General features: G+C 60.1%; 358 protein-coding genes, 1 tRNA gene and 4 pseudogenes (2 of these 363 running past the window's edge). 176 read left to right on the top strand and 187 right to left on the bottom strand.

Annotated features, from left to right (window positions below):
- The 6 genes from GH769_RS13180 to GH769_RS13155 form a co-directional block, all read left to right on the top strand.
- Window positions 1-476, top strand: partial view of an ABC transporter substrate-binding protein gene (locus GH769_RS13180; RefSeq protein WP_032902870.1) — the final stretch only. 1,267 nt of this gene lie to the left of the window's left edge; 476 of the gene's 1,743 nt are visible here — the last part of the coding sequence; the start codon falls outside the window, past its left edge; its stop codon occupies window positions 474-476.
- 145 nt (window positions 477-621) lie between these two features.
- Complete coding sequence (locus GH769_RS13175; RefSeq protein ID WP_014718861.1) at window positions 622-816, top strand: hypothetical protein; 195 nt, start codon at window positions 622-624, stop codon at window positions 814-816.
- A gap of 186 nt (window positions 817-1,002) precedes the next feature.
- Window positions 1,003-2,382, top strand: coding sequence for an iron-containing redox enzyme family protein (locus tag GH769_RS13170; RefSeq protein ID WP_032902871.1), 1,380 nt, complete (start codon window positions 1,003-1,005; stop codon window positions 2,380-2,382).
- An 11-nt stretch (window positions 2,383-2,393) separates the two neighbouring features.
- Entirely contained in the window at window positions 2,394-3,338 is a 945-nt protein-coding gene (locus tag GH769_RS13165) for a class I SAM-dependent methyltransferase (protein ID WP_032902872.1), read from the top strand.
- Between the two features lie 7 nt (window positions 3,339-3,345).
- Window positions 3,346-4,464 carry a carboxylate-amine ligase gene (locus GH769_RS13160; RefSeq protein WP_032902873.1) on the top strand — a complete coding sequence of 373 codons (1,119 nt, stop codon included), beginning with the start codon at window positions 3,346-3,348 and terminating at the stop codon, window positions 4,462-4,464.
- A gap of 83 nt (window positions 4,465-4,547) precedes the next feature.
- Complete coding sequence (locus tag GH769_RS13155) at window positions 4,548-5,792, top strand: zinc-dependent alcohol dehydrogenase (protein ID WP_032902874.1); 1,245 nt, start codon at window positions 4,548-4,550, stop codon at window positions 5,790-5,792.
- A gap of 396 nt (window positions 5,793-6,188) precedes the next feature.
- Here the strand turns inward: GH769_RS13155 and GH769_RS13150 are convergent, their stop codons facing one another.
- Window positions 6,189-6,620, bottom strand: coding sequence for a hypothetical protein (locus tag GH769_RS13150; RefSeq protein ID WP_032902875.1), 432 nt, complete (start codon window positions 6,618-6,620; stop codon window positions 6,189-6,191).
- 92 nt (window positions 6,621-6,712) lie between these two features.
- A complete protein-coding gene (locus GH769_RS13145; protein WP_014718855.1) occupies window positions 6,713-7,501 on the bottom strand; it encodes a helix-turn-helix domain-containing protein in 789 nt (262 codons plus the stop codon).
- An 85-nt stretch (window positions 7,502-7,586) separates the two neighbouring features.
- Here GH769_RS13145 and GH769_RS13140 point away from each other — a divergent pair, with 85 nt between their 5' ends.
- The 3 genes from GH769_RS13140 (at window position 7,587) to GH769_RS13130 (ending at window position 10,338) form a co-directional block, all read left to right on the top strand.
- Window positions 7,587-8,585 carry a bile acid:sodium symporter family protein gene (locus GH769_RS13140; RefSeq protein ID WP_020303073.1) on the top strand — a complete coding sequence of 333 codons (999 nt, stop codon included), beginning with the start codon at window positions 7,587-7,589 and terminating at the stop codon, window positions 8,583-8,585.
- Window positions 8,586-8,672: 87 nt separating this feature from the next.
- A complete protein-coding gene (locus GH769_RS13135; RefSeq protein WP_032902876.1) occupies window positions 8,673-9,035 on the top strand; it encodes a type 1 fimbrial protein in 363 nt (120 codons plus the stop codon).
- A gap of 112 nt (window positions 9,036-9,147) precedes the next feature.
- Window positions 9,148-10,338: a sugar transporter gene (locus GH769_RS13130; protein ID WP_014718852.1), complete on the top strand. Its 1,191-nt coding sequence runs from the start codon at window positions 9,148-9,150 to the stop codon at window positions 10,336-10,338.
- A gap of 164 nt (window positions 10,339-10,502) precedes the next feature.
- Here GH769_RS13130 and GH769_RS13125 read toward each other — a convergent pair whose 3' ends face one another.
- Complete coding sequence (locus tag GH769_RS13125; protein WP_032902878.1) at window positions 10,503-11,702, bottom strand: NAD(P)/FAD-dependent oxidoreductase; 1,200 nt, start codon at window positions 11,700-11,702, stop codon at window positions 10,503-10,505.
- 111 nt (window positions 11,703-11,813) lie between these two features.
- Window positions 11,814-12,809 carry a GlxA family transcriptional regulator gene (locus GH769_RS13120; RefSeq protein ID WP_032902879.1) on the bottom strand — a complete coding sequence of 332 codons (996 nt, stop codon included), beginning with the start codon at window positions 12,807-12,809 and terminating at the stop codon, window positions 11,814-11,816.
- Window positions 12,810-13,094: 285 nt separating this feature from the next.
- On the opposite strand from GH769_RS13120, the gene GH769_RS13110 reads away from it, so the two are divergent.
- Both GH769_RS13110 and GH769_RS13105 read left to right on the top strand, forming a co-directional pair.
- A complete protein-coding gene (locus GH769_RS13110; protein WP_032902881.1) occupies window positions 13,095-14,648 on the top strand; it encodes a DUF726 domain-containing protein in 1,554 nt (517 codons plus the stop codon).
- A gap of 42 nt (window positions 14,649-14,690) precedes the next feature.
- Window positions 14,691-16,010 carry an Nramp family divalent metal transporter gene (locus GH769_RS13105; protein ID WP_032902882.1) on the top strand — a complete coding sequence of 440 codons (1,320 nt, stop codon included), beginning with the start codon at window positions 14,691-14,693 and terminating at the stop codon, window positions 16,008-16,010.
- Between the two features lie 76 nt (window positions 16,011-16,086).
- On the opposite strand, the gene GH769_RS13100 is transcribed toward GH769_RS13105, so the two are convergent.
- On the bottom strand, window positions 16,087-17,019 hold the full coding sequence (locus tag GH769_RS13100) for a LysR family transcriptional regulator (RefSeq protein ID WP_032902884.1): 933 nt from the start codon (window positions 17,017-17,019) through the stop codon (window positions 16,087-16,089).
- 119 nt (window positions 17,020-17,138) lie between these two features.
- Here GH769_RS13100 and GH769_RS13095 point away from each other — a divergent pair, with 119 nt between their 5' ends.
- From GH769_RS13095 to GH769_RS13070, 6 genes are all read left to right on the top strand, one after another.
- Complete coding sequence (locus GH769_RS13095; RefSeq protein WP_032902885.1) at window positions 17,139-17,627, top strand: DMT family transporter; 489 nt, start codon at window positions 17,139-17,141, stop codon at window positions 17,625-17,627.
- Between the two features lie 4 nt (window positions 17,628-17,631).
- Window positions 17,632-18,087, top strand: a complete 456-nt coding sequence (locus tag GH769_RS13090; RefSeq protein ID WP_032902887.1) for a DMT family transporter — start codon at window positions 17,632-17,634, stop codon at window positions 18,085-18,087.
- An 88-nt stretch (window positions 18,088-18,175) separates the two neighbouring features.
- A complete protein-coding gene (locus GH769_RS13085; RefSeq protein ID WP_019816816.1) occupies window positions 18,176-18,346 on the top strand; it encodes a putative metallothionein in 171 nt (56 codons plus the stop codon).
- 114 nt (window positions 18,347-18,460) lie between these two features.
- The gene (locus tag GH769_RS13080; RefSeq protein WP_032902889.1) at window positions 18,461-19,237 is read left to right on the top strand and encodes a helix-turn-helix transcriptional regulator; all 777 of its coding nucleotides are present in this window, start codon (window positions 18,461-18,463) and stop codon (window positions 19,235-19,237) included.
- A gap of 69 nt (window positions 19,238-19,306) precedes the next feature.
- Window positions 19,307-19,480, top strand: a complete 174-nt coding sequence (locus GH769_RS13075) for a DUF1427 family protein (protein ID WP_014718843.1) — start codon at window positions 19,307-19,309, stop codon at window positions 19,478-19,480.
- Window positions 19,481-19,508: 28 nt separating this feature from the next.
- Window positions 19,509-20,468 carry a zinc-binding alcohol dehydrogenase family protein gene (locus tag GH769_RS13070; RefSeq protein WP_014718842.1) on the top strand — a complete coding sequence of 320 codons (960 nt, stop codon included), beginning with the start codon at window positions 19,509-19,511 and terminating at the stop codon, window positions 20,466-20,468.
- A gap of 151 nt (window positions 20,469-20,619) precedes the next feature.
- Here the strand turns inward: GH769_RS13070 and GH769_RS13065 are convergent, their stop codons facing one another.
- Window positions 20,620-21,651 carry a purine nucleoside permease gene (locus GH769_RS13065; protein WP_032902890.1) on the bottom strand — a complete coding sequence of 344 codons (1,032 nt, stop codon included), beginning with the start codon at window positions 21,649-21,651 and terminating at the stop codon, window positions 20,620-20,622.
- Window positions 21,652-21,665: 14 nt separating this feature from the next.
- Window positions 21,666-22,616, bottom strand: a complete 951-nt coding sequence (locus tag GH769_RS13060) for a nucleoside-specific channel-forming protein Tsx (protein ID WP_032872109.1) — start codon at window positions 22,614-22,616, stop codon at window positions 21,666-21,668.
- A 213-nt stretch (window positions 22,617-22,829) separates the two neighbouring features.
- On the opposite strand from GH769_RS13060, the gene GH769_RS13055 reads away from it, so the two are divergent.
- Window positions 22,830-23,642, top strand: a complete 813-nt coding sequence (locus tag GH769_RS13055; RefSeq protein ID WP_032902891.1) for an aminoglycoside phosphotransferase family protein — start codon at window positions 22,830-22,832, stop codon at window positions 23,640-23,642.
- Here GH769_RS13055 and GH769_RS13050 read toward each other — a convergent pair.
- Complete coding sequence (locus GH769_RS13050) at window positions 23,624-24,571, bottom strand: AraC family transcriptional regulator (protein ID WP_032902892.1); 948 nt, start codon at window positions 24,569-24,571, stop codon at window positions 23,624-23,626. The genes GH769_RS13055 and GH769_RS13050 overlap by 19 nt on opposite strands.
- Before the next feature lie 254 nt (window positions 24,572-24,825).
- Here GH769_RS13050 and GH769_RS13045 point away from each other — a divergent pair, with 254 nt between their 5' ends.
- The gene (locus GH769_RS13045) at window positions 24,826-25,599 is read left to right on the top strand and encodes an L-iditol 2-dehydrogenase (protein ID WP_014718837.1); all 774 of its coding nucleotides are present in this window, start codon (window positions 24,826-24,828) and stop codon (window positions 25,597-25,599) included.
- A gap of 217 nt (window positions 25,600-25,816) precedes the next feature.
- Complete coding sequence (locus tag GH769_RS13040) at window positions 25,817-26,464, top strand: nicotinamidase (protein ID WP_014718836.1); 648 nt, start codon at window positions 25,817-25,819, stop codon at window positions 26,462-26,464.
- A gap of 3 nt (window positions 26,465-26,467) precedes the next feature.
- Here the strand turns inward: GH769_RS13040 and GH769_RS13035 are convergent, their stop codons facing one another.
- Genes GH769_RS13035 through GH769_RS13005 form a run of 7 tightly spaced genes read right to left on the bottom strand, consistent with a single transcriptional unit; the run spans window position 26,468 to window position 32,906 of the window.
- Window positions 26,468-27,499, bottom strand: coding sequence for an ABC transporter substrate-binding protein (locus tag GH769_RS13035; RefSeq protein WP_032902893.1), 1,032 nt, complete (start codon window positions 27,497-27,499; stop codon window positions 26,468-26,470).
- A 13-nt stretch (window positions 27,500-27,512) separates the two neighbouring features.
- Complete coding sequence (locus GH769_RS13030) at window positions 27,513-28,610, bottom strand: FAD-binding oxidoreductase (RefSeq protein ID WP_032902894.1); 1,098 nt, start codon at window positions 28,608-28,610, stop codon at window positions 27,513-27,515.
- Complete coding sequence (locus tag GH769_RS13025; RefSeq protein ID WP_032902895.1) at window positions 28,607-29,950, bottom strand: FAD-dependent oxidoreductase; 1,344 nt, start codon at window positions 29,948-29,950, stop codon at window positions 28,607-28,609. Before GH769_RS13025 ends, GH769_RS13030 begins: the two co-directional genes overlap by 4 nt.
- Entirely contained in the window at window positions 29,947-30,237 is a 291-nt protein-coding gene (locus GH769_RS13020) for a (2Fe-2S)-binding protein (protein WP_014718832.1), read from the bottom strand. The genes GH769_RS13025 and GH769_RS13020 overlap by 4 nt, the downstream gene beginning before the upstream one ends.
- Window positions 30,237-31,031: an ABC transporter permease gene (locus GH769_RS13015; RefSeq protein ID WP_020303062.1), complete on the bottom strand. Its 795-nt coding sequence runs from the start codon at window positions 31,029-31,031 to the stop codon at window positions 30,237-30,239. The genes GH769_RS13020 and GH769_RS13015 overlap by 1 nt, the downstream gene beginning before the upstream one ends.
- A gap of 4 nt (window positions 31,032-31,035) precedes the next feature.
- Window positions 31,036-31,881 carry an ABC transporter permease gene (locus GH769_RS13010; RefSeq protein ID WP_014718830.1) on the bottom strand — a complete coding sequence of 282 codons (846 nt, stop codon included), beginning with the start codon at window positions 31,879-31,881 and terminating at the stop codon, window positions 31,036-31,038.
- Entirely contained in the window at window positions 31,878-32,906 is a 1,029-nt protein-coding gene (locus tag GH769_RS13005) for an ABC transporter ATP-binding protein (RefSeq protein ID WP_032902896.1), read from the bottom strand. Before GH769_RS13005 ends, GH769_RS13010 begins: the two co-directional genes overlap by 4 nt.
- Before the next feature lie 242 nt (window positions 32,907-33,148).
- Between GH769_RS13005 and GH769_RS13000 the strand changes: the two genes are divergently transcribed.
- Together GH769_RS13000 and GH769_RS12995 are read left to right on the top strand one after the other, a co-directional pair.
- Window positions 33,149-33,979 carry an IclR family transcriptional regulator gene (locus GH769_RS13000; protein ID WP_019816829.1) on the top strand — a complete coding sequence of 277 codons (831 nt, stop codon included), beginning with the start codon at window positions 33,149-33,151 and terminating at the stop codon, window positions 33,977-33,979.
- 80 nt (window positions 33,980-34,059) lie between these two features.
- Window positions 34,060-35,415 carry an MATE family efflux transporter gene (locus GH769_RS12995; protein ID WP_014718827.1) on the top strand — a complete coding sequence of 452 codons (1,356 nt, stop codon included), beginning with the start codon at window positions 34,060-34,062 and terminating at the stop codon, window positions 35,413-35,415.
- Here GH769_RS12995 and GH769_RS12990 read toward each other — a convergent pair.
- Window positions 35,399-35,986: a TetR/AcrR family transcriptional regulator gene (locus tag GH769_RS12990; RefSeq protein ID WP_032902897.1), complete on the bottom strand. Its 588-nt coding sequence runs from the start codon at window positions 35,984-35,986 to the stop codon at window positions 35,399-35,401. The two genes, GH769_RS12995 and GH769_RS12990, sit on opposite strands and share 17 nt — an antisense overlap.
- Window positions 35,987-36,118: 132 nt before the next feature.
- Between GH769_RS12990 and GH769_RS12985 the strand changes: the two genes are divergently transcribed.
- Complete coding sequence (locus GH769_RS12985) at window positions 36,119-37,291, top strand: MFS transporter (RefSeq protein WP_014718825.1); 1,173 nt, start codon at window positions 36,119-36,121, stop codon at window positions 37,289-37,291.
- Here the strand turns inward: GH769_RS12985 and GH769_RS12980 are convergent, their stop codons facing one another.
- Complete coding sequence (locus GH769_RS12980) at window positions 37,292-37,657, bottom strand: type II toxin-antitoxin system HicB family antitoxin (RefSeq protein WP_014718824.1); 366 nt, start codon at window positions 37,655-37,657, stop codon at window positions 37,292-37,294.
- On the bottom strand, window positions 37,654-37,905 hold the full coding sequence (locus tag GH769_RS12975; RefSeq protein WP_014718823.1) for a type II toxin-antitoxin system HicA family toxin: 252 nt from the start codon (window positions 37,903-37,905) through the stop codon (window positions 37,654-37,656). The genes GH769_RS12980 and GH769_RS12975 overlap by 4 nt, the downstream gene beginning before the upstream one ends.
- 210 nt (window positions 37,906-38,115) lie before the next feature.
- Between GH769_RS12975 and GH769_RS12970 the strand changes: the two genes are divergently transcribed.
- On the top strand, window positions 38,116-52,149 hold the full coding sequence (locus GH769_RS12970) for a non-ribosomal peptide synthase/polyketide synthase (protein ID WP_153649779.1): 14,034 nt from the start codon (window positions 38,116-38,118) through the stop codon (window positions 52,147-52,149).
- Window positions 52,150-52,152: 3 nt separating this feature from the next.
- Window positions 52,153-62,640 (top strand): non-ribosomal peptide synthetase, encoded by a 10,488-nt coding sequence (locus tag GH769_RS12965; RefSeq protein ID WP_153649778.1) that lies wholly within the window; start codon window positions 52,153-52,155, stop codon window positions 62,638-62,640.
- Between the two features lie 125 nt (window positions 62,641-62,765).
- Here the strand turns inward: GH769_RS12965 and GH769_RS12960 are convergent, their stop codons facing one another.
- A complete protein-coding gene (locus GH769_RS12960; protein ID WP_173877515.1) occupies window positions 62,766-65,198 on the bottom strand; it encodes a TonB-dependent siderophore receptor in 2,433 nt (810 codons plus the stop codon).
- A gap of 118 nt (window positions 65,199-65,316) precedes the next feature.
- Window positions 65,317-66,969 (bottom strand): cyclic peptide export ABC transporter, encoded by a 1,653-nt coding sequence (locus tag GH769_RS12955; protein WP_019816834.1) that lies wholly within the window; start codon window positions 66,967-66,969, stop codon window positions 65,317-65,319.
- A gap of 202 nt (window positions 66,970-67,171) precedes the next feature.
- On the opposite strand from GH769_RS12955, the gene GH769_RS12950 reads away from it, so the two are divergent.
- Window positions 67,172-67,999, top strand: coding sequence for a N(5)-hydroxyornithine transformylase PvdF (locus GH769_RS12950; RefSeq protein ID WP_014718818.1), 828 nt, complete (start codon window positions 67,172-67,174; stop codon window positions 67,997-67,999).
- Window positions 68,000-68,050: 51 nt separating this feature from the next.
- Here the strand turns inward: GH769_RS12950 and GH769_RS12945 are convergent, their stop codons facing one another.
- From GH769_RS12945 to pvdM, 3 genes are read right to left on the bottom strand one after another with little or no spacing between them, the layout of a single operon-like run.
- Window positions 68,051-68,923 carry a formylglycine-generating enzyme family protein gene (locus GH769_RS12945; protein ID WP_014718817.1) on the bottom strand — a complete coding sequence of 291 codons (873 nt, stop codon included), beginning with the start codon at window positions 68,921-68,923 and terminating at the stop codon, window positions 68,051-68,053.
- A gap of 29 nt (window positions 68,924-68,952) precedes the next feature.
- The gene (locus GH769_RS12940; RefSeq protein WP_020303054.1) at window positions 68,953-70,221 is read right to left on the bottom strand and encodes an aminotransferase class V-fold PLP-dependent enzyme; all 1,269 of its coding nucleotides are present in this window, start codon (window positions 70,219-70,221) and stop codon (window positions 68,953-68,955) included.
- Window positions 70,222-70,239: 18 nt separating this feature from the next.
- Entirely contained in the window at window positions 70,240-71,589 is a 1,350-nt protein-coding gene (gene pvdM, locus GH769_RS12935; protein WP_019816836.1) for a pyoverdine-tailoring dipeptidase-like protein PvdM, read from the bottom strand.
- Window positions 71,590-71,731: 142 nt separating this feature from the next.
- On the opposite strand from pvdM, the gene GH769_RS12930 reads away from it, so the two are divergent.
- Window positions 71,732-73,360 (top strand): hypothetical protein, encoded by a 1,629-nt coding sequence (locus GH769_RS12930; RefSeq protein ID WP_019816837.1) that lies wholly within the window; start codon window positions 71,732-71,734, stop codon window positions 73,358-73,360.
- Between the two features lie 17 nt (window positions 73,361-73,377).
- Here the strand turns inward: GH769_RS12930 and GH769_RS12925 are convergent, their stop codons facing one another.
- Window positions 73,378-77,145, bottom strand: a complete 3,768-nt coding sequence (locus GH769_RS12925; RefSeq protein WP_032901733.1) for a hypothetical protein — start codon at window positions 77,143-77,145, stop codon at window positions 73,378-73,380.
- A 174-nt stretch (window positions 77,146-77,319) separates the two neighbouring features.
- Complete coding sequence (locus tag GH769_RS12920; RefSeq protein ID WP_014718812.1) at window positions 77,320-77,862, bottom strand: thioesterase family protein; 543 nt, start codon at window positions 77,860-77,862, stop codon at window positions 77,320-77,322.
- A 109-nt stretch (window positions 77,863-77,971) separates the two neighbouring features.
- Between GH769_RS12920 and GH769_RS12915 the strand changes: the two genes are divergently transcribed.
- Window positions 77,972-78,943, top strand: coding sequence for a GlxA family transcriptional regulator (locus GH769_RS12915; protein ID WP_032901732.1), 972 nt, complete (start codon window positions 77,972-77,974; stop codon window positions 78,941-78,943).
- 140 nt (window positions 78,944-79,083) lie between these two features.
- On the opposite strand, the gene GH769_RS29290 is transcribed toward GH769_RS12915, so the two are convergent.
- Both GH769_RS29290 and GH769_RS12905 read right to left on the bottom strand, forming a co-directional pair.
- A complete protein-coding gene (locus GH769_RS29290) occupies window positions 79,084-79,470 on the bottom strand; it encodes a hypothetical protein (RefSeq protein ID WP_073844480.1) in 387 nt (128 codons plus the stop codon).
- Between the two features lie 145 nt (window positions 79,471-79,615).
- Entirely contained in the window at window positions 79,616-80,338 is a 723-nt protein-coding gene (locus GH769_RS12905) for a pirin family protein (RefSeq protein WP_014718809.1), read from the bottom strand.
- Window positions 80,339-80,519: 181 nt separating this feature from the next.
- On the opposite strand from GH769_RS12905, the gene GH769_RS12900 reads away from it, so the two are divergent.
- The gene (locus tag GH769_RS12900; RefSeq protein ID WP_019816841.1) at window positions 80,520-81,470 is read left to right on the top strand and encodes a GlxA family transcriptional regulator; all 951 of its coding nucleotides are present in this window, start codon (window positions 80,520-80,522) and stop codon (window positions 81,468-81,470) included.
- Window positions 81,471-81,565: 95 nt separating this feature from the next.
- Window positions 81,566-83,068, top strand: coding sequence for a winged helix-turn-helix domain-containing protein (locus tag GH769_RS12895; RefSeq protein WP_014718807.1), 1,503 nt, complete (start codon window positions 81,566-81,568; stop codon window positions 83,066-83,068).
- Here the strand turns inward: GH769_RS12895 and GH769_RS12890 are convergent.
- Together GH769_RS12890 and GH769_RS12885 are read right to left on the bottom strand one after the other, a co-directional pair.
- Entirely contained in the window at window positions 83,015-85,777 is a 2,763-nt protein-coding gene (locus GH769_RS12890) for a winged helix-turn-helix domain-containing protein (protein ID WP_014718806.1), read from the bottom strand. The genes GH769_RS12895 and GH769_RS12890 overlap by 54 nt on opposite strands.
- A gap of 58 nt (window positions 85,778-85,835) precedes the next feature.
- Complete coding sequence (locus GH769_RS12885; protein ID WP_014718805.1) at window positions 85,836-86,234, bottom strand: helix-turn-helix domain-containing protein; 399 nt, start codon at window positions 86,232-86,234, stop codon at window positions 85,836-85,838.
- Between the two features lie 205 nt (window positions 86,235-86,439).
- Between GH769_RS12885 and GH769_RS12880 the strand changes: the two genes are divergently transcribed.
- Window positions 86,440-87,348: a LysR family transcriptional regulator gene (locus GH769_RS12880; protein WP_014718804.1), complete on the top strand. Its 909-nt coding sequence runs from the start codon at window positions 86,440-86,442 to the stop codon at window positions 87,346-87,348.
- Between the two features lie 255 nt (window positions 87,349-87,603).
- On the opposite strand, the gene GH769_RS12875 is transcribed toward GH769_RS12880, so the two are convergent.
- Together GH769_RS12875 and GH769_RS12870 are read right to left on the bottom strand one after the other, a co-directional pair.
- Window positions 87,604-88,086 (bottom strand): copper chaperone PCu(A)C, encoded by a 483-nt coding sequence (locus tag GH769_RS12875; protein ID WP_014718803.1) that lies wholly within the window; start codon window positions 88,084-88,086, stop codon window positions 87,604-87,606.
- Window positions 88,086-88,694 (bottom strand): SCO family protein, encoded by a 609-nt coding sequence (locus GH769_RS12870; RefSeq protein WP_003191741.1) that lies wholly within the window; start codon window positions 88,692-88,694, stop codon window positions 88,086-88,088. Before GH769_RS12870 ends, GH769_RS12875 begins: the two co-directional genes overlap by 1 nt.
- A 181-nt stretch (window positions 88,695-88,875) precedes the next feature.
- Here GH769_RS12870 and GH769_RS12865 point away from each other — a divergent pair, with 181 nt between their 5' ends.
- From GH769_RS12865 to GH769_RS12855, 3 genes are all read left to right on the top strand, one after another.
- Window positions 88,876-89,259 carry a DUF2946 domain-containing protein gene (locus tag GH769_RS12865; protein WP_020303046.1) on the top strand — a complete coding sequence of 128 codons (384 nt, stop codon included), beginning with the start codon at window positions 88,876-88,878 and terminating at the stop codon, window positions 89,257-89,259.
- A gap of 62 nt (window positions 89,260-89,321) precedes the next feature.
- Window positions 89,322-89,867 carry a putative natural product biosynthesis protein gene (locus GH769_RS12860; protein WP_014718802.1) on the top strand — a complete coding sequence of 182 codons (546 nt, stop codon included), beginning with the start codon at window positions 89,322-89,324 and terminating at the stop codon, window positions 89,865-89,867.
- A gap of 129 nt (window positions 89,868-89,996) precedes the next feature.
- The gene (locus tag GH769_RS12855; RefSeq protein WP_032901730.1) at window positions 89,997-92,891 is read left to right on the top strand and encodes an RHS repeat-associated core domain-containing protein; all 2,895 of its coding nucleotides are present in this window, start codon (window positions 89,997-89,999) and stop codon (window positions 92,889-92,891) included.
- A gap of 54 nt (window positions 92,892-92,945) precedes the next feature.
- Here GH769_RS12855 and GH769_RS12850 read toward each other — a convergent pair whose 3' ends face one another.
- From GH769_RS12850 to GH769_RS12835, 4 genes are all read right to left on the bottom strand, one after another.
- Window positions 92,946-97,376 carry a SpvB/TcaC N-terminal domain-containing protein gene (locus GH769_RS12850; protein ID WP_153649776.1) on the bottom strand — a complete coding sequence of 1,477 codons (4,431 nt, stop codon included), beginning with the start codon at window positions 97,374-97,376 and terminating at the stop codon, window positions 92,946-92,948.
- The gene (locus GH769_RS12845; protein WP_032901728.1) at window positions 97,373-102,052 is read right to left on the bottom strand and encodes a neuraminidase-like domain-containing protein; all 4,680 of its coding nucleotides are present in this window, start codon (window positions 102,050-102,052) and stop codon (window positions 97,373-97,375) included. The genes GH769_RS12850 and GH769_RS12845 overlap by 4 nt, the downstream gene beginning before the upstream one ends.
- A 34-nt stretch (window positions 102,053-102,086) precedes the next feature.
- The gene (locus tag GH769_RS12840) at window positions 102,087-104,723 is read right to left on the bottom strand and encodes a Tc toxin subunit A (protein WP_108538511.1); all 2,637 of its coding nucleotides are present in this window, start codon (window positions 104,721-104,723) and stop codon (window positions 102,087-102,089) included.
- 183 nt (window positions 104,724-104,906) lie between these two features.
- Window positions 104,907-105,383, bottom strand: a complete 477-nt coding sequence (locus tag GH769_RS12835) for a hemerythrin domain-containing protein (protein ID WP_014718797.1) — start codon at window positions 105,381-105,383, stop codon at window positions 104,907-104,909.
- Between the two features lie 298 nt (window positions 105,384-105,681).
- Here GH769_RS12835 and GH769_RS12830 point away from each other — a divergent pair, with 298 nt between their 5' ends.
- On the top strand, window positions 105,682-105,888 hold the full coding sequence (locus GH769_RS12830; RefSeq protein WP_003191730.1) for a hypothetical protein: 207 nt from the start codon (window positions 105,682-105,684) through the stop codon (window positions 105,886-105,888).
- A gap of 60 nt (window positions 105,889-105,948) precedes the next feature.
- Here GH769_RS12830 and GH769_RS12825 read toward each other — a convergent pair whose 3' ends face one another.
- Window positions 105,949-106,509 (bottom strand): type 1 glutamine amidotransferase domain-containing protein, encoded by a 561-nt coding sequence (locus tag GH769_RS12825; RefSeq protein WP_020303040.1) that lies wholly within the window; start codon window positions 106,507-106,509, stop codon window positions 105,949-105,951.
- Between the two features lie 30 nt (window positions 106,510-106,539).
- On the bottom strand, window positions 106,540-107,043 hold the full coding sequence (locus GH769_RS12820) for a DUF4142 domain-containing protein (RefSeq protein WP_020303039.1): 504 nt from the start codon (window positions 107,041-107,043) through the stop codon (window positions 106,540-106,542).
- 196 nt (window positions 107,044-107,239) lie between these two features.
- On the opposite strand from GH769_RS12820, the gene GH769_RS12815 reads away from it, so the two are divergent.
- The 3 genes from GH769_RS12815 to GH769_RS12805 all read left to right on the top strand — a co-directional run bounded on the left by GH769_RS12815 (window position 107,240) and on the right by GH769_RS12805 (window position 110,849).
- On the top strand, window positions 107,240-107,449 hold the full coding sequence (locus GH769_RS12815; protein ID WP_014718794.1) for a hypothetical protein: 210 nt from the start codon (window positions 107,240-107,242) through the stop codon (window positions 107,447-107,449).
- A gap of 178 nt (window positions 107,450-107,627) precedes the next feature.
- The gene (locus tag GH769_RS12810) at window positions 107,628-108,422 is read left to right on the top strand and encodes a class II aldolase/adducin family protein (RefSeq protein ID WP_014718793.1); all 795 of its coding nucleotides are present in this window, start codon (window positions 107,628-107,630) and stop codon (window positions 108,420-108,422) included.
- Between the two features lie 198 nt (window positions 108,423-108,620).
- Window positions 108,621-110,849, top strand: a complete 2,229-nt coding sequence (locus tag GH769_RS12805; RefSeq protein ID WP_153649775.1) for a non-ribosomal peptide synthetase — start codon at window positions 108,621-108,623, stop codon at window positions 110,847-110,849.
- Here the strand turns inward: GH769_RS12805 and GH769_RS12800 are convergent.
- Together GH769_RS12800 and GH769_RS12795 are read right to left on the bottom strand one after the other, a co-directional pair.
- The gene (locus GH769_RS12800; protein ID WP_020300743.1) at window positions 110,765-111,628 is read right to left on the bottom strand and encodes an IS3 family transposase; all 864 of its coding nucleotides are present in this window, start codon (window positions 111,626-111,628) and stop codon (window positions 110,765-110,767) included. The two genes, GH769_RS12805 and GH769_RS12800, sit on opposite strands and share 85 nt — an antisense overlap.
- A complete protein-coding gene (locus tag GH769_RS12795) occupies window positions 111,625-111,918 on the bottom strand; it encodes a transposase (RefSeq protein ID WP_020300742.1) in 294 nt (97 codons plus the stop codon). Before GH769_RS12795 ends, GH769_RS12800 begins: the two co-directional genes overlap by 4 nt.
- A gap of 63 nt (window positions 111,919-111,981) precedes the next feature.
- On the opposite strand from GH769_RS12795, the gene GH769_RS12790 reads away from it, so the two are divergent.
- Window positions 111,982-112,875 (top strand): thioester reductase domain-containing protein, encoded by an 894-nt coding sequence (locus GH769_RS12790; RefSeq protein WP_153649774.1) that lies wholly within the window; start codon window positions 111,982-111,984, stop codon window positions 112,873-112,875.
- Here the strand turns inward: GH769_RS12790 and GH769_RS12785 are convergent.
- Entirely contained in the window at window positions 112,855-113,700 is an 846-nt protein-coding gene (locus tag GH769_RS12785) for a helix-turn-helix domain-containing protein (RefSeq protein ID WP_153649773.1), read from the bottom strand. The two genes, GH769_RS12790 and GH769_RS12785, sit on opposite strands and share 21 nt — an antisense overlap.
- 109 nt (window positions 113,701-113,809) lie before the next feature.
- Here GH769_RS12785 and GH769_RS12780 point away from each other — a divergent pair, with 109 nt between their 5' ends.
- From GH769_RS12780 to GH769_RS12765, 5 genes are all read left to right on the top strand, one after another.
- The gene (locus GH769_RS12780; protein ID WP_032901722.1) at window positions 113,810-114,220 is read left to right on the top strand and encodes a hypothetical protein; all 411 of its coding nucleotides are present in this window, start codon (window positions 113,810-113,812) and stop codon (window positions 114,218-114,220) included.
- Window positions 114,221-114,293: 73 nt separating this feature from the next.
- A complete protein-coding gene (locus tag GH769_RS12775; RefSeq protein ID WP_032901720.1) occupies window positions 114,294-114,638 on the top strand; it encodes a hypothetical protein in 345 nt (114 codons plus the stop codon).
- 55 nt (window positions 114,639-114,693) lie between these two features.
- Window positions 114,694-115,602, top strand: a complete 909-nt coding sequence (gene glsB / locus GH769_RS12770; RefSeq protein WP_014718789.1) for a glutaminase B — start codon at window positions 114,694-114,696, stop codon at window positions 115,600-115,602.
- Window positions 115,603-116,162: 560 nt separating this feature from the next.
- Window positions 116,163-116,465, top strand: coding sequence for a transposase (locus tag GH769_RS29445; RefSeq protein ID WP_014717988.1), 303 nt, complete (start codon window positions 116,163-116,165; stop codon window positions 116,463-116,465).
- Window positions 116,462-117,298, top strand: coding sequence for an IS3 family transposase (locus GH769_RS12765; RefSeq protein WP_044483177.1), 837 nt, complete (start codon window positions 116,462-116,464; stop codon window positions 117,296-117,298). The genes GH769_RS29445 and GH769_RS12765 overlap by 4 nt, the downstream gene beginning before the upstream one ends.
- A 738-nt stretch (window positions 117,299-118,036) precedes the next feature.
- Here the strand turns inward: GH769_RS12765 and GH769_RS12760 are convergent.
- Together GH769_RS12760 and GH769_RS12755 are read right to left on the bottom strand one after the other, a co-directional pair.
- Window positions 118,037-119,281: a saccharopine dehydrogenase family protein gene (locus tag GH769_RS12760; protein ID WP_032901677.1), complete on the bottom strand. Its 1,245-nt coding sequence runs from the start codon at window positions 119,279-119,281 to the stop codon at window positions 118,037-118,039.
- Window positions 119,282-119,309: 28 nt separating this feature from the next.
- On the bottom strand, window positions 119,310-120,407 hold the full coding sequence (locus GH769_RS12755; RefSeq protein WP_019817180.1) for a carboxynorspermidine decarboxylase: 1,098 nt from the start codon (window positions 120,405-120,407) through the stop codon (window positions 119,310-119,312).
- A 344-nt stretch (window positions 120,408-120,751) separates the two neighbouring features.
- Here GH769_RS12755 and metE point away from each other — a divergent pair, with 344 nt between their 5' ends.
- Window positions 120,752-123,040, top strand: a complete 2,289-nt coding sequence (metE, locus tag GH769_RS12750; RefSeq protein WP_020302283.1) for a 5-methyltetrahydropteroyltriglutamate--homocysteine S-methyltransferase — start codon at window positions 120,752-120,754, stop codon at window positions 123,038-123,040.
- Window positions 123,041-123,289: 249 nt separating this feature from the next.
- Here metE and GH769_RS12745 read toward each other — a convergent pair whose 3' ends face one another.
- Window positions 123,290-124,444, bottom strand: coding sequence for a DUF1624 domain-containing protein (locus GH769_RS12745; RefSeq protein WP_032901675.1), 1,155 nt, complete (start codon window positions 124,442-124,444; stop codon window positions 123,290-123,292).
- Window positions 124,445-124,515: 71 nt separating this feature from the next.
- Between GH769_RS12745 and GH769_RS12740 the strand changes: the two genes are divergently transcribed.
- Complete coding sequence (locus tag GH769_RS12740) at window positions 124,516-125,058, top strand: DUF924 family protein (protein ID WP_032901674.1); 543 nt, start codon at window positions 124,516-124,518, stop codon at window positions 125,056-125,058.
- Here the strand turns inward: GH769_RS12740 and GH769_RS12735 are convergent.
- A complete protein-coding gene (locus tag GH769_RS12735; protein ID WP_032901672.1) occupies window positions 125,055-126,494 on the bottom strand; it encodes a hypothetical protein in 1,440 nt (479 codons plus the stop codon). The genes GH769_RS12740 and GH769_RS12735 overlap by 4 nt on opposite strands.
- Before the next feature lie 146 nt (window positions 126,495-126,640).
- Between GH769_RS12735 and yfcF the strand changes: the two genes are divergently transcribed.
- A complete protein-coding gene (gene yfcF / locus GH769_RS12730; protein ID WP_020301788.1) occupies window positions 126,641-127,273 on the top strand; it encodes a glutathione transferase in 633 nt (210 codons plus the stop codon).
- Here the strand turns inward: yfcF and GH769_RS12725 are convergent.
- Window positions 127,232-127,516 (bottom strand): hypothetical protein, encoded by a 285-nt coding sequence (locus GH769_RS12725; protein WP_014718781.1) that lies wholly within the window; start codon window positions 127,514-127,516, stop codon window positions 127,232-127,234. The genes yfcF and GH769_RS12725 overlap by 42 nt on opposite strands.
- 139 nt (window positions 127,517-127,655) lie before the next feature.
- Here GH769_RS12725 and GH769_RS12720 point away from each other — a divergent pair, with 139 nt between their 5' ends.
- A complete protein-coding gene (locus tag GH769_RS12720) occupies window positions 127,656-128,300 on the top strand; it encodes a hypothetical protein (RefSeq protein ID WP_014718780.1) in 645 nt (214 codons plus the stop codon).
- A gap of 45 nt (window positions 128,301-128,345) precedes the next feature.
- Window positions 128,346-128,687, top strand: coding sequence for a hypothetical protein (locus tag GH769_RS12715; protein WP_032901671.1), 342 nt, complete (start codon window positions 128,346-128,348; stop codon window positions 128,685-128,687).
- Window positions 128,688-128,968: 281 nt separating this feature from the next.
- On the opposite strand, the gene GH769_RS12710 is transcribed toward GH769_RS12715, so the two are convergent.
- Both GH769_RS12710 and GH769_RS12705 read right to left on the bottom strand, forming a co-directional pair.
- Complete coding sequence (locus GH769_RS12710; RefSeq protein WP_014718778.1) at window positions 128,969-129,715, bottom strand: creatininase family protein; 747 nt, start codon at window positions 129,713-129,715, stop codon at window positions 128,969-128,971.
- Between the two features lie 30 nt (window positions 129,716-129,745).
- Window positions 129,746-130,474, bottom strand: a complete 729-nt coding sequence (locus GH769_RS12705) for a murein L,D-transpeptidase catalytic domain family protein (RefSeq protein WP_019817186.1) — start codon at window positions 130,472-130,474, stop codon at window positions 129,746-129,748.
- A gap of 39 nt (window positions 130,475-130,513) precedes the next feature.
- On the opposite strand from GH769_RS12705, the gene GH769_RS12700 reads away from it, so the two are divergent.
- Window positions 130,514-132,115, top strand: a complete 1,602-nt coding sequence (locus GH769_RS12700; protein ID WP_020301790.1) for a murein L,D-transpeptidase — start codon at window positions 130,514-130,516, stop codon at window positions 132,113-132,115.
- 7 nt (window positions 132,116-132,122) lie between these two features.
- Here GH769_RS12700 and GH769_RS12695 read toward each other — a convergent pair whose 3' ends face one another.
- Together GH769_RS12695 and GH769_RS12690 are read right to left on the bottom strand one after the other, a co-directional pair.
- Window positions 132,123-133,514 (bottom strand): HAMP domain-containing sensor histidine kinase, encoded by a 1,392-nt coding sequence (locus tag GH769_RS12695; RefSeq protein WP_014718775.1) that lies wholly within the window; start codon window positions 133,512-133,514, stop codon window positions 132,123-132,125.
- Entirely contained in the window at window positions 133,492-134,175 is a 684-nt protein-coding gene (locus GH769_RS12690; RefSeq protein WP_003191687.1) for a response regulator transcription factor, read from the bottom strand. Before GH769_RS12690 ends, GH769_RS12695 begins: the two co-directional genes overlap by 23 nt.
- Before the next feature lie 375 nt (window positions 134,176-134,550).
- Between GH769_RS12690 and GH769_RS12685 the strand changes: the two genes are divergently transcribed.
- Window positions 134,551-135,456, top strand: coding sequence for a hypothetical protein (locus GH769_RS12685; RefSeq protein ID WP_032901670.1), 906 nt, complete (start codon window positions 134,551-134,553; stop codon window positions 135,454-135,456).
- Window positions 135,457-135,670: 214 nt separating this feature from the next.
- Here the strand turns inward: GH769_RS12685 and GH769_RS12680 are convergent, their stop codons facing one another.
- The gene (locus GH769_RS12680; RefSeq protein WP_005787722.1) at window positions 135,671-136,579 is read right to left on the bottom strand and encodes a MurR/RpiR family transcriptional regulator; all 909 of its coding nucleotides are present in this window, start codon (window positions 136,577-136,579) and stop codon (window positions 135,671-135,673) included.
- A gap of 284 nt (window positions 136,580-136,863) precedes the next feature.
- On the opposite strand from GH769_RS12680, the gene iolC reads away from it, so the two are divergent.
- The 13 genes from iolC to GH769_RS12620 all read left to right on the top strand — a co-directional run bounded on the left by iolC (window position 136,864) and on the right by GH769_RS12620 (window position 150,902).
- Window positions 136,864-138,801, top strand: coding sequence for a 5-dehydro-2-deoxygluconokinase (gene iolC / locus GH769_RS12675; protein ID WP_032901669.1), 1,938 nt, complete (start codon window positions 136,864-136,866; stop codon window positions 138,799-138,801).
- Between the two features lie 148 nt (window positions 138,802-138,949).
- Window positions 138,950-139,837 carry a myo-inosose-2 dehydratase gene (gene iolE, locus GH769_RS12670; RefSeq protein ID WP_032901668.1) on the top strand — a complete coding sequence of 296 codons (888 nt, stop codon included), beginning with the start codon at window positions 138,950-138,952 and terminating at the stop codon, window positions 139,835-139,837.
- 3 nt (window positions 139,838-139,840) lie between these two features.
- Entirely contained in the window at window positions 139,841-140,629 is a 789-nt protein-coding gene (gene iolB, locus GH769_RS12665; RefSeq protein ID WP_014718771.1) for a 5-deoxy-glucuronate isomerase, read from the top strand.
- A gap of 26 nt (window positions 140,630-140,655) precedes the next feature.
- On the top strand, window positions 140,656-141,477 hold the full coding sequence (locus GH769_RS12660; protein WP_014718770.1) for a TIM barrel protein: 822 nt from the start codon (window positions 140,656-140,658) through the stop codon (window positions 141,475-141,477).
- A gap of 149 nt (window positions 141,478-141,626) precedes the next feature.
- On the top strand, window positions 141,627-143,558 hold the full coding sequence (gene iolD / locus GH769_RS12655; protein WP_014718769.1) for a 3D-(3,5/4)-trihydroxycyclohexane-1,2-dione acylhydrolase (decyclizing): 1,932 nt from the start codon (window positions 141,627-141,629) through the stop codon (window positions 143,556-143,558).
- 19 nt (window positions 143,559-143,577) lie between these two features.
- The gene (locus tag GH769_RS12650; RefSeq protein WP_019817191.1) at window positions 143,578-144,588 is read left to right on the top strand and encodes a Gfo/Idh/MocA family protein; all 1,011 of its coding nucleotides are present in this window, start codon (window positions 143,578-143,580) and stop codon (window positions 144,586-144,588) included.
- A 150-nt stretch (window positions 144,589-144,738) separates the two neighbouring features.
- The gene (locus GH769_RS12645; RefSeq protein WP_032901667.1) at window positions 144,739-145,767 is read left to right on the top strand and encodes a Gfo/Idh/MocA family oxidoreductase; all 1,029 of its coding nucleotides are present in this window, start codon (window positions 144,739-144,741) and stop codon (window positions 145,765-145,767) included.
- 126 nt (window positions 145,768-145,893) lie between these two features.
- The gene (locus GH769_RS28840; protein ID WP_003191673.1) at window positions 145,894-146,070 is read left to right on the top strand and encodes a hypothetical protein; all 177 of its coding nucleotides are present in this window, start codon (window positions 145,894-145,896) and stop codon (window positions 146,068-146,070) included.
- Between the two features lie 49 nt (window positions 146,071-146,119).
- Complete coding sequence (locus GH769_RS12640) at window positions 146,120-147,055, top strand: sugar ABC transporter substrate-binding protein (RefSeq protein WP_014718766.1); 936 nt, start codon at window positions 146,120-146,122, stop codon at window positions 147,053-147,055.
- Between the two features lie 65 nt (window positions 147,056-147,120).
- Complete coding sequence (locus GH769_RS12635) at window positions 147,121-148,674, top strand: sugar ABC transporter ATP-binding protein (RefSeq protein WP_014718765.1); 1,554 nt, start codon at window positions 147,121-147,123, stop codon at window positions 148,672-148,674.
- Window positions 148,675-148,700: 26 nt separating this feature from the next.
- On the top strand, window positions 148,701-149,723 hold the full coding sequence (locus GH769_RS12630) for an ABC transporter permease (RefSeq protein ID WP_003191668.1): 1,023 nt from the start codon (window positions 148,701-148,703) through the stop codon (window positions 149,721-149,723).
- 412 nt (window positions 149,724-150,135) lie between these two features.
- The gene (locus tag GH769_RS12625; RefSeq protein WP_003191666.1) at window positions 150,136-150,540 is read left to right on the top strand and encodes a TraR/DksA C4-type zinc finger protein; all 405 of its coding nucleotides are present in this window, start codon (window positions 150,136-150,138) and stop codon (window positions 150,538-150,540) included.
- Between the two features lie 158 nt (window positions 150,541-150,698).
- Entirely contained in the window at window positions 150,699-150,902 is a 204-nt protein-coding gene (locus GH769_RS12620; RefSeq protein WP_014718764.1) for a hypothetical protein, read from the top strand.
- Between the two features lies 1 nt (window position 150,903).
- On the opposite strand, the gene GH769_RS12615 is transcribed toward GH769_RS12620, so the two are convergent.
- The 3 genes from GH769_RS12615 to GH769_RS12605 form a co-directional block, all read right to left on the bottom strand.
- The gene (locus GH769_RS12615; RefSeq protein WP_014718763.1) at window positions 150,904-151,146 is read right to left on the bottom strand and encodes a DUF2789 domain-containing protein; all 243 of its coding nucleotides are present in this window, start codon (window positions 151,144-151,146) and stop codon (window positions 150,904-150,906) included.
- Between the two features lie 69 nt (window positions 151,147-151,215).
- Window positions 151,216-151,446 (bottom strand): hypothetical protein, encoded by a 231-nt coding sequence (locus GH769_RS12610; RefSeq protein WP_014718762.1) that lies wholly within the window; start codon window positions 151,444-151,446, stop codon window positions 151,216-151,218.
- A gap of 110 nt (window positions 151,447-151,556) precedes the next feature.
- Window positions 151,557-151,832, bottom strand: coding sequence for a hypothetical protein (locus GH769_RS12605; RefSeq protein ID WP_032872432.1), 276 nt, complete (start codon window positions 151,830-151,832; stop codon window positions 151,557-151,559).
- Between the two features lie 395 nt (window positions 151,833-152,227).
- On the opposite strand from GH769_RS12605, the gene GH769_RS12600 reads away from it, so the two are divergent.
- Window positions 152,228-152,677: a hypothetical protein gene (locus GH769_RS12600; RefSeq protein WP_177480886.1), complete on the top strand. Its 450-nt coding sequence runs from the start codon at window positions 152,228-152,230 to the stop codon at window positions 152,675-152,677.
- 131 nt (window positions 152,678-152,808) lie between these two features.
- Window positions 152,809-153,816, top strand: a complete 1,008-nt coding sequence (locus tag GH769_RS12595; protein WP_014718759.1) for an ABC transporter substrate-binding protein — start codon at window positions 152,809-152,811, stop codon at window positions 153,814-153,816.
- A gap of 157 nt (window positions 153,817-153,973) precedes the next feature.
- On the opposite strand, the gene GH769_RS12590 is transcribed toward GH769_RS12595, so the two are convergent.
- Together GH769_RS12590 and GH769_RS12585 are read right to left on the bottom strand one after the other, a co-directional pair.
- A complete protein-coding gene (locus GH769_RS12590) occupies window positions 153,974-156,100 on the bottom strand; it encodes a TonB-dependent siderophore receptor (RefSeq protein ID WP_032901665.1) in 2,127 nt (708 codons plus the stop codon).
- Between the two features lie 92 nt (window positions 156,101-156,192).
- Complete coding sequence (locus GH769_RS12585; RefSeq protein ID WP_014718757.1) at window positions 156,193-156,582, bottom strand: DUF2946 domain-containing protein; 390 nt, start codon at window positions 156,580-156,582, stop codon at window positions 156,193-156,195.
- Between the two features lie 93 nt (window positions 156,583-156,675).
- On the opposite strand from GH769_RS12585, the gene GH769_RS12580 reads away from it, so the two are divergent.
- From GH769_RS12580 to GH769_RS12555, 6 genes are all read left to right on the top strand, one after another.
- Window positions 156,676-157,113 (top strand): DUF3995 domain-containing protein, encoded by a 438-nt coding sequence (locus tag GH769_RS12580; protein WP_014718756.1) that lies wholly within the window; start codon window positions 156,676-156,678, stop codon window positions 157,111-157,113.
- 314 nt (window positions 157,114-157,427) lie between these two features.
- On the top strand, window positions 157,428-158,594 hold the full coding sequence (locus GH769_RS12575; protein ID WP_032901664.1) for an efflux RND transporter periplasmic adaptor subunit: 1,167 nt from the start codon (window positions 157,428-157,430) through the stop codon (window positions 158,592-158,594).
- A complete protein-coding gene (locus GH769_RS12570) occupies window positions 158,591-161,767 on the top strand; it encodes an efflux RND transporter permease subunit (protein WP_032901663.1) in 3,177 nt (1,058 codons plus the stop codon). Before GH769_RS12575 ends, GH769_RS12570 begins: the two co-directional genes overlap by 4 nt.
- A complete protein-coding gene (locus GH769_RS12565; protein ID WP_032901662.1) occupies window positions 161,764-163,215 on the top strand; it encodes an efflux transporter outer membrane subunit in 1,452 nt (483 codons plus the stop codon). The genes GH769_RS12570 and GH769_RS12565 overlap by 4 nt, the downstream gene beginning before the upstream one ends.
- Before the next feature lie 555 nt (window positions 163,216-163,770).
- Entirely contained in the window at window positions 163,771-164,877 is a 1,107-nt protein-coding gene (zapE, locus tag GH769_RS12560; protein WP_032901681.1) for a cell division protein ZapE, read from the top strand.
- 165 nt (window positions 164,878-165,042) lie between these two features.
- Complete coding sequence (locus tag GH769_RS12555; RefSeq protein WP_014718751.1) at window positions 165,043-165,534, top strand: GNAT family N-acetyltransferase; 492 nt, start codon at window positions 165,043-165,045, stop codon at window positions 165,532-165,534.
- Window positions 165,535-165,635: 101 nt separating this feature from the next.
- Here the strand turns inward: GH769_RS12555 and GH769_RS12550 are convergent, their stop codons facing one another.
- The 4 genes from GH769_RS12550 to GH769_RS28835 form a co-directional block, all read right to left on the bottom strand.
- Complete coding sequence (locus tag GH769_RS12550; RefSeq protein ID WP_014718750.1) at window positions 165,636-165,848, bottom strand: hypothetical protein; 213 nt, start codon at window positions 165,846-165,848, stop codon at window positions 165,636-165,638.
- 141 nt (window positions 165,849-165,989) lie between these two features.
- The gene (locus tag GH769_RS12545; RefSeq protein WP_032901661.1) at window positions 165,990-168,227 is read right to left on the bottom strand and encodes a TonB-dependent siderophore receptor; all 2,238 of its coding nucleotides are present in this window, start codon (window positions 168,225-168,227) and stop codon (window positions 165,990-165,992) included.
- A 128-nt stretch (window positions 168,228-168,355) separates the two neighbouring features.
- The gene (locus tag GH769_RS12540) at window positions 168,356-170,098 is read right to left on the bottom strand and encodes a phosphoethanolamine transferase CptA (RefSeq protein ID WP_003190879.1); all 1,743 of its coding nucleotides are present in this window, start codon (window positions 170,096-170,098) and stop codon (window positions 168,356-168,358) included.
- Window positions 170,099-170,255: 157 nt separating this feature from the next.
- A complete protein-coding gene (locus GH769_RS28835; protein WP_196492057.1) occupies window positions 170,256-170,432 on the bottom strand; it encodes a DUF6026 family protein in 177 nt (58 codons plus the stop codon).
- 259 nt (window positions 170,433-170,691) lie between these two features.
- Here GH769_RS28835 and gnd point away from each other — a divergent pair, with 259 nt between their 5' ends.
- From gnd to GH769_RS12525, 3 genes are read left to right on the top strand one after another with little or no spacing between them, the layout of a single operon-like run.
- A complete protein-coding gene (gnd, locus tag GH769_RS12535) occupies window positions 170,692-171,675 on the top strand; it encodes a phosphogluconate dehydrogenase (NAD(+)-dependent, decarboxylating) (protein WP_019817573.1) in 984 nt (327 codons plus the stop codon).
- The gene (gene zwf / locus GH769_RS12530) at window positions 171,672-173,195 is read left to right on the top strand and encodes a glucose-6-phosphate dehydrogenase (protein WP_019817572.1); all 1,524 of its coding nucleotides are present in this window, start codon (window positions 171,672-171,674) and stop codon (window positions 173,193-173,195) included. The genes gnd and zwf overlap by 4 nt, the downstream gene beginning before the upstream one ends.
- Window positions 173,192-174,016, top strand: coding sequence for a Cof-type HAD-IIB family hydrolase (locus tag GH769_RS12525; protein ID WP_032901660.1), 825 nt, complete (start codon window positions 173,192-173,194; stop codon window positions 174,014-174,016). The genes zwf and GH769_RS12525 overlap by 4 nt, the downstream gene beginning before the upstream one ends.
- A gap of 67 nt (window positions 174,017-174,083) precedes the next feature.
- On the opposite strand, the gene GH769_RS12520 is transcribed toward GH769_RS12525, so the two are convergent.
- A complete protein-coding gene (locus GH769_RS12520) occupies window positions 174,084-174,344 on the bottom strand; it encodes a hypothetical protein (RefSeq protein WP_014718744.1) in 261 nt (86 codons plus the stop codon).
- A 344-nt stretch (window positions 174,345-174,688) separates the two neighbouring features.
- On the opposite strand from GH769_RS12520, the gene GH769_RS12515 reads away from it, so the two are divergent.
- Window positions 174,689-176,011 (top strand): sigma-54 dependent transcriptional regulator, encoded by a 1,323-nt coding sequence (locus GH769_RS12515; protein ID WP_014718743.1) that lies wholly within the window; start codon window positions 174,689-174,691, stop codon window positions 176,009-176,011.
- Between the two features lie 630 nt (window positions 176,012-176,641).
- Here the strand turns inward: GH769_RS12515 and GH769_RS12510 are convergent.
- The 7 genes from GH769_RS12510 to GH769_RS12480 form a co-directional block, all read right to left on the bottom strand.
- Window positions 176,642-177,949 carry a hypothetical protein gene (locus GH769_RS12510; protein WP_032901659.1) on the bottom strand — a complete coding sequence of 436 codons (1,308 nt, stop codon included), beginning with the start codon at window positions 177,947-177,949 and terminating at the stop codon, window positions 176,642-176,644.
- Between the two features lie 49 nt (window positions 177,950-177,998).
- Window positions 177,999-178,742, bottom strand: coding sequence for a hypothetical protein (locus tag GH769_RS12505; protein WP_032901657.1), 744 nt, complete (start codon window positions 178,740-178,742; stop codon window positions 177,999-178,001).
- A 37-nt stretch (window positions 178,743-178,779) separates the two neighbouring features.
- Window positions 178,780-179,460 (bottom strand): C39 family peptidase, encoded by a 681-nt coding sequence (locus GH769_RS12500; RefSeq protein WP_020301091.1) that lies wholly within the window; start codon window positions 179,458-179,460, stop codon window positions 178,780-178,782.
- Between the two features lie 61 nt (window positions 179,461-179,521).
- Window positions 179,522-180,256 (bottom strand): hypothetical protein, encoded by a 735-nt coding sequence (locus GH769_RS12495; RefSeq protein ID WP_003190893.1) that lies wholly within the window; start codon window positions 180,254-180,256, stop codon window positions 179,522-179,524.
- A 68-nt stretch (window positions 180,257-180,324) separates the two neighbouring features.
- Window positions 180,325-180,876 (bottom strand): hypothetical protein, encoded by a 552-nt coding sequence (locus tag GH769_RS12490; protein ID WP_032901655.1) that lies wholly within the window; start codon window positions 180,874-180,876, stop codon window positions 180,325-180,327.
- Complete coding sequence (locus GH769_RS12485; RefSeq protein ID WP_019817803.1) at window positions 180,876-181,334, bottom strand: hypothetical protein; 459 nt, start codon at window positions 181,332-181,334, stop codon at window positions 180,876-180,878. The genes GH769_RS12490 and GH769_RS12485 overlap by 1 nt, the downstream gene beginning before the upstream one ends.
- Window positions 181,335-181,648: 314 nt before the next feature.
- Entirely contained in the window at window positions 181,649-182,647 is a 999-nt protein-coding gene (locus GH769_RS12480; RefSeq protein ID WP_014718737.1) for a FecR family protein, read from the bottom strand.
- A 148-nt stretch (window positions 182,648-182,795) separates the two neighbouring features.
- On the opposite strand from GH769_RS12480, the gene GH769_RS12475 reads away from it, so the two are divergent.
- Window positions 182,796-183,065 (top strand): PepSY domain-containing protein, encoded by a 270-nt coding sequence (locus GH769_RS12475; protein ID WP_014718736.1) that lies wholly within the window; start codon window positions 182,796-182,798, stop codon window positions 183,063-183,065.
- 19 nt (window positions 183,066-183,084) lie between these two features.
- Here GH769_RS12475 and GH769_RS12470 read toward each other — a convergent pair whose 3' ends face one another.
- Window positions 183,085-188,232, bottom strand: a complete 5,148-nt coding sequence (locus GH769_RS12470; protein WP_032901654.1) for a dermonecrotic toxin domain-containing protein — start codon at window positions 188,230-188,232, stop codon at window positions 183,085-183,087.
- A 170-nt stretch (window positions 188,233-188,402) separates the two neighbouring features.
- On the opposite strand from GH769_RS12470, the gene GH769_RS12465 reads away from it, so the two are divergent.
- A complete protein-coding gene (locus GH769_RS12465; RefSeq protein WP_020301093.1) occupies window positions 188,403-189,440 on the top strand; it encodes an Ldh family oxidoreductase in 1,038 nt (345 codons plus the stop codon).
- A 33-nt stretch (window positions 189,441-189,473) separates the two neighbouring features.
- Here the strand turns inward: GH769_RS12465 and GH769_RS12460 are convergent, their stop codons facing one another.
- A complete protein-coding gene (locus GH769_RS12460; RefSeq protein ID WP_019817806.1) occupies window positions 189,474-189,794 on the bottom strand; it encodes a YqjD family protein in 321 nt (106 codons plus the stop codon).
- A gap of 164 nt (window positions 189,795-189,958) precedes the next feature.
- Between GH769_RS12460 and GH769_RS12455 the strand changes: the two genes are divergently transcribed.
- A complete protein-coding gene (locus tag GH769_RS12455; RefSeq protein WP_003190904.1) occupies window positions 189,959-190,213 on the top strand; it encodes a hypothetical protein in 255 nt (84 codons plus the stop codon).
- Here GH769_RS12455 and GH769_RS12450 read toward each other — a convergent pair.
- Window positions 190,185-191,105 carry a LysR family transcriptional regulator gene (locus GH769_RS12450; protein WP_020301094.1) on the bottom strand — a complete coding sequence of 307 codons (921 nt, stop codon included), beginning with the start codon at window positions 191,103-191,105 and terminating at the stop codon, window positions 190,185-190,187. The two genes, GH769_RS12455 and GH769_RS12450, sit on opposite strands and share 29 nt — an antisense overlap.
- Before the next feature lie 91 nt (window positions 191,106-191,196).
- Between GH769_RS12450 and GH769_RS12445 the strand changes: the two genes are divergently transcribed.
- Entirely contained in the window at window positions 191,197-192,123 is a 927-nt protein-coding gene (locus tag GH769_RS12445) for a carbon-nitrogen hydrolase family protein (RefSeq protein ID WP_019817808.1), read from the top strand.
- A gap of 56 nt (window positions 192,124-192,179) precedes the next feature.
- On the opposite strand, the gene GH769_RS12440 is transcribed toward GH769_RS12445, so the two are convergent.
- Window positions 192,180-192,641, bottom strand: a complete 462-nt coding sequence (locus GH769_RS12440; RefSeq protein WP_014718730.1) for an LEA type 2 family protein — start codon at window positions 192,639-192,641, stop codon at window positions 192,180-192,182.
- A 12-nt stretch (window positions 192,642-192,653) separates the two neighbouring features.
- Entirely contained in the window at window positions 192,654-194,084 is a 1,431-nt protein-coding gene (locus GH769_RS12435) for a nucleobase:cation symporter-2 family protein (RefSeq protein WP_032901653.1), read from the bottom strand.
- Between the two features lie 200 nt (window positions 194,085-194,284).
- Between GH769_RS12435 and GH769_RS12430 the strand changes: the two genes are divergently transcribed.
- Window positions 194,285-195,943: a methyl-accepting chemotaxis protein gene (locus GH769_RS12430; RefSeq protein ID WP_370712613.1), complete on the top strand. Its 1,659-nt coding sequence runs from the start codon at window positions 194,285-194,287 to the stop codon at window positions 195,941-195,943.
- Between the two features lie 651 nt (window positions 195,944-196,594).
- Here the strand turns inward: GH769_RS12430 and GH769_RS12425 are convergent.
- The 5 genes from GH769_RS12425 to GH769_RS12405 form a co-directional block, all read right to left on the bottom strand.
- Window positions 196,595-197,572: a bifunctional glyoxylate/hydroxypyruvate reductase B gene (locus GH769_RS12425; RefSeq protein WP_020301100.1), complete on the bottom strand. Its 978-nt coding sequence runs from the start codon at window positions 197,570-197,572 to the stop codon at window positions 196,595-196,597.
- Complete coding sequence (locus tag GH769_RS12420; protein WP_032901649.1) at window positions 197,569-198,861, bottom strand: MFS transporter; 1,293 nt, start codon at window positions 198,859-198,861, stop codon at window positions 197,569-197,571. Before GH769_RS12420 ends, GH769_RS12425 begins: the two co-directional genes overlap by 4 nt.
- A gap of 45 nt (window positions 198,862-198,906) precedes the next feature.
- Window positions 198,907-199,848 carry a sugar kinase gene (locus GH769_RS12415; RefSeq protein ID WP_014718724.1) on the bottom strand — a complete coding sequence of 314 codons (942 nt, stop codon included), beginning with the start codon at window positions 199,846-199,848 and terminating at the stop codon, window positions 198,907-198,909.
- Window positions 199,841-200,623, bottom strand: a complete 783-nt coding sequence (locus GH769_RS12410) for a sugar phosphate isomerase/epimerase (protein WP_032901648.1) — start codon at window positions 200,621-200,623, stop codon at window positions 199,841-199,843. The genes GH769_RS12415 and GH769_RS12410 overlap by 8 nt, the downstream gene beginning before the upstream one ends.
- 84 nt (window positions 200,624-200,707) lie before the next feature.
- The gene (locus GH769_RS12405) at window positions 200,708-201,769 is read right to left on the bottom strand and encodes a LacI family DNA-binding transcriptional regulator (RefSeq protein ID WP_032901647.1); all 1,062 of its coding nucleotides are present in this window, start codon (window positions 201,767-201,769) and stop codon (window positions 200,708-200,710) included.
- Between the two features lie 247 nt (window positions 201,770-202,016).
- Here GH769_RS12405 and GH769_RS12400 point away from each other — a divergent pair, with 247 nt between their 5' ends.
- From GH769_RS12400 to GH769_RS12390, 3 genes are all read left to right on the top strand, one after another.
- Window positions 202,017-203,282, top strand: coding sequence for a hypothetical protein (locus tag GH769_RS12400; protein ID WP_153649772.1), 1,266 nt, complete (start codon window positions 202,017-202,019; stop codon window positions 203,280-203,282).
- 224 nt (window positions 203,283-203,506) lie between these two features.
- Entirely contained in the window at window positions 203,507-205,498 is a 1,992-nt protein-coding gene (locus tag GH769_RS12395; protein ID WP_032901645.1) for a hypothetical protein, read from the top strand.
- 317 nt (window positions 205,499-205,815) lie between these two features.
- Window positions 205,816-208,083 (top strand): autotransporter outer membrane beta-barrel domain-containing protein, encoded by a 2,268-nt coding sequence (locus tag GH769_RS12390; protein ID WP_032901644.1) that lies wholly within the window; start codon window positions 205,816-205,818, stop codon window positions 208,081-208,083.
- 56 nt (window positions 208,084-208,139) lie between these two features.
- On the opposite strand, the gene GH769_RS12385 is transcribed toward GH769_RS12390, so the two are convergent.
- The 6 genes from GH769_RS12385 to GH769_RS12360 form a co-directional block, all read right to left on the bottom strand.
- A complete protein-coding gene (locus tag GH769_RS12385; protein WP_032901643.1) occupies window positions 208,140-208,613 on the bottom strand; it encodes a hypothetical protein in 474 nt (157 codons plus the stop codon).
- 281 nt (window positions 208,614-208,894) lie between these two features.
- Window positions 208,895-209,494 carry a LysE family translocator gene (locus tag GH769_RS12380; protein ID WP_020301107.1) on the bottom strand — a complete coding sequence of 200 codons (600 nt, stop codon included), beginning with the start codon at window positions 209,492-209,494 and terminating at the stop codon, window positions 208,895-208,897.
- A gap of 54 nt (window positions 209,495-209,548) precedes the next feature.
- Window positions 209,549-210,388 carry an AraC family transcriptional regulator gene (locus tag GH769_RS12375; RefSeq protein WP_032901641.1) on the bottom strand — a complete coding sequence of 280 codons (840 nt, stop codon included), beginning with the start codon at window positions 210,386-210,388 and terminating at the stop codon, window positions 209,549-209,551.
- A 72-nt stretch (window positions 210,389-210,460) separates the two neighbouring features.
- Window positions 210,461-211,102, bottom strand: a complete 642-nt coding sequence (locus GH769_RS12370; RefSeq protein ID WP_032901639.1) for a DUF1345 domain-containing protein — start codon at window positions 211,100-211,102, stop codon at window positions 210,461-210,463.
- A 121-nt stretch (window positions 211,103-211,223) separates the two neighbouring features.
- Window positions 211,224-214,322 carry an efflux RND transporter permease subunit gene (locus GH769_RS12365; RefSeq protein WP_153649771.1) on the bottom strand — a complete coding sequence of 1,033 codons (3,099 nt, stop codon included), beginning with the start codon at window positions 214,320-214,322 and terminating at the stop codon, window positions 211,224-211,226.
- Window positions 214,323-214,328: 6 nt separating this feature from the next.
- Window positions 214,329-215,471 carry an efflux RND transporter periplasmic adaptor subunit gene (locus GH769_RS12360; RefSeq protein ID WP_032901636.1) on the bottom strand — a complete coding sequence of 381 codons (1,143 nt, stop codon included), beginning with the start codon at window positions 215,469-215,471 and terminating at the stop codon, window positions 214,329-214,331.
- A 171-nt stretch (window positions 215,472-215,642) separates the two neighbouring features.
- On the opposite strand from GH769_RS12360, the gene GH769_RS12355 reads away from it, so the two are divergent.
- Together GH769_RS12355 and GH769_RS12350 are read left to right on the top strand one after the other, a co-directional pair.
- A complete protein-coding gene (locus GH769_RS12355) occupies window positions 215,643-216,344 on the top strand; it encodes a response regulator transcription factor (RefSeq protein WP_003190934.1) in 702 nt (233 codons plus the stop codon).
- Window positions 216,345-216,347: 3 nt separating this feature from the next.
- Window positions 216,348-217,649, top strand: a complete 1,302-nt coding sequence (locus tag GH769_RS12350; RefSeq protein WP_019816856.1) for an ATP-binding protein — start codon at window positions 216,348-216,350, stop codon at window positions 217,647-217,649.
- Here the strand turns inward: GH769_RS12350 and GH769_RS12345 are convergent, their stop codons facing one another.
- From GH769_RS12345 to GH769_RS12335, 3 genes are all read right to left on the bottom strand, one after another.
- The gene (locus tag GH769_RS12345) at window positions 217,650-218,324 is read right to left on the bottom strand and encodes an anti-sigma factor domain-containing protein (RefSeq protein WP_014718712.1); all 675 of its coding nucleotides are present in this window, start codon (window positions 218,322-218,324) and stop codon (window positions 217,650-217,652) included.
- Window positions 218,321-218,851, bottom strand: coding sequence for a sigma-70 family RNA polymerase sigma factor (locus tag GH769_RS12340; protein WP_014718711.1), 531 nt, complete (start codon window positions 218,849-218,851; stop codon window positions 218,321-218,323). The genes GH769_RS12345 and GH769_RS12340 overlap by 4 nt, the downstream gene beginning before the upstream one ends.
- Window positions 218,852-218,937: 86 nt before the next feature.
- Window positions 218,938-219,459: a DUF3455 domain-containing protein gene (locus tag GH769_RS12335; RefSeq protein ID WP_032901634.1), complete on the bottom strand. Its 522-nt coding sequence runs from the start codon at window positions 219,457-219,459 to the stop codon at window positions 218,938-218,940.
- A gap of 192 nt (window positions 219,460-219,651) precedes the next feature.
- Here GH769_RS12335 and GH769_RS12330 point away from each other — a divergent pair, with 192 nt between their 5' ends.
- Both GH769_RS12330 and sfnG read left to right on the top strand, forming a co-directional pair.
- On the top strand, window positions 219,652-220,437 hold the full coding sequence (locus GH769_RS12330) for a sulfite exporter TauE/SafE family protein (protein WP_014718709.1): 786 nt from the start codon (window positions 219,652-219,654) through the stop codon (window positions 220,435-220,437).
- 380 nt (window positions 220,438-220,817) lie between these two features.
- The gene (gene sfnG / locus GH769_RS12325; protein WP_153649770.1) at window positions 220,818-221,942 is read left to right on the top strand and encodes a dimethylsulfone monooxygenase SfnG; all 1,125 of its coding nucleotides are present in this window, start codon (window positions 220,818-220,820) and stop codon (window positions 221,940-221,942) included.
- A 47-nt stretch (window positions 221,943-221,989) separates the two neighbouring features.
- Here the strand turns inward: sfnG and GH769_RS12320 are convergent.
- Window positions 221,990-222,433 (bottom strand): annotated as a pseudogene (locus GH769_RS12320) (GNAT family N-acetyltransferase); the annotation flags it as partial.
- 94 nt (window positions 222,434-222,527) lie between these two features.
- Between GH769_RS12320 and GH769_RS12315 the strand changes: the two are divergent.
- On the top strand, window positions 222,528-224,114 hold the full coding sequence (locus GH769_RS12315; RefSeq protein WP_020301113.1) for a RimK family alpha-L-glutamate ligase: 1,587 nt from the start codon (window positions 222,528-222,530) through the stop codon (window positions 224,112-224,114).
- A 13-nt stretch (window positions 224,115-224,127) separates the two neighbouring features.
- Here the strand turns inward: GH769_RS12315 and map are convergent, their stop codons facing one another.
- Both map and GH769_RS12305 read right to left on the bottom strand, forming a co-directional pair.
- Window positions 224,128-224,883: a type I methionyl aminopeptidase gene (map, locus tag GH769_RS12310; RefSeq protein ID WP_032901630.1), complete on the bottom strand. Its 756-nt coding sequence runs from the start codon at window positions 224,881-224,883 to the stop codon at window positions 224,128-224,130.
- Window positions 224,883-225,083 (bottom strand): ParD-like family protein, encoded by a 201-nt coding sequence (locus GH769_RS12305; protein WP_003190946.1) that lies wholly within the window; start codon window positions 225,081-225,083, stop codon window positions 224,883-224,885. Before GH769_RS12305 ends, map begins: the two co-directional genes overlap by 1 nt.
- Before the next feature lie 369 nt (window positions 225,084-225,452).
- On the opposite strand from GH769_RS12305, the gene GH769_RS12300 reads away from it, so the two are divergent.
- Entirely contained in the window at window positions 225,453-225,722 is a 270-nt protein-coding gene (locus GH769_RS12300) for a DUF1652 domain-containing protein (protein WP_014718706.1), read from the top strand.
- A gap of 70 nt (window positions 225,723-225,792) precedes the next feature.
- Here the strand turns inward: GH769_RS12300 and GH769_RS12295 are convergent, their stop codons facing one another.
- From GH769_RS12295 to GH769_RS12250, 10 genes are all read right to left on the bottom strand, one after another.
- Window positions 225,793-228,387 (bottom strand): autotransporter outer membrane beta-barrel domain-containing protein, encoded by a 2,595-nt coding sequence (locus tag GH769_RS12295; RefSeq protein WP_020301115.1) that lies wholly within the window; start codon window positions 228,385-228,387, stop codon window positions 225,793-225,795.
- 144 nt (window positions 228,388-228,531) lie between these two features.
- Entirely contained in the window at window positions 228,532-229,470 is a 939-nt protein-coding gene (locus tag GH769_RS12290; protein ID WP_020301116.1) for a carbohydrate kinase, read from the bottom strand.
- Between the two features lie 12 nt (window positions 229,471-229,482).
- The gene (gene xylB, locus GH769_RS12285) at window positions 229,483-230,964 is read right to left on the bottom strand and encodes a xylulokinase (RefSeq protein ID WP_032901628.1); all 1,482 of its coding nucleotides are present in this window, start codon (window positions 230,962-230,964) and stop codon (window positions 229,483-229,485) included.
- Window positions 230,965-231,099: 135 nt separating this feature from the next.
- Window positions 231,100-232,581, bottom strand: coding sequence for a mannitol dehydrogenase family protein (locus GH769_RS12280; protein WP_032901626.1), 1,482 nt, complete (start codon window positions 232,579-232,581; stop codon window positions 231,100-231,102).
- A gap of 18 nt (window positions 232,582-232,599) precedes the next feature.
- The gene (locus GH769_RS12275; RefSeq protein WP_020301119.1) at window positions 232,600-233,703 is read right to left on the bottom strand and encodes an ABC transporter ATP-binding protein; all 1,104 of its coding nucleotides are present in this window, start codon (window positions 233,701-233,703) and stop codon (window positions 232,600-232,602) included.
- 23 nt (window positions 233,704-233,726) lie between these two features.
- Window positions 233,727-234,557: a carbohydrate ABC transporter permease gene (locus GH769_RS12270; protein ID WP_005788583.1), complete on the bottom strand. Its 831-nt coding sequence runs from the start codon at window positions 234,555-234,557 to the stop codon at window positions 233,727-233,729.
- A 10-nt stretch (window positions 234,558-234,567) separates the two neighbouring features.
- Window positions 234,568-235,458 (bottom strand): carbohydrate ABC transporter permease, encoded by an 891-nt coding sequence (locus GH769_RS12265; protein ID WP_014718700.1) that lies wholly within the window; start codon window positions 235,456-235,458, stop codon window positions 234,568-234,570.
- Between the two features lie 176 nt (window positions 235,459-235,634).
- Window positions 235,635-236,945, bottom strand: coding sequence for a sugar ABC transporter substrate-binding protein (locus GH769_RS12260; protein WP_032892053.1), 1,311 nt, complete (start codon window positions 236,943-236,945; stop codon window positions 235,635-235,637).
- Window positions 236,946-237,996: 1,051 nt separating this feature from the next.
- Entirely contained in the window at window positions 237,997-238,902 is a 906-nt protein-coding gene (locus tag GH769_RS12255; protein WP_003190965.1) for an AraC family transcriptional regulator, read from the bottom strand.
- A gap of 72 nt (window positions 238,903-238,974) precedes the next feature.
- Window positions 238,975-240,264, bottom strand: coding sequence for a glycosyltransferase (locus GH769_RS12250; RefSeq protein ID WP_032901625.1), 1,290 nt, complete (start codon window positions 240,262-240,264; stop codon window positions 238,975-238,977).
- 158 nt (window positions 240,265-240,422) lie between these two features.
- Between GH769_RS12250 and tpx the strand changes: the two genes are divergently transcribed.
- From tpx to GH769_RS12215, 7 genes are all read left to right on the top strand, one after another.
- A complete protein-coding gene (gene tpx, locus GH769_RS12245; protein WP_032901624.1) occupies window positions 240,423-240,923 on the top strand; it encodes a thiol peroxidase in 501 nt (166 codons plus the stop codon).
- A gap of 232 nt (window positions 240,924-241,155) precedes the next feature.
- Window positions 241,156-242,454 carry an MdtA/MuxA family multidrug efflux RND transporter periplasmic adaptor subunit gene (locus GH769_RS12240; protein WP_153649769.1) on the top strand — a complete coding sequence of 433 codons (1,299 nt, stop codon included), beginning with the start codon at window positions 241,156-241,158 and terminating at the stop codon, window positions 242,452-242,454.
- Window positions 242,451-245,552, top strand: coding sequence for an MdtB/MuxB family multidrug efflux RND transporter permease subunit (locus GH769_RS12235; protein ID WP_014718694.1), 3,102 nt, complete (start codon window positions 242,451-242,453; stop codon window positions 245,550-245,552). The genes GH769_RS12240 and GH769_RS12235 overlap by 4 nt, the downstream gene beginning before the upstream one ends.
- Window positions 245,549-248,656 carry an efflux RND transporter permease subunit gene (locus tag GH769_RS12230; RefSeq protein ID WP_014718693.1) on the top strand — a complete coding sequence of 1,036 codons (3,108 nt, stop codon included), beginning with the start codon at window positions 245,549-245,551 and terminating at the stop codon, window positions 248,654-248,656. Before GH769_RS12235 ends, GH769_RS12230 begins: the two co-directional genes overlap by 4 nt.
- Window positions 248,653-250,194 carry an efflux transporter outer membrane subunit gene (locus GH769_RS12225; RefSeq protein ID WP_081036787.1) on the top strand — a complete coding sequence of 514 codons (1,542 nt, stop codon included), beginning with the start codon at window positions 248,653-248,655 and terminating at the stop codon, window positions 250,192-250,194. The genes GH769_RS12230 and GH769_RS12225 overlap by 4 nt, the downstream gene beginning before the upstream one ends.
- A 364-nt stretch (window positions 250,195-250,558) precedes the next feature.
- Complete coding sequence (locus GH769_RS12220; RefSeq protein WP_032901623.1) at window positions 250,559-252,655, top strand: bifunctional diguanylate cyclase/phosphodiesterase; 2,097 nt, start codon at window positions 250,559-250,561, stop codon at window positions 252,653-252,655.
- A 54-nt stretch (window positions 252,656-252,709) separates the two neighbouring features.
- Complete coding sequence (locus tag GH769_RS12215; protein ID WP_014718690.1) at window positions 252,710-253,456, top strand: SDR family oxidoreductase; 747 nt, start codon at window positions 252,710-252,712, stop codon at window positions 253,454-253,456.
- Here GH769_RS12215 and mapR read toward each other — a convergent pair.
- From mapR to GH769_RS12200, 3 genes are all read right to left on the bottom strand, one after another.
- The gene (gene mapR, locus GH769_RS12210) at window positions 253,453-254,862 is read right to left on the bottom strand and encodes a GntR family transcriptional regulator MpaR (RefSeq protein ID WP_019816868.1); all 1,410 of its coding nucleotides are present in this window, start codon (window positions 254,860-254,862) and stop codon (window positions 253,453-253,455) included. The two genes, GH769_RS12215 and mapR, sit on opposite strands and share 4 nt — an antisense overlap.
- 155 nt (window positions 254,863-255,017) lie before the next feature.
- Window positions 255,018-256,427 carry a cytochrome c oxidase accessory protein CcoG gene (gene ccoG / locus GH769_RS12205; RefSeq protein ID WP_153649768.1) on the bottom strand — a complete coding sequence of 470 codons (1,410 nt, stop codon included), beginning with the start codon at window positions 256,425-256,427 and terminating at the stop codon, window positions 255,018-255,020.
- A 184-nt stretch (window positions 256,428-256,611) separates the two neighbouring features.
- The gene (locus GH769_RS12200) at window positions 256,612-256,851 is read right to left on the bottom strand and encodes a DUF3203 family protein (RefSeq protein WP_032901622.1); all 240 of its coding nucleotides are present in this window, start codon (window positions 256,849-256,851) and stop codon (window positions 256,612-256,614) included.
- Window positions 256,852-256,973: 122 nt separating this feature from the next.
- On the opposite strand from GH769_RS12200, the gene GH769_RS12195 reads away from it, so the two are divergent.
- Window positions 256,974-257,465, top strand: a complete 492-nt coding sequence (locus GH769_RS12195) for an MgtC/SapB family protein (RefSeq protein WP_014718686.1) — start codon at window positions 256,974-256,976, stop codon at window positions 257,463-257,465.
- A 19-nt stretch (window positions 257,466-257,484) separates the two neighbouring features.
- Here GH769_RS12195 and GH769_RS29100 read toward each other — a convergent pair whose 3' ends face one another.
- The gene (locus tag GH769_RS29100) at window positions 257,485-258,498 is read right to left on the bottom strand and encodes a M10 family metallopeptidase C-terminal domain-containing protein (RefSeq protein WP_239688359.1); all 1,014 of its coding nucleotides are present in this window, start codon (window positions 258,496-258,498) and stop codon (window positions 257,485-257,487) included.
- 195 nt (window positions 258,499-258,693) lie between these two features.
- The gene (locus GH769_RS28830) at window positions 258,694-258,858 is read right to left on the bottom strand and encodes a hypothetical protein (RefSeq protein WP_165835081.1); all 165 of its coding nucleotides are present in this window, start codon (window positions 258,856-258,858) and stop codon (window positions 258,694-258,696) included.
- 204 nt (window positions 258,859-259,062) lie between these two features.
- On the opposite strand from GH769_RS28830, the gene GH769_RS12185 reads away from it, so the two are divergent.
- The 4 genes from GH769_RS12185 to GH769_RS12170 all read left to right on the top strand — a co-directional run bounded on the left by GH769_RS12185 (window position 259,063) and on the right by GH769_RS12170 (window position 268,009).
- Complete coding sequence (locus GH769_RS12185) at window positions 259,063-261,051, top strand: alpha-1,4-glucan--maltose-1-phosphate maltosyltransferase (protein WP_032901619.1); 1,989 nt, start codon at window positions 259,063-259,065, stop codon at window positions 261,049-261,051.
- 164 nt (window positions 261,052-261,215) lie between these two features.
- Window positions 261,216-264,563, top strand: coding sequence for a maltose alpha-D-glucosyltransferase (gene treS / locus GH769_RS12180; RefSeq protein WP_032901618.1), 3,348 nt, complete (start codon window positions 261,216-261,218; stop codon window positions 264,561-264,563).
- Window positions 264,560-266,806, top strand: a complete 2,247-nt coding sequence (gene glgB, locus GH769_RS12175; protein ID WP_032901617.1) for a 1,4-alpha-glucan branching protein GlgB — start codon at window positions 264,560-264,562, stop codon at window positions 266,804-266,806. Before treS (GH769_RS12180) ends, glgB begins: the two co-directional genes overlap by 4 nt.
- A 42-nt stretch (window positions 266,807-266,848) precedes the next feature.
- Window positions 266,849-268,009, top strand: coding sequence for a diguanylate cyclase (locus GH769_RS12170; RefSeq protein ID WP_032901616.1), 1,161 nt, complete (start codon window positions 266,849-266,851; stop codon window positions 268,007-268,009).
- On the opposite strand, the gene GH769_RS12165 is transcribed toward GH769_RS12170, so the two are convergent.
- The 6 genes from GH769_RS12165 to GH769_RS12140 form a co-directional block, all read right to left on the bottom strand.
- Complete coding sequence (locus GH769_RS12165) at window positions 267,988-270,192, bottom strand: GAF domain-containing protein (protein ID WP_014718681.1); 2,205 nt, start codon at window positions 270,190-270,192, stop codon at window positions 267,988-267,990. The genes GH769_RS12170 and GH769_RS12165 overlap by 22 nt on opposite strands.
- A 171-nt stretch (window positions 270,193-270,363) precedes the next feature.
- Window positions 270,364-271,215, bottom strand: coding sequence for a CAP domain-containing protein (locus GH769_RS12160; RefSeq protein WP_014718680.1), 852 nt, complete (start codon window positions 271,213-271,215; stop codon window positions 270,364-270,366).
- Window positions 271,216-271,297: 82 nt separating this feature from the next.
- Window positions 271,298-272,623 (bottom strand): MFS transporter, encoded by a 1,326-nt coding sequence (locus GH769_RS12155; protein ID WP_014718679.1) that lies wholly within the window; start codon window positions 272,621-272,623, stop codon window positions 271,298-271,300.
- Between the two features lie 56 nt (window positions 272,624-272,679).
- Entirely contained in the window at window positions 272,680-273,873 is a 1,194-nt protein-coding gene (gene lhgO, locus GH769_RS12150) for an L-2-hydroxyglutarate oxidase (RefSeq protein WP_032901615.1), read from the bottom strand.
- A gap of 106 nt (window positions 273,874-273,979) precedes the next feature.
- Window positions 273,980-274,690, bottom strand: coding sequence for a FadR/GntR family transcriptional regulator (locus GH769_RS12145; protein ID WP_019816878.1), 711 nt, complete (start codon window positions 274,688-274,690; stop codon window positions 273,980-273,982).
- A 38-nt stretch (window positions 274,691-274,728) separates the two neighbouring features.
- Window positions 274,729-275,961 carry an MFS transporter gene (locus tag GH769_RS12140; protein ID WP_032901614.1) on the bottom strand — a complete coding sequence of 411 codons (1,233 nt, stop codon included), beginning with the start codon at window positions 275,959-275,961 and terminating at the stop codon, window positions 274,729-274,731.
- 113 nt (window positions 275,962-276,074) lie between these two features.
- Between GH769_RS12140 and GH769_RS12135 the strand changes: the two genes are divergently transcribed.
- Both GH769_RS12135 and GH769_RS12130 read left to right on the top strand, forming a co-directional pair.
- Entirely contained in the window at window positions 276,075-276,959 is an 885-nt protein-coding gene (locus GH769_RS12135) for a LysR family transcriptional regulator (RefSeq protein ID WP_019816880.1), read from the top strand.
- 56 nt (window positions 276,960-277,015) lie between these two features.
- Complete coding sequence (locus GH769_RS12130) at window positions 277,016-277,693, top strand: GNAT family N-acetyltransferase (protein WP_032901613.1); 678 nt, start codon at window positions 277,016-277,018, stop codon at window positions 277,691-277,693.
- Here GH769_RS12130 and GH769_RS12125 read toward each other — a convergent pair.
- The gene (locus tag GH769_RS12125; RefSeq protein WP_019816882.1) at window positions 277,683-278,285 is read right to left on the bottom strand and encodes a TetR/AcrR family transcriptional regulator; all 603 of its coding nucleotides are present in this window, start codon (window positions 278,283-278,285) and stop codon (window positions 277,683-277,685) included. The two genes, GH769_RS12130 and GH769_RS12125, sit on opposite strands and share 11 nt — an antisense overlap.
- Before the next feature lie 72 nt (window positions 278,286-278,357).
- Between GH769_RS12125 and GH769_RS12120 the strand changes: the two genes are divergently transcribed.
- A complete protein-coding gene (locus tag GH769_RS12120) occupies window positions 278,358-278,957 on the top strand; it encodes an NAD(P)H-dependent oxidoreductase (protein ID WP_032901611.1) in 600 nt (199 codons plus the stop codon).
- Between the two features lies 1 nt (window position 278,958).
- Here the strand turns inward: GH769_RS12120 and GH769_RS12115 are convergent, their stop codons facing one another.
- From GH769_RS12115 to GH769_RS12105, 3 genes are all read right to left on the bottom strand, one after another.
- Window positions 278,959-279,348: a hypothetical protein gene (locus GH769_RS12115; RefSeq protein ID WP_020301139.1), complete on the bottom strand. Its 390-nt coding sequence runs from the start codon at window positions 279,346-279,348 to the stop codon at window positions 278,959-278,961.
- Window positions 279,349-279,409: 61 nt separating this feature from the next.
- Window positions 279,410-280,666 (bottom strand): 3-phosphoshikimate 1-carboxyvinyltransferase, encoded by a 1,257-nt coding sequence (locus GH769_RS12110; RefSeq protein ID WP_019816885.1) that lies wholly within the window; start codon window positions 280,664-280,666, stop codon window positions 279,410-279,412.
- A gap of 133 nt (window positions 280,667-280,799) precedes the next feature.
- On the bottom strand, window positions 280,800-281,354 hold the full coding sequence (locus GH769_RS12105; protein ID WP_032901608.1) for a UPF0149 family protein: 555 nt from the start codon (window positions 281,352-281,354) through the stop codon (window positions 280,800-280,802).
- A 184-nt stretch (window positions 281,355-281,538) separates the two neighbouring features.
- On the opposite strand from GH769_RS12105, the gene GH769_RS12100 reads away from it, so the two are divergent.
- Together GH769_RS12100 and nudC are read left to right on the top strand one after the other, a co-directional pair.
- The gene (locus tag GH769_RS12100) at window positions 281,539-282,351 is read left to right on the top strand and encodes a crotonase/enoyl-CoA hydratase family protein (protein ID WP_032901606.1); all 813 of its coding nucleotides are present in this window, start codon (window positions 281,539-281,541) and stop codon (window positions 282,349-282,351) included.
- 5 nt (window positions 282,352-282,356) lie between these two features.
- Window positions 282,357-283,190 carry an NAD(+) diphosphatase gene (gene nudC, locus GH769_RS12095; protein ID WP_032901605.1) on the top strand — a complete coding sequence of 278 codons (834 nt, stop codon included), beginning with the start codon at window positions 282,357-282,359 and terminating at the stop codon, window positions 283,188-283,190.
- Here the strand turns inward: nudC and GH769_RS12090 are convergent.
- From GH769_RS12090 to GH769_RS12070, 5 genes are all read right to left on the bottom strand, one after another.
- A complete protein-coding gene (locus tag GH769_RS12090; protein WP_003191011.1) occupies window positions 283,158-283,937 on the bottom strand; it encodes a TSUP family transporter in 780 nt (259 codons plus the stop codon). The two genes, nudC and GH769_RS12090, sit on opposite strands and share 33 nt — an antisense overlap.
- Window positions 283,938-284,046: 109 nt before the next feature.
- Entirely contained in the window at window positions 284,047-284,763 is a 717-nt protein-coding gene (pcsA, locus tag GH769_RS12085) for a phosphatidylcholine synthase (protein ID WP_014718666.1), read from the bottom strand.
- Between the two features lie 148 nt (window positions 284,764-284,911).
- The gene (locus GH769_RS12080; RefSeq protein WP_020301142.1) at window positions 284,912-285,832 is read right to left on the bottom strand and encodes a class I SAM-dependent methyltransferase; all 921 of its coding nucleotides are present in this window, start codon (window positions 285,830-285,832) and stop codon (window positions 284,912-284,914) included.
- 285 nt (window positions 285,833-286,117) lie between these two features.
- The gene (locus GH769_RS12075) at window positions 286,118-286,606 is read right to left on the bottom strand and encodes a DUF1289 domain-containing protein (RefSeq protein ID WP_014718664.1); all 489 of its coding nucleotides are present in this window, start codon (window positions 286,604-286,606) and stop codon (window positions 286,118-286,120) included.
- 146 nt (window positions 286,607-286,752) lie between these two features.
- Window positions 286,753-288,003, bottom strand: a complete 1,251-nt coding sequence (locus tag GH769_RS12070) for a ribonucleotide-diphosphate reductase subunit beta (RefSeq protein ID WP_108538341.1) — start codon at window positions 288,001-288,003, stop codon at window positions 286,753-286,755.
- Between the two features lie 334 nt (window positions 288,004-288,337).
- Here GH769_RS12070 and GH769_RS12065 point away from each other — a divergent pair, with 334 nt between their 5' ends.
- A complete protein-coding gene (locus GH769_RS12065) occupies window positions 288,338-288,553 on the top strand; it encodes a molybdopterin-binding protein (protein ID WP_003173733.1) in 216 nt (71 codons plus the stop codon).
- A gap of 57 nt (window positions 288,554-288,610) precedes the next feature.
- On the opposite strand, the gene GH769_RS12060 is transcribed toward GH769_RS12065, so the two are convergent.
- The 4 genes from GH769_RS12060 to GH769_RS12045 all read right to left on the bottom strand — a co-directional run bounded on the left by GH769_RS12060 (window position 288,611) and on the right by GH769_RS12045 (window position 293,186).
- A complete protein-coding gene (locus GH769_RS12060; RefSeq protein WP_032903947.1) occupies window positions 288,611-289,756 on the bottom strand; it encodes a MalY/PatB family protein in 1,146 nt (381 codons plus the stop codon).
- 321 nt (window positions 289,757-290,077) lie between these two features.
- A complete protein-coding gene (locus GH769_RS12055; protein WP_020300743.1) occupies window positions 290,078-290,941 on the bottom strand; it encodes an IS3 family transposase in 864 nt (287 codons plus the stop codon).
- The gene (locus tag GH769_RS12050; protein WP_020300742.1) at window positions 290,938-291,231 is read right to left on the bottom strand and encodes a transposase; all 294 of its coding nucleotides are present in this window, start codon (window positions 291,229-291,231) and stop codon (window positions 290,938-290,940) included. Before GH769_RS12050 ends, GH769_RS12055 begins: the two co-directional genes overlap by 4 nt.
- Window positions 291,171-293,186: a M10 family metallopeptidase C-terminal domain-containing protein gene (locus GH769_RS12045; RefSeq protein ID WP_256670320.1), complete on the bottom strand. Its 2,016-nt coding sequence runs from the start codon at window positions 293,184-293,186 to the stop codon at window positions 291,171-291,173. The genes GH769_RS12050 and GH769_RS12045 overlap by 61 nt, the downstream gene beginning before the upstream one ends.
- A gap of 261 nt (window positions 293,187-293,447) precedes the next feature.
- Between GH769_RS12045 and ggt the strand changes: the two genes are divergently transcribed.
- Window positions 293,448-295,172, top strand: coding sequence for a gamma-glutamyltransferase (gene ggt / locus GH769_RS12040; protein WP_032902925.1), 1,725 nt, complete (start codon window positions 293,448-293,450; stop codon window positions 295,170-295,172).
- Between the two features lie 121 nt (window positions 295,173-295,293).
- Here the strand turns inward: ggt and GH769_RS12035 are convergent, their stop codons facing one another.
- From GH769_RS12035 to ampC, 3 genes are all read right to left on the bottom strand, one after another.
- Complete coding sequence (locus GH769_RS12035; protein ID WP_014718660.1) at window positions 295,294-295,818, bottom strand: AAA family ATPase; 525 nt, start codon at window positions 295,816-295,818, stop codon at window positions 295,294-295,296.
- The gene (gene pnuC / locus GH769_RS12030; RefSeq protein ID WP_014718659.1) at window positions 295,815-296,378 is read right to left on the bottom strand and encodes a nicotinamide riboside transporter PnuC; all 564 of its coding nucleotides are present in this window, start codon (window positions 296,376-296,378) and stop codon (window positions 295,815-295,817) included. Before pnuC ends, GH769_RS12035 begins: the two co-directional genes overlap by 4 nt.
- A gap of 113 nt (window positions 296,379-296,491) precedes the next feature.
- Window positions 296,492-297,634: a class C beta-lactamase gene (gene ampC / locus GH769_RS12025; protein ID WP_014718658.1), complete on the bottom strand. Its 1,143-nt coding sequence runs from the start codon at window positions 297,632-297,634 to the stop codon at window positions 296,492-296,494.
- 129 nt (window positions 297,635-297,763) lie between these two features.
- Here ampC and GH769_RS12020 point away from each other — a divergent pair, with 129 nt between their 5' ends.
- Window positions 297,764-298,636, top strand: a complete 873-nt coding sequence (locus GH769_RS12020; RefSeq protein WP_032902926.1) for a LysR family transcriptional regulator — start codon at window positions 297,764-297,766, stop codon at window positions 298,634-298,636.
- 153 nt (window positions 298,637-298,789) lie between these two features.
- On the opposite strand, the gene yghX is transcribed toward GH769_RS12020, so the two are convergent.
- From yghX to GH769_RS12005, 3 genes are read right to left on the bottom strand one after another with little or no spacing between them, the layout of a single operon-like run.
- Window positions 298,790-299,677, bottom strand: coding sequence for a YghX family hydrolase (gene yghX, locus GH769_RS12015; protein ID WP_032902927.1), 888 nt, complete (start codon window positions 299,675-299,677; stop codon window positions 298,790-298,792).
- A 44-nt stretch (window positions 299,678-299,721) separates the two neighbouring features.
- Window positions 299,722-300,216 (bottom strand): PaaI family thioesterase, encoded by a 495-nt coding sequence (locus GH769_RS12010; protein ID WP_032902928.1) that lies wholly within the window; start codon window positions 300,214-300,216, stop codon window positions 299,722-299,724.
- 48 nt (window positions 300,217-300,264) lie between these two features.
- The gene (locus tag GH769_RS12005) at window positions 300,265-301,155 is read right to left on the bottom strand and encodes a DMT family transporter (RefSeq protein ID WP_003190848.1); all 891 of its coding nucleotides are present in this window, start codon (window positions 301,153-301,155) and stop codon (window positions 300,265-300,267) included.
- An 89-nt stretch (window positions 301,156-301,244) separates the two neighbouring features.
- On the opposite strand from GH769_RS12005, the gene GH769_RS12000 reads away from it, so the two are divergent.
- Window positions 301,245-302,570: a PLP-dependent aminotransferase family protein gene (locus tag GH769_RS12000; RefSeq protein ID WP_032902929.1), complete on the top strand. Its 1,326-nt coding sequence runs from the start codon at window positions 301,245-301,247 to the stop codon at window positions 302,568-302,570.
- A 7-nt stretch (window positions 302,571-302,577) separates the two neighbouring features.
- Here the strand turns inward: GH769_RS12000 and GH769_RS11995 are convergent, their stop codons facing one another.
- Complete coding sequence (locus GH769_RS11995; RefSeq protein ID WP_014718653.1) at window positions 302,578-303,009, bottom strand: nuclear transport factor 2 family protein; 432 nt, start codon at window positions 303,007-303,009, stop codon at window positions 302,578-302,580.
- 154 nt (window positions 303,010-303,163) lie between these two features.
- Here GH769_RS11995 and GH769_RS11990 point away from each other — a divergent pair, with 154 nt between their 5' ends.
- Entirely contained in the window at window positions 303,164-303,397 is a 234-nt protein-coding gene (locus tag GH769_RS11990) for a DUF6434 domain-containing protein (RefSeq protein WP_014718652.1), read from the top strand.
- Between the two features lie 161 nt (window positions 303,398-303,558).
- Here GH769_RS11990 and GH769_RS11985 read toward each other — a convergent pair whose 3' ends face one another.
- Window positions 303,559-305,268, bottom strand: coding sequence for an amidase (locus GH769_RS11985; protein WP_020302599.1), 1,710 nt, complete (start codon window positions 305,266-305,268; stop codon window positions 303,559-303,561).
- A 191-nt stretch (window positions 305,269-305,459) separates the two neighbouring features.
- Here GH769_RS11985 and GH769_RS11980 point away from each other — a divergent pair, with 191 nt between their 5' ends.
- Window positions 305,460-305,774, top strand: coding sequence for a DUF2834 domain-containing protein (locus GH769_RS11980; RefSeq protein ID WP_032902931.1), 315 nt, complete (start codon window positions 305,460-305,462; stop codon window positions 305,772-305,774).
- Between the two features lie 497 nt (window positions 305,775-306,271).
- On the opposite strand, the gene GH769_RS11975 is transcribed toward GH769_RS11980, so the two are convergent.
- Complete coding sequence (locus GH769_RS11975; protein WP_032872382.1) at window positions 306,272-307,483, bottom strand: MFS transporter; 1,212 nt, start codon at window positions 307,481-307,483, stop codon at window positions 306,272-306,274.
- A 102-nt stretch (window positions 307,484-307,585) separates the two neighbouring features.
- On the opposite strand from GH769_RS11975, the gene GH769_RS11970 reads away from it, so the two are divergent.
- Window positions 307,586-308,407, top strand: coding sequence for a helix-turn-helix domain-containing protein (locus GH769_RS11970; protein WP_014718649.1), 822 nt, complete (start codon window positions 307,586-307,588; stop codon window positions 308,405-308,407).
- Here GH769_RS11970 and GH769_RS11965 read toward each other — a convergent pair.
- Window positions 308,400-309,590: an MFS transporter gene (locus GH769_RS11965; protein ID WP_032902932.1), complete on the bottom strand. Its 1,191-nt coding sequence runs from the start codon at window positions 309,588-309,590 to the stop codon at window positions 308,400-308,402. The genes GH769_RS11970 and GH769_RS11965 overlap by 8 nt on opposite strands.
- Complete coding sequence (locus GH769_RS11960; protein ID WP_019817171.1) at window positions 309,587-310,609, bottom strand: alpha/beta hydrolase; 1,023 nt, start codon at window positions 310,607-310,609, stop codon at window positions 309,587-309,589. Before GH769_RS11960 ends, GH769_RS11965 begins: the two co-directional genes overlap by 4 nt.
- A 163-nt stretch (window positions 310,610-310,772) precedes the next feature.
- Between GH769_RS11960 and GH769_RS11955 the strand changes: the two genes are divergently transcribed.
- Complete coding sequence (locus tag GH769_RS11955) at window positions 310,773-311,696, top strand: AraC family transcriptional regulator (RefSeq protein ID WP_020302595.1); 924 nt, start codon at window positions 310,773-310,775, stop codon at window positions 311,694-311,696.
- Here GH769_RS11955 and GH769_RS11950 read toward each other — a convergent pair.
- Window positions 311,671-312,177, bottom strand: a complete 507-nt coding sequence (locus tag GH769_RS11950; protein WP_014718645.1) for a GAF domain-containing protein — start codon at window positions 312,175-312,177, stop codon at window positions 311,671-311,673. The two genes, GH769_RS11955 and GH769_RS11950, sit on opposite strands and share 26 nt — an antisense overlap.
- A gap of 53 nt (window positions 312,178-312,230) precedes the next feature.
- Window positions 312,231-313,733, bottom strand: a complete 1,503-nt coding sequence (gene proP / locus GH769_RS11945) for a glycine betaine/L-proline transporter ProP (protein WP_014718644.1) — start codon at window positions 313,731-313,733, stop codon at window positions 312,231-312,233.
- Window positions 313,734-314,837: 1,104 nt separating this feature from the next.
- On the opposite strand from proP, the gene GH769_RS11940 reads away from it, so the two are divergent.
- Both GH769_RS11940 and GH769_RS11935 read left to right on the top strand, forming a co-directional pair.
- Window positions 314,838-315,368 (top strand): GNAT family N-acetyltransferase, encoded by a 531-nt coding sequence (locus GH769_RS11940; RefSeq protein WP_032902933.1) that lies wholly within the window; start codon window positions 314,838-314,840, stop codon window positions 315,366-315,368.
- Window positions 315,369-315,511: 143 nt separating this feature from the next.
- The gene (locus GH769_RS11935) at window positions 315,512-316,915 is read left to right on the top strand and encodes an MFS transporter (protein WP_019817168.1); all 1,404 of its coding nucleotides are present in this window, start codon (window positions 315,512-315,514) and stop codon (window positions 316,913-316,915) included.
- On the opposite strand, the gene GH769_RS11930 is transcribed toward GH769_RS11935, so the two are convergent.
- Together GH769_RS11930 and GH769_RS11925 are read right to left on the bottom strand one after the other, a co-directional pair.
- Window positions 316,902-317,747, bottom strand: a complete 846-nt coding sequence (locus tag GH769_RS11930; RefSeq protein WP_032902934.1) for an alpha/beta fold hydrolase — start codon at window positions 317,745-317,747, stop codon at window positions 316,902-316,904. The two genes, GH769_RS11935 and GH769_RS11930, sit on opposite strands and share 14 nt — an antisense overlap.
- A complete protein-coding gene (locus GH769_RS11925) occupies window positions 317,744-318,727 on the bottom strand; it encodes a DMT family transporter (protein ID WP_032902935.1) in 984 nt (327 codons plus the stop codon). Before GH769_RS11925 ends, GH769_RS11930 begins: the two co-directional genes overlap by 4 nt.
- Window positions 318,728-318,819: 92 nt before the next feature.
- Here GH769_RS11925 and GH769_RS11920 point away from each other — a divergent pair, with 92 nt between their 5' ends.
- Window positions 318,820-319,728, top strand: a complete 909-nt coding sequence (locus GH769_RS11920; protein ID WP_032902936.1) for a LysR substrate-binding domain-containing protein — start codon at window positions 318,820-318,822, stop codon at window positions 319,726-319,728.
- Between the two features lie 30 nt (window positions 319,729-319,758).
- Here the strand turns inward: GH769_RS11920 and GH769_RS11915 are convergent, their stop codons facing one another.
- Complete coding sequence (locus tag GH769_RS11915) at window positions 319,759-321,051, bottom strand: sorbosone dehydrogenase family protein (RefSeq protein ID WP_032902937.1); 1,293 nt, start codon at window positions 321,049-321,051, stop codon at window positions 319,759-319,761.
- Window positions 321,048-321,473 (bottom strand): DUF2231 domain-containing protein, encoded by a 426-nt coding sequence (locus GH769_RS11910; protein WP_032902939.1) that lies wholly within the window; start codon window positions 321,471-321,473, stop codon window positions 321,048-321,050. Before GH769_RS11910 ends, GH769_RS11915 begins: the two co-directional genes overlap by 4 nt.
- Window positions 321,474-322,200: 727 nt before the next feature.
- Between GH769_RS11910 and GH769_RS11905 the strand changes: the two genes are divergently transcribed.
- Genes GH769_RS11905 through GH769_RS11895 form a run of 3 tightly spaced genes read left to right on the top strand, consistent with a single transcriptional unit; the run spans window position 322,201 to window position 323,916 of the window.
- Window positions 322,201-322,680 (top strand): ATP-binding protein, encoded by a 480-nt coding sequence (locus GH769_RS11905; RefSeq protein WP_032902940.1) that lies wholly within the window; start codon window positions 322,201-322,203, stop codon window positions 322,678-322,680.
- Window positions 322,677-323,474, top strand: a complete 798-nt coding sequence (locus GH769_RS11900) for a nucleotidyltransferase domain-containing protein (protein WP_032902941.1) — start codon at window positions 322,677-322,679, stop codon at window positions 323,472-323,474. The genes GH769_RS11905 and GH769_RS11900 overlap by 4 nt, the downstream gene beginning before the upstream one ends.
- Window positions 323,467-323,916 (top strand): NUDIX hydrolase, encoded by a 450-nt coding sequence (locus tag GH769_RS11895; RefSeq protein ID WP_014718634.1) that lies wholly within the window; start codon window positions 323,467-323,469, stop codon window positions 323,914-323,916. The genes GH769_RS11900 and GH769_RS11895 overlap by 8 nt, the downstream gene beginning before the upstream one ends.
- A 62-nt stretch (window positions 323,917-323,978) precedes the next feature.
- Here the strand turns inward: GH769_RS11895 and GH769_RS11890 are convergent, their stop codons facing one another.
- Entirely contained in the window at window positions 323,979-324,539 is a 561-nt protein-coding gene (locus GH769_RS11890) for a cysteine hydrolase family protein (protein WP_032902943.1), read from the bottom strand.
- A 145-nt stretch (window positions 324,540-324,684) separates the two neighbouring features.
- Here GH769_RS11890 and GH769_RS11885 point away from each other — a divergent pair, with 145 nt between their 5' ends.
- Entirely contained in the window at window positions 324,685-326,883 is a 2,199-nt protein-coding gene (locus GH769_RS11885; RefSeq protein WP_032902944.1) for an OsmC domain/YcaO domain-containing protein, read from the top strand.
- Between the two features lie 122 nt (window positions 326,884-327,005).
- Here the strand turns inward: GH769_RS11885 and GH769_RS11880 are convergent, their stop codons facing one another.
- From GH769_RS11880 to GH769_RS11865, 4 genes are all read right to left on the bottom strand, one after another.
- The gene (locus GH769_RS11880; RefSeq protein ID WP_032902946.1) at window positions 327,006-328,172 is read right to left on the bottom strand and encodes a cystathionine gamma-synthase; all 1,167 of its coding nucleotides are present in this window, start codon (window positions 328,170-328,172) and stop codon (window positions 327,006-327,008) included.
- Window positions 328,169-329,545 carry a cystathionine beta-synthase gene (locus GH769_RS11875; protein WP_032902948.1) on the bottom strand — a complete coding sequence of 459 codons (1,377 nt, stop codon included), beginning with the start codon at window positions 329,543-329,545 and terminating at the stop codon, window positions 328,169-328,171. Before GH769_RS11875 ends, GH769_RS11880 begins: the two co-directional genes overlap by 4 nt.
- 245 nt (window positions 329,546-329,790) lie before the next feature.
- Complete coding sequence (locus tag GH769_RS11870; protein ID WP_032902950.1) at window positions 329,791-330,273, bottom strand: VOC family protein; 483 nt, start codon at window positions 330,271-330,273, stop codon at window positions 329,791-329,793.
- Window positions 330,274-330,332: 59 nt separating this feature from the next.
- Entirely contained in the window at window positions 330,333-331,517 is a 1,185-nt protein-coding gene (locus GH769_RS11865; protein ID WP_014718628.1) for an MFS transporter, read from the bottom strand.
- Window positions 331,518-331,611: 94 nt separating this feature from the next.
- Here GH769_RS11865 and GH769_RS11860 point away from each other — a divergent pair, with 94 nt between their 5' ends.
- From GH769_RS11860 to GH769_RS11840, 5 genes are all read left to right on the top strand, one after another.
- Window positions 331,612-332,556, top strand: coding sequence for a LysR family transcriptional regulator (locus GH769_RS11860; protein ID WP_050587239.1), 945 nt, complete (start codon window positions 331,612-331,614; stop codon window positions 332,554-332,556).
- A gap of 149 nt (window positions 332,557-332,705) precedes the next feature.
- On the top strand, window positions 332,706-334,136 hold the full coding sequence (locus GH769_RS11855) for a protein kinase (protein WP_032902951.1): 1,431 nt from the start codon (window positions 332,706-332,708) through the stop codon (window positions 334,134-334,136).
- Window positions 334,126-335,283 carry an ATP-binding domain-containing protein gene (locus GH769_RS11850; RefSeq protein WP_032902952.1) on the top strand — a complete coding sequence of 386 codons (1,158 nt, stop codon included), beginning with the start codon at window positions 334,126-334,128 and terminating at the stop codon, window positions 335,281-335,283. Before GH769_RS11855 ends, GH769_RS11850 begins: the two co-directional genes overlap by 11 nt.
- Before the next feature lie 2 nt (window positions 335,284-335,285).
- Window positions 335,286-336,656, top strand: coding sequence for a hypothetical protein (locus tag GH769_RS11845; RefSeq protein WP_133244175.1), 1,371 nt, complete (start codon window positions 335,286-335,288; stop codon window positions 336,654-336,656).
- A 460-nt stretch (window positions 336,657-337,116) separates the two neighbouring features.
- Window positions 337,117-338,382, top strand: coding sequence for a HEPN domain-containing protein (locus GH769_RS11840; protein WP_032902442.1), 1,266 nt, complete (start codon window positions 337,117-337,119; stop codon window positions 338,380-338,382).
- A 1,773-nt stretch (window positions 338,383-340,155) separates the two neighbouring features.
- Here GH769_RS11840 and GH769_RS11835 read toward each other — a convergent pair.
- Window positions 340,156-340,458 (bottom strand): hypothetical protein, encoded by a 303-nt coding sequence (locus tag GH769_RS11835; RefSeq protein ID WP_032902441.1) that lies wholly within the window; start codon window positions 340,456-340,458, stop codon window positions 340,156-340,158.
- A gap of 497 nt (window positions 340,459-340,955) precedes the next feature.
- Between GH769_RS11835 and GH769_RS11830 the strand changes: the two genes are divergently transcribed.
- On the top strand, window positions 340,956-342,170 hold the full coding sequence (locus GH769_RS11830) for an aldose 1-epimerase family protein (protein WP_032902440.1): 1,215 nt from the start codon (window positions 340,956-340,958) through the stop codon (window positions 342,168-342,170).
- A 117-nt stretch (window positions 342,171-342,287) separates the two neighbouring features.
- Complete coding sequence (locus GH769_RS11825; protein ID WP_032902439.1) at window positions 342,288-342,803, top strand: GNAT family N-acetyltransferase; 516 nt, start codon at window positions 342,288-342,290, stop codon at window positions 342,801-342,803.
- A 273-nt stretch (window positions 342,804-343,076) separates the two neighbouring features.
- Here GH769_RS11825 and GH769_RS11820 read toward each other — a convergent pair whose 3' ends face one another.
- Complete coding sequence (locus GH769_RS11820) at window positions 343,077-343,694, bottom strand: LysE family translocator (protein WP_032902438.1); 618 nt, start codon at window positions 343,692-343,694, stop codon at window positions 343,077-343,079.
- Between the two features lie 95 nt (window positions 343,695-343,789).
- Complete coding sequence (locus tag GH769_RS11815) at window positions 343,790-344,050, bottom strand: DUF6429 family protein (RefSeq protein ID WP_032902436.1); 261 nt, start codon at window positions 344,048-344,050, stop codon at window positions 343,790-343,792.
- Window positions 344,051-344,267: 217 nt separating this feature from the next.
- On the opposite strand from GH769_RS11815, the gene GH769_RS11810 reads away from it, so the two are divergent.
- On the top strand, window positions 344,268-344,933 hold the full coding sequence (locus tag GH769_RS11810) for a TIGR02466 family protein (protein WP_032902435.1): 666 nt from the start codon (window positions 344,268-344,270) through the stop codon (window positions 344,931-344,933).
- A 4-nt stretch (window positions 344,934-344,937) separates the two neighbouring features.
- On the opposite strand, the pseudogene GH769_RS29095 reads toward GH769_RS11810, so the two are convergent.
- Window positions 344,938-345,093 (bottom strand): annotated as a pseudogene (locus GH769_RS29095) (VOC family protein); the annotation flags it as partial.
- 133 nt (window positions 345,094-345,226) lie between these two features.
- Here GH769_RS29095 and GH769_RS11805 point away from each other — a divergent pair.
- Window positions 345,227-346,000 carry an SDR family oxidoreductase gene (locus GH769_RS11805; protein ID WP_032902433.1) on the top strand — a complete coding sequence of 258 codons (774 nt, stop codon included), beginning with the start codon at window positions 345,227-345,229 and terminating at the stop codon, window positions 345,998-346,000.
- Window positions 346,001-346,068: 68 nt separating this feature from the next.
- The gene (locus GH769_RS11800; RefSeq protein WP_032902431.1) at window positions 346,069-346,974 is read left to right on the top strand and encodes a LysR family transcriptional regulator; all 906 of its coding nucleotides are present in this window, start codon (window positions 346,069-346,071) and stop codon (window positions 346,972-346,974) included.
- A 57-nt stretch (window positions 346,975-347,031) separates the two neighbouring features.
- Here the strand turns inward: GH769_RS11800 and GH769_RS29440 are convergent, their stop codons facing one another.
- The 16 genes and pseudogenes from GH769_RS29440 to GH769_RS11720 form a co-directional block, all read right to left on the bottom strand.
- On the bottom strand, window positions 347,032-347,724 hold the full coding sequence (locus GH769_RS29440; protein WP_256200705.1) for a methyl-accepting chemotaxis protein: 693 nt from the start codon (window positions 347,722-347,724) through the stop codon (window positions 347,032-347,034).
- Between the two features lie 978 nt (window positions 347,725-348,702).
- A pseudogene (locus GH769_RS11790) lies at window positions 348,703-350,837 on the bottom strand (TonB-dependent siderophore receptor).
- 212 nt (window positions 350,838-351,049) lie between these two features.
- The gene (locus tag GH769_RS11785; RefSeq protein WP_014718615.1) at window positions 351,050-351,811 is read right to left on the bottom strand and encodes a PIG-L deacetylase family protein; all 762 of its coding nucleotides are present in this window, start codon (window positions 351,809-351,811) and stop codon (window positions 351,050-351,052) included.
- A 290-nt stretch (window positions 351,812-352,101) separates the two neighbouring features.
- The gene (locus tag GH769_RS11780; protein ID WP_014718614.1) at window positions 352,102-352,761 is read right to left on the bottom strand and encodes a glycosyltransferase family 2 protein; all 660 of its coding nucleotides are present in this window, start codon (window positions 352,759-352,761) and stop codon (window positions 352,102-352,104) included.
- Window positions 352,758-353,357 (bottom strand): SAM-dependent methyltransferase, encoded by a 600-nt coding sequence (locus GH769_RS11775; RefSeq protein WP_032902426.1) that lies wholly within the window; start codon window positions 353,355-353,357, stop codon window positions 352,758-352,760. Before GH769_RS11775 ends, GH769_RS11780 begins: the two co-directional genes overlap by 4 nt.
- Window positions 353,354-354,112, bottom strand: a complete 759-nt coding sequence (locus tag GH769_RS11770) for a PIG-L deacetylase family protein (RefSeq protein ID WP_153649767.1) — start codon at window positions 354,110-354,112, stop codon at window positions 353,354-353,356. Before GH769_RS11770 ends, GH769_RS11775 begins: the two co-directional genes overlap by 4 nt.
- Window positions 354,109-355,107 carry an acyl-CoA dehydrogenase family protein gene (locus GH769_RS11765; RefSeq protein WP_032902423.1) on the bottom strand — a complete coding sequence of 333 codons (999 nt, stop codon included), beginning with the start codon at window positions 355,105-355,107 and terminating at the stop codon, window positions 354,109-354,111. Before GH769_RS11765 ends, GH769_RS11770 begins: the two co-directional genes overlap by 4 nt.
- A 1-nt stretch (window position 355,108) precedes the next feature.
- Window positions 355,109-357,268 carry a glycogen debranching protein GlgX gene (gene glgX / locus GH769_RS11760; protein WP_014718610.1) on the bottom strand — a complete coding sequence of 720 codons (2,160 nt, stop codon included), beginning with the start codon at window positions 357,266-357,268 and terminating at the stop codon, window positions 355,109-355,111.
- 121 nt (window positions 357,269-357,389) lie between these two features.
- Window positions 357,390-357,659 (bottom strand): DUF2934 domain-containing protein, encoded by a 270-nt coding sequence (locus GH769_RS11755; protein ID WP_032902422.1) that lies wholly within the window; start codon window positions 357,657-357,659, stop codon window positions 357,390-357,392.
- Between the two features lie 23 nt (window positions 357,660-357,682).
- Complete coding sequence (locus tag GH769_RS11750) at window positions 357,683-360,433, bottom strand: malto-oligosyltrehalose synthase (protein ID WP_032902421.1); 2,751 nt, start codon at window positions 360,431-360,433, stop codon at window positions 357,683-357,685.
- Window positions 360,430-362,514, bottom strand: coding sequence for a 4-alpha-glucanotransferase (gene malQ, locus GH769_RS11745; RefSeq protein ID WP_032902420.1), 2,085 nt, complete (start codon window positions 362,512-362,514; stop codon window positions 360,430-360,432). Before malQ ends, GH769_RS11750 begins: the two co-directional genes overlap by 4 nt.
- On the bottom strand, window positions 362,511-364,256 hold the full coding sequence (gene treZ, locus GH769_RS11740) for a malto-oligosyltrehalose trehalohydrolase (RefSeq protein ID WP_032902419.1): 1,746 nt from the start codon (window positions 364,254-364,256) through the stop codon (window positions 362,511-362,513). Before treZ ends, malQ begins: the two co-directional genes overlap by 4 nt.
- A 31-nt stretch (window positions 364,257-364,287) precedes the next feature.
- Window positions 364,288-365,844, bottom strand: coding sequence for a glycogen synthase GlgA (glgA, locus tag GH769_RS11735; RefSeq protein WP_081036816.1), 1,557 nt, complete (start codon window positions 365,842-365,844; stop codon window positions 364,288-364,290).
- Between the two features lie 254 nt (window positions 365,845-366,098).
- Window positions 366,099-366,275 carry a hypothetical protein gene (locus GH769_RS11730; protein WP_153649766.1) on the bottom strand — a complete coding sequence of 59 codons (177 nt, stop codon included), beginning with the start codon at window positions 366,273-366,275 and terminating at the stop codon, window positions 366,099-366,101.
- A 49-nt stretch (window positions 366,276-366,324) separates the two neighbouring features.
- Window positions 366,325-367,278: a D-2-hydroxyacid dehydrogenase family protein gene (locus tag GH769_RS11725; protein WP_032902416.1), complete on the bottom strand. Its 954-nt coding sequence runs from the start codon at window positions 367,276-367,278 to the stop codon at window positions 366,325-366,327.
- Between the two features lie 25 nt (window positions 367,279-367,303).
- Window positions 367,304-368,308, bottom strand: coding sequence for an alpha/beta fold hydrolase (locus GH769_RS11720; protein WP_372242392.1), 1,005 nt, complete (start codon window positions 368,306-368,308; stop codon window positions 367,304-367,306).
- Between the two features lie 195 nt (window positions 368,309-368,503).
- Here GH769_RS11720 and GH769_RS11715 point away from each other — a divergent pair, with 195 nt between their 5' ends.
- The 3 genes from GH769_RS11715 to GH769_RS11705 all read left to right on the top strand — a co-directional run bounded on the left by GH769_RS11715 (window position 368,504) and on the right by GH769_RS11705 (window position 374,627).
- The gene (locus GH769_RS11715) at window positions 368,504-370,492 is read left to right on the top strand and encodes a hypothetical protein (RefSeq protein ID WP_032902415.1); all 1,989 of its coding nucleotides are present in this window, start codon (window positions 368,504-368,506) and stop codon (window positions 370,490-370,492) included.
- Window positions 370,493-370,601: 109 nt separating this feature from the next.
- Window positions 370,602-372,578 carry a hypothetical protein gene (locus tag GH769_RS11710; RefSeq protein WP_032902414.1) on the top strand — a complete coding sequence of 659 codons (1,977 nt, stop codon included), beginning with the start codon at window positions 370,602-370,604 and terminating at the stop codon, window positions 372,576-372,578.
- A gap of 144 nt (window positions 372,579-372,722) precedes the next feature.
- Window positions 372,723-374,627 (top strand): hypothetical protein, encoded by a 1,905-nt coding sequence (locus GH769_RS11705; RefSeq protein ID WP_050587225.1) that lies wholly within the window; start codon window positions 372,723-372,725, stop codon window positions 374,625-374,627.
- A 96-nt stretch (window positions 374,628-374,723) separates the two neighbouring features.
- On the opposite strand, the gene GH769_RS11700 is transcribed toward GH769_RS11705, so the two are convergent.
- From GH769_RS11700 to GH769_RS11680, 5 genes are all read right to left on the bottom strand, one after another.
- Window positions 374,724-377,750 carry a hypothetical protein gene (locus GH769_RS11700; protein ID WP_050587224.1) on the bottom strand — a complete coding sequence of 1,009 codons (3,027 nt, stop codon included), beginning with the start codon at window positions 377,748-377,750 and terminating at the stop codon, window positions 374,724-374,726.
- Window positions 377,751-377,872: 122 nt separating this feature from the next.
- Window positions 377,873-378,313 (bottom strand): YqaA family protein, encoded by a 441-nt coding sequence (locus GH769_RS11695; RefSeq protein WP_032902413.1) that lies wholly within the window; start codon window positions 378,311-378,313, stop codon window positions 377,873-377,875.
- A 3-nt stretch (window positions 378,314-378,316) separates the two neighbouring features.
- Window positions 378,317-378,763 (bottom strand): DUF411 domain-containing protein, encoded by a 447-nt coding sequence (locus tag GH769_RS11690; protein WP_032902412.1) that lies wholly within the window; start codon window positions 378,761-378,763, stop codon window positions 378,317-378,319.
- Window positions 378,764-378,856: 93 nt separating this feature from the next.
- Window positions 378,857-379,315, bottom strand: coding sequence for an SRPBCC family protein (locus tag GH769_RS11685; protein ID WP_032902411.1), 459 nt, complete (start codon window positions 379,313-379,315; stop codon window positions 378,857-378,859).
- Between the two features lie 133 nt (window positions 379,316-379,448).
- Entirely contained in the window at window positions 379,449-380,444 is a 996-nt protein-coding gene (locus tag GH769_RS11680; protein WP_032902410.1) for an aldo/keto reductase, read from the bottom strand.
- 116 nt (window positions 380,445-380,560) lie between these two features.
- Between GH769_RS11680 and GH769_RS11675 the strand changes: the two genes are divergently transcribed.
- Window positions 380,561-381,472 (top strand): LysR family transcriptional regulator, encoded by a 912-nt coding sequence (locus GH769_RS11675; RefSeq protein ID WP_058409930.1) that lies wholly within the window; start codon window positions 380,561-380,563, stop codon window positions 381,470-381,472.
- On the opposite strand, the gene GH769_RS11670 is transcribed toward GH769_RS11675, so the two are convergent.
- Window positions 381,469-382,374: an AraC family transcriptional regulator gene (locus tag GH769_RS11670; RefSeq protein WP_032902408.1), complete on the bottom strand. Its 906-nt coding sequence runs from the start codon at window positions 382,372-382,374 to the stop codon at window positions 381,469-381,471. The genes GH769_RS11675 and GH769_RS11670 overlap by 4 nt on opposite strands.
- Before the next feature lie 103 nt (window positions 382,375-382,477).
- Between GH769_RS11670 and GH769_RS11665 the strand changes: the two genes are divergently transcribed.
- The 5 genes from GH769_RS11665 to GH769_RS11645 are packed head-to-tail and all read left to right on the top strand — an operon-like array spanning window position 382,478 to window position 386,883.
- Window positions 382,478-383,038: a carboxymuconolactone decarboxylase family protein gene (locus GH769_RS11665; RefSeq protein WP_032902407.1), complete on the top strand. Its 561-nt coding sequence runs from the start codon at window positions 382,478-382,480 to the stop codon at window positions 383,036-383,038.
- 39 nt (window positions 383,039-383,077) lie between these two features.
- Window positions 383,078-384,139, top strand: a complete 1,062-nt coding sequence (locus GH769_RS11660; RefSeq protein ID WP_153649765.1) for an acyl-CoA dehydrogenase family protein — start codon at window positions 383,078-383,080, stop codon at window positions 384,137-384,139.
- Window positions 384,136-384,939, top strand: coding sequence for an ABC transporter ATP-binding protein (locus GH769_RS11655; protein ID WP_014718595.1), 804 nt, complete (start codon window positions 384,136-384,138; stop codon window positions 384,937-384,939). Before GH769_RS11660 ends, GH769_RS11655 begins: the two co-directional genes overlap by 4 nt.
- Window positions 384,926-386,125 (top strand): ABC transporter substrate-binding protein, encoded by a 1,200-nt coding sequence (locus GH769_RS11650; RefSeq protein WP_019817131.1) that lies wholly within the window; start codon window positions 384,926-384,928, stop codon window positions 386,123-386,125. Before GH769_RS11655 ends, GH769_RS11650 begins: the two co-directional genes overlap by 14 nt.
- Complete coding sequence (locus GH769_RS11645) at window positions 386,122-386,883, top strand: ABC transporter permease (protein ID WP_032902405.1); 762 nt, start codon at window positions 386,122-386,124, stop codon at window positions 386,881-386,883. Before GH769_RS11650 ends, GH769_RS11645 begins: the two co-directional genes overlap by 4 nt.
- Before the next feature lie 50 nt (window positions 386,884-386,933).
- On the opposite strand, the gene GH769_RS11640 is transcribed toward GH769_RS11645, so the two are convergent.
- Both GH769_RS11640 and GH769_RS29085 read right to left on the bottom strand, forming a co-directional pair.
- A complete protein-coding gene (locus tag GH769_RS11640; RefSeq protein WP_032902404.1) occupies window positions 386,934-391,853 on the bottom strand; it encodes a membrane-targeted effector domain-containing toxin in 4,920 nt (1,639 codons plus the stop codon).
- A 235-nt stretch (window positions 391,854-392,088) separates the two neighbouring features.
- Complete coding sequence (locus tag GH769_RS29085; protein ID WP_019817128.1) at window positions 392,089-392,220, bottom strand: hypothetical protein; 132 nt, start codon at window positions 392,218-392,220, stop codon at window positions 392,089-392,091.
- Between the two features lie 172 nt (window positions 392,221-392,392).
- On the opposite strand from GH769_RS29085, the gene GH769_RS11635 reads away from it, so the two are divergent.
- Window positions 392,393-392,587: a hypothetical protein gene (locus tag GH769_RS11635; RefSeq protein ID WP_014718591.1), complete on the top strand. Its 195-nt coding sequence runs from the start codon at window positions 392,393-392,395 to the stop codon at window positions 392,585-392,587.
- 10 nt (window positions 392,588-392,597) lie between these two features.
- Here GH769_RS11635 and GH769_RS11630 read toward each other — a convergent pair whose 3' ends face one another.
- Complete coding sequence (locus GH769_RS11630) at window positions 392,598-392,978, bottom strand: hypothetical protein (protein ID WP_019817127.1); 381 nt, start codon at window positions 392,976-392,978, stop codon at window positions 392,598-392,600.
- Between the two features lie 242 nt (window positions 392,979-393,220).
- Here GH769_RS11630 and GH769_RS11625 point away from each other — a divergent pair, with 242 nt between their 5' ends.
- The 4 genes from GH769_RS11625 to GH769_RS28825 all read left to right on the top strand — a co-directional run bounded on the left by GH769_RS11625 (window position 393,221) and on the right by GH769_RS28825 (window position 397,238).
- Window positions 393,221-395,500 (top strand): acylase, encoded by a 2,280-nt coding sequence (locus GH769_RS11625; protein ID WP_032902403.1) that lies wholly within the window; start codon window positions 393,221-393,223, stop codon window positions 395,498-395,500.
- 214 nt (window positions 395,501-395,714) lie between these two features.
- Window positions 395,715-395,788 (top strand) — tRNA-Cys (locus GH769_RS11620).
- Window positions 395,789-396,132: 344 nt separating this feature from the next.
- Complete coding sequence (locus GH769_RS11615; RefSeq protein ID WP_233085901.1) at window positions 396,133-396,852, top strand: META and DUF4377 domain-containing protein; 720 nt, start codon at window positions 396,133-396,135, stop codon at window positions 396,850-396,852.
- Window positions 396,853-397,070: 218 nt separating this feature from the next.
- Window positions 397,071-397,238: a hypothetical protein gene (locus tag GH769_RS28825; protein WP_165835032.1), complete on the top strand. Its 168-nt coding sequence runs from the start codon at window positions 397,071-397,073 to the stop codon at window positions 397,236-397,238.
- Window positions 397,239-397,287: 49 nt separating this feature from the next.
- On the opposite strand, the gene GH769_RS11610 is transcribed toward GH769_RS28825, so the two are convergent.
- Window positions 397,288-398,229 carry an aromatic alcohol reductase gene (locus tag GH769_RS11610; protein WP_032902401.1) on the bottom strand — a complete coding sequence of 314 codons (942 nt, stop codon included), beginning with the start codon at window positions 398,227-398,229 and terminating at the stop codon, window positions 397,288-397,290.
- Window positions 398,230-398,325: 96 nt separating this feature from the next.
- On the opposite strand from GH769_RS11610, the gene GH769_RS11605 reads away from it, so the two are divergent.
- From GH769_RS11605 to GH769_RS11595, 3 genes are all read left to right on the top strand, one after another.
- Window positions 398,326-398,775, top strand: coding sequence for a helix-turn-helix domain-containing protein (locus tag GH769_RS11605; protein WP_019817122.1), 450 nt, complete (start codon window positions 398,326-398,328; stop codon window positions 398,773-398,775).
- Between the two features lie 111 nt (window positions 398,776-398,886).
- Window positions 398,887-399,495: a LysE family translocator gene (locus GH769_RS11600; protein ID WP_032902400.1), complete on the top strand. Its 609-nt coding sequence runs from the start codon at window positions 398,887-398,889 to the stop codon at window positions 399,493-399,495.
- Between the two features lie 755 nt (window positions 399,496-400,250).
- On the top strand, window positions 400,251-401,234 hold the full coding sequence (locus tag GH769_RS11595; RefSeq protein ID WP_050587223.1) for a GlxA family transcriptional regulator: 984 nt from the start codon (window positions 400,251-400,253) through the stop codon (window positions 401,232-401,234).
- A 109-nt stretch (window positions 401,235-401,343) separates the two neighbouring features.
- Here GH769_RS11595 and GH769_RS11590 read toward each other — a convergent pair whose 3' ends face one another.
- From GH769_RS11590 to GH769_RS11570, 5 genes are all read right to left on the bottom strand, one after another.
- Window positions 401,344-402,591: an FAD-binding oxidoreductase gene (locus tag GH769_RS11590; protein ID WP_032902398.1), complete on the bottom strand. Its 1,248-nt coding sequence runs from the start codon at window positions 402,589-402,591 to the stop codon at window positions 401,344-401,346.
- Between the two features lie 2 nt (window positions 402,592-402,593).
- Window positions 402,594-404,165 carry an aldehyde dehydrogenase (NADP(+)) gene (locus tag GH769_RS11585; protein WP_020302722.1) on the bottom strand — a complete coding sequence of 524 codons (1,572 nt, stop codon included), beginning with the start codon at window positions 404,163-404,165 and terminating at the stop codon, window positions 402,594-402,596.
- Window positions 404,166-404,327: 162 nt separating this feature from the next.
- Complete coding sequence (locus GH769_RS11580) at window positions 404,328-405,275, bottom strand: dihydrodipicolinate synthase family protein (protein ID WP_020302723.1); 948 nt, start codon at window positions 405,273-405,275, stop codon at window positions 404,328-404,330.
- Window positions 405,276-405,312: 37 nt separating this feature from the next.
- On the bottom strand, window positions 405,313-406,239 hold the full coding sequence (locus tag GH769_RS11575; protein WP_020302724.1) for a 4-hydroxyproline epimerase: 927 nt from the start codon (window positions 406,237-406,239) through the stop codon (window positions 405,313-405,315).
- Between the two features lie 11 nt (window positions 406,240-406,250).
- Entirely contained in the window at window positions 406,251-407,876 is a 1,626-nt protein-coding gene (locus GH769_RS11570) for an APC family permease (RefSeq protein WP_032902397.1), read from the bottom strand.
- A 187-nt stretch (window positions 407,877-408,063) separates the two neighbouring features.
- Between GH769_RS11570 and GH769_RS11565 the strand changes: the two genes are divergently transcribed.
- Together GH769_RS11565 and treS (GH769_RS11560) are read left to right on the top strand one after the other, a co-directional pair.
- The gene (locus tag GH769_RS11565; protein WP_032902396.1) at window positions 408,064-408,873 is read left to right on the top strand and encodes an AraC family transcriptional regulator; all 810 of its coding nucleotides are present in this window, start codon (window positions 408,064-408,066) and stop codon (window positions 408,871-408,873) included.
- Between the two features lie 153 nt (window positions 408,874-409,026).
- Window positions 409,027-411,090, top strand: coding sequence for a maltose alpha-D-glucosyltransferase (treS, locus tag GH769_RS11560; RefSeq protein WP_032902395.1), 2,064 nt, complete (start codon window positions 409,027-409,029; stop codon window positions 411,088-411,090).
- A 163-nt stretch (window positions 411,091-411,253) separates the two neighbouring features.
- Here the strand turns inward: treS (GH769_RS11560) and GH769_RS11555 are convergent, their stop codons facing one another.
- Window positions 411,254-411,682, bottom strand: coding sequence for a glycine zipper domain-containing protein (locus GH769_RS11555; protein WP_014718574.1), 429 nt, complete (start codon window positions 411,680-411,682; stop codon window positions 411,254-411,256).
- Between the two features lie 227 nt (window positions 411,683-411,909).
- Between GH769_RS11555 and GH769_RS11550 the strand changes: the two genes are divergently transcribed.
- Window positions 411,910-412,368, top strand: a complete 459-nt coding sequence (locus tag GH769_RS11550; RefSeq protein WP_153649764.1) for an Hsp20 family protein — start codon at window positions 411,910-411,912, stop codon at window positions 412,366-412,368.
- Between the two features lie 66 nt (window positions 412,369-412,434).
- Here GH769_RS11550 and GH769_RS11545 read toward each other — a convergent pair whose 3' ends face one another.
- On the bottom strand, window positions 412,435-413,331 hold the full coding sequence (locus tag GH769_RS11545; RefSeq protein WP_153649763.1) for a LysR family transcriptional regulator: 897 nt from the start codon (window positions 413,329-413,331) through the stop codon (window positions 412,435-412,437).
- A gap of 338 nt (window positions 413,332-413,669) precedes the next feature.
- Between GH769_RS11545 and GH769_RS11540 the strand changes: the two genes are divergently transcribed.
- The 19 genes and pseudogenes from GH769_RS11540 (at window position 413,670) to GH769_RS11450 (ending at window position 445,479) form a co-directional block, all read left to right on the top strand.
- Window positions 413,670-414,359, top strand: coding sequence for an isochorismatase family protein (locus GH769_RS11540; protein WP_032902445.1), 690 nt, complete (start codon window positions 413,670-413,672; stop codon window positions 414,357-414,359).
- 63 nt (window positions 414,360-414,422) lie between these two features.
- Window positions 414,423-415,049, top strand: a complete 627-nt coding sequence (gene ycaC, locus GH769_RS11535) for an isochorismate family cysteine hydrolase YcaC (RefSeq protein WP_032902393.1) — start codon at window positions 414,423-414,425, stop codon at window positions 415,047-415,049.
- Window positions 415,050-415,493: 444 nt separating this feature from the next.
- Window positions 415,494-416,525: a phosphate ABC transporter substrate-binding protein PstS gene (gene pstS / locus GH769_RS11530; RefSeq protein WP_020302728.1), complete on the top strand. Its 1,032-nt coding sequence runs from the start codon at window positions 415,494-415,496 to the stop codon at window positions 416,523-416,525.
- 74 nt (window positions 416,526-416,599) lie between these two features.
- On the top strand, window positions 416,600-417,565 hold the full coding sequence (pstC, locus tag GH769_RS11525; RefSeq protein WP_003191517.1) for a phosphate ABC transporter permease subunit PstC: 966 nt from the start codon (window positions 416,600-416,602) through the stop codon (window positions 417,563-417,565).
- The gene (gene pstA / locus GH769_RS11520) at window positions 417,565-418,458 is read left to right on the top strand and encodes a phosphate ABC transporter permease PstA (protein WP_014718563.1); all 894 of its coding nucleotides are present in this window, start codon (window positions 417,565-417,567) and stop codon (window positions 418,456-418,458) included. Before pstC ends, pstA begins: the two co-directional genes overlap by 1 nt.
- A gap of 76 nt (window positions 418,459-418,534) precedes the next feature.
- Window positions 418,535-419,296 (top strand): phosphate ABC transporter ATP-binding protein PstB, encoded by a 762-nt coding sequence (gene pstB, locus GH769_RS11515; protein ID WP_019817112.1) that lies wholly within the window; start codon window positions 418,535-418,537, stop codon window positions 419,294-419,296.
- A gap of 56 nt (window positions 419,297-419,352) precedes the next feature.
- Window positions 419,353-420,051, top strand: a complete 699-nt coding sequence (locus tag GH769_RS11510) for a hypothetical protein (protein WP_019817111.1) — start codon at window positions 419,353-419,355, stop codon at window positions 420,049-420,051.
- A complete protein-coding gene (locus GH769_RS11505; protein ID WP_020302730.1) occupies window positions 420,051-420,668 on the top strand; it encodes a hypothetical protein in 618 nt (205 codons plus the stop codon). The genes GH769_RS11510 and GH769_RS11505 overlap by 1 nt, the downstream gene beginning before the upstream one ends.
- Window positions 420,669-421,037: 369 nt before the next feature.
- Window positions 421,038-422,897 (top strand): calcium-binding protein, encoded by a 1,860-nt coding sequence (locus GH769_RS11500; protein ID WP_014718560.1) that lies wholly within the window; start codon window positions 421,038-421,040, stop codon window positions 422,895-422,897.
- 271 nt (window positions 422,898-423,168) lie between these two features.
- Entirely contained in the window at window positions 423,169-424,890 is a 1,722-nt protein-coding gene (locus GH769_RS11495; protein ID WP_032902391.1) for a ShlB/FhaC/HecB family hemolysin secretion/activation protein, read from the top strand.
- Between the two features lie 33 nt (window positions 424,891-424,923).
- Window positions 424,924-441,990, top strand: a complete 17,067-nt coding sequence (locus GH769_RS11490) for a hemagglutinin repeat-containing protein (RefSeq protein ID WP_081036815.1) — start codon at window positions 424,924-424,926, stop codon at window positions 441,988-441,990.
- On the top strand, window positions 441,987-442,259 hold the full coding sequence (locus GH769_RS11485) for a colicin immunity domain-containing protein (RefSeq protein ID WP_032902389.1): 273 nt from the start codon (window positions 441,987-441,989) through the stop codon (window positions 442,257-442,259). The genes GH769_RS11490 and GH769_RS11485 overlap by 4 nt, the downstream gene beginning before the upstream one ends.
- Before the next feature lie 26 nt (window positions 442,260-442,285).
- Window positions 442,286-442,660 (top strand): annotated as a pseudogene (locus GH769_RS29435) (polymorphic toxin type 43 domain-containing protein); the annotation flags it as partial.
- Between the two features lie 615 nt (window positions 442,661-443,275).
- Window positions 443,276-443,545, top strand: a complete 270-nt coding sequence (locus GH769_RS11475) for a hypothetical protein (protein ID WP_153649762.1) — start codon at window positions 443,276-443,278, stop codon at window positions 443,543-443,545.
- Between the two features lie 271 nt (window positions 443,546-443,816).
- A complete protein-coding gene (locus tag GH769_RS11470; protein WP_020300742.1) occupies window positions 443,817-444,110 on the top strand; it encodes a transposase in 294 nt (97 codons plus the stop codon).
- Entirely contained in the window at window positions 444,107-444,709 is a 603-nt protein-coding gene (locus tag GH769_RS11465; protein ID WP_178128923.1) for an IS3 family transposase, read from the top strand. The genes GH769_RS11470 and GH769_RS11465 overlap by 4 nt, the downstream gene beginning before the upstream one ends.
- Complete coding sequence (locus GH769_RS29430; protein ID WP_153649605.1) at window positions 444,633-444,971, top strand: integrase core domain-containing protein; 339 nt, start codon at window positions 444,633-444,635, stop codon at window positions 444,969-444,971. The genes GH769_RS11465 and GH769_RS29430 overlap by 77 nt, the downstream gene beginning before the upstream one ends.
- 114 nt (window positions 444,972-445,085) lie before the next feature.
- Window positions 445,086-445,280, top strand: a complete 195-nt coding sequence (locus tag GH769_RS11455) for a toxin C-terminal domain-containing protein (RefSeq protein WP_232246130.1) — start codon at window positions 445,086-445,088, stop codon at window positions 445,278-445,280.
- Between the two features lies 1 nt (window position 445,281).
- A complete protein-coding gene (locus GH769_RS11450; protein WP_032872340.1) occupies window positions 445,282-445,479 on the top strand; it encodes a hypothetical protein in 198 nt (65 codons plus the stop codon).
- 313 nt (window positions 445,480-445,792) lie between these two features.
- On the opposite strand, the gene GH769_RS11445 is transcribed toward GH769_RS11450, so the two are convergent.
- The 4 genes from GH769_RS11445 to GH769_RS11430 are packed head-to-tail and all read right to left on the bottom strand — an operon-like array spanning window position 445,793 to window position 450,404.
- The gene (locus GH769_RS11445; RefSeq protein ID WP_032903012.1) at window positions 445,793-446,128 is read right to left on the bottom strand and encodes an isochorismate lyase; all 336 of its coding nucleotides are present in this window, start codon (window positions 446,126-446,128) and stop codon (window positions 445,793-445,795) included.
- A gap of 14 nt (window positions 446,129-446,142) precedes the next feature.
- Window positions 446,143-447,357, bottom strand: a complete 1,215-nt coding sequence (locus tag GH769_RS11440; protein ID WP_014718553.1) for a histidine decarboxylase — start codon at window positions 447,355-447,357, stop codon at window positions 446,143-446,145.
- Window positions 447,358-447,396: 39 nt separating this feature from the next.
- Window positions 447,397-449,232, bottom strand: a complete 1,836-nt coding sequence (locus GH769_RS11435; protein WP_032903013.1) for a (2,3-dihydroxybenzoyl)adenylate synthase — start codon at window positions 449,230-449,232, stop codon at window positions 447,397-447,399.
- A 26-nt stretch (window positions 449,233-449,258) separates the two neighbouring features.
- Window positions 449,259-450,404, bottom strand: coding sequence for an isochorismate synthase MenF (locus GH769_RS11430; RefSeq protein ID WP_108538530.1), 1,146 nt, complete (start codon window positions 450,402-450,404; stop codon window positions 449,259-449,261).
- A gap of 140 nt (window positions 450,405-450,544) precedes the next feature.
- Between GH769_RS11430 and GH769_RS11425 the strand changes: the two genes are divergently transcribed.
- Complete coding sequence (locus tag GH769_RS11425; protein ID WP_032903015.1) at window positions 450,545-454,906, top strand: amino acid adenylation domain-containing protein; 4,362 nt, start codon at window positions 450,545-450,547, stop codon at window positions 454,904-454,906.
- 92 nt (window positions 454,907-454,998) lie between these two features.
- Window positions 454,999-456,318: a putative histamine N-monooxygenase gene (basC, locus tag GH769_RS11420; RefSeq protein WP_014718549.1), complete on the top strand. Its 1,320-nt coding sequence runs from the start codon at window positions 454,999-455,001 to the stop codon at window positions 456,316-456,318.
- Between the two features lie 47 nt (window positions 456,319-456,365).
- Here the strand turns inward: basC and GH769_RS11415 are convergent, their stop codons facing one another.
- Window positions 456,366-458,531: a condensation domain-containing protein gene (locus tag GH769_RS11415; protein WP_032903018.1), complete on the bottom strand. Its 2,166-nt coding sequence runs from the start codon at window positions 458,529-458,531 to the stop codon at window positions 456,366-456,368.
- Window positions 458,532-458,761: 230 nt separating this feature from the next.
- On the opposite strand from GH769_RS11415, the gene GH769_RS11410 reads away from it, so the two are divergent.
- From GH769_RS11410 to GH769_RS11400, 3 genes are all read left to right on the top strand, one after another.
- Window positions 458,762-459,313 (top strand): sigma-70 family RNA polymerase sigma factor, encoded by a 552-nt coding sequence (locus GH769_RS11410; RefSeq protein WP_014718547.1) that lies wholly within the window; start codon window positions 458,762-458,764, stop codon window positions 459,311-459,313.
- A 108-nt stretch (window positions 459,314-459,421) separates the two neighbouring features.
- Complete coding sequence (locus tag GH769_RS11405; protein ID WP_032903019.1) at window positions 459,422-461,215, top strand: ABC transporter ATP-binding protein; 1,794 nt, start codon at window positions 459,422-459,424, stop codon at window positions 461,213-461,215.
- On the top strand, window positions 461,209-461,373 hold the 5' end (the start) of the coding sequence (locus tag GH769_RS11400; protein WP_032903020.1) for an ABC transporter ATP-binding protein. 1,605 nt of this gene lie beyond the right edge of the window; the window shows 165 of its 1,770 coding nt (coding positions 1-165); it begins with the start codon at window positions 461,209-461,211; the stop codon falls past the right edge of the window. The genes GH769_RS11405 and GH769_RS11400 overlap by 7 nt, the downstream gene beginning before the upstream one ends.

Raw genomic sequence — 461,373 nt, 5'->3', positions numbered from 1 at the left:
AATTCGTGACCTCAAAAACCGTGTCGCTGAAGAAAACCATCGTTGGCCTGACGCCGATTCGTGAGTCCGATATCAACTCCCAGGCCATGACCGACATGGCGCCCAAACTCGGTGGCCTGGTGGAGTTCTACCGCAGCCCGGCCCGCACCGAGTGGTCCCCGACGGGCACCAACGTGCCGGACTACCCGCGCCTGGCGCAACTGTGGTGGAGCAACATCGCCGCAGCGGCCAGCGGCGAGAAAACCCCGCAACAGGCGCTGGACAGCCTGGCCAAGGAGCAGGATGCGATCATGACGCGCCTGGAACGCTCCAAGGTGCAACCGGTGTGCGGCCCGAAAATGAACCCCGAGCGTGACGCGCAATACTGGTTTGACCAGCCGGGCGCGCCGAAGCCGAAACTGGCCAACGAGAAGCCCAAGGGCGAAACCGTGAACTACAACGACCTGCTCAAGCAGTGGGAGGCGGCACGTAAGTAATTTCGCTGAATGAGCTGAACACAACGGCACGCTTGCGTGCCGTTGTTTTTTTTTGTGGGTGAGCCACCTGCATTTCATCTGGTGCTCCGAGACAGCTTGCTAGCTTGGGACTAAACTGCTGAGCATTCATACAGGAGGTCATCTTATGGGTGTTCCACTTTCCCCAATTGTTTCCGAATTTGAAACCGAGGAGCAGGCGAATAGTCATGATCTTTGGTTTCGCGCCAAAGTCGAAAAAAGCTTGGCCAACCCCGGACCCGGTGTACCCCATGACGAAGTCATGGCGAGGGTCGAGGCGATTATCCTTGAAGCAGAACGCAAGCAGTGGGCCAAAGCCTGATGTTAAGCGTTGTTTGGCTTGATGAGGCTATCAGCGACCGCGACCGCTTGTCCCCACGTTAACAATCCCATCTGAATTTTCCGCACATCTCAAGGTTCTGCATCTTAGAAGCGCATGTTTTCAAGCGCTATTGCAGGGCCACCTTGTGGGAGGCCCGTTGTAACGGACTTTGCGGAAACTGCCATCATGACACTCCTCACAGCGCTGTCAGGCCAGCCGGCCTCTCTCACCGACTCGGCCCAGGGCCGCCATCAACGGGTCTACCAACAGCTGCATGGCGAAACCCAAGACGCCACCGAACTGGCGCGTGAATACCTGCACGATCAATTGGCCCTGGTAGAGGCAACCGATTGCGACTTGCCAGAAGCGCCTGAACAACTGCTAGCCTGGGTCGAGCAGCGCTGCGCCGAAGTCGCCCAGGCCTATGCCGACTACCTTGAGCAGCGCCGGCAAGGGGGGCCACGGCGGTATTTTCAGAACAAGGCCCATGCACTGTATTTCCTGCAATGCGTGGCACCCACCAAACAGGTCGACGGCGCCTGGCTCTATGGCTTGCTGCGCTATTGGCAAGACCAGCGCTTCGACGGCCTGCTCACCACTTACCTGGAAGAATTGGGCGACGGTGAAGCCGCGCAGAACCATGTGGTGATCTACCGCAAGTTGCTCAGCGAGCACGATGCCGACAGCGAAGCCGGCCTTGAGGATGAGCATTACCTGCAGGGCGCGCTGCAACTGGCGCTGGGTGTGTGCGCCGACGAGTTCCTGCCCGAGGTCATTGGCTTCAACCTCGGTTACGAACAGCTGCCGCTGCACCTGTTGATCACGGCCTATGAACTCAGTGAACTGGGTATCGACCCCTATTACTTCACGCTGCATGTCACCATCGACAACGCCAGCAGTGGCCATGCGAGCAAGGCGGCGCTATCGGTGCTGAACCTGTTGCCGCTGGGCGAGGGCAGGGCAGACTTCTATCGCCGTGTGGCCGCAGGCTACCGTCTGAATGATCTGGGGCCGGGTACTACGTCTGTGATCAAACAGTTCAACCTGCAGGACGAGGTGGTGGCGATGCTCGAACGCAAGCGCGCCTTCGGCCAGCACATGCATTCGGACTATTGCCGCTTCGAAGGGCAGACCGTCAACCAATGGCTGGCCCGGCCTGGGCAGATCGGCGCGTTCCTCAAGGCCCTGGAAGACAAGGGCTGGATCCAGCACAACCAGGACCCCGCCAACAGCCGTTTCTGGCAACTGATCGAGGGCGCTGGCGCTGCAATGTTCGGGGTGTTCAGCGGTTATGAAAAACAACTGATCCATGACTGGATTGCGGGTGAATGGGTTGCCAGCGAACGCGTGCCGCCCGTGCGGCCGGGACGCGGCAGCCGGTTTTCCCGCGAGCAGCATCGTCCAGCGGACCCGGATACCCAGGCTTTGGCGGAGTCATTGTGCAACTTGCCCGATGAGCAACAGCTCAATGCACTGATCCCGTGGCTGTCGGCACGCCGTCATTGCACGCCTGCCGGGCTGTATGCCACTCGCCGCTTTATCCAACTGCGTGCGCGCCTGCGCTAAGGAATGTGCCTATGTCTGCGCAACAACTGGCTGATCGTGCCTTGTTGAATCTGGGCCGGGGGTTGAAGGAGGGTGGTTATCGCTTTATCACGCCAACGCCCTTGACCCATGAGCGTGTCTATCGGCGGCTGGCGACGCCCCTGGCAATGACGCTGCGCGATGTGTTCGGTTGGTCGATGCCGTTCGATCAAGGCCTGTTGCCCGAGGCCCTGCGTGGAGAATTGCAGCAAGCGGATGTGATCGAAAAGCACGGCGCGCTATGGCGCAGCGCAGTGCGATGGTCGAGCCTCGACGAGCTGCTGTTCGCCCATTCGCCTTATCCCACCGACCAGGCGGACGCGGTGTTTTTCGGCCCCGATAGCTATCGCTTTGCCCAGGTAATCGAAGCTTACCTGCAACAACGTTTCGAGCCGCTCAAGCGCGCCGTGGACATCGGCTGTGGCGCCGGCGTCGGCGCGCTGGTGATTGCTAAAGCCCGGCATGACGCCCAGGTGCTGGCGGTGGATATCAACCCCCGTGCCCTGCGCATGACGGCGGTGAATGCTGAGCTGGCCGGGCTGAATAACGTCAGCGTTTACCATAGTGACGTGTTAGCCAGTGTGGAGGGCGAGTTCGACCTGATCGTCGCCAACCCGCCGTACATGAAAGATGATCGTCAGCGCGCCTATCGCCATGGCGGTGGCGCCTTGGGGGAGCAGTTGTCGCTGCGCATCGTCAGTGAATCCATCGGGCGCCTGGCCCTGGGCGGTAGCCTGCTGCTGTATACCGGGGTGGCGATGGTGGCCGGCAGCGATCCCTTCCTGGAGGCGGTCAAGCCACTGCTGGGCAGCGACGCTTACGGCTGGACCTACCGCGAACTGGACCCGGATGTCTTCGGTGAAGAACTGGAAAAGCCCGGCTATGAGCAGGTGGAGCGCATCGCCGTGGTCGCACTGACTGTCACCCGATTGCGCTGAATACCCGATGCTCACCTTTGGCATTGAAGAGGAATACTTCATCACCGACCTGCACAGCCGCCAGATGGTCGGCGAGCCCTCGGCGGCGGTGCTGGCAGCCTGCCGCGAAGCGATTGTCGCAGGTTTCTCGTTTGAGATGTTCCAGGGCCAGATCGAGGCGGCCTCTCCGGTGTTCACCTCCAGCGCCGAAGCGGCGGACTACTTCCGAGCAGTACGCCGCAACCTGGCGCAATCCCTGGCTGAGTTCGGCCTCGGTGTGGTGTGCGCCGGCAGCCACCCCCTGGCCGATTGGCGTGGGCAACAGCCGACCGATCAGGCGCATTTCCGGCAACTGTTCGACGATATTCAATATGTAGCGCGGCGCAGTGTGTTGTGCGGGCTGCATGTGCATGTGCAGGTGCCGCAAACGCTGGACCGTATCGCGGTGATGAACCAGGTGTCGCCGTGGCTGCCGTTGTTGCTGCTGCTCAGTTGCTCATCGCCTTTCTGGGACGGCGCGCCCAGCGGCTTCATGAGCTATCGCCAGGCCGCGTGCGACGAGTGGCCCCGCATGGGCGTGCCGGAGCACTTTAGCGACTGGGCCGAGTACCTGCGCTACCTGGCCCTTTTGCAGCGCATCGGCGCGATCAAGGCCGATGGCAATGGCTGGTGGGGCATTCGCCCGGCGGCGCGTTACCCCACCCTGGAACTGCGCATGACCGACGCCTGCCCACGGCTGGCGGACGCCTTGGCCCTCGCCACGCTGTTTCGGGTGATGGTTACCCATGCCTGCGCGATGCAGCGCCCAGGAGCCAGGTTCAGTGCCGAGGCGCGCTGGCTGCTCAAGGAGAATCGCTGGCAGGCCAAGCGTTATGGGGCCGCTGGTACCTTTGCGTTGGACGACACCGGCACCCTGGGCAGCGCTGAGCAATGGCTGCAATACGCCCGACAGACCTTTGCCGCCACCGCAGAGGCCATGGGCGAGCCGCTGTTGTTCGATACCTTGGATGCCTTGCTGCAACGCGGCAACAGCGCGACTGAGCAGTTGCGCTGGCACGCCCAGGCCCAGGCCAGCGGCGCCGATGCAATTGCCAGCGTGCGCCAGGTAGTCGACCTGCTGTTGGCCCAGACGCGCGGCGACCATTGATCGGGTGTCGCTCTACGTCGAAGGAACACTGAGGGGCTGCTCTGTCCTTAATTAGTAACCCCTCAACGGCAGGAGCGCAGAGCATGCGAGCGATGACTTACCAGGGCGCACACAAGGTGCAGGTGGATACCGTGCCCGATCCGATCATTGAACAACCCGACGACATTATTTTGCGGGTCACCGCCACCGCAATCTGTGGCTCGGACCTGCACCTGTACCGTGGCAAGATCCCGACCGTGGAGCACGGCGATATCTTCGGCCATGAGTTCATGGGCATCGTCGAAGAAACCGGCCCGGCCGTTACTGCCGTGCAACCCGGCGACCGTGTGGTGATTCCGTTTGTGATTGCCTGTGGCGATTGTTTCTTCTGCCAGCTCCAGCAATTCGCCGCTTGCGAAACCACCAACGATGGGCGCGGTGCGATCCTGAATAAAAAAGCCATCCCGCCGGGTGCTGCGCTGTTCGGCTACAGCCGTCTGTATGGCGGCATTCCCGGCGGCCAGGCGGAGTGGGTGCGGGTGCCCAAGGCCAACACCGGGCCGTTCAAGGTGCCCGGCAACCTGGCGGATGAGAAGGTGCTGTTCCTCTCCGATATCCTGCCCACCGCCTGGCAGGCAGTGACCAATGCCGGCATTGGCAAAGGCTCTAGTGTGGCGATTTATGGCGCCGGGCCGGTGGGCCTGCTCAGTGCGGCTTGCGCACAAATGTTGGGCGCCGAGCAGATCTTCATGGTCGACGACCATCCGTATCGTTTGGCCTACGCGCAGAAAACCTACGGCGTGATCCCGATCAACTTCGAAGAAGACGAAGACCCGGCGGACACCATCATCCGCCAGACCGCCGGCATGCGCGGCGTCGATGGTGTGGTGGACGCGGTGGGTTTCGAGGCCAAGGGCAGCACTACAGAAACCCTGCTCACTGCCCTCAAGATCGAAGGTAGCAGCGGCAAGGCCCTGCGCCAGTGCATCGCCGCCGTACGTCGCGGTGGTGTGGTCAGCGTCGCCGGGGTGTATGCCGGGTTTATCCATGGCTTCATGTTCGGCGATGCCTTCGACAAGGGGCTGACCTTCAAGATGGGCCAGACCCATGTGCAGCGGTTCTTACCGGAGTTGTTGGAGCACATCGAGCTGGGGCATCTGCACCCGGAGGCGATCATCACTCACCGGCTGCCCCTGGAGCAGGCGGCGCGGGGGTATGAGCTGTTTGATAAAGCCGAAGAGGAATGCCGCAAGGTGATCCTGCTACCGGGTGGGAGCGACCGGCCGCTGACCGAACCAGTGGACGAACTGACCCCTGAGTTGCGCGTACAAGGTGTTCCCGGGTTCTAGGCCAATACCCGGGAAAATATGGGAGCTGGCTTGCCTGCAATAGCGGTGGTTCAGTTGAATATTCAGTGAGTGACACACCGCCTTCGCGGGCAAGCCCGCTCCCACAGGGGATCTGTGCCGGACGCTGATTTTGTGGGCAATGCATGACCAATGTGGGAGCTGGCTTGCCTGCGAAGACGGCATGACAAGCAATACCTATCTACCTGACACCCCACAATCCTACTGTGGGAGCGGGCTTGCTCGCGAAGGCGGCCTGACAGTCAACACAGTTGGAATGTGTACATATCCATTGCTGCGGTAACGGCCACTGTTACTGCACTACCGCTTTCGCAGGCAAGCCAGCTCCCACATGGATCTTCTTTGCTTCAAAAGTGGTATTTCCCACATTAGCCTGTGTCAGGCCGTGGCTTGCGGCTGGATGCGCAGTTCGCCGTCGACATCCTTGACCAGCCCACTGGCGACAAACAGCGGCGCCAGGCGTTTGTGCAACTGTGGCTCGACAAACTCGTTGACCGTCTCCAGCCCCAACGTACCACTGAGCGGCAGCTCGGCCTTGGTGTACGACAACCATGCCTTCTTCAACGCCATCAACACATCACTGCCCGCCGTCGAAGCGAAGCGACGGTGCAGGGGCTTGGTGTCGAAGGTGAAGGTGTGTTGGAACTCATAACCGCTTTCATCGCCGCCGTTGGCCGTGCAGCGCACGCAGGTGCAAGGGCCGTCGCCGAAGGCGCTGCGCAGGTAGGCGTTGAAGTCCACCACGGGCTTGAGTGACAGGCGCTTATCAACCTCGAACAGGTCCCCGGTCATTTTTTCGTCAGTGTTCAACGTCCATTTCCTCGCAGTCGGTTGCTGTGTTTCAAAGCGCGGCACAATACCAGCCGAGCGTGGGTTTGGGGATTATTTGCGTCGTGGAAGGGTCAGCGGAAGAACTCACCGGGGGTGGAATCAAACTGCTGACGAAACGCGTTGATAAAGGCTGAGGTCGATTCATAGCCACACCCCAATGCCACATCCGTCACCCGCTCGCCTTGTTCCAGGGCGGGCAGGGCGCTCAACAGGCGCAGGCGCTGGCGCCATGCGCGAAACGTCAGCCCGGTGTCACTCAGGAACACCCGACTCAGGGTCTTTTCACTCACCTCCAGCTTGCGGCTCCACTCGCCCAACGTCGTCTGCTGCTCGGGATGCAGGTTGAGGCTGCGGTAGATCTGCCGCAGCCGTGGGTCGTGAGGCAGTGGCAACATCAAGTCCACCTGGGGTGCGGCGGCGAGTTGATCGAGCAGTACCTGAGCCAGGCGCCCGTCCGGCCCGTCCTCGGTATATTCCACCGGCAATTGGCTGAAGTTGCGGATCAGCTCGCGTAGCAAACTGCTCACCTCCAGCACCTGGCAACGCTCGGCGGCCCAGGCGGTGACGCTGCAATCGAGGTATAAGCTGCGCATTTCCGTATGGGGTGAACTGAACACCCGATGGGGCATGCCGGCCGGAATCCACACCGCGCGCTGCGGTGGTGCGACGAAACGGCCAACGCTGGTCTGGATCTCCAGCACTCCGGAAATCGCGTAGGACAGCTGCACCCACGGGTGGCTGTGGCGTCGCGTCAGCGCACGGTTGGGCAAGGATTCAGTACGCCCGTACACCGGCCTCGGCAGGCTGGAAAGCCCTGGGACACTGCGGCGAACGGCTTTTTCATGTCCTTTAGGCGGCATTTACTGGCTCATTGGCGTTAGTCGGTAACAGGTGGTTACGTTAGAGTCGTCGCGACGCTCTTGGCAACCCCTGGAAGAATTGCTTATGACCCGGCCCCGGTTTCTCCCCGACAACTTCACCCTCACTCTGATCGCCACCGTGATCCTCGCTTCACTGCTGCCCGCCAGCGGCCAGACCGCCGTGGCGTTCGGCTGGGTCACCAACCTGGCCATCGCGCTGCTTTTTTTCCTCCACGGCGCCAAGCTGTCGCGCAAGGCTATCGTCGCCGGTGCCGGCCACTGGCGTTTGCATTTGCTGGTGTTCAGCCTGACCTTCGTACTATTTCCGTTGTTGGGCCTGGCGCTCAAGCCAGTGCTGTCGCCGTTGATCGGCAACGAGCTGTACATGGGCATGCTCTACCTCTGCGCCTTGCCGGCCACTGTGCAATCGGCGATTGCCTTTACCTCCCTGGCCCGCGGCAACATCCCGGCGGCCATCTGCAGCGCGGCGGCGTCCAGCCTGTTCGGCATCTTCCTGACGCCGCTGCTGGTAGCGCTGCTGCTCAACGTGCATGGGGATGGCGGCTCCACAGTCGATGCGATTGTCAAAATCAGCGTGCAGTTGTTGCTGCCGTTCATTGCCGGGCAAGTCGCCAGCCGCTGGATTGGGGGCTGGGTCGGGCGTAACAAAGCCTGGCTGAAATTCGTCGACCAGGGCTCGATTCTGTTGGTGGTCTACGGGGCTTTCAGCGAGGCGGTCAACGAAGGCATCTGGCACCAGATCCCGCTGTGGGAATTGGGCGGGTTAGTGGTGGCCTGCTGCGTGTTGCTGGCCCTGGTGTTGGCGGCGTCTACGCTGCTGGGCAAGGCGTTTGGTTTTAACCAGGAAGACCGCATCACCATCCTGTTCTGCGGCTCGAAGAAAAGCCTGGCGACCGGCGTGCCGATGGCGCAGGTGCTGTTTGCCGGGGCGAGCATGGGCGTGTTGATTTTGCCGTTGATGCTGTTTCACCAGATCCAGTTGATGGTCTGCGCGGCGTTGGCCCAACGCTATGCCCAGCGGCCGGAGAGCATCCCCGAGTTAATGGGGCAGGTGGATCCGTGATGCACCTCTCATTCGCGGGTAAATAAGCTCAAGTTAACCGGCGTGACGACGACTTACTTCTTAACTAACCCAAGAAGGAGTGTCGGCATGAACGTTCGTCGTGTAGCGGTAATGACTGGCCTTCTGGGGCTGTGGGCAAGTACCTGCGGCGCCGCACAAACCGTGGGGCAGGGCACCATCAGGTTCAGCGGCGCCATTGTCGAGTCAGGGTGTGCGACAAATGCGCGCAGCGGTTCGGTGATGGAACTGCGCGGCTGTGCCCAATCCAGTCGTGGCAGCCGAATCGAGGTGCGCAGTGTGGCGCCGGTTGTCAGTGTCGATGCACCCCATGTGCGGCTGGTGGCGGACAGCGGCAAGGGGCGCTATTACGATCAGCGTTATGTGTTGGCAGACAGCGCCGGCAAGCTCATCCAGTCAGGCAACTACATCATTACCATGACTTCGCCGTAGGCCGCCGGGCGACGATCCGCAGCAACAGCGGTGCGAGAAACCTATAGAATGCTCGGCGGCGGCGCTTGTCCTGGGTGGCCGCTTGATCACCGTCAGAGTACCGCGCCCGTCAATGAGCCTTTCAGCCGCAACCCCACAAGCCAATTGGCAACCGGTCATCGCCCTTGCGCTGGCCGCGTTTGTGTTCAATACCACCGAATTCGTCCCCGTCGGGCTGCTCAGCGCCATCGGCGCCAGCTTTGACATGCCCGTGGCCAGCGTCGGCCTGATGCTCACCATTTATGCGTGGATCGTGTCGCTGACCTCGCTGCCGGTGATGCTACTGACCCGCAACGTCGAACGGCGCAAATTGTTGATTGTGCTGTTCGGTCTGTTTATCGCCAGCCATATCCTCTCCAGCGTCGCCACCAGCTTCGGCTTGCTGATGGTCAGTCGGGTCGGCATCGCCCTGGCCCATGCGTTGTTCTGGTCGATCACGGCTTCGCTGGCTGTACGCCTGGCGCCAGAGGGCAAGCAGGTGCAGGCCCTTGGCTTGCTGGCCACCGGCACATCCCTGGCGATGGTGTTGGGCATTCCCTTGGGCCGCCTGTTGGGCGAGGCCATGGGCTGGCGCACTACCTTCCTGGTGATCGCCGCGTTCGCCGCCGCCCTGGTGTTCTGGCTGGGGCGCACCTTGCCGCTGCTGCCCAGCCAGAACTCCGGCTCCCTGCGCAGTCTGCCGCTGCTGTTCAAGCGTCCTGCGCTGGTGGCGCTCTATGTGCTGACCGCAATGACCGTTACCGCGCAATTCACCGCCTACAGCTACATCGAACCCTTCGTCGAAGGCGTCGCCGGCCTGGGCGGCAGTGCCGTGACCCTGATCCTGCTGGTGTTCGGTGGTGCTGGCATCATCGGCTCGTTGTTGTTCAGCCTGGTGCATCGCCTCAACCCCCACCTGTTCGTGATCGGCGCAGTGTCTATCCTCGCCGCGTGCCTGGCTCTGATGCTGCCGTTGAGCGGCGCCGAGTCTTACCTGGTGGGGCTGAGCATTTTCTGGGGCATGGCGATCATGGGGTTTGGCCTGGCCATGCAGTCCAAGGTGCTGGTGCTGGCACCGGATGCCACCGATGTGGCCATGGCGATGTTTTCCGGGATCTACAACATCGGCATCGGCGGCGGCGCGTTGATGGGCAGCTGGGTAGGCAGCCACTTCGGCTTCGCCTGGATCGGCGCGGCGGGCGGTTTGCTGGCGGGGTTGGCGTTGGTGGGGTATTGCCTGGCGATTCGGCGGTTTGGGCAGGGTGGTGCCCCGATGCCAAGCTGATCGCCCCGTATCCACCGGATAACTGCAGACTTAATGTGGGAGCTGGCTTGCCTGCGATGGCGGTGTGTCAGCCACTGCATCTGTTGCTGCGCGACCGCTTTCGCAGGCAAGCCAGCTCCCACATTTGATCTTCACTGCCTTGAGCAATGCGTTCGCTGACTTTCCTACGCCACCGGAGTCAACGGATCCGCCGCCGCCAGTGCCACTGCTCTATCCGCCGCCGGTGGGTAGATCCACACGCTATTGATCTGCTGTTTGAGTTCCTTGGCTTCCTGGCCCACCAGCTTGAGCTGACGGTCCCAGCCTTCGGTGTACACCGCGCCCCAAGCGCCGAGGTCGAGGCAGGTCACGTATTTGGGTTGGCTGTAGGCCATGGGGGCCACGCCGATCAGATCGGCGGCGACGTTGTTGCCGGCGTAGCGGCCCAGGGCGATAGCGTGCTGGCAGGACATGGCAGCGAAGTTGCCCAGCGCGTCTGTGGCGGCGTAGGCCACGTCGCCAGCGGCGAAGATGGCAGCCTGGCCCTTGACCTTGAGGTGGGCGTCCACGTGCAGGCGGCCCTGGGGATCGCGGGTGCCCTCAACCTGTTCGGTCAGCGGGTTGGCGCGAAAGCCGATGGTCCAGATCACGGTGCTTGATTCAATCCGCTGCCCATCCGCCAGGGTCACGCCACCGGCATCCACCGAGGCGACCGAGGTGTTCAGTACCCATTCAATCCCCAGCTCGCGGCTGGCTTCGATGATCGAGGGGCGTATGCCGTCGCCCATCGACGCGGCAATCTGCGGCCCGCGGTCGACCACGATCACACGGATGTTGGCCGTTTCACCCAGTGCCGCACGCAGGCGCGCCGGCATTTCGGTGGCGGTCTCGATACCGGTGAAGCCGCCGCCGGCCACCACCACGGTATTGCGGGCCGGGCTGTCGGGCAGGTTTTTCAGGGCGTTGATATGGGCTTCAAGGTGCGCGGCGTCTTCGATCTGATCCACATCGAACACTTGCTCGATGCCGTCCATGCCGGGGCGGTTCAAGCGGCTGCCGGCGGCCACTACCAGGCGATCGTAGGCGAGGGTGGACGGGATGCCGGCCGCGTTGCGGTAGGTCACTTGCTTATTAGTGGCGTCGATGCTGTCGGCAGCGCCTTGCACAAAGGTCACGCCCACAGCGTCGAACAGCGCATCAAGCGGGGCCAGCATGGTATGCACATCGGGCTCGTAGAACCGCGGGCGGATACGCAGTTCTGCTTGGGGTGCGAGCAGGCTGATACGCACATCGTTGCGGTCGTGTTTATCCAGTAGCCGAGCCGCGCTCAGGGCGCTCCACACGCCACCGAACCCGGCGCCAATGATCAGAATGTGTTGTTTCATGGGGTTGCTCCAGAGACCAGATAAGCCGCAAGGCATTGCCGGATCACTGTAAAAGCAGCAGGGTATGGCCGAAAGGACAGATAACCCTGGATGACTGCCAGGTCACTCGGCCTAGCGGGAAAAACGCTCGCGGTAGTCGCGCGGTGAGATGGCCAGCTGGCGGTGGAAGGTGCAGCGCATGCGTTCTTCGTCGCCAAACCCGCACAGTCCGGCGATCTGCTCGATGCTGCGCTGGGAGTCTTCAAGCATGCGGCGCGCCGCTTCCATGCGAAACAGTTCGATGGCCTTGGCCGGGGTGCGACCGGTTTTTTGCTTATAGACCCGGGCAAAATTGCGTGGGCTCATATGGCTCTGCGCGGCCAAGCGTTCGACGCTGAGGTCACTGTCGCGCAGGTTGTCGCTGATCCAGGCATGCAGCGCATCAAAGCCGGCGCTGTCGGCGGTTTGCGCTTGCAGCACCTGGCTGAACTGCGCCTGGCCACCGGGGCGCTTGAGGAACACCACCAGTTCGCGTGCCACTTGCAGCGCCACTTCGCGCCCGCAGTCGGCCTCCACCAGCGCGAGCGCCAGGTCGATCCCGGCACTGACGCCCGCCGAGGTCCACACCTGGCCCTGCTGCACGAAGATCGCGTCCACGTCCACCTCGATGCTCGGGAAGCGTTGCTTGAGCAGCTCGCACATGGCCCAATGCGTTGCCGCGCGGCGCCCCTCCAGCAAGCCCGCCAGCGCCAGCAAAAACGTGCCGCTGCACACCGACGCGGTACGTCGCGCCTGACCGGAGGCGTTGCGCAGCCAGTCCACCAGCGCAGTATTGTCCAGCATGGCTTGCTCAATGGCGGGCGCGCCGGGTACCACCAGGGTGTCGATGGTGGCTGGGTCCAACTGCGCCAAAGCCACAGTGTCGACGCTCAAGCCTTCGGCGGTTGGCATCAGCCCGCCCGCCAGGCTGGCATTGTGCAGCACATAACCTTGCAAACCGCGTTCGGCCATGGCCTTGGTGGCGGCCCAGAACACCGTTTGCGCGCCGGTCAGGTCGAGCAAACCCATCTGCGGATACGTCAGGAACACCAAGGTGCGCGGTTGGGCCAATGGGGAGAGCAGGGTCATACGCTGGCCAGTTGCTCGATCTGACTCAAGGTGCGCAAGTGTGCACCCATGCCCCTGGTAAATGGCTTGAGTTGTTCAACTTTGGACGTCATGACAGTGGTCTCCGGTAAAGGGGCAGGGCGCTGTTTTACCATGCCCCCCAGACAGTTTAAGCAGTCGCGCAGCGTTTGGTCTTGGTTGAATACTGTTTTGGCCAGGCCCTTCTGCAAACGTCGGTCAGGATTCACCGTTCTGATCGCCTCTGTTTGTTACTATCGCCATCCCGTCAACCGGAGTCGCCGCCCTATGCAACAACAGTGGGATGAAATGCACCGCACCCGCAAGCCCACGTTCGTCCTGTGTGGCGAGCCCCAGGGGGATGTGCTCAATCTCTATGTTCACGGTTACTCGGCGTTCTTCAACCGCCAGCAACTGGGCAACTTCAAGCAGCAGTTGGCGGGTATCGAAGGCTCGACCAACTTGATGCTGTTCTGGCCGGCGGGGCATTTTCTGGAAAACCTGTTTGCACCGTTCAAGGACGTGCTCGCCTCGCTGCTCGGCGGTGGCGGCCTGGGCGCGGCGACGGTGGGCGTGGGCAAGGCTATTGCCTATTTTCTCGACCATTACAAAAGTGTCGAGGCACGGGTGGATGAAGTGGCCAAGACCTTGTTGCCCGAACTGGCCGGCTACCTGCACAACCAGGCGCTGCCGGTGCGGCGCATCAACCTGATCGGCCATTCCCTGGGCGCACGCATTCTGGTCAAGAGCCTGCTGGCCAGCCCCGAGATCGCTCGCGAACTGCCGTTGAATAACCTGTTGTTGATGGGTGGGGCGATCTGTACCTCGAGCCCCTGGGACGAGGTGTCGGCGCCGCTGAAGGGGCGGTTGATCAACTGCCATTCCAGCAAGGACTGGGCGCTGGCCATGAAGCCCGATACCGAGCGTTGCATCGGTCGCTATGCGATTGACGTGACGCCCGCGCTCAAGGCCAAGGTCACCAATGTGCACCTGGCCAGCTTCGATCATGCCGCCTATTGGCCGCAGTTGAAGACGGTGGTGCAGTACACCGATTTGCTGCAGGAACGGCGCGGCATGATCCGTGTGGACTCGCGCAGCAGTGACGTGCGGTTTGCCGAAGCAGACGTGGACCTGTACCCGGCGTTGGTGCAAGCGCGGCCGGAGGAGCTGAAGTTTCTTGCCGAACTGATGGCGCAAAAGCGCAGTGCCGCGATTGATGCCAGTGTGCGTGAGCCGTTGAAACTGGCCATTGAATTGCAGCGCATGGGCGGTGATAGCTTTATGAACCTGGCCCGTGGCCATGGCGTGGGCTATCGCCAGATTGCCGAAGATGTGGCGCAACGCCTGGGCATCAAGTTCGACCAACCACTTGAGCATGTGGCGCTTGCCGAGATCGAAGGGCAGGTCGCAGAAACACTGATCGAGCAGTACAAGGACAAACTCAGCCGCGCTGATCGTCAGGCGTTCGAGGCCGAGTTCAAGGCGGCGGCACAAAAAGAGCAGGGGTTGTTCAACCGCTTGGATGTGGGCCGTTCGGCTACCGCAGCCTTGAGCGGCACGGCGTTGGCCGGGCTGACCGGGTTTATCCTGCGGCGCGGTGCGGCCACGGCGATTCCGGTGGTGGGCCAGGCGCTGGCTGCGGCGATGTTGCTGGTCAGCGGCGTTCGGGCGTTTTCCGGCCCCGCGTATTCGATCACCACTTTGGCGGTACTGGTGGTCGGCGTGATCCGCCAACGCATGGAGCGCGAGGCGCTCAACCAGGAACTGGAGCTGGTGGTGCAAGTGGTGGAAGCGTTTGACCTGCCGCGAGACACGGTGATGCGCACCGTCGCCACCGACTGATAAGCTGCTGCCCAAGTCTTGTGTATTTGCCTGGAATACCGCGTGAAATTCAGCCTGCCGAAAATCGCCACCGCCCCGTTCTGCCCGCCGGAAGTGGCCGGCTCTGTCGCTGTTGATCCCAAGGCCTCGTTTTTTAAACGGGTGCTGATGTTCGCTGGCCCCGGCCTGTTGATCTCCATCGGCTATATGGACCCCGGCAACTGGGCAACGGCCATTGAGGCCGGTTCACGCTACGGCTATAGCCTGTTGTTTGTGGTGCTGCTGGCCAGCCTGGCGGGGATGGCGGTGCAATGCCTGTGTTCGCGGCTGGGTATCGCCACTGGCAAGGACCTGGCGCAACTGTGCCGTGAGCGCTACAGCCAGCGCTCTGCTCGTACCCAGTGGGTGTTGGCGGAAATCTCCATCATCGCCACAGACCTTGCCGAAGTGCTCGGCTGCGCCCTGGCGTTTCACCTGTTGCTGGGCGTGTCGCTGACCACCGGCATTGTCATCACTGCATTCGACACGCTGTTGATCCTGGCCCTGCAAAATCGCGGTTTTCGGCGCCTGGAAGCGATCATGCTAGCGCTGGTCGCCACCATCGGCGTGTGCTTTTTCATCGAACTGGTGCTGATCAAACCCTACTGGCCCGACGTGCTCAGCGGGTTCACCCCGTCACTGTCGGCCATCAGCGATGCGGCGCCGTTGTACCTGGCCATCGGCATCCTCGGCGCCACGGTCATGCCCCATAACCTCTACCTGCACACCTCTATCGTGCAGACCCGCCTGATCGGCAAGGACCTGGCGAGCAAGCAGGATGCAGTCAAGCTGGCGCGTATCGACACCATCGGCTCCCTGGCCTTGGCGCTGTTGGTCAACGCCGCGATCCTGGTGCTAGCCGCAGCGGCCTTCTACAAGACCGGCCATACCGATGTGGTGGAAATCCAGGACGCCTATCACCTGCTCGACCCCTTGGTCGGCGGTGCTTTCGCCAGCATCCTGTTCGGTATCGCCTTGCTGGCTTCGGGCCAGAGTTCGACCTTTACCGGCACCATCGCCGGGCAAGTGATTATGGAGGGTTACCTCAACCTGCGCATACCCTGCTGGCAGCGCCGCCTGATTACCCGTGGGCTGGCGCTGATCCCGGCGTTTCTCGGGGTATGGCTGATGGGTGACGATGCTATCGGCAAGCTGCTGATTCTCAGCCAGGTGGTACTGAGCCTGCAATTGCCCTTTGCGTTGTACCCGTTGATCCGCATGACCGGCGACAAGCGATTGATGGGGCCGTTCGTCAACCGGTTGCCCACGCGGCTGCTGGCGTGGTTTCTGTTCGCGGTGATCAGTGGGGCGAATGCGTGGTTGATCGGGCAGTGGTTGTTCTGAGCCAGGGTTGAGTCATGTGCTCTTTTTCTCAACCCGGCCTTCGAACAGTTTGCGCTCCGTCAGGGGGCGGTCACACTCACCGATCCCAATACGGCACCGTCCCAAAACACTCCACGAAATAGTCGATCACCGTGCGCACCTTCAACGACAGTCTGCGGCTGCCCGGCCACAACGCGGCGATCTGTTGGGGCTCCAGGGTTGTCGCGACCTCGTACTCACTCAGCACCGCCTGCAAGGTACCGGCGCGCAGGCTTTCGCCAATCAGCCAGGACGGAAACACCACCAGGCCCAGGCCTTGTTCGGCGGCGTGGGTGAGGGTGTCGGCGTGGTTGCCGGTGATGGGGCCGCTGACGCTGTAGGCAGTCCAGCCGCCTTGGCCGCGGCGGAAGAACCAGCGCTGCTGACCGGTGATGCCTTTGTAGGCCAGGCAATGGTGGTGGGCCAGTTCGTCAGGGTGGCGCGGCGTGCCATGTTGGGCCAGGTAAGCAGGGCTGGCCGCGATGCGAAAGCGTTGCGGCGCGAAGATGCGCGCCTGCATGCCCGAGTCATTGAGCACGCCAATACGAAACAGCAGGTCGGTGCCATCTTGCAGCGGGTCGACGAAGGTGTCGGTTTGCTGGATATCCAGCTGCAACTTCGGGTAGCGCCGGCACAGCGCTCCCAGCCAGGGTGCAAGGTGGCGCTGGCCGAACACCATGGGCGCGTTGATGCGCACCAGGCCGCTGGGCTCGCTGTCTTGCTCCTGCAGGGCCTGGTTCGCCGTCTCCAATTGCTCCAGTAGCAAGCGTGCGTGGCGGCCCAGCAGGCGGCCGGCTTCGGTGGGGCTGACGGCACGCGTATGGCGGTAGAGCAATTGCTGGCCGACGGCCTGTTCCATCAGTTGAATCTGCCGCGAAATGGAGGAGGGCGCCAGGCTTTCGCGGCGCGCCACTTCGGAAAAGCTGCCTTGGTCCAGCACGGCCACAAACAGGCGTAGCGCCTTGAAACTCAGTTCATTCAAGCCCTGCATCATCTCTCCAGGCTGTGCGTTTTACGCAAAGGTGTTGTCCGCATACTCCCATTTATCGCACAGCACGGCCACCGGATAATGCGCGCCATGTTTTTCCATTCTTGATACACAGGTGATGTATGCAGGCACGTTCCACCGAAGGCTTGGCGCAGGTCAGGCCGAGCAATAACCTTCTACGGCTGCTGCTGTTGCCGTTGGTAATTCTGGCGGGCATGGGCCTGTCGGTGGAGGCCGGATTGCTCGGGCCATTGGGCGCGCAGGTCGGGCATTTGTGGGCGACGTTGAGCATCTTTGGCGTTGGCACGGCGATTCTGTTTTTACTGCTGCTGTTCAGCGGCCCGCAAAAGGGCCCGGCATTCACGCAGCTGCCGCGCTGGCAGTTGATCGGCGGGTTTCTGGGGCCGATGTATGTAGTGGTGTTGACCCTGGCTACACCGCACATCGGCATCGCGATGACCATGATCGCGATTCTCTCGGGCCAGGTGGGCAAGAGTGTGTTGATCGACCACTTCGGCTGGTTCGGCACCGCGCGCAAACGGGTCAATGGCGAGCGCTGGATCGCGTTGGCGTTGATTGTGGCGGCACTGGTTCTGATTGCACGAGGCTAAGGCGATGAATCTGTTTATGTTGTTGGTGATGGTGATTGCGGCGGGGGCGGTGCTGAGTGTGCAGGCCGCTATCAATGGGCGTCTGGGCCAGACTGTGGGAGTGTTGCGCAGCAGTCTGTTGACTTTCGCGGTGGGCGCGCTGACCACGGCGTTGTTGATATTTTTCTTCGAGCCGGCCCAGGCCGTCAGCCTGCTGGAGGTGCCAAAGTGGCAATTGACCGGTGCCCTGTTTGGCGTGGTGTACATGATGGTGATGGTCGGCGCGGTGCCGCTGGTCGGTACGGCCGTCGCCACGGTGGCCGTGATTGTCGGGCAACTGGGCATGGGCATGTTGATCGACAACTTTGGCTGGCTGGGCAACCCGGCGATCGAGCTGTCGGGCAGTCGTATCCTCGCGATGCTGTTGCTCGCCCTGGCGTTGGTGTTCATGTACCGCAGTAATAGCCGCCGGGCCGACTGACGGCGCTGAACCATGCTTGCTTGCCCAGGGTCACTGCTTAAGGTGCGGCGCTCGCCGCATCGGACGACCATGAACAAGGAGTCTGACCATGCCAGATCAAACCTGTGCTTGCCCTCACTGCAAATGTGTACTGGGCGCTGACGCAATAATGAAAGACGGCAAGGGCTATTGCTGCCAGGGCTGTGCCGAGCACCATGCTCACGGTGAACCCTGCGCGGCGGCGACGGGATGCGAATGCGCCAAGTCGGCCCACGGTTGACAGGATTGACCTGCAGGCCCGGGCACCCGGTGCCTGCAGGATGAGTAAAAACAGTTCGCTTGCCGGCGACCAGTCTTTACCATGGTCGCCCGTCCTTGTTTGATGTGTACCGCCATGGCCCTGGCCGCGCCCCCCGACCTTAGTGATCACGCCGTTCCCGTGCAGCCGTTGGCGCGTACCTACCCGCGTGGGTTGTACGTAGAACCGCACAGCCACGATTGGGGCCAGTTGCTCTACGCCATGAGCGGTGTGATGTGGGTCGAGACGCCCCGCGAAGCCCTGGTAGTGCCGCCCCAGCGTGCAGTGTGGTTGCCGCCGGGGGTGGAGCACGGCATCCGCGTGGTCTCCGATTTGCAGATGCGCAATATCTACCTGCGCCCGGCGTTGGCGGCGACGCTGGACAGCCAGGTGCAGGTGATCGAAGTGGGCCGCTTGTTGCGGGAGTTGATCGTGACCTTGGTCGAGCAGGGTGATCACGGTGATGCGGTTTACTATGACGCTGTGGTGGGCCTGGCCCTGTTGGAGTTGCAACGCGCACGGCGCTCGCCTATTCGCATCGCCATGCCGGTGGCGGCGGATCGTCGGCTGATCAATGCGTGCCAGGCGGTCATGGCGTCGCCCTCCCTGGACATTCCGTTCGAGCAGCACGCCGAGGCCGCGGGCGCCAGCGTGCGCACTTTAGCGCGGCTGTTCCAGCAGCACCTGGGCATGGGGTTTGCCCAGTGGCGCCGTCAGGTGCAGTTGGCTACGGCGGCGGCGGAGTTGATCCAGGGCCAGTCGGTGAGCGGCATTGCGCGCACCCTGGGTTACTCGCCCAGCAGCTTCAGCGACATGTTCCGACGCGAATTGGGCGTGTCGCCGTCGCAGTACCGGAGTTGGCCGAAATCCTGAAGCACTTGGCCGATACCCACGGTAGGTGCGCCCTAGACTGAGCCCATCAATCCACCGGGCGCAGCCTTCATGAGCTATTTGATTTCCTTGGCCATCGGCCTGTTTGTCGGCGTGATCTACGGCGCGCTGGACTTCCGCTCGCCTGCACCGCCCGCTATCGCACTGGTCGGCCTGATGGGCATGCTGCTCGGCGAAAAGCTCTGGCCCATGGCGCGGCAGTTGGTCAGTGGTTGGTTGTCCTGATCCCTTTTCCCTTCCACGGATGCCCTCTATGAACGCACTGCAATTTACCGACACCGGCGACCTCGCCCACCTGCGCCTGGTGGAGGTGCCCATGCCGGTACCGTCTGCCGACGAAGTGTTGGTCAAGGTCAACGCGGCGGGCCTGAACCCCAGCGACGTCAAAAACGTGCTTGGCCGTTTCCCCTACACCACGCTGCCACGCATCCCTGGGCGTGACTTCGCAGGCGTGGTGGTGGAAGGCCCGCAGGCATTGCTCGGCCAGGAGGTTTGGGGCACCGGTCGTGACCTGGGGTTTTTCGCTGACGGTTCCCATGCCCAATACCTGCGCGTGTCAGCCAAGGGCGTAGCGCACAAACCCACGCACTTGAGCTTTGCCCAGGCGGCCAGCCTCGGTGTGCCCTTTACCACCGCCTGGGACGCCCTGGAGCGCAGCGGCGTTGGCAAGGGCACGCGCTTGCTGGTGATCGGCGCCAACGGCGCGGTCGGCAGTGCGGCGTTGGCGCTGGCGAAGATACGCGGTGCGCAGGTATTGGCGGCCGTGCGCAAGGCCGATCAGCTCGAGTTGTTGCAGGCCCAAGGGCTGGAGGCGATTGCCTTGGGCAAGCCGGAGGAACTGGGCGCGCAAGTGCAGGCCGTGTTCAATGGCGGCGCCGACGTGATCTTTGACACTACCGGTTTCTGGCTGCCTGCCGCGGTGGCGGGGCTGGCACCGTTCGGCCGCATCGCCATCATCGCCGCCCCGGTTGACGGCCACGTGCAGTTACCGGCCCTGGCGCTGTACCGTAAGGGCGGGTCGGTGGTGGGGATCAACTCTTTGCTCTATAGCTGCGAACAATGCGCGGTGATGCTGGAGGCGTTTGGGCGCTTCTTTGATGAAGGCCTGTTGCCGCTGCCTACGGGGTTGCGTGAAGTGGCGTTGGTGGAGGGTGTTCAGTGCTATGCAGAAGTGAACAACGGCAGCCCAGACAAAATCATTTTCCTGCCCTGATGGGATAGAAATGTGGGAGCGGGCTTGCTGTGGCGAGGGAGCTTGCTCCCGCTCGACAGCGCAGCTGGAGCCGGCTTTTTTGGGGGCGCTACGCACCCCAGCGCAAGCAAGCTTGCTCGCCACAGCAAGCCCGCTCCCACAATGTTGATCTTTATTCGGTTTCGGGAACGCCTTTTTCCCACGCCGACCAGTTCTTCACAATCGCTTGGACCAACGGGTTGCCCGTGCGGTACAGGTTTTCCAGCGCCGGTACAAACCCACCCTGATCGGCATACTTGAGCAGGTTGTCCACTTCGCTGTAGCCAGGGTAAGGCCGGTCAAAGTCAGAGCCTGCGCGCACCACGGCCAGACGCTGGATATCCACCAAGCCTTCGCGGCTGGCGCGCAGCAGCGCTTCGTAGGTGGAGTTGTCCTCCTGTTGGGTGGTGCAGTATTCGCCTTTGTTGTCGGTGAGCAACTGGGTCCAGACTTCGGCACGTTCGCTCAACCGCGTGCCGGAAAACCAAGTGTTGCCCGCCAGGGTGTCGCAGCGGGTGACTTGCGGCGGCTGGTTGGCCGGGGCGGCGGGGTAGTGTTTGCGCCAGGCGGCGGACTCTATGCTTTCTGTCAGCTCCACCTTGTGCGACAAGGCAAACGCCTTGGCTTGCAGCTTTTGGTTGAGCTCAAACACTTCGGTCTTGTAGTCCAGCGGAGGTTTTTCGTTGGGCCCCTTGGTGTTGATCCCGATATAGCCCGTCGGCCAGTCCTTGGGCGCATCCCGTGAATCCAGCTCCCACTGCGTGCCGAACTCCACCAGGTAATGGGCCCAGGCGGCGGTGCCGATGGTGCCGTGCTTGGGGTTGATGCCGGCGATCCCGGCGATCAGGAAGTAGCTCTGACGCAGGTCGAACTTGGGCGACAAGGCCAGGGCCAGGGTAGATGCGGCAGCGTTGGTCTGGCCCATGCCGGTCACCAGCAGGCACACGTCCTGGTTGTTGCAGCGAATCACTGGATATTCGGCGGACAAGCCTGGAACGCGTACTTCTTGTTTAAGTTCGAGGCGGTCGATCCAGGTTTGCGCCTCGGGGGCAAACATGGTGATCAGCATCACCTTGGGTTTGATCGGTGCTGGGCTATCCGCCAGCACCATGTGGGGCAATAGGGCCAGGCCGACGGCCAGCGAGACACGGGTCAATGCGTTCATCTACAGCTCCTTGATCAGAATTGATAGCCCACGCCGGCGTAGTAACCCCAGCCGTCTGAGCGTGCGCGGAAGTTGCCTTCGCCGAAATTCAACTCGCTGCCGTCCTCCCAGTTGCCGCCGTTGTGAAAGTAACGGCCGACCAGGGTAAAGCGCAGATGGGTAAACGAGTACAGCAACACGTTGGTGGCCACCAGGGAATTGGCGGTGCGCGCCGGGTTGTCCTTGTGCAGGTCCGAGCCGAAATCGTAGTTGGTGAAACCGATGTAGGTCAGCGAGGCGCCGTTGTCGAACTTGCCGATGGGCACGATGTACTTCATCTGCGCTCGGTAGCCGTCCCAGGAATACTCATTGCTGGCGCCGTAGTTTTCCCACTGGTAGCGCCCGTAGAAATTGGCCGACAGGTTGACCCTCGAATGGGTGTCGATATCGGTACCCAGGCCGCTGTACAGGGTGTTGGCGCGGTTTTCCTTGCGGCTGCCGTGGTCGTAGATCCAGTCAAAGGCCACATACCATTCCTTGAATGGGCCAATTGCTAAGCTGCGTCCTGCGAGGTAGTCGATGGAGATCCGCGGTTCATGCTCCATGAACACCGGCGAGCCATGGTCCCACACACCTTTGTCATTACTGTTACCGATGGTGAGGATCTTCGGTACATCGATATAGCCGTACAACTCAAAGGGGCCCTTGCGCCCGAAGTACTCGTATTCCAGGTAGACGTCATCTTGAGGCTTGGGGCCGAAACTGATGTCTTTGCTGCCGATCAGCGTGAGGTCCTGGTTGAACCACTCGGACAGATACACGCCTTTTTTCGCCGGGGGGTTGGCTTCAGGGCTGAGGGTTTCGCCCTGTGCTGAGTCATCCACGGGCTTTTCCTGCGCCAAAATGGGTGCACTGAGTACTCCCGTAACGGCGGCCAGTAGCAACGAAACGCCAAGACCAGCACGAGGCTTTGAGGTGGGGTGCATTGAAAGTCCTTATTCTTACGCGGTTTAAACCCGATTCGACGGGGAGGAGTGAACTTGGCGGTCAAGTTCGTTCCGCAAACGTTTGCACAGGTTGTACCAACTTGGGTCAATGGCTTGAACTGTTTAGAAAAAAGAGCAATTAGCCGACGCTTTGGTCAGGAAAACACTGGGATTTCTGTCATCCTGATGCGTCACCCCTGTGGAGGAACCTTGATGTTCGAACACTACCTGCGTGCCTGGGAGCTGAGTGCTGATGGACAGCCTATCGTCACACCCGGCAGCGACCTGTTGCCGGTCCGCTGGAAAGGCGTGCCGGCGATGTTGAAAATTGCTCATACCCCTGAGGAAAAACTCGGCGGCCGCCTGCTGAGCTGGTGGGCAGGTGACGGCGCGGCACGGGTGTTCGCCCATGACCACACTGCAGTGTTAATGGAACGCGCAACGGGCTCAGGTTCCTTGATGCGCATGGCCCTCAATGGTCAGGACGACGAAGCCAGCCAGATCGCCTGCGCAACTCTGGCCCGGCTGCATGCGCCTCGTGTGTCGCCGCCCGAAGGGTTGGTTGGGCTGGATGAGTGGTTCCGATCCTTGTGGCACGCCGCCGACCAGGAGGGCGGTGTCTTACGCGACTGCGCGGCGACGGCCCGGACATTGCTGGCTGCGCAACAGGAGGTTGTGGTACTGCACGGTGATTGCCATCACGACAATATCCTCGACTTTGGCTCTCGTGGCTGGCTGGCGATTGATCCAAAGCGGGTGATGGGCGAGCGCGGTTACGATTACGCCAATTTGATCTGCAATCCGGACTTGCCGACCAGTAGCGATCCACTGCGTTTCAGCCGCCAGGTTGGGGTTATCGCCCTGGCGGCCGGCCTCTCACGTCCGCGTTTGTTGCAATGGGTGGTGGCTCATGCCGGGTTGTCTGCCGCCTGGTTTCTGGAAGACCAGGAGCGCGAGCGTGCCATGATTGAGTTGCAGGTTGCCCGTCTGGCACAGCAGGCACTGGCTCAAGGGGCGGACGAGTAGGGCGGCGGGTGATGGGCAACCGGGGTGAATAATTGAAGTGCGGCCTGTCGCCGGTACTCACTCGGCGTCTGGTGCATTTCGATACGAAAGTGGCGATTGAAATTCGACAGGTTGGCGTAACCCACCTCAAAGCAGATGTCCGCCACTGACATCTGGCTGTGCAACAGCAAGCGGCAGGCACGCTGCACGCGGAACTTGCGCATCAGGTCGATAAAGCCGTGGCCGGTGTTGCGTTTGAAAAACCGCGAAAAGCCAGGTTCGCTCATGTCCAGCTGCCGGGCGATGTCCGACAGGCGTACATCGCCGGTCAGTTCCCGCATCAGGTAGTCAAGCGCCTTGTTGATACGTTCGGCGCTGCGCGCATCCAGGGTCGGTGCGTAGCACGGGCTGGCCAGGGTCTTGGCCTGTGAGGGCGGGGCGTTCTTCAGCGTATCGAGCAGTTGCAGAAATAGGGTCAGGCGTTGCAGACCATGGGCATTGCCGATGGCCTCCATCAGCCTGGCGGCGTGTGTGGCGGTTGCTCCGGTGAATTCGAGGCCGCGTCGCGCCTGTTCCAACAACGCCTGTAACTCGCCCAGTTCCGGCAGGGTGGTGCGCAGAGCGAGCAGGGCGGCGCCGTCGAATTGGAGCACCACATCACGCCCGTGCAGGTATTCGCCGGGGGCCAGGTCGCCGATCCAGTCGTGAGGCAGGTCAGGGCCGATCAGTGCGACATGCCCTGCGCTGAACGCACCGATATAGTCGCCCGCCACCAGCTTGCCGCTGCCTTGGCGGATCAGGTGGATTTCGAATTCAGGGTGGTGGTTCCAGCGTGCCAGTTCATAGGGATAGTCATGTTCGAACCAGCGAAAACCATGTTCCGGTTCGGTCAGGATCACCTCAAGCTCCGCAGGGCGATGCTCGAACAGGGTGGCGGGGCTGACGGGCATGATGCTGCCTCTTGTGGTGGTGCAATTTTCCCAAAATACCCGTACTGGCAATCGGTGCGCTAGCCCCGGTTTCGCCTGAGGCTGATACTTTTTTGATCCTGTGCCTCAGGTTAAAAAAGTATCAGCCGCGCATTCGCCAGCCGTTTGTGAGGCGGCAAGCCAAGCTGCTGTAATCGAGGCTCAACAACAAAGGTCGGCAAGCTGTTCTCGGCGGTGTTCACCGGCTACCGGCAATAACCTTCACAGGAGCCCCCATGAAACGACTCGAAAGTAAAAGCGCGCTGATCACCGGATCGGCGCGAGGCATTGGCCGTGCGTTCGCCCAAGCCTACATCGCTGAAGGCGCCACCGTGGCCATCGCCGACATCAACCTGCAACAGGCCCAGGCCACCGCCGCCGAACTGGGGCCCCAGGCTTACGCCGTGGCGATGGACGTCACCGACCAGGCCTCCATCGACGCGGCGATCGCCACAGTGGTGAGCCACGCTGGCAAGCTCGATATCCTGATCAACAACGCCGCCCTGTTCGACCTGGCCCCCATCGTCGACATCACCCGCGACAGCTTTGAACGGCTGTTCTCGATCAACGTCGCCGGCACCCTGTTCACCCTGCAGGCCGCAGCCCGACAGATGATCAGCCAAGGGCATGGCGGCAAGATCATCAACATGGCCAGCCAGGCCGGGCGGCGAGGCGAGCCGTTGGTGGCAGTTTATTGTGCGAGCAAGGCGGCGGTGATCAGCCTGACGCAATCGGCGGGGTTGAACCTGATCAAGCAGGGCATCAATGTCAATGCCATCGCCCCCGGTGTGGTGGACGGCGAGCATTGGGACGCAGTGGATGCGTTGTTCGCCAGGCATGAAGGGCTGGCGCCTGGCGAGAAGAAAAAGCGCGTAGGGGATGAGGTGCCGTTTGGGCGGATGGGCACGGCTGAAGACCTGACCGGCATGGCGATCTTCCTGGCGTCGACGGACGCCGATTATGTGGTGGCCCAGACCTATAACGTCGATGGCGGCAATTGGATGAACTAGCGGTTGACGCTGATCTAACTGTGGGAGCTGGCTTGCCTGCGATAGCGTTGGTGGATTCACTCGCCTCATCGCAGGCAAGCCCCACCTTTGAACTTCAGCGTTCTTGAGAATAGGGTAAGTCAGCAACGCATCGATCCCCGCAGTAAACTGTCACATACTTCAAGATTTCTACGCTCGCCCGGAGGCGGTCGTACGTGCAGACCACCCGAGAACGACCATGAGCCTTTCGAAAGCTGCCATCGCTTCATTCGACGTCGACGCCCAGAAGAGCTTCACGCCTTTGTGTCCCAACGAGTTGCCAGTGGCCGGTGGCGACGGCATTGGTGCCGAACTCAATTACATGGCCAGTCTCGCCGGCCACCGCATCGGCAGCAAGGACGCCCACACCCCCCACGCACCCTGGGTGGTCGGGCAGCACAGCGAGATGCTGCAACCCACCGGCCTGGCCCATGCCGATGTGACCTGGGTCAGCCACTGCGTGCCCGGCACCGAAGGGTTCACCCTGCTCGATGAGTTGCCCACCCCCTATGACTACGACTACTTCATCTGGAAAGGGGTCGAGCCCGACCTGCACCCCTACGGCGCCTGTTACCACGACCTGCACGACAAACTGTCCACCGGCGTCATCGAGTACCTCAAGGCCCACGGCGTGGCCCGCGTGATCGTCGGCGGCCTGGCGCTGGACTATTGCGTCAAGACTACCGCGTTGCAATTGCTCAAGGCCGGCTTGCAAGTGATCCTGCATTTGCCGGCGTGCCGAGGCATCAGCGAGGAGGGCGGTGTACAGGCTGTCGACGAATTGCTCAAGGCCGGTGCATACATCAGTCGCACCCGCGAAGAACTGGCCCTGATTGCGCAGGGCTGAGCCTCAACGCTCAATCGACCGACTCCACCGCGCATTCCACTGCGGCCGTGCCTGGTTGACCTGGTCCCAATCAATCGAAATGGCGGTCTGCAGATATCCCTGCATGGCCTCCACCCGCGCGCGGGTTTTGTCGGTGGTGGGGGTGGTCGGGTTCGACGGGATCTGGTCACCTTCTTCCAACGCCGGCGCCTGGGCCTCGGCAGTCAGCAAGAACGCTGCGAGCTTCTGCGCCAGTTCCGGCTGGTCATTGCGGGCGATCACGCATTCGGCCACGTTGAGCACCACCGCACCTTCTTTGGGCTGCGCGTACTCCATCGGTATGCCGAGCAGCTTTTGCGTGGCGACCTGGGTCGGGGTCAGGGGGAAGATCGCGGCCTCGCCGGTTTGCACCATCTCGGAGATCTTCGCGGAGCTGGCGATGTATTCCAGCACGTTGGGGCCCACGGTCGTAGGCCAGGCCTTGAAGCCCGGTTCCACATTGCTTTCATCGCCACCCTGGATGCGGTTGAACATCAAGAAGCCATGCAGGCCGAAGGTGGAGGAGGCCAGGGATTGGAACACCACTTTGTCCTTGAAACGCGGGTCGGCCAGGTCCATCCATGAGGTGGGCGCGGCCCAGCCTTTGTCCTTGAACATCTTGGCGTTGTAGCCAAGGCCGGTGACGCCCAGGGTCACGGCCACGGCTTCGTCCTTGATTCGGGCCTTGGCCGGGATCTGTTCCAGTGGCGGGCTCGGCGCGAGCTTGTCGCACAGGCCCATGGAGATGGCGCGGTACATGATGCCGTCGTCGAGGAACATCACATGCATCTGCGGGTTGGCCTGGTTGGCCTGGACCTTGGCAAGAATGTCCGATGAGGTGCCGGGTACGATCACGACCTTGGCGTTATTGGCCTTTTCGAAGGCGGGCAGCACCTTGTCGGCGTACACCCGTTCCATGGTGCCGCCGTTCATGCCCAGGTACAGCGTGGGGGCGGCATGGGCCGTGCTGGTGAGCAAGGCGAGGGACAAGCAGGACAACGCGAGACGTGATTGCATGGGGTTTTTCCTCTCAGGCTTGGAAACGACGGATGGAAAACGCTTCGATGGGTTGGCGGCTGGCGCCGTCGCAGACGATCTCTGCCAGGGCTTCACCAACCGCGGGGCCGAGCTGGAACCCGGCGCCGGCAAAGCCGAAGCCGTGGAGCAGGCCGGGTTGGGTACTGCTGGGGCCGATCACCGGTTCGTGGTCGGGCAGGTAGCCTTCGGTGCCGCTCCAGGTGCGAATGGCCTGGGCTCCCTGGAGAAACGGGTAGAGTTCGCCGGCATTGCGCAGGATCTCCAGCACCGCCGCCTGGCCCGGCCGGGCTTGCTGTGGGCCGAGGGCAAAGCCGCGCCCGCCGCCTAGGATGCAATTGCCACGGGCGACTTGCCGGGCATAGATGCCGCCGCCCTCGACGCCGGTGCTGACGGTCATCACTCCCCGCAGCGGCTCGGTGACCAGCATTGCCGGGTGCGCCGAGATAATAGGCACCGGCTCGCCCAATTGCGCGGCGACCTTGCCAGCCCAGGCGCCGGCGCAGTTGAGCAGCCAGGGCGCTTGCAAGTGCAGGCCGTTGGCGCAGTGCACCTGGAACAGTCGGCTGTCGTGCGCGATGCGGATCACCTCGGCTTGCTCGTACACCGCAGCGCCATGGTGTTGGGCGGCACGGGCAAAGGCTGGGGACACCAGCCGCGGGTTGGCATGCCCATCATCCGGGCACAACGAGGCGCCCACTGCCACGTCGCCCACCCAGGGAAAACGCTTGCGCAACTCGCTGCGGTCCAACAGCTGCAAGCCCAGGCCAAAGCCACGGGTCTGATCGGCGTAGGCTTGCAGTGCGGCAAAATCCCCGGGGCTGCGCGCCAGCTTCAAATGCCCGCAGCGCACGTATTCACCCTCAATACCAATCAACCCAGGCAGGTCGGCCCACAGTTGGTGAGCGCGCTGGGACAGCGGTAACTGATGCAAGGGCCGCCCCTGGCGCCGCACGCCGCCGTAATTGACGCCGCTTGAGTGCGAGCCACAAAAATCCCGTTCTACCAGTGCCACCCGCTGGCCTTTTCGCGCGAGCACCAAGGCCGCCGAAGCCCCGACGATGCCACCCCCCAAGACGATGACGTCGATCATGGCTGCACCTGCACGCCAAACGGCAGCGGCTTGATCGGCGCCTGGCCACGCAGACGCCCGATCTGTGGGAGGTCGCGGCCGCTGCGCTCTGCTACGATTTCCGCCGCCGCCAACCCGCACATCCGCCCTTGGCAGCGGCCCATGCCGACGCGGCAATGGGCTTTGACCCGGTTGATTTCCCAGTGGCCTTCATCCACCACGGCGCGCACCTCGCCGACGCTGACCTCTTCGCAGCGGCACAGGACCAGTTCGTCCGGCGCCTGCGCGGCCCAGTGCTCGGGGAAGGGGAACGCGGTTTCCAGGCCCTGGCGAAAGCGCTGGATACGCGCCAACTGCCGCTCCAGTGTGGCCCGGCGGTGCGGGTCGACCGCGACGCCGGTATCTTCCAGCAACGCCAGCGCGGCACATTCGCCGGCCATTTGCGCGGCATCGGCGCCCATGATCCCGGCGCCGTCGCCCGCCAGGTACACCCCTTCGACACTGCTGCGCCCGGCGCTGTCACGTTGCGGCAGCCAGGCGCGATTGAGCGGGTTCCAGGCAAACTCACAGCCGAGCAGATCGGCCAATTGCGTTTCGCTGCGCAGGGCGTGGGCGAAGGCCACCGCATCGCATGGCAGGGTCTGTTCGCCGAAGCGAATGCCACGCACCCGTTGGTCGCCGTCGATCTGCTTGAGCATTGCGCCCTGATGCACGGCAATCCCGTGGGCGGTCAGCCAGGCGCGGTAATACATGCCTTTGGCCAGGGTCGCCGGTTGCCTGAGCAGCGCTGGCAAGGCCCGGCATTGGGCGCTCAGCGGCGCACTGTCAAGCACCGCCAGCACCTTGGCACCGGCCTTTGCGTATTGGTACGCGACTAAATAGAGCAACGGCCCGGAGCCACAAAACACCACGCGTTCGCCAATCGCGCAACCTTGGTACTTCAAGGCGATTTGTGCCGCGCCCAGGCTGTAGACACCGGGCAATGTCCAGCCCGGCACAGGCAGGATGCGGTCGGTGGCGCCGGTGGCGACTATCACCTGCGCGTATTCGAGGCTGTCGGCGCGCCCGTTATTGAGCATGTCCAGGCGACCGTCCTCGGCGTTCCACACCAAGGTATCGGGCCGATAGTCGATCAAGGCTGCCAGTTCATCCATGTTGCGGTGCACGGCTTGGGCCTTGCGCGCTTCAAACCCGTAGACCTGCCTGGCGGTGCGTTGAAACCCTGGAGGTTGGCGCCGATAAATCTGCCCGCCACCGCGCGGGCTCTCATCCACCAGGCAAGGTGTGATGCCGTGGTCGAGTAACGTGCGCGCCGCGCTGATCCCCGCCGGGCCTGCACCCACAATCACCACCGGCTTCATGGCTGGCGCCCCGGGTCACGGCTGATCGCCTGGCCGTCTTCAAGCAGGGTCGAACAGGCGCGCACCCGCCGCCCATCGGCCAGCCGCACCCAACAATCCTGGCACGCGCCCATCAGGCAAAACCCGGCGCGGCGCTCGGCACTGAAATCGCTGCCGCGCAGGTGCTCGGCACAGGTCAGCATGGCGGTCAGCAGGGTGTCGCCGAGCAACCCCGTGGCGGGTTGGCCGTCGAGGGTAAAGGCCAGGGCAGGGCGTTGGGTTTCGCTCAGTCGCTTGAACAAGGCCATCAGTGTTTCCCCACCAGTACGCGGTCCAGGCCGTAGACCCGGTCGAGCACAATCATGGTCGCTGCCGTCAATGCGATGACCAGCGCCGACACGGCCGCCATCATCGGGTCGATGGACTCGGTGGCGTACACGTACATGCGCACCGGCAGGGTTTGCGTGGCCGGCGAGCTGACGAAAATCGACAGGGTCACTTCATCGAAACTGTTGATGAACGCCAGCAACCACCCACCGGCCACGCCAGGCAAAATCATTGGCAGGGTGATCTGCCGGAACAGCGTAAAGCGCCCGGCGCCGAGTGATTCGGCGGCCTGCTCGGCACTGCGATCAATGCCGATGGCCGCCGCCAATACCAGGCGCAGCACGTAGGGGGTGATGATCACCACGTGCGCGAGCATCAGCCAGGTAAAGCTGCCGTTTACGCCCATCAGCGCAAACAGGCGCAGCATGGCCACCCCTAGCACCAGGTGCGGAATGATGATGGGCGACAGGAACAGCGCGCTGAAGAAATTGCGCCCCGGGAATGCATAGCGACTGATCGCCAGGGCCGCCGGCACCGCAATCAGGGTCGCCAGCGTGGCGGCGGTGAAGGCCAGGATAAGGCTGTTGTAGAACGCCTGGATAAAGTCAGCGCGTTCGAACACTGCGCGAAACCAGCGCAGGGAGAAGCCCGACGTGGGCAGGCTCAAGGTGTTCTCTGGCGTGAATGCCACCAGGCACACCACCACCAGCGGCGCCATCATGAACAGCACCACCGCTGCATGGAAACCGAGGGCCAACGGACCGTTTCTGGACATGCGCTTAAACCCCCAGGGACTTTTTGTAGCGGCCTTCGACCATACGGTTCCAGCTCAGCATGATCAGCAGATTGACCAACAGCAGCGCCACCGCGAGGGTCGCGCCCATGGGCCAGTTGAGTTCCGAGAGGTACTGGTCGTACACCACGGTGGCGACCATCTTCAGGCGTCGCCCGCCCAGCAGACCGGGGATCGCAAAGGAGCTGGCAGCCAAACCGAATACGATCAGGGTGCCGGACAGCACACCGGGCATCACTTGGGGCAATACGATCTTGCGCATCACCGTCGCTTGGCTGGCGCCAAGGGACAACGCCGCCTGTTCGGCTGACGGATCGAGCTTTTGCAGGGAGGTCCACACCGGGATGATCATGAACGGCAGCATCACGTGCACCAACGCGATGATCACGGCGAAGGGCGTATACAGCAGCTTCATCGGACTGCCGCCGAGAGCCTGGATCATTTGGTTAATCAGCCCGTCGGCACCCAGCAGCAGGCTCCAGCCAAACGCGCGTACCACCACCGAAATCAGCAGCGGTGTGAGGATCACTATCAGGAAAATCGAGCGCCACGGCGTGCCCATGCGGCTGAGGATGTAAGCCTCCGGCACGCCGATCACCACGCACAGTAGCGTCACCAGGGCACTGATCCAGAACGTGCGCCAGAAAATCTCGTAGAAGTAGGCGTCGCTCAACAGCGCCCAGTAATGGGCCAAAGTCCACTCATCGACCTTCACGCCCACTTGGTAGTCGAACACATTGAACGACAGCACCAGGGTCAAGCCCAGCGGCACGATCAGCAGCCCGGCAAACAGCACCAGCGCTGGCAGCGAGAGCAGGTAACCGCGACTCATGGATGCACCTCATCGGCGGCCAGTACCCGCAGCAAATCGGCCTGCCATTGCAGGCCCACTGCCGCGCCGCCAGCCAACGGTGCGCTGCCGTCGTTACTGCGCACCACAGTGATTTCGCCCAGGGCGGTGTGTACGCGGTACAGCCATTGGCTGCCGAAAAAGTAGCGGTCCAGCACTTTGCCTTGTATGCGCCCGGTGCCCGGCTCCACCAGTTGGATTTTTTCCGGGCGCAGGCTCAGGGTCAGTTCGCCTGCGGTGCCGTCGTGACGCACTTGGGGTGCGCCGAGCGCATCGTAGTCGCCGGCCAGCAGGTTGGCCTTGCCGACGAAGTCCGAGATAAACCGCGTGCGCGGGTGCTCATAGAGCTTGTACGGCGCGTCGATCTGGGTCACACGCCCGGCCTGCATCACCACCACACGGTCGCTGATGGACAGGGCTTCGGCCTGGTCATGGGTGACCATCAGGGTGGTGATACCCACCGCGCACTGGATACGACGGATTTCAAATTGCATCTCTTCGCGCAGGTTGGCGTCGAGGTTGGACAGCGGCTCATCGAGCAACAACACCGGCGGTTCGATCACTAGCGCACGGGCCAGGGCCACGCGCTGGCGCTGGCCGCCGGACAGCTCACGAGGGTAGCGCTGCGCATGCTGGGCCAGGCGCACCAGCTCCAGCACGGTATTGACGCGGGTGGCGATGTCGGCCGCAGGCACCTTGCGCATCTTCAGGCCGAAGGCGACGTTGTCGCGCACGCTCATATGCGGGAACAGCGCGTAGCTCTGGAACACCACGCCCAGGCCACGGCTGGCGGGTTTTGCGTGGGTAATGTCGCGACCGTCGAGCAGGATCTGGCCGCCGCTGACGTCGACGAAACCGGCGATCATTTGCAGGGTGGTGGTCTTGCCACAGCCTGAAGGGCCGAGCAGGGAAACGAACTCGCCTTGTTCCACCGCCAGATCAGTGGCGACCACCGCATCGACGGCGCCATAGCGTTTGCTCAAGGCCTTGAGTTGGAGAAATGCCATGTTTGCGTTCCACCTTTATTCAGTCGCGTCTAAACGCGCTTTCTTGTTTTGGGCAGATGCGAAAAGTGCGGTGCCGGTGCGTTGGCGCTCGATCTCAAGTCGGCTGCCGGTTGTTGTTCAATTCGCCCCTGTGGACGCAGATTAGGACGAAGACTAGGATGGGTGGAAGGTAGAATTTCACTCAACGGACTACTATTTTGCGATTTATTCATTGAGCAGAATTACTAACGAGACTAGGTGTTATGGATTCCACTGAGCGAATTGATGGTGGCAAAGAAGTCGGTGCGGGCAGCGTCTCCCGGTTGTTTGCTGTGCTGCGAGCCCTGGGGGAGGTACCCGAGGGCGGCGAGCGGGTCACCCAGCTCGCCCAACAGGTGGGCTTGTCCCAACCCACCACCCATCGTCTGCTGCGCAGCCTGATGGACGAAGGCATGGTTGAGCAGGATGCACGCAGCAAACGCTATCGCTTGAGTCTGGAGTTCTTCGCGTTGGCGGCCAACGCGGGCAAGACCGGCAACCTGCGCGACCTGGTGCGCCCCAGCCTGTTGCGCCTGAGCGCGTCGCTGGGGGACTCGCTGTTCCTGCTGGCGCGCAGCGGCTTCGACGCCATTTGCCTGGACCGCAGCGAGGGTCCGTACCCGATTCGTACCTTCACCGGCGATATCGGTGGGCGCGTGGCCTTGGGTGTGGGGCAGGGCAGCCTGGCGATCCTGGCGTTTCTGCCGGAAGAAGAGCGCGAGACGGTGATCCGCTACAACCTGCCACGGCTCAAGGACTTCCACCTGTACGACGAAGTGCTGCTGCGCTCCGAAGTGGAGAACGTGCGCAAGCTGGGTTATGCAGCACGCAACACCGGTGTGCTGGAAGGTATGGCAGGGCTGGCGGTCCCCATCCTCAACCGCGACGGGTACGCGGTCGCGGCGTTGAGCGTGGCGACCATCAGCGACCGCCTGGGGCCAAGCCGCTTGCCGATGGTGGTGGAGTTGTTGAAGCGCGAGGCGGCGGCCATCGGGCCGCGGCTCAATCCGTTTGACCCGACGTTGCGCAGGCCGTCGCAGACCTTTGGGGGTTAACCCGGGCCTTCACAACAGCATATTGGATCCAGTTACGGTATAACCCTGAGACGCTTTCGTGATTCGAGGCCCCATTTTTCATGCAAAACCCTTTGCAACGTCCGCTGTGGCAAATCTATCTGTTGTTCCTGGCACCGATGGTGCTGTCCAATTTCCTGCAGAGCTTTTCCGGCACCCTCAACGGCATTTACGTCGGCCAGATGCTGGGCACCCAGGCCTTGGCCGCGGTGTCGGGGATGTTTCCCATCGTGTTTTTCTTTATCGCCCTGGTGATCGGCCTGGGGGCGGGCGCCTCGGTGTTGATCGGCCAGGCATGGGGCGCCCAGGAGACCGGAATGGTCAAGGTGATTACCGGTGCCACCCTGACCCTGGGCGCGTTGGTGGGCCTGGTGGCCGCCGTGCTGGGCAGCCTGTTTGCGCGCCCGGCATTGCAGGCGTTGGGCACGCCGGTGGATGTGCTCGACGATGCGGTGGGCTACGCCCAGATGATGATGTTGATCATGCCGTTGCTGCTGGTGTTTATCCTCTATACCCAACTGCTGCGTGGCGTCAGCGACACGATTTCGCCGTTGCTGGCATTGATGGTCTCCACCCTGGTGGGCTTGCTGCTCACGCCTGCGCTGATTCGCGGCTGGATCGGCCTGCCACCCATGGGCATCCAGAGTGCGGTGTATGCCGGGCTGGTGGGTAACGCCTTGGCGATGCTGTTTCTGATCCTGCGCCTGCGCCACAAAAACCACGTGATGGCGCCAGACCGCGAGCTGCTTGCCGCCTTGCGCCTGGACCGCGTTATCCTCGGCAAAGTCCTGCGCATCGGCCTGCCGACGGGCTTGCAGATGGTGGTGCTATCGCTGTCAGAGCTGGTCATCCTGGCTTTGGTCAACGGCCACGGTTCCCAGGCCACGGCGGCCTATGGCGCGGTGACGCAGATCGTCAACTATGTGCAGTTCCCGGCGCTGTCGATCGCCATTACCGCCTCGATCCTCGGCGCCCAGGCGATTGGCGCCGGGCGCCTGGAGCGCATCGGGCCGATCCTGCGCACGGGGCTTGTAATCAACCTGTGCCTCACCGGTGGCTTGATCGTGCTCGGCTATGGGCTATCCCACTGGTTGCTGGGCCTGTTCATCACCGACGACAGCGCACGGGTACGGGCCGAACACCTGCTGCACATCATGCTCTGGAGCATTCTGGTATTTGGCTTCCAGGCGGTGATTGGCGGCATCATGCGCGCCAGCGGGGTGGTGCTGATGCCGGTGGCGATCTCGATCTTCTGCGTGCTCTGCGTGGAACTGCCAATGGCCTATCTGTTCAACGCCCACTTCGGATTGGAAGGAGTGTGGATGGCATTTCCGGTGACCTACCTGGCGATGCTGGTGTTGCAGATCGCCTATTACCGCTTGGTGTGGCGGCATAAGCAGATCAAGCGGTTGGTGTGAGGCTCAGCCCGCGCAAAAGCAGCTCCAGGCCTTGCAAGCCTTCCTCCAGCCGTGTACTCGGGTGCTCATCGCGGGCAATCCACAATGCGGTATTGACCAGGCTGCCGTTGATCAACTGCGCCAGTGCGTGGCTGGGGGCCGTAGGCATCAGGCCCGCTTGCATCAGGGTCTCCAGCAATTGGCGCAAGGACTCCACGCAGTGTTGCTGGGAGCCGGTGTCGCCCAGTACCGCCGGGGCATCCTGCAATACAATGCGCTGGATTTCCGGGTCCTGGGCCATGCGCAGATAGGCGCGACAGCGCTCGCAAAAACCACTCCAAGGCTCTACGGCCTGCTCCGAGATGCGTTGCAAGCGCGCGTCCATCTCGCTGTCGAGTTGAGCGACCACCGCCGCCAGCAGCCCTTTCTTGTCACCAAAGTGGTGATACAGCGCACCGCGCGTCAGGCCGGCACGGGCAGTAAAGTCATCCATCGAGGTATTGGCATAGCCTTGGGTGGCGAAGGCCCGGCGCGCGCTCGCTATCAGGCGGGCGCGGGTGTCTTTGATCATTTCAGCTCGGGCTCGGCTCATGGGCGTCTCTTGGCTAAGTGATTGACATACGCTGCGTATGCGAAGCATGATCTGCCACATACGCGTCGTATGTATTTTGCCCGGATGGATTCAGATAGCAAGCCCAGGGCGTCGAGCAAGAGGTCAAGCAGGATGGCAAACCCCTACGCTGAGTTATTCCAGGTCCCCGGTGCCCGGGCCTTTGTGCTCGCGGGCATGCTGGCGCGCATGCCGATATCCATGACCGGCATCGGCCTGATCACCATGCTGTCCCAGGTACATGGCGGCTATGGCCTGGCCGGTTCGGTGGCGGCGGTGTTTGCCCTGGCCACGGCGATTTGCGCGCCGCAAGTGTCACGTTGGGTGGACCGCTACGGCCAGGGCAGGGTGCTGCCGATTGCCGCGCTGATCGGCGGCGGGGCGCTATTGATGTTGCTGCTGTGTACGCGGTTGCAGGCGCCGAATTGGACGCTGTTTCTGTTCGCCGCGCTGGCGGGCTGCATGCCCAATATGTCGGCCATGGTGCGGGCGCGCTGGACCGAGTTGTACCGTGGCCAGCCCAGGCTGCAAACCGCGTTTGCCCTGGAGTCGGTACTCGATGAGGTGTGCTTCATCATCGGCCCGCCCATTTCGGTGGGGTTGAGCGTGGCGGTGTTCCCAGAAGCCGGGCCCCTGGTGGCGGCGCTGTTGCTGGGGGTGGGCGTCACCACCTTTGTGCTGCAACGGCAAACCGAGCCACCGGTACACGCGCATCAGGGCGCGCACGGTCGCTGGCTGATTGCTTCGCCGTCGGTATTGATCCTGATGATTTTGCTGCTGGCCATGGGCGTGATCGTCGGCGTGGTGGATGTGGTCAGCGTGGCCTTCGCCCAGCATCAGGGCCAGCCGGCGGCGGCAAGTATCGTGCTGTCGGTGTATGCCATTGGTTCGTGCCTGGCCGGGTTGGCCTTCGGTGCCCTTAAACTCAAGGCGCCGTTGCCACGCCAGTTCCTGTACTGCGGCGTAGCCACGGCGTTGACCACCTTGCCCTTGCTGCTGGTGAGCAATATTCCCGGCTTGGCCGCTGCCATCTTTATCTCCGGGCTGTTCTTTGCGCCCACGTTGATTGTGTCGATGGCCATGGTGGAGCAGATCGTCCCGGCCAGCCGCCTGACCGAAGGCATGACCTGGCTGATCACCGGCCTGAGCATCGGCGTGGCCATTGGCGCCGCGAGTTCGGGGTGGATGATCGACCACTTTGGCGCCACCAGCGGATTCTGGGTGGCGCTGGCGGCGGGGGCGGTGGTTGCGGGTTCGGCGGTAGTGGGTTACCGGCGGTTGGGATAGTCAGCCAATCGTCGGGCATGGCTCTGGGTAGTGATGCTGCAGAAATTCGTTCAGCGCCTGACGCGTGAGATCATTCAATGTCACTTTCTTACGGTTTGCCGCCAGGGCAGCGGCCAAATGCAAGTCATGCCCGACACGTACGTTGAATGAACCTTTGCACGGTTTCTCCGGCGTGTGCCCCAGGCTTTGGCAGGTAGCGAGATAATCATCCACCGCGCCACGGAAGGCTGCGTCCAGTTCAGCCACAGTTTTGCCTTCATAGCTCACCAATGCCTTGATGAACAGGATTTTACCAAACAGGCAGTTGTCCTCGAGGCTGGCTTCGATGGAGCCGATGTAGCCTTTGTGTTTCAGTTGGTTGTTCACTGAATCAGTTCTCCTGATTTCAATTGTTCGATGATCTGGCGCCGAATGTAGTGTTTCAGTTCGTTGCCGGGGTGAGGCTTGTGCAGGGTGATCATTGCACTGGGGTCGCCCATGTCGAACTTGACCCGGCTTCCGGCCCCTTCAATCTGTGTGTATCCCAATCGGCGTAATAACGTGACGAGCTCAGACCAGGTAAATGCCATGTGCTCATTGAGCAGTTTGGCGAGCAACTTTTCATTCTTGGACACGGCGTTCCCTGCGTGTAACTAAATGTAGTTGCAAAAAGTGGTGTTCGTCAATGCTAGCTCAGCTTCGTGCGGCTTCGCGGGGATTGATGTAACCCCCGATGACAGCCTGTGCGGCGCCCCCCATTCCCCCGCTAATTTTTCCCCGCCCGGTTCGTTTTATAGGGACGACGTGCCTTTGTGCTTCCCGCCTATTGCCCCGGATTCCAAGAAATGAATGCTGAAGACTCCTTGAAACTTGCTCGCCGGTTTATCGGGCTGCCTCTGGAAAAACGCCAACTGTTCCTGCAAGCCTTGCAGAAAGAAGGCGTGGATTTTTCAAGGTTTCCGATTCCGGCAGGGGTGGAGGTGGAGGACCGCCAGGCGCTGTCCTACGCGCAGCAGCGCATGTGGTTTCTATGGCAGTTGGACCCGGCCAGCGGCGCCTACAATTTGCCTGGCGCAGTGCGCTTGAGGGGGGCGCTGAGCCTGCCAGCGCTGGAGCAAGCGTTCGCCAGCCTGGTGGCGCGTCACGAAACCCTGCGCACGGTGTTCCAGCGTCAGGCTGATGAGCGGCTGGCGCAGGTGGCGGTGGAGCCGTCGGTGACCGTCGAGCACCTGGACTTCACCGCCTTGGCCTTTGATGCGCGTGAGCAGGCCGTCAACGCCGCCGCCACCCGTCAATCGCTGTTGCCGTTCGACCTGGAACACGGCCCATTGCTGCGCGTACAACTGCTCAAGCTTGCCGAGCAGGAACACGTGCTGCTGCTGACCCTGCACCACATCGTCTCCGACGGTTGGTCGATGAACGTGCTGATCGACGAATTCATCCGTTGCTATGACGCCCATGAGCGCAACGAAGCGCCCCAACTGCCAGCGCTGCCCATCCAGTACAGTGATTACGCCCTGTGGCAGCGCCGCTGGCTGGAAGCGGGCGAGCAGGCGCGCCAATTGGAATATTGGCAGGCTCGCCTGGGCGATGAACATCCGGTTCTGGAGCTGCCCACCGACCACCCGCGCCCGGCCATGCCCAGCTACCAGGGCACGCGGCATAACTTCGCGATTGAGCCGGCACTGGCCGCGCAACTGCGCAGCTGCGCGCAAAAACATAACGTCACCCTGTTCATGCTGCTGCTCGGTGCCTTCAATGTGCTGTTGCACCGCTATACCGGCCAGGGCGACATCCGCGTCGGTGTGCCGATTGCCAATCGCAATCGCACCGAAGTCGAGGGGCTGATCGGGTTCTTCGTCAACACCCAGGTGTTGCGCACCGAACTGACCGGGCAAACCCGGGTTGCCGAGTTGCTGCAAGGTATCAAGGAGCATGCTCTGGGCGCCCAGGCCCATCAGGAGTTGCCCTTCGAACGGCTGGTGGAAGCGCTGAAAATCGAGCGCAGCCTGAGCCACACGCCGCTGTTCCAGGTGATGTATAACCATCAGCCGGTCGTCGCCGACATCGCCTCGGTCAGCACCGCATCGGGGCTGGAATTGGCCCTGGTGGAATGGCAAGGCCGCACCACCCAGTTCGACCTGACCCTGGACACCTATGAAAAGTCCGGCACCCTGCATGCCGCGCTGACCTACGCCAATGACTTGTTCGATACGCCCACCATCGAGCGCATGGCCCGGCACTGGACCCGCCTGCTGCAAGCCATGGTGCTCGATGGCGAACAGCGCATTGGCGAATTGCCCATGCTTGACGCGGCTGAACAGCAACGGCTGGTCCACAGCTGGAACCAGACCACCGAGGCGTACCCGACCGAGCGCGGGATTCATCACCTGATCGAAGACCAGGCGCGGCGCAGCCCCGATGCACCGGCACTGGTGTTCGGTACCACCACCTTGACCTACGCCCAACTGGATGCGCGCGCCAACCAGTTGGCCCATGCCCTGGGCGAGCAGGGCGTGGGGCCCGACGTGCTGGTGGGTATCTGCATCGAGCGCTCCATCGAAATGGTGGTTGGCCTGCTGGCGATTCTCAAGGCCGGTGGCGCCTACGTGCCTCTCGACCCTGAGTATCCCCAGGAACGCCTGGCCTACATGATCGAAGACAGCGGCATACAACTGCTGCTCAGCCAGCAGAGCCTGCTGGCGTCGCTGCCCGTCGCCGGTATCCAGTTGATTGCCTTGGACCAGCCGGCGCTATGGCTCGACGGCTACAGCCGCGAATCGCCGAACGTGGCCTTGAATGCCCTTAACCTGGCCTACGTGATCTACACCTCGGGCTCCACCGGCAAGCCCAAAGGCGCCGGCAATAGCCATCGCGCCGTGGTCAACCGCTTGAGCTGGATGCAACAGGCGTATGGCCTGGGTGCCAACGACGCGGTGTTGCAGAAAACCCCGTTCAGCTTCGACGTGTCGGTGTGGGAGTTCTTCTGGCCACTGATGACCGGCGCCCGCCTGGTGGTCGCGGCGCCTGGCGAACACCGTGAACCGGCGCGCCTGATCGACACCATTGGTCGGCACGCCATTACCACCTTGCACTTCGTGCCGTCGATGTTGCAGGCGTTTATCCATGAGCCGGGCGTACAGGCGTGCGCAAGCCTTACGCGCATCGTCTGCAGCGGCGAAGCCTTGCCCCTGGATGCGCAACAGCAAGTGTTCGCCAAGTTGCCCGCTGCGGCGCTGTACAACCTCTATGGCCCGACCGAGGCGGCCATCGACGTCACGCACTGGACCTGCATCGACGAAGGCGCCGACAGCGTGCCCATCGGCCGCCCCATCGCCAACCTCGGCACCTACGTGCTGGACGCGCAACTCAACCCGGTGCCGGCCGGTGTCAGTGGCGAACTCTACCTGGGCGGCGTTGGCCTGGCGCGCAGTTACCACCGACGCCCGGCGTTGACTGCCGAACGTTTCGTGCCCAGCCCGTTCGTGACGGGCGAGCGCCTGTATCGCACCGGTGACCGCGTGCGCCAACGCGCCGATGGGGTGATCGAATACCTCGGCCGCCTCGATCATCAGGTCAAATTGCGCGGCTTGCGTATCGAGCTGGGCGAAATCGAAGCACGCCTGATGCAGCATCCACACGTGCGCGAAGCCGTGGTACTGGTACAGGGCGGCAAGCCGTTGATCGCCTATCTGGTGCACGCAGGCGAGGCGCCAACGGACCTCAAGGCCTGGTTGCTCGGCAGCTTGCCGGAATACATGGTGCCGACGCATTTCATTGCGCTGCCCAAGCTGCCGGTGACCGCCAACGGCAAGCTCGACCGCAAGGCGTTGCCAGCGCCGGATGCGGCTCAGCCGCAGGCATTTGTCGCCCCCCAAGGCGACCTGCAAACAGCCCTGGCCGCCATCTGGAGCGACGTGCTGGGCGTTGAGCAGGTCGGCCAGGACGATAACTTCTTCGAGCTGGGCGGCGATTCGATCATCTCCATCCAGGTGGTTAGCCGCGCCCGTCAGGCCGGCATTCGCCTGAGCCCGCGTGACCTGTTCCAGTACCAGAGCATCCGCAGCCTGGCGCTGGTGGCGCGCTTCGAGCAGGTCAGCCTGATCGACCAGGGCCCGGTCAGTGGCGAGGTGATGCTGACGCCCGTGCAACACAGTTTTTTCGCCCAACCGATCCCGGCGCGGCATCACTGGAATCAATCCTTGTTGCTGGTGCCCGGTGAGGTGCTTGAGCCTGCACGGCTGGAGGCAGCGCTGGCGCGGTTGATCCAGCATCACGACGCTCTGCGCTTGCGCTTTGTGCAGCAGGCTGACGGCTGGCAGCAGAGCCATGCCGCCGATGTCAGCGAATCGCTGTTGTGGCAATGCCAGGCCAGCACCGACGCTGAACTGGCGGTGTTGTGTGATGAAGCCCAGCGCAGCCTTGACCTTGCCCAAGGCCCGCTGCTGCGCGCCGCGTTGGTGAATTGGGCCGATGGCAGCCAACGTTTGCTGCTGGTGATCCATCACTTGGTGGTGGATGGCGTGTCTTGGCGCATCCTGCTTGAAGACCTGCAACAGGCTTACCGAGAACAGGTGCTGCCGGCAAAAACCAGTGCCTACCAGCGCTGGGCGCAACAGCTGCACCGCCACGCGCAGACCGTCGAGGAGCAACTGTCGTACTGGCAAGCCCAATCCATCGACGCCGAACTGCCGTGTGATCACCCCGAAGGCGGCCTGCAAAACCGCCTGGGTGCCAAGCTGGAAACACGCCTCGACGTCGAGCACACCCGCCGACTGCTGCAAGACGCGCCAGCGGCCTATCGCACCCAGGTCAACGACCTGCTGTTGACCGCCCTGGCGCGGGTGATCAGCCGTTGGAGCGAGCAACCTGCTGCGCTCATTCAATTGGAAGGCCATGGTCGCGAAGACCTCTTCGACGACATCGACCTGAGTCGCACCGTCGGCTGGTTCACCAGCCTGTACCCGGTGCGCCTGCATGCCGAAGGCGAGTTGCCCGAGGCGATCAAAGCGGTCAAGGAACAACTGCGCGCCGTGCCCGACAAAGGCCTGGGTTACGGCCTGTTGCGCTACCTGGGCGCGCCACACGCGCAGGAAAGCCTGGCGAACCTTACCGCGCCGCGCATCACGTTCAACTACCTGGGCCAGTTCGACCGTCAGTTCAACGAGTCGGCACTGTTCGTGCCGGCCAGTCAGGGCAGTGGCCAGGCCCAGGATCCAGAGGCGCCGCTGGCCAACTGGCTGACGCTGGAAGGTCAGGTGTATGGCGGCGAGCTGTCGTTGCAATGGGGGTTCAGTCGGGAGATGTTCGAGGCGGCGACTGTGCAGCGGTTGGCGGATGAGTACGCAGCCGAACTCAAGGCGTTGATCGAGCATTGCTGTGCCACGCCGGCAGGCCAGGTGAGCCCCTCGGATTTCCCGCTGGCACGCCTCACCCAGCAGCAACTGGATGCCTTGCCCGTGGCCGGGCCGGCGATTGCCGACCTTTATCCGCTGTCGCCGATGCAGCAAGGCATGCTGTTCCACACCCTGTTGGAACCCGAGGCACAGGCCTATATCAACCAGTTGCGCCTCGACATCGAGGGCCTTGATTTGCTCGCCTTCGGACGTGCCTGGCAGGCCGCACTGGATCGTCACGACATCCTGCGCAGCAGCTTCCATTGGCTGGGCCTGGACAGTGCTCATCAGTTGATCCAGCGTCAGGTCGACCTGCAACTGCAAGTGATCGAAGACCCCGACGCCGATTTCGACACGCTGGCCCAGGCCGAACGCGAACGCGGTTTTGCCCTGAATGCCGCGCCGCTATTTCGCCTGACGCTGGTGCGCGGTGCTGGTGCGGCCTGGCACTTTATCTTCACCAGCCACCACATCCTCATGGACGGCTGGAGTAACGCGCAGTTGCTCGGTGAAGTCATCGCTCACTATGCGGGGCAGGCAGTGCTGGCGCCGCTCGGGCAGTTCCGCGATTACCTCGCCTGGCTGCGACAACAGTCCTCGGGCGAAGCGTTCTGGAAAACAGCCCTGGCGGCATTGCCGGCGCCGACTCTGCTGGCGCAAGCGCTGCGCACGCCGGTAGCCGGGGTGGGCATGGCTGATCATCACGTAGCACTGGAGAGCGACTTTACCCGCCGCCTCGCTGAGTTCGCACGCCAGCACAAAGTCACCCTCAATACCCTGTTGCAAGGGGCTTGGAGCCTGTTGCTGCAACGCTACACCGGCCAGGACTGCGTCGCCTTCGGTGCCACCGTGGCCGGGCGTTCCGCACCGCTGCCGGGGATCGAGCAGCAACTGGGCCTGTTCATCAACACCTTGCCGATCATCAGCGCAGCCTCGCCAGCCCAGTCGGCCGCGACGTGGCTCAGCGAACTGCAAGCGCTCAACCTCAGCCTGCGCGACCATGAACATGTGCCGCTCTATGACATCCAGGGCTGGGCCGGCCAGCAGGGCGCGCTGTTCGACACCTTGCTGGTGTTCGAGAACTTCCCGGTCGCCGAGGCGCTCAAGCAAGGCGCGCCGGCCGGCCTGACTTTCGGTCGCCTGCACAACCATGAGCGCACGCACTACCCGTTAACCCTGGGCATCGAACTGGGTGCCAGCCTGCGCCTGGAATTCAGTTATGACCGTGCCCAGTTCAGCGAGGCGCACGTGGCGCAGTTGAGCGCCAACCTGCAACACCTGCTGGCGCAATTGCTCGCAGACGCTCACATGCCGCTGGGCAACCTGCGTCTTCTCGACGCCCCTGCGCAACGGCAGATGCTCGCTCTGAGCCGCTCAGCCGCAGCGCCCCAGACCAACGAACGCGTGCACCAGCGTATTGCAGCCCAGGCCGAGGCGACGCCAGACGCCCTGGCTGTACAGGCCGGTGATGCCAGCTTGAGCTACGCCCAGTTGAACCAGCGTGCCAACCGCCTGGCCCATCGCTTGTTGGCGCTTGGCGTCGGCCCCGGCCAACGGGTGGGCCTGGCTTCGCGGCGTGGCCCGCAGTTGATCGTCAGCCTGCTGGCAGTGCTCAAAAGCGGGGCGGCCTACGTACCGCTGGACCCTGAATACCCAGCAGAACGTTTGGCCTATATGCTCGCCGACAGCCGCCTGGACGTGCTGCTCAGCGAAACCGGCTTGCTCGCCGACTTGCCTTTGCCCCGCGGCCTGACCCGCGTGGATTTCAGCGCCAGTGGCGACGAACTGACCGGCTACCCGACAACCAATCCGCCTAATCACGCGGCGGCGGCTGACCTGGCCTATGTGATCTACACCTCTGGCTCCACCGGCCAGCCCAAAGGCGTGGCCATCGACCATGCCGCCCTTGGCCAGTTCTGTGACAGCGCCACGCTGTACAGCCGACTGAGCGCCGAGGACCGCGTGTTGCAGTTTGCGACCTTCAGTTTCGATGGTTTTGTCGAACAGTGCTTCCCGCCCCTGTGTGCGGGCGCGGCGTTGATCATGCGTGGCGATGAACTCTGGGATGCCGGGCAACTGGCGCAAGAGATTGTCGAGCAGGGCGTGACCCTGGCCGATTTGCCCGCCGCCTACTGGTACCTGTTGGCGCAAGAGTGCGCCGAGCACCGTCGCTCCCTGGGCAAGCTGCGCCAGGTGCATGTGGGCGGTGAAGCCATGTCAGTGGAGGGCGTGCGTGCGTGGTACGCCGCGGGCTTGGGCAATGTGCGCCTGGTCAACACCTACGGGCCGACCGAAGCCACGGTGGTCTCCAGCGTGCATGAGTGCCAATTGGCCGATGCCAACGACGCCTACGGCGTGCCAATCGGGCAGGCGATTGCCGGGCGCGGCCTGTATGTACTCGACAGCGGTTTCGAACTGTTGGCCACCGATGGCGTGGGCGAGCTGTGCATTGGTGCCGAGGTTGGCTTGGCGCAACGCTATTTCGACCGCCCGGCGCTGACCGCCGAGCGCTTCTTGCCGGACCCGTTTTCCGCCATGCCCGGTGCGCGGCTTTATCGCAGTGGCGACCTGGCCCGGTACAACCCGGCGGGTGCGCTGGAGTACGTCGGGCGTATCGACCATCAAGTGAAGATTCGTGGCCTGCGTATCGAAATGGGCGAAATCGAAGCCAACCTACAAGCCTTGCCAAATGTGCGAGAAGCCGCCGTGCTTGCGCAGCCGAGCGCGACCGGCGTGCAGTTGGTGGCGTACGTGGTGCCCGCCGAAGGCCAAGCGCTGGAGGCACAGGCACTGGCGGCGCGCTTGCGCCAGACGTTGCCGGACTACATGGTGCCGGGCCATTGGGTGTTCCTCGATGCCTTGCCGTTGAACCACAACGGCAAGCTCGACCGCCGTGCGCTGCCCACACCCGACCTGAACCAGGCCAGCGCCGCCTACGTGGCGCCGCAGAGTCCATTGCAAATCCAGTTGGCGGCGATCTGGCAAGCAGTGTTGCAGGTCGAGCAGGTTGGCCTGGAAGATCACTTCTTCGAACGCGGCGGCCACTCCTTGCTGGCCACCCAAGTGATCTCCCGGGTGCGCCACGACCTCAAGCTGGAAGTGCCGTTGCGGGCCCTGTTCGAGCAGCCGACGCTGGCCGCTTTCGCAGCGGCGTGCGCAGGCGTGCAGGCCGATACCGCGCCTGTGATGCAGGCGGTTGGCCGTGAGCAGCCGCTGGCGTTGTCTTTTGCCCAGGAGCGGCAGTGGTTTCTCTGGCAATTGGATCCCACCAGCGCGGCCTATCATGTGCCCACCGCCTTGCACCTGCGCGGTGAACTCGACATCGCGGCGCTGGAGCGCGCCGTCGAGGCCCTGGTGCAGCGCCATGAACCGCTGCGCACCACCTTTGTGGAGGCGGGCGAGCACACTGTGCAAGTCATCCACCCAAGCCTGGCCGTGCCGGTTGAACAACAAAAGGTCGACGTCGGCGCTATCGAGCAGGCGGTCACCGAAGAGATCCAGCGCCCGTTCGACCTGCGCAACGGCCCGCTGATGCGCGTCAAGTTGCTGATCGTCGCGCCTGATCACCATGTGCTGGTCATCACCCAGCACCACATCATCTCTGACGGCTGGTCGATGCAAGTGATGATCGACGAGTGGGTGGCGCTGTACCAAGGCGACGCAGGGTTGCCGGCCTTGCCGATCCAGTACGCCGACTACGCCCAGTGGCAGCGCGACTGGATGGCGGCTGGGGAACAACAACGCCAGCTCGATTACTGGTGCGCTCGTCTGGGGCGCGAGCATTCGTTGCTGGACCTGCCGCTGGACTATCCACGCCCCGCAGTGCAGAGCCATCGTGGCGCGCGCCGCCAGATTCATCTGGAGCGTGCGCTGCTGACTGAACTCAAGGCCCTGGCCCAGCGTCAGGACGTGACGCTGTTCATGCTGTTGCTGGCCTCGTTCCAGACCTTGCTGCACCGCTACAGCGGCCAGGCACAGGTGCGTGTCGGCGTACCGGTCGCCAACCGTAATCGCTTCGAAACCGAGCGACTGCTGGGCTTTTTCGTCAACACCCAGGTGCTGCAAGCTGACGTGCACGGGCAGATGCCGTTCGACCAGTTGCTGGCCCAGGTCAAGCAGCGTGCCCTGGAGGCGCAGGCCCATCAGGACCTGCCGTTCGAGCAGCTCGTGCAAGTGTTGCAGCCCGAGCGCAGCCTGAGCCATAACCCGCTGTTCCAGGTGATGTTCAACCATCAGGACAGCCTGCGTTCAGCCCCGGTGCAATTGCCCGGCCTGGCTTTGCAGCCCGTGGATTGGGCCGGTCACAGCACGCAATTCGACCTGAACCTGGAAACCGAGGAATCGGTGGACGGTCTCTGGGCCTCGCTGACTTACGCCACGGATCTGTTTGACGTGGCGACCGTGGAGCGCTTGGCCGAGCATTGGCAAAACCTGCTGCGCGCGGTCCTGCAGGATGCCTCGGTGGCCTTGGACGACCTGGCGATGCTCAGCCCGTCGCAATCGCAGCAAATGGTGCACGACTGGAACCGCAGCGACACCGACTACCCACGCGAACGCTGCGTACACCAGTTGTTTGAGGCCCAGGCCGCGGCGGAACCCGACGCCATCGCGCTGCACTTCAATGACGAGCACCTGAGCTACGGCGAACTCAACCGTCGCGCCAATCGGCTGGCCCATCGTCTGATCGACATGGGCGTCGGCCCGGACGTGCTGGTGGCGGTGCACGTGGAGCGTTCCCTGGACATGGTGGTCGGCTTGCTCGCGACCCTCAAGGCCGGTGGCGCCTATGTGCCGCTCGACCCGCAATTCCCGGCAGAGCGCCTGGCCTACATGCTTGAAGACAGCCGCGCCCGGGTATTGCTGACGCAACCGCATCTGCTGGGGCACCTGGCGCAGCCGCACGGCGTGCAGGTGCTGATGGTGGAGGAGGCCGGCACAGCGCAGCACAATCCCCAGGTTGCCGTGACACCGGAGCATCTGGCCTACGTGATCTACACCTCTGGCTCCACTGGCAAGCCCAAAGGGGTGATGGTTCGTCACAAGGCGCTGTGCAGCTTCACCAGCGGCATGGCCGGCACGTTGAGTATCGGCCAGGATGCGCGGCTGTTGTCGCTGACCACCTTCTCGTTCGACATCTTCGCCCTGGAGCTGTACGTGCCGCTGAGTGTCGGCGGTACCGTGTTGCTGAGCACCCAGGCAATGGCCCTCGACCCCGAGGCGATCCTTGATCTGGCCCAGCGTCAGGCGGCGAATGTGCTGCAAGCCACGCCCTCGACCTGGCGCATGTTGCTCGACAGCCCACGGGCTCATTCACTGCGTGGCATCGCCTGCCTGTGCGGTGGCGAAGCGCTGCCCGCCGATTTGGCCCAGCGCATGCTCGACCTGCAAGGCCTGCTGTGGAATCTCTATGGCCCGACGGAAACCACCATCTGGTCGGCGGCTCATCGTTTGCACCAGGCATTGCCGTTCGTTGGACGGCCCATCGCCAATACCGGCTTGTTCATTCTCAATGCCGGTCTCACGCCATGCCCCCAAGGTGTGTCCGGTGAGCTGCTGATCGGTGGTGTCGGCCTGGCGCGCGGTTACCACGGGCAGCCGGCGCTGACCGCCGAACGCTTCGTGCCCAACCCGTTTGGGGCTCCGGGCGAACGCCTGTACCGTACCGGCGACCTGGCACGCTATCAGGCGCACGGCGTGGTGGAATACATCGGCCGTGTCGACCATCAGGTCAAGGTCCGGGGTTTCCGTATCGAGCTGGGTGAAATCGAAGCCTGCCTGCGTGAGTTCGACGGCGTACGCGAAGCCGTGGTGCTGGCCGATAACGACCGGCTGATCGCTTACCTGGTCAGCACCGCGCCGCAGGCACCGCAGGTGTATAAAGCCGCGCTGCGCGAGCGCTTGCCGGACTACATGGTGCCCGCGCAGTGGCTGTTCCTCGACAGCCTGCCGCTGACCCCCAACGGTAAGCTCGACCGCAAGGCACTGCCCAAACCGGATGCCAGCCTGTCGCTCAAAGGCCATGTAGCGCCCGTCACCCCGCGCGAGCAGCAGGTGGCGGCGATCTGGGCCGAGGTACTGGAATTGCCCCGTGTGGGCCTCGACGATCATTTCTTCGAGTTGGGCGGGCATTCATTGCTGGCCACGCGGGTGGTGTCACGGGTGCGTCAGGCCCTGGCGCTGGAGGTCCCACTCAAGGCCTTGTTCGAACAGCCGCTACTGGGTGATTTCGTGCAGGCCTTGGGCGAGGAGGGCGTCACCGCGCCGGCGCTGATCAAGGCCGATCGCACGCAGCCTCTGCCGCTGTCTTATGCCCAGGAGCGCCAGTGGTTCCTCTGGCAACTGGACCCGGCCGGCGCCGCGTATCACATCCCCAGCGCCTTGCGGTTGTACGGGCCGTTGGACCTGACCGCGCTGCAAGAGAGCTTTGATAGCTTGCTGGCTCGCCATGAAAGCCTGCGCACGTATTTCCGTCAGGACGCCACCGGCGCGGTTCAAGTCATTGACGCCCAGGGCCGGGTCGATATCGAGCAGGTCGACAGCGACTATGCCGGCCTCAAGGCGCGGGTCGCGCAGGTGGTCGCCCAGCCTTTCGACCTGCTGCATGGGCCGCTGCTGCGGGTCACCTTGCTGCGCCTGGCCGAGGACGACCATGTGCTGGTGCTGGTGCAGCATCACATCGTCTCTGACGGCTGGTCGATGCAGTTGATGGTCGAGGAGTTGGTGCAGGCGTATGCCGCTAACAGCCAAGGCCAGGACGTGCAATTGCCGGCGCTGCCGATCCAGTACGGCGATTATGCCGTGTGGCAGCGCGGTTGGATGGAGGCGGGGGAGCAGGCGCGTCAACTGGCCTACTGGCGCGAGCAGTTGAGCGGCGAGCAACCGGTGCTGGAGTTGCCGTTCGACCATCCGCGCCCGGCACAGCCAAGCCATCGCGGCGCACGCTTGGGTATCGAGTTGCATCCGGAGTTGTTGGGCAGTTTGCGCGCATTGGCGCAGCACGCTGGCGTCACGCTGCCGATGCTGCTGTTGGCGTCTTACCAAGCGTTGCTGCATCGCTACAGCGGCCAGGAAGATGTGCGCGTGGGCGTGCCGATTGCCAACCGCAATCGCCTGGAAACCGAGGGGTTGATCGGCTTCTTCGTCAACACCCAAGTGCTCAAGGCCGATATCCACGGGCAAATGAGCAGCGAGCAACTGCTGCACCAGGTGCGCCAGCGTTCCCTGGAGGCCCAGGCTCACCAGGACCTGCCGTTCGAACAGTTGGTGCAGGCATTGCAACCGGAGCGCAGCCTTAGCCTGAGCCCGTTATTCCAAGTGTTGTTCAACCACCGTGTGAGCGCTGCCGACAGCCATCTGCATCGCCTGGCCGACCTGCACGTCGAAGTCCTGGATCTGGACGAAGGCGTGGCCCAGTTCGACCTGGCGCTGGATGTGGAAGAAAGCCCGACGGCCCTGCGTGCCTCCCTGAGTTATGCCACCGACTTGTTCGCCGTGGCGACCATCGAGCGCATGGCCGGGCATTGGCAGAACCTGTTGCGGGCGATGGTGGTCGACCCACAGCAGCCCATCAGCCAATTGAGCCTGCTGGGCGAGGATGAGCAGCAGCAGATTCTTGAGCTGTGGGACCAGACCGACGCCGGTTTTTCAGCCGAGCGCCTGGTGCACGAATTGGTCGGCGATCGCGCCCGGCAAACCCCGGACGCAGTGGCGGTTAAATTCGACGCGCAAGCCCTGACTTACGGTGAACTGGATCGCCAGGCCAACCGCCTGGCCCATGCCTTGATCGCCCGTGGCGTCGGCCCGGAAGTGCGCGTGGCTATCGCCATGCCGCGCAGTGCCGAGATCATGGTGGCGTTCCTGGCGGTGATGAAAGCCGGTGGCGTGTATGTGCCGCTGGATATCGAATACCCACGTGATCGCCTGCTGTACATGATGCAGGACAGCCGTGCGCAACTGCTGCTGACTCACAGCCGGGCGCTGCAGCAACTGCCAGTTCCCGAGGGCCTGGCTACCCTGGCGATTGATCGCACCGAAGAATGGGCCGGTTACAGCGATACGGCCCCGGATGTGGCGCTGGACGGCGACAACCTCGCCTACGTGATCTACACCTCCGGCTCCACCGGTTTTCCCAAGGGCGTGGCGGTGGCTCATGGGCCTTTGGTTGCGCATATCATCGCCACTGGCGAGCGTTATGAGACCTCACCGGCCGATTGCGAACTGCACTTCATGTCCTTCGCCTTCGACGGTTCCCACGAAGGCTGGATGCACCCGCTGATCAACGGCGCCAGCGTGTTGATCCGTGATGACAGCCTGTGGCTGCCGGAATACACCTACGAGCAGATGCATCGCCATAACGTGACCATGGCGGTGTTCCCACCGGTGTACCTGCAACAGTTGGCCGAACATGCCGAGCGCGACGGCAACCCGCCGGCGGTGCGGGTGTACTGCTTTGGCGGTGATGCCGTGGCTCAAGCCAGCTACGACCTGGCGTGGCGCGCGCTGAAACCCAAGTACCTGTTCAACGGCTATGGTCCGACGGAAACCGTGGTCACACCGCTGTTGTGGAAGGCACGCAAGGGCGACCCTTGCGGCGCCGTCTACGCGCCCATCGGCACCTTGTTGGGTAACCGCAGCGGTTATGTCTTGGACGCGCAACTGAACCTGCAACCTATCGGCGTGGCCGGCGAGTTGTACCTGGGCGGCGAGGGCGTGGCCCGGGGTTATCTGGAGCGTCCGGCGTTAACCGCCGAACGCTTCGTGCCGGACCCGTTCGGCAAGCCTGGCAGTCGCGTGTATCGCAGCGGCGACCTGACCCGTGGGCGTCCGGATGGCGTGGTGGATTACCTGGGGCGTGTGGACCATCAGGTGAAGATCCGCGGTTTCCGTATCGAACTGGGGGAAATCGAAGCGCGCTTGCGTGAGCAAACCAGTGTCGGTGAAACCGTGGTGGTGGCCCAGGAGGGGCCGACCGGCAAACAACTGGTGGCCTATGTGGTACCGGCCGACGCCAGCCTGGCCGACCAGGTTGAGTTCCGTGACACCCTGCGTCGTGCCCTGAAAGCCGACCTACCGGACTATATGGTGCCCAGCCACTTCGTATTCCTGGCGCAGATGCCGCTGACCCCCAACGGCAAGCTCGACCGCAAGGGCTTGCCGCTGCCGGATGCGAGCCAGATGCAGCAGCAGTACCTGGCCCCGCAAACCGAGCTTGAGCAGCAGATCGCCACGATCTGGGCCGACATCCTGCACCTGCCGCAAGTGGGCCTGAACGACAACTTCTTTGATGTCGGTGGCCACTCCTTGCTGGCGATCCAGATTACCTCGCGGGTGCAGGCCGAGCTCGGCCTGGACGTACCGTTGATGGAACTGTTCCAGACTGAATCGCTGCGCGCCTACGTGCAGGCCGCAGCCACTTTCCGCGCCGGCAGCGTGGAAGATTTTGATGACCTTCGTGACTTTTTGAGCGAACTAGAGGCGATTTGAACCATGCTTTCCAACCCTAATATCGACCTGGTGTCGCGCTTTCTTCGCTTGCCTCTGGAGCAGCGCCAGCAGTTTTACCAGCGCCTGCAAAGCCGGGGCATGAGTTTCGCTCAACTGCCGATTGCTCCCACCCGCCACGACAGCGACACACCGACGTTGTCTTACGCCCAGGAACGCCAGTGGTTCCTTTGGCAACTGGACAAGGACAGCACCGCCTATCACATCCCAGGCGCCCTGCGTTTGCACGGGCACTTGGACCTGGCAGCGTTGCAACGCAGTTTCGACAGCCTGCTAGCCCGGCATGAAAGCTTGCGCACGCAATTGGTCGATGACGGTCAACGCCTGTGGCAGGCAGTGATGCCGCAGGCACGGGTGCAGATCCAGCAGGCGCACGTCGACCAAGCGCAGTTGATGGCGCGGGTGGAAGAGGAGGTGGCGCGGCCGTTCGATTTGCACCAGGCCCCGTTGTTGCGTGTGACGCTGTTGCAACTGGCCGAGGATGAGCATGTGCTGGTGATGGTGCAGCACCACATCGTCTCCGATGGCTGGTCGATGCAGGTGATGGTGGAGGAACTGGTGCAGCTCTACGCCGCCCATAGCCAGGGCCATGACCTGCAACTCCCGGAGCTGCCGATCCAGTACGCCGACTACGCGCTGTGGCAACGCGGCTGGATGGAAGCCGGGGAACAGGCGCGCCAACTCGCATATTGGCAGGCCCTGCTGGGCGGCGAGCAACCGGTGCTGGAATTGCCGCTGGACCGTCCGCGCCCGGCGCAGCAAAGCCATCGCGGTGCAAGCCTGCAGGTGCATCTGCAACCGACGCTGGTGGCGGGGCTCAAGCGCCTGGCGCAGCAAGAGGGTGTGACCGCGTTCATGCTGCTGCTGGCGTCGTTCCAAGCCCTGTTGTATCGCTACAGCGGGCAGTCGGATATCCGCATTGGCGTGCCGAACGCCAACCGTAACCGTGTCGAAACCGAGCGGCTGATCGGCTTCTTCGTCAACACCCAGGTACTCAAGGCTGACCTTGACGGGCAGATGCGCTTTGCCGAGCTGCTGCAACAAACCAAACGCCGAGCCCTGGAGGCCCAGGCCCATCAGGACCTGCCGTTCGAACAACTGGTGGTGGCGTTGCAGCCCGAGCGCAGCTTGAGCCACAACCCATTGTTCCAGGTGATGTTCAACCACCAGACCGATGCCCAAGGCGGCCGCGAAGGCCAGCAGTTACCGGGCCTGCGTGTGGTGGAACTGGACTGGGACAGCCAGACCACCCATTTTGACCTGAGCCTGGACACCCATGAATCCGCCGACGGGCTTTGGGCCGCGCTGACCTACGCCACCGACCTGTTCGACGCCGCCACCATCGAGCGCTTGGCGCAACATTGGCAACACCTGCTGCAGGCGGTGGTGAGCGCACCCCGCAGCCGCCTCTGTGAACTGCCAATAGTGGGTGCCGCTGAGCAACACAGGATGCTCCAGGACTGGAACACCCCCGCCGGTGTCACCCCCTTTGAGGCTGTACACCGGCTGTTTGAAGCCCAGGCTGATCAGCAGCCGGAACGTCAAGCCCTGGCCCTGGATGAGCAGACCCTCAGCTATGGGGAACTGAACCGTCAGGCCAACCGCCTGGCGCATTATCTGCTGGCTCAGGGCGTCGGCCCTCAAGGGCTGGTGGGGATCGCCGTGGAGCGCTCCTTTGCCATGGTGGTCAGCTTGCTCGCGGTGCTCAAGACAGGAGCGGCCTATGTGCCGCTGGACCCTGAGTACCCCCGCGAACGCCTGGCGCATATGCTTGAGGACAGTGGTGTGGGCCTGGTGTTGACCCAATCGCACCTGCATGGGCGCCTGCCGTTACCGGCCCAGGTGCTGGCGGTGGACATCGACCGGGTCCAGGCGCAGTTGGCGTTGCGTGCCGACGATAATTTGCCGGTTGAGGTCGAGCCCCAGAGCCTGGCGTATGTGATCTATACCTCCGGCTCCACAGGCAAGCCCAAGGGGGTTGCCATCAGCCATGCAGCACTGAGTGAGTTCGCTGGCATCGCGGCGGATTACTCGCAGCTGGTTGCCCAGGACCGAGTGTTGCAGTTTGCCACCTTGAACTTCGACGGTTTCGTCGAGCAGCTGTACCCGGCGCTGACCCTTGGTGCCACCGTGGTACTGCGTGGCCCGCAGTTGTGGGACGGTGCCGAGCTGTATCGGCAGATCATTGCCCAGGGCATTACCCTGGCCGACTTGCCCACGGCCTACTGGAAGCTGTTCCTGCAAGATTGCCTGGCAGCAGGCCCAAGGACCTATGGTGCCTTGCGCCAGATCCATATCGGCGGCGAAGCCATGCCGTTGGACGGCCCGCTGTTGTGGCAGCGCGCCGGGCTCGGCCATGTGCGCTTGCTCAATACCTACGGGCCTACCGAGGCCACCGTGGTTTCCAGCGTGCTGGACTGCACTGACCCGAGCGCCGTCAGCGCCGGCGGTGCCAGCCCCATTGGCCGGGCGCTACCAGGGCGTGGCCTGTATGTGCTGGACCGTGACCTGAACCTGCTACCGCTGGGCGCCGTGGGTGAACTCTATATCGCCAGCGCCAATGGCTTGGCCCGTGCGTATTTGCAGCGGCCGGGCCTGACCGCCGAGCGCTTTGTCGCTGACCCGTTCAGCCCATCCGGCGAGCGCCTGTACCGCACCGGCGACCTGGCGCGCTATCGCGCCGATGGCGTGGTGGAGTATGTCGGGCGGGTCGATCACCAGGTCAAGGTCCGTGGTTTCCGCATTGAACTGGGTGAAATCGAAACCGTGCTGCTGGCCCAGGACAGCGTGTGTGAAGCGCTGTTGCTGGCTGCCGACAACCAACTGCTGGCCTACCTGGTACCTGCGCAGACGCTGTCTGAAACCGAGCGCGCCGAGGTGGGCGAACAGCTGATGGCCACCTTGCGCGACCACCTGCCGGACTACATGGTGCCGGCGCACCTGATCTTCCTCGAGCGCATGCCGCTCAACCCCAACGGCAAGCTGGATCGCCAGGCCCTGCCCAAGCCAGATGCCAGCGTGGAACAACAGGATTGGCGGGTGCCGGTCACCCCGTTGCAACAACAGGTGGCGGCGATCTGGGCGGCTATTCTGGGGGCCGAACGGGTGGGCTTGAACCAGCACTTCTTCGAACTGGGCGGGCATTCCTTGCTGGCGATGCAGGTGGTGTCACGCATCCGCCAGACCCTGAGCCTGGAAGTGCCGCTCAAAGCCGTGTTCGAACATCCGCGGCTGGAGGCGTTTGTCGCGGCCATGCAAACCCAGGAGAGCCTATTGCCAACGGCGCCGGCCCTACTGCCGGCGGGGCGCGTGCAGCCGTTGCCACTGTCTTACGCCCAGGAGCGACAATGGTTTCTCTGGCAACTGGAACCCCACAGCGCGGCGTATCACATTCCCAGCGCGCTGCGCCTGAAAGGGCAATTGGACCTGGCTGCGTTGCAACGCAGTTTCGATAGCTTGCTGGCGCGTCATGAAAGTCTGCGCACCCATATCCGCCAGGATCACGACGGCGCGGTGCAAGTGATTGAGCCGCCAATGTCCTTGCCGATCACCCAGGCCGATGCCGATGAAGCCCAGCTCAGCGCCAGGGTGCAAGCGCTGATCGCCCAGCCGTTCGACCTGCAACAAGGCCCGTTGCTGCGTGTCACGCTGTTGCGCTTGGCCGCCGACGAGCATGTGTTGGTGTTGGTGCAACATCACATCGTCTCCGATGGTTGGTCGATGCAGTTGGTGGTCGAGGAACTGGTGCAGTTGTATGCCGGTTACAGCCAGGGCCAGGACGTGCAGTTGCCGGCGCTGCCGATCCAGTATGCCGACTATGCCGTATGGCAGCGCAGCTGGATGGACGCCGGTGAGAAGCAACGTCAACTGGCCTACTGGCGTGAGCTGTTGGGCGGTGAGCAGAGCGTGCTGGAGTTACCGTTCGATCACCAGCGCCCGGCTGTGCAGAGCCACCGCGGCGCACGCCTGGCATTCGAGCTGACGCCGGAACTCACTCAGGGGCTCAAGGCTTTGGCCCAACAGCAGGGCGTGACCCTGTTCATGTTGTTGCTGGCATCGTTCCAGACCTTGTTGCACCGCTACAGCGGCCAGGAAGAAATACGTGTCGGCGTGCCGATTGCCAACCGCAATCGCAGCGAGACCGAGCGCTTGATTGGTTTCTTCGTCAACACCCAGGTGCTCAAGGCCGATGTGCATGGGCAGATGAGTGTCGAGCAGTTGCTGCAGCACGTTCGGCAACGCGCCCTGCAAGCCCAGGCCCACCAGGATTTACCGTTCGAACAACTGGTCGAAGCCCTGCAACCTGAGCGTAGCCTGAGCCACAACCCGCTGTTCCAGGTCATGTTCAATCATCAGACTGACGTCGGCCAGGCTCAGGTTCAGCACCAACTGCCAGGGCTGCGGGTAGAAGGGCTGGACTGGGACAGCAAGACCGCACATTTCGACCTGGACCTGGACATTCAGGAGTCCACCGAAGGTATATGGGCCACCTTGGGTTATGCCCAGGACCTGTTCGAAGCCAGCACCGTGCAACGCATGGCGCGTCACTGGCAGAACCTGCTGCAAGGTATGGTCGCCAACCCACGACAGCAGCTCAGCCAGTTAAGCCTGCTGGACGCGACCGAACAACAACAGATCCTGCAACTGTGGAACCGCACGGAGTCTGGCTTTTCGGCCGAGCGCCTGGTGCACGAATTGGTCGGCGATCGCGCCCGCGAAACTCCGGACGCGGTGGCGGTGAAATTCGACGCGCAAACCCTGACTTACGGTGAACTGGATCGCCAGGCCAACCGCCTGGCCCATGCCTTGATCGCCCGTGGCGTCGGCCCGGAAGTGCGGGTGGCTATCGCCATGCCGCGCAGTGCCGAGATCATGGTGGCGTTCCTGGCGGTGATGAAAGCCGGCGGTGTGTATGTGCCGCTGGATATCGAATACCCACGTGATCGCCTGCTGTACATGATGCAAGACAGCCGCTCGAAAATGCTGTTGACCCATTCGGCCGTGCAACACCGGTTGCCGATCCCGGACGGCCTCGACGTCTTGGCGGTGGATCAGGTGCAAGCCTGGTCGGATTACAGCGATACGGCCCCGACTGTGGCGCTGGACGGCGACAACCTTGCCTACGTGATCTACACCTCCGGCTCCACCGGTTTGCCCAAGGGCGTGGCGGTGTCACACGGCCCGCTGGTGGCGCATATCATCGCTACCGGCGAGCGCTATGAAACCTCGCCGGCCGATTGCGAGCTGCACTTCATGTCGTTCGCTTTCGACGGCTCCCACGAAGGCTGGATGCACCCGCTGATCAACGGCGCCAGCGTGTTGATCCGTGACGACAGCCTGTGGCTGCCGGAATACACCTACGAGCAGATGCATCGCCATAACGTGACCATGGCGGTGTTCCCACCGGTGTACCTGCAACAGTTGGCCGAACATGCCGAGCGCGACGGCAACCCGCCGGCGGTGCGGGTGTACTGCTTTGGCGGTGATGCCGTGGCTCAAGCCAGCTACGACCTGGCGTGGCGCGCGCTGAAACCCAAATACCTGTTCAACGGCTACGGCCCGACCGAAACCGTGGTCACGCCGCTGCTGTGGAAGGCACGCAAGGGCGACCCCTGTGGCGCCGTCTACGCGCCCATCGGCACTTTGTTGGGTAACCGCAGTGGCTACGTGTTGGATGCGCAACTGAACCTGCAACCCATCGGCGTGGCCGGCGAGTTGTACCTGGGCGGCGAGGGCGTGGCCCGCGGTTATCTGGAGCGTCCGGCGTTAACCGCCGAACGCTTCGTGCCGGACCCGTTCGGCAAGCCTGGCAGTCGCGTGTATCGCAGCGGCGACCTGACCCGCGGGCGTCCGGATGGCGTGGTGGATTACCTGGGGCGTGTGGACCATCAGGTGAAGATCCGCGGTTTCCGTATCGAACTGGGGGAAATCGAAGCGCGCTTGCGTGAGCAAGCCAGTGTCGGTGAAACCGTGGTGGTCGCCCAAGAGGGGCCGACCGGTAAGCAACTGGTGGCCTATGTCGTACCACTGGACCGGACGCTCCTGGATGATGCTGTCGCTCAATCCACCGGTCGCGAAACCTTGCGGCGCGCCTTGAAAACCCGCTTGCCGGACTACATGGTGCCGACGCATTTGATGTTCCTTGAGCGTATGCCGCTGACCCCCAACGGCAAGCTCGACCGCAAGGGCTTGCCGCTGCCGGATGTGAGCCAGATGCAGCAGGTGTATGTGGCGCCCGAGAGCGAGTTGGAGCAACAGGTGGCGGCCATCTGGGCCCAGATCCTGGGCGTGGAGCGTGTCGGTCTGGCCGATCACTTTTTTGAGTCGGGGGGGCATTCATTATTGGCGATGCAGGTAATTTCGCGCCTGCGTCAATTGTTGGGTCGGGAAGTACCCCTCAGAACAATGTTTGAGCAACCGCGACTGCAGGGGTTTGTCGAGACCCTGTGCAACTCCCATGAATCACAGGCGAGTGTGCTTCAGATCCTGCCGGTCAGCCGTCAACAGCCGTTGGCGCTGTCTTATGCCCAGGAGCGCCAGTGGTTTCTCTGGCAATTGGATCCGCACAGTGCGGCCTACCATGTACCTAGCACCTTGCGCTTGCGTGGCTGGCTGGATCATGCGGCTTTGCAACGCAGTTTCGACAGTCTGGTAGCCCGTCATGAAAGCCTGCGAACGCAGGTACATCAGGACGAAGGGCAGGCCTTCCAGATAATCCGTGAAAACGGCACTGTGGCCATCCTTCATGAGCAGGTCAATGAGGCGGACCTGCAACGTCGGGTAGAGACCGAGATCGCGCAACCTTTCGATCTGCAGCAAGGGCCGCTGCTGCGCGTAACCTTGTTGCGCCTGGCCGAAGACGACCATGTGTTGGTGCTCGTGCAGCACCATATCGTTTCCGATGGCTGGTCAATGCAGGTGATGGTGGATGAGTTGGTGCAACTTTATGCCGCCTACAGCCAGGGCCAGGACCTGCAACTGCCGGCATTGCCGATTCAATATGCTGACTATGCCCAGTGGCAGCGTGACTGGATGACGGGTGGTGAACGCGATCGGCAAATGGGTTACTGGCAGGCTCTGCTTGGCGGTGAGCCGTCAGTGTTGGAGCTACCCCTTGATCGGCCGCGACCTTCGGTGCAGAGCTTTCGTGGTGCAAGCCTGGAGATCAAGCTTGCACCGGCATTAGTAGCGGGGCTCAAGGCCCTGGCGCAGCGTGAGGATGTCACGCTGTTCATTGTTTTGTTGGCGTCGTTCCAGGCTCTACTGCACCGCTACAGCGGGCAGCAGGATATTCGCGTGGGTGTGCCTATTGCCAATCGTAACCGGGTCGAAACCGAGCGCCTGGTAGGTTTTTTCGTCAACACCCAAGTGCTAAAGGGCGATTTCGATGCGCAGCTGACGGTCACCCAGCTGTTGCAGCAGGCCAAGCACCGGGCGTTGGACGCCCAAAGCCATCAGGACTTGCCGTTCGAGCAATTGGTCGAAGCCCTGCAACCTGAACGCAGCTTGAGCCGCAATCCGTTGTTTCAGGTGCTTTTCAATCATCAGAGTCAAGCGCGTCTAGCCAGTACGAGCCAGCAACTACCCGACCTGAGGATTGAAGGCTTGGAGTGGGGCACGCAAACCGCTCAGTTCGATTTGAGCCTGGACACACAGGAAACCGTCGATGGGCTATGGGCAACCCTGACTTATGCGACCGACCTGTTCGATGCCGCCACGCCCAATCGCATGGCGCGCCATTGGCAGAACCTGTTGCAGGCCATGTTGGATGACCCTCACCAACGTGTCGCTCAGCTACCGCTGTTGGAACCGCTTGAGCATCAGGTGATAGTCGAGCAGTGGAACGACACGGCGCAGGATTATCGGTTGGAAGACAGCGTGCAGAGGCAGATCGAAGCGCAAGTGCGGCGCACACCGAATGCCCAGGCTTTGGTGTTTGGCGCTCAGACACTGAGTTATACGCAGTTGAATGCACGAGCCAATCGATTGGCGCACCGTTTGATCCAGGCCGGTGTCGCGCCTGATGTGTTGGTAGGTGTGGCGATGGAACGCTCCACTGAAATGGTGGTAGCACTTCTGGCTGTGCTTAAGGCAGGTGGCGCCTATGTGCCGCTGGACCCGGACTACCCGCGCGAACGCCTGGCCTACATGCTGCAAGACAGCAACGTACCGCTGCTGCTGACGCAGGCGCATTTGTTACAGGCCTTACCGGTCAGCGCGCCCTCGCACTGTCTGGTGGTCGAGCCCGACGATCAATGGCTGAGCGAGTATGCCGATACCGATCCTGATGTGGCCGTAGACGCGGAAAATCTCGCTTACGTCATTTACACCTCCGGTTCCACCGGCCAGCCGAAAGGGGCGGGTAACCGCCACTGTGCGTTGACCAATCGGTTGCTATGGATGCAACAGGCTTATACGCTCGGCGCCGAAGATACGGTGTTGCAAAAGACACCGTTCAGTTTTGACGTATCGGTATGGGAGTTTTTCTGGCCCTTGATGACCGGTGCACGGCTGGTGGTAGCGGCCCCTGGAGATCATCGAGATCCATCGAAGTTGGTGGAGTTGATCAATCGGCACCAAGTGACCACCCTGCATTTCGTGCCTTCCATGCTGCACGCATTCCTGCAGGATTCACAGGTGGCCAGCTGTCAGGGGTTGCGCCGTATCATCTGTAGTGGCGAAGCCTTGCCGGTGGGGGTGCAGCAACACGTATTCGCCGAGCTGCCGAATACGGGCTTGTTCAACCTGTATGGACCGACTGAGGCTGCGATTGATGTGACTCACTGGACGTGCGTCGATGAGCATCGTGACAGCGTGCCGATTGGCAGACCCATTTCCAATCTGCGCACTTACGTGCTGGATGCGCAGTTGCAGCCAGTCGCGGTGGGCATTGCGGGCGAGTTGTACCTGGGGGGCGTCGGGCTGGCACGCAGTTACCATCGACGTCCCAGCCTGACCGCAGAGCGGTTTGTACCGTGCCCGTTCCAGCCTGGCACGCGGTTGTATCGTACCGGCGACCGGGTGCGACAGCGCAGGGATGGCGTGATCGAATACATTGGGCGCCTGGATCATCAAGTAAAACTACGCGGTTTGCGCATAGAGCTGGGTGAGATCGAGGCGCGCTTGCTGGAGCATCCACTGGTGCGCGACGCCTCGGTGCAAGTGCATGAAGGCAAGTATCTCGTTGGGTATGTGGTGCTGCAGGATTCGACACTCGCCTGGCGTGATGCACTGAGCACTCATTTATTGGCACATGTGCCGGACTACATGGTGCCTGCGCAGTGGGTACTGCTGGACCATATGCCACTGAGCCCCAACGGCAAACTGGATCGCAAGGCGTTGCCTGCGCCGGATTCAAACTTGCACGAACGGCACTTCGTCGCAGCGCGCAATACGCTGGAGCAAGCACTTGTAGCCATTTGGCGCGAAGTCCTGGAGCTTGAGCAGGTGAGTGTCGAAGATAACTTCTTCGAGTTGGGCGGGCATTCGTTGCTGGTCCTGATGCTCAAGGAGCGCATCCGCAAAGCTGTTGGCGTGGAGCTGTCGGTGAGTCAGTTGATGCTCAATCCGAGCGTCGCAGGGCAGGCGGCTTGCCTTGAGGGAAGCGCTGGCAGTTCGTTGATCGTGAGGCTCAACAGTCAAAGCCGTGGAACACCGTTGTACCTGTTCCATCCCAGCTATGGCTCGGTGCATTGTTACAAGGCGATTGCCCTTGCGTTGCGTGAGCACAGGCCGGTGATGGGGGTGATGTGTCGCGCCTTGGCCGAGGAGGGCAGCGAGGTGCCAGCCTGGGCTGCAATGGTCGAGGACTACACGACGCAATTGTTGAAGGCTCAGCCCGAGGGTCCGTTCCGTTTGGCCGGTTGGTCGCTGGGGGGCAACCTGGCGATGGAAGTCGCCTATGGCCTGGAGCAGGCGGGCCGACAGGTCGAGTGTGTTGGCTGGATCGACGCATCCCCGCCGCAGTGGGTCAAGCCGTTTTGGGATACGGCGGTGATGGTTGACGAAAGAGAAATTTCTGCCAATGAACGGCGTGTGGAACTGTTGGAGGTGATGTTCCCTGAGTTCTCCCAGCAGATTCATGCCCACTGGTCCGAGCTGCAATGCTTAGAGGCTGCAGAAGGCGAGCAATGGACTGCATTCAGCCACTGGGCCGAGGAAACCCTGGGCTCGCGTTTTGGCGAGCTCAAGGATGAGTTGCTCAGTGGCCACGAAGCGCAGATTTCCTGGGAGGTTGACCGCATTCTCGGGCAGCGCCTGCACGATGCCGACTTCAAGGCGATCAAGGCACCGATAAGTTGCTGGTGGGCGACCTTGAGTCGTACTGGGGTACATCATCAATTGATTGAGGCGAGCATGCTGGAAGTTGCAGTGCAATCAACGATCGAGCGCTCAGTGTTGATCGAGACCAGCCATGACCGATTAATCGATAACGCAGAGTTCGTCCATAGCTTCGCTGCCGCGATGAGCTGACCAGAGGCCAATATGAAAAGCCCCCAGTCACCTTGAGCGACTGGGGGCTTTTTTATGGCCCTATCTATAATTCGGACAAACAAACCGCCCCGGGCAGTCATTGCCTCGGGGCGTCTGATCCTGCTTTAGAAGTCCCAGCGAGTGCTGAGCATGAAGTTACGGGGTTCACCATAAGCGGCAGAATTGTAGAAGCCGATGTTGGTGTAATAGGACTTGTCGAAAACGTTGTTGATGTTCAGCGTCGCCGACACGTTTTTAGTGAATTGATAACGGGTCATCAGGTCCACCAACCAGTACGCTTCTTGAGAGAACTCCTCGTAGCCACCACGGGGAGAGTTATAGATATTCTGCCAGCCAACGCTCTGCCAGCGAGCGCCACCGCCAACGGTCAACTTGTCAAGATTACCCTTGAGCTTGTAAGTGGTGTACAGGCTGACCTGGTCTTCGGGTTCGAAAGTGGAAATCTTGACGTCTTTGTCGTCACGCACAATCTTGTGCGTATAGCCAGCCTGGAGCTGCCAGCCCGGAGCCAGTTCGCCGGACATCTCCAGCTCGTACCCCTTCGTCACGGCCTGGGTGCCTTTGAACGCGTAGTTCGAGGGGGTAGGTTTCAAGTTGTTGTAGTCATCGTCCGAAACGGAACGGTTGTCTTCATGGATCTCGAAGTAGGCCGCACTGGCGTTTACACGACCATCCAGGAAGTCGGCCTTTACACCCAGCTCCCAATTCTGGCCTTCGTCCGGCTCAAGCAGCTTGTTGTCCCTGTCGCGGTTATAGCTTTCCTGGGGCATGAAAATATCGGTGTAGCTGGCGTAAACCGAGTAGGTGTCATTCAGGTCGTACACCGCACCGACATAAGGTACAAAGCGTCCTGACTCGCGATAGGTAGGGTTGTAGCCGGTCACCGTGTAGTTGACTACCCGGCCACCGAGCAGCAGCTTCAGGTCGTCAGCAAGGTTCAGCCGTGTTGTCATGTACATGCCGGTCTGGCGGACGGTGTCGTCGATTTTCGATTGTGGTTTGCCCCAATCAGGTTGCGGTGCGTTGCCGTGCCAGTTATTGAAGTCCACCAGGTTGGGGGCGAGGTTCCAGTAGCCATTGCCATTCCATTCCGAAGCGCTGATGGAACCGCCGAATACCAGTTCATGCTCCCTGCCTCCCAGGCTGAAGGGGCCGCTTACATACAGATCGGCGGAGTCACTGACGGTTTCACCGGTGTATTTGCCCGAAGTCAGCTGTGACTTACCATCCAATCCCGGGGTGTCACCCTGAATGGAACCCATGAGTGCGTGGTAGCCGTTGATCTTGTGATCCAGTTGCAGTTTGGTTATCCAGCCATCCCCCAGGTCGTGCTCCAACATGGCGAAGACGGTGCGGGTGTATTGCTCCCAACTGCTCCAGTCGGCCGCGTTGTTGAACGAGCGCTTGACGTCGTTGCGATTACCCTGGGCGTCGATCAATGGGAAACTGCCCGACCAGGATGAGCCTTTCGGCAGGCTGTCCTGATAATCGCCGCCGACTGTCAGCAGGGTATCGGGAGACAGGTCGAACTCCATGATGCCGTAGTAAGTCGGGCTTTTGCGCTCGTAGCGGTCCATGAACGAGTGTTTGTCCTGATAGGCGGCGACGGCCCGGCCACGGATATTGCCGGTCTCGGTCAGCGGGCCACTCACATCCAACTCGCTGCGGTAGTTGTCCCACGAACCGGCACCCAGCGTGGCATGACCTTGGAACTCAGAGGTCGGCTTTTTGCGTACCAGGTTGATAGTGGCCCCCAGTGAACCAGCACCGGTCAGCAGGCCAGTCGCGCCCTTGAGTACTTCAACACGGTCGTAGATCGCCATGTCGCTCAGCGTGTTCCCCGCCGAGTAAGCCACGTTGCGTGCGGTGGAAGGGATCCCGTCATATTGGAAGTTGTTGATAGAGAAACCACGAGCGTAGTAGTTGCTGCGCTCAGTATCGAAGGCTGAAACGGTAATGCCCGGCGTGTGGCGCATCACGTCGTCGACACTGTTCAGGCCAAAGTCGTCCATGTGCTGACGCGTGACCACGGTCACCGATTGCGGGGTTTCCTTGGGTGTCAGGACCAGGCGCGTTGCGGTGGCAATCGAGCCTGGCGTATAGGAGCCGGTATTCTCGGTGACGTTACCCAGCATGTTGCCAGTGACTTGCGTCGGGCTCAGCTCCAGCCCACCACCACTACCAGCAGCAGTGACAGTCAAGGTGTTGCCGTTGAGGTTATAGGTGGTCTGGCTACCGGCCAGCAATGCATTGATGGCCTGCTGTGGCTGCATCTTGCCCTTGACGGCGGGGCTGTTCTTGCCCTGCACATCGCCCGGGCTGTAGAGCACTTGCACATTGGTCTGGCGGCCAAATTCCTGCAGTGCGCTCCCCAGCGACTGTGCAGGAATATTCAACTCGATCTCCTGGGCCTGCACATAGCCTGCAATCGGCATCGACACAGCCAACGCCAGGGTACTGGGCAAGAGGTTGATGTTCAGGGCCCGGCGCATGGATAGCGCTTTGCTCAGGGGGCTGAGACCGAGTCGTGCTGGCATGGATGCTTTCTCTTCTATGTTTTAAGTGGGCAATTCTAAGTGTTTATTGAGTTTAGTTCTCATTACCACTAGTGAGACGTTCCTACTTCGCAAAACCGGAAAAAATTATTCCGGTACTTCATGCAGGCTCCATCTCATGCACCACCTGACCGGCGCGCAGGCGCACCAAATGATCGGCGATGTCGAAATAACGGTCGTCGTGGCTGATCACGATGATGGTCTTGCCCAGGCGTTTGAGGTCCGGCAGCAGCTCGGTGTAGAAGATGCGGCGGAAGGCCGGGTCCTGGTCGGCGGCCCATTCGTCGAATACCAGTACCGGGCGCTCCTCCAGCCAGGCATTGACCAGGGCCAGGCGCTTGCGTTGGCCGGTGGACAGGTCAGTGGTGCTGAACACACCGTCCTTGACGCTGACCTTGTGCGCGATTTCCAGGCGCTCAAGGTATTGGGTGGCGCTGTCCAGGGACTGGGTGGCACTGCCTTGTACCAGGTCATCGAACAGGTAATAGTCGGAAAACACCGTGGTGAACAACTGGCGATAATCATCGCGCTCTGGGTCGGTCACCGCTGTACCGTTGAGCAGGATCTCACCCGCCTGAGGCGGATACAGGCCCAGCAGCAATTTGATCAGGGTGGTCTTGCCGCTGCCGTTCTCGCCGACGACAAACACGATATCGCCTTGTTTGATGCTCAGGTTGATCGGCCCCAGGTGGAACGGTTGGCTGCCTTCAACCGCTGGCGGGCTGTAGCTGACGCCGCGCAGTTCGAGGCTGTTGACCACAGGCTTCGGCGCTTCACTGTCGTCCATCAACAAGTGGGGCTCGGGCGAAGAAAAGCGCTCCGACAGTTCGCTGATGCGCCCAAAGGCAATCTTCGCCTTGCCAACGACGGGCAAATAGCCCAGCAGGTGTTCCAGCGGGCCTTTCATATACAGCAGTACCAGCACGAAGCCGGTAATCACGGTGGGATCGGGGTTGGGATTGTAGGCCTGCATCGCCAGGGCCAGGCCGATGACCACGAAGAACAGCATCGAGCCAAAGGTCTTGGCCAGGATATAGATGTTGACCGAACGCACCTGGATATCGCTGATGCGGTCTGCGGTTTCCTGGATGCGGTGGGTGTTCATGCGAAACCGCCGCGGGCGGTGCATGCGCAGTTCCTTGGCGCCAGAAGCAATCGCATTGTAGTAACGCTGCAATTCATCTTCGTGGCTGCGGGCCAGATCGAAGCCCTGAATGCCTTTGCCACCGGCGATGAATTGCACGGCGCTGCCGATGATGATTGCGACCACCATCATCAGGAACATCGGCACGGACAGGTAAGCCAGGTAACCCAGGCATCCCAGGGTAACGGTGGCGGCGATGGCCAGGGGCGTGAAGGCAAAGGAAAAATCGCTGATGGTGTCCACGTCGTGGGTCAGCACCGGGATCAGGCGGTGAGAGCGATATTGCTCGATCTGCCCGATGGGCGCTGACAGCACTTTTTCACCCAGGTCCTTGCGCAGGGCGGCAATGATCCGTTGCCCGACGTAGTTGGTGCCGATGTCGGAAATGATCGAGCTGACCAGCGCCACCACGCACAATGCGGCGAAGGTCAACACCACACCCTGGGTCATGCCCCCCGCCGAATGCAGGGCATTGTTAATCGTCGCCAACAGCAAGGTAATGGCCAGGCCGCCCGCCATGCCAAGGGCGACGGACACCGTCACGATGGTGCGAAAGGGCCTGAGCAATGCGAGCAAACCTTTGAAGGCGCCGCGCTTGGGGTCGGTCATAAATACTTCCCGGAAAGTGAAAAAGAGGGGGCTGGGCACACAGACCCTTACCCATGACAAACGAAGCTGTGGCGTGACTATTTAGCGCGGCGTGCCGGGCGGTGGCAGTGGGCGATAAATTGCCCGGGGCCTGGTTCGTTCTTGTTCTGTAGGCGCACGTGTATCAATGCCGTGCGTGGCCCTTTGAGCGAGAGCGAAACACATGACGAAAAAGAACCTGGTGTATGTCTGGTCCCTGAGAAACGCCGCCGCCGACAAGGCGGGGCAACCGGTGGCCTATAAAGACCACGAGCGCTATATGAAATCGGTGCTGGAGTTTCTGGTGGGCTCGCTCAACGACACGTCGCTGGGCGAGGCTTACAACCTCGTAGGCGTGGTGTATGACGACGATGAGCACAACCCGCGGGACCAGCAGTTGGTGGCGGACTATGGCTTTGCTTACCAGCCGGGTCGCCAGTGGTTGTACCCGGCGGATTTGCGTGTGCAAGGCACGTTGGTCAATGACCTGCTGCTCAGCGTGCCGTCGACCTATCGTCGCCTGCCACGGGGCAGCGCCGAACATGTCGCCGGCAAGCAGGATTTCGAGCGTCGGCTGCATGACACCCTGGTGGAGTTGAAGGCTGACATCGTGGTGCTGGATGGTTTGCTGGTGATCCTCGACGAACTGGTGCGCCCGGGTGCGCCGTTTGCACGGCGCATCATGAACATTCATCCGGGCATCACCCGCCTCGAGTCGCCTTACGAACGCCGTGGGGCGTACGCCACCTGGAATGCGCTGTACGGCGCACGTGGGCAGGCGATTACCGACTGGGCAACCAAGGCGACTCAGGCGTGCGAGCCGTTGTATTGGACCGGTGCGTCATTCCACTACGTGGATAACGGCATCGACTCGGGAGAGGTGTTCCACGACGTGCTCAAGACCGAGATTTCGCCGGAGGACACCATCCTTGAGCTGCGCTGGAACAACTTCAACAACAGCCTGTTCCCGGCATTGCATGAAGGCTTGGAGCTGTTGGCCAAACAAGGCTGAACCCTGTAGGAGCGAGCAAGAACTAGGCGTCCCCCTCGCTCCTACAAGGTATTAGAGTTCGCGTACTACCCGGAACCCAATCCAATCCCCCCGTGTTTGCGGGTAGATGTTGTTGCGATTGCCCGAGCGTGAAAACACCGGCGCCTCGCCCCAGTCATTGCCGCGAATCTGGTAGGCCTCGCAGTTGGGCTCCACCCAGGCACTGCCATCAGTTGGCGCGCCGACGTAGTTCGGATGCTCGCAATCAGCCACCCGCTCATACACATTGCCGTGCATGTCATACATGCCAAAGGCATTCGGTGGGTAGCTGCCCACGGGCGACGAATAGCTGTAGCCGTCCGCCGGGCCGTAGGTGTTGGCGTGCTGGGCGATGCTGTAGCCCTTGCCTTCGTCGAACGGGAAGGGGAACGGGCCGGTGGTGCCGGCGCGGGCGGCGTATTCGCGTTGGGCTTCGCTGACCATCTGGTACGTGTGCCCGGTCTTCTTCGACAGCCAGCTCACGTACTGCTTGATGTCGTCCATGTCCATGCACACCGCCGGCTGACGTGGCCCCTGGGGGTAGCGCGGCTTGCTGGCGATGCATTCGCGGCCGGGGCGGTCGTCGCCATTGGCGATCTTGACTCCGGTCTGGCGCACGTAGCTGTCCCATTCGCCGGCGGTGATGTGGAAGCGGCTCATGGCGAACGGCTTGGCGAAGGTCACGGCATGCATGGGGCCTTCGTCGGGCTCGCGGCCCACTTCGTCTTCCGGGGTACCCATGGTGAAGGTGCCGGCGGGCAGCACCACCATTTCCGGGCAGTCCTTGCAGTCTTTGAAGACCTTGCCCGGTTGTGGGGCGGCGGCATGGGCCAGGCCGGGCAGCAGGGCGCCGCACAGGGCGGTGAGTGCCAGTGCGGTGAGCGGTTTGAGTCGGGATGGCGTCATGGAGGCGTCTCGTTCAAAGGGAAAAGGGGTCATAACCGCTGGCTCAGCAGGGTCATGAAGCGCTGGATCTCATCGGAGTTGTTAAGCAGGCCCGGCGAGGTGCGAATCACCGGGCCAACGTCACGGTCCACCGCGTCCACCACCACGCGGTTTTTCATCAGGTAGGCCGCGACGGCATCGCTGTCCTGGTTCTTGACCCGAAAGAAGGTGAAACCTGCTGACAGCTCGGGGCTGCGCGGCGTGACCAGTTCGATCTGCGGGTGGGCCAGCAGTTGGTCCTTGAGTTCGGTGTTGAGGGCATGGATGCGTGCCTGCACCGCTGCCTTGCCCAGTTGCAGGTGCAACTTGAAGGCTTCGTCGGCGGCCCAGCGATGTTCGAAGGCGTGGTAGCCGCCTGGCGTCATGGTCGTGGCGAAGTTTTTGTCTTCGGAGAAGGTCGGAATCATCGGCGTGACGTATTTGTTTTCGGTCTCGCGGGCGCACACCAGGCCGGTGCCCCGCGGGCCGAACATCCACTTGTGGGTGCCAGCGATGAAGAAGTCGCAGTGCATAGCGGGGAAGTCGAGGTCTTCCACGCCGAAGCCGTGCACACCATCGACGATATAAAGCAGTCGGTCCGGCTCGTCGCGGTTGCGGTTGTGTTCGTCCACCAGCTTGCCGATCTCACCGATGGGCAGTTTTACGCCGCTGCCGGATTGCACCCAGGTCATGCCCAGTACACGGGTGTTGGGGCGAATGTTGCGCTGGATATTGCCCAGCACTTCATCGGCCGAGACCTGATTGGGGTTTTTGAACAGGCGTATCTTGCGAACCTGGGTCTGCTCCTTGCGTACCCGGAAGTCCAGGCTGAACTCGGTAGCGTAATGCTCATGCACCGTGGTGAGGATTTCCTGGTCGGCGCGCACCTTGATCCCGCCATAGATCATCGCCAGCCCTTCGGACGTGCTGCCGGTCAGGGCGATCTGCGCTGGCGTGGCGTTCAGGTAGCGGCCGGCCCACTCGCGTACCTGGCCCTCACGCTTCCAGGTTTCCTGCAGGTCCCAGTCCATGGCCAGGCCAGGGTTGCGGTCGATCTGTTGGCGGTAGCGTTCGATGGCCTCGCGCACGGGCCTGGGGTGCGAGGCCACCAGGAAGTTGGAAAAATGCAGGTAATTGGGGTCCTGGTTGAACAGTTGTTTCAATCCCGTCCATGGGTCGTTCGTGGCGGCGGCGACTGCCTGAGGCAGCAACGCGGTGCCCAGCGGCAGGCTCGCGGCAAAGACGCCGGCCTGCTTGAGAAATGTACGGCGGTCGGTCATGGACTTACTTCGTGGTGGTTAGCGGTTGGCCAAGGGTTTGGCGGCTTTTTGGACCTGGTCCCACACCCGCAGGAAGTTGCCTCCCCACAGCTTGGCGATATCGGCTTCGGAGTAGCCGCGCTGGATCAGTTCGGCAGTGACGTTGCGCACCTCGCCGACGTTCTCCCAGCCCTGGAGGCCGCCGCCGTCGTTGAAGTCCGAGGCAATGCCGACATGATCGATGCCGATCTTGCGCACGGTGTAGTCGATGGCGTCGCCGAGGTCCTTGAGGGTGGCCTTGGGCTCTTCCTCGAGAATGCCGTACAGCGCGCTGGCGTATTGGCCGAAGCGTTGCTCGGGCCAGGCGGCAATGATTGCATCGCCGGGCATCAGGGCCATGGCCAGATTCGGCAGTGGCGGCAGGTCGAACCGTGCGCGCAAGGTATTGAGCTTGTCCTGGGTCGGCTGGCTCAAGGGGCGCAGGTAGGCGGGGAAGCCCACCACCTGCACCACGCCGCCACTGTTCTTGATCAGTTGCAGTTCCTTGTCGCTGAGGTTGCGCGGGATATCCACTGACGCCCGAGGCGCCGAATGGGACGCCACCATCGGCGTGCGGCTCAACTGCGCGACCTGCTCCAGGGCCTTGGTCGACATCTGCGACACGTCGATGATCACCCCCAGGTCATTGAGGCGATGCACCGCTTGCTGGCCGATCGGCGACAGGCCTTCAAGGGCGTCGGGGGAGTCATTGAAAAACGGCAGCGGGCGCGACGAGTCGGACCAGGCGTTATTGCCGATGTAGCTGAACCCGAACATGCGCATGCCGCGTGCGGCCCACAGGTCCAGCTGGTTCAGGTCATTGCCCAGGGGGTAGGCGTTGAGCATGCTGATAAAAATCGCGAACTTGCCTTCGCCGTGCAAGCGGCGCATATCGTCCGGGGTGTAGGCGATGCCCACCTGGTTGGGAAAGTCGCGCACCATGCCGGAGATGATCTTATAGCGCACCTCCTGCTCGTGGCGGGCCTCTTCGACAAAACCATCGGTGGGTTTGTGCGGAGCGTTATCGCCGTTCCAGATTTCCGGCCAGCCGAAGATCGTCAGCGCGGCGCCCGACAATCGGCCGCGGGCGGCCTTGGCCAGGTCGAACTGGCCGCTGCCATCCTTGTCGGCCTCATTGCCCGCCGTGCCGAAATCCAGGGGCAGGGTGATGTGGCTGTCAAATGACAACAGGCGATCCTGCATTTCATTGGCCTGCTTGATCACCTCCAGCGGGTAGCCGGCGTTGCCCTTGAACCACTGATCCCAGACCAGCAAGCCAGCCCCGGCGCCGATAGCCAGGGCCAGCGGCAGGCCGATATACAGCGCCTTTTTCGAACGTGATTTTGTCATTGCCATCTCAGTCAGTTGAGGCCTTTGCTATCAGGGAAGGACGAGCGATGACGGGGGAAATTTAGGTGGCGGGGGCAGGGCGGTAAATTTCATCGGGTTGCAAACGTTCTAGCTCTGATCAAGCCGTTTCCTAAGGTAGCCAATGACAATCTCTCGACGTGGGTTCATCGCAGGCCTGGCGCTGACCGGTGCAGCGGTGCCTGCGGCCTTTTATGCCCATCGCGAGTTGACGCGGGAAGACGAGTTTCCCATCACCCCCGGTGAAGCCACGGTCGACCTCGCTGACACCCAGGGCCAGCACCTGGCGAACACCCTGCGGGGCGTCTGGAGCCTGCGCCTGGAAGGCCGCGATGCGGGCCTTGCGGGCCTGCCGCTGCAAGGCTTGGAGCTGCTGCTGGACATCGCTCCCCGTGGGCGTGGCCTGCGCGGTTACCTGGACACCGCCGAGCAGCTGCGTGCGGACGGCGAGCCGCGCTACCGCGTCTTGGGTGATGTGCTGACGGGCGAGGGCGCCGTGCTCTATTGGCGCTTGATCGACCGCGATTCCGCCGGCGGTGTGCCGGCCTATGAATTCAAAATGACCCTAGATGAAGTCTGGGCCGATTTCAGCAATGCCGGCAGCGCCACCCTCAGCGGGCACATCCTCGATCTTGAGCGGCCCTTGGCGCTGACCGAACGCGACAACCGTTTTATCGCCCACAAACAACTGTTCCCCGAAGCCCGCCAGCGCATCGGTCTCAACCCGACCTTGCTGGCCTGGCTGGTTTCCCCCGAGCATCGGCTGTTTCACCAACTGTGGCACGCCACCCGCGATCAGTGGCACAAGCTCTCCGAAGAAAAACGCGAGGCCCTGCGTGGCATCGGCTGGCAACCCGGGCCCCGTGGCCAGGAGCGCGACGCCCGCGGCAAGCGCAAGGACCGCAATGGGTCGGGCATTGACTTCTTCTTCATGCACCGCCATATGCTTGGCACCGCACGCTCCATGCAGGACTTGCCGTCCTGGCCGCAATTTCCCGAGCCGCAACCGCCGTTGGAGCGTGATCGCCTGGGCTTTGTGCGCTACTTCGACAACCACGACGGTTTCGCGCTGCCGCCCTGTTGGTCAGCGCCGGATGATGCCGACTACACCCAGTGGGTCAGCGATATCAAGGCCGCCCAGACCTACCACAGCAATTTCCAGGTGTGGGAATCCCAATACCGCGACCCGCGTTACCTGGCCAAGTTGACCCTGGGCCAGTTGGGCTCGGAAATGGAACTGGGCCTGCACGACTGGCTGCATATGCGTTGGGCCTCGGTGCCCCGCGACCCGTCCAACGGCGCCCCGGTACCCTTCGCCCGTGACCCCGCGGACTTTGCCCCACGTTGGTATGCGCCGGAGAACGACTTTCTGGGCGACCCGTTTTCATCCCATGTAAACCCGGTGTTCTGGCATTTCCACGGCTGGATCGATGACCGCATCGAAGACTGGTTTCGCGCCCACGAACGCTTCAACCCAGGCGAGGTGAGCCGCCTGGAAGTCAACGGCGTAGCCTGGTTTGCACAGGGCCGCTGGGTTGAAGTAGGCGACCCTTGGCTGGGACCGGACACCCATGGCTGCAGTACCACACCGGGGCTGCAACGAGGGCGTTCGATGGAAATGGATCCGGAAGTCATGAAGCTGGCCCTGCGCATTACCTTCGGCGCCGATGAGGACGTGCTCAAGGGGTTGTTCAAGCGCGTGCCGCGGCGGCCGTGGTATGCCCGACATTTGAAGGTCACGCACACGCTTTAAAACGTGTTGCAGGCGCTCTAGGTCACCGATATCGCTGCCGAATACAGCCCGCTGACACTTCGAGGATCCCCTATCTTGTTGATCAGGTATAACTCGTTGAATTCAGACACTGTGTACCCATCGGCCTTTTTGAGCGGCTGGAACAAATGGCTGGTCTGGCCACTATTGAGTGCACGCTCCATACCGCTGCGCATGTCCGCCTCCTTGGAGAATTTGACGAGCCCGAAGTTGGGGTCATAGTAAAACCAGATCTTTTGGTCCTTCGTGATTTTGACGCCAGCGGTAACACCGTGCTTTGAATTGCTGATAAGAAAGGCTTTGGAGGTGGTGGCCGTTGCCAAATCCGAGATGATCCTGTCGCAGGTCGCACTGCGGGTGAGCTGCCCAGAGTGAAAATCATCTCTGAGGGTGTTTTGAAATCTCTCCAGGCTGTCGCGGAACCTTTCAGTATTAGGGTGTTTGGGGTGCGCCAGACTGAGAAAGAAGTTGCTGATCAAGGTGTTTTCCGAGCCATCGAGCATGGCCATAGCCATGGTATTCGCCAACGCGGCGCAGCCGCCCTCGGATGCAACGTTGACCTGGCTCAGGTAATACCCTTGCGGCATGGCGATCAAAGTGCCATGGGCGGCGGTCATGTCATCAGCGAATTTTCTGCTTAGCTCTAAGCTGGTTTCCATTGCTCGTTTTTGCAAATGCTTGAACAGAGCCCCGACTTCGGCAGACGTCAGCTTCGGGTCCAGTATCAGTTCGCGCAATTGATGCATTTTCATTGTCGGTGAGAAGCCGTTGATCCCGTCCGGAGCCCCCCTTGCGAGCGCCTCTTCGAACTGCAATTGTTCTGGCGTCGCGGGCTTGCCGGGCAATGGCTTTGTGGGCGGAATGAGCTTTTCGTAGAGTGTTTTGACTTTGCCTGGCAGCGCCTCCAGCTCGTCGATACGCCTGGACAGGCTACCCAGTACCTCGGGTGACGCGGTGGCGTCCGTGGCCAGTTTTTTCAACTGAGTGATGCCCAGCTCTGCTGAATAGCCAGAAACGCTGGCCGGGGCGAGCGTGTTGTACCCCTGATTGAATGCCGCGTGGCCTGTGGTGGTTGCTTTTGCTGCGTCAACTGCGTCGTTGAAGGCCTCCGGTATGGGTATGCCGGGTTTTGCCGGGTTGAACCAGTTGGCGACCCACTCGCTGAGGGTGCCGTTGATTTCACCCTGGGTTGCCAGGACTCTCGGCGTGAAGCCATTCACCGGCGTGCCGTAGGGTTGACGGGTGATGGGGTCGTAGTGGTGCCACTGATCGTTTTTGAATACCACAACACTATCAACCGAGCGCCCGCCGGAGGTGATCGAACCGAGCAATGCATTGCCATGCTCCTGGCTGATAGCCTTCAACCAATCATGGGCTTTATCCGTGTTTCGTATGTTGGCCAGCCACGCGGTGCTTTTGGTCAACCCTTTGCTCAGCAGGTTTGCGCCGCCAATGGCCAGGTCAGCCAGCCCGTCCAGAGGGTTGAAGTTGCTCAAGGTGACCATGCCGATGACTTTGCCCGTTCGCGCGACCTTGGTGGCAAGGGATGCGGCACTGCCGGCGACCTTGGTGAGTTTGCCGATATTGGCCGCGCCCGCTGTGAGAAAGCCAAACACATCCAGGGCCAAGTCAAACCCGCCCTCGACGTTGTTGCCTTTTTTAAAGTTTTCAATTGCCGAGCGGAAAGGAATCAAGTTCATGAAGAAATCGTTTACCTGATTGATTTTCTCGTTCGCCAGGTCCTGGGTCGTCTGCCCTCTGGCGTATTTCTTGATATCCGGGTCATCGAGATTGAAATGCTCAACGAAGGCATCAGCAATGTCTTGCGTGCGGTCGGTAGCAAAACTATCAATAGCTGCGTCCGTTGCGCCGGCGCGTTCGTTTGCGTGGTCGGCACTGACGCTTTTGGGGACGAACACGCTGGTGTTGAACGCTACATTCGCCTCCCTGGATTCACGTTCTTTCAGCGCCCACATTTCAATGGGCACGATTTCGCCTTTGGTCGGGTCGATACGGTAGCCGCTGGATTGCCCGTCGCGTTCAATTTTCACCAGCAGGTTTTTTTCATACACCGGGTCGGACTTGCTCCAGAAACCCAACTCAGTGGATGAGTTTCGATAATACGTAACTTTGCCGTACTCAAAGTTTCTACGGTCTTCCAGGGGGAGCTGCGCGATCAGGTGTTTGACCGTCGTGGCGAGGGCGATCTTTTTCTTCTTGATTGTTTCCTCAAAGCGCTTTTCGAAGTTATCGCTCACACCAAATCGGTAGCGGGCGTTCAAGTCGTTGATCGGTACACGTTTGTTCGCGGCTTCAAAGAGATAGGGCAATCTCAGATCCATCATTGCGATGTCGAGCATCGAATGCAGGCCGGGTAGCCATGTGTGTGCCTTGTTCTGCCCTCTGCGCGGAATGTTGCTGGTCTTGATCAGTTTTTGTTTGAACAGATCACCCAGGTCGCCATACCGTTCCACCAGTACGGCCATGGCCATCTTTTCTCGGGTGGGCAATTCCAGATCCAAGGCGGCAGAGGCGCCTAGCATGTCCTGCTGTCGGGCTGTGAAGGTGGTTTTCAGGGTTTCCAGCTCTTGCACGGTGTATTGCGTGTCGTCCTTGCGGGCAATTACGTTATGGCAAACCCCCCAATCTACCAGCGCTGCTGTACGAGCTTGCGCAGCCGCCTCGGGTTGCGCCACCCTTGCATGTTCGCCTTCCTGCATCACTTGGGCAAACGTCATGTTCGGGACTTTCCCCGGCGTACTCGCTTCAATGCTCGCCACGGTAATGACCAGGTTCAGCCAGGCTGGGCTGCCGTGCCTCACGGAGGGCGGTATGTTTTTGATCAGGTAAACAGGGGCCTTCCTGGCCAGCAACACATACGCAGCCACTTTGGACAGCACAGGGCTGATCCTGCCACTGTCGACCAAATGCTTGCTCAACGTATCCAGCACTGTAGACGCGGGTTTGCCCCAGTGGCGCGCGTGCGCCAGGTCAAACCCCGCCACGTTATTACGATGAGGGGCGGTAATGGATTCGGGGTCCAGTTGCAACTGAATGGCAGCCATCAGGTAGTCGGTGGCGCTGTTGGCAGTGGCGATACCGCCGGATTGCTCCTGCAGGTGTTTACCCAGCGTTTGGCCTGCGGAGGAACTGAGCAGGGCCTCCAGTGCTTGCGCGGGGTCACTTTGTACCTCGGGGGTTAGCGGGTGCTGGGCCAGCAAGGCATCCAGGGCGTTCAGGTAGTCAGACCTCATGGAGATAACGCGTAGTCGGCTCTGCTCAGCCTGGCTCAGGGGTATTGACCACGACAACGCGCCACCAAAATTACCCATCGGCTGCGTCAGGGCTTCCTGTTTCACCGTCTTTATCAGCTCGGTCAGCGAAAGTTGGGTGGTAGGTATCGGCCAGCCCTTGGCCCTGATAAAGCTCTCCAGTGTCGCGCCTTCACTGGGGCGCACAGGGAACGATGAGTCAGGATGAATATCCAGGGGGGCTCTCAAGGCAGCCAGTATCGCTTGAGGCGTGGTGTTCACATCCAATTGCTTCGCGATGTCTCCGAGTTTCGTGGTCAGCGTTTGCAGGTCGTGTCTGTCGCCGAACCCTTCCTTGTAGGTTTTCGGTGCAGGCGCGTGCGTCGCGCCAGCCAAGGCAGGGGGAGTGGTTAGCGGCTCGATCAGCGGTGGCTGGCGAGGTGGCCCATCGGGCTTGGTAGAGTGGAAAGGGACGTCATACCAGTGGGGGTTGGCTTGCTTGGTCGTACTGAGCATGGGCGGGGACCTGTAAGGCGAATATCCAATAGGCAAGTTTCCTGAGGAGTGCGTCTGAATTTCAGACGCATTGTTGGGTGAAGGAAAAAGCTGCGAGAGTTCCGCTCGGGCAAAGGATGGAGTGTGACCAATAGCGACATGCGGTTAGTCGCGTTTCGGTGGTCTGGACACCCTTCAGGCTCGCTCTTGTTCCCGTAATTGCGCACTCATCTCATCGCAACTGCATGACCAGTCGCTGAGCCATTGCGGCATCGGCGGCGAGGTGTCGTCCAACCCCAGCTCGCGGACGAACTCGGAAGGGGGCAGGGTGCCCTTGGCGGAGCGAAACAACCCACGCATCACCACCACGCCGACCACTCGCCCATTGCTGACGAAACGGTGCTCCATCAGGTTCCACTTGTGGTCCCAGCCGAGAATGCGAGTGTGCACTTCGAATGCTTCGAACAGCTTCAATTCCCGGCGAAACTTGCCCCAGGTATCGCCGACTATCGGCATGGCCTTGTGGCGCAGGGCCACGCGAAAGGCGCCGGTGCGCAGCACAAAATCCATGCGCGCCACGTCGGCCAGGGTGAAATATCGGCCATTGGTGACATGCCGGTTCAGGTCCAGATCCAGGGGCCAGACCCGCATGCGCACCACTGTGGTGGCCAGGCCATGGACCGGTTTGCGCCAGGGGCGGCGCAACAGCATATGCAGTAATCGAAACCAGAGATTCATAAAGACGCCAGACAGTTGATCAATGGCTGCACTGTACGGAGCCGGAATCGGCTAAGGTAGATGCGTAAATGACTTATTACATGCGAAAAGTGCAAGCTGGAGTTTTTACATGCACGTCACCTTGCTCCTGGCGGACCAATGCTCCGCTGCCAGTGCCACCCTGGCCATGGAAATGCTCAGCGCGGCCAATCTCTTCGCCGACAGCCCGCCCTTCGAGGTGACGCTGGCGTCCCTGGACGGCCTGCCGGTGACGGCGTGGGGCGGGCAATGCCTGCAAGTGCAGGGTTCACTGGCGCAGATCGCGCATACCGACCTGGTGCTGATTCCCGGTTTTCTCTTTACCCTCAAAGAAGCCATGCCGACGTTCGCCACCTACGGCCCCTGGTTGCGTGAGCAGCATGGGCAAGGCGCTGTGTTGGCTTCGATGTGCACGGCGGCGTTCATGCTGGCCGAGACGGGGTTATTGCACGGCTTGCGTGCGACGACCCACTGGGCATTTGCCGGGTTCTTCCGGCGTCGATATGCCCAGGTCAGCCTGGATGAGCGGCAGATTCTCTGCGAAGAGAATCGGCTGGTCACGTGCGGTGGCGCCACGGCGGCGATGGATTTGATGCTGCACCTGATCCGCCGTTTCGGCTCGCCGGAGCTGGCTCATACCTGCGGCAAGTACTTGCTGATCGATGCCGGGCGCACCGAACAGTCGGCCTATGCGATGTGGTCGTTGCCCAAGAGCCACGGTGATGCACAGATCCTACGTGTGCAACATTGGTTGGAGCAGCACTTTGCGCAGTCGTTGGTGATCGACGAGGTTGCCCAGCGCTTTGGCTTTGGCGTGCGTAATTTCAAGCGGCGCTTCAAGGATGCCACGGGGTGCACGCCGATTGGTTATCTGCAGAGCCTGCGTCTGGAGCGAGCCAAGCAGATGCTTGAGTCGACACGTATGACGCTCGATAGCATCACGTATGCGGTGGGTTATGAAGACAGTAATTCGTTTAGGCGGTTGTTTCAGCAGCGGGTGGGGATGCTGCCGGCGGCGTATCGCAAGAAGTTCCTGATCGCCCAGGGTGTGAAGACGACCTGATACACCCACGATCCCAATGTGGGCGTTGGCTTGCCTGCGATGGCGGCCTGACAGCGTGTGATGTAGAGACTTTGCAAATCGAAGACGAAAAAAAACCGGCTGATCAGGCCGGTTTGGGGTGTCCCGCCAACAGTGCGGGGTTATACGTGGGTGCTCAGCAGACGCTCGGCACCCCCTTCAGCGAGACCACGTTCCTGCAAGCGATCAGCACCGCCTTCAGCCAGACCACGTTCCTGCAAGCGATCAGCACCGCCTTCAGCCAGACCACGTTCCTGCAAGCGATCAGCGCCGCCTTCAGCCAGGCCACGTTCCTGCAAGCGATCAGCGCCGCCTTCAGCCAGACCACGTTCTTGCAGGCGATCAGCGCCGCCTTCAGCCAGACCACGTTCTTGCAGGCGATCCGCGCCACCTTCGGCAACACGGGTTTCTATCAGGCGATCCGCGCCGCCTTCAGCGACAACCGGGTGGGCAAAAGCGTTTGCAGCGAGTACCGAGAAAGCGAGGCTAAGCAGGATTTGGCGTTTCATGATGGTGTGCTCCGAGTATTTAAGTGGGGTGCCGTTTGGCATGGGTTTGATGTTACGCGTTGCATTTTTTAAGAGAACTTCATTGCGCTGATGGTGACTATCGATGCCAACGATGGTCCCGCTGGCGGGACCATCACTGCGACCGTCATGGCATTTGCGGCAGTTCGTTGGGGCGCAGGTCAAACACCAGCACTTCGGCGTCTTCGCCATGGCTCAAGCGGATCTGGCGTTCGTCCCGTACGCGTACACCGTCGCCTTCCTGCAAGCGCTGGCCGTTAAGCTCAATGCTGCCGCGCGCCACATGGATGTAGGCGTAGCGATCCGGTGCCAGTTCCAGGCGGGCACTTTCGTCAGCGTCGAACAGGCCGGCATACACCCGTGCGTCCTGGCGCACTTTCAGCGAACCGTTGGCACCCTCTGGCGAGATGATCAACTGCAAGCGCCCACGTTTTTGCGCTTCAGTGAAATGCTCTTGCTGATAGCGCGGTTTGGCGCCGGCTTCGTTGGGCACGATCCAGATTTGCAGGAAGTGCACGCCGTGACGCTGGCTGTGGTTGAACTCGCTGTGGGCCACGCCGCTGCCCGCGCTCATCAGTTGCACATCGCCGGGGCGGATCACCGAGCCGGTGCCCAGGGTGTCTTTGTGCTCCAGCGCACCTTCGAGCACGTAGGAGAAGATCTCCATGTCGCGGTGCGGGTGCTGGCCGAAGCCTTTGCCTGCGGCGACGCGGTCATCATTGATCACCAGCAGGTCGGAAAAACCCTGTTCCTTGGGGTTCCAGTAGTTGGCGAATGAGAAGGTATGAAACGACTTCAACCAACCGTGATTGGCGGCGCCGCGTTCGGAAGCTTTGCGAAGGGTCAGCATGGTCCAGTCCTCAAGTGAGCGCGGGCTGCGAGATGCAGGGCGCTTGCGTTGAGAAGAAGGTTAATGGTTAACGAATGATTGATTAAGAAGATGAAAATAGAATAACTGTCGCTTTCAGGTTGACAGTTAAAGTCGTGCCATAATGCTCGCCGCACTCCTTCTCGATGGACATTTCCCGCTTATGAAAACCGTGGCCATGGCGCTGTTCCCGGACTTCCTGCTGCTCGACATGGCCGGGCCGCTGGAAGTGTTTTCGATTGCCAACCGCTACCTGCCAGCGGCCGATCACTACCAGATCCTGACCATCGGCACTGAGCCCGGCCCGTTGCAGGCCTCCAATGGCGTGAGCGTGCAGACCGACCTGCTGTTGGAACAGGCCCAGGCGGCTTATGACTTGCTGTTGGTGCCGGGCGGCCCCGGCGCCTATAACGAATGCCACCCCGCGCTGTTGCCGTGGCTCAAAGCTGCGGCGCCACGGGCTCGGCGTATTGGCTCGATCTGCACCGGCGCTTTTGTGCTCGGCCACGCAGGCTTGCTCGACGGGCACCGCGTGACCACCCATTGGCACTACACCGAGCGGTTGATCAAGGCGTTTCCCAACGCCATCGTCGAAACCGACCGCATCTATTTGCAGGACGGGCGCCTGATCACCTCTGGGGGCGTCACTGCGGGTATCGACCTGGCCCTGTCGGTCGTTGCCCAGGACCATGGCAAGCAAGTGGCGGTGGACGTAGCCAAGGTGCTGCTGGTGGTGATGAAACGCCAGGGCGGCCAGGCCCAGTTCAGCCCGATGACTGCCGCCGTGGCGCCCCAGGAAACCCCGATCACCCGTGTGCAGAACCACGTCCTGGCGCATCTGGATCAACCCTTTACCATCGAGTCCATGGCTGAGTTGGCCGGGATGAGCGCGCGCCACTTTGCGCGGCTGTTCGCCAAGGACGTGCAGATGACGCCCATGGCGTTCCTGCAGGGCGCGCGTATCGACCGGGCCCGGCACCTGCTGGAAACCACCGACCTGCCGCTCAAGACCGTGGCCTTCCACGCCGGCTTTGGCAGCGTGCGGCATATGCGCTTTCTGTTCAGCGAAAAGCTCGGGCTGAACCCTACCCAATACCGACAACAGTTCAGTTAACGACACCCTGTCCGTCTCAGGCACCCGATTGTCCGTATTGCTCCCCGTGCCAGCATTGTCCTGTCATCGCCAACTGGCAAGATAGCGTCGAGCCCATGGAAAAGGATGCGCAGGCACTCAAGCACGGGTGTTTCAGCGCTGTGACGGACATGCAAAATGGTACGGCGGTGAGCTTTGGCCCCTACACCTTTCATCGGCAGCAGCGCCTGGTCAGCAAGGCGGGTTGGCCGGTGCCGCTGGGCGGGCGAGCCTTGGATATTCTCGCGGTACTGCTTGAAGCGCCCGGGCACTTCATCAGCAAGGCGACCTTGATCGAACGGGTGTGGCCCAACAGCGTCGTCGAGGACAGCAACCTGCGCGTGCACATCGCCGCGCTGCGTCGTGCGCTGGACGGCCAACGCTGGATCCTCAATCACCCCCAGCGCGGTTACTGCTTCGCTGCGCCTGCGCAGGACGCGCTGCCGACGCTGCTGCCTCAGCACAACCTGGCTGCACGGCTCAGCCCGGTGTGGGGGCGTGATGAACTGGTGGGCGTGCTGGCGCGACGGTTGGCCGCGCAGCGGTTGCTGACCCTCACCGGTGTGGCCGGCATTGGCAAGAGCACGCTGGCCCTGGCCCTGGCCGAGCGGGTATTGCCGCGTTATCGCGACGGCGTATGGTGGGTCGATATGGCCGCTGTGCAAGCGCCAAGCGAGCTGCTCGATAACCTGGCCAGGGTCTTGCTGTTGCATTCGGCGCCCGCCAGCCTCAACGAACTGGGCCGGCGTCTGGCATCGCGTCAGTTACTGCTGATACTCGATGGCGCCGACCTGCTGCTGGGCGCGTGTCGACAGCTACTGCGTGCGCTGCGTGAGATGGCGCCTGGCATCAGCGTGCTGATCACCAGTCGTGAAGCCTTGTTGGCCCCTGGCGAGTGGGTGGTGCGCGTGCCTCGGCTGGCGATGCCGGCGCCGTCGGCCAATGTCGAACAGGCGATGGCCTGTCCTGCGGTGCAACTGTTCGTGGCGCGCGCGCGTGCCAATCAGCAGGGGTTTGATTTGCGGCCTCAGGATGTGGCGCCGCTGCGCGACCTGTGTCGGCGCCTGGATGGCCTGCCGTTGGCCCTGGAATTGGCGGCGGCCCAGGTGGATGCGTTGGGCATCGGCGGTGTGCAGATGCAAGTACGCACGGGCTTGCAAGTGCTGGCCCGTGGGCGCCGCACGGCGGTGGCGCGCCATCGATCACTGACCGCGGCCCTGGATTGGAGCTACGAGCGCTTGAGCCTGCCGCAGTGCTGGCTGTTTCTGCAATTGAGTCTGTTCAAGATGGCAGTCACCTTACCCACCCTGAGTGACCTGGTGGCCGGTACCGAGCTCGAACATGCCGACCTGTCTTACCTGCTGGCGCGCCTGGTCAACGTCTCGCTGCTGAATGTCGAGCCCGGCCTGGGCCCGCCGCGCTATCGCCTTCTCAACTGCGTGCGCAGCTACGCCTTGGGGCAACTGCGGGACCCGCGCCAGGTCGAGCGTTTGCAACAAGGCTATGCGCCTTGCCTGGGCGCGTTCTCAGGCCGGCCGCTTGTCCTGCAACTCGTCGAGCAGGCAGCGCACGCGCAGTAGATCCCGGGTGGCGAAGCCTTCGCTGAAGCGTGCATGGATTGAACTGAGCAAGTCCCTGGCGAGCTGAATGCGCCCTTGCTGTTGCCACAGTAGCGCCAGGGATGCGCCGCAGCGTAGCTCCCAGGCCAGAGCGCCTTGCTGGTGCGCCAGGCCCAGCGCCTCCAGCAGCAGGGTTTGCGCGGCGTGCTCATCCTCTAGCTGCAAGGCGTACACCCGCAGAATCTCCGGGGCGCACCAGCCCGCAGCTCCACTGCGCGCGCGTTCCAGGGTTGGCACATCCACAGCATGGGTGCCGAAGGTGATCAAGGTGTCTTGGATCAGGCCCAGGCCCTGCCAATCCGGTTGGCCAAGAATACCGGCGTAATGCCCGGCCCAGGTCTGGAACAACTGCACCGAATGCTTGTGCGATTGCTCCAGCAGCAGCCTTTGCAGGGCTTGGGCGTCGTCTTCGGCGCCGTTGTAGCGGGCGATCACCACTCCAGCCAGGGCCAGGGTGTAGCAGATCGAGGTGCCGTGGTTGATCTGTAGCGCCAGCTCCAGCGCCTGGCTGGCGGTGCGCCAGGCGCGCTCGGGAAAACCCTGTAACCACAGGATTCGCGCCAGCACGGTCAAGGAGGCGACGCTCTGGTCGTATTGCACGCCAACCCCGAGGGCAAAGCGGTTCACGTGACCACTTTGGGACATACGCTGCAGCACCTGCTCGGCGTGGTGCCTGGCAAGAGCCTGGTTCCCGGTGTAATGCTGGCCCAGCGCACGCAGCCGCTGGGCGCTCAGGTCCAGCAACGGCTCGGTGCGTGGGTCCAGGCGATCGAACTGCAGGCTCAGCTCCTGCGCTGGGCCATAGCGCCCGGCGCACAGGTTCACCGCCATCAGCCCGGAGACCGCGCGCAACTGGCCTGCACGGTCCTGGTGCATCTCGGCCAGGCGCGCAGCCCCCTCAAACGCCGCGATGGTCCGAGGCGCAGCGCCCATGGCGTGATAGGAGAGGCTGCCCAGCGCCAATTGCAGTTGCAGGGTCAATTGCGTGCAGGGCGCGCTGACCTGGCCGATCAGCGCCAGCGCCTGGTCCACATAGCCGCCGTGCTCACGCAGCAACGACAATTCTTGCCACAGCGGCATCGCGCTGACCGTCAGGCGGATAGCCAGCAACTGCGCACCGCCCTCGGCAAAGCCCCAGTCGAGGGCGGCACGCACGTCTTCGCGCAGCGGTGCGTAACGGTCGATCCACGGCTGTGTGGCGATCAAATCCCAATCGCCCTGGGCCTGTTCCATCAGTGCCAGGCAGCGGGCGGCGTGGCGCTCTCGCGTGGCATGCAGCTCGCAGGCTTGGCTGAGCTTTTCCAGGGCATAGGTGCGGGTGATGTCCAGCAGGCGATAGACCATCTCGTCATCGCTGGCCTCCACATTCAACAACGACTTGGCCACCAGTTGCGTAATCGAGCCCAGCACTTCGGCGGGGGCCACCTGCTCTCCGGCGATTACCGCCGCTGCGCTGGCCAGGCTGAAGCCGCCACGAAAGACCGCCAGGCGGCGCAGGCAGATTTGTTCGCACGCGGTGAGCAGGTCAAAGCTCCAATCGAGCGTGGCGCGCAGGGTCTGCTGGCGAGGCAGGGCACTGCGTCGCCCACGGGTCAGCAGGCGAAAGTTGTCTTCCATCTGCACCAGCAGGCCCGGCAAGCCAAACCGTTCGATTTGCGCCGCCACCAGTTCTATCGCCAGGGGAATGCCGTCCAGGCGCTGGCAGATATCAATCGCCAGGGGCAGTTCAGCGTCGCTGAGGGCAAAGCTTTCCTGGTGGGACATGGCGCGCTCGATCAGCAATTGCATGGCCGGGTAACCCAGGGCCTGGGCGCGGTTGCCGGTGGCGGGCGGGCAGGCCAGCGGTTCAAGGCGCTGCACATGCTCACCTTCGGCGCGCAGGGCTTCGCGGCTGGTGGTGAGGATGTGCAGGTGCGGTGCATGGCGCAACAGGGTTTCACTGATGAGGGCAATGTCGTCGAGCAGGTGCTCGCAGTTGTCGATCACCAGCAGCATCTGGCGTGCCTGCAGGTTGCGGGCGAGGCTGGCCAGGGACGCATTCTCGCCCGGCGTCAGGCCGAGCAGGGCGGCCAGGTTGGGCAGGATCATGGACGCTGCACTGAGCGGCGCCAGGTCCAGCAGGTGAATACCGTCGCGGTAATGCCCAATCAGCAATTCCGCGACGCGCAGGGCGACGGTGGTCTTGCCGATGCCACCGGCGCCGGTCAGCGTGATGAAGCGTTGCTGCGGCAGTTGTTGTACCAGGGCGTCGATCAGCGCTTGGCGGCCGATCATGCGTGTGCGGCGCAGGGGCAGGTTATGGCTGGGGCGTTGGGGCGCGCCGTCGGTGGGCAGCGTCATGGGTTCGATGCTCAGTGGCGCAACAAAACTGTAGCCGCGCTGGGCGACCGTGACGATATAACGCTGCCCGGCCTGGCCGTCCCCCAGTGCCTTGCGCAACGCCGCCATGTGCACCCGCAGGTTGCCGTCTTCCACCACGCTTTTGGGCCAGACTCGCGCGATCAACTCCTGTTTGCTCACCACATTGCCGGCGTGTTCCAGCAGGATCAGCAGAATGTCCACCGCCCGCCGCCCCAGGCGCAGCGGCCGGCCGGCCTCAAGCACCAGGCGCTGGCGCGGGTGGATGCGGTAGGGGCCGAAATGCACGGCCTGGTCGCTCAAGTCATTCATGGCTGCCCAGGTTCTGGAGGAAGGAAGCGGCCAGCATATTCCAGGTACGTGCAGACCACTAGGCAGCGATCACATCAGGTTTGCTACGCGAGTGGTGGTTTCGCCAGGTCATCGGGTTGACGCCTTCGCTGCGGGTGAACATATGGCAAAAGTGCGCCTGGTCGCAAAAGCCACATTCCAGGCTGATCTGCGTGAGGCTCAGGGACGAGCCGGTAATCAATTCCTTGGCGCGCTGGATGCGTTGCTGGCGAATCCATTCCTGGGGCGACAGCCCGGTGGTGCACTTGAAGGCGCGGGAAAAATGGCTGCGCGACAAGGCGCAGGCCTGGGCCAGGTCGGCAATCGCCAGGCTTTCGCCGAGGTTGGCGAGGATCAGTTGCTTGGCGATACGCTCACGCCGGGGGCACAGGCCGCCGGTGGGAGATAACCGGGGGGCATATTGCTCGAGTCGGGCCATGACAAATATCCGCAGTCGATGGGAACGTTCCCGGTGGATGGGTGCAGTGTAGACGCGCTTTATCTTGTTGCCCGAGTGCCTGGCTGACGAGTTAATCGTTGTTAATTTCGCCAGGTGCGGTGCTGGAAAAGACAGCACAGCTATGCAATCCCAGGCGTGCAGTGCATGCTTCCCTGGCCCTCTGGAAAACGTTTGGATAGCACCCATGAACCGCAACGATCTGCGCCGCGTCGATATGAACCTGCTGGTGATTTTCGAAGCCTTGATGTTCGAGAAAAACCTGACCCGGGTCGCCGAAAAACTGTTTATCGGCCAACCGGCAGTGAGCGCTGCATTGGGCCGCTTGCGCGATTTGTTCGATGACCCGTTGCTGCTGCGCAACGGCCGTGCCATGGAACCCACGGCGCGTGCACTGGCGATACTCAAGGAGCTGCAACCGGCCATGGACACCATCTCGGGCGCCGTCAGCCGTGCCAAGGATTTCGACCCCTCCACCAGCTGCGCGGTGTTTCGCATCGGTTTGTCCGATGATGCGGAGTTCGGGCTGTTTCCGTCGTTACTCAGCCGCCTGCGCGAAGAAGCGCCGGGCATCATTGTGGTGGTGCGCCGGGCCAATTACCTGTTGATGCCTTCGCTGCTGGCCAGCGGAGAAATTTCCGTGGGGGTCAGCTACACCACCGACCTGCCGGCCAATGCCAAGCGCAAGAAGCTGCGCGATATCCCCTGCAAGGTCCTGCGCGGCGATGACGGCGAGGCGCCGCTGACCCTGGATGATTACTGCGCAAGGCCCCATGCGATGGTGTCGTTCTCTGGCGACCTGAGCGGCAATATCGACCTGGACCTGGCCCGCATCGGCCGCTCGCGTCGGGTGGTGCTGGCGGTGCCGCAGTTCAGTGGGTTGCGGGCGTTGCTGGCGGGGACGCAGATTATCGCGACCGTGCCCGATTACGCCGCGTGCGCATTGACCGAAGGCACACGCCTGCGCGCCGAGGACCCGCCGTTTGCGATTGATGCGGCGGAGCTGTCGATGGTGTGGAGCGGGGTGCATGACAACGACCCGGCGGAGCGTTGGTTGAGGGGCAGGATTGCGGAGCATATGGCGCGGGACGTGTGATGGAGCTGACTCCTCTCCACCTGACACCTCACAGGGCTATGTACTGCCCGCAGAATCAGCGCCAGACGAAGTCCTTGTGGGAGCGGGCTTGCCCGCGAAGGCGGCCTGATGGTCGACACAGTTATACCGAGTACATGCCCCCACCACTCGGCACCCCGCCTGCGTTCGGCCAGCGTGGTTTAACGGGGCGCCTGAGATCAAGCTCAAAAGCAGCTCGCTTACGCGGGAGAAAAGGCCGTAGGTTTAATCGCCTACTCAATGCATCTTGCTATGGTCCATTTTGCTATGGTCCATGCCATCCAACCCACGGGCTGTCGCTTTCACTTCGACAGCCTGCTTTTCTCCCTTGGCATCTTGCACCGTCAGGGTCAGCGGTACCTGGTCGCCTTCCTTGATCTGGCCGGTCAGGCCCATCAGCATCACGTGGTAGCCGTTCGGGTCGAGCTTGACGGTTTTGCCGGCAGGCAGGGCCACCGAGTCCACTGGGCCCATGCGCATCACGTCGTCCTTCATGCTCATCTCATGAATCTGTACGTCTTTGGCGACCGGCGAGGCGACGCTCAGCAGTTTGCTGTCGCTGTCGGCGGTGAGGGTCATGAAGGCGCCGCTGGAAGGCTGGCCGGGTACGGAAGCGCGTACCCAGGCGTCGGTTACTTGTACTTGGGCGCTGGCGTGGGCGGCGAGGCCCAGCAGGGTGAGGCCGAGGGTGAGACGCTTGAGGTGTTGAACGGCAGTCATTAGCAGACCTCCATGACGGTGAGCAGATCTTCTGCGCACTCTTGAGCGGTAAGGGATGCCTGCAAGCCAAGGCGCAGGTTGCCACGGGTGTCGAACACGAAACTGGTGGCGGTGTGGGAGAGGGTATAGGTGTCGCCGGCGGGGATCTTTTCATAAAAGATCCCGAACTCCTTGGCGGCCACGGCGATTTCTTCCGGGGTGCCGTAGAGCGCTTCGAAGCTGGGGTCGAAGGCCTTGACGTAATTGTTGAGAATCTCGGGGGTGTCGCGCTCGGGGTCCAGGGTGATAAACACCACCTGCATGATCTTGCCATCGCGGCCCATCAGTTTCTTGGCTTGGGCGGCGCGGGCCAGGGCGGTCGGGCAGACGGCCGGGCACTGGGTGAAGCCGAAGAACACCACCGGCATCAGGCCGCGGTACGAGCTCAGGGTGACGGTTTCGCCGTCGGTGTTCTTGAGCTTGAAGGTACGGCCCATGATCTTGTCACTGAGGTCCTTGCCGTACTTGAAGTTCAGCTTGGGGCTGTAGTCACAGCCGCCCAGCAGGCTGCCCAGGCCCAATAGGCCCATGCCGGTCAGCACTTTGCGGCGGGTGAATAACGTACTCATCAACTGTGCATCCTGTGAAACGCCTGTAGGGCCGTGGAGCTGCTCCGCCAGGCTTTGAAAAGGAGTAACGAGAAGGGGACAGAGTCTAGCAACCCTGGCCGGCGCGCGTAATCTGCGACGTTCTGCCACAGGGGCGCGGCGCATTTCGTCCTTTTATGGCTTCGGTGGTAGAGTCGCCGCCATGAAATTGCGCCACTCTGACCGCTCACTGATCGCCTGGGCCCTGTACTTCTGCGTGCTGATGAACCTGTTCGCCTGCGGTTTGGGGCATGGCCAGATGATTGGGCAGCAGCTCAACGGCATCGGCGGGCTGTTCTGTTCGGTGGACGGCGGGCAGTCGCCCATTTCCGACAAAGGGTTGGCAAACCCGTCTTCCAGCAACATCTCGAACTACTTTGCCTGCCCGGTGTGCAACGCGGTTACCGTCGCCCTGGTGTTCCTGATCGGCCTGGCCTGGCTGCTCGGTCTTACGCAAACCCCACGTGTCGCCCATGAGCGGCGCAACAAGGCGCCTCCGCGCTATTCCTGGCCCTCGGCCAACCCCCGCGCTTCTCCCGCATCCTGACGTGTGCCTTGGGCTTCCTGTGACCAGGAGGCATTCTCTCGTCACGATTGTGAGAACACTCTATGAACCCTCAATTGCCTGCCGGCGCCAGCCGCCTGGTCAGTAAGGCGTCGCGGCGCCTGCGTGCGCAACCGGCGCTGCCTGATTACCCGAGTAATTCGCGCTGCTTCGTGCACCTGGATGCACGCCTGCTGCCTCACTGGCATACCTTGTTCGACATCTGTCCGGCGTTGCTCAAGCTCGACCCACCGGAGGGCTTGAACCTGTTTCGCGCCTTCATGACCTGGGCCTATCGCAACCAGCCGCCGCTGGACTGGACCTACCATCTGAACGTATGCCGCTGGTTGCTGAGTTCGGCGTACCGCACACAGATTGATGAGGAACCGATCGAAGCCTTCATGGCCGCCGCTGCTGCGCGCTGGGTGCTGACGGACGACAGCCCGTCGGCAGGCATTGTCCTGAGCTGGCGCGATTGCACGCTGTTCGACTGGAAGCATCACCCTTCGATAGCCGCGCCGCGACCGGCATTGCCGCCGCCCGCCTGGGACTTTGCCTGGTGCCCGTTGGATGCCCAAGGCGCTTTCAGCGGTTGGCTGCCGGTGCCATGAAGCGCCGCGTCCGGTAAGCCTCACGACACCCTCGGAAGCGCCGCACACGGCGCAGCGTGCGGGGCCCGCAGGCTGGCACCGACTTGATGACTAGGCTCTAGGCTTCTTTGGTTTTCAGGTCATCAGGTTATGTCTTCTTTGCATCACAACACGCCCACGCTGACGGTGGTCGACCCGCGAGGGTTGACCGTGCGCAGCGTGGCGTACCCTCGCAATACCGCGCAGCAATCACCCAGCGCGCAGGTCACGCGGCAGGTGTTCGACGCTCGCGGCCTGTTGCAGCAACAGTGGGACCCCAGGTTGTTTGAGTTGCACGCTGCCGACCCCGACGTGCCGCCCAATCTGTCTCATCGTTATAGTTTGGGCGGGCAAGTGCTGAGCACCGACAGCGTGGATGCGGGCCGTCAGATGCGCTTGCTCGGCAGTGGCGGCCAGGTCGTGCAACAGTGGGACAGTCGAGGCACGCGCCAGCGGTTCGAATACGACCCGTTGCTGCGCCCCGTGGCGGTATTCGAGCGCACGGAGGAGGTGGCGGTTGAACGCTGTGTCGAGCGCATGAGCTACGCGGGCATGACGTCTACGGAGGCGGCGCGCAATCGTTGTGGGCGCATGATTCGTCACGATGACCCGGCAGGCACTTTGCTCGTTGAGCGCTACGACGTGCAAGGCAACATCACCGAGCAAACCCGGCGCCTTTGCACGTCGCACACCGCGCCCGACTGGCCGCTGCCCATGAGTGAGCGGGATGCACAGTTGCAAGCCCAGACCTTCACCACCACTTGGCAGCACGATGCGCTGGGGCAACGTCTGGAGCAGGTCGACGCGCGCGGCAATCGCCAGCAATCTCAATACGGTGTCGACGGCCAATTGACGAAAAGCGAGATCCTGTTCAAAAGCGGAGCGCGCAAGACCCTGGTGGATCAACGCAGCGTCAACGCCTCGGGCCAGGTGTTGAGCGAACGCCTGGGTAATGGCGTGGTCAGCGTTGCCGAGTATTCGGACACCGATGGACGTTTGACACGCTTGAGCGCCCACCTCAAGGATTCGGCAGGCAAGCGCCTGCAAGACCTCTTCTATAGCTACGACCGGGTCGGCAATGTGTTGCGCATCCGCGATGCGGCGCAGCCGACCCGCTGGGCCAGCAACGTGCAGGTGGAGGCAGTAAGCACATTCGAATACGACAGCCTGTCGCGATTGATCAAGGCCACTGGCCGTGAAAACGCGCGCAATACTGGCGCATCCGCACTGCCGGGCCGAATCACGTTCGGCGCCACAGACGACAGTCTCTGGGGCAGCTACACCCGCCACTATGCCTACGACTCGGCCGGTAATCTGACGCAGATGCGCCATGTGCCCAGCACCGGCAGCGGTTATACCCAACGGATGCAGGTGGGCGAACACAGTAATCACAGCGTGATTGCCCGCGAGGGCGCAAAGGCGCCGGGCCTGGGTAACGGCTTCGACCAACGTGGCAATCTCCAGGCTCTGGCGCCTGGTCAGGCATTGACCTGGAATGGACGCAACCAGTTGGTTCGCGTCGCGCAGGTGCTGCGTGACAATGGCGAACATGACGATGAGGTGTATCTGTACGACGGCGCCGGCCAGCGAGTCATCAAGCGTCGCGTGGCACATGGCAAGACGCAGACTCACACCCATGAAGTGCTTTATCTGCCAGGGCTGGAGCTGCATCGCCACGGGCCGGATGGCGAGTGGTTGAACGTGATGCTCGCTCCGGGCGGGCGCTATTCGGTCAGAGGGTTACAGTGGGAACGGCAGCGTCCCGAGGAAATGCCGGATGAGCAACTGCGCTTCAGTCTCGACGACCATTTGGGCAGCAGTACCCTGGAGCTGGACGAGGCAGCCGGCCTGTTGAGCCAGGAAAGTTATTACCCTTTCGGCGCAACCGCCTGGTGGGCGGCAAAAAGCGCCTTGGAGGCGAACTATAAAACCCGACGTTATTCGGGCAAGGAGCGCGACGCCAGCGGGTTGTATTACTACGGCTTCAGGTACTACGCGCCGTGGTTGTTGCGGTGGATCAGCGCTGACCCAGCGGGGGATGTGGATGGGTTGAACCTGTATGCGATGGTGGGGAACAACCCCATGGGTTATGTAGACGAAGACGGTTTGCAGCGCCGCTCGATGCTGGAGGTGGTGACGGTTCTGCTCCTGGTGTTGTTGATCGGGCATGGGATTGGTATAGAGGTTGGATACAGGGTTGAGCTGGCTTACTTTGGGCTGATTTCAGGAGTGGTGGGTGTCGCCTTTTACGCGCATCAACGGCTCAGCACTACTGACGTTCGGCGCAGAGCGTTCTATGCGCAGTCCGCATTGGCCGGTGCGCAAGAGCTGGGCCATCGGCATGGCGCTACCGAACATGAAGTCAGCGAGTTGGCGGACTTTTTTCTGGAACACCGACTGGCCACCGCAGACACTAAGCGCCTGTCCTACGGGCTGACGCCGGCAGCGCGGGGCGGGCTCTATGGGTACATTGGGCCCACCGAGCACCGGGAGCAGGCTGAAATAGCCTCACAAACGGAGCGTAACCCTAGTTTTACGCTTGCGAGGTTGGGGTTTGTCGGGATAGAACTTCGTGCCCCGGCACGCAAGGTGGGCGCCGGCCCGCTTCCTGCGGCTGGGCTGACCCACACCGAAGTACAACCGCAAACCAGGGTCACGAGCGTGGGTCGCCGAGGCTCCGCTTCTGAAGAGCCCGCCGCGCCACCGGTAAGCTCAGGACCTTCCTCCGGGCTGGAACCTGAGCGACTCGTGATTGACGTTGAGCCTGTTCTCAATGAGCTGCGTGGCGTAGGGGGAGGGATTATCAGGAATGTGATCAACCGCCTGGAAGCCCGCACCCTGGACTTTCATACCGGGCATGCCATGGCGGGCGGGCAGAATGTCCGTAGTTTTGACTTGCCGGGCTATCGCGGGCAGCGCGGTCGTGGCGCCTATCGAGTGATGATTCAGCACATCAGCGGGCTCAATTATCGGGCGGTCAGGGTGATGAACCCTCACCGCCGTTAATACGCTTAACGTCAGGCCAAAGAGCACGGGCCGTGTAACGGCCCGGCTCTGTTGTCAGTCCGGCGCGTGCGTGTCGTTTTCGTCCTCAGCGATACTGTACCAGGCGCAGTAGGTCTGGCGCCGTGTGTCGCCGTTGGCATTGACCACGCGCACCGGGCGTCCCAACGCGTCATGAAAATGTTGCTCGCTGGGGCGCAAGGTGTTGAAGGCCGCATCGTCGATATAGCCAGCACGGTCGGCAAAGTAAGGTCGCCAGGTGCGCGCCCGGCAACCTTGATTGTCATACTCCACACGGCCGCTGATCCGCCAACGGCGAGTGGCGTCGATTGGCTCGGCACCCGCGCTCAACATACCGGCGTCATCGACTGCAAAGGCCGGGCCTGGTTGCGCCTTTTCCTGGGTTTGCCGCACGCGGCCAAAGCCGTCGCTGAAGGCGAGAGCGACCTGAATCTGCGGGGTTGGCGACGTGCCTTGCCAACGGTCGGCGTGCAGTACCACGACGTGCACCGGCACTTGCCTGGCCGCCTGAATCAGGCGCTTGAGGGTTTGATGATGGGGGAGCGCAGCGCTCAGGCTGTTCAGGCGTGCCAACGCCGAGGCACGAATGTGCCCGCTGGGCAGCAGGTAACCGTTGCTTACCCATTGCGCCTGGATGCTGGCGGGTGGAATGTGCCCCATCCAACTGAACACGTCGTAGAAACACGCGCTTTGAGCGTTGAACAACGCCGCTTTCGGATCAGCCAGGGCCTGCGCCGGGCCCGTATCGGGCGTGCGGATGAAGGGCGTTTGGGCGTCATGGCCGACGGGCTTTCCTTGCTCCTCTCCCTTGAGGCCGGTCGCCAGCAGCTGCCCGTGGGCGTCGTAGTGCGCGTAGCGTTGCGTACGCTGTGCGTCAGTCACCGTCACCGGCAGGCCAAGACGGTAGTCGTACTGCGCCTGGGTCGTGCAGCCGTCCGCCAATTGCACCTTGATGATGTACAGCCCATAGCGGTCGTACTCGGACTGCGTGAACCCATGGCTCAGGCTCGCCTGATGCCGACGAGGCCGATAGAACATTTCAGCCTGGCCGTAACGGGTGTACCCCTGGCCGAGCGACCACAGGGTGATAGCCTCGTCCTGCCCGGGGGCCGGTGACAGGAACGCGGCCATGGCCCGATAGTGCTGTGCACTCAGCGTGGCAGCGACAGGGCGGCCCTCATACACCTCCAGCGCTTGCTGATCGAGTTCGGCTGTCTCGATATAGGCGGGCAGCGCCTGAAAACTTGCGGTGCCGGCCGGCAAGGGGGCGGTGTGCTCCGCCACGCAGTAATGCTGCACCGACAGCCCCCCCAACTTGCGTTCGGCCGCTGTTCCCAGTGGAGCGGACGGGCCCTGCGCAATGAAGTGTTCATAGCTTATTTTTTCAATTGCTAACGCCTCTTTGCTCAGGACCAGCACGTTGCGTCGTTGCTGGTACGGCAAGTGCAAGCGCCAGCGCTGCGCGGCGTCAAGGTGAATGAAGCGGGCGCGGGTTTCGTTGAGGTAATACGCCTGCTGCGCCGAATCATGCGCGTCACGCCACCACTGCTGCTCGTGGGCCGGCCCCGGCGGTGGGGCGTCGCTGGCTGTCTTGCGACGAGCGTAGTCGACCACCACGCTGTGCAGATTGCCGGCGTAGCAGTCCCAGCGCAGATTGAGGATATGCCGACAGCATGGGTCGCCCGGTTGGCGCTCGTAGCGACAGGTCAGCGACTCCAGCAACAGTGGCAGCAGCACCGCCGGTTCGCCGGCCTTGGCCGACGGGCTTAGTTGGCGTATGAAATAGCGCTGTTGCTGCACCGAATACGGCACTGCTTGTGGTGGCGAGTCGGCGGCTGCATATACCTCTTCACGCAGCAGGCTACCCGCCAATGCACGCTGCATCGCGCGGCGGGTGGTTGCGCCGGGCGTAGCGATCAGCGTATCTCCTGTGCGCCCGGCCTCCAACTGGCCCAGCAGGGTTGGCCCCAGCGCGGGCGCCTGCGGGTCGCCCGGGTAAAAAGCCTCCTGCGAGGGCTCAAAGGTGTGGAACCAGCGTTTGGTCAACACCCCAGGCGGCGCATCGGCCGTAGGAGGTTGTTCGGTGTGCAACACCAGGCCAAAGCCGATGAACTGGCGTTCCTCACGGTCGTAGCAGGCTTGCCGGTAACGAAAATACTGGGTGGAGCGGTTACGGCTGACCAGATCCTTTTGCTGTTGTCGCTTGACCACCTGTACCGGGAACGCAAGGCTACTGCCTCGAGGCACTCCCAGGGTTTGCCCGTGCTGTTTTTCGTCGAGCCATTCCTGGGCGCTGCTGCGGTAGCTCAGTTGGGTGGTGGCCCCCCGGTTGTTGAGCGTGGCGGTTAACAAATACGGTTTGAGACTGACGAAGTCATACCGCCAGTGCTGGGGTGTCATGTGCGGCACGCTCAGGATCAGGCTGGAACAGCCCAGGCCTTGAAGGTCGGCAAAGCTGACCTGGCATGTCGCGTCATGGCGCACGCCCTCGGGCCAACGCAGTGTCAGTGGCTCCGATGCCAGCCCGCTGCCGGCGCGGTTCATATAGATCTGTATGTGTTCAGGCGCCAGGTAAATCAGGTCCACCGCGCCTGAGCCGTCCAGGTCGGCGAGGCGAATATGCTCGGCATCGAAGCTGGCGTGGTCGAACGCCAGCGTGGCGAAGACAAACCCTTTGCCGAAGCGTCCACGGCCGAGGTTGGGCCAGCACTTGATTTCGTTATGGCGGATGCGCACCAGGTGTTGTTGGCCGCTGCCCAGGGGGTCGCAAAAGGCGATCAATTCGGCCGGCGAATGGCTGAGGGTTGGCAGTCCCTCATCGTCGGGCGCATGGCGCACCTGCTGGCCAGGATCAAACCCGCCGTCCTGGCGCTGAGCGTACAGGCGCACGCTGCGGCTGCCGATCAGAACCAGGTCCAGCCTTCCGCTGCCCATCAGGTCGGCCAGTTGCCCGTGGGGATGGAAAAACTCCTGGGGCATCGCCGCAAAAGGCACGAAACCCAACCATTGCCGCTGCGAGTCGAGGCTGAAAAAACCGCTCAGCCCTGGTTGCGCCACCACCCATTCCAGATGCCCATCGCCGTCAAGATCCGCCAGTGCCTGGCGCGTGGCTTGGGCGGTATCGGCGAGGGGGATGCGTGGCAGGGCCTGCCATGGACCATAGATCAGCGCATTGCTGCTGGCCCGGCCGGGGGCCCTGAGCGGCTCGCGGTAGTACCAGCTTTTATCGGTGCGGTGCAGGATGCCCGGCAAACCGTCGCGGTACAGGTCGACCAGTTGATAATGCTGCCCGTCGTTGATGCCCGCCATGGCGTCGAACGCTTGGTAGCGCGCGGCGTCCAGCGTCGGCACGAAGGCGCTGTAGGCCAGCTCCAGAGGCGGCCAGGCACTGGCGTCCCCTTGGGCGTCAAAGGCCTGGTTGTGCACAGCGTTCAGGCAACTGCCGATGGCGTGGCGATGGGTGTACTCCAGCAACAGACGCCGCGTCAGCACCGGCTCGACGCCCAGGCTTGGCTCGTCGGGGAAGTAATGAAACATCAGCACTTGCTGACACCGCCGCAGGGTGCCGAGCTCAAAGCCATAGGCATAGCTGCTGATCGGGTCGTTGCGGATCGGCCAGGCATGTTGTTCGGCATAGGTCGGCACTTGGCTCAGGCCGGTGTGGCGTTCGCCATAATCCAGCAGCAGTTCGAAGTGCCATTGCTTGTCAGCGAGGGCGTCCGCACGCCACAGCGCCAGATGCTCAAGGGGCTTGAGGTTGCCGTAGCACACCCGCGCCAGATAACGCTGGGCGCGATAGTCCCTGGCGGCGCTTGGCGGCTGGTCGTCTGGTTTGTAGTGGTAATAGATCTGCTCACCCAAAGGGTTGAGGCTTTCCTGCAACAGCCATTGGGCAACACGTAGGCCGTCGTTTGGGTCTGCACAGCGCGCGATCAGAGTCTTGCCGAACAGGTGCACGCAGCCGTCGGCCCCCTGAACCAGCCAGAACCCGGCCTTGTCGCTGTCGCAAGACCAATGCTCGATACGGTCGAAGCGCGCTTCTATCACCGGAAAATAGCGCACCACTTGGTGGGGTTCATCCAGGGCCAGGCCGTTATAGTGGTCCCAGGTGGTGGCCTGAATTGCGCCGTCGGCATCACGCTCAGGGATCATGTCGATGCCTTGGGGGCTGATGAAACGGTCGTCATCACCGTAGGCCGGTACGCCTTTGCGGGTATCACGGCTGATGGCGCCTGCCGACATCGCCCAGCCGAGGCCGAAGGGCCCGTTGCCTAGGGCGCTGCGATAACCCAGGCTCAGGGCCGGCGTGAAGCCACGTCCCGGCGAAATGGGCAAGGGCACCTCCAGGCACGCCTCACCTCGTGTGCCCACGGCGCCCCATTGCGCCCCGGGGCCCTGGAAGGCGCCACCGCCCTTGGGCAGCGCAGGAATCTTCGGTTCCAAGAGTTCGGGCGGCTGCACGCTCATCGTTGACCTCCGGTGTTTTTAGCGGTGTAGCGCAGGTGCACGATGATATCGGTGAGGGATTCGAGCAGGGCGTTTTGCCGGGCATGGTTGGGAAAGGTCAGTTGCCAGGTGGAGATCGCTCCTGTGTATTCGAACGGCAGGTAACGCTCGTCGCTGTCGAAGTTCAAGGTAAACAGGCCGCTGTCGTTGAGCCCGCTGGACAGGGCGATTTGCTGTTTGGCGCGCAGGTCTTTTTTTACCGCAGCGTCGGTGTGTCTGGCCGCGGGGGTGAGGTACGTGGTATTGGCGGTTTGGGTCAGGATGGCCTTGATGTCTTCATAGGGGCCCAGCGTGGCGGGCAGGGACACACTGACGTGCTTGATACGCCGCAGGTAATGGCCTGGGTAGTCGTCGTCAAATAGCTTGAGGGTCAGTTCAAAGGTCAAGGCGCCGGTTTTTACCAGGTCGGCTTTAAGCGCGGCCCAGGGCATGTCGCGCGTGGCCACAGGGTCTTGGCTGTGCAGATGGCGCAACGACACGGTTTTAGTGATTTCCAGCAAACGTTCGTTGTGGGTGAGGTAGGCGTTACTCATGCTCAGTAGGTTTTGCTTGAGCGCTTCCCCGGCGCTGAAGCCGCGATATTGATGGGTCCAATGCTGGGTTTGAATGAAGTGCTTGTCCCACTGAGCCCGTTCTTCCTGCCAGCAGGCCTCGGCCGCCAGGCACAGCGACAGGGTCGAGTCATAGGCTTGGTAGTAGAAAGTGGAAAGTTGGCCATTGAGCCATTGATACAGTTGGGCGTTGGTAAAGCGTTTGCCGAGCTGGTCGTACAGGCTTCGTGCCTGGGCCAGGCTGGTCTGGGCCAGGCCCAGTTGCAAGCGGGTATGGGCTTGCTGTTCGGTGTAAGCCTGCAGCTGGGCGTCGACCTGGGCCAGCTCAAGGCGTGCCTGTTCCAACGAATGGGCCCACTCGGCGGCGCGTCGGGCAAACAGGTCGGTGCGGTCCAGGTGGGCAGCGTTGGCGCGCTTGTCATTGGCAATGCCTTGGGCCGTCGCGTGCAGGGCGTGAAAAGCGCCCTCGTAGCGCACGCCGCCGTTGGAGGTGCCAAAAATATTCGGTATCAGCATCGCCAGCCCCGCGCCGGCTTGTGCCACGGCGGCGGCGGTGTCCCAGCGCGCACTGTCCTGGTACTCCTGGGTGGCCTGGGCCTCGGCCGGGCTGATGCCTCGCTTGAGCTGCTGTTCGAAGAACGTCACCCGCGCTTCGACCATGCGGCGTCCTGCCAGCAGCGCTTGCTGGTTCCTCGCATCGAACTGTACGGCCTGGGCCTGTTGCTCGACGGCCAGCCTCGCCAAGTCCCAGGCTTGCTGCTGCTGGGTTTCCAGGTACTGGGCCTGCTCTTTGCGTTCGAACAACGACAGTAAGGTCGCCCCCAACTGGATCAGGTTGTCGACCGCTTGCAAGGCGTGTCCCAGCAATACCTGGAAGCGGTAGTGCGCGGCCTGGGCGGTGCGCAGCGACGGGCGCAGGCTGGCGCCGACCGAACCTTGCTGGTACGCGGCAAGCAGCGTTTGAGGCGTCAGGGTCGCGGCGTACAGCGGCAGACTCAAGGGTTTGCCGGTCAGGTCCAGGTGATGGCGCAGGTTGTGCAGGCGAGATTCGATCTTGTCCCAACGCAGCAGCAAGTCAGGGCTCAGGGACCGACACAGCCGCGAGGTGTTCGCAGGCACTGTCGTGCTGTCGAGGGTGGAAGGGTTTTGCAGTTTGTCCAGGGTCGTGGTTGCCCAGGGATCGACCGGGTTGAGCGGCGGTCTTGGACCGAGCAAACCCTTGGCGCGGATGTACCACAACTTGGCGTCGGCCAGGCTGTCACGGGTCATTTGCCGGTACGCCGCATCCCCGCGATTGAGCAGGATGTCGACGTACAACAGGTACAGCGCCTGACGAAAATGTACCGCGCTGCTTGTCGCCAATGGGTGGGGCAGGGAAGAGGCGTTGTGGCGCTGTGGTGCACTGGTAAGCAGCGCAGGCAGGCGCCAGAACCCGGATGGGTGTACGGGATCGAACACGTAGCGTATCCACGTTTCGGCCTCGGCGTATTGCTGCTCCTGGTTCAGGCGTTGTGCCAACAGCCAGGGCAGGTAAAGAAACAACTCCCAGTAATAGGTGCCATGGGGGCCGTGGAAGTCCAGTGGACTGGGGTTTTCCTCGCCTGGCAATGGCGGCTCGCGCCAGGCATCCGGGGCCAAGGCAAACAGCTCATGCAAACCTGCGCCCGCGGTTTTTGCCAGCAGCCCGGCCACGCAGGTGTTGGTGCGTATGGGCGCTCGTTTGTTTTCAGGCTTATCGATCGACTCGATCGTGGACCCGTCGAAGTCAATGAATTCTGCCGCGCCATAGGGCGGGGTTGCGAGTCGCCGGATAAACGGAGCCAGTGGAATGATGGGGGTGCTGTTATCGGGCGGCAGGGTGAAGGTCGCGGTTTTCAGCGCGTAGCCCAGGATGATGGGGTCGGGGTAATGCACATCGCTTTCCAGCAGCAACACGCCGTGAATCAGCGTCAATGTGGAAGCCGTCGTGTCAGTGGAGTCCTCGTCGTAGGGGTGCAAGGTCGTGGGGGAGAGTTCGATCTGCGCCTCAAGCGTGTGCGTTTCGGAGAGTTCAGTGAACGTGTCGCGCAGGGTGCGCCGAGAAGCGTCTGCCAGGCCGACGAGTACCGTGTTATTGCGGTGAGGGCTTTCCGGTAAAGCGCTGTGTCCTTGTTTGGGATACATCAACACGGGTTTGTACAGGCGTTGTTTCTGCTGGACCTGGACCTTGTCCAGTACTAAGTCGTAGGCATGGCTGCTGGTCTGCGCCTGATTGTTGTAGAACGACAGGGTGACGGTATAGGTGGCGTCTGGCGTATTGAAAAAATAGTCGAAGGCTTCTTGGCTAATGCGTTGGTCGCGCAGATTGAATGTCGTGCTTTTCGGGTTTTCTTCATCTTTTTCAATTTGCGGCAGGGTAAAGGTCGTCGGCTGATTCGCAGCATTTTTTATAAGTTGGGCATAGCTGACGCCGGTCTCATTGCACTTGAGGGTCAAGTCGATGCGCACGTTGGAGAAGGTTGCCAGCTTGGCGCCCTCCAGGAAAATCTCGGCGGTGGGGCCTAACGCCAGCGTCTCGTTCTGGGCAGGACCGCTGCTGCTGAGGGTGATGGTCAAATTGACCAGTGCGTCTGCCTTGCTGAACCTGACAGTGCGGTGCGGTTCGAAGCGTTTCGCCAGGCGGGTGGTGACCTCCAGTACTGACGTTGTTCGGTTGAACCGAATATCGCTCTCAGCCGAAAGACTGCGGATATGCTGTTGATTGTCTTCGTAGTTCCAGCCATGGGTGGTGCCATGGGGCGCGTCGTTGGTCAGGGAGTGGACTTTGACCTGGACCGTGTCGGGCGCCCTGAATTGAAATCTGGCCCTGTTGTGGTGCCCGAACAGGGCCAGGTACCGCCCCGCCAGTTCCGACTCTTTATGCCAGGAGAACATCCGCCGAGTGCTGCCCTGGGTTTCAAGCCAATGGACGTTGAAGTGCTGATCCAGCCGTACGGCTTGAAAGAAATGCCGATGCACGCCGTTGTGCGGGGAAGCCGTTTGATGGTTCGGCTGTGCGCTCAGGCCCAGGAACAGTGACGGCGGTTGGCTTTTTGAATCGAGTACGGCGATGGACGCAGTGGCGCTCATCAGGTCTTCCGAGCTCAAGTCATCCAGGCCCTGTGCCAGGCTGTATTCCTGAATGCAGGCCTGCGGCACGCTCCAACTGTCATCCAGTTTTTTATAGGAAAAGTACAAGCGCAACTGTAGATAGGTGGTCTTTATCCGGGTTTCCAGCCGTTGCTGGTATTCCTTCTCCGATTCAACATCACCGCGCCCGATCGGGGTGATGTCCCTCGACGACGACGTCGGGTTGATGCATTGGGCCCACACCACGAAGAGGCGCCCGTTGAACACCACCGGGCGAATCGTCTGTTCGGGGACGTTATCGTCAATCGACAGCGGGATCTTTTGCCAGGAGGACCAGGCTGGCGGAGTGGTCGCGTCGCCCGAGGCCATTTTCAGCGTGCGCCAGTAATAGGTGTTTTCCGGACTGGACTTGCCGGTGAAGTAATAAGTGCTGCTGGCAAAGCTGTCTTTATCACCATCGATATAACCATTGAGGGTCTTGATGTTGGCAAGTGCTTCGAAGCGGCTGAGGTAACTGTGGACGGCTGTCTGCAGCGGCGCAGGCTCGATACGAAATTGGTTGAGCTGGTTCTCCAGTTGCCTGAAGTTGTCGCTTTTGCCATGGCGCAATGTAGGGCTCAGGTAGGTGGCCGGGTAGTGCTGAAGTTGCTGGTGGGCACGCCACAGTGAATAGGACAGCAACCGGTCTCGCCACTCGGTCTGCTCGTCAGCGCTCATGCCCTGTTCGTCGTAGCCGGGCTCCAGGCCCAGGTAAATGCCAGTGATGTACTGCTGCAGGCTGGCAATGGCGCTGGCGACACGGGTGGTGGGCACCGTATGGCGGACCTGGGGGTCGAGCAGCCAATAGGTATAGACATCGTCGACGGTCTTGACGGTATCGGCCACTGCCGTTTCTTCAGGCAGCACGCTGTTGAGGTAGAACCCCAGCATCGCGTCGCGCAGGTGTTCGTTGAGGTGTTGGGTGAGGGTGTCAGACATGGTCATTCCTTGAACCAGGCGAAATACAACGGGGTTAGGGGGCTGTGGCGATCAATGCCGAGCCAACGTGTTGCCAGTCTTCATTCATCAAGGTGGCATGCAGGTCGGCAGCCTTGAGCAAGGCGTTGGCGGAGAGGCCGGTGAGCCTGACGGCTTCATGGCAACGCAGGAGCCAGTCCAGGTCGGCCAGGGTCTTCACCTGTTTGGCAGGCAGGGATTCAACGAGCAGGTTGATTTCATCGACATCCCACTTGAGCAATGCGGCCAGTTGCGAAGTGCAAGCCCCATCGTGAGATACGGCGGAGCCTTCAACGGAGGATGAATTGGCGCGCTGCAAATAAGCGAGCACGCGGTCCTGGGCCAGTCCGTAGGTGCTGAGGCAATGGGCAAAGCGTTGCAGCAGGTACAGCGTGCTCAGCGTCAGCTTGAGCAGCGAGGCCGCGGTGTGGTCCGGGCTCAGCCAGTGCGGATGGAGCACAAAGGCCTGCAAGGCCTCACGGCTCACTGCCAGCCCCAAGGACACTTCGGCATCCGGCAGGCTCAGCAGTACATTTTTGTGCAGCTCCGTGGTGGATTCGGCAGTGGCGGTTCGGGCAATTTGTCGAACCACGAGTTTGCGCCATTGCAGGTACGCGGAGGCGTCACCGGCAAGGTGTGAGGGGGCGTTGAGCAGCGTGTCGATGTTTGCTTTAAGCGGCTGCATTTGTTGGTAGAACGCGCCGAGCTTCTTGGTCACTGCCTGTTTGGCATCGCTGTGCAGAGCCGTGTTGCGTTCTGGGTTGAGGCTCAGCGTCTGGGCTTCGATAAGCTGCACCAGCCCATTGGGCAGTTCTTTGGGCGGCGCGGGCTTGAGCAGCGGTTGGCTGTGCAGCAGCCCTTGTACGATGAGGGCATGCCAGGCAATGGGCGCCGCTTTGGTGTCAGGCTCGGGCTGGGGCAATGACAGGTCAGCGAGGTCTTCTTGCGCCAACAGGCCATGCCGAGTCAGTTCGACCACCTCATCGAGTTGGGTGATGTACGTCTGCACGTGGGGCGGTGGGGATTGGGCATCCAATAGCAGTTGACGACGAAGCTGATCAACCGTTTGACCCGTGTCGTTGAGCCAGCGGACCAGCCAGTCCATTTGCATCAGCACATCGAGCAGGTCGGCAGGTGCATTCACGCCCGAGCGACGCAGGCTCGGGTTGACCAGTTGGCCGGTGTAATCCTTACCGCCCAGCAGCGCCGCCACATGGTAGCTATCGAGCACTGACAGCCCGAACAACTGCGCGATCCGGGTTTGGCGATACAGCGCGCTATAAAACGTCAGCGTCGGGCAAGCAGCGGGTAGATGCAGGCGGGCCTGCTTGATCAGCCAGTGCAACGAGGCCGGGGTGTCGCTCAGGTGCAGGCCGGTGCAGAGCTGGTGGCGCAGGGTTGTCGGGATTTCCTCCCTCAACGCCAGGGTCGGCCTGTCCAGCGTCAATGCCTGGCCTGGCAACGGGCCGGGGTTGAACAACTGGTCGTACAGCGACAGGCGAGTACCGGGTGCCCACACCGGTATTTCATCCAGCACGGCGGCAAAGGCTTGCAATGACAGGCTGTAGCGGCGTTCCAGATAGCGATAGACGCCCAGTGCGCGCAGGGTATTGTCGTTGGCGGGCCGCGCCGGGTCGCCCTCGTGTTCACGCCGCACGACGCTCGTTGACAGGGCGTCGAGTGCGTCGAAGGGCAATTGCGTCCAGCGTTGCAGGCGGATCATTCGGTGCAGGCGCTGGTAACGTTCCCATGAGGTATTGCGCAGGCGCGCAGCACCCTTGTCCTGTGTAGTGATCGACAGGGGCGACTGGGTCGCGCCAGCCTCGGTGATCGGCCCGTTCACGTACGCGGCACCGTCGTGCAGGCGCAGCTTGGCCGGCGGCGTTGGCAGGGCGCTTGCCAGAACATTGCTCGACAGCACCGGCACATACTTGCCGCAGGCCAGTAGCGCTTCGGTCTGATCGGCGGTGAGTCCGGTTTTTTGCAACCAGTGGGGCAACTCCTCAAGGGGCTGCGCCTGGGTGCCATAGTGCTGGGTAAAAAAATCCTCTGCCTGTACGTCTCCTGATCTTTTTAAAAAAGGCTCCGTCAATAACACCTGCTGGGCAGGGCTCAGCCCGGACAGCAAACGTTGCGCTTCATAGGCCTCGTGCCTGACCACGCCGTAAGTGTTTTGCGCGCGCTGGCTGGTGGGCAGCTTGAGGCTGATGCGGTAACTGAGTTCGCCCAATTGTGGCTTGTTGCCGGACAAACCGAGCCAGCACTGGCGATGCGCACGTTCGAACGGCAGCACGAAGGGGAAACGTTGCTTGCCGAGCACCTCATCAAGTGAGCGACCGCGGTATTCACGACGGGTTTGTTTGAGGTGAACGTCAATCTGGCGGGACAGGGTTTCGTTGATCATCGAGAGTTGAGGAATCACAGCGCTGAGGCTGCGTTCGTCCAGGGGCAGCGTCTTGAGTTCGGGGCGTCGCTGGTCGAGGGTGACCTTGGGCTGTTTGCCTTTACCGCTTTTTTCCAGCGCTTGGGCAAACAGGTATAACGCCTTCAGGTAGGCGATCGGGGAGTCGATTGCCGCCATGGAAGAGGCCGAACACAACAGGTGCCAGTCCTCTTTGAACAGGTGGGTATAGGTGGGGGAGTGCGTGTCCATTGTGATGAATCTCCTGAAAGCCCCCGGCCACTGCCAAGGGCAATGGCACGCTAGCATGGGGCGCCAGGCCGGCTCGGTCGGCCGGATCGCTGAGTGAGCGAGGAGAAATCATCGGTGCAAATCGATAGCGCGACAGGGCCTGTGGGTCACTGTCGCGCGAACTTTGCTGCGAGGAGGTAGCCGTTACGCGGCCAGCGGTTTTTTCACCATGGCTTTTTTGTGCGCGGCCTTCATCGCTTCCATCTCGGCCCCCAGCTCTTCGAGCAGCGCTTTACCCAGCAGTTTCTTGGCCTGGGGGAACATCTCGGTTTCTTCTTCTTCGATATGGTGCTCAAGCAGCTCCTTGACCACTTTGACGCGACCGGAAAACTCGGTGGACGATGGGTCGGTCTTTTTCAAGTCCGGCAGGACCAGCGAGTCAACGGTACGGTGCTCTTCCTTGGCTTCGTGGTACATGATGTCCTGTTCCTTGCCACCCGCTTTCCTGAACGCGGGGTAGAGGATTTCTTCTTCAAGTTGGGTGTGCAGGGTGACTTCCATTTCAAGTTTGGCCAGCAACTCGGTGCGCTTTTTCACCCCGCGTTCAGTGGATTCGCTCAACTGGGTCAGCAGGGTCTTGACGCGTTCATGGTCGGCTTTGAGCAGGTCGATGGCATTCATAGGTAACCTCACGGGGGTGTGCGGGCGTGTCGAAGTGCACGCCTCGTGGTGAGGAAGGTTGCATCAGGCGTACCAACTTTTATGGTTATAAATCATCTTTAAAATCAGATGGTTATATTTTCATGTGCGCTTGTCGGTCGTGCAGCTTGCATGGTCGGGCCGCGTTGAGGTTGCACAACGCACAGCCGGTTGCTGACACTCCAGCGCAACGGGGGGCCATAAAGTGGGGCCAGGAAAATTCTAATGGAACCCTTGGGGCATCTGCTTGACCTAACGCTTAGACTTCAGGAGGTGAATCATGCAAATTGAATATATCTGGATCGTATTGGCGGTGGTTCTGCTGCTCTTGGAACTCTGGGCGATCAATATCGTTTTGCGCAGCACTGGCGGATGGGAGACCAAGGGGTTGTGGGTCGTGGTGCTGGTGTTCGTGCCGCTGCTGGGGTTGATTGCGTGGGCAATGTTCGGACCCAAGCGTGAAATGGCGCAGCAGCGTAAGAGCTGAAGCGGTGAGTGATAAAAAACAGGCGCCCATGGGGCGCCTGTTTTCATTGCGCTAAGCCGATCAGCCGCCGATGGCCTTGGCAATCGCCTGATTGAACGCCGGTAGGTCGTCCGGCGTGCGCGAGGTGATCAAGGTCCAGCCATTGGCCTGGCACTCTTTAACCTCGGCATCCACTACGCTGGCCGCGCCGGCGTTTTCAAGGTCGATGCGCACGCTTTTATAGGCGGTCAGGGTTTTGCCCTTGACCACGCCAGCGTCGATCAGGGTCCATGGCCCGTGGCAGATCGCCGCGATGGTCTTGCCGGCCTGTACAAATTCATTGATCAGGCGCAGTGCGGCAGTATCCTGGCGCAGCGTATCGGCATTCACTGTGCCGCCCGGGATGACCAGCGCATCGAAGTCGGCGCTGACAACATCCGACAGTTGCACGTCTGATTCCACGGTCTGGTCCTTTTCCGTGTCGCCGACAAATGTCTGGGTAGTGCCGCCTTTGCTGGAGGCGTGCGTCACGGTCGCGCCGTAGCCACGCAGCGTTTCCAGAGGCTTGAGCAACTCGTCGCGCTCGATGCCGGTGTTGGAGGTGATGACGAGGATGTGCTTGCCGTTGAGTTGCGCGCTCATGGTCGAGGGTCTCCTTAGGTCATGGGTTGATTAATGGGCGTATTTGGTTTGCAGTTCCTTGGCCATTTTCAGGTGGGCTTCAAGGGTGGGCAGGGTCTTGGTGGCGAAGGCTTTCAGCTCGGGATTGTCCGAGGAGGCCGCTTCTTTCTTGAACAGTTCGACGGTTTTTTCATGGGCCGCTACCTGGTTGTTGGCATAGGCCTTGTCGAAGGATTCATCGCGCATTTCCAGGATGGCTTTCTTCGCCTGGTCGGTGAGCGCGGCGTCATCGGGTACTTCGATATCGAGTTTTTTCGCCAGGGCCATCAGTTCCTGATTGGCCTTGGTGTGGTCTGTGACCATATGCTGGGCGAAGGTCTTTACGTCCGCCGAGCTGCTTTTTTCCAGGGCCAGCTTGCCCGCTTCCACCTCGGTGATACCGCCCTCGGCGGCGTTGTCGACAAAGTCGTTGGAGGTCGCCGCCATCGCGGTGGAAATCGAGCCTGCAATCAGCATGAAGGTAAGGCCCATCGGTTTCATCAGTCGAGTTTTCATGGTGTCTCTCCTTGGAAATGGCGGGATGCCGTTACCTGACTGTTGAATCGAGAGGCGGGTAAAAGGTTTAAAATTTTTTGCGCTTTTTTGCCCAGCGGTGAGGCGCGGCAATTGACTTGAACCAATTCGGATTCCCAGGGTTCTGCTGCATAGGGCCGCCATCTCAGGGGCCTGCCACTGCCAGGAGGATTGCACTGTGACTGATCATAAAACCGCCGATAAAACCCCCGACCCCGTCAGCTCTGAAGACGCGCAAAAAGGTAATGCCCAGGCCACCAAAGGGCAGACGCTTGAACCTGCGAACCCCAAGACTGACACCATCGACAAAGTGGTGACGCCGACCTCGATCAAGGACATTGAACGGCAAACGGATGCAATCAACGAAAAGCTCAACAACGGGCGTTGAACCTGCGGAGTTGATTGGCGGCGAGGGAGCTTGCTCCCGTGGTGGCCTGAACGCTGCCACTGCTGCTTTTTATAAATAAATATAATAATTAGCTTAGATTAAAATGTGCTTTTTATTATTTATGACCATCCCCTAGTCTTGCCTGGAAGTCCCCTTAGGCCATCCAGGAAGATTTGCCATGAGTAGCGTCACGCCGATTTCCAGTGTCTTGAGCAATGTGCGCCAGCGGGTAACACCGCAAGAGTGGGAGGTGCGGGTCAAGTTGGCCGCGGCCTACCGACTGGCGGCGTTGTACAAGTGGACCGATCATATCTACACGCATTTCTCAGCGCGGGTGCCAGGGCCCGAGGCGCATTTCCTGATCAATGCTTTCGGGCTGTTGTTCGACGAAATCAGCGCCTCCAACCTGGTCAAGGTCGATCTGGACGGCACCATCGTCGATGACCCAACGGGCCTGGGGATCAACTACGCCGGCTATGTGATCCACAGCGCCATCCACGGCGCACGCCATGATTTGCAAGCGGTGCTGCACACCCACACCCGCGACGGTATTGCGGTGTCGGCGCAGAAGCAGGGGTTGTTGCCGATCTCCCAGCACGCTATCGCATTCTCGGGGCGTGTGGCTTACCACGGTTACGAAGGGGTGGCGCTGGACCTGGACGAGCGTGAACGGCTGGTGGCGGATTTGGGCGACAAGAGTGTGATGATCCTGCGCAACCACGGCTTGTTGACGGGTGGCGTCAGCGTCGAGCATGCCTTCCAGCAACTACAAAGCCTGGAGCGGGCCTGCAACATCCAGATTGCGGCACAGGCAGCGGGGAATACCGAGTTGATCTTCCCACCCGCAGAGGTGGTGGCCAAAGTCGAGCAGCAGGCCAAGGTGTTCAGCAATGGCGAAGGCCCGGGCGTGGCGCGGCATTGGAATGCGCTGGTGCGCCAGCTTGAGCGTACCGATACCGACTACAAGAACTGAGTCGGATGTGGATTGTTCCCACCCGGAGCGTGGGAGCAATCACTGTAAGGTCGTGATGGGCCACCTTTGGTATCAGAGGCGCATCTCATATAGTAAAAATATATAAAAAACTGTCATTTCCTACAGTTATTCATCTCGGCCAATAAAGAAAAAATAGCCTCTCATTTTTTGGCGTACCCCGTAAAAGAGGTGCTTGAGATGCTGACGGACACGGTGCTGGATTTATTTGCAGATCGTCTCGCTCAGGACGCTACTGCTCTGGCAGTCGTGACCGAGACAGAATGTCTTACTTACGCAGAGCTGGATTACAGAAGCTCTAAAGTTGCGGCCTTTTTGCAGTCCCGCACTATCGGGCGGGGTGACTACGTGCTGGTGCAGGGCGAGCGCTCCATTGAGTTGATCGTTGCATTCCTGGGCGTCATCAAGCGCGGTGCGGCGTTTGTTCCGATGGACCGCCAACTGCCCTATAACCGTAAAGCCTATATCGCCAGGCAATGCGCGGCCTCAATCATCCTTTCCACTCAACGCCATGATGTCGAGCCCTTGCCGGCAACCGAAGTCATAACCGTCAGCGAGCTGCTGAACTCCAGTCAAGTGTTGAGTTATCAGCCTGTTGGTGTCCGAGGCGATGATGCGATTTATGTGATTTTTACCTCGGGCACTACGGGCGAGCCCAAAGGCGTAGTGATCGAACATCACAGCGTCGCGCAATTGATGATGCAGCACAATCGAGATTTGGGTGTGACGTCTTCCAGTCGTTGCAGTTTCATGGCCGCAGTGGGGTTTGATCTTTGCCAACTTGAGATCTGGTCCGCGCTGACGGCAGGGGCCTGTCTGTATGTTCCGGGTCAGGATGCGCTGCTCAATAGCGATGACTACTTGTCATTCTGTGTCGCGAAACAGATCACCCATGGCTTTGTACCGACGTTGAGAATTTATGACGTGCTGAACGCCAGGCAGCCGCAAGGATTAGCCTTGAGCTGTCTTTACACCTGCGGTGAAAAACTCCATCCCGTGGAAGTCGACCATCTGCCTTATCGTGTTTTTGACTGCTATGGCCCCACCGAAACCACTATTTACGTCACTCGTAATGAGGTTCAGAGCAAACGCTTACAAAGGCCTGCATCGATTGGTTATGCGATAGATCACTGCCGCATTCATATTCTGGATGAACACCTCAACGAGCTCGTAGTTGGCGAGGTGGGGGAACTTTGTATTGCCGGGCCGGGCCTTGCTCGGGGTTATTTGGGTGCGCCTGAGTTGACTGCGCAGCGCTTTATTTATTCACCCACGCTCAAATGCCGGTTGTACCGCAGCGCAGACCAGGCCCGAGTGTTGGCGGATGGACGGATTCAGTTTCTGGGCCGCATGGATGGGCAAACAAAGATTCGTGGCTACCGTATCGAAACCGGTGAAATAGAGACGCGCCTGCTCAAAGAGCCGAGCATCAACAGCGCGGCGGTGGTGGTGCAAGACACCGGTACACAAGCGCAAAAACGCTTGGTTGCTTTTGTCGTACCGCGCAACAGGCAGGTGCATAGCGGGCGATTGGTTGCAGAGCTGCGACGCAGCCTTGCTATGGATTTGCCTGATTATATGGTGCCCGAGTTATTCCATCGCCTTGACAGGCTACCTGCCAATGCCAATGGCAAGATAGACAGGCCAGCTCTGTTGACTCTATTGCAGGCGATGCCGACCGTAGCGTTGGATATACAACGCTTTACGCCGGGCCCACAAGTTACGTTGGCGAGGGCGTGGTTTGAGGTGTTGGGTCACGCTGATTTTGGCCCCCAAGACAACTTTCTGAAGGTCGGTGGGCACTCCCTGGGCGTGGCAGGATTGGCGGAGAAATTGTCAGTACAGTTCAATATTCATGTGGCGGTGCGCGACATATATGAACATCTGGTATTTGAGGATCTAGCGGCCACATTACACCGACGCACTCAGTCTTTACATGGAGAAAAAGGGCCCGAGCGTGTGCACGCTTTCGAAGCCGATGGGGCGCTCCCGCTGGACATGTGTTTCGCGCCAGGCTTCGAGTCGATGCAATTGAAGAGTCCCGAGCATACCTTACTGACTGGCGCGACCGGGTTTGTCGGTATTCATCTCTTGCACCAACTATTGGCCACCTCAATCGCCCATATTCATTGCCCGATTCGTTGTGACAATACGCCGGCTGGGCTGGTGAGGCTGCAGCAAGTCAGCGAGCGTTACCAAGTGCCCATCAGCGAAAGCGATTGGAAGCGCATTCACGTGTACGTAAGTGACTTGGCGGATGAGCAATTAGGTTTAGGGAAAGAAATGTTGGGCCTGTCCCCCGGCAGCGTACGCCATGAAGCTGGTTATCCAGTCTTCTGCCTCAAGCTCTTTGCATATTCGTTCGGAGAACGATACCCCAGAGCTGAGTGCAGTCGACTGCTGTTGTAAAACCCATGCACATAGCTGGCGATCGATAGCTGTGCCTGTTTTTTGGTGGGGTAGACCCCAAAAGCCTCCTCTCTTTTCAGCGTAGCGAAAAAACTCTCCGCCACTGCGTTATCCCAGCAATTTCCCTTTCGACTCATGCTCTGTTTGAAGTCCTTCTTAGCTAACGCTAGACGGAACTTACTGCTTGCGTACTGACGGCCCTGATCGGAGTGAAATACTGCTCCGCTAGTGCCAGAACAGGCGCTCCAGGCATTCAGAAACGCACTTTCCACCAGGCCATCTGGCATGCGGTCTGACAAGCTGTAGCCCAAGATCTGGCGGGTCTGGATGCTCAACACTACGGCCAGATACAGCCAACCCTCTCTGGTTGGGAGATAGGTGATATCACTGACCCAAGTCGGAGTGGGGTTATCGATGGCAAACTGCCGCGCCACCACATTGTTCGCGACCGGCAAGTAATGGTTGCTGTCAGTGGTACAGGGCCTGAAACCGCGTTTGGACTTGCCGTGAATACCCTCCTCCTGCATCAACCGGCTGACTCGCTTGTGGCCCACTGCATACGATTTCTGGCGTAAGGCTGCGACCAACCGTGGCCGACCGTAGGTGTGTCGACTGGCCGCATAGACGCTGCGCAACTCAATGCGAATCTGAGCGTCAGGATCAGGGCGAGGCTGCCTGTGCGTGTAATCGTAGAAACCTGAAGTTGAGACTTCCATCACCCGGCACAACATACGTACCGGGTATTGAGTCCGTTCAGCAGCGACGAAGGCGTATCTCACCTGGACTCTCTGGCGAAGAATACCGCCGCCTTTTTTAGGATTTCACGCTCCATTTTTAGCTCGGCAACCTCGGCTCGCAGGCGGGCAAGCTCGCTGTCCTCCTTAGTGATGGGCTTGCGCTCGGGCGAGCTCAACGGTTGACCCTTGCGCGTGGCGTTCACCCAGTTATCGAGCGTTTTGACGGACATCTCTAGCTGGCGGGCAGCTTCGGTTCTGCCAACGCTTTCAGCTAACGCAACCGCTTGAGTCTTGAACTCATCGGTGTAGTTACGGCGAGTGGATGGATACATGGCAACCTCCAAGAGAACGATTTAAGTATCGCTTCTTGGCGTCCGTTGTCACGGGACAGGCCCATGTTCACCCATTTGGCGCGCTGCGTGGATGTGGTCTATCACTCGGCAAGCGCAGTGAATTTCATCATGCCTTACAGCTATATGAGGCGAGATAACGTAGAGGGCCTCAAGCAAATCCTCCATTTTTGCGGTGCGCAAAAGACAAAGGCATTGATGCTGATGTCGACCATCTCAATCTATAGCTGGGGCCATCGTTTCACCCATAAGAGCCATGTGTACGAACAGGATGATATCGACGAAAACTTACCGGCTATTCGCGATGACCTGGGTTATGTACAGAGTAAGTGGGTGATGGAAAAACTCGCAGATCTGGCCGCGTCCCGAGGTCTGCCGTTAATGACCTTTCGGTTGGGTTATGCCACCTGTCATAGCGTGACTGGCGAGTGTGCTCACTACCAATGGTGGGGGCGCTTTATCCGCACCTGCCTGGCGTATGGCGCGGTACCCGATCTGGAGCGTATGCGGGAAGGCTTGACCACTGTGGATTTCATGGTTGAGGCGGTGGCCCATATTTCCCGCGACCCCCAAGCGCTGGGGTTGAAGTTTAACCTGTGCCAACCAGAATCCACCAATCTGGACCTCAAAGCATTTTGTGAGCGGGTGGGCGAGCATTATGGCCGAACGCTTTCGGTTGTCCCGTATAAAAATTGGCTCGCATTGTGGGAACACAACCCCGAAGCATTACTTTACCCATTGCTTGGAATGTTCAAAGACCCGATGCACGCAGATCAGTCCATCCTTGAGCTTTACCAAGAAAATTATTCCTGGGATCGCAGCAACACCGTGCGGTTTCTTGAGGGTAGTGGTATTCGCGAGGCCCAATTCTCTGGCGAAGTATTGGCGCGTTATCTCGACAAGTTAGATCCAAACAGCTCACGTCAAGGCGATAGTTGACGCGTTGCTGTGCGGCCCGACGGTACTGGCACGGTCCGCCAGGTAACGCGCCGGCGGTTGGCCCATGGCCTTGCGGAACATGGTGATAAACCCGCTGGTATTTTCATAACCCAGGTCCAGCGCCACGCTCTGCACACTTTCGCCGTTGGCCAGGCGCTGCAGTGAAAGGATTACATGCAACAGCCGGCGCCAGCGACCGAAGCTCAGGCCGATCTCTTCCAACAACAGGCGGGTCATGCTGCGTTCGCTCATGCCGATGCGCACGGCCCATTCGCCCAGGGTGGATTTATCGCCGGGGTTGGCCAATAAGCTGTTGGCCAGCCGATGCAAGCGGGGGTCTTGGGGCATCGGCAAATGCAGGGCTTCGATGGGGGCCTGGGCCAGCTCGTCGAGTAACGTCGCCACCAGGCGGCCCTGGGCGCCGTCTTCGTCGTAGAGCTGCGGGAAGCTGACCGCCTTGCCGATCAATTCGTGCAGCAATGGCGACACCGACAGCGTGCAACATTGCCGGGGCAGGGCGCTGGCGGCGTTCGGGTTGATCAACAGGCAGTACACATCCGCTTCGCCGGCACCGCGTGCCGCGTGGGTTACTCCGCCGGGAATCCACAACGCGCATTGCGGCGGCACGATCCAGATACCCGCCTCGATCACACAATGCACCACGCCGCGCAAGGTGTAGATCAATTGCCCGTGTTGATGGTGGTGAGGGGTATGTTCCCAGCGTTCGGACGTACTCGAGGCGCCCACTGCAACAATCGAGCGAGGGATCGCGGCGGCGTCGCGGACCCGGCAGGGGTCGTACTGGTCGAGGCGGTGATGAACCATGGTGAGAACTGCCTTGGCTGGATTGCGAAACATTCTGGCTATTCTGTGCAATGCTGTCCAGCGCCACGCGCCCTATGATGAGAATCAGTCTCATCAAAGGAGCTTTGCCATGCGACTCGACAGTTCAACTTTCCCGGTGGTGAAAATCTTTTTCGACGCGCCTAGCGAAGGTGCGCCGGAAGACGCCTTCCTGACCTTCGAACGTCTGCTGGCCCGTGAGCAGCCCTTCTTGCTGCTGCACGAAAAAGCCGTGGATGAGAACAGTCATGAACACGCCCACGAAGAGCGCAAGCGCGCGTCTATCTGGATGAAGAAAAACAAGGCTGCCTTGCACGCCTACGTCAAAGGCATGATCCAAGTGGAGCCCAGCGCTGCCAAGCGCCTGGCCCTCAAGCCCTTTGCCGTGACGTTCGGCAAGGCCTGGGGTTACCCGCTGCTGGTGGTGGAGTCCAAGGATCGCGCCTGGGCGTTGGCCCAGGATGTGCTGGATACAGAAGTGTCGGATGTGGCGCATTTCTGAGCCTGGCCAAAGCTCGACAGCGTCCACAATTGAACTACCTTGATTGACGAGCCTTCCCACTCGGTATTCAAGCATGTGCACTTTATGGACGCGGTACCTGGCGTTGCTGGAAAACGACCTGAGCACGCAGATTTTCGACAATGTTAAAAATCTGTTGGTCTGCGCATTGTTGTTTGCGGCGGGGACCAACGCGCTGGTGGGACCGCGCGAGTTGCTGATCGGTATCTTCGCCTCCAGCGTCGCGGGCTGGGGCTTGATTGTGCTGTCGACGGTGCTGATGCTGTTGAACGTCAGCGACGGCATTCGCCGCCTGGCCAAATTGCGTTATCACTTGGCGTTGCAACTGTTGTTGATCCTGATCTACGTGGTGATTGCCGAGCGGGTGGTAGAGATTGTGTGGGTGTTGCGCGCCCATTGACGTATCCTCCGCGCCTCGTTTACCACTGATTCGAACAAAGATGACAGGACAAGCTATGCAGGCGCTGCTGGAGTCGATCCTCGACGAAGTGCGCCCCTTGATCGGCCTCGGCAAAGTCGCCGATTACATTCCCGCGCTGGCCGACGTGCCCGCCAACCAACTCGGCATCGCGGTATACGGCAACGACGGCACGGCCTACTGCGCTGGAGATGCAGACACGCTGTTTTCGGTGCAGAGCATTTCCAAGGTCTTCAGCCTGGTGCAGGCCATCGACCATGGCGGCGAATCCATCTGGGAACGCCTGGGCCACGAGCCCTCGGGGCAGCCGTTCAACTCCATGGTGCAGCTGGAATTCGAACGTGGCCGCCCGCGCAACCCCTTTATCAACGCTGGCGCGCTGGTGATCTGCGACATCAACCAGTCACGCTTCGCCGTGCCTATTCTGTCGATGCGCGACTTTGTACGGCGCCTGTCGGGCAACCCGCAGATCCTGGTCAATAGCGTTGTGGCCGAGTCGGAAGCCCAGCACGGTGCGCGCAATGCGGCCATGGCCTACCTGATGAAGTCGTTCGGCAACTTTCATAACGATGTGGACGCGGTGCTGCACAGCTACTTCAACTATTGCGCGTTGCAGATGAGCTGCCTGGACCTGGCCCGAGCGTTCAGCTTTCTGGCCAATGAAGGCGTGAGTGCCCACAGTGGCGAGCAGGTGCTGACGGCGCGCCAGACCAAGCAGGTAAACTCGATCATGGCCACCAGCGGCTTGTACGACGAGGCGGGCAACTTTGCCTACCGCGTGGGCCTGCCGGGCAAGAGCGGGGTCGGCGGCGGAATTGTCGCGGTGGTGCCGGGGCAGTTTACGGTGTGCGTATGGTCGCCGGAGTTGAACGCAGCGGGCAACTCGCTGGCGGGGATGAAGGCGTTGGAATTGTTGAGTGAGCGGATTGGGTGGTCGGTGTTTTGAGATCGTTCTCTCTGTGGGAGTTGGCTTGCCTGCGAAAGCGGTGGTTCAGTTGAAGAATCATTGACTGACAGGTCGCCATCGTGGGCAAGCCCGCTCCCACAGGGATCTATGCCTGGCGCCAATTCTGTGGGCAACCCACAACCAGTGTGGGAGCTGGCTTGCCTGCGAAAGCGGTGGTTCAGTTGAAGAATCATTGGCTGACAGGTCGCCATCGCGGGCAAGCCCGCTCCCACAGGGTTCTATGCCGGGTGCCGATTCTGTGGGCAACCCACAACCAGTGTGGGAGCTGGCTTGCCTGCGATAGCGGTGGCTCAGTTGAAGAATCATTGACTGACAGGTCGCCATCGCGGGCAAGCCCGCTCCCACAGGGATCTATGCCTGGCGCCAATTCCGTGGGCAACCCACAACCAGTGTGGGAGCTGGCTTGCCTGCGAAAGCGGTGGTTCAGTTGAAGAATCATTGACTGACAGGTCGCCATCGCGGGCAAGCTGAACTGGCCTAATGATTTTGGACACTTCAATCGGGCGTTATGATAGCGCCCAAATCTGAGGTGTTTGGATATGCGTAAATCTTATTCGAGTGAGTTCAAGCTCAAGGCTGCCAGCATGGTGCTGGATGAAGGCCAGCCGGTTACTGAGGTCTGTGCCAGCCTAGATATCGGCCCCACTGCTCTACGCCGCTGGGTCGATCAAGTGCAGAAAGAACGCCTGGGTTCGACCCCGGTAGGGGCCAAGGCGATTACCGCTGATCAGCGAGAAATCCAGAGGCTCAAAGCCCTACTCAGGGAGAAAGACCTGGACATTGAAATCCTAAAAAAGGCCAGTGCTCTCCTGCTTTTGGACGCCAAAGATCATTCACGCTGATCGATGAGCTGGACGAGCAATACGGCGTTAAAAGGTGTTGCCGGGCGTTTGGGATCAACCGTAGTAGTTTCTACGCCTGGCGCCAGCGCCAGGGCAGAGCAAATCCTGAACGGGACAAGCTCAAAGCCGCGCTGGTCAAGCACCACAGGGCGTCCAGAGAGTCGGCCGGCGCACGTACTTTGTCCAAGGAGCTAAAAGCCAAAGGGCATCGTATCGGACGTTATATGGCTCGCAGTTTGATGCGCGAAGCTGGCATCGCTAGTCGTCAGCGCAGGCGCCATAAGTACAAGTCGCCGGGCGTTGAGGCATTGGTTGCGCCGCACGTGCTCAAGCGAAAATTTGATGTAACGGCGGTTAACCAGGTGTGGTGTGGCGACGTAACTTACATCAAGGTCGGCAAGCGATGGATGTACTTCGCCGCCGTTCTGGATTTGTACGCTCGGAGGATCGTGGGTTGGTCGTTCTCGATGATTTCTGATGCCAATCTGACCTGCGAAGCGCTACGCATGGCGGTTGAGCTACGCGGCCGCCCCCAGGATGTGTTGTTTCATTCAGACCAAGGTTGTCAGTACACCAGTCATAAATTCCGAAACGAGCTTGTGAAACACGGATTTAGACAAAGTATGAGCCGTAAAGGCGAGTGCTGGGACAACGCCCCCATGGAGCGTTTCTTTGGTAGTTTGAAATCAGAGTGGGTTCCTGAAACGGGCTACAAACTGGAACATGAGGCCCGGGCAGACGTGCAGCGCTATGTCTCGCGCTACAACATCAGCAGGCCTCACAGCTACAACGACTACCGGTCGCCGGTCGCGAAGGAAAGGTTGGTGGCGTGAACCTTAATCGGTGTCCAAGATTACTTGACCAGTTCAGCTTGCCTGCGATAGCGGTGGCTCAGTTGAAGAATCATTGACTGACAGGTCGCCATCGCGGGCAAGCCCGCTCCCACAGGGTTCTATGCCGGGTGCCGATTCTGTGGGCAACCCACAACCAGTGTGGGAGCTGGCTTGCCTGCGATAGCGGTGGCTCAGTTGAAGAATCATTGACTGACAGGTCGCCATCGCGGGCAAGCCCGCTCCCACAGGGATCTATGCCTGGCGCCAATTCCGTGGGCAACCCACAACCAGTGTGGGAGCTGGCTTGCCTGCGAAAGCGGTGGTTCAGTTGAAGAATCATTGACTGACAGGTCGCCATCGCGGGCAAGCCCGCTCCCACAGGGATCTATGCCTGGCGCCAATTCTGTGGGCAACCCACAACCAGTGTGGGAGCTGACTTGCCTGCGAAAGCGGTGGTTCAGTTGAAGAATCATTGACTGACAGGTCGCCATCGCGGGCAAGCCCGCTCCTACAGGGATCTATGCCTGGCGCCAATTCTGTGGGCAACCCACAACCAGTGTGGGAGCTGGCTTGCCTGCGAAAGCGGTGGTTCAGTTGAAGAATCATTGACTGACTGGTCGCCATCGCAGGCAAGCCAGCTCCCACATTTTGATCCTCATTGTTCTTCGAATTGTAGGTGAGCCAAAACAAAAAATGCGCCCCTTGGGGCGCATTTTTTGCTCGGTCAGCTATGGCCTATCAGGCCGTCGCATCCCAGGCCCGATCACCGTTCTCGTCTTTGATCCGAGTCGGCAAGCCCATCACATCCAGCGCCTTGAGGAACGGCTCAGCTGGCAGTTCCTCGACGTTGGCCATGTGCTTCACATCCCACTCGCCACGCGCCACCAGCAGTGCAGCGGCTACCGGTGGTACGCCTGCGGTGTAGGAGATGCCCTGGCTGTCAGTCTCGGCATAGGCCTCTTCATGATCAGCCACGTTGTAGATGAACATCTCACGCGGCTGGCCATCCTTGGTGCCTTTGACCAGGTCGCCGATGCAGGTCTTGCCGGTGTAGCCCGGGGCGAGCGAAGACGGGTCGGGCAGCACGGCCTTGACCACTTTCAACGGCACCACTTCCAGGCCTTCGGCGGTCTTGACCGGCTGTTCGGAGAGCAGGCCGAGGTTTTTCAGCACGGTGAACACGTTGATGTAGTGTTCGCCGAAGCTCATCCAGAAACGCACGTTGGGCACGTCGAGGTTTTTCGACAGCGAGTGCACTTCATCGTGGCCGGTGAGGTAGAGGTTCTGCGAGCCAACTACCGGCAGGTCGTCGGTGCGTTTGACTTCGAACATGGTGTTGCTGGTCCACTGGCTGTTCTGCCAGCTCCACACCTGCCCGGTAAATTCGCGGAAGTTGATTTCCGGATCGAAATTGGTGGCGAAGTATTTGCCATGGGAGCCGGCATTGACGTCGAGAATGTCGATCGAATCAATGCGGTCGAAATGCTGTTGCTGCGCCAGCGCGGCATACGCGTTGACGACACCTGGGTCGAAGCCCACGCCAAGGATGGCGGTGATGTTCTTCTGTTTGCACTCTTGCAGGTGGTTCCACTCGTAGTTGCCGTACCACGGCGGGGTCTCGCAGACCTTGCCCGGCTCTTCGTGGATGGCGGTGTCGAGGTAAGCCACGCCCGTGTCGATGCAGGCACGCAGTACCGACATGTTGAGGAAGGCGGAGCCGACGTTGATGACGATCTGCGAATCAGTCTCGCGGATCAGGGCCTTGGTCGCTTCCACGTCCAGGGCGTTCAGCGCGAAGGCTTGGATATCGGCGGGAACCTTGAGGCTACCCTTGGCCTTGACGCTGTCGATGATGGCCTGGCATTTGGAGATGTTGCGCGACGCGATAGCAATACGACCGAGTTCGTCGTTGTGCTGCGCGCACTTGTGGGCCACCACCTTGGCGACACCTCCTGCACCAATGATAAGAACGTTCTTTTTCAATTGCTTTATCTCTCCTTTATCCGCCAGCTCAGGACAGGCTGGACAGGTAGTCGTCGTAACCAAATTCACGAACCACCTCGACTGTACCGTCGAGTTGTTTCACTACGATGGACGGCATTTTCAGGCCGTTGAACCAGTTTTTCTTGACCATGGTGTAGCCTGCGGTGTCGATGAACGACAGCCGATCGCCGATGGCCAGCGGACGATCAAATTGATACTCGCCGAAGATGTCCCCGGCCAGGCAGGATTTGCCGCACACCATGTAGGTGTGTTCACCCTCGCTCGGCGCCAGTTTGGCGTTGAGGCGGTAGATCAGCAGGTCCAGCAGGTGGGCTTCGATGGAGCTGTCGACCACGGCGAGATTCTTGCCGTTGTAGAGGGTGTCGAGCACGGTGACTTCCAGGGAGGCGCTATTGGTGATCGCCGCTTCGCCGGGTTCCAGGTAGACCTGCACGCCGTACTTCTCGGAGAACGCTTTGAGCCGTGCGCAGAATGCATCCAGTGCATAGCCTTCACCGGTGAAATGGATGCCGCCGCCGAGGCTGACCCACTTGACCTTGTGCAGCAGCGCACCGAAACGTTCCTCGATGGTGCCGAGCATCTTGTCGAACAGGCTGAAGTCGCCGTTCTCGCAGTTGTTGTGGAACATGAAGCCGGAGATCTGATCGATCACGCCATCGATCTTCACCGGGTCCCACTCGCCCAGGCGGCTGAACGGGCGCGCCGGGTCGGCCAGCAGGTAGTCAGAGCTGCTCACCTGCGGGTTCACACGCAGGCCGCGGATCTTGCCTTCGCTGCGTTCGGCAAAACGCTGCAGTTGGCTGATGGAGTTGAAGATGATTTTGTCGCAGTTCTCCAGCATCTCTTCGATTTCATCGTCGGCCCAGGCCACGCTGTAGGCATGCGCTTCACCTTCGAACTTCTGGCGGCCGAGCTTGAGCTCATACAGCGACGACGAGGTGGTGCCGTCCATGTATTGCTGCATCAAGTCGAATACCGACCAGGTGGCAAAGCACTTGAGCGCCAGCAGAGCCTTGGCGCCGGACTGTTCGCGCACGTAGGCAATCTTCTGCATGTTGACCAGAAGCTTCTGTTTATCGATGAGGTAGTACGGCGTTTTGATCATTTTTGAGAGCCTGCGGCGGTGCCTGCCAAAAAAGGACACGCATTGTGCCCGCACTTGGAACAGATCGAAAGGTTAGCCGGCGGATTTTGCGCGCCACGTTAAGCATAGGGCGTAAGTATGACCGTTCATAAGAATCACCCCGCCCCCTGTGGGAGCGCTCGAGCCTCAGCGAGGCCGCGATGACGCCGGCTCTGGCACCACAAACACCCACAGTAGCGCCGCTAATATCATGCCCACCTGAACATGAGTGAATCTTGTGATGATCTAGAGCAAAATGAGTTTGTCTCAAGACATCCCTCTGCCGACAATGACCGCCATCAATTAGACCATCGGAGTTGTAAGTCATGGCAGTCGCTCATTCCCTCGGGTTTCCACGCATTGGACGCGATCGTGAACTGAAAAAAGCGCAGGAAGCGTTCTGGAAGGGTGAGCTCGACGAAGCCGGCCTGCGCGCCGTTGGCCGTGACTTGCGAAGCACCCACTGGGCGCTGCAACAGCAAGCCGGTATCGAACTGTTGCCGGTCGGTGATTTCGCCTGGTACGACCAGGTGCTGACCCATTCGTTGATGTTCGGTGTGGTCCCTGAGCGGTTCCGCCCGGTCGATGGCCAGGCCACGTTGCATACCTTGTTCGCCATGGCCCGTGGCGTCAGTGACAGCTGCTGCGGCGGTGCCCATGCCCAGGAGATGACCAAGTGGTTCGACACCAACTATCACTACCTGGTGCCGGAGTTCAGCGTCGATCAGCAATTCCACCTGGCGTGGGATCAACTCTTCGAAGAGGTCCAGGAAGCCCTCGACCTGGGGCACAGCGTCAAGCCCGTGGTGATCGGCCCGCTGACCTATTTGTGGCTGGGCAAGGCCAAGGGCGCTGACTTCGACAGGCTCGACCTGCTCGAGCGACTGCTGCCGCTGTATGGCCAGATATTCCAGCGCCTGGCCGAATTGGGCGTGGAATGGGTGCAGATCGATGAGCCAATCCTGGCGCTCGATCTGCCCCAGGACTGGAAGAACGCTTTTGAGCGCGCCTATAACCTGATCCAGCGCGACCCGCTGAAAAAATTGGTGGCCACTTACTTCGGCGGCCTGGAAGAAAACCTTGGCCTGGCTGCCAATCTTCCGGTGGATGGCCTGCATATCGACCTGGTGCGTGCACCGGACCAGTACCCGACCATCCTCGACCGTCTGCCAGCGTACAAGGTGCTGTCCCTGGGCGTGGTCAACGGCCGAAACGTGTGGCGTTGCGACCTGGAAAAAACCCTGGCCATCTTGCAGCATGCCCATGAGAAGTTGGGCGATCGCCTGTGGGTCGCGCCGTCCTGCTCGCTGCTGCACAGCCCGGTGGACCTGGAACGGGAAGACCAGTTGGATGCCGAATTGAAAAGCTGGCTGGCCTTCGCCGTGCAGAAGTGTGCGGAAGTGGCGCTACTGGCCAAGGCCGTTGATCAGCCCGAAGCCCCTGGCGTACTCACCGCCCTGGCTGAGAGCCGCGCGGTGCAGGCAGCTCGCGCCGCATCGTCACGCATTCACAAACCTGCCGTTCAAGCTCGTGTGGCCGCCATCACGGCGCAGGACAGCCAGCGCCAGTCGCCGTTTGCCCAGCGCATCGAAAAGCAACGGGCCGGCCTTAACCTGCCGCTGTTCCCGACCACCACCATCGGCTCGTTCCCACAGACCGCGTCGATCCGCCTGGCGCGCCAATCGTACAAGGCCGGCAAGTTGAGCCACGCCGAATACGTCGATGCCATGCACAGTGAGATCAAGCACGCTGTCGAGGTGCAGGAAAACCTCGGCCTGGACGTGTTGGTGCACGGTGAAGCCGAGCGTAACGACATGGTCGAGTACTTCGCCGAACAACTGGATGGCTACGTGTTTACCCGGTTCGGTTGGGTGCAGAGTTACGGTTCGCGTTGCGTGAAACCCGCAGTGATTGTCGGCGACCTGAGCCGCCCGAACGCCATGACCGTGGAGTGGATTCGCTATGCCCAAGGCCTCACCGACAAGGTGATGAAGGGCATGCTGACGGGCCCGGTGACCATGTTGATGTGGTCGTTCCCACGGGAAGACGTGAGCCGAGAAGTGCAAGCCCGGCAACTGGCCCTGGCGATTCGTGACGAAGTGGTCGATCTGGAAGCCGCCGGCATCAAGATCGTGCAGATCGACGAAGCGGCTTTTCGTGAGGGCTTGCCGTTGCGCCAGGCGCAGTGGCAACCCTACCTCGACTGGGCGACTGAAGTGTTTCGTTTGTGTGCGAGTGGCGTGAGCGATGAAACCCAGATCCACACTCACATGTGCTACAGCGAGTTCAACGATGTGATCGAGTCCATCGCCGCCATGGATGCCGACGTGATCACCATCGAAACCTCCCGCTCGGACATGGAGCTGCTCGACGCGTTCGAAGCCTTCGCCTACCCGAATGAGATCGGCCCGGGGGTCTACGACATCCACTCGCCGCGGGTGCCGGATGCCTCGGAAATGGCCAACTTGCTGCGCAAGGCCGCCAAGCGGATTCCGGCAGAGCGCTTATGGGTGAACCCCGATTGCGGCTTGAAGACGCGGGGCTGGCCGGAGACCGAGGCGGCGCTCATTCATATGGTCACCGCCGCTCGCCAACTGCGTGCTGAACTGGCCTGATTCCTGAGCCCGGGCGCGGTTAAAAACTGTGGGAGCGGGCTTGCTCGCGAATGCGGTCTTCCAGTCACAGCAGCAGTGGCTGACACACCGTATTCACGAGCAAGCCCGCTCCCACAGGGGATCTGTGGCAGGCGCTGATTATGTGGGCGATGCGTAACCAGTGTGGGAGCTGGCTTGCCTGCGAAAGCGGTGGTTCAGTTGAATATTTAGTAGCTGACACACCGCCCCGCACAATTAGCCTGCATCAGGTCAGAGGTATTTGAGCCACGCCAGGTCCCGCCGCCGTGCTTTCAGGCCGGCGAACCAACGTACCGGCAAGTACAGGGCAATCGGCAACAGCAGCGCTGCCAGCCACACCGCACCGATACCGTCGAAGCCAAAGTAATTGCCCTGGTTGAGGCCAAACCGCGCAACGCAGGCCACATAGAGGATTTTCAGTACATAAAGGTGCAACAGATAAAAGAACATCGGCGCCGCGCCGAACACCGCCAGCACGCCGATCCAGCGCTTATGCCCCGCGCGTTCAAACGCCAGCAGCAACAGCAAGCCAATCCCCAGGGTCAACGCCAGAAACAACAGCGAAGGCGGATACTTGGTGATGTTGAAAAAGCTCATCAGCGTCAGCACGCTGCTGTCATACACCTGCCAAGGCTGCTCGCCATAGCCGTTGAGCGCGCGCAGCAACCCAAAGCCCACCAACGCGCCCACCCCCGCGACCCGTAAATAACGCTGGCGCACAGCCGGAAGCGTGGCATCGGCAAACCATGGCCCGAGGCCGTAACCCAGGGCAATCACACCGATCCATGGCAGCACCGGGTAGGTGGTGCGCAGGCGCAGGTTTTCAGAGACTTCAATCCAGTTGCGTTCATGCAAGATCGTCCACGGCACATGCAACATCGAGCCCGCTGCAACGTGCAACCCATCGAGCAGGTTGTGCCCGGCGATAATCACCAGCGCCAAGCCGATCAGCCAGGCACGCGGTAGCCAAACCAAAGCGGCGAGGGCGATCATGCTGATGCCGATGGCCCAGATGACTTGCATATAGATCACGCTGGGTGGCAGTTGGAAGGTCCACGCGAAGTTGACCAGGGTGAATTCCAGCACCACCAGGAACAGCCCGCGCTTGAACAAGAATGCCGACACGTCGCGACGGCCCTGATATTTCTGGCCGTACAGCCAAGCCGACAATCCGGTGAGCAGCACAAACACCGGCGCGCACAAGTGGGCCAGGGTGCGGCTGAAAAACAACGCAGGCTCGGTGCTGTCTATGCTCATGGGGTCGCTGACCTGGCGGTGCAGCAAGAAGGTTTCACGCACGTGGTCCAGCAACATAAACAGGATCACCAGGCCGCGCAGGGCGTCGATGGACAGCAGGCGTTTGCGTAAAGTCATAGCGTCAGTCATAAGTTAAGGATCACACGCAGGCAAAATATTGACGTTATTCTATAACATTAAGCGAGGCGCTGATGACAAGCATGACCCCACACTCGGCCGAAGCCGTAATCGCGTTCTGGAAACAGGCGGGGCCCAAGCGTTGGTTCGCCAAGGACGAGGGGTTCGATAGGGACTTTCGCGATAGATTCAACGCGGCTCATATGCAGGCTGCACGGCGTGAACTCGAAGACTGGTTGACCACGGCGGATGGCGCGCTGGCGTTATTGATCCTGCTGGATCAGTACCCGCGCAACGCCTTTCGCGGCACGGCGCATATGTTCGCCACCGACCCGCTGGCGCGGTTGTATGCGCGAACGATGGTGGACGCAGGATTGGATCAACAGGTTGAACCTCAGTTGCGTGCGTTCTGCTATTTGCCTTTTGAACATTCGGAAGACCCCCAGGACCAGCAACGCTCCCTGGCCCTGAACCAGCAGTTGGATGCCAGCACCTACCACTGGGCCAAGGAGCATGCCGACATCATCGAGCGGTTCGGGCGGTTTCCGCATCGCAATGGGGTGTTGGGCAGGACGAGCACCGACGAAGAACGCGCCTTCCTCAAGGCCGGTGGCTTCGCCGGTTAGGCGTGCTCTGGCGCCAGGCTTCGCTGGGCGCCAACACGGCGAAACCGCCGCACACCCTTGAGGTCAATCGCCCATCGCAACGCTTCAGTGGCCGAAGGACGCGGGCCCTGGTTGATCGCCTGTTCATCCTTGCCCAGTGCGCTGAGGTAACCCTGCGTACCGCCGCGTTCGCTCCAATAGTGAGTGTGGCTCAACCAGGATTTGGCCAGCCAGCCTTTGCCATTGCCCACGGTCACCGGCAAGTCCAGCACGCCGCCGCCCATCACGGGCTTGACCGGGCCGCCGACGATGTCGCCGAACAGGCCGAAGGGGGCAGGGAAGTACAGGTTGGTCCAGCGCGTGACGGCAAAGGCTGCGGCGTGGTGCAGGTAGTGCGGGGTGAAGGGCTTTTGGCCGAGCACCAGCGGTTGGCGAGCGTTGTAGCCGTAGCCTTGGGTGTCTTCGGTGGGCGGGCAGGCCGGGGCTTCGCGGCGTTCCATACGCTGCTGGAAGTCACTGACGCTGCGGCCCAGCAACAGGCTGGCGTGGGCCATTGGGCTGCCGACCGTGACCAGGTCGGTGATGCGCCAGGGGTTGCCCAGGCCGCGCTGTTCGGCAAAAGCTTCGGTCTGTTGCTGACGAAAATTCAACAGGCTGCTCAGGCTGCCGTCCAGCAAGGCGCCGGCGGCGGGCAGGGCATCCTTGACCACCGGTTGCAGCGGTTCGCGGTTGGCATAACGGGCCGCCAGCTCACGGTTGCTGGGGGTCAGTTGGGTCAGTTGGTCGTGGTATTCATGCCAGAGGTAGCCGACGATGTCATAGGCAATCACGCTGCCCAGGCTGTGACCCACGACGATGATGCGCTCGTAGTCGCCCTGGTTGTGCAGGGCACGCAGCAGGTCTACACCGTCGGCACGGATCTGCTCGCGCACCCTCACGTTCTGCGGGTTGGGGCTGAGGTAGCGTGCGGCGTCTCCCAGGTACGCCAGCGCCGAATAGCGCAGCCCCAGTCCCATGGCCACGAGCAGCAGGGGGATCAGCGCGAAGGGGTTGTCGCTGGGGGGCAATTGGCCCCAGGCCGTGGCCAATGTACCGCTGGCAACCAGCAGCAATAACACCAGCACCGTCCAGCGCGTGCTGCGCCAGATCGGCACGATGGCCTCGGGAATGTCGCGACGCGGGCGCTTGAAGATGTCCCACAGCCAGCCCAGCAGATGGCCGAACTTGGTGCCCTGCATCTTGTGGGCCCAGTAGTACTCATAGAAATCCGTCGAGGTACGGCCCGAGGCCTTCAGTACGCGCAGGTCGAAGTTGCGCGATAGCCGATCCGGCTTGCTCCAGTACAGAGGTTTGCCATCGGGGGTGTCCGTGGGGATCATCGCTTCGACAAAGCCGCGCAAGGTGTCCATTGGGCGCTGCTCGCCGATGCCGTGGATAACCACAACTGCTTGTTTCATGTGCTGTTCCTTCCTTGAAAATCAGCGGTAGCCATAATATTGCCACTAGCCGCGCTATTCCCGCCAGGAATGCCCCCATAAAAACCCTGCATTGTCTTTATCGGCCGGGATCTCGTAGCGTGACGCCTCACCCCAGGAGATTGCCCATGAGCCAAGGCCCGCTGCACCTCTACGTTGATTCGCTGTTTACCAGCCCCTATGCCATGTCGGTGTTTGTCGCCTTGCGCGAAAAAGGCCTGGCGTTCGAGACCCTCACCCTGGACCTCGATGCCGGGCAAACCCAGGCGGCAGATTACGCCCAACGCTCCCTGACCCAGCGAGTGCCGACCTTGGTAGACGGTGATTTTGCATTGTCTGAGTCTTCGGCCATCACCGAGTACCTGGACCAGGCCTACCCCGAAACCCGCGTGTACCCGGCGGATGTGCAACAGCGGGCGAGGGCGCGACAGGTTCAAGCGTGGTTGCGCAGCGACTTGCTGCCGATTCGCCAGGAGCGCTCGACCCTGGTGGTGTTCTGCTCGCAGAAGAGGCCGCCGTTGTCAGCAGAGGCTCAAGCCGCCGCGACCAAGTTGATCAGCGCGGCGCAAGCCTTGCTGGCGGATAACCGCGAGTACCTGTGCGGCCAGTGGTCGATTGCCGATGTGGACCTGGCGGTGATGCTCAATCGCCTGATCCTCAACGGTGACGCCATGCCAGCGCAGCTGGTGGCCTACGCGCAACGCCAGTGGCAGCGGCCGTCAGTGCGCGAGTGGGTCGAGCTGCGACGGCCCGCGCTCTAGTTGTGCCTGCTGGGCAACACGCCGGTCGAGGTCTTCCCAGTCGGCCATGCCCAGCACGCGCATGGTGTTCAAACCGCGCAAATAACCGCGCAATTGCTCGGCGCTGGCGCTGCTTTTCGCGGCGTCGGCGTGTGAGTTCAGCAACACGGTTTCGTACTCAACCAGGTAGTCGGCGACTCGCTCGCGAAACTCTGGCAGTACCGCCTCGCGGATACGATCGAAGATTTTCTGGTAGGGCTTCATGGCGGGGTCCTTATAGATTTTATGGGCGGCCTGACACTATCGGTTCAAATGATAGTCACCATCAAGGATCACAAGTTCTGTTTTTTCGCCAAACGCGCAGAATCTGCACATCGAGACGCAGCCCAAGGAAAAATGCGCGATGAGGACGATTATCCAGTTGGCTTTGATGGCCCTGATGCTGGGCACCGCGGTCATGACCACCCCGGCGATGGCCGATGAAGTGCGTACAGGCCATTTGCTGCCACTGGTGGGTAGCGTAGACTCCCTGCAGCGTGCCCAGTCGGTGGGGGTATTGTTCAGTGAAAACACCCGCGACAACCTCAGCTACCTTGAACGCTACCACGCCATGGCGCAGAACGGCGCCAAGGATGCCCTGGATGGGCGGATTCGCGAGGCGTTCGTCAACAGCTCCGACCCGGAACTGGCGATCGACTGGTTGATGCACTCGTTGCAGGGCACTTTTCTCTCGGTGACGGTCTATAGCAGCCTGGATGAGTTGGTGCAGGCGCACCCGGATGTGGTGGTGGTGCTCGATACCCATAACCAATTGCTCACCCAGCGTAATGACCGGGTCGAAGCACGCTTTGTCGCACGCTTCTACGACGCGAACCTGCAATTTATCGCCAAGGCCGAAGGCTCGGTGGATAAGCACGTGCCGTCAGTGTGGGTGCACGACAAGGCGGCGCCGGAGATTGCTGCACTGATCGAGCAACAACGCGATGTACAGCAAGATGCCCTGAAGCAGTTCGATGCGTCGCTCAAGGCCCTGGTTCGCGCAGGTTGATCCGCGATGGTTGTGAACCCTATTTGGTTATTTTCAGGAATGTTTATGCGCTCTTTCTTCGCCTCGGCCCTGGCTTGTGCTTCGTTGCTGCTGACCGGTTGTATCACGGCGCCCAACGCCCCATCGCTGACCCTGCAAACCTACAAGACCCCCGATGGCTATGTGCAATGCGTATTGCCCAAGCTGGAAAAGCACGGCATCACCTCGACCGTCACCCAGAACTCGCGCCACGCCAAGGTGCTGTTGACCAGCAAGATTGCCGCCGATGATGTGCTGGAGGCCTACAAGTCCCAGGACGGCACCAAAGTGTTCCTGTATGAGCGCAAGCCGTTGGCTTCGGCGATCAAACCATCGCGGCTGGAGCAGGCCGCGCAGGATTGCAAATAAACCCGCACACACATAACGCAACCCACCCTGTAACCAATGTGGGAGCTGGCTTGCCTGCGAAAGCGGTGGTTCAGTTAAATATTCAGTGACTGACACGCCGCCTTCGCGGGCAAGCCCGCTCCCACAGGGGATCTGCGCTAGGCGCTGATTCTGTGGGCAATACATAGGAGCGAGCTTGCTCGCGAAAAACTCATAGGCGCCGCGTTTATTCGGGAGCGCGCGTAATCGTTGACTTCTTTCGCGAGCAAGCTCGCTCCTACAGGGTATTGGCCCCATTTGGATCAGGGTTTGGCTTCGTTGCTGAAGCTGTCGACAGTCTTGACCAATCCCTGCGCCGCCAACGCCACCAACTCACCGCCTTTCTCCACAGTAGCCAACGCCGGGTCCGAGCCCATGCGGCCGTCAGGGAAGCGCGCACGGAAGTCCAGGGCTTCACGGATCGGACCAGTGTTGGCGATTTGCGGTGAGTACTCGGCAGACTTGATCGCATCCGGATACGCCCACTGCGTCACGGCAATTTCCGATGGCGTGGCGTGGCTGCCATGCCCCACCGGGAATTGACGCTGGGCCAGGTCAGTGACGCCTTCCAGGTCCCACCAGTTCACCAGTTTCAGCGCAAACCCGGCCGGGCGGCGGGCGAAGCTGGCTTCGGCGTACAGCTCGGAGAACGCCGCTTCAATCGTGGCGATGTTGCCGCCGTGACCGTTCAGGAACAGGATCTTTTCGAAACCATGCCCGGCCAGCGAGCGCACCCAGTCGCCAATCGCGGCGATAAAGGTGGAAGGGCGCAGGGAGATGGTGCCGGGAAAGCCCAGGTGGTGTTGGGCCATGCCGATATTGAAGGTCGGGCCGACCAGGATGTCGGCGTGCTTCTGGGCGTGGTGGGCGATGATCTCCGGGCACATCCAGTCAGTGCCCAGCAGGCCGGTGGGGCCATGTTGCTCGTTGGAACCGATGGGAATCACCACCGTGCGGCTGCGTTCCAGGAACTGCCCGATTTCGATCCAGGTGGAGGTGTGTAGAAGCATGCGACGTTCTCTTTTATCAGTGGGGACAGGCTATCCGCCACGGATTGTACGACTACTCGCCACCTGTTGGGGTTTGCAATTGAGGTAGGTCGATGACTTCAGCCAGCGCTGGTCGGGGTACCACGAAAACATGAACTGCCCGTCCTTGAGCTTGTCCACCACTTGGCGGGCGACTTGCGGACGCACGGCCGGGCAACCCTGGCTGCGGCCGATACGGCCTTCGCGCTTGCTCCACAATGGGCTGACGTAGTCGGCAGCATGAATCACGATGGCGCGGTCGCGGGCCTGGTCATTGAAGCCGGGTTCCAGACCGTCCATGCGTAGCGAGTAGCCATGGGCGCCCAAGTAGCTTTCCTGGGTGCGGAACAAGCCCAGGCTCGACTGGTGGCTGCCCTCGAGATTGGAGAACTGGGTAGCGAAGTTTTCCCCGGACTTGGCACCGTGAGCCACCAGGTCGCGTAGAACCAAGGTCTTTTTGCGCAGGTCGAAGATCCATAGGCGACGGGCGGTCGAGGGCTGGGAGTAGTCAATAACCGCAAGGCGATCGGAACGCTCCTCGCCGTTATTGACCGCGCACTGCACGGCGCTCAGGGCGCTTTTCAGCACGGTGGGATTGAGTTCTGGAGCCGAGCGCGCCAGGCTGCTATACAGGGAAGGAGAGGTGCCATTGGCGGCGAGCGCAACATTGCTCAATAAAGCCAGGCACCCAGTGATCAAGCCCAGGCTGGTTAGCCTGAGCAGGCGTATAAAAGTCAGCATCTACAGTCGAGTCCCCGCTGTGGAGTGGAGCTAAGTCAATTGTTCAAAAAACACGCATGTTACTTGAGCATTTGCCTGCTCGTTGCACCATTGGTCGCTACAGCCGAAACGCTGCCGGTGGAGCCATTGCCCGTCACCACCCCTGCGCCGGTCGCGCTGGCGCCGTTGCAACAGGCGTTAGCGCAGTTGACCAGTGTCTGCCCGCACCTTGCGCCGCGTATCGATGCCGCCGCGCTGGCGCGCCTACAAGCCTTTTACCAGCAGCAGGGCGATGCCCCGCTATGGTCGGCTGACGAACGCCGGCATGCCTTGCACAGCCAGTTGCTGATGCTTGCCGACGATGGCCTGGACCCCACCCACTATAGCTTGCCCGCGGCGGATGCCACGGCCAACGTGCTGTGCAGCGATATCGCCAACAGCCAGCAGTACCTGCAAGCCCTGCAGGATTTGCATTACGGGCGCCTGCAGCAATCGCGCTTTGAGCCCCTCTGGCACTCCCAGCCACCCAGTGGCGATCCGAATACCCAAGTACTGGCGTTCGCCGCCACCGGCCTGCAAGACATGGCCCAAGCCTTCGATCATGCGCGGCCCAGCGCCGATTTGTACCGCAGCCTGCGCAATGCCTATGCCGGCGTGCGCCAGCAGCCGCTGCCCCATTGGGACCCGGTCGCCGAGGGCGCGTTGCTGCGCCCGGGTATGAACGACGCCCGGGTGCCGGAGTTGGCGCGGCGCCTGCACAGCGGTGGCTACCTGGCCCAGTTGCCCAGCGGCAACGGCAAGCAATACCAGGGCGAATTGGTCAAGGCGGTGAAAGCCTTCCAGCTCAGCCACTCGTTGCAGGCCGACGGCGTGGTCGGCGCCGGCACCGTGGCTGAACTCAATATCAGCCCGGCGATGCGTCGTGAACAACTGCGCATCAACCTGGAGCGCTTCCGCTGGCTGGCCCAGGACCTGGAGCCTGAAGGCGTCGTGGTCAATGTGGCCGCCGCGCAACTGAGCGTGTACCAGAGCGGCATCCCGGTGTGGCAAACCCGCCTGCAAGTAGGCCGGGCCGAACGCCAGACGCCGTTGCTCAAGTCGCGTATTACCCGGCTGACCCTCAACCCCACCTGGACCATCCCACCGACCATCATGCGCGAGGACAAACTGCCCGCCATCCGTCTCAACCCTGAATACCTGCGCCAGCAAAACCTGCAAGTGCTCGACGCCGAAGGTCACCCCTTGACGCCCGACCAGGTCGACTGGGCACGCCCCGGCAATATCCTGCTGCGCCAGCAGGCCGGTCCGCGTAACCCGCTGGGCAAGATTGTGATGCGCTTTCCCAATCCGTATTCGGTGTACCTGCATGACACCCCCAGCCAACCCTTGTTCACCAAGGGCCCACGGGCGTTCAGTTCGGGATGCGTGCGGGTCGAGCAACCGTTGTTATTGCGCGACCTGCTGGTAACGCCCGCCGAACGCACCCGCACCGATGAGCTGCTGGCGACCGGCGAAACCCATGAATTCAGGCTGGCCACGCCGGTGCCGGTGCTGTTGGGGTATTGGACGGTAGAAGTGGATCGTCAGGGCGAGTTGGTGTACGCGCCGGATATTTATGCGCGTGACCCGGTGTTGATCAAGGCCATGGGCAGCGTGCTCTAGGGCGCGCTTATTCCGGCATCAGTTGCTGGCGGCATTCCAGCACCAGGCGGGCGCCGCCCAACTCACTGGTGCCCACCTCCAGCTTGAACCCATGCAAGTTGATGATCGCCGCCACAATCGACAGGCCTAGCCCAAAGCCGCCTTGCTGATCACTCTCATCGACCCGATAGAAACGCTGGAACACCGACGCGCGCTCGGCAGCCGGAATGCCTGGCCCGGAGTCGAGCACTTCGATGCGCGTACTGCCCAGGTCGTTGACTGCTCGCAGGATCACCTTGCCCTTGGGCGGGGTGAACTTGATCGAGTTACTCAGCAGGTTGGCCAGGGCTTCGAATAGCAGCGCACGGTCACCGGTAATCCACGGCAGTGAATCAGGCGCTTGTAACACCAGCTCCAGTTCGCCTTCTTCGGCCAGGGGCAGATAGAAGTCATGCAGCTCGCGCAGCAACGGCAGCGGGTCCAGCACCAGGAAGCCCGAGCGGCGCTGGTGGTCTTCCAGTTCCGAGATGCGCAGCAGCCCGCGAAAACGCGCCATCAGCGTGTCGGTTTCGGCGATGGCGTCATCGAGCTTTACCGCGTGGGCCGAGTCTTCCTCGGCTTGTTGCTTGATGCGGTAAAGCTGGGCGCGCAAGCGGGTGAGCGGGGTGCGCAGGTCGTGGGCGATGTTGTCGCACACGCCCTTGACCTCGTTCATCAGTTTTTCGATGCGGTCGAGCATGGCATTGACGATGGCGGCAAGCATGTCCAGCTCGTCGCGCCGGTTGGACAGCGGCAACCGGTGCGTGAGGTCGCCGGCGACGATGGCCTCGGCGCTGGCCTGGATCCCGCGAATACGCCGCAACGGGCGACGGCGCAGCAGGTGCCAGCCGGCAGCGCCGGGGATGATGGTCAAGGACAGTGCCCACAGTAGGGCGTGCCAGATAATCCGCGTTACCCCGAACAACGAGCCGTTGGCGCGCACCAACACCAGCCAGCGGCCGTCCTCGGTGTGGGTGGCCACGGCGTCGCAACTGTCCTTGGGCAGTTTGGGATCGTCGGATTGCACGCAATTGGTCAAGGCGTAGATCTTGCCATCCAGCGGCAAGTCGGGTGGCACGGCACGGATCGGCCCGCTCAAGGGACGAAATTGCTCATCGAACAGGCCGTAGGCGTCCACGCCCTTCATGTCGAAGGTCATGCTGGTGGTCAGCGCTTCCACCAGCTCTTCGCCGTCGAAACGCTGGAAAAGATGCTGGCGCTGCAACAGGGAATGGCGCGACAAGTCGCTGAGGTAGCCTGAGACCTCGTAGTACAGCACCCCCATGAGGATGCAACTCCACGCCACGAATAACGAACTGTACAGCGCCAGCAAACGGCTGCTGGAAGAGCGCCAACCTTTAGAGGGGTTCAGCAATGACATAACCCGAGCCTCGTACCGTGCGGATCAGCGGCGTGAGGCCCGGTGGGTCGATTTTCTTGCGCAAACGGCCGATGTGCACGTCGATCAGGTTGGTGCCGGGGTCGAAGTGATAGCCCCAGACTTCCTCGAAAATCATCATCCGCGACAGGATCTGCCCGGTGTTGCGCATCAGGAATTCAAGCAGTTTGTATTCAGTGGGCAGCAGGGTCAGCGGTTGATCGGCGCGGCTGGCTTCGCGGCTGATCAGGTTCAGTTCCAGGTCGGCCACGCGCAGGGCGGTTTCGAACTCCTGGACCGTACTTTTACGCCGCAGCAGCACTTCGACACGGGCGGCCATTTCATCCGAGGCGAACGGCTTGGTCAGGTAATCGTCGCCGCCGGCACGCAGGCCGCGCACGCGCTCGTCGACATCGGAGAGGGCGCTGATCATCAGGATCGGCGTAGACACCCCAATAGTGCGTAACGTGGTGACGATGGCCAGGCCATCCAGTTCGGGCAGCATGCGGTCAAGGGTGATCAGGTCGTAATCACCACTCACGGCACGGACCAGGCCCTCGCGGCCGTTGTCCACCCAATCTACGTCCAGTCCATGGCTACTCAGCTCGGCGACAATCTCGCGGGCCGTTACGGCGTCATCCTCGATGGTCAAAATGCGGGTCATAGGATTACCTGGTGAGCGTTCACACTAGAAGTGGCGACATTTTGCCAAGAAGTTGCTGAATGTTTCCTAAATAAAACTTCATCTTCTTAAAGCCGACATCGCACTGTGGGAGCTGGCTTGCCTGCGATGGCGGCTTACCTGCTGGCATATTCGTTGGCTGCCATGCCGCTATCGCAGGCAAGCCAGCTCCCACAGGGGAGTGCATTACGCCCGCCTAATATCGCCGTTTATTGCAACCTGCATGATCTGGCTAAGTTCAATTTAAATAAATCATTGAAATTAAAGGAATTTAAATTTAATCGCAGCTGGCACGCTGCCTGCACTGTCCGTTTTGAGACTTGTAACATCATTTTTCGTGCCTGGAGCAAAACAACAATGATCACATCCTCATCCACGCTGCAAGAGTCAAGCACGCTCTCCGGGGTTTCCTGGGGGGCGATTTTCGCCGGTGCTGCTGCAGCGGCCGCCTTGTCATTGATCCTGGTGTTGCTGGGCTTCGGCCTGGGCTTTTCGGCGGTGTCGCCTTGGGCTGACAGCGGTATCAGCGCCAAGGGCCTTGGCATTTCCACGATTGTCTGGCTGGCGTTCACCCAGATTGTCGCTTCTGGCCTGGGCGGCTATATCGCCGGTCGTTTGCGGGTGAAGTGGGCCAATATGCACAGCGACGAGGTGTACTTTCGCGACACCGCCCATGGCTTCCTGGCGTGGGCAGTGGCCACATTGATCACGGCGATGTTGGTGGTCGGCTCGGTCAGCAGTGTGGTCAGCGGCGGCGTGAAAGCTGGCGCCAGCGTGGCATCGGGCGCCGCCAGCGGCCTCACCCAAGCTGCCGGCAGCGCGGCAAAAGGTGCCGACAGTGGTGACTTCGGTTATTACGTCGACAGCCTGTTCCGCGATGATCGCCCAGCGGCGGTCAGCGATGATGCAGCCCACGCCGTGGTCGGTCGTATCCTGACGCGTACGTTGAGCAACGACGGCCAACTGGCAGCGGAAGATCGCGCCTACCTGGCCCAACTGATCAGCCAGCGCACCAACCTGAGCCAGGCCGATGCCGAAGCGCGTATCGACAAGGTCTATGGCGACGCGCGCAAAGCCGTTGAAGACGCCAAGCTCAAAGCCAAACAAGCCGCTGAAACCGCGGCGAAAGTAGCGGCCTACACGTCCCTGTGGACCTTCGTGGCCTTGCTCATCGGTGCGTTCTTCGCCAGCTTCGCCGCCACCTTTGGCGGTCGCCGCCGGGATGCCGTGGTGTACGTCGAAACCGAAAACTACGTTCGTTAATTCAAGGAGAACATGATGCGCTCATTACTGCTGTGGTTCCTCGGCGTGCCGATTCCGGTGATCATCCTGATCGCGATTTTCATGCACTAATTGTAGGAGCGAGCTTGCTCGCGAAGAACTGCTAGGCGCCGCGCTCATTCAAAATGGCCGCGGCGTTCTTGCGTTTTTCGCGAGCAAGCTCGCTCCTACAGGGGCAGGGGTAGGGCAAGCCCCGTCAGTCGTCGAACCCGACCTGCTCATGAATTTCATCCACCTTCAATTCCAACCGATACGCCACCGCAATGAACAACGCCTGGCACAGGCACAGCGTGGCGCTCAGCGAGCGGAAAGCAAACGAGGAGCCTTCATTGACCAACAGCACCGCATTCGCGCGCTTGGCCAGGGGCGACAGGTTGCTGTCGGTGATGATCAGGGTCTTGGCCTGGTGATGCTGTGCGATGCGCAGGCAGTGCTGGGTCTCTTTGCCGTAGGGCGTGAAGCTGATGGCTATCACCAGGTCATTGGCGCGCACGCTGCGCATCTGCTCGCGATAACTGCCGCCTAGCCCCGAGATCAGGTGGATGCGCTTGTTTGTGTGCTGCAGGTTGTAGACCAGGTAGTCGGCCACCGCAAAGGAGCGGCGCACGCCGACCACGTAGATGTTGTCGGCATTGACCACCAGGTCCACGGCTTTCTCGAAGGCCGCATCGTCCAACTCCAGCCCCAAGCGTTCGATGCCCGAGAGGGTGGCGTTGACGCACTCGCGCGCCAGGTCGCCGCCGCTGGCCTTCTGGGACTTGTTGGCGATCATGCTGCGGATGCGCTGCTGGTAGTTCTGTACCGGCGTGGTCTTGTGGGTATACGCCTCACGAAACAGCGCCTGCATCTCACTGAACCCACTAAAGCCGAAACGCTGGGAGAACCGCACGATGGCCGAGGGGTGCACTTCGCATTCCCGGGCGATGTCGCTGATGCGGTCGACCATGATCCGGTCGCTCTGCTGGCTCATGTAGCTGGCGATACGCTTGAGCTGGCGCGGCAGGCTCTCGTATTCGTCGGTGATCAGCTGCAACAGGCGTTCGGCATTGATCGGAGGGCTGGCGACAGTTTCTTCCAGGGTGGTCTCGGGATCGGTGCGGGACATGGGCAATCCTTCTGGCGTGTTCGTCTGATGCGCTGATAGGTGGCGCAAGTCTACAGGGTAGGCGCAAAAAAATACCCCGGCATCACGGCCCGCGTGGCCTGCTGAAACGATGCATGGGCGCTGGCGTGCCGCTATCCTGAGGTATTGGAAAAAATATTCCACTAAAAATAATTATGGAATAAATATTGATTGCTGCCACCGGACGTTCTAGTCTGCTCCCACCAAGAGCGTTTGCCGTCGCCACGGCGGCACAGCGCAGGCTGATAAAAATAACAGGAGCCAGCATGGGCCAGACTCGTTTTGCCAGTGGGCGTCAATTGGATCTGATTTGCCTCGGGCGCCTGGGCGTCGATCTCTATGCGCAGCAAGTCGGTGCGCGGCTGGAGGATGTGTCCAGCTTCGCCAAGTATCTGGGCGGATCTTCCGCCAACATCGCTTTCGGCACCGCCAGGCTGGGGCTGAAGTCGGCGATGCTGAGCCGGGTCGGAGATGACCACATGGGCCGTTTCCTGGTGGAATCCCTGGCCCGCGAAGGCTGTGATGTCAGTGGCATCAAGGTCGACCCTGAGCGCCTCACCGCCCTGGTCCTGCTGGGCCTCAAGGACCGCGAAACCTTCCCCCTGGTGTTCTACCGCGAAAACTGCGCCGACATGGCCCTGCGCGCCGAAGACATCAGCGAAGCCTTTATCGCCTCCAGCAAAGCGTTGTTGATCACCGGTACGCATTTCTCCACCGACGGCGTGTACAAAGCCAGCCTCCAGGCCCTGGATTACGCGGCCAGGCACAACGTCAAGCGCGTGCTGGACATCGACTACCGCCCTGTGTTGTGGGGCCTGGCCGGCAAGGCCGATGGCGAAACCCGTTTCGTCGCCGACCAGAATGTCAGCCAGCATGTGCAGAAGATCCTGCCGCGTTTCGACCTGATCGTCGGCACCGAAGAGGAATTCCTGATTGCCGGCGGCAGTGAAGACCTGCTCACGGCCCTGCGCACCGTGCGTGAACTGACCCCGGCCACCCTGGTGGTCAAGCTCGGCCCCCAGGGCTGCACGGTGATCCACGGCGCAATCCCGGCGCGCCTGGAAGACGGGGCCATCTATCCTGGCGTGCGGGTTGAAGTGCTCAACGTGCTGGGCGCAGGCGATGCTTTTATGTCGGGCTTTCTCAGTGGCTGGATCAATGACGCCAGCGATGAGCGTTGCAGCCAGTTGGCCAATGCCTGTGGCGGCCTGGTGGTATCGCGCCACGCCTGTGCGCCAGCGATGCCGACCCCCGCCGAACTCGATTACCTGTTCAACAGCCCCGTGCCCATCACCCGGCCGGACCAGGACGTGACCCTGCAACGCCTGCACCGTGTCACGGTGCCGCGCAAAGTCTGGAAGCAACTGTTCGTCTTTGCCTTCGACCACCGCTGGCAATTGGTGGAGTTGGCGCAAAAAGGCGGCCAGGCCCCTGAGCGTATCAGCGACATCAAGCAGTTGTTTATCCAGGCCATCGAACACGTGGAGCGCAAACTCAGCGAGCAGGGCGTCGAGGCGGATGTGGGCCTGCTAGCCGACCAACGCTTTGGCCAGGATGCACTCAACGCCGCCAGCGGTCGCGGCTGGTGGATCGCTCGCCCGGTGGAAGTGCAGAACTCGCGGCCCCTGGCGTTCGAGCACGGGCGTTCGATCGGCAGCAACCTGATTGCCTGGCCCCAGGAACACATCATCAAGTGCCTGGTGCAGTTTCACCCCGATGACGAGCCGATGCTGCGCCTGGAACAGGAAGCGCAACTCAAGGCGGTGTACGAGGCGTCGCTGGTCAGTGGTCACGAACTGCTGCTGGAAGTCATCCCACCCAAGGATCACCCGTCCACCTACCCGGACGTGCTCTACCGCAGCCTTAAACGCCTGTACAACCTTGGCATTTACCCGGCCTGGTGGAAGATCGAAACCCAATCGGCCGAAGACTGGAAAAAGCTCGACGAACTGATCCAGGAACGCGACCCCTACTGCCGTGGCGTGGTGTTGCTGGGCCTGAATGCTTCCCCCGAGTTTCTCGCCGATGGCTTCAAGCAAGCCAGCCAGAGCAGCACCTGCCGTGGGTTTGCCGTGGGCCGCACGATCTTCCACGAGCCGAGCCGGGCGTGGATGGCGGGGGAGATTGATGATGAAACGCTGATCCAGCAGGTGCAGGCGACCTTCGAACAGCTCATCAATGCCTGGCTCAGCGCCCGACAGTAAATACGATCAAATGTGGGAGCTGGCTTGCCTGCGATAGCAATCTATCCGTTGCAAATGTACTGCCTGACACACTGCTATCGCAGGCAAGCCAGCTCCCACACAAAGCAGATCCCAGTGAATTCTGAAGATAAAAACAAAAGGTGCAGCCATGCCCGCAATCCGAATTGGCATCAACCCGATCTCCTGGAGCAACGACGACCTCCCGGCCCTCGGCGGTGAGACCCCGCTGAGCACGGCCCTGAGCGAAGGCAAGGACATCGGCTACGAAGGTTTTGAACTCAACGGCAAATTCCCCAAGGATGCCAAGGGCGTCGCTGACGTGCTGCGTCCTTATGACCTGGCGCTGGTGTCCGGTTGGTACTCCAGCCGTCTGGCCCACCGTTCGGTGGCTGAAGAAATCGAGGCGATTGCCGCCCATGTCGAACTACTCAAACACAACGGCGCCTCGGTACTGGTATACGGCGAAGTGGCTGACTCGATCCAGGGCTCGCGCATCCGCCTGATCGAGCGCCCGCGTTTTCACAGTGAACAGGCCTGGCAGGCTTACGCCGACAAGCTTACCGAGCTGGCGCGTTTCACCCTGTCCCAGGGCGTGCGCCTGGCCTATCACCACCATATGGGCGCGTACGTCGAATCCCCCGAGGACATCGACCAGTTGATGAAACGCACGGGCCCGGAAGTCGGCTTGCTGTTCGATTCGGGCCACTGCTACATGGGCGGCGGCGAACCCATCGAGGTGCTGCGCAAGCATATCGACCGCGTCTGCCATGTGCATTTCAAGGATGTACGCAAACCCGTGGTGCAACTGGCGCGCAACCAGATGTGGAGCTTCCCGGACTGCATCGTCAACGGCACTTTTACCGTGCCTGGCGATGGTGATATCGACTTCGCACCGTTGCTGGATATGTTGCTCGCGGCGAACTACAAGGGCTGGCTGGTGGTGGAAGCCGAGCAGGACCCGGCCGTGGCGCCCAGCTATATCTACGCCAAGAAGGGTTACGACACCCTGCGTGCGCTTCTCAACCAGAGGACTTGAGTGATGAGCTTGTTGGTCAAAAGCAGCAAACGCGGGCAAACCATGGTGGCGCTGGAAGCCGGGCGCCTGGAATACGTGGGCTTTGCCGCCTACCGCCTGAGCCTGGGCGAAACCCTGCCGGTCAGTGCGGGCGATCAGGAACTGTGCCTGGTGCTGCTCAGCGGTCGGGTGAATATTGAAGGCGAGGGCTTTAATTGGCAGAACCTGGGGGATCGCCAGTCGGTGTTCGAAGACAAGTCACCGTTCGCCGCCTATTTGCCGCCGGGCACTGACGCCCGAGTCACGGCCCTGAACGATGTGCAGATTGCCGTCTGCGCCGCGCCGGGTGCTACGGGTTTTGCCCCGCGCTTGATCCGCCCCGAGCAGTGCAAGCGCAGTGTGCGCGGCAAAGGCGCCAATACCCGTTACGTGTGCGACATCTTGCCTGACAGCGAGCCGGCCCATTCGCTGCTGGTGGTGGAAGTGCGTACGCCGTCGGGGCATTCCTCCAGCTACCCGCCGCACAAGCACGACACCGACGACCTGCCGCACCAGAGCTTTCTGGAAGAGACCTACTACCACCAGGTCAATCCGCCTCAGGGCTTCGTGTTCCAGCGTGTGTACACGGATGATCGCAGCATCGACCAGGCCATGGCCGTGGAAAACAGCGACCTGGTGGTGGTGCCCAAGGGGTATCACCCGGTCAGCGTGCCGTATGGCTACGAGTCTTATTACCTCAACGTCATGGCCGGCCCCAAGCGCGCCTGGCATTTCCATAACGACCCGCAGCACAGCTGGCTGCTGGACCTTTAAACGGTTTTGGACGGAGAACAACAACAATGAAGTCGCCGCTACGTTTTGCCCTTAACCGTATGGTCGCGCCTGATTTGCCCCTGGCGGATTTTATCCAGTTGGCCAAAGCCCTTCAGTGCGATGCCATCGAGATCCGCAACGACCTCAAGAACCGCGAGATCGAATACGGCATGTCCGCCAGCCGCGTGCGTGAGTTGTGCGCCGCGCAGGGCATCAAGGTGTTGTCGATCAACGCGCTGTACCCCTTTGATGTGTGGAACGACGAACGCCGTGCCCAGGCAATCGAACTGGCCACCTATGCCCGTGAGTGCGGGGCCCAGGGCCTGGTGATGTGCCCGTTCAATCAGCCTGGTGATACGCGCAACGACGCGCAGCGCGCCGCCGGTTTGCGCACGGCGTTGAGCGAGCTGGCGTTGATCCTGCGCGAGTACGGGATTCTGGGTTTCATCGAGCCTCTGGGCTTCACCGTATCCGCCCTGCGCCGCAAGCGCGTGGCAGTGGATGCCATCAAGGCCATCGGTGGCCTGGATGTGTTTCGTGTGGTGCACGACACCTTTCACCATCACCTGGCCGGCGAGCATGAGTTCTTCCCGGAGCTGACCGGGCTGGTGCATATCTCCGGGGTGGAAGACCGCGAGGCGCCGCTCGACTCGATCCGCGACGGCCACCGCGTGCTGGTGGGCGAGGACGATATCCTCGGGAATGCGGCGCAGATCGACACCTTGCTCAGCACTGGCTACAGCGGCTATTTGTCGTTTGAGCCGTTTGCCGAAAGCGTGCATGGGTTGGCGGATATCCGGCAGGCATTGGGCAGCAGCATGGCGTATTTGCAAAAGCCCTTGCCATAACGCGATCAAAAATATGGGAGCTGGCTTGCCTGCGATAGCGGTGTGTCAAGCAATACATGTGCAACTGATAGACCGCTATCGCAGGCAAGCCAGCTCCCACAGTGGATCGGTGTTGAACACTTCAATTGCAGTCACACAAGGTGCAAGTGATGACCACAACAAGATTGACCATGGCCCAGGCCCTGGTGAAGTTTCTGGATAATCAATACATCGAGGTCGATGGCGTACAGAGTAAGTTCGTCGCCGGGGTATTCACTATTTTCGGGCATGGCAATGTGTTGGGCCTCGGCCAGGCCCTGGAGCAGGACAGCGGCGACTTGGTGGTGCACCAGGGCCGCAACGAACAAGGCATGGCCCATGCCGCCATCGGGTTTGCCAAGCAGCACCTGCGCCGCAAGATCTATGCATGCACGGCCTCGGTCGGGCCGGGCGCGGCCAATATGCTCACCGCCGCAGCCACCGCCACCGCTAACCGCATCCCGTTGCTGTTGCTGCCCGGTGATGTCTATGCCAGCCGCCAGCCCGACCCGGTGTTGCAGCAGATCGAGCAATTCCACGACCTGAGCATCAGTACCAACGACGCCTTCCGCTCCGTAAGCAAATACTGGGACCGCATCAACCGCCCGGAGCAACTGATGACCGCGGCGATCCATGCCATGCGCGTGCTGACCGACCCGGCTGAAACCGGCGCGGTGACCCTGGCCTTGCCCCAGGATGTACAAGCCGAAGCCTGGGACTACCCCGACTATTTCCTGCAAAAACGCGTGCACCGCATCGACCGACGCCCGGCCACCAGCGCCATGATCGGTGACGCGCTGGCTGCGTTTCGCGGCAAGCGCAAGCCGCTGATCATTTGCGGCGGCGGGGTCAAGTACTCCGGCGCCAACCAGGCACTGCAAGCCTTTGCCGAGCGTTTCGATATTCCTTTCGCGGAAACTCAGGCGGGCAAGAGCGTCGTGGTTTCCAGCCATCCGTTGAACGTCGGCGGCATCGGCGAAACCGGCTGCCTGGCGGCTAACCTGCTGGCGCCTGAGGCCGACCTGATTATTGGCATCGGCACTCGTTATACCGACTTCACCACCTCGTCAAAATCGCTGTTCAAGCACCCTGAGGTGAAGTTTCTCAACCTCAATATCAGCCCCTGCGATGCGTTGAAGCTGGACGGTGTGCAAGTGCTGGCCGATGCGAAAGTTGCGCTTGAAGCACTGGCCGATGCCCTGGGCGATTACCGTTCGGGCTGGGGCGGACAGGTCGCTGACGCGAAGGCGCAACTCGACGCCGAAGTGGACCGCGTGCATCAGGTGCACTACCAGGGCGATGAGTTTGTCCCCGAAGTCGACGACCACCTGGACCGTGCCGTCCTGCGGGAATTCATCGAGCTGACCGGTTCGTGCCTGACCCAAAGCGCGGTGCTCGGCGTGCTCAATGCACGCCTGGCCGATGACGCAATCATCGTGGCTGCCGCCGGCAGCCTGCCCGGCGATTTGCAGCGTGCCTGGCGCAGCAAGGGCGTCAACACCTACCACGTCGAGTATGGCTATTCATGCATGGGCTACGAGATCAACGCTGCCCTGGGCGTGAAGCTGGCCGAGCCAAGCAAGGAGGTGTACGCCCTGGTTGGCGATGGCTCCTACATGATGCTGCACTCGGAGCTGGCCACCTCGATCCAGGAGCGCCGCAAGATCAACGTGGTGCTGTTGGACAACATGGCGTTCGGATGCATCAACAACCTGCAGATCGGCAACGGCATGGACAGCTTCGGTACCGAGTTCCGCTTTCGTAACCCCGAGAGCGGCAAGCTCGACGGCGGCCTGGTGCCGGTGGATTTCGCCATGAGTGCGGCGGCCTATGGCTGCAAGACCTACAAGGTCAGCACGGTAGAGCAGCTGGAAGCGGCCCTGGCCGATGCGCGCACGCAAACCGTCTCGACCCTGATCGATATCAAGGTGCTGCCCAAGACCATGATCCACGGCTACCTGTCGTGGTGGCGGGTGGGTGTGGCGCAAGTGTCCACCAGTGAACGCACGAATGCAGCGGCAAAAAAACTCAATGAACACCTGGCCAAGGCCCGGCAGTACTAACAACAAGAGGAGTGTTTGCATGTCTTTGAAACTTGGAGTGATTGGTACGGGCGCCATTGGCCGGGACCATATTCGTCGTTGCAGCCAGGCCTTGCTCAACAGCCAGGTGGTGGCCGTCACCGACATCAACCTTGAGCAGGCGGCCCAGGTGGTGGCGGATTTAAAGCTGGACGCCGAGGTGTACCCGGACGGCCATGCGTTGATCAATTCGCCGGAGGTCGAAGCGATCCTCGTGACCTCGTGGGGCCCCAGCCACGAAGAGTTCGTACTGGCCGCCATCGCCGCCGGCAAACCGGTGTTCTGTGAGAAACCCCTGGCGGTGACGGCCGAGGGCTGCCGCAACATTGTCGAGGCCGAAGTAGCACACGGTAAGCGTCTGGTCCAGGTGGGCTTCATGCGCCCTTATGATCAAGGCTACCGCGCCCTCAAGGCGGTGATCGACAGCGGCCAGATTGGCGAGCCGTTAATGCTGCACTGCGCGCACCGTAACCCCACGGTGGGCGAGAACTACAACACCGGCATGGCGATCACCGACACCCTGATCCATGAGCTGGACGTGCTGCGTTGGCTGCTCAACGACGACTACGTGTCCGTGCAGGTGGTGTTCCCGCGCAAGACCAGCAAGGCGCTGGCGCACCTGCGCGACCCGCAGATCGTGCTGCTGGAAACTGCCAAAGGCACGCGTATCGACGTGGAAGTGTTTGTGAACTGCCAATACGGCTACGACATCCAGTGTGAGGTGGTGGGGGAGAGCGGTATCGCCAAGTTGCCGGAGCCATCTCAGGTGCAACTGCGCAGCGACGCGAAGCTGTCCAACGCGATCCTGATGGATTGGAAGGATAGGTTTATCGGTGCCTATGACGTGGAGTTGCAGGCATTTATCGACAGCGTGCTGGCCGGGCAGGTCGGCGGGCCGTCGGCCTGGGATGGGTTTGCGGCGGCGGTGGCGGCAGATGCGTGTATTGAAGCCCAGGGCAGTGGGCAGATTGTGAAAGTCAGCCTGCCAGATCGCCCACACTTCTACGGCTAACTCACTGAAGAAATGTGGTTAACACTGTGGGAGCTGGCTTGCCTGCGATAGCGGTCTATCAGTGGCAGATTCAGTGCCTGACACACTGCTATCGCAGGCAAGCCAGCTCCCACAGTTGCTTGGGTTCCCAAATCAATTCTGGAGTTGAGCATGCGAATCGGACTAGTGGGCTACGGCCACGGTGGGCGCTTTTTTCATGCGCCGCTGATCGCCACCCTGCCTGGCGCCACCTTTGTCGGCGTGGTGACGCGTTCACCCGAACGTCGCCAGCAATTGAGTACTGATCTTCCAGGTGTCAAAGCCTTCGACTCCATCGGCCAGATCGTCGAAGCCGGCGTCGATGCCCTGGTGATTTCCACCACCCTCAAAGGTCGCCCGGCCTTGGTGCTGGAAGCCATCGAGCACGGGGTGGCGGTGGTCAGCGACAAGCCCTTTGCCGCCAACGCAGAACAAGCCCAGGCCCTGATTACCGCTGCCGAGCGTCAGGGCTCGTTGCTCAGTGTTTATCAGAATCGGCGCTGGGATTCGGATTACCTGACCCTGCGCAAACTGATCGACGCTGGCGCCTTGGGCACCATCACCCGCTTTGAATCCCGCGTGGAGCGCTACAGCCCGCAAGCTGTGGGCAATGCCAGCGGTGGAGGATGGCTGCGCGACCTGGGCAGCCATCTGGTGGACCAGGCGTTGCAACTGTTCGGACCGGTGGAGCGGGTGTTCGCCCAATTGCACTACACACCAGAACATCCCACCGTGGACCACGGCTTCTTTGTCTCCCTCACTCATGCCAACGGCGTGATATCGCACCTGTGGGGCAACGCGTTGCAGAACAGCCAGGCGCCGCGATTTCGCGTCAGTGGCAGCCTGGGTTGCTACACCATCGACGGCCTGGACGGCCAAGAAGAAGTGCTGCTGGCCGGCAAGTCGCCGAAAACCGAAGGTGACCACTGGGGCGCTGAGGAGCACCGACGCTGGGGCTGGTTCGAACAAGGGTCGGAGCGTGAGCGGGTGCCGTCGGAGAAGGGCTGCTGGCCCCAATTCTATCGGCAGTTGCAAGCGGCCGTGGTGGGGCAGGGGCCGCTGCCGGTCAACGCCTATGACGCCCTGGAAACCACCCGTATATTGGATGCCGCACGGTTGAGCGCTGAGCGCCAGCAGGTGGTCTCGACAAAAATAGAATAAAATTCTAAAACAAGTTGATATGGAAATTATTTTCTAATACAGTCTTTTCCAGGTTGCATAAAGTACGTCCCGGAACCTACGGGCGACTCAACAAAAACAAGATCAAAAACAACCAGGTACCGTCAGATGAAAATCTTCAACGCTGTACTGCGAGTTTTACGCCCCCTCCAAGCGCCACGCGGACTGCCCCGCGCCCGGCCGTTCTACTTCTCCTTCCTGAATGTGCTGTGCGTCGAAAACCAGGGCGCGCTGGTGTGCTGCATTCCTGGCGCGCCGGTGGTGCGACTGACAGCCGAGTCCTGATCAACGCAACGTCGAAAAAAACCAACAAGAAAGTGGAGACAGACCGTTCATGAAGACCCCGATCCGTTTTACCGCCCTGGCCCTGTCCATGCTGCTGGCCAGTGGCGTTGCCGGCGCCGCCGACCTCAAGGTGGGCGTGACGATGTCCGCGTTCGATGACACCTTCCTCACTTACCTGCGCGAGGACATGGACAAGCAAGCCAAGTCCTATCCAAAAGGCGATGGCGTGCAACTGCAGTTCGAAGATGCCCGCGCCGATGTAGTCAAGCAGTTGAGCCAGGTCGAGAACTTCATCAGCCAGAAGGTCGACGCGATTATCGTCAACCCGGTCGATACCGCGTCGACCAAGAACATCATCAGTGCCGCCACCAAGGCGGGTATCCCGCTGGTGTTCGTCAACCGCCGTCCTGACCAGAAAGACTTGCCCAAGGACGTGGTGGCCGTGACCTCCGATGACGTCGAGGCCGGCCGCCTGCAAATGCAGTACATCGCCGAAAAGCTCGGCGGCAAGGGCAAGATCGTGATTCTTTTGGGCGACCTGGCGAACAACTCCACCACCAACCGCACCAAGGGCGTGAAGGAAGTGCTGGCCAAGTACCCGGACATCAAGATCGAGCAGGAGCAAACCGGCATTTGGTTGCGTGATAGGGGCATGACCCTGGTCAACGACTGGCTGACCCAGGGCCGGGAGTTCAATGCGGTGCTGGCCAACAACGATGAGATGGCGATCGGTGCGTCCATGGCCCTGAGATCGGCCGGCAAGGAAAAAGGCAGCGTGTTGATTGCCGGTGTCGACGGCACGCCCGATGGCTTGAACGCGATCACCAAAGGCGACATGACCGTGTCGGCGTTTCAGGATGCCAAAGGCCAGGCGGTGGGTTCGGTAGAGGCGGCGCGCAAGATGGCCAAGAACGAGCCGGTCGAGCAGAACGTGGTGATCCCGTTCCAGTTGATCACCCCGGACAACGTCAAAGACTTCAAGTAGCCCTGACACCACAACAATAAGCCGGCAGGGCGGTTACGGCCGTCCTGCAGATGGAGTACCTCCCTATGCTTGCTCAAGCCGCCACGTCGCAGCCCGCCGCTCAACCGGCGCTGGCGCTGGACGAACCCTACCTGCTGGAAATCCTCAACATCAGCAAAGGCTTTCCCGGTGTCGTGGCCCTGGACGATGTGCAACTGCGGGTGCGCCCCGGCACGGTGCTGGCGTTGATGGGCGAGAACGGCGCGGGTAAGTCGACGCTGATGAAGATCATTGCCGGCATCTACCAGCCCGACGCCGGCGAGATTCGCCTGCGTGGCAAGCCGATCACCTTTGAAACGCCGCTGGCCGCGCAAAAGGCCGGGATCGCGATGATCCACCAGGAACTCAACCTGATGCCCCATATGAGCATCGCCGAGAACATCTGGATCGGCCGCGAACAGCTCAACAGCCTGCACATGGTCAACCACCGCGAAATGCACCGTTGCACCGCCGAGTTGCTGGCGCGCCTGCGCATCAACCTCGACCCGGAAGAACAGGTCGGCAACCTGAGCATTGCCGAACGGCAGATGGTCGAGATTGCCAAGGCAGTGTCCTACGACTCCGACATCCTGATCATGGATGAACCCACCTCGGCCATTACCGATAAGGAAGTGGCCCACCTGTTTTCGATCATTGCCGACCTCAAGTCCCAGGGCAAAGGCATCGTCTATATCACCCACAAGATGAACGAAGTGTTCGCCATCGCCGATGAAGTGGCGGTGTTCCGCGACGGCCAATACATCGGCTTGCAACGGGCCGACAGCATGAACAGCGACAGCCTCATCTCGATGATGGTCGGGCGTGAACTGAGCCAGCTGTTTCCGGTGCGCGAAACGCCTATTGGCGAGCTGTTACTGTCGGTGCGCGACCTGAGCCTGGACGGCGTATTCAAGGACGTATCGTTCGACCTGCACGCCGGGGAGATCCTCGGGATCGCCGGGCTGATGGGCTCCGGGCGCACCAATGTGGCGGAAACCATTTTTGGTATCACTCCAAGTTCCAGCGGGCAAATCACCCTGGACGGCAAGGCGGTGCGCATTACCGACCCGCATATGGCCATTGAGAAAGGCTTTGCGCTGTTGACCGAGGACCGCAAGCTCAGCGGCCTGTTCCCGTGCTTGTCGGTGCTGGAGAACATGGAGATGGCGGTGCTGCCGCACTATTCGGGCAACGGTTTTATCCAGCAGAAGGCCTTGCGTGCCCTGTGTGAAGACATGTGCAAGAAGCTGCGGGTGAAAACCCCGTCCCTGGAGCAATGCATCGACACCTTGTCCGGTGGCAACCAGCAAAAGGCCTTGCTGGCGCGCTGGCTGATGACCAACCCACGCTTGCTGATCCTCGATGAGCCGACGCGTGGTATCGATGTGGGCGCCAAGGCTGAGATCTATCGCTTGATCGCCTTCCTCGCCAGCGAGGGCATGGCGGTGATCATGATTTCTTCCGAACTGCCCGAAGTGCTCGGCATGAGCGACCGGGTGATGGTAATGCACGAAGGTGAACTGATGGGCACCCTGGATCGCGCCGAGGCGACCCAGGAAAAAGTCATGCAGTTGGCTTCCGGGATGACCGCAGTCCACTGATCTACAGAATAAGAAGGTGATGGGTTATGAACGCAATAACAGACAACAAGCCGGCAACCGCACCGGTCAAGAACCGTCGACGCATGCCCACCGAGCTGAGTATCTTCCTGGTGCTGATCGGTATCGGCCTGGTGTTTGAACTGTTTGGCTGGATCGTGCGCGACCAGAGCTTTCTAATGAACTCCCAGCGTCTGGTGCTGATGATCCTGCAGGTGTCGATCATCGGCCTGCTGGCCATCGGTGTGACCCAGGTGATCATTACCACGGGCATCGATTTGTCGTCCGGCTCGGTGCTGGCCTTGTCAGCGATGATCGCCGCCAGCCTGGCGCAGACCTCCGACTTTTCCCGGGCGGTATTTCCGTCCCTCACCGATTTGCCGGTGTGGATCCCGGTGGCGATGGGCTTGGGCGTGGGGCTTTTAGCGGGCGCGATCAACGGGAGCATTATTGCGGTCACCGGCATTCCGCCGTTTATCGCAACCCTGGGCATGATGGTCTCGGCCCGTGGCCTGGCGCGCTATTACACCGAAGGTCAGCCGGTGAGCATGCTCTCGGACTCCTACACGGCGATCGGCCATGGCGCGATGCCGGTGATTATCTTCCTGGTGGTGGCGGTGATCTTCCACATTGCCCTGCGTTACACCAAGTATGGCAAGTACACCTATGCCATCGGCGGCAACATGCAAGCGGCGCGCACTTCGGGGATCAACGTCAAGCGTCACTTGATCATCGTCTATAGCATCGCCGGTCTCCTGGCGGGCCTGGCCGGTGTGGTTGCCTCGGCACGTGCAGCGACGGGGCAAGCCGGCATGGGCATGTCCTACGAGCTGGACGCGATTGCCGCCGCAGTGATCGGCGGTACCAGCCTGGCCGGTGGAGTAGGGCGCATCACCGGCACGGTGATCGGCGCGTTGATCCTCGGGGTGATGGCCAGCGGGTTTACCTTTGTCGGGGTGGATGCGTATATCCAGGACATCATCAAGGGCCTGATCATTGTGGTGGCGGTGGTGATCGACCAATACCGTAACAAGCGCAAGCTCAAGCGCTGAGTACTGCCCTTGTAGGAGCGAGCTTGCGTGGGGCGAAGCACCCCCAATAAAACCGGAGACTGCTGCGCAGTCGGCGGGAGCAAGCTCCCTCGCCACAGCAAGCTCGCTCCTACAGGGGATGAGGCACTTTCAACCGTTTGTCTTCTATATAGCTCCACAACACTGAATTTCTTGCTATAAACGCACTCCGATGACCATTCGCCAAGCCCGTCCTGGTGCCTTTGGGGGTTAATCGGGAAAAAATGCCTGTCTTTTCAGTTGCTGCGCCCTCAAGTCGGCCTTAGACTGCCGCCCCTCGTAAATTGAGTGCCGGGTGGCGCTTGAAATGGACGGCGCCCTTCCGAGACCTGCACAGGCCTTGCGGAACGCTCCCTTATTCGCCTTAATGCACGTATTTTTTATAGAGAAATCAATGACAAAGGAAAAGTTGCTGGCCATGCCGGCGGATGACTACATGAATGCCGAACAGCACGCTTTTTTCGAGAAGTTGCTGCAAGACATGAAAGTGGAACACCACGAGCGCATTGAGCAGAACCGTATCGCCATTGAAAGCCTGGACACCCCGGCCGACCCGGCTGACGCGGCTTCTGTCGAAGAAGAGCGCACCTGGCTGGTGAACGCCATTGACCGCGACCAGCGCATGCTGCCGCAACTTGAGCGTGCCCTGGAACGCATCAAGGAAGATTCCTTTGGCTGGTGTGACGACAGCGGCGAGCCTATCGGCCTCAAGCGCCTGCTGATCAGCCCCACCACCAAGTACTGCATCGAAGCGCAAGAGCGCCACGAGCAGATCGACAAGCACCAGCGTCAAGCTTGATCTGATGAATGGGGCGGCACTCGAGCTGGCCGTCCCCGTCTCTACATTGTTGCTGTTTATGCAATGAAGCTATTCCGCAGATAGCTTTTTCCAACTGGAATAAAACCGTAGCATGGCCAACATTGTTAGCCAGCTAACTAATGCTGCGGAGAAGCTCCATGCAAAACAAAGTCGATGTGGCCGTGATGATCGGCAGTGGCGTGCCTGAAACCCTTCGTGCCCTGGGCCAGCGCGCCTGCTGGGTGGTGTTGCTCAACGGTGAGCAACGCGGCACCGCGTTCGCCAGCCGGGACGAGGCGCAGGAATGCCAGGCTGCCTGGCAAGCGCTTTTACGCAGTGAAGAGTCAGACAGCCTGCATTGAATCAACCGTGGGGACGTTCATGCAGCAGCGCATTGAGGTCATCCACTGCGGGCGCCCACTCTGCGTCGACGTGCAATTGTTCCCTGAGGAAGTTCGCCTGCTGTTCGCTCCAGAATGGCGCGTCGATGAGTTTTACCTCATCGGGCAGGCGATGTTCGGCGGTGAAACGTTCGATGGCTTCCTGGCTGGAATCCAGGCCCAGTTGTTCGAACAGGGTTTCAAGGGTTGGGGTCGTGGTGTCCATAACGTTCTCCATGCGGGTTTATCGTCATGCATGTGAGGGCTTGGGGGACGCCAGAGTTCTATCGGATTGTCAGGAATTGAGCGCGCCGCAATCCACGGCGGCTTTCAGTGCCTTGGCCGCCTCTTTGCCAGCGACGGCTGCTGCGTCGGCGGTTTTGAACCAGCGGTCTTTTTCCACTTGGTGCGCGGTGACCTTGTTCAGCGGTGGTTTGGCTCGCATGATGATGACCGCTTGAAACTCACCGTCTACTTCTCTCGCATCGCCGTGGATAATAAATTCGCCAATATCAAATTCCGTCACGTATGGCTTTCCCTTCAAGGTAACTGCGTTGATGAAACCTGACCCGCGGGGGGCAAACTTCCATGGACAGGCCAGTATGGCAGTTGTTGAGGGGCAGTGGCGCGGTAAAGTCATCCAGGCGACGAAACGATTCCGCCGCCTGAGGCGTATAGCTTGGCTTCAAGGGACTTGGCCAGTTCGCAGGCTTTGATGTGATCGCTGCGAAACCCCTTGATCTTGCCGCTGGGCACTTCAAGAATATGAAAAAAGTTCTTTCCTGCGGGTACAACTTGGTAAAGCACTGAATTGGAGTACCCATTCAGGTTCAGCAGGCAGTAGTATTGCTGTTCGTCGGGACATGGTGAACGAGTGTGGAAAGACGTAGCGTCGTGTTGACGTCGTTGCATGCTCAGCTCCTGTCGATCGATCCGGTTAGCTTGTCTGCGATGTTTCGGGTGGTTTTCACCCTGGTTGCTGTTCTAGTATTGTCGTCGGTAGTTCGTGACTGGTTCCATGCCCAGATGTTTTTTTGTGTTGGGATGTCGGAAAACTGCATTTTTAATTGGGTTATTCTCTGAAGTCGGCAGACCCGTATTCTCGGGTCTTTGAACCTGTGATTTGCTGTATCACGGTTGACTTCGCATGAGGTCCGCCGTTGAGGTTTGTACTAGCCTTACGAGTTCTCTTCAGTTTTTTAATGACTCTGTATCGTGTCGTAACGGCCATTTTTTTGTGCTGCTCGCTTTGTCGACAGTGCTTTTTTTGATGTGGGGGCGTTTCCTTGGCAGTCAGTAATCTGGATATGCACGCGTTATTCGTGCTGGGTGATTTGCGCGCTAAGTTGGTCAAGCAGTTTCAATCCCGGTTTGTCTACGTCACTGAACAGACGCCGGAAGGTATTTATATCGCCGAAATCGATACCGAAGCGGCGCTGGTCGTGGATGACAAGCCACGTCTGGAACTCAAAGTGGGTGACCATTTTCGCGCGGCGGTGTTGCCCAGCCGTGAAGGTGGAAAGTTCGAATTGAGGTTTCGCGATATCAAGTTGACTGTGTACGGCATCGGCGACTATGCCTTTGTGTCGTCGAACGAAGGCCAGGGTATCGTGTTCAAGGAAGGCCACAGCGTGATGCTGGTATTCGCTGCCCACGATCAATTGCAAGAAGGGTTGACCAAAACCCTGAAAGCCGTGACGGGCAAAGCCGCCAAATGGCGCAAGGGTGAGCTGGTGACCTTCAAGGCCAGCGAGTAGGCGCTGAACATGTTGTGCCTCTTTGTCTTTTGGAACCTCTACTACAGTTGAGTTGACTTAACTATTCAGAGGCTTCGCGCATTTGCAGCAAAGCCGTTCGCCATGACTGCGAAAACGCGAGGTGCAAAGGCATGAAAGGATTGAAGTCACTGCTGGCGATGGGCCTGACGACCCTGAGTCTGTCATTGCCGGTATCGGCCGCCCAGGCGCCGGTGCATTTTGCCGACCTGAACTGGGAAAGCGGCAGCCTGATCACAGAAGTACTGCGTTTTATCGTCGAGAAGGGCTATGACCTGCCCACCGACACGTTGCCTGGCACCACCATCACCCTGGAAACCGCCCTGGCCAAGAATGATATCCAGGTGATCGGCGAGGAGTGGGCAGGCCGCAGCCCTGTGTGGGTCAAGGCGCAAGCCGAAGGCAAGGTGGCGGGCCTGGGCGATATCGTCAAAGGCGCTACCGAAGGCTGGTGGGTGCCGGAATACGTGGTCAAGGGTGACCCCTCTAAAGGACTCAAGCCCCTGGCACCAGATTTGAAAAGCGTACAGGACCTGGCGCGCTACAAGGACGTGTTCAAAGACCCGGAGTCCCCAGGCAAGGGGCGCTTTCTCAACAGCCCCATCGGCTGGACCTCCGAGGTGGTCAACAAACAGAAGCTCAAGGCTTATGGGCTGGACGACAGCTACGTGAACTTCCGCAGCGGGTCGGGCGCGGCGCTGGATGCGGAGATTGCCTCGTCGATTCGCCGGGGCAAGCCCGTGCTGTTCTATTACTGGTCGCCGACCCCGTTGATGGGGCGCTATAAATTGATCCAGCTGGAAGAACCGCCATTTGATGCAGATGCGTGGAAGACCCTGACTGACGCCGACAACCCGAACCCGAAGCCGACACGCTCATTGGCTTCCAAGCTGAGCATTGGCGTGTCGACGCCGTTCCAGCAGGAACATCCACAGATTGCCCAGTTCTTCGAGAAGGTCGAGTTTCCCATCGAGCCGCTTAACAAAGCCTTGGCGACGATGAGCGAGCACCACACGCCGCCTCGGGAGGTGGCCCAGGCGTTTCTCAAGGAACATCCGCAGGTATGGAAGGCCTGGTTGACGGAAGATGTGGCGCAGAAGATCGAGGCGAGCCTCCAGTAACCGGCGGTCTTTGTATCGAGCGAAGATCAAGATGTGGGAGCTGGCTTGCCTGCGATGACTGAGTGTCAGACAACATATTTTTATGCTGACCCACCGCTATCGCAGGCAAGCCAGCTCCCACATTCAATTGCATTTCAAGTCAACGGTCGTTGCAGCGTTAGAACTTGGTGTGTACGGCCAGCTCAAAGGTCCTCGGTGATCCCAGATAGTACGCCGGCGACACATGAGCAAACTCTGCGTACACCTCGTTAGTCAGGTTACGCACGCGCCCGGTTACCGAGGTGTTCGCATCCAGCTTATAGCGCAGGAAGGTGCCGAACAGCGTATAGGCCGGTACGGTCTGGGTATTGGCATTGTCCGCGTACACCTGGGCGACATACCGCGCATCCACCCCACCTTGCCAATCTTCGGCAAAATCGTAGGTCAGCCATAGGTTACCCACGCGCTTGGGCACGTTGGTCGGCGTATTGCCCTTACGCGACACCACCTCGCCGCTGGCGGTTTTTTCGTTGAACTCATCGTACTGCGCGTCCACCCAGGCGAAGTTGCCTTCGGCCAATAGCCTCGGCGTGATGTGCAACGAGCTGGCCAGTTCGATGCCCTTGGACGACTGCGCGCCCACCGGGATGCTGTTGGTCGGGTCCAGCGGGTCGGTGACGGCAAAGTCCTTGCGTTCGATCTTGTAGGCGGCGACCGTGGCGGAGCCCCGACCTTGCAGGTAATCGAACTTGCTGCCGATTTCCCATTGCTTGCCCGTGGACACGTCGAACACCTGGGTGGTGGTATTGGGCTGTTCGACGGCGGTGCTGTATTGCACATAGACGTTGGCGGACGGGATGAACTGATAGGTCAGGCCCACCCGGCCCGTTACCGGCTCCCAACTGCGCTTGAAGTGCCGCGGGTTGGTGGCGGTGAGGGTGCGGTGGTTGGTCACGTCCAGGTCGATGGCGTCATAGCGCAGGCCGGTCAGCAGCGAGAGCTTATCCGTCAGTCCCAGACGGTTTTCCACGAACAGTGCCTTGGTGGTTACTTGGTTGGTCTTGTCCTTGACGAAACCTGGCTGGGTACCGGGAATATCATAAAAGTGCCCTGGGTCGTAGTGGTTCGGGTCCACGGTACTTTTGCCCGGCACGTTCAAGGGGCTGTTGGTGGTGCTGTTGACCTTGTACTCAAAACCGCCCGACCAGGTGGTAGCAAGGCCGAACACGCTCGTGTCATGGCGCAGTTCGAACTGGTTGCCGTTCTGCTCGCCCTGATGCCGCACCTGATAGGCCGTCGAGCGGTTCACCGCGCTGTTGTCGGCGTTGTACTGATAGGTCTCCAGGTTGCGGTAGTCGCGCTGGCTGTCGAGGTGGTAGAGGGTATTTTTCAGTGTGGTGCTGTCGTTGATCCGGTAGTCGATGATCGAGCGTGCCCAGATCGTACGTTGCTCATAACGGCCGTCGGCAACGTTGTAGTTATTGAAGCGGTTGTGCTTGTCGATCTTCAGTTCACCGGCCTTGGGGTTGAGCACCGGCGTACCCCAATACGGGCTGTCTTCATGTTCGTCCTGATATTCCAGGGCCAGGGTGTGGGACAGGTTGGGGGTGAGGTCGCTGAGCAGGGAAAACGCCACGCTCCAGGCATCGCGCTGGTCGCGGTCGATGTAGCTATGGTGGGTGTTGCGGCTCACATCCAGGCGGGCGTAATGCTGCACCTCGGCACCGGGTTCGGTCAGCGCATGGTTGAGGCCGAACGCCAGACCGGCGGTGTCGTAGCTGCCATAGCTCAGTTGGCCTTCGATGGCCTGTTCCTCGCGGTTTGCCAGCTTGGTCACGTAGTTCAGCGAGCCACCCACTGAGCCTGCGCCGTTGATCAAGGAGGAGGGGCCGCCTACCAGTTCGACGCGGTCATAGATCCACGCATCCACCGGCCGCGCCAGGCCCGTGGCGACATTGATGCCGTTGAACATCTGGGTGATCTGGCTACTGGTAAACCCTCGGTACGAGACAAAACCGCCAAAACCGGGCGGGGCGCTGGCGTTGACACCGGGAAGGGTATTGGCCGCATCGCGGAAGGTCTTGGCGCCGTGGCGCTCGATATCGTTGCGGTTGGCGATGGCCACTGACGCCGGGGTTTCCCGCACGCTCAGGCCCAGGCGCGAGGCCATGCCGCTGGATTGGTCCAGGGCCAGCCCAGGCTCGGCACTTTGCTCGCCGTCAATGGTGGTCGGGGCCAACTCAAGGGCCGAGGCGCAAACAGGCAGGCAGCCGAACAGGCCCGCCAGCAGGGGTAAATGTTTCATGGTTGGAATCCTGAAAACTTGGCTCGAAAACAACGCACTGCTACCCGTACTCCTGACGGAAACGGGGCGATGCAGATCAGTAAGCGCAGGGATCAGGCAAGGGCAGGTGGCGCGCGCGGATTAGCCGCAGGCCAGGTAAAGCGGGCAGGGATGTCAGCGGCAAGCACCACCGCAGCAGGCGGTGCATGGGGTTGCGGCAGGACCGCCACATTCAGGTGGGAGTTGAGCGCCGGGCCCATGCCGCCGGTAGAACACAGCGGGCAACCAAACGCCTTCGACAGCGTTGGCAGGTTCTCGTCCGTCGAGTTGCTGGGCAGCGGCGCCTGGGTACGTGGGTCGACCGTACAGAACTGGCCGCTGATGCCGTTGAGCTGCATCCCCACCCTTTGCCCATGACCAATACTGCAGGCGAACACATTGAACAGGACGCAGCAGTAGAGCATCCAGGCAATGAGTGAACGGTCGGCACGGGCAAGTTTCATGGGGCGGCACTTTATCATCAGCGACCGACGAAATGCCTGCAAAAAAACTCAGGGCGGCTATCCTCATTCGCACATTTTTGTGGAGCGCCGACCATGAGCTTTGTGATTGCGCGGTGGATCGTCGGGGTATTTACCTTCATCAGCATGGTGCATCTGTATTGGGCTGCGGGTGGCAAGCTCGGCAGCCTGGCCGCTATCCCGCAACTGCCCGGAGAGTTTGCCAGCGGGCCCAGGCCGGCGTTCAAACCGTCGGCGCTGGGCACTTTTCTGGTGGCGATGGGGCTGGTGGCGATTGCCTTGCTTGTGTGCCTGCGCGCCGGGCTGTATTTCTCGCCGGTGTCCCATGGGGCGTTGCAGTGGGGCATCAGCGCGATTGCCGTGCTGATGTTTGCCCGAGCGATAGGGGATTCGGAGCTGGTGGGGTTCTTCAAGAAGGTCGGCGGGTCGCGGTTCGCTCGTCTGGACACCTACTTCTATTCGCCGTTGTGCCTGGTGTTGGGCGCCGGCTTGCTGGTAGTCGCCTGGACCTGAGCCTGAGCCCACAGATACCAGGCTGACACCGCGCAATCCAAAGGTGGGAGCTGGCTTGCCTGCGATGCAGGCACCTCGGTCTATCAACCAAACCGGGTCGATCCCTTCGCAGGCAAGCCAGCTCCCACCTTCAGCCGCGTTCGACAGGTAACCCCGAGCGCCACCAAGCCACGCTGGCCGCCATTTGATTCACCTCCAAGTATTTCCCAGACAAAACACACCCCCGGTTTTATAGCGCTTGACCTTCCCAGTATGGCAAGCCGGATAAAAACCCACGTGTCTGTTTGTCTTGAAAATTCCAAGGAGGGTGAACGATGTACACCAAACCAGTCAGCCTGATCACCGGGGTGTTGGCCGTAGCGTTGACGCTGGGCGGATGCTCAGACAATTCACCGCCAGCCGCGGCCGCCAAGCCCCCTGGCGTGCCGGTAGCCCAGGTGGTGGCGCGTGCGGTGACGCCGTTTGTGGAGTACACCGGTTCGTTGACTGCCATCGACCAGGTTCAATTACGCCCGCGAGTCAGTGGCTATCTGCAAAGTGTCAGCGTGCCTGAAGGGCAGTTCGTGGCCAAGGGCAGTCCATTGTTTGTGATCGATCCGCGTATGTTCCAGGCGGCAGTGAACGCAGCCAAGGCACGTCTGCGCGAGGCCGAGGCCAATGCGTTGCTGGCCCAGGCCGAGCATGGCCGTGCCGAGCAGTTATATGCCAAGAAGGTGGTGGCACGTGATCGTCTCGACACCGCCGTTGCTTCGTTGAACGCCGGCAGAGCGCAGGTGGAGGCCGCCAGGGCTGCGCTGGATACGGCCCAACTGGACCTGAGTTACACCCGCGTCACCGCACCTATCAGCGGGCGTATCGACCGCGCCCTGGTGACGGAAGGCAACTATGTCACCCGTGGGGAAACAGCGCTGACCACGATTGTTTCCATCGACCCCTTGCATGTGTATTTCGATGTGGATGAACGCACCTACCTGCATTCGTTAGCAGCGACGCGGCAACACGCCGGGGCCAAGGGCGAACAAGCCGCCAAGGTCATGGTGGCGATGCTCAACGACACCACCTATGCACGGGCCGGTCGCGTGGATTTTCTGGCCAACTCGGCTGACCGCAAGACCGGCACGGTGCGCGTGCGTGCGGTGGTGGAAAACCCGGATGGGCGCTTGACGCCGGGGCTGTTCGCCAAGGTCAAGCTGGACACCGGCGCGGCGCAACCCCGGGTGTTGATTGCCGACCATTCCATCGGCACCGACCAGGGCCGTCGCTATGTGCTGGTAGTCGGTGAAGGTGATAAAACCGAATACCGCCCGGTGGAACTGGGCCCAGTGGTCGACGGCCTGCGGATCATCGAACAGGGGCTGCAACCGGGCGAGCGCATTGTCGTCAAAGGGCTGGTGCGCCCCGGCATGCAGGTGACACCGCTGGCCGCCAGCATCGAGGGCAAGCCGCTTGAGGCGCCGCTGGCGGTGGGGGGCGTGCAATGAGCTTCCCACGCTTTTTCATTGACCGACCGATCTTCGCCATTGTCCTCTCGGTGTTGATGATGATCGGCGGCATCGTGGCCTTCTTCCATTTGCCGTTGAGCGAATACCCGGCCGTCACGCCGCCCACGGTGCAAGTGACCGCGTCGTATCCGGGGGCCAACCCGCAGGTGATTGCCGAGACGGTGGCAGCGCCGCTGGAACAGGTGATCACCGGGGTGGAAGGCATGCTTTACATGACCTCGCAGTCGGCCACTGATGGCCGCATGATCCTGACCGCGACCTTCGCCCAGGGCACCAACGCGGACATGGCGCAGATCCAGGTGCAGAACCGTGTTTCGCGAGCTTTGCCGCGCTTGCCCGAAGAGGTGCAGCGCCTGGGCGTGGTCACGCAGAAGACCTCGCCGGACATCCTCATGGTGGTCCACCTGCTGTCCCCCGACCAACGTTATGATCCGCTCTATATCTCCAACTATGCCTACCTCCAGGTGCGCGATGAGCTGTCACGCCTGCCGGGGATCAACGATGTGCTGGTGTGGGGCGCGGGTGAATACAGCATGCGCCTGTGGCTCGACCCGGACCTGATCGCCGCCCGAGGCTTGACCGCCGGTGATGTGATTGCTGCCGTGCGCGAGCAGAACGTGCAAGTGGCCGCCGGCTCGGTCGGCCAGGCGCCGGACTCTACTGCGGCGTTCCAAGTCACGGTCAATACCCTCGGGCGCCTGACGGACGAAGAGCAGTTCGGCGATATCATCATCCGCACCGGCGATAACGGCCAGGTCACGCGCCTGCGTGATGTTGCCCGTATCGAGATGGGCGCCGATGCCTACGCGCTGCGCAGCCTGTTGGACGGCGAGCCGGCGGTGGCCTTGCAGATCATCCAGAGCCCAGGGGCCAATGCCCTCGATGTGGCGCAGTCGGTGCGCGAGACCATGCAGCGTCTGCAAACCAACTTCCCCGAGGGGCTGGTGTCGCGGATTGCCTATGACCCCACCGTGTTTGTGCGCGCTTCGCTGGAGTCGGTGGCCATCACGCTGATGGAAGCGATCCTGCTGGTGGTGATCGTGGTGGTGGTGTTCCTGCGCAACTGGCGTGCGTCGCTGATTCCTTTGATGGCCGTGCCGGTGTCGATCATTGGCACCTTTGCGGTCATGCACCTGATGGGCTTTTCCCTCAATACCTTGTCGCTGTTTGGCCTGGTGCTGTCGATTGGCATCGTGGTCGACGATGCAATCGTGGTGGTGGAGAACGTCGAGCGGCATATCGAGAACGGCGAGGAGCCGATGCAGGCTGCGCGACGGGCGATGGGCGAGGTCACCGGCCCTATCATTGCGATCACCTCGGTGCTGGCGGCCGTGTTCATTCCCACCGCGTTTCTCAGTGGCCTGCAAGGCGAGTTCTATCGGCAATTTGCGCTGACCATCGCGATTTCCACTATCCTCTCGGCGGTCAACTCGTTGACCCTCAGCCCGGCGCTGGCTGGCCTGTTGCTGCGGCCACGGCATGCGGCCTTGGTGCATGACCCGCGCAGCCTGCGTGGTCGCGCCACGCGGCTGCTTGAGGTGCTGGGCCGGCCGTTTCAGCGAGCGCCACAAGCCTATGGCAATACCGTGCGCAAGGTCGTCGGCCGTCGCGGCGTGGCGCTGTTGGCCTACGGCGGTTTGCTCGCGTTGACCTGGTTCGGCTTCAACGCGGTACCGGCCGGCTTCGTGCCGATGCAAGACAAATACTACCTGGTCGGCATCGCCCAACTGCCGAACGCGGCCTCGTTGGAGCGTACCGATGCGGTGGTGCGACAAATGTCGAAAATCGCCCTGGATGAGCCGGGGGTCGAGAGCGTCGTGGCGTTCCCGGGGCTGTCGGTCAACGGCTTCGTCAACGTCCCGAATGCGGCGGTGATGTTTGTGATGCTTGATCCGTTCAAAGAGCGCACCTCGCCGGATATGGCGGCGGTCGCCATCGCCGGGCGTCTGCAAGCCAAGTTTGCGAGCATCCCCGACGGCTTCCTCGGCGTGTTCCCGCCGCCACCGGTGCCGGGGCTCGGGGTGACCGGGGGCTTCAAGCTGCAGGTCGAGGACCGTGGCGGCGTCGGGCTGGAGGCGCTGGTGCAGCAGACCCAGGTCCTGATGACCAAAGCCACTGAGTCAGGCCAAGTGGCCGGGCTGATGACCAGCCTGGACGTCAACGCGCCGCAACTGAATGTCGACATCGACCGCACCCAGGTCAAGAGCCAGGGCGTGCGCCTGGCGGATGTGTTCGAGTCGCTGCAGGTCTATCTGGGGTCGCTGTACGTCAATGACTTCAACCGGTTTGGCCGCACCTACAAAGTCACGGCCCAGGCCGATGCGGACCATCGCATGCAAGCCGAAGCCATCGGCCGTCTGCAGGTGCGCAATGCCGTCGGGGACATGCTGCCGTTATCAGCGTTTGTCACGGTCACGCCGAGCTCCGGGCCTGACCGGGTGATCCACTACAACGGCTATCCCTCGGCGGATATCTCTGGCGGCGCGATGCCTGGGGTCAGCTCAGGGCAGGCGGTTGCGCTCATGGAACGCCTGGCCCAGGAGGTACTGCCCGAGGGCGTGACCTATGAATGGACGGACCTGACCTACCAGCAAAAGCTCGCTGGGTCATCGGCCCTGTTTATTTTCCCGCTGTGTGTGTTGCTGGCGTATCTGATCCTCGCCGCGCAGTACAACAGTTGGCTGCTGCCGTTGGCGGTGTTGCTGATCGTGCCCATGTGCCTGCTCAGCGCAATCCTCGGCGTGTGGCTGGTGGAGGGCGACAACAACGTGTTCGTGCAGATCGGGTTGGTGGTGCTGGTGGGCTTGGCGGCGAAGAACGCCATCCTGATCGTCGAGTTTGCCCGCAGCCTCGAAGCCGAAGGCGCCAGCCCATTGGAAGCGGTGATCCACGCCTGTCAATTGCGCCTGCGCCCGATCCTGATGACGTCCCTGGCGTTTATCGCCGGCGTAGTCCCGCTGGTATTTGCCAGTGGGGCAGGCGCCGAGATGCGCCATGCCATGGGGGTTGCGGTGTTTGCCGGGATGTTGGGCGTGACGCTGTTCGGTCTGTTCCTGACGCCCGTGTTCTATGTGGTGATGCGCAGCCTGGCGCTGCGCGTGCAGCGCCAGGGGGCGAGTCCGAAGGTGCAGCTAAAGGAGAGCGCATCATGAAACAGGCGTATCCAGCTTTTCTGTTGTCGTTGACCCTGCTGGCCGGTTGCGGCTCGGTTGGGCCTGATTACTCCGCGCCGGTGCTGCCTGCTGCGCAGCGGGCGACGAGCTTCGGCGCGCCCATCGCCGGGCTTGGTCCGGGTGAGGTAGAGGTGCAGTGGTGGCAAGTGTTCGACGAGCCGGCACTGAGCCAATTGATCCAACAGGCACTGGCGGCCAACCACGACATCGGCATCGCTGCCGCGCGCCTGGACGAAGCCAAGGCGTTGCTGCGCGAAAGCCGCCAAGGCTTCCTGCCCAGCGGCGGCGCTGCCCTGGGCTACGAGCACCGCCAGCGTAGCGAGGTCGAGACTCCCTTCGGCGAGCAGCGCTCTATTGAAACCACCCGCGCGGCGGTGGATGCAGCCTGGGAAATCGACTTGTTTGGGCGCGTGCGTCGCTCGGTGGAGGCGGCCCAGGCCCAGGCGGGGTCGCGTCAGGCATTGCTGCGCAGCGTGCAAGCGAGCGTCGCGGCGACGGTCGCGGCAACCTGGTTCGAGTTACAAGGGATCGAAGCCGAACAGGCGGTGGTCGCGGATATCAGTCAGAGCCAGCGCGACAGCCTGGGCCTGGTGGGGCAGATGGTCAGCGTCGGCGCCGCCACCGAATTCGACCGGCTGCGGGCCGAGGCCTTGTTGCGCAATGTCGAGGCGGTAGCGCCTGACCTGGAGCGACGTCGCGCCAAGTCAACCAACGCGCTGGCGGTGCTGCTGGGGCAAGCGCCCCAGGGGTTCAAGCCACCGCTGGCCCGGCCTGGGCGTGAAACCTTGAACCTGCGCACGTTGCAGGTGGGAGACCCGGCCGGCCTGCTGGCGCGTCGCGCCGATATTGCCGCGGCCGAACGCACGCTGGCGGCTGCGACCGCGCAGATTGGTGTGGAAACCGCTGGCTTGTATCCGGACATCCAGGTGCAGGGTTCCATCGGTTTACTGGCCGGAAGTCTCAGCGCCCTGGGCGATGCGGGCATGCAGTCGAACTTTATCGCGCCGGTGATTCGCTGGTCGTTGCTGGACACCGGGCGCGTACGAGCGCGGATTGCCGCCAGCGAGGCACGCACCCAGGCGGCATTGATCGCTTATGACCAGACCGTGTTGCGAGCCCTGCAGGAAACCGATGATGCGTTCCAGGCCAACCGTACAGCCGGTAATGCCCTGGGCTTGCGGCTGCTGGAAGCGGCGGCCAATCGTGAGGCAGCCAGCTTCGCGCGTGAGCGGTTTGCGCAAGGTGAAGGGGTGTACCTGGATGTGCTTGAGGCCGAACGCGCGGACTTCACCAGCCGCCGGGCATTGACGGCGGCGCGCACGGAACAGCGCTTGGCGGTGGTGGGGATCTATAAGGCGCTGGGTGGTGGGTGGGAGATCTGTGAGAGGGCGGGGCAGGCGTGCAAGGGGGCCACGGTGTTGCGCTAACGTGGACCTGTGGGCGCTGGCTTGCCTGCGAAGGCGGCCCGCCAGCCGACGCCTATCTACCCGACACCCCAACGATCCAACTGTGGGAGCTGGCTTGCCTGCGATAGCGGCCTGACAGTCGATACAGTTATACCGAGTACATATCCATTCCTGCGGTAACGGCCACTTAGGGTTCCGCTTTTACAGCGGCTCACTTTTGAAAAGCCGGAATGCCGGCCCAGACAAAAGTAAGCAAAACGCTCTTGCCCCACCACTCGGCACCTCGCCCAGGCTCGGTGTGCCCGTAATCCGCCAGTGATTTGGGGGCCGCCGCCACGCGCCATCCATGGCGCGGGGCGGCTAAACCGGCATCCCTGCCGGTTTACCCCCCAAATCCCTGTCGAATTACGGCCAGCGTGGTTTAACGGGGCGCCTAAGATCAAGATCAAGAGCGGCTCGCTTCGCATCGTGGTTACCGTCTACCGTTACAGCGTTGTGCAAATACTCATCCTCGCCTCAGGCAAACAGGCCAAGATTTCGCGCCTCGACAGCTCTGCGTCCGTCATACTGGCAAGCATGACTTTCGACTCGCCTCTCGCCGCTTATCAACATGCAATCGCCCAACCAGGTTTCGTCGCCGACGATGCCCAGCGCCGGGCGGTACAAGCCTTGCAAGCCTGTCACGAGGCCTTGCATCAAGGGCGTTCGTCGATTGCCGGCGTTTACCTCTGGGGGCCGGTGGGGCGTGGCAAGACCTGGTTGATGGACCAGTTCTACCAAAGCCTGCACGTGCCTGCGCGGCGTCAGCATTTTCACCACTTCATGGCCTGGGTCCACCAGCGTTTATTCCAGCTCACGGGCACCCAGGACCCCTTGCAGGCGTTGGCCAGGGAGCTGAGCCAGGCGGTGCGTGTGCTGTGCTTCGATGAGCTGTTTGTGAATGACATCGGGGACGCGATCATTCTCGGTCGCCTGTTCCAGGTGATGTTCGAGGAGGGTGTGGTGATGGTGTGCACGTCCAACCAGCCGCCCGACCAGCTGTATGCCGATGGCTTCAACCGTGAGCGTTTCCTGCCGGGCATCGATGCGCTCAAGCAGCATATGCAGGTGGTGGCCGTGGACGGTGGCGAGGATCATCGCTTGCATCCCGGCGTGGGCATGCAGCGTTATTGGGTGAATCAACCCGAGGCACTGGCGGCGGTGTTCCGACAATTGAGCCAAGGCCAAGCCGTGAACAGTGTGGCGGTAAGCGTAGGGCACCGCACCATCATGACGGTGCAGGCCAGTGATACCGTGCTTTGGTGTCGCTATGCCGACCTGTGTGAGCAACCCCTGGCCGCCATGGATTTCATGCTGGTGTGTGATCGCTTCCACGCCATTCTGCTGGGAGACGTCCCTAACCTCAGTGCACAAATACGCCCGGGTCGAATTGCCCGTGGCACCGAAGATGGCGCCGAGCGCGTGGTGGCCGGGGATCGAGAGTTGCCGCAGTTGTCGGTGCACGATGACAGCGTGCGACGTTTTATCGCGTTAGTGGACGAATGCTACGACCGCAAAGTGCCACTCTTTATCGACGCCGCGGTGCCGTTGCACAGCCTGTACACCGAAGGCTACCTGGAGTTTCCTTTCCGCCGCACCCTGAGCCGTCTGCAAGAGATGCAGCTGCAACGCTTCGCCACATAGGAAAAATCGCTGTACCAAAGCTCATTGCACGCTTTGATGCGCGCAACCTTCGCACTTTCTGTCAGCTATTTGTCGCTTATCTCCTTCATCTACTGCCGACTCCACGCTTACAATCGCACCTCTCAAAGGGAACCGATTCCCTGGTTGTCGCTATCGAGGAAGGACATGGACACCCCAGACATCCTGGTGCTGCAAGCCAGCTATACCAACGCCGTGCACGCCGACGCCATTGGCCTGCTGCTCAACTCTTACGCTGAAGACCCGATGGGCGGCGGCCACAGCCTGCCAGCCGATCTCTTGCAGCAACTGCCAGCCGAACTGGCCAAGCGCCCACACGCGTTCAGTGTGCTGGCGTTCGTCGGGGGGGAGCCAGCGGGGTTGGTCAATTGCTTCGAAGGCTTTTCGACCTTCGCCTGCCGGCCCTTGGTCAACGTCCACGACGTGATGGTGAAGGAGCAATTTCGGGGTTTGGGGTTGAGTCAGAAGATGCTGCAAAAGGTCGAGGAAATCGCCCGGCAGCGCGGTTGCTGCAAGATCACCCTCGAAGTGCTGGAAGGTAATGCCCTGGCGCAGTCGGCATACCGCAAGTTCGGGTTTGACGACTCAGTGTTTGATCCCGCCCATGGGCGAATGCTGTTCTGGCATAAGCCGTTGTAATAAATAACCGGCAAAAAAAGGGCGCCATTAAAGGGCGCCCAATAAACCTTTGCCAACGGAGCAGAATGGCGCAGGGTGCTACGGATTAAGTAAGCATTAACTCAGCTGTTCGGTTGTGCCTGATCAACAGTCTCAGACTTAACCGATTTGCCATCGGCGCTGGCAACTTGTTGCTCAGCCTTGCCGTGGGTTTTTTCCTGAATGAAGCTGAAGTTGTTGTAGAACTCCTTGGAGCGCTCTGCGCCGCCCTCTGCAAAGGCGGCGGCGGAGGTCAGGGTCATCAGGCTGGCCAGTATCAAGGTCGACATTTTCATCGCGGTATTCCCATTAAAAGTGATAGGTGTCCGGTCGCTCCGTGATCAGATCATGGAGCGACTATGGCGCTATCTTATTAAGTGGGAATTAACGGGAGATGCCGTTGAAGTTAACAGTTTTGTTAACTTCAACGGGCGGGGCTATAACTTCCAATCCAATGCCAGCGTGACGGAACGCGGCTCACCCCAATACACGCCGTTATAAAAACCAACGCGCTCGTAGTATTTCTTATCAAAGAGGTTATTCACATTGACCGACGCCGAAACCTGTTCGTCGAACTGGTAGCGCGACATCAGGTTGACCACGGTATAGCCCTGTTGCGTGATCTTCGCCCGGGTGGTTATCGGCCGGCCTTCGCCGTTGCGCTGCCCGGTCGGGCGGTTGCTGAAGTCGTAGGTTTCGCTCTGCCAGTTCACGGCGCCGCCCACCGTCAGGTTGCGCCAGGCGCCCGGAAGGCGATAGGCGCTGGAGATCTTCACCAGGTTCAAGGGTTGGCTGGTGTTATTGCGTTTGTCCGAGCCATTGACTGAATGGGTGTAGGTGTAGCCGGCGGTCAGGTTCCAGTCCGGCGTGATTTCACCGGCGGCTTCCAACTCGAAGCCGTTGACCTTGTTACCTTTGCCGCCGGATCTGTAGTACTCCTCGCCCGTGACCGGGTTGGGCGGGACTGAGTCATCCCGCTCGGCGACGTTGTCCTGGGTACTCCAGAAGTACGCGGCGGCCAGGTTCAAGCGCTCGTTCAGCACGCTGCCCTTGAGGCCCACTTCGTAGTTACTGCCGACCACGGGCTCCAGGTACTTCTTGTTGGCATCACGGTAGTCCTGGGGTTTGAAGATGTCGGTATAGCTGGCGTAGACGGTGTACTGCGGCGTGATGTCGTAGAGCAGGCCGGCGTATGGCGTCCACATATCATTGTGGGTCTGACTGGTTTTGCCCGAAGCGGTCAGTTGGTCGTTGGCATCGTATTTGGGCTCTGCGCTTTCCAGCTCCCAACTGCCGTAACGGCTGCCCAGTACGGCGTGCAAGCGGTCTGTGAGGCTCAGCCTTGTGGCCAGGTAACCGGCTTTCTGTTGTTTCTTGCTGTGCTCACCCTTCAGGTCGGTCACCTGGTCGGTGAACTTGCCGATGCCGCCCATGTGCTTCCAGTCCTGGATGGGGTAGTAGCTGGCTGGCAGGTCGCTGCGCATGAAGGGCGAGACATCCCGTTGGGCGGCTTCGCCATAGCCCATCATCAGCGCGTGTTCGCGGCCCAGCAGCGTGTAGCTGCCGGCCAGGTTGAGGTCGATGGCCTCCATGCGCGAGGTGCCGCGCATATGGCTGGCCCAGGCCGTCATGCCGCTGCGGTCGGGGTTGGGGAAACCGGCGCCGCCGTAATACACCTTGCCATCGGTGTCGCTCTGGCGATGGGTATAGGCGGCCTTCAGGTGCCAGTCGCCGCCGAGCCGATGGTCGAGGGTGGCGAAGGTGGTCTTGTCGGTCAGCGGCCAGGAACTCCAGTGCGCCGCCATGTTGGTGGAGCGGGGCAGCCTGGCCTTGCCGCCCTGGCTGTTCCAGTAGGGCACGGTGCCCCAGGAGGTGCCTTGTACCTGTTTGTCCTGGTAATCAAAGCCGACGGCCAGCACGGTATCGTCGGAAAGATCGCCCTCGAGAATGCCGTAGCCCACTGCCCGCTGCAGCCCATAGTTGTCACGAAAGGACTGGCTGTCACGGTAAGCCAGCACGCTACGCCCGCGCAGTTTGCCGTCGAACGCCAGCGGGCCGCCGACGTCGACGTAGCTGTAGTAGTTGTCATGGCTGGCGCCACTGATACCGGTCTTGGCCTGCCAGTGGGCGGTAGGGCGCTTGCGCACCATGTTTACGGTGGCCGAAGGGTCGCCTGCGCCCGTGGTCAGGCCCGTCGCGCCGCGCACTACTTCGATGCGGTCGTAGATGATGGTGTCGGCGTCGGTCTTCATGTAGCCGAAGGTGTTGAGCATCCCGTCAACCTGGAAGTTGCTGATGCCATAGCCTCGGGCGGAGTAGTAGACACGATCGGAGTCGTAATGCTGAACGTTGACGCCCGTGGTCTGGCGCAACACATCCGTCAGGGTGTTGAGATTGAAGTCGTCCATCTGCTGGCGTGTGACCACCGAGATCGATTGCGGGGTTTCCTTGACGGAGAGGTTCAGCCGCGTGGCGGTGTTCATCGAGCCAGTAGTGTAGGCGCCGGTGTGCTCGGTGGTGGCGCCCAGGCTGTCGGCGCTGATGGTGGTCGCGCCCAGTTCCAGGGCTTTGGCGGGGGCTGTATCGGGGTCGGTGTCGGCCAGCGAATCCGGGCTCAGCGCCAGGCTGAACAGGCCGAGGGTGAAGGTCATGGAACGGGTGAAGGGCGCGAACATCACTGCAGACTCCTTGTCGTCTTGGATACCTCCCCAGGCAGGGAGGGCTTGGTTCAAAGACGAAAGGAGCTGCGGAACTTTAGGGTTAAACGAGAATGATTATTATCTTTCTGTTACAAGCCCCTGGCTTATTTGGCCACCACTTCGGCGCCGTCGGCCTTCTTGGGCTTGATCAGGCTGAAGTCGATCAGCGCCTTCTGCTTGGTCTCGTAAGGGTTGCCGATCAACAGGGGGCGTGGCTTGAAGCTGTCGCTTACCAGACTCTTGCTGTGGTCCAGCTCATCGAAACTCAAGCCTGCCATGTCGGCCCAGGTGTGGATCAACTGCGAACTGCTGTAAGGCCGTTGCAAGTCGCCGGCGAAGCTCCAGTCGTGGCTTTCGCGCCATTTTGGCGAGGCGTAGGCCATGAACGGGATGGTGTACATCGGCGCGGTCGGCTTGCCTTCGTTACGGCCCAAGGTGTCGTGGCCGGCGGAGTCGAACACGTCTTCGCCGTGATCCGACAGGTACAGCAAAAAGCCGTTGGGGTCGGTCTTGGCGTAGTCCTTGATCAGGCTGGAGACCACGAAATCGTTGTACAGCACCGCGTTGTCATAGCTGTTGTAGGTCGGCAACTGCGCATCGCTGACACCCGCTGGCACGCCCTGGCGGTCGGTGAACTTGTCGAAGGTCGGCGGGTAGCGGTACTGGTAGCTCATGTGGGTGCCCAGCAGGTGCACCACGATGAACTTGCGTTCGGCGGTATCGGCCAGGGCCTTGGAAAACGGCGCCAGTACATCGCCGTCGTACTGACGGGCGTTCTGGTTGCGGTTGTTGTTGAGGTACACCTGCTCGTCGGCCTGTTCGGAAAAGGTCGTGAGCATGGTGTTGCGTTTGGTCATGGTCTGCTGATTGGTGATCCAGAAGGTCTTGTAGCCGGCCTGTTTCATCACGCTGACAATCGACGGTGTCTTGAGGTACAGGTCTGGGTTTTCTTCGTCAGCGAAGGTCAGCACCTGTTGCAGCGCTTCAATGGTGTAGGGGCGCGGGGTGATGACGTTATCGAACACGGCCAGTTGGTCGCGCAGCTTGTCCAGTTCCGGCGTGGTGTTGCGCGGGTAGCCGTAGAGGCTCATGCGCTGGCGGTTGGTCGACTCGCCGATGACCAAGACAAGTGTGGACGGCTGGCCGGCCATGCTGTCCTTGAGGTTGTTCAAGGGCGGGATCTTGCTTGCACTGGTGAGCATGCCTTGCATGTTATCCAGCTGCTCGGTGTAGCGACGGTAGGCGACGATCATCTGCCAAGGCACGGCAGGCTCGATGCGGGTTTCGAAACGGTCGATGGCCAATTCCATGGTTTCGCTGGTGGCGATCTGCTTGACCAGTGGGTAGCCCACCACCGCCAGGACGATGGCAATGGCTGCCACGATTGACTGACCGCGCGGCAGGTACACCGGGCGCAAGCGTGTCCACAGGAAGATGGCGAAGGCGGTGTGGGCAATGAACGCCAGCACGATCCACCAGGCAAAGTATTGGGTGGCGTATTCGCCGGCTTCAGAGATGTTCGACTCGAACATGATGAAGATGACGCTCTGGGAAAATTCCTGCTGATAAATGAAGAAATAACCCAGGCTCGCCATGGAGCAAGCCCACAGCACCACGCCGATCAAGGCGGCGAGCAGGCGTGTACGACGCGGGAACAGCAACATCGGCGCCAGCCACAGCGCACTCATGAAGAAGGCCTGGCGGAAGCCACTGAAGCCGGAGGTGCCGGTCAGTTGGATAAGAAGTTGGGTAATACCCGAGAAATACCAGAAAAACAGGAATAACCAGCCAAGGCCGGCCCAATCAAAGCCTTTCGCAGTCGTCGTGCTGCGTTTGAACATCGCCATCCAGCGCCCCATCAGAGAAAGATTGTCGCGCACAGGCGCGCAACATCGGGCCGCCCAGGAAGTGAGCGGCATCGCGGAACGGGAGTATCAAGAGGGGAATGTGAAAACTTTGTGAGTTTTCTGTAGGTATTGCCTTACAACGCGTTCGGCCCGGCTTTCAGCACAGGGCTGGCTTGGCATCCGACGGTTGATCGAGCTGGGCTTGAAGGTGCAAGCGCAGGCGCAGGACTTCCTGTTGCAACTGATCGCGCTCGTCTTTCAACTGGCGCAGTTCATCGCGACGGAGGGTGACGTAGAGGGTCTGTGGCGGACGGGTCATCTGTGCTGTGCTCATTGCTTACCTCGCAAATAGCCGGTAGATCGCGGTGCCAAAACAGGTTTTTGGCAACAGTCGGAAGCAAGTTTGAATTCTTTTTCTCAGCAAGGGAACTTTTTTATTTTTGGCGGTCGTGTGACTTTTGCCGGGGTGATGGTGAAACGATGGCCACTTTTTTGTCATGAAACTACACGGATCCGCTCTGGACTAACCCTCATTAGCCTCATTGCGCTATAAACTATGTCACACATTTTTTAGAAGTTAGGAGCATCAGCACATGCAACTGGGGATTATCGGACTAGGCCGCATGGGCGGTAACATTGCGCGGCGCCTGATGCTCAATGGGCATACCACCGTTGTATACGACCGTAACGAAGCCTTCGTCAAAGCCTTGAGCGAGGAGGGCGCCACCGGCGTCGCCGACTTGAAAGCGCTGGTGGCCGGCCTGCAAAAGCCCCGTGCTGTCTGGGTCATGTTGCCGGCGGGCGCGCCCACCGAAGACACCATCAACGCACTGAGCGAACTGCTGGAAGACGGCGATGTGATCATCGACGGCGGCAACACCAACTACAAGGACGACGTGCGTCGCGGCAAAGCCCTGGCTGAAAAGGGCCTGCACTATGTAGACGTGGGCACCTCGGGCGGCGTCTGGGGCCTGGAACGTGGCTACTGCATGATGATCGGTGGTGACACCGAGACCGTGAATCGCCTCGACCCGATCTTCAAAAGCCTGGCGCCGGGCCTGGGTAACATCCCGCGCACCAAGGACCGTTCGGCCTCTGCCGACCCACGTGCCGAGCAGGGCTACATTCACGCCGGCCCAGCGGGTTCGGGGCACTTCGTCAAGATGATCCACAACGGCATCGAGTACGGGATGATGCAGGCGTTTGCCGAAGGTTTTGACATCCTCAAGACCAAGAACTCGGAAAACCTGCCGGAAGACCAGCGCTTTGACCTCAACGTCGGCGACATCGCCGAAGTCTGGCGTCGTGGCAGCGTGGTGTCGTCCTGGTTGCTGGACCTGACCGCCGATGCCCTGGCCACCGACCCCAAACTTGACGGCTACTCGGGCTCTGTGGCCGACAGCGGTGAAGGTCGTTGGACCATCGAAGCAGCCATGGAGCAGGCGGTGCCGGTTCCGGTGTTGTCGACCTCGCTGTTCGCGCGTTTCCGTTCCCGCCAGCAGAGCACCTACGGTGACAAAATGCTGTCTGCCATGCGCTTCGGCTTTGGTGGCCATGTGGAGACTTCCAAAAAATGACCGTCAACGGCAAGAAACCCAAGGCCGAACCTGCTCCACCCACCACATTGTTTCTGTTTGGCGCCCATGGCGACCTGGTCAAGCGCCTGCTCATGCCGGCGCTGTACAACCTGAGCCGCGATGGGTTGCTGGGCGATGGCCTGCGTATTGTCGGCGTTGATCACAACGCCATCAGCGACGCGGACTTTGCCAAGAAACTTGAGGACTTCATTCGTACCGAAGCCTCCAGCAAGGTCAGGGGCAATGCCGAGAACGCCCTCGACCCCGCGTTGTGGGCACAATTGGCCAAGGGCATCAGCTACGTCGAGGGCGATTTCCTCGACGACAGCACCTATGCCGATATCGCCAGCAAGATCGCTGACAGCGGCACCGCCAATGCGGTGTTCTACCTGGCCACCGCTCCGCGCTTTTTCAGTGAAGTGGTGCAGCGCCTGGGCAGCGCTGGCTTGTTGAATGAAACGGACGATGGCTTTCGGCGCGTGGTGATCGAGAAGCCGTTCGGCTCCGACCTGGCCACCGCCGAGGCGCTCAACGCCTGCCTGCTCAAGGTGATGAGCGAGAAGCAGATCTACCGCATCGACCATTACCTGGGCAAGGAGACGGTGCAGAACATCCTGGTCAGCCGTTTCTCCAACGTGCTGTTCGAAGCGTTCTGGAACAACCACTACATCGATCACGTGCAAATCACTGCCGCTGAAACCGTCGGCGTTGAAACCCGGGGCAACTTCTTCGAGAAGACCGGCACACTGCGGGACATGGTGCCCAACCACCTATTCCAGCTGCTGGCGATGGTCGCCATGGAACCGCCGGCCGCCTTTGGTGCCGATGCGGTGCGGGGTGAGAAGGCCAAAGTGGTCGGTGCCATCCGCCCCTGGTCGCTGGAAGATGCGCGGGCCAACTCCGTGCGCGGCCAATACACCGCCGGAGAAATCGCCGGCAAGCCATTACCCGGCTATCGCGAAGAAGCCAACGTCGCGCCGGACAGCAGCACCGAGACGTTCGTCGCGCTCAAAGTGATGATTGATAACTGGCGTTGGGTCGGTGTGCCGTTTTACCTGCGTACCGGCAAGCGCATGAGCATCCGTGACACCGAGATCGTGATCTGCTTCAAGCAGGCGCCTTATGCGCAATTTCGCGATACCGAAGTCGATGAGCTCAAGCCCACTTACCTTAAGATCCAGATCCAGCCGAACGAAGGCATGTGGTTCGACCTTTTGGCCAAGCAGCCTGGGCCGACCCTGGAAATGGCCAATATCGAATTGGGCTTTGACTACAAGGACTTCTTCGAGATGCAACCGTCGACGGGTTACGAAACCCTGATCTACGACTGCATGACCGGCGACCAGACCTTGTTCCAGCGTGCCGACAACATCGAGAACGGCTGGCGTGCGGTGCAGCCGTTCCTGGATGCATGGAAGGAAGATGACGGTATCCAGGCTTACAAGGCTGGTGAGGATGGCCCAGCAGCGGCCGATGCCTTGCTGGCCCGCGATGGCCGCGCTTGGCATAGCCTCGGATGAGTGACGCGACGATTCATCCCATCCGGTTTGTCCTCAGTGATGTGGACGGGACGCTATTGCATCCCGACCACAGCCTCAGCCAACGCACCGCCGATGCCATTCGCGCCATGCGCGAGGCCGGGGTGCTTTTCAGCCTGGCCAGCGGGCGTCCGCCCAAAGCCATGCGGCATTTGATCGAGACCTTTGGCATCGATGTGCCGGTGGCTGGCTTTAATGGCGGTACGTTGGTCAACCCGGATGGCAGCATCCTGGTTGCTCACCATCTGCCGGCGGAAGCGGCGCTGATCACCCTGGCCCTGTTTTCGGCCGAGCCGGACGTGGAAGTCTGGGTGTTTGCCGATGGCGACTGGCTGCGCCGTGATCCGCCCGGGCCCATGGTGCAGCGCGAAGCCGACGGCTTGGGCTATGGGCCGGTGGTGGTGGAGAGTTTCGAGCCTTACCTGGACCGGGTCGACAAGATCGTCGCCGCCAGCAACAACACCCAGTTGCTGGTGGAGCTGGAGGCGCAATTGCAGCCGAAAGTGCAGGGGTTGGCCCAGGTATCGCGTTCGCAGCCGGTGTATCTGGACGTGACCGCGATGCTGGCCAACAAAGGCGAAGCCTTGAAAACCCTGGCCGAGCACCTGGGCGTGCCGCTTGCGCAAACGGCTGCGATTGGTGACGGTGGCAATGACCCGGCGATGTTTCATGTGGCGGGATTGTCGATTGCCATGGGTCAGGCCGAAGAAACCGTCAAGCGCCAGGCCAATGTGGTGACCGGCAGCAATGTCGAGGACGGCGCTGCCGAGGCGTTCGAACGGTTTATTCTCGCGGCACGCTAAGTAACTGACGTTTTAGCGCGCAACTTCCAGCCGATGTTTGGCGTTGGCTGGAAGTTGCCGCATTGCATTACTTCGGCATTGCCCAGGACTGCAACTGGTGGCCATCTTTATCGAGCTCGGCGCGGGCCTGTAACAACAGGTTTTCAAGTTGGGCCGGGTCGGTATACGCAGTGCAGGACAGCTGTTTGCTGCCGATGCGGGTGTTGGTACGGTCGATGACGCTCAGGCTGAGGGCGCCGACGCCATCGTGCCAGGCCACGCACTGAAAGGGCTGGAAAGCACGGTCTGCAATCAAAAGAGCTTCGTTGATGCGCAGCGGAGCGTTCATTTGGGTCTTCTCTCTGTATGCCCATTCAAGTGAGTACCGGCGGTTGGGCTGACCGTGCGGTGGGTTACTTGTACTGATGCACGATGGTGGCGTGCGGGTCACATGCTAGGGCAAGAAAATTTAACTTTTCCTGATTGACGTCATGTAAGCGGCTGTTTTGAAAGCGCCATAAGCGTTTCACTGACGAGCAACTTTCGGCGTGCTACGAAACAAGCATGGCTTTTTGCCCGCACTTATAGCGAAAGGGTACAAGGAAAGCGTCAAGATCTTGCTAGGGTTACCAACGGTCGCCACAAACTGTTGTTTCTAAATAACTTTAACAATCTTGGCGCCAAGGAATAGTCATGATTGCGACACCCGCCCAACGCCGCTTATTGGTGGTCGACCCCTGTGACGATTGCCACGGGTTATTACCCGGTTTACGCACCGCCGGCTGGGAAGTAGACAGCTGTGCCTTGGAGGCGGTGGGGGAGCGCTCCTGCGATGTGGGCCTGCTGCGCTTGCAGCGGGATCACCTGGAGCGCCCCGAAGCGGTCAAGGAGTTGATTGGTCGCAGCGGCACCGAGTGGATCGCCGTGCTCAGCCAGGATGTACTGCGTTTGCAGAACGTCGGCGATTTTGTCTGCGAATGGTTTTTCGACTTCCATACCTTACCCTTCGATGTGTCCCGGGTACAGGTGACCCTGGGTCGCGCGTTCGGCATGGCGCGCCTGCGTGGCAAGGGCTACGCGCCGGTGGATGAGCCCCATGAATTGCTGGGCGAGAGCCGCCCCATTCGTGAGCTGCGCAAATTGTTGTCCAAGTTGGCGCCGACTGAATCCCCGGTGTTGATCCGCGGTGACAGTGGCACGGGCAAAGAGTTGGTGGCCAAGACCCTGCACCGCCAATCCCAGCGGCATGCCAAGCCGTTTGTCGCGATCAATTGTGGCGCTATTCCTGAACACCTGATCCAGTCCGAGCTGTTCGGTCACGAAAAAGGCGCGTTTACCGGCGCCCATCAGCGCAAGATCGGGCGTATTGAAGCGGCCAACGGCGGCACCCTGTTCCTCGATGAAATCGGCGATCTGCCGATGGAGCTGCAAGCCAACTTGTTGCGCTTTCTTCAGGAAAAACACATCGAACGCGTTGGCGGCAGCCAGCCGATCCCGGTGGATGTACGGGTGTTGGCCGCCACTCACGTCAACCTTGAGGCTGCGGTAGAGAAGGGCGCCTTTCGCGAAGACTTGTATTACCGCCTGAATGTGCTGCAAGTGGTCACCGCGCCGTTGCGCGAACGCCATGGTGACGTGGCGATGCTGGCCAACCACTTTTCACGTTTTTACAGCCAGGAAACCGGACGGCGCCCGCGCAGTTTCAGCGAAGAGGCCTTGGTGGCGATGGGGCAACACCCGTGGCCGGGCAATGTGCGTGAACTGGCCAACCGCGTGCGGCGTGGCCTGGTACTGGCCGAAGGGCGGCAGATCGAAGCGGCTGACCTGGGGCTGCAAGGCCAGCAAGCCATGTCGGCGCCGATGGCGACATTGGAAGACTACAAACACCGTGCCGAACGTCAGGCGTTGTGCGATGTGCTCAACCGGCACAGCGACAACCTAAGTGTCGCGGCCCGCGTACTGGGGATTTCCCGGCCGACGTTCTACCGGTTGCTGCATAAACACCAGATCCGCTAGGGCGGGTAAACCCAAAGTGGGAGCTGGCTTGCCTGCGAAAGCGGTAGTGCAGTCACAGATGCAGCAACTGACACACCGCCTTCGCGGGCAAGCCCGCTCCCACAGGGGATTTGTGTCAGGCGCTGATTTTGTGGGCAATGCATGGCCAATGTGGGAGCTGGCTTGCCTGCGAAAGCGGTAGTGCAGTCACAGATGCAGCAACTGACACACCGCCATCGCGGGCAAGCCCGCTCCCACAGGGGATTTGTGTCAGGCGCTGATTCTGTGGGCAATACAGGGCCAATGTGGGAGCTGGCTTGCCTGCGATAGCGGTGGTTCAGTTAGAGATTCAGTGACTGACACTCCGCCATCGCGGGCAAGCCCGCTCCCACAGGGGATTTGTGTCAGGCGCTGATTTTGTGGGCAATGCATGGCCAATGTGGGAGCTGGCTTGCCTGCGAAAGCGGTAGTGCAGTCACAGATGCAGCAACTGACACACCGCCATCGCGGGCAAGCCCGCTCCCACAGGGGATTTGTGTCAGGCGCTGATTCTGTGGGCAATACAGGGCCCATGTGGGAGCTGGCTTGCCTGCGAAAGCGGGAGTGCAGTCACAGATGCAGTAACTGATACACCGCCCGCAGGCAAACCAATCAGAAGTAATACGGGAATTTCAGGCTGAACGTAAAGTCCGGCGCATCATCGGTCATCCCAATCGCTAGGTTCGGCACGATGGTCAGGTTATCCGAGGCGGCAATCGTCATGCCCACGTTGAAATAGCCGGCGTTGGCATCGCTGGACACCACTGATTGCCAGTCGCCGCCATCGGGCTTGAGCTTGCTCTTGCGCTGCACCAGGTCGGAAACCGAGAACGACATGCTCATCTTCTCGTTCAAGGCAAAGGCGACGCCGACCCCGAATTGGAAGCTGTCGCCCAGGCGTACCTTGCCTCCTACCTTCTGATTGACTTCGCTGCTGATGTCATCGAAAGAATCTTCAAAGTTGTGGGTGTACGACAACGAACCGAACAGCACGGCCGGGTCGAAGGTCTTGACCAGGGAGATGCCCGGCGTGACCGACCAGACCCCGTTACCCGTGGGCAGGCTTTCGGGCACGTAGAGGTTATCGTTGTTAGGTTGCTTGACCAGTTTGATGCCGAAGGGCTCTTTGCCCGTCGGGGCCTTGACGCGCACCGACACCACCGCATCGGGCAAGGTCGGGGTTTCGTCGAGGAACTTGTAGGCCACGCCAAAGTTGACATCGCCGATGGTCGGGTCACGGGTCACGGAACCTTCGGAGGTGGCCGTGGCGTCGTTGCCGGCGCCGCCCGACTGGTAGGTGGACTCGCGGTACACCACCGGTACGTTCAGGTCGAACTGCCAGCGGTTGTCGACGTTGTAGCGCCCGGTGAGGTCCAGGGTCCAGCTGTCGGACTTGATCCGGTCCAGGTTGATGTTGCCCAGGAAAATCGAGTCCAGCGCCAGGAAACCATTGAGCGTCAACTGGCGCGCGTCATAACGGGCATAGGTGATGCCGGTTTCCACGCTGAACTTGCCATTGCCGAAAAAGCCGCTGGCCTCGTTGTACAGGTTGCTCACACTTTGCGCAGGGGCCGAGTCCTCCTTGAGGGCCTGGCCGTAGGAGCTGCCACCCCCGCCAGCGCCACCGGATGCCGCGGCTGCGCCCGTACCGCTAGCCGCGACAGTGTTAGCGCCGTTCTTGAAGTCGGCCGGTGATTTGGCCAGGCGCCTGGGGGCGGGCGTTGCCGGTTGGTCCTCGACCTGGCGCACACGTTGCTCCAGCACGGCCAAGGCTTTTTGCTGCACGTCGTAGCGTTGCTTGAGTTCCAGCAGTTCCTTCTTCAGGGTTTCGATGTCAGCGTCTGGCGCGGCATACAGCACGGATGCGGGCAAGAGCGTACTCAAACAAACCACCGCACGTAGCGATAACGATCGATGCATGAAATAAGCCGTCCTTTTCTAATGCGTAAGTGTCGAGGGTCAGCGTAGTTCAATAACCGAGCGTGCGTAGGCCTTTGAGTTGATCCAGGTTGCAGTTCAACGCGGCGTTGTTCAGCCCGTTATTGTTCATCACCACGTTGATCTGGGTGATGTTTCTGACAAGGTTGCTATCGCCGGTCAATACCGTGCCCTGCAGCACGTTCCCCGCGCCGATCTGTTGCAGGCTGTTGCCCTGGTTGTGATTGGCCTGGATGGCCATCTGCACGCCGCCACTGTTGGCCGATACGCTGACACGGCCCGCGGCGCTGTCCCCGGTCACTGTACCGCCCGCCACCAGCACCTGGCCGGACTGCAGGTTATTGGCGGGGCTAACCCCATTTTCGACGTTGATGCCCACATTGTTGTAGGCGGCGTTGCCATCGCCGGCGGTGCGTACACTTTGGGTCACGCCCTGGCCGCTGCCGAGGCCGGCACCCCCGACCACATTGCCGGTGCCCGTGTTGGGGCGCGTGCCGGTACCGGTCGAGCCGGTGGTTTGCACGTAGAACTGTGGCGTAATGGTGGTCTTGTCGATCTGCATGTTGGCCGTGCCGGTGATGTTGCTACCTTCGGCATTGGTCCAGGTGCTGCTCATGACAATGCCAAAGCTGATGATGCGTCCCGGCATCACATAACGGCCGCGCAGCTCGGCCATTTCGGCGTCCTTGAGTTCGATGGGCTTGAACCCCGAGGACGCATAAGCAGGCATTGAGGCGGCCAGACACAAGACCGTCAGCCAACGGGAAGTGTTCATCTGCTGCTCCTGGGGCGTCCTGCCCCTTATTGCGCTTCTAGAAGAAGTCGCTCTGGATAAAACCGAAATCCATCAGCTCGGCATCGCCCACAGGCCTGAACTCATTCATCTGGCTCTTGGCGGTCAGCGGCAGGGGCGGGTCGAGCAAGACGTTGGCCTTGTCGTAACCCTCACCCAGTACGGCGAAGACAATGCCATTCCAGCCTTTGACGAAATCGTCACGGGAATAGCGCTTGTGGCCCAATACGGGGTCGCCGATGTACACCCAGTCCTTGTCGGCCCGTTGCAACACCACGAAGTGCTTGTAGCCGCGAATTTCCAGCAGCACCACCACGGGGATTTTCACGGTCAGCAGGGTCTCAGGCGCGATCTTGTAGCCCCGGGCACGCATGCCGATGCTCTCGAGGTAGCGCTTCATGTCCAGCATGGAAAAGCCCTGGGTTCGCACCAGGTCCTGGTCGGCGGTGACCAGCATGCCTTTGATGATGTGTGCTTCGTCGACGTCCAGCCAATAGGCCTGGCGCAGGATGGTGGCGAGTGCTGCGGCACCGCAGCTGAAGTCGGTTTTCTGTTCCACCAGGTTGGCGAACCGGCGCTCGCGAATGCTCTCGACCTTCTTGAAAATCACCGCACCGCCGGGCATGGCGGAAATCGCCATGGTGCCTGCCCAGGTCGTGCCGGTGAGTAACATCAGGAGGGTGAGGGTCGCGATACGCATGATCGAATGACCTGTTGGACACTGGAATAAAAAAGGGCCTTGTCGCCAAGGCCCCGTTGGATCAGAAGCGCACGCCGCTGGCGCAGACGCTGCAACCTTGGCCGATCGACAGGCTGTTGCTGCCTTGGTTGCCCGCACCCGATTGCAGGTTGACACCTACGTTGCCGGAGTTGCGGTTAACCGAGTTGTCGAGGCTTGCGTTGTTGGACACGTATTGAGGCTTGCCATAACCATGGCTGCTGGCGGCCGTGTTCAGGTAGCTGTTGTTGAGCGAGTTCTGCTCGGTGTTGGACGCTGCTGCGATGTTCTTGCCGTCAGCGGTGGTGATGGCCAGGTTGTTTTTACCCTGGTTACCCTGGCCGGCCTGGCCGTTGTAACCCACGTTGCCGGAGTTGCCGGTGATGGAACCGTCCAGGGAGGCGTTGTTTTGCGTGCCTTTGTTGACGAAGTTGTTATGCGAGCTGCCTTGGTCGACATCGATCACGGCAAACACGGTGGCGAAGTCGCCTTTGGCACTGGAAATGGCGCCGGCGTTGTCAGCCTGGTTGCCGGAACCTGATTGTGCGTTGACCCCGACATTACCGCTGTTGCTATTTACCGAGTTGTCGGCTGATGCGTTGTTCTCGGTGTTGGTGTCGTCGAATTTGTTGTGTTCGCTTTTCTGTACGTCAGTGACCACAGCGGCCACAGTACCGGTGGGTTGTGGGGTTGGATGCCAGCCACCCGCTTGAGCAGCAGCAGCCATGAGTGCGGCGAGAGCGAAAACCATTGGTTTCAGAGCCATTTGAGGTTTCATGGTGTTTCTCCTTGCTTCTAATTAGTTGGTTAAGTGTTGGTACGGTCTAACGAACGTCTACCAAGCGGTTACTTGATAGTGATGCCCAGGGTGTTAGCCACTCGGTTCCCCACCCCGGCACTCTGGTTCACCTGTGTCACTCCTCGGCTGCCGGTGAAGGCCTGGTCGCTGGTCACGACCTGGCGGCTGCCAGTGGTGCGGGTGAGCCCTGAGTCGGTTGCCAGCGTCGTCGTGTTCTGTTGCAACAGGACGCTGTCATCGATGCTCTGCGGGCCAGGGTTGAGGCTGATCCGCACAGCGTTGATGGATTGGTTATTAGCCCCGGCAGACTGGTTGATGCCCAGTACGCCGTTGCCACTGCTGAATGAGTTGCCCTGGATCGCGGCCTTGGCGTTCAGGGACGGGTCGACCTTGCCGTCGACACGCTGGATGTCGACGTTGGTGGCCTGGCCACCGAGCGCGATGGCGCGGCTGTTGGACATTTGTTGCCCCGTGCCGGCGGCCTGGTTGATCGACAGCACGCCGTCGTATTGCTGGCCGCTGTGGTTGATCACGGCGGTGTTGTCGGCCATGGCCGAGGCGCTGCCCAGCAGGGCAAGCACCAACAGGGCGCGCTTCATCACTTGCCCCCCATCATGCTGCCGAGGTTGTTGAGCGGCGCCATGCCACGCTGGATCGAGTCGCTGATCTGCCCGCCCATGCTGCTGCCGCTGCCCGCACCATGGCCTGCCGCTGCGCCAGCGCCGAGTGTCGACATGCTGTTTTGGGTGGCGCCCAGGCCTGACAGGCTGCCGTTGGGCTGCAGGGAGCGGGCGAGGCTGGAGCCACTGCTGATGCCGCCGATATCCCTGTCGCTGAGTTCGCCGGTCAAAGCGTTGTTGATCTCTTTGCTGGGGTTGGCATTGGCGGTGTTGGGGTAGGGGTCGGGCAGCGAGGTGCGCCCGTACATGTGGCCCTGCACCGTACGCCCGGTCACGATCACACCGTCACCCGCCTGGCTCGTCAGGCTGACACCTGCACTGAGCACGCAACTGATCAGCAGTACGTTTATCGACGAGGCGTGTGTGAGTGTGTTCACGGCGGCAGTCCTTATTCTTAACGCTGACCCTAAACAGCGTTGTCAGGGAAAGAGCAGAAGGCGTGCCGCTTTTTATTAGATGTGGTTATTCAAGGGGTTGGGAGAAAGTCGAGGCAAAGTGATGACAACCCTGTTTCAGGGTTGAAACAGTCTCAAAGGCGTGAGATAGACCCATGCTCATCTCACGCTGTCTCAGCCATGTAACACTGCCTGTGACAGAACCATGAATCCGCATACGGCGGGCGATGCAGGTGAGGGAGGTGTTTCAAAAATGGACACCTGCGGCCCAAACGTCCCGCTTCGTGCGAGCGGGCTCAGCCCTTGGGGGCTTTACGCGGAATGGAGTTGAGCACGGGGTTGCCGTCCTGGTTTTGGGTCAGGTACACCGGCAACACCTTGGGCAGGGAGGGCACGAGGTTGTTGACCTCATTGATGTTGTAGATACCGCCGACGCGAATCGCGCCGGTACTGGCGTCTGCGAGCATCACCGGCTTTTTCAGGTAGCGGTTGATCAGGGGCAAGGCGTCCGTGAGGGTCAGGTTGTCGAGCACCAGCTTGCCCTGGCGCCATGCCAGCGCGGTGTCATCGGGATTGATAGCGGCGACCTGCGGGGTCGCGTCACCCTGATGGAAACTGGCTTGCATGCCTGGGCTAAGCGGCACACTGGCATGCTCGCCGTCGCTGGAGATCTGCACCGAGCCCTCCAGTAACATCACCCGCACCTGATTTTCATATTCCCAGACATTGAATTGCGTGCCGGTCACTCGCACCTGGCCTTCGCCGGCCCGCACGATAAACGGGTGGTGGCTGTCGTGCGTGACGTTGAAGAACGCTTCGCCCTTTTTCAGGGTGACACGGCGCTGGTCCTTGTAATGGCTGTAGACCAACTCGGTGCCTAGGTTCAACTCCACTTGGCTGCCATCGCCCAGGGTGACTTTTTTCAAGCCATTGGCTGCTTCGAACCGTTCATAGGAGCTGGGCAACCAGCCCGCTTCCCAGCCGGTGAAGGCGGCAAGCGGCAATGCCGCCAGGCACACCGCTGCGGCCACCGCGTAGGTGCGCAAGCGGCTGGCTGGCTTCTTGATTGGGACCACCACCGCCTCAGGCTTGTCGCGGGGCAGGTGGTCGGCCACGTCCCAGATCTCGAGCATGGCTGCATATTCGAAGGCGTGCAGCGGATGGGCATCGTGCCACTGGGTAAAAGCCTGACGTTCGCCCGCCGTGCAATCTGCAGCATGCAGGCGCATGCACCAATGCGCGGCGGCGTCGGTGATGGCGTCATATTCGGTTTCTGAAAGGGGCTTTTCGCTCATTAACTCATCCTGATTTCCCACATTCTAACCTCCCAAGGTGGACGGCGAGAACCGCATCATGGCGATTGCACATCAATTGGAACTTATTCTTGTTTGTGTGCGCCTAAAAATTCAGGAATTAACCTGTCGTCCACTATGGAGTACGAAAATGTTGAAGAAAACTTTGATCGCCCTGTGTGCTACTTCCGCGCTGTTGAGCGCTGGCGCCGCCATGGCCGACAAGCCGGGTGCAGGCTGGATCACCATTGAGAAAGCCATCGAGGTGGCGAAAACCAAGGCCGGCTACATTGAGGTCTACGCCGCTGAAGCGGATGACAATGGCTATTGGGAAGTCAAAGGTCGCAAGTCCGATGGCATCGTGTATGAGGCGCGCATCGATGGCGCTTCCGGTAACGTGCTGCGTGACCAGAAAGACTGATGCACTCGCCGGGGGCCGTTCAGGCGCCCGGCTCCACCTGGCGGCCAAGATGGGTGATCAGGTACGTCACCGAGTCGGCGTTGGCCAGAATGGTGTCAATCCGTTTATCAGGGACTGACATGAAAATGATCCTCGCGTCCTGCAAGGTCTTGGCACCGGTGGCCTTGAAAATTTTCTTTTCAATTGCAGAACCTGGTTTGAAGTCTTCCCACAGTTCGGTGAGGGTGTCTTGAGTCTTGAACAGCATCGTTGCAGGCGTCATCGTCGATAGCGCGGTGCTGCGCAGATCCTCCAGGGTGGTTTTAAGCACTTCGGCGCCGGGCCTTTCGATATTGATCAAGTCTGGGAAGGGTCGCATGCTGTCCAGGTAGGCAATGTCCACGGTGTCGAGCTTCAAGTGCGATAATTCGTGAATCAGCGTGCTGGCCCTGGCGTGCGTCGATATGTTGAACGCCACATTCTCCAGCAGACGGTTCTGGTAGACGTCCAGATTAGGGTCGAAGAATCGGCTCAGAAGATACAGCTTGCGTTCTGTGTCAGCGGGAATCATGAATGCATAATCCGACGCCGGGTCCTGTCGGCTGGTGCCCGCGACAAAACGCATGGAGTTCGGACCGGTCAAGCTGGGGTCGGTGAGTTCATCGATGATCTCGTCGATTATTTTTGTGACTCTCAAGACCTGGTCCGGGGTCAGTGTGACGACACCAAACATTTCCCCTAAAAATCGCCCAACCCGGCTGTCAGGGTCGCGTTGTACAGCAAATTGCGCAACGTTGCGGCGGCAGTTCAGCGCGTAATAAGTCGCAAAGTTCAACGCTTCGGTGATGGCCTGGGCTTTCCAATAGGTCAACGCGCCAATATCGCGGATACCGACCGCTTCAATGTTGATGTCCCGTACCTCATTGCGCCACGTCTTGAGGTACGACTGGGCCCTGCCGAAGCGCGGCTCCTGGCCGTCCAGCTTCAGTACCCATATGCCCTGCGCATTACGGCCGATGTACGGCCCCACCTGCTCGTCGTTGGCGAGGCGCCAATGTTGTGCGGCGTTCTTGACGCTATACACCTTGCCGGCCAGCGGCACGTAGTATTTCGCGTTTTTCTGGTCTTCATACACCTGGCTGAGCGTGCTCTTTTTCAGGTCTTGCAACGCCACGTCCTGTGCCTCGAACGGTTGCAGCCGGGTGCGCGAAGGGCAGGTGACATGCCAGGTGGCGAGGGTGGTGGCTGCGGGCAGTGACTCATCTGTCAGCTCGGCCAGCGAGCGCTCCTTTTCAGTGGGTGGGGCAAGGGCGGTGCCGTCCAGCGCACTGCGCAGGGCGGCCATTTGCGCCACGCCCCTGACGAAATCCTTGAATGCAGCCTGCCACTGGTGTAGCTGCAAGGCTTCGGCCGAGCGCTTGAACAAGGTGTAGCTACGCCATACCACCAGCGGGTAGGCGAGTTTGCCGGCCATGAACTGCACCGCCGTCGGGATTTGCGTGCCGAACAAGCGGGTCGCATGATCCCACAAGGTCTTGGTGCCTTCTTCGAATTGGCTGCCCAGTACCTTGAGCAACATCAATGTGTTCTCGCTGAACAGGTAATGCAGCACATTGCCCGTCACTGCCGAAGCGGCCAGGCGGATATCGGACGGGCTATGCTGGTTGTTTTTCAGCAAATGGCGGTAAGTGGCCTGGTGCGGATCTTCCATGTGCATAAGCACCCAGTCCTGCAGGATGCCGGGCCTTTGTATCTCATCCAGCAAGGCCGTTTCATCCGCGTATTCCTTGAACACATGCTGTTCGCTGTACGGCGCGTAGAGCACCCATGGACCCTCGCCAGGAAACTGCGGGCCGATCAGGTACACACCCAGCACCTTGGCGGTACTGGCGCCTTCGGTGGCGATCAGTTCCAGCGGTCGAATCATCGCCGTGGTCCCGCTGAGTGAAGCTCGGGCCACGGTGTCCGGCATATCGAAAATCTGCTGGACCAGGCTCAAGGCTCGGGTGGAAAGCCGCTCCTGCAACCGTTGCTCGTCAGCGTGTTGCAGCGCTTGCCACGGCAACTGACGGCAAAACAGACGCCTGCGTTGGCGTGCATCATCGGTTTGCGCCTCAAGGTGGCTTCGCACCTGTTGCTGATAAGCGCTTTTGAGATCCAGCTGTCGCACCATTTGTATTACGGCACTTGCGTCCAGGGCTTGCGGTAATGGCTTTGCCGTGCGTGAACGTGGGCGGATGTGTTGAACCGTCAGATTTGGCCAGTGCCGCAACGCAAAGTCGGTCAGGTTGTCGACATTCACATCGAGCACTGCATCGGTGGGGATCAGGATGTGATCGGGGTTGAGCGCCTGGCCGGGAAAGCGCGCCTCAAGCAGCGTCATCAGCGTGGTGAAGGCATAAGCACGCAGGGGTTGGATGTCATGCAGGTAGTCATGTTCCTCGTCGGCGTTGTTGCAGTACTGCTCCAGAAGTTCAGCCTGGTGGATTTGGTCCTGGGCCGGCGCCATACCCAGCCACACCGGCAGTGCCTGCTGGTTGACCATGGCATCGGCCAGTGTGATTGCCCTGCCAAGGTTGGTGGGCGGAGGCTGTTCGATGACGGCGTCCAACCGATCCTGCAAGGCACGGGCGCGCAGGCCCATGGATTGCAGGTGATCCACGCCTTCCATGACCGCGTCGTTGTAGCTGTCTACTCGGTCATTCAACAGGTCCTGATCAATACGTTGCAGCGGGCCCTGGCGAAATGCCTGATGGGGCTCGCGCAAGCTGAACGGCAGATTTTCCATCAGGCTCAAGCTGTTGATCGGGTGCGCCAGGCGCTGGGTGATTTCATCGCGCAGGGCGTTGATCGAGGCAAAGACTTCGTAGCCCAGGCGCGGGGTCCAGAGCAGCGCCTGGCCCGAGCGCTGCGGGTCGATACCGCCGCGCTCAGTAATCACGAACGTATTGGCCAGCGGTTGTGGCGTATCGACGGCGTTCAAGTCCAACGTCAACCCATAGGCATCCGGCAAAAATCCGTTAAGGCCATGGCGTGTCAAGCGCGACAGACTGTCGGGCTGAAGTAGCGTGTCGAGAATGGCCTGGCTTGTGGGCGCCAGGGTTTTATCCAGCGACCTCAGCTCGGCTTCGCTGCGTAACCCCACCAGCATCGAGTGGGCGTGTTTGGTGTGAGTCTTGACCAGAAACTCATGGGGTTGCTGGCGCATGGCGTGCTTGGAAAACAGCAGCAGGACGCGCTCGATGACGGTGTTGAACGTCTTGAGCGTCATGCTTGGCAATTGCACGAAGACATTGCCTTCGCCCCGCGTATAGAACTTCGTCCTGGACGAGAAGGGCACCGCAGGCGCCTCTTGGGCCAGGCGTTCAATGAAGTGCTCAAGCATGCTCAATGACTGCACTGTCGCACGCTCTTCACGCTCCTGGGCACGCGTGGCGTAGGTATTGATAAACACCTCTTCGGCTTTGACTGACTGTTGCTGCAGTTGCAGTTGCAGTTCAGCGTTGAGCGTGTCAGCGACGATGCTACGTAAGGTCGGGTGGTGCGCGCGCTCCATCGCCAGCGCACGCTCAATCGCCCGCAGGTTCTGAAGCTGCAGCCGGGCGCGCTCGGCCTTGACGGTCGTAGGGCGGCCATTACCACGGGTGACCGGATGCAAGGTCCAGCGCCCGTCGGTCTCTAGTGTGGCCAGTTGATTGTCCAGCAAGGCACGTACGTCCAGGGCACTGTCGAGCAGGGCTGTGAGGTCCACTTGGCCATCGCTGCGCCGGTAGATTTCCAGGGCGTGGTTAAGGTTGTCCGTTTGCTTGCGCGCAATGTCTTGTACCAAGGTCACGAACACATTGCCGGGTATCGGCCTTGCCGCGATGGTGATCGGGTCCAGGCCGAGCAGCGTGTCGCGCTCATCCAATGAGAGGAAGTTGAGCCATTCGTCCTCGTAGCCTTCGGCCTTGAGCATGCTCAGTAACCGGTCTTTGAGGTCGTCGAGGTTTTCCAGCACCTGTAACCCGCGCGATTGGGTGTAGAGGTACGCGTGGTGCTCGGTGATCATCAAGGTGCTCGCTGGTTCAACGTAATGTTGATGAGGGGCATAAAGGCGCACCTTTTCCACGCTGAGGTTTTCGGCATGGGCGCTGCGGGCGCTTTGGTCGCTGAGGAACAGGGCCTGAAGTGCGTGGCTTTCCTCGGCGGTAATAATCTCGCCCTGGCGCTTGAGCAACACATCGAGGCGAAACTTCTGCGCCACGCCTTGAGCAAAAAAATCCACGCGCGAGGTGCCGCTGTCGATATCTTCATTCCAGTAGGTCTGCAACAGGCTTTCCAACAGCTTCGAGAAAGTACTGGAGCTTTGTTCGATCAAGGCCTCCCAACGCCGGTGATCTTCTTCCCGTTCGGAGGCAGTGAAACCAGTGGTGTCATGTTTTGGGTTCGAGTATTCGCGTATCTGCCCTTTGGGCCACCTGTGACGCACATAAAATTGCAGCAGCGCTTCGCTCAAGGTCTGCGAGTTGACCCAGCGTGGCGTTGCTTGCTCAGCTTCGCGGGTTAAGACATTGACCCGTGTGTCCCGTTGATCCAGGTGTTTGAAATGGGGGCGGGCCATGACGCTCAGCAGCGTGTCGAGCATGTCAGGCAAGGTCGGGGTTTTTTGCAGGTGGTCGAGCATGGCCTTGACGTTATCCAGCTGGCAGGCCTGGAGCATGCGTGCCTGCTCCGTCATGACTTCACCTTCGATGAGCTGAGTGGTCAACACCATGGGCGTGTCAGCGCCCAGCGCATTGCGTTGGTCCATCGACAGGTAGCTCAGCAAAGGGGCGCTCTGCAGTGGGTCTTCCAATTGCTCGATCAATTCGCTCAGCAGGGCAGCGTGGCTGTCATAGACCTGTATGCCGTTATCCGGGGTGTAGAGCAATGCCTTGGCGGCGTCGGGTGTCGGGCTGATCGCGAACGCGCCGGCAAGGGGAATGGGGGGCTTGCCGGAAATGTTGATCAGGACCTTTTCAACACGCATGGGGTGATCATGCCGGCTTGTGTCCTGCCGAGACTCGTCGGTAGCCAGGTAAAGGTTGTACAGCCAATCAACGTCTTTGGCGGTGAGCCCCAGCGTACGTTCACGAGCGGTGGGCGAGGCTTTGCCTTGGGGTTTGAGAAACTCAGGGAAGAAATACGGGGGCGTTAAGCGAACCACAGCCTGTCTCCGGCGTGCCAGGAAAAGCACAGGGTAGGCAGGCGTCCGTGGTGCAAGGCGGTAAATATTCAGCGCTGCGCACGTTGACAACGCAGAGCGTGCGTGGTGTTTAATCGAGGGTCTGGATGTCCCATTCGTTGCCCCTTCCAATCATAAAAACGGAGCTTCAAATGTCTGCGCAGTCCCCGACAGTTGCCACCGCTTGTGCCTCGATCCGCTTCGCTGAACTGGAGGAGTTACTTCATCAGGTGTTCGTTCGGCACGGCACATCGGCGCAGGTTGCTGCGATTCTTGCGCACAACTGCGCAAGTGCCGAGCGTGACGGTGCCCACAGTCACGGTATTTTTCGCATCCCCGGTTACCTTTCGACGCTGGCCAGTGGATGGGTCAACGGCACCGCCGTCCCCAGCGTGACCGATGTGGCCTCAGGCTTTGTGCGCGTCGATGCGGGCAATGGTTTTGCCCAGCCGGCCCTGGCGGCGGCGCGCCCGTTGCTGGTGGAGAAGGCACGCAGCGCCGGCATCGCGTTGCTGGCAATCCATAACTCCCATCACTTTGCTGCCCTGTGGCCGGACGTCGAGCCGTTTGCCGAGGAGGGGCTGGTGGCACTCAGCGTGGTCAACAGCATGACCTGCGTGGTGCCCCACGGCGCGGATCGTCCGTTGTTCGGCACCAACCCCATCGCGTTTGCGGCGCCCCGGGCCGACGGTGCGCCGATTGTGTTTGACCTGGCCACCAGCGCCATCGCCCATGGCGACGTGCAAATCGCCGCGCGCAAAGGCGAGCGGTTGCCACCGGGCATGGGCGTCGATAGCCTCGGGCAGCCGACCCAGGACCCTAAAGCCATTCTGGAAGGCGGCGCACTGTTGCCATTTGGCGGGCACAAGGGTTCGGCACTGTCGATGATGGTGGAGTTGCTGGCGGCAGCGTTGACGGGCGGCAACTTCTCTTTTGAATTCGATTGGACGGACCACCCAGGCGCGCGCACGCCGTGGACAGGCCAGCTTCTGATCGTGATCGACCCGAGTAAAACCGCTGGGCAAAGCTTCGCCCAACGCAGCCAGGAGCTGGTGCGGCAGATGCATGCGGCGGGGTTGCGTCGATTGCCGGGGGACCGACGCCATCGTACGCGGGCGAAGTCGCAGGAAACCGGGATCGAACTGGACGCGCAGGCGTTGCGCGAGTTGAGGGCGTTGGCGGCGGGGTGAAACAGGCTGCGCGGGGGGCGCAGCCTGAATGGATCAGTTACGGCGACCCAGCAACAGGCCGACCACCAGGCCAAAGCCTGCGGAAATGGCCACGGTCTGCCATGGGTGCCCGCCGATGTAAGTCTCGGTGGCATCCACGACCGGCTTGCTGCGTTCACGCACATTGGACACCGATTCCAGGGCTTGCTTGAGTTTGATGGCAACCTGCTCGCGCAGGGTTTCACCTTCCTCGCCCACCAGGGATGCGCTGCTTTTGAGCAGTTTGTCCGACTCTTCGATCAACGCGCTCAGTTCGCTGAACGCTTGGTCCTTGATTTGATCTTCGACAGCTTGGGCGGCGGTTTTGCGGGCCATTGAGTGACTCCTTGCAGGTGGATGTGGCAGTGAACAATGGAGTATCGGGGGGAGGCAAAAGTTGCAGTTTTTTTCCCCATGCGCTCATCCGAGGCAAAATCCGGATCGGGAACTTTGGGCCTACAGTGTAAGATGTCACCTATTTGTGCAGCAGGTAATTCAACATGAGCTTCAATCTCGCCAACAAGACCCTCGCCGAACGCGCCGAGCTGGAAGATGAAAAGTCGCGCCTCTACGACCTGTGGCAAACCAACCTGGGCAAGGCCAAGGGCGAAGCCGCGCGCTTGTTCGGTGAGCGCGCCAAGCGCAAGGGCAAGTGGGCCGAATGGGTGCGTGCCGAACTCGACGGCATGTCGCCGCCGGAGTTTTCCAACATGGTGCGCAGTGAAGTCAACAAGCTGATGGCGGCGGCGAAGTAAAGCACGCCACAATCGCTTCGCGTACCTTGAGCAACAGCGGGTCCAACTGAGCCTGGGTGCGCCAGCCCAACTCCACCGGGTAATGCGGTAGCGCCAGCGGGCAGGGCAGCACGCGCAGGCCGGTCATTTGCGCAATGGCGTGGGCTGCATGCCCGGGAATGGTTGCCACGGCGGTGCTGCCTTGGAGCAGATACGGCAGCGCGGCAAAGTGGCTGGTGGACGCGCACACGTGGCGGCGCAGCCCGTGGGCGGCCAAACCTTCATCGGTAATGCCGATAAACCCGCCTGACGACACCAATACATGTTCCCGTGTGACAAACCCCTGCAGGTCGATAGCCTCCTGGCCCGGCGCCAGGCTATGGGGGTCTACCAGGCAACGATAGTCACCTTCCCCCAGCACCTGTCGGCTCAGCCTGCGCTCGGTAAAACCGCCGGCGGTAATGGCCAGGTCCAGCGTGCGGTCGAGCAGGGCGGCGGCGACGATCTGGCTGTAGGTCTGGCGAAAGATCACCCGTAGTTTGGGCAGGCGCAGTGCGATGGCCTCCATCAGGCTTCGGCCATAAGCAATCTCGAAGTCATCCGACAGCCCCAGCACCACCGAGCGGCCCTCGTAGTGCGAGTTTTGCGGGCTGATCATCGCCAGGCTCTGGCGGCAGCGATCCAATGCCTCACTGATCACCGGTTTCAACTGATTGGCTCGCAATGTGGGCGCCAGGCCGCGTCCGGTGCGCACGAACAAAGGGTCGCCGTACAGCTCACGCAAGCGCCGTAGGCCCGCGCTGATCGCCGACTGCGTCACACCCAGTCGCAGCGCCGCACGGCTGGCACTGGACTCGTCGTGCAGGGCTTCGAAGGTTTTGAGCAGGTTGAGGTCAACCTGGGCGATATTCATTTGGCTCATATCATTTAGCACTGAGGTGGGCTTTATTCATGATCGAGTCTGGCCAGAGAATGGGCAACCCCTATCTATCGGAGTAAGCCTGATGCCCGTATCGACTGTCGCAGCCCTGCAAATCGGCGCCTTGCCTGGCGGCAAGGCTGACACCCTGGCGCAGATCCTGGCCTATGAGGATCAAATCCAGCGCAGTGGCGCGCACTTGGTGGTCATGCCCGAGGCGTTGCTGGGCGGCTATCCCAAGGGCGAAAGCTTTGGCACGCAATTGGGTTATCGCCTGCCCGAGGGCCGGGAAGCCTTTGCACGGTATTTTGCCAATGCCATTGACGTGCCGGGGCCAGAAACCGAGGCGCTGGCCGGGATGTCGGCGCGTACCGGTGCCAGCCTGGTGCTGGGCGTGATTGAACGCAGTGGCAGTACGCTGTATTGCAGCGTGTTGTATTTCGAACCCTCGGGCGGCCTGGTGGCCAAGCATCGCAAGCTGATGCCGACCGGCACCGAGCGGCTGATCTGGGGCAAGGGCGACGGCTCGACCCTGCCGGTGATTGACACCGCGGTTGGGCGTATCGGCGGCGCGGTGTGCTGGGAAAACATGATGCCGTTGCTGCGCACCGCGATGTACGCCAAGGGCGTCCAGGTGTGGTGTGCACCCACCGTGGACGAGCGCGACATGTGGCAGGTGAGCATGCGCCATATTGCCCATGAAGGGCGTTGCTTTGTGGTCAGCGCCTGCCAGGTGCAGGCATCGCCTGAAGCCTTGGGTGTGGAGGTTGCCAACTGGCCGGTGGACCGTCCGTTGATTGCCGGCGGCAGCGTGATCGTTGGACCCATGGGCGATATTCTGGCGGGGCCGTTGGTGGGCGAAGCGGGTTTGTTGACGGCGCAGATCGATACTGATCAGTTGGTGCGGGCCCGCTACGACTACGACGTAGTGGGGCATTACGCCAGGCCGGATATTTTTGAATTGGTGGTCGACGAGCGCGCCAAGCCAGGCGTTCGCTATATCACTGACTGAACGCAATCAACCTGTGGGAGCAGGCAAGTCAGCTCCCACATGTGGTTTTCAGCCACTTACCAGGTGGCAGTGTTCGGTAAGTCCAGGGTGCCACGCTCCACAAAACGCATGGTGCCAAACAGGCCACCCGCCAATTTGCCGCGCAGCACGTAGGGCAGGTTGTTCAGGCTTTGGGTCTGGCTAAGGCCCAGGGTCTGGCGCAACACCGAAAACGCCGAAACGCTGACCGGCACCATCAGTACGGTTTCAGAAAAGCGTGGGATGCTCCCAGCCTGATCGCTGACGCCAGAAGCGAGTGGCCGGCCATTGACCTCCAGATCCAGCGCCACGCCGTTGTAGTCGATTGCCGCTTCATTGGGGTTTTGCACCCGCAGCTTCACCGCAAAGCGCACTTCCAGGTCCTGGCTTTGCAGCGGCTCGATGCCCACCACATTGATGTTCACCGGGTCGCGGTTGGGGAACAGTGCGCAGGCGCTCAAGGTCAGCAGCAACAGCGATACAACCATGAGCTTGCGCATAAAGAAATGCTCCTACTTTTGGGTAACGTCCGGGTCCTGCATGACCTTGAGGGTAGAGGACTCCGGCTCGAATTCATCTTCTTCCAGCTCTATGAACTCTTCGGGCAGGAAAATGTTCAGCAGGATTGCACAGAATGCGCCCACGGTGATCGGCGATTCGAAGATGTTGTGCAGCGCCTTGGGCAGCTCGCGCAGCACTTCCGGCACGGCGGCGACGCCCAGGCCCATGCCTAGGGAAATCGCCACGATCAGCACATTACGTCGATGCAGGCCCGCTTCAGCGAGGATCTTGATGCCGGCCACGGCCACGGTGCCGAACATGATCAGAGTCGCGCCACCCAATACGGGCTTGGGCATCAGTTGCAGTACCGCGCCGATCATCGGAAACAGCCCCAGCAGCACCAGCAGGCCAGCAATGAAGTACGCCACGTAGCGGCTGGCCACGCCGGTCAATTGGATCACGCCGTTGTTCTGGGCAAAGGTCACCATCGGCAGGCTGTTGAACGTGGCGGCCATCGCCGAGTTGAGGCCGTCGGCCAGCAGGCCGGACTTGATGCGCTTGATGTACAGCGGGCCCTTGACCGGTTGCTGGGAAATCATCGAGTTGGCGGTCAGGTCACCGGCGGCTTCCAGGGGCGAAATCAGGAAGATCACCGCCACCGGGATAAACGCCACCCAGTCGAACGAGAAACCATATTTGAACGGCACCGGCACGCTGATCAGCGGCACCTGGGGTAGGGCGGCCATGTCGACGCGGCCCAGCAGCCACGCCACTACGAAGCCCAGGGTCAGCCCGATCACGATCGAACCCAGGCGCAGGAACGGGTTGTTGAAGCGGTTGAGCACCACGATGGTCAGCAGCACCAACGCCGCCAGGCCCATGTTGCCTGCGGCGCCGAGGTCGCTGGCACCATAGCCGCCGGCCATGTCGGTGACCGCCACCTTGATCAGCGACAAGCCCATCAAGGTAATGATGGTGCCGGTGACCACCGGGGTGATCAGTTTGCGCAGTTTGCCGATGAATTGGCTGAGCACCACTTCGATAAACGCCGCGAAAAAGCAGATGCCAAAGATCGTCGAGAGGATCTCATCGGTGCCGCCGCCCCGGGCCTTGACCATAAACCCGGCGCTCAAAATCACACTGATAAAAGAAAAACTGGTGCCTTGCAGGCACAACAGCCCCGAACCCACCGGCCCGAAAGTGCGCGCCTGCACAAAGGTGCCAAGCCCCGATACAAACAGCGCCATGCTCACCAGGTACGGCACTTCGCTTTCCAGCCCCAGTACGCCGCCGACGATCAGGGTGGGCGTGATGATGCCGACAAAACTTGCCAACACATGCTGCAACGCGGCAAAAATCGCGGCGGTGAAGTGCGGGCGGTCTTCGAGGCCGTACATGAGGTCGGATTTATAGCGCGGGCGGGGGGCTTGAGCGTCAGACAAAATGATGGCTCGGGTCAGAAAATGGAGGCGCAGGATGCCAGAAAGTGCCAGGCGCCTGAAGTGTAAAAAAATATTTATAAAAACCCTGCGCTAAAGCCGTGGCCCAGCCGATATCAAGCATAGGCCCACACTACAACGACAACAGTGGTGACCAAGGTCTGGGCAGCGCGTTGACGCTGACGGATCGTTTCGCGGCAAGGATGCACGCAAACACTACTTCTGAGAGCAGCCCTATGTCCCTCCGTCACCTGAATATTGCCCCTCGCGCGTTTATCGGTTTTGCCTTCATTGCGGTTCTGGTGGTGCTGCTGGGCGTGTTTGCGGTCAACCGCATGACGCAAATGCGCCAATCCTCCCAGGACATGAGCGCCAACCAACTGCCCAGCATGACCCACCTGGGCACCATCACCGAAAACGTGCTGCGCATGCGCATCCTGTCGTTTCGTGTGCTGGTCAACCGCGAGCCTGCCGCCCTGCAGGAAGCCGAGACCCGCATTGGCGTGCTGGCTGACAAGGTCAAGACCGCCCAGGCCAAATACGCCACGCTGCCTGCCGGCCCGGAGGAGGCAGCGCTGTACAAGGCCTTTGGCGTGACCCTGGACAATTACCTCAAGGCCCAGGCCGAGATGGTGGCATTGTCCAAACAGGGCAAGGTCGATGAGATGCGCGCCCTGATCAACAGCCGTATCAAGGACGGCACTGACCAGATGGGCGAGCAACTGAACAAGCTGATTGCCATCAATGCGGCCGACGCCAAGCAGGCCGACGAGGATGCCGGGCAAAGCTACGAGGGCGCGATCACTGGAGTGGTCGCGGTCTCCGTGGTGGCGGCATTGCTCACCGTGCTGCTGGCCTGGTTGCTGACCCGCAGCATCGTGACCCCGTTGCGCAAGGCCGTGGAAGTGGCTGAAACCATTGCCGCCGGCAACCTGAGCAAAACCATCGAGGACGATGGCAAGGACGAACCGGCGCGGTTGCTCAGTGCGCTGTCGACCATGCAAGCCAGCCTGCGCCAGACCATCCAGCACATCGCCGGTTCGGCCACGCAGCTCGCTTCGGCGGCGGAAGAGTTGAGCGCGGTCACCGAGGAAGCCTCCCGTGGCCTGCAACAGCAGAACAATGAAATTGACCAGGCCGCCACGGCCGTCAATGAGATGACGGCGGCAGTGGAGGAGGTGGCGCGTAACGCGGTTTCCACCTCCGAGGCGTCCGGGCAGTCCAACCAGGCCGCGCGGGAAGGCCGTGATCGGGTAATGGAAACCGTCGGCGCGATCCAGACCATGACCCAGGACGTACAGAATACCTCCGCGATGATTGAAGGCCTGGCCGCTCAGGGCCGGGATATCGGTAAGGTGCTGGATGTGATCCGTGCGATTGCCGAGCAAACCAACCTGCTGGCGCTCAACGCGGCGATTGAAGCCGCCCGTGCCGGCGAGGCCGGACGTGGCTTTGCGGTGGTCGCCGATGAAGTGCGCGCCCTGGCCCATCGCACCGCGCAGTCGACCCAGGAAATCGAGAAAATGGTCGCCGGCATCCAGAACGGTACCGGTGAGGCGGTGCAGTCCATGCAACAGAGCAACCAGCGCAGCCAGACCACCCTGGAAATGGCACGCGCAGCCGGCGCCTCACTGGAGCAGATCACGGCGTCTATCAGCCTGATCAACGAACGCAACCTGGTGATTGCCAGCGCGTCGGAAGAACAGGCCCAGGTCTCCCGCGAGGTGGACCGCAACCTGGTCAACATCCGTGACTTGGCCACCCAGTCGGCGGCGGGCGCCAACCAGACCAGCGCGGCCAGCCATGAGCTGTCGAGGTTGGCGGTGGATTTGAATGGGATGGTGGCCAGGTTCGTCGTCTAACAGCCGCCACAAAACCCTGTGGGAGCTGGCTTGCCTGCGATAGCAATCTTACAGTCAGCACATCATGGGTTGGCTTACCGCTATCGCAGCATAGGGATCTACACAACTTGGGCCGGTGCTGACCTGTGGCGAGGGCGCTTGCTCCCGTGACGGACTGACAGCCGACGCTGATCTAACTGACGCGCCGCAATCCAAATGTGGGAGCTGGCTTGCCTGCGATGGCGGCCTTACAGCCGACCAGGATGTTGGATCTGACCGCGTACATATCCGTTCCTGCGGTAACGGCCACCTATGGTTCCGCTCATACAGCGGGTCACTTTTGGAAAGGCCCAAAAGTAACCAAAAGGCCTTCGCCCCACCACTCGGCACCTCGCCTAGGCTCGGTGTGCCCGAACGCAGGCTTGAAGTCGTGGGCCGCCGCCACGCGCCATCCATGGCGCGGGGCGGCTAACCCGGCGTCCTGCCGGGTTGCCCACGACTTCAAGCCTGCGTTCGGCCAGCATGGTTTGACGGGGCGCTTCAGATCAAAAGCCAGATCAAGATCAAGAGCGGCTCGCTTAGCATCGTGGTTACCGTCGATCGCTTCAGAGTTGTGTAGATACCTATGGCTATCGCAGGCAAGCCAGCTCCCACCTTTGATCTTGGGCTGTGTCAGTGCCGCCATGCCCCTGGATTCACCAGGTTTACCGGCTTTTCGCCAGCCAGTGCCGCCAACAGATTCTCCACCGCACACTTGGCCATCGCCTCCCGCGTCTCATGAGTGGCCGAGCCGATATGCGGCGTGGCTACCACATTGTTCAACCGCAACAACGGCGACGCGTGATCCAGCGGCTCCTTCTCAAACACATCCAACCCCGCCGCGCGGATAGTGCGTTGCTGCAACGCCTGCACGAGCGCCGCCTCGTCCACCACCTTGCCTCGGGAGATATTGATAAAAATCGTCTCCGGCCCCATCAGCGCGAATTCCTCGGCGCCAATCAACTTCTCGGTCTCAGCGGTCAACGGCAGGGTCAGGCAGACAAAATCAGCCTCTTTGAGCAAGTCCTTGAGGCTTCGGTACTGCGCGCCAAAGCGCGCTTCAACCGCCGGCTTGGGCGAATGGCTGTGGTAGATCACCGGCATGCCGAAGCCAAAATGCCCGCGCTGGGCCAGGGCTTCGCCGATGCGGCCCATGCCGATGATGCCGAGGGTCTTGCCATGTACATCACTGCCAAAATGCGCCGGGCCGATGTTTTTGTTCCATTGCCCGGCGCGTACCATGTCGGCCAGTTCCACCACGCGCCGGGCGGTAGCCAGGATCAGCGCAAAGCCGGTGTCGGCGGTGGTTTCGGTGAGCACATCCGGGGTGTTGCTGAGCAGGATGCCGCGTTGGGTCAGGTAATCGATATCGTAGTTGTCGACGCCCACCGAGACGCTGGCTACTGCTTCCAGCTTGGGTGCCAGGTCGAGCAATCGGGCGTCCAGGCGCAGGCTTGCACCCAACAGGCCATGGGCAGTGGGCAGTGCATCGCGCAGTTTGGCCAGGCCGGTCTCATCCAGTGCATCAATCAGCGTGACCTCGGCCTGCTCATGCAGGCGGGCCATCAGCGGCGCGGACAGTTTCTTGTACAACACAACGGACTTTTTCATGAGGTCTTTACCTTCAACTCCAGGGTTGGCGCCGGCGAGCGGTCACTGGCGCCGGGCTTGAGGAAAATCGTCAGCACCACCGAAAGCAGCAGCGCGCCGCTCATCAGCAGGTACGAAGCGCCGGGCGAGCCGGTGCTGCTGTTGAGGTAACCCACCAGATACGAGCCACCGAACGAGCCCAAGGCGCCCATGCTGTTGATCAGTGCCATGGCGCCACCGGCGACGTTGGCCGGCAGGATTTCCGGGACGATGGCGAAAAACGGACCATAGGGTGCATACATGCAGGCCCCGGCGATCACCAGCAGGGTGTAGGACCACCAGAAGTGTTCGGCGCCCAGCACGTAGGACGCGTAGAAAGCAATCGACGCAATCAATAGCGGCGGCCAGACAAAACGCTTACGTTTCTGCAGCTTGTCCGAACCCCAGGACACCACGAGCATGCCAATCACCGCCGCCAGATAGGGCAGGGCCGAGAGCCAGCCGGCTTCGACCATGTCCATCTGCAAGCCGGCCTTGAGGATCGATGGCAGCCACAGTACGAAGCCATACACGCCAATGCTCCAGCAAAAAAACTGCAGGGCGAGAATGATCACCTTGGGCGAACGGAACGCCTCGGCGTAGTTCTTCACGGCCTTGATCCCCACCTGCTCGGCGGCGAGGGCGGTTTCCAGGCTGTGCTTTTCGGCATCGCTCAGCCACTTGGCATCCTTGGGACGCTCATCGGCCAGCTTCCACCAGATAAACGCCCACAACACCGCCGGCAGGCCCTCGATGATGAACATCCAGCGCCAGCTGAAATGCTGCACCAGGTAGCCCGACACCACCGACATCCACAGCATGGTCACCGGGTTGCCGAGGATCAAGAAAGTGTTGGCCCGCGAGCGTTCGGCACGGGTGAACCAGTGGCACAGGTACACCAGCATGGCCGGCATCACGGCCGCCTCGACCACCCCGAGCATGAAGCGGATGACGATCAGCATGTAGGCGTTGGACACCACGCCGGTCAGCGTCGCCAAGCCGCCCCACAGAATCAGGCTGACGAAGATCAGTTTCTTGACGCTGCGCTTTTGCGCATAGATCGCCCCCGGCACCTGGAAGAAAAAGTAGCCGAGGAAAAACAGCGCGCCGAGCAGGGAGGACACGCCCGGCGTGATCATCAGGTCCTCGGCCATCCCGGAGGCGGCGGCGAAGCCGTAGTTGGCGCGGTCCAGATAGGCCAGGCTGTAGGTGATAAACACGATAGGCATGATGTACCACCAGCGACGGGTGGCGAGTTTCACGGTTTCCATGGGGTTGCTCCTGAGCTTGTTGTAGTTGTGGCAACAGGTAATGGGTCACGCAACGGATCGAGTGGGTAATTCGGCGCGGGTCGGCAAACCCTCCATGTCGCCACGGCTCTGCACAGCGCGGCTGCCGATCCAGTTAGCGCGCTGGACCGCCTCGGGGAAGCTTGAGTTTTCCAGCAGGGCGCTGATCATGCCCACGGCAAAGCCATCGCCGGCACCCACGGTATCCACCACCTTGGCTACCGGTACGGCGGCGACAAAACCCTGGTCCATATGAGTGCGGTAATAGGCGCCCTCCGAGCCGAGTTTGATCGCCACGGCTTCGGCGCCCTGGTCGAGATAGAACGCGGCGATGTCTTGCGGGTCGTCGAAACCAGTGAGCAGGCGACCTTCGCCCAGGCCCGGCAGGACCCAGTCGGCCAAAGCGGCAAGCGCATTGATCTCGCGGATCATCTGCGCCTGGCTGGCCCACAGGGACGGGCGCAGGTTCGGGTCGAACGACACACTGCGCCCGGCCTTGCGCATTTGCGCCATCAGCTCGAACGACAGTGCGCGAGTGGCATCGGACAGTGCTGGTGGAATGCCGGTGGCGTGTAGATGGCGGGCTTGCAGCAGCGTTGGGTGGATGGCCTCGATGGACAAGTGGCTGGCCGCCGAGCCTCTGCGAAAGTACTCCACTTGAGGATCTGCGCCGGCCTCTTCCCGGGATTTGAGTTGAAAGCCGGTAGGGTGCAGCGGGTCGACGGCCACATGGCGGCAATCGAGCCCCTCTTTGGTCAGGGTATCGACCACAAAACGTCCGAGGGAATCGTTGCCCACGCGGCTCAGCCAGGCCACGTTGAACCCCAGGCGCGACAGGCCGATGGCGACGTTGCTGTCGGCGCCGGCAATGCGTTTGTGAAACTGCCCGACCTGGGCCAGGTCGCCGGTCTGTTCGGCGACAAACATCGCCATGGTTTCGCCAAACGAGAGGATATCGATCTCAGACATGGGCGTTCTCCACATGGGGTTGGCCAAGGCGGGCCAGGGTCGCGACCTCTTGTGCGGTGACCTCGATCAGGTCATCGCCCTGCAACGGAAATTCCACCGCGCGGGTAATACCTTGAGTCATGTGTTTGAGCAGTTGTTCCCACAGATGCACGTCGGTGGCGCCCGGCGGCAAGGCGACGAGCCTGCCATCGGCGCGGCGGGCCACGGCCTTGCAGTGCAGGTAATCCACATGCCGACCCAGCAACCGCGCGGCGGTGAGCGCGGATTGGTCTTGCCACTGCCAGTTGCCGATGTCGAAGGTCATTTTCACCGGCAGGCCGAGACGTTCGACTTCAGTGAAAAACCGTTGCATCGGTTCAATGCGCCCACCGTGCAGGGTCTGGTCGTTTTCCACCAGCAGCTTGACCGGGTGGCGGTTGAGCAGGGCGTGCAGGCTTTCCAGGTCGTTTGTGTCGGTGAAGTAACCGAGCGAGACCTTCAGCCAGCCCGAGCCAAAGGCCTGGGCGCGGTCCAGCGTGGCGGCCAGCTCGGCATTGGGCTGGGCACGGCCGGCGACCCACAGCTCCAAGGGCGAGGAAAATACTGATTCCAGGCCTTGTTCTGCAGCGGCCAGGGCCAGCTCGGCCGGTTGCTCGGTGGTGAGCAATTCTTCGCGCCATTCAATGCGCTGGGCACCAGCGGCGCTCACCAGCGCGACAAAACTCAATTGGCCCTGCTGGCGAACCAGGTCGGCGCCGTAGCTGGAAAGGCTGATGGAGACGGGGTATTTATGCATTGTTGTTTACCTCTGAAACCGGTTTCATTTTTATGCGCAAAACAACATGTGGGAGCGGGCTTGCTCGCGAAGGCGGTGTGTCAGTCAGCGCAAGAGTGGCTGATCTATCGCGTTCGCGAGCAAGCCCGCTCCCACAGGGGATTGTGTCGAGCCACGGATAATCAGCTCCGGTAAAAAATCCAGGGTGCGCGTGGGGGCGGTATCGCCGCGCAGGCGCTTGAGCAAACAGTCAAAGGCGCTGGCGCCAATTGCTTGCGTCGGTTGGGCGAGGGCGGTGATGCCGCTACCTACCAGCGGGTACCAGTCCAGGTCATCCAGGGCGATCAAGCCCACGTCGCCGAACAGCTCGCAACCCAGGGCCTTGAGTGCACGGGTGCAGGCCAGTGCTGCCACGCCGTTGGCGCAAAACAATGCCTTGGGGCCGGGTTTGGCGAGAAAGGCTTGCAGACGGTTTTCCAGTTCACCGTCCAGTTCAACCACGGCACCTTTCAACGCCGGGCGCTTGGCAATTTCGGTGTTGAAACTTTCCAGACGCTCCAAACGTGAACTGGTGCCATCGGTGGTCTCGCTTACCAGCAGCACGTCGCGGTAACCCTGTTGCTCCAGGTGTTCCACCGCCATGCGCACCGCCGCCGGGTTATCCAGGCCGACCAGGTCGCTGTGCAGCGGTTCGACCTTGCGGTCCACCAGCACCAGGGGCATTTCCCGTTGCAGTTCGAGCAGTTGGTCGAGGTGATGGCCCAGGGTATTCACGATCAACCCTTCGATGTTGTACGAGCGCAACGCGGCCAGATGTTGGCGCTCCTGCTCGTCATCGCGGTCGGTGTTGCACACTACCAGGCTGTAACCGTGCTGGCGGCAGGCGGTTTCGACGCCGTGCATCACCGCGATGGAATAGGGGTTGCGGATATCAGCCACCAGCATACCGATCAGGCGCGTGCGTCCACGTTTGAGGCCGCGGGCCATCTGGTTGGGGCGATAACCGAGTTCGTCGATGGCCTGTTCGATGCGCAGGGCAATGGCATCGGAGAGCAGGGCGCGGTCATCGCCGATAAAGCGCGAGACGCTGGCCTTGGACACGCCAGCGCGCTCGGCGACGTCGAGCATGGTCACGCGGCTGCGCTGGGCGGCTGAAAAAGGAGTCACGGTAAAGCCTTTCTTATTGGAATGGGTAATGGATTGAAACCGGTTTCAGAAAACACCAGCGAGCTGCTTACGTCAAGTTTTATTGAGGGGGTATGACCATGCGCCACATCCGCAAAACTGATGAGTGGTCAGCCTACCTGTTAATTCTGACAGTATCCAAACCGATATATGGCGTGTTCAATTGGCCCCAAGTGAACGGCGCTGCACAAGCCATAAACAGTTAAACGGTCATTCCAGGGGTGGCAGCATGAGTGGGCAAAAAAAGCACAGTCCAGGGAGTACCGCAGTTTCTGGTTCAGGCGGCACTCTTGCTCTGGACGGGCCTACCGTGGTGCATGCCCTCGCCGATGGACTGGTGCCTGCGCAGTACTATTTCAGAGATCTGGACGTGGAGCTTCCCATGCCCTGGTCGTTTCTGCCGGGTGTCGGCGATACCCACTTCGTCGTATTTGTATGGGATGACCATAGCGCTGCACCCGTTGATGTGTTTCCGCCGTTGAGATTGGATGGTCCACTTACGGCTGCTGACTTTCCCTATCCTGCGTCGATTCCTCAGGCATTTCTGCTGAACAGCGCAAGAGTAGACCTGTCATTTCGCATACATGTCGATTCGCCGTCTAACCCAAGCTTTGATACTTCGCAGCTCACGGCGCTTCGAATCGATCGCGACGCCCCAGGTGTCGGTGGGACACTCGCGTCCGCTATTTTCCCTGTCGATCCGATTACCCTTGATTATCTGGACCTCAACCCATTGGTTCCGATGGAAATACCGGGTAATTATCGAGGGCGAGAGGAGGGTGACGAAATCCTTTTGTACTTCTCGGCAATGGACGCTCTGCCTACGGGGGCGCCCAGCTTCATTTCACCACCGCAGGTCAGTGCTACGGGCCAAATATTCGTCGACGTCCCCGATACGATTTTTCGAAGTTTCCCGGGCGCCTTGTTTATCTTTTGCTTTTACCGTCTGAGAGATCGGGCCGGTAACCTCAATCCGCAATTTTCAGAGGTGGCGCGAGCCGGCCTGAGTGTTGCCATTCCCGCCCCGACTTTCCTCAGGCCGCTGTTTCCACAGACGGAATCGGACCCAATAAACAATCCGAACAAATGGATGACGTGTGCCTGTATACCGCCGATCTGGGTGGGCGTTGAAATCCGCATCAATCAGGGTTCGCCACCGTTTCCAGCTATTCAAGATGGGGATCTCGTCACGATGCGGTTTCAGGGGTATCGCCAGGCTCCTGATGTAGACCCGCTTCCCGATATCGTTGAAATCCAGACCCATGTCTGGGACGGCGTCGCTGATGCCAGCGGCCACTCGTTCTGGATCAGAGATGTCGAGCGTTTGATTCGGCCACTCCGAGTCACTGCGGGGGGGGAAGCCAGCTACATGGTGTCCAGAGGCGGGGTCATCATTGGCCGGTCTTTTTCCATGTTCGCGCGATTTGATCGCGTCGTTCCCTCCGCACCGCCACCCCGTTATTGCTGGATTGACGGCAATGTCCCGGAACCCTGACGGGCGGTTTCGTCAGGGGGCGTGAGCGCTGACATTAACAACGTTGGCCGCTGCGAACGGGTTTGAATGCAAGTGCTGAGTGTTTTGGTTGTGCCGCAGCTCAGGCGGCAGGAAAAGCTGTTGCCGGAAATCGGGTCGTGGTCATTCGCCCGGCAGCTGAAGTGAACCTGGCGGACAAATATGTGTGTAAGGAACCTATATCAAGCGATAGTGGAGAACTTCAAATGAGCAGCAATCCGAAAATGCCCTCGGCATCTTTAGCTAACCCGGCAGCCGTCACGATTGCGGAGGCACTGGACAATGCAACCGGTACGATCCCGGCCAATCTTGCGACCGTCGGCATCACGGCTGAATGTACGACAGGTGATTTGTCTGATTTCGATGACTGGTTCGAAGTTGAGCTACAGGACCTTCAGGCACTTCCACCTGTTTGGAGTCGTATAGCAGGGCCGATTCAGTTGAGCGCGACCCCTATTCCAATACCTGTCAAATTTGACATTTCGATTCCTGCACCGATTGGCGGGTTTCGCCACGGCTTTTATCAACTCAGAAGCATTCAGTACCGAGACTTTGGCGGCTTCCCAGGCGGGGCGGGGGATATTTCCGATCCTGGCCGATTTACGGTCGATACCATTCCCCCCTACGCTGATATCGGCTTTCGTGATCAACCCACTGCCCTCTTATTCCCCGCCAACCTTCCTGACGGTGCGGTTATTGACGATGCCTATTTGACGATGAACGGCGGGGTACAGTTCGGTGTTCCGGACAACACATTTGTTCAGCCGCCGGGTCAGTGGGAGGCGGGTGACTTCATTACCGTTTACTGGAGCACGGTGATGTTTCCCCGCGACCAGGACATCGTGAGCCCGCCCGGCGGGATCCCGATGCTGCAGACCGGTAATACTTTTTTCCTGCCTCGTGCTCTGATTGATCTGAGTGGGAGGTATCGGGCCTTTTACACGATTACCGACAGGGCGGGTAACGTCAGTCGCCCCTCATTCATCGAAGAACGTGAAGTAAGGCTAATCGATGACCCCGAACAACGGGCGCCATTTTTGCCACTGGCCCCCGCACCCGAGGGCGGCAGCACAGATGACTTGATCAACATCGCTGATTATCTGCTGGATCCTGAAATATGGGTCAGAACCTATAACCATCATGCTCCATTGCTTGATCGACTCGAAGTGCAAATAGGTACGCAGCCCTGGAGCGGCCTGGGCCCAGTTTTCGATACGTTTCCGCAAGTATTCGATGGAATGCAGGCACAGTTCAAGGCTGCCTACACACAGCTTACGGTCGGGCCGCAATTGGTGCCTGTCCGGTACCGGATTTCGCGAAACGGCACGTTGTTTCCTTCCTTGGACACCACCATCCGGCTCGATTTGTCAGTCGGTGGTGCAATCAACCCAGGAGAGCCTGGCACACCTAATATCAACCTTAATGAAGCCCACGTATTTGGGGCCGGTTCGACAACGCCGGATGTTTTACTGCCAGAGCATGCCGACCAACCCGTGCGCGTGGATATTGTGTTATGGACAGTCGCAGTGGCCCCTCATCCGGGGTTGTCGATCATCTTCCTGTGGGAGGGTGAGCGAGTTGGGCCATTCCCTATCACTACGGAGGAAGGTGGTGATACTTTTTCTTTCGAGATCGACTGGGACGTGGTTGCCCGTCATGGTAATGACCTCAAGACCATCAGCTATCTGGTTATCGACCCGGACACCACCAATGAGAATCTTTCCCCGCCCACTGAGGTCGATGTACAGGATGCAGTGACGACAATGTTAGCGATGCCAGAGTATGTAGGCCGCAACTCTGGGAATCGTTGGAACTGCGCCTCGCTGAAAACCCGATCGCCAGGACCACCCCCTGTTCTGTATGGTGAAGTCTACGTACCGGGAGATACCAGGATGGCGTTAGGTGTGCCGCTGACGTTGGAATTGACCCTTACCAATACACTCGCAGGTCGGCCACCAGGACCGTTTCCATTAACGCTTACACATCCGGCCATTACCCAGGTCGACAAAGACAACGGAATCACATTCGAAATCGACTACAAGGGTTATCTGGATCAGGCGCCAACGGGCAACTGCGTCGCGACTTACTCTACGGTTTTGAGTAATGGCGTAACCGGGCGTGGAATACCGTCGGATACGCGCGTTGGCATGTCGAATGCCCACACCTACTGCGATGGCACGGTACCGCCAACCCCCTGACACTGAGCCGCAGTGGACGTGAAGTGACTCAATCAAAGCGTTAGCCCTCGTGCTTGACCTTGGGCCGCAAGAATCAATCCGATGCCTGTATTGGCATCGGATTTTTTTTGCTATCAGGTAAGGAAAAATCAGCAGCGCTTAATTGCGCTTTTTAGTTTTCTGCGTCTCAGCGATGCCGATTCTGCTCGCCATATAAGATAAATCCTACAGTGTTTGGGGGGGGAGATCCTTACTCTTTGCGCCGTACAGGTAAGGCTCCATTCCGAGGGAACGAGCCAAGCCGTTTTCCAAGGCTCTACCCCAGAGAGTGATCAACCATGCACGTATTGCCCAACTTTGAGCTCAAGCCTTTGAGCGCGATGATGAAAGTTCCAACGATAACCTTGTTTATGTTGGTGGCTGTTTCAGGCACAGCTCAAGCTGGCCATTTAATCGGCGAAGGCAAGACAATTGATTCGAGTGAATCAGCCAATGATTGGCAGCTGGATTGGAAAGCCGAATTGACGCTTAACGGTGCCAGAGCGCAACGTATCATCGTCAATGATTCGGCTTTGATTATAAATCCAGGCAGCCGCGTAGATGATATTCGCGCTACCCAGGGTTCAACCGTCAGCCTCACTGGCGCCCATGTGGAATCCCGGAACCCAACGTGGGCAGCCCTGCGCCTGGATGACAGCACTGCGACGATTACCGACAGCACGTTGATCAGTCATACCAACTTCGGATTGCAAGTATTTCAAAGTGTCGGCTCCCCTCAAGGAGGGATTGCCGAGGTATTCAATAGCAACATCGTCGGCGTTGCCGGGGGGGCCACGGCCCAAGGCAACAGCGAACTGCATTTCAAGCAAAACACCTGGGTGGAAGGTACCGGTGCAGACAGTTTTGGTGTTCGATTGGACAGTGGCGCATTAGTTACTGCGAGTCAAAGCACACTGATCGGTGGCAAGAATGGTGTCGTCGTGACCAACCAGTTGAAAAACGCTGAGGTTGGCAAGCTGGTACTGGACAACTCACATGTAGAAGGCCGTACAGGCTCCGCTATTCTCGTCGAGGGGCGACCAGGCAGGGTTCCGACCGTTGAGATCGACGTGCGCAACGGCTCGACCCTGACAGGCGGTAACGGCACATTGCTGGAAGTGAACGGCGGTGCCATGGCATCTATGAATGTCGATAACAGCGATTTGCGTGGCGACGTTATTGTCGAGGACGGCAGCACCGCGCATCTAAGCTTGCAAAATCGTGCCGGGCTGACGGGTCAGATGCAGAATGTCACAAGCCTTGCCATAGGCGATCAGTCTTATTGGGAGTTGACCGGCGACAGCCAGGTCGGCGCCCTGAGCCTGGCCGGCGGCACGGTGAAATTCGGTGAGACTGATGCGTTCTACCAGTTGGACGTTGACAGCCTTGACGGCAACGGCACTTTCGTCATGGGCACCGATTTCGCTCGTGGCGTTACGGACTTCTTGAACGTCGAGGGCGAGGCCAAAGGCGATCACAAGCTGTTGCTCGCGGCCAGTGGTGCGGAGCCGACCAAGCCGGAAGATATCCGCGTCGTACACACTGGCGGCGGTGACGCACACTTCTCCCTGGTGGGTGATGTAGTTGATGTCGGCGCTTATTCCTATGGCCTGAAAAAGGAAGGCACCGACTGGTTCCTCGACCCGAACAACCGTGTGATCAGCCCAGGTACCCGCTCGGTATTGGCGCTGTTCAACACCGCACCGACCGTGTGGTACGGCGAGGCGACATCCCTGCGTTCGCGTATGGGCGAGCTGCGTTTCGAGCCTGGACAGGCTGGCGTGTGGATACGCGGTTATGGCAACAAGTACGAAGTGTCCGACAGCACCGGGATTGGCTACAGCCAGAACCAGCGGGGCTTTACGCTCGGTGCAGACACACCCTTGGCCGACAGCCAGTGGCTGGTGGGTGTAATGGCCGGCCATAGCACCTCTGACCTGAACCTCAAGCGCGGCACCTCCGGTAACGTGAAAAGTTACTATCTGGGTGCTTACGCGACTTGGCTGGACGAGGAAAGTGGCCTTTATTTCGATGCGGTGGCCAAGGTCAACCGGTTCCAGAATGAGTCCAAGGTCGGCCTGAGTGACGGTACCTCGTCCAAGGGCAAGTACAACAACACCGGTGGCGGTTTATCTGCTGAGTTCGGCCGTAACATCAAGTTGGATGACGGGTTCTTTATCGAGCCTTACGCACAAATGTCCACCGTGGTGATCCAGGGCGCCAATTACAACCTGGATAACGGCCTGGAAGCCAAGGGCGAACGTACGCGCTCAATCATGGCCAAGGCTGGCGCAACCGTTGGGCGTGACATCCAGCTCGATACAGGGAGTGTTGTACAACCTTATCTGCGAGCGGCGATGGTGCATGAGTTTGCCAATAACAACAAAGTCTCGGTGAATAACAATGTATTCAACAACGACTTGTCCGGCTCTCGCGCTGAGTTTGGCGCCGGTATGGCGGTAAAACTCTCGCAGAACCTGCAACTGCATGCCGACCTCGAGCACAGCAGCGGTGGTCGAGTTGAGCAACCTTGGGGGGCGAATGTGGGGGTTCGCTACACTTGGTAACTAATGCATTGTCAAAAGCCCGTATCGCAGGATACGGGCTTTTTTTGATGTTTTGTTCACCATGTTCCGGTGTGAAGATCTGCATTGATGACCATAGCGTGTGATTTTCCTGAAGGGTTTCTTTCGGTGCTGCCAGTGCAAGCAAGTGAAATATGAATTCCTTGAGACGAAAGCTCTTGAATGACCAGGGTGCCTGTAACGACGCGTACGGCGTATTTGTTAATGCCTGTATCGACGCTGAACCAGACTCTGGTGTTAGTGAACTCACTATCCTCCAGATGAAAAACCGTCCCGGCCGCAGTGGTGTCCTCGAACTGTATATAAATTTCTCTCACGGTATCGCTAATTGCTTCAGCGTTCCGGCCAGTAATACCATAAATATGCTTTGTGCTGTCGTGCACGATATCCTTCGTCTGGATGATGATGGCGTTCGAGTCGACGGAAACTGTAAAGCTTCCTTGAGCGCTGTTCGATTTTGGAAACAAGGCCCGTTGTTGGTGGGGTGTTAACGTTGCACTGTGTGCTGACATGATTGTGTCTCCATGAGTGACCAGTTAGGCGAAAGCAGCGGGTGCTCCGCAAGCGATGGCTTAGTTATGAGATCGCAGAAGACCTGCGCTGTAAACTGTCATAACTGACAGTATACGAAGCGCGCAATTCATGAATGAGCACCGTTTGTTTCGCGCTCTAGTAGGTGCGCCAACGTGGCGCGAATCAAAGGGCCTGACTGTCATGCAATTGATTTTTGGGTTGTATAAAACGCTATTTTTAGTTCTTTTTTTACTAAGTGTACTCGGAGAAAAGAACGGGTTCAGGTGAGGGCGCCAAGCCAGGTCGATCCCAGCAGCACTATTCCCATGCATCTATTGAAACCTACTATCACTCGGGCAGAAGCCAGCGCCCGGCCTGATGCCACACCCAACAATGCCCAAGTACTCAAACACGGCAGTGAAATCAGGAAAAATATCAGAGACAAGTACAGCACTTGTTTTTGTTGCTCCGTACCGTCGCCGACAAACACGCTAACTACTGCAAGTGCCATCATCCAGGACTTGGGATTGATCAGTTGCAAGCTCGCGGCTCCAAGCAGGCCAAGTCGCTTATGGGTTGTTTGCTCCTCCATGACATGCGGCGGTGCGCTGAAAATCCGCCACGCCAGGTAACTCAGCCAAGCCACACCGACCCACTGCATCACGGTTTGCACCCTGGGCAGTTGCACCAGAGACTGACCCACCCCGCAGCCCACCAGCAGCACAATCCCCGCCGCTCCCGCGCAGGCACCCAGAATAATTGGCAGTGTCGCCTTGAAACCGTAACGGGCACTGTTGCTCAGAACCAGGATATTGGTCGGGCCAGGGGTAATGCACGCGACGAAGGCGAACAGCATGAACGGCACGAACGTGGACAGCATGGTGGGTGACTCCGATGGACCAATCGATGGAGTCGATCTTCACAAGCCTGGCGGTTAACTGTCTGGAAGATTTGAGCAGCGCTTTCGGTAGGCGGCGGGTGTCAGGCCGTAGGCGCGCACAAACCAGCGGCCCAGATGGCTTTGATCGGCGAAGCCCAGGGCCATCGCCACCGCTGCCGGCTGCTCGCCCTTGGCCAATAAACGCCGGGCACGTGTGAGCCGAAGTTGCACCAGGTAAGCGTGGGGCGCCAGGCCGAAGGCGCTCTTGAAGGCGCGGCTGAGGCGAAAGCGATCGACACCGCACGCCAGGGCCAACTCGTCCATGCCTATATCCTGATGCAGGTGGGCGTGCAGGTAGTCCCGTGCCTTGTGGGCCACCCGCGGTAAACGGGGATCGTCGCGGTAGCGCATGCGCCAGTAGAGCTGGCCGGTCAGGCGTTCCAGCAATTGGTCCAGAGCACTTTGCCGTACGATCCGCAGTTCGCCGTGGTGCAAGCTGTGAAATGCCTGGCTGGTGGCCTGGGCCAGGCGTGGGTCGTTGGCCAGGGTGCGGGCGAAGCTCAACTGATGGTGAGCGGGCGCTTCCTCGAATACGCTGCAGATTTCCCGTTCCAGCCAATGTGGGTCGAGGTAGAGCATGCGGTAAGTGAAGCCATCGACAGTAGGCGCATGGCCATCGTGGATCTCACCAGGCTCCAGCAGAAACACCTGGCCCGGCACGCTGTCATGCCGCGTGCGCCGGCAGTTGAATTGCTGTACGCCTTGTTCGGTGACGCCCACCAGATAGCTGTCATGCCAATGGGGGTCGTAGGCATGGCCCTCGAAATGCGCGCGCAGGGTCTCGATGCCGGTGTCGGCGTCCTGCTTCAGGTCGATCCAATTGTGCGCGCGCATACAACACCGAGGCTGAATATAATGTGCAATTGGCGCCGACAACGGGGAGGGCGTCTAGAAGATTTGTGCAGTCTAGCCAAACAAGCCGGCGGCGATGTTGATCGAGAAACCTAGGATCGCGGTATTGAATACAAACCCGATCAACGATTGCCCCAGCACCACCTTGCGCAGGCCACGGGTGGCGACGCCCACATCCGAGGTTTGTACCGCTACGCCGATGGTGAAGGAAAAGTACAGGAAATCCCAGTAGTTGGGCGTGAGCAAGCCTTCGGCAAAACGCAAGGCGGGCTCCTTGCCTGGCCAGGTGTAATAGAGCCTGGCGTAGTGCACGCTGAAAATCACCCCGATCAATAGCCAGGAGCCGATCACCGTCAGCCCGGTGAAACCGTAGTGCAGCAGGCGCTCGGAGGTGGCCAGGTCCTTGCTGCCGACCAGTTCGAACGTAATGGTCGCCAAGCTAGCGATGGCGGCGATACATACCATGAACAGCACCAGGCCGGCGTTCTCGTCTTCGATTTCGGCGATGCGCTTGACGTCCTCGGCCTTGGCGCGAATGGTCAGCCATAGCATCAGTATCAGGTAGGTCCAGACCCCGGCGTTCCAGCCGATCAGGATTTTACTGGCGAGGGTGTCGGCCGGCACCAGGAGGCCGACGGCAAGGCCGAGTAAGGCGGCGGATGAGAGGCGAGGGTGGGTGCGGGCGAGGAAGGGCATGGTGGCTCACAAAGAACTATGTGTGAGCACCATAGCTTATTCGGGTGTACCTGATCATGAATGCAATCAATAACCCTGTGGGAGTTGGCAAGCCAGCTCCCACATTTGGCTGCGGCGTTGATCAGTTTGCTTTATGGCGCTTGCGCACCAGCTTCATCACCACCACGAAGAACACCGGCACAAACACCACCGCCAATGTCGCTGTGATCATCCCGCCAATCACACCGGTACCAATCGCCTGCTGGCTGGCCGAACTGGCCCCGGTGGCAATTGCCAATGGCACCACGCCGAGGATAAACGCCAGCGAGGTCATGATGATTGGTCGCAGGCGCAACCGCGCCGCCTTCAAGGTGGCGTCGATCAAGTCCTCGCCCTGGTCATACAGGTCCTGGGCGAACTCGATGATCAGGATCGCGTTCTTCGCCGACAGGCCGATGATGGTGATCAGGCCGACCTTGAAGAACACATCGTTAGGCATCCCGCGTAGCGACACGGCTAACACCGCGCCCAGCACCCCAAGCGGCACCACCAGCAACACCGAGGTGGGGATCGACCAGCTTTCATACAGCGCGGCCAGGCACAGGAACACGATCAGCAGCGACAGGCCCAACAGCAACGGTGCCTGGGAGCCGGACAAGCGCTCCTGCAACGACAAGCCCGTCCATTCCTGGCCCAGCCCGGCAGGCAACTGGCTGACCAGGCGCTGGATTTCGTTCATGGCCTCGCCCGTGCTGTGCCCCGGCGCCGCTTCGCCGCTGATGGCGATGGCCGGGTAGCCGTTGTAACGGGTCAACTGCGTTGGGCCCTGGGTCCACTTGGCTTCGACAAAGGCTGACAGCGGCACCATTTTCCCAGCGTTGTTGCGCACGTGGATCTTCATCAGGTCGGCCACCTGGCTGCGCTGGTCGCCTTCGGCCTGTACCACCACGCGCTGCATGCGGCCCTGGTTGGGGAAGTCGTTGATATACGCCGAACCAATCGCGGAGGACAGCACGTTGCCCACGTCGGCAAACGAAACGCCCAAGGCGTTGGCCTGCTTGCGGTCCACTTCCAGCTGCACTTGCGGTGCTTCGGCCAGGGCGCTTTCACGCACGTTGGCCAGGATCGGGCTTTTCGCTGCAGCGTCCAGCAGTTCAGTACGCGCAGCCATCAACCCCGCATGGCCAACGCCACCACGGTCCTGCAAACGGAACTCAAAACCGCTGGAAGTGCCCAGGCCGTCTACCGGCGGCGGCAGAACCGCGTAGGCAATCGCGTCCTTGAGTTCGCTGAAGGCCATGTTGGCGCGATCGGCAATCGAGGAAGCGGAGTCATCACTGCCACGCTCTGACCAATCCTTGAGCGTGGTAAACGCCAGCGCCGCGTTCTGCCCGGAACCGGAGAAACTGAAGCCCATGATCATGGTGGTATCACCCACCCCAGGCTCGCCGGCGTTATGCGCCTCGATCTGTTCGGCCACCTGCACCGTACGGTTCTTGCTGGCGCCCGGTGGCAACTGGATATCGGTGATGGTGTAGCCCTGGTCTTCCACCGGCAGGAACGATGAGGGCAAACGGCTGAACAACAGCCCCATGCCCACCAGCAAGACCAGGTAGATCAGCAAATAGCGGCCGCTGCGCTTGAGGGCATAGGCCACCCAACCTTCATAACGGTTGGTGAGGTGCTCAAAGCGCTGGTTGAACCAGCCGAAGAAACCAACCTTGGCATGGTGTTCGCCCTTGGCAATCGGCTTGAGCAGCGTGGCGCACAGCGCCGGGGTCAAGGTCAGGGCCAGGAACGCCGAGAACAGAATCGAGGTGGCCATCGACAGCGAGAACTGCTGGTAGATCACGCCCACCGAACCCGGCATGAAGGCCATCGGCAGAAACACCGCCACCAGCACCAGGGTGATACCGATGATGGCTCCGGTGATTTGGCCCATGGCTTTCTTCGTCGCTTCCTTGGGCGACAGGCCTTCGGTGGCCATGATGCGCTCGACGTTTTCCACCACCACGATGGCATCGTCCACCAGGATACCGATGGCCAGCACCATGCCGAACATCGTCAATACGTTGATCGAGAAGCCCAGCAGCAACATGGTGGCGAAGGTGCCCATCAGCGCAATTGGCACTACCAGCGTGGGAATCAAGGTGTAGCGCACGTTCTGCAGGAACAGAAACATCACCGCGAACACCAGCGCCATCGCCTCCAGCAAGGTGTAGACCACCTTGGTGATCGAGACTTTGACAAAGGGCGAGGTGTCGTAGGGAATCTTGTATTCCACATTGGCAGGGAAGTAGCGTGACAACTCGTCCATTTTCGCCCGCACCAGCGTTGCGGTGCTCAAGGCATTAGCCCCGGGCGACAGTTGCACGCTGACGGCGGTAGACGGCTTGCCGTTCAGACGCGTGGAGAACTGGTATTCCTGGCTGCCGACTTCCACCCGTGCCACATCGCCGATGCGCACGGTGGAGCCGTCTGGGTTGGCCTTGAGCACGATGTCAGCGAATTCGGCCGGGGTGGACAGTTGCCCCTTGACCAGCACCGCCGCGGTGATCTCCTGGGTGTGGGTGCCCGGCAAGTCACCGATGCTGCCCGCTGAGACCTGGGCGTTCTGGGCGCTGATCGCGGCGTTGACGTCGGCCGGCGTGAGGTTGAAACCGATCAGCTTCTGCGGGTCGATCCAGATACGCATCGCGCGTTCGGCGCCATACAACTGGGCCTTGCCGACGCCGTCCAGGCGCTTGAGCTCGTTCATCACGTTGCGCGCCAGGTAATCACTGAGCGCGACGTCATCGAGCTTGCCGTCATTGGAGGTCAATGTGACCAGCAGCAGGAAGCCAGCGGAGACTTTTTCCACTTGCAAGCCTTGCTGAGTCACGGCCTGGGGCAGGCGCGGCTCGACCACCTTGAGGCGGTTCTGCACATCCACCTGGGCCATTTCCGGGTCGGTGCCCGGCTGGAACGTGGCGGTAATGGTCGCCGAGCCCAGGCTGCTCTGGGATTCGAAATACAGCAGGTGATCGGCGCCGTTGAGCTCTTGCTCGATCAGGCTGACCACGCTCTCATCCAGGGTCTGGGCCGAGGCGCCGGGGTACACCGCGTAGATTTCCACCTTGGGTGGCGCGACGTTGGGGTACTGCGCCACCGGCAATTGCGGGATCGCCAGGAAGCCCGCCAGCAGGATAAACAGGGCCACCACCCAGGCGAAGATCGGGCGGTCAATAAAGAACTGCGGCATGACGGGTTATTCCTTTACGAGCGGGCTGTCGTCCACTTCAACTTTTTCACCGGGGCGTGCGTGTTGCACGCCCTCGACGATGATGCGGTCGCCGGGTTTGAGGCCACTGGTGACGATCCAGCGATTGTCGACCACTGCACCCAACTCCACCGGCTGCTGGCTGACGGTCTGCTCGGCGTCCAGCAGCAACACCATCGGGATACCGGCGCTGTCACGGGTGATGGCGCGTTGCGGCACACTGAGGCCTTGCTTGTCGACGGCCTGTTCCACGCGCACCCGCACAAAGCTGCCGGGCAACAGGTCGAGGTCCGGGTTGGGGAACTCGCTGCGCAGGATGATCTGCCCGGTGCCCGGATCGACGCTGATGTCGGCGAAGAGCAATTTACCCGGCAACGGGTAAAGGCTACCGTCGTCCTGGATCAAGGTGGCCTTGGCCTGGTCCTGGCCGACCTGCTTCAAGCTGCCGGCACGAAAGGCGCGGCGCAGGTCGTTCAGCTCACGGGTGGACTGAGTGAGGTCGGCGTGGATCGGGTCCAGTTGCTGGATAATCGCCAGCGGCGTGGCTTCGTTCTGGCCGACCAGCGCGCCTTGGGTCACCAGGGCGCGACCAATGCGCCCGGAAATCGGTGCGGTCACGGTGGCATAGCCCAGGTTCAGCCGGGCACGCTCGACGGCGGCCTTGTTGGCGGCCACTTCGGCGTTGGTCTGGCGCAGGGCGGCGCGGGCGTTGTCGTACTCCTGGCCGCTGATGGCGTTGCCTTCGACCAATTGGCTGTAGCGCTGCTCTTGCAGGCGCGCCTGGAACGCATTGGCCTCGGCCTTGCTCAGGTTGGCCAGGGCACTGTCCAGGTCGGCCTTGAACGGCGCCGGGTCAATACGGAACAATACGTCGCCTTGCTTGACGTCGTGGCCTTCGTTAAACACCCGCTGCATGACCACCCCGGCGACCCGGGCGCGTACTTCGGCGATACGCGGTGCGGCGATGCGCCCGCTCAGTTCGCTGGTAATAGAGAGGGGCTTGGCCTGCAGGGTTTCGATCCGCACTTTGGCCAGGGGCATTTGTGGCGCCTCGTCTGCCGACTGACCACACGCGCTCAGCGCCAGTGTGAGGGCCAACAGGCAAAACGGCGCAAATAGATTCTTCGACATGCTCTTATCCCAATATTGACTGGCGCATCCTAGAGGCACCTGCGCCGTGGTGCTGTGAAGCTGTGTAGCGGGTCTGTGAAGAAGTGTAAGGTACGGCGCACGTGGCGTCGGGGGCGTATATCCTTGCACAATCCTGCAACACACCAACAAACAGCATTATTTGGAAACACCATGCCCAACATCCTCCTGGTGGAAGACGACGCCGCACTCTCCGAGCTGATTGCCAGCTACCTGGAACGCAATGGCTACCACGTCAGCGTGCTCAGCCGTGGCGATCATGTACGCGAACGTGCACGCCTCAACCCGCCGGACCTTGTGATCCTCGACCTGATGCTGCCGGGTCTCGACGGCCTGCAGGTGTGCCGCTTGCTGCGCGCCGATTCTGCGGGCCTGCCGATCCTGATGCTGACCGCCCGCGATGACAGCCACGACCAGGTTCTGGGCCTTGAGATGGGCGCCGACGACTACGTGACCAAACCCTGCGAGCCGCGCGTATTGCTGGCCCGGGTGCGCACATTGCTGCGGCGCAGCAGCCTGTCCGAACCCCAGGTGGCCAGCGACCAGATCGTCATGGGCAACCTGTGCATCGACTTGTCCGAGCGCACCGTGACCTGGCGCGAACAGGCGGTGGAGCTGTCCAGTGGAGAATACAACCTGTTGGTGGTGCTGGCCCGGCATGCCGGCGAAGTGCTCAGCCGCGATCAGATCCTGCAACGCCTGCGCGGTATCGAGTTCAACGGTACCGACCGTTCGGTGGACGTGGCCATCTCCAAGCTGCGGCGCAAGTTCGACGACCATGCGGGCGAGGCGCGCAAGATCAAGACGGTGTGGGGCAAGGGGTATCTGTTCAGCCGTTCCGAGTGGGAATGCTGAACCATGTTTCGCGTACTGCTGCGCCTCTACCTGATCACCATCGTCACCTACAGTGCGGCGATTTACCTGATTCCCAAGCTGGTGATCCAGCTGTTCGAACACCGCTACATGAACTACAACATCGAACAGTCCCGCGGCCTGCAAAAACTCATGGTCAAGCAGTACCAGCGCGCACCGGTGGAGCGCTGGTCCCAGGTGACCGACCAGTTGAGCCGCGATTTTGCACCGTTGAAAGTGCAACTGTTGCTGCGCCAGGACGCCCGCTACACCCCTGAGGAAGAACAGTTACTGGAGCAAGGCAAACCGGTGATCCGCCTGGGCGAGTGGGGCTGGATGGAGGAAATCAGTTCGCCGATCAACCAGCAGTTCGCGGTCAAGCTGACCGTACCGCCAGACCCGTTGGACATGAACCTGCTGTACTGGTCGATGAACGTGCTGGTCGGCGCCGCCTTGTTGGCGTGCCTGCTGGTGTGGCTGCGTCCGCACTGGCGTGACCTGGAACGTCTGAAAAGTACCGCCGCGCTATTGGGTAAGGGCCACTTGGAGGCCCGTACGGGGCTTGCACCCAGCTCCAGCATCGGCGGCCTGGCGGCGGTGTTCGACACCATGGCCGACGATATCGAGCATCTCTTGAACCAGCAGCGCGACTTGCTCAATGCTGTCTCCCATGAACTGCGCACGCCGCTTACCCGCCTGGATTTCGGGCTGGCCCTGGCGCTTTCCGAAGACTTGCCCCTGGCCAGCCGCGAGCGTCTGCAAAGCCTGGTGGCGCATATTCGGGAGTTGGATGAATTGGTGCTGGAATTGCTGTCTTACAGCCGCCTGCAAAACCCGGCGCAATTGCCCGAGCGGGTAGAGGTAGCGCTCGACGAGTTTATCGACAGCGTGTTGGGCAGCGTCGACGATGAGTTGGAAAACCCCGAGATCGTCATCGATGTGGCGCTTGATTGTGCCGTTGAGCGCTTCAGCCTCGACCCGCGTCTGACTGCCCGAGCCTTGCAGAACCTGCTGCGCAATGCGACGCGCTACTGCGACAAGCGCATCCAGGTGGGCGTGCGCGTATGCCCCAAAGGCTGTGAAATCTGGGTGGACGACGATGGCATCGGCATACCGGCTGACCAGCGCGAGCGCATCTTCGAGCCGTTCTACCGCCTCGACCGCAGCCGCGACCGCGCAACCGGCGGCTTTGGCCTGGGCCTGGCGATCAGCCGGCGCGCCCTGGAGGCCCAGGGCGGCACCTTGACGGCCTTGGCGTCGCCCCTGGGTGGGGCGCGGTTTCGTGTGTGGCTGCCTAACCTTTCGTGATCAAAGTACTTTGACTGCTCGGCCGATCCCGTGAATCGGCCCGGTGGGTTTGCCGGTGGGCGAGCCATTGGGCCCTTCCAGCGTCAGTTCAAACAACTGGTTCGGTGCCAGCGGCGGTAGCTTGTCCAGGGGCACCGACAAGGTCTGCCCAGGCTTGACCAGGCCCAGGGATACGGGACCCTGCCAGCCATCGGCCTTGGTCCAGAACTCCAGGGCTTTGTCTGCGGGAATCTCCATCACCCCCAATGGGATCAACTGGATCTGCCGATTATCACTGGCCTGCACCACCCAGCCCGGTGCCTGGCTTTGTGGCGCCATCAGCACCACCACGAAGCTGGGTGCGGTCATGGGCGGGCGCGTCAGTAATAAAGCCGCCAGCACCACGCTTGCCATCAGGCCGACGGCAGAAAGCCCGCGCCAGAACGCCAGCAGGTTCCACCACGCCACGCCCGTTTCGGCGATTTTGATGCGGCGTTCAATGCGCCGCCACAGCTGTGCCGAAGGCGGCACCGGTTGCGCCAGCGCCACCAGAGGCAACAGACGCTGCTCCCAGGCATCCACCGCTGCGCGCAGTGCCGCATCATGGGCCAGGCGTTGTTGTACCTCAGCGCGCTGTTCGGCGGGCAGGGTCCCCAGCACGTATTCACTGGCCAGTTCATCCAGGCTGTCGTTCATGCCATGCACTCGCGCAAGGCGGCGAGGCTGCGTTTGATCCAGGCTTTGACCGTGCCCAGCGGGGTACTGAGTTTTTGCGCGATTTCGCTGTGGGAGTAACCGTCCACATACGCGTGCAGAATGCAGGTGCGACGCGTCGGGTCGAGCCGTTCCAGGCACTGGTGGATCTGCCCGGAGCGTGCGGCAAACTCGATGGACTGGGCCGGCTCTGCCAGCGGCTCGTACTGATCGTCCAATGGCACGTCACGCCCGGCGCTGCGTACCACGTCCAGGGCCAGGTGGCGAGTCACGCTGAACACCCAACCCCGTGCGGAGCCTCGCAGGGGGTCGAAACTGTGTGCGCCGTGCCAGATCTTGATAAAGGCGTCATGCACGATGTCCTCGGCCAGTGCCTTGTTGCGGGTAATGCGCAGCGCCACACCGAGCAAGCGGCTGCTGTCCTGCTCATAGAGCTGGTGCAGGGCGCGATGATCGCCGCGGGCGCAGGCTAACAGGCACACTTGATAATCAAAGATGAGTTCAGCCAAACCAGAATTCCTGCCACTGAGGAGACGTCTACGCGTGGTAGGCGCGAGGTTGTTCGCGCCTACCTGGCCAGCGTAGCTGAGTTTGCTCAGTTGGCGGCCCAGAAGAGGTAGTCCGCCTGGTATTTCACCATTTCCTTGGCGCCTTTGTTCGCCGTGGTGCATGGCGTAGCGGGAGCGACTCCGCCTTTGAGCGCAACCCGCTGGATATACGCCACGCCACTCATCGCACCTTTGCCCTCGGCCGGGTTGGCCTTGACCAGTTGATAGGGCAGGTTACCGGGGCTCGACGGCGCCACGGCCAATTGCGTGCCGGTGATGGTCGAGCCGTCCTTGGCCTGCCACGTGGCAGGTGGGCCGAAGTAGGTGCCGACCTGCTGACCATTACGGTCGTTCAACACTGCTTTAGGGCCGACGAAGGTCCACTCGGTCTGGCCGGCAGCGTTGGCCTTGTCGCGGCATTCATAGGTGATTTCGCCGATCCCGGTGGTGTGCATCGCTACCTTGTGGCCATCGGGCACCTTGATGCTGTCCGGCAGGCCCGCCTGGGCAAACGCCGACGGTGCGGCGAGGAGCAAGCTGGACAGGCACAGCAGTGTTTTAGCGTTCATGGTGTTTCTCCATTGGGTAGAACAACAGGGTTACGTTGATGACTACGGCCCAGGCCCGACCATTGGATGCAGTTTTGTGCAAAAAAATTGGAGTTTCCAAAAAGGCATAAACTCAGATCGCATCGGTATAAGTGGTTATAAGAAAAATCGCTATCCTGCGGCCAGAAATTTATAAGGCCGCGGGTAGCTGGAATGGATGTAGGTAATATTGGTTTCGTGGTTGCCGGCTTGATCGTGGGGTTTATCGTGGGCATGACGGGGGTGGGCGGCGGTTCGCTGATGACCCCGATCCTGCTGTGGTTTGGCATCAACCCGGCCACCGCGGTGGGCACCGACCTGCTGTACGCTGCCATTACCAAGTCCGGTGGCGTGCTGGTGCACAGCAAGAACAAGAACATCGACTGGACCATCACTGGCTGGCTCACCCTGGGCAGCGTGCCGGCAGTGTTGCTGACGTTATGGTTCCTGGCCAGCTTGCACACCGACCCCAGTGCGATGAACGCGGTGATCAAGCAGGCCCTTGGCGTGGTATTGCTGCTGACGGCCCTGGCGATCCTGTTCAAGAAAAGCCTGTTGGCGTTTGCCCAGCGTCATGCTGGCGATTCCTACCATCTGCGCCCGCGCAATCTGAATGCGCTCACTGTTGTGACAGGTGCGATCCTTGGCACCATGGTGGCCCTGACCTCGATCGGCGCCGGCGCTCTGGGCACGGTGGCGCTGTTTATCCTGTACCCGTTCCTGGCCACGCGGCGCCTGGTTGGCACCGAGATCGCCCATGCCGTGCCCCTGACATTGGTGGCGGGCCTGGGCCATGCCAGCATGGGGAACATGGACTGGCATCTGCTGGGCTTTTTGCTGATGGGGTCGCTGCCGGGGATCTACATGGGCAGCCATATGACCGGCAGGATTCCCGACGGGGTACTGCGGCCGTGCCTGGCGGTGATGTTGATGGCGGTGGGGTACAAGTTGGCGTTCTGAGCACGTGGCCTGACACCCCACGTTCCAAATGTGGGAGCTGGCTTGCCTGCGAAGGCGGCCTCACAGTCGACACCGTTATACCGAGTACATATCCATCCCTGTCGATTCCGGCCAGCGTGGTTTAACGGGGCGCCTAAGATCAAGATCAAAAGCAGATCAAGATCAAGAGCTACTCGCTTCGCATCGTGGGTACGCTTGGTGCTGGTCGCAACTGTTGCTCCAGCAACAGCAGATCCACAAACTGCTGCGATCCCAGACACTGGCAAGCCATCGCTTCAATCCCCCTTTTTTTCCGCAACCCCCAGGCTACGGGCATTTGCCTGCCCCTGGCACGCTTGCTGCCTAAGCACTGGTACATCCCCTGTGCGAGGTACCGTCCGATGAGTCAGCAAGCCGTGAAATTTGCCTATTGGGTCCCCAACGTCAGCGGTGGGTTGGTCGTCAGCAAGATTGAACAACGCACCCACTGGGGCATCGAGTACAACCGCAAGCTGGCGCAACTGGCGGAGGCGGCGGGTTTTGAGTATGGCTTGACCCAGATTCGCTTCACCGCAGGTTACGGTGCCGAGAACCAGCATGAGTCCGTGGCGTTCAGCCATGCGTTACTCGCGGCGACTACCACCCTCAAGGTCATCGCGGCGATCCTGCCCGGGCCGTGGCAACCGGCGTTGGCGGCCAAGCAATTGGCGACCATCGACCAACTGACCAATGGCCGTATCGCGGTGAATATCGTCAGTGGTTGGTTCAAGGGCGAGTTCCAGGCCATTGGCGAGCATTGGTTGGAGCATGATGAGCGCTATCGGCGTTCCGAAGAGTTTATCCGCGCCCTCAAAGGCATCTGGACCCAGGACGATTTCACCTTCAAGGGCGATTTCTATCGTTTCAACCAATACACCCTCAAGCCCAAGCCCCTGGGCCAGCCGGAGATCTTCCAGGGCGGCAGTTCGCGGGCGGCTCGGGACATGGCGGCGCGGGTGTCGGATTGGTATTTCACCAATGGCAACACGCCTGAAGGCGTCAAGGCCCAGGTCGATGATATTCGTGCCAAGGCCGCTGCCAACCACCATTCGGTGAAGGTGGGCGTGAACGCCTTTGTGATCGCCCGCGACACGGAAGAGGAGGCTCGGGCGGTGCTGGCGCAGATCATCGACCAAGCCGACCCGGAGGCGGTCAACGCCTTTGGTGACGCAGCCAGGCAAGCGGGCAAGGCGTCGCCGGAGGGCGAGGGGAACTGGGCCAAGTCCAGCTTTGAGGACCTGGTGCAATACAACGATGGCTTCAAGACCAACCTGATCGGCACGCCGCAGCAGATCGCCGAGCGCATCGTGGCACTCAAGGCCGTGGGTGTGGACTTGGTGCTGGCAGGCTTTCTGCACTTCCAGGAAGAAGTGCAGTATTTCGGCCAACGTGTATTGCCGCTGGTGCGTGAGTTGGAAGCCAAGGCTGATGTCGGCGTGGGCTTGCGCGTAAATAATCTCAACGAGAAAGTGGGTAGCCTGGTTTAACGCTGTGCCTGGGCATTCTTCGCGAGCAAGCTCGCTCCCACAGGGGGCAGGGTTTTTTCCAGGCGCAGGGCGTCACTGTGGTCTTGGTAGTAATCGTCGACTACGGCAAAGCGTCGATAGCCGTTGCGCTCATACAGGGCGAGGGCGCCGGGGTTGTCGGTGCGCACTTCCAGGCGCAGGTACGCGCAACCTTTCTCCAGCGCGCGGGTTTCGATATGCGCCAGCAACTGTTTGCCCAGGCCAAGGCCGCGGGCGTGTTCGGCAATGGCCAGGGAATACAAGCGCGCAAACCGGGTGCCGCGCCGAAATAGCACCAGCGCGTAGCCAAGCAGTTGGCCGTGCTGTTGTGCCACCCACAATTGGCCGTTGGCCCGGCTTATCATCCAGCGCACACTGCGCGGTGACAGCCGGTCGCTGCTGAAACATTGCTGCTCCAACGCCACCAAGTCGGACATATCGTCAAGGGTTGCAACGCGAAAGAAAAGAGCCATAAGACCGCCGTAAAAGTTGCGTAATGAAACGGGACTTCTCTAAATGATCGTGCTTAATAGAAAAGGTCAAGTTCTCTAAAACGGATCAATTATTATGTCGGCGGTACAAAGTCATTGGCGTCAAGTATCCGAGCAAACCGTTGCGGCGACAATAACATCCAACGGTTATTTTTCTGCTGCGGCTCAAAGTTCGAGCCACGTTGTCATTATTGTCGAACGCAAGGAAGATTGGGCCTCTTACTTTCCCTGTGAACACATCGTCACCGCCCAGGAGTACTTGGAGCACACGCGGGATAGCGACACGGGCAAGCGTGTCCAGGTGATCAACCTGTGCCGCAGCTACAAGTACCTGGGGCACGGGTACTATTGCTCCTTGCTGGCCGAGGCACGCGGGCACAAGGTGATTCCCTCGGTACGCACCATCAGCGAGCTGACCAAAAAAGCCCTGTATGGGTTGGCCCTGGATGACTTGGATAAAACCCTGGAAAAAGCCCTGAACCATCAACTCTATCGCAGTACCGAAGGCTTTACTCTGACACTTTATTTCGGTCGAACGGATATAGAGCTCTTGCAGGAATTGGCTCGGCAGTTGTTTGAAACCTTTCCCAGTCCGATCTTGTTAGTTGAGTTTCGTCACCATAACGGCTGGCATATCGGCGGGGTCAAGTGTGGTGTATTGCACAAGTTGCGCGACGATCAGGAAGATCAATTCGCCCACGCCCTCGATAACTTCAGCCGCAAGATCTGGCGTCAGCCACGCTTGCGTCGTCTGGCCCGTTATGACTTGGCGATCCTGCACGATCCTCACGAACAATTACCGCCCTCCAATCCACGCGCACTGGAAAATTTCGTGCGGGTCGGCAAGAGCCTGGGCATTGATGTGGACTTGATCGAACGCAAGGATTACGACCGTGTGGCCGAATATGACGCCTTGTTGATCCGCGAAACCACCAGCCTCGACAACCATACCTATCGCTTTGCCAAGAAAGCCGAAAGCGAAGGATTGGTGGTGATGGACGACCCGGCATCGATCCTGCGCTGTACCAACAAGGTATACCTCACCGATCTGCTCAACAGCCGCCAATTGGGCATGCCGGCCACCGAGATTCTCTACAAGGAACGACCGCAAGACTTTGAACGCATCGGCGAACGCCTGGGCTTCCCGCTGGTGTTGAAGATCCCCGACGGCTGTTTCTCCCGTGGGGTGATCAAGGTGGAAAGCCAGGCGGCGTTGCTCAAGGCCACGGCTGAGTTGTTCGAGCACTCGGTGCTGTTGTTGGCCCAGGAATTCCTCTACACCGACTACGACTGGCGCATCGGCGTGCTCAATCGCAAGCCGATTTTTGCCTGCCAGTACTTCATGTCCAAGGGCCATTGGCAGATCTACAACCACAAGGCCATCGGTCAGGCTATCAATGGCGAATGCCGCACTCTGGCAGTCCATGAGGCACCCAAGGCGGTGGTGGAGCTGGCGGTGAAAACCGCCAACCTGATCGGTGATGGGCTTTATGGCGTGGACCTCAAACAGTCCGGCGACAGGGTTGTGGTGATCGAGGTCAACGACAACCCCAACCTGGATGCTGGGATCGAAGATGCCTACTTGCAGGACGACCTGTATGGCCTGGTGCTGGAGGAGTTCGTGCGGCGCCTGGAGCTCAAGCGCCGGGGTCAGGTGTGGTAGAGCGTGCTGCCACTCAAGCAGTGGCTTGTAAGGTCAACACCTCAAACCCGTCCGCCGTCACCGCCACGGTATGTTCCCATTGCGCCGAGAGGCTGTTGTCCTTGGTGACCACCGTCCAGCCGTCTTTCAGGCTGCGGGTTTTGGCGCTGCCCTGGTTAAGCATCGGTTCGATGGTAAACACCATACCTTCGCGCAGTTCCAGGCCGGTGCCAGGCCGGCCGAAGTGCAGAATTTGCGGTTCTTCGTGCATTTGCCGGCCGATGCCGTGGCCGCAGTATTCGCGCACCACGCTGTAGCCGTTGGCTTGCGCGTGGCTCTGGATGGCATGGCCGATATCGCCCAGGCGCGCGCCGGGCTTGACCTGGCGGATGCCGGCCCACATCGCCTCGAAGGTCATGTCCACCAGGCGCCTGGCCTTGGGCGTCACGTTGCCGATCATGTACATCTTGCTGGCGTCGGCAATGAAGCCGCCTTTTTCCAGGGTGATGTCGATGTTGATGATGTCGCCGTCCTTGAGTATTTGCTTGGCGCTGGGCATGCCGTGGCACACCACTTCGTTGATCGAGGTGTTGATGCAGAAGGGGTAGTCGTACTGCCCCAGGCTGGCAGGGCGGGCCTTGAGGTCATTGCGGATGAAGGCTTCGACGGCGCTGTCCAGCTCCAGGGTAGAGCGGCCGGCGGCGACGAAGCCGTCGAGCATGTCGAAGACTTGCGCCAACAGACGCCCGGCTTCACGCATCACGGCCAACTGTGCGGGAGTCTTGATCATCAACTGCGCCCCCGGATCAGGTCGGGTTTGTCCAGCAACAGCTTGTTGATCAGCTCGTTGTAGGGCAGGTGCGGGTTGAGTTCGGCGAGCAGGCCGATCTTGATCCAGAACTCGGCTTGGGCGTTGATGGAGCGGTCCATGGCGGCGCTGGCCAGGCGCAGTTGTTCGTGCAGCTGATCGGTGATCTTGACGATGCCCATAAGGTTCACTGTGTTTAATTGATATACGAATCGTATATGGTTCGTATGTCGATCGCAAACCTTCTTCGGCTGAACGGTGATGGGTTGATGGGCTGCGATAGGTTGCCGAAAAAAGGATTCCCACCTAAACGCCGGTCCCCACGCTGCGGGTTAAACGTTTAATCGATGTAGTTCGACGAGGATGCCAAACAAGCCGTTTTCTTTAATATGAGCAAGCGGTTTGCTTATGAGGAAAGGTTACAACCACCCCGGTTTTTGCCGAGTAGGCTTACTGATTGAAAGCGTCTTCCAGGGTTGGCAAGACGTGGCAGGCAAGTGCCTGTCGGATACATATAACCGTTGGCAGTCTCAAAAAAGGAGAGGTTAGCCATGCTTTCAGAACTAGAGCTTCGCAGCATTATTGAAGGAAGTTTCCTGCCTAAACGGTGCGAATGCACCAAAGCCGAAGATGCCTCGTTGACGATCAGGGTCTACGACGATCGCGACCGGGATCGGGTGGATTTGGAAGTCAAAGGTATCCACCCTGACAAGCTCGACAGCAGCCGAGCGATTTGCAACCTGATCACCGGGTTGCGTGAAGACCTCAAGCAAAGCCACGCACCGGTACTGCAACGAGCCGGTGCTCGCGGTTATCACTAGCGGATGCTTGAGTATAAGTTGACCCCGTGGGCCTGGTAGTTGCCAGGCCCAATGTTGACGTCCTTCCTGTTTACCAGCGCGCTCTTACGCCGAAATTGCCACTGACACCCTCAAAGTTGTTGTCGTCCAGTTGGGTGCCATAGTTACCCTCCATATAAACACTGACCGTGGATGACAATTGAGCCACAACACCGATGCCCATATCAGCCGTGGAGGACTTGTGATCGCTCTTGATCCGGTCCACCCCGTCGAACGTCACCGTGTCGCTACCGCCGAAGGTGTGCCAGACATTCGCCCGTAGGTACGGCTCCACGGGTGTGTTGCTGATCAGATAGCGACCCTTGAGCCGTGCGCCGATGCGGCCGGTCCAATACTCCTGGGAGTCGAATGAGACCTTGGAAATGCCGTCTTGCTGGTTATCCAGATCGATCTTCTGGCCGATGACCTGGGCCTGAGGTTCCATCTCCCAATGCTCGGACAGCCTGAACGGGTAGCCGGCCTCGGCGGATAACGCCAGGGCGTGGCCCTTGGTATCCATCTTCACCCCTCGGTCGGACTTGTTGTCGCCATCCAGGCGGGTACCCATGGCCACCAGGTCGACGTACCAGCCGGTCGGATCGGTGAGTGTCCAGTAGGCGCCGAAGTTGTCGCCGTCGAGTTTGACCCGCCCGGAGCGATGGTTCTGCCAGCCCATTGCAAAGCCCTTCACGTCGCCGCGCAGGCGGCTCTGGCCGATAAAGAGGCCAAGGCGTTGCGTCTGCCCGCCGCTGGTTTCGGCGGCGTAAAGGTCATGGCCAACCTGATAGCCCTTGACCGTGCCGTCAAAACTCGGCGCCACGGTGCCCGACCAGCTTTTGTTGAAATCACTGCCATAGGCGCGGCCCCAACCTGCCGGCACTGCACCGGTCTCGGTCAGCAGGCTTTGCTCGCCCTGGCGTTCATGGAAGGTGCCCAGCGCCTGCAACGTCATCAGTTGCGCAGCGGGGATGTCTACGGAGTAGACCGGAACTTCCAGGCGATACAGTGGAATCGGCGCGGCACCCGCCACGGCGGTGGGAAGTACAGGGTTACTCGCCGCTGATTGCGGCGACGTGGCTGCAGCGACTTGGCTGGGCGGTGGTGCGGCAGGCTCGATTGGGGGTTGCGGTTGCGCAGTGGGCGGTTCCACGGAAGGTTCATCCGAGTCCACTACAGGGGGAGTGGCGGGGATCGGCGGCACCGGCACCACCACGGCCGGTGTCGGCGGTACGGGTGGGGCCGCCGGCGGTTGCACGGCCACCACTGAGGAGCGAAGGAACCAGCTGTTTTTCGTATTGGCAAGGGTGCCGCCCTTGAACAGCAGGTATTCATACGCCCCGGCGGAGACCGAGCCCTTCAAGGCAAACGCATCGTTGCTGCTGACGGCGCCGTTGAGTGCCTGGACCACTTCGATGCCGTTGTTCTGGGTCAGCCCGCCGATACCGCCGAGGTTGCTGACACTCAGTTGGGTGTGACCGCTGATGTTGCCGTCGGACACTACCAGCTTGTCGGTGGCAGAGTTTTCGTCGCCGAGTACGGTTTGCAGGTGCAGCTGGCCGTTGTTGCCCACGTAGTTACCATGCACCGTCAACACGCTGGTAGCGCTGTTGTCGGTGGTCATGTCGACAGTGCCGGCGTTATTGAGCGTCGCCAGTTGCCCGGCGGTGTAGGGGCGGATGCCGCCTTGCGCCACGGCCAGGGTACTGCTGCCGTCGATGTTGAACATGCCGGTATTGCTGCCACTGTCACCGAGGAAAAAATCCCCGGCCAGGTCCAGGCGCGAGTTTTTGGTGAGGCTGACGCGCTCCAAGCCGATGTAGCGGGCCGCGGTGCTGGATGTTGTCGCGTCGAAGATCAGCTGATCGTTGCCCAGGCCGCCATCGATAAAGGGCGTGTGGTTCAGTTTGCTTTCATTCAAGCCTTGCAGCAGGACCGTGTCGTCGCCATCACCCATCAATACCCGGGAGTTGATCCTGCCTTCACCCAGCCATTTGAACGTATCGTTGCCGACGCTGGCACGGATCTCACCATTAATCACGCCGCCGCTGACGGTGATGCTGTCATCGCCGCCGCTGGTGCTGATATTGCCGCCGATGGTGCCGCCGGAAATGATGATGGTGTCGGTGTCGAAACCGGTGACCAGGTTCTCCCGGATTTCCCCCCCGGTCATTTCATAGAAGTTCTTGTCCAACTTCATATTGACCCGGCCAATTTTGCCACCGCGCTGGTAGGCCACATCGCCGTCTTCAAAAGCCTCGTCGATTATGCCGTCATACATTTCAAGCACGTCGCGGCCGTCGCCCTGGAACAGGCCGCCTATTCGCCCACCCATCATGACGACACGATCAACACCGTCGCCTTGCTGCACGATCCCGGTGACCCGGCCGTCGCGGATTTCCACCGTATCTATTCCAGGGCCAAAGGTCACATCGCCATTGATGGCGCCGCCTGTGGAGAGCGTCAGGCTGTTATCCCCGGAAAGATCGGTCAGGCCGGCACTGCTGCCGTTGTTACACGTATAGGTATCGTTGCCGGTTCCCGGGGTGAGAACGCAGGCGGCGTGGGAGGGTTGAGGGTTCATGTACTGCAATGAGATGAGGCCGACAGCTAAAACGGCCCGGGTCGAGAAACCACTGGGCTTTTGCATGGGTGTGTCCTGGGTTTGTTGTAATAACTGCTCCTGTTTTTGGGTTTAGCACAGTTTTCCAGTAGCGCAATTTTTTATGCATGGCGCGCAGGCCACGGAATACGTGGCCTGCGTGATGGCACTTTGAGTTTTTGCCCGCTCAGCTCAAGCCAGTTGTTGACGATAGGGCAGGTCTGGGCCGGTCTTGCCGCAGGTCAGGGCGGCAGCCCGGATCGCGAAGCCCAGCATGGCGTCGATCTGCTCGCGGCTCAGTCGTTGCAGCCCGTCAACCGAATCCAACTGCTGTTCCGTCAGCCACGCGATCAGCGCCGCCTGGAAGGTATCACCAGCACCCACCGTATCGGCCATCACCACCTTGACCGCAGGTTGCGACCAACTGCCATGCTGGCGGCTGAACACCGACGCACCGTCGCCACCACGGGTGAGGAACACCAGTTGGCAGCGGTGTTGCAGCCAGCCTTGCAGCACGCTTTCCGGTGTCTGGTCGGGGTAGAGCAGGTGCAGGTCTTCGTCGCTGACCTTGATCAGGTCGGCGTGTTGCACCAGCTCTGCGACGCGGGCGCGCCACAGGTGGATATCGGGCTGCGGGTTAAGGCGCACGTTGGGGTCGAGGCTGATCAGACGCTTGCCGCTTTCACGCTTGACCAGGTTGAGCAGGGTGTCTCCAATCGGTTGCACCACCAGCGAAAACGAGCCCACATGCAGCCCGCGAATTTCATCGCCCAGGGGCGGCAGGTGCGTCAGTTGCAATTGCCGGTCGGCGCAGCCTTCGCCGCGAAAGCTGTACTGCGGCGAGCCATTGGCGCCCACGGCCACCATCGCCAGGGTGGTCGGCGCGTCGAACGCCACCAGAAAGCGTTCGCTGATACCTTCGTCATTCAGGACCTGCTGCAAGCGCCGTCCAAGGTAATCGGTGGACAGGCCGGCGAAGAGCCCCGACTCGATCCCCAGGCGGCGCAAACCCACCGCCACGTTGAACGGCGAGCCACCGGCAATCGCCTTGTAATTGAGCTTGGCGGCCTGCCCGCTGGCATCCTCCTCGCTGAAGAAATCAAACAGCGCTTCACCACACACCAGATACATAGTTGCTCGCTCTCAAAGGGTTGCCACGTGCTGTTGATAACGCTGATACGCTTGTTGATAGGCACTGACATTGGCCGCCACGGGTAAGGTGCGGCTGGCCGGGTCAATGCTCACGCATTTGTCGCAAAGGCTGGCCAGCGGTTCGCCGCTCTGGCACCACGCCGCCTGGATCGCCGCGCCCAGGGCGGCCGCCTCGCTCTGTTCGGTACACACCACTTCGGTGTGCATGATATCGGCGACCATCTGCCGCCACAGCGGGCTTTTCGAGCCGCCGCCGATCAGGCGGATGCTCTGGCTTTGCAGGCCGGTCTGGCGCAGCAGGTCCAGGCCATAACGCAGGCCGAAGGTGGTGCCTTCGACCACCGCGCGGCACAGGTTGGCACGGGTCAGGTTGGTCATGGTCAGGCCCTGCAGGCTGCCGGTGGCGTGGGGCAGGGCGGGCACGCGTTCGCCGTTGAGGAACGGCAGCATGCTCACCCCATCGGCCCCGATGGATGCCTGTTCGACCAGCGCGTTGAAGGCATCGAGGTCCAGGTCGAACAGCTCGCGAATCACCCCGGTGGCGTTGGTCAGGTTCATGGTGCAGATCAGCGGCAGCCAGCCGCCGCTAGAGGAGCAGAAGGTCGCCACCGAGGCCTGGGGGCTGACGTTGGGCTGGTCGGCAAAGGCATACACGGTGCCCGATGAACCCAGGCTCATGGTGATCACGCCGGGGGCGATATTGCCGGTGCCAATGGCGCCCATCATATTGTCGCCGCCACCACTGGACACCACCGCGTTGGGGTTGATGCCCAGGCGCTCGGCAATGGCCGGCAGGATCGTGCCCACCGCTTGGTCGGCTTCGATCAGTGTCGGCAACGCGGCTTGCAGGCGGCCGCTGGGGTCGATGTGCTGGAGCAACGCCACATCCCATTCGCGGCGGCGCACGTTGAAGTAACCGGTGCCCGACGCATCGCCGTACTCGGCGCAGGCGCGGCCGGTGAGCCAGTAGTTGAGGTAGTCGTGGGGCAGCAGGATATGGGCAATGCGTGCGAAGACGTCGGGGTGCTGTTCGCGGGTCCAGAGCAGCTTGGACACGGTGTAGCCCGGGGCGATGGCCACGCCCAGGCGCTCCAGGGACCCGCGTTCGCCACCCAGATGCTGCAGCAGCCGGTCGTTTTCCGGCGCGGTTTCGGTGTCGCACCACAACTTGGCCGGGCGCAGCACTTCACCTTGTTCGTCCAGCAGCACCAGGCCGTGCTGCTGGCCGGACACGCCGATGCCAAGGATGTCCTGGCCGTCCACCCCGGCTTGTTGCAGGGCGCGGTGGGTGGCTTCGGTGAAGGCGTCCAGCCATTCCTGGGTGTGTTGTTCACGGCGGCCGTTGGCGCCGCTGATCAAGGTGTGCGCGGCGGCGCCCAGGCCCAGCACCTTGCCGCTGGAGGCGTCGAGGACGATGGCCTTGGTGCCTTGGGTGCCGCAGTCGATTCCGAGGAACAGGTTTTGCTGGGTCATGATGGAGTGCTCAGCATTATTATTGGGTTGAAAATACGGTCGATGTGGGAGCTGGCTTGCCTGCGATAGCGGTCCGGCAGTCATCACAGGGTTGACTGGACCACCGCTATCGCAGGCAAGCCAGCTCCCACCTGTTTAATCCGGTTTGTTCAGGAGGTTTTGTAGTGTGGTGGTGACGCCTTTGTCGCGCAGGCTTGCATAACACCGCTCGAACGCTGCCACAAACGCCGCCGACTTGGGAATAGCCGTGCCAAAAATCTCTTCCACACCCAGCAACCGCTGGCTGATCAGCGCGTCATCGCTCACCAGGTCCTGGCAGAACGCTGCCCGCGGGTCCGGGATACTGTAGCGCGCGCCGTTTTCATCCACACCTTTCAAGTACAGCGCCCAGGCCGCCACCACAAGGGCGGCACGGTCCGTCTCGCGGCCGTCGGCAATCAGGCGGTTGATGGTCGGCACGGTGAACTTGGGAAACTTCGATGAACCATCGGAGCATACGCGCTCCAACTGGTCGGCAATCGCCTGGTTGGAAAAGCGTTCCACCAGGGTCTGCTTGTATTCGGTCAGGTCGATACCAGGTACCGGCGCCAGGTTCGGCGTGACGTCCAGGTCCATGTAGGCGCGCATATACGCCACGAACACAGGGTCGTTCATGGTCTCGTGAACGAATCGGTAGCCCTTGAGGAACCCCAGGTACGTGAGGGCCAGGTGGCTGCCGTTGAGCAGGCCGATCTTCATTTCTTCGTAAGGCGTGACGTCATCGGTGAACTGCACGCCGACCTTTTCCCAGGCCGGGCGGCCGTTGACAAATTTGTCTTCCAGCACCCACTGCACAAACGGCTCGCACACCACCGGCCAGGCATCGTCGATCCCGTGCTGGTCATGCAGTTGCAGGCGGTGGGCGGTGCTGGTCATGGGCGTGATGCGGTCAACCATGGCGTTCGGGAAGCTCACGTTGGCCTTGATCCAGTCATGCAGGCCCGCGTCGTGCAGGGCGGCGAAGGCCAGCAAGGCCTTGCGGGTGACGGCGCCGTTGTGAGGCAGGTTATCGCAGGACATCACCGTGAAGGCCGGGGTGCCAGCGGTGCGGCGCTGGGTCAGCGCGGCGCAGATAAAGCCGAACACGGTTTTCGGCGCTCTCGGGTGCGCCAGGTCATGCTGGATCTGCGGCAGGTGGGCCATGAACTCGCCGTTGCTGTCGTCGATGCAGTAGCCGCCTTCGGTGATGGTCAGCGAGACGATGCGGATCTGTGGGCTGGCGAGCTTATCGATCAGCGCTTGGGCGTCGTCTTCGGCCAGCAGCATGTCGCTGATCGAGCCGATCACGCGCACTTGCGTGTCGTCGGTGTCGCCCAGTTCATACAGGGTGAACAGGTAATCCTGGCCGGCCAGGTCGTCGCGGGCCTTGCGGTCTTCACTGCGCAGGCCCACGCCGCAGATGCCCCAGTCCAGGCCTTCGCCAGTGTTCATCAGGGCATCGGTGTAAAACGCCTGGTGCGCACGGTGGAAACCGCCGACGCCAATGTGCGCGATGCCCTGGCGGGTGTCGGCAATCGCATACGCAGGCAACTGCACTTGGGGCGCCAGTTGGGTCAGGTTGGCTTTATTCAATTTCATCTGGAAATACTCGCGAAATCAGGCGGCAGCGCGCAGTGGACGGGCCACGGCGACGCCATCGGTGTCGAACAAATGGCAGTGCGTCGGGTCCAGGTGCAGTTGCAGCGTCTCGCCGTACTGGCTGGCCATGTCGCCACGGATACGCATGGTCAGCGGTTCGCCGTTGCGGGTGATGACGTGGCAGAAGGTGTCGCTGCCCAGGCGCTCGCCGACGTCGGCGGTGACGGTCAGGGTGGTTTGCCCGGGTGTGGCCATTTCCAGGTGCTCGGGACGAATGCCCAGGGTCACCGCGCTGCCCACGCTCAGGGTGGCGCCGCTCAACGGCAGGCTGATCAGAGTGCCGGCGTCCAGTTGCACCTCGCAGCCTTGGCTGTCGACGCGGGTGACCTGGCCCTTGAGGAAGCCCATCTTCGGCGTGCCGAGAAAGCCTGCCACAAACAGGTTGGCCGGCTGGTGGTACAGCTCCAGCGGCGAACCGACCTGTTCGATGCGCCCGCTGTTGAGCACCACCACCTTGTCGGCCAGGGTCATGGCTTCGACCTGGTCGTGGGTCACGTAGATCATGGTCGCTTGCAGTTCTTTATGCAGGCGCGCCAGCTCCAGGCGCATCTGCACGCGCAGGGCGGCGTCGAGGTTGGACAGCGGTTCGTCGAACAGGAAGATCTTCGGGTTGCGCACAATCGCTCGGCCAATCGCCACGCGCTGGCGCTGGCCACCCGAAAGTTGCTTGGGCTTGCGCTCCAGCAAAGGCCCCAGCTCAAGGATGCGCGCCGCTTCGCCGACTTTGCTCTCCACCAACTGCTTGTCGACACCCGCCAGGTCCAGGGCAAACGACATGTTCTTGCGCACGCTCATGTGCGGGTACAGCGCATAGGTCTGGAACACCATGGCCAGGTCGCGCTTGGCCGGGGTGACTTCGGTAATGTCGCGGCCATCGAGTTCGATGGTGCCGTCGCTGACTTCTTCCAGGCCGGCGATCAGGCGCAGTAAGGTGGACTTGCCACAGCCCGACGGGCCGACGAACACCACGAATTCCTTGTCGTTCACTTCCAGGTCGATGCCCTTGATGATGGAAAAACCTTCAAAGCCTTTTTGCAGATTCTTGATTTTCAGGTTGGCCATGATGGGCCCTCCGCTGGGAATTATTATTTGACGGCGCCAAAGGACAAACCGCGTACCAACTGCTTCTGGCTGATCCAGCCAAAGATCAGGATCGGCGCGCAGGCGAGGGTCGAGACGGCGGACAGCTTGGCCCAGAACAAGCCTTCGGGGCTGGAGTAAGAGGCGATCAAGGCGGTCAGCGGCGCGGCGCTGGAGGAGGTCAGGTTCAGCGACCAGAAGGCCTCGTTCCAGCACAGGATCAACGACAGCAGTACCGTGGAGGCCAGGCCACCCTTGGCGATGGGCAGCAGCACGCGCACCATTTCCTGCCACAGGGTGGCGCCGTCCAGGCGGGCGGCTTCGAGGATGTCCTTGGGGATGTCCTTGAAGTAGGTGTACACCATCCACACCACAATCGGCAGGTTGATCAGGGTGTAGATGATGATCAGCGCAATGCGCGTGTCCAACAGGCCAAAGCTCTTGGCCAACAGGTAGATCGGCATCAGCACGCCCACCGGCGGCAGCATCTTGGTCGACAGCATCCACAGCAGCGTGCCCTTGGTGCGCTGGGTTTCGTAGAACGCCATGGAATAGGCGGCCGGTACCGAAATGAGCAGGCACAGGGCGGTGGCGCTGAACGAAATCACCACCGAGTTCCAGGCGTAGGCGAAGTAATTGCTGCGCTCGTTGATGTGCAGGTAGTTCTCCAGCGTCGGCGTGAAGATGAACTGCGGCGGCGTGGCGAACGCGTCGATTTCGGTCTTGAAGCTGGTCAGCACCATCCAGAAGATCGGAAAGAAAATCAGGATCGCAATGGCCCAGGCCAATGTGCCGAGCAACAGGCTCTGCAGGCGACGGGATTGTTGAAGCGTCATGGCGCGGCCCTCAAGGCTTGTCAGTCAGGTTTTTGCCGATCATCCGCACCAGGATGATCGCCGCGATATTGGCGATGACCACGGCAATCAAGCCGCCGGCCGAGGCCATGCCCACGTCGAACTGCACCAGTGCCTGGTTGTAGATCAGGTAGGCGAGGTTGGTCGAGGCGTAGCCTGGGCCGCCGTTGGTGGTGGTGAAGATTTCGGCGAATACCGAGAGCAGGAAGATGGTTTCGATCATCACCACCACGGCAATCGGGCGGGCCAGGTGGGGCAAGGTCAGGTGCCAGAAGATCGCAATGGCGCCGGCACCGTCCAGGCGTGCGGCTTCCTTCTGCTCCTGGTCCAGGGACTGCATGGCGGTCATCAGCAGCAGGATCGCGAAGGGCAGCCATTGCCACGACACAATGATGATGATCGACAGCAGCGGGTAATGCGCCAGCCAGTCCACCGGCTCGGCGCCGAAGAACTTCCACACGGCGGCGAGAATCCCCGACACCGGGTGAAAAATCAGGTTCTTCCAGATCAGCGCGCCCACCGTGGGCATGATGAAGAACGGCGAAATCAGCATCACCCTGACGATGCCGCGCCCCAGAAACTCACTGGCCTCCAGCAGGGCACTGATCAACACGCCGAACACCACGCTGATCAGCAAGACGCTGCCCACCAGCAACAGGGTATTGGTGGCGCCGGGCAGGAACCCCGAATCGGTGATGAAGTAGCTGAAGTTTTCCAGCCCCACGAATTGGTTTTCGCCGGGGTAGAGCAGGTTGTAGCGGATCAGCGAAAAGTACAGGGTCATGCCCAGCGGCACGATCATCCACAGCAGCAACAAGGCCACCGAGGGGCTGACGAGAAACCAGCCGGGGTTGGCCAGGCGGTTTTTGGTGGGTGTATTCATGGTGATCAGAACCAGTCAGATGCCTACAGAATCTGCGTCGGAGCGCGGTCACTGTGGGAGCTGGCTTGCCTGCGATGGTATCGCCTCGGTGTTACGGATAGACCGAGTCGTTTGCATCGCAGGCAAGCCAGCTCCCACAAAAGCTCTGCTCCTGTATTTGCGGTGGTGAGGCTGGTTTACTTGGGGTAACCAGCCCGCTTCATTTCCCGCTCGGTGGTGTTCTGCGCGGCGGTCAATGCAGCATCGACGGTCTGCTGACCGGTCAGCGCCCCCGAAAAGAACTTGCCCACCTGGGTACCAATCGCCTGGAATTCAGGAATGGTCACCAACTGGATACCGATATACGGCACCGGCTTCTCGGTCGGCTTGGTCGGGTCGGCCACTTTCAGCGATTCCAGCGTCACCTTGGCGAACGGCGCGGCCTTCATGTACTCGTCGCTATAGGTGGATTGGCGGGTACCCGGCGGCACGTTGGCGATGCCATCGGTCTTGGCCACGAGCTGGCCGTATTCCTTGGAGGTGGCCCAACTGGTGAACACCTTGGCGGCGTCCTTGGCCTTGGAACTGGTGGGGATCGCCAGGCTCCAGGAGTACAGCCACGACGTGCCCTTGTCGGTTTTCTCATGGGGCGCGAAGGTAAAGCCGACATGGTCTGCGACCTTGCTCTGGCTCTTGTCGGTAACAAACGAGCCGGCCACGCTGGCATCTACCCAAATCGCGCATTTGCCGCTGTTGAACAGCGCCAGGTTTTCGTTGAAACCGTTGCTGGAGGCGCCCGGCGGGCCGGATTTCTTCATGTTGTCGACGTAGAAGTTCAGCGCGTTCTTCCACTCGGGGCCGTTGAATTCTGGCTGCCACTTCTCATCGAACCAGCGCGCGCCGAAGCCGTTGGCCAGGGTGGTGATCAGCGCCATGTTCTCACCCCAACCGGCTTTGCCGCGCAGGCACAGGCCGTATTGCTCTTTGGATTTGTCGGTGAGTTTGGCGGCGAATTCGCCGATCTGGCTCCAGGTCGGGTGCTCGGGCATGCTCAGCCCAGCGTCCTTGAACAGGTCGGTGCGGTAATAGGTGATCGAGCTTTCGGCATAGAACGGCAGGGCGTACAACGAGCCCTTGACCGACAAACCGTCGCGCACTGAAGGGAACACGTCATCAAGGTCGTAGGACGCCGGCAAATCCTTCATCGGCTCCAGCCACCCCTTGGCGCCCCAGAGTGCGGCTTCGTACATGCCGATGGTCAACACATCGAACTGCCCGCCCTGGGTGGCGATGTCGGTGGTCAGGCGTTGGCGCAGCACGTTTTCTTCGAGCACCACCCAGTTCAACTTGATCTCCGGATGCTCGGCCTCGAAGGTTTTCGAGAGCTTCTGCATGCGGATCATGTCGCTGTTGTTGACGGTGGCAATGGTCAGGGTTTGCGCGCCAAGGCTGACGGCGCTGAGGGTCATGCAGGTGCAGGCAAGCAATGCTTTTGCTGTGAACTTCATCGCGCACTCCATTTCCGCGCCCAGAGGGCTACAGAAGGACGGTTATTGTTGTTGTGTCTTCCTACGAGAAGTCAGGAAGAGTGTGCGTTGATTACAGCCTTCAAAAGCGGCGGTGACAAATCCTTGGGCGCACGCTCACTGATACTTTTTTGCACTCATCGACCACCTGATCGTTCCCACGCTCCGCGTGGCAACGTCGCTAGGGACGCTCTGCGTCCCGGGGTGACGCAGAGCGTCACGGTATGCATTCCCACGCAGAGCGCGGGAACGATCCTCAGTGCAGTGCTTAACGCTTGATCGTTCCCACGCTCCGCGTGGTAACGCCGCTTGGGACGCTCTGCGTCCCCAGGTGACGCAGAGCGTCACGGAATGCATGCCCACGCAAAGCGCGGGAACGATCCTCAGTGCAGTGCTTAACGCTTGATCGTTCCCACGCTCCGCGTGGTAACGCCGCTTGGGACGCTCTGCGTCCCGGGGTGACGCAGAGCGTCACGGTATGCATTCCCACGCAGAGTGCGGGAACGATCCTCAGTGCAGTGCTTAACGCTTGATCGTTCCCACGCTCCGCGTGGTAACGCCGCTTGGGACGCTCTGCGTCCCCGAGTGATGCAGAGCGTCACGGAATGCATGCCCACGCGGAGCGCGGGAACGATCGATGCCGTCTTTAACGGTGAATAGCACGCTGGGTGCTGGATCGATTGGGGGATTTGGGGTGGGTTTGATCATGGTGAAACTCCTGATTTAAGTGGAGCTGCCACCCTTTCGCCGCGACGCTATGGGGTGGTAGCCGTACGCAGGTTCGCGGACCGGAATCAGGAAACCGGCATACCCGAAGGTATCCCGCGCACAGCCACCATGAAGCCGCACAGTAGACGATAAAAAAACGCCGACTAAAAGCGGAAATGGCACTTTGCATCTGATTAAACCGGGCCGCGACGCCCGACGCTGCCTGTGCAGCGGTGTACGGAGACTAGAGATCGAGTGTCCTAGGGGCAACCTCAAAGCCTTGTAAGACGTTTCTGTTTCCCACCACCTAGATGAACGATCAACCTCAAGCCAAATTCTGCTCAGTCAGCCGCTGCACCGCCAACCGCCGATAGTGAGACGGCGTCATCCCCTTAAGCTGCTGAAACCGCCGATTAAAGTTGGAAATATTATTAAACCCCGACTCAAAGCACACATCCGTCACCGCCTTGTCCCCATCGGCCAGCAATTCACAGGATTTGCTGATGCGCAGCCGATTGACGAATTCAATAAAAGTCCGCCCGGTCGCCTGTTTGAACACCCGGGAAAAATACGTCGGCTTCATCCCCAGGTACTCCGCCACTTCTTCCAACGGCAGCTCTCGGGCGTAGTGGGCAAAGATGTAGTCCACTGCGCGGTTGGTGCGGTCGATGCTGTGTTCGTCGGCTTGCTGTGGCGTGGTGACGCCGGACAGTAACTGGTAGTCCTCACAGGCGCTCAACACCTCCAGCAAGATAAAGAAGTGCCCCAGGCGTGCCATGCCTTGGGCGTCTTCGATGCGTTGCATCAGGGTCATGGCGTGGGCGATGGTTTTTTTGCAGCGAAATTCGATGCCGTATTGCGCACGTTCAAGCAGCGGCGCCAGGCTCTTGAGTTCGGTGAAGATGTGGCTGCCGTGTTCGAACAACTCATCGGTGAAGTTCACCAGCATGTCACGCTTGGGCACCACTTCATCTTCCTCCACCTGGCTGATCCAGTTATGGGGCAGGTTGGGGCCGGTGAGGAACAGGCTTTCCGGGTAGAAGTTGCCGATGTAGTCGCCGATAAACACCTTGCCGGAGCTGGCGACGATCAGGTGCAGTTCGTATTCCTTGTGGAAGTGCCAGCGCACCAACGGGCAGGGGAAGCCATGCTGACGATAGATGATGGACAGGCCGTTGTGGTCGTCCATCAGTTCGTAGGAAGGGTCGGTGATGCGCGTTGCTCGGGTCATGCTGCCGTCGCTTTATTGTGGTCGCTGCGTAGGATAATGCCCCGTCGCGCGCGACCTCGCCAGCAGCAGTGTTTATAGGGTGCGGTTTTTGGCCTCGATCCACTGGGACATGTACTGGGTACTTTTATGCGCGTGATGGCGCAGCATGCTGCCGGTGAAGTTGTCCCGGCGATGGGCGGCGAGGTTGCTGCGGCAACGTTCCAGGCATTCCACCAAGGCGGGCCCGTGCACGTCCTGGTCATAGCGTCGGGCCAGGAGTTGGCGCCCATGCTCCTGGGCTTGAGTCCAGCGCTCGCGGTTTTGGTAAAGGGTAACGGCAGCGGCGGCCAGGGCCGGGGCGTCCTGTGCGATCTCGCCGGGCCAGGGCTGGTCATCGCCCATGGCTTCGGCGCCGATCGGGGTGGTGACATTGGGTGTGCCGCACAGCATGGCGTCCACCAACTTGCCCTTGATGCCGGCGCCAAAGCGCAGTGGCGCCAGGCAAATACGCGCCGCCGTCATGACTTGCAAGGCATCTTCGGCCCAGTTCATCACATGAAAACCCTGTGCCGGGTTGTGCAGGGCGGTGGCTTTGGGCGGGGTGTAGGCGCCGTAGATGTGCAACTGCGCGCCCGGCAACTGTTGGCGGATCAGCGGCCACAGGCTGTGCTTCATCCACAGCACTGCGTCCCAATTGGGCGCGTGGCGGAAGTTGCCGATGCTGAGGAAATGCGCACGGTCTTCAAAGGGCGCAAAGGCTGCAGTGGGCGGTTGCAGCATCAAGGGGCACCAGTGGAGCAGGGCGGCAGGCACCTTGAACTGTTCGGTGAGCAGGCGGATTTCCACGTCGGAGATCATCAGGCTGATGTCGCAGCGGTAAATCGCGGCGATTTCGCGCTTGGCCAGGTCGGTATCGGCCATGCGCTGGAATTCGTCCTCCAGCGCCGGCGCGAACAGGGCGCTGAAGTCGTCGCTGTCGGGGTTGGCTTTTACTTGTTCTTTGAAACGCTGGTGGCGGGCGTCGCGCAGGCTTTGCAGGTCGGAGGTTTCCAGCACGCGCAGGGCGTCGGGGCAGCATTGTTCTACGCGCCAGCCGAATTGCTCCTCCATCATGAAACGGTCGAACAGCACGATATCCGGGGCCAGTTCGCGAATAAAGTCGTCGAAACTGCTGTTATTCAGTTCGATGGCGCGTTCGGCGATCCCGAGTGCCGGCAAGTCGGCCTTGTGCTCGCCAATGGTGGCCGGGCTGCTGAAGGTAATGTCCCAACCTTGCGTAAGAAAGCTCTCAAGGATTTGCATCATATGCCCGCCCGCTGCCGAGGAGCGGGGCTCGGGCCAGACGTAGCCAATGACCAGGACTTTGGTGGCGGGCTGATTCATCGACGAAGGTTTCCTTGAAGGGCAGGCGCAAAGCGCGCAATTAAACCACAACCTCAGGACATGACAATTTGTGTCTGGCGGTAGGTAGCTTCGGCACTTTGTGGTTAACTTCCGCCTCTCGAATTCGTTTAACCAAACCCAGCATAAGGATTCCGTTCATGGCTCAAGTCACCCTTAAAGGCAACCCGGTCCAGGTTGAAGGCCAATTGCCGAAAGTCGGCGCCAAAGCTGCAGACTTCACCCTGACCGCCGGCGATCTGTCCAACGCCACCCTGGCTACCTTTGCCGGCAAGCGCAAAGTGCTGAACATCTTCCCAAGCGTTGACACCCCAACCTGCGCCACTTCGGTGCGCAAGTTCAACGCCCAGGCCAACGATGTGGCCAACACCGTGGTGCTGTGCATCTCCTCCGACCTGCCATTCGCCCAAGCGCGTTTCTGTGGTTCCGAAGGCCTGGAAAACGTTAAGAACCTGTCGGATTTCCGCAATGCCGACTTCGCCGTCGACTATGGTGTTTCCATCGCTGACGGCCCGCTGCAGGGCCTGACCGCTCGCGCTGTCGTGGTGCTGGATGAAAACGACAACGTGCTGCACAGCGAGTTGGTCAAGGAAATCGCTGAAGAGCCAAACTACGAGGCCGCCCTGGCTGTGTTGAAGTAACTGTTTCTACGTATGACTGTCGTTTGGCAGTAACACGTATGATGCATGATTGCGGCCTGGCCTAGTCCAGGCCGTTTTTATTTGAGCGTCAGCGGCTTAGCGAAATAGCCGGTGGACTAAGATCAAAAAGTTAAACGTTGTAAGCCTAAGGTAAATAGCCGGTAAAGGTGCTTTTCTAAACGCACCCCAGTGCTTATCTTTCAGCCTCCCGAAGAAGAAGCTCTCACCCCCAATGGTTGATCACTCCATGCAATCCTCCTCCCGCAACTCCCGCCGCTGGCTGTTTGGCCTGCTCGTGCTGCTGGTTATCGCCGGCCTGTGCTGGAAATTCTGGCCCAGTGGCGCGGCCCATAAAGATGCTCCGGCGGGACACACGGGCAAGACCGGCATGGCGCGCCCAGGCTTCGGTGGTTCCACCGGGCCGGTACCGGTGCGTGTGGCGCCGGCGGTGCTGGGGGAGTTTCCTGTGTACTACAAGGCCCTGGGGACGGTCACTGCACTGAACACCATTAATGTGCGCAGCCGGGTGGGCGGCGAGTTGGTCAAGATCGCCTTCGAGGAAGGGCAGATGGTCAAGGCCGGTGACCTGCTGGCAGAAATTGACCCGCGCAGCTATCAGAACGCCTTGCTCCAGGCCCAGGGCACCTTGCTGCAGAACCAGGCCCAGTTGAAGAACGCCCAGGTCGATGTACAGCGTTATCGTGATCTGTATGCCCAGGACAGTATCGCCAAGCAAACCCTGGACACCGCCGAAGCGCTGGTGTTGCAGTACCAGGGCATGGTCAAGACCAACCAGGGCGCGGTGGACGACGCCAAGCTCAACTTGGAATTCACCAAGATCCGTGCGCCCATCAGCGGCCGCGTCGGTTTGCGCCAGCTTGACGTCGGCAACCTGGTTGCGGCCAACGACACTACCGCCCTCGCGGTGATCACCCAGACCCAGCCAATCAGCGTGGCCTTCACCCTGCCGGAAAATACCCTGGAAACCGTGTTGGCCCGTTACCACGCCGGCAACAAATTGCCAGTGGAAGCCTGGGACCGTAGCGACGTGAAAAAACAGGCGGTCGGTGTACTGCAAAGCCTGGACAACCAGATCGATGTCACCACCGGCACCCTGAAGTTCAAGGCGCGGTTCGATAACAAGGACCAGGCGCTGTTCCCCAACCAGTTCGTCAATGTGCACCTGCTGGCCGATACCTTGAAGAACGTGGTGCTGGCACCCTCTGCGGCGATCCAGTTCGGCAACAATGGCACCTTTGTCTATAAGCTCGACGGTGACAAGAAGGTCAAGGTCCAGCCGCTGGTGGTGGGGGATACCGATGGCGAAAATACCGTGATCAAAGAGGGCCTGGTCGCTGGCGACCGCGTGGTGCTGGAAGGCACCGACCGCCTCAAGGACGGTAGCGAGATCGAAGTGGTCAACGCCAGCAGCGAGGTGCCGACCACGCCGACCGAACACCTGCAAGGCAAGCCCGCAGCTAAAGGGGAGACCGGGGCAGACGCCGGCAAGGCGCAAAAGGTCGGTTCATGAACCTGTCGCGCCTGTTCATCCTTCGCCCGGTCGCCACCACGCTGAGCATGCTGGCCATTGTCCTGGCCGGCATCATTTCGTACCGCCTGCTGCCGGTATCGGCGTTGCCCCAGGTGGATTACCCGACTATCCGGGTGATGACCCTGTACCCCGGCGCCAGCCCCGACGTGATGACCAGTGCGGTCACCGCACCGCTGGAGCGTCAGTTCGGGCAGATGCCCGGGCTGACCCAGATGGCGTCCACCAGCTCCGGCGGCGCGTCGGTGCTGACCCTGCGTTTCAACCTCGACATCAATATGGATGTCGCCGAGCAACAGGTGCAGGCCGCGATCAACGCCGCCACCAACCTGTTGCCCAAGGATTTGCCGGCGCCGCCGGTATACAACAAGGTCAACCCGGCGGACACCCCGGTGCTGACCCTGGCAATTACCTCCAAGACCATGTTGCTGCCCAAGCTCAATGATTTGGTCGACACGCGCATGGCGCAGAAAATCGCGCAGATCAGCGGCGTCGGCATGGTCAGCATCGCCGGTGGCCAGCGCCAGGCCGTGCGCATCAAGGTCAACCCCGAGGCCCTGGCGGCCAATGGCTTGAACCTCTCGGACGTGCGCGCCCTGATCGCCGCCTCCAACGTCAACCAGCCCAAGGGCAACTTCGACGGCCCCACCCGCGTGTCGATGCTCGACGCCAACGACCAGTTGGTCTCGCCCGAGCAATATGCCGAACTGATCCTGGCCTACAACAACGGCGCCCCGCTGCGGCTCAAGGATGTCGCGCAGATTGTCGACGGTGCCGAAAACGAACGCCTCGCCGCCTGGGCCAATGAGAACCAGGCCGTGTTGCTCAATATCCAGCGCCAGCCGGGCGCCAACGTGATCGAGGTGGTGGACCGCATCAAGGCCCTCCTGCCGAGCATCACCGACAACCTGCCGGCCGGCCTGGACGTGACGGTGCTCACCGACCGCACCCAGACCATCCGCGCCTCGGTCAAAGACGTACAGCATGAGCTTCTGATCGCCATTGCCCTGGTGGTCATGGTGACGTTCCTGTTTCTGCGCCGGGTCAGCGCTACGATCATTCCGTCCATCGCCGTGCCGCTGTCCCTGGTGGGCACCTTTGGTGTGATGTACCTGGCCGGATTCTCCATCAATAACCTGACGCTGATGGCCCTGACCATCGCCACCGGGTTTGTGGTGGACGACGCGATCGTGATGCTGGAGAACATCTCGCGCTATATCGAGGAAGGCGAGACGCCGATGGCGGCCGCGCTCAAGGGCGCCAAGCAGATCGGTTTCACCCTGGTGTCCCTGACGCTGTCGTTGATCGCGGTGTTGATCCCTTTGCTGTTCATGGCCGACGTGGTCGGGCGGTTGTTCCGTGAGTTCGCCATCACCCTGGCAGTGGCGATCCTGATTTCCCTGGTGGTGTCCCTGACCCTCACGCCCATGATGTGCGCGCGCCTGCTCAAGCGCGAACCCAAGGAGGAAGAGCAGGGCCGCTTCTACAAAGCCAGCGGCGCCTGGATTGACTGGTTGATCGAAGCCTACGGCCGCAAGCTGCAATGGGTGCTCAAGCACCAGCCGCTGACGTTGCTGGTGGCGATCGCCACCCTGGGGCTTACGGTAGTGCTGTACCTGGTGGTGCCCAAGGGCTTTTTCCCGGTGCAGGACACCGGCGTGATCCAGGGTATTTCCGAAGCGCCGCAGTCGATTTCCTTTGCGGCGATGAGCCAACGCCAGCAGGAGTTGGCGAAGATCATCCTTGCCGACCCGGCGGTCGAGAGCCTGTCGTCCTACATTGGCGTGGACGGCGATAACGCCACCCTCAACAGCGGCCGCTTGTTGATCAATCTCAAGGCCCACGGCCAGCGCGATTTGAGCGCAGCCGAGGTGATCACCCGCCTGCAACCGCAAATCGACAAGCTGGTGGGCATCCGCCTGTTCATGCAGCCGGTGCAGGACCTCACCATCGAAGACCGCGTCAGCCGTACCCAGTACCAGTTCAGCATGTCCTCCCCGGACGCCGAGTTGCTGGCGTTGTGGAGCGGCAAGCTGGTACACGCCCTCAGCCAGTTGCCGGAACTCACCGACGTCGCCAGCGACCTCCAGGACAAAGGCTTGCAGGTGTACCTAGTGATAGACCGCGACGCGGCCTCGCGCCTGGGCGTGAGTGTCTCGACCATTACCGACGCGTTGTATGACGCCTTCGGCCAGCGCCAGATTTCCACCATCTACACCCAGGCCAGCCAGTACCGGGTGGTGTTGCAGGCCCAGTCCGGCGAAACCCTCGGCCCGGCGGCCCTCAACCAGATCCATGTGAAAACCACCGACGGTGGCCAGGTGCGGCTGTCGAGCCTGGCCCATGTCGAGCAGCGCCAGGCGCAGTTGGCGATTGCCCATATCGGCCAGTTCCCGGCGGTGATGATGTCGTTCAACCTGGCGCCCGGCGTAGCGCTGGGCAAAGGCGTGGAACTGATCAACCAGACCCAGAAGGACATCGGCATGCCGGTGGGCGTGCAAACCCAGTTCCAGGGCGCGGCCCAGGCGTTCGAAGCCTCGTTGTCGAGCACCTTGCTGTTGATCCTGGCGGCGGTGGTCACCATGTACATCGTGCTCGGTGTGCTCTATGAGAGCTATATCCACCCGATCACCATCCTCTCGACCCTGCCATCGGCGGCGGTGGGGGCCTTGCTGGCGTTGCTGCTCAGTGGCAATGACCTGGGCATGATTGCGATCATCGGCATCATCCTGCTGATCGGTATCGTGAAAAAAAACGCGATCATGATGATCGACTTCGCCCTCGACGCCGAACGCAACCAGGGCCTGGACCCGCAGACGGCGATCTACCAGGCGGCGCTGTTGCGCTTCCGGCCAATTTTGATGACCACCCTGGCCGCGTTGTTCGGTGCGGTGCCGTTGATGCTCGCCAGCGGTTCCGGCGCCGAACTGCGCCAGCCCCTGGGCCTGGTGATGGTCGGTGGCTTGCTGGTGAGCCAGGTGTTGACGCTGTTCACCACGCCGGTGATCTACCTGTACTTCGATCGTCTTGGCCGTCGCTGGCGCAAAGAGCCGCAACGCCTGGAGCCGGTTGAGCCATGAACCTGTCCGGACCTTTCATTCGCCGGCCGGTAGCGACCATGCTGCTGAGCCTGGCGATCATGTTGCTCGGTGGCGTCAGCTTCAACTTGCTGCCGGTGTCGCCGCTGCCGCAGATCGACTTCCCGGTGATCGTGGTGTCGGCCAGCTTGCCCGGTGCCAGCCCCGAGGTGATGGCGTCCACGGTGGCCACGCCGCTGGAGCGCTCGTTCGGCGCGATTGCCGGTATCACCACCATGAGCAGTTCGTCGAGCCAGGGCTCAACCCGGGTGATTCTGGCGTTCGATTCCGACCGCGACATCAACGGGGCGGCGCGGGAAGTGCAGGCGGCCATCAACGCGTCGCGCAACCTGCTGCCCAGCGGTATGCGCAGCATGCCCACCTACAAGAAGATCAACCCGTCCCAGGCGCCGATCATGGTGCTGTCGCTGACCTCTGACGTGCTGCAGAAGGGCCAGTTGTACGACCTGGCCTCGACCATCCTGTCCCAGAGCCTGTCCCAGGTGCCGGGCGTGGGCGAAGTGCAGATCGGCGGCAGTTCGCTGCCGGCGGTGCGTATCGAGCTGGAGCCCAAGGCCCTCGATCAGTACGGCGTGGCCCTGGACGATGTGCGCAACACCATCGCCAATGCCAACCAGCGCCGGCCCAAGGGCTCCTTGGAAGACAGCGAGCGCAACTGGCAGATCCAGGCCAACGACCAGTTGGAAAAAGCCAAGGACTATGAGCCCCTGCTGATTCGCTACCAGGACGGCGCCGCTCTGCGCCTCAAGGACGTGGCGAAGATCACTGATGGTGTGGAAGACCGCTACAACAGCGGCTTCTTCAACAATGATTCGGCGGTGTTGCTGGTGATCAACCGCCAGTCCGGCGCCAACATCATCGAAACCGTGCGGCAGATCAAGGCGCAGTTGCCGGCGTTGCAGGCGGTGCTGCCGTCCAGCGTCAAGCTCAGCCTGGCCATGGACCGCTCGCCCGTGATTACCGCCACCCTGCATGAGGCGGAAATGACCTTGCTGATCGCTGTAGGGCTGGTGATCCTGGTGGTGTACCTGTTCCTGGGCAACTTCCGCGCTTCGTTGATCCCGACCCTGGCGGTGCCGGTATCGCTGGTGGGCACCTTCGCGGTGATGTACCTGTACGGGTTTTCTCTGAACAACTTCTCGCTGATGGCGCTGATCCTCGCCACCGGGCTGGTGGTGGACGATGCCATCGTGGTGCTGGAGAACATTTCCCGGCACATCGACGACGGCGTGCCACCGATGAAAGCCGCGTACCTGGGCGCTCAGGAAGTCGGTTTTACCTTGCTCTCGATGAACGTGTCGCTGGTGGCAGTGTTCCTGTCCATCCTGTTCATGGGCGGGATCGTCACTAACCTGTTCCGTGAGTTTTCGATCACCTTGTCGGCGGCGATCATCGTTTCGCTGATTGTCTCGCTGACCTTGACGCCCATGCTGTGCGCCCGCTGGCTCAAGCCCCACGTCAAGGATCGGCAGACCGGTTTGCAGCGCTGGAGCCAGAAGGTCAACGACCGCATGGTCGCCGGCTACGCCACCAGCCTGGACTGGGTGCTGCGCCATCGGCGCCTGACCTTGCTCAGCCTGTTGATCACCGTGGGCGTGAATATCGCGCTGTACGTGGTGGTGCCCAAAACCTTCATGCCCCAGCAGGACACCGGCCAGTTGATCGGTTTTGTGCGCGGCGACGATGGCCTGTCGTTCAGCGTGATGCAGCCGAAGATGGAGATCTTTCGCCAGGCGGTGCTCAAGGACCCGGCGGTGCTCAGCGTGGCCGGCTTTATCGGTGGCAACCAAGGCACTAACAATGCGGTGATGCTGGTACGCCTCAAGCCGATCGGCGAACGCAAAATCTCCGCTCAGGCGGTGATCGAGCGCCTGCGCAAGGAGGTGCCACTGGTGCCGGGCGGGCGCTTGTTCCTGATGGCCGACCAGGACCTGCAATTTGGCGGCAGCCGCGACCAGACCAGCGCGCAATACTCCTACATCCTGCAAAGCGGTGACTTGGCCGCGCTGCGCCTGTGGTACCCGAAAGTGGTGGCGGCCATGCGTGAATTGCCAGAGCTGACCGCCATCGACGCCCGTGAAGGCCGGGGCGCGGCCCAGGTCACGCTGATTGTCGACCGCGACCAGGCCAAGCGCCTGGGCATCGACATGAACATGGTCACGGCAGTGCTCAACAACGCCTACAGTCAGCGGCAGATTTCCACCATCTACGACAGCCTCAACCAGTACCAGGTGGTGATGGAGGTCAACCCCAAATACGCCCAGGACCCGATCACCCTTAACCAGATGCAGGTGATCACTGCCGACGGCGCACGGGTGCCGTTGTCGACCATTGCCCACTATGAGAACAGCCTGGCCGACGATCGCGTCAGCCATGAAGGCCAGTTCGCTTCGGAGAATATCGCCTTCGACATGGCGCCCGGGGTCACGGTGGAGCAGGGCACGGCGGCTATCGAGCGTGCGATTGCCAAAGTCGGGTTGCCCGAGGACGTGATCGCCAAGATGGCCGGTACTGCCGATGCGTTCGCCGCGACCCAGAAAGGCCAGCCGTTCATGATTCTCGGCGCGCTGGTGGCGGTGTACCTGGTGCTGGGTATTCTGTATGAAAGCTACATTCACCCGCTGACCATCCTGTCGACGCTGCCGTCGGCCGGTGTCGGCGCGTTGCTTGCGATTTACCTGCTGGGCGGCGAGTTCAGCCTGATCTCCTTGCTGGGCTTGTTCCTGTTGATCGGCGTGGTGAAGAAAAACGCGATCCTGATGATCGACCTGGCGCTGCAACTGGAGCGCAACGATGGCATGAGCCCGCTGGAGTCGATCCGCAGCGCCTGCCTGTTGCGGCTGCGGCCGATCCTGATGACCACCCTGGCCGCGATCCTCGGTGCCTTGCCGTTGCTGCTCGGCAGTGGTGATGGCGCGGAAATGCGCCACCCGTTGGGCCTGACCATTATTGGCGGCCTGGTGTTCAGCCAGATCCTGACCCTTTACACCACCCCGGTGGTTTACCTTTACCTGGACCGCGCGCGCCATCGCTTCAACGCCTGGCGCGGCGTGCGTACCGATGCTGCCCTGGACACTGCGCTATGACGGACTCAACCAACGCCCCTGCGACCTCTGTAGGAGCGAGCTTGCTCGCGAAAAAGGCCCAGACGCCGCGCTCATCCAGAATGAACGCGTTAACGTTGGCAGTCTTCGCGAGCAAGCTTGCTCCTACAGTGGGCTTGGCCATGTTGCTCAGCGCCTGCGCCATCGGCCCTGACTACAAACGCCCGGACGTCATCGAGCCGGTGCAGTTCAAGGAGGCCCAGGGCTGGCGCCAGGCCAACCCCAGCGACTCCCTGGCCCGCGGCGCCTGGTGGGAGCTGTACGGTGACCGTCAACTCAACGACCTGGTGGTGCGCCTCAACGCGTCCAACCAGACCGTCGCCCAGGCCGAAGCGCGTTTTCGTCAGGCAAAGGCGCTGGTGCGCAGCTCACGCGGGGCGTTTTACCCCAGCGTTGACCTGAGCGTGGGTAAAACCCGCGCCAGCCAGGGCACCGGCAGCAGCAGCGCCAGCCTCAGCAGCTCCAGCAGTGGTATCCGCGACACCCTCAATGCCCAGTTGGGTGTGAGCTGGGAAGCCGATATCTGGGGCAAGTTGCGCCGTGGTCTGGAGGCCAACGAAGCCAGCGCCGAGGCAAGCTCGGCCGACTTGGCCGCAATGCGTCTGAGCCAGCAGTCCGAACTGGTGCAAAGCTACCTGCAACTGCGGGTCATGGACGAACAGACGCGGCTGCTGCAAGCCACGCTGGACACCTACCAGCGTTCATTGAAAATGACCGAAAACCAATACCGCGCCGGTGTGGCCGGCAAGGACGCCATTGCCCAGGCGCAAACCCAGCTCAAGACCACCCAGGCCAGCCTGATCGACTTGATCTGGCAACGCGCCCAGCTGGAAAACGCCATAGCCGTGCTGATTGGCGAAGCCCCGGCCAACTTCAATCTGGCGGTGAGCAAAGATATTCCGGCGCTACCGCAAATACCGGTGAGCCTGCCGTCCCAACTGCTGGAGCGTCGCCCCGATATTGCCTCGGCCGAACGCTCGGTGATCGCCGCCAACGCCAATATCGGCGTGGCCAAGGCGGCCTATTACCCGGACCTCAGCCTGAGCCTGCAGGGCGGCTATTCCAGCAGCACTTATGAAGATTGGATCAGCCTGCCGAACCGCTTCTGGTCGGTGGGGCCGAAACTGGCCATGACCCTGTTCGATGGCGGCCAGCGCTCGGCGGAAGTCGACCGCAGCGTGGCCAGCTATGACGAGACCGTGGCCAAGTACCGCCAGACCGTGTTGGACGGTTTCCGTGAGGTGGAAAACTACATGGTCCAGCTCAAGGTGCTCGCCGATGAGGCGGTGGTCAGCAATGAAGCGCTGGAATCGGCGCGTGAATCCTTGCGCTTGACCGAAAACCAATACAAGGCCGGGTTGATTGCCTATCTGGATGTGGTCACGGTGCAGGCAACGGCCTTGAGCAACGAGCGCTCCGTGTTGACCTTGCTGCAATCGCGCCTGGTGGCGAGTGTGCAATTGATTGCAGCGTTGGGCGGAGGCTGGGACGGCCAGACCTCCCTGGCTGAAAAGGAGTAACCGGATGCGCCGCGCATCCTGGGGGAGCAAGATCAACTGTGTGGGCTTGCCCCAATGCCAGTCAGTTAAGCACAGTACCCTGTGGGAGCTGGCTTGCCTGCGATAGCGTTAGTGCAGTAGTAGTTGCGGTGACTGACACACCGCCTTCGCGGGCAAGCCCGCTCCCACAGGGGATCTGCGCAGGCGACATTTTGATGTCCATGACGTCGTTGAAAACAGCCTGGCGAAGCCATCCGATTGACGCCAAAAACTCACTAATGGCCAACTGATTAATTAATCACCTGCCTCGGATTCATACTCGCTACAATCGCCCGCTTTGCCACCCGGCACGGGCTTTTTCGCCCCGTCGCCAGCGAGAAAACCTATGTTGATCGGTAGCTATTCAACCTCCCTTGTCGTGATTTCCCTGTGCGTGGCCATCCTGGCGTCCTACACGGCCTTGGACCTGGCCGGGCGTATCGCGACCGCCAAGGGGCGGGCTGTATACCTATGGATCACTGGCGGCGCAGTGGCGATGGGCGTGGGCATCTGGTCCATGCACTTTATCGGGATGTTGGCCCTGCGCCTGCCGTTTGCCCTCGGGTTTGAGGTAGGCATTACCCTGTTTTCGCTGTTGATCGCCGTGCTATCCAGTGGTTTCGCGTTATGGCTGGTCAGCCAGCCACGCTTGCCGGTCTGGCAACTGGCATTCGGGGCGTTGGTAATGGGCGCTGGAATTGCCAGCATGCATTACACCGGCATGGCCGCGATGCGCATGACACCCGGCATTGATTACGACCCGACCTTATTTGGCGCTTCGTTGGTGATCGCGATGGTGGCTTCCGGCGCCGCCCTGTGGATCGCCTTCAACCTGCGGCGCAACACACCTTATGTGCGGCTGGCACGGGGTGGCGCCGCCGTCGTGATGGGCGTGGCCATCGTGGGGATGCACTACACCGGGATGGCTGCGGCGCGCTTTGCCGATGGCAGCTTCTGCGGCGCCGCATTGACCGGCTTGAGCGGCAAGGGCCTGGATAACCTGGTCTTGGTCACTTCGCTGGCGGTGCTGGTCATTGCGCTCTTGACCTCGGTGCTGGATGCGCGCCTGGAAGCGCGCACCGCCGTACTCGCCGATTCCCTGACCCTGGCCAATCAGGAACTTACTCACCTGGCCCTGCATGACATGCTCACCGGCCTGCCCAATCGCACGTTGTTGGCTGATCGCATTCAACAAGGCATCCAGGCGGTGAACGAGCGGGGCGGTTGCTTTGCCTTGATGTTTATCGACCTGGATGGCTTCAAACCGGTCAACGATGCCTTTGGTCATCACTTGGGCGACCAGTTACTGCGCGAGGTCGGCTTGCGCTTGCGTGAGGACTTGCGCAGCCAGGACACCCTGGCCCGTATCGGCGGCGATGAGTTCGTATTGCTGGTGCAACTCACCCAGCCCGACGATGCCATGGGCTTGGCCGAGCGCCAGGTGAGCCTGATCAACCGCACCTTCACGGTGGCCGAGCATGAGTTGCAGATCTCGGCCAGCGTCGGTATCGCCATGTTCCCCGGTAACGGTAATAGTCCTCAGGAACTGCTGATGAACGCCGACGCGGCGATGTATCACGCCAAGGGCATGGGCAAGAACGGCTATAGCTTCTTCGATGTGTCGATGAACACCAATGCGCGCAAACAACTGCAATTGCTGCAGGACCTGCGCAATGCCCTGGAGCAGGGGCAATTTCGTTTGCACTACCAACCCAAGTTCGACGCCGTCAGCGGTCTTGCCGTGGGGGCCGAGGCGCTGTTGCGCTGGGAGCATCCGCAACAAGGCTTGTTGATGCCCGCTACGTTTATTGCACTGGCGGAGAAAACCGGGCTGATCATCCCCATCGGCGAATGGGTACTCGATGAAGCTTGTCGCCAGATGAGTCAGTGGTACGCACAGGGTTATGAGCACTGGCGCATTGCCGTAAACCTCTCGGCGTTGCAGTTCTGCCACGCCGGGTTGGTCAACAGCGTAGCGGCCGCGCTGGAGCGTCACCAATTACCGGCCAACAGCCTCACGCTGGAGATCACCGAGACCACCGCCATGAGCGATGCCGACGCGAGCATGAAGGTATTGCAGCAACTGTCGGACATGGGTGTGGACCTGTCTATCGATGACTTTGGCACCGGGTACTCCAGCCTCATGTACCTCAAGCGCCTGCCGGCCAATGAGTTGAAGATCGACCGCGGCTTTGTACGTGACCTGGAACACGACAGCGACGACGCCGCCATCGTCTCGGCCATCGTGGCCCTCGGCCAGGCTCTGGACTTACGGATTGTCGCCGAAGGCGTGGAAACCGATGCGCAGCAAAATTTCCTTACCCGCCTGGGGTGTGATTCCTTGCAAGGCTATCTGTTGGGGCATCCATTGCCGGCCGACAGCTTCATGACCAATATCCGCAGTGCCGAACAGGCAGCAGTGCCTGACAAACGCCCTGAGTGACGGGTATTCTTGGATCCAACCCTAAACATCAGGTTGATTCAGGAGACCGCAGCCATGGACAAAGTCGTCATCATCACCGGGGGCAGCCGAGGGATTGGCGCCGAGACGGCCTTGCTGGCCGCTCGCGAAGGTTATCGCATCTGCATTAATTATCAGTCGGACGAGAAGGCTGCCCATGCTGTGCTTGAACAAGTGCGCGGCCTCGGAGCACAGGCCATCGCGGTGCGCGCCGATGTCAGCATCGAAGATGAGGTGATTGCGCTGTTCAATCGTGTGGATGCCGAATTGGGGCGTGTCACTGCGCTGGTCAATAATGCCGGTACCGTGGGGCAAAAATCGCGGGTCGACGAGATGTCCGAGTTTCGTATCCTCAAAATCCTCAAGACCAATGTGCTGGGCCCGATTCTGTGTGCCAAGCACGCGGTGTTACGCATGTCGCCCCGGCATGGCGGGCAGGGCGGCAGTATCGTCAACGTGTCCTCGGTGGCGGCGCGGCTGGGCTCGCCGGGTGAGTATGTCGACTACGCCGCCTCCAAGGGCGCGCTGGATACCTTTACCCTGGGGTTGTCGAAGGAGGTGGCGGGCGAGGGCATTCGCGTCAACGCCGTGCGCCCAGGCTATATCTTTACCGATTTCCATGCCCTGAGCGGCGACCCGGACCGAGTCAGCAAGCTGGAGTCCGGCATCCCGATGGCGCGCGGCGGGCGTCCGGATGAAGTGGCGGAGGCGATTATCTGGTTACTGTCGGACAAGGCATCGTATTCCACCGGAACGTTTATCGACTTGGGGGGCGGCCGTTAAAACGATCGCACAATCCGCCCTAATGTCTCCATGGCCTTTTCCGATGCCTCGTTCCACGGGCTGCCATAGTTCAAGCGTATGCAGTTTCTGAACCGCTGAGTTGCGGAAAAGATCGGCCCCGGCGCAATGCTGATGCCCTGGGCCAAGGCCATCTGGAACAACTTCAGCGAGTCGGTCTGCTCCGGCAATTCCAACCACAGGAAATAGCCCCCCGCCGGCTGGCTGACCCGTGTCTGGGCCGGGAAGTAGCGAGCGATAGCCGCGAGCATGGCGCTTTGCTGTTCTTCCAGGGCGTAGCGCAGTTTGCGCAGGTGGCGGTCATAGCCGCCGTGTTGCAGGTAGTCGGCAATTGCTGCCTGGGCCGGCATCGACGGGCATAACGAGGTCATCAACTTGAGCCGCTCGACCTTCTGTGCAAAGCGCCCGGCGGCGACCCAGCCCACTCGGTAACCCGGCGCCAGGCTCTTGGCAAAGGAGCCGCAATGCATCACCAGCCCTTCGGTATCGAAGGCCTTGGCCGGTTTAGGCGCTTGTTGCCCGTAGTACAGCTCGGCGTAGACGTCATCTTCGATCAGCGGCACTTGATGGCTGCGCAGCAGTTCCACCAGCGCCTGTTTTTTCTCTTCAGGCAGCGTGGCGCCCATGGGGTTCTGGAAACTGGTCATGGTCCAGCAGGCCTTGATCGGATAGCGCTCAAGGCTTTGGGCCAGGGCGTTCAGGTCAATACCGTCGCGCGGGTGCACCGGGATCTCCACGGCCTTGAGCTTCAGGCGTTCAAGCACTTGCAAACACGCGTAGAACGCCGGCGCCTCGATGGCCACCAGGTCGCCCGGTTCGGTCACAGCCTGCAGGCACAGGTTCAACGCTTCGAGGGCACCGTTGGTGATCAACAGCTCCTCCATCGGCAGCATCAGGCCACCGACCATATAGCGCAGGGCAATCTGCCGGCGCAGTTGCGGGTTGCCCGGCGACATGTCGGTGACCACCAAGCGTGGGTCCATTTCGCGGCTGGCGCTGGCCAGGGAGCGGGCCAGGCGCGGCAGCGGGAACAGCATGGGGCTGGGGAAGGCCGAGCCGAAGGGCACGGTGTTGGGGTCTTTGATGGAGTCCAGTACCGAGAACACCAGCTCACTCACGCCCACCTCGGTGGACTCATGCACCTGCTCACTCACCACCGGTTCGGAAAACGGGCTGGGCGCATGGGCGTTGACGAAGTAGCCAGAGCGGGGGCGTGCGCGAATCAGGCCACGACGCTCCAGCAGGTAGTAGGCCTGGAACACGGTGGACGGGCTGACGCCGTAGGCCTGGCTGGCATAGCGCACCGATGGCACGCGCTGGCCGGGGCCGAGGACGCCGGAGCGGATCAGTTCTGCGATGTCGTCGGCAAATTTTTCGTAGCGTTTCATGGCGGCCTAATTAGCTTTTTGAATGTGTACGCAGGGCAAATTGTAGGCGCTGGCTTGCCTGCGAAGGCGGTGTGTCAGTCACTGCATCTGTTACTGCTCTACCCCTTTCGCAGGCAAGCCAGCTCCCACATTTGATCTCTGTTGTTGATGAAGTATCAGCGATTCAAGGGCGCTACGAAGCGGCTGTCAGCAGCGGTATAGATCCAAGGTTCATCCACATCAGTGACTTTAAAACGTAAGGTTTGAGAGCTGCTGGCCGGTGTGTCCGCCAGCAATGCTACCGACACCGGTATATCGACAATTTCCCCGGCAGCCAGGCTGACCTGGGTCTTGCCTTGCAACTGGAACCCCTCGGCATCCACCAGTTCCAGGCGGTATTCCTGGCGCTGCTGGGTTTTGTTGATCACCTTGAGGCTGTAGATGTTTTCGATCAAACCCAGGCTGTTTTCGCGGAACATGCCACGGTCTTTGGTCACATCCAGCGACACCATCGGCCGTTCAATCAGGGCCACCACCAGTGCCGCGAGCATCACCACCAGCACGGCACTGTAGCCGATCAGGCGTGGCCGCAGCAGATGAGTCTTGCCACCCTGCAATTGGTGCTCACTGGTATAACTGACCAAGCCACGGGCATAGCCCATTTTGTCCATGATCGAATCGCAGGCGTCGATGCAGGCTGCGCAGCCGATGCATTCCATCTGCAGGCCGTCGCGGATATCGATGCCCGTGGGGCATACCTGCACGCATAGCTGGCAATCGATGCAGTCACCGAGGCCAACCTGCGCTGGCGGCACGTCACGTTTACGCGGGCCACGGTGCTCGCCGCGGGCGACGTCGTAGGAAATAGTCAGGGTGTCTTTATCAAACATCACGCTCTGGAAGCGTGCATAGGGGCACATATGCATGCATACGGCTTCGCGTAGCCAGCCGGCATTGATGTAAGTGGCCCCCGTGAAAAACAATACCCAAAACAGGCTCACACCGCCCATCTGCCACGTCAGCAGTTCGGCGGCCAAGGGGCGGATGGGGGTGAAGTAGCCCACAAACGTCAGCCCGGTCAACACACTGATACCCAGCCACAACGTATGTTTGGCCGAGCGCCGTGCCAGCTTATTCAGGCTCCAGGGTGCCGCCTGCAGTTTGATACGTTGGTTGCGTTCACCCTCGGTCACCTTCTCGCACCACATGAACAGCCAGGTAAACGAGCTTTGCGGGCAGGTGTAGCCGCACCAGACGCGGCCGGCAAACACCGTGATCGCGAAGAGGCCGAAGGCACAGATGATCAACAGCGCCGAGAGCAGGATGAAATCCTGGGGCCAGAATGTCGCACCAAAGATATGGAACTTGCTCTCGGCCAAGTCCCACAGTACGGCTTGGCGTCCACCCCAGTTCAGCCACACAGTGCCAAAAAAAGCCAGAAACAGCAGGCCGGCACCGCCCACGCGCAAGGTGCGGAACACACCGGTAAAACTGCGGGTATGGATCAGGTTGTCGCTGGATTTGGCCTTCACCTTCTTTGGGTGAATGGGCTCAAAGGTTTCCACGGTTGGGATTCGTTCGCTCATGGTCATTCGCTCATCAGCCTCCATCAGGCGGATGAACTATGGGCGACAGACTGTTTGCATAACAGACTCAGGTGGAAGGATAAAAAGCGGATCAGATAGGCTTGATGCGTTCTTGTGCGTCAATGTGCTGCACCCCGAATCTATAGGGGTGCAGGGATTCAAAGGGTTCGATGATACAGATCAATCAAATCACCGAACCAGGCTCTTGCGCCTTTACATGGTTACGGCCATCCGTGGCCCCTTCAACCGTCAGCGCGTCGGCTTCGGCTTCAGTGATATAGATCCGCTCGCCCGCCAACTCCACATAGGACATGGCTTTGTCATGGTCGGTAAGGATCTTCACGCGGGTGGCTGGCAGGCTTTGTTCCTGGCCGTCCACGTCGAGCGTGAAGTAGCACAAATGGTTTTCGATGCGCAGGGGCATGGCGATCTCCTTTCTATGGGCTCTATCACGTTAGGCGACCCCTATGACAAGGGGTTCCAGGCAACTGACTGGCGGTCTGCGCTGTCCATCCTTTATCTATCCATAATAAAAGGAGCGCATCCATGGACGCCTGGTGGCATCAAGTGTGGCAAACACTGCAAGCCGAATTCGCGGACATCGGCGATGCCCGGCAACTCACCCAAGTGACGGTGCGCCTGCTGATCGCCGCGATCCTGGGCGGCATCCTGGGTTTTGAGCGTGAGCACAAGGGCAAGGCGGCTGGCGTGCGCACCCATATGCTGGTTGCGCTTGGTGCGGCGCTGTTCGTGCTGGTGCCGCAGATGTCCGGCAACCAGGCGGACGCCATGAGCCGTGTGGTTCAGGGGGTGATTGCGGGTATCGGCTTCCTTGGCGCCGGCACCATCCTCAAGGGCAAGGAAGATGAAGAGGGCCAGCATGTGAAGGGCCTGACTACGGCGGCCGGGTTGTGGATGACCGCCGCCATTGGTGTGGCGGCGGGGATGGGGCGTGAATCGACGGCAGTACTCAGTACACTGCTGGCCCTGGCGGTGTTCAGCATCATGCCGAGAATCGTCAGATTGTTGGAAAAGTGATCCTGAGTCATACCGCGGATCAGGTCACGATGTTGCTTTGGCGTACCTCACCAAACACCTTGAGCAAAAAGGGGTCTTTGCCCGGCGCATCGGCGATGACAATTACGCTGGTGTTGGCGCTGGGCGAGTGATGGATCTGCATTTCACCGATTACTTCTGGAAACCGATCGACCGGCCGCAGCGACGTGTTCAGCTGCCGCTGGATGCCGGACAGGTCCAGTTTATCTCCCGATTTGAAATTGCGGACCTCGCTGGGGGCCTCCAGGGTAGATTCACTGGTGGCGTTGAAACTGTAGGTTGCAGCGCGAGTGTCGGCAGGCGATGAGTCCTGCGTTTCAGGCGCCGCCGATTGGTCGAGCTTTTCGTCGCTCAGGGACGAAGCTGCATCCGTGAGGGCTTTGGACTTGGTCTCCATTGCAGAAAAATTTTTGCTCAGAGCACCCAGTTCTTCGAGCCAATTTTTGTGATGGTCAACGGTGTTCCAGATGTCGCCGTCGAACGCGGCGGTAATGATTTCCAGAAGTTTGAGCCTCATTTTATCGGCCGCTTCATTGATCACCTGGTGCTTGGCAGACTCCAGGTTTGAATCAATATTTTTTTTGTCGAGCTTGTCCCGGATCTCTCGAAGTGTTTCGCGGTTTTTTTTCGCGTTGGCGCCCCTCGACATTAATTTGACATTCTCTGGGGTCAATGTGGTGTTGAACTGCTCAGTGATTGCGCGAGATTTCGGCGAGCTTGGATTGCGTTGTATCTCCTTGATGGTGTCTGGGGTCAATGCCGTATTCAGGTCGTCCAACTTATTCTTCGCCTCTACCTCCGACATAGAAGGTGAGGTGTTGGACTTCGTCGTTGGCGACAGGGGGGTATGGGGTGAGCGGTCAGGCGCCTTAGGGGAGGAGGACCAGTTCGGGCCGGCCTTGAGCAACGTATTTATTCGCTCGGGCGTCAGCGCCTGTTGATTGGAGACGGGATTGGAGGATGTGGGTGTTGTGACTGGAGCAGTGGGCGTTGATGGGGAGGCGATAGTCGACATGGGTCTACTCGTGATAAATGGGCTAAAGGCCAAGTGAAAAAAAGGCTGAGCATTCACGCGAGATCAATATAAAAAGGAACAGTAAAACGAACATTCAGCCTTGACGTGGAACTTCGTAGGACTCCTCGTTTTTTTGTGTGCTCGAACACCAGGACGTCTAGGTGTTCGAGCAGGCCGTGTTCTTGCTCTGATGATTTAGACGATCACCGGAGGCAGGGTCGTCGGCGGCTCTTGCACGGGCGGTGGGTCGTTTTCCGGCGGCTCTCTCTCTGGAATGGGCGCCGGTTCACTGGGCGGCGTCGGTAGTGGCGGAGTGTCGATATTCGGATCTTCAGGTTCAGGTGGTATCGGGATATTCATCGGTGTGGCCTCCTTTGTGCTTTGCTCTAGCGGTGGACCGCTGCCTGGGGCAATTGATTCCCTGCCCAGCGGCGGCATATCCACCTGAACTTTTGCGGCGCGCCCAGGCTCGGACCTTATACGGCCACGCTCAGGGAAAGCGTCGCCGCCTTTGAATTCGGATCAAGCCAAGAGCGTCCACAGGGCGTAAGGGGAAGATGCTCGATGATTGCTGAAACACTGGCTCCAGAAGGCTCGATACTGCCGCTGTCGCAAGCGCTGTTGTTACCCAGGATCGCTATCGAAAGCACCATGCCGGTGATCGACAATGGTGAGTTCGCCGTCAAGGCTGTGGTCGGCCAGCGTGTCAATGTCACCAGCAAAGTGTTCGCTGATGGTCACGACAAGCTGGCGGTGCTGATCCGCTGGCGCGTGCTGGAGGAAGAAAGCTGGCACAGCGTGGTCATGACCGATGTCGGCAACGATGGCTGGGAAGGCGCGTTCACCGTCGCCCAACTCGGGCCGCATGAATACTGCATCGAGGCATGGATCGATACCTTCGCCAGCTTCTGCTATGAATTGCGCAAGAAACATGAGGCCGGGGTGCCGGTCAGCCTTGAATTGCAGGAAGGCCGCAGCCTGGTGTTGCAGGCTGCCGAGCGCAGTGACAACGAATTGCGCGACCGTTTGATGGTGTTGCACCACGAACTGTCGGGCCTGCTGGAAACCGAGCAGGTGGCGTTGTTCCTGCACGAAGACAGTGCACACCTGATGACCCAGGCCGATCATCGCGCGTATCTGAGCGTCAGCCCCGCCTACCCAATTGACGTAGAGCGTGAGGCGGCGCAGTTCGCCAGTTGGTATGAGCTGTTTCCCCGCTCGATCACCGATGATCCGGCCCGCCACGGTACATTCAACGACGTGCACTCGCGCTTGTCGATGATCCACGACATGGGTTTTGACGTGCTGTACTTCCCGCCGATCCATCCTATCGGCCGCAGCCACCGCAAGGGCAAGAACAACTCACTCACCGCAGGCCCCGATGATCCGGGCAGTCCGTATGCCATCGGCAGCGCGGAGGGCGGGCATGAGGCGATTCACCCGCAACTGGGCAGCCGTGAGGATTTCCGTCGCCTGGTCAAGGCCGCTGCCGACCACGGCCTGGAAATTGCCCTGGACTTCGCCATCCAGTGCTCCCAGGACCACCCATGGCTTGAACAGCACCCTGGCTGGTTCAACTGGCGCCCCGACGGCACGATTAAGTACGCCGAGAACCCGCCGAAAAAGTATCAGGACATCGTCAACGTCGATTTCTATGCGGCGGATGCGATTCCGGGCTTATGGACAGAACTGCGCGACATTGTGGTGGGCTGGGTGGAAGAGGGCGTGAAGACCTTTCGCGTCGACAACCCGCACACCAAGCCGCTGCCGTTCTGGCAATGGCTGATCAGCGACGTGCGTGCCAAGTACCCGGAGGTGATCTTCCTCGCCGAAGCTTTCACCACCCCGGCAATGATGGCGCGCCTGGGCAAGGTCGGCTATTCCCAGAGCTATACCTACTTTACGTGGCGCAACACCAAGGCTGAACTGAGCGAGTACCTCACTCAACTGAACCAATCGCCCTGGCGTGAGTGCTACCGCCCGAACTTCTTCGTCAATACGCCGGACATCAACCCGGGTTTCCTGCATGACTCCGGCCGCGCAGGCTTCCTGATCCGCGCTGCGCTGGCCACGATGGGCTCGGGCCTGTGGGGGATGTATTCAGGCTTTGAGCTGTGTGAGTCGGCGCCCGTGCCAGGCAAAGAAGAATACCTCGACTCCGAGAAGTACGAGATCCGCCCCCGCGACTTTACCGCCCCCGGCAACATCATCGCCGAGATCGCCCAGCTCAACCGCATCCGCCGCCAGAACCCGGCGTTGCACACGCACCTGGGGCTCAAGCTCTACAACGCCTGGAACGACAACATCCTGTACTTCGGCAAGCGCAGCGAGGACGGCAGCAATTTCATTCTGGTCGCCGTCAACCTCGACCCGCACAACGCCCAGGAAGCCCACTTTGAATTGCCGCTGTGGGAGATGGGCTTGCCCGACGATGCCCAGACCCAGGGCGAAGACTTGATGAACGGCCATCGCTGGACCTGGTACGGCAAGACCCAATGGACCCGGCTGGAGCCGCAGATGCCGTTCGGGATATGGCGCATCAGCCCCCCCTGAGTGCTCGTTCCCACGCTCTGCGTGGGAACGCCTCACTTCGCTCTGCGTGGGAATGCCTCACTGGACGCTCTGCGTCGCGCTTGGGACGCGGAGCGTCCGGGGCTGCATTCCCACGCGGAGCCTGGGAACGATCCTCGAGAACTTTGTATTTTCAGGAGTTTGCAATGGCCAAGAAACCCAAGGCAGCCACCTTCATCAAAGACCCGCTCTGGTACAAAGACGCGGTGATCTACCAGGTACACGTCAAATCCTATTTCGACTCCAACAACGACGGCATTGGTGACTTTGCCGGGCTGATCGCCAAACTCGACTACATTGCCGACCTGGGCGTGAACACCATCTGGCTGCTGCCGTTCTACCCGTCTCCCCGCCGTGATGACGGCTACGACATTGCCGAATACCGCGGCGTGCACAGCGACTACGGGACGATGGCCGACGCCAAGCGCTTTATTGCCCAAGCCCATCAACGCGGGCTGCGCGTGATCACCGAGCTTGTGATCAACCACACCTCCGACCAGCACCCCTGGTTCCAGCGTGCGCGCAAGGCCAAGCCGGGCTCGGCCGCACGGGACTTCTACGTGTGGTCGGACGATGACCAGAAATACGACGGCACGCGCATTATTTTCCTCGACACCGAAAAGTCCAACTGGACCTGGGACCCGGTGGCCGGCCAGTACTTCTGGCACCGTTTTTACTCGCACCAACCGGACCTCAACTTCGATAACCCGCAGGTCATGAAAGCGGTGCTGTCGGTGATGCGCTATTGGCTCGACCTGGGCATCGACGGCCTGCGCCTGGACGCCATTCCCTATCTGATCGAACGGGACGGCACCAACAACGAAAACCTGGCGGAAACCCACAACGTCCTCAAGCAGATCCGCGCCGAGATCGATGCCCATTATCCCGACCGCATGCTGCTGGCCGAAGCCAACCAATGGCCGGAAGACACGCAGCTGTACTTTGGGGATAGAAAGGGTGATGACGGCGATGAATGCCACATGGCCTTTCACTTTCCACTGATGCCGCGCATGTACATGGCGTTGGCCCAGGAAGATCGCTTCCCCATTACCGACATTCTGCGCCAGACCCCGGAGATTCCCGCCAACTGCCAGTGGGCAATTTTCCTGCGCAACCATGATGAGCTGACCCTGGAAATGGTCACCGACAAAGAGCGCGACTACCTGTGGAACTACTACGCCGCAGACCGCCGCGCCCGCATCAACCTGGGCATTCGGCGACGCCTGGCGCCGCTGGTGGAGCGCGATCGTCGGCGGGTGGAATTGCTCAACAGCCTGTTGCTGTCGATGCCGGGCACGCCGACCCTGTACTACGGCGATGAAATCGGCATGGGCGACAACATCTACCTGGGCGACCGTGACGGCGTGCGCACGCCCATGCAATGGTCCATCGACCGCAATGGCGGGTTTTCCCGTGCCGACCCGGCCAGTCTGGTGTTGCCGCCGATCATGGACCCGCAATACGGCTACCAGTCGGTCAACGTCGAGACCCAGGCCCAGGACCCGCATTCATTGCTCAACTGGACCCGGCGCATGCTCGCAGTGCGCAAGCAGTCCAAGGCGTTTGGTCGTGGCAGCTTGAAAATGCTCTCGCCGACTAACCGGCGCATCCTGGCTTACACCCGTGAGTACACCGGTGAAGACGGCCACACTGAGATCATCCTGTGCGTGGCCAACGTGTCGCGCAGCGCCCAGGCGGCGGAGCTGGACCTGTCGGCCTTTGCCGGCATGGTGCCGGTGGAGATGCTTGGCGGTAATGCCTTCCCGCCAATCGGCCAGCTGAATTTCCTGCTGACCCTGGCGCCCTATGGTTTCTATTGGTTCGTGCTGGCAGCGGAAAACCAGATGCCCAGCTGGCATGTGGAACCGGCGCAAAGCATGCCCGACTTCACCACTTTGGTACTGAAAAAACGCATGGAAGAGCTACTCGAAGAACCTTGCCGCACCAGCCTGGAACATACGTCACTGCCCGCCTGGCTGCCCAAGCGGCGCTGGTTTGCCGGCAAAGATACGGCAATCGACACGGTGCACATCGCATATGGCGTGCGTTTTGGCGACCCGCAGCATCCGGTGTTGCTCAGTGAGATCGAAGTGACCAGTGCCGGCCAGGTCAGCCGCTACCAACTGCCCTTGGGCTTCCTTGGCGAAGACCAGTTCACCAGCGCCTTGCCCCAGCAATTGGCGTTGGCCCGAGTGCGACGCACCCGCCAGGTAGGTTTGGTGACCGATGCCTTCAGCCTTGAGCATTTTATCCTTGAGGTGATCCAGGCCATGCAGGCCGGCACCGTGCTCAATACCCCTGACGGCGATCTGCGATTCGAGGCCACTCATCACTTGGCCGCATTGCAACTGACCCGTGAATCGCCGGTGCGTTACTTGTCCGCCGAGCAGTCCAACAGCTCGGTGGTGGTCGGTGAGAGTCTGGTGCTCAAGCTGATTCGCAAAGTCAGCGCCGGCGTGCACCCGGAGCTGGAAATGAGTGCGTACCTGACCGCCGCTGGCTACCCGAACATCTCGCCGCTGCTGGGCTTTATGAGCCGCCAGGACGGGCAGGGACAGGACAACTTGCTGATGATTGCCCAGGGTTACTTGAGCAATCAGGGCGATGCCTGGAGCTGGACCCAGAACAACCTGGAGCGGGCGATCCGCGATGAGCTGGCCGACGCGATCTCTGAACAGGAACAGCATTACAACGCCCTCGGGGAACTGGCAGATTTTGCCGGTTTGCTCGGTCAGCGCCTGGGTGAAATGCACCTGGTGCTGGGTGCGCCAACGGCCGACAAGGCCTTCAAACCCGAACCCACCACAATCAAAGACACCCAAGCCTGGGCCAAGGATGTCGGCGCCCAGATCGACCGTGCCTTGCAGTTGCTCAAGCTTAATCAAAGCCAGTTGAACCCCGCCGACCAGGCGTTGGTCAGTGAATTACTGGCGCAGAAAAAAGCCATCGCGGCGCATGTCCAGGCGTTGGCCAAAGCCACGGCGGGCGGATTGCGCATTCGCGTCCACGGTGACTTGCACCTGGGCCAGGTATTGGTGGTCAAGGGCGATGCCTACTTGATCGACTTCGAGGGCGAACCGGCGCGACCGCTGCATGAGCGGCGCGGCAAACACAGCCCTTATAAAGATGTGAGCGGTGTGCTGCGTTCCTTTGATTATGCCGCGGCCATGGCGCTGAATGTACAAGGGGTGGATCACACGCCAGAAGCGAACGCTGCGCGCAAACGCGTGACCGACCGCTACCTGAATGAAGCCCGCGTAGCATTTACCCAGGCTTACCAGGCCGCTGCGTCTACACTGGCGCATGACTGGCAGGATGCCAACGGCCAAGACGCAGCGCTGACCTTGTTCAGCTTGGAAAAGGCCGCGTACGAAGTGGCCTACGAAGCAGAAAACCGCCCGACCTGGCTGCCGGTGCCCCTGCAAGGGCTGCACGGCTTGTTGAGCGGGCTGACACCTATATCTAAACCTGGACGCGGTGGGGAGACGTCATGAGTTTTACACAGAGAGAACCGCTGCAGCCCAAGTTGACTGCATTGCCGGCGTCCAAGGACGTCGATGCGCTGGTGCGCGCCGAGCACCCCGACCCCTTTTCGATCCTGGGGCCCCATGATGACGAGCAGGGCGGCCAGTTTATCCGTGCGTTCCTGCCCGAGGCCCTGAGTGTCCAGGTACTGGCGCGTGACACAGGTGAGCCGTTTGGCAGACTCGATGCCACCCAGGTGCCAGGCCTGTTTATTGGGCACTTCAGCACTCGCCAGCCCTACCTGCTGAAAATCCAGTGGGCCGGCGGTGAGCAGATCACCGAAGACCCCTACAGCTTCAGCCAATTGCTGCTGGGGGAAATGGACCTGTACCTGTTTGCCGAAGGCAATCACCGTGACCTGGGCAACTGCCTGGGGGCTCAGGTGGTCAGCGTCGATGGCGTGCAAGGCGTGCGCTTTGCCGTGTGGGCGCCGAACGCCCGGCGGGTTTCGGTGGTGGGCGACTTCAATATCTGGGACGGGCGCCGCCACCCGATGCGCCTGCGTCATCCATCGGGGGTGTGGGAAATCTTTATCCCGCGCCTGCAACCGGGCGCGGCCTACAAGTATGAAATTCTCGGTGCCCACGGCATTCTGCCGCTCAAGGCCGACCCTGTGGCGCTGGCCACCCAACTACCGCCGGACACCGCCTCGAAGGTCGCCGCACCTTTGCAGGTGGATTGGCAGGACCACGAGTGGATGCAATCGCGGGGAGACAAGCAGAAAGCCACCGCGCCGTTGTCGATCTACGAGCTGCATGTGGGGTCCTGGCAGTGCGAGCTGGACGAGGCCGGTGAAGTGGCTCGGCAATATGGCTGGCGCGAATTGGCCGAGCGGCTGATTCCTTACGTTCAACAATTGGGCTTCACCCATATCGAACTGATGCCGATCATGGAGCACCCCTTTGGTGGCTCGTGGGGTTATCAAGCGTTATCCCAGTTTGCCCCCAGCGCGCGCTTTGGCTCGCCGGAAGACTTCGCCTGGTTCGTCAATGCCTGCCATCAGGCCGATATCGGCGTGATCCTTGATTGGGTGCCAGCGCATTTCCCCACCGATACCCACGGCCTGGCGCAATTTGACGGTACCGCGCTGTACGAATACGCCAACCCGCTGGAAGGTTTTCACCAGGACTGGGACACGCTGATCTACAACCTGGGCCGCACCGAGGTCCACGGTTTCATGCTCGCGTCGGCCTTGCACTGGCTCAAGCATTTCCACGTGGACGGCCTGCGTGTGGACGCAGTGGCCTCCATGCTGTATCGCGATTATTCGCGCAAGGCCGGTGAATGGGTGCCCAACCGTCATGGCGGCCGCGAGAACCTGGAAGCCATCGATTTCTTGCGGCACCTGAACGACGTGGTTGCCCTTGAAGCGCCGGGCGCGTTGGTAATTGCCGAGGAGTCCACGGCCTGGCCCGGCGTCAGCCAGCCGACCCAACAGGGAGGCCTGGGCTTCAACTACAAATGGAACATGGGCTGGATGCACGACTCCCTGCATTACATCCAGCAAGACCCGGTGTACCGCGCCCATCATCACAACGAGCTGAGTTTCGGGCTGGTGTACGCCTGGTCGGAGCGCTTTATCCTGCCGATTTCCCATGATGAGGTGGTGCACGGCAAGCACTCGCTGATCGACAAGATGCCCGGCGACCGCTGGCAGAAATTTGCCAACCTGCGCGCCTACCTCAGTTTCATGTGGATGCACCCCGGCAAGAAGCTGCTGTTCATGGGCTGCGAATTTGGCCAATGGCGCGAGTGGAACCACGACCAGCAACTGGATTGGTATTTGCTGCAATACCCCGAGCACCGTGGGGTGCAGAAGCTGGTTGGCGACCTGAACCGCCTGTACCGCGAAGAACCGGCGTTGCACGAACAGGACGATGCGCCCCAGGGCTTCCAATGGCTGATCGGTGATGACGCGATCAACAGCGTCTACGCCTGGCTGCGCTGGAGCAAGGGTGGCAAGCCGGTGTTGGTGGTTGCCAACTTCACCCCGGTGCCCCGTGAAGGCTACGCAGTCGGTGTGCCGTTTGGTGGGCGTTGGAGTGAGGTGATCAACAGTGATGCCGATACCTACGCCGGCTCCAATTACGGGAATGGCGGAGCCGTGTTTACCCAGGATGAGCCGCGCCATGGGCAACCGGTGTCGTTGTCGTTGAACCTGCCGCCCCTGGGCGTGCTGATTTTGCGACCTCAAGAGCCTGAAACGCTCTAGCGCGGCGTATGCCGCTGTTCGGCTTGCTGGCAAGGTGCCACAATGGCGCCTTTGCCGTCGCCGGTCAAACAGGCCAACCCCATGAATAACCTTGGGCAAGATCAGGGTCACCTCATCGAAGAGCAGGTGCGAACCGACCGTTTGCACCAGCTGTTTCGTCAATCATTCTCGGCGATCTTCGGCAGCTACCTGGGCGCCGTCATGCTCTGCTGGCTGTGCTGGGATCGGTTCGATCATCAGGTTATCCTGGTGTGGTTGGTACTGTTGGCGGGCTCGTCATTGGTGCGCCTGCATCTGTTCGTGCAATGGTTTCGCTGCCCTGACGCGGCGCGCACGCCCGCCCGTTGGGAACGCCGCTACTGGGTCACGCTGATGCTGTCGGCGGGTATCTGGGGCGGCGGGGCGCTGGCGGTGATGCCGGTCGATGACCGCTTATCCCAGGTGCTGGTGATGCTGTTTACCGTGGGCATGTCGGTCAGCGCGGTGTCCTGTTATTCAGCCTATCGCTACATGACGCTGGGCTCGATGGCGCTGGTGTTGCTTCCCTGTACGGTATGGATGCTGTTTCAGCCTTCGCCGATGCAGGTCGGCGTGGCGTTGGCGGTGCTGGTGTTTGCTTCGTTTGTGGCCGGTGCCACGCGCAAACTCTCCGATGCCCTGGAAAAAGCCTTTCGCCTGACGAGGCAAATGGAACGCGCTCATCATATTTCCACCCGCGCCGCTCAGACCGATGAACTGACCGGGCTGATGAACCGTCGGGCGTTCTACGAACAGGCTCAGTTGCTGTATGCCCAGTGCCTTCGCGAGCAGCAGCCGTTGTGTGCATTGATGATGGACATGGACCACTTCAAAGCCATCAATGACACCTACGGCCACCAGGCCGGCGACCAGGTGTTGCGTCAGATTGGCGCGGTGATCAGCGCGTCCTTTCGCCAGACCGATATCTACGGTCGCCTGGGGGGCGAGGAGTTTGCAGTGCTGCTGCCCAATACCTCATTGGAGACCGCACGCAGCATTGCCGAGCAGTTGCTCCAGACGATTTATCACTTGCCCGCCGACCCGGTACAAGGGGTGAGCGCAAGCTTGGGCGTGGCATCGACCCACGCTCAGCCTCTGGATTTGAACGGCTTGATGAACAGCGCCGACAAGGCCCTGTACCAGGCCAAGGCATCGGGCCGCAATCAGGTGGCGGTTGTCGACTGATCCTTGCTCATCGCCTTTGCCAGCACTCGCGCAACCTGGTCGGCGGAGTAGGGCTTGGCGAGGAACTCAAAGCCTTCATAGCCGCTGTCCGCCAGTTCCTCGCTGTAGCCGGAGACGAGTACCACGGGCAGGTCCGGGCGGCGCTGGCGCAGTAGCTTGGCCATGGCCACGCCGGTCATGCCGGGCATCACCACGTCGGAGAAAATCGCATCGAACCCCTGGACGTCTGTGCCGGCGAGGTTCAGCGCCTGTTCGGCATTGGTCGCCCACGTGGTCTGGTAACCCAGGTCCTTGAGGATCTGGCTGGCGAAGCGTCCTACCTCAAGGTTGTCCTCGACGATCAGCACGTGCTGATGAGCAGCCTCTTGCGGCGCTGGCAAGTCTGTATGCGGGTCTTGATCCGGCGCCGCTTCGCCTTCGACCTGCGGCAGGTACAAGGTAAACACCGTACCCTGGCCAAGGGTGCTGGCCACATCGATATTGCCGCCTGACTGCTTGGCAAAGCCGAATACCTGCGACAGGCCAAGGCCCGTGCCTTTGCCCACGGCCTTGGTGGTGAAGAACGGCTCGAAGATGCGCTCGAAGGTATCGCTGGGAATCCCGGTGCCGGTATCGGCCAGAGAAATGGCGATGTAGGGCATGCACGACTCGGCATCCCCGCGAATACGTGGCAGCGTTTGCTCGCTGGCGACTTTGAGGGTCAGGGTACCCTGGCCGTCCATCGCATCGCGGGCGTTGAGGGCGATGTTGATCAGCGCGGTTTCGAACTGGCTTGGGTCGATGCGTGCATAGCAGGGCCGATCGGGCAATTGCACCTGCACATGAATGCGTGCGCCGGTGACGCTTTCGAGCATCTCGCCGATGTTCTGCACGCGCTGGCCGACATCGAACACCTGCGGGTTCAATGGTTGGCGACGGGCAAAAGCGAGCAGTTGGCTGGTGAGCTTGCTGGCCCGCTCCACCGTGTCGGATACCGCGCACATATAACGTTGCCGACGCTCTTCGGACAGGCCCGGTTGGCGCAGGAAATCCACGGATGAGCGGATAATGGTCAGCAGGTTATTGAAGTCATGGGCGACGCCACCGGTCAGTTGGCCGATGGCCTCAAGTTTTTGTGACTGGCGCAGTGCAGCTTCGGCTTCGGCCAGCGCACGGGTACGCTCATTCACGCGCTGCTCCAGGCTGGCATTGAGTTCCGCATAGGCGGCCAGGCCCTTACGCACGGCGGCGTCGGCACGCACGCGCTCGATATGCGCCCATGAACGTTCGGTGACTTCGCCCAACAGCGCGATGTCGTAGGACGACCAAAAACGCGGCACTTTGTCGTGTACGGCCATCAGTGCGGTGAGCCGCCCGTCTTTGATCAAGGGCATGCAAATGGTGGCCGTCACACCGAGTGCCTGGAAGCTCGCGGCGTCATGGGGCGGCAGCTCGATCAGATTATTGCGTATCACCAGTGGCTCGCCGGCACGCAGGCAGTTGACCGCGCATTCGCCAAACGCCGCCAGGCTGTAATGGCCGATGATGCTCGGCGAGCCTTGCGCCGACCAGTCGCCTCGAATGGTAAAGCCATCTTCATCCTCGTCCATGTCGGCGTAGGCACAGATGGACACCTGCAGATGTTCGGCCAGCAGGCGAGTCGTAGACGTCAGGATGGTTTCGGCGTCGGTAGCGTTGGTCACGCTATTGCTAATGGCGTCCAGCACTTCAAGACGACGGGCGAGGAACACCGTGGCAGTGGTTTCGGTCACCGTGTCGAGCAAACCGACCACTACACCTTGGGCATTGCGAATCGGGCTGTAGCAGAAGGTGAAATAGGCTTGTTCCGGCGCTTCGTTGCGTTGGATCAACAGCGGGAAGTTTTCGATATAGGTGGCGTGCCCATCGAACGCGGCGTCGGCGATAGGGCTGATATCGTCCCACACCTCGTGCCAGATCTCGTTGAACGGGCGGCCCAAGGCGTCGGGTTTGCTACCCAGGATCGGCGTGAACGCGTCGTTGTAGAGGGTAATCAACTGAGGCCCCCAGACGATGGCCTGGGGGAAACTCGACGCGAAGCACAGCGCAACGGTTGTCTTCAACACATCGGGCCAGTGTTCAAGTGGCCCCAGGGGCGTACTGGCCCAATCGTGCTGACGAACCCGCTCTGCCATTTCGCTGCTGCCTTGCAGCCAATTCATCATGGGGTTCACACCTTGCCTGCTACGTACTGTTTAGCTTTGAAGAGTCATACCGACTAGCAACAGACCGGAATGACCGCATTCAGTTCAGCGCGATTATCTCCCTGATAGCACTTTGATTTCACTGTCTATTTGCACGCCGTCATTATTGGCCGGTTGGGCCGGCGCCCAACCTTATTGCGTGCCGAATAAGCCCGTCCAATAGATGCCCGCGTCACTCTTGGGGTCCATGGCGTAGGCAGCACCCAATTCGCGAAACTGCGGGTTCATCAGGTTGGCGCAGTGGCCGGGGCTGGCGAGCCAACCGTCGACGACCTTGCGCGGCGTGTCGAGGCCGGCGGCGATGTTTTCGCCGATATTCTTCGCGATATACCCCGCCAACTCGGCGCGGTCACCCGGCGTGCGGCCGTCGGGGTCCAGGTGGTCGAAGAAATTGCCGTTGGCCATGTTGCGGGTATGGCTGTTGGCTGCGCCGGCCAGGGTGTCGTTCCACGACAGGGGCGCCGTGGCGGTGAACGCCTGGGTGCCACACTGGCGCGGCTCGGCACGGGCGGTGTTGATCAGGTCGAGCAGTTTTCTGCCTTCGGTCTGCCAATCGCCCAGGCCGCTGGTCACCAACGGGCGAGCCAGCACGATGCGCCAGTCCTGGCCGCTGTTGCTGACGCCGATGTCGACAAATTGCGGGTCGAGCACTACGCGGCAAAAGCTTTCGCGCACCGCTTTCATCGCGGCCTCGGCATCCTTGGGCCCGGACAGGCTGATGGCCTGCACATTCACCATCGGGTAGGCAGCGCGCGCCAGCGACTGCTGCAAATCGCCGACATTGGAGGCCGGCAACACCAGCCGCGTGTCGCTGGTCAGCGGCGGAAGCTCCTGGGAACCCTGGTCACCGCAGCGTTGCACCTGGCTGCGGTATTGGTTGATCTGTTGGACTAACTGACTTTCTTCATTCGCCATCGCGCTGGCGCAGAACACCGTAGTGGCGGCCAGCGTCGTAAGACCCATCATCAATGACAGAACGCGCATGGACGTTACCCTTGAGCTTGAAAGTGCCCATGATGCGCGATCCAGGTGCATCCATGCACCCGTTGGTCCGAACTTTTTTTGCTCAGTTCTTGAATGTCGAGTGTTTCGCGCCCTGATCGCAGAGGGCAAACACCACCACCAACAAGGCAGAAATCGCGAGGATCACCACCACGCCATCGGTGGAGTGGGTGGCCGAGGCCGCTACCATCGACAGCGCGCCCAGCGGTGCCAGGCCACCGGCAATGGCGGTGCCGATCTCCCGCCCGGTGCCAAAGCCCGATGAGCGCGTTTGCGTCGGGAACTGCCGGCTCAGGAACGAACCCTGGGGAGCGAACATCATCGGCGCGAGGATTCCGGTGCCCACCCCGATGGCGAGGTAAATCATCAGGCTTTCACCACTGTTGAGCAGGGCCAGGAACGGGTAGGCGAACAACAGCGAGCACAGCCCGCCGAGCATCAACACGGTCTTGCTGCTCCACTTGTCACACAGCCAGCCGAAGCAGGGCACGGCGACGATGGCCACCAGGCTGGCGATGGTCACCGACAGCGAGGTGACATGCACGTCCACGCCTTTGAATTGGGTCAGGTACGCCAGGGAGAAGGTCTTGAAGATGTAGCTCAGGGCGTTGTAGCCAATCGCGACAAAAAACACCACGGCGAGGCCCTTGAGGTCATTCTTGAACAAGGCTTTGAGAGGCGATGGCTTGGCCTTGGCTTTTTCTGTGCTCAGCGCTTCGAACTGTGGGGTCTCCGGAATGCTGTTGCGCACCCACAGGCCGACGCCTACCAGCACGATGCTGCAGATAAACGGAATGCGCCAGCCGCCGGCCAGCAGGAACTCGTTGCCGTTGATGGTCAGCAGGTAAATAGTCAGTGAGGACAGCAACAGGCCCAGGTTCAGGCCCAGTGCCGGCCAGGCGCCCTGGCTGCCACGCTTGCCTTGGGAGGCATGCTCGTAGGAGGTGACTGCCGCGCCCGACAACTCGGCACCTGCGCCCAGGCCCTGGATGATGCGGATAAACACCAGCAGGATCGGGGCCCAGATGCCGATGGAGGCGTAGCTGGGGATCAAGCCGATCAAGGTGGTGCACACGCCCATCAGGCAGAAGGTCAGCACCAGCACTTGCTTGCGCCCGAACTTGTCGCCCAGGTAGCCAAACAGGATGCCGCCGAAGGGGCGGGCGATAAAGCCGATGGCAAAGGTCGAAAAGGCCATCAGCGTGGCGGTCTTCGGGTCGCTGTTATCGAAGAAGATCTTCGAAAACACAATCGCCGCCATGGTGGCGTACAGGTAAAAGTCATACCACTCCAGCATCGAGCCGAAGATGGTGGCGGCGGCTACTTTGCGTAGGCGCTTGCGGGTTTGTTCGGGCGTTTCGGTACCGGGAATGGAGGCGGATGCCGACATGCTGGACTTCCTTCTGGGTCTTTGTAGTTATTGTTGGGTGAGCGGGCGGTGCGGTCTTACTGGGGGTGGAACAGGCGGTCGGCGATCATCGCGCCGATGGGCATGGCTGAGGTGGCGGCCGGTGAGGGCGCATTGCACACATGCAGCATTCGTGAGGTTTGGGCGAACAGAAAGTCGTGCACCAGGCTGCCGTCGCGCATTACCGCCTGGGCACGGATGCCGGCCTCGTAGGGCAGCAGGTCATCGAGCGTCAGGGACGGGCAGTACTTGCGGCACTGCTCCAGGTAGCCGGACTTGAACAACGAGTTCTTCATCTCGGTGGTGCCGGAACCGAGGTTTTGCCACAGGGTTTTCCAGAAACCCGGGAAGCTGGCGTACTGCGCCACGTCGCGCCAGTTCACCGAAAACTTGCGGTAGTTCTCGCGGCCCAGGCCCAGCACGGCATTCGGGCCGACGGTGACGCTGCCGTCGATCATGCGGGTCAGGTGCACGCCGAGGAAGGGCAGCTCCGGGTCAGGGATCGGGTAGATCAGATGGTTGACGATGTTGTTCTTGGCGGCGGGCAGGCGGAAGTACTCGCCCCGAAACGGGATGATCTGATGGTCGATGCGGATGCCGGCTAGCCGGGCCAGGCGGTCGGACTGCAAGCCGGCACACACCACCAGGTGGCGGGCCTGCCAGGTCTCGCCCTCGGTGTTGACGGTGACCGTGTCGGTATTTTCTTGGATGGCGGTGACGGTGCGCTCCAGGCAGATCTGCCCACCGCTGCGACGAATCACCTGGGCCATGGTCTCGCACACCTGGCGGTAATCGACAATCCCGGTGGCATCGAGAAACAAGCCGCCGAGGCCGACGATGTTCGGTTCGCGCTGGCGCAGTTGTTCGGCATTCAAGCGCTCGACCTGCATGCCATTGAGCTGGGCACGGGCGTACAGCGCTTCCATGCGTTGCATTTCAAGCGGGCTTGAGGCCACCAGCAGCTTGCCGCACACCTCGAATTTGATCCCGTGTTCGCGGCAGAACTGCTTGGTGGCTTCGGCGCCGCGCTTGCACAAGTCGGCCTTGAGGCTGCCGGGTGCATAGTAGATGCCGGCATGGATCACGCCGCTGTTGTGGCCGGTCTGGTGCTTGGCCAGCACCGACTCTTTTTCCAGGATCACCAGCGACGCGCCAGGTTGGCGCTTGAGCAGCTCCATGGCGGTGGCCAGGCCGACGATGCCGCCGCCGATAATGCAAAAGTCATGAATCATTGCAGAAGTACCTAGGTTGTACATTTCAGTCTGCTTATCAGGTTGTCAGACTAATGTTTTTGTTAAAAAAATGGCGTGTCCGCGGACACGCTGCAAACAAGGTGGATCAGTTCGTGGTCGGTAATTCCAGTTGCAGGCGTCGCGCTGCGGCACGCAGGTGCGCCTCGGCACTGGCGGCGGCGCGTTGGGCGTCGCCGTCGGCAATGGCCTGGTAGAGCTGTTGATGTTCCTGGGTGGCATCGGCCGAACCGGTGGCAAAGCGCGACGCCGAGTTCTCCCACGCGGTTTTACGCGCACTGGCCAACTGGCTCCTGAGGAAGTCATGGAAGGCCACGAAGTAGTCATTCTTGCTGGCGTCGGCAATGGCACGGTGGAATTCCACATCGGCCAGGGCTGCGGCTTCAAAGTCGTCGCGGTTGTCCTGCATGGCCTGCAACGCGCTTTTCATGCGCTGCAGGTCGGCGCTGTCGCGGCGCTGGGCAGCAATCGAAGCGGCCTGGGTTTCGATCCACAGGCGCACTTCGAACATCTGCGCCAGGTCAGGTCGTCGCCCGTTGGGCTGCGGAAACCGAAACACCGTGCCCGCAGGGGTCTGCGAAATAAACGAGCCCAGGCCACGGCGGGCGGTGAGCACACCGTCGGCCTTGAGCTGGGCAATGGCTTCACGCACCACGGAACGGCTGACGTTGAGTTGTTCGGCCAGTTGCTGTTCGGTCGGCAGGCGCGACTCCGGGGCCAGTTGGCCGGATTCGATTTCTGCGCGAATGGCGCTGACAACCCGTACGACAAGCGAATCGGGGCGCTGGAGCTCAAGCATGGGAAAACCTTGGTGATCAGGTTGTCAGACAATAGTCGTTACGATTTTAGCTTGTCAATATTTGTCTGCTTCGCGCTGGCCAGGGAATGCCCACGTCTCCAGGCGATCAGCACCGCCAGTAACAGCAAACCTACCGCCATGGCGAAGGTGGCGTGCAGGCCGGCTGCCACCGCCTGGGGCGCGGCGAGGCTGACATCCGGGGTGGCGCGGGCGAACACCGCGCCGAGGGCCGAGGCGCCGAAAATCAGGCCCAGGTTCCGTGACAGATTCAGCAGGCCGGACACTGTGCCTCGGCGTGTCGCCTGTATATCGCTCATCACCGCCGTGTTGTTGGCCGCCTGGAACAGGCTGTAGCCGGCCGTCAACACGATCAGGCCCGCGAGATAAACGCCAAGCCCGGACGCCTGCGATAGCAACAGGGCCCCGCACAGCATCACGCTTAGCCCCACGAGGGTCAGGCGTTGGCTGCCAAGGTGATCGGTCAGGTAACCCGCCGGTACACCGGTCACCGCCGCGACCGTTGGCCCGACGGCCATGGCCAAGCCCATCCAGGCGGGATCGAGGCCCAGGCCACGTGACAGGTAGAACGGCCCCACCACGAACGTGGCCATGATCACCGCCGACACCAGGGCACTCATGGCCAGGCCGGCGCGCAACGGCGCATCGCGCAGGGGCGCCCAGAGTGTATCGCCTGGCCAAACGTCGCGGCGGTGAGCATCTACCGGCAAATAACGGTAGGCGAAGGCGGCAGCCACACCCGCCAAGGGCAGGCCGATCAGAAACAGCGCGCGCCAGCTCCACAGGCTGAGCAATACTCCGCCGACACTCGGCCCCATGGCCGTGCCGAGTGCCGACAGGGTGCCCAGCAGGCCCATGACTCGGCCGGTATTCTCTTTCGTGACAGTGTCACCCACCATGCCCAGGGTCATCGCCATCATGATCGCCGCGCCCAGGCCCTGGAATGCCCGTGCGCCGATCAGCCAGGGCAGGGTTGGCGCGGCGGCACACCCGGCGCAGGCCAGGGCAAACACCAGCAACCCGGCCAGCAGCAAGCGCCGGCGCCCCAGACGGTCGCCCAGGCGCCCGGCGCTGACAATCACGGCGGTGATGGCCAGCAGGTAGGCGAGCACCACCCACTGCACGGCCTGAAACGAGGCACCGAAGGCGTGCGCCAGGCTGGGCAGGCCGACATTGGCGATGCTGGTGCCCAGGGCGGCCAGCAACATGGACAGCGACAAGGCGACCAGGCCGCCGCGTGTGGAGGTTTGCATGCGCGTTTCCTTGAGTGAATGCACCTGTCACAAATCTACGGCGTCGCCTAACATGGCGGAAGACGCATGGCTTGCAGGTTATAGCTGCACCCAACGCCTGATCAGGAGCCCGCATGCCCGACCTCAATTTACTCATCACCCTCGACGTGTTGCTTGCCGAAGGCAGCGTCGCTCGCGCCGCCCAGCGCCTGCGCCTGAGCCCTTCGGCCATGAGCCGGGCCCTGGCGCGTTTGCGTGCGGCCACTGGCGATCCGCTGCTGGTACGTGCCGGGCGCGGCCTGGTGCCGACGCCCCGGGCGTTGCAATTGCGCGAACAGGTTAGCCAACTGGTGCAGGACGCCCATGCGGTATTGCGCCCGGCGCACACCCTGGACTTGGGTGAGGTGGTGCGTACCTTCACCCTGCGCACCAGTGAGGAGTTCGTCGAACGCTTCGGCCCTGCATTGCTCGCGCGTATCGCCCAGGAGGCTCCAGGGGTGCGCTTGCGTTTCGTGCACAAGAGCGACAAGCACAGTGCGCTGCTGCGCGACGGTGGCGTCGACCTGGAAACCGGTGTGGTCGATGTCGGCGCCAGCCCGGAGGTGCTGACCCAGGCGCTGTTCCGTGATCGCCTGGTGGGCGTGGTGCGCGAGGGCCATGCTCTGAGCCGCGGCCCCTTGAGCGCAGCGCGTTTCGCCCAGGGACAACATGTCTACGTGTCGCGGCGCGGCCAGGACCGTGGCCAGATCGATGAGGCCCTTGAGGCGCAAGGTCTGGTTCGGCAGGTCAGCATCGTGGTCGCCGGTTTCAACACGGCCATCGCCCTGGCGCGTGATACCGACCTGATCGCCAGCGTGCCTGAGCGCTATATCACAGTGCCGCCTCGAGGCTTGTATTGCTTTGAGCTACCGGTGACATTGCCGCCATTTACCGTGGCGATGCTGTGGCACCCGCGACAGGACGCCGACCTGGCCCATCGCTGGCTGCGCGCGTGTTTGCGCGAGGTGTGCGGGCCATGAGCGGCGCGCAACAGGTACAATCGCCGCTGCCTTGACGCGAAACCCCAGGAATTTGCATGTTCAGCCTTACCCGCTACACCACGCCGTGCCCCGAACCGGTCAACAGCCAGATCCTGCAGATGGTGGTGGACAACCTCACCGATATCAGCAGCGTAGCGCTGGCACCGAGCAACCTGCTCTACAACATCTACCAGTACGCCATCGGGTTTGAGGTACACCTGTACCTTGAGGCGTTGAATGGCGAAAAGGGCATCGCCGTCGAGTTGGTCGTGGCGATGGAAGACGAGACGGTGGTGGGCTTTTGCCTGTACCTGCCGGTGAAGGATGACCCGAACGCGTGTGGCATCGCGTTTATGGCGGTGCAGGCCGGCTTTCGTCGCCAGGGTGTGGCACGCAGCATGCTGGACGAGGTGTTGGCGCGTTATCCCCACGCCGAACTGGCCTGTGCGGTAGAGAAGGTTGCGGTGTTCGAAGCCATGGGTTTCCAGGTACGCGATGCGCGTGGCACCCAGGTCGTGATGAACACCCGCAACTACGGCACCGATGGGCTGATGGGCGTGTTGGATGTGGCTTCAATCTACAGCTCGCTGGAAGTGCGGCAGATCCACACCTACCTGCTGCAAAAACACGGCAAGCGCGCCATGGTCGATGCGGAGAAACAGCGTGATCGGCACCTGGACCAGTTGACGCGCAAGGCGCAACTGTTCGTCCAGGGCCGTCTGCCTACGGCCTGACGCGCTTGACCATCCCGAGGATAGTCTCCAGCAGTTCCTGCTGAGCTTCCTCGCGGCTGATCTCGCCATTGGCCGCCGCATGGGACAGGGCTTCCGCCGCGCCGAGCATGGCGCGCAACCCGGCCTGGGAAATACTGCCGCCGTGGGTGAAGGGCGACAGCGCGTCTCTGCACTTATCGAGGAAGATCGCCTCGTATTCGCGCTTGGACGCTTCCAACTCCGGTGAACCGCTCAAGGCGGCAATCACCCCGGGGATTTCCCGACCTTGCAACAACACACAATCGACATACGACGACGCGATAACCCACGCGCGGTCCTCAAGCGTCGCCTTGCTGGTGGCGATGGCATCGGCAAACACCTGGTCCTGGCGCTCGTCGAAGTCTGCATACAGCGCGGCCAGCAACCCCGCGCGTGTAGCGAAGTGGTCGTACACCACTGGTTTGGTGACGCCCGCCAGCTCGGCCAGGCGGCCCAGGGTCAGGGCGTCGGTGCCTTCGTCACGCACCAATTGCCAGGCGACGTCGAGTAACTGGCGCAGGCGATCTTCACGGGACAAACGACGACGGGGGGCAGGGGATTCATTGCTTGACATGCTTATATACCAAAAGTAACTTATTCTACGTAACTTACTAAAAGTAGATTAAGCCGAAACGGAGTCAAAGTCATGCACGCACTGATCGTTGTTGCCCATCACGACCCGCAATCCCTCACCCATAGCGTGGCCGCCGAGGTGGGCGCGGGCTTGAGCGCCTCTGGCCACACCTTTGAAATAGCCGACCTTGCCGCTGAAGGGTTCGACCCACGCTACAGCGCGGCCGACCATCGGGTGCACCGTACTCGGGCGACGCCGCCAGCCGACGTGGTGGCCGAGCAGGCCCGCATCGATCGCGCCGACGCGCTGGTGCTGGCATTCCCCATCTACTGGTGGTCAATGCCGGCATTGCTCAAGGGTTGGGTCGACCGCGTATTCGTCAATGGCTGGGCGATTGATTACGGCCCCGATACACCGGTGCAGAAGAAACTAAGGCATTTGCAGGTGCATCTGCTGGCCCTGGGTGGGGCTGATGACAGTGCCTTTGAGCGACACGGTTATGCCAAGGCCATGAATACCCAGATCGACTACGGCATCTTTGATTATTGCGGGGCGCGGGTACTTACCTCGCAGTTGTTGCTGGACTCGGAAAACGGCACGGCCCAGGCGCATTTGCACAAGGCCCGGGCGGTGGGGCAGGGGTTGTTTGAGCGTGAGGCCGTCGCGGGATAATTCAAGCGTCGCGAAACAGGTCGTGGGCGTCCAGCAAGCGGTAGGCAATCTCTGGTTTTTTCTCCAGGCCGCGGCGAATGGAGGCGGGGATCGACTGGCGAGTCTTGCGGCACATGCCCGGCAGTTCGTCGATGACGATCTGGATCCCGCGCATGCTTTTGACCTCGGTATGCCCGGGCGCGATGTGGACGCGGATGCCGAGTTGGTCGTACATCCGCTGTTGCAAGTGTTCGAGGTCTTGCAGGCTCTTGAGGTTCTCCAGGCGCGCCAGCAGGATTTTTTCCTGCTGGCGCGTCAGTTGCAGAATGCGCAGATCAGCGCCGGGAGCTTCCAGCAGTTGTTCACGGTTGCAGACACAGGCGCCGGGTGGGCAGGGTTGGCGAAGGGTCATTGACGCTCCCGGCAAGGTTCAGTTGTAGGAGCGAGCTTGCTCGCCCCTACAGGTTTGTGTGTCAGTAGCTCAAGTGAACGCCCAGGCTGGCCAGCGCTTTCCAGTAGTCAGGGTAGGTCTTGGCTACGCAGTCCGGGTCTTGGATGCGAATGCCCGAGACTTTCAGCCCGGCCAGGGCAAAGCACATGGCGATGCGATGGTCGGCGTGGGTGTCGATCAGTGCGGTGCAGGCGGTGCCAGCCAAAGCGGGGTCGCTGGCAACCAGCAAGTCATCACCCTCGATGGTCGCCAGGCCCGGGCGAATTTCGTTGAGGCCATCGTGCAGCGCCTGCACGCGGTCACATTCCTTGACGCGCAGGTTCGCCAGTTCAGTGAAGCGCACCGGGGTGTTGTTGAACGCGGCGAGCACCGCCAGGGTCGGGATCGCATCCTGCATTTGTGAACCCACCACCGTGGCCTGCATGTTCGGGAATTGCGCGATCACGGCCTGGGCCTTGGCGTCGGGCTGGGTGAAGTCCTGTGGGGCTACACCAATATCGATACGGCCACCGGTCAGTACTTCTGCGGCCCACAGGTAAGTGGCGGCGGAAGCGTCGGGTTCGATCAGGTAGTCATGGGCGGTATAGCCGGTGGGGGCCACGCGCCAGGTGGTGTCGTCCACGGCGTCGACCTGGGCCCCGAACGCACGCATGCAATCGAGGGTCAGGTCCACGTAGCCACGGGCGCCAATGTCCTTGCCGGTCAGCGCCACTTCAATCGGCGCTTCGCCGCACGCCGCCAGCATCAGCAGGGCCGATACGTACTGGCTGGACAAACCTGCGTCAATCTCAAAACGCCTGGCCTGGACCTTGCCCGCGCCGTGCACGGTTACCGGTGGGCAACCGGTGGGGCTGTCGACCTGGATGCCGTTCTGGCCCAGGGTGGCCAGCAGCGGGCCGATGGGGCGTTTTTGCATGTACTCGTCACCGTCCAGTACCACAGTGCCTTGCACGGTGGCGACGGCAGCCGTGAGAAAGCGCATGGCGGTGCCGGCGTTGCCGAGGAACAACGGCTGGGCCGGCAATTGCAGCGAGCCTTGGCTGGTGACGACAAAGGTGGTGTCGTCCGGCTCGTCGATGGTGACGCCCATCTGCCGCAGGGCGACCGACATGTGGCGCGTGTCATCACTTTTGAGCGCACCGCTCAAACGGCTGGTGCCCTTGGCCAGTGCCGCCAGCAACAGCGCACGGTTGGTAATGGATTTGGAGCCGGGGGGCGCGACCTTGCCAGTGAGGGGGAAGTTGGGCGGTGTAACGGTCACGGTTTTCTGCGAACTCAAGGTACAAGGCTCCTGGTCAAGGCAAGGTGGCGTGGAGTGGCCGACGTGCGGACCCGAATCATCAGGCAAACACGCCATGCTTGTCGAGTGAGTGGGTGATCTGCGTGATTTATTGGCATGCGCTCCTACTGCCTTAACGCTGGCTCAACCAGTAGTCATGCAGCGCCCGTGCAGCCGGTTCGATTTCGCTGACCTGCAGTTGATGGGCGTTTATATCCAGATCCGCCGGCAGTTCGAAATTGTCCTGTTCGGCGCAGCAGGAAATCCGCTCCAGTTGCCCGGCTTGTACAGCGGGCAATGGCGGCCAGTTGGCGATTGTCACGCCGCGCACATAACCAAAGCACCATTCCTCGGCAAGGGTCACCGCCTGGCCTTGATGTTCGGTTTCATCGAAACGGGCTTTGAATGCCTGGGAGTCAGTGGCCAATTGCGCGGCCAGGGTATTCATATGGCGTACACACAGCTCGAGAAAAGCCTGGGCCTCGTCCATGTTGTCCCATTCAGGGTTTTGCCCGCCCCAGATCGCCGGGAACCACTCGGACACATCCACCTTGGCCGGGCTGGAAACCAGGGCGGTGAAATAACCGTCGAGTTCGGCCATGTTCAGCACCGAGTGGTCTTCGCCGTATTTGAGCAAGGTGGCGTCAATGAATTCGAAATCGGCGGGAGCGAGAGGTTGGGCGTGCATGGCATATCCTTAAAACGTCGAGCGCCGCGCACAGCGCGGCTTAAAGCACAAAGGATGGCCTGTGCATCGGGTTTTATCCAGCGTCTTTTCCTTCACCGTGGCCAGTCCCGTTTTTGGCCGATGCGCCGTGGCGCACCCTTGATATAGTCTGGCCTTTCTCAATCGCCAGTCAGGGATCACTGCCATGTCCGAATACCAAGCCTTCGTTGTCGAACTCAGTGGCAACGTTGCCCATGTGCAGATCAATCGCCCGGAAAAGATCAACGCCATGAACGCGGCGTTCTGGACCGAAATCATCGACATCTTCCAATGGGTCGACGAGACCGACGCCGTGCGTGCCGTGGTGCTCAGCGGGGCGGGCAAGCACTTTTCCTCGGGCATCGACCTGATGATGCTGGCCTCGATCGCCAATGATTTTGGCAAGGACGTGGGTCGCAATGCGCGCCTGCTGCGCCGCAAGATTCTCGAGCTGCAAGCTTCGTTCAACGCCGTGGACACTTGCCGCAAGCCCGTGCTGGCGGCGATCCAGGGCTACTGCATTGGCGGTGCCATCGACCTGATCAGCGCGTGCGACATGCGCTATGCGGCCGAGGACGCGCAATTCTCGATCAAGGAAATCGACATCGGCATGGCCGCTGACGTCGGCACCTTGCAACGCCTGCCGCGCATTATCGGCGATGGCATGCTGCGTGAACTGGCCTATACCGGTCGTCAATTTGGCGCTGAAGAAGCGCGCAGCATCGGCCTGGTCAATCGCGTGTTTGCCGATCAGCAAAGCCTGCTGGCGGGTGTCATGGACCTGGCCCAGCAAATCGCCGCCAAGTCGCCGATTGCCGTGACTGGCACCAAGGCCATGATCAGCTACATGCGTGACCACACAGTCAATGACGGCCTGGAATACGTTGCCACCTGGAACTCGGCTATGTTGCAATCCAACGACCTGCGCGTGGCCATCGCGGCCCATATGAGTAAGCAGAAACCCGAATTCGTGGATTGACTGACATGACCCCAGGCTGGATTACCACAACGCTGCTGGACAACGACGCCCCCGGCGGCTGGGCCGTCGCCCGCAGCCGCGAAGGCTTTTTACACGATACCAACGGCCCGCTGTTCCCGCGCGAATGGCTCAAGCGCCAGGACCTGTCGGTGTTTGCCGAACACGGCATCGGCCACCTCGATGGCGAGCCGGTGTACCTGTTGGAACTCAACGCGTCGGCAGAGGTGCCAGGGTGCAGTTGGCAAGGCTTGCGCGGCTTTATGCTGCAAGGTGATCACACCCTGTACAAGGTGCTGGGCTACGCCGCGCAGATCGGCACCTGGGCGCGGGAGCACCGTTTTTGTGGCAGTTGCGGCCAGGCGATGGTACAGGTGCCGCGGGAGCGGGCGATGTATTGCCAGGCCTGCGACCTGCGCAGCTATCCACGCATCTCGCCAAGCATGATCGTGCTGGTGACTCGTGGCGATGACATCCTGCTGGCGCGCTCGCCGCGTTTCGTCACGGGGGTCTACAGCACCCTGGCCGGTTTTGCCGAGCCGGGTGAGTCCGCCGAAGACTGCCTGATCCGTGAAGTGCGCGAAGAGGTGCAGTTGGAGGTCAAGAACATCCAGTACATGGGCAGCCAATGCTGGCCGTTCCCTCACTCGATGATGCTGGGCTTTCACGCCGAATACGCCGGTGGCGATATCGTGCCCCAGGCCGACGAGATCGAGGACGCGCAGTGGTTCAATATCCACGAGCTGCCGCCGTTGCCGGCGTCACGCTCGATTGCGCGTTACCTGATCGACCTCTACGTGGCCCGCCGCCTAGGCCACGCTGAACCAGTGCTGCCAGGCTAGGCGCACGGTCAGGCCCAGCACCACGGTGATAAACACTGGGCGGATGAATTTGGCGCCGCCGCTGATCGCGCTGCGTGCGCCAAAGAACGCGCCACACATCACCGACACACCCATCGCCAGTCCGACGATCCAGTCCACCGACCCATTGATGATGAACACCGTCAGCGCCGCGGCGTTGCTGACGAAGTTCATGCTGCGCGCCACGCCGCTGGCCTTCACCAGATCGATGGGGTGCAGCAGCATCGTGCTGACCGTCCAGAACGCCCCCGTGCCGGGCCCGGCCACGCCATCGTAAAAGCCCAGGCCAAAGCCCTGGGTGGCTTGCCATTTCTTTTTGATCGGTGCCTCGGCATCCAGTGGCGCCTTGGGCGTGCCCCCGAACAGCAGGTACACACCGCAGGCGAAGACGATCACCGGGAGCATCTTGTTCAGGGTTTCGGCAGGCAAGTAATGAGCGACGACCGCGCCGGTCAGTGCACCGATCAAGGTACCGACAATGGCGTGCACCCATTGGCGTGGGTGGAACAGCTTGCGGCGGTAGAAGGTAAAACTGGCGGTGGCCGAGCCGAAGGTGGAGCTGAGCTTGTTGGTGCCCAGCACCAGATGCGGCGGCATACCGGCGGTGAGCAGGGCCGGGGTGGTCAACAAACCGCCACCGCCGGCGATGGCGTCGATAAAACCGGCGATAAAAGCGACAACGGCCAGGATGGCCAGGGTGGTGAGGTCTACGCTGAGTTCGAAGGGCATGGGCAGGGCTTATTGTTGGAGGGCCGCAGAAGGCCAGCATCTTACTGCGATGTGACTCAAATGTGGGAGGTGGCAAGCCTCTCCCACATCTTTTACCGGGCCCGCCTGGTTATTTGTGCGCGCCCAGCCATTCCACGGCCGTGCGCCAGATGCAGATACCCAGGAAGTACGCCGACATCAGCGACCACAAGCCAAATGTCCAAGGGTTGGTATTCGGGTAATCCACCACCATCAGGAAGCTGCACAGCAGCCAGATAGTGGTCACCGCGATGTTGATCGGCATGAAACGCTTGACCCGGAACGGGTGCAGGAACTTCATCGGCGTCACGGTCAACAGCGCCAGGCCGATCACGGTCAGCAAGGTGACCCAGGCATCCGGCTGGATGATATAGACGCACAGGGCAACGACGTTCCAGGCGGCAGGGAAGCCGACGAAGTAGTTGTCCTTGCTCTTCATGTTCACATTGCAAAAGCAGAACAGCGACGACACCAGGATCACCGACACCGCAAACAGGTGGGTGAACTCGGGCAGGTCGATGTAGCGGTAGATAAACAGGGCAGGAATGAACACGTAGGTGAGGTAGTCGATCACCAGGTCGAGCACCGAGCCGTCAAAGCTGGGCAGCACCGTGCTGACATTCACCCGTCGCGCCAGCGAGCCGTCGACGCCATCCACCACCAGTGCCAGGCCCAGCCACAGCAGGCAAGCCTTGGGGGAGTTTTCCAGCAGCGCCAGGGTGGCCAAAAAGGCCAGTACCACACCGGTGGCGGTAAAGCCGTGGGCGCCCCAGGCTTTGAGTCTGGCTACATGCAGGGTCGATATCACGGGCGGTTCTCCAAAAGGTCAAACGGGGCAGCCGACGACGTAGCGCCGTCGAGTCTGGCCAGGGAATGCAGGTATCGACCGGGAAGGGGAGGATAAGGTTCACCGCCCGGCGTATCCGTTAGCGTAGCAAGCGTAGGATGTTTCGGCATCAGCCCTGACGGAACACCAGTGCCTTTAGTCCACTCTGCGGATCAATGTCAGGAAATTCCGGTGGGTTTTCCAGCCGCTGTACAAACCGCAGGCCCGGTGCTTCGCGGGTCACGCCGTCGATCAGGAAATCTTCGCCGAAGGCCGGATCGTTCATGCATGCCAGTACGGTGCCGTGGGCACTGAGCAAGTCCGGCAGGCGGCGCAGCACGCGCTGGTAATCCTTGGTCAGCAGGAAACTGCCTTTCTGGAAGGAGGGCGGGTCGATGATCACCAGGTCATAAGGACCGTTGTTCGTCACCTTGGCCCAGGACTTGAACAGGTCGTGGCCCAGGAAACTCACCCGGCTCAGGTCGTGCCCATTCAAACGATGGTTGTCGCGGCCACGGCTGAGGGCACCACGGGCCATATCCAGGTTCACCACATGGTCGGCGCCGCCTTCGATGGCGGCCACGGAAAAACCGCAGGTATAGGCAAACAAATTCAGCACGCGCTGGCCCTGGGCCTGTTCGCGCACCCAGTTGCGCCCGTAACGCATGTCCAGGAACAACCCACTGTTCTGTTTTTTACCCAGGTCGATCAGGTAGCGCAGGCCGCCCTCGGTGATGGTCAGTTCGTCGATGGCGTCGCCCACCAGCCATTCGGTGGTGCTTTGCGGCAGGTAGCGGTGTTGCAGGGCCACGGTGTGCACGCCGAAACGGCTCCACTCGATCTGCAACAGCGTGTGCTTCAGGGCATCCAGGTGCTCGGTTTCTTTGAACAAAGCAACCAGCACCACCCCTTGCAGCCAGTCCACCGTCAGTTGTTCCAGGCCCGGCCAGCAACGGCCACGGCCATGGAACAGGCGCCGGGTTTCCGCGGGCGCGTCAGCCAGGGCAGTGAGCAAGTGGGCGTGCAGGGTAGAGAGTGCGTCTGGGTTCATCGTTAAGCGTCAGTCATCGGGCGGGCGGCATTTTAAACACAATTGTGTGGGAACTGGCTTGCCTGTGAAGGCGGCCTGACAGCCGACCCCTATCTACCTGAAGCCCCGGCATCCAACTGTGGGAGCTGGCTTGCCTGCGATGACGGCCTGATAGTCGACGCTTATCTACTTTGGATCGCGGAGCGTGAGTTGGATCATCGTCGGCTGTCAGGGCCGTTACGGGAGCAAGCTCCCTCGCCACAGGTCCAGCGCTTTACCGCGTTCCCGCAGTGTTTGCGATTTGGGTCAGCGCGTGGCAATCAGCGCCGGCCCGAATGACTCTTTCAAGAAAACAGGGGCGATATAGCGTTCGTAATGTGCCTCGGACAGCAAAAAGAACTCTCGATCTATCGCATCGCGCAAATCCGCCAGGTGGCGTTCGCGAAACTCCGGTAACAGCGTCAACCCATAGGCATCCAGCTTGGAAATCACCCGCGCTCCGCGCGCAATCAACTGGTATGCCCAGCAATACGGCGACTGGTGCGGCATAAAACGAATCTTGCGCGCTTCCAGCTGCTGTCGCAGGCAGTGCGGGTCGAACACTTCCAGCTTGCTGGCCATCACCTGCACCAGCAGTTGTTCCAGGCGCAGCCACACCGCCTGTTTTTCCTCGGCGTTATAGCCATTCCACTGGATCACCTCGTGGTGATAACGCTTGCAGCCCCGACAGACCAGGTCACCGTAGACGGTGGAACACAGCCCGACGCAGGGGGTTTTAATGGTGTGGTTGGGCATAAAGGCTTACTTGCAAAGTCTATGGATCACAATAGCCAATGTGGGAGCTGGCTTGCCCGCGATAGCTGTGTGTCAGTGGGTACATCCGTGACTGATACACCGCTATCGCGGGCAAGCCCGCTCCCACATTTTTTGGTTCGTGTTGATTAGTCCCAGCTCAACGCGCCGCCAGTCTGATACTCAATCACACGGGTCTCGAAGAAGTTTTTCTCTTTCTTCAAGTCCATGATCTCGCTCATCCACGGGAACGGGTTGGTGGTGCCTGGGTACTCTTCCTTCAAGCCGATCTGCGACAGGCGGCGGTTCGCGATGAACTTGAGGTAATCCTCCATCATCGCCGCGTTCATGCCCAGCACCCCACGCGGCATGGTGTCGCGAGCGTATTCGATCTCCAGCTGCGTACCCTGCAGAATCATCTGGGTCGCTTCTTCCTTCATCTCGGTATCCCACAGGTGTGGGTTTTCGATTTTGATCTGGTTGATCACGTCGATACCGAAGTTCAGGTGCATCGACTCATCGCGCAGGATGTACTGGAACTGCTCGGCCACGCCGGTCATTTTGTTGCGGCGGCCCATGGACAGGATCTGGGTGAAGCCGCAGTAGAAGAAGATGCCTTCCAGTACGCAGTAGTAGGCGACCAGGTTGCGCAGCAGTTCCTTGTCGGTGTCGACGGTGCCGGTTTCGAACTTCGGATCGGAGATCGAGCGGGTGTACTTCAGGCCCCAGGCGGCCTTTTTGGCCACCGATGGAATCTCGTGGTACATGTTGAAGATCTCGCCTTCATCCATGGCCAGCGATTCGATGCAGTACTGGTAGGCGTGGGTGTGGATCGCTTCTTCGAAGGCCTGGCGCAGGATGTACTGGCGGCACTCCGGGTTGGTGATCAGGCGGTACACGGCCAGCACCAGGTTGTTGGCTACCAGGGAGTCGGCGGTGGAGAAAAAGCCCAGGTTGCGCATGACGATGCGGCGCTCGTCGTCGGTCAGGCCTTCGGGGTTTTTCCACAGGGCGATGTCGGCGGTCATGTTGACCTCTTGCGGCATCCAGTGGTTGGCGCAGCCGTCGAGGTACTTCTGCCAGGCCCAGTCGTACTTGAATGGCACGAGTTGGTTGAGGTCGGCGCGGCAGTTGATCATGCGCTTTTCATCAACGGCGACGCGGGCGGAGGCACCTTCCAGCTCGGCGAGGCCTTCGGCGACGTCGAGTTTGTCCAGGGCGGCCTTGGCGCGCACGATGGCGGCGGAGTCGTTGGCGGTGACGGCGCGGGCTTCCACGGCGGCAGCGGCGCCGGCACCGTCGAGGCGGTCCATGTTGGCTTCGGTGGCGTGGCCGGCGTTGGCGCCTTTGATCACCGCTGCACCGGTGTCTTCGTTGTCGACTTCATCCCAACTCAGCATGGAAATACTCCTTCCTGGTACTCGAAAAATAAATGTTTTTGCAGGCTACAAGGCATTGAAATACTGCGCGTAGTGTGATCGGTAAAATACCGGCGCTGCACACTATGTAGTGGTCTGATCTGTTTGTAGGCACACTATATGGGGTGTAACAAAGTTGGTCAACGCACAAGATGTGCGGTCATAGGTCGCTGCTGGGCACGACACATAATTTTTCGATATATCATTATCGAATAAATAAATAGGTATTTATTCCTTTTAATATTTTATCCGGCGGCGCATTTTGAGGGCCTGCGCATTCGTGCGGATTGACCCAACAGCCAAAAGGAAAGCCGACATGACCATCAAAGCGATCAACGTGCGCAACCAGTTCAAAGGCGTGATCAAGGAGATTCTGCTGGGGGAAGTGGTGTCGGAAATCGATGTGCAGACCGCGTCGGGCATTGTGACGTCGGTGATCACCACGCGCTCGGTGCGTGACCTGGAATTGAAGGTGGGCAGCGAAGTGATTGCCTTTGTGAAATCGACGGAAGTGTCCATCGCCAAGTTGTGAGTGGACAAAACAGCCCGGGAAGAGGCGCGTTCTCTTCCCGTGCAACTGCGACCGAAGTCAGCGGTTTTGCAAGCAGATCTCCATGCGTTCGACGCCTTCCTCCAGCATCAATCGTGGGCAACCGAAGTTCAGGCGCACGAACTGTTGGCTGTCATCACCAAATTCGATCCCCGCGCTCAGGCCGACCTTGGCCTGCTCAAGGAAAAACTGCTGTGGGTCATCCAGGCCAAGAGCGCTGCAATCGAGCCACGCCAGGAAGGTGCCCTGTGGTGCATGCATCACCACGCCGGGCAGGCGGGTTTTTACCGCGTCAAGCAGGTAGTCGCGGTTGGCTTGCAGGTACTGCACCAGCGCGCTGAGCCAGTCGGTGCATTCGCTGTAGGCGGCGCGGGTGGCTTCCAGGCCCAGAGGGCTGACGCTGTCGACCATGCCGCAGCGCGCCTGATTGAAACGCTCGCGCACCTCGGCGTTCTGGATCACGGCGAAGCAGGTCTTCAGGCCGGCCACGTTATACGCCTTGCTCGCCGACATCAGCGTGATGGTGCGCTGGGCAATCTCTGGGCTGAGGCTGGCGGTGGGGATGTGGCGGCGGCCGTCAAAGCACAGCTCGGCGTGGATTTCGTCGCTGATGATCAATGCGCCGGTTTCCAGGCAGGCATTGGCCACTGCCATCAGCTCTCCACGGGGAAACACTTTGCCGATGGGGTTGTGCGGGTTGCTCAGCAACAGGGCTCCGGCCCCGTTTAGGGCTTGGCGCATCGCGGGCAGGGGCGTGAGGAACTCGCCGTTGACTTGCTCGAACGGCACCTCGATGCGTGGCAGGTTCCAGTTGCCGGGCGCCAGGCGAATCGGCCGATAGTTGGGGGTTTGCAGCACCACCGCCTGGCCAGGCTGGACGAAGGCGTGCAGGGCCATATTGAAGCCAGGCTCGACGCCAGGCAGGAACAGCAGTTCTTCGGGCTGTACGCGCCAGGCGTACTTGGCCCACAGGTCAGCGACGATGGCGTCGCGCACGTCCGGGCCGGCCACGCTGTAGCCGAGAATCTGCTGGTCGAGCCGCGCGTGCAGGGCTTGCAAGATGGCGGGCGGCGCGGCGATGTCCATGTCAGCGATCCACATCGGCAGAACATCTTTCGGGTAACGGCTCCACTTGGTACTGCCGGTATCGAAGCGTGGGTGGATGGTTTCGAAATCAAAGCTCATGGACAGGCTCGTATCAGGGCGGCGGTAAAAGAATGGCGCCGATTCTAGCGTCATTTGCTTTAATGCACGATGTTGCTCACGCCTTCAGAGATAGGTGCCTACCGGCAAATTAAGGCCGATCACATCCTCACTGCTGATTGGCCGGGTGCTTTTGATCAAGAAGTCGGTCTTGCGATCCCCGGTCAGATCAATACCCAGAAAGTACCTGTTAGTGGCAGGGTTTCGCACGAGGATAGTGTCGCCAGCCCGGCCGCTGTACTGGCTGACATAGTTAAGGGTGACACTGGGCCTGTCCCCCGGCAGCGTACGCCATGAAGCTGGTTATCCAGTCTTCTGCCTCAAGCTCTTTGCATATTCGTTCGGAGAACGATACCCCAGAGCTGAGTGCAGTCGACTGCTGTTGTAAAACCCATGCACATAGCTGGCGATCGATAGCTGTGCCTGTTTTTTGGTGGGGTAGACCCCAAAAGCCTCCTCTCTTTTCAGCGTAGCGAAAAAACTCTCCGCCACTGCGTTATCCCAGCAATTTCCCTTTCGACTCATGCTCTGTTTGAAGTCCTTCTTAGCTAACGCTAGACGGAACTTACTGCTTGCGTACTGACGGCCCTGATCGGAGTGAAATACTGCTCCGCTAGTGCCAGAACAGGCGCTCCAGGCATTCAGAAACGCACTTTCCACCAGGCCATCTGGCATGCGGTCTGACAAGCTGTAGCCCAAGATCTGGCGGGTCTGGATGCTCAACACTACGGCCAGATACAGCCAACCCTCTCTGGTTGGGAGATAGGTGATATCACTGACCCAAGTCGGAGTGGGGTTATCGATGGCAAACTGCCGCGCCACCACATTGTTCGCGACCGGCAAGTAATGGTTGCTGTCAGTGGTACAGGGCCTGAAACCGCGTTTGGACTTGCCGTGAATACCCTCCTCCTGCATCAACCGGCTGACTCGCTTGTGGCCCACTGCATACGATTTCTGGCGTAAGGCTGCGACCAACCGTGGCCGACCGTAGGTGTGTCGACTGGCCGCATAGACGCTGCGCAACTCAATGCGAATCTGAGCGTCAGGATCAGGGCGAGGCTGCCTGTGCGTGTAATCGTAGAAACCTGAAGTTGAGACTTCCATCACCCGGCACAACATACGTACCGGGTATTGAGTCCGTTCAGCAGCGACGAAGGCGTATCTCACCTGGACTCTCTGGCGAAGAATACCGCCGCCTTTTTTAGGATTTCACGCTCCATTTTTAGCTCGGCAACCTCGGCTCGCAGGCGGGCAAGCTCGCTGTCCTCCTTAGTGATGGGCTTGCGCTCGGGCGAGCTCAACGGTTGACCCTTGCGCGTGGCGTTCACCCAGTTATCGAGCGTTTTGACGGACATCTCTAGCTGGCGGGCAGCTTCGGTTCTGCCAACGCTTTCAGCTAACGCAACCGCTTGAGTCTTGAACTCATCGGTGTAGTTACGGCGAGTGGATGGATACATGGCAACCTCCAAGAGAACGATTTAAGTATCGCTTCTTGGCGTCCGTTGTCACGGGACAGGCCCACACCTTCTTTTGCGCTCATTTCGCTCAGGTCGATTGTGTCTTTGCCTGTAGTGAAATCCACTAGCAGGTCGGCGCTATCACGGAGCGAGTCCGCGGCGGCGCGGTACTTGAACGTGTTGAAACCGCCGTTGCCCATCAATTTGTCGGCCCCGGCGGCACCCACCAGTACGTTGTCAGCGCTATTGCCGGTAATACGGTCAGCGCCATTACCGCCAATTGCATTCTCGATGACGGTGTCAGTTGCGATACTGATATTGCCCTTCAGGCCCCCGATATCCGAGCTTGCGCCGGGCGTGAGATCAATTCGCTGGTTTTGGCAGAAGGCAGAGAAGTCAAACGTGTCGTTGCCTGCTTTGTCTGCGACAGTAAAGTGCGGCTTATCGCAAGGTGACGTAAGAGACGTACCTGCTTTGCCGCTGTTGGAGTTGAATCCATAGACGGTATCGGTAGGGCTGCTTTCAGGCTGAGGCGCAGGCTTGGGACATGGTTGGGGCTTTGGCTCAGGTGTCGGGCGTGGGGTTGGCTGCGGCTCGGGTGCTGGGGTAGGGTCAGGCTTGGGCTGTGGCGTTGGCGCTGTATCGGCAGACGTAATAAGGTCTTCGGACTTTATGGGATGTTTACTCAAAATCTTAAACGCAGACGTGGTACCTCCGCTCACGTCCAGCGTTAACGTGTACATCTTGATAGTGTCATCGTACGCCAATACCAGTTCACCTTTACGGCCGGTCAATTTGCTGACTATGTCTGGCTGGCGGATGCCGGCCTCTTTAAGGACGTTAACTAGGTCAATTTTATCGACGCCGCTGGTGAAGTCAGTGATGGTGTCCGGTTTGCTGGCAGAGGTGTCGCTGGCTTTGCTGTATACAAATGTATCTTCACCACCACCTCCTGTGAGGTTGTCGGCCCCGGCTCCCCCGGTTATATGATTGTTAGCCTGATTGCCGATCAGTACGTCATTTCCTGAGCCGCCAATGGCATTTTCCATAACGACGCCTTTGGCAATGGACACATTACCGCGCCGGCCGCCCACGTCCGAGAGTGCCTGGGCATTAAGGTTAATTCTCTGGTTCTGTTTATATCCGGAGAAATCCAGTGTGTCATTGCCACCGCCATCCCAGATACAAAAAGCTACCATGTCATCGGAAGACTTTAAACTGTAGTAGTCGCGTTCTGCGTTTGAGTTGAATCCGTAAGTTGTATCGCCTTTACGAGTTTCATAGTTGGGTTCGTAGAGACGCTGAATCGCTTCGATATCATGCATCATTGGCGTTGAGGTGGCGTCAGAGACGCTGACGCCATTGGTCGCCGGACGGTACCAAGGTGTGTTATAGCTCATGGCAGTATGGGTTTTGCTATTCTCCGGATAGTTACCTTCCGGATGTTGAAGCCCCAAACCATGGCCCAGTTCGTGAATCATTGAAGCGTTCAAGGGGAATCTGCTATCTCCTGTACCAATGCCTATGTTCTGAAGACTCCCTTGATCATTTGGGTAGACCGCATAGCCCCCTACACCGCTGTTGGCGTGAAGCACAAAGGAAGCATCCGTATTCTTGGCATGCTCGGTAAACTTGACTTTTACCACATCCTCCCAGGCCTGCATTGAACTTCTGAAGGCTTTTTTTCTGGCCTCGCTGAGCTCGAGGGCCCCCCCATTCTTGAGCCAATTCGTGTCGGGGTCATTCGAGTTGAAGAATTTGTAGGAAACGTCAATTTTGCCGTCGTTATTTTTGTCTTTGATTTTGTAATTATTTCGCGTCAGGTTTTTTGCGACTTTATCTGAAAGTGAAGAGGCAACTGAGTTGTTTGCAGTCGACTGAAGTTGCGCGGGGGGCGCTGAATATTCAGAGTGGTCGCGAAGAAAGTTAGGCCGAACGCGCGGGATCGCTGACATGATTGTTTCTCAATGTAATGTTAATAGTGGGAGTGTTTACATAGGGGTGGCAGACGCAAAGTACCTAATTCAATGGCTAGATGAAAACTGACTCTGTATTGCAGTATGTTGGCGTGTTCAAGCTGCATGCCTGTGAAATAGCGGCCAATAGGGCGAGTGTGTCCCATGACCGACAAATTCTGTGTCAAAAGCGCCATCGCGCTGGGGATTTAGTCAGGCGAGGGCTATTTTGGTGCATCTCAATAATCAGAGTAGCCATGGATGAAATACCAACCCTTGAGTCACACCTTGATTGCTACCGCGCTGGTAGTAACGATCAACGGGGTGCATGCAGCTTCCCAGGCCCCGGTTGCGGGTGAAAATGGTATGGTGGTCACGGCCCAGCACCTGGCAACCCATGTGGGTGTCGATGTGCTCAAGGCCGGCGGCAACGCGGTCGATGCGGCGGTGGCGGTAGGTTATGCGCTGGCGGTGGTGTACCCGGCGGCGGGCAATCTGGGCGGCGGTGGCTTCATGACCGTGCAACTGGCGGACGGGCGCAAGACCTTCCTCGACTTCCGCGAAAAAGCCCCGTTGGCGGCGACGGCTGACATGTACCTCGACAAGGCCGGCAATGTGGTCGAAGGCCTCAGCGCCAAAGGCCATTTGGCGGTCGGCGTACCGGGCACGGTGTCCGGCATGGAGCTGGCCCTGAGCAAATACGGCACCCTCAAGCGCGCCCAAGTGATTGCCCCGGCGATCAAGCTGGCGGAAAACGGCTTTGAGCTGGAGCAGGGCGATATCGACCTGTTGCACACCGCCACCGGTGAGTTCGAAAAAGACCAGGATATGCGTGGCATCTTCCTGCATAACGGCGAGCCGATGCAGGTAGGCCAGAAGCTGGTGCAGAAGGACCTGGCCAAGACCCTCAAGGAAATCTCGGCCAAGGGCACCGACGGTTTCTATAAAGGCTGGGTCGCCAAGGCGGTGGTGGATTCCAGCCAGGCCGGCAAAGGCATCATCACCCAGGCTGACCTCGACGCCTACAAAACCCGCGAACTGGCCCCCATCGAGTGCGACTACCGTGGCTACCATGTGGTCTCGGCGCCGCCACCCAGCTCGGGCGGTGTGGTGATCTGCCAGATCATGAATATCCTCGAAGGCTACCCGATGGCCGATCTGGGCTATCACTCGGCCCAGGGCCTGCACTACCAGATCGAAGCGATGCGCCACGCCTACGTGGACCGCAACAGCTATCTCGGCGACCCGGACTTCGTGAAGAACCCCATTGAGCACCTGCTGGACAAAAACTACGCGGCCAAGCTGCGCGCGGCGATCGAACCGCAGAAGGCCGGTGACTCCCAGGCGATCAAGCCAGGTGTATCGCCCCATGAAGGCAATAACACCACCCACTATTCCATCGTCGACCAATGGGGCAACGCGGTCTCGGTGACCTATACCCTCAACGACTGGTTTGGCGCCGGGGTGATGGCGAGCAAGACCGGGGTGATCCTCAACGATGAAATGGACGACTTCACCGTCAAGGTCGGCGTACCGAATATGTATGGGCTGGTGCAGGGCGAAGCCAACGCCATCGCACCGGGCAAGGCGCCGCTGTCGTCGATGAGCCCGACCATCGTCACCAAGGACGGCAAGGCGGTGATGGTGGTCGGTACACCGGGGGGCAGTCGCATCATCACTGCGACTTTGCTGACCATCCTGAATGTCATCGACTACAAGATGAATATCCAGGAAGCCGTGGACGCGCCGCGTTTCCACCAGCAGTGGATGCCTGAGACCACCAACCTTGAGACGTTTGCCGTGAGCCCGGATACCCAGAAGATTCTCGAGAGCTGGGGCCATAAGTTTGCAGGTCCCCAAGATGCCAACCATTTGGCCGCGATCCTGGTCGGTGCGCCTTCTCTGGATGGCAAGCCGGTGGGTAACAACCGCTTCTATGGGGCCAATGACCCGCGACGCAATACGGGGTTGTCGTTGGGCTACTGAAGCCTGGTACGGTAAAAAATGTGGGAGCGGGCTTGCCCGCGAAAGCGGTGGGTCAGTCTATGCATGTGCTAGCTGATACAGAGCATTCGCGAGCAAGCCCGCTCCCACAGGGGGCAGTGTGTCAGGGCTTGAGCAGCTGGGTTACTGCGGCAAATGCCGCCTGGCGCCGTTGTTCCCAGTCTCCACCAATCACCACCCGTGGCTGTCGATGCTCCTGCATCCACTCCAGGCTGGCCTGAAAAAACGCCCGGCGATCCGCCAGTTCCGGCTGGCAGCGCTGGCCGTCAGCACTCCATTCCACGTCTTCGGGGGAGAGCAGCAGGTGCAGGTCGTAATGCCGCGCCAGGAGTTCGTCATCAAGCCAGCCGGGGTAATCGCCGAACAGGGTCTGGCTCCAGAGTTTGTTGGTCAGCAGGTGGGTGTCGAGGATCAGCAACGCGGGGCATTTGGCGCGGGCGGCATCCTCCCAGGCCAACTGGCCTTCGGCGATGGCCGGGATATCCGCCAGGGTGGTGTCGCGCTGATGCTGATCGATGAAGTACCGCACATATTCCCCCACCATCAACCCGCCGAAGTGCGCGTGCAACTGCGCCGCCAGCCAGCTCTTGCCGCTGGATTCGGGGCCCGCCAATACCACCACTTTCATGTGCGCAACGCCGGGTCGGCGCGCCACTCGCGCCAACCTTGCACGGCAATCACGGTAAACAGCGCGTAGAGCGCGGCGGTGAGGTAGAGGCCTTTGTAAAGGAACAGGCCGACGAAGATCACATCGACCACGATCCATAATGCCCAGCACTGCACACGTTTTTGCGCCATCCACATCTGCGCCACCAGGCTGAAACCGGTGAGCGCGGCGTCCAGCCAGGGCTGGGCGGCGTCGGTCCAGTGGGCCATGGCGGCACCCAGCAACAGGCTGCCGACGGCGCCAACAGCCAGGCTGGCCATGATCGCCGGCACGCCCAGGCTAGTGACCTGGCGGCCCTGCTTGACCTCGCCGGCGCGGGTCCACTGCCACCAGCCGTAGACCTGCAAGGCCGCATAGACCAATTGCAGGAGCATGTCGGAGTAGAGCTTGACCTCAAAGAAAACCCAGGTGTAGAGCAGCACCATCACCAGGCCGATGGGCCAGCACCAGGGGTTTTGTTTGACCGTTAGCCAAACGGCGATCACCCCCAGGGCGGCGGCAAACAGTTCAAGCCCGGACATGGCGGATCCTTGGGGGAGTGGGAGAGGGCGGTGATTGTACCTAGAGCCCAGCGATCTTCAAACGTGCACCACCGACACTAAGGCAAGCCCCCGCCCATCGGGGTATACCGGCTTCAGTTATCCATTGCACTCAAGATCGCATAAGCCACTTTCACCCGTTCGGCATTCGGGTAGTTCTTGTTGGCGAGGATTACCACACCCATGTCCTTGCTGGGTACATACGCCACATAAGCGCCAAAGCCGCCGGTGGAGCCGGTTTTGTTGTAGAGCACGTTGGCGGGCTGCGGCTGGGCGGGTTTGAGCCAGTTAACCTTGTGCGGCTCCATCGCCATCGGTGTGGAGTTGCCGTCAAGCAACGCTTGCAGGGCGATGGGGTAGGGGTAGCGTTCCCAGCCCAGGCCCTGGGTCATGCCGTTGACGGTGTAGTAGCCGGCGTGAGTGGTGGCAAGGGCCTGCTGCACCGGTTGCTCCAGGGTTTGCGGGTGCATGTTCGCGATCACGTAGCGGGCCAGGTCCTGGCTGCTGCTCTTGAGGCCATAGGCTTCGAAGTCCAGGGCGCCGGGGTTGACACGTACCGGCTTCTGCTGGCTGTCATAGCCCTGGGCGTACTGGCCGGCCTTGTCGGCGGGGACGCGAGTGTAGGTATTGGTCAAGCCCAGCTTGGGCAGCAGGGTTTTTTCCATGGCGACGGTGAACGGCTGGCCCAGGCTTTTTGCGGTCACGTAACCGAACAGGCCAATGCTGGGGTTGGAATACAGGCGTTGTTCCCCCGGTGCGTAAGTGGGTTTCCACTGCCGGAAATAATCCATCATGGTGGTTGCACTGTCGGCGGCATCCGGAAACTGCAGCGTCAGGCCGCCGGCGGTATAGGTGGCCAGTTGCAGCAGGCTGATGCGATCGAACGCGCTGCCAGCCAAAACGGGCAGATGTTGGCTGGTCATGTCCGACAGCTTGAGCTTGCCGATGGCCTGGGCATACCCGCCGAGGGTGGCGTTGAAGGTTTTGCTCACTGAGCCGATTTCGAACAGGGTGTTTTCAGTGACGGGTGCCTGGGTGTCTTTGGCGGCGACGCCGTAGTTAAAGTATTGCACTTTGCCGTGCTGGACGACCGCGACCGTCAGGCCCGGGATGCCTTGCTGTTTCATCAGAGGGGTGACGTGGCTGTCCACGACCTGGCGCATGTCGGTGGCGGCCATGCAGCTGCCGGCGCCCAGCAACAGGGCTGAAACCGCATATTTTTTCAGGGTGTGTTTCATGGTTCGCTTCCATGTAAATAAGGCAGTGGCGATGGTGGCCTGCGCAGGCGTGGCAAATGTAGGTGGATTTCCCGACGTGGGCAAACGATGATATCTCGCACCAGCCATTAGAAAAATTTGGGTCATGTCATGCTGCGTTCCCACCTGCCGCTCAATGCCTTGCGCGCCTTCGAAGCGTCGGCGCGCCATTTGAGCTTTACCCGTGCGGCCATTGAGCTGTGCGTGACCCAAGCGGCAGTCAGTCATCAGGTCAAAAGTCTCGAAGCGCAACTCAACGTCACGCTGTTCAAGCGCCTGCCTCGGGGCTTGATGCTCACCAGCGAAGGCGAATCCCTGCTGCCCGTGCTGCGTGACGCCTTCGACTGTATCGCCCTGACCTTGGATCAGTTTGAAGGCGGCCATTACCGTGAAGTCCTGACGGTGGGGGCGGTCGGTACCTTTGCGGTGGGCTGGTTGCTGCCACGCCTGGCGGATTTTCATAGCCGCTACCCGTTGATCGACTTGCGCTTGTCCACCCACAACAACCGCGTGGATGTCGCCGCCGAGGGCCTGGATTATGCCATCCGCTTTGGCGCCGGCGCGTGGCACGGCACCGATGCGTGCCCTTTGCTTGAGGCACCGTTGACGGTGTTGTGCGTGCCGCAGATTGCCGAACAACTGCGCAGCCCGGCTGACGTGTTGAAGCATACCTTGCTGCGTTCCTACCGTGCCGATGAGTGGAACCTGTGGTTCCAGGCCGCCGGTTTGCCCAGCGATACCCGGGTGCCGCGCAGCGTGGTGTTCGACTCCTCGCTGGCAATGATGGAGGCCGCGCTGCAAGGTGCCGGCGTGGCACTGGCGCCAGCTCGTATGTTTTCGCGGCAATTGGAGAACGATGTGATCCGCCAGCCGTTCGAGATGGGGATCACCACCGGCAGCTATTGGTTGACGCGCTTGCAGTCGCGGGCTGAGACACCCGCGATGGTGGCGTTCAAAGGGTGGTTACAGGCGAGTGTTGCCTGAGCTGACGCCGATCAGTCTAGCGAACGCAATGCCCAAAGCAATGAAGATCAAAGGTGGCAGCTGGCTTGCCTGCGAAAGCGGTTGTGCAGTCACAGGTGCAGCGACTGACACACTGCCTTCGCGGGCAAGCCCGCTCCCACCGTCAGCGCTTGGCTAGGCGAGGTATTGGCGGAACCATCCCAGGGTGCGTTCCCAGGCAAGGTTCGCCGCTGCTTCGTCATAGCGCGGTGTCGAATCATTATGGAAGCCGTGATTGGCGCCCTTGTAGATAAACGCCTCATACCTCGTCCCCGCGGCCTTCAATGCCTGTTCATACGCCGGCCAGCCTTCATTGATGCGCGTATCCAGTTCACCGAAATGCAACAGGATCGGCGCCTTGATGCGCGGCACGTCCTTGGCGTCGGGTTGGCGCCCGTAGAAAGACACTGCCGCGCCCAGTTCCGGGTAGGCCACCGCCGCTGCATTGGTCACGCCACCGCCATAACAGAACCCGGTGATGCCGACTTTGCCCGTGCTGCTGTCGTGGTGCATCAGCCATTCGATGGCGGCGAAAAAGTCGTTCATCAGTTTGGTCGGGTCGACGGTCTGTTGCAGTGCCACGCCTTTTTCATCATTGCCAGGGTAGCCGCCCACCGAGGTCAGGCCGTCCGGGGCCAAGGCGATAAAGCCGGCCTTGGCCAGGCGTCGGGCGACGTCTTCGATATAAGGGTTCAGGCCCCGGTTTTCATGCACCACCACCACGGCTGGCAGTTTGCCTGCGGCCTTGGCTGGGCGTACCAGATAGCCGCGCACGGTGCCGTTGCCTTTGGGCGAGGGGTAGGTGATGTAGTCGGCGACAATATCCGGGTCGGTGAATTTCACCTGTTCGGCCAGGGCGTAATTGGGGCTCAGGGCCGCGAGCAATGCCGAAGCGGTGAGGCCACCGAGGGTGAACAGCGCGGCGCGGTCGAGAAATTCGCGGCGGTTGATCTTGCCGTGGGCATAGCCGTCGTAGAGTTCCAGCAGTTCGGGAGCAAAGTCTTTCGCGGTCAGACGAGTCATCGGTGCAGTCCTCGATTAGCGGTTGCCGTCACTGTAGACCAGGATCAAACCTCGCGGCCATGGGCAGCGGCGGCCAGTTGCCCGGTGTCGACGCGCACGAACACCGAGTCGCCGACGGCGGTGAGCACGCTGCCTGCATACACTTCGCAGACCACACGGCTTTTGCGGCCGATTTCGCCTTCGACCCGAGCCCGCAGGACCAGGGGCACGCCCATGGGCGTGGGCTTGATGAATTTGATCCCCAGGTTGCCGGTGACGCAGTCGATGCGCGGCAGGCTGCCGGGTTCACGCTGTTCGGCGCGGTAGTGGTAGGCCATGGCGGTCCAGTTGGAATGGCAGTCCACCAGCATGGCGATCAGGCCACCGTAGACCAGGTCTGGCCAGCCGCTGTATTTGGCCTCGGGTTGGTGCTCGGCAATGACGTGCACGCCATCGTCATCCCAGCGGCTCTTGATGTGCAGGCCATGGGGGTTGCTGCTGCCGCAGCCGTAGCATATGCCTTCCGGCGCCGTGGTGTCCTGGAGAGAAACGCTGTGCATGCAGAGTCCTTGTTGTTTGGGCGACGCTTCTATTTAGCAGGCCAGGGGTTAGCGAGCAAACTTCTTCGCCCCGGCCACGCAGCCGATCACCGCCACCGTCACCAGCACCATGCCCAGGCTGACCTGTTCATGCAGCAAACCCGCCGCCAGCGCCAGCCCGAAGAACGGTTGCAGCAACTGCAACTGGCCAACCGCGGCAATCCCGCCTTGGGCCAGGCCGCGGTACCAGAATACAAAGCCGATCAACATGCTGAACAACGCCACATAGCCCAGGCTCAGCCATGCCGGCAAGCTGATACCGCTGAGGGTGGACGGCGCCAACAACAGGCTCAAGGGCGCCACCACCGGCAGCGACACCACCAGCGCCCAGCAGATCACCTGCCAGCCGCCCAGGTTGCGCGACAGCTTGGCGCCTTCGGCATACCCCAGGCCGCATGCCAGCACGGCCAACAGCATCAACACATCGCCCGCGGGTGCGGCGCTCAAGCCTTGAGCAATGGCATATCCCATCACCAACAGGCTGCCCAGGACCGAAAACAACCAGAACACCGGCCTCGGCCGTTCACCGCCGCGCAGCACACCGAACACCGCCGTAGCCAGTGGCAGCAGGCCGATAAAGACGATGGAGTGGGCCGAGGTCACGTACTGCAGGGCCAGGGCCGTCAGCAGTGGAAAGCCGATCACCACGCCAAGCGCGACGATAACCAGCGGTGCCCATTGCTGGCGTGTGGGGCGTTTTTCCTTGAATACCCCCAATAGGCACAACCCCAATAGTGCCGCGAGGGTGGCACGGATCATGGTCAGGAACACCGGATCGAATTCCATCACCGCCAGGCGCGTGGCTGGCAGCGAGCCGCTGAAAATCACCACGCCGATAAAACCGTTGATCCAACCCTGGGTGCTGCTGTCCAGAGTGCCGAGAGGAGAAGTGCGTTCCATGGGGGACCTGTCCGAAAATGGCAGTTGCGTGCTGGGCATCCTAGGATTGAAGATTAAGACAATCAAAAAATTGTCATGGATACAACCCTATGCCCCGTGCTCGCTACAAGACGCTGGTCGATACCTTCGCCGAGGCCATCCGCAGCGGCCAATTGCAGCCCGGCACGCGCTTGCCTACCCATCGGCAATTGGCCGCCGAGCATGGCCTGGCACTGGTCACCGCCAGCCGGGTGTACAGCGAGTTGGAAGCCATGGGCCTGGTCAGCGGCGAAACCGGGCGCGGCACCTTCGTGCGTGAAATCGCGTTGCCGCCAGGGCAGGGCAGCGGGCAGATGACGGTTACGGCGGGTGTGCTCGATCTGAATTTCAACTACCCGTCCTTGCCGGGCCAGGCCGAGCTGTTGCGCACGGCGTTGCGCCAGCTCGCCCTGTCTGGCGATCTGGAGGCGCTGCTGCGCTACCAGCCCCATGCCGGGCGTGTGCACGAGCGCGCCGCCGTGGCCCGGCACTTGTTGAACCGAGGGTTGGCGGTGCAAGCCGAGCAGGTGCTTGTCGTCAGCGGCGCCCAGCATGGCCTGGCGGTGAGCATGATGACCTTGCTCAAGCCTGGGGATGTGGTCGCGGTGGATGCATTGACCTATTCGGGGTTCAAGGTACTGGCCGAAACCCTGCACCTGGAACTGGTCGCCATCCCAGTCACCGCCAGCGGCCCGGACCTGGACCACCTGCACAGCCTGTGTCGCCAGCGCCCGGTGCGAGCGGTGTACAGCATGCCGACCCTGCATAACCCGCTGGGCTGGGTGATGAGCCTGGCGCAGCGCGAGCGTTTGGTGGCAATCGCCCGGCAGCACGACCTGATGATCATTGAGGATGGCGCCTATGCGTTTCTCGCCGAAGAAGCACCGCCACCTTTGGCAACTCTTGCACCGGAGCGCACGGTGTACATCGGCGGGTTGTCCAAGAGTGTCGCCACCGGTTTGCGTGTGGGCTTTATCGCTGCGCCTATGGCGTGGGTAAGCGGGTTGGAACGCACGATCATGGCCACTACCTGGAACGTGCCGGGGGTGATGAGCGCGATTGCGGTGGGCTGGCTCGAGGACGGCACGGTGGCGCAACTGGAGGCGCAAAAGCGTGCGGATGCCCAGGCTCGTCAAGCGTTGGCAGCACAGGTGCTGAGGGACGTGAAGACCATCAGCCACCCGTCATCCTACTTTCTGTGGCTACCGTTGGCGCAAGACGCCCGCGCCGATCAGGTCGCCATGACCTTGCAGCGGGCGGGCATCTCGGTTTCAACCGCCGAACCGTTCGCGGTCTCGGCCCAGGTGCCCCACGCACTGCGCCTGGCCCTGGGTTCGGTGCCGATGGCGGCGTTGCGTGAGGCGCTGGTGAAGGTGCGCAAGGTGGTGGCGTGGTGAGCGATCTTCAGTACTTGTAAGCCTGGCGACCAATCAGCAGCCATTTGCCATGCTGTTTTTGCCAGACCTGGAAGTTATCGATATCGGTTGGTGTGTCCACACCGCTGTTCACTGCCAGGGCGTGGAAGTGGTTGCGCACCAGGGCGGTATCGCCATTGAGGGTGATGGTCTGGTTTTGCATCTCCAGGGTTTTGAATGCGCTGGTATGGGTTTCCAGGTCGGCAATGAATTGCGCCTTGTTCTGCACCTTGCCGCTGGAGTGGCCGTAGGTGAGCTTGTCGGACGTCAGTGCATGAAGCTGCTTGAGGTCCAGGTGCAGCATGGCTTGGGTCAATTGATCGACTGCCTGGGCTACATCCTTCTCGGCTGCGCCGGGCGCGGCGGCGACGTAGCCGCAGAACAGGCACAGAAATCCGATCAGCACTTTGAAGTTGGGCATGGGGGTTTTCCTTATTGTTGTTGGGAAATACGACGAGGTATGTCGTCGTACAACCATGCAATATTCTCAAGGGGGAAGGAAAGTGAAATTTGCAGGAGCTTGAGGTGAGGAGGCGCTAGAGTGTTAATCACCATCCGCGCAGCCGAGGTACATCATGGATTTTGACTGGCACAGCGACGTCATCACCCGTGCTACACCCGTCACCCCTAGCTACAAAAACACCCAGAACGTGCGCCGCTTTATGCTTGAGCAGTGCGGCCCGGCGTTCAAGTTCAACCGTCCATTCATGGCGTGGATTCGTAATGGCGCACCCAAGACCTTGGGGGAAGTGGTGGAGGAGTGGCAGCGTCGCAACGAGGTTCTTCGGTCGTCGCACCACGGTGTTTGAACTGAAATATGAACAAAAAGTGTGGGAGCGGGCTTGCTGTGGCGAGGGAGCTTGCTCCCGCTCGACAGCGCAGCTGGAGCCGGCTTTTTTGGGGCGCTACGCACCCCAGCGCAAGCAAGCTTGCTCGCCACAGCAAGCCCGCATTTGAATGAGGAGCCCAGCTAGATAGCCGCCAGCGGTGGCGTACGCGGCGGGATCATCCGTTTGCTGCCGGTGGCTTCGAACGCCGAGGCAAAGCGCAACAGCGCCGAATCGTCATAGGCACGCCCGGCGAAGGTCAGCCCCACCGGCATGCCAATGTCCGCCATCACGCCCATCGGCACGGTGACGGTGGGTACGCCCAGGTGGCGGATGGCGAGGTTGCCGTTGGCGACCCATACGCCGTTGCTCCAGGCGATATCGGCAGACGCTTCGTTCACATCGGCATCGGCCGGTCCTACGTCGGCCACGGTGGGGAACAGCACGGCGTCAAGCCCCAGGGTGTCCATCCAGTCTTCCAGGTCCAGGCGCCGGGTTTGCTCCAGGCCGCGCAGGCCATCGGGCACGGTGCTGATCTGGTCCCATGAGGTGATGCCGCGTTGGGCCATGCGCACGTATTCGTCCATGCCGGCGGCCAGGTCGTCTTCACGGTTGGGCAGGGTGCCGGGGTCGTGGGGGAAGATGTTCGGCCCGTCCACATCGGCCAGGCGGTTCAGGTGCGGGTCGCCGTTGGCGCGCAGGAAGTCATCGAAGGCCCAGGCTGACAGTTCCCACAGTTCGTCGTGGAGGAACTCTTTAGAGACCAGGCCACGGGTAAACACCGTCGGTGCGCCGGGGCGGTCGCCTTCGCAGTTGGACACCAGCGGGAAATCCACTTCGATCACTTCGGCACCCGCCGCTTCCAATGCCTGGCGCGCGGCTTGCCACAGTTCAATCACCGTGGCGCGGGTGTGGATTTTTTGCCCGGTCGGGCCGCCGATACCGGGTTTTTCGCTGGTGCCAGCCTCCGGGTCGGCGTTGATGTACATGCGCGGCACGCCAAAGCGCTTGCCGGCCAGGCTTTCGCTGTTGACTGCCAGCGCCGCGTAGGACTCCGGGCGCACCGAGGTGACGCTGGGGATTGGCACCCAGGGTTGCAGGCGCCACAGGTCGCCTCGTGTGTCCGGGTCTTCGGCCACCACGACGTCGAGCACTTCCAGCAGGTCGGCCATGGTGCGAGCGTAGGGCACTACCACGTCCATGGTCGGGGTCAGCGGCCAGTTGCCGCGCACGGAAATCACCCCGCGTGAAGGCGTGTAGGCACACAGGCCATTGTTGGAGGCCGGGCCGCGACCGCTGGACCAGGTTTCTTCAGCCAGCCCGAACGCGGCAAAGCTGGCGGCGGTGGCGGTGCCGGCACCGTTGGAGGAACCCGACGCAAACGGCGCGGTGAGGTAGTCGGCGTTGTAGGGGCTTTCGGCGCGACCGTACACGCCACGCTGCATACCGCCATTGGCCATCGGCGGCATGTTGGTCTTGCCCAGGCAGATAGCGCCACCGGCACGCAGACGCTCAATGGTGAAGGCATCGCGCTGGGCCACCAGCTTGGCAAACGCCGGGCTGCCGGATGCAGCCGTCAACCCCTTGACCAGGTAACTGTCCTTGGCCGTGTAGGGGATACCATCCAGTGGCCCCAGGGTTTGCCCCTTGGCGCGGCGTGCATCAGACGCCTGGGCTTCTTTGAGCGCATCGGGGTTGCGTACCACCACGGCGTTCAGTGCAGTGGCCGTCTGCGGGCCATCGTAGGCATCTATCCGCGCCAGGTACGCCTGCACCAGTTCAACTGCCGTGGTCTGGCCGGCTTCAAGCGCAGCGCGCAATTGGGCAATGGAGACTTCAGTAACTTGCATCACGTTTTTTTCGCCGCCTTCAAGTGGGGGTATGGCGGCAGTCTACGTACAGATATTTCACAAAACCAGCGCGGCCTACTTCGCGTAGGCGGCGCGCAGGACATCTCGAGAAAGACGTCAGCAGGATTGCGAGCGGCAGTCTCTTGTCGCTAAGGTGGCCGCGTTGATTAACGTTGCACTTCAAGGAAGAGACCATGCAAAAACCTTATATCGCCCTGGCGGCCTTGCTGGGATTCACCGTCTATACCGTGGCGACCATGCTCACGGCCGAGCAGTCACTGTTGGCATTTGGATGGGAACTGATGTCCAGACCCGATACGGCACAGGTGGTGATTGACCTGTATCTGATGGCGGTGCTGGCGTGTGTGTGGATGTACCTGGATGCGCGTGGGCGAGGGCGGTCGATGGCCTCAGTGCTGCCGTATTTTTTACTGACGGCAGTGTTTGTGTCGGTAGGGCCGCTGCTCTATATCGTGGTTAATGGGTTTTCTCGCCGGGCCATGAAGTGAGGCTTGTTGCTCCCGTGACGACCTGCCAGCGACGCTGATCTGACTGACACACGACGATCCAAAGTGTGAGCTGGCTTGCCTGCGATGGCGGCCTGACAGTTGACGCTTCTATACCTGAAGCACCGCGATCCCACTGTGGGAGCGGGCTTGCTCGCGAAGGCGGCCTGGCAGTCAACACAGTTGGATTGTGGACATATCCATAGCAGATCAAGAGCGGCTCGCTTCGCATCGTGGTTACCGTTGAGCGCTACGGAATTGTGTCGATACCTATGGTCATCGCAGGCAAGCCACCCACATCTGGATCGTGGGGGTGTCAGGTAGATAGGCTTCGGCTAGCAGGCCGCCATCGCAGGCAAGTCAGCTCCCACATTTGGATCTAGTGGTGTCAGATAAATATGCGTCGGCTGGCAGGCCGTCACGGGAGCAAGCTCCCTCGCCACAGGTCCCGCGTCGCCCCAAAGTTGTAGATAACTACGGCTATGGGGCGACGTGATCGATCAAACGCCTTTGGTCGACGGCAACAGTACCGTGAGGATGCCCACCAGCGGCAGGAACGAGCACAGCTTGTACACGTATTCGATGCCGTGATGGTCAGCGAGCATCCCGAGCAGCGCCGCGCCGATCCCGCTGAAGCCGAACATCAGGCCGAAGAATATCCCGGCGATCATGCCCACATTGCCCGGCACCAGTTCCTGGGCAAACACCACGATGGCCGAGAACGCCGAGGCGATGATAAAGCCGATGACCACGCTGAGTACGGCGGTCCAGAACAGGTCGACGTAGGGCAGGGCCAGGGTGAACGGTGCGGCGCCGAGGATCGAGAACCAGATGACTTTCTTGCGGCCGATCTTGTCGCCGATCGGGCCACCGGCAAAGGTGCCCACGGCCACTGCGCCGAGAAACAGGAACAGGTACATCTGCGAGCTGGCTACCGACAGCTGGAATTTTTCGATCAGGTAGAACGTGAAGTAACTGGTCAGGCTGGTCATGTACCAGTATTTGGAAAACACCAGCACAGCCAATACCACCAGGGCGAAGGTCACGCGGCCTTTGGACAAACCGTGGGTGGCCTGGCTGCCTTGCTTGAGCTTGAACAGGTTGAGGTGGTGGCGGTACCAGCGGCTCAAGCCGTACAGCACCAGGATGGCGAACACCGCAAACAGGCCGAACCAGGCAATGTGGCTTTGGCCGTAGGGAATGATGATCGCCGCCGCCAGCAACGGGCCGAAAGCGCTGCCGGTGTTGCCGCCGACCTGGAAGGTCGATTGCGCCAGGCCGTAGCGCCCACCGGAAGCCAGGCGTGCGACGCGGGAGGTTTCCGGGTGGAAGGTCGATGAGCCCACACCTACCAGCGCTGCCGCGAGCAATATCGCTGGGAAGTTGCCGACAAAGGCCAGCATCAAGATGCCGATCAAGGTGCACACCATGCCCGCCGGCAATAGCCAGGGTTTGGGGTGGCGGTCGGTGTGGTAGCCGATCCACGGTTGCAGCAGGGAGGCGGTCAACTGGAAGGTCAGGGTGATCAGGCCGACCTGGGTAAAGCTCAGGCCGTAGTTGGCCTTGAGCATCGGGTAGATCGACGGCAGTACCGCCTGGATCAAGTCATTGATCAGGTGCGCCAGGGCACAGGCGCCCAGGACGCGCATGACTAAGGGGCTTACTTGCGAGCTGGTCGAAGGTGCGGCGGGTGACGCTGTGACTGTGGACATGCGGGCATTCCGTACAAGGCAACTGACAGGCGTGGAGGCGGGCGGCGGTGATGTGAACCGCCACTCCATCTGGACTCGGCGTTTATGCTAGATTCGGCGCCAATGCCTGTCTCGCGCAATTCGGGCAGAAACCATCGCAAAAAGGGCGAAATGATCAAATCACTGGATAAATTTCTGCGAGAAATCGATGAGGGCGATTGGGCCGTCATCAGCTCGGCCACTGATTACCCCGAAAACTGGGTGATCCCCGAACACAGCCACAACAAGCACCAACTGCTGTACGCCATTGGCGGTGTGATGGTGGTGTACTCGGCCCTGAGGCAATGGACGGTGCCGCCCAATCGTGGCTTCTGGATGCCTTGCGGTCAAGTTCACTCACTGCGCTGCGTAGGTACGCTGAAGATGCGCAGCGTGTTCGTGCGCCCGGACAGCTTCCCCAACTTGCCGGCCGAGCCCAAGACGGTGACGGTTTCGCCGCTGCTGAGTGAACTGATCAAGGCCTCGGTGAGCTTGAAACCGCCGTATGCCGAGGATTCACGCGACGCGCGGATCATGCACCTGATTCTTGACGAACTGGCCATTCTCCCGGCCTTGCCGCTGTCGCTGCCCCAGCCTGCCGACCCGCGCCTGAGCCCGATCTGCCTGGCGTTGCAGGATGAACCGAGTGATGCCTCCACCGTCGCCGACTGGAGTGCGCGGTTGGGATTGGACCAGACCACCATCCAGCGCCTGTTCCGTAAGGAAACCGGCATGACCTTCGGCCAATGGCGCCAGCAGGCGCGGTTGCTGCTGGCGCTGGAGCGCATTGCGGTGGGGGAGAAGATCATCGATGTGGCGTTTGAGTTGGGCTACGAAAGCCCCAGCGCTTTTACCAGCATGTTCAAGAAACAGTTTGGCAAAACGCCGAGTCATTTTTTCAAGTAGCGTCGCTCGCCACGCGCGCGTGAGCAGGGCGCCGGGATGCCAGGTAAGCCAGCAGTGTGGCGACTACCAGCAAGGCGGCGCTCAACTCGAAGGTGGCCTGATAACCGCTCAAGTCGAATGCCACACCACCGACGGTGGCACCGGCGGCAATCGCCAACTGGATGATGGCGACCATCAACCCCCCGCCGGCCTCAGCGTCGTCGGGCACGGTGCGCGCCAGCCATGTCCACCAGCCAACCGGTGCAGCTGTCGCTACCAGGCCCCAGCAGCCCAACAGCAGAGTGGTGACAATCGCTGAACCGCCGAACCCCACCAGCGCAAGGGCAATGCCGGCCATGATCAACGGAATGGCAATCAGCGTCGGGTACAAATGACGCTTGAGCAAATGCTCAATCAACACCGTACCCGCCAGACCGGCCAGGCCGAGCACCAGCAGCATCAGCGACAGGGTGGACACCTCGACCCGGGTCACGCCTTCCAGGAACGGCCGCAGGTAAGTGAACAGCATGAACTGGCCCATGAAGAACAGGCTGACGGCGCACATGCCCACGGCGACCTTGGAGTTTTTCAGCAGGCGCAGTGCATTGCCGGTGTTCGCTGCGCCGCTGTGCTTGAGCGCAGGCAAGCTCAGCCACAGCCAGGCCAGCGCAATCACGGCCACCGGCACCACGCAAAAAAATGCGCCGCGCCAGCCAATCAGGCCGCCAAGAAAGCTGCCCAGCGGCGCCGCGATCACCGTCGCCAGGGCGTTGCCACCGTTGACGATGGCCAAGGCCCGTGGCACTTGGGCGGGCTCGACCAGGCGCATTGCCGTGGCCGCCGACAGCGACCAGAAACCGCCAATCGCCACCCCAATCAATGCGCGCCCGAACATGAACACCGCGTAATTCGGTGCGAACGCCACCACGCTGCCAGAGACGATCATCAGCAGGGTCAGGGCCATCAGCAGGCGCTTGCGATCCATCCTCGCGGCAACCGCCGCGATCACCAGGCTGGTGAGCAAGGCAAACACCCCGGACACGGAAATGCCCTGGCCGGCCTGGCCTTCAGTGATGTGCAAGTCAGCGGCCAGCGGTGTGAGCAGGCTGACCGGCATGAACTCGGAGGCGACCAAGGCAAACGCCGCGAGCGACATCGCCAGCACCGCGCCCCAGCGTTGCGGTTGAGGGATAACGGAACTCACTGCAAGTGGCTCTGGAAGAAGGTGGTGAGCGTGTCAAACGGGATCAGTTCGACGCGGTCGTACAGGTCTACATGGCCGGCGTTGGGGATGACCAGCAATTGCTTGGGCTCGGCGGCGCGTTGGTAGGCGTCTTCACTGAACTCACGGGAGTGCGCGTCGGCCCCGGTAATCAGCAGCAGTGGGCGCGGCGAGATCGTCTCGATATCGTTGAAGGGGTAGAAGTTCATGAACTTGACGTTGCTGGTCAGCGTCGGGCGGGTGGTGGTCTGCGATGAGGCGCCTGCCGGGGTGACTTCGCCGCGCGGGGTGCGGTAGAAGTCGTAGAACTCGTCGCCGACCGGGTCGCCGGTAAGGCTGTGCGGCGTGCCACCGGTGTAGAGGGTCTCGCCGCCCTGGAACTCTACATAGCGCTGGTTGGCGGCCTGGCGCAGGATCTGCTGGCGCTGTTGCAAGGTCATGCCGTGCTTGAGGCCATTGCGGTTGGCCGCGCCCATGTCGTACATGCTGACGGTGGCGATTGCCTTGAGACGCGGATCGATCTTCGCAGCACTGATCACAAAACTGCCGCTGCCACAAATGCCGATGGCACCGATGCGTTCCCGGTCGACCTGTGGGCGAGTGCCGAGAAAGTCCACGGCGGCGCTGAAGTCTTCCACGTAGAGGTCGGGCAACACCGCGTTGCGCGGCGTACCGGCGCTTTGGCCCCAGAACGACAGGTCCAGGGACAGGGTCACGAAACCCTGTTCAGCCATTTTGGTGGCGTAGAGGTTGGCGCTTTGCTCTTTGACGGCGCCCATCGGGTGGCCGACGACCAGGGCTGCGTGCTTTGAGCCTGGGGCCAGGTGTTTGGGCACGAACAGCGTGCCTGCCACCTGCATGCCGTATTGATTGTTGAAGGTGACAGGTTCGGCCGTCACTGTGTCGCTGCTGTAAAAGTTATCCGCACCGTTAGACATATCGGCTCCAAATGAAGAAAGAGAAGTCACCAGCAAACCCAGGGCGAGCAAGAGGCGTTTCATAGGGATGTTCCTTGTGAAGTGTCCGCACATTTTCCGGGTGACGGCAGGGCTTCTGTAGTGCATTTGAGTGGATTACTTGCCTGATCCTCTGAGTTTCAGCGCCAGATGACGACGCCCGTGACTTGCGCGGGTAAAGTGCAATGAAGCATTGAAAGGGTCTGTTATGACGTCCACTCCCACCCCCCTGAACGCGCTGATCCAGTCGATTGGTTCGCGCACCCCGTCGCCCGGCGACTACGCGATGCCGATCCCCGGCCTGGGCTTTTATCGGCGTGAGCAACCCGCTGCGCCGGTGGTGTGCATGGTTGAGCCGTGCATCGTGCTGGTGGCCCAGGGCGAGAAGCAGTTGTGGGTCGGTGGCGAGGGCTACCCCTACGACACGTCCCGGTTCCTGGTGACGTCGCTGGACATCCCGGCCAATTCCGAGGTGCTGGCGGCCAGCCCCGAGCAGCCGTGCCTAGGGCTGACGTTCAAGCTGGACCTGCGCATGCTCGCGGAGCTGATCGCCCAGGGTGGCTTGCCGCCGGTGCGTGAGCGCGCAGTCATGAAGGGCGTGGGGATCGGCACGGTCACCGACGGCATGCTGGCCGCATTCGCGCGCCTGGTGGCGTTGCTGGACGAACCCGAGGCTATCCCGGTACTCGCGCCATTGATCCAGCGCGAGATTCATTACCGGCTATTGAAAAGCGACCAGGCCGGCCGACTGCGCCAGATCTGCTCGGTGGACGGGCAGGGCTATCGAATTGCCAAGGCGATCGACTGGCTGAAGTTGAATTTCGACGGGGCCCTGCGTGTGGAAGAGCTGGCAGCGCGGGTGCAAATGAGCGCGGCGACCTTTCACCATCACTTCCGGCAACTGACCGCGATGAGCCCGCTGCAATACCAGAAATGGCTGCGTCTGAATGAAGCACGACGATTGATGTTGAACGAGCACCAGGATGTCTCCAGTGCCGCGTTCAAAGTCGGGTATGAGAGCCCGTCGCAATTCAGCCGTGAGTACAGCCGGCTGTTCGGGGTGCCGCCCAAGCGTGATATGGCAGCACTGCGGGGCCGGGCGGGTGTCAGTGATCCGCCGGGGTCAGATTAGCGTAGAAGATGCAGCCGATAAGCCGTGCGAACAGGCTCAGGGTTTCCGGCAGGTTCGGGTCGTCGAACAGCATGGCCCGTGAGTCCAGCGCACACAGCGCCCCGAACAGGCGGCCATCGGGCAGAAAGATCGGCGCACCGGCGTAGCTTTCGATGGCGTATTGCTTGACCACCGGGCGTGACGCGAAACGGCCGTTCTGGCTGATCTGGGGGACGAACAGGGTGTGTGGGTTGATGCAGAACTCACTGCACAGGGTGGTTTCCAGGTCGAGTACGTCGTCGACGTTGATGCCCATTTGTAGCGGGTCGTAGGCCGAACACACCACCCATTCCTGGTCGGTGAACTTGGCGATGCCGGCGAATCTCATCCCGGTCAGACGAGTGACCAGCTTGAGGATATTGGTGGTTGCTTCAATTTCGGCAATGGCGGCGCGCTCGTCTGCGCTGAGTAACCTGTGTGCGGCGGTGACGCTTGAAACCATGCTGAACGCTCCAATGGCGTGGTCGCAGGCCGCGACCACGCACAGTCAGGTTATTAGTTGATGCGCGGGTGTTGCTGTACCAGGTTTTCCCGCTTGGTTTGCAGCGCGGCAATCTCGGCATCGATGTCTTCGATTTTCTGCTCGATATTGTCGTGATGCTCCTGCAGCAGCTCCTTGGCTTCTTCCATGTCGGAAGCCGCCGGGGCCGCGCCACGCAGGGGCTTGTTGGCGGTTTCCTTCATGGTCAGGCCCGTGATCAGGCCAACCACCGCAAACACCATCAGGTAATAGGCGGGCATGTACAGGTCGTTGGTGCTCTCCACCAGCCAGGCCACGGCGGTCGGCGTAACACCGGCGATCAGTACCGAGACGTTGAAGGCGCTAGCCAGGGCGCTGTAGCGCAGGTGGGTGGGGAACATTGCCGGCAAGGTCGACGCCATCACACCGATAAAGAAGTTCAGCACCACCGCCAGAATCAACAGACCGCCGAAAATCAGGCCGGTCTTGCCGCTGGTGATCAGCATGAAGGCCGGAATCGACAGGAACAGCAGGCCGATGCTGCCGGCGATGATGAACGGCTTGCGGCCGATCTTGTCGCTGACAAAACCAATGAACGGCTGCACGAACAACATGCCAACCATGATCGCAATGATGATCAGCACGCCGCTGTTTTCGGCATAGTGCAGGTTGTGGGACAGGTAGCTCGGCATGTAGGTGAGCAGCATGTAGTAGGTCACGTTGGTGGCCGCGACGATACCAATGCAGGTCAGCAGGCTGCGCCAGTGCTTGGTGGCGATTTCCTTGAACGAGACTTTGGGGCCGTGGCTCAGGCCTTCGCGGTCACCCTGTTCGAGTTTGTCGACATGCTGTTGAAACGCCGGGGTCTCTTCCAGCGCGTGGCGCAGGTACAGGCCGATGATGCCCAGGGGCAGGGCGAGGAAGAACGGCAAGCGCCAGCCCCAGGCCTCGAATTCTGCTTCACCGAGCACGGTGGAGATCAACACCACCACACCCGCGCCGAGCACGAAACCGGCGATGGAGCCGAAGTCCAGCCAACTGCCAAGGAAGCCGCGCTTGCGGTCCGGGGCGTATTCAGCCACGAAAATCGACGCGCCGGTGTACTCACCGCCCACCGAGAAACCCTGGGCCATTTTGCACAGCAGCAACAGGATCGGCGCCCAGATGCCAATGGAGGCATAGCCGGGGATCAAGCCGATGGCGAACGTGCTCAGAGACATGATCACGATGGTGGCGGCCAGGACTTTTTGCCGCCCGTACTTATCGCCCAGTGCGCCGAAGAACAGGCCGCCCAACGGGCGAATCAGGAAAGGTACTGAGAAGGTGGCCAGCGCTGCGATCATCTGCACGCTGGGGGAAGCGTCAGGGAAGAACACCTTGCCCAGCACATAGGCGACAAAGCCATAGACGCCAAAGTCGAACCATTCCATGGCATTGCCAAGTGCGGCGGCGGTGATCGCCTTGCGCATCTTGTTGTCGTCGACAATGGTGATGTCTTTCAATCCGATGGGTTTGACGCGTTTTTTACGTAGTTTCATGCGGGCCACTCAAAAGCTGAACAGGGGAGGTGCCATCGCTACGATGGCACCGCTCTGTCAGTTCAGATACAAGTGGACACGAAATAATTCACCGCTTTGTGTATTTTTTCTCACGGGAGTAAAAATGCCGGGTTCTGGAGGCCGAAGCATGGCTATTGGCAAAACAGATCAAATGTGGGAGCTGGCTTGCCTGCGAAAACGGTGGTTCAGTCATAGATTCAGTGACTGACACACCGCCTTCGCGGGCAAGCCCGCTCCCACAGGGGATCTGTGCCAGGCAGGTTTTGTGGGTAGTACATGACCCATGTGGGAGCTGGCTTGCCTGCGAAAGCGGTGGTTCAGTCAAAGATTCAGTGACTGACACACCGCCTTCGCGAGCAAGCCCGCTCCCACAGGGGATCTGTGCCAGGCGCAAGTTTTGTGGGTAGTACATGACCCATGTGGGAGCTGGCTTGCCTGCGAAAGCGGTGGTTCAGTCGAAGATTCAGTGACTGGCACTCCGCTTTCGCGGGCAAGCCCGCACAGGGGATCTGGGCCAGGCGCAGATTTTGTGGGTAGTACATGACCCATGTGGGAGCTGGCTTGCCTGCGAAAGCGGTGGTTCAGTCAAAGATTCAGTGACTGACACACCGCCTTCGCGAGCAAGCCCGCTCCCACAGGGGATCTGTGCCAGGCGCAGGTTTCGTGGGTAGTACATGACCCATGTGGGAGCTGGCTTGCCTGCGAAAGCGGTGGTTCAGTCGAAGATTCAGTGACTGGCACTCCGCTTTCGCGGGCAAGCCCGCACAGGGGATCTGGGCCAGGCGCAGATTTTGTGGGTAGTACATGACCCATGTGGGAGCTGGCTTGCCTGCGAAAGCGGTGGTTCAGTCAAAGATTCAGTGACTGACACACCGCCTTCGCGAGCAAGCCCGCTCCCACAGGGGATTTGTGCCAGGCGCATAACCGATGTGGGAGTTGTCGAGCCCCGGCGAGGCTGCGAAGGCGGCGGTACTGTTGGCAGTTGTGTTGCCTGAACTGTCGCCATCGCGGCCTCGCTAAAGCTCGAGCGCTCCCACAGGGGAATTGTCATTGTTAGTCAGGCAAAGCAGGGAAGTCATTTAAATGCCAAGCAGTCATTCACGCCTTACCTACCGCCAACCACGGGCCGCAGACGTTCAGCCATTGTTCGCGATCTTCGGCGATCCACAGACCAACTTGTTCAATCCTGCCGGCCCGCTGCCCAACCTAAATGCGGCACAACGGCTATTGGATCACTGGATTCAACAGTGGGCGTCCCACGGTTACGGCTGGTGGTCAATTGCCTGCAAAGAGAGCCCCGAGCACATCATCGGGTTTGGCGGCATTGCGCCACTTAACTACCTGACGCAGCAGCGCATCAACCTTGGCTATCGCCTGGCCGTCGAGGCCTGGGGGCAGGGGTATGCCACTGAACTGGGGCGGGATGCCCTGGCGCTGGCGTTTGACACGCTATCTCTACCGGAAGTCTTCGGGTTAGTGCGACCCGATCATGCTGCGTCGATCCGCGTATTGGAGAAGCTCGGCATGCAACGTTTTGGCCTGCTGGATGATGTACCCGGCCAAGCGCCCAGCCTGGTGCTCAGGGTTTGTCATCCTACAACTGCACAAGCCTGACATTTTCCTATTCCGCGTAAATCCTCGATAAGCGGCAATCTTTGCGATTGACACTGCGTGGGCGTCTCGCTATAAAACTCGCAGTTGTACGACGACATATGACGTTACATATGTCCTACCTAACAAAAATAAAAAGTGATGCCATGAATCTGAACGAGCCCATCAGTGCCCTTCGTGTCGGCCAGGCGGTCGGCAGCTATCGCTGGACGATCTGCGCGATGTTGTTTTTCGCGACCACGGTCAATTACCTCGACCGCCAGGTGCTGAGCCTGTTGGCACCGCAACTGTCAACGCAGTTCGGCTGGAGCAACACCGATTACGCCAACATCGCGGCGGTGTTCCAGTTTGTCTACGCCATTTCCATGCTGTTTGCCGGGCGCTTCGTCGACAGGATCGGCACCAAGGCCGCCTATGTGGTAGCCATTGGTATCTGGTCCACCGGCGCGATCATGCATGCGTTTGCGGTGCCGATGGGCGAGGGTATCGCAGCCGTCAGTGGTGCCATTGGCCTGGCGGTGATCCCGGTGTCCATTGCCGGTTTCATGCTCTCAAGGGCTGTGTTGGCGATTGGCGAAGCGGGTAACTTCCCGATCGCGATCAAGGCCACTGCCGAATATTTCCCCAAGAAAGAACGCTCCCTGGCCACCGGTATCTTCAATTCCGGCGCCAACGTCGGCGCGATCCTGGCGCCGATCTGTGTCCCTCTGATTGCCGGCCTGTGGGGTTGGGAGGCGGCGTTTATGGTCATCGGCATGCTGGGTTTTGTCTGGGTAGCCGTGTGGGCCGCCGTTTACGAAAAACCGGAACAGCAAAAACGCCTGTCACCTGAGGAACTGGCCTACATCCGTAGCGACCAGACCGTACAACCGTTTACCCCGGCACCGACGGGCACCGCAGGGAAGAAAGTCTCCTGGTTCAAATTGTTGACCTACCGCCAGACCTGGGCGTTTGCCTTCGGCAAGTTCATGACTGACGGCGTGTGGTGGTTTTTCCTGTTCTGGCTGCCCACCTACCTGTCTGCCCAATACGGCATGAAAGGCGCCGATATCGTGATGCCGCTGGCGGTGCTGTACAGCATGACCATGGTCGGCAGTATTGGCGGCGGCTGGTTCCCCAGCTACTTCATGGCGCGCGGCGATGCCCCCTATGACGGGCGCATGAAAGCGATGCTGGTGATTGCGCTGTTCCCGCTCGTGGTGTTGCTGGCGCAGCCGTTGGGTTACCTCAGCTTCTGGGTGCCGGTGTTGCTGATCGGTGTGGGCGCTTCGGCACACCAGGCGTGGTCATGCAACATTTTCACCACCGTGTCCGACATGTTCCCGCAGAAAACCGTGGCCTCGGTGGTCGGCATTGGCGGCATGGCCGGTGGCCTGGGCGGCGTGCTCATGACCAAGATCGGCGGCTGGGTGTTCGACTATTACAAGTCCATCAACGACATCCATACCGGCTACATGATCATGTTTGCCATCTGCGCCCTGGCTTATCTGGTGGCCTGGAGCGTGATGAAGACGCTGGTGCCGCGCCACAAGGAAATCACTGATCTGTGACGCTAGCTAGAAAGGTCATCAAGGCAGCGACGATGACCTCGGGCGCGTCCTCTTGCACCAGATGCCCCGCACGCGGGACGCGTAGGTAGCGTGCACCTAATCTACCTGCGAGCGCGTCGCCCTGTGCCACGTTGATCCATTGGTCTTCTTCGCCCCAGAGCAGTTGCACCGGGCAACGCAGCTCGGCGAGCCGCTCTTCAATCTGGTCGGTATAGCGCTGGTCCATCTGTGCAATCTGGCGATAGAAGGCGGGCTGGCCTACCTCGCCTGTCCAGGGCGTGACATAGGCGTGCAGCACCTCGGCAGGCAGCGGCGTGAAGGCGGCGCCCTGTAGATAGGCACGCACAATCGCCTCATGGATATAGGCCGGCGCGTCGCTGAAGGCCTGTTCATGGCGGCGCACATGCTGCACCAGCGGCGAACCCCAGGGCGCCATGGCGACGGGGTCGATCAAGGTCAGGCTGGCATAGTCGCAGCCATCAAGCAGATGCGTGCGCAGGGCCGTGGCGCCGCCAAAATCATGGGCGAGCACATGGGGGCGTTCCAGGCCCCAATGGTGTAGCAGGGCGTCGAGCAACAGGTTTTGCACGCCCAGAGACACGTCCTGGCCCGGCGCCTGTTCAGACTGGCCATAGCCAAGCAGGTCGTAATAGAACACGCGGTACTGCTGGGTAAACAAGGGCGCGATACGCCGCCACACATGGGAAGAGAACGGCGTGCCATGCACCATCACCAGCGCCGGCCCCTGGGTACCCAGCTGGCCCCAGCGCACAGTTTGATTGCGAAAGTCAAAGGTGTGGGGCAGTGCCAGTGCGTCGTTTGAATGGGTCATGGTTGAATCTCCCCGAAGGTCTGATGGGTTGTGGCGGGTTTTGCCTGCGCCAGGAGGGTACGAACCGCCATGACCACACCGACGAGCACGGCAGCCAGGCCCACGGCTTCCATTGGCGTCGGCCAGCGCCGGTGAAAGCCTAGACCGAGCAGGCTGGCGAAGAGTGATTCCAGGGCAATCAATTGGCCACTCAGTACCATGGGCAGGCGCCGCGTTGCCGCGTTCCAGGCCCAGGCGCCGACCACCGTGGACATCACCGCGATGCCCAGGCTCCAGGCATACAGCGGCCATGCCTGGTTCCAGCCCGCGCCAAGGGTCGGCAACCGGAACAAGCCCAGCGTGTATAGCCACGGCAGCAGGCACAGCGCCGCGCCGCCTGCGCCTACCAGCATCAAGGCGGTCCACAGGTCGGTTGCGCGGGCAGGCAGGCGTGCCAGTTGCTGTTGATTGATGACGCTGAACCCCAGCCACACGGCCACTGCGCCCAAGGAGAAACACAACCCCGCCAGCCAGGAACCGGTGCCGGAGGCGGGCAGGTGGAGGCTGCTGACTGTCGCCAGCAACAGCCCCACAGTGAGGCAGGACAACGGCATCACCAACTGGCGCCATTGCAGGGTCTTGTGACTGGCGTTGCCTATCAACGCCAGTAGCACCGGGACCATGCCGACAAACGCTGGCGTCAGCACCGGGCCGCCGAACATCACACCGCCAGCAATGCACACGCCATAACCGAGGCAACCCAGTGCGCCCAGTGCTGCCGCCAGTACGCACTGGCCGGTGCTGAGTACACTCAATTGCGCCCTGCACACCATCATCCCGGCGATGCCCAGCCCACCGGCCATCAGGAACCGCACGGCCATCAAGTCGTAGAGGCTGTAGACGCCGGTGACGTAGGGCGCAATGAAGTTCAGCGCCCAGCCCAGGGTGGCGACAACGGCCAATATCACACCGGTAAAGAGTGAGGCGCGGGCGGTGGTCATCAGGCTGCTCCATGAAGTGAGGGATTCATGGTGCCCAGCGCTGCGGCTGTGCTACAAACGAGTTTTCAGCCTTGGATGCATAACCACAGATTATGAATGCACTTGGCAAAACCTTACCGCCGCTGGCCAGTTTGTTGCCGTTTGAAGCGGCGGCGCGTCTGGAGAGTTTCTCCAAGGCGGCCGATGAATTGCACCTCACCCAGGCAGCTGTCAGTCGGCAGATACGCGGGCTGGAAGACAACCTGGGGGTCAAGCTGTTTTGTCGGCGCAACCGTGGGGTGTTCCTGACGCAAGAAGGGCGTGAGCTGGGGCGGGTGGTCAGCCAGGCCTTGCAGAGCATCAGTGAGGGCGCGGTCAGCCTGAGAACATCACCGCAGCGCAATCGCGTGGTACTGCTGTGCCAGCTATGCGAGGCGTTCTATTGGTTGATGCCGCGTCTCGCGACCTTCCACCAGCAATGCCCGCAGATCGAGATCCAGGTGGTGACCTGTACGCGGCCGATCACCCAGTTCGGCGGGCATTTCGATGTGGCCCTGCAAAGTACCCGGCGCGCCAGTGGCAGCCATACGCTGATGTTTACCGCCTCCGACGAGGTGTTCCCGGTGTGCAGCCCCGGCTACCTCTGCCCGGAAAAGCCGTTAGCGCTGACTGAATTACAGCCCTGCACATTTCTGCACCACAGCTCCGAGCCGCCGCACTTGATGGAATGGGATGAGTGGCTGCAGATGTTCGGCCACACGTTGCCCAGGGATGCGCGCAGTGCCACCTTCGACAGTTACCCGCTGATGTTGCAAGCTGCCGTGGAAGGGCACGGTATCGCCATGGGTTGGCGTCGTACCGCAAGCCGGCTGATAGAGAGTGGGGCGCTGGTGCGGCCCTGCGCAGAAAGCGTGTTTTTGCCCGAGGCTATTTCGGTCTACAGGCAGCAAGGGACGGGCAGTCGGGAGGAGATTACGGCGTTGTTGGCCTGGCTTGACGCACAATTGCAGAGTGACGGCTGACAGGGGCGTCGCAGCCCCTGTCATCTGCGGTTATTGGTTACGCGTGACGCGCCAAATCGTATTGGCCAAGTCGTCGGCAATGATCAGCGCGCCTTTCGGGTCTACCGTCACCCCCACTGGACGCCCACGGGTCTTGCCGTCGTCGCCGCGGAAGCCGGTGGCAAAGTCGATGGGCTCGCCCGCCGGTTTGCCGTTGCTGAACGGCACGAAGATCACCTTGTAGCCCACTGGGTTGTCACGGTTCCAACTACCGTGCTCGCCGACAAACGCGCCGTCAGCGAATTTTTCACCCATGGCAGGGATGGAGAAATCCACGCCCAACGCGGCCACATGGGAGCCCAGGCTGTAATCGGGTTTGATCGCCGCAGCCACCTTGGCCGGGTTTTGCGGTTGTGCGCGGGGGTCGACGTTCTGGCCCCAGTAGCTGTAGGGCCAGCCGTAGAAGGCACCTTCACGCACCGATGTCAGGTAGTCTGGCACCAGGTCGGGGCCGAGTTCATCGCGCTCGTTGACCACGGTCCACAGTTGCCCTGAGCCCGGTTGGATGCTCAGCGCCGTCGGATTGCGCAGGCCTGTAGCGTAGGGCTTATGCGCACCGGTGGCGGCATCGATCTGCCAGACCATTGCGCGGTCGATCTCCACTTCCATGCCGCGTTCGGTGATGTTGCTGTTGGAACCGATGCCCACATACAACTGACGCCCGTCGTCACTCACGGCCAATGACTTGGTCCAGTGATGGTTGATCTGCGCCGGCAGGTCGGTGACTTTGACGGGCGGGGCGCTGGCCTTGGTCTGGCCGTCGGCGTAGTCAAAGCGCACCAGTGCGTCCTGGTTGGCCACATACAGTTTGCCGTCGGCGAATGCCAGCCCGTAGGGAGCGTTGAGGTTGTCGGCGAATACCGTCTTGAGTTCATAGGTGCCGTCACCGTCGGCGTCACGCAGCAGCGTAATGCGGTTGCCGCCCTTGACCTTGGTGTTGCCCTGGGCCTTGATCACACTGGCGATCACGTCCTTGGGCTTGAGCTTGGCCGCACTGCCGCCACGGCCTTCGGCCACCAGGATATCGCCGTTGGGCAGCACCAGGGTCTGGCGCGGGATCGCAAGGTCGGTGGCGATGGCGGTGACGCTGTAGCCTTCGGGTACCTTGGGCTTTTGATCGCCCCACGGCGTGGGCTCGGCAATCTTCATGCTCGGCAACAGGCTGCTTTGTTGTTCGGGCAGCTTGGGGTCAGGGCCGCGTGCCTGGGTCTTGTCACCTTCGCCGCCACAGGCACTCAGCAACAGGGCGGCGCTGAGCAGGGCCAGTGTGTTGAGTGGTTTCATCGGGCAGCTCCTGAGCGCAGGTTGGTCAAGCCAATCCAGGTGGCGACAAGCGCCAGCACGGTGACAATCGCCGACAGCACCAAGCCGGTGGGCATCATGGCGTAGGCGTCCTTGGCATGCTGGAAGGCATTGACCAAGCCAAGCACCCAAGTGCCCAGCAACAGCAGGAAGTACGCCACCGGGCGCCCGCCCTTGTGTTCGGCACGCACTAAGTTGACCAGCGCAAACAGCAGGGCAAAACCACAGAACACCAAGGCTCCTGCGATAAGCCAGGAGGCGAAATTGGCCCACTGAATCTGGTAGGTCTGGCCGTAGGCGATATCACTGAGCAAGGCCCCGAGAAACAACGGCACGGTGCCGGCAAGCAAAGTCCCGTGCAACGGCCCAGGCCTGACGACGGGGTAAGTGGAGAGGGTAGTCATGTCGGTGGCGGCTCCTTATCGTTCTGCACCCTGGGCTCAGGGCGCGCTGACTTCGCATAGGAAAGGAGCATGGCATTTGCAAGAAAGTTCACTGGGAGGGCGTGTCGAGGTGTGTTTCGATCCGGCGTTCCCCTGCATATGCATAGGTATCTACACAATTTTGGTGCGACGCTGAACCTGTGGCGAGGGAGCTTGCTCCCGTGACGGCCTGACAGCCGACATCTATCTACCTGACACCCCACCATCCAACTGTGGGAGCTGGCTTGCCTGCGAAGGCGGCCTAACAGTCAACACAGTTGGACCGGGTACATATCCGTTATTTAGGTAACGGCCACCTAGGGTTCCGCCCTGACGGCGGCTCACTTTTGAAAAGCGCAAAAGTAAGCAAAACGCTCTTGCCCCACCACTCGGCACCTCGCTTGGGCTCGGTGTGCCCGTAATCCGCCAGTGATTTGGGGGGGCGCCGCCACGCGCCATCCATGGCGCGGGGCGGCTAAACCGGCATCCCTGCCGGTTTACCCCCCAAATCCCTGTCGAATTCCGGCCAGCGTGGTTTAACGGGGCGCCTGAGATCAAGATCACAAGCAGATCAAGAGCGGCTCGCTTCGCATCGTGGTTACCGTCTGCTGCTACCGCCTACAAAGTTACGTAGATACCTATGCCTGCTTATGTTTACCACAGCGGCTATAAGACTCATCCTTCCTGGCCCGACATGAGGAATAGCGTTATGCCCACCCTGCATCTGCTCTGCGGCAAGATCGCCTCCGGCAAGTCCACACTCGCCAAAACCCTGGCCGCCGAGCAGGGGGCCATCGTGCTCAGCGAAGACCAGTGGCTGGCCAATCTCTATCCCGGCGAAATCCAGAGCATTGCCGACTACCTGCGCTGTGCCCAGCGGGTTCGTGGAGTACTTGAGCCGCTGGTGATCGATCTGTTGGCGTGCGGCGTCAATGTGGTGCTGGATTTTCCGGCCAACACCCTCGCCAATCGTCAATGGTTGCTCGACCTGGCCCAGGCGGCCAAGGTGCCGCACTGCCTGCATTACCTGGAGCTGGACGATGCCACCTGTCGTGCGCGCCTGCATGCGCGCAACGCTCGGGGTGAGCATGATTTTGCCGCCACCGATGCCGAGTTTGACCTGATCACTCGCCATTTCAGTGTGCCGAGTGAAGAGGAAGGGTTGGTGATTGAGGTGCATCGCCCGTGACCACCCAAAAACCTGCTGGTATCGATGCCGACGGCTATATCCTCAACGTCGCCGATGGGCCTATACAACCCGAGTTCCAGCGCCTGCTGACGGACATTTGCGCTACCTTGTCCCGGCCGGAGCTCGGGCTGCACGGGATTTACCTGTATGGCAGCATCGCACGGGGCGAAGCTGAGATCGGGATGTCTGATCTTGACCTTTCCCTGATACTGGTGGAACCACCGAATGCGCCGGTGCTTGAACAATTGGAGTCGGCCCGACTCGCTTTGGAGCAACGGCATCCGAGCGTCACCAAGATCGACTTCGACATCGGCCACCGCGCCCAGGTGTTGGCGCCCGAAAACCGAAACAGTTGGGGCTTCTGGCTCAAACATCATTGCCGCTGTCTCTGGGGCGAAGACCCGTCACTGCACGTCGAACCGTTTCGCCCGTCCCGCGCCATCGCCCTGGCGGTCAATGGTGATTTTGAACAGGCGCTCACGACTTACCTGGTGCGCATTGAACAGGCCAGCCCTGAACACACGCGGCTTGGCCTGCAGCGGGAAGCATCACGGGCCTTGATCCGCGCCACCCACATCCTGCGAGCGGAAGATGCGCAAACCTGGCCGCAAACCCTGGAAGACTACGTCGGGCTGTTTGTTCATCATTACCCGACCATGCGCGTGCAAATCGCCTACTTCCTGTTTGAGGCACGCAACCCGAGCGCCGAGGGCGAGGCATTTACGACACGCCTACGGACGTTTCTGAGCTGGATGGTTTCGGCTTTTATAGAAAGGAATCAATCAGATGCGTGAACGCAAAGCCGCACGATTACTGGTCATAAACCCTGCGCAGCAAGTGTTGCTGTTTCGCTTCGTGCATAAAGACGGCGCCCTGGCCGGCCAGGATTACTGGGCCACGCCGGGCGGTGGCGTGGAGGCCGGGGAGAGCTTCCACAGCGCCGCGATTCGTGAGTTGCGCGAAGAGACTGGGATCACGGTGAGCAGCGTCGGGGAATGTGTAGCAGAGCGCGACGTGACCTTGATGCTGCCCTGCGGCGAAACGGTGCTGGCGGTTGAGCGGTACTTCGTTGTGCATGCGCCCAGCGAGGCGTTATCCAGGGCCGAGTGGACGCTACAGGAGACCCAAGTGATGGCGGATCATCGCTGGTGGTCGGCAGAAGCGTTGCGCGCCACGAGCGATACGGTATGGCCGCAGGCGTTACCGCAAATGCTGGAGGATGCCGGGGTGTTTTAACCGTCCAGGCCGGCAAGCGGTCGCCATCGTGCGTTTGCCCTGATGCATGTCTGCATTGCTCATTAATGACTGGCCAGGATTTCACTCGTCTGGAACACCCTTGCATAGTCCATCGCCAAGTTACTCAGCGACAGCGCATGCACATCCTCTGCGGCCCACAGCCGCCCCGACAAGTCGGTTTGATCGAAGGTAAAACAGGCATCCGCCGCCACGATCACGTCGAACCCCAGGTTGCCGCCCGAGCGTGCGGTGGATTCCACTGAATTGTTGGTGATGACCCCGACGATCACCAACTGCTGGATCGAGCGCAGGTGCAGCCAGCGCTCCAGGCCCGTGGCGCTGAATGCATCCGGTACGTTTTTTTCCACCACATGCTCATGGGCCAGTGGGTGCAGCGCATCCTGGAACTCACAGCCGGGCTGGCCTGGCCGGAACACTGAAGCGGCAGAGCGGGAGATATGCCGCACATGGATGATCGGGCGTTGCGCCTGGCGCCAGGCATTGAGCAATTGCTGTATGCGCAGCTCGGCGTCTGGGTTGTTGCGGCGGCCAAGGGTGGGATCGGCCATGCCTTTTTGCATATCGATGATCAACAATGCGGCGTTAGTCGCTATCGGTTCCATGGCCTGTCCTGGCAGAGGTGAACATTATCTAACTGGTTGGAAGTTAGCACCGATCGGCAGCCCATACGCAAATCCCTGAGACTTCCCGGCGAAACGCTTCATAATGGCGGCCAATTTGTTTAGCTCGTTATTCTGGTGTGCCCGCATGGAAATTAAGGTCAACTTTCTCGACAACCTTCGGCTTGAAGCCAAGTTCGATGACTTCACGGTCATTGCCGACCAGCCCATCCGCTACAAGGGCGATGGTTCGGCACCGGGGCCATTCGACTACTTCCTGGCTTCGTCGGCGTTGTGTGCGGCGTACTTTGTGAAGTTGTACTGCCAGACGCGCAATATTCCCACCGAGAATATTCGCCTGTCGCAGAACAACATCGTCGACCCGGAAAACCGCTACAACCAGATTTTCAAGATTCAGGTCGAATTGCCCGCAGACATCTCCGACAAGGACCGCCAAGGCATCCTGCGTTCCATCGACCGCTGCACCGTGAAGAAGGTGGTGCAGGCCGGGCCGGAATTCGTGATTGAGGAAGTCGACAACCTTGACGCCGATGCCCAGGCGTTGTTGATGCCCAACTCCACGTCCGCAGCGGGCACCTACATTGCCGGCAAGGACCTGCCGCTGGAGCAGACCATCGCCAACATGTCGGCGATTCTCGCGGGCCTGGGCATGAAGATCGAGATTGCCTCGTGGCGCAATATCGTGCCCAACGTGTGGTCGCTGCATATCCGCGACGCCCATTCGCCGATGTGCTTTACCAACGGCAAAGGCGCGACAAAAGAGGGCGCGTTGGCGTCGGCGCTGGGCGAGTTCATCGAGCGCCTGAACTGCAACTTCTTTTACAACGACCAGTTCTGGGGTGAGGACCTGGCCAACGCGCCGTTCGTGCATTACCCGGACGAGCGTTGGTTCCAGCCGGGCCCCAACGATGAGCTGCCGAGTGAAATCCTCGATGCCTACTGCCTGAAAGTCTACAACCGCGAGGGCGAGCTGCGCGGTTCACACCTGTTCGACACCAACTCCGGCAACGAAGCCCGTGGCATTGTCTCCCTGCCGTTCGTGCGTCAGTCCGATGGCGAGGTGGTGTATTTTCCGTCCAACCTGATCGAAAACCTCTACCTGAGCAACGGCATGAGCGCGGGTAACACCTTGGCCGAAGCCCAGGTACAGTGCCTGTCGGAGATTTTCGAGCGGGCGGTGAAGCGCGAAATCATCGAAGGCGAATTTGCGCTGCCGGACGTACCCGCCGAAGTGCTGGCCAAGTACCCGGGCATCCTGGCGGGTATCGAAGGCCTGGAAGCCCAGGGCTTTCCGGTGCTGGTCAAGGATGCCTCCCTGGGCGGTGAATTCCCGGTAATGTGCGTGACCTTGATGAACCCGCGCACCGGCGGCGTGTTCGCCTCGTTCGGCGCGCACCCGAGCCTGGAAGTGGCGTTGGAACGCAGCCTCACCGAGCTGCTGCAAGGCCGTAGCTTCGAAGGCTTGAACGACCTGCCGCAGCCGACCTTCGAAGGCCAGGCGGTGACCGAACCTAACAACTTCGTCGAGCACTTTATCGATTCCAGCGGCGTGGTGTCGTGGCGCTTCTTCAGTGCTCAGTCGGATTATGAATTTGTCGAGTGGGACTTCTCCGGCCAGGGCGAAGACTCCAACGCCCAGGAAGCCGCCACGCTGTTCGGCATCCTCGAAGGTATGGGCAAAGAGTCGTACATGGCGGTGTATGAGCACTTGGGCGCTACTGCCTGCCGCATCCTGGTGCCGGACTACTCGGAAATCTACCCGGTGGATGACCTGATCTGGGACAACACCAACAAGGCGCTGTTTTTCCGCGAAGACATCCTCAACCTGCACCGCCTCAGCGAGGATGAGCTGCAGGCGTTGGTCGAGCGTCTGATAGAAAGCGAACTGGACGACTACACCGATATCACTACGCTGATTGGCATTGAGTTCGATGACAACACCGCGTGGGGCCAGTTGACCATCCTGGAGCTGAAACTGCTGATATTCCTGGCGCTGAAGCAGTATGAAGAGGCCAAGGAATGCGTAGAGATGTTCCTGCAGTACAACGACAACACCATTGAGCGCGGCCTGTTTTACCAGGCGATGAACGCGGTGCTGGAGATGGAACTGGATGAGGACCTGGAACTGGCTGACTACGAGGCCAACTTCCGGCGCATGTTTGGCAACGAGCGCATGGACGCGGTGATCGGCTCGGTCGACGGCAGTGTGCGCTTTTATGGGCTGACGCCGACCAGCATGAAGCTGGAAGGCCTGGATCGGCATTTGCGCTTGATCGATAGCTACAAGAAGCTGCATGCGGCGCGGGCCAACATCACCCAGGGCTGATACGCAATGATCGTTCCCACGCTCCGCGTGGGAATGCAGCCAGGGACGCTCTGCGTTCCCAAGCGTGACGCAGAGCGTCACCGAATGCATTCCCACGCAGAGCGTGGGAACGATCATGGCGGTTAAATGTGGGCCAAGGCCTGAGCCAGATCGGCGCGCAAATCCTCCACATCCTCAACCCCCACCGACAACCGCACCAGCCCATCGCCAATCCCCAATTGCGCCCGCGTCGCCGCCGGGATGCTGGCATGGGTCATGATCGCCGGGTGCTCGATCAGGCTTTCCACGCCCCCCAGGCTCTCGGCCAAGGCGAAGAGCTTCACGTTTTCCAGAAAGCGCGTCGCGCCGGCCAGGTCGCTGTTCAAGTCCACTGAAATCATCCCGCCAAAGCCGCGCATTTGCTGCTTGGCCAGGTCGTGCTGTGGGTGGGATTGCAAGCCCGGGTAGTGAACCCGCGACACTTGTGGCTGTTGTTCCAGCCAGGTGGCCAGGTCCAGGGCATTGCTGCAATGGCGCTCCATGCGCAGCGCCAGGGTTTTTACCCCGCGCAGGGTCAGGAAGGCATCGAACGGCCCGGCGATGGCGCCGATGGAGTTTTGCAGGAAGCCCAGGCGTTCGGCCAATTCAGCGTTATCACCGACAACAGCGATACCACCGATCACATCAGAATGCCCATTGAGGTATTTGGTGGTGGAGTGCACCACGATGTCGAAGCCCAACTCCAGCGGGCGCTGGATCCAGGGGCTGGCAAAGGTGTTGTCGGCCACGCAGATAATCCCGCGGGCACGGCAGATGCGGGCCACGGCGCGCAGGTCGGTCAGGCTCAGCAGCGGGTTGCTTGGGGTTTCGACCCAGACCATGCGCGTGTCGTCCTGCAATGACGCTTCAAACGCCGATAAGTCGCTGAGGTCGACATAGCTGAAGCGGTGCCCGGCACTGCGCTGGCGCACCTTGTCGAACAGCCGGAAAGTGCCGCCGTACAGGTCATTGCCCGAGACGATATGCGCGCCAGCATCCAGCAGTTCCAGCACGGTAGAGATCGCCGCCAGCCCCGAGGCAAACGCAAATGCCTGGCTGCCGCCTTCAAGGTCGGCCACGCAGCGTTCCAGGGCGAAACGCGTGGGGTTATGGGAGCGGCCATAGTCAAAACCCTTGTGTACGCCGGGGCTGTCTTGCAGGTAGGTGGAGTTGGCGTAGATCGGCGGCATCAGCGCGCCCGTGGTCGGGTCGGGTGACTGCCCGGCGTGGATCACACGGGTGGCAAACGCGCTTTTATCGGGCTGGCTCATGCAAGGGATCTCCGTAGGTGGTTAAGCAGGTCGACGCGGGTGATCAGGCCATGAAAGCCTGAGGCGTCGGCAATGATGGCGACCAGGCCGCGATCCAGTTCAGCCTGCAGTTCGGCCAGGCTGGCGTTGGGGGCCAGGGTGTGCAGGGTGTTGGTCATGGCGCTGGCGACGGTCATGGAAAAATCTGCGGCGTCGTGGTGCAGGCCCAGCAGGATGTCGGACTCGTCGATCACCCCCACCAGGGTCTGGCCATCGACCAGCACCGGCAGTTGCGACACGTCCGCCAGGCGCATGCGCTGGAAGGCGGTGAGCAGGGTGTCGTCGGGGCTTACGCTGATCACGCGGCCGTCTTCGAAGCGGCGCGCGATCAGATCGCGCAGGTCGCCGTAGTGTTTGTACTGCAGCAGGCCCGCGTCGTTCATCCACTGGTCGTTGTAAACCTTCGACAGGTAGCGCGTACCGGTGTCGCAGACGAAGGTGACCACGCGCTTGGGCTCGGTTTGCTCGCGGCAGTAGCGCAAGGCCGCGGCGAGCAGGGTGCCGGTGGATGAGCCGCCGAGGATGCCTTCGGCCTTGAGCAATTGGCGGGCGTGGTCGAAGCTGTCGGCATCGCTGATGGAGTAGGCGTGGCGCACGCTGGACAGGTCGGCGATCGAGGGGATGAAGTCCTCGCCTATCCCTTCAACGGCCCAGGAACCGGGAGTTTCCAGGGTGCGGCTGCGGCTGTATTCGGCCATTACCGAACCGACCGGGTCGGCCAGCACCATGGCCAGTTCGGGTTGCACGCGCTTGAAGAAACGCGTGAGGCCGGTGAGGGTGCCGGCCGAGCCGACGCCCACCACAATCGCGTCCACATCGTGCTGGGTCTGCGCCCAGATCTCCGGCGCGGTACTGGTCTCGTGGGCCAAGGGGTTGGCCGGGTTATTGAACTGGTCGGCGAAGAACGAGCCTGGAATATCTTTGGCCAAGCGTGCCGCCACGTCCTGGTAATACTCGGGATGGCCCTTGCCCACATCGGAACGGGTGATATGCACCTCGGCGCCCATGGCCTTGAGGTGCAGCACCTTTTCCGTGGACATCTTGTCGGGCACCACCAACACCACCCGGTAACCCTTGGCCCGGCCCACCAGCGCCAGGCCCAGGCCGGTATTGCCGGCGGTGGCTTCAATGATGGTACCGCTCGGGCGCAAGCGACCGTCGCGTTCAGCGGCGTCGATCATCGCCAGGCCGATGCGGTCCTTGATGGAACCGCCGGGGTTTTGCGATTCAAGCTTGAGAAACAGCGTGCAGGGGCCGGTATCGAAGCGGCTGACCTTGACCAGCGGGGTGTTGCCGATCAGTTCAAGTACGGCAGGGCGTGAAGGCGTGGGCATGTCGTCTCCTGGTTACGGGATGGACGTAGGGCGGGGGGCAGCAAAAAAACAGCATGGCTTGGAACATAGGCCGGTATCGCCCGTGTCGCAACCGGGCGTCCGTTGTATGACTTTTTTTGCCGCATGGGAGAGGGCGCGCAATCCAGATGTGGGAGCTTGCCTGCGATGGCGGTGGTGCTGTTGGCATTTATGTTGCCTGAACCACCGCCATCGCGGCCTCGCTAGGGCTCGAGCGCTCCCACCGTTCAGTTCCCGGCAATGGCGGCTTCGATGGCAGCGATGTCGATCTTGGTCATGGTCATCATCGCTTCAAATGCACGCTTGGCGACGGCAGGATCTTTACTGGTAACTGCTTCGACCAACACCCGCGGCGAGATCTGCCACGACAGCCCCCACTTGTCCTTGCACCAACCGCAAGCGCTCGCCTGCCCACCGTTGTCGATGATGGCGTGCCACAAGCGGTCTGTTTCCTCCTGATCCTCGGTAGACACCTGAAAGGAAAACGCCTCACTGTGCTTGAACAGGGGGCCGCCATTGAGGCCCACGCAGGGGATACCCAGCACGGTGAACTCCACGGTCAACTCATCTCCCTGCTTGCCAGCCGGATAGTCGCCAGGCGCACGGTGTACGGCCTTTACTTCGCTGTTGGGGAAGGTGTTGGCGTAGAAGGTCGCTGCCGCCAGGGCATCGCCGTTGTACCAGAGGCAGATCGTATTCTTGTTGTTCATGGCAAGGCTCCTCGGGTTGAAAGGTGCATGAAGTCTAGACGAACAACCTGCAACGCTACTCAGGCTTGCACCGCCTCCCGGCCAGCGCGTGCGTCGGCCCGCCGCGAACGCCAGCTCAGCCCCAATACCATCAGCAAGCCCAGGCCCGCCATCAGTGCGCCTGCCAGGGAAATGGCTGGGTAGCCCAGCCCGGCATTGATCACCGCGCCACCCAATGCCGCACCAATCGCATTGCCAAAATTGAACGCACCGATGTTCATCGCCGAAGCCAGGTTAGGCGCATCTTTGGCGGCCTCCATCACCCGCATCTGCAGCGGCGGCACCAGGGCAAAGCTGGCAGCGCCCCACAGCAGGATCGACAGCGCAGCGGGCAACGGCCATTGCATAAGCACCGAAAAGGCCAACAGCACGGCAATCAACACCACCAGCGAGATGATCAAGGTGCGGTCCACCGAGCGGTCCGCTGACTTGCCACCCCACACATTGCCCAGGGTGAGGCCGATTCCGAACAGCACCAGCATCCCGGTGACGAAGTTGGTCGAAGCGTGGGTAACGTCCCGCAGAATCGGCGCGATGTAGGTGAATACCGTAAACATCGCACTCGAACCCACCACGGTCAGCGCCAACGCGGCCAGCACCGGCCCGCGCCCCAGCACACGGATTTCCGCCATCAGCCCGCCGCCTTTGGGCGCCGGCGCATTGGGCAAGGCCCACCACAGCGCGGCCATGACCACCGCGCCAAGCCCACTGATACCCCAGAACGCGGTGCGCCAACCAAAGTTCTCGCCAAACCAGGTCGCCAGGGGCACGCCGCCAATAGTTGCCAGGGTCAGCCCCATGAACATCGCCGCCACAGCCCCCGCGCGCTTCTCGGGCGCCACCAGGCTTGCGGCCACGATCGAGCCAATCCCGAAGAACGCTCCGTGATTGAGCGACGTCACCAGCCTGGCGATCATCAATGTCTGGTAGTTGCTGGCCAACGCCGACAGCAAATTACCCAGGGTAAAAATCGCCATCAGCCCTATCAGCAGATAACGGCGGGGCACCCTGGCCGTCGCCAGGGTCATGATCGGCGCGCCAATCAACACGCCCATGGCGTAGGCGCTTACCAACAGCCCCGCAGCAGGAATGGAGACGTCAAGATCAGCGGCGATACCGGGCAACATGCCCATAGGGGCAAACTCTGTGACCCCGATGCCAAAGGCACCGACGGACAATGCTACAAGGGGGGGATTGATACGCATGGGTGACTCCTCATCTGTGAGCCGAATGCTACAATCCTGCCTTTTGCAGCAGTAGCCCTTGGTTGGGAACTACAGCTTTGCGCAGGAGGCACAAATGGACATCGGCGGGCGTTCGGGAGAGATGGAAGTGTTCACCATGGTCGCCGAGCACGGCAGCCTGTCGGGCGCGGCCAGGGCGTTGGGGCTGACCCCATCGGCCATCAGCCGCATCATCACCCGCACCGAACAGCGCATCGGCACCCGCCTGCTGCTGCGCACCACCCGCGCCATCACCTTCACCGCCGAAGGCGAAGCCTACCTGCGCGGCGCCCGACGCATCCTCGCCGACATGGCCGAAGTCGAAGACGCCATCACCGACCAGGGCGCCCCACGCGGACGCTTGCGCGTCAGCGCCGCACTGGCCCACGGCCGCATGACCATCGTCCCCCTGATCGCCGCCTTCAGCGCCCGCTATCCCGCCATCGTCGTCGACCTGATGCTCGGCGACGAAGTCGTGGACATCCTCGGCGGCCAAGCCGACGTTGCCATCCGCTTCGGCCCCCTCGCCGACAGCCCCCTGACCGCTCGCCTTATCGGCTCTACCGGGCAGGTTATCGTTGCTTCACCGGAGTACCTGACACGGCATGGCACCCCCGTGACGCCGCAGGATTTACTGCGACACAACTGCCTGCGCTTCAACTTCCGCAGAGCGGCGCCGGATTGGCCGTTTCGGGTGGAAGGGCGGGAGTTTTCGCTGAAGGTGGCGGGAACGATTGAAGGGAATAGTGGTGAGGCATTGGCGCAGTTGGCGAAGCTGGGGGCGGGGGTGGCGAGGATTGGGGCGTTTAGTGTGGTGGAGGAAGTGAGACGGGGGGAGTTGGTGGTGTTGTTGGAGGAATTCAATCCTGGGGATGTGGAACCGATTCATGCAGTGTTTGTGGGGGGAGGGGCGATGCCGGCGCGGGTTAGGGCGTTTGTGGATTTTTTGGTGGAGAGGTGTGGGGGTGAGGGGGGGGCTTTGGATTTTTTGGCGGGGGTGAACGGCGGATTTCGGCCATAAGCTGCCGTTTCCTGAATAGCCGCGCTCGGGTCACAGCGGAGAATCATATACTTAGGTTTAAGGTTTGGCAGACTGCCATTAATAGTGGCAATCTGTACGTAGGTTGCCGGTAGCCGCCAACAGGCGACCGTGCCTACAAGGAGTTAGGTATGCCTGATTTGTCACAAGAAAAAATCGATGAGTTACTGGTTAAGCTTGAGCGATATCTTGAAAAAAGCGGTGTGAAATGGGAGATTAATTTCCTCGCAGCCGGTGGTTCTGCAGCAGTATTTCGTGGAGTTAATGGCGAAGACAAGCGAGCTTTTAAAGTTTTCGACCCGAGGTTTATTAGCGACGAGGAGGGGTCGAAAGAACAAGAGCGCTTAGGGCTCCAACGTAGACTTATAGGTCATGAATGCGACTATCTAGTTCAAACATTTTCGATAGAAAACTTCGATGATACCGCTGTCATTGAAATGGAATATGTTGAATGGCCGAGATTAAAAGAGGTACTTAAATACGTACCTGATGTATCCGTCGAAGTACTTATACGGCAACTGGTGAGTGCCGTTCTTTATCTCGAAGCCCACGGCATCGTACACCGAGATATAAAGCCTGAAAATATTCATGTCTCAGAGTGCTGGGGGAAATTGAAGCTTTTAGATTTGGGCGTTGTTCGTGAATTTGATCCAGGCCCCGGTGCTGCCGATACCGACCAGGGCACTCAAAGGCCCTTTTTAGCTACTGCCCAATACAGCTCTCCTGAATATCTGTTTCGTTTGGATGAACCTTCGCGTGAGCTGTGGCAGGGGCTCAATATTTATCAAGTAGGTGCGGTTTTGCATGATTTGATAATGAAAGAGCCTCTGTTCAGAGCTGAAATAGAAGCAGGGAACCGTTGGCTCGTCGCAAAAGCAGTGCTTCTGAACCCACCAAATTTTAAAGATGGAAATCCTAGTCGCTTAGCATATTTGAAATTGCTGGCGGCTAAATGTCTAAATAAGGACATGCAGGCTAGACTGACGCTTGTCGACTGGCTTGACTTTGAGGTGCAAGAGCAGAATGTTGGGCTTAATAAACTTCGAGCTCGCTTGAAATCCAGGCCAAACAAGCAAACCGATTCCGAAAGAGCATTGAATTTTGATAGGGATAGATTCCAGGAGTCGCTGATCGATAAAATTAAACTATTGCTAATTTCTGTCTGCGGAACAGATTTGCCTTTATCATTTTCCAAATCAAAAGTGAGCAACAGAGAGGTTGTGAGCTTTCAATTCGCATACAGTGATAATGTAGCAGTAGTGGCGTATATTAGTTTTTACTGGAAGACGGGGCTATATGCTGGCTCGGTCGATATTCTTGCGTCGGGTTTTATATATCAGCCCGAGTCAGATTTTGCACTTGATCCGGACATGCTTAAGCTTCTAGGTACGGTCTCAATGTCTGATGCCATAGATGATGCTGGAAGTATTATTGCTGAATCGGTAGCTGAAATTGTTGAGAGCGCTCTCGGTGAAGTCGAGTCACATTGTTCAGTAGCTGACTCCATTGAATCACTTTATGGAAGACAGATCGAACTTAAGAGGGCGAGTAATGAACGGTAATTGGTGGCGTAGTAAGAAAGAAATGGATCAAGCGCAAATCGATTTTATTGGGCTGCCGATGGAAGGACGCTATCTTTTATCAGGGCCGCCGGGGTCTGGAAAGACTAATTTACTCCTTCTCCGTGCTGAGGTTATGGTGGGGAGTGGTGAAAAAGATATTTTATTCATAACCTACACTCGCTCTCTTGCTGACTTCATTCGGAGCGGAGCTGTCGCAAAAGGTTTTGTAAAAGCTAGCCAAATTAAAACATTTCACTCATGGCTCGCTGAGTATGTAAATCTTAATCTCGGAAGCAAGGTAAAGTGGAGTGAGGGGGATTTTGATGACGACTCTCGAAATGAAGCATTGAAAAATTTGATAGCCGCAAACGAAGCTAGGCCCTCGGAGAAAATGTACAGTGCTATTTTTGTTGATGAGGCTCAGGATCTCTCTGTAGGTGAACTCACAGCTTTACTAGAACTTTCAGATAAAGTCTGTATATGTGGCGATGAGCGACAAGGCATTTATAATCAGGACGGTATGGGAACTGCGGGAGCGCTTGGGCTAGATACACATCGGTTAACTCGTCACTTTAGAATTGGACAAGCGATTGCTAAGGTCGCAGATAAGCTAATGCCTCCAGTAAAAAGAGGTGTAACTCTGGAGTCCACCTGCAACTATGATCCGACTATTCAGGGGGAGTCTTCAGCGATATTGCACCCGAGTCAGCCTAGGGTTGAACAACTAAATAAAATTCTTGAATTAATCGAGGTTCAGCTGGATGCGTTTCCTGATGAGGCCATTGGTATATTTTGCCCTCGGCAAGAAGACCGACTCGAAGTAAAGAATTACCTTGAGGCAACGCAGTTAAAAGGCAAGCTTTGCACTCACGGAGTGGATTCTGATGCGACTTTTTCAGGAGACGCCTTAATTCACATCATGACGCTGCATGCCTCAAAAGGAACTGAATTTAGGTGTGTACATATTTTTGGCGCTGAAGGTCTTACAAAATTCCCGCTGCGACGGACAAAGCTGATTTATACAGGTGTCACGCGCGCTAAGACAGCACTGAATGTTTATAGATGCGGAGAAACCACTATTAAAGTAGAGGCAGCATTTGCCAAGCCTACTTTATTTGGCCTTGATAATCTTTTTCCGGATGATTAACGATGACTGAGCTAGACTTCGAATTTTCTTCACGGGATGATTTGCCGGATGCATTGTTTTCGATGCTGAATAGCCCGTATACACCAAAGCTTTCTATTGAAGCGGTGGAGCCTATTGGTTTGGGAGCGATTCTTGGATACTCTAAGCAAAGCTCTCGGTACGGCTACTCATCTCCCTATCTAATTATTTTGCCGCCAGTAAAAACCTTTGAGTTGTTTGCGTGGCTCAAAACTTATGCTCCAGAAACCTTTCCACTAAGTCAGTTTGGCCGAGTAGTCAGTAGAGCTGATTTTGATTCAGTCAAAAAAACTGCAGGCCAAGGAGAGTTCTTTTGGTCCCGCCCAGACCGATGGCCATCGGTGATACTTGGAGAGATGCTGGCACAAAGTGATGGGGATATTTCGGTTGCGTCGATTCCGCTATCGCGCTCTACTGCTACATACAGTTTTTCGGTGGCTAGAGCGTCGATTGCTCATAAGGACGACTTCGTAACGCAGGAATGTATTAAACGTTTGGAATCGTTGTCATTGGATCGCAGATTTGTTGATCGTTTAATTCATATCAAATCCTTGCAGCCAATTTGGAATAGGGTTAGTGTTTCTTGGAATGATAATGCCGGAGCCGAACAGCTCCTTCAATCATGTCATCCAGATAATAAAGATTTATTCGGCAATGGACCTTCGATAACGGATTATATGGGGTTATTAAGTGACTCCGCTGAAAATCGTGTCGTTGCTTTTAGAAAGTTCTCGAAAGATTGGTCGGCCCGTTTAGGCGGCTCACGAGATCACAATGATCAGGCAGAGTTGGAAATCGCATTAGCGGCCTTTTTAGTAGGGCGAGGAACTTCTCATGTTTTTCTTTTGAAAGATATTGTGAAGCGCAATCCTTCAATTTATGTTTGGTTCGGCCTAATCGCGGCACTATGCGGGCCTACTTCTTGGGATCCAGCTTGGGCCCGGGCGGTCAAAAATATTGAAAAATTACTCAAAAGTAGCTTTTCTTGGGAGGAGATCTCTTCTTGTGATATTTCTTGGGCCGAATATCAATGGCTTGATTCGTTAGATAACGAGAGGGCTTTTCAAGAGCTGCCAAAACTCCTGCCAAAAGTTCTGTCGATGGAAATTATTCCAGGAGTGGTATGTCAGTTTAGGCTCAAGTCGGCAGGAAATATAAGGGACGCGGACCATGGCGGCGCGGTTGTGGAAACACCAGTTAGCAGTGTCGAAATAGAAATGCTTTACAAGTTTGTTAGCGAGTTCATGAAGGTTGCTGATAAAAGCAAGCTCTATCTCGGTGACACTGTTTTCCAAGCTGCTGAAGATCCAGCCCCTAAGACGAGGCGTTCTAATTCAAAAGGCGGGCGAAAATAGTTTGAATATCTGTAGGTGCCTCCGAATAATTTAGTAAGCGGGTTTATATGAGCCGATAGTAGTTAGTTACTGGCGTCCGCTACCGGCTAAAGCTGCCTTTAATCGATCGTCAGCTTTTGGCCGATTACTGCCGTTCTTGACGGGCAGCAATCGGCCAGAAGCGGACTCTCGACCAAGTACAGCTAACGACCCATAGTGGCCCCTTGCAATGGATATCAATCTGGCCAAAGATGGCTTTGAATCGGGATAATTTCCGACTGCCCCGTTGAAAGCGTCATGGCTGTCGATCCTGTCACTGATGACCTTTTCACTGAGACACCGGCCGGTCCGTCGACGACCGAAAAAACAGCTACTACCCCGAGCGTATGAGCCGGGCGCGGGAGCGCAGGAGGTTAGGAAGACAGCGAAAATATTTATAAATTAGCCTCCCGCTAACTAGAAAAATCATAGAAGATTAAAAATGGCTAAAGATAAGAAAATTGACATAGCGGCAGTTAGCAAACGTCTAGAGCATTTGATTCCAAAGTACATCGACTCACTCGCGAACGAGGGCAATGAGGACTACCAGGGGGCGTTCGAAATTTTCGAATTTGATGAGCCCTTACTCAAAGCACTTACAAAAACAACATACGCGGCTAAACACCTAGATTATGATTTTTTTATGGGTCTCATACATTCAGTAATTGTCAATCATGGAATACATGACCCCGAGGAAGCTGCCACAGCCATCAGCGACTACGTTGAATCCACAAACGATCGCCGTGACTGGGTTGCGGTTTTTCCTTACATATTCAACAATCCTCTACGTAACTTCCCGCTTGGCAAAGATAAGGATCTTGATCTCAAATTCGGAGCATTCACGGTAAAAACAAAGTCTCATGAATTCGAGAGCCTAGAAAAAATACTTCAAGCTGAGTTCAAGCTCACGAGCGTCTCTAGAACTGATCATCAGCACCAGACGTACCAAGGGAGCGGATCAATTAATAAGTGCCCGCTAATAATGTTTGAGGTGCATGGGGCGGAGGATGCAGCGTTTCACTATGGAAGATGGAAGCTGAAATACTTTACAAACTTACTTGAGGTATATGGAGTTTTGGCGGGCTGTAAAGGTGGTGGATGGGCAAGCAATGAAATTGATACAAACCATGTGTTCCTCATAAATAAAGTGACAGGAGGAATAGAGCGCTCCCCACTTACCGTATCCACTAGGATTAACCTCTGTCCGGATAGCGGCTTTTATGATTCTCTGGATGAGGAATTTAGCGTCTACTCCAACATGATCACAAACCACAATGACAAACTTTTCGCAAGACTCAAAAGCGCCCTTAATTTCTTTTCTCGTGCGCTGAACGGCACCGACAGAGTACTGGGGTTTATCTCATATGTTATCGCAATCGAAGCCATATTTTCCCGAGACAAGCATACACCCATTAGAATTACGCTCGCTGAGTATATCGCGCTACTCTGCTACCCTCGCGAAGAGAGAGTAGGCATTTATAAAAATATAAAAAAAATATACGACACTCGATCTGCACTTGTTCACACTGGCAAAATCGATATTGATGTAGAACTCATTAAGAAGACCGAAACGATTGCAGCCAAAACCATACTGCATACTTTCCGACTTTATCATAAATTGAATTCGTCAGGCCAAGGCAACATCGAAGATCGTTTCTTCGATCATCTTCGTGATTTAAGACTAGGCGTTTCCACCAGCAGCGAATGAACTCGTTACTTCAGGCACTGCATGTGGTTACTCACGTGCATTCTGAAGTTCACTTCGAGAAATGAAAGAGAGAAGCTACGCTCCCCCGTTTCAAATGCTAGGTAAGGAACGACAGAAACCGACTCATGGCCGACTCTAAATGTCTGCTTATGGCCGATATCTACCTTTCGCGCCAGGAAGCTTTCGGCCATAAACCGTCACTACATCAGCACAGGAATTGGTTGGGAGTACACACCGGAGTCGTGGATTATTAATTCCAAGTTAGTGTTCGCTCAGCCTGGACTGCCTACCTAATGATTTCCTTCATTCGACTCGTATGCCCGTGGTCCAGCAACCTAATTGAGAAGACACTCTAGGGTTATGAGCCACAAGAGTAATCACAGTAAAGACGCCCATGCGCTCCAACGGTAAGAGACTTACCCTACAGGTAGAAATATGTGCATTGAACACAAGCTCTGCGTCCCTAATTCGCTGAGTGCTGGGTGCTCCATTTTGCATCGGGTAGGTAGCACTAAAATTCGGTTCTGGTAACGATTGCAAAGAACGGGCGATGGAGCGCCAACGTGGCAACAACAGTACAAACGACATGGCTGTGGTGGCAAATTTTTGCAAAAAGACAACGCACCTGAGAAACCCAAATATCTTTAAAGTCCTTCTAGGATTCTCGTTTGGCCATCTCCTTGAACTCTTGTGCCTAGTTATCGCACACTCCATCAGTAGTGAAATATGCCTTGCTTTCAAAGAAGGACTGAACTTTTTGAGTTTACGCAAATTTAGGGTGTTTTGAAATTTCCGTAGTTCTGGATTTGCTCTGGACAGCTGCGGCGCAAATAGCCAACTATCGAGCCTTACCGGATTGCCGATGGTGCAGGCACGGAGATCCAGCAAGTGAGTGGCGGCAGCCATGGCTAAAGAATTCGTAAAAGCCGGCGATAGGAAATGTATCTTTCGTTGCCGTATATGAAGCGCCAAGCTGTCGTCTCGATCCCAACTTAGTGAGAGGCGTTTATCGAGCGCTGCGGTTAAACCTTGCCCTTTCATTGGTAGAAACAAAACAGCACAGCCAATGTAGAGTCCTGGTAGAAAATACCAGGGAAAGCTCAAAGTAATATCAAATATTATTTCGCATAAGCGGAGGATCAACTGCGAAAAAAAATATATAACAAGTGACAGAGTCAGCGCTTTTATAAGATTGAAACGATGCAGTCGAAAAAAATATCGACGAATCGCACTTATTACAGTGGTACCTTTAAAAAAACTGGCTGAACGTTTCTGAGTTCGCATTATCAGTTTATCGAGTAGTAAAGAAAATAAGATGCATCCTCCAAGGAATGCTAGTAGTTCGTATAATGCCATTATGAAGCTATTCATAGGGATTGCTCGGTCAACTTTTGGCCCCGGAACTAATCGTAAATTTTCCGATTAAGAGGCTTTATGGATTCATGCATGTTCTCATCTCGGGCAAAAGCTATGACTTGCGCCCAATTCACCGTGTCAGTTTCAAACTCTTAGAGTCTGAAGAATTTTCACGGGCCCTCGCACACAGACGGCGAGAACACACCTCGAAGAGGCATTATGCCATCACGGCTGGAGAGGAATGAATATTTAGCCCTTCAATCGGCTTGGGAGGCAGATGTCGCCACGACGCGATGGTTCAGCCCTGCGAAATGGTGAACTCACCAATGTCAGCCTTTGGCCGATTGCAGTCGATGAGACGACGCTCACTCTATCCCCACGCGCTGGCTTCCGACTCCAGCGCGCGGAGACCGCTCGCTAGCTAACGGTCGCGGCAGACGCAACTTCCACCTCGGAAGCCTCCTTCCGCAATCGCCGTCCGATGACATCCATCAGGTCACATCCGTCACGCAAAGGTATAGCCAACAATTGTGCGAAGTCTGAAAGCACAACGCAGTCAGCGTCCACTTCACCCCGAAAGGCAATGTTCTCCAACACTTGAGTCACTGTACGAATGCGATAGTCGGCCATCGCTTGCAGCACATCAAGCGGTGCTTCCGAATCAATGAGCAGGGACGCTGGAACCAGATCGATTCCGGTAAGGGGGATATATCTTTCCATCTTTGAATCTCCGATAAGTGCCGCGGTTAACCACCACCCAGTTGTCGCCAAACGATCGGGTGGCAGCTGTACGCAGGTTGGCGAACCGGTATCGGAGACCCGGCAGACCCGAAGGTCTCCCGCGCACAGCTGCCATTGAGGCAGCTTTGCGAATGTGCAGCAGCATCTGCAAAAAAGCGCAGTGCTTTTGCATCCGATAGTCAGGTCGCCAAACCTGATCGCCATAGGGGCGACGGGGCGGACTATAAGCGTCAATGCGTTGGAGTATCAACCTTGAGGTTGTAAACGGCTTCTATACGCTGAAGCTGATGACGACCCAGCAGGTAAATCAATCCATCCATTTTGCTGTCCATTGTGTTTGCAATCGCACCGTTTCAATCTCCTGAATACTCCCTCAACACTTTTTGGCATTTCCATGCACCGCCATGCTTTTTAAGCTTGCTGAAACGTTTCATCGAGTTTATAAAGCGCAAACAACTCCAATAAAGGCCACCGCCATGATCCCGCTCAAACTCCTCGTTGCCCTCAGCGCATTCTCTGCCGCCTCCCAAGCCCTAGCCTGGGATTACGTGCTCCTCGATACCGACAAAGCCGCCCAGAACTGGCAGGTCACCAGCCAGCAGCTCGGCATCCAAACCGATAAGCCCTTCAGCGTTACCCTGCGCACCCTGCACGGTGGTCGGCAGGAGGGCGTGAGCATCGTCGATATCGATAACGGCACGATGAAGCTCTCGGTAGTGCCGACACGTGGCATGAACGTGTTGCAGGCGTCGGTCGGCGATGTGCGCATGGGCTGGGATTCGCCGGTCAAGGAAGTGGTCAATCCGTCCTTTATCGAGCTCAATGGCCGTGGTGGTCTGGGTTGGCTGGAGGGTTTCAATGAGCTGGTTACTCGCTGCGGCTACGAATGGGTCGGGCACCCTGGTATCGACAACGGTGAGCTGCTGACCCTGCACGGTCGGGCCGCGAATATTCCTGCGAATAAAGTCACCCTGCATATCGATGAAAAGCCGCCGTACGCCATCACCCTGCGCGGCGAGCTGAAAGAGCAGGCGTTCAAGAAGGTCGATTTTTCTGTTGCGACCGAACTGGTCACCGAGCCCGGCAGTGTGGTGTTCGCTCTCAACGACACGCTGACCAACAATGGCGATTATCCGAAGGAATATCAGGCGCTGTATCACAGTAACTTCAGCACCCCGTTCCTGGAGCAGGGCGCGCGTTTCGTTGCGCCGGTGAAGCAGGTGTCGCCGTTCAATGACAAGGCCAAGGGCGAACTGGCCGACTGGCAAACCTATCGCGCACCGACCAAGGACTATGACGAAACGGTTTACAACGTGGTGCCGTATGCCGATGCCAATGGCGATACATTGACCGTGCTGCATAACAAGGCCGGCAGCCTGGGGGTTTCGGTTGGTTTCAATACGCAGACACTGCCGGTGTTTTCGCTGTGGAAGAACACTGATACCCAAGGGCAGGGCTATGTCACGGGGTTGGAGCCGGGGACGAGTTTTTCCTATAACCGTCGTTATCAGCGGCCACTGAACCTAGTGCCTACGATCGGGGCGAAGGAATACAAGCAGTTCCGTATCAGCTACAGCTTGTTGGCGGATAAGGCGGCTGTTGATAAGGCTTTGAAGCAGGTCAGCGAGATTCAGGGTGGGCGGGAGACTGAGGTGCGGCAGACGCCTTTGGTGGATCTGACCAAGGGGTGACATTGGCTGGAGCCTTCACGCGGGCCCCGGCGCTCTTCATCGACGCCGGAACCCGCGCCCTGCAACTGTCATCGATGGGCATGCATACTGGAATAACCGTATTTCAGGAGCCTATCCGTGATTCGCAGAGCATTACCCGCCGACGCGAAGGCCATTGCCCAGGTGCATATCAGCAGTTGGCAAGACGCCTACCGTGACCTGATGCCCGCCCAGTTCTTGAGCGGATTGCAAGTAACGCTTGCTCGGCGCGAAGCCCATTGGGCTCGCTCGCTTGCCTCGGGTGAGTCGACGGTATGGGTTGCCGAGGTGGGCCAGCAGATTGTCGGCTGGATATCCGTTGGCGCCAGCCGTGACGAAGACGCCGTGCAGGCCAATGCAGGTGAGGTCATGGCCATCTACGTGCTCGCCGAGCATTGGCACTCCGGCGTCGGGCTGGCCTTGTGGAATGCCGGCCTGCAAGACCTGTTGGCGCAAGGCTATGAGCGTTTAACGCTGTGGGTCTTGGCCGGTAATGAACGGGCTATTCGATTTTATCGCCGGGCGGGGTGTGTCGAGGAGGCCGGGACTGAGCGCCATCTTGAGAGAGGCGGTGTGGCGCTGGTGGAGGTGAGGTATGGTTTGCGGTTGAGATAGCATAGGTATCTACGCAACTTGGGCATCAGTTGAATCGTCGTCGGCTGCCCGGCCGCCTTCGCGAGCAAGCCCGCTCCCACATTGGTCATGCATTGCCGTCAAAATCAGTGCCAGGCACAGATCCCCTGTGGGAGCGGGCTTGCCCGCGAAGGCGGTGTGTCAGTCACTGAATTTTCAACTGAACCACCGCCATCGCAGGCAAGCCAGCTCCCACATTTGGATCGCGGGGCACAGCTCGATCGGCGTCGGCTGCCAGGGGCGCTCCCACCGCGGTTACGCCCTGCGCGCAGTCAACAATACCGCCGCGGCCGCTGACAACAAACCTGCGCAGCAGCGATTGAACAGGCGCTTGCCCTTCGGCTCGGCAAACCAGCGACGCATATGCAGGCCCATATAGGCGTAGGCACTGATGGCGACCCATTCCAGGGCCAGGAACATCACACCCAGCAGGGCAAATTGCGCGGTGATGGGTTGGCCGGGCACCACGAATTGCGGGAGGAAGGCGGTGAAGATCAGGATCGCCTTGGGGTTGCCCGCGGCCACCAGAAATTCCTGCCGCGCCAAGGCCCACAGGCCTACCTTGCTCGTCGCGGTTTCTACCTGCTGCGGGTCTGCGCGCCATAGCTGATATGCCAAGTAAAACAGATACGCCGCGCCGAGAATCTTGATCCCGTAGAACAACAACTCCGAGGTTTGCAGTACCACCGCCAAGCCAGCGGACGCGAGGGCGATCATGCCGGCGAAGGCCAGCAGGCGGCCGAGACCGGCGAGGCAGGAGGTGCGGTAGCCATAGCGGGTAGCATTGCTCACGGATAGCAGGTTATTGGGGCCGGGGGCCATATTCAGGGCGAAGCAGGCGGGGAGGAAGAGGGCGAGGGTGGCGAGGTCCATGGCGGCTCCGGGTTGGCAGGTCGGGAAGTCTTGAGGATAAACAGATGAAGCGCGGTTTAACACTCCGTGGCCGGGCTTCTGGCCCCGCGAGCGCTTCAGGTGTCCGGATTGGATGAACGCTTGGCCTCAGGGGTTGCGGCAAATAACCGATCGGCGATTTGCCGGCCCCGTTCCAAGCCTTCCTGCGTCAGCCAAATGGACTTGTTTTTGTTCACCGGATTACTGATAAAACCTTGCTCGTGAAGCCGGTTCATTATTTGAAAGTCGTGGCCTTTCCATGAGTTGCCGTTATCAAAGCTGAAGGTGGTCAGCAGGGCAAGTACGGCTTCCTCAATCAGTTTTTCGTCGTATTCCATAATGGGTACTCCGCTTGGATTACACAGACCCTGTCGAGCCTCGGGGCCTTGCGGTTCAAGAATGCATGCAGTCACGTGCTTGAGCGATTGCAAAAGCTTTTTTAGCCGACTTGCCGACACCTATCAATAACCCTCAAGTTTTTAACAAAGGTTTACACCGGTCACTGCGTCTATTCGGTATGTTTTTCAGTGACTTACACAGCTTGGTAGAACGTCGATGCAGTTCCTTGAACACCCACTGGACCCGCAGCTCATCAACATCCGCCGGCTGTTTCCAAGCCCATTGGCCAGCATTCAGTTTCCCGACGCGAAAAGGCTGAATACTGAGCTCAAGGCCCAGATTGCCCAGCGCATGGCAGACGACGTTTACGGCACGCAGCGCAGCAATGCCGGAGGTTGGCAGTCGGCCGGTGATTTTGCGCAGTGGGGCGGGGAGGCCTGTGAAGCCCTGGTGAGGTTTGCCACGCAGTTCGCCACCCAAATGACCGTCGTGCACAGCGAGCAATATGGGTTCATCGAGCCCGGCTTCGAGTGGAAGGTGAACGCCTGGGTCAACGTGAATGAGGCGGGCCACAGCAATGCACTTCACGGCCACCCTGGGGCGTTTTGGTCCGGTGTTTATTGGGTCGATGCCGGTGGCCGCGAGGATGACCCGGCGGTGGGCGGCGACCTGGAGTTCCTGGACCCGCGCGGCATGGTGGCTTCGACCTATAACCCGGCCCTGCGCATGCGAGTAGAAGACTGCCTGACTGCTGGGTTCAGCAGCACCTGCGCCGCCGCCACGGGCACATTCGTGATGTTTCCGTCGTGGTTGATGCATTCGGTACGCCGCTTTGAAGGCACACGGCCGCGAATCTCCATTGCCTTCAATTTTGGTGCCTGAACGCTCAAGTCAGCGATGCAACACTCCACACCGCTAACTCATACCCATCCGGATCGGTGAAGTGGAACCGGCTGCCACCGGGAAACGAAAATGTCTGGCGGGTTATCACCGCACCCAGCTGTTGAAGCCGCTGCTGCACACTGTCCAAGTTATCTGCGTACTTTTCATTCACCGATAGGGCCTTTGTGATTAGGCAATATCTCTGAACACTGCATCCAGCCAAGGTGTGCTTATCTTTGTCGAGGGGCACTCTAGAATGGCGGCGTACTTCTCCCAATTAAAGGAATGTTGTCATGCCTAATCATTCAATCAACGGCAAGGTTGCACTGATCGCGGGTGGTGCGAAGAACCTCGGAGGGTTGATCGCCCGCGATCTGGCCAAGCATGGCGCCAAGGCTGTGGTCGTGCACTACAACAGCGCCTCTAGCCAGGCTGACGCGAACGCAACCGTTGCCGCAATCGAGGCGCTAGGCGCGAAGGCTGTCGCTTTGCAAGCGGACTTGACCACGGCGGGGGCGATGGAAAAACTCTTCAATGATGCCGTCGCGGCAGTTGGCAGGCCGGACATCGCGATCAATACCGTGGGCAAGGTGCTGAAAAAGCCAATGGCTGAAATCACGGAGGCGGAGTACGACGAGATGATGGCCGTCAATTCCAAGACTGCGTTCTTTTTTATCAAGGAAGCCGGCAAGCACCTCAATGACAATGGCAAGATCTGCACTATCGTCACTTCATTGCTGGGCGCTTTCACCCCCTTCTACGCGGCGTATGCCGGCAGCAAGGCGCCGGTAGAGCAATTCACGCGGGCGGCGGCGAAGGAGCTGGGCGTTCGGGGGATTTCGGTCACGGCAGTAGGGCCGGGTCCCATGGACACGCCGTTCTTCTACCCGGCCGAAGGTGAGGATGCGGTCAGTTACCACAAGACGGCTGCTGCGCTGTCGCCGTTCTCGCGCACGGGCCTGACAGATATCGAGGATGTGGTCCCGTTCATCCGTAACCTGGTCAGTGACGGGTGGTGGGTGACGGGCCAGACAATTTTGATCAATGGCGGCTACACCACCAAGTAAACGGTTAACGCGCTGGCGCAGACGTGGTGAGCGCCGATCGATCCGTGCCCCCCGAGCATTGAGAGCCCATGGATAGAATCGAACAGTACCGCGTCTTCGTTCAGGTCGCAGAGCTTGGCAGTTTTATACAAGCGGCACGGCTGATGAGGCTGCCACGCGCGAGCGTGTCGGCCGCCATTCAACAGCTGGAGGCCAATGCCGGCACTCGACTGCTGCACCGGACAACCCGCAAGGTCTCCCTGACCGCCGATGGCACCCAGTTACTGCTGAAGGCGCGCCAGGTCTTGCTGGACATCGATGATATCGACCAACTGTTTAACCGCCATCAGGAACAGGTCATGGGCCGTCTGGAAGTGGACGTGCCCAGCCGCATAGCGCGGCGCCTGGTGATGCCTGCGTTGGGCGAGTTTCTCCGCCGCTACCCTGGGCTCCAACTCGGCCTGGGCTCCACCGATCGCGCCATTGATCTGGTACAGGAAGGCGTGGACTGTGTCATTCGTTTTGGCACCCCGCAGAACAGCAGCCTGGTGGTGAAACCGTTGGGCAAGGTGTTGCTGGTCAATTGCGCGAGCCCCGCCTACTTGGCGGAATTCGGGGTGCCCACACAGCCTTGCGATCTGCAAAACCGGCATGTCTGTATCGGCTACAGCACGAGCGCAGGCGGTCAGGAAACGGCGTGGGAATATTGCGTCGATGGCACCGCGCAGGCTGTCATGATGCCGAGCCGCGTGGTGGTCAACAATGCCGAAAGCTATATTGCAGGATGCTGTGCAGGGCTTGGCTTGATTCAGGTGCCGTTGTTCGATGTTCAGCATTTATTGGACAGCGGCGAATTGGTTGAGGTGATGACGGCCTATCGGCCGGCCCCCATGTGCGTTTCAGCCCTGTACCCGACTCGCCGCCAACGCTCTCGTCGCCTTGGCGCGTTCATCGATTGGTTTGCCGCTTTGATGGCTCCGCATCTGGAACCTTGATGCACTCCAGCGGTATATCCACCTATTCTCTTTGACTCGCCGTGTTTCGGATTGGGTTCAAGGATGAAACCTGCGCCCCAACGCATCCAGCCGCACCGCGATCGGTGGCAGGCGTTCGCTGCTGCGGGCGAGTGTCTCGACGTCGTCGGCGGTGTTCTGGGCGATGCTTTGCACCGACTGCAAGCGCTCGACGATCTCCAGGTTGGCCGAGGTCTGCTCGCGGGTGGTGGTGACGATGTGGCCGTTGAGTTGGTCGATGTGCGCGATGTCCTCGCCCACCGCCCGTAGCATGTCCACCGCCTCTTGGCTGTCTGCCACGCAGCGCTCTACGCCTTCGCGGCTGGCGTGCATGGCTTCGACGGCTTGGCGGCTGCCGTGTTGCAGGCCCTCGATGATGCTCTTGATTTCCTGGGTGGAGAGGGCGGTGCGCTGGGCCAGGCTGCGCACTTCATCGGCAACCACGGCAAAGCCACGGCCTTGCTCGCCGGCGCGGGCGGCCTCGATGGCGGCGTTGAGGGCCAGCAGGTTGGTCTGGTTGGCGATGCTGCTGATCACGTCCAGCACCGAGCCGATTTGCTCTGCCTGCACCGCCAGGGATTCCACGGTCGACTCCGTGCCGTTGATACGCGAAGCCAGTTGGCTGATTTCATGCTGGGCGCGGCCGACGCTTTCCTGGCCGCGCACAATCTGCTGGCTGGCCTGGCCTGCATGTTCCACTGCCTGTTCGACCTGCACCGTAATGTGGCCCATGGCGTCTTCCATGCGCTGCATCGAACCGGTCATTTCGCCGATCTGCGCCAGTTGATGCCGTGCGCCTTTTTCCAGGGTGCCGCTGGCGCTGGCCAGTTCCTGGCCGAGCTGGCCCAGGCCATGGGAGTCGCGAGCGACGCCGTCGATCAGGTGGGTGAGTTGCTGCAGGAAGTGGTCGAAACGCTTGGCGAGGGATACGTGGGCCTTGCCTTCACCTTGGGCGGTTTCCACGGTGAACTGCGAGGTAACGGCGAGCATCTTCTCAAGCATTTCCTGGCTCTCCACCGCTTCGGCCTGGCTATGGACGGCCAGGTAGAGCAGGGCGACGGTCTCCATCACCACATAGAAGGCGTGAACGAACACCATGGTCCAGCCGCCGTGATGCTCCATCACAAACACCGGCAAGCCCTGGTGTTGCAAGGCATGGAACACCACGTGATGCACCGCGATGGTCAGTGCCGCCACCAGGATCGGCAGCCAGTCACGGTAGAAGGTCAGCACCGCCAACAGCGCGAAAATACCGAAGTGGGATTCGATCACCCCGTGTGCCTGGTTGATGTGCAACGCCGCCATCACCATCAAGCCGGCGCCCAGTGCACAGCGCATCACCCGGGTGCCGCCAATGACGCGATACAGCGCCGTGAGCACCACGCCGGTGCCGCCACCGACGATCACGGCCTGCATGAGGGTGTCGTGCCAGAACGCCAGGCCGAGGGAGAACAGGCACATCAGCCAGATCAATGCCAGCATGATGCGGTCGGCCTTGCGATAGTGCTCGAGAAAACGGACGGGCATTCACTCTTACTCCATGAGAGGGGGCGTCGAGGTCAAGCAAGCACGCGGTGTGCCATACAGGCGCGCCGCTGTGGAGTGAAGCAGATGTTCAGGATTGTTGCCGGTTACCCACGCGTTATCGGCACGCGGGCGCGGGACTTTAAGAACGGCTGCCCGAGCGGGCAGCCGAGGTGGGCATGAGGCTCAGAAACTGTACTTGGCAGTCAACATCATGTTGCGGGGGCTGCCATAGGAGTCGCCGCCATAAGTCACTGAGTTGGAGATGGACTGGTAGTAGTGGCGATCAAAGATGTTGTTGGCGTTGAGTTGCAAATCCAGGTGCTGATTGACCCGGTAGCCTGCCATCAAGTCAGTGACGGCGTAGCCGCCTTGCTGGAGCCGGTAGTTGCTGCCATCCGCTAGCTTGATGTCGTTGTACATGCGGCTCTGCCAGGAGATATTACCGCCGACGCGGAGTTTTTCCAGCGGGCCCTGGAAGTTATAGCGGGTGGTCACTTTGAACAGATGTTCCGGGATGTCGGTATCGAACTGCTTGTTGACCTTCTGCGGGTTGGCGTCGTCCTTGATGGTGTGAGTGCGCGCATAGGTATAGCCGCCGCCGACCTGCCAGTTTTCGGTCAAGGCGCCTTGCAGTTCGAGGTCGATACCCTGGCTGCGGATTTCGCCCGAGGCCTCGGCACAGGACGCCTGCGGGCAGTTGGGCACCACCACGGCCACGGCGCGGTTTTCCTGGTCGACACGGAACAGCGCTACGCTGGCATTCAACGTGCCACCGAAGTATTCGCCTTTGACGCCCACCTCATAATTTTTACCGACGATGGGTTTGAGCGGAGTGCCGGCTGTGCTCTTGTCTTTTTGCGGCGTGAAGATGTCGCTGTAACTCACATAAACCGAATGCTGGTCGTCCAGATCGTAGATCAGGCCGGCGTAGCGGGTGAGGTTGCGGGTGACCTTGTAGTCGCCAGCGGCATCACGGTTGTCGTAGTCGTACCAGTCCAGGCGAGCGCCGAGGATCAGCTTCAGCGGGTCGGCCAGGCTCAGGCGGCTGGTCAGGTAGAAACCGTCCTGGGTGGTGACTTCGCGAACGTTGTTGGTGCGGGTGAAGTTCGGTTTGCCCGCATTGATCGGCCAGTTGAGGTCGTACGGGCTGTAGTTGTGGGTGGTCATGTCGTAGATGCGCTTGCTGGCGCCCACCACCAGTTCATGGGTGCGGCCGAACGCCTCGAACGGGCCGCTGGCAAAGGCGTCGAGCCCGGCCTGGTTTTCATCGTAGGTGGCCTGGTACACCGTGCGGGCCAGGGTGTCGATTGGTAGGAGCCGGAGAACAAGGCGTTCTGTTCGGCGTAGTTGGCGTTGACCTGCAGGCTCCAGTCGTTGGCCAGGCGCTGGCGCAGCTCTGCGAACACGGTGTTGATTTCCTGGTCCTTGTTTTCCCAGTCGGTGCCTGGGTTGTAAGAGCGCGACAGGCCCAGGTGGCGTCCATCCAGGCCGACCATCGAAGCGCCCCAGAAGTAGTTGGTCTTGTCCTTCTGGTTCGAGTAACCGAGGGTCAGGGTGGTGTCTTCGCTCAGGTCGGCTTCGGTGACGGCATAGAAAAGGCCATGATCCTGCTCGGCCTTGTCGATAAAACTGTTGGCATCGCGGTAAGAGGTGACGACACGGCCGCGCCAGGTGCCACTGTCATTGAGTGGGCTGGAGGCGTCGAACTCGCCACGGTAGTCGTCCCAGCTGCCGACGGCGCCGGTGAGCGTGACTTTCTGCTCATCCAGTGGCCGCTTGCGGATCAGGTTGATGGCGGCCGAAGGGTTGCCTGCGCCGGTCACCAGGCCGGTAGCGCCGCGCACCACTTCGACGCGGTCGAACATCGCCAGGTTCGGCTGGGCGCCTACCGACGCACCGTTGTAGCCGCTGGGAATACCGTCATACATGAGGTTGTCGATATCGAAACCGCGTGCGGTAAAGCCTTGTCGCCCAGGGCCGTTGGAGTAATTGAGGAACAGCCCCGGCGTGGCGTTGACCACGTCGTTGATGCTGGTCATGGCCTGGTCATCCATGCGCTGGCGCGTGATCACGGTGACGGCCTGCGGGGTTTCGCGCAAGGTCAGCGGCAGTTTGGTCGCGGTCTTCATCGAGCCGGTGGTGTACGACTCGCTGCCTTCGGTGGTTGCGCCAAGCTGTTGGCCCGAAACCTCGGTAGCGCCCAGCTCGATGGTGGCCGGTGCGTCGGCGGCAATGGCCGCATTGGAGGTTGCTAAAGCGATAGTGATTGCCATCAGACTGGGTGTAAAAACGTTGCCGCCGCGTTGTTGCACAAACATGAAAGTAGGGCTCCCCAAGTGCCTTCCGTGGCGAATAGTAAATCTGTTGATAATTATTCGCATCAGTTTGGCAGATTGAGTCTGTAGGGAAAAGCCCAACGTTTGTAGGAGCGCGATTGCTCGCGAAAGACGCGCAAGCGCCGCGTTAATTCAGTAAGCCCGCGTTATCGTTGAGGTTTTTCGCGAGCAAGCTCGCTCCTACAGGGTGGTGGTCAGGTGAACAGGATTTCGTAGGGCTCGCGCATGCGCTCCAGCAATATCTGCGCGAGCATCGGTGGTAAGCCGATCTGCGGGTCACCCACCAATTGGCTGGCGTAGGCGTGGGCGGCGTGCAGCTTGCGCGCGACGGTCCAGGTATCCAGGCGGACCTTGCGTGCACGCTGCCAGGGCATTACCGCGCTTTCCCGGGCCGGCCAATGCCAAGCCCAGATCGGCAGTTCATACAGTTGGGCACCTACCAGGCTGCACGCCCTGGCACTCGCGCGGCCGACGGCATCGTGGTCGTCATTGCCGTCGTTGCGCCAGGTGGTAAACACCACGTCGCCGGGTTGCAGGTAGCGCGCGATGAATTGGCTCATCGGCGATTCACGGGCGGCCAGGGCGTCGTCACAAAATCCGCCACGAATCCATTTCAGGCTGTGCAAGGGCATGCCCAGTCGGCGCAGGGCCTCGGCGCTTTCCTGGGGGCGCACCACGCTCAAACGGCTGGCCGGCCATACTTGAGAGCCGGGATGGCTGGCGCTGCCGTCGGTGATGGAGATCAATTGCAGCGGATGCTCGTGGGTGCTGAGCAGTTGCAGCAAACCGCCGCACGCCAGCACTTCATCGCCAGGATGGGGTGCGATTACCACGACGCGAGCGCCGGGCGGTACCAGGGTGTTCAGGGAGATGATGGGGGTTTGCGCCAACTGCGGCGCAGTGTTCCAGATTTGCGCGGGGCCGCGACGGCCTTCGCTTAAGGAGGCAGGCTTCATGGGGTGTCACATCCTTGTCGGTTGATACCGGGTCGTGCTCCGTTGACGGAACGACGCTCTTGTCTTCACCGCAGGCTCCGCTGAGGTGAGTGCGTGGCATGCCAATACTGGAATGCTGTGCGAGGCGTTAGGAGCATAGACAGGCATGGGTATCTGCACAACTTTGATGCGATGTTTGCTGGGCTGACGTCATCGCAGGCAAGCCAGCTCCCACAGAGGGTCTATGTTGCCCACAAAATCTGCGCCTGGCATGGATCCCTGCGGGAGCTGGCTTGCCTGCGATTTTGTTTTTACCCAGCCCGCATCAAGCTCTTCAAGTAATCACCGAACCCACCCTCAGCCCGGCAATCCAGTCGCGCACTGGTCACCACTTGCGGCGCATGGCTCCAGGCAATGGAGGCACCGCAACGCTCCAATTCACGTACCAGTTGTACATCCTCGTGGCATTCCAGCGGTTCAAACCCACCGGCCTCTACGTAGGCGCGGGCACTCACGCCCAGGTTGGCACCGTGGATATGCCGATGCCCGTCGTGGGCCTGGTAGGCCTGCTGATAGCGAATCTGCGCGGCCGGGTCGAAGCCTTCGCTCCAGGCGTCCACGGTGACTGTGCCGCACACCGCGTCGCAACCTTGGGCCAGTTGGGCCACCAACCAGTCAGGGGCGACACGGCTGTCGGCGTCGGTGCAGGAAATCCACCGCGCGCCTTGCTCCAGCAAGTACCCTGCACCCACGCCGCGGGCGTGCCCGACGTTGCGGGCCTGCACGTGCAGGCAATGCACCTCGTGGGCCTGGGCAATCGCCGCGCTGGCATCGCTGCAACTGTCGAGTACTACCAGAATCTGTACCGCTTCACCCAGCAAGCCCGGGTGGTTGGCGGCGATCCGCGCAGCTCTCAGGCAATCATCCAATAGGGCTTCTTCGTTATGTGCCGGGATCAGAATACCGATCATCGTAAACCCTCGTGGCGAGCGACCGAGGTGCCATCGAGGCTCCACAGGTTGAGCAGGAAATCCGGGTCCTGGTACTGCACCAATGGTGCTACACCCAGACGCTGTTGGAGCACGGCGTGCACCTGTTCGGCGGTTTGCGGGCAACCGTCAATGGGCACTCGCCAATGACAGGCAAGAATTTGCCCGTCCGCGGTCAAGGCGGCGAGGGCGCAATCGATCAGACGATTAAAATCATCGACATCAAGGTAATAACAAAGCTCACTCAATACGATCAGTTCGAATTGCCCGCCGGGCCATTGTTCTGGCAGGCGACGCTGCTCCACGCGGGCATGAGGAAAATGCTCCAGCCGCGCCTGTGCCAGACGCATCGCAGCGGTGGCGGTGTCGCAACACAGCAGGCGGTCGCAACGCGGCGCCAGCTCGGCACTCAGTTCGCCGTTGGCACAACCCGGCTCGAATATCGACGCATAGCGCAGCCGCGTCAGCACGGCCAAGGTCAGGGCGCGCTTGCGTTGTTCGTACCAGCGCTGACGAAAAGCCCAAGGGTCGTCATTGCCGGCAAACAACTGGTCGAAGTAGGGGGTTGCCACACTCATACGAACACCATCTCAAAAGGTTGCAGCAAGCGCTCCACCACATAGGGCGCCAGCACCGGTGGCAGGCCGATTTGCGGGTCGCCCTCCAATTGGCTGGCAAAGGCGTGGATCGCATGGCGTTTGCGCGCCACTTGCTCGGCGGTCAGCGGGATCTTGCGCGCCCGATGCCAGGGCACCTTGTGGTCTCCGGCAGTGGCCCAGTGCCAGGTCCATACCGGCAGTTCACACAACACTGCGCCGACGGCCTTGGCTGCCTTGGCGCTGGCGCGGCCCACGGCCTCATGGTCGCAATGCCCATCCTCGCACCACGTGGCGAACACCACATCGTTAGGCTTGAGGTGGCGCTGGATAAATTCGCAGAGCTGGGTTTCGCGCTCGGCCACATGGCTGTCGGCAAACCCGCCGCGCAGCCATTTCAAACTGTGCAGCGGCAAGCCAAGGCGATGCAGGGCCTGGGCTGATTCCTGCGGGCGCACTACGCTCAGGCGCTCCACGGGCCAGCGCCGGGAGCCAGGGTGGCTGGCGCTGCCGTCGGTGACGGAGATCAACTGGATGGGGCGATCCAGCGCAGCCAACCCTTGCAGCAAGCCGCCGCTGCCCAGCACTTCATCATCCGGGTGCGGGGCGACGATCACCGCTCGATGCCCTGGCGGCACTAACTGCGCCACGCTGATGTGGGGCAACTCGGCCAATCGTGCGCTGTTTTGCCAGTGGCTCAGCGGTGTGCCCTGGCCAACAATCGGATTGGGCCTCATAGCGCCCAACTCCCTGTGGGCTCGCCGGCGAGCTGTTCGCCGAGGGCGGCCAAGTCGCGTTCGGCATGGCTTTGCCGCACATACACCGGCAAATCCGCCATCAACTGGGCAAAGTGCGGGTCCTTGCAATACGGCCCGGCGCCGACCCCACGGCCCACATGCTGGATCACTTGCTCGACGGTGTCCTCGATACACGCACGCGTCTGTTGCGCCAGTTGCCGCGCATCGGCGCGTGGCTCGCGGTCGATCTGCGCGGCGCTGGCGCGTAACACGCAGGCGGCGCTGTTCAAGGCGCTGTCGACCGCGCCGAGGTGGGCCAGTGCATGAGGCTCCGCACGCTTGGCACATTGGGCACGCAGCACTTCACCCAGGCGTTGTGCCGCGCCGTACCAGCATGCGGCAATGCCGATCCCACCGTGCCAGAAGCCCGGACGGGACAGATAGTCCCCCGGGCCGCCCACGGCAAATCCCCTGGCGGCGCTGAACAGGATGTCGACGCTACCGGTCGCCGCCATGCCCACCGCCTTCCAACCCTCATTCGTCACCGTGATGCCCGGTTGATCCATCGCCACGGCCACCAACTGCTGGCGGTCCTCTTCGTCCCAGGCCGTCAGCAAACCATGGCTGACCACCGCCGCACCGGAACACCAGGCTTTGCGCCCCTCGACGAGCAATTGCTGCCCGTCGCGACGCACGCGCACCTTGGCGGTCGGCGGCTCGGCCGCCCACATGCCCCAGGTGCTGCCCAGCGGCGGCAAGGGACTGTCGAGTTCGGCAATGATCGCCAGCGCATCGGTATGGCCTTCGAACAACTTGCACAGGCGCAGGTCATGCCCGGCCACCTGGGCCAATTGGCTCAGGCGGGCGAGGGTATGGCCGCTGCCCGGCAGCGGCAGTTGATCAAGGCCTTCCTCTTGAAGGGCCCTCAGCGCATTCCCCAGGGCTTGCGTGTCGGCGTAGCCCCGGTAGCCCTGAAGGAAACCGTGCAACGCCATCTCACACCTCGCCTTCGTGCTGCAGTTCAAACAGCAGCAGCGAGCGAGCGGTGACCGCGTACTCATGCTCGAAATCAAAGCGTTCCTGGCCACGCACAGCCGGGTCGTTGGTGTCGAGCAGGCATGTCCAGAACTCGCCCTCCGGCACCGGCGGCAGGCGGAAATTGACCTGATCGTGATGGGCGTTGACCACCAGCAGCAGCGTGGCGTCGGCCCCGGCACGACGAATCCCGGTTTCCTGGGCGCGGCCATCCATCAGCATGCCCAGGCAGCGGCCCTGGCTGTCTTCCCATTGCTCGGTGGTCATTTCGTTGCCATCCGGCGCGAGCCAGGTGACGTCCTTCACGCCGATGTCTTCGTTGTAGTCGCCCACCAGGAAACGCCCGCGCCGCAGGATCGGGTACGCCAGGCGCAGCTTGATCAGGCGCTTGACGAACTTGAGCAGGGCCTTGCCGTCATCGTCCAGGTCCCAGTTGACCCAGCCGATCTCGCTGTCCTGGCAATAGGCATTGTTGTTGCCGTGTTGAGTGCGAGCGAACTCGTCCCCGGCGACGATCATTGGCGTGCCTTGGGCGAGCAGCAAAGTGGCGAAGAAGTTGCGCATCTGGCGCAGGCGCAGCGCGTTGATCTCCGGGTCGTCGGTAGGGCCTTCGACACCGTGGTTCCAGGACAGGTTGTTATTGCTGCCGTCCTGGTTGTTTTCGTCGTTGGCCTCATTGTGTTTGTCGTTGTACGACACCAGGTCGTGCAGGGTGAAGCCGTCGTGGGCGGTGATGAAGTTCACCGAGCTGTACGGCCTGCGCCCGCGGTGGTTGAACATCTCGCCCGAGGCGGTCATGCGCCCGGCGAAATCGGCGAGTTGGCCATCGTCGCCTTTCCAGAACGCACGCACGGTGTCGCGGAAGCGGTCGTTCCATTCCACCCAGCCTGGTGGGAAGTTGCCCACCTGGTAGCCACCGGGGCCGCAGTCCCAGGGTTCGGCGATGAGTTTCAACTGGCGCAGCACCGGGTCCTGGCGGCAAGCCACGAGGAAACTGTGGCGCTCATCGAACCCGTCGCGGTAGCGACCGAGGATGGTCGCCAGGTCGAAGCGGAAGCCGTCCACGTGCATCTCGGTGGCCCAGTAGCGCAGGGAGTCGGTGACCATTTGCAGCACGCACGGGTGGCTCAGATCCAGGGTATTGCCGGTGCCGGAATCGTTGATGTAGAAACGCTTGTCGTCGGGCATCAGCCGGTAGTAGGAGGCGTTGTCGATGCCGCGCATCGACAGGGTCGGGCCGCGCTCGTTGCCTTCGGCAGTGTGGTTGTAGACCACGTCCAGAATCACTTCCAGCTTCTGCTCATGCAGGTGCGCGACCATCTCCTTGAACTCGGCGATCTTGCCGCTGGCCAGGTAGCGCGGGTCAGGGGCGAAGAACGCAATGCTGTTATAGCCCCAATAGTTGGTCATGCCTTTTTCCAGCAGATGCTGGTCGTTGACGAAGGCGTGCACGGGCAACAGCTCGACCGAGGAAATGCCCAACTGACGGATATGCTTGAGCACGTCATCTTCCATCAAACCGGCGCAGGTCCCCCGCACCGACTCGCCGACCGAAGGATGACGCATGCTGATGCCGCGCAGGTGGGTTTCGTAGATGATCGTGCGGTCCCACGGCACTCGTACCGGTTGGTCGTTACCCCAGGTGTGCGCCGGGTCGATGACCTTGCACTTGGGCACGAAGGGCGCACTATCGCGCTCATCGAAACTGAGGTCGTCGTCCGGGTGGCCGATGGTGTAGCCAAACAGCGCTTCGGACCATTTGAGTTCGCCCACCAGTTGCTTGGCGTAGGGGTCGATCAACAGCTTGTTGTGGTTGAAGCGATGACCATTGGCCGGGTCATAGGGGCCGTATACGCGATAACCGTAAATCAGCCCGGGGTGAGCATCGGGCAGGTAGCCATGAAAGATTTCATCGGTGTATTCGGGCAGTTCGATGCGTTCCAGCTCAACCTCGCCGGTATCGTCAAACAGGCACAGCTCCACCTTGGTGGCGTTGGCGGAAAACAGCGCAAAATTCACACCCAGGCCATCCCAGGTGGCGCCGAGGGGGAAGGGCAAACCTTCACGGATCCGCGACGGCTCATGAACCGGCGTCGCTGTGGTGTTGTCGGGTTTGCTCATCGAGTTGCTCCTGCAAGGGGTCTTTTTTTGGGCCGAACGCCGCCGTACTGACGGTGCTTCAGCGCATGGCTTGGACGGAAAAGGGTCTGCAGCGCGCAATGCGTGCTGCAGGCCCGAGAAATCATGGGGCGGGCGGTTTGGACTTCTTCGGGGCGGCGGGTTTCTTCGCCGCAGGTTTGGCGGCGGCAGGCGCAGCAGGTTTGGGCTTTGCCGCAGCCTTGGGCGCGGTTTTCGGCTTGGCGGCCGGTTTAGGCTTGCTCGGCGTCAGCGCCTCGGCTTCCGCCAGCTTGCGCGCCATCTCCCAGTGGCGATCATGGGCGCCATCAGGCTTGCCTTCAGACTCCCAGATCTGATGCGCCAGTTCGCGAATGCGTTTGTCTTCTTTACTCATCACAAACTCCTCACAGAAAATTTTCAGCTTTCTTGATTATCAGGATTGATAAAGACATTGACCGGGAGATCCCCCAGGGCAGCGCTGATCAACAGCTCCTTGTTGGGTGTGACTACGCCCGTTTGAAAAAGTCCCTTCCAGTTTTGTGCAGGGGCGGCGAACGGTAATTTCACCCGCGTATCGCCCCAAACCTGGGCATTGATCTGGGGAAACATCCCGTTTTCAAGCAGCGGATAAGACCAGCGCGGCACCACCACCAGCAACTGCCTGCCCTGATGTTCACGGTAGAACGCAACCACGCGTTCCGCGTGCTGGCCCAGCACTTCCAGCGGTGTATAGCTGCCATGGCGCAGCAGCTCGGGGCAGGCTTTACGCAGGCCCAGTACCTGGGCGATCACTGCCTGTTTGATACGCCCGTCGCGCCAGTTGAACAACAGTTCGCCGATGTCCGGTGGTGCCTGCAATGCACGTTGCCGCGCAGCGAAGTCCACCGGGCGCCGGTTGTCCGGGTCGACCAGGCTGAAGTCCCAGAACTCATCGCCCTGGTAAATATCCGGCACACCCGGCACGGTCAGATGAAGCAAGGTCTGCGCCAGCCCATTCAGGGCGCCGGCGGGGGCGATGGCCTGCGCAGCGCTGTCCAACGCACTGCGCAGCGGCGCACCGGCCTCACTGAGCAGCAGGCGCTTGAGGAACGCTTCCACCGCCTGTTCGTAAGCCTCGTTGGGCGCGCTCCAACTGCTCTGCAACTTGGCCTCGCGCAGGGCTTTTTGCTGCCACTGCCACAGGCGTTGCTGGTACGCCTCCAGATCGGGGTTGGGCTCCAGCGGCCAACTGCCCAGCAGCACCTGATAAAGAATCAGTTCATCACCCGCCGAGGGGCTCTCGGCGCTCTCGCGCAAAGGCTCGGCCAGGCGGCGCCAGTGCTCGACCTGTTCGGCATACCAGGAGGCGCACTCGCTGAGTACCGCCAGGCGCGCACGGGTGTCTTCGCCGCGTTTGTGGTCGTGGGTGGCGGTGGCCAGCAGGTTGCCGGGGAAGGTCTTCAGGCGTTGTTGATTGGCCGCATGGAAATCTGCCAACGGCGCACTGAATTGCTCGGTACTGAAACCCACATCGTTGCGCGACAACAACACCGCCGAACGATAGAAGGCGGTGTCTTCCACAGCCTTGGCGGCGGCGGGCGAGGTCAGTTGCTGGAAGCGCACGCAGGCATGCTTGAGCATCTTGCGCGCCCGGCCTACCGGGCGATTGCGCCAGGGCTGACCACCCAACCATTGTTCCAGATGGTCGAGCACCGGCCAGTCGCCTTCGTTGAGGGTACTGCGTGCACCCTCCATGGCCTGCTGGAACACCTTGTCGTCGGCCGCACTGCGGCCCTTGGCGCTGATATAGGTGCGGTACACCGGGAAATGCACAATCAGTTCCTGCAGGGCCCGGCGGATGGCGCCCAGGGTCAGGTCGCGGGTCATCACGTCATCGCGGGCCACTTGCAGCAGCGCCTGGGCCACGCTTTCGAAGTCGCCGCCCAACGAACCATTGAGGATCTGCTGGCGCGCCAGCCGCGCTTCTTCGCTGAAGGCTGAAGGCCGTTCGCTGTGACGCGTCCACATCTCGGCCAGCGGTGCAAAACCTTCGGGATGGTGTTGCAGCAAGGACAACTGGTCCATGAACTCGTAGCCGGTAGTGCCGTCCACCTGCCAGTCTTCACGCAAAGTTTCGCCTTCGCCAAGGATCTTTTCGACGAAGATCGGCAAGTGGCGCTCGGGTGACAGCGCGTCCACACGCCGACGCAATTTGCGGCAATAGCCACGCGGGTCAGCCAGGCCGTCGATATGGTCGATGCGCAGCCCGTCGACCAGCCCAGCGCTGATCAGCTCGAAAATCTTGCCATGGGTGGCTTCGAACACCGCCGTGCGTTCGACCCGCAGGCCGCCCAATTCATTGACGTCGAAGAAGCGCCGCCAGTTGATGTCGTCCGCGGCGGTGCGCCAACTGGCCAGGCGATAAGTCTGTTGTTCCAGCAGGTGATGCAGGCGCTCGAAGCCCTCGGGCTGGCGACTGTCGAATGCGGCCAGGCGTTGTTCAATAGCGGGTAGCAGCTCGCTGGCGCGTTCGGCCAAGGCTTGTTTGAGCGTGGTGGCTTCGGCGTAGGCGTCGTGCTGATAGGCGAGGGCGGCGAAACGTTCGGCCAGCGGTTTGAGTAACTCATCGTTGCCCAGGATCAGGCCGTAGTCCCTGGGGCAAATCGGAAAACGGTGTTCGTAATGCTCGACGTAGAAACTCCCCTGGGCGGCATCGAACTTGAGCGGGAGCGTGCCGTTCTGCAAGGCTTCGCCGTAATCGCTGCCGAGGAAGGGCATCAGCAACTGGCCCTTGAGCAGCGGGTCGGGGGAGTGCCACTGGATGTCGAAAAACTCGCTGTAGGGGCTCAGGCGGCCCCACTCCAGCAGGTCGAGCCACCAAGGGTTATCCGCGCCGCCCACGGCCATATGGTTGGAGACGATATCGAGGATCAAGCCCATGTCGTGCTCACGCAGCGCGCTGACCAGGCGACGCAACGCCGCTTCGCCACCCAGCTCTGGGTTGACGCGGGTCGGGTCTACCACATCGTAGCCGTGCATGGAGCCTGCGCGGGCGCTTAACAGTGGTGAAGCATACAGGTGGCTGATGCCCAGTTGGGCAAAGTACGGCACCAGTGGCACCGCGTCATCGAGGGTAAAACCTTTATGAAATTGCAGGCGCTGGGTGGCGCGCAGGGGCAGTGCGTTCATCGGTCACGCTCATAGGCTTGGTTGCGCGCCACGGCCAGCAGTTCGAGGCGACGCGCGGCGCTGTCATTGTCGAGCAGGCTGGCGGCTTCGCCGGGCAAGCGGCGGCGCCAATTGGGGTGGGTGTCGAGGGTGCCCGGCAGGTTGGCTTGCTCCTCGATGCCCAAAGCATCTTCCAGGGGCAACAACACCAGGGGCGCGCGGGTATGGCCCAGGTAGCGCACGCTGGCGTCGATCATATGGTCGGTGTCGTTGCGGATCTCATCGATGAAGTTCTGCGGGTCCTGGCTCAAGGCTTGGCGCAGTGCCTGGCGTTCGCGCAGGCGGTGTTCGCTCCATTGGTCCACGGTGGGCGCATCGATCAGGCCCAGCTGGATATTCCATTCGATATCGCGGCTGTGCCACCAGCCATTGAGGGTCGGCAAGTCGTGGGTACTGGTGGTGGCCAAGGCGTTGTCGGGCCAATCGAGGATGGGCTTGAACTGGCCGTCATGGTTCTGTTCGAACAGCAGCACACGCATACCCAGGATCGAGCGGGCGCTGAGCTTTTCGCGCAGGCCCTCAGGCACGGTGCCCAGGTCTTCACCGAGGACGATGGCCTGGTGGCGGTGCGATTCCAAGGCGAGCAAACGCAGCAGGTCGTCCACCGGGTAATACAAATAGGCGCCTTCGCGGGGTGATGCACCCAGGGGGATCACCCACAGGCGTTGCAGGCCCATCACATGGTCGATGCGCAAGCCGCCGGCATGGGCGAAGTTGGCTCGCAGCATTTCGATAAAGGCGCGAAAGCCATTGCGCTTGAGGCCCTCTGGGGAAAAGGCAGAGATCCCCCAACCTTGGCCTGCGCGGTTGAGAATGTCCGGTGGCGCGCCCACGGTCAGGTCGGCCAGCAGTTCGTCTTGACGGCTCCAGGCCTGGCTACCGCCGCCATCGGCACCCACCGCCAGGTCGGCGATCAGGCCGATGCCCATGCCGCTGCCACGGGCGGCTTGTTGCGCGCGCTCAAGGCTACGGGCGATCAGCCATTGGGTGAAGGCGAAATAGCCGATTTCGTCGCGGTTTTCCTCGGCGAACTGCGCCAGGGCCGGGCTTTGCGGCGTGCGCCAGGCTTCGGGCCATTGGCGCCAGTCCAGGTCCTCACCGGCGGCAGCACGCTGGGCCTGTATGGCTTCGAAGCGGCAGTGGTTTTCCAGGGCTTCGCCGCCGGTCTGGCGGAAGCTTTGGAAGTCGGCATGCTGGGGATGCGCGCCGTGGCGGAAGTCTTCATACAGTGTGCGCAGCAGGCGTTGCTTGGCCTTGGCGGCGGCCGGCCAGTCGATCAGCGGGAGCTGTTCCAGGGCATGCAACTCGTCAGCCAACCCGGCAGCTTCGATGGCGTTGCGCACCTCACGTTCACCGAGGATGCACGCCGGCGAAGCATACAGGCTGTTGAGAAACAGGCGGCTGGAGGGTGAATAAGGGCTGAAACGCTCGGTGTCGGCGCTGAACATCGCGTGCATCGGGCTGATCGCCACAGCGTCGGCGCCGCGCTCGGCGGCGGAACGCACCAGGTGCTCCAGAGCCAGGGTGTCGCCAAAACCGCCATCGCCGAGGCGGCGCAAGGCATAGAGTTGGGCGCTGAGGCCCCAGGCACGAGCGGGTTGGCTGTCGACCGCGTCGGCCACGCTGTAGCAGTGGCTGGGAGCGACGGCCAGGGTGAAGGTTTGCCCGTCGATATGCACCTGGTGGTAGCCCAGGGCGATCACGCCGGGCAGCACAGCCTCGCCGTCCAGGCGCAGTTCCAGGGTTCCGCCGCCTTCCAGGCTGACGCGACATGGGGTATCGGGGGCGAAATAACGCGCCAGGTCCAGGCCCGCGCCACTGTCGGTGGTCATCAACGGCGGCAGGTGGGTGTCTTGCTGCGCCTGCTCAAGTTGCTGCAGGCTGGCGTCGATCTCGGCATCGCTGTCGGCCGGGTGCCCAAGGCCTTTGAGCACGGCGCGCAGGGCATCAGGCTTTACATGCTGCGGGCGACCGTTGGCATCGATCCAATCGACGGCCAGGCCTGCGCGGCTGGCGAGAATTTCCAGGTTCGCTTCGCTCAAAGAATGTCTCCAACAGGGGATAAGCAAACGCGTGCGCTCAAGGGCGGTAAGTGCGCACCTTGCTGGGCAGGCGTTTGGAAAATAATCGGGTGGGGTGCCGGATGATCCAGGGGCTGTTCACTCAGGTTCAGGTCGATCTGCAGCACACGGCCGTTGCCCAGACGCCAGCGCGCGGTGACGGCATGGTCAGCCAGCACCTGCGCGCCCAGGGCCACCGTGCCGGGCAAGTGCGGCACCACGTGTGTGTGACGCAGGCTCAGCAGGTGACGGTAGAGCTGGGTGTGGTCGTTCTCGACGAAGGAGGGCACCGACTGTAAAAAGGTTTGCAGCGCGTTGGGGTCGGGGATGCGCTGGCGTTGCTCGGGGTCGTGAAACGCCGCGAAGTCGGCAAATTCATTGCGCCGCCCCTCACGCACCGCCTCGGCCAGTTCGCCATGATGGTCGGTAAAAAACAGGAAGGGCTCGGCGGCATTTACTTCGTCGCCCATGAACAGCATCGGGATCATGGGGCACAGCAGCAGCAGGGCGGTCGCGGCTTTCAGGGCCTGGGGCGAACACAACTGGTGCAGGCGTTCGCCCAGAGCGCGGTTGCCAACCTGGTCGTGGTTCTGCAGGAATGCGACGAAGGCGCTGGGGGGCAGTTCCGCACTGGGTTCGCCCCGTGCATGACCATGGCGTGTCGTTTCGCCCTGGTAGATGAACCCCTCGGCCAGGCAGCGCGCCAGCTTGGCGGTGGGCTGCTCGGCAAAATCGCTGTAGTAAGCGTCGGTTTCACCGGTGAGCAGTACGTGCAGCACATTATGAAAGTCGTCATTCCATTGGGCGTCGAAATCGTGCTGCAACAGGCTGGCCTGGTTCAGTTCGTTTTCCAGCATCAGCCACACGTGGCGTCCGCCGTCCACCTGCTGGCGTACCCGTTGTGCCAGTTCCTGTAGAAACCCGGGGTTGTCAATGGCGTGCACGGCATCCAGGCGCAGGCCGTCGAAGCGGTATTCGAGCAGCCACATCAGGGCGTTATCGAGGAAGAAATCCCGCACTTCACGGCGCTCGAAATCAATACCAGCGCCCCAGGGGGTGTGCACGTCCTCCTGGAAGAACCCCTGGGCGTACTGGCCCAGGTAATTGCCGTCGGGGCCGAAGTGGTTGTAGACCACATCGAGGATCACGGCCAAACCGTGGCCGTGGGCACTGTCGATCAGTTGCTTGAGTTGCTCGGGAGTGCCGTAGGTGGCGTGGGGCGCATAGGGCAGCACGCCGTCATAGCCCCAATTGCGTTCGCCGGGGAATTGCGCCAAAGGCATCAATTCAACTGCGGTGACGCCTAGTTCAGCCAGGCGGGGCAGGTGTTTCTCGACGGCAGCGTAGCCGCCCATGGCGCCGACGTGGAGTTCGTAGATCACCGCCGTGTGCCACGGGCGACCCTGCCACTGGCTGTGGCGCCATTCATAGGCGAGGGGGTCGACTACTCGGCTCCACCCATGCACATCCAGCGCCTGGGCCCTGGAAGCGGGGTCGGGCACCGTATTTTCGCCATCGATATTAAAGCGGTAAAGCGTGCCGGCAGGGCACGCGACTTCGACTTCGAACCAACCACCGGTCTGGGGAAGCATGACGATGGTTTTACCCTGTTCCAATTCAACGCTGACATAAAATGCGTCTGGCGCCCATAACGCAAAGCGCGTGCGGTGCGCGTCCAGCATGATTGCGCCGTGGGGCCAGGTTTCCAGAGTCCTTGACGGCATCTATGAAGACCTCCCTTAGTTGTTCCAGTCGTTACTTGTTCGATTTTCCCAATGCCTTGGCCACCAGTCGTTCATAGAGCTCGGCGTAGGGTTCCACGGCCTGGCACCAGTTGAACGGCTGGGTCATGGCACGGCTGCGCATGGCGTTGAGCAGACCGGGGAAGGCGAACACCTTGAAGGCGCGGCGCAGCGCCTCTTCGTAGCTTTGCACGGTGGATTCATTGAACAGGAAGCCGGTGACGCCATCCTCAATGGTGTCCGCCAGCCCGCCGGTGTTACGCGCCACCGGCAACGAGCCGAAGCGCTGCGCATACATCTGGCTCAGGCCGCAGGGTTCATAGCGTGACGGCATCAGCAGGAAATCGCTGCCGGCGAACATGCGGCGCGCATCGGTCTCGTTGAAGCCGATACGTACCCCCACCTGGCCCGGGAAGCGCAGTGCCAATTCGCGCATGGCCTGTTCTTCTTCCGGCTCGCCACGGCCGATGATCGCAATCTGGCCGCCGTTTTCGACGATGAAACTGGCGACGGCTTCGGTCAGGTCCAGGCCTTTCTGGTAGACCAGGCGCGAGACCACAGCGAACAGCGGGCCACTGGATGGCTGCAGCCCAAACAACTCGCGCACATGGGCGGCGTTGATAGCCTTACCTTCCCAGTCGCCGATATTGAAGTTGTGGATCAGATGCGTGTCGGTGGACGTCTCCCAGCTTTCGTCGATACCGTTGGGAATGCCGCTGAGCAGACCTTGCTGGGTCTTGCTGGCGAGGAATCCATCCAGGCCGCAACCGAATTCCGGGGTGGTGATCTCCTGGGCGTAGGTGGCGCTCACGGTGGTGATATGGCTGGAATACGCCATGCCCGCCTTGAGAAACGACATCTTGCCGTAGAACTCCATGCCTTCTTGTTGCAGGGCATGGGGCGGAATGCCCAGCTCTGGCGTCGAGGCCAGGCTGACCACGCCCTGGTAGGCCAGGTTATGAATGGTGAACAGGGTTGGCGTGCGCGACCCACGCCAGTGCATGTACGCCGGAGCCAGGCCCGCAGGCCAGTCATGGGCATGCACCAGGTCCGGGCACCAGTGGATTTGCGCGAGGTTGGCGGCCATGTCGGCGGCGGCCAGGCCCAGACGGGCGAAGCGGATATGGTTGTCTGGCCAGTCGCGACCATTGTTGGCGCCGTAGGGCGTGCCTTCACGCTCATACAGTTCGGGGCAGATCAGCACGTAGATGACCAGGCCGTCCTTGAGGTCCATGCGCCCGATCTTGCACGGTGGCAACGCAGCGTGGCCGCCCAGTTCACCGACGATATGAATCGGGTTGTCGCTTTCCATCACTTGCGGGTAACCCGGAATGAGTACTCGCACATCATGCAGGTGAGCCATGGCGCGGGGCAGGGCAGCGGAGACGTCGCCCAGGCCACCGGTTTTCACCAAGTCCGCGAACTCGGAGGTGACAAACAAGACTTTCTTTCGATTCGGATTCTGACTCACGACCGGCCGCACAGTGTTGGGCAGGTCGGCCAAAGACTTTGGCCCTCCTGCCGGCTGACTAAAACGCTCTCCCTGAGTATCTACTGCGGCACTGATCATAATGCACTCCCATCTGTTGGTTGGCTAATGGCCCGCTGCCATCGGCTCCGAGTGACCGCATCCTGCGGCCAGGCACACAAGCGCTATACAAGCTGGCAAGGCGTATGCCAGTTGCAACGTCGGCTTAAAAAGATTGGATGAGCGGGCATTCGGCCTGAAGCGCGCGTGCTCGCCCTTACCTAAAACTTGACCAGCGGCAGGTTTCGAAAGTTTAGATTTTTTGCGGGGTTTTTGTTTTGGAACGGACCCATCGGTCATGAGTCTAGGACAGATCCCAGCGCCTGCTGGGTTTTCAAGCCGATTTTGTAGGACAAAAAACTTTTATCGATATACCGCCCTGCCTCTGTAGGAGCGAGCTTGTTCGCGAAAAACCAAAGGCCGCCGAGTAAAACCAGAATGACCGCGTTATCGTTGGCGTTTTTCGCGAGCAAGCTCGCTCCTACCAAAAGACAGGGTCAAATAACGCACTAAAGTGGTGCGTCAGGTGAGCCCGCGAATGGGCACACCCTTGGCCCAGGCTTGGATATCTTCGATCATCTGCTGATAGAACTGCCGGTAATTCTGCTCGCTCACATACCCCACGTGTGGCGTCGCCAGTACATTGGGCAAGTGGCGAAACGGATGGTCAGCCGGCAGCGGTTCCTGGGCATATACATCCAGCGCCGCCCCGGCCAGACGACCGCTGCGTAACGCTTGCACCAGCGCCTGCTCATCCACAATCGGCCCGCGTGCGGTGTTCACCAGCCGCGCGGTGGGTTTCATCCAGCCCAAGGCTTGCGCATCCACCAGGCCACGGCTGCGCTCGCTGAGCACCAGGTGGATGGTCAGAATATCCGCCTGCTCAAACAGCTCGCGCTTGCTGACCCAGGTCACCCCCGATTCAGCCGCACGCTCCGGTGTGAGGTTTTCACTCCAGGCAATCACCCGCATACCAAAGACCTGGGCGAACTTTGCGACTTTCTGGCCAATGCTGCCCAGCCCCAGAATGCCCAAGGTCTTGCCATGCAGATCGCCGCCCAGACCGACCTGCCATCCGCCCGCACGCAGTGAGTTGGCTTCGGCGAGCAGGTTGCGTGTAGAGGCCATGATCAAGGCCCAGGTCAGTTCCGGTGCGGCGTGTTTATAGCTGTCGGTGCCGCACACCTGGATGCCCAGGGCCTTGGCTGCGGGAAGGTCGATGGCGGCATTGCGCATGCCGCCGGTCACCAGCAATTTGAGCTTGGGCAGCCCTTGCAGCAGGGCTTTGTCAAAGGTTGAGCGTTCGCGCATGAGGCAAATCACCTCGAACCCTTTCAAGCGCTCGATCATGGTGGCGGTATCGGCGGGGTAGTCGTTGAGAAAATGCACCTTGCCTACGCTGCCCAGCGTCGACCAATCCACCACGTCGCTGGCCACGTTTTGCCAGTCATCCAACACTGCGATCTGTATCGACATACACGCGGGCCTCGAAAAGGTTGAATTAGAGGGCGTTCAACCCCTGCAACAGGGCTTTATGAAACTGTTCCGGCTCTTCCATCTGGGGCGCATGGCCCAGGCCGGGGAACTCCACCAACGTGGCGCGGGGAATCAGCTTGGCCACCTGCTTGCCCAGTACCTCGTAATGACCAATTTTGGCCTTGACCGCCGCCGGCGCCACATCTTTGCCGATAGCGGTGGTGTCGCTGGTGCCGATCAGCAGCAGGGTGGGCACCTGCAAGTCCTTGAACTCGTAGTACACCGGTTGGGTGAAGATCATGTCGTAAATCAACGCCGAGTTCCAGGCAACCTGAAGATGCCCCGGGCCTTTGTTCAAGCCGGCGAGCATGTCTACCCAGCGCTCGTATTCAGGTTTCCAGCGCCCCACGTAATAGGTGTTTCGCTCATAGTTGCGTACACCGTCGGCGCTCAGTTTCAGCTCGCGCTGGTACCACTGGTCGACGCTCTGGTAAGGCACGCCGAGGGCTTTCCAGTCTTCCAGCCCAATGGGGTTCACCAGCCCCAACTGTTCGGTTTGCTGGGGGTACATCAGCGCATAGCGTGTGGCGAGCATGCCGCCGGTGGAATGGCCGATCACCGTGGCCTTTTGAATGCCGAGCTTTTCCAGCAGTTGATGGGTGTTGGTCGCCAGTTGCTGGAAGCTGTACTGGTAGTGGTCGGGCTTGCTGGAGGTGCAAAAGCCGATCTGGTCTGGGGCGATGACGCGGTAACCGGCGTCACTCAGCGCCTTGATCGAACCTTCCCAGGTGGCGCCGCAGAAGTTCTTGCCGTGCATCAGCACCACGCTGCGACCGTTTGGAGTACCGGTGGCGGGGACGTCCATGTAGCCCATTTGCAGGGATTTGCCTTGGGATTGGAAGGCGAAGTGTTGGAGGGGGTGGGGGTATTGGAAGCCTTGGAGTTCAGGACCATAGGCGGGGGATTCGGCGAATGCCGGCGCTGTGCCAACGAGTAGCAGGCCAGTGAGAGAAACTGTGTGCAAATTCACGATGGGCTTCTCCAAAGATAAAAAGAAGAGGGTGAGTCTGCTGCATTAACGTTTGATTAATCAGCGGTGCGCGGCGCTTGGCAGTGTGTCACCGAAATCGGACGGAAGGTTCACTTACCTGTTACTTCTGACAGTAGACGGGTTATGTCAACACGCGCCAACTAGTGGGGTCAAGCAACGTTGGAGGAGAAGATCATGAGCAAAACTACTTTTTCGGTTCCCATCGCAACCCATGTCACTATTATTGGCGAAAATATGCCCGGAGGCACGGTACGCGGAAGTTATAAATACAATGCGACAGGAGGCGAAGCGGAAGAAGGGCGGTCACTGTACCGCTGGTATGTGGGCGAAGCCCCGGGGCCTCTTACGAAAAATCTCGACCTCACTATTACGCAAGGTATGATTGGGCAACAAGTCCGATTTGCAGTCACGCCTGTCTCCGCTTCAGGGGTTAGCGGTAATGAAGTGTATTCGCAAGTTAAAACCATCGTCAGTGGCTATCAAAATATTTCGGAAGAGGAAAGCAATAGTAGTTTCATTAAGCAGTACGGTGCCTTTTCCTTGTATCGAAACGAACCCAATGATCGAATCGTAAACTCCACTTCGGGCGCATTCGCGTGGATGAGTGGTACCACGCAAAGTATCTTCGTGAAGGGACGCAACGATTCTGGTGGTATCCCGCCAGCAGAAATAGCTCAGTACCTGAACAATAATCCTGCCACTCGGATGTTTTCAACCGCAAAGGACTTTGCTGCGTTGGTGCCGGTGGTCGGCACCGCAAACCAATTGCTCCTGTGGGGACAGAATATCGGGCCTATCCCCCATGATTTGGATTTGAGCAATATTAAATACGTGTATTGCAATGAGTCGGCAATTGCCTGGATTTATGATAATCCGCCGCCGGGTAAAAACAGGATTGGTGCGTTCGGAAGCGTTGCCAACGGCGGAGGCGTACCTGACGATATACAAAAGTTTTTGTTCTTTGATCAACCCAAGGCTATCTACAGTACTGCGGCGGCCTTCGCGGTTCTCACCGAAAGCGGGCGGGTTTACGCGTGGGGGAGCCCAGCAGCGGGAGGTACCTTCGATCAGAACAAGCGAAAAGAGTTGGATCAGATAAACGTCACCCGAATTGTTTCCACAGCAGGCGCTTTTTGCGCGATCGGTGCGGTACGCATTGGTGATCCTACCGTTAGCACCGTTGTAACTTGGGGGCCGGCCAACAGCGGTGGCGCAATCTCCGCGGCTGACTTGGAAAAAATTCTGGATGGTGAGGGGGCACAACATGTGGTTGCCAATCGTGACTCTTTTGTCGTGATTACCAAGCGACGCGCAACCGCGTTGAGTTGGGGCGGCCCCTATGGTGGGGTAATGAGCGAAGAGGCCCGGATACTGGCCGCCCGCGGCTATATCGTGATGTGTGCAAGTACGGCATATGCGTTTTGCATTGTTAACGATGGCGGCGGTATTGCGGCCTGGGGCGTCAATGGCATGGGCGGAAACACGCCCACTGCCGAGGGCACCGCGGACTCAGAGGAGTCGTTCGCAGTCGTAGATGCGGGCGAAGTGCTTGAAGCCAGCGGTGCGAAGGAGCGTGTGCGGGCGGTGTTCGAAAAATTGCAGGTGGCCAATGTAAATCCACAGCGGTCGCACACGTCTGACACCGCCTGTGTCTGCCATAGCATCGGCAAGCAGCGCGTCAGTCTGACCCATCTTGTGACTCAGTTGGGCGATGTCACGTTGAGCTCGAATGACTCGAGTTTTTTCCTGTCGAGCAAGGGCAATGGTGGTGTAACGATTGATTTGATTACGTGGGGCCATGCAGGGTATGGCGGGGCGATGCCTTCGGCGACCCGTCAAGTGTTGATGGCCAGTCAAATCACCGATGTGTATTGCACGAACGGTGCCTACGCAATGATCACCAATCAGGGAGGGGTCACCGGGGCCGTCGTCGCGTTCGGCGCCAATAATGCTCAGCAGGAAGCAGGGCAGATACCTGATCTGCTTCAACCGCATTTGCGAGCGCAGATTAAAGAACTCTATTCCATCCAACAGATGCCCCCCTATAACCCAAATATTGGTCGGCAAGGCGCCTTCTCTGCAAGGCTTGGCAATGACACATGGGTCAATTGGGGAGGCACATTGCTTATTCCGAATGAACATATTGATCCCACAAAACCGTAAATCCAAAAGGACTGAAAGAGACTCCTGGTTGGAGTCTGTAATGGTAGGCGCAAACGGGGTCAGGCCTTAAGACTCTCAACGTGCCTAACCTGCCTAGTTGGAGGGTATTATGAAAATAACTGAATCTACCGACACTGTGCCGGAAGCAACCCAGGTTCTGATTTTGGGTGATGTGCATGTCAGCGCTACCGTGCGAGGGTTTTATATCTACAGTAACGCCGGTGGCAGCCCAGAGGGATTGTCTGAGTTTTATTGGCATCTCAACGGCGAACGACTTGAAAAAGAAGGCCAGGTGGACTTGAAACTAAGAGCCGCGGATGGCGGTAAGTATTTGCAGTTTTCGGTCATTCCTGTTGCGTCTGACGGTACGCGAGGTATTGAGCGTTTTTCTGAAACCTATAAAGTTATCTCAGGCTTTCAGAATATATCGGACGATGAAAATGAGTGGTGTTTCCTGAAGCAGCGCGGCAACTTTTCCTTTCACGTTCCGGAGCCTGCGGATCGGCTGTTCGTTTCTACGGGCGGGGTGTTTGCGCTGCTCGAGCCTACTACGGGTGACGTTCATCTGGAAGGTCAGACAGGCTGGGGTTTGCCGGTGCCACCGGAGATTGTGAACTTTCTGAAAAACAACAAGGCAATCAAGTTGTTTTCTTCAGAGGTGAGTTTCGCAGCGCTCATTCCATTGGGCGGTACCAACCAGTTGTTGATGTGGGGGCCCACCATTCCACCAACCCTTCCGCCGCTGCAAGGCGTACGGTCGGTCTACAGTACAAGAAGTGCATTCGCGATCATTTATAGCAACCCTCAGGGTGCCAGTAACCGAATCGCTGCCATCGGCCCGGTGGGCAGGCCCGTTTCCACTGTGCCCGATGAGATTCAATCAGCGCTGGTATGGGATCAACCCGAGGCCATTTATGCGACAGATGATGCATTTGCCGTGCGAACCAGTGGCGGTAAGGTTTACGCTTGGGGGCATCCTCACAACGGCGGCATCATCCCCGATGACGTCAGGAGACGACTCAACGCAATGTTTGTCACCCGGATTGTGGCAACGGCGATGTCGTTCTGCGCCATTGATGACAAGAATGGTGATTGCGTAGCGTGGGGGAACCCCGGTGGTGGTGGCGTCATCCCAGTTGTCCAGTACGGTAAAATTATTGAGGAGGGCGGCATTGAATCGCTGATTGCCGCCGAGAACGCATTTTGTGCCATCACTCGAAACCCTCGTCGGGCCTACAGTTGGGGGGCAGCCGGCCAGGGCGGAACCATGTCGGCCGGTGCGGCAGACTTGGCTGTTCGTGGGAATATCATTCTTTGCAGGGCCAATCGTTGGGCTTTCTTGATGGCCAATGCTTCAGGCCAGGCGGAGTCGTGGGGCGCAGCGCTTTATGGTGGTGCTCCACTGCCCAACAACGTGAAACGGGAAATAGAGAAGGCCTTCAGGATCAGCGCGGATCCTAACGTATCGCCCACGGACCTTCTCGCCGTGCCGGGGGAGCCAGAGCGCTCGCCTATCAAAGGGCAAAAGCCGAGGCACCACCCTAACGTTTCGTCCCGCGCCATTGTGCTGGAAGGCAATATCAGCGTGTATGCCAACGATGTCAGTTTCTTTCTGTTGAGTCGTCACGACGATGGAAGAACTCATGCGATCGTGCTGCACGGCTACCCTAGCCATGGGGCCGTCATGAGCCAGGGACTTCGGCAAACATTGATGGCCAGTTTGATCCGCGACGTGTACTGCACCAACGGGGCGTACGGTGTGATTACCACTCAGGGGGGCACAGTCGGGGCCGTTTCAGTCTGGGGTGCTACGCTGGCGATGGAGGATGCCGGAGAAATACCGCCTGAACTGGCCGAGCATGTTCGCAGTGACGTAGTGGAGCTATATTCCATCAAGCGTTTTCCCTATGTGAAGCAGCCCGATCCTCCACCTCGGCCGCCACCTCCACCACCGCCTCCACCGCCACCACCAAGACCTGTGCACATCGATCCCTCGTTTGCTGCGCGACGCACCGATGACACTTATGTGTTATGGGGCGGCAATGTAAAAAACCAACATTACGACCCTCGGGAGCACGATACGTAAAAACAGCCGCTTGGATGAACCTTATAACCCGCGCTTGCGCGGGTTATTTGCAAGCGACCTTGGTCTTTGTAACGAAGATTTGCATTCGAAGCACCCTCTCATTGTTACATCCAACTACGCCCTATGAAGTGCTTGGAGAACGCTATGAAAAAAATCAAGGCTAAACTTGTGATCCCGGAGGCCACTCATGTTCAAGTGGTGGGGGATGTTTTTGTCGGCGCAACCGTACATGGTTTTTATCTTTACAACAGCAATGGGGGTAGCCCAGAAGGATTGTCTAAATTCTATTGGTATATCAATGGTGAACGCCTGACGGACGAAGGGCAATTGGACATAAAGTTGAGAGCAGCGGACGGTGGGAAATTTCTACAGTTTTCGGTGGTTCCCGTATCGTCTGACGGCGCGCTGGGTGAAGAGGCTAAATCCCCGCTTTATCCAATAAATTCGGATTTTCAAAATATTTCTGATGAAGAAAACGAAGCATGTTATCTAAAACAGCGCGGTAATTTTTCATTTCACGTGCCCGAACCCACTGACAGGTTGTTTGTTTCCACGGGCGGCGTTTTTGCATTGCTTGACCCCTCCAGCGGCGATGTTCATCTAAAAGGGCAAAATGGATGGGGCTTACCGGTTCCACCCGAAATAATCAGTTTTTTGAAAAATAACAAGGCCGTTCGGTTGTTCTCGTCCGAACGCAGTTTCGCGGCGCTGGTGCCGCTGGGAAGTACTAACCAGTTGTTGTGTTGGGGGGGCGATGTTCCCGCCACGTTGCCACCCTTGCAGGGCATTCGCTCTGTTTACAGCACCCGAAGTGGCTTCGCTGTTATTTATAGTAACCCCGCTGCCGGGGCCAACCGTATTGCCGCAATTGGTCCAGTAAATAATCCCATTGCCACGATCCCCAATGCTATTCATCAAGCATTGCTCTTTGACCCACCCTTGGCTATTTACGCGGCAGATGACGCCTTTGCTGTGCGAACCCAGAACGGCCGTGTGTATGCGTGGGGTGATCCGAACAAAGGCGGCACGATACCACCCGCCGTTCGGGACCAGCTCAACTCGATGTTTATTACCCGGATTGTAGCGACAGCTATTTCCTTCTGTGCCATAACCGCTGATGGCGATTTTGCTGTATGGGGACATACGACGGGCGGCGGCACCATTCCCGTTGAACAATTGCGTCAGATCCTCAATGACGGCGGGATCGAATCGGTGATCGCGGCAACGACAGCCTTCTGCGCCATCACCCGAGGGCGTCGCATTGCTGTCAGTTGGGGGAGAGTGGGTGAAGGCGGGAACATGTCTGACGGTGCGGCCAACTTGGCCTTGCGTGGCAATATCATTCTTTGCACGGCCAACCGTTGGGCATTTGTGATCGCTAACCAATCGGGTCAGGCCGAGGCGTGGGGGGCCATCGGATTCGGGGGCGATCCGATACCACCTCAGGTAAAAGTGCAGTTTGAGGCGGCCTTTAACGGCGCTAATGCAGTCCCAGGTGACCCGCCCCGGCCTGGCACAAACAAGGAGCCGCAGAGACAACACAAAAACGTGTCGTCCAGAGCCATTATTGTGGATGGTCATCTCAGCTTATATGCCAATGATCACAGTTTTTTCTTACTCAGTCGCCACGATGACGGCAGGACCAATGCGATTGTTTTGCATGGCCTTCATACGTCTGGCGGCGAAATGAGTGCTGCGCTGCGGCAAACGTTAATGGCCAGCCTCATACGGGATGTTTATTGCACCAACGGGGCCTATGGGGTGATTACCACCCAGGGGGGAACGGAAGGGGCCGTGTCTGTATGGGGCGCCACTCTAAGGATGGAGGATGCGGGTGAAATTCCTCCCGAGTTGGCTGATTATGTGCGCAGCAATGTCGTTGAATTGTACTCGATAAAACGATTCCCTTATGTTGGAAACCCTCCACCGCCAAGGCCCGTTCATAACGACCCTTCATTTGCCGCGCGACGCACCGATGGTACCTATGTGTTATGGGGTGGCAATGTGGATAACCAATACTTCGACCCATCAGCCGAAAGCAACGATTAGTCATCCGGAAGGGTTCAACCGGCTTACACCCAAAGAAGAGGCAGCCACTGTGCGACTGCCTCTCAACATCCCCTCTCATTTACTCATCGCATGTATTCATGTCACCAGGGAAGTTTCCTGAACGACAATTTGATCCACCATAAACGTAGCAGCGGTCCCGACTGAGAGTGAAAGGCGGGCAGTGAGATTTTGCACGGGCGGAGCAGCGGGTGTAGTGAACACATGGCTGACCTTTGCCCAGTTTCGATTCGGCTCCACCGACCTGGTCGCGCTCATCGCTCCCAACTCAAGGCGTGCAGTAGTCATAGAAGTCGTGCCGGAAACCTTGCAATAGAAACTAACCTCATAGCGCGTGTTTACCTTCAGATCAAGGTAGGTTTTTTGTAGACCTGGTTGCACGGTTTCACCTGCAGTTTTGCTGGTACGCCAACAAATGTTTTCAGCCCCTTCCACCGCAAGCTCACCTCTTGCGTTGAGAATGTTTTCCCAGCCATTGCGGTCGTAATTGAAGAAATTCGTCAAATCACTGAAATAGGTCGCTCGTACGGTATAGGTTTTAGTGGGAAGCGGTATGGCCCTGGTGATGTCGGGGACACCGCTCAACGCCACCCAACCTTGAATCGTGAGGGGCGAGCCGTCCATCAGCAAACGTAATTGCTCTACCGGTGCGCGGCGGTTCAAGCCGATTAACGCGCCATCTTCACCTAAAGGTTCACCGGTATAGGTGCTTGTGTGAAATGGAAGGCCATTCGTGTCGGTGCCATAAAAGTCTTGCCAGACGATGCAAACAGGATGAATAAAATGCCAAGTGGGCGTTATGGTACGCGCCCCGGCAGTCAACCGAGAGAGCTGGAGTTCAGGCACATCGCCGATACCTTCGATATAGGTATTGGGCAATCCGGTGAGCGTCAGCAGATCCAGGGGTACGATCTCGGACTCATAAGGAATTGCGTCGCGCAAGAAACGGTACTGCACGCTTATTCGATGATTGGCCTCGCGGATTCCCTCGGCGATGATGCGCTCCGGTATCGGCGCCTCAACTTCCTGGGTCGTCGCGTTACCCTTGACCGCTACAGTGGTGCTGCCGGTGCCGTCAGCGGTCAGCCAATCCAGAAAAATATCCTCGTTGTCGCGCATTGGGAATCTTATGATCACCTGGGTGCCGCCCAACGCTGCCAGAGGGTTCAGTTGGTCAGGGAAAACAGAGGCGCCTCGAATAACAGGACGCCCCAAATTGATTCCAGCGCCCACAGTAAGCTTGAGTACCTCGGAGCGTAGCACTTGCTCGGGGGGGGCCTTGCGCAGCAGGCTGTAGGTGATAGTCAGGGTACCGCCGTTATTACGGTCAACGATATCTCGCGGCACCGCTAATGGCAGTTCTTTGCCCTCTGTGCCTGTATTAATGTTGATCGTGCCATGGAGCGAGGCGTCAGGTTTGGAACCCAGTATGGTGTAGTGAAGGACGTCTTTGTCTTGGGTGCCCGTATAAGTAAATATCACCCGTACCGTTGGCCCTATCACATGTTCTGGGTTGATGTTATTGCCAATGCTGCCCTCTAGCCGTGCCACCGGCATTGTAGGGTTGCGTGCACCGACCTGGATGCCCAGCTCCACGGATTTTCGAACGGTGAGTACGCCAAGGCCAGGCGGTTTTTTTGCCTTGCCATCGTCGACCAGGTAATAAGCAACGACATTGCTGCGCCCCCTGAACCTTTGTAGTACCGCTTGGGAGATCAATCGCGTGCCACCCGGTTCGCCCGCCAACTCGCCCTGCTCGTAGTAAGCGCCACCACCGCCGGCCACGACTTCCTCTATGACTAAGGTTTCCCATAAATCGAACGCATACGGAATGTAGTCGTGGGGGATGTGGGCTACGCAGTAATGATCAGGGTCAATCAACCCCAACTCAATCGGTTCGATGGTGAGCGGCGGCATCCTTACCGGCGTGCCCACCACCACGATCATGATGCTGGCTGATTGCCCGAGTGTATTGCCGGCGCTGTCACGCCATTCGTAAGATGCGTTGAACGATCCTCCTACAATTTCAAAGATGATTTCAGCGGGAACCGACGTGATGGTCTCGCCGATGTTTTGGTCTTCTACGCTATCTAATACGAAGGATTTCGTCGTGCCATCCGCCAGGGTCGCCCTCAAGGTAACGGTGACGAGGTGACGGGGGGCCGGAATGGGAGGGGGGATCACATCGGGGCGTGCTTTCACACTGAACTGCGAGGCGTGATCTCTATCAAAATCTACCTGTGGTGCCGCAGTTCCATTTATGAGGAACTCGGGTGCGCTACGTAAGTTGGGATCTAGTTCACTGATAAGTTGGTACGGCTTGGAAAACTGATATTTTTCACCACCAGAAATATTCTCCACAAAGTCGATCACTCGGTACCTGATGGTAATTGATCCTTTTAGGCTACCCTGAGTAATAATATCCTTCGGAACATGTACTTTGACTTCCCCGGCGTCGACGTCGGCTTGGGTCAACCGCTGCTTAACTTCGATACCGTCCCACTGCAGATCGATAAGATCATTCCTGCGCATATGGAGATACGGGTGTATGACACACCACAATCCATTGGTGATATCAGCAGGCTTAATAGGCTCACCTTCTGCAAAACCCTCCACCTCCATGGTCAGCCCATCATGCCATCCGGGCAATCCCGGTTCTGGGTCTTTACTGACCCCGCCCGGGCGAGTGGTCTTGACGTAAATAAATTGCCCGGGTGAATCGCTGGGGGTGCCAGGGCCTACACGCACGACACGTCCTTTGATAAAGACTTCGCCTCTAGGAACATTGTGTTCAGGTACATGCAGCGGGTAACGAGCCTCTGTGGTCGAAATAACTGAATCACGGGCGAGCGGAAGCGTATCCCTGTCCGTGTACAGCTGGTATTCATCAAACTGATTGAGTGTCGCCCAGCGCTCGAACAGCATGGTGAGATGAGGCACTACTTGGCGGATACCTAGTCCGTAATCATAGCGTTCGTCAGGAAAAGGAGTCATGTCCACTTTAGAAAACCTTGAATAAGGCTCATCTAAGTCAACATGAACCCTTTGCCCTGTCGGAAGGGATTGAGGGCTTTTATCAGGTGGGATAATGGGATCAGTCGGCATGGTCAACACTCCTTGCACTAAGAGACGCACCTAGTAATCGCGGGCGCATGGGCAAGAGTGATGAGGCGCTGGGCAGCAGCGGATGTCTAGCTGTCAGGATTGACAGTGGCGACAAGTGGTCATTATTGAGCAGAGAGGTGGAGCAGGGTGAGTACAGTCAGCGCGGCATACCGCGCACTCTTGGCCACGCTGACCAACAGCAAAAAACGCCACAACGGCTCACGCATCACACCAGCCACCAACGTCAGCGGGTCACCAATGATCGGCACCCAGCTGAGCAACAACGTCCAATGCCCCCAGCGCGCGTAATGGCTGCGAGCCTTGTCCAGCTGCCTGGTGCTGACCGGGAACCAGCGCCGTTCCTTGAAGCGTTCCACCGAGCGCCCCAGCAGCCAATTGACCAGCGAGCCCAGCACGTTACCCAAAGTCGCGATGCCCAGCAGCAGCCATAGGTTGTAATGCCCGCTGAGCAGCAGGCCCACCAACACGGCTTCCGATTGCAGGGGCAATAACGTCGCGGCGCCAAATGCCGCGACGAACAGCCCCAGGTAACCCATCAACACCGGTCAGTGAGCCGGGTAGTCCGCTACCACCACATCGTTGCCGTCTCGGGTCAGGCCAATGATTTGATAGGCCTCGCTGCGTCCGTCCACTTCCATGCCTGGTGAGCCTAAGGGCATACCCGGTGCGGCAAGGCCCAGCAGGTCGTCGCGTTTGCGCAAGGCCAGGACCTGCTCGGCGGGTACGTGGCCTTCGACGAATTTGCCGTCGATGACCGCGGTGTGGCAGGAGCCAAGCCGTGGCGCGACGCCCAGACGCTGTTTCACCGCGCTCATGTCGGCTTCAACGTGGTCGTTGACCTTGAAACCGTTGCTCTCCAAGTGGCTGATCCACTTTTTGCAGCAGCCGCAGTTGGCGTCGCGGTGGACGTCGATGGGGATCAACTCGGCGGCCTGGGCCAAGGTAGTGGTGAACAAGGCACTGAGCAGGGCCAGTCGCAATGGGGTTTTCATCGTGGGTCTCACTGAAGGCGCGGCGATAAGCCGGGCATTCTCCCTGCTTTTGCGGGTATGTTTGCAATGTGACGCCGTTGTAATGTTTCTAAATTATACGAAGCGCTGGTTTTCCAGTCGCTGCTTGAGCCGGTCCAACGCAATCGCCGACAACGCGACCATGCGCTCGTGCAAAGACGCCAGTTGCAGTTCGGTTTCATAAGTCAGCACCCGCTTGAACAGCGTGCCGCCCTGATGAGCGCGCAAGTAGTAATGAATGGAACCATCAACCGGCAAGGAGGTGAACACGGTTTTGAACTCGCTGGGGCGGCGGGCGATTTGTACGCGGTAACTCATGGGGACGCGTATGCCCAGCAGGTCGATGATTTCGGTAAAGCGCGTGCCGATCGGCAATGAACCGGTGGTGCCGGTGTCGGCGCTAAGGGAGGTGGGGTGCCACTCGTGCCAGCGGTCGGGCTGGGTCACATAGTCATAAACCGCCTCGATCGGCGTGTGGATGAAGCGTTCCTGACTGATCTGCTCCAAGCGGACCGAATGCTCAGTCGCGTGCATGACACACCTCCTGTGTGGCGGTTTTTACACTAGGAGCTGTGAGGATAGTCTGACGCCCGCGCTTTGCACGGGCGTCGGCAGGCCGTTCGTCAATCCCGCTGAGAACGGCCCGGACAAGAGTTCCCAGCAGGCACTAGATATCCAGCATGGCCAGCACTTCCTTGGGGTAACGCAGGCCTGCGGTTGCATCGGCAGGGAAGATTGCATCCAGCGCAGCCAGTTCGTCCGCGCTGAGAGAAATCGACAGCGCCTCCACATTCTCTTGCAGATAGGTGCGCCGCTTGGTGCCGGGAATCGGGATGATGTAATCGCCTTGAGCCAATACCCAGGCCAGCGCCAGTTGCCCGGCCGTCACACCTTTGTCTGCCGCCAGCGTCTTGACCTGTTCTACCAGCCGCAGGTTTTTCGCAAAGTTCTCACCCTGAAAGCGCGGGCTGAAGCGTCGGTAATCATCGGCGCCGAAATCATCCGGGCTCTTCAACGCGCCGGTGAGAAAGCCTCGGCCCAGTGGGCTGTACGGCACAAACGCGATGCCCAGGCGCTGGCAGGCCGCGAGGCAGCCATTGTCTTGCTGGTCGCGGCTCCATAGCGAATATTCACTTTGCAGGGCGCTGATGGGATGGACCTTATGCGCCCGTTCCAGAGTAGCGGCAGACGCCTCGCTCAGGCCCAGGTAGCGCACCTTGCCTTGTTTTATCAGGTCGGCCATGGCACCCACGGTTTCTTCGATGGCCACGTCGGGGTCGATACGGTGCTGGTAGTACAGGTCCAGCGTATCCACCCCCAGGCGTTGCAAGGTGCCGTCGATGGCGTTGCGGATATAGTCGGGCCGGCCATTCACCCCGCGCACTACGGGGTTGGCAGGGTCGCGCACAATCCCGAATTTACTGGCCAGGAACACCTGGTCGCGCTTGCCGGCAATAGCCTTGCCGATCAGTTGCTCATTGGTGTGCGGGCCGTACATGTCCGCGGTATCGAGAAAGTTGACGCCCAGCTCCAGGGCGCGGTGCAAGGTTGCGGTGGCTTCGGTGGTATCGCTGCCGGGCGTGTAGAAATCGGTCATGCCCATGCAGCCAAGGCCAATGGCAGACACATGCGGGCCGTTTTTACCGAGTTGTCGAGTGTGCATAGGGAAGCTCCTGGTGATGAGGGGCCCATTGTTACCCTTGAAAAAATGCAGATAAACCCGTTAAAAGTGCTATCACTGTTCGTAATATCTAAACAATCTCCCACAGGAGCATTCTCTTGGATCGTTTTAACGCCATGCGCGTGTTCACTCGGATTGTCGAGTTGGGCGGGTTTGCCAAGGCCGCCGACAGCCTGCAATTGCCACGCGCCTCCGTAACAATTCTGATCAAGCAACTGGAGGCCCATCTCGGCGTGCAACTGCTGCAGCGCACCACGCGCCACGTCAGCCCGACCCTGGATGGCGCGGCGTACTATCAACGTTGCGTGCAGTTGCTGACCGATCTTGAGGAAACCGAGGCGGTGTTCTCCACGCGGCGCCAGAACCCTCGGGGCATCTTGAGCATTGATATGCCCTCAGGCATTGGGAGCTTGATTGTCATTCCGGCTTTGCCAACGTTTACTGCGTTGTACCCACAGATCGAGTTGGAGATCGGCCTCAATGATCGGCCAGTGGATTTGATTCGCGAAGGCGTCGATTGTGTGTTGCGGGGCGGTCCGGCCTTGGACGAATCGCTGGTGGCGCGGCCCTTGGCGATGATGGAACAACTGACGCTGGCCAGCCCCGCGTACCTTGAACGCATGGGCACGCCCACCTGCCTGGAGCAGTTGGCGGGTCACCAAATGGTCGAGTATGTTTCCCGTGCCAGCGGTAAACGGTTTGGCCTGGAATTTCTGCTGGGCAGCGAGTTGCATCCGATCAACCTGCCGAAAGTGGTTGCCGTGAACAGCTCCGCGGGTTACTTCGCTGCGTGCGAAGCCGGCTACGGGCTGATCCAGGCACCTCGTTATCACGCCCTGCGCCAACTGGCCGAGGGCACCCTGGTGCAGGTGCTCCCTGATGTGGCCGTGCCGAAGATGGCGCTGACTGCGTTGTACCCGCCCCATCGGCAATTGTCGCAGCGGGTGCGGGTGTTCGTCGATTGGCTGGTGCAGTTGTGCGCCCGGCCCGGCACCGGTTTACAAGGCTAGGCTTGCGCCCTGCGATAAGCGCCAGGCTGTTGCCCGGTAACTTTATGAAAGGCTCGGGTAAACGCCGCCACCGATTGATACCCGGCTGCCAGCGAAACCTCGGCCACGGTCCGGTCCGCCTTGAGCAACCCACAGGCGTGGCGCATGCGGATCATCAGCAGTACTTGCCCGGGTGACTGCCCGCACAATTCGCTGAAGCGCTTGAAAAACGCCGAGCGCGACAACCCGGTACAGGCCGCCATGCTTTCCAGGCTCCAGGGCTCGGCCGGGCGGGCGATCAATTGTTCCAGCAAATGCGCAAACGCCGGTGCCCGGCCCAGCGCCGCCAAGCCGCCAAGCTCGGTGTTGTCGAGTACTTGCTGGCGCAATACATACAGGAACAGCAGGTGGCACAGGCGCTCCAGCAGCGCGGAAGAGGGCGCTGGCGTGCGTGCGCATTCGTGCAGGATCAACTCGAACAGGCTGCGTGCGGCCGTCAGCGACGGGTCGCCGGCGCGCAGGATGATCCAGCTGGGCAGGGTGTCGACGATCAGTGTCGACAAGCCGGATTGAAAGTGAAAGAAACCGCAGACTAATCCCACCCCGTCGGTGGCCGTGCTGTCGAGGGGCAGCATCGCACGGCGTGGGCACTCCTGGGCACCGGCTGCCGTGGCTTGGCCGGACAGGCGAAAAGCAAAGTCACGCAGCAGAAACACCGCGTCACCATTATTCAGGTGGTGGGGCATTGGATCGCCGTCGATATGCAGCCAGCATTCGCCTTGCACAATCAAATGGAAGCTCGCCTGTGCCAGGCCGTGGGTGCTCGCGTGCCAGTCACCGCAATAACGGCCGACGTGAAACAAACTGGTGTTGAGTTCGAGGCTATCTAATAACCAATCGACAAGTACATCGGACGAATTCATCTAATGGAAAGACTCAAGAGCAAGTAATCGCTACTTTAGCCTATTGAGCGCTTTTTTTAGAACCAACAGACTGGGGCATTGAAACCCAACAGGAGTCCACTTCATGTCCCGTGTACCGTTGCTCACGCCTGAAACCGCACCGGAAGCCGCCAAACCCTTCCTGGAAAACGCGCTCAAAGCCTCGGGTTTTATTCCTAACCTGCTGGGCGTACTGGCCAACGCACCGGCCGCGCTGGAAACCTACATCACCGTCTCCGGCTTGAATGCCAAGGCAGAACTGAGCCTGGCCGACCGTGAAGTGGTGCAATTGATTGCCGCCACCAGCCACGGTTGTGATTTCTGTGTCGCTGGCCACACCGCGGTTGCCCGCAACAAAGCGAAGCTGCCCGAGGAGGTGATCGAGGCCTTGCGCCGCCGGGGTGAGTTGCCTGACGCACGCTATGAGACACTCGCCGCCTTTACGCGTGAGGTGATCGCCACCCGTGGGGATGTGAGTGACGCGGGCTTTGAGGCGTTCCGCGCCGCCGGCTACACCGACGGCCACGCGCTGGAAGTCATCCTGGGGGTCAGCCTGGCAACCCTGTGCAACTTCGCCAACGTGTTTGCCCGTACCCCGCTGAACCCGGAGCTGGCGCAATACCGTTGGGAAAAACCGGCCAACTGATTTGGCGTTGGCCCACCCGCTGTAAAAGGAGAAACATGAATGCTTGACCCAATCTTGAGCCGTTGGCTCGATGTTCAAGCGCAGGCCCTGGACGTGGGCAGTTGCGATCCACAGGAAGTGCTGCCGCGGCTGGCAGAAGCCAATATTCTGAAAATCGGTGTACCCACCCAGTTGGGCGGCCTGGGCGGTGACGTGGCGGGTGCGGTCGAGGCCATCGCCAATGTAGCCAGCCATTCCCTGGCGGCGGCGTTTGTGTGCTGGGGCCAGCGCTCGTTTATCGAGTACTTGCTGCAGAGTCCCAATCAGCGTCTGCGCGAGCAACTGATGCCTGACCTGCTCAGCGGCAAGTTGGCTGGGGCCACCGGGCTGTCGAATGCGATGAAGTTTCTGTCGGGTATCGAGTCGTTGCAGATCAGCGCCGAGCCCAACGACCACGGTTGGACCCTCAACGGTCGCCTGCACTGGGTGACCAACTTGCGCAAGAATGGCTTTGTCGCTGCGGCGGCCATCGAGCATGCAGGGGGCGGCGCGCCATTTATCCTGGCGATTCCGGATTCGGTGGCCGGGTTGCAGCGCTCCCGCGACCTGGAGCTGCTCGGGCTGCAATCGAGCAACACCGCAGCGCTTGGCCTGGAAGGCGTGGAGCTGAGTCGCGAATGGTTGCTGCACGAGGATGCGCGCAAGTTTTTACAGGCGGTACGCCCGGCGTTTCTAGGCTTGCAGTGCGGCATGTCGATTGGTTTGGCGCGGCGTTCCCTGGCTGAAGTAGCCCACCATTTGGGCGCCAGTCGCACCGTGTTGCGCGACGAGTTGGAAGCCCTGCGCGTGACCCTGGATCATCTGGTCAACGAGCTTAAAAGCGGGCTGTTGGCCGGGCGCTTTACCGCCGAGCCGATACCGCTGTTCAAGCTGCGTATCGCGCTGGCCGAAACCGCCGCCAGCGCTGTGCAGCTTGAACTGCAAGCCAGCGGTGGCAAGGCCTACCTGACCGCCCACGGCAGCGGCTTTGCCCGGCGCTGGCGCGAGTCGGCCTTTGTACCGATCGTAACGCCCAGCCTGGTGCAACTGCGTACCGAGCTACACCGCCAGGCCAATCTATGAGCCAGGCGGTATTGACGGCCCAGGGCATTTGCCTGGGGTATGGCAGCGGGCCGGTGTTGCAAGGCTTCGACTTGCACTTGCAACCGGGTGAAGTGGTGTCGATTCTGGGCCCGAGCGGCGTGGGCAAATCCAGCCTGCTGCGCGTGCTAGCCGGCTTGCAGGCACCTCAGGCTGGCCGCGTGCAAGTATTGGGCGAGCCGTTGAGCGGCCCGCATCCGCGCGTGGTGGTGGCTTTTCAAGACCCGAGCCTGTTGCCTTGGCTGACCCTGGAAAAAAACGTTGCCTTCGGCCTGGATTTCGCTCGCCAACCGCACTTGAGTGGTGAAGAACGCCGCCGTCGTGTTGACCACGCCATTGCAGCGGTGGGGCTGGAGCCTGCGCGTCAGCAGTTTCCGGCGCAATTGTCCGGTGGCATGGCACAGCGCACGGCACTGGCCCGCTGCCTGGCGCGTCAGCCACAAGTGTTACTGCTCGACGAGCCCTTCGGCGCGCTCGATGAAGTGACTCGCGCCGATATGCAGCACCTGTTGCTCAAGGTCAATCGTGAGCAAGGCTCGGCGGCCGTATTGATCACCCACGACATCGACGAAGCGCTGTTGCTGTCGGACCGCATCCTGCTACTGGGTAACCGCCCGGCGCGGACGTTGGGCGAGTGGGCTATCGACCTGCCGCACCCTCGGGAAGAGCAGGTCGAGGCCATTGGCGCGCTGCGTATCGAGATTTTGAAAACCTTACGGCAGGCGAGCCGCCCTCAACCCAACCCCCTTGAACAACAGGAGTTTACCCATGTGTCTGGATGACCTGACCCACTCGCGCCGTGACTTTCTCAAGCTCTCTGCCGTGCTCAGTGCCGCGGGCGCCTTGCCCCTGTTGAGCAGCCTGCAGGCGCGCGCCGCCAATGAGCCCGACGCGCCGGTCCGCATCGGCTACTTGCCCATCACTGACGCCACGCCACTGCTGGTTGCCCACAACAACGGCCTGTTCGAAGCCGAAGGCATCAAGGCCGAGCGCCCGGTGTTGTTGCGTAGCTGGGCCCAGGTGATCGAGGCGTTTATCTCCGGCCAGGTCAACGTGATACACCTGCTGTCGCCAATGACCGTATGGGCGCGCTACGCCAGTAAGGTCCCGGCCAAAGTCGTGGCATGGAACCATGTGGGCGGTTCGGGCTTGACCGTATCCCCTGGCATTACCGACGTGAAGCAACTGGGCGGTAAGTCGGTGGCGATTCCGTTCTGGTACTCGATCCATAACGTGGTGGTGCAGCAACTGTTCCGCGATAACGGCCTCACGCCGGTCACCCGCGCCACCGGCAGTTCGATTGCTGCCAATGAGGTCAACCTGATCGTGTTGCCGCCCTCGGACATGCCTCCGGCTTTGGCGAGCAAACGCATCGACGGCTACATCGTCGCCGAGCCGTTCAATGCCTTGGCAGAAAACCTCAAGGTCGGTCGCGTGCAACGCTTCACGGGTGACGTGTGGCGAAACCATGCCTGCTGCGTGGTGTTCATGCACGAGCACGACCTGGCCAACCGTCCGGAGTGGTCGCAGAAGGTGGTGAACGCCATCGTCAAGGCCCAGGTGTGGACCCGCGACAACCGTGAAGAGGCAGTGAAGCTGCTGTCCAAGGATGGCCCGAACCGTTACACGCCCCATGCCGAGCCGGTGTTGAGCAAAGTCCTGGCGCCGGCGGCCAGCGACCGCGCCTCCTACGTGGCCGACGGCGCGATCCAGCACGCCAACTGGGACGAGCACCGCATCGACTTCCAACCGTACCCGTTCCCCAGCTACACCGAAGAACTGGTGCGGCGCTTGAAGGACACCTTGATCGAAGGCGACAAGAAGTTTCTCGCAGGCCTGGACCCTGCCTTCGTGGCCAAGGACCTGGTGGACGACCGCTTCGTGCGCAACGCGATCGAAGCCGTGGGTGGCATGCAGACCTTCGGTTTGCCGGATGGTTATGAGCGGCACGAGGAGATCGGCGTTTGAACAACAGCAGAATCCCCGGCTGGTGGCTGGGGCTGATTGGCTTGGCGGGTTTGTTGGTGCTGTGGTGGCTGGGCGTGAACGTGTTCGGCGAGGCTGATGGCCTATCGGCGCGCTTTTCCCTGGAGGCCACCGCCAGCAGCTTGTGGGAATTGCTCGGGCGGGGTGAGTTGTACCTGCATATCGCCGTGAGCCTGAAGCGTATTTTCGTCGGGCTGTTTATCGCGTTGTTGGTAGGCGTACCCCTCGGGTTGCTGGTGGGCAGTTCGCGTAACCTAGAGGCGGCGACCACGCCGGCGTTCCAGTTTCTGCGGATGATTTCACCACTGTCCTGGATGCCGATCGTGGTGATGCTGATGGGCGTGGGCGATCAGCCTATCTACTTCCTTCTGGCCTTTGCCGCTGTCTGGCCGATCATGCTCAACACCGCAGCGGGCGTGCGTCAGCTCGACCCGCGCTGGTTGCAGTTGAGCAAGAGCTTGAGCGCGACGCGTTGGGAGACATTGCGTCGGGTGATCATTCCTGGCGTCGTCGGCCATGTGCTGACCGGCGTGCGCCTGGCCATCGGCATCCTGTGGATCGTACTGGTGCCCTGCGAAATGCTTGGGGTCAGTGCGGGACTGGGGTATTACATCCTCGATACGCGTGATCGCCTGGCGTATTCGGAGTTGATGGCGATGGTGGTGGTGATTGGGGTGCTGGGGTTTGCGCTGGATGCGTTAGCGCGTTGGTTGCACCAACGGTGGGTGCATGGCGGCTGATGGGCTCGAACGTTGCCTGCGTGCTACGCAGGCAACTATTTAGCGTGTTATCAGGTTGCTGGCGAAAAGATTTGCAGATCTCCCGCCAGATCGTTGTCAGCGTTCAGGGTACCCAGCGGGCCCGGTTTGGCATCCGTGGAGTTCGTGCCGTAGCCCACCTTCATGCCTGTTCGTTCGTAAACACCGATGCCAATGCCTCCGGTCGCCTCAGCCAAGCCGGTGACGCCTTGAGTGGAGTTGATGTGTTGGCGGCCCACCAAGGCGATCACTTTACCCTTATGCTTGTGTTGTTCAATGACGCGTGCGGCGTAGTAGTTGAACTCTTTGAGTCTTTTCAGGTTTCGTTCGGTTTCGCTTAGCGTCGTGTAGGCCTTACGGTCATGCCGGTGGCGTGTCAGATAAAAGTGGTCAAGGGGCACGACTTCTATTCCGGCATCCTTGAATTTTCTGATCAACGTCTGCAGATTGAATTGAGGGTGGGCGGGCCGCAAACCGTGGCCTGTATGGCCCATGCCATCGTCCTTGAGTAGTCCATTGTTGTCATAGACGACACCTTCAATGCCGACCACCTTTACATTTTTGCGCTTGAACAGGTCGATGCTTGCGTCAATTTCGCGGAACATGGCCAAATGCTGGTGACTCTCCCCGAATACCACCACGTCCGAATTGTCCAAGGCTTTCTCGATCAGGTCGGGCACTGTCTCGTAAGGTTTCGTTTCTGGAATTATGGGGCGATTTTGTGGGTTCAACGGGTCCAGTTTTTGATGGAAAGCATCCATTTCTGCGTTGAACCGCTCTTGTGTCGGTTGCCTTCGGCTGGGTGTGAAGTGGCCTTCGTTGGGGGCGCCTTTAATATGTTTTACGTATTCGTCTTTGATGGCGTCCAGATGATCGGTTTTGTTTACGATCGTCGGCGTGTGTCCATTGATGTTCGGCGCTTTTGGGGTGGGTCTTTTGTAGGGTTGAAATCGCGTGTTTTGCCGAGCGTTCATGTGCCCCCGAGGGGAAAAGTCAGCATGGGGTGAGGGTGGCATCAGCGTATGCGCAGGATCAAAAGCTTGAGGCGCACCGTAAGCCTCCTGCTTATGCACATCGTAGGGGTACCATTTACCGTTGTGTTTGACGGCAGAGCCATGAACCCGCTGGTTGCCCACCTTGAAGGTCCCGGTTGCCGCTGCCTCGTAGCGGCTTGCGGCGCTGATCAGCGCTTCGTGGCTTGCGCTTCCCTTCAGGGATGGCACCGCACCAGCTATCGCTTCAACGCTTTCGTAAATGAGTTTACCCGAGCCCTTTAGCAGATCACCCACGCCGTTTAACGGGTTCAACTCCTTGAGCAGGGCTGGCACCATGATTTTCGTTGCCTTGAGCGCCTTGCTCACGGCTGACCCAGCCGTACCCAGTACTTTTCCGAGTTTGGCCGCCAAACCGATGCCGGCGGTGACCAAACCGAAAACATCCAGGGTGACGTCAGTGATCCCCTCGCCGTAGTTGCCGTCCATGAAATTGACGATTGCGGAACGGAAGGGAATAAGGTCGAGCAAAAACTCTTTGAAGTTCGTCAGCTTTTCATGATTACGCTCAAAGGTCGTGGTCCCCGCAGCGGCTTTCTTGATGGCGGGATTGTCCAGGTCCAACGCCTTGAGCACGGAGTCGGCGATATGGTGAGTGCGTGGGTTCAGGAACATATACGGCTGGGGTGCCGTGGAGGGCTGTTCGCGATCCAGCTTGCTTTCCTTCAAATCACCCAGGTCGATCCATGAAAACGGCACAGGGTTGGCCGGGATACTTGCGAGAATCGATTGCCCGCTGTCAACGATCTTGACGTTGTCTCTGTCCGGATAAAATGGCTCTTCCCTGATTATCTCGTTGGAGAACTTGACAGGGGCCGCCGGTGTTTTTCTGCTGCCCCGGCTTCGGATAACGCCGTTTACCGTATCGAACTCATAGGTGGTGGTTTGTCCATTGTTTTGCGCGGTGACCAGTACGGTAGGGTTGGTGTGAAACAAGGTGTCACCTTCGAAAGGGATCATGCCCACCTTGTAACTTTTTTCTTGAAAATAATTGAGCTTGCCCTGGGTCAAGTTTCTTCTGTCTTCGGGCGGCAGGTTGCTGAGCGCGTTGAGGAGAGCTGTTTTTTTAACGGTCTTATGATTGTCCAAGGCGGTAGAAAAGGCATCCTCAAACGCTCGTTGAATATTGAATGGCGCGCTGTGGGTGAAGGCAATAACCGCATCAAGGTCCACGCCGGTATTTTCTTTCGTGAGTACCCAGCGACCCTCCATGACCCGTTCTTCCATGACGATTTCCACCAGTGAGCGCGGCGCGCTGGGCGTATCGCCATTGTATCTGGAAAACATCTTGAGCTCGAAGTCCATGCCAGGGCCGAATGTCTTCACGAGGAGGTCCAGCGCCATGTGTTTACGGCTTGGAAAACTCCCGCCGATGAGCGATGAGGCTTCTATCAGCGTATCGAGTTGTGCTTTGAACAGCGCCTGGGCTTTTTCCAGGTCGGCTGGCTGATACAGGGCATCGTCTTTCGCTGGAAGAATGTCATTGGCCACGGCCCAATCCAACATCACTGCGGCTTGCGCAGAGGCGGGCACGGCGCCAGCAGTGTCGGCGGTGATCATCACTTCGGCATAAGACAGGGCGGCCACGCGGCCTGGAGTCTTGGCTTCAATGGCGGCTACTGCAATGCAAAGGTTCGCCCACGCGGCGCTGCCGTAAACTACCGAATCAGGAATGTCCTTGACCAGCAATTGCGGCGCAGTGCGTCTGAGTAACAGATGTGCGGCCGCGCCAGCGAGCTCAGGGGATTCGCGCCCCGTGTCAATCAAGTGTTGGCGCAGGCTGTTGGTGATGGTCGAAAGCGGTTTGCCCCAATGACTTTTCTGCGCCAGGTCGAAACCCGCCACATGGTTTCGCACAGGCGCCGTCAACGACTCGGGGTCCAGCATCAATTGGATCGCCGCCAGGGCATAGTCGTTTGCGCTGGTGTCGGTGGCGATACCATTCATTTTGGTTTGCATGGCTTGGCCGAGAGCCTGGCCATCCTTGGAGCTGATCAGGGTTTCGAGCACCTTGACCGGGTCCGCCAGTGCCTGCTCGGAGAAACTCAGGTTTCTACCCAGATGTTCCAGTACGCCGCGCTTGGGATTCCCCTGCGGTAAGTCGGGATCGCTGTTGGCATGTTCGACGGCGGCCGTGCGCAGCGTGTCTTGTTGGCTGACATCCAAGGGGATCGGCCAGGACAGGCCCCCTGCGAAGTTGCCCAAGGGGTGTTGCTGTGCGCGTGCTTTTGCGCTTTGCGCCAAGGCCAGCAAGTCGACCACGGTCTTGGGCAATGGCACGCCGTTTTCAAGCAGGAAGGCTTCGAGGCTTACGGACATGCCAGGTGTCCGTATGTAGGCTTGGTAATGGGCTGAGTCTGGCGCGATATTCATCGGCGTATTTTTCAGCAGGGCCGACACCTCACGTTCTGTCGGGCTTTGCGGCAAGGCCTGGGCAGACTCGTTGAGTTTTTGCGCAAGGTATCGCCAGTTTTTCTGATCACCCAGGCGTTGATCCAATGCCTGGCGCGCGTCGATGCTGTTCGCGCGCTCGTCCAGCCATTGCGCACGCGCCAACAGGGCGCTGTTGCCGTCGAAATGCGGTCCCAGGTCGGCAGCCTCAGGCAGGCCCGTCTCAGTCAGAAGATGCCCCCACGGGTCGACAAGCGTCGGCTCAACGTTGTTCGACTCATACAACGCTTGCAGTGCGTTACTCACCTGATGCCGCTGGCGCTCCAGCAACTGCGGCACGCCTGTGGCAATGACGTCGCCGGTCACTGGGGAGAGGTCCTGGCTCAAGTGGTTTTTCCAGTCATCCTTCAAGCCGTTTTGAACCTCCACCGGCAAACTCTGCAGTAGCTGCGCTGCGGCTTCGGGGTCGTCATTAATGCGTTGCCGCAAGGTCGCAAGTGCCTTGGCCGGGCTGTCGAAGGTTTCGTAGCCATCGCGAGGTGTGTAGAGCACCGTCAGGCCTTGCTGTTGGCCAGGAAGTAAGGTGCGGTCTGTCTGTGCGCTACTGAATGGGCGTGTCGCCGACGATCCATCGCTGCTGGTGATCAGGAAGGCCCCTGCCAGCAGGCTTCCCTCTGGGCTTGGGGTATCCAATTTGAGCGGGTAGACACCGGGCCTTTCGCCATCCCTCATCGCGCTTTCCCGAGCCTGCAGGGTTGGATACTCAAGCGCCTTGTCGATCAATGATTTGGCGGCGGGCGTTAACGCACCGTCTTCCACGCCCAAGGCGGCGAGGGTGGACAGCATCTCTCGGTGGATACTGAGCAATTCGTTCTGGGGTGACTCGGGGTTGGGTTCGCCCGTGCGTGGCTCGGTCCAGAATCGGGAAAGGCTCAGGGGCAGTTCTTTTTCGATGGTTTGTGCAATCGAAAGGAGGGTGTCGCGAGCGTGCAATTGCTGGCTGCTTTCGCTTGGCGAGGCGCTGGTGTAGAAGCCGACTTCCGTGCTGGCAGTACTGGTCGAGGCCTGGGCGCCGGGAGGTGCCTTGAGCTGGCGCAGTGCGTTGAACAGGGCTTCGGTGATGCTCTGCACCGAGATTAATGTGCGTTGGCCGTGTTCATCAGTGTGATAGCGATGCACATACAGTGACGAGGCGTCTACAGGCGGTGTAGTACCGAAGCTGCGATTCAATTGCTGCTCGATAACACTGCTGAGCGTCGGCTGGCGCAGCAGCAGTGCCTGGATGTCCTGGTTGAGTTGTTGGTATTGATTGAGCAACAAGCGTTGATCAGTTATTTGAAGGCCCTTGATCAGGTCAGAACGAATCGCACTGACCGGCGTGATCGCATCCACGTCCGGAACGGCTATCGTCTGGACCGTCCCTGGCATCGGACGGGTGTGGGCAGGAGCGGCGATTTCATCGCTGGAGACGTTTCGGCGCAGGCGATGGTGGGCGATACCTGAAATCAAGTGAGTTATTCCAATGGCATTGGCCCACGCGTCCTGATGATAATCCGAGGGATGATTCTTCCTTGTTTGGGCCTCGAATGATTGGGATGAGAGCGTCGGGAGGTTCCGAAGGCGCCCGGGGAAATGTTATTAACGAATATGTAACGCGTCGGTGCAGCAACACGGGGAAAGTGGGCTTGCTGCACACAGTGAGCACGCAGGGGCAGCTCGTTAGGGCGGAGTACTCCCGAGGGGATCAGCGACGTTCGTAAACTCGGCCGCCATCATCGTGGCGATCATGCCAGCCACCGCCGCGCGGGAAGAAGAAACAACCGCCCAGGCTCAGCATGATCATCAAGGGAACCAGCAGGATGAGTCGTCGAAGCATTTCACAATTCTCCAAGGGGCTTCAAAGGTCTGTCAGGCGTAGGACAAGCCAAATCTGTTCATCGCCTGTAACATAAGACCCCGCCGACGCCGTGCCATCCCCGTAGTTGGGTATGTGCTTGGCATGCGCGGCGATACACAGTGGATACATCCTTCAGGTCCAGGAATTCGTCATGACCCAAAAGCAACGCTTGAAATACTCGCTTCTGATTGCCCTGGCTGTACTGGGCGCGATGTTCGGCCTGTCTTATCTGCAGAACACTGGCGTGATCAGCGAGAAAACCTTCCAGTACCTGGCCATCGCGATTGCCGTGGTCGTCGTGGTGATCAACGGCATCATGCGCCGCAAGGTCAAGCCTAACTTCTGACGCGTGTCAGTCAGGCACGACCTTCGAGTACCTTGGCAGCCTCTTCATGGAGGCTGTAGCTCTTGTCGGCGTTCAGGGTGATCACACCCTCGCTGCACAGACGCTTGAGTACCTCGCGCACGCTGAGAAACGACAACGGAATGCCCAGCTCCAGCAGGTGGCTGTGCACGCCGCGTACCCCGAGGGTGCGCTGGTTGGCGGCAGCGGTGAGGAGGGCGTCGATGACCTTCAGTCGAATCAGGCTGGTGCGCAAACCGAAACACTTGAGTAAGTGGCGTATGCGCTGGTTGCCTTGCTGTTCGGGCGCGTTGCCGAACGCCTGTGTATCGTTGCCAAAGTGAGTATCGGTGGCCTTTGAATGTCCATCCGTGGGCACTTGCGGGTTATACATGCAAAAACTCCTTTTCTTTTCAGAGCCTGATCAGGAAAAGATGGTGCTCTTGAGTAATAAGACGAACGAGTGAGGCAAATCATGAAACGATGAATGTAGAAAATTTGTCGGTATCAGATTTGTCACCTTTCAAGCGCTGACGATATACAGCCTTGTGCGGCTAAATTATTCCGGTCGATTTGCGTTCTTACGGTGGGGTAACCATCCCTTGTGAGGGTGTTCAATTTGACTGTGGAGTCGGCGTGATTATTTCCTACGGGTTGTCCAGAGTGGGCGTGGCAGGGCTGTTGCTGGGGTTGAGCCTGGCCGTATCGGCACGGGAGCAAGTGACGCAGGCGTCGGTGGATATCCGGCGTACCAGTTATGGCGTGCCGCATATTCGCGCCTCCGATGAGCGTGGCCTGGGGGTGGGTATGGGGTACGCCTATGCCCAGGACAACCTGTGCTTGCTGGCCAATGAAGTGGTCACGGTCAATGGCGAGCGCGCCAAGTTTTTCGGGCCGGACCAAGCGACCCTGCAAGAGCGCAACAACCTCGCCAGCGATGTGTTCTTCAATTGGTTGAATACCCCCGAGGCAGTGGCGGCATTCTGGAAAGCCCAGAGCCCGCAGATGCAACAGCGCCTCGAAGGGTACGTGGCCGGCTACAACCGTTACCTCAAGGAGCAGGGCGCACCCGCGCATTGCCAGGCCGCGTGGGTACGGCCCTTGGTAGTGCAAGACCTGGTCAAGTTGACCCGCAGGCTATTGGTGGAAGGGGGCGTCGGCCAATTCGCCGAAGCCCTGGTCGGGGCAACACCACCCCAAGCCACCGCCGGTGTGCAACCCCGTGCCAAAGGCTTTGCACTGGCCGCGGCCAACCAGCAACGCTTCACGCTGGACCGAGGCAGCAATGCCGTCGCCGTGGGCCGTGACCGCTCATTCAATGGCCGTGGCATGCTGCTGGCCAACCCGCATTTTCCTTGGCTGGGCGGCATGCGTTTTTACCAGATGCACCTGACCATCCCTGGCCAGCTGGATGTGATGGGCGCCGCATTGCCAGGGCTGCCCGTGGTGAACATCGGTTTCAACCAGCATGTGGCGTGGACCCACACCGTCGACACCTCCAAACACTTCACCCTGTACCGCTTGACCCTCGACCCCAAGGACGCCACCCGTTATCTGCTGGACGGCAAGTCCATCCCACTGGAAAAAACGGCCGTAACAGTCCAGGTCAAGCAAGCTGACGGCAGCCTCAAGGCCATGTCCCACAACGTCTACAGTTCGCAGTTCGGCCCCGTGGTGCAATGGCCGGGCAAGCTCGACTGGGACAGCCACTACGCCTTCAGCCTGCGCGACGCCAACCTGGGCAACGACCGGGTGCTGCAACAGTGGTACGCCATGAACCGCGCCAGCAGCCTCAAGGAACTGCAAAGCTCGGTGCATACCCTGCAAGGCATCCCCTGGGTCAACACCCTGGCCGCCGATGACCAGGGCCAGAGCCTGTACATGAACCTGTCGGTGGTGCCCAACGTCAGCGCCGCTAAACTGGCAACATGCAGCGACCCGCGGGCCGGCCTGCAAATGATCATGCTTGACGGCGCCCACAGCGCCTGCGCCTGGGATATCGACCCGCGCGCGGCCCAGCCCGGTATCTTCCCGGCCGACCAGTTGCCCCAACTGCAACGCACCGACTACGTGCAACACTCCAACGATTCCGCCTGGATGGCCAACCCCAAGGCGCCGCTAACGGGCTTTTCGCCGGTGATCAGCCAGGACAACATCGGCCTCGGCCCGCGTGCGCGCTTCGCGCTCCAGCGCCTGCAAGCCCTTGAGCAGCAGCCGATCAGCGTCACCGACCTGCAAGACATGGTCATGGACAACGAGGTGTACCTGGCGGGCCAGGTCATGCCCGACTTGCTGACATTCTGCGCCAACCAACTCGGCACCGACGCCAACGCGCTACAACCGCTGTGCACCAGCCTGAAAAACTGGGACCAGCGCGCCAACCTCGACAGCGGCGTGGGCCTGGTGCACTTCATCAACCTGATGCAACACCTGCAGCAAATCCCCGATGCCTGGCGCGTGGCCTTCGACCCGGCCCATCCACTGACCACCCCAAGCGGCCTCGCCATTGACCGCGCCCCTGTCGCCAAGGCCCTGCTGGAAGCCATGCTGGCCTCCAGCGCTGAGGTCAGCAAACTGGGGCAGACCCGCTGGGGCGATATCCAAGTCTCCGGCCAAACCCCCATCCACGGCGGCCCGCAAGAAGTGGGCATCTACAACGCCATGCAAACCGTGCCCCGCGCCGACGGCAAACGCGAAGTCGTCAGCGGCACCAGCTACCTGCAAATCGTCAGCTTCGACGACAAAGGCCCCAACGCAGTCGGCGTCCTGGCATTCTCCGAGTCCAGCAACCCGGCGTCCGCTTATTCAAAGGACCAGACCCAAGGCTTCTCCGAGAAAAAACTGCACCCGTTGCCCTTCACCGAAGCCCAGATCAAGGCCGACCCGCACTACAAAATCCAAACAGTGAAGGAGTAGGGCAGACGCGCAACCCCTTGATGCCAAGGCAGAATATTTTTTGAAATCAAGGGGTTGCAGGCCTAGGCAAATGAGTACATAATGGCGCCCATCGAACGCAATGAAGCATTAAAAACTTCAATGTATTCAATGGTTTAGAGTAGAGGCAGGCATCACGTAGCCCACTCAAGTTTGTATGCGGTGAATGTCAGCAACAAGGGCATTGATCGTTTGAGGCCGAGTAGCAAAATGGTTATGCAGCGGATTGCAAATCCGCCTACGCCGGTTCGATTCCGACCTCGGCCTCCACTCTTAGAAACCCCGTAGATTAGCGTCTACGGGGTTTTTTATTGTCTGGGATTTGCCTGCACTTCCAACGCCTCGTGAAACTGAACCAAACAAATGATGTCCGATTGCTATCGGCCAAGGACGAGGTCCGCCAAGCGCGCATTGGGTCTACGCTCAGTAAGGCCTCAAGCGACCTCCTCATGCCGGTTTAGCCGCGCGCTTATCCTGCCAGCGCAAGATAACGCCCGCACTCATCAAAGCTGACAGAGTGACCCATGAAACAAAAAATTCTTCTTGTAGCCGTGTGTGCTGCACTCATCCAAGGCTGTGCCGCCCCTTCCAAAAGCCATGAAGAATCACCTTCAATGCCTACTACCTCAGCAGCTGTAGCCCAGCCAACCTTATCCGCTTACGACTGGAACCTGGTCTCGGCAACGGACGCGTCGGGCAAGCCTCTTGTGGCGATGAACAAAGGCATCGAGCGCAAGTTGCGCGTTGCCTTCGGTGACAAGAACCTGAGCATCAGCGGTGGCTGCAATCGTCAGTTCGGCGGCTTTCACTATCAGGACGGGGTTCTGAAGGTTCAGCCACTGGCCTCTACGCTGATGGCCTGTGACAAGAGCCTGATGGACCTTGATGCCCAGGTAGGGCGGCTGTTCAAGGGTGAGCTGCGCGCTGTGATCACCGGCGATAACGTGGCGCCGATGCTGCAACTGACGACAGCGGATGGCTCGGTGCTCAAGCTGCAAGGCGAGGCCACCCCGCAGACCCGCTACGGTAGCGAGGGTGAGGTCAAGTTTCTGGAAGTGGCGGCCAAGACGGTCAAGTGCAGCCATCCTTTGATTCCAGATTATCAGTGCCTCCAAGTGCGCGAGCGTCGTTATGACGACGCGGGCCTGCAACTGGCGACCCAAGACACCTGGCATCCGCTGTACCAGCCTATCGAAGGCTTTGTGCATCATGACGGCGTGCGCACTGTGCTGCGGGTCAAACAGTACGAATGGAAGAATCCGCCAGCGGATGCGCCTTCGACGGTCTACGTGTTGGATATGGTGGTCGAGCAGGACGCTTCTGGCAGCAAATAAGCGAAAAGAAACCCCGTAGATTCGCGTCTACGGGGTTTTTTATCGCCTGTGATTTATCCGTGTTTTCGACGAGTGACACGTCTAGATCAAGGGTTCTGGGTCGAACGGGGGTTGTCACCTGAGCTTTTGCAGACTACCCTGAAAATGTTTGAATTATTACAAACAATTTCGGTGTGGCTGTTTTTTCGGTCACACGGCTTCAGGACGAGGAACGAAAAATGTTTTCACATGAAGGTACCGCACTAGAGCTGTTGGTCTTGGTTTTTGGCGTCACTGGGGTGTTGTTGGTCGCCTGGTTTATTCACCATCAATACGAGCTCAGGTCGCGCAAGCATGTAAAAAAACAACATGCCTCTGACCAGCAGCGTGAAGCTCAAATCCGCTAACCGTCCCTTCACCTGTGCCAGCCTTTACGGCTGGCTTCAGCGTCCGGTTTCAATGGACTGCAAGGTTTTCCCGAGCCCACTGCTCAGCAGTGGTGACAGGAATCGATTGTTGCTCGTTGAACGTGGCCGCCTTAGGCCAGGCCACACCTTTGCCTTGTGCGAATACAGCACGGTACTTCTTGATGTGGTGCGTGGGGTCTTTTTCCAGTGCCTGCATGAGATAATCAACCGTCCACACGTTGCGTTTGAACGGGCGATCCAGAACGCGCTCCAGCATACTCGCAACCTGCCCATACGTGACGGTGTCGCCGGCGAGATAGACAATCTGATTGCGCATGCGCGGTTCGAAGAACACGATTTGCGCTGTCAGCGTACCGATGTCGTCCGGTGTCGTGAGCGTCACGCTGTTCTCGAGGCTGCCCAGGGCGTTCACTGTGTTGTTGTCGAAGTCGACGACCTCGAACACCGGCTCGAACAGGAAGCTGGTGAACATGCCTGTCGAGATGATGACCCATTCAGTGTTGTCCTGGGCGCGCAGCAACTCACGCACATCCAGTTGGGCATCGAACAGATCCTGGGGGCTGCCCCGGCCAATCACTTCGAAATCCACGCCAAACTGCCAGGGGAAGTAGCGCTTCACGCCGGATTTGAGTGCGGCGGTTGCCAGCTTCATCGGGGTTTCTCGGCCCGCGACCATGCCCGCGCAGCCGATCACGGTATCGAAGCGTGCGAAGACCTTGGCAAGTTGATCGATTGAGTCGTTCACCAAGTCTGCGGCGACCATCTGGATGCCCAGGCTGCGCAGCTCGTCGACCTCTGCCTTTTTTTCGGGCATTTGCGTGTTGATGGTCGATTCCCTGAGCAGCACGCTAATAGTGGAACCGGGCGCGCGTTTGGCCTCACGCGCCAGGTTGCGCAAAACCGGCAGGCCGAGTTCGCCGGCGCCTAGAACGAGGATCGATTGAGAGGGAAGTGGGGGCATTTCAGGCATGATTTCTCCGCAGACCTGTTGGCGATAAGATGAGCCCATGCTGGCACGATTCGGCAGCGCTCATAAGAAGGCACACGTGTGATACCAGGGGTAGAAATGACCGATCATGAAACGCTCAGCCAGGCAGAAATTATCTGCCAGTCGCTCAGGGAAGAAGACGATGGCGTCAGGCGTGAAGTCCTGGCTCACGCCGGTAGCCGCTGGTCATTGGGCATCCTGCATGCCTTGGGTGTGTACGGTGCGATGCGTCATGCCGAGATAAAACGGCAGATGACGGGTGTGACTCAGCGCATGTTGACCAAGACCCTACGCGCCATGGAGCGCGATGGTTTTTTGGTTCGACGCGAGTTCGGTGAGATTCCGCCACGCGTCGAGTACGAGCTGACGCCCCTGGGCAGGGAGCTTTTGATTCGCATGTCGCCTGTCTGGACCTGGGTGGTCGAAAACGTGGAGGACTTTCGCAAGGCGCGGCGTATGTTCGACAGTCAGGAGGGCAAAAAACCGGCATGGCAGGTTCCCACACCGGTTCCCGACGCGTCTCGGTAAGCGCTTAGGCTGTGCAAGTGTATGCCTCGATCCACCCCTAGCTGTACGGGGCGCAGCGCGCCATAACCCACTACTGTCGCAGGCACATCACCACCGCTTGGATGCCGCGCCATGATCATGTCTACCAGCCTGTTATCAGCTTTCGTGCTGTTCGCTTTTGTCTCTTCGATCACCCCGGGGCCCAACAACACCATGTTGCTGGCCTCAGGCGTGAATTTCGGCTTTCGCCGTTCGATGCCCCATGCGCTGGGGATCAGCATCGGTTTCATGCTGTTGGTGATTTGTGTGGGGCTTGGCTTGGGCGAGGTGTTCAAGCTGTTTCCGTGGGCCTACACGCTGTTGCGTTATGTCGGCGCCGCGTATTTGTTGTATCTGGCGTGGAAGATTGCCAATGCGGGCGGTATGTCTGATAACCAGGATGAACATGGCAAGCCGATGACCTTCCTCGGTGCGGCGGCCTTCCAGTGGGTCAATCCCAAAGCCTGGATCATGGCGTTGGGGGCGATTACCACCTACACGCCGGCCGAGGGTTATGTCACCAATGTGCTGGTGATCGCCCTGGTTTTTGCGGTGGTCAACCTGCCGAGTGTGTGCGTATGGGTGGGGTGTGGCAGTGGCTTGCGCAACTTGCTGCGCGAGCCGCGCTGGTTACGGATGTTCAACTGGTCCATGGCCGGGCTGTTGGTGCTGTCGCTGTATCCGATGCTGTTTGTGGGTTGAGGCGGGCGTAGGTAACCACGATGCGAAGCCTGCGTTCGGGCACACCGAGCCAAGGCGAGGTGCCGAGGGTGGGGCAAGAGCCCTTTGGTTACTTTGGGCTGGGCCGGCATTCCGGCTCTTTTCCAAAGTGACCCGCCGTCAGGCGAAACCCTAAGTGGCCGTTACCGCAGCGATGGATATGCACACAATCCAATTGTGTCGGCTGTCAGGCCGCCTTCGCGAGCAAGCCCGCTCCCACAGTTTGATCGCGGGGTGTCAGGTAGATAGGCGTCGGCTGTCAGGCCGTCATCGCAGGCAAGCCAGCTCCCACAGTTGGATCGTGGGGCGTCGGGTATGAGGCCGTCACGGGAGCAAGCTCCCTCGCCACGTTGATGCGGGCTTAGACCGGTGAGATGGTCGCCAACATGCCGATGCCAATGGTCAACACCAAAAAGCCAAACAGGAAAATTGCCATCTTGGTCATAAGGCCTCCGAGGGGAAGGGGACGACAGGAATGTCGGGATGGGGCTATTGTCCGCCTCAAGCGGTTTTCAATACAGGCGCAGATTGAAAAGAAAAAACCGTATCAGATCAGCGCGCAGCGCCTGGGCCGTGGCTTTTCAAGCGAACAGCTTTTATCAAGATCAGCGCCATGGCCGCTACCCGCCTTGAGCGTCACCTGAGACAGGCACTGCATTTGCCCCTAAGATAGCGCCCACTGCACAACAATAAGCGTGGGCCGACCCTCGATGGAAAGACGCCAGTTCAGCGGTGGCATGCAAGGCAAGAACCTGCGCTACCTCAGTGATAACCCCCAGCAATCAACCTCGGTCACCCGTGTCGGTTTTTTGCTGCTCGAACACTTCTCCTTGCCGGCCTTCACCCAGACCCTCGACACGCTGGTGACCGCCAACCTGTTGCGCCCTGATCTGTTCGCTACGCGCACTTTCGGGTGGGGCGAGGGCGAAGTCATCAGCGACCTGGGCCTGGTCATTCGCCCGGATGCGAACCTGATGCTGGCGAGCTTGCAGGACTTGGACCTATTGGTGATCTGCGGTGGTTTTCGTACCGAACTCAAGGCCAGCGAGCCATTTATCCAATGGCTGCGCAGTGCGGGTGAAGCGGGCGTGCGCCTCGCCGGTTTGTGGAACGGCTCGTGGTTCCTCGGGCGTGCGGGGCTGCTGCAGGGTTACCGCTGTGCCATTCACCCCGAACATCGCCCGGCGCTGGCCGAAGTGTCCAAGGCGGCGCAGGTCACCAGCGAACCCTACGTGATCGACCGCGACCGCCTCACCGCGTCCAGCCCGTCGGGGGCTTTCCATATGGCCCTGGACTGGATCAAGAGCCTGCATGGCAAAGCCTTGGTCGAAGGCATCGAAGATATCCTGGCGTTCGAAGAGTCGCGCTACCGCCGCATCAAACCCACCGAAAGCATCTGTGTCAGCGCGCCGCTGCGCGAGGTGGTGAAGCTGATGGACGCCAACCTCGAAGAGCCCCTGGAACTCGATCAGCTCGCCGTCTACGCCGGCCGTTCCCGCCGCCAGCTGGAGCGCCTGTTCAAGGAACAACTGGGTACCACGCCGCAACGCTACTACATGGAATTGCGCGTCACTGAAGCGCGACGCCTGTTGCAGCACACCGAGTTGTCACAAGTGGATGTGCTGGTGGCGTGCGGGTTTGTCTCGCCGAGCCATTTCAGCAAATGCTACAGCGCGTATTTCGGCTATCGCCCCTCCAAGGAGAAGCGGTTGGTCAAGTAGCAGGTCGAGCCCTGGGCGATACAGACTCTGCGGTGCTCATGGGCTTCGAGGCGATCCCTTCGCAGCCTCGCTGGGGCTCGACAGTTCCCACATTGGGTTCTCGGTATTCTCAGAATCGCTCCAGGCGGTAGAGGTGCAATTGCGGCACCCGCTCACCCGCAGCAAGCTGCCCAACCCGCTCGGCCGTCACCGCCGCTTGTGTCAGTCCCAAATGCTGGTGACCAAATGCAAGCAGCACTTTGCCTTCGCACACCCGGTCAATGATCGGCAGTGAGTCGGGCAGGGAAGGGCGAAACCCCATCCAGGGCGTGGCTGCGCTGTCGCTCAGGTCATGTCGGAACAGCCCTTTGCTCAACCGGTGCAACTGCCAGGCCCGTTGCATATTGGCCGGGCGGTCGAGGCCGGCGAATTCGACCGTGCCGGCCAGGCGCAGGCCACCGGTCATGGGCGTCATGATGAATTTGCGCTCCAGTGAAGTGACCGCGAAGGGCAGGCGCTGTTGTTCGTGGGGCAGCATCAGGTGGTAACCGCGTTCGGTGTCCAGCGGCACTTGTTTGCCGGTGAGAGCTGCGGTGAGTTTGGCCGAGTGGGCGCCGCAGGCGATCAGCACTTGCTGCGCTGTCAGTACGCCTTGGTCGGTCATCAGGGAAACGCCGTTACTCTCCAGGCGTCCGTCCAGAACGCGCTGCTGAAGAAATTGCACCCCCTCAGCCTTGGCCGCGTTCACCAGTTCGCCAACCACCGTGTACGGGTCCAGAAAATGTCCGGTAGCGGGAAAGAACAAACCGCCTTGTATGGCGTCGCTCAGTTGCGGCGCAGCCTTGCGCACCGCATCGCCGCTCCAGAAGTCCACGGCGACGCCTTGTTGCCGCATGCGTTGCTGCACTGCATCCAGTGCAGCGCGGGATTCGCCGCGCTCATACACCAACAGCGAACCGTCTTCACGCAGCAATGGCGCTTGCCCAATCGATTGCAGCAAGCGTTGCCACGCGCCCAGGCTGCCTTCGTTCAGCGCGCGAAGGCCGGCTACGGTGCGCTGATAACGCACTGGCCGCAGGTTCAGCAGCAGGCGAATAAACCAGGGCAGGGCGCGGGGCAGATAGGTCCAGTCCAGGCGCAGCGGGCCCATGGGGTCCAGGAGCATGGCGGGCAAGCGCTTGAGGATCGACAGGTCGGCGATGGGAAACACCTGTTCCGTCGCCAGGTGGCCGGCGTTGCCGTAGGAGGCGCCCATGCCGGGTGCCTGCGGGTCGAGCACGACGACTCGGCGGCCTTGGCGTGCCAGCTGCAAGGCGCAGGCGACGCCGATAATGCCGGCGCCGACTACTACGATGTCTGCTTGCTTGGGATCGGCCATGATCATGCTTCTCGCTGGCCGTCGAGCAGGCGCCGCAACCGCAGCGGGTTGTCGTGCTGCAGCGCGGTGGGCAGCAAGGCGTCCGGGACGTCCTGGTAACACACCGGGCGCAGGAATCGCAGGATCGCCGCCGTGCCCACCGAGGTACTGCGCGCATCCGAAGTCGCCGGAAAGGGCCCGCCATGCACCATGGCGTCGCACACTTCTACGCCGGTCGGCCAGCCGTTCACCAGCAGGCGCCCAGCCTTGCGCTCCAGCACCGGCAGCAATGCCCGCGCCTGTGGCAAGTCGTGGTCATCCATCTGCAGGGTGGCGGTGAGTTGGCCTTCCAGGTGTTCGGACACCTGGCGCATGTGCTCGACATCACGGCACTGCACCACCAGCGAGGCGGCGCCGAATACTTCGGCTTGCAGGTGTTCATTGTTCAGGAACGCCTCGGCCTGGGTCACGAACAGATGGGGCTGGCCCTGGTTTGGCCCGGTCGCTGGCAAGCCTTTGGCGGCTATGGTGGTGTGCTGGGCCAGGGTCTTCAGGCCGGTTTCGCAGGCGCTGAAAATACCCGGTGTGAGCATGGTCTGGGACGGGCAACGCGAGAGACGCTCACTGGCGGATTGGACAAAACGGTCCAGAGCGGCGCCTTGCAGGGCGATCACCAGGCCAGGGTTGGTACAGAACTGGCCGGCGCCTTGGGTCAGCGACGCGACGAACCCATCGGCCAAGGCTTCGCTCCGAGCTTCAAGCGCAGCAGGAAACAGGTACACCGGGTTGATCGAGCTCATTTCCGCGTACACCGGGATCGGCTCCGGGCGTGCCTGCGCCGCTTGGCACAGGGCGATACCGCCACTGCGCGACCCCGTGAAGCCTACGGCCTTGATGCGCGGGTCGCGCACCAATGCGATACCCACCTCGTTACCCGCGCCGTAGAGCAGTGAAAACACACCTTCCGGCAAGCCACACTCTTTAACCGCCTGGGCGATGGCGCGGCCCACCAGCTCGCTAGTGCCGGGGTGCGCGTTATGCGCCTTGACGATCACCGGGCAACCGGCGGCAAGGGCCGATGCGGTATCGCCGCCCGCCACGGAGAAGGCCAGAGGGAAGTTGCTGGCTCCGAACACGGCTACCGGGCCCAGGGCGATATGGCGCTGGCGCAGGTCGGCACGGGGCAGGGGTTGGCGCTGGGGCTGTGCGGTATCGACGCGCACGTCGAGCCATTCGCCCAGGCGCACGGTGCGGGCAAAAGCGCGCAGTTGCCCGCAGGTACGGCCGCGTTCACCTTCAATGCGTGCGCGAGGCAAGCCGGTTTCGGCGCAGGCGCGTTCGATCAACTCATCGCCCAGGGCTTCGATGTGGGTGGCGATGGTTTCAAGCAACGTGGCGCGATCTGCCAAGGTGGTTTCGCGGTAAGCGTCGAACGCGGCCCACGCCAGTGCGCAGGCCTGGTCGACGTGCTGCTCATCCCCGCCAGCGTAGGCGGGTTCCAGTGGGGTGTTGGTAGCGGGGTTGATCGCCCGGATCGCATCGCGATGGCCGCAAACGGATTGCTGACCGATCAGCATCTTGCCTGTCAGAGTCATGGGGGCATCCTGGAACAAAAAGAGGTGTTGTAGGCGCGAGCTTATGTGGCGAGCAAGCATGCTTGCGCTGGGGTGCGAAGCGCCCCCAATAAAAGCCGGAGACTGCTGCGCAGTCAGCGGGAGCAAGCTCCCTCGCCACAGCAAGCTCGCGCCTACAGAAAATCAAGCGACGTTCTGTTCGGCCGACCAGTTGGCATACCACTGGCGGAACAGCGCGTACTGCTGCTCGGCATACCGGCGCTGGGCAGCGCTGAGGTCGTCGGTTTCGTTGAAGTGCAGGGCGTAGCCCTGGTCGCCGTTGAGCACCATCAAATGCTTGTAATACAGCACCAGGTCGCAGCCCTCGTCGAACGACGACAACACCGCCAGTGCAGCTTCCAGCTCGCGGGCCTGGCGACGCGCCTTGGCATCGCCCTTGGCGGCTTTTTTGCTCAGCGCCACCAGTTGCAGCACTTCGCGGGGCAGTGCGTTGCCGATGCCGGTAATGGCGCCGGTGGCGTTGCAGTTGACGAAGCCGTGCACCACTTGGGTATCGACGCCGACCATCAGGGTCACATCGTCATCCTGGGAGGTGATGTTTTCGGCGGCGTAGCGCAGGTCGGCGGCGCCGCCGAACTCCTTGAAGCCGATCAGGTTCGGGTGCTCGCGGCGCAGTTCGAAGAACAACTCAGCGCGGGTGGCGAAACCGTAGTAGGGGCTGTTGTAGATCACCGCCGGCAGGTCGGGCGCGGCGTTGAGGATCGCTGCAAAGTGGGCCTTTTGCGCAGTGGCCGAAGCACCTCGGGACAGCACGCGGGGAATCACCATCAAACCATCGGCGCCGACTTTGGCGGCATGGGCTGCGTGAGATACGGCTTCACGGCTGTTCACCGCACCGGTGCCGACGATGGTCGGCACACCCGCAGCCACCAGGCGCGCCACGCCTTCCTGGCGCTGGGCCTCGGTGAGCAGCGGCCAGTCGCCCATGGAGCCGCAATACACCACGGCACTCATGCCGATGTCGATCAGCTCGCGGCCCTTGGCCACCAGTGCATCGAAGTCCGGTTGGCGCTCGGCGGTGCAAGGGGTCATCAGGGCGGGCATGCAGCCGGTGAAGATGTTGTCGCTCATGGTGCTAACTCCGGTTTCAGTTGAATGAATAATGGGCTCAGATGCCCCAGGCAAACGGGTCTTGTTCGTCGATCAGCAAGGTGCTGTCGGCGGTCATGTAGGCGCGGCCGGTGATGAATGGGCGTACGTGTTCGCCGTCCCACTCATAGCGGCCGAGGAATTGGCTGCCGGTGATGCTGGCTTGTACCCAAAGTTCTCCTGCGGCCAGTTTTGCGTCGGCGGCCAGGCAGGCGAGCTTGGCGCTGGTGCCGGTGCCGCAGGGGGAGCGGTCATAGGCTTTGCCGGGGCACATTACGAAGTTGCGGCTGTCGGCGTGGGCGTCGTCGGCGAACAATTCGATATGGTCGATCAGCGCACCGTCTGCGCCACGGATGCCTTGGGCTTCGAGGGCCTTGAGCATGGCCCAGGTGTAGTCGGTCAGGGCCTCCACGTTATCCATCTGCAACTCATGGCCGTGGTCCGACACCAGGAAGAACCAGTTGCCGCCCCAGGCGATGTCGCCCAGCACCACGCCATGCCCAGGCACCTCAACCGCCACCTGCTTGCGGTAGCGGTAAGCGGGCACATTGCGCAGGGTCACGCTGCCGTCTTCGTGCAAGGTGGCCGCGACCGGGCCGACCGGCGTGTCGAGGCTGTGCACGCCCGGTTGGATCAGCCCCAGGTGGTGCAGCGAGGCAATCAGGCCAATGGTGCCGTGGCCGCACATGCCGAGGTAGCCGGCGTTGTTGAAGAAGATCACCCCGCAGGTCGCCCCCGGCGTGACTGGCGCACAGTACAGCGCGCCCACCAGCACATCGTTGCCCCGGGGCTCCAGCAGGCAGGCGCGGCGCCATTGATCGTGGTGGGTGCGCAGGTGGTCCAGTTGATCGGCGATCGAGGCACCCGCCAGTTCGGGAAAGCCGTTCATGACCAGGCGTGTAGGTTCACCGCCGGTGTGTGAGTCAATCACGTGCAGTCGTTTCATAAGGCGCTCCATCAGTGGGTAGTCGGGGACAGTGGGGCGCTGTAGTGCGCGTCGCTGACGGCTTCGCTTTCGTCCTCTTCCTGCTCCAGGCGTACCAAGTGGGCGGGTACGCCGGTGGCGGCGCCCCAGTAGTAAATGCCCAGGGCGCAGGCCGCCACCACCAGGGTGTCAAACGGGTGGCTGATCACACCAATACCGCCAAAACTGCCGAGCTTGGAGAGCAGGATGGTCACGGCGTAGAAGCCGATCAGCCAGGCCGAGGAGCGTACTTGTTGCTTGAGGTTCAGGTGCGCGGTCGGCACCCAGCGCGCGCACAGCAGGTACACCACAAACATCAGGATTTGCAGGCCCAACAGCCACGACACCGTGCTCCAGCCCGACCAGTAGACGATCAACGCAGCGATGATGAATGGCAGCGGGCCCAGCACCGCCATGCCCTTGACCCGAAACGGGCGCGCCATGTCGGGTGCATTGCGGCGCAGGGCGGCGACCGTCACCGGGGCCACGGCATAACTGAGGATCAGGGCGGCAGACACCACGTTAATCAGCGCTTCCCAGGACGGGAACGGCAAGGTCCAGAACACCGACAGGCCAAAGGTCAGCCACAGCGCCGGGCGCGGGATGCCGGACTTTTCATCGATGCGCGTGAATATCTTGAAGAAGGTGCCAGTCTGCGCCCAGCCATACACCACGCGCGGGGTGGCGTTCATGTAGATATTGCCGCAGCCGCTGGGAGAGATCACCGCATCGGCCACCACCAGGTAGGCCAGCCAGCCCACGCCCAGCGCCAGGGCGATATCGCGATAGGGCAGGGCCAGTTCCTTGCTGATGCCGGCCCAGCCATTGGCGAGCATGTCGGTAGGCACGCCGCCGAGGAACGCGGTTTGCAGCAGCACATAGATGGCCGTAGACAACAGTACCGAGAGGATCAGGGCGATGGGGATGGTGCGCTGTGGGTTTTTCACTTCGCTGGCCACCGAAATGATCGGCGTCAGGCCCAGGTAGGCAAAGATCACCCCGCCTGCCGACACGGCCATCTCGATACCTGATAAGCCGAACGGCGCGAAGCCATGCACCTGGAAATTCGCCGGCTTGAAGAAGGTGAACAGCACGCCGATCACCAGTAACGGCACGATGAACTTGAACACGCTCACCAGGTTATTGGCGATCGCAAAGGTCTTCACGCTGCGGTAGTTGAGCACAAAGAACAGGCACAGCAGGGCAAATTGCACCAGCCAGCCCAGGGTGGTGGGGTCGCTGGAACCTGCCTTGGTCAGCTGCGGAAACCAGGCTGCGGCGTATTGGCGCGAGGCGACCACTTCAATTGCTACCAGGCTGGAAAACGCGATCAGCGTGATAAAACCCATCAGGTACCCGAGCAGCGGACCGTGGGAATACACCGGGTAGCGCACCACGCCACCGGCGCGGGGCAGGGCGGCGCCGAGTTCGCAGTAGACAATGCCCAGCAGCAGCACGGCGAAACCACCGAGCAACCAGGAAAAAATTCCTGCCGGGCCTGCGATGGCAGACACGTGGCTGGCAGCGAACAACCAACCCGAACCGAAGATGGCCCCCAACCCGATAAAGGTGAGGTCCATCAGTGACAGCTGTTTCTTGAACTTGCCTTGGCCTGACATAGCGGCGCCTTCTTGTGAGTTATTGGATAGGCATGCAGTGGCGCTATCCTGAACCCACATGCCCGGCTGACGATTGATGTTTTATGCGGCGATGGATGACGAATTCAGCACAATTTGCCGCGCTCGACAGCGCTCGTTCCATGGCGCAATCTGCTGGCTGTCGACGAATAAAAGGGCAGATAAAGTCATGCTGCAGAGCGCGTTCGCGAGCCTTTTCCAGGGCAGCCGACCCCACAACATCGAGCAGCTATTGAGCGGGGTAGAGCAGTTGCTGCCGATGCTCGATGTACTGCCCAACGCCGCGATTTTCATCAAGGACATCGACGCGCGCTACGTGCTCGCCAACCGCACCCTGGTGCAACGCTGCGGCCTCAAGCAGCTGCAACCGCTGCTGGGCAAGACCAGCGCCGAAGTGTTTCCCGCACAATTGGGCCCCGGCTATACCGAGCAAGATCGGCGTGTGTTGAAGCAGGGGCTGGTACTGGAAGATCAACTCGAATTGCACCTCTACGGCACCCGCGAACCCGGCTGGTGCCTGACCCACAAGTGGCCGCTGTACAACCAACTCGGCGCGATCATCGGCCTGGCCGGAATTTCGGTGGACTTGCAGTCTGCCAGCGAAACCCACCCGGCCTATCAGCGCCTGGCGGCGGTGGACGAACACATCCGCAGCCACTTCAACCGCCGCGTCACCCTGGGTGAATTGACTCGCATCGCCGGGATTTCCGTGGCGCAACTGGAGCGCTACTGCAAACGCGTGTTTCACCTCACGCCTCGGCAAATGATCCAGAAAGTCCGGCTTGAGCATGCCCGGCGGTTGTTGCATACCGAGCTGCCAATTACCGAGGTGGCGCTGCAATGCGGCTACACCGATCACAGCGCGTTTACCCGGCAGTTCAAATCTTCAACCGGGTTCACCCCGAGGCAGTACCGGCAAGCGACGCAAGGCGGCAGGTCAGATGAAAATCTAATGTGGGAGGGGGCTTGCCCCCGATAGCAGTGTGTCAGTCAGGCTATTTTTATCTGATCCACCGCCATCGGGGGCAAGCCCCCTCCCACATTTGGATGAAGCCAAGTCGATGCAACGAATGCCGCGCACGCCCCTCATATGCTTACACCGACCCTTTTCACCACGACAGGTACCGAGCTTATGACCGCGGCGAACAACGACCATGTGAACTGGCTGGTGCAACATTCCATGCTCCACGCAGCGCGGCAGCGGGCCAAGCTTTATTCGGGGCAAGGCCGCCTGTGGCAGCAGCCCTATGCACAGACCCGGCCGCGTGACGCTTCGGCCTTGTCGTCGGTGTGGTTCACGGCCTACCCCGCCTCGATTGTCACCCGCGAAGGCGGCACCGTGCTTGAGGCGCTGGGGGACGAAACCTTGTGGCATACCCTGTCCAAGATCGGCATCCAGGGCATTCACAACGGCCCGTTGAAGAAGTCCGGTGGCTTGTCTGGCACCGAGCACACCCCGACCATCGACGGCAATTTCGACCGCATCAGTTTCGACATCGATCCGCAACTGGGCACCGAGGCACAATTGCAGGCCTTGACGCGCATGGCTGCCGCGCACAATGCGGTGATCATCGACGATGTGATCCCGTCGCACACCGGCAAGGGCGCGGACTTTCGCCTGGCAGAAATGGCCTATGAGGACTATCCCGGCCTGTACCACATGGTCGAAATCCGCGAGGAAGACTGGCCGTTGCTGCCCGACGTGGCCGCCGGGCGCGATGCACACAACCTCAGCCCCTCCCAGGTAGACGCACTGCGTGACAAGCACTACATCGTCGGCCAATTGCAGCGGGTGATTTTCTTCGAGCCCGGCGTCAAAGAAACCGACTGGAGCGCCACCCCGGTGGTGCTCGGCGTGGATGGCAAGCCGCGGCGCTGGGTGTACCTGCATTACTTCAAGGAAGGCCAGCCGTCGCTCAACTGGCTCGACCCTTCGTTTGCTGCGCAGCAGATGATCATCGGTGATGCGCTGCACGCCATTGATGTGATGGGCGCGAAAATCCTGCGCCTGGATGCCAACGGCTTTCTCGGCGTGGAGCGCAAGCTCGATGGCACGGCCTGGTCCGAAAGCCATCCGCTGTCGATCACCGGCAATCAGTTACTCGGCGGCGCCATTCGCAAGGCGGGCGGGTTCAGTTTTCAGGAACTCAACCTCACCGTGGACGACATCGCGTCGATGTCCCACGGCGGCGCTGACCTGTCTTATGACTTCATCACCCGGCCGGCCTACCAGCATGCATTGCTGATGGGCGACACCGAGTTCCTGCGTCTGATGCTGCGCCAGATGCACAGCCTCGGCATCGACCCCGGCTCGCTGATTCACGCGCTACAGAACCATGATGAACTGACCCTGGAGCTGGTGCACTTCTGGACGCTACACGCCCATGACAGCTTCCTGTTCCAGGGCCAGACCTTCCCCGGCAACATCCTGCGCGAGCATATCCGCGAGCAGATGTATGAACGCCTCACCGGCGAACATGCGCCGTATAACCTCAAATTCGTCACCAACGGCGTGTCCTGCACCACCGCCAGCATCATCACCGCAGCCCTGGGTATCCGTGACCTGGAGGCGATCACTTCGGCGGATACACAGCAGGTTCGCCAGATCCACTTGCTACTGGTGATGTACAACGCCATGCAACCTGGGGTGTTTGCCTTGTCCGGCTGGGACCTGGTGGGCGCGCTGCCGTTGGCGGCCGAAGAGGTGGCGCATTTGATGGCCGATGGCGACACCCGCTGGATCCATCGTGGCGCTTATGATCTGGTAGACCTGAACCCCGACGCCGAACTGTCGGCGGGGCAAATGCCGCGCTCAAAAAGCCTGTATGGCAGTCTGAACAGCCAGCTGCAGGACCCGGACTCCTTTGCCTCCCAACTGCAAAAAATCCTCGCCGTACGCCGCGCCTACGACATCGCCGCCAGCCGCCAGATCCTGGTGCCGGACGTCGAGCATCCCGGCTTGCTGATCATGGTCCACGAACTGCCGGCGGGTAAGGGCACTCAAATCACTGCGCTGAACTTTGGCGCCACGCCGATCACCGAAACCCTGCACCTGCCCAACATCGCACCGGGGCCGGTGGTGGATATCATCAATGAGCGGGTGGAAGGCGATTTGACAGAGGAGGGTGCGTTCACGATCACGCTGGACGCGTATGAAGGGTTGGCGTTGCGGGTGGTGAGCAGCACGCCGATGTAAAGGCGACGAAACGGTAACTGTGGCGAGGGAGCTTGCTCCCGTTGGACTGCGTAGCAGTCCCAGCCTCTTTGAACAAAAGAGCGGGGCGGCTTCGCGCCCCAACGGGAGCAAGCTCCCTCGCCACAGGTTAGTGTTTGGTGGCTAACAGCGCCGTGCCACGCGATCAGTGGTGCTTGTTCTTGTGCTTATGCTTGTTGCCTTTGTGCTTGGCACCGCCTGAACGATGGCCGCTCTCGTCATCGGCCAGGTTATTACCCAGCGCACCACCGGCTGCGCCCCCCACGCCGGCGCCGATGGTCGAGCCGGTGGTGCCGCCCAGGCGATTGCCAATCAGCGAACCGCCTGCCGAGCCCAAACCGCCGCCAATCGCCGCTTCGGTCTTGTTGCCCTTTTGCGCCCCCACCGCACTCCCGGCGGCGCCCCCCACGCCGGCGCCGATGGCCGCACCGGTCGAGCCACCAAGCTGCTGGCCTACCACGTTGCCCAACACACCGCCGACACCGCCTCCCAGCGCGGCTGTACCATCTCCAGCGGCCAGGGCCCCTTGGGAGATCAGAATGCCCAATGCCAGGGCCGGGAATGTCATTTTCATTTTTTTGTACCTCAAGGGCTGTCTCAGGCGCTCACGGGGTAAAGCACGCCTGGCATTTTGATTAGAGCACACGTCATAACACTTGGGCTTCGGTGATCGCCCCTTGCACAAGAAAAATTTTTTCCAGCCCTCTTGAATTCCTTTTGCGCGTCCATAAATTTTGGATCACGCGATGCCGAATCCGGGTTGCGTACTAAATCACTTGGAGAAACTCAGGAGATTTTAAAATGGCTACTACCCTGTCGTTGGCCCCACTGTTCCGTCAATCGGTGGGCTTTGATCGCTTCAATGACCTGTTCGAGTCGGCGCTGCGCAGCGAGGCTCCGAATTCCTATCCACCTCACAACGTGGAAAAGCACGGTGACGACGCGTACCGCATCGTGATCGCCGTGGCTGGCCTGACGGAGGAGGATCTGGATATCCAGGTCGAGAGGGGTGTATTGACGGTTTCCGGCGGAAAACGCGAAACCGACGATAAGGTCGCTTACCTGCACCAGGGCATTGCCCAACGTGCGTTCCGGTTGTCGTTCCGCTTGGCGGACCATATCGAAGTACGTGGCGCATCCCTGATCAACGGTTTGCTCAACATCGACCTGCTGCGTGAAGTGCCTGAAGAGGCCAAGCCAAAACGCATCATGATTGGTGGTGAGACCAAACCCGAGCTGCGTCAGGTCAGCTTGCAGTAAAACAATCGGCGGTAAAAAGGCGCTCTACGGAGCGCCTTTTTTGTGCGCGCTGCAAACGCAGGCCGGCTAAGCCTGGGTATTGGGTGCAAACAACTGCCTGGCCTCGGCAAAACACTTCTCTGCGATGACCGAGCGCGGTTCGGTCTTGCGCATCACCATGCCCAGGGGCGCAAGGACACTGGCGTCTGGCAGGTGGATAAATGCCAGGTTTTCGATGGGGTTTTCCAGGCCGCTGTCCAACGGCATGATTGCGCAACAGAAGCCTTCGCGGATGGCCTGGAACAGTTGATAGGTGGAGTCGCTTTCCAGAATCGGCTGGGGATCGAGACCGCGACTGCGGAAACTCAAGTCGATGGATTTTCGGTAGTGCATGCCATTGCTGATCATCCCCAGGGGCAGTTCGGCGGCTTCTTCCCAGCTCATCTGCGTGCCTTCGAAGTGGAAGTGGCGAGTGTCGTACAGCAGGCCGACACGGGTTTCGCCCAGTTCGAAAAATTCCAGGTAGTTGGGGCTCACGTGGTCCAGGTAGCACACGCCCAAGTCCAGTTGATTGGTGCCCAGCGCTTCGATGATTTTGTCCGAACTCATGGAGGTGAGGCTGAACTTGAGTTCCGGGAAGCTGTGGGACAAGCCCTGGATGAAGCTGATCGGATTGAAGCCGCTCAGGGGCACCAGGCCCAGGCGCAGGTTACCGACCAACTGGCCGCGACACGCAGCGGCTTCGGCGAACAGGCCGTCATGGGCGGCGAGCAGGGTCCTGGCCCAGGCCAACACGCGTTCGCCGGCCTGAGTAAAGCCTTCGAAACGTTGACCGCGGGTCACCAGCTCCAGCCCCAGTTCTTCCTCCAGGTTGCGCAGGCGCATCGACAGGGTGGGCTGGGTGATGTTGCAGCGGGCAGCGGCCTGGCCGAAATGGCGCGTCTGCTCCAGCGCGATCAGGAATTTAAGTTGTTTGATATCCATGAAGGCACCTGCCTGGAAATAAGTGAACGGTCATGATTGGCGCAAGTGCCTGAAATCCACGGGGTGGAGCCGATGATCGCATTGTAACGACTGGCACGTCCAAATGAGCTTGCCACCGTGCGGCTGCATTGTTCCATTTTTGAGATGGAGCGGCCCGTTTCAGCCACTACCTAACCCTGAGCGCGATGCTTAAGGTGGTCCCACTGTTTTTTTGGGTGGGCCTGCTGACACACGTCCAGGTCGTTGCCCAAGCGTATCTGTACAGGAAGTACAGGCACGGCCGGGCGCAGTTCCGGCGCACACGCCAGGGAGGTATCGCCAAGCAAGAGGACATGCAAATGACTGCATCAGGTAACGCTGCAAACTTCAATGGGCAAAAGCCGACGATTGACCCCGCTGACACCGCCATGTTGCTGATCGACCACCAGAGTGGTCTGTTCCAGATCGTCAAGGACATTGATGTTCCTCAATTGCGCGCCAATGCCATCGCGCTGGCCAAGGCCGCGACCCTGCTGAAAATACCGGTCATCACCACCGCCTCGGTGCCGCAAGGTCCCAACGGCCCGTTGATTCCGCAAATCCACGAAGCCGCGCCGCACGCCCAGTACGTAGCCCGCCGTGGCGAAATCAACGCGTGGGACAACCCGCAGTTCCATGCCGCCGTCAAAGCCACCGGCAAAAAGACGTTGGTGATCGCCGGCACCCTGACCAGCGTGTGCCTGGCATTCCCGTCCATTGCGGCGGTGCATGAAGGCTACAAGGTGTTCGCGGTGGTCGATGCCTCGGGCAACCACTCCAGGCTGGCCACCGACCTGACCGTCGCACGCCTGGCCCAGGCCGGCGTGGTGCCGATCGACATCATGGGCACGCTGTCGGAGCTGCAAGGCTCCTGGAACCGCCCGGATGCCCAGGAGTGGGCTAACGTCTACACCCAGGCCATGCCGCATTACCAGCTTCTGATCGAGAGCTACATCAAGGCTCAGGAAGTGGCAAACAACCACGAAGTACTAGACTCACAGCGCAAGTAAATACGCTGGGGCCTTTTGCGGCGAGCCCATGTTGGGCGCTGCCTATTTATCAGGAGTATGAAGATGTCTACACCTTACGTTCGTTTGGACAAAGACAACGCCGCGGTACTGTTGGTCGACCATCAGGCCGGCTTGCTGTCATTGGTCCGCGACATCGACCCGGACAAATTCAAGAACAACGTGCTGGCCCTGGCTGACCTGGCCAAGTACTTCAAGTTGCCGACCATCCTCACCACCAGTTTCGAAACCGGCCCCAACGGCCCGCTGGTGCCCGAGCTCAAGGCCCTGTTCCCGGATGCGCCGTACATTGCGCGCCCAGGCCAGATCAATGCCTGGGACAACGAAGATTTCGTCAAGGCCATCAAGGCCACCGGCAAGAAGCAATTGGTCATTGCCGGCGTCGTGACCGAAGTGTGCGTGGCGTTCCCGGCGCTGTCGGCCCTGGCCGAAGGCTTTGAAGTGTTTGTGGTCACCGACGCCTCCGGCACCTTCAACGAACTGACCCAGCAGTCCGCCTGGGCCCGCATGTCCGCCAACGGCGCGCAACTGATGACCTGGTTTGGCCTGGCCTGTGAGCTGCACCGCGACTGGCGCAACGACATCGAGGGCTTGGGGACGTTGTTCTCCAACCACATTCCGGACTACCGCAACCTGTTCACCAGCTACAACGCGTTGACTGAAGGCAAGTAAGCCTGATGGAAGGCGGCCGCTAGCCGTGGGGGGAGCGGTAGAACGCCTATTTCCCTGACACCCCTAGGTCCAACTGTGGGAGCTGGCTTGCCTGCGATGGCGGCATTGCGCCCGACACCTATTTACCTGACACACCCGCGATCCAACGGTGGGGTGTCAGGTAAATAGGCGTTGGCTGTCAGACCGTCATCGCAGGCAAGCCAGCTCCCACAGTTGGATGGCGCAGCATCAATGGGATCAGCTTCGACCGTCACGGGCGCAAGATCAGTACCGCTAGAGGGATGACAACACTGTAGTCGTATTTTGTTACTAACCCATGCCCTAAAAATACAGCGCTGTGGCGGCAAAGCGGGACAAAACACCCTCTCGCCATTCAATTTTCATAAAAATGTAACAACCCTGCTTCACAGTTCGGGAGCCCGTCACCACAACGAGTTCCTTTTAATGAAAAGCTTGATGAAGTCCGCAGCACTCGCCGTTACGGTATCCCTGTGTGCCTCCTCCATGACCTTCGCCGCCGAAAACGTGCGCCTCACCGGCTCTGGCGCCAGCTTCCCTGCACCGATCTACCTCACCTGGTTCAAGGATTTCAGCAAGAAGACCGCTGGCGTCACCGTGGATTACCAGTCCAAGGGCAGCGGCGCAGGTGTGCAGGACTTCCTGAATAAAACCGTCGACTTCGCCGCCAGTGACTCGGCCATGAAAGACGAAGACATCGCCAAGGTCGCCGAGGGCGTGCAACTGCTGCCAATGACCGCCGGTGAAATCGTGCTGGCCTATAACCTGCCGGGCAATCCCAAGGGCCTCAAGCTGCCACGCGATGTTTACTCCAATATCTTCCTGGGCAAGATCACCAAGTGGAACGACCCACAGATCGTCGCCGCCAACCCGGACCTGAAGCTTGGCGACACGCCGATCACCGTGGTGGTGCGCGCAGACTCCAGCGGCACCACGGCGGTATTCACCAAACACCTGGCGACCATCAACCCTGAATTCAAAACGGCACTGGGGGAGGGCAACACCGTCAACTGGCCGGCTAGCGACAAATTCATCAAGTCGCCCAAGAACGATGGTGTGACTGCCACCGTACGCCAGACCCCAGGCGCGATTGGCTACATCGAATACGGCTTCGCCAAACTGGCCAAGGTTGACTTCGCCCAGTTGCAGAACAAGGCCGGCCAGTACGTAGTGCCGAACGCCGAAAGCGGCGCCGAGGCCCTGGCCGCCGTGAAGATGCCGGAAAGCCTGGTGGCCTGGTTGCCGGACCCGGACGGTGCCAAGTCTTACCCGATCACCTCGTACACCTGGATGATTTTCCGCAAGGACAACGGCAACCCTGCCAAGGCCAAGGCCATGCGCGAAATGGTTGAGTACAGCCTGACCGAGGGGCAGAAAATCGCCGACTCGATGGGGTACATCCCGCTGCCGCCATCGGTGGTGGAGCAGGTACGCAAAGCCTCCGCCAACATTCAGTAACACCCGTGAGGCCGCTCTCGGTGTGGGCTGTTTGCCGCGCCGGGGGCGTTTCCCCCCTGTTCCGGAATTAGCCAATGAACAAACCTTTCGTCGTACCGGTTAACCGGGATTCTGCTTGCCAACCTCCCTCGGCCAAAGACTTCCTGGTCGATCGCACCTTCCGTGGGCTCGCGCGAATCGGGGTGGTACTGATTCTGGCGTTGGTCGCAGCCTTGGTATTCGAGGTGGGACGCAAGGCCTTGCCGGGCATGGAAAAGCACGGGTTCGATGTGCTTTTTGGCAGCGTCTGGGACGTTAATCAGGGCAAGTACGGGATCTTGCCGGCCATTTGGGGCACGCTCTACAGCGCTTTCATCGCGCTGCTGATTGCAGGCTTTTTCGGTGTCAGCATGGCGATTTTCCTGACTCAGGATTTTCTGCCGGCCAAGCTGGCCGCTGTGTTTCGCACCATCGTTGAACTGCTCGCCGCCATCCCCAGCGTAGTGTACGGCCTGTGGGGCATCTACGTGGTGATCCCGGCCATTCGGCCACTGACCACCTGGTTGAACAGCGAACTGGGTTGGATCCCGTTTTTCGGCACGTCCTTGAGCGGGCCGGGGTTGCTGCCGGCGGCGCTGGTGTTGGCCATCATGATTCTGCCGACGATTGCCGCCGTGTCCCAGGACGCGCTCACCAGCGTGCCGATGAAGACCAAGCAGGCCGCCTACGGCATGGGCACCACCCATTGGGAGGCGATTCTCAAGGTGATGGTGCCATCCGCCGCCACCGGTATTTTTGGCTCCCTGGTACTTGGCCTCGGCCGTGCGCTGGGCGAAACCATGGCGCTGGCGATGCTGGTGGGCAACGCCAACAACATTTCCCTGTCGCTGTTCGCGCCGGCCAATACGTTGGCAGCCTTGTTGGCGCTGAACTTCCCCGAAGCCGGGCCCAACGAGGTGGAGGTATTGATGTACGCCGCTCTCGTCTTGATGTTCATCACGCTGCTGGTGAATGTCATCGGTTCCATGATCATGCTCTACGCCCAACGGGGTAACCGATGATGACGAATCTCACATCCCCTATCACCGCTGTACCGAGCCTGCAGCGCAAGTTCGAAGGCCGCGCCTTGCGCAGCCTGGTGTTGACCACGTTGGTATGGTTTGGCGCGCTGCTGGCCAGTGTGCCGCTGATTTCCGTGCTCTACATGCTGATCACCCGTGGCGGCGCACGCCTGAGCCTGGAGGTGTTCACCGAACTGCCGCCCACCGGCTTCGAAACAGGCGGCGGTTTCGGCAACGCCATGGCAGGCACCTTTGTGATGGTCGGTATCGCTGCCGCGATTGCGGTGCCGGTCGGCATCATGGCCGCGATCTTCCTGGCCGAACTGGGGCCGGACAGCAAATTGGCCAACGCTGCACGCTTTGCCGCCAAGATGCTCACCGGCTTGCCTTCGATCCTGGCCGGCGTGTTTGCCTATGCCTTGGTGGTGATGACCACCGGCACCTACTCGGCACCGGCAGGCGGCGTAGCCCTGGCGGTACTGATGCTGCCCATCGTGGTGCTGACGGCTGAAGAGTCGATGCGCATGGTGCCCAAGATCATGAAGGACGCTGCCTACGGCATGGGTTGCACCCGCTCGCAGGTGATCTGGAAGATCATCTTGCCGACCGGCCTGCCGGCGATCCTCACCGGCGTAATGCTTGCTGTGGCTCGTGCCGCAGGCGAAACCGCGCCGTTGTTGTTCACCGCGCTGTTCAGCAACTACTGGATCTACCACGACGGCGACCTGGCGGTGATGAACCCCACGGCCTCCCTTGCCGTGCTGATCTACAACTTTTCCGGCATGCCCTTCGACAACCAGCTGGAGCTCGCCTGGGCGGCCTCGTTGGTGTTGGTGATGATCGTGCTGGTCGTGAATATTGTGAGCCGTATCTTCGGCAAGCCTAAGTATTAAGAACGGGAGCATCTGAATCTTGAACGTCTCAACTGCGCAAATAGCCGCTCCGTTTGTTACCCAATCGCCTGTGGTCATGGACTGCAAGCTGGACAGGATTTTCTACGGCAACTTCATGGCAGTGCGTGACAGCCATGTGCCGATCGAGAAAAACAAGATCACCGGTTTCATCGGCCCGTCCGGCTGCGGCAAAAGTACGGTACTGCGCAGCCTCAACCGCATGAACGACCTGGTGAAGGGCTTTCGTTTCGAAGGCCACGTGCATTTCCTGGGGCAGGATGTGTATGGCAAGGGTGTAGACCCGGTGGTGGTACGCCGTTACATCGGCATGGTGTTCCAGCAGCCGAACCCGTTTTCCATGAGCATCTTCGACAACGTCGCCTTCGGCCTGCGCCTGAACCGCTACAAAGGCGACTTGGGCGATCGCGTCAAGCACGCCCTGCAAGGCGCTGCGCTGTGGGATGAAGTCAAGGACAAGCTCAAGGTCAGCGGCCTGTCGCTCTCCGGCGGCCAGCAGCAACGGCTGTGTATTGCCCGCGCTATCGCCACCGAGCCGGAAGTGCTGTTGCTCGATGAGCCGTGCTCGGCACTCGACCCGATTGCGACTCGCCGGGTAGAGGAGCTGATGGTGGAACTGAAGAAGGATTACACCATCGCCCTGGTCACCCACAACATGCAGCAGGCCATTCGCGTGGCGGACACCACGGCGTTTTTCTCGGTGGATATTTCCCAGGGCACGCGTACCGGCTACCTGGTGGAAATGGGCCCGACCGCGCAGATTTTTGGCAGCCCGCGTGAACAGATGACCGAGGATTACATCAGTGGCAAGTTCAGCTGAGTAACTCCATGTTCGATAGAAACCACAGGTGCGCCACCGTCAGCCCAGGATTGCCAATGTCTGCAACGCATCGTCTTGATTTGTCAGCGATTGAACGCGCGCTCCGCAAAGTGCAGAGCCGCTTTGCCGAGCTCAGCACGCAATTTACCGAGCCGCGCGACCCCTTGACCGACGAAGTGCTGCACAACGTGCTTGAAGGCTATGCGCTGGTTGACGACTATGTCGCACGGGGCGTTGACCTGTTTGACCTTCATCATCTGGACCTGATGCTGGAGATCAACGCCACGGTGCTCTGCGGTAGCGACCCGGCGCGCCGCGTGGAATACGCGCAGCACCTGGCCGCCACCGAGGAGCACTTCTTCAACAACGTTGAAGGCGGTATCAAGGACTTGTTCAATTGGTACTGCGCGTATCGCAGTGAATCGGTGTGGAAGCGTGCGGCCGGTGTGTATGTGCGCATCCTCAGCAAGCCGCAGTTGTTCATCGAAGGCAACAACCGCAGTGGTTCGCTGATCGTCAGTTATCTGCTGATGCGGGCCGGGTTGCCACCGTTCGTGCTGACGCTGGAAAATGCCGAGGGTTACTTCAATCCTTCCTCGGTAATCCGCAACTCGGCCAAACATGGGGTCAAGGCGTTGTATGAATTGCCCAAGATCAAGAAAAAGTACGCCGCCTTCCTGGAGGAACAGGCGCCGGATCCCAAGGCGTTTTTCTTGAACGACGCACCACAGCCTATTTATCAGGGAGGCCATTAATGCGCCGGTATCCAACACTCGCCAGCCGAGCCGTGCAAGCCATCCAGCAGGCGCTTCTCACGCGTGCCGCCAAGCGCCCGCGCGTACGCATCTCCTTTGATATCGACGACACATTGGCTTGCCAGCTCCACCACGCTGACGTCGAGAGCAGCTGGCTACCGGCTTGTGCTCATCGTTGGTGGGGAGAGCCGCTGCGTATCGGCACTCGTTCGCTGACGCGGCAGCTGCGGCGCCAGGGTTGCAGTATCTGGGTCTATACCTCATCGGGAAGAGCGCCTTCCTACATCAGGCGTTGGCTGATGCTGTACGGCATTCGTGTCGACGGCGTAGTCAATAGCGAGCGGCATAACCACGCCCTCACGGTGCATGGGCTGTCGAACACTCCCTCGAAATTTCCGCCGGCCTTCGACATTGATTTGCACGTGGATGATTCCGAGGGCGTGCGCCTTGAAGGCAACGACCACGGCTTTCGCGTGGTGGTGGTCGACCCGCAGGATGAGCACTGGGCACAACGAGTGCTTGAAGCGGTCGCGGGCGTGCAGGCGCAACTGGCCCGGCAGCAATTACCCAGGTTCAAGCAGCCTGTATGCCAAGGTGCTGAGGTTTATTCTTCCTGAGTTCCAGAGAAACCTGAACTTCTTGAGCACTTATTGCAGATCACAACTTGCTATAAGGGTTTGATTTTCTTCGACTCGCCAGTCACGAACAACACAGAACTTCACCTCGTGTTCGTCAAACAGCGCTAATGGCGCTTTTGTCGTCTATCTCCCTAAGTACATACCCTTATCATCCGATAGTCGGTCACTTTAACGCGGCACTTCTAGGCTAGTGTTGACGAGCTTCCTTAATGGTCAACCTCGATATTAAGCAACGAAGCAGCCTGAACAGAATGCACAACAACAACTTCAATGCATATTGTTTAGCCCGACGCATCAGGTATTACCGTTGACTTTCGGTGTTGATCGCTGGGCTCAAGGAGTACTGACATGGCTATATTCGATTACAAGGGGCAAGATGCCCGCGTCCTGATTTCAGATGCCTGGACCCTTGCCACTTACACCAGTGGTGTCGCGACCGTCGGCGCGCTCTACAACATTCCGGGACTTGTGCTGGGCGAGGGCAACACCTTCGCGCTGCCCAAGGGCTGGCGTGAAATCGGCGCGAGCGAACTGCAGGTGGATAGCAGCCACATCGACATCACTGGAAGTTTTACCGGTGACGGCGTGTTCGGCTCCCAGGCCAGGGTGTTTGGTCAATACGATGACAGCGGCCAATTAGTCAAAATGGGTTTTTCCATTGCCGGCACCAACTCGCCAATTGATCTGCTGGGTTGGCCGGCGATGATCGATAACTCTTATATCAACGGCTACGACTACCTGCTCAATTCAATCAAGGATTACGCCACCGACCACAACCTGAGCGGCAAAGATGTTCTGGTAACCGGCTACAGCCAGGGTGGTTCTGTCACCAACAGCATGTATATCGGCAAGGACACTTTGGCAGACGGTTTTTTCAAGGATTCGGACTACTTTGGCATGGAGTCGCCCAAGTCCAGCAACAGCGACGGAATCTTCAACTTCGGTTTTGAAAACGATGTGGTCCACCGCCTCACGGGGCAAGAGACCAACGTGGGCAGCGCCATTATCGATGCGCTTCAAGGCAGTGACGCCAGTTACACTTCGACGACTGACAACATCGTGCTGTTCGACACGATCTACGCGCTGCCAACCTGGCCCAATGGTCCGTTCTCAATTGCCAACCTGTCAGGCTGGGCCGCGCATCTGGAAGGCATTTTCATCAACCCTATCCAGCGTATCGCCCAATCGACCTTCTACGATTACATCGAACGCGACAGCACCATCATCATCAGCAATCTCGACGCCATCAGCCGCAGCTTTACCTGGGTCAGCGACAAACAGACCGCCACCTCCAACCATTACGGCACACCGGCCTTCCTGCTGGGCACCGACAGTTCGGACAAGCTGCAGGACGGGCGCAGCGATGACTTCCTCGACGGGTTCAAGGGTGACGACAGTTTCCGCGTGAGTACCGGTACCGATATTGTCGCCGGCGGTGAAGGCAACGACAAAGTCTTCCTCAAAGGCACTGCATCTTCCTACGAAGCGGTGAAACTCAGCGATGGCACGTTGTTTTTGAACGACAGCAGCGGCCAATACGGCCTCAAGGAATTGCACGGCGTAGAGCATGTGGAGTTCGAAACCGGCCTGGCCAATAGCCTCGGCCAGGTGCCCGTGTTCGGCGGGCTCTTCGGTGGCATTGGCGAGGTCCTCACGCCGGCCTATACGGTGACCAGTGGCAAACTCGACTTCGAAGGCCTGTTTGGCGCCGATAAGGCGTATGCCAGATCCATCGAAGGCAGCCAGTTGGCCGACACCCTCAAAGGCACCGCCGCGCGTGACCTGATATTCGGCCAGAACGGCAATGACCGGCTCGACGGTGGCGCCGGCAACGACCTGCTGCACGGCGGCGACGGCAACGACACACTGCTGGGCGGCACGGGCAACGACGCGCTGTATGGCGCCAGCGGCAATGACGTCCTGATCGGCGGGTTGGGCAATGACCAACTCAGCGGTGGCGTGGGCAGCGACCTGTTTGTTTTCGATCAACGCGGGTTTGGCCACGACGTGATCAGCGACTTCAACATTCACCAGAATGGGCAGGACCTGCTGGTGTTCGCCAAGTCGCTGTTTGCCAGCGCCGATGCCGTGCTCGGTGCCACTACCCAGCATGGCAGTGACAGCGTAATTCTGGCGGGGGACAGCAGTGTCACCTTGGTGGGGTTCAATGCGGCGCAGTTGAGTGCAGAGATGATCAGCGTGGTGTGATGCGACACCTGCGAAACGGAAGGTAAAACCTCACAGGCTCCCCGAAGCTGTGGGGTTTTTTATGGCCTGCTGTTTGACGCAATGGCTCGGTACCACACGCAGCGTCAGTGCCTAGCGGTCGGACTCAAACGGGCAAAAACTCTTCATTTTCACGCCTGAGCCGCTCTGCGTGAAGGGTTGAACGAGTTTGCACTGTTAATTGACGCCATCAAAATGACATCTTATCATCGCCACATTGGATGGCATAAAGCCATATAGAGGGATCTATACAGTGTGGCGTTTACCGCGTCGGACCAGGTTAAGCCTGCTGTCCGCTTTTTTTTGCCTGGGCACCTCCGGATGGGCGCAAGCGGCCACGCCGCAGAACGCCCCCGGCATCACCGACCTGATCCGTGACCGCCAGGACCGCCTGCTCGAAGAGCAGCAACGGCGCCTTGAGGAGCTCAAAGACTTGCCGGGTAAAGCCGCCGCGCCGGCAACCTCGGCAACACCTGTCGATACCCGCTGCTTCCCGATCAAAACCATCGAGCTGGGCGGCGCGGATGCGCTGACTGAAGGTGAGCGAGCTCATCTGATCAAGCCCTACCTCGGCCAATGTCTTGGTGTGCCGCAACTCAACGCGGTGCTCAAGGTGATCACCGACCGTTATCTGGCCAAAGGCCTGGTCACCAGTCGCGCGTATTTGCTGCAGCAAGACCTTTCCAGCGGCAATCTCAAGATCCAAGTGGTCGAAGGTAAGCTGGAGAGCCTCAAGGCTGCCGAAGGCAGCGGAATCACTGACCGTCAATTGACCATGAGCTTCCCCGGCAAGCAGGGCGAACTGCTCAATCTGCGCGAAATCGAGCAGATGGTCGATCAGTTGAACCGCTTGCCGTCGAACCAGGCGCAGATGGAATTGGCGCCGGGCAAGGCCGTGGGGGGCAGTGATGTACTGGTCAAAAACACCTCGCAAAAGCCCTGGCGTGTTGGCCTGTCGCGGCACAACGGCGGCCAGCGCAGCACCGGTGAGCAGCAGTGGGGCGCCAGCCTGGATTGGGACAATCCGTTGGGCCTGGCCGACCAGCTTTCGCTACGTGGCGGCCACGATGCCGTCAGCGATCACCAGAAAACCTCGCGCAATTCGATGCTCAGTTACAGCCTGCCGTTCGGTTGGTGGAACCTCTCGTACAGCTACATCGAAAGTGAGTACCGCTCCCAGGCCGAGGCCAACCACTTCAAGTTCAAGCAGACCGGCGACAGTCAGAATCACCAGTTGCGCCTGGAGCGGGTTATCCATCGTGATGCGTTGAGCAAAACATCTCTGAACACTGGCATCGCCTACCTTCGTACCAATAATTTCATTGAAGACAGCAAGCTTGCCTTGAGCAGCAACCGCCTCAGCGAAGCGCAAGTGGGTATCAACCATGGTCGGCGTATCGGCGGTTCATTCCTCAACATTGACCTTGGCATGCAAAACGGCATCGGCGCATTCGATGCCCAGGCCAATCACGATCCAAAGCCTGGGCAGCCGGATGCGCGCTACCGCAAGTACACCGCCACGGTGAGCTATCTGTATCCATTCAAACTGTGGGGTGAGTCCCTCAGTTTCAGCAGTGTGATGACCGGTCAGCACAGCGAAGACGTGTTGTTCAGCCCACAGCGCATGAGCCTCGGCGGGCAGTCGTCGATTCGTGGCTACAAAGACCAAATGCTTGCCGGCGACAGCGGCGGCTACTGGCGCAACGACCTGCGCTGGAGTCGGCCGGTGACTTGGGCCTGGATGCAGCCGGTGCTCACTGAATACGGCACCAGCCTGGGCTACGACCAGGGCGTCATCAGCCATGGCCGCTACAACGCCGAGCAGCATGGGCGCATGAGCAGCAACTCGGTGGAGTTGTTTGCGCGCGGCAAGAACGTCGCGGCCAGCGTGACCTTTGCACACTCTTTGGAACGACCGGAAGCGATCACGGACCGTGAAGCGCCGATCTATTTCCGTCTGGACTTTTTCCTTTAAATTTTTGACCGCCTTCGGGCTTCGAGACATGACATGGACGTTCGCCAGTACGCATTCCTCGCGCGCCAGCCTTCTGCTGCCGTAAAAAGCCGCGCCCATTTCCTGGGGCTGCCTAAACGTGGGTTGGCATTGATTCTGGCCAACGCCATGTTCTGGCACCCGTTGCTGGCCCAGGCAGACGGCATTGTGGTGAATGCTCCAGGTACTTCGCTCGGACAAGCGGGCAATGGCGTGCCCATCGTCAACATCGCCACGCCGAACGCCAACGGCCTCTCGCACAACCAATTTCATGACTACAACGTTGGCGCCAACGGGGTCATCCTCAATAACGCCACCGACCGTACCCAGTCCACCCAACTGGGCGGCATCATTGTCGGCAACCCCAACCTCCACGGCACCGCGGCCAATATCATTCTCAACGAAGTCAACGGCGGCAGCCCCAGCCAACTGCGCGGCTACACCGAAGTGGCCGGGCAGTCGGCCCATGTGATCGTTGCCAACCCGTATGGCATCAGCTGTAACGGTTGCGGCTTTATCAACACCCCGCAAGCGACGCTCACCACCGGTAAAGCCGTGATTGAAAACGGCCAGATCAATCGTTACCAAGTGGACCAGGGCAGTGTGGCTATCGAAGGCGCCGGCCTGAATGCCAGCAACGTCGACCAGTTCGAAATCATCACCCGCGCCGCCACCATCAACGCGCAGATCCAAGCGAAAAAACTCACCATCGTCGCCGGTCGTAACGACGTCGACGCTCGCACCCTGAATGCCACGGCGCGGGCAGCGGATGGCAGCCAGGCGCCGGATCTGGCGATTGACTCGTCGGCACTGGGCGGCATGTATGTGGGCGCAGTCAAGCTGGTGGGGACCGAGGCGGGTGTCGGCGTGAAGTTGTCGGGGGACATGGTCGCTGGCGGTGATATTCAGATTGATGCCGGTGGCCATGTGGTCATGGGCCAGACAACGGCGGCCGGCGCCATTGACGTGAAGGCCCGCAGCGTTGAAGCCCAGGGCGTGGTCGCGGCGGGCAGTGTGCTTGAGATGAAGACGCAAGGCGACCTGCTCAATCAAAAAAGCCTGGCTGCGCGTGATCGCGTGGCGCTGCAAAGCGGTGGGGTGTTGACCAACAACGGCGTCATCGAAGCGGGTGTCAACGCTGATCAGACGCGCAATGCTCAGGGCGATATCCACGTCACTGCCGCCCAGTTGAATAACAACGGCAAGACCGTCATCGCCAGTCGTGACCTAGCCGTGAATGTGGATGGCACTGTCGACAACCGCAGCGGCACCCTTAGCGCGCAGAACCAGCTCAAAGTGAGTGCCCAAACGCTAGATAACCAACAGCAAGGCCGCGTGTTGAGCGCCGCACGCCTTGAGCTCAATGCCGGGCAGTTGCTCAATACTGACGCAGGCCTGGTGGTGGGCGACCGAGGGCTCAGTGGCCGCATCGGGCAGTTGGTCAATCGCAAGGGCGAGCTCTCAAGCCTTGCTGACGTCACCTTGCAGGTCGACAGCCTGGACAACGTCGCCGGCCTGATATCTGCGGGCCAGGCGCTGCGCTTGAATGCCAGCGCGGCGGTGAACAATCAAAACGGTCGCCTGGTGGCCGGGCAGATGGTGCGGGTCAACGCGGGGCAACTGGACAATAGCCAGTCAGGCATCCTCACCAGCCAGGGCGAGCTGGGGCTGAATATCGCCGGCACGTTGGATAATCAGCAGCAGGGCCGCATCGAATCGGGGGCCGCTGCACAGGTCAATGCCGGGAACTTCGATAACCAACAACATGGCGTGCTCGCCAGTGGTGGCGCCCTTGAACTGGCGGCCGGCCCGGTCAATAACAGCCAAGGTGGATCAATCTACAGCGCCAAGGCTCTCAATGCCCGTGTCACCAGCCTCGACCAGCATGACCAAGGGCGCATTTACAGCAATAGCGACCTAACCCTGGACCTGAGCAACGGCCACCTCGACAACCACGATGCAGGTTTGATCAATGCCAGTGGCCAGCTGGCGCTGAATAATCTCAATAGCGTCGACAACCGCAGTGGCGAGATTTCCAGTGCCCGTGGGTTTAGCGTCGCGGCGAACAGCCTCGACAACCGCGCTGGCAAGCTGCTCAGTGATCAAGCCTTGGGCTTGCGTATCGCCCAGGCACTGAACAATGGTGCCGGTCAGATTGCAGCCAGCGGCCTGGATATTGACGTTGCCAGTTTGCTCAACGACCAACGCGGTCGAGTTCACAGCCGTGATCGGCTTAACGCCCGGGTGGGTGGTTTGCTCGCCAATCAAAGCGGAAGTTTCAGTGCCGATTCAGGCGCACAGTTGACCGTAGGTCACCTGGACAACAGCAATGGCGGCCAACTCTTCAGCCAAGGCGATTTGAGCCTGAACCTCAATCGGGGTCACCTCAACAACCAAGGCGGCTTGATCAACTCCCCAGGCCAGTTGTTGCTGACTCAACTGAACAGCGTCGATAACCAGGGCGGCGAAATCTCCAGCACCCAAGCCTTCGATCTGAATGCGGATCAACTCAATAACAGCGCCGGCAAGTTGCTCAGCGAGCAAGCCTTGAGCGTGCGCATTGCCCGCGCCCTGGACAATACCAAAGGTGGGTTAACCGCCAAGGCCCTGGAGGTACGTGCGGGCACACTGATTAACCAGGCCGGTCGACTCGCTGCGGTGGAGGGCCTCAACCTGCAAGTCGATGGCGAGCTGGATAACCGCAGCGCGAAGGTGCTAGGCAAGCACCTGGTGCTTGGGGTTGGGACGCTCAATAACGACCAGGGCCTGGTGCAGGGTGATGGAACGCTGGTGCTCCAAGCGGGTGGCGCGATCAGCAACCAGGCCGGCACATTGGCCGCCGGGCAAAGCGTGACAGTCAACAGCGCCAGCCTGGATAACCGTCAGGGCACCCTGACCAGCGATGCTTCGCTGACGGCGCGTATAGCCGCGAATATGCTCAACCAAGCGGGGCTGGTGAGCGCCGGCACTGACTTGCAGGTGAACGTTGCTGACTTGAACAACTCGCTCAACGGTCGTATTGCCGCTCAGCAGGTACAGATCAGTGCACAAGGCATCGATAACCGCGCGGGCGGTAGCCTGTACGCCAAACACCAACTGGGCGTCGATGTTGGCGGTCAGTTGAACAACGCCCAAGGCACGCTGCGCAGCGATGCTCGCCTGACCATCAATGCCGGTGGTTTAACCAACGATGACGCAACGCTATCGAGTGCTGGCGAGCTGAAGATTGCAACGGGCAACCTGAGCAACCAAGGCGGAGAACTGCGCAGTGCCACTCAGTTGGGGATGACCGTTACTGCACTGGACAACAGCCGTAACGGGCATGTCGCAAGCCAAGCCGATGCAAGCCTGGATATGCAAGGTGGTTACCTAAACAATAACAGTGGTTTGATCAACGCGCCGGGGCAATTGCTGCTCAAGCAACTGGGCAGCGTCGATAACCAGGGCGGTGAAATTTCCAGCGCCCACGCCTTTGAGCTGGCGGCAACCGCCTTGAACACAGCGGACGGCAAGTTACTCAGCCAACAAGCCTTGACCCTGCGAATCGCCCAGGCACTGGATAACACCCGTGGCCTGATTTCCGCGGCAGCCTTGCAGGTCAGCAGCGCCAGCCTGGACAACCAGGGCGGCAAACTGAGTGCCGTTTCCGACCTGAACCTCGGCGTAGAAGGTGTGCTGGACAATCGCAACGGTGAATTGCTGGGTCAGCACTCGACAGTCGAAGTGGCTGCGCTGAACAACAGTCAAGGGCGCATCCAGGGCGATAACCGCTTGATCTTGACCAGCCACGGCGCGGTCAACAATGACAAAGGCACGCTAGCTGCCGGTCAGATGCTGACGGTCAATGCTGCCAGCCTGGACAACCAGTCCAAGGGCCGTCTGACCAGCAAGGGTGAGGCGCACCTTGTGGTGGGTAGCGTGGATAACCGAGGTGGCAGCATCACGTCGGTCGGGCAGTTGCAAGTCAAGGGGGACGAGCTGGACAACCGTCAGGCCGGGTTGCTCAATTCGGGTAAAGCCATGAACCTGTCCATCGGCAAGCTGGACAACCGAGGGGGTGAAGTTTCCAGCGTTACCGAACTGACGATGATGGGCCGTGAGCTGGACAACAGCAATGCCGGTCGCGTACTGGCCAATAGTACGCTCCAGCTGACGCTCGCCAGGCTGAACAACCAGCTCAAGGGCCTGATTTCTGCGCAGCAGGATGTCAACCTCAAGGCAACCAGCCTGGATAACAGCGCCCAAGGCAGTGTCTACGCCAAACGCAACCTGGACGTGACCCTGGCCGGGCAGGCTGACAACAGCCAAGGCGTCATGCGCAGCGACGCCGCCTTGCAACTGCGCAGCGCCAGCTTTGGCAACAACGGCGGGCGTATCAGCAGCGGCGGGGCGTTACTGTTGAGCGCCGCCAATGCCCTTGCCAATCAGAACGGCGAGGTGCTCAGCGCTGATACGGCGACGGTAAATGCAGGCAGTGTCGACAACAGCCAAGGGCGCATTGTGGCTGACGGTGCGCTGCAACTGACCACAGGTGTATTGCTTAACCAACATCAAGGCCGTGTCACCAGCGCTGATCGCCTCAACCTGACAGCGACCGACGTAGACAACCGCTTCGAGGGCCGTATCGCCAGTGGCCAGGCGCTCAACGCCAGCCTCAGCAGCCTTGACCAGCGCGGAGCCGGTGAGTTTTACAGCAACAGCGAACTGACCCTGGACATGAACCAGGGGCACTTGAATAACGCCGATGGCTTTATCAATGCGCCAGGGCAGTTGTTGCTCAAAAACCTCAAACGCGTCGACAACCGTAACGGTGAAATTTCCAGCGCCAAGGCCTTTGCCTTGCGTGCCGACACCCTGGACAACAGCGGCGGCAACTTACTCAGCGACCAAGGCTTGACCCTCAAAATCGAACAGGCGTTGCTTAACGTCAAAGGGCTGATTTCAGCCGCCGGTGTCGAGCTGGGTGCCTCGCGCCTGGACAACCGTGAAGGCAAGGTCAGCAGCGCTCTGGATGCGCGCCTGGTGGTCAATGAGGACCTGCTTAACGACCAGGGCGAAATCGTCAGCGCAGGCCACACGCAGCTGAAGGCGGCCAGTTTGGATAACACTGCCGGGCAGGTGCTCGGTGATGTCAGCCTGGATGTGAAGGTCAAGGGCGCGCTGAATAATCAGGCCGGCACGCTCGGGGCCGGCACCTCGTTGAACGTGCAGGCCGCCAGTCTGGATAACCGCCAGGCCGGGAAACTGGGCAGCGACGGCCAACTCAAGGCCACGATTGATGGGTTACTGGACAATCAGGCCAAAGGGCAAGTGTTGGCCAAAGGCGCGATGGAACTGCGTGCCGGTCGTCTGGATAACCGCGAAGGGCGGCTGACCGGGCAGGACCTGTTGACGCTGCACAGCGCCAACGTCGACAACCGTGGTGGTGTGATCCTTGCCCAGAAGGACCTTCAGCTCAATGTGGGTGAGTTGGACAATCAGCAAGGTTCGCTCAGCAGCAAAGCGGCCCTGAGCTTCTCCGGACAACAATTGCGTAATCAGAAGGGGCTGGTGAGTGCAGCAGGGCCCCTGCGACTGACTGCCGATAATGTGCAAAACGCGGCTGGCCGAATCGCCAGCCAGGCGGATCTACAGGCAACTATCGGTGTACTGGCCCAACAGGGCGGTGAACTGGTTGCCCAGGACGAGCTGAGCTTGAGCGGGGCCTCCCTGGACAATCGCGATGGCGGCCTGGTAGGCGCCACAAAAGCGCTGAAACTGACGGTCGACGCCATTGATAACCGTGCGGGCGAGATTTCCAGCCAGAGCAGCATCGACTTCAAGGCGCAGCACCTGGATAACAGCGCGGGCAAACTGATCGCCGGTACCGCATTGGAACTGGCCGTGGCCCATGTGATCAACCAGGCCCAAGGGATGATTTTCGCCCGGGACAACCGCTTCAACGGCGCGCGCCTGGATAACGGCCAAGGCACTTTCGCGGGCCAGCAATCGCTGAGCATGTCGCTGGTCGCCATTCCCGGCACTGAACTGGATGGTCGGCTGGATAACCAGCTGGGCAAAATCAGCAGCGAAGGTACCCTGCAGGTGAGCAGCGCGACGCTCAACAACGACGCGGGTGCCGTCTCTTCGGCGGGTGCGCTCACACTTGCTGCCAGCGGTGCTATCACCAACCAGGGCGGCGTCATGGAGACCGATGCCGCCCTGACGCTCACCAGCGCGAGCCTGGACAACGGCCCCAAAGGCCTGCTCAACAGCCGTGGCGCGCTGACCCTGGCCACCGGCACGCTGAACAACACTGGCCGTATCACCAGCGCTGATCGCCTGGACCTGGCAGCCACCCAGGTGGCCAACAGCGGACGTATCGCCAGCAGTAAAAATCTTACCGCCGCGATCACCGGCCTGAATCAACAGGGCGGTGAACTGTTCAGCAACACCCAGCTCGACCTGGACCTGAACCACGGCCAACTGAGCAACGTGGGTGGCCTGATCAATAGTCCGCTGCTGATGTTGAAAAACCTGGCTGATATCAATAACCAGCGCGGCGAAATTTCCAGCCAGCAAGCCTTCGTGCTGGCGGCTCGCAACCTGGATAACGGCGGTGGCAAGCTGATCAGTAACCAGGGCCTGATCCTGCAGATTCAAGACGCTTTGGGCAACGCCAAAGGTGCGATCAGCGCAGCCGCCCTCAACGCCAACAGTGCTCGCTTGGACAACACTGATGGTTTGCTCAACAGTCGTGGCGTCATGGACGTTTCTGCCACACAGGCACTTGATAACCAGCGCGGAACGCTGATTGCCGACGGCGCCATGCGGCTGTCTTCCGCTCGACTCGACAACCGTGACGGTGATGTATCGGGCAAAGCCTTGGTGACGGTTGATATCGATCAGGTCGATAACCGCGGCGGTCAACTCATCAGCACCACAGCCGTGGATGTGCGTGGTGCGGTCCTGGACAACCGCAAAGGCCTGGTTGGCGCCGATAAGGCGGTGAAACTGCTGGTCGATCGGGTCGACAACCGTGGTGGCGAACTATCGACCAACGCCGACCTGACCGTTACAGGGCACACCTTGGATAACAGCGATGCGGGTCGTGTGCTGGCCGGGCAATCCTTGAACCTTACGCTCACCCAGCTGCTTAATCGCAACCAAGGCCAGCTCAACACTCAGCGGCTGATGCTGAGCGCTCAGGACCTGGACAACAGCAACGGCAAACTGCTCGCCCAGCAGCTTCTGCAACTTGAGCTGAAAGGGGAGCTGAATAACACTCAAGGCGTGCTCAACAGTGAAGGGCGCCTGAGCGTCGATGCGGCGAGCGTAGTCAACCGTCAGGGGCGGATTTCCAGCGCCGACGCGTTGGTGCTGGGTTCGCAGGGGGCTCTGGACAACGAGGGCGGTGAGCTCGTGACTGACAGCACGCTGCAACTGCGCAGCGCTAGCCTGGGGAACCAGAAGGGCGTGCTCAGTGGCAAAGGGGCGGTCAGTGTAACCACTGGCGCGCTGGATAACACTGGGGGCCGTCTCACCAGTGGCGACACCTTGGAGCTGAAGGCTGGGCTACTGAACAACAGCGCCGGCAACATCGGCAGTGCCCAGGTCCTGACGGCCAGCGTCGATGGGCTTGATCAACAAGGTGGCAAGCTGTTCAGCAACGCGGGCCTGACCCTGGACCTGAACAATGGCCAGCTCAACAACCAGCAGGGCCTCATCAACGCGACCGGGCCGCTGGTGCTCAACCATCTCAATGGTGTGAACAACCAGGCCGGTGAAATCTCCAGTGGCCAGGCCTTCAATATCGTGGCGCGCAACCTGAATAACAGCGGTGGTCGCCTGCTCAGCAACCAGGGCCTGACACTGCGTATCGACCAGGTACTCACTAACATCAAGGGTTTGGTTGCAGGTGCAAGCCTGAGTGCGCAAGCGGCCGTGGTCGATAACAGCGGCGGTACGCTCACCAGCCGTGGTGGCCTTGAATTGACCAGCACTGGGCTGCTGAGCAACGGGCAACAAGGTTTGATCAACGCCGCGCAGGCATTGACAGTCAACGCGGGCAACTTCAATAACCAGGGCGGGAGCCTGCTGGGTACCAGCGCGCTGACGCTCAATGCGTTGGCCGTGGACAACAGCGCCAAAGGCCTGATCAACAGCCAGGGCAGCCTGGAACTCAATGCCCTGAGTTTAGACGCCAGTGACGCCGGCGAGGTATCGGCCAAGGGTGATATGGACCTCACGCTCACGTCCATGGCCTTGCGTGGCGGCAGGTTGATAGGTGAGCAGCGCCTGAGCGTCGACTTGGCAAACGGTGATCTGGATAACCGCAAGGGCCTGATCTTTGCCAAAGGCCCGTTGACCTTAAAACGCCTACGCGACCTGCAAAACCAGGGCGGCGAACTGTCCAGCCAAAATGCACTTAGCTTGACGGGGCGCAGCCTGGACAACAGCGCCGGCACGCTTATCAGCCAACAGTTACTCACGCTCAATGCAGGCGACGTGGTTAACCGCGGCGGCCTGATATCGGGTTGGCAGGGCCTCAACCTGATCGGCACTCACTTGAATAACCGTGACAAAGGCACGCTGTCCAGTCGCAACGGCGACCTTGACGTGCGCCTCAGTGGCAGCTTGCTCAACAGTGGCGAAGGGGCGTTGGCCAGCCAAGGGCAGTTGAGTGTCAGCGCCGCGAGCCTGGATAACAGCAACAAAGGTGTTATCTCCAGCGGCGCGCAGCAGACCTTGAACGTAATTGGCGCATTGAACAACACCCAAGGTGGGTTGATCGACAGCGGCTCGACGCTGGATCTGAGCGCGGCCGACCTCGACAACAGTGCCGGTAATATCACGGCCCTGCGCAACCTGAACTTCCTGGGTGGCAACTTGCTCAACACCGGTGGCTCGCTGATGGGTAACGACCATCTGGTGCTCAACCTGCAAGGCAACCTTGGCAACGTCAACGGCAAGATCGCAGGCACTGGGTCGTTGGTACTCCAGCGCGCCATCGAGGTGGATAACCGAGGCGGCCAACTGGCCAGCCAGGGACGCCTGTCATTGGCCATGGGCGGCCTGAACAACAGCCAAGGCGGCACCGTCGCGGCCAAAGGTCCGCTGGCCATTGATGCCAGCGCCATCGTTCAAAACAACGCTGACGGTTTGATCTACAGCCAGGACGGCGACCTGCGCATCAACGCCTTTGGCCTGACGAACGCGCAGGGCAAGTTGCAGGGGCAGAACGGCCTGCGTGTCGAGGTCAATGGCCATCTCGACAACCAAGGCGGCAATATCATCAGCCAGACCGGTGACGTGCACCTCAAGGCCGGGAACCTCGACAACCGTAGCGGTGTGCTCGCCAGTCTCAAGGGCGCCATTGAAGCCGGTGTGGTGGGAGTGCTTCGCAATGGCCATGACCTCAATGGCAGCCCCAAGGGCGGCTTGATTCAAGGCCAGCGCCTTCTACTCAATGCCGGTCAATTCGATAATCAGGGCGGCTATCTCGGCGCGCAAACCAGCGATGCATGGCTGACGGTTGCCACCCTCAATAACCAGCAGGGCGCGTTGTATGCCAAGGGCCTGATGCGCATCAATGGCAGCGCCCTGGAAAACAGCGCCGGCCAGATTGCCGGTGACCAGATCGCGCTTGGCCTCGATGGTCAACTGACCAACCACAACGGCCTGATCGAAAGCACCAACAACCTGACCGTGGCCGCCAACGCCATCGATAACCAGGGCGGCAAGTTGCGCGCCCTGGGACGCGCCGGCAAGACAGAGTTCCAGATCGGCAGCGTGTTCGACAACCGTAACGGCGCCGTGGAAACCGCCAACCAGGACCTGACCCTGGCGGCCGCCAGCTTCCAGAACAACGGCGGCCAATTGCTGCATGTGGGTGAGGGCACATTCGACATCTCGTTGCCCAACGTAACCGGCGCGGGCGGCACTGTTGTAACTCGTGGTGGCCTGACTCTGAACGCGGATACCTGGACCAACACCAGTGTCATTCAGGCAGGGCGATTGAACGTCAACGTCAATCACTTTACCCAGACGGAAACCGGGCAGTTGCTGGCTTCGACGCACCTGGAAGGTAAGGGTGGCAGTTGGGTGAATAACGGGTTGATTGCCAGTGATGGCACGCTCAGCCTGGGGCTAACGGGGACCTACGGCGGCAGTGGGCGTATCAGCAGCGTAGATACCCTGAACGTCGGCGCCGCTTCGTTAAACCTTGATGCTGCTTCAAGTATTACGGGGGGCCGGGGGGCTACCATCAGCGTCGCAGGCCAAATGACTAACTCGGGCCGTATCAGCGCCATGGGCAATTTGGCGATCAGTGCTGGAGCGCTGACTAACGCGGGCACTCTTGGCAGCAGTGAGGGCATGCTGATTGACACGCAGACCTTGCTCAACGAGCGCGGCGCGATCATCAGCGGTGGTGACATGTCGCTGCTGGCCGAGAGTTTTACCAATAAAAACGCGGATGTTTACAGCCTGGGCAAACTCTTTGTCGCCCGGGATATACAGGGCAATTGGGCGGGCACCCTGAACAATATTTCGGCCAACCTGGAAAGCGCGGGCGATATGACGCTCCATGTGGGCGCGATAGAAAACAAAAAAGAATTCTTCAATGTTTCATCGACATTGGTTTCCGGCGCTATCGGGATGAGAGGCACGTCGGCACGGGCCGGGCACATGGTGCTGATGGAAGAATATGAGTCCAAGGTGGATGCGGAGTCGGTGTCCGCAAGCATCTCGTCCGGCAGGAACCTGGATGTTCAGGGACGTAGCCTGTTGAACTCTGCCTCGGTTATTTCGGCCACCGGCAATATCAGTGCTGCGCTGGAAAACTTCAGTAACGTTGGCGCCACATTAGGAAAGTATTCGGTTCTCAAGTCTTTCGACCTTCCTAACCTCAAGGAAGACAAGAATATCTCCCGTTTCTGGCGTTCGATCATGGATTACAACGCTGCGAATGATCCGTCCTATACGCTTCAAGGCTCCGGTTCGAGACGCGCGGGAACCCTGCATTTCTGGGATCAAAACTGGAACGAGTCGATGGTGACGCCCTACACAAGAATGGGGGGGACGGCTCAGCGACAAACCAACCTGACGTTTGGTTGGAAAACGTACACGACCTTCAATGTCAATTTCCAAGCCCTGTTTCCTGCGCCAGCCTACAACGCGGGCACCAGGTCGGCATTACCGGCCACTCTGAGTGGAGTCAATTTCTACGATCAGCGGATGATCTCCAAGCCCGGCAGTGCAGGCACTGCCCAAGCCATCGTTCAGGCTGGCGGTGCGGTTCAAATCAATGCCAGCAAGAATCTGGTCAACAGTGTCATCCAAGAGGGCCAGCCGATATCGTCAGGTTCCGGACGTGGGTTTGATGCCACTCGTCCAGTCAATAATGCTGTTGTTGCAATCGACTTGAATGCGCAGCTGCCACCGGACTTGGCCCAACAACAAGTCAACCCCTTGACGCTACGCGGGTTCACCTTGCCCACGGGCACTCACGGACTGTTCCGCCTCAGTAGCCGGGCGGGTGAGGATGCCCAGGCCACCCAAGCCACCAGTGGCCCACAAAGCTGGACCATGGGCGGTGCGACCCTCGGCCTGGCTCAACGCCAGGATGCACAACCGGCGCTTGAAACGCGCACCTTCGATTTCAAAAGCGTCACTCAACAGGGCGCAGCTACGCGTCAGGTGGACTCCACTGCACGTCAGGTCAGTGGTGTCACCGCCACCACCAGAACACTTAACGTTGCCGGGGCCGGCGATGTGGCCAACGGCAGTGGCTGGACGCCCAGCCAGATCACCCCAGGTGAAATCGCCCGGGGCGACGGTATCAACGCCCAAGATCCGTCCAGCGGTTCAACGCCGCCAGTGGCGAAGGTCACAGGGCCTGCGGATCAGCCAGACCTGGCGCTGACCCAAAGGGACACCCACGTTCAGGTCGCCACACCGGGCGAGCCCGCTCGGCCGACGTTGAACATCCCTGGCGTGACGCCGGTTATGCCAGGCGTGCAGCCGGTGGTGAACACACCCGTCGCACAAGGTGCGGGCAGCAGCCCAACCCAGGTCGCGGAGGTGATTGCCCAGCCGGTCAATGCGCTGGCGCAAACCACTCCGGTCGCCAGCCAGACCATCAACCGCGTGCAAGGCTTCACGCCTACCGCGCCAAAGTCGCAACCACATAAATACCTGATCGAAACCAACCCGGTGCTCACCGACCTCAAGCAGTTCATGAGCTCCGACTACTTGCTCGCAGGGCTGGGTTACAACCCGGACGAAAGTGCCAAGCGCCTGGGCGACGGGCTCTATGAACAACGCTTGATCCAGCAGGCCGTGCAAGCACGCACAGGGCAGCGTTTTATCGACGGCCAGAACACCGACGAAAAGCTGTTCAAGTACCTGATGGACAATGCGATCCAGAGCAAGCAGCAACTGAACCTGGCAGTGGGCGTTACCTTGACCTCGCAACAGGTCGCGGCGCTGACCCATGACATCGTCTGGCTCGAACAGCACGAAGTGAACGGTGAAAAGGTGCTGGTGCCGGTGCTGTACATGGCCCAGGCCGACAATCGTCTTGCACCCAATGGCGCATTGATCGCAGGCAACGACCTTAACCTGATCGCCGGCGAAAACCTGGAGAACGCCGGGACCCTGCGTGCCACCAACAACCTGTCCGCCAAAGCGGGCAATGACCTGATCAACAGCGGCTTGATCGAAGCCGGCAACCGCCTCGACCTGCTGGCGGGTAACAACATCGTCAACAAGTCCGGCGGCATCATCGCCGGACGCGATGTCACGCTGACGGCGATCAAGGGTGATGTGATCAACGACCGTGCAGTAACCCGTACCGGCAACGGTACCGCTGAGCGCCGCGACTATCTCGACAGTGCGTCACGCATCGAGGCAGCTAATGACCTGACGATGAATGCAGGTCGTGACATCGCCAATACCGGTGGCGTACTGCAAAGCGGACGTGACACCACATTGGTCGCTGGCCGCGATGTGCACATCGATGCCGTTGAGCAACGCAATGGCTTGGATCTGGGCAGCCGCCTGCGCACCGAAACCGTGACGCAAAACGGTGCCAGCGTGGAGGCAGGCCGTGACCTCAAGGTATCGGCAGGGCGTGACTTCAGCGCCATTGCCAGCCGCATCGACGCCAAGCGTGACTTGAGCATTACGACCACCGAAAACCTGAGCATTTCGTCGGCCGCCGACGAACAGCATTCCTCCAGCAAGTCCAAGAAGGTCACCCAGTCCAAGGACCACATCAGCCAGGTTTCCAGCGTGCTGACGGCCGGCGGCGATGTGTCGCTCAATGCCGGTAAAGACCTGGAACTCACCGCCAGCCGGATTGCCGGGGGCGGCAACGTGACCCTCGATGCACAGCGCGATGTGAGCATCCTGTCGGCACTGGACGAAGACGCTTCGTTCTACTCGAAAAAGAGCAAGGGCTCATTCGGTCGTAGCAAAAGCCAACAGCGGGAGAGTTACGACAGCACCAACGTGGCCTCGGTCGTTGAAGCCGGTAAAGACCTGACCATCAATACCACCAAGAAGCCTGATGGCGGGATGAGCATCGACGGCGGGCGTGACGTCACCGTGATCGGCAGCCAGTTGAAGGCTGGTGGGGACATGTTGCTGGGGTCCACGGGGGACGTCGCGGTGTTGTCGGGTGTCGAGGAACATGGCTCCTACAGCAAGAAGACCAAGTCTGGATTCCTGGGGCTGTCCAAAAGCGGCAAGAGCCAGTTGAAGACCACTGCCAGCCAAGTGGGCAGTGAGTTGGAGGCGGGCAATGATGTTGTGGTGGCGGCGGGTAATGATGTACGGGTGCGGGCCAGTGAGATCAGTGCAGAAAATGATGTCGAGTTGAGGTCTGGACTGGTCAAGGAAACGGGCGATATCAACCTCGTCTCTGCTAACGACACCGCCTATAGCCGTAGTGAAAAATACGAGAAGAAAACCGGCTCGATCTCGGGTGGGTTTATTGCGATCTCCTCGGCCAAAAAAGCTGGCCAGGAAGCCCAAAGTAGCACCAGCGTGGGGAGCCAGGTGTCCGCGGATCGTGATGCGAACTTGCACGCCGAGCGAGATATTAACTTGGTGGGCAGTGGGGTCAGCGCCGGGCGTGATGTCAGTCTCAATGCGGGGCGCGATGTCAATGTACTTGCGGCCCAAAGCAGTACCAGTGAGCGCGATTGGCAAAAAAGCAAACAGACCGGTATTGGCGTATCGAGTGACGCCAATGGTGTGACCTTGTTTGTGGGCGCTGATAAAAGTGCAGAGAAAAATAGACTTGAGCAGCAAACAGCAGCCGCCAGCCAGATCAATGCAGGGCAAGATTTGGCGATCAATGCCAAGCGCGATATCAACCAGCGTGGGTCGGATATATCGGCTGCCAATGATGCTGAGCTGACGGCCGGGCGGGATATCAACATCGATGCGGCGCGTGAGCGTTTGCTGATGGAGCAGCAGCGGGAGACGGAGCGTAACGGGTTGAGTGTGGCTATCAACCACAACTATGGCAACACCAAGGATGCGGTGAGCGGGGCCGGGAAGGGAGAGGACAACATCAGCAAGGGCTCCAGTACGCTGAAAGGTGTTGATGCAGTCGGCCAATTCCTTGCTGGTCCTACTGGGGACGTAAAATTCGGCAATAGCAAGCACAGCACCAGCACGCAGCTGATTGAAGAGACCAATCGCTCATCGACCCTGAAGGCCGGTAAAGATCTCAACTTGGTCGCCGGGAATGATGTGGCCATCAGCGGCGGCCAGTTGAATGCCAGCCGTGATATCAACATCAAAGGTCGGGATGTTTCGCTTGATGTAGCGAAGGGCAGCATTAACCAAAATGACAGTGAGAGTCAGAGCTGGGGTGGCATCCATGGCGGTACCAGTGGTGGCATAAAGTTAGGCGTAGGTGGGAGCCATGGCGTTGCTAGTGAGAAGGGTCGTAACGGTACTTCTACCGTCACGACAGCTCAGGCCGGGCGCGATATTAACCTGAACGCGAGCAATGACCTGAGCCTGGTAGGTACGCAAGCCAAGGCTGGTCGCGACATCGATCTCAAGGCAGGAAACGACTTGAGCATCCGTGCTGCGCAGAACGACAGTTCAAGCGACAGTAATAGAAACAGTGGTGGTGGCGAAGTCGGGTTTACCTTTGGTAATGAGGGGGTCGGCGTTTATGCCAGCGTCAGCATGGGCAAAGGGAACCTGGACCGGGAAGGGCAGCGTCAACAGGATGCCTATCTCTATGCTGCAGATCGTTTGGGCTTCGAGAGCGGCCGCGATACCCAGGTCGCAGGTGCCGACTTACGGGGAGATAAAGTCATTGGCCGGGTCGGCGGTGACCTGAATGTTTCTTCTGTCCCAGACACCGGCAAAGTCAAAGGCAAAGAATTTGATGTAAGTGTCACCGTCACCATCGGGCCGGGCGCCGGTGTCAGCGGTTCGGTTGGTTACGGTCAGACCTCTGGAAAAACCAATTGGGTCGAAGACCAGACGCGGATCACCGCCAGCGACAAGCTGGATATCCGTACGGAGAAGCACACACAACTCGATGGCGCTTTAATCGCTTCGGACAATGGCAACTTGAAACTGGACACCGGCACGCTGGGGTTCAGAGACATCTCTGGAGAAGATAAAGAGCACGGGTATTACTTGAACGTCGGTGGCACCTATAAAAACGGTGAAAGCACTACCCAGGATCCGAGCCAGGTCGGTAAAGGCAAGACGGGGCAGACGGGGTGGAGTGTTACTGGCTGGAAGTACGATAAGGACCGCGAGCAATCAGTCCGCGCGACAGTGGGCGCGGGTGAGATCGTTGTGCGGGATGTGGGCGATGCTACATCTGCAGTGACGGGGCTCAATCGCGATGTTGATAAGGCTTACGAAGTTACCAAGGACCAGGAAAAACGTACGGATCTGTATGTAACTGACTCTTCGTTGAAAGCGGTGACATCCCCAAAGGCAACATTAGAACAATGGAAAACCGACGCCGCCAAGTTAGGTGACAGAACCGAAGAGACGATTTTCCAGATGGTGGACCTGCTCGGCGCTGGTTCGGAGATTGCGCAAGGCACAAACCCTGATTGGGTTGGCCGCATGATGGAAGGCAAGGCTGCTTTTAGGCAGCTAGGTAGTCGCCACGTAGACGAACGGTCCGCTATCGTCAACCGAGTGCTTGGCAATATCACAAATAACGACCACTCTCCTGAAACTCAAGCACTGGCAGATAAGATCACTCAGATAGCAGGAGACGACCCGCAAAAAGCTCAGCAAGTGTTGACGTTGCTAACGAGCTTGAATAAAAGCGGTCATGGAGAAAATAACTTCTTACCGGCGATACCTCTCGCTATGGCGGGCATCACAGCCATAGGAGGCGCGTTAGTTGCAGCTAACCCAACCACTCAGGAAAACTTGCGTATTGCGGCAAACTCCATGGTTGAGGCAGCAGCCAAAACTGGAGAGAATGCTGCGCAAAGCATGAAAAGCAGCATACTGATCTGGGATGTGATTGTCGGTACGGCATTCCCGATCCACCTGCTTGATCCTAGCAATCGCAGTCTGGTCAATCCGATCCTGACTGACATCGCCGTGCATCCGAGCAGTGGCGGATTTGGTGATGGCAGTGTGGTTGCTCCGACGGTTCATACCGGTGGGACGCCGCTGGACGGGCGACAGGATGATGGCAAGTATGTGACGCCGGAGCATCGACTTGATCCGGGAAACATGTACAGTGAGGAGAACGGTGCAAAAGGTAATAGCGTTGCTGAGTCATTAACTAGCGTTACCCAGAAGCAGCTCGATAAAAAATTCAAGCATGCTTCTGATTTTGGTGTGGTGACTACAAAGAAAAATCCTGAAACTCTTGCTCAGTATGAGTCTGCAATCAAAACTCACATGGGGTCCCCTTCTACGACTCAGCAAGGCACATACGGATTTGTAAAAGACTCCAAAGTGTTCTTTAATTCGACTACCAACAACGCTGTTGTGCTCGATGCGTCAGGAAATTTTGTGACGGGCTTTAAGCTCTCACCGGGAACTCAGCAGTTTGAAAACTTTATTAAAAATGGAGTTCTGCGATGAGTCTTACTATCTTGGAATTTGCAAGATCGTATGTAGCGGGAAGGCTGAAAGCCGAAATTTTTTCTGAAGCGTATATTGAGCTTTGGAAAATTGAGCGGGATAGCAATGTCCTTCAGCTTGATGAGCCTTCGTTGAGCGAGTGCTTGTCCAGTATCTTTTGTGCTGCGGATATGTACGAACCAAAAGAATCAAGGGAAGAGTATGAATTTGACGATGAAAGACTTAGAGTTGAAGTCGCAAGCTTGCTGCAAAAAATAGTCGCTGATTAGTTGGTGCAAAAGCAACCACAAGCTGGCAGGGTTCAGGCCCTGCACCTGGAGTATTAGGCTTGGAGCCGGGTTCGGTATCATCTAAGGCTATACAGAATTATTTTCCTAGCACAAAAAACGGTTCCATTGAGTTTGTTTTTGATCCTAAAACGAATACTTTTGCTGTCGGTAAACCAACCAATAACCTTGGAGTCTCTCCTCATCAACAGTTGGCAGAGACAATAAAGTCCGATGGGTCGACTCTCGTTGGTGGTATGTTTCGGCGAGGGCCCAACGGGGAGGTAATCACTAATGAATTTAGTGGGCACTACTGGAAGAACTGGACGCCTGAGGTCAGAGCTAAATTTGAGCAGACTCTTAAGCAGTACGATCTCAATGTCAAACATCATCCTGGAATGTAATTTATGACTGATTCTGAAAAAACTATCTTGGGTAGCGATTTCATAATTTACAGAGATGAGTCTGGTTGCTGGAAACTTGTAAGTAATGAGATTGTACTTCCTCTAGTTAGTTCGTCAGACTTTAGGCGGATTATCTCATTGCTTGAGATGCCTATTGAAAGTGTTAGGCAAGCGTTAGGTCTCGACTTTCCCTGCATGAGTGTGGCAGAGATAGGGCTGAAGCACGACTCTGACTATTGGATAAAACTCGCCATTTCTTGGATCGCGCACAGTTCGGTCCAAGAGGCCTCTTCCTTTGTGGATGATCTGAAAAGATTGTCAACAGATAAGGCTGTCTCACAAAGTAATCGGCACTTGGCAAAAAAGGAGTTAAAGCGCCTTCTTAATAGTTAATTTGTGCAAAGGCGACAGGCGAACTGCCAATAACTTTGAAAAAAAAGGGGGCAGATTTATTTATAGGTTTGACGAGTCCTTTCAGATATAAGGAATGAGTCTCTGGAAAATAAATCTGTCCCCTTTTTTCCTAACGTCTCAGGCGCTCCAACATCGACAATCAAAATAAATGTTCGGGATGGTGTGATTCAGACTGCATTCCCGTACTAGTTAGGAGTGGTTATGAGCAGTGGCGGCACAATAATAGAACGATTTGTCGCCCAAGAGTTGGACGACAGCGTTCGCTCTATTTTGAAAGATGCCTTTGATGAGCGGATTTGCTCAAAGAGCGTTCTGTTCAGGGAGTTCGAGTTTAATTGCTTTGACGTTTCTTCGGACTTTGAAAAAGGCATCGTCACATTGCAAGATGTTCTTTCCGCTGGAGAGAGTAGCTTTCTTGATATACCGATACGTGATTTTATCTCTGCTTGTGGTTTGAATGTCTTTTGTTAATTGTAGGGGCCTAGATGTGATCTGACGCCGGCTTAGCGCCGGTGTTTTTGCACCCAATCTGCACCCTTTTTGCCGCCTTCTTGCATCCTTTCTGCAGTCAAGTTGCATCCCTTTTGCACCCACCCTGACGACCTACGGTCTAGCTGCTCAATACGCCCTTTTTGAGCATGATTTTTCGCCCCTTAACAGTCTCTGGAAAATAAATCTTGGGCCTGTCCCGTGACAACGGACGCCAAGAAGCGATACTTAAATCGTTCTCTTGGAGGTTGCCATGTATCCATCCACTCGCCGTAACTACACCGATGAGTTCAAGACTCAAGCGGTTGCGTTAGCTGAAAGCGTTGGCAGAACCGAAGCTGCCCGCCAGCTAGAGATGTCCGTCAAAACGCTCGATAACTGGGTGAACGCCACGCGCAAGGGTCAACCGTTGAGCTCGCCCGAGCGCAAGCCCATCACTAAGGAGGACAGCGAGCTTGCCCGCCTGCGAGCCGAGGTTGCCGAGCTAAAAATGGAGCGTGAAATCCTAAAAAAGGCGGCGGTATTCTTCGCCAGAGAGTCCAGGTGAGATACGCCTTCGTCGCTGCTGAACGGACTCAATACCCGGTACGTATGTTGTGCCGGGTGATGGAAGTCTCAACTTCAGGTTTCTACGATTACACGCACAGGCAGCCTCGCCCTGATCCTGACGCTCAGATTCGCATTGAGTTGCGCAGCGTCTATGCGGCCAGTCGACACACCTACGGTCGGCCACGGTTGGTCGCAGCCTTACGCCAGAAATCGTATGCAGTGGGCCACAAGCGAGTCAGCAGGTTGATGCAGGAGGAGGGTATTCACTGCAAGTCCAAACGCTGGTTCAGGCCCCGTACGACTGACCGTAACCATTACTTGCCGGTCGCGAACAATGTGGTGGCGCGGCAGTTTGCCATCGATAACCCCACTCCGACTTGGGTCAGTGATATCACCTATCTCCCAACCAGAGAGGGTTGGCTGTATCTGGCCGTAGTGTTGAGCATCCAGACCCGCCAGATCTTGGGCTACAGCTTGTCAGACCGCATGCCAGATGGCCTGGTGGAAAGTGCGTTTCTGAATGCCTGGAGCGCCTGTTCTGGCACTAGCGGAGCAGTATTTCACTCCGATCAGGGCCCGTCAGTACGCAAGCAGTAAGTTCCGTCTAGCGTTAGCTAAGAAGGACTTCAAACAGAGCATGAGTCGAAAGGGAAATTGCTGGGATAACGCAGTGGCGGAGAGTTTTTTCGCTACGCTGAAAAGAGAGGAGGCTTTTGGGGTCTACCCCACCAAAAAACAGGCACAGCTATCGATCGCCAGCTATGTGCATGGGTTTTACAACAGCAGTCGACTGCACTCAGCTCTGGGGTATCGTTCTCCGAACGAATATGCAAAGAGCTTGAGGCAGAAGACTGGATAACCAGCTTCATGGCGTACGCTGCCGGGGGACAGGCCCACCGAGGCAAATTCTCCTCGTCCTCTTGCCGAACCTGTCTATAGGACAAATAAGGAGGACAAGCAGGCTGCAGAAGCGTTGGGGTATAAAAAAATCAACGAAACAGTTCATGATGGGCAGGCTGTTTTCAAACAGGGGAATTTGTATATCACTAGGGACCTTGACGGACATAACGGAGGAGCATGGAAAGCAGCTAAATCGGTTAAAGCGCTTGGCTCGAAAGATACGAGACTGGGTACTTTTGACGTGAATATGAAACGTATTGGTGATTGAAATGAAAAAAACTGAGATGCCGGATTGGATTACACGTGGGAAGACCATTTCTGAATTAATTGAAGAATTACGCTCATTTGAGGATCAAACTCTTATGGTTGAGATTTCAGTTGACGGTGGCGTAAGTAAAAAGCCAATCAGCTTGGTTGGGAAGGAAGATGGTGTCTGTGTTTTATTTAATTGCGAGTCGGATTTTTAACGCGGGCTATGGTAGTGCCGGGGGGGGCGTAGAGCAGAATAGATGGGGCTACGGTGACTCTACCCGACACTGCGGCCAATCGAATTACGGGCAAGGTCAAATGCAAAGAATTCGATATCAGCATTATGGCGAAACAAAAAGGGGACAGATTTGAATGGCACTTAATTAACAGCTAACAGGCTGATCTGATTACAAAAAAATGAAGAAAAGGCCGCCCTTGGTCTACGGTGATAGTTGTGAACACACACCACTCGAACAAGGACAGCCCGCGTGAATCGCAGACCTCAAGTCGTCAGGCATCCACCCGCCATCGTCATGACTTGGCCTGCGCCGAGTACGTTGGTTGTCGGGTGGCCCGCCAATGCAGGATTTGCTGTTGAATATTCCAGTGAATAATCTGCTCGTAGAGCTTCTCGACGAAAGCGACATCAAGTTCGGCTTCTACCGCCCATAGTCGCCGCTCCTCAAGCATGGCCGCGACGCGTTCAGGTGCTGGAATGTCCTGTTCGTTGGCTTTGAACTGCGCCGCAGCCTTTACGTAACGCAGGCGTTTTTGTAGCGATTCAAGGATCTGGCGGTCAAAAAAGTCGATGCCCGCTCGAATGTCATTGAGGTTCTCGCAGGCTTGTGGCGGTTTTAGCGGCAGCATGAGGCTGGTCTCTTTCAATAATGGGTACGCAAGTTGAATGACGCCGCGGGCAATCGCTCGACGACCGTTTGTTCAGTGAATGCTCGCTTGGATCGAAGGGTATTCAGTTGAGCTTCGGCAACCACTTCGTCGATCAAGGCGTCGATCATGCTGCAGTCGTGATGATGAGGTGTGGTGATCAGGTGTGCCGAATTACCGGAGGTGGCCAGGCAGTATTTCGTCGCAATTCTTTCTGATGGGCAAGGGAACACGACGGTGATGGAGTTTTCGTTGCGCCAGGCATCAATGCCCGAGGCCTGGAAGCGGTCGACGGCGTACTGTGCCGTGTCCAGGCTGTGTTTGATTCGATGGCGCCATTCAGCCCATGAGTAGCTGCGCAGTGCCGCCCACATCATCAGGGGTGTGTGGCCGTTGCGCGAGCCGCTGATGGTCTTGTCATGGGCGCGGATATAGTCCACTTCCACTGAAATGCGCGCGACGTTGTTGCGTTTGGCCACGACAATTCCGCAAGGAATGGGCGAGCCGATCATCTTGTGGCCGGAGACGCAGATCGAGTCGATGCCGTCGGCAAACGAGAAGGGTTGTGGGTGATCGACGAAGGGCAGGATCATCCCGCTCAAGGCCGCATCAGCGTGCAGGTAGTAGTCGTGGCGGGCAATGCCTGCCTGTTGCAGGCGTTGCTGGATGGTCACGATATTATCCACGGCTCCACGCATCGTGGTGCCGATGTTGGCGAAGATGATGGGGTGACGCTCCTGGTCGGCGGTTATTTTTGCCATCAGGTCGTCGTAGTCGATTTCGCCATTGGGCAGCGATTCGACCGCACGGCATTTGATCCGCAATAATTTGACGATCTTTGCCACGGAGTAGTGGGTGTCTTTCGAGTAGTACAGGGTGCCGTCCGGAAACAGTTCGCGTCCCAGGTAGCAGCCAAACATATTGCCTTCCGTCCCGCCATTGGTGACGTAACCCCAACTGTCTTCAAGGGCAATGTTGAACAGCTCGGCGAAATACGTCATGACGTCTTTTTCAAAGTCGAACGAGTTCAACAGGTAGTTGCTGTACTCGTTCCAGTCCCCGCAGTTGTTAATTGAAAACTGCAAGAAACGGTGCAGCTGGGAGTAATCAAAATCGGCTGATTCGGGATACCCAATGTTGAAATACTGATGTGTCACGCAGTGCTGCCAGAAGCCTTCAAGCTTGCTTTGGTCGGCAGGGGATAAAGTCATTTCTAACTCCTTTTAAAACGACTGGGTGACGCCGCCCGGTCAGGCGGCTATCTGCCTCGCGTCTACCAATGACCACCAGCTGCTGAGCGTGGGCGAATCCGCCAGTTCTTCGAAGCTGACGGCAATGCCACGCTCCTTGAGTTCGGCAGCGAGTCTCATCACTTGCAAGGAGTCGAGGCCATAGAAAATCAGGTTTTCCTCGGGGTCCAGGTCTTCACAGTCCTCGACGAGTTGCCGCACGCGAGTCTGCAACCAGGCGCGGGTGGTTTCCGCTGCCAGAAGCTGACGCAGATGCTTCTTGTCAATCTTGCCCACGGGGGTCAGCGGCATGGTTTCGATTAACCGGATGCGGTCGGGCAGTTTGTATTCGGCGATGCCGAGTTCCATCAGGTGACGTCTGAGCGCGGGCGGCTTCAGGCTCGGGTTGCGTGATACGACGAACGCGCAGCTTTTTTCTCCCAGCCTGTCATCGGGCATGGCCACCAAGCCCGCGTGAGTCACATCAGGATGGAGGACGATGAGGTTTTCGATTTCCTCCGAGGCGACTTTTTCACCGCCACGGTTGATCTGGTCCTTGACCCTGCCGACCACGCGCAAATCGCCGCTGGGCATGAGTTGGACGAGGTCGCCGGAGTAGTAGTACCCCTCGTTATCGAACGCCTGGGCATTTTGTTCGGGGCTTTGGTAGTACCCGCAAAAAGTGTAAGGGCCACGTGTGGCGAGCATGCCAGGTTCTCCGTCCGGGACGGGGAGGCCTTGTTCGTCAACGATTTTGATTTCATCGTCGGGGCTGATCGGACGGCCCTGGGTAGTAAAAATCTGTTCGTCGGAGTCATTTAGCCGGGTGTAGTTGATCAGGCCTTCGGCCATCCCGAATACCTGTTGCAGCTTACAACCGAGCACGCCGGGCACCTGGCGTGCCAGCGAGTCGGCAAAACAGGCGCCACCGACCTGGAGGAACTCAAGCGATTGCAGTTGTTCTTTATGCTCCGGCGCTGCCTGCAGCCACAAGGCGACTGCACTTGGCACCAAGGCCACAGTATTGACTTCTTGGCGCTGGATGATCGAAAAACAGGTCAAGGGCTCCGGGCTGGGCGCCATGATGATGCAGCCGCCAGCATGTAGAACACCGAGGGCGCCGGGGGAGCTGAGCAAGAAGTTATGGGCGGCAGGTAGCGCGCATAGAAAGCGCGTGCGTGGCGTAAGTTCGCATACTTGCGCGCTTGCCCTGGCGTTGTAGTAATAGTCGTTGTGAGTGCGGGGGATGAGTTTGGGGGTGCCCGTGCTGCCGCCTGACAGTTGGAACAATGCGACCTCGCCGGGCCCCGAGGGGGAGACGTTCACGTTGCTCTCGCTCGGCGTATTGATCCAGTCGGCGAGGTTGTTTTCGTGACGTTGCTCGCCCAACAGCAAGATGATGTCTGGACTTGAACCCACCTCCTTGAAGTCGGCGATATAGCTGTCGTCACGGAAGACTTCATGTTCGCGGGAGGCAATCAACAACGTTGGCGCGATTTGTTTGGCGTAACTCTTGAGTTCAAGTTTGCGATGGCTGTAGAGCGCGTTGAGGGGTGCGATTCCTGACTTGAGCAGGGCAAAAAGGACAATGTAAAACTCCGCGATATTGGGCAACTGCACCAGTGCAGTGTCACCGTTGCCAAGCCCGCTGGCGGCCAGTCGCGAGGCCAGGTTGGAAGACAATTGGTCCAACTCGGCATAGCTGAAGTGGCGATCGCCGCAAATAATCGCGGGGGCGTCGGGTTGCGACTGGCTGCGTTCCTGAAGGAGGTGGGTGAGCTGTTTGTCGAGCCAATAGCCTTTGTCCCGATAACGCTGTGCGCTTTCCAGAGGCCAGTGGTTAAATTCAATAGTCATAGTATTCACGTGTGAAAAAATTCGAGTTAGTGGGCCAATCCGCAGGCGCGCAGCATGGTGCCAAGCTTGGTCTGGACTTCTGCCCATTCGGAGTCGGGGCTTGAGGCTTCAACGATGCCTGCGCCGGCGAACAGGCGGACCTTGTTTCGCCTGACCGTGCCGCAACGAATCGTTACGACCCATTCGCCATTGCCCTGGGCATCGCACCAACCCACCATGCCGGTGAACAGGCCGCGCTCGAAGGGTTCGACGAAGCGAATCAGGCGCCGGGCGCGCTCGGTGGGGAAGCCGCACACAGCCGGTGTGGGGTGCAAGCGGCAGGCAAGCTGCAAGGCCGATACAGCCGGGTCTGCCAGCGTACCTTCGATGCGGGTCGAGAGGTGCCAGAGCGCGGGCGTGCTGATGAGGGAGGGGCGTTGCGGCACATTCAGCTGCGGGCACAGTTTCCCCAGTTGGCTGACGATGTCCTGGGTCACGAACCCGTGTTCGTAGTGATCTTTTTCCGATGTCAGCAACCAGTCTGCATTGCGCCGGTCGGCTTCTGGATCGGCCATACGCTTGGCTGACCCTGCCAGCGGGTTGGACAGAAAGCTCAGGCCTTCCTTGCGGACCAGAAGTTCGGGACTGACACCGATCAGCGTGGTGCCATCAGGCATTGGCACACGGAAGTGGTAGCCGCTCGGGTTCTGGGTTTTCAGGTTGTGCTGCAGGGCACTCACATCCACATCGTTTGCAAATATCAGCTCGCGTTGAACCGAGAGCACAGCCTTGCGTACGTCGCTGTGGCGGAAGTTGACGACGGCGTGTTCCACCGCCCGTTTGAAGGCCTGTTCGTCCGGAATGTTTTTCTGTTCGATCAACTCAGGCAGCGTCGACATACCCGTTTTCGCGTGGATGTCTCGGGTCCGCCATTGCGCGTGTTCGGGAATGTAGAGGCAGGAAGGTTCAGCAGGGTCGAAAGGGATGGCGCCAACGATGATTGGGTTGCTCTGGCCAGCTTCGCGCGCCCGATCAAGCGCTTGCACAATTGTCTGCTGGAACAGGCTATTGGCGTCATCGCCGCCAATGGCAGGTGTTTCAATTCTCTGCAGCATCCCGGTGACCGCTAACTCGCGATCGCCGGATGTGAACGAAAAACTACGTTGTACCTCTGCGAGTTGCACCTCTTCCATCTCGGTCGTTCTTAGGGTGCCCGTTCTCATTTGGGGGAAGCCTCCGTGGCCTAGGGATAAAAAGAAACTTGAAATAGAATCATTATCGTTTCTAATATGTGATGCTAATCATTACGATTTGTCAATCACATGAGTGAGCCATGAGAGAGTTAACTTCAATGCAAGCCGCCTGTTGGATCGGGCGGACTGCTCATGCGTTTTTAGGGAAAGTTTCAGCTCATCTGTATGCCGAATTCGATGGCCATTGCATTGAGCTGGAGCGGCTGCGCAAGGCACTTGAGCAGGTATGTCGGCTGCACCCCATGCTGCGAGTCAGGCTGAATGCGGAAGGGCTTCAATCCATTGCTGCGATGGACCAGTCACCGCTATTGGAGGTGGAGGATTTACGTTCGATAAGTGAAGAGGAGGTTGCGCAGCGCCTGCTCTGCAAGCGTGAGGAATGGACTCATCAGCAGCTTGATCTGTGTCAAGGGCCCGCAGCACGGTTTTGTGTGAGCCTGCTGGCCAATGATGCGTTTCGGCTGCATGTCGATACGGACATGATCGCCATTGACCCATCCAGTTTTCGCACGTTGATAGAAGACCTGGCAGAGCTCTATGAACATCCAGAGGCCGCTCTGCCACAGACGCCATCGTTCTTCGACTGGTATGACAAAGCGCGCACCGATAGCGCACTTAAAACGGCCCGCGACCGGGACCGTCGCTGGTGGCGCGAGCGTCTGCCTGATATCGCGCCGGCGCCGACGTTACCTTTTCTTGAAACCCCGCCTGACCAGCCGCACAGCGATCGACTCAGCACATGGCTGGGTCCAGAAGAGCGCCAGGCGTTACAGCGTCTCACCCGCGAACGCAGAATAACGCTGTCTACCTTGATGATGGGGGTGTTTGCAGCGGCCCTTGGCGCCCAAACGGGAGACAAGCGATTTCGCCTCAATGTCCCTACGTTCTGGCGACCTGCGCTGGTGGGCGAGGTTGAGCGGATCGTCGGCGATTTTGCCAACATGCTGATTCTGGATATCGATCTGGAGGCGGCCCGGAGCCTGGCCGAGCTGTGCAGGCAACTGGCAGGCAATATGGTGGATTTGCTCGAGCATTGCGCTTATCCCGGGGTGAACCTGATGCGCGACCTGTCGCGTCATCATGGCGCTGCGCAACTGGCCCCTGTTGTGTTTACCGCCGGGCTGGATCTGTCTGGCGCAGACCTTCTTTCTGAGCGGGTGCGGCGAGTGTTGGGCCCCATGAACTGGGTGGTTTCCCAAGGGCCTCAGGTTGCGCTAGACGCGCAGGTTGCCTGCGCCGACGGCGGCATCTTGATCAATTGGGATATCCGTCTGGATGCGTTACCACCAGCCTGGGTGTCGGAGTTTTTCGACCGTTTCGTGCTGATGGTGCGCGAGGTGGCCGCTTGCTCCGCTGTTCTGGACCAGCCACTCTCCCAGCCAGCGGTTGTCGCAAAACCACTGACCGCTTTACAGCAGGCTTATTTGCTGGGGCGCAGCGCGCAGATGCCGCTGGGTGGTGTGGCCATGCAAGAGTTTCGCGAGTACCGCGGCGCTATGGATCCGGCACTGCTGCGGAGCCGGCTGGTCGAGATGGTCCAGCGCCACGAAAGCCTGAGAGTACGCATCGACGCGCAGAAACTCGTGCAGTTCGTCAGCGATGAGGTGCAGTTGAACCTGGACGAAGTCGACCTTACGACCTTATCGCCAGAAGAGGCGCTCAACTACGTCGAGGCGCGCCGCGAGGCGTATGCGCATGCGTTGTTCGAGCTGGACCGTTCGCCCTGGAACGTCACGATCTTCAAGCTTCCGAAGGGCCAGTTGAGCGTCTTCGTACGCCTCGACGCCTTGATTCTCGATGGGCGCTCAATCGCCACCCTCATGGTCGAGCTGTTCGACGGCACAACTGGCGAGGAGTCGTTCCCGCAGACGGCATCCGAGCCAGAGGATTTGGACAGTAAGCGCAAGGCAGATTCCGTTTATTGGAAAGCCAAGCTTGCTGCGGTCAGCGGGGCACCGCGGCTGCCGTGGATCACTGCGCTGGATCGGGTGGGCGCTTCACGCTACGAGCGACAGAGCCTGCTGATCCCCAAGCCTACGTTCGGCGCCTATTGCAAGTTGGGCGCGCGGCAGCGGCTGTTTAAAAACACCACGCTAATGGCACTGGTGCTGGAAGTGCTCTCGCACTGGCTCGATGAGGGTGGTTTGTGTGTTGCGGTGCCTGTTGCCCCGCAAACGGTCGGTGCCTTTGCGAATCGCTCAAGCTTTATCGCGATCAATTGGAGCGCCGAGCCAGATGGTTTTGCCGAACGCGCTGCCAAGCTGCAAGTAGATGTGCTGGAAGGGTTGCAGCACCTGAGCTTTTCAGGGGTGGACCTTGCTCGTTTGCTGTTCGAGTCCCATGGTCCCGGCCCGGTGCTTCCGGTGGTGATCACCAACGGGTTTTCCTGGCCAGTCTCGGCGCAGGGCAGCCCGATGAGCCTGCACGGCGGTCTGACCCAGACGCCACAGGTGGCGATGGATATTCGCTTCTCGGCCAATGCCGACGGCGAATTGGTGTTCGATATCGACTATGCACGCGCAGTGCTGGAGCCGGAGCTTGTCAGCGCCGTTTTGAACGCAATCGAAAAAGCGGTCGACCAAGCCACCACAAGCGGGGTTTTGGCCGTTGATGCCAAGGCGATAATCGAAAAAGGCCACTACCGTTTCAATAGTCGGGTCACTGAAGCGTGCCGCGAAGGGTTTCTCGACAGGATCGCGACCAACATCTTTGATCGGAGCAATACCAAAACTGCTCTTATCAGTGGTGATCGGCTAATTAGCTATGCCGAACTCGGCCACAGCGTGTGCTGCATCATCGGGGCATTGAAAGCGCGCGGATTATCACGTGGGCAAGTCGTCGCCATCTGCCTGCCTCGCAGCCCGGAACATACGATGGTGACGTTGGCGTGTGCTCTGACAGGCGTAATCTGGGTTCCCATCGACGTTTCAGCGCCGGCCGAGCGGTTGCGTTACCTGCTGGAAAACTGTCAGCCCGATCTTGTGGTGATTGCCCAACATGAGTCTGTCGGCTCAGTCACGGCTACACCGGCGGAACTCTTGGCTGTGCAGACCCAGGCGATGCCCGTGCTGGATGACCTGTCGTTAAGCGACGCCCCGGCCTATTACCTTTATACCTCGGGCACCACTGGTAAACCCAAATGCGTGGTTCTGAACAACCGAGCCACCGCCAATGTCGTCGGCAGCACCCTTGAACGTTGGGCTGTCACCGAGCGCGATGTGTTCATGTCCGTGACTCCACTTCACCACGACATGTCGGTGTTTGACGTTTTCGGATGCCTGACGGCAGGGGCAACATTGGTGCTTACCGGGGGTGGCGAGGAAAAGGACGCCGTACGCTGGAACCAGTTGATTGCCCAACATCAGGTGACGTTGTGGTGCTCTGTGCCCGCTATTTTGGAAATGCTCCTTTCATGCCGCACCAGCCATGATTTGAAGAGCCTGCGTTTGATTGCTCAGGGCGGTGATTACATCAAGCCGGCCGTGATCGCCGAGTTGCGTGAACTGCTGCCGTCATCTCGGTTGATTTCCCTGGGGGGGCCGACGGAGACCACCATCTGGAGTATCTGGCATGAAATTACGGACGATGACCGTGCGCTGATTCCTTATGGAAAGCCCTTGCCCGGAAATAGCTACTTCGTCCTAGACCCACGAGGCGAGCATTGCCCGGCGGGCGTAGTTGGCCGAATTCACACCGCCGGCGTCAATCTCGCGCTGGGGTACCTCGAAAACGGCGAGTTGGCTCAAAGCGAGTTCGTGACCGTCACTGATGAACATGGCCAAGCCGTTCGGGCGTTCCGGACCGGTGACTGCGGGCGTTACCGCCGCGACGGTACCTTGATCTTCGACAGTCGGGTAAATGGCTACGTGAAAGTTCGCGGTGTGCGGGTATCGCTTCCGGATATCGAGATAGCGCTGATCAATCATCCGTCGCTCAGGCACGTGTTGGTCGTGGATTACGGCGAGCAGCGCCAAGGCGAGGTCTGCATTGGCGCTTTGTATGTCTGTCAGCAGGGCGGCGTAGAGCCGACCATCACCGAACTCCGCAACTTCGCCCGTCAGCACCTGCCGCACTCCCATGTGCCCACGCGTTTGCTCAGGGTGGACGCGTTGCCGCTGTCGCAGAACGGCAAGCCTGATCGTCAACGGGCCCGCAGCCTGCTTACGGCTTCGGTAAATGACGCAAGTGAGCCCGCTGCGATGAGGCGCTCGACCTCACGCAACAAGGTATTGGATATCTACTTGAGCGTACTGGGGCGACCGCTGGCGGATGGGGCGAATGCCAGCGTGGACTTTATTAGCCTTGGGCTACGGCCCCAGCATTTGAAGGCGATTTCGGCGCGGGTCCAAGAGGATTTCTCGGTGCGCCTTTCGCCAGGGCAGCTCCTGCGCTGTCGCAATGCACAAGACGTTGAACGCCTGCTCATGGCTGAGGGTTCCTGAGCGTGTAACGGATGTTGATATAAGCGCGGTGGCGCGCCTGCGCGCACGTCAACTGCAATAACCAAACAGTTGGGCCTAGGGAGATGGATTGGATGATGGATGTACAAAGTGTTGATATTACCGGCGTTGGAATTGGCCCCTTTAATCTGGGTTTGGCCGCGTTACTGTCCAAGCATCCTGGCGTGACCGGTGTTTTCCTTGACCGGAAAGCGGAATTTCGCTGGCATGAAGGGCTTTTGTTACCAGGCACAACGCTTCAGGTTCCGTTTCTGGCCGACCTGGTGACGATGGCGGATCCCACCCATCAGCTCAGTTATCTGAACTACCTGCATCAGCACGATCGCCTGTACCCGTTCTACTATTACGAAAACTTTCAGGTGCCTCGCCGTGAATACGATCACTACTGCCGCTGGGCGTCGCAGCAGCTGCCAGCCTGCCATTTCGGCGAGGAGATCTGTGATGTGACGTATGACGCCAACGCTGGCCAGTTTCTGGTAGAGAGCCAATCAGTGTCAGGCTTCAAGCGCTATTATCACAGTCGGGACTTGGCGATTGGTGTCGGTACGGCGCCTGTATTGCCCCAGTGGGCACAGGTCAAGAGCACCGCGCCGGTGATGCACTCGGCGGAGTTCGGCAAGCGTCAGCAACAGTTGTCGAAATGCCAGCGGGTCACGGTCATTGGCTCCGGCCAAAGTGCGGCCGAATGTGTGTTGGCCTTGTTCAGCGAGTTGACACCCGAGCGGATTGCAGCAGGGGCGTCGATTCGCTGGATCACACGCTCAGCGGGTTTTCATCCCATGGAGTATTCGAAACTGGGGCAGGAGTGTTTTACGCCGTCCTACATGGAGTACTTCCACAGCATTCCGAGGGAGCGACGCCGTGCCATCGTTGCAGGGCAAGGGCTGCTGTACAAAGGCATTAGCTTCTCGACCATCGCTGATATCTACGACCTGATCTATGAACGCTCGATTGGCGGCAGTGATCCGGGCCTGACGTTGCTATCCAATTGCGAGGTGCAGGCCGTGGAAGAGATTGATGGCATGCTGAAAATCGCTTACCGGCACCGTGAATTGAACCAGACCGGCACTCTTGAAGCTGATGCCATTGTGGCGGCGACAGGCTACGGGCATACATGGCCGCAGTGGTTTGAAAGGCTCAAGGGCGTGGTGCTTGAAACCGATGAGTATGGTGACTGTATCGTCCAGGACGATTTCACCGCACGCCGCTGCGATGCAGGCACGGGCCGTGTCTTCGTGCAGAATGCGGAGATCTTCCAGCATGGTGTTGGTTCGCCGGACTTGGGGATTGCGGCGATTCGCAATGCAACGATTATCAACCAGTTGCTTGGCCAGCCTTACTACCGCTTGCCCAAACGGTCATCGTTCCAGCGCTACGGGATGCATGAAGCGTAGAGCCGAGGGTTGAGGGTCTTGGTAGCATTACCAAGGCCCTGATCAGGTTATAGGTGGATATGGTTAAGGGCGGTGCGGGCTGCGTCGGGCGTCGTAAACAGCGCGAACACCTGATCTATGGTCGTGCTCAGGCGCGCCATCTGTGCTGCGCTGTAGCGGTCCGAACGGTAAGTAATGACCAGGCGCAGCGAGCGTTTGCCGTCGATCGTGTTCTCCATGATTTCGAACTGAATACCGAACATCGATTGGTTCTTGTCCGGGTCAATCTGCCGGTAGCGGATCGTCCCGGCGTCCGGTGTGCTCAGGGTGCCATTCAAGGCGTTGTTGGCGTGTATTTGAATGTACACGTCGAACAGCAGGCCGTCTGCGGGCGTCATGCCGAGGGCCTGTTGGATCTGCTCCATCGGAATATCGGCATAAGCCATGGAATCATTGATCAGGCGAGTGGTGTTTTCAATCAGTGCGCCAACGGCCTGCTGGGGATCGAACTGCACCCGATGCGCCACCATCGTGGTGAAGTAACCGACCGTTTCATAAAACCCTGGGTCGGTGCGGCCGGAGGCGGACGTGCCGATCACAAGGTCTTTCAAATTACCGAGCTTATGCAGGGATAACGCAATCGCTGTATAGACCACACCGAACAGCGAAGCGTTATTCCGTCTGGCGAAGGCATACAGGTTATCGGTGAGCGCCTGGTCGGGTTTGATTTCGAACCATTGCGCGTTCGTCGACACTTCGCTGGCCGGCACGCTGGCCTGATAGTCAGGGGAGGGCAGTGCCAGGCCCTGGGTTGCGCCGCGCAACATGCTCGTCCAGTAGTCGAGATGTTGTTGGTTGATGCCAGTGGCCTGTTGTCGTAGGGCGAACTCATGGAATGACGGTGCAGGCGCTGACCAGGTGGGTGCTTTGTCTGCTGCACGGGCGAGGTAGGCCTGAGCCAGTTCCTCCATCATCACGTTGAGTGACCATTCATCAATGGCCATGTGGTGGATCAGCAATGACAGGGTTTGGCGTTGGCGTTGCGGGTCGTAAATGAAGCGAACCCGTAGGGGTAGCTCGCGGGTCAGGTCGAACTGATAGGTGGCTTCGCTTTTGAGCGTTGCACCCCGGCTTTCCTGGCTTGGCCAGAACCACTTGTATTCGGACAGCTGCTCGAACGGCACGATCTGCTGGTACGCCTCAGAGCCCTCGAAGTGGAAGGTTGAACGCAGGCTGGCGTGACGCTTGAGCAGGTCACGGAAAGCTTGCTCGAACAGTGCTTCATCCACCTGGTCGAGGAAGTCCAGGGCAAAGGGCAGGTTGAAAATTGTCCCGAACTCAAAGGCTGCGTAAGCCCGCCCAAGGGAGGCTTGGGCCAGCGCGAAAGGTGCCCTCTGTACGTCTTGCTGGCGGTCCATGGCAACAGCAGTTGCATCGTTTTGCTCGATGATATGGGCGTGTGCAGCCAAGGCGGCGGCCGACGGCGCGCTGAAAAAATCATTGAACTGGACTTCAATGCCATGGCCGCTCAGCAGCTTGCCAATGATGCGTGTGGCCAGTAGCGAATGACCGCCGAAATCAAAGAAATCATCAGTGAGTTGCATGTCAGGCTCTACCAGGGCCGCTCGAAACTCATCAAGAATAATCGACGCAACGTCGTCGTTGGCCGCAGGCTGGGCGGTGGGCGCACTGATGGGTGACGATAGCGCTTCACCATTCGCCAAGCCGTGCAACCAAGGCGTATTGCTGGCCGAGTGGCCTATATAGGCGCTCAATACCTGGTGATACAAATGGTCTTCCTGGCAACTCTGGTCGAGGACCTGATGGAGTATGAAGCCAAGGATAGTGTCTTGCCCGGTTTGGATAATCAACGCCTTGAATGGCGGCTGGCTTTGCGTGTCCCAGGGTGCCATTTGCTGCGCGCGCAAATGCTCGGTGGCCTCTACGTCCGAGTGTAGATGCATGAGTTCAAAGCAGGACTGCCAGTCAGCGGCGTGCACTTTGTGCACTTCGCCATCGTCGTTGAACAGGTAGCGCGCATTCAGATCGGGGAGTGTTTCGATAATGCTCCTGATCGCTGACGTGAGTCGTGAAAGGTCAATGTCGGCGTCGAATCGCCAGGCGCTGAAGTGCTTGAGCACGCGTTCGGGGTATTGCTGCTGCAAGAGCCAGAAATGCTCTTCGTTATCAGTGACAGACAGTTTCGGTAACGAGTCTGGATTGAGTTCCATCATGGAAATTTCCCGCCTTATCAAACTGAACAGTAAGAAGTAGAGAGGGCACCGCAGTGCCGACAGGCCGATCCTCGGTCTGCTGCAACGCTCAGAAATCCAGGCGCAAGAGAAGGTGCAAGCAACTCACATTTGCAGGGGGTCAATGAACGCCGTATGATGTTAAATAATAATCATACCTATTCGCATTAGTCAAAAGCTGATCGCGAATTGACCGTCTCAGGAGAGGTGTTGTGAACAACGGAGCGTTCGCGTCCACGCAGCAATTTGAAAAGCTCTATGTCGACCATCACGGTTGGCTATGCAGCCTGTTGCGCCGCAAGTTGGGCAGCTCGGTCGATGCCGCTGATCTCGCTCACGATGTCTATCTCAATCTCATCAAGAAAGGCCGGGTTCCTTCCACCGAGGATTCTCGCGCCCACCTGACCCAAATCGCCAAAGGCATGGTGATCGATCTTTATCGCCGACGTCATCTTGAGGCCCGCCATCTGGAGGCGCTCAAGTTGCAGGCCGAACTGTTGGTCCCGTCAGAGGAGCGACGTGCCCTCGTGAGTGAAGCGCTGGCTCAGATCGATGACGCATTGCGCCGCAAGCCAGCCAAAACCCGCCAAGCGCTGCTGCTGTGCAAGTTGCATGGTATGGGCCACCGCGACATTGCCTGCGAGTTGAAAGTGTCGGTGTCTTCCGTCGAGAAGTACATCGCGTCTGGCCTGCGAGCCTGCTACCCATTCGTGCCCGGGCTGGTGCCTGGCACCGCCTCATCGATTAATGAACGTCTCGATTGAGGATTTTGCGTTGCCGTTCGGAATACAAAGTACGCAGCGCATACCACTCAAACCTAAAGGAAGCCAGGTGCCCTTCAGGCTACCTGCAGTGGTTATTCAGGAGAACTCATGAGTGCTACAGATGAACCCGGCGTTGCCGGCACGGTATCTCAGATACTCAGACCCATACGTGGGCAACTGATAGTCGCGGCGGTATTGGCCGCCATCGGTACCATGCTGACGCTGGTGCCCCTGGCCGGTATCGCCCATATCGCACAGCTTGCAATGGCCCAAGATGAGGTGGCGACAGCCTGGAGCCAGATGCAGGATCAAGTCTGGCGGGTTGTCATCATCAGTCTGGCCTGCCTGTTTCTCGGGATGACCTTGATTTCGCTGGGCGAAATGGCTGCGCACCTGGCCGACAACCGCATCACCGGCCATTTGCGTCGGGCGATTACCCGCCGTCTGGCCAAGGTGCCATTGGGATGGTTTACCAGTCGGGCTTCCGGCGAGGTCAAGCAAGCGATGCAAGACGACATTGGCACGTTGCACAGCCTGACCGCGCACTTCTTTACCACCTTGGGTCGTACCATCGGCGCAATTCTTGTTTCGGTTCTCTACCTATTCGTCATGGACTGGCGCATGGCGATTGTTTCGCTGTTGCCGTTCCCGCTGTTCTTCCTGTTTTTCTCCAGGGCCACCAAGGCCAGTGGGGCGAACATGCAGTCATTTGGCGCCGGCATGGCACGCATCAATAATGCTGTGGTTGAGTTCGTCAATGGCATTCCTGTGGTCAAGGCTTTCGGGGTCGAGGGCAAGGCCCATGGCAGCTACCGCAAGGCGGTTGATGGCTTCGCTGAGGCCTTTACCGACTTCACCCGCCCGCTGGTCAGCGCGATGGCCAACGCTCACGCGATGATTGCCCCGGTGGCGGTGCTCGGCGTAGTGCTGACGTTTGGGACGCTTTGGGTGAGCCTGGGCTGGATCACACCGATAGACGTGTTGCCCTTTGCCTTGGTGGCGCCGGGAATCTGTGCGCCGCTGTTGCTGCTGAGCTACGTTACTCATGACTTGAACAATGCTACGGGCGCAGCGCAGCGCGTTCATACGCTGTTGCAAACGCCCGTGCTGGAAACCTTGGCAGCTGCCGCGCCAGCGTTGCCGGAAAATGCCGAAATACGTGTCGAGCAGCTCGGCTACAGCTACGACGGCCAGACCCCGGTGCTCAAGGACGTCAACTTCATTCTCAAGCCGGGCACGGTGACCGCGATTGTCGGTGCTTCGGGCTCCGGCAAGTCGACCCTGGCCCGTCTGTTGCTGCGCTTCTTCGACCCGAGTGAAGGGCGCATCACCTTGGGCGGCGTCGACCTCAGGCGGATCGAGAGCGCGCAGTTGTACCGGCGCATCGGTTTTGTGTTGCAGGAGGTACGCCTTATCCATGCCAGCCTGCGCGACAACATCGCCCTGGGCCGCCCCTCGGCCAGTCAGCAGGAAATCGAAGACGCAGCCCGCACTGCCAATATCCATGAGCGCATCTGCGCCTTGCCGCGAGGTTACGACTCGGTGATCGGGGAGGATGTACAGCTTTCCGGCGGCGAGTTGCAGCGCGTGAGTATTGCCCGCGCCATATTGTTGGACCCACCACTGCTGGTGCTCGACGAAGCCACGGCGGCGGCCGATGCCGAGAACGAGGTGAAGCTTCAACAAGCACTGTCGCGCTTCGCCCGGGGCCGAACCTTGATGGTGATCGCGCACCGCCTCGATACGGTGATGCATGCTGACCACATCATCCTGATCGACAACGGCACGATCTGCGAGCAGGGACGCCACCACGAACTGCTCGCCCGCAACGGCCGCTACGCTCGAATGTGGGCGCTGGGCGGCTACGAACAGGCCAAGGAACAGGCGGTATCGTCATGCTGAAAACCTTTAATCAACTGCTGGGCGAAGATGCCCGCGTATTGCGCCGCTACCTTTGGATGACGCTCGTCTACGGCCTGCTCTGCGGGCTGACGATTGTCACTCTGGTACCGGTGCTCACTCGTCTGCTGAACGGTGATGTGCGCTCAGCAGGGCAATGG

Source organism: Pseudomonas sp. CFSAN084952, from assembly GCF_009648855.1.
In the GTDB taxonomy this organism is placed as follows: domain Bacteria; phylum Pseudomonadota; class Gammaproteobacteria; order Pseudomonadales; family Pseudomonadaceae; genus Aquipseudomonas; species Aquipseudomonas paracarnis.
Note: the sequence above shows the minus strand (reverse complement) of the source record. Positions and strands in the feature narration are given on the sequence as shown.

What these genes read in the sequence shown, in the direction of transcription:
- GH769_RS12650 (WP_019817191.1), top strand. Translation starts at nt 143,578, where the DNA reads ATGTCTTTGAAACTTGGAGTGATTGGTACGGGCGCCATTGGCCGGGAC.
- GH769_RS12690 (WP_003191687.1), bottom strand. Translation starts at nt 134,175, where the DNA reads ATGACCCGCATTTTGACCATCGAGGATGACGCCGTAACGGCCCGCGAG.
- GH769_RS12845 (WP_032901728.1), bottom strand. Translation starts at nt 102,052, where the DNA reads ATGTCTGACACCCTCACCCAACACCTCAACGAACACCTGCGCGACGCG.
- GH769_RS12365 (WP_153649771.1), bottom strand. Translation starts at nt 214,322, where the DNA reads ATGCCGCAGTTCTTTATTGACCGCCCGATCTTCGCCTGGGTGGTGGCC.
- GH769_RS13085 (WP_019816816.1), top strand. Translation starts at nt 18,176, where the DNA reads ATGCCAGATCAAACCTGTGCTTGCCCTCACTGCAAATGTGTACTGGGC.
- GH769_RS12495 (WP_003190893.1), bottom strand. Translation starts at nt 180,256, where the DNA reads ATGAAACCTCAAATGGCTCTGAAACCAATGGTTTTCGCTCTCGCCGCA.
- GH769_RS12505 (WP_032901657.1), bottom strand. Translation starts at nt 178,742, where the DNA reads ATGAACACTTCCCGTTGGCTGACGGTCTTGTGTCTGGCCGCCTCAATG.
- GH769_RS11505 (WP_020302730.1), top strand. Translation starts at nt 420,051, where the DNA reads ATGCGCCGGTATCCAACACTCGCCAGCCGAGCCGTGCAAGCCATCCAG.
- GH769_RS12130 (WP_032901613.1), top strand. Translation starts at nt 277,016, where the DNA reads ATGTTCAGCCTTACCCGCTACACCACGCCGTGCCCCGAACCGGTCAAC.
- GH769_RS12840 (WP_108538511.1), bottom strand. Translation starts at nt 104,723, where the DNA reads ATGGACACGCACTCCCCCACCTATACCCACCTGTTCAAAGAGGACTGG.
- GH769_RS12985 (WP_014718825.1), top strand. Translation starts at nt 36,119, where the DNA reads ATGGCAAACCCCTACGCTGAGTTATTCCAGGTCCCCGGTGCCCGGGCC.
- GH769_RS11840 (WP_032902442.1), top strand. Translation starts at nt 337,117, where the DNA reads ATGGCTAAAGATAAGAAAATTGACATAGCGGCAGTTAGCAAACGTCTA.
- GH769_RS12235 (WP_014718694.1), top strand. Translation starts at nt 242,451, where the DNA reads ATGAACCTGTCGCGCCTGTTCATCCTTCGCCCGGTCGCCACCACGCTG.
- GH769_RS11775 (WP_032902426.1), bottom strand. Translation starts at nt 353,357, where the DNA reads ATGAGTGTGGCAACCCCCTACTTCGACCAGTTGTTTGCCGGCAATGAC.
- GH769_RS11750 (WP_032902421.1), bottom strand. Translation starts at nt 360,433, where the DNA reads ATGAACGCACTGCCCCTGCGCGCCACCCAGCGCCTGCAATTTCATAAA.
- iolD (WP_014718769.1), top strand. Translation starts at nt 141,627, where the DNA reads ATGACCACAACAAGATTGACCATGGCCCAGGCCCTGGTGAAGTTTCTG.
- GH769_RS11680 (WP_032902410.1), bottom strand. Translation starts at nt 380,444, where the DNA reads ATGCACACTCGACAACTCGGTAAAAACGGCCCGCATGTGTCTGCCATT.
- GH769_RS12705 (WP_019817186.1), bottom strand. Translation starts at nt 130,474, where the DNA reads ATGCTGACTTTTATACGCCTGCTCAGGCTAACCAGCCTGGGCTTGATC.
- GH769_RS12930 (WP_019816837.1), top strand. Translation starts at nt 71,732, where the DNA reads ATGACAATCTCTCGACGTGGGTTCATCGCAGGCCTGGCGCTGACCGGT.
- GH769_RS12350 (WP_019816856.1), top strand. Translation starts at nt 216,348, where the DNA reads ATGTTTCGCGTACTGCTGCGCCTCTACCTGATCACCATCGTCACCTAC.
- GH769_RS12525 (WP_032901660.1), top strand. Translation starts at nt 173,192, where the DNA reads ATGAGTGACGCGACGATTCATCCCATCCGGTTTGTCCTCAGTGATGTG.
- GH769_RS11585 (WP_020302722.1), bottom strand. Translation starts at nt 404,165, where the DNA reads ATGACTCTGACAGGCAAGATGCTGATCGGTCAGCAATCCGTTTGCGGC.
- GH769_RS11450 (WP_032872340.1), top strand. Translation starts at nt 445,282, where the DNA reads ATGAAAAAAACTGAGATGCCGGATTGGATTACACGTGGGAAGACCATT.
- GH769_RS11690 (WP_032902412.1), bottom strand. Translation starts at nt 378,763, where the DNA reads ATGAAAACCCCATTGCGACTGGCCCTGCTCAGTGCCTTGTTCACCACT.
- GH769_RS11635 (WP_014718591.1), top strand. Translation starts at nt 392,393, where the DNA reads ATGACCCAAAAGCAACGCTTGAAATACTCGCTTCTGATTGCCCTGGCT.
- GH769_RS12850 (WP_153649776.1), bottom strand. Translation starts at nt 97,376, where the DNA reads ATGAGCGTGCAGCCGCCCGAACTCTTGGAACCGAAGATTCCTGCGCTG.
- GH769_RS12680 (WP_005787722.1), bottom strand. Translation starts at nt 136,579, where the DNA reads ATGTCCCGCACCGATCCCGAGACCACCCTGGAAGAAACTGTCGCCAGC.
- GH769_RS12375 (WP_032901641.1), bottom strand. Translation starts at nt 210,388, where the DNA reads ATGCGCGCGCACAATTGGATCGACCTGAAGCAGGACGCCGACACCGGC.
- GH769_RS12600 (WP_177480886.1), top strand. Translation starts at nt 152,228, where the DNA reads ATGCACGCGTTATTCGTGCTGGGTGATTTGCGCGCTAAGTTGGTCAAG.
- iolE (WP_032901668.1), top strand. Translation starts at nt 138,950, where the DNA reads ATGCCCGCAATCCGAATTGGCATCAACCCGATCTCCTGGAGCAACGAC.
- GH769_RS13175 (WP_014718861.1), top strand. Translation starts at nt 622, where the DNA reads ATGGGTGTTCCACTTTCCCCAATTGTTTCCGAATTTGAAACCGAGGAG.
- GH769_RS11870 (WP_032902950.1), bottom strand. Translation starts at nt 330,273, where the DNA reads ATGAACAACAAGAATACGATCTGCCTCTGGTACAACGGCGATGCCCTG.
- pstC (WP_003191517.1), top strand. Translation starts at nt 416,600, where the DNA reads ATGAACAAACCTTTCGTCGTACCGGTTAACCGGGATTCTGCTTGCCAA.
- GH769_RS11685 (WP_032902411.1), bottom strand. Translation starts at nt 379,315, where the DNA reads ATGCACGCGACTGAGCATTCGGTCCGCTTGGAGCAGATCAGTCAGGAA.
- GH769_RS12070 (WP_108538341.1), bottom strand. Translation starts at nt 288,003, where the DNA reads ATGCTGAGTTGGGATGAAGTCGACAACGAAGACACCGGTGCAGCGGTG.
- GH769_RS12940 (WP_020303054.1), bottom strand. Translation starts at nt 70,221, where the DNA reads ATGACCGACCGCCGTACATTTCTCAAGCAGGCCGGCGTCTTTGCCGCG.
- GH769_RS12395 (WP_032901645.1), top strand. Translation starts at nt 203,507, where the DNA reads ATGAGCAGCAATCCGAAAATGCCCTCGGCATCTTTAGCTAACCCGGCA.
- GH769_RS13065 (WP_032902890.1), bottom strand. Translation starts at nt 21,651, where the DNA reads ATGAACGCATTGACCCGTGTCTCGCTGGCCGTCGGCCTGGCCCTATTG.
- GH769_RS13015 (WP_020303062.1), bottom strand. Translation starts at nt 31,031, where the DNA reads ATGTCCAGAAACGGTCCGTTGGCCCTCGGTTTCCATGCAGCGGTGGTG.
- GH769_RS12555 (WP_014718751.1), top strand. Translation starts at nt 165,043, where the DNA reads ATGGACACCCCAGACATCCTGGTGCTGCAAGCCAGCTATACCAACGCC.
- GH769_RS12005 (WP_003190848.1), bottom strand. Translation starts at nt 301,155, where the DNA reads ATGGAACGCACTTCTCCTCTCGGCACTCTGGACAGCAGCACCCAGGGT.
- GH769_RS12280 (WP_032901626.1), bottom strand. Translation starts at nt 232,581, where the DNA reads ATGAAATTGAATAAAGCCAACCTGACCCAACTGGCGCCCCAAGTGCAG.
- GH769_RS12595 (WP_014718759.1), top strand. Translation starts at nt 152,809, where the DNA reads ATGAAAGGATTGAAGTCACTGCTGGCGATGGGCCTGACGACCCTGAGT.
- GH769_RS13095 (WP_032902885.1), top strand. Translation starts at nt 17,139, where the DNA reads ATGCAGGCACGTTCCACCGAAGGCTTGGCGCAGGTCAGGCCGAGCAAT.
- GH769_RS12830 (WP_003191730.1), top strand. Translation starts at nt 105,682, where the DNA reads ATGCAAATTGAATATATCTGGATCGTATTGGCGGTGGTTCTGCTGCTC.
- tpx (WP_032901624.1), top strand. Translation starts at nt 240,423, where the DNA reads ATGGCTCAAGTCACCCTTAAAGGCAACCCGGTCCAGGTTGAAGGCCAA.
- lhgO (WP_032901615.1), bottom strand. Translation starts at nt 273,873, where the DNA reads ATGATTCATGACTTTTGCATTATCGGCGGCGGCATCGTCGGCCTGGCC.
- GH769_RS12955 (WP_019816834.1), bottom strand. Translation starts at nt 66,969, where the DNA reads ATGACCGACCCCAAGCGCGGCGCCTTCAAAGGTTTGCTCGCATTGCTC.
- GH769_RS12415 (WP_014718724.1), bottom strand. Translation starts at nt 199,848, where the DNA reads ATGTCTGAGATCGATATCCTCTCGTTTGGCGAAACCATGGCGATGTTT.
- GH769_RS12620 (WP_014718764.1), top strand. Translation starts at nt 150,699, where the DNA reads ATGCAAAACAAAGTCGATGTGGCCGTGATGATCGGCAGTGGCGTGCCT.
- GH769_RS12950 (WP_014718818.1), top strand. Translation starts at nt 67,172, where the DNA reads ATGACGAAAAAGAACCTGGTGTATGTCTGGTCCCTGAGAAACGCCGCC.
- GH769_RS12965 (WP_153649778.1), top strand. Translation starts at nt 52,153, where the DNA reads ATGCTTTCCAACCCTAATATCGACCTGGTGTCGCGCTTTCTTCGCTTG.
- GH769_RS12020 (WP_032902926.1), top strand. Translation starts at nt 297,764, where the DNA reads ATGCTGCGTTCCCACCTGCCGCTCAATGCCTTGCGCGCCTTCGAAGCG.
- GH769_RS11970 (WP_014718649.1), top strand. Translation starts at nt 307,586, where the DNA reads ATGCCTGTCTCGCGCAATTCGGGCAGAAACCATCGCAAAAAGGGCGAA.
- GH769_RS13110 (WP_032902881.1), top strand. Translation starts at nt 13,095, where the DNA reads ATGCAACAACAGTGGGATGAAATGCACCGCACCCGCAAGCCCACGTTC.
- GH769_RS11600 (WP_032902400.1), top strand. Translation starts at nt 398,887, where the DNA reads ATGATCATGTCTACCAGCCTGTTATCAGCTTTCGTGCTGTTCGCTTTT.
- GH769_RS11920 (WP_032902936.1), top strand. Translation starts at nt 318,820, where the DNA reads ATGAATGCACTTGGCAAAACCTTACCGCCGCTGGCCAGTTTGTTGCCG.
- GH769_RS12080 (WP_020301142.1), bottom strand. Translation starts at nt 285,832, where the DNA reads ATGAACCCAGACGCACTCTCTACCCTGCACGCCCACTTGCTCACTGCC.
- GH769_RS12105 (WP_032901608.1), bottom strand. Translation starts at nt 281,354, where the DNA reads ATGCACGCCCAACCTCTCGCTCCCGCCGATTTCGAATTCATTGACGCC.
- GH769_RS11575 (WP_020302724.1), bottom strand. Translation starts at nt 406,239, where the DNA reads ATGAAACGACTGCACGTGATTGACTCACACACCGGCGGTGAACCTACA.
- GH769_RS13030 (WP_032902894.1), bottom strand. Translation starts at nt 28,610, where the DNA reads ATGATCGACGTCATCGTCTTGGGGGGTGGCATCGTCGGGGCTTCGGCG.
- GH769_RS11885 (WP_032902944.1), top strand. Translation starts at nt 324,685, where the DNA reads ATGGAAATTAAGGTCAACTTTCTCGACAACCTTCGGCTTGAAGCCAAG.
- zapE (WP_032901681.1), top strand. Translation starts at nt 163,771, where the DNA reads ATGACTTTCGACTCGCCTCTCGCCGCTTATCAACATGCAATCGCCCAA.
- GH769_RS11960 (WP_019817171.1), bottom strand. Translation starts at nt 310,609, where the DNA reads ATGAAACGCCTCTTGCTCGCCCTGGGTTTGCTGGTGACTTCTCTTTCT.
- GH769_RS13020 (WP_014718832.1), bottom strand. Translation starts at nt 30,237, where the DNA reads ATGGCCTTGTTCAAGCGACTGAGCGAAACCCAACGCCCTGCCCTGGCC.
- GH769_RS13045 (WP_014718837.1), top strand. Translation starts at nt 24,826, where the DNA reads ATGAAACGACTCGAAAGTAAAAGCGCGCTGATCACCGGATCGGCGCGA.
- GH769_RS28830 (WP_165835081.1), bottom strand. Translation starts at nt 258,858, where the DNA reads ATGAATATCCCGATACCACCTGAACCTGAAGATCCGAATATCGACACT.
- zwf (WP_019817572.1), top strand. Translation starts at nt 171,672, where the DNA reads ATGACCGTCAACGGCAAGAAACCCAAGGCCGAACCTGCTCCACCCACC.
- GH769_RS11765 (WP_032902423.1), bottom strand. Translation starts at nt 355,107, where the DNA reads ATGGCGTTGCACGGTTTCCTTCAGGGCTACCGGGGCTACGCCGACACG.
- GH769_RS12260 (WP_032892053.1), bottom strand. Translation starts at nt 236,945, where the DNA reads ATGAAGTTCACAGCAAAAGCATTGCTTGCCTGCACCTGCATGACCCTC.
- GH769_RS12735 (WP_032901672.1), bottom strand. Translation starts at nt 126,494, where the DNA reads ATGAAACAAGCAGTTGTGGTTATCCACGGCATCGGCGAGCAGCGCCCA.
- GH769_RS13140 (WP_020303073.1), top strand. Translation starts at nt 7,587, where the DNA reads ATGACCCGGCCCCGGTTTCTCCCCGACAACTTCACCCTCACTCTGATC.
- sfnG (WP_153649770.1), top strand. Translation starts at nt 220,818, where the DNA reads ATGAGTCAGCAAGCCGTGAAATTTGCCTATTGGGTCCCCAACGTCAGC.
- GH769_RS12875 (WP_014718803.1), bottom strand. Translation starts at nt 88,086, where the DNA reads ATGACTGCCGTTCAACACCTCAAGCGTCTCACCCTCGGCCTCACCCTG.
- GH769_RS12090 (WP_003191011.1), bottom strand. Translation starts at nt 283,937, where the DNA reads ATGCCCTTCGAACTCAGCGTAGACCTCACCACCCTGGCCATCCTGGCC.
- GH769_RS12490 (WP_032901655.1), bottom strand. Translation starts at nt 180,876, where the DNA reads ATGAAGCGCGCCCTGTTGGTGCTTGCCCTGCTGGGCAGCGCCTCGGCC.
- GH769_RS13155 (WP_032902874.1), top strand. Translation starts at nt 4,548, where the DNA reads ATGCGAGCGATGACTTACCAGGGCGCACACAAGGTGCAGGTGGATACC.
- GH769_RS12590 (WP_032901665.1), bottom strand. Translation starts at nt 156,100, where the DNA reads ATGAAACATTTACCCCTGCTGGCGGGCCTGTTCGGCTGCCTGCCTGTT.
- GH769_RS11855 (WP_032902951.1), top strand. Translation starts at nt 332,706, where the DNA reads ATGCCTGATTTGTCACAAGAAAAAATCGATGAGTTACTGGTTAAGCTT.
- GH769_RS11510 (WP_019817111.1), top strand. Translation starts at nt 419,353, where the DNA reads ATGTCTGCAACGCATCGTCTTGATTTGTCAGCGATTGAACGCGCGCTC.
- GH769_RS11555 (WP_014718574.1), bottom strand. Translation starts at nt 411,682, where the DNA reads ATGAAAATGACATTCCCGGCCCTGGCATTGGGCATTCTGATCTCCCAA.
- GH769_RS11780 (WP_014718614.1), bottom strand. Translation starts at nt 352,761, where the DNA reads ATGATCGGTATTCTGATCCCGGCACATAACGAAGAAGCCCTATTGGAT.
- GH769_RS11810 (WP_032902435.1), top strand. Translation starts at nt 344,268, where the DNA reads ATGCAGTTCCTTGAACACCCACTGGACCCGCAGCTCATCAACATCCGC.
- GH769_RS11610 (WP_032902401.1), bottom strand. Translation starts at nt 398,229, where the DNA reads ATGCCTGAAATGCCCCCACTTCCCTCTCAATCGATCCTCGTTCTAGGC.
- GH769_RS13055 (WP_032902891.1), top strand. Translation starts at nt 22,830, where the DNA reads ATGTTCGAACACTACCTGCGTGCCTGGGAGCTGAGTGCTGATGGACAG.
- GH769_RS12410 (WP_032901648.1), bottom strand. Translation starts at nt 200,623, where the DNA reads ATGCATAAATACCCCGTCTCCATCAGCCTTTCCAGCTACGGCGCCGAC.
- GH769_RS12295 (WP_020301115.1), bottom strand. Translation starts at nt 228,387, where the DNA reads ATGCAAAAGCCCAGTGGTTTCTCGACCCGGGCCGTTTTAGCTGTCGGC.
- glgX (WP_014718610.1), bottom strand. Translation starts at nt 357,268, where the DNA reads ATGAGCAAACCCGACAACACCACAGCGACGCCGGTTCATGAGCCGTCG.
- GH769_RS12145 (WP_019816878.1), bottom strand. Translation starts at nt 274,690, where the DNA reads ATGCTTGAGCTCCAGCGCCCCGATTCGCTTGTCGTACGGGTTGTCAGC.
- GH769_RS11995 (WP_014718653.1), bottom strand. Translation starts at nt 303,009, where the DNA reads ATGCCCAACTTCAAAGTGCTGATCGGATTTCTGTGCCTGTTCTGCGGC.
- GH769_RS29445 (WP_014717988.1), top strand. Translation starts at nt 116,163, where the DNA reads ATGCGTAAATCTTATTCGAGTGAGTTCAAGCTCAAGGCTGCCAGCATG.
- GH769_RS11835 (WP_032902441.1), bottom strand. Translation starts at nt 340,458, where the DNA reads ATGGAAAGATATATCCCCCTTACCGGAATCGATCTGGTTCCAGCGTCC.
- GH769_RS12860 (WP_014718802.1), top strand. Translation starts at nt 89,322, where the DNA reads ATGAACCCTCAATTGCCTGCCGGCGCCAGCCGCCTGGTCAGTAAGGCG.
- GH769_RS11850 (WP_032902952.1), top strand. Translation starts at nt 334,126, where the DNA reads ATGAACGGTAATTGGTGGCGTAGTAAGAAAGAAATGGATCAAGCGCAA.
- GH769_RS11490 (WP_081036815.1), top strand. Translation starts at nt 424,924, where the DNA reads ATGGACGTTCGCCAGTACGCATTCCTCGCGCGCCAGCCTTCTGCTGCC.
- glgB (WP_032901617.1), top strand. Translation starts at nt 264,560, where the DNA reads ATGAGTTTTACACAGAGAGAACCGCTGCAGCCCAAGTTGACTGCATTG.
- GH769_RS12605 (WP_032872432.1), bottom strand. Translation starts at nt 151,832, where the DNA reads ATGCAACGACGTCAACACGACGCTACGTCTTTCCACACTCGTTCACCA.
- GH769_RS29100 (WP_239688359.1), bottom strand. Translation starts at nt 258,498, where the DNA reads ATGTCGACTATCGCCTCCCCATCAACGCCCACTGCTCCAGTCACAACA.
- GH769_RS12745 (WP_032901675.1), bottom strand. Translation starts at nt 124,444, where the DNA reads ATGACTGACGCTATGACTTTACGCAAACGCCTGCTGTCCATCGACGCC.
- GH769_RS12710 (WP_014718778.1), bottom strand. Translation starts at nt 129,715, where the DNA reads ATGCTTCTACACACCTCCACCTGGATCGAAATCGGGCAGTTCCTGGAA.
- GH769_RS11445 (WP_032903012.1), bottom strand. Translation starts at nt 446,128, where the DNA reads ATGCTGCCGCTAAAACCGCCACAAGCCTGCGAGAACCTCAATGACATT.
- GH769_RS12155 (WP_014718679.1), bottom strand. Translation starts at nt 272,623, where the DNA reads ATGTCGGCATCCGCCTCCATTCCCGGTACCGAAACGCCCGAACAAACC.
- GH769_RS11865 (WP_014718628.1), bottom strand. Translation starts at nt 331,517, where the DNA reads ATGCGTATCAATCCCCCCCTTGTAGCATTGTCCGTCGGTGCCTTTGGC.
- GH769_RS13100 (WP_032902884.1), bottom strand. Translation starts at nt 17,019, where the DNA reads ATGCAGGGCTTGAATGAACTGAGTTTCAAGGCGCTACGCCTGTTTGTG.
- GH769_RS11925 (WP_032902935.1), bottom strand. Translation starts at nt 318,727, where the DNA reads ATGACCACCGCCCGCGCCTCACTCTTTACCGGTGTGATATTGGCCGTT.
- GH769_RS11890 (WP_032902943.1), bottom strand. Translation starts at nt 324,539, where the DNA reads ATGGAACCGATAGCGACTAACGCCGCATTGTTGATCATCGATATGCAA.
- GH769_RS12380 (WP_020301107.1), bottom strand. Translation starts at nt 209,494, where the DNA reads ATGCTGTCCACGTTCGTGCCGTTCATGCTGTTCGCCTTCGTCGCGTGC.
- GH769_RS11705 (WP_050587225.1), top strand. Translation starts at nt 372,723, where the DNA reads ATGAAAAAAATCAAGGCTAAACTTGTGATCCCGGAGGCCACTCATGTT.
- GH769_RS28825 (WP_165835032.1), top strand. Translation starts at nt 397,071, where the DNA reads ATGTTTTCACATGAAGGTACCGCACTAGAGCTGTTGGTCTTGGTTTTT.
- GH769_RS12215 (WP_014718690.1), top strand. Translation starts at nt 252,710, where the DNA reads ATGGACAAAGTCGTCATCATCACCGGGGGCAGCCGAGGGATTGGCGCC.
- GH769_RS13130 (WP_014718852.1), top strand. Translation starts at nt 9,148, where the DNA reads ATGAGCCTTTCAGCCGCAACCCCACAAGCCAATTGGCAACCGGTCATC.
- GH769_RS12500 (WP_020301091.1), bottom strand. Translation starts at nt 179,460, where the DNA reads ATGCGTATCGCGACCCTCACCCTCCTGATGTTACTCACCGGCACGACC.
- GH769_RS12510 (WP_032901659.1), bottom strand. Translation starts at nt 177,949, where the DNA reads ATGCATCGATCGTTATCGCTACGTGCGGTGGTTTGTTTGAGTACGCTC.
- GH769_RS12360 (WP_032901636.1), bottom strand. Translation starts at nt 215,471, where the DNA reads ATGTCGAAGAATCTATTTGCGCCGTTTTGCCTGTTGGCCCTCACACTG.
- GH769_RS12185 (WP_032901619.1), top strand. Translation starts at nt 259,063, where the DNA reads ATGATTGCTGAAACACTGGCTCCAGAAGGCTCGATACTGCCGCTGTCG.
- GH769_RS12265 (WP_014718700.1), bottom strand. Translation starts at nt 235,458, where the DNA reads ATGAATACACCCACCAAAAACCGCCTGGCCAACCCCGGCTGGTTTCTC.
- GH769_RS12335 (WP_032901634.1), bottom strand. Translation starts at nt 219,459, where the DNA reads ATGAACGCTAAAACACTGCTGTGCCTGTCCAGCTTGCTCCTCGCCGCA.
- yfcF (WP_020301788.1), top strand. Translation starts at nt 126,641, where the DNA reads ATGAGCCAAGGCCCGCTGCACCTCTACGTTGATTCGCTGTTTACCAGC.
- GH769_RS12895 (WP_014718807.1), top strand. Translation starts at nt 81,566, where the DNA reads ATGGAAAAGGATGCGCAGGCACTCAAGCACGGGTGTTTCAGCGCTGTG.
- pstB (WP_019817112.1), top strand. Translation starts at nt 418,535, where the DNA reads ATGGACTGCAAGCTGGACAGGATTTTCTACGGCAACTTCATGGCAGTG.
- GH769_RS12330 (WP_014718709.1), top strand. Translation starts at nt 219,652, where the DNA reads ATGGATGTAGGTAATATTGGTTTCGTGGTTGCCGGCTTGATCGTGGGG.
- GH769_RS11475 (WP_153649762.1), top strand. Translation starts at nt 443,276, where the DNA reads ATGAGCAGTGGCGGCACAATAATAGAACGATTTGTCGCCCAAGAGTTG.
- GH769_RS11830 (WP_032902440.1), top strand. Translation starts at nt 340,956, where the DNA reads ATGATCCCGCTCAAACTCCTCGTTGCCCTCAGCGCATTCTCTGCCGCC.
- GH769_RS12725 (WP_014718781.1), bottom strand. Translation starts at nt 127,516, where the DNA reads ATGAAGCCCTACCAGAAAATCTTCGATCGTATCCGCGAGGCGGTACTG.
- GH769_RS12780 (WP_032901722.1), top strand. Translation starts at nt 113,810, where the DNA reads ATGCGACTCGACAGTTCAACTTTCCCGGTGGTGAAAATCTTTTTCGAC.
- GH769_RS11770 (WP_153649767.1), bottom strand. Translation starts at nt 354,112, where the DNA reads ATGAGGCCCAATCCGATTGTTGGCCAGGGCACACCGCTGAGCCACTGG.
- GH769_RS13010 (WP_014718830.1), bottom strand. Translation starts at nt 31,881, where the DNA reads ATGAGTCGCGGTTACCTGCTCTCGCTGCCAGCGCTGGTGCTGTTTGCC.
- GH769_RS13125 (WP_032902878.1), bottom strand. Translation starts at nt 11,702, where the DNA reads ATGAAACAACACATTCTGATCATTGGCGCCGGGTTCGGTGGCGTGTGG.
- nudC (WP_032901605.1), top strand. Translation starts at nt 282,357, where the DNA reads ATGACCCCAGGCTGGATTACCACAACGCTGCTGGACAACGACGCCCCC.
- GH769_RS12695 (WP_014718775.1), bottom strand. Translation starts at nt 133,514, where the DNA reads ATGTCATTGCTGAACCCCTCTAAAGGTTGGCGCTCTTCCAGCAGCCGT.
- GH769_RS12785 (WP_153649773.1), bottom strand. Translation starts at nt 113,700, where the DNA reads ATGGTTCATCACCGCCTCGACCAGTACGACCCCTGCCGGGTCCGCGAC.
- GH769_RS13080 (WP_032902889.1), top strand. Translation starts at nt 18,461, where the DNA reads ATGGCCCTGGCCGCGCCCCCCGACCTTAGTGATCACGCCGTTCCCGTG.
- GH769_RS28840 (WP_003191673.1), top strand. Translation starts at nt 145,894, where the DNA reads ATGAAAATCTTCAACGCTGTACTGCGAGTTTTACGCCCCCTCCAAGCG.
- GH769_RS12065 (WP_003173733.1), top strand. Translation starts at nt 288,338, where the DNA reads ATGACCATCAAAGCGATCAACGTGCGCAACCAGTTCAAAGGCGTGATC.
- GH769_RS11910 (WP_032902939.1), bottom strand. Translation starts at nt 321,473, where the DNA reads ATGACTACCCTCTCCACTTACCCCGTCGTCAGGCCTGGGCCGTTGCAC.
- GH769_RS12045 (WP_256670320.1), bottom strand. Translation starts at nt 293,186, where the DNA reads ATGTCAGCGATCCCGCGCGTTCGGCCTAACTTTCTTCGCGACCACTCT.
- GH769_RS12625 (WP_003191666.1), top strand. Translation starts at nt 150,136, where the DNA reads ATGACAAAGGAAAAGTTGCTGGCCATGCCGGCGGATGACTACATGAAT.
- GH769_RS11935 (WP_019817168.1), top strand. Translation starts at nt 315,512, where the DNA reads ATGAATCTGAACGAGCCCATCAGTGCCCTTCGTGTCGGCCAGGCGGTC.
- glgA (WP_081036816.1), bottom strand. Translation starts at nt 365,844, where the DNA reads ATGATCAGTGCCGCAGTAGATACTCAGGGAGAGCGTTTTAGTCAGCCG.
- iolC (WP_032901669.1), top strand. Translation starts at nt 136,864, where the DNA reads ATGGGCCAGACTCGTTTTGCCAGTGGGCGTCAATTGGATCTGATTTGC.
- GH769_RS12120 (WP_032901611.1), top strand. Translation starts at nt 278,358, where the DNA reads ATGCACGCACTGATCGTTGTTGCCCATCACGACCCGCAATCCCTCACC.
- GH769_RS12520 (WP_014718744.1), bottom strand. Translation starts at nt 174,344, where the DNA reads ATGAACGCTCCGCTGCGCATCAACGAAGCTCTTTTGATTGCAGACCGT.
- GH769_RS13025 (WP_032902895.1), bottom strand. Translation starts at nt 29,950, where the DNA reads ATGAAGCCGGTGGTGATTGTGGGTGCAGGCCCGGCGGGGATCAGCGCG.
- GH769_RS11540 (WP_032902445.1), top strand. Translation starts at nt 413,670, where the DNA reads ATGACTGCATCAGGTAACGCTGCAAACTTCAATGGGCAAAAGCCGACG.
- treS (WP_032901618.1), top strand. Translation starts at nt 261,216, where the DNA reads ATGGCCAAGAAACCCAAGGCAGCCACCTTCATCAAAGACCCGCTCTGG.
- GH769_RS12540 (WP_003190879.1), bottom strand. Translation starts at nt 170,098, where the DNA reads ATGGCGATGTTCAAACGCAGCACGACGACTGCGAAAGGCTTTGATTGG.
- GH769_RS11485 (WP_032902389.1), top strand. Translation starts at nt 441,987, where the DNA reads ATGAGTCTTACTATCTTGGAATTTGCAAGATCGTATGTAGCGGGAAGG.
- GH769_RS12440 (WP_014718730.1), bottom strand. Translation starts at nt 192,641, where the DNA reads ATGCGCAAGCTCATGGTTGTATCGCTGTTGCTGCTGACCTTGAGCGCC.
- GH769_RS12115 (WP_020301139.1), bottom strand. Translation starts at nt 279,348, where the DNA reads ATGACCCTTCGCCAACCCTGCCCACCCGGCGCCTGTGTCTGCAACCGT.
- mapR (WP_019816868.1), bottom strand. Translation starts at nt 254,862, where the DNA reads ATGAAACGCTACGAAAAATTTGCCGACGACATCGCAGAACTGATCCGC.
- GH769_RS13145 (WP_014718855.1), bottom strand. Translation starts at nt 7,501, where the DNA reads ATGCCGCCTAAAGGACATGAAAAAGCCGTTCGCCGCAGTGTCCCAGGG.
- GH769_RS12390 (WP_032901644.1), top strand. Translation starts at nt 205,816, where the DNA reads ATGCACGTATTGCCCAACTTTGAGCTCAAGCCTTTGAGCGCGATGATG.
- map (WP_032901630.1), bottom strand. Translation starts at nt 224,883, where the DNA reads ATGATCAAGACTCCCGCACAGTTGGCCGTGATGCGTGAAGCCGGGCGT.
- GH769_RS12645 (WP_032901667.1), top strand. Translation starts at nt 144,739, where the DNA reads ATGCGAATCGGACTAGTGGGCTACGGCCACGGTGGGCGCTTTTTTCAT.
- GH769_RS11500 (WP_014718560.1), top strand. Translation starts at nt 421,038, where the DNA reads ATGGCTATATTCGATTACAAGGGGCAAGATGCCCGCGTCCTGATTTCA.
- GH769_RS12425 (WP_020301100.1), bottom strand. Translation starts at nt 197,572, where the DNA reads ATGAAAAAGTCCGTTGTGTTGTACAAGAAACTGTCCGCGCCGCTGATG.
- pnuC (WP_014718659.1), bottom strand. Translation starts at nt 296,378, where the DNA reads ATGTCCGGGCTTGAACTGTTTGCCGCCGCCCTGGGGGTGATCGCCGTT.
- GH769_RS12515 (WP_014718743.1), top strand. Translation starts at nt 174,689, where the DNA reads ATGATTGCGACACCCGCCCAACGCCGCTTATTGGTGGTCGACCCCTGT.
- GH769_RS11990 (WP_014718652.1), top strand. Translation starts at nt 303,164, where the DNA reads ATGGATTTTGACTGGCACAGCGACGTCATCACCCGTGCTACACCCGTC.
- GH769_RS11725 (WP_032902416.1), bottom strand. Translation starts at nt 367,278, where the DNA reads ATGTCGATACAGATCGCAGTGTTGGATGACTGGCAAAACGTGGCCAGC.
- gnd (WP_019817573.1), top strand. Translation starts at nt 170,692, where the DNA reads ATGCAACTGGGGATTATCGGACTAGGCCGCATGGGCGGTAACATTGCG.
- GH769_RS12635 (WP_014718765.1), top strand. Translation starts at nt 147,121, where the DNA reads ATGCTTGCTCAAGCCGCCACGTCGCAGCCCGCCGCTCAACCGGCGCTG.
- GH769_RS11605 (WP_019817122.1), top strand. Translation starts at nt 398,326, where the DNA reads ATGACCGATCATGAAACGCTCAGCCAGGCAGAAATTATCTGCCAGTCG.
- GH769_RS12640 (WP_014718766.1), top strand. Translation starts at nt 146,120, where the DNA reads ATGAAGACCCCGATCCGTTTTACCGCCCTGGCCCTGTCCATGCTGCTG.
- GH769_RS12960 (WP_173877515.1), bottom strand. Translation starts at nt 65,198, where the DNA reads ATGCCAGCACGACTCGGTCTCAGCCCCCTGAGCAAAGCGCTATCCATG.
- GH769_RS13050 (WP_032902892.1), bottom strand. Translation starts at nt 24,571, where the DNA reads ATGCCCGTCAGCCCCGCCACCCTGTTCGAGCATCGCCCTGCGGAGCTT.
- GH769_RS13035 (WP_032902893.1), bottom strand. Translation starts at nt 27,499, where the DNA reads ATGCAATCACGTCTCGCGTTGTCCTGCTTGTCCCTCGCCTTGCTCACC.
- GH769_RS12805 (WP_153649775.1), top strand. Translation starts at nt 108,621, where the DNA reads ATGCTGACGGACACGGTGCTGGATTTATTTGCAGATCGTCTCGCTCAG.
- GH769_RS11800 (WP_032902431.1), top strand. Translation starts at nt 346,069, where the DNA reads ATGGATAGAATCGAACAGTACCGCGTCTTCGTTCAGGTCGCAGAGCTT.
- GH769_RS11710 (WP_032902414.1), top strand. Translation starts at nt 370,602, where the DNA reads ATGAAAATAACTGAATCTACCGACACTGTGCCGGAAGCAACCCAGGTT.
- GH769_RS11670 (WP_032902408.1), bottom strand. Translation starts at nt 382,374, where the DNA reads ATGAATTCGTCCGATGTACTTGTCGATTGGTTATTAGATAGCCTCGAA.
- GH769_RS12890 (WP_014718806.1), bottom strand. Translation starts at nt 85,777, where the DNA reads ATGAATGACTTGAGCGACCAGGCCGTGCATTTCGGCCCCTACCGCATC.
- GH769_RS11665 (WP_032902407.1), top strand. Translation starts at nt 382,478, where the DNA reads ATGTCCCGTGTACCGTTGCTCACGCCTGAAACCGCACCGGAAGCCGCC.
- GH769_RS12810 (WP_014718793.1), top strand. Translation starts at nt 107,628, where the DNA reads ATGAGTAGCGTCACGCCGATTTCCAGTGTCTTGAGCAATGTGCGCCAG.
- GH769_RS13000 (WP_019816829.1), top strand. Translation starts at nt 33,149, where the DNA reads ATGGATTCCACTGAGCGAATTGATGGTGGCAAAGAAGTCGGTGCGGGC.
- GH769_RS11930 (WP_032902934.1), bottom strand. Translation starts at nt 317,747, where the DNA reads ATGACCCATTCAAACGACGCACTGGCACTGCCCCACACCTTTGACTTT.
- ycaC (WP_032902393.1), top strand. Translation starts at nt 414,423, where the DNA reads ATGTCTACACCTTACGTTCGTTTGGACAAAGACAACGCCGCGGTACTG.
- GH769_RS12455 (WP_003190904.1), top strand. Translation starts at nt 189,959, where the DNA reads ATGAGCTTCAATCTCGCCAACAAGACCCTCGCCGAACGCGCCGAGCTG.
- GH769_RS11630 (WP_019817127.1), bottom strand. Translation starts at nt 392,978, where the DNA reads ATGTATAACCCGCAAGTGCCCACGGATGGACATTCAAAGGCCACCGAT.
- GH769_RS12790 (WP_153649774.1), top strand. Translation starts at nt 111,982, where the DNA reads ATGTTCACCCATTTGGCGCGCTGCGTGGATGTGGTCTATCACTCGGCA.
- GH769_RS12550 (WP_014718750.1), bottom strand. Translation starts at nt 165,848, where the DNA reads ATGAAAATGTCGACCTTGATACTGGCCAGCCTGATGACCCTGACCTCC.
- ccoG (WP_153649768.1), bottom strand. Translation starts at nt 256,427, where the DNA reads ATGAGCGAACGAATCCCAACCGTGGAAACCTTTGAGCCCATTCACCCA.
- GH769_RS11915 (WP_032902937.1), bottom strand. Translation starts at nt 321,051, where the DNA reads ATGAAACCACTCAACACACTGGCCCTGCTCAGCGCCGCCCTGTTGCTG.
- GH769_RS12820 (WP_020303039.1), bottom strand. Translation starts at nt 107,043, where the DNA reads ATGAAAACTCGACTGATGAAACCGATGGGCCTTACCTTCATGCTGATT.
- metE (WP_020302283.1), top strand. Translation starts at nt 120,752, where the DNA reads ATGGCAGTCGCTCATTCCCTCGGGTTTCCACGCATTGGACGCGATCGT.
- GH769_RS12995 (WP_014718827.1), top strand. Translation starts at nt 34,060, where the DNA reads ATGCAAAACCCTTTGCAACGTCCGCTGTGGCAAATCTATCTGTTGTTC.
- GH769_RS12000 (WP_032902929.1), top strand. Translation starts at nt 301,245, where the DNA reads ATGCCCCGTGCTCGCTACAAGACGCTGGTCGATACCTTCGCCGAGGCC.
- GH769_RS12565 (WP_032901662.1), top strand. Translation starts at nt 161,764, where the DNA reads ATGAAACAGGCGTATCCAGCTTTTCTGTTGTCGTTGACCCTGCTGGCC.
- basC (WP_014718549.1), top strand. Translation starts at nt 454,999, where the DNA reads ATGATGGATGTACAAAGTGTTGATATTACCGGCGTTGGAATTGGCCCC.
- GH769_RS28835 (WP_196492057.1), bottom strand. Translation starts at nt 170,432, where the DNA reads ATGAGCACAGCACAGATGACCCGTCCGCCACAGACCCTCTACGTCACC.
- pvdM (WP_019816836.1), bottom strand. Translation starts at nt 71,589, where the DNA reads ATGACAAAATCACGTTCGAAAAAGGCGCTGTATATCGGCCTGCCGCTG.
- GH769_RS11580 (WP_020302723.1), bottom strand. Translation starts at nt 405,275, where the DNA reads ATGAGCGACAACATCTTCACCGGCTGCATGCCCGCCCTGATGACCCCT.
- GH769_RS12755 (WP_019817180.1), bottom strand. Translation starts at nt 120,407, where the DNA reads ATGATCAAAACGCCGTACTACCTCATCGATAAACAGAAGCTTCTGGTC.
- GH769_RS11615 (WP_233085901.1), top strand. Translation starts at nt 396,133, where the DNA reads ATGCCTACTACCTCAGCAGCTGTAGCCCAGCCAACCTTATCCGCTTAC.
- GH769_RS12400 (WP_153649772.1), top strand. Translation starts at nt 202,017, where the DNA reads ATGAGTGGGCAAAAAAAGCACAGTCCAGGGAGTACCGCAGTTTCTGGT.
- GH769_RS12450 (WP_020301094.1), bottom strand. Translation starts at nt 191,105, where the DNA reads ATGAATATCGCCCAGGTTGACCTCAACCTGCTCAAAACCTTCGAAGCC.
- GH769_RS11425 (WP_032903015.1), top strand. Translation starts at nt 450,545, where the DNA reads ATGAGAGAGTTAACTTCAATGCAAGCCGCCTGTTGGATCGGGCGGACT.
- GH769_RS12660 (WP_014718770.1), top strand. Translation starts at nt 140,656, where the DNA reads ATGAAGTCGCCGCTACGTTTTGCCCTTAACCGTATGGTCGCGCCTGAT.
- GH769_RS12445 (WP_019817808.1), top strand. Translation starts at nt 191,197, where the DNA reads ATGCCCGTATCGACTGTCGCAGCCCTGCAAATCGGCGCCTTGCCTGGC.
- GH769_RS12060 (WP_032903947.1), bottom strand. Translation starts at nt 289,756, where the DNA reads ATGAGCTTTGATTTCGAAACCATCCACCCACGCTTCGATACCGGCAGT.
- GH769_RS11955 (WP_020302595.1), top strand. Translation starts at nt 310,773, where the DNA reads ATGACGTCCACTCCCACCCCCCTGAACGCGCTGATCCAGTCGATTGGT.
- GH769_RS12865 (WP_020303046.1), top strand. Translation starts at nt 88,876, where the DNA reads ATGAAATTGCGCCACTCTGACCGCTCACTGATCGCCTGGGCCCTGTAC.
- GH769_RS13075 (WP_014718843.1), top strand. Translation starts at nt 19,307, where the DNA reads ATGAGCTATTTGATTTCCTTGGCCATCGGCCTGTTTGTCGGCGTGATC.
- GH769_RS13170 (WP_032902871.1), top strand. Translation starts at nt 1,003, where the DNA reads ATGACACTCCTCACAGCGCTGTCAGGCCAGCCGGCCTCTCTCACCGAC.
- iolB (WP_014718771.1), top strand. Translation starts at nt 139,841, where the DNA reads ATGAGCTTGTTGGTCAAAAGCAGCAAACGCGGGCAAACCATGGTGGCG.
- GH769_RS12355 (WP_003190934.1), top strand. Translation starts at nt 215,643, where the DNA reads ATGCCCAACATCCTCCTGGTGGAAGACGACGCCGCACTCTCCGAGCTG.
- GH769_RS12420 (WP_032901649.1), bottom strand. Translation starts at nt 198,861, where the DNA reads ATGGAAACCGTGAAACTCGCCACCCGTCGCTGGTGGTACATCATGCCT.
- GH769_RS12900 (WP_019816841.1), top strand. Translation starts at nt 80,520, where the DNA reads ATGAAAACCGTGGCCATGGCGCTGTTCCCGGACTTCCTGCTGCTCGAC.
- GH769_RS11875 (WP_032902948.1), bottom strand. Translation starts at nt 329,545, where the DNA reads ATGCCCACGCCTTCACGCCCTGCCGTACTTGAACTGATCGGCAACACC.
- treZ (WP_032902419.1), bottom strand. Translation starts at nt 364,256, where the DNA reads ATGCCGTCAAGGACTCTGGAAACCTGGCCCCACGGCGCAATCATGCTG.
- treS (WP_032902395.1), top strand. Translation starts at nt 409,027, where the DNA reads ATGACCGCGGCGAACAACGACCATGTGAACTGGCTGGTGCAACATTCC.
- GH769_RS12825 (WP_020303040.1), bottom strand. Translation starts at nt 106,509, where the DNA reads ATGAGCGCGCAACTCAACGGCAAGCACATCCTCGTCATCACCTCCAAC.
- GH769_RS12430 (WP_370712613.1), top strand. Translation starts at nt 194,285, where the DNA reads ATGCACGCAAACACTACTTCTGAGAGCAGCCCTATGTCCCTCCGTCAC.
- ggt (WP_032902925.1), top strand. Translation starts at nt 293,448, where the DNA reads ATGAAATACCAACCCTTGAGTCACACCTTGATTGCTACCGCGCTGGTA.
- GH769_RS12160 (WP_014718680.1), bottom strand. Translation starts at nt 271,215, where the DNA reads ATGCGCGTTCTGTCATTGATGATGGGTCTTACGACGCTGGCCGCCACT.
- GH769_RS11905 (WP_032902940.1), top strand. Translation starts at nt 322,201, where the DNA reads ATGCCCACCCTGCATCTGCTCTGCGGCAAGATCGCCTCCGGCAAGTCC.
- pstS (WP_020302728.1), top strand. Translation starts at nt 415,494, where the DNA reads ATGAAAAGCTTGATGAAGTCCGCAGCACTCGCCGTTACGGTATCCCTG.
- GH769_RS11565 (WP_032902396.1), top strand. Translation starts at nt 408,064, where the DNA reads ATGCTGCAGAGCGCGTTCGCGAGCCTTTTCCAGGGCAGCCGACCCCAC.
- GH769_RS12255 (WP_003190965.1), bottom strand. Translation starts at nt 238,902, where the DNA reads ATGACCCGAGCAACGCGCATCACCGACCCTTCCTACGAACTGATGGAC.
- GH769_RS11785 (WP_014718615.1), bottom strand. Translation starts at nt 351,811, where the DNA reads ATGAAGCCTGCCTCCTTAAGCGAAGGCCGTCGCGGCCCCGCGCAAATC.
- GH769_RS29290 (WP_073844480.1), bottom strand. Translation starts at nt 79,470, where the DNA reads ATGAAACGCCAAATCCTGCTTAGCCTCGCTTTCTCGGTACTCGCTGCA.
- GH769_RS11595 (WP_050587223.1), top strand. Translation starts at nt 400,251, where the DNA reads ATGCAAGGCAAGAACCTGCGCTACCTCAGTGATAACCCCCAGCAATCA.
- GH769_RS13040 (WP_014718836.1), top strand. Translation starts at nt 25,817, where the DNA reads ATGAGCCTTTCGAAAGCTGCCATCGCTTCATTCGACGTCGACGCCCAG.
- GH769_RS12905 (WP_014718809.1), bottom strand. Translation starts at nt 80,338, where the DNA reads ATGCTGACCCTTCGCAAAGCTTCCGAACGCGGCGCCGCCAATCACGGT.
- GH769_RS13120 (WP_032902879.1), bottom strand. Translation starts at nt 12,809, where the DNA reads ATGACCCTGCTCTCCCCATTGGCCCAACCGCGCACCTTGGTGTTCCTG.
- GH769_RS12140 (WP_032901614.1), bottom strand. Translation starts at nt 275,961, where the DNA reads ATGCAAACCTCCACACGCGGCGGCCTGGTCGCCTTGTCGCTGTCCATG.
- GH769_RS12615 (WP_014718763.1), bottom strand. Translation starts at nt 151,146, where the DNA reads ATGGACACCACGACCCCAACCCTTGAAACCCTGTTCGAACAACTGGGC.
- GH769_RS12315 (WP_020301113.1), top strand. Translation starts at nt 222,528, where the DNA reads ATGTCGGCGGTACAAAGTCATTGGCGTCAAGTATCCGAGCAAACCGTT.
- GH769_RS12480 (WP_014718737.1), bottom strand. Translation starts at nt 182,647, where the DNA reads ATGAGCGAAAAGCCCCTTTCAGAAACCGAATATGACGCCATCACCGAC.
- GH769_RS12035 (WP_014718660.1), bottom strand. Translation starts at nt 295,818, where the DNA reads ATGAAAGTGGTGGTATTGGCGGGCCCCGAATCCAGCGGCAAGAGCTGG.
- GH769_RS12585 (WP_014718757.1), bottom strand. Translation starts at nt 156,582, where the DNA reads ATGAAACTTGCCCGTGCCGACCGTTCACTCATTGCCTGGATGCTCTAC.
- GH769_RS12835 (WP_014718797.1), bottom strand. Translation starts at nt 105,383, where the DNA reads ATGAATGCCATCGACCTGCTCAAAGCCGACCATGAACGCGTCAAGACC.
- GH769_RS11660 (WP_153649765.1), top strand. Translation starts at nt 383,078, where the DNA reads ATGCTTGACCCAATCTTGAGCCGTTGGCTCGATGTTCAAGCGCAGGCC.
- GH769_RS11950 (WP_014718645.1), bottom strand. Translation starts at nt 312,177, where the DNA reads ATGGTTTCAAGCGTCACCGCCGCACACAGGTTACTCAGCGCAGACGAG.
- GH769_RS12465 (WP_020301093.1), top strand. Translation starts at nt 188,403, where the DNA reads ATGTCTGCGCAGTCCCCGACAGTTGCCACCGCTTGTGCCTCGATCCGC.
- GH769_RS12855 (WP_032901730.1), top strand. Translation starts at nt 89,997, where the DNA reads ATGTCTTCTTTGCATCACAACACGCCCACGCTGACGGTGGTCGACCCG.
- GH769_RS12945 (WP_014718817.1), bottom strand. Translation starts at nt 68,923, where the DNA reads ATGACGCCATCCCGACTCAAACCGCTCACCGCACTGGCACTCACCGCC.
- GH769_RS29085 (WP_019817128.1), bottom strand. Translation starts at nt 392,220, where the DNA reads ATGCTTCGACGACTCATCCTGCTGGTTCCCTTGATGATCATGCTGAGC.
- GH769_RS12970 (WP_153649779.1), top strand. Translation starts at nt 38,116, where the DNA reads ATGAATGCTGAAGACTCCTTGAAACTTGCTCGCCGGTTTATCGGGCTG.
- GH769_RS11975 (WP_032872382.1), bottom strand. Translation starts at nt 307,483, where the DNA reads ATGTCCACAGTCACAGCGTCACCCGCCGCACCTTCGACCAGCTCGCAA.
- GH769_RS12010 (WP_032902928.1), bottom strand. Translation starts at nt 300,216, where the DNA reads ATGCACAGCGTTTCTCTCCAGGACACCACGGCGCCGGAAGGCATATGC.
- GH769_RS11940 (WP_032902933.1), top strand. Translation starts at nt 314,838, where the DNA reads ATGCCAAGCAGTCATTCACGCCTTACCTACCGCCAACCACGGGCCGCA.
- GH769_RS12460 (WP_019817806.1), bottom strand. Translation starts at nt 189,794, where the DNA reads ATGGCCCGCAAAACCGCCGCCCAAGCTGTCGAAGATCAAATCAAGGAC.
- GH769_RS11755 (WP_032902422.1), bottom strand. Translation starts at nt 357,659, where the DNA reads ATGAGTAAAGAAGACAAACGCATTCGCGAACTGGCGCATCAGATCTGG.
- GH769_RS12305 (WP_003190946.1), bottom strand. Translation starts at nt 225,083, where the DNA reads ATGGGCATCGTCAAGATCACCGATCAGCTGCACGAACAACTGCGCCTG.
- GH769_RS12135 (WP_019816880.1), top strand. Translation starts at nt 276,075, where the DNA reads ATGCCCGACCTCAATTTACTCATCACCCTCGACGTGTTGCTTGCCGAA.
- GH769_RS12225 (WP_081036787.1), top strand. Translation starts at nt 248,653, where the DNA reads ATGACGGACTCAACCAACGCCCCTGCGACCTCTGTAGGAGCGAGCTTG.
- GH769_RS11435 (WP_032903013.1), bottom strand. Translation starts at nt 449,232, where the DNA reads ATGACTATTGAATTTAACCACTGGCCTCTGGAAAGCGCACAGCGTTAT.
- GH769_RS12925 (WP_032901733.1), bottom strand. Translation starts at nt 77,145, where the DNA reads ATGCTCAGTACGACCAAGCAAGCCAACCCCCACTGGTATGACGTCCCT.
- GH769_RS11415 (WP_032903018.1), bottom strand. Translation starts at nt 458,531, where the DNA reads ATGATGGAACTCAATCCAGACTCGTTACCGAAACTGTCTGTCACTGAT.
- GH769_RS13005 (WP_032902896.1), bottom strand. Translation starts at nt 32,906, where the DNA reads ATGGCATTTCTCCAACTCAAGGCCTTGAGCAAACGCTATGGCGCCGTC.
- GH769_RS12200 (WP_032901622.1), bottom strand. Translation starts at nt 256,851, where the DNA reads ATGCCCCTGCGCATCGAAAACCATTTGTGCTACTTCACGCTCGACGTG.
- GH769_RS11880 (WP_032902946.1), bottom strand. Translation starts at nt 328,172, where the DNA reads ATGAGCCAGCCCGATAAAAGCGCGTTTGCCACCCGTGTGATCCACGCC.
- GH769_RS12290 (WP_020301116.1), bottom strand. Translation starts at nt 229,470, where the DNA reads ATGTATCTGGTGTGTGGTGAAGCGCTGTTTGATTTCTTCAGCGAGGAG.
- GH769_RS12795 (WP_020300742.1), bottom strand. Translation starts at nt 111,918, where the DNA reads ATGTATCCATCCACTCGCCGTAACTACACCGATGAGTTCAAGACTCAA.
- GH769_RS12270 (WP_005788583.1), bottom strand. Translation starts at nt 234,557, where the DNA reads ATGACGCTTCAACAATCCCGTCGCCTGCAGAGCCTGTTGCTCGGCACA.
- GH769_RS11815 (WP_032902436.1), bottom strand. Translation starts at nt 344,050, where the DNA reads ATGGAATACGACGAAAAACTGATTGAGGAAGCCGTACTTGCCCTGCTG.
- GH769_RS13135 (WP_032902876.1), top strand. Translation starts at nt 8,673, where the DNA reads ATGAACGTTCGTCGTGTAGCGGTAATGACTGGCCTTCTGGGGCTGTGG.
- GH769_RS11590 (WP_032902398.1), bottom strand. Translation starts at nt 402,591, where the DNA reads ATGGCCGATCCCAAGCAAGCAGACATCGTAGTAGTCGGCGCCGGCATT.
- GH769_RS12100 (WP_032901606.1), top strand. Translation starts at nt 281,539, where the DNA reads ATGTCCGAATACCAAGCCTTCGTTGTCGAACTCAGTGGCAACGTTGCC.
- GH769_RS12580 (WP_014718756.1), top strand. Translation starts at nt 156,676, where the DNA reads ATGAGCTTTGTGATTGCGCGGTGGATCGTCGGGGTATTTACCTTCATC.
- GH769_RS12720 (WP_014718780.1), top strand. Translation starts at nt 127,656, where the DNA reads ATGAGGACGATTATCCAGTTGGCTTTGATGGCCCTGATGCTGGGCACC.
- GH769_RS12300 (WP_014718706.1), top strand. Translation starts at nt 225,453, where the DNA reads ATGCTTTCAGAACTAGAGCTTCGCAGCATTATTGAAGGAAGTTTCCTG.
- GH769_RS12880 (WP_014718804.1), top strand. Translation starts at nt 86,440, where the DNA reads ATGAACCGCAACGATCTGCGCCGCGTCGATATGAACCTGCTGGTGATT.
- GH769_RS12570 (WP_032901663.1), top strand. Translation starts at nt 158,591, where the DNA reads ATGAGCTTCCCACGCTTTTTCATTGACCGACCGATCTTCGCCATTGTC.
- GH769_RS12125 (WP_019816882.1), bottom strand. Translation starts at nt 278,285, where the DNA reads ATGTCAAGCAATGAATCCCCTGCCCCCCGTCGTCGTTTGTCCCGTGAA.
- ampC (WP_014718658.1), bottom strand. Translation starts at nt 297,634, where the DNA reads ATGAAACACACCCTGAAAAAATATGCGGTTTCAGCCCTGTTGCTGGGC.
- GH769_RS12575 (WP_032901664.1), top strand. Translation starts at nt 157,428, where the DNA reads ATGTACACCAAACCAGTCAGCCTGATCACCGGGGTGTTGGCCGTAGCG.
- GH769_RS12220 (WP_032901623.1), top strand. Translation starts at nt 250,559, where the DNA reads ATGTTGATCGGTAGCTATTCAACCTCCCTTGTCGTGATTTCCCTGTGC.
- GH769_RS11405 (WP_032903019.1), top strand. Translation starts at nt 459,422, where the DNA reads ATGAGTGCTACAGATGAACCCGGCGTTGCCGGCACGGTATCTCAGATA.
- GH769_RS11430 (WP_108538530.1), bottom strand. Translation starts at nt 450,404, where the DNA reads ATGGAAGAGGTGCAACTCGCAGAGGTACAACGTAGTTTTTCGTTCACA.
- GH769_RS12050 (WP_020300742.1), bottom strand. Translation starts at nt 291,231, where the DNA reads ATGTATCCATCCACTCGCCGTAACTACACCGATGAGTTCAAGACTCAA.
- GH769_RS12920 (WP_014718812.1), bottom strand. Translation starts at nt 77,862, where the DNA reads ATGAATCTCTGGTTTCGATTACTGCATATGCTGTTGCGCCGCCCCTGG.
- pstA (WP_014718563.1), top strand. Translation starts at nt 417,565, where the DNA reads ATGACGAATCTCACATCCCCTATCACCGCTGTACCGAGCCTGCAGCGC.
- GH769_RS12385 (WP_032901643.1), bottom strand. Translation starts at nt 208,613, where the DNA reads ATGTCAGCACACAGTGCAACGTTAACACCCCACCAACAACGGGCCTTG.
- GH769_RS12545 (WP_032901661.1), bottom strand. Translation starts at nt 168,227, where the DNA reads ATGTTCGCGCCCTTCACCCGTTCCATGACCTTCACCCTCGGCCTGTTC.
- GH769_RS11715 (WP_032902415.1), top strand. Translation starts at nt 368,504, where the DNA reads ATGAGCAAAACTACTTTTTCGGTTCCCATCGCAACCCATGTCACTATT.
- GH769_RS11440 (WP_014718553.1), bottom strand. Translation starts at nt 447,357, where the DNA reads ATGACTTTATCCCCTGCCGACCAAAGCAAGCTTGAAGGCTTCTGGCAG.
- xylB (WP_032901628.1), bottom strand. Translation starts at nt 230,964, where the DNA reads ATGACCCAGCAAAACCTGTTCCTCGGAATCGACTGCGGCACCCAAGGC.
- GH769_RS12195 (WP_014718686.1), top strand. Translation starts at nt 256,974, where the DNA reads ATGGACGCCTGGTGGCATCAAGTGTGGCAAACACTGCAAGCCGAATTC.
- GH769_RS11845 (WP_133244175.1), top strand. Translation starts at nt 335,286, where the DNA reads ATGACTGAGCTAGACTTCGAATTTTCTTCACGGGATGATTTGCCGGAT.
- GH769_RS12170 (WP_032901616.1), top strand. Translation starts at nt 266,849, where the DNA reads ATGGCGCCTTTGCCGTCGCCGGTCAAACAGGCCAACCCCATGAATAAC.
- GH769_RS11470 (WP_020300742.1), top strand. Translation starts at nt 443,817, where the DNA reads ATGTATCCATCCACTCGCCGTAACTACACCGATGAGTTCAAGACTCAA.
- GH769_RS13160 (WP_032902873.1), top strand. Translation starts at nt 3,346, where the DNA reads ATGCTCACCTTTGGCATTGAAGAGGAATACTTCATCACCGACCTGCAC.
- GH769_RS12990 (WP_032902897.1), bottom strand. Translation starts at nt 35,986, where the DNA reads ATGAGCCGAGCCCGAGCTGAAATGATCAAAGACACCCGCGCCCGCCTG.
- GH769_RS12075 (WP_014718664.1), bottom strand. Translation starts at nt 286,606, where the DNA reads ATGCCCAACCACACCATTAAAACCCCCTGCGTCGGGCTGTGTTCCACC.
- GH769_RS12775 (WP_032901720.1), top strand. Translation starts at nt 114,294, where the DNA reads ATGTGCACTTTATGGACGCGGTACCTGGCGTTGCTGGAAAACGACCTG.
- GH769_RS11655 (WP_014718595.1), top strand. Translation starts at nt 384,136, where the DNA reads ATGAGCCAGGCGGTATTGACGGCCCAGGGCATTTGCCTGGGGTATGGC.
- GH769_RS29440 (WP_256200705.1), bottom strand. Translation starts at nt 347,724, where the DNA reads ATGGGCCACATTACGGTGCAGGTCGAACAGGCAGTGGAACATGCAGGC.
- GH769_RS12685 (WP_032901670.1), top strand. Translation starts at nt 134,551, where the DNA reads ATGATCACATCCTCATCCACGCTGCAAGAGTCAAGCACGCTCTCCGGG.
- GH769_RS11570 (WP_032902397.1), bottom strand. Translation starts at nt 407,876, where the DNA reads ATGTCAGGCCAAGGCAAGTTCAAGAAACAGCTGTCACTGATGGACCTC.
- GH769_RS12870 (WP_003191741.1), bottom strand. Translation starts at nt 88,694, where the DNA reads ATGAGTACGTTATTCACCCGCCGCAAAGTGCTGACCGGCATGGGCCTA.
- GH769_RS12370 (WP_032901639.1), bottom strand. Translation starts at nt 211,102, where the DNA reads ATGCCCTTCCTCGCCCGCACCCACCCTCGCCTCTCATCCGCCGCCTTA.
- GH769_RS11545 (WP_153649763.1), bottom strand. Translation starts at nt 413,331, where the DNA reads ATGGATATCAAACAACTTAAATTCCTGATCGCGCTGGAGCAGACGCGC.
- GH769_RS11820 (WP_032902438.1), bottom strand. Translation starts at nt 343,694, where the DNA reads ATGGACCTCGCCACCCTCGCCCTCTTCCTCCCCGCCTGCTTCGCCCTG.
- GH769_RS13070 (WP_014718842.1), top strand. Translation starts at nt 19,509, where the DNA reads ATGAACGCACTGCAATTTACCGACACCGGCGACCTCGCCCACCTGCGC.
- GH769_RS12630 (WP_003191668.1), top strand. Translation starts at nt 148,701, where the DNA reads ATGAACGCAATAACAGACAACAAGCCGGCAACCGCACCGGTCAAGAAC.
- GH769_RS12885 (WP_014718805.1), bottom strand. Translation starts at nt 86,234, where the DNA reads ATGGCCCGACTCGAGCAATATGCCCCCCGGTTATCTCCCACCGGCGGC.
- GH769_RS11980 (WP_032902931.1), top strand. Translation starts at nt 305,460, where the DNA reads ATGCAAAAACCTTATATCGCCCTGGCGGCCTTGCTGGGATTCACCGTC.
- GH769_RS13165 (WP_032902872.1), top strand. Translation starts at nt 2,394, where the DNA reads ATGTCTGCGCAACAACTGGCTGATCGTGCCTTGTTGAATCTGGGCCGG.
- GH769_RS11650 (WP_019817131.1), top strand. Translation starts at nt 384,926, where the DNA reads ATGTGTCTGGATGACCTGACCCACTCGCGCCGTGACTTTCTCAAGCTC.
- GH769_RS11805 (WP_032902433.1), top strand. Translation starts at nt 345,227, where the DNA reads ATGCCTAATCATTCAATCAACGGCAAGGTTGCACTGATCGCGGGTGGT.
- GH769_RS12915 (WP_032901732.1), top strand. Translation starts at nt 77,972, where the DNA reads ATGCACGTCACCTTGCTCCTGGCGGACCAATGCTCCGCTGCCAGTGCC.
- GH769_RS12345 (WP_014718712.1), bottom strand. Translation starts at nt 218,324, where the DNA reads ATGAACGACAGCCTGGATGAACTGGCCAGTGAATACGTGCTGGGGACC.
- GH769_RS12475 (WP_014718736.1), top strand. Translation starts at nt 182,796, where the DNA reads ATGTTGAAGAAAACTTTGATCGCCCTGTGTGCTACTTCCGCGCTGTTG.
- GH769_RS11550 (WP_153649764.1), top strand. Translation starts at nt 411,910, where the DNA reads ATGGCTACTACCCTGTCGTTGGCCCCACTGTTCCGTCAATCGGTGGGC.
- proP (WP_014718644.1), bottom strand. Translation starts at nt 313,733, where the DNA reads ATGAAACTACGTAAAAAACGCGTCAAACCCATCGGATTGAAAGACATC.
- GH769_RS12275 (WP_020301119.1), bottom strand. Translation starts at nt 233,703, where the DNA reads ATGGCCAACCTGAAAATCAAGAATCTGCAAAAAGGCTTTGAAGGTTTT.
- GH769_RS13090 (WP_032902887.1), top strand. Translation starts at nt 17,632, where the DNA reads ATGAATCTGTTTATGTTGTTGGTGATGGTGATTGCGGCGGGGGCGGTG.
- GH769_RS12240 (WP_153649769.1), top strand. Translation starts at nt 241,156, where the DNA reads ATGGTTGATCACTCCATGCAATCCTCCTCCCGCAACTCCCGCCGCTGG.
- GH769_RS12740 (WP_032901674.1), top strand. Translation starts at nt 124,516, where the DNA reads ATGACCCCACACTCGGCCGAAGCCGTAATCGCGTTCTGGAAACAGGCG.
- GH769_RS12715 (WP_032901671.1), top strand. Translation starts at nt 128,346, where the DNA reads ATGCGCTCTTTCTTCGCCTCGGCCCTGGCTTGTGCTTCGTTGCTGCTG.
- glsB (WP_014718789.1), top strand. Translation starts at nt 114,694, where the DNA reads ATGCAGGCGCTGCTGGAGTCGATCCTCGACGAAGTGCGCCCCTTGATC.
- GH769_RS12165 (WP_014718681.1), bottom strand. Translation starts at nt 270,192, where the DNA reads ATGATGAATTGGCTGCAAGGCAGCAGCGAAATGGCAGAGCGGGTTCGT.
- GH769_RS12230 (WP_014718693.1), top strand. Translation starts at nt 245,549, where the DNA reads ATGAACCTGTCCGGACCTTTCATTCGCCGGCCGGTAGCGACCATGCTG.
- GH769_RS29430 (WP_153649605.1), top strand. Translation starts at nt 444,633, where the DNA reads ATGCCTGGAGCGCCTGTTCTGGCACTAGCGGAGCAGTATTTCACTCCG.
- yghX (WP_032902927.1), bottom strand. Translation starts at nt 299,677, where the DNA reads ATGACTCGTCTGACCGCGAAAGACTTTGCTCCCGAACTGCTGGAACTC.
- GH769_RS13060 (WP_032872109.1), bottom strand. Translation starts at nt 22,616, where the DNA reads ATGCACCCCACCTCAAAGCCTCGTGCTGGTCTTGGCGTTTCGTTGCTA.
- GH769_RS11860 (WP_050587239.1), top strand. Translation starts at nt 331,612, where the DNA reads ATGGACATCGGCGGGCGTTCGGGAGAGATGGAAGTGTTCACCATGGTC.
- GH769_RS12250 (WP_032901625.1), bottom strand. Translation starts at nt 240,264, where the DNA reads ATGAATCAGCCCGCCACCAAAGTCCTGGTCATTGGCTACGTCTGGCCC.
- GH769_RS11895 (WP_014718634.1), top strand. Translation starts at nt 323,467, where the DNA reads ATGCGTGAACGCAAAGCCGCACGATTACTGGTCATAAACCCTGCGCAG.
- GH769_RS11700 (WP_050587224.1), bottom strand. Translation starts at nt 377,750, where the DNA reads ATGCCGACTGATCCCATTATCCCACCTGATAAAAGCCCTCAATCCCTT.